Below are 461373 nucleotides of genomic sequence, written 5' to 3'. Positions count from 1 at the left end.
GGCGAGCCCGGCGATCTCCGAGATGTCCGCTCCGGCGCAGAAGGTGCCGCCCGCTCCGGTGAGCACGAGCACCCGCACGGCCGGATCCTGCGCCAGCGGCGCCAGGATCCCGGGCAGCGCCCGCCACATGCTCGCGCTCATCGCGTTGCGCTTGTCCGGGCGGTCGATCCGCAGGGTGGCGACGTGGTCGTCGGCGGACAGGACGAAACCATCGGAGATCTGCACGGGATAGATTCTCCCGGGCCCCTTCTGCGATCATGATCCGGCCCCGGAGCCCTTCCCGCCCGGGGCGGACAGGCCCCGTGATCCGTATGGCGAAAGGTCAGGAGCTCCCGTGCCTCCATCCCCCGTCCGGCGCCGGACGCGCCTGCGGCCGCTCGGGCGGCTGAGCCCGGCCGAACGACTCCTGTGGGACGCCTACCCGACGGGTGCGTGGGTGGACCTGCGGGCCGGAGACCCCACGGTCGACGACCCCGCGGACGGGGCGGCATGGGGCCCGGAGCGCACGGTCCGGGCGGAGGTCCTGGCCGCGCTGCTGCTCGGCGCGCAGGAGGCGGAACCGGGTGCGACCCCGAGCGTGCGGCTGGCGGGAGCGAACATCGCGGGATCGCTGGATCTGTCCGACGCCACCGTCGGGGTCAAGCTCCACCTCCTCAACTGCCGCATCCCCGACATCGTCGACTTCACCGACGCGACCACCCGCGGCCTGCGGTTCCGCGGCTGCACGATGGGCCGGGTCCGCGCGGCGCGCAGCACCGTCGACGGGCTGCTGGACTTCGACGGCTCCACCGTCGGCGGCGGCATGCGGCTGGACAACACGCACGTCACCGGCCAGCTCCGGCTCGCCAAGACGCGCCTGGGTGCGCGCGGCGAGCAGGACGGCGCCGCGGAGAAGCCCTTCCGGGACATCATGCAGCCGTTCACCGAGGAGGACACCCTGCGCCGGGGCTACGACCAGCGTCACTGGGCGCTGTGGGCGGGCGGGCTGACCGTGGACGGCGGCGCGTTCCTGCGGGGCCTGCGCGCCGAGGCCGGACTCCGGCTGGTGGGGGCGAAGTTCCACGGCGGCCTCTACCTTCAGGAGTCCTCGATCACGGCCACCGGGTCGCACGCCGTCTACGCCGACTTCCTGGAGGCTTCGGCGGCCGAGTTCAGCGCCGGGTTCACCGCCCTGGGCACGGTACGGCTGCGCGGAGCGCGGGTCAACGGCGTCCTCTCGTTCGACCAGGCGGTGCTGAAGGCGCCCGGCCGGTCCCTGCACCTGAGCCACATGCAGGTGGACGAGCTGATCCTCCGGCCGTCGGAGATCGAGGGCGAGGTCAACCTCGCCTACTCTCGGATCGGCGTCCTGACCGACCGGTTGCCGGGCTATCCGGACCGGATCCACCTCAACGGCCTCACCTACGAGGCACTGCGCGGTCCGCAGAGCGTCGCGCAGCGCCTGTCGTGGGTCTCCCGGGACCCGGGCGGCTACAGGCCGCAGCCGTACGAGCAGCTGGCGGCCTGGTACCGGCGGATCGGCCACGAGCCGGACGCCCGCCGGGTACTGCTGGCCAAGCAGCGAGAGCACCGCGGCACGCTCAGCCCCGCCGGCCGGTTCTGGGGCCGCCTGCTCGACGGCGCCGTCGGGTACGGCTACCGCCCCTGGATGGCCGGGCTCTGGGCGGCGGTGCTGCTGGCCGTGGGCACGGCGGTCTTCTCCGCCGCACCCCCTCTGAAGATCGATCCAGACCATGTGCGGACTTTCAGCGCCTTCGTCTACACGCTGGACCTGCTGGTCCCGGTGAGCGTCTTCGAGCAGCGCGGCGCCTGGGAGCCTGTCGGCTGGACCCGGTGGCTGGCCTGGGCGCTGGTCGCCTCCGGCTGGATCCTGGCCACCGCGCTGATCGCCGGGGCCGCCCGGGTGCTCCGGCCCTCGAACACGCCCTGAGGACCTTCAGGGGGAGGAGGTCTCGACCCGGAACCTGGGCAGCGCCTCCGGGTACTTCTCCCGGACGAAGGTGACCAGGTGCTCGCGCATGTCGCACTTGAGGTCCCAGGCGCTGGCGGAGTCGGCGGCGCTCATCAGCGCGCGCAGCTCCACCAGGCCGTTGGGGAGGACGTCGGTGACCTGGAGCACCCAGTCCTTCTGGTCCCAGAGAGGGTGCTCCCGCAGCGCGTGGTAGAGCTCGGTGCGGAGCTCGTCCACCGGGACGGACCAGTCCACCCGGAAGAGCACGTGGCCGATGACCCGGCTGCCGTGCCGGGTCCAGTTCTCGAACGGGTTGGTGGTGAAGTAGGAGACGGGCAGGACCAGCCGCCGCTCGTCCCACAGGCGCACGACGACGTAGGTCAGGGTGAGCTCCTCGATCCGCCCCCACTCGTCCTCCACCACGACCACGTCGTCCAGCCGGATGGCGTCGCTGAAGGCGAGCTGCAGCCCGGCGAGCAGGTTGCCGAGAGTGGACTGGGCGGCGATGCCCGCGACCACGCCGGCGATGCCGGCGGAGGCGAGGAGCCCGGCGCCGAGCGCGCGGACCTGCGGGAAGGTGAAGAGCATCGCGCCCAGCGCCACCACGATGACCACCGCCGAGGCGACCCGGCGGACCAGCGCGATCTGGGTGCGGATGCGCCGGGCCCGCAGGTTGCGCTCGCCCTCGATCCGGAGCAGCCGCTCCAGCACGACGTCGGTCACGGCGTAGGCCGCCTGGATGACCAGCCACGTGACGGAGCCGATCATGATCAGGCTGATGGCCCGCTGGATCGTCTGGTTGGCCTCGCCCGCGGCCATGCCCGGCTCGTAGACCGTGTAGGCGGCCACCACGGCGGCCGTGGCGAACGCCGGCCAGGTGCAGCGCCTCACCAGCGGGCCGGCGAGGACCCACTTCTCCCCGAGCAAGCGTGAGCGCAGCACCCGCCTCACCACCTCCACAGCCGCGACGGCAGCCAGTACGGCGGCCAGCATGATGATCCAGTCCGACACGGACGGCGTCCCCTCCTCGTCGTCGTCTTTACCGGCGAGAGGTTTCCCTTAGAGGGAACGGATAATCAGAAGTCCTCGTCGAATGTGACATTCCCCTCAACCGCTACTTGATACGCAGAAACCCTCCGTTCGAAGAAGTTCGCCAGCTCCTGCACGTCCTGGAGCTCCATGAACGCGAAGGGGTTGGCGGTGCCGTACCGGAGCGGCATGCCGAGGCGGGCCAGGCGCTGGTCGGCCACGTACTCCAGGTACTGCCGCATCTGCCCGGCACTCATCCCGGACAGGCCCTCGCCGCACAGGTCGACGGCGAAGGCCAGCTCGGCCTCGACCGCCTCCTCCAGCATCCGCGTCACCTGCGCGCCCAGCTCGTCGTCGAACAGCTCGGGCTCCTCGGCCCGTACGGTGTCCACCACGCTGAAGGCGAACTCCATGTGCATGGACTCATCGCGGAACACCCAGTTCGTCCCCGTGGCCAGGCCGCCGAGCAGGCCGCGGGAGCGGAACCAGTAGACGTAGGCGAAGGCGCCGTAGAAGAACAGGCCCTCGATGCAGGCGGCGAAGCAGATCAGGTTGAGCAGGAAGGCCCGGCGGTCGTCCTTCGACTCCAGCCGCCGCAGCCCGCCGAGGGAGTCGATCCAGCGGAAGCAGAACTCGGCCTTGTCCCGGATGGACGGGATGTGCTCGACCGCGGCGAACGCCTTGACCCGCTCGTCGTGGTCGGGCAGATAGGTGTCCAGCAGGGTCAGGTAGAACTGCACGTGCACGGCCTCCTCGAACAGCTGCCTGCTGAGGTAGAGCCGCGCCTCGGGCGCGTTGACGTGCTGGTAGAGGTTGAGGACCAGGTTGTTGGCCACGATCGAGTCGCCGGTCGCGAAGAACGCGACGAGCCGGTTGATCAGGTGGCGCTCCTGGTCGGTCATCTTCGCCAGGTCGGCGAGATCGGTGTGGAGGTCCACCTCCTCCACCGTCCAGGTGTTGCGGATGGCGGCCCGGTACCGCTCGTAGAAGTCCGGGTAGCGCATGGGCCGCAGGGTCAGGTCCATGCCGGGGTCGAGCAACATCAGGGGAAGGCCTCTCGGAAGGTTCTTACTGGCAGGCGTCGCAGTACTCGGGGTTCTCCAGCGAGCAGGCGACGGCTTCGGGGTCGGCGGCGGGCGCGGCGGCCTGCTGGGCCACGGTGGTCTGGGCGATCCTCGTCGCGGGGCGTGAGCGCAGGTAGTAGGTGGTCTTCAGGCCGGACTTCCAGGCGTAGGCGTACATCGAGGAGAGCTTGCCGATGGTCGGCGTGGCCATGAAGAGGTTCAGCGACTGCGACTGGTCGATGTACGGCGTGCGCGCGGCGGCCAGGTCGATCAGCGCCTTCTGCGGCAGCTCCCAGGCGGTCCGGTAGAGGACCTTCAGGTCCGCCGGGATCTCGGCGATGTCCTGGACCGAGCCGTCCGCCCGCTTGATCTCGTCGCGGATCTGCGGGGTCCACAGGCCGCGGGCCTGCAGGTCGCGGACGAGATAACGGTTGACCTGGAGGAACTCGCCCGAGAGGGTCTCGCGCTTGAAGACGTTGGAGACCTGGGGCTCGATGCACTCGTAGCAGCCGGCGATGGAGGCGATCGTGGCGGTCGGCGCGATCGCGATCATCAGCGAGTTGCGCAGCCCGGTCTCGGCGATCTTCGCCCTGAGCGCGTCCCACTCGGCGGAGCGGGCGGCGCCGTAGTGGTCGGGGTGGAGCACGCCGGCGGCGGCCCGCGTGTCGTCGTAGGAGGGGTGGCGGCCCCGTTCGACGGCCAGGTCGGCGGAGGTGCCGTAGGCGGCGAGCGCGATCTCCTCGGCGATCCGGGTGGACAGCTCCAGCGCCTCGGGCGAGTCGAACGGCAGGCGGAGGGCGAAGAAGACGTCGGCCAGGCCCATCACGCCCAGCCCGATCGGCCGCCACCGCCGGTTGGCGGCCTCGGCCTCGGGAGTCGGGTAGAAGCCCAGGTCGATGGTGCGGTCCAGGAAACGCACCGCGGTGCGGACGGTACGGCGCAGCCGCGTCCAGTCCATCCCGTCCCCGGCCAGGTGGGCGGCCAGGTTGACCGAACCGAGGTTGCACACGGCCGTCTCGGCGTCGCTGGTGACCTCCAGGATCTCGGTGCAGAGGTTGGACAGGTGGATGACGTTCTCGGGGCGCGCGGTCTGGTTGGAGGTCCGGTTGGCCGCGTCCTTGAAGGTCATCCAGCCGTTGCCGGTCTGGGCGAGGGTCCGCATCATCCGGCCGTAGAGGGTGCGGGCCGGGATCCGCCGGACGGCCTTGCCCTCGGCCTCGGCGGCCCGGTATGCCTCGTCGAAGGCGGCGCCGTACAGGTCGGTGAGGTGGGGGACCTGCTTGGGATCGAACAGCGACCAGGCCGCGTCGGTCTCGACCCGGCGCATGAACTCGTCGGGGATCCAGTTGGCCAGGTTGAGGTTGTGGGTGCGGCGGGCGTCCTCGCCGGTGTTGTCGCGCAGCTCCAGGAACTCCTCGATGTCGGCGTGCCAGGTCTCCAGGTAGACGCAGGCCGCGCCCTTGCGGCGGCCGCCCTGGTTGACCGCGGCGACGCTGGAGTCCAGGGTGCGCAGCCACGGCACGATGCCGTTGGAGTGGCCGTTGGTGCCCCGGATCAGCGAGCCCCGGGAGCGCACGCGGGTCCAGGAGACGCCGATCCCCCCGGCGTACTTCGACAGCCTGGCGACCTGCCCGTACCGCTCGTAGATCGCCTCCAGCTCGTCGCGAGGCGAGTCGAGCAGGAAGCACGACGACAGCTGCGGGCGGCGGGCGCCGGAGTTGAACAGGGTGGGCGAGCTGGGCAGGTAGGACAGGCTCGACATGAGGCCGTACAACTCGGCGGCCTCCCCGACCGTCTCCGACAGGCCGCAGGCCACCCGCAGGAAGAAGTGCTGCGGGCGCTCCAGGACCTTGCGCGTCTCGGGGTGGCGCAGCAGATAGCGGTCGTAGACGGTGCGCAGGCCGAAGTACTCGAACGGGGTCTCCTCCGTGACCAGCGCGTCCAGCTCCGCGGCGTGCGCGGCGACGAAGGCGGCCAGCGCGTCGGCGACCAGCCCGGCGGCGTGGGTGGCGGCCACCGACTGCGAGAAGGTCCGCACACCGTGCTCGGCTGCCTCGTCGGCGATCAGCTCGGCCAGCAGCCGCGCGGCGGTCCGGGAGTTCTCCGGGTCGGTGATCACCCGGGCCGCGGCCTCCTCGATGGCCAGCCTGCGCTCGGCCGGGCTCCGCCCGGCCTCTTCCGCGGCGCCCGTCCCGGCGGGAGCCTCTGTGCCTGCCCCGGCGGGAGCCTCTGCGGCGGTCCCGGTTGCCGTCTCGGCCAAGGTCTGTGTCACGTGTGCTACCCCTCGCGTTCCCCGTGCGGTACGGCTCTCGCAGGGTGGGCACACGGCTGAGCACGGCCCGCGGGCACGCCGGGACCGTCTCGCCCGCGGGCCCTCCCTCGAGGCCCTGGACTCCTTGACGTGGCCGCGCTCGACAGGGCTCGCGCCGGGGCTCGTGGCCCGGCCGCGCGGTCCCGCTCACGCTCCACGCGTCACCGGCAGGTCTTCGGACTCACGGGCACCGTGCAGATTCCTACTGGCCGTCGCTTCCCAGGTCTCCCCAGTGCTTCGTCAATGACGGCGGTCGTTCCCGTTCACCGCTGCGGGGCAGCCCCGGAATCTCACCGGGTTCCCTCTTTCCTCGCCCCTCGCGGGGCGAACCAGCAACGAGGAAGGATCCTACATCTAGTGGCGCCCGCCGCAACTGGTCCCACAGTTTGTGTCGGATGTGTTCAGCAGTCCGAACTCGTTGAGCGCCTCCCGGGTCCGCCGGGTCTCGGTGTCCAGCCACCGCCGGAAGTCGTCCCCGCTCAGGTGGAGGCGGTCCCAGCCCTCTCGCTCGCACCGGGCCCGCCAGCGGGGGGAGGCGCCGAGGCGGTCGCAGAACGCGACGGCGGCTTCGCGGTCGCCGTCGTCCATCCGCCGGGGGCCGAGCACGCCGTACCAGTCGCTGTACTCCAGCCGGACCTCCAGCTCCATCAGGGTCGGCGCGTCGATCCCGTCGATCCGCTCCGCGGAGGAGACCGCCAGCGGTCTCATCCGGCCGGCGGCCACCTCGGCGGCGAAGGAGCGGGCCGGGCCCAGGAGCGCGACGGCCCGTCCGGAGTGGAGGGCCTCGGCGGCCTCGGCCAGGCCGGAGTACCCGGCGTAGTCGAGCAGGCGGGTGTCGACTCCGAGGCACTTGCCGATCAGGCCGTAGAGGACGTGGTCGGAGCCGCCCGCCGTACGACCGCCGACCACGAGTCCGGCCGGGTCGCGCCTGACAGCGGCGGCGAAGTCCTCGAAGGAGCGCAGGCGCGAGCCGGCGGGGACGACCAGCGCGGCCCAGTCCCCGACCAGCCGGGCCAGCGGGGTCGCCGATCTGGCCACCGAAGGGCCGCCCGACAGCTCGGCCGCGGTGAGCGCCGACATCCCGGTCAGCAGCAGCCTGCCCTCCCTGGCGAAGGAGAGCCGGCGTGCTCCGGGCGCCTCCCCCGGGCGGTCGCCGGCCTCGGCCGCCGCGACCGGCCCGCCGCCGGGGCCGGCCCCGGCTCTGGAGGCCGGTCCGCCGGCCGACACCTCGGCCGCCGCGGCCAGCCCGTCGCCTGCCGCGACCTCGGTCAGGGCCTGGGCGAGGCGGGCCCAGCGCTGCCCGCGCGCCGTCGGCACGGCGACGGAGAGCCTGCCCGTCAGCGGCGCCTCCGCGCCGCCCCCGCACCCGGCCAGGCCGCAGCCGGCCACGGCCACCATCCCGGCGGTGAGCGTGAAGAACCTCCTGCGGTGCATCGGCGCCCCTTTCCCAGGGTCTCCCGGTACCTGCAGGTTACAAGTCCATCACGCTCCGCTATCGCCCGGGGTCGGGTGGCCCGGCTACTCCACCGTCACGCTCTTGGCCAGGTTGCGCGGCTTGTCCACGTCCCGCTCCAGGGCCACGGCCGCGTGGTAGGCGAAGAGCTGGAGCGGGATGCCCAGCAGGATGGGGTCCAGCTCGACCTCGTTCTTGGGCACCACGATGCATTCGTTCGCCAGCTTGGGGTCGGCCGTCCGGTGCCCGATCATGATCACCTTTCCGCCGCGCGCCTGGATCTCGCCCAGCGTGGTGAGGTTCTTGTCCAGCAGCTCGTCGTCGGGGACGATCGCCACCGTCGGCATCTCGGGGCCGATCAGCGCCAGCGGGCCGTGCTTGAGCTCGCTGGCCGGATAGGCCTCGGCGTGGACGTAGGAGACCTCCTTGAGCTTCTGCGCGCCCTCGCGGGCCACCGGGTAGCCACGGACCCGGCCGACGAACATCATGCTCGGCGAGGCGGCGTACTTGGCGGCGAGCTCCTTGATCTGCGGCTCCAGGGCGAGGATCTCCTTGATCTGGTCGGGCAGGCGGCGCAGGCCCTCGCAGATGCGGCGGCCGTCGGCCGGCGACAGGTCGCGCACCCGCCCCATGTGCAGGGCGAGCAGGGCGAAGGCCACGGCGGTCGAGGTGAACGCCTTGGTGCTGGCGACCGAGACCTCGGGGCCGGCGTGGAGGTAGACGCCGCCGTCGCACTCGCGGGCGATGGCGCTGCCGACGGTGTTGACGATGCCGAGCACCCGGCCGCCCTTGCGCTTGAGCTCCTGGACGGCGGCGAGGGTGTCGTAGGTCTCCCCCGACTGGCTGATCGCCACGTACAGGGTGTCGGGCTCCACGACCGGGTTGCGGTAGCGGAACTCGCTGGCCGGCTCGGCGCCGGCCGGGATGCGGGCCAGCTCCTCGATGAGCTGGGCGCCGATCTGGCCGGAGTAGTAGGCCGAACCGCAACCGATGATCTTCACGCGGCGGAAGGACCTGACCTCCCGGGCGTCCATGTTGAGGCCGCCCAGGTGGGCGACGTTGAAGCGCTCGTCGAGGCGTCCGCGCAGGGTGCGGGCGACGGTGTCGGGCTGCTCGGAGATCTCCTTGAGGAGGTAGTGCTCGTAGCCGCCGGTGTCGTAGTGGCCGGTGTCCCAGTCGACGGTCAGCGGCTCCTTGGCGGTCTCCCGGGCGTCGCTGGCGAAGGTGTGGAAGCCGTCGGCCTTCAGCACCGCCAGCTCGCCGTCCTCCAGGTGCACCACCTGGCGGGTGTAGCGGACCAGTGCGGCCACGTCCGACGCGGCGAACATCTCCTTCTCGCCGATGCCCAGCACGATCGGGCTGCCGTTGCGGGCCACGACCACCTCACCGGGACGCTCGGCGTCGATGACCGCGATGCCGTAGGTGCCGACGACCCGCTTGAGCGCGGTGCGCACGGCCTCCTCCAGCGAGTCGGCCTCCTTGGTGGTCCGGGCGATCAGGTGGGCCAGCACCTCGGTGTCGGTCTCGGAGAGGAAGACCGCGCCGTCGGCCTCCAGCTTGGCGCGCAGTTCGTCGGCGTTCTCGATGATGCCGTTGTGCACGACCGCGATGCGCTCGTCGTTCGACAGGTGGGGGTGGGCGTTCTCGTCGCTGGGCACGCCGTGGGTGGCCCAGCGGGTGTGACCGATCCCGGTGGCGCCCTTGAACCGCGCCGGCACGGCCGCCGCCAGGTCTGCGACCCGGCCCTTGACCTTGCGCACCTTCAGGCCCTTGTTGGAGACCACCACGCCGGCCGAGTCATAACCCCGGTACTCCAGGCGCTGCAGTCCCTCCAGCAGGATCGGCGCCGCGTCCTTCGGTCCTACGTAGGCCACGATTCCACACATCCGGCCGTCTCCTCTCGTAGACGTCATGCACTGACTTATTGCGATTTATTCGGTTATCCGTAGACGATCCTGCGCAACTGGCGCACGGAGAGCTCCGGCGCCGCGACCCGCCGCCCGGGCAGCTCGGCGGCGATGCGGGAGAAGATCTCATCGTTGACCAGCCCCTTCCCCTTGAGCTCGGCATGACGCCGCCGGACGAACTCCTCGACCGGCTCGGAGAAGTAGGCCAGCACGTCCGCCACCACCCGCGCCGCCTCCCCGGGACCGAGCGCGCTCGTCCGGGTCAGGTGGGCGACCAACTCCTCATGCGGATGCCATGCCATGGACACAGAGCAGGACGATATGCAGTGCGGAGGCGATTCACCAAGTTTCCTGCCCGATTTCGGGCAGAGATTGACCGGTTCCCTCTTGAGCGCATCGCTTTACTGACTCTAGGTAGCGAATAATTACCGTGGGTAGTGATGGAAGCGGGAGGAACTCCATATGCGACATCTGTCAGGTATTGCAGCCCTTGCCGCTCTCGTTGCGCTCGTCCCCACCGCCCCGGGGACGGCCGCCCTCCGGCCGGAGCCGTCCGGCAGCAGGCAGGCGGCCTTCGCCCAGGCCGCCCGCGCGTACGGCGTGCCGGAGAGCGTGCTGCTCGCGGTCTCCTACCTGGAGTCCCGCTGGGACCGCAACGACGGCCTGCCCAGCGTCTCCGGGGGGTACGGCCCCATGCACCTGGTCGACGCGGGCCTGGCCGTACCCGGCGACGGTGACCACTATGACGGTCGCAGCGGCGGTGACAGCGATCACCCCGGCGACCGCCCCAATGATCATCACAGCGACCGTCCCGGTGACCACCACGGCGGCGGGGAGGACCCGCGCGGCGACGAGACGCGGCCGATGGTCCGGCCCGCCCGGGCTCCCGAGCCGGCCGCCGATCCCCCGTCTGACACCCTGCGCCTGGCCTCCCGGCTGACCGGGATCCCTCCCGCCCGGCTCCGCGACGACCCGGCCGCCAACATCCGCGGCGGCGCCGCGCTGCTGGCCGAGTACCGGCGGCGGGAGGGCGGGACGCCGGGCGGCGACCCGGCCCGCTGGTACGGCGCGGTGGCCCGCTACGCGGCCTCCGACGACGCCGGAGCGGCGGCCGCCTTCGCCGACGAGGTCTACGCGACGATCCGCGCCGGAGCGGCGCGGACCACCGACGACGGCGAGCGGGTGGTCCTGCCCCCGGACCCGTCGGCGGTGCCCCCGGCGCCCGCCACCGGGCGGCTGGGCCTCCACCGCGCCGCCGCGCCCGGCCCCGACTGCCCTCCCACGATCTCCTGCCGGTGGCTCCCGGCCCCCTACCAGCGGCTCGGCAGGAAGGGCCGCTACGGCAACCACGACCGCTACGACGGGCGCAGGGAGATCGACTACATCGTCATCCACGACGGCGAGAGCAGCTACCGATCCATGGTCAACGCGGTGCGCAACCCCCGCTACCTGAGCTGGCACTTCACGCTGCGCTCCGGCGACGGCCTCGTCGCCCAGCACCTGCGCGGCCAGGACATCGGCTGGCACGCGGGGAACTGGGACGTCAACTCCCGCTCCATCGGCCTGGAGCACGAGGGCTACGTGGCCAGGGGCGGCTCCTGGTACACCGAGGCGATGTACCGGGCCTCCGCCAAACTGGTCCGCCACCTCGCGCGCAAGTACGGCGTGCCGCTGGATCGGGCGCACATCGTCGGCCACGACAACGTGCCCGGCACCACCCGCGCCGCGGTGCGCGGCATGCACACCGATCCGGGGCCCTACTGGGACTGGGCCCGCTACTTCGCGCTGCTCGGCAGCCCGCCGGCCCGCGCGGCCCGTCCCCACGGGGACTCGGTGATCATCCTGCCGGGGTACGACGCCAACCGGCCGCGGTTCACCGGCTGCGGCGGTTCCGGCGACTGCCCGCCGCAGGGCGCCTCCACGGTCTGGCTGCACACCAGGCCCTCCGGGGAGGCTCCGCTGGTCAAGGACGTCGGCAGGCATCCGAAAGGCGGCTCCACCTACAACGTCCACGACCACGCCGCGCGCGCCTCGGCCGGCCAGCGCTACGCCCGCGCCGGACGCGAGAACGACTGGACCGCGATCTGGTATCTCGGGCAGAAGGCCTGGTTCCACGACCCGAAGGGCGCGCGCACCTCCGTGCGCGCCTCCGGGCCGCTGGTGACGCCCCGGCCCGGGCTGCCCTCGGTGAAGCTGTACGGCAGGGCCTATCCCGAGCCGTCGGCCTATCCGGAGGGGGTCGAGCCGCAGAAGCTCGTCCCGCTGCAGTACTCGCTGCCGGCGGGCCAGCGCTACAGCGCCGGTCTGACCCGGCGCGGCTCCTACCTGCGCGCCGTCACCTTCGACACCTCCAGGCATCGGGTGATCAGCGGCGACACGGTCTACCACCAGATCCAGTTCGGGCACCGGTTCATGTTCGTCAAGGCCTCCGACGTCGTCCTCCTGCGGAGCTGACGCCTCGGCCCCCGGCCGTCAGAAGGTCACCAGAGGATCTCCCACGAAATCGGCGATGAAGTTGACGAAGAAGAAGCCGAAGAACAGGAAGTTGAGCACGAGGATCACGTAGTGCCACCAGCGCGGCCGGGCCGGGCGGGGCAGGCGGCTGTTGAGGTACATCAGCAGGAAGGGGTAGATCAGCGCGCCCAGGTTGGACATGTTCGCCGACCACTGGACCAGGCTGACCGGCAGCGCCAGGTGCACGACGACGCCGATGACCGCCAGAAGGACGATCATGAACGGGTAGTAGAACCGGCGCGGGTCGCCCTCGATCAGCGCGCGGAGCCGGGGGCTGGTGGCATGGGCGGCGTCGGTGGTCACCCTCACCATCGCCTCGAAGATGCCGAGCTGGGTGGAGAACAGGATCAGCACGCCCAGCACCAGGACGATGAAGAACATCGCCTGGCCGTACTCCGCCCGCAGCACGCCCGCGACGAAGGTCGGGACGTTCGCCTGGGTGGGCTTCCGGCCGGACAGCTCGACCGCGCGGGCCATCAGGATCGTGGGCAGCAGCATGCCCAGGAGGGCGCCGACGAAGAAGACTCCCCACATGTCGATCATCAGCAGCCGGTACCAGCGTTTCCACAACGCCGCGTTGCGCGCGTCGTCGGGGAAGGTGACACCGCTGGCCAGCAGTTCCCGGCGCTCACCGCGCAGGCCGGAGATGAACCCGGCCCGGTGGCCCATGCCGTATCCCTTGTCCCGGTAGTGCCCCATGACATACCAGTTGAGCCCGGAGGCCAGGGCGGTGAAGCCGGCCAGCGCGCCGATCTGCGTCGCCGTGATCCCTGCCGGCGGGGCGGCGGGGGTGACGAACCCGCGGATCGCCTCCCACCACCGGCCGAACGGGACCACGAACAGGTCGATGAGGAGCAGGCCGGTCAGGATCGAGCCGACCATGACCCAGTTCGCCAGCTCCAGCGCCCGGCTGATCCGCCGGGCGGCGGCGGTGATGAGGAGGACGACCACGAGCAGCGCGATCGCCCACAGCCGGGGCTCCTCCGCGCCCGCGGGCGGCGCCGCGCCGTGGATCAGCGCGTACACGCCCTGGCCCGCGGCGCTCGCCCAGCCTCCCGCGATGAAGGCGAAGATCACGATGAAGACGGAGAGCGGCACCCAGAGCAGGTAGCCGGGCGGCACCCGCCCCCAGCCCACGACCGGCACCTCCCCGGTCGCGACCACGTAACGCGAGCACTCGACGTTGTAGAAGGTCTGCAGCACGGCCGAGACGAGGATCACCCAGCCGACCCCGACGAACCCGTACTGCCCGACCGCCTGCGGGCCGAGCAGCCACTCGCCGCTGCCGATGGAGATGCCCAGCGCGATGAGGCTGGGCCCGACGGCGAACGTGAACAGCTCCTTCGGGCCGATCCTGGCGACCCCGAAGACCTCCTCGGGCTCGGGGAGATCGGCGACGGCGAGCGCCGGACGGCTGACTCCGAGCTGGTGTTCGGTCACGAGGCGCCTCCCGGATTCCGGCCGTCCCCCGCGTTCACCCCGAGCGTGCGCCTCCCTCCGGCACGGATCAAGGCCCAATCGCGGAGCGGTGCAGGACCCGGCTGCCGGGCCTCCCGGAGGCTCGGCAGCCGCACATGCGCGCACGCACCTCCGAAAAGGCGCTAGAGTTTTCCCGTGCCCCGGGCGAAAGCATCGGGAATCACGCGGAAGTGGCTCAGTGGTAGAGCATCACCTTGCCAAGGTGAGGGTCGCGGGTTCGAATCCCGTCTTCCGCTCCGGCAGGTCCTCCGGGACCTGGCTGGTGGAGTGGCCGAGAGGCGAGGCAACGGCCTGCAAAGCCGTGTACACGGGTTCAAATCCCGTCTCCACCTCAGCGCACGGACGCTGGGTCCTCCGGGATCCGGTAAAGTAGTGCAGGTACCGCACGGGGACGACTCGCAGCGGACACGCGGAAGTGGCTCAGTGGTAGAGCATCACCTTGCCAAGGTGAGGGTCGCGGGTTCGAATCCCGTCTTCCGCTCTGATTTCACCCGAGGACGATTAGCTCAGCGGGAGAGCGCTTCCCTGACACGGAAGAGGTCACAGGTTCAATCCCTGTATCGTCCACCACGCTCCATGGCAGACCAGGTGTCACCTGGTCGAAAAGGAGACGCAGCCCCAGCTCACGGCCCTGGCCGAGAGTCTGGGGCTTTTGGTGTTCCTGATCGTTCCGGGTTGCCGCCGGCGCCGGTGCCGACGTTGTGCTGACCTCGATCGGCCAGACGTTCCGCAAAGAGCTTGACGCCCTTCGGCGCGCGGCGGAACATCCGAACATGGCCGAGAAACACGAAGCAACTTCCCCTCCAGGCAAGCACATGCGGCTACGGTTCGTCGGAAGCACCTCCAACCAAGGCGGATGTCCCACGATCTACGAGACGGATCGCGGGACCTTGGTCATCCAAGGCATCCAGGTGATCGACCCTGCGACGCTTGCGGACGCCCGAGACATCCTGGACGGGGAGGCGTTCGTGGAGGTTCCCAAGGAGTTGTTCAAGTTCCTAGGGTGATCAGCATGCGTCTAGTGTCCGGTGACGACTTCGTGAGGCTGTTCTCCTTGTTCGACGTGTCCGCGTTCCGCCTGGAGACACGAGAGCGCTACCACCTGGCCAAGGGCGAGGAGGAGCCCTTACGGCGGTTCCTCGCTGGGGAACCCGACGACATGGCGTGGATGAGTGAATGGTTCGATCTCATGCGCCAGCATGCCTCACACGGACGGACGTTCCGACGCGTTCGCGTCGTGTCCCGCCCGTTCTCTGACTACGTCCGTTTCAGCATGGCGGTAGCCCGCCACAGCATCCCCACTGGAGACCAGATCCACTACCTTGACCGCGTCGAAGCCGAACGGCTGAATCTGCCTCATTCGGACTGGTGGCTGTTCGACGATGAACGTCTGGCCCTGCTTCATCTGGACGATGACGACGTCCTTCTGGGTGCGGAGATCATCACGGACCCGGCCACAGTCGAACAGCATCGCAAGTGGCGTGATCTCGCATGGGAGCACGCGATTCCCCTTGAGGAGTTCGTGACCTCCGGTGCGTGACATTGCCCGTGCCCGTCAGCAGATGGGAGCAAGACTCAAGGAACTACGGCTCGATGCGAAGCTGACCGGGCGGCAACTGGCCGCCCGGTACGGCTGGCAGGCGTCCAAGGTCAGCAAGCTGGAGAACGGCCGCCAGACGCCCTCGGAGGACGACATCCGCGCCTGGTGTGATGCCGTGGACCGGCCAGACGAGGCACCGAACCTGATTGCCACCCTGCGGGCTATGGAGACCCTCTATGCCGAGTGGCGGCGGCAGCTTCGGCTAGGAACCAAGACCCGCCAGCAGAGCTGGGCGGAGATGGAAGCCGAGACCACCAGTTTCCGAGTCTTCGAGTCGGTCCTTATCCCTGGCCTGCTCCAAACCAGTGAGTACGCCCGCCTGCGGTTGTCCCAGGTGATCGCCTTCCACGGAATCCCCGATGACCTCGAAGAGGGGGTTGCGATACGGATGCGCCGTCAGGAAGTGCTCTACAACCCGAGCAAGACCTTCCACTTCGTGATCCTGGAGAGTGCTCTCCGTCTGGGCATGGCTTCCCCAGATGTGATGCTCGGGCAGCTTGATCGGCTGATCGCCATTGCCATGATGCCCCGTGTCCGACTGGGCGTTGTCCCCATGGGTGCGCCGCTGCCGTTCGCCCCTCAGCACGGCTTCTGGATCTTTGGTGACCGTGCCGTTCACGTTGAGACTGTCGCAGCCGAACTGACGTTGACGCTGCCTGAAGAGATCGAGCAGTACGCGCGGTTGTTCAACTGGTTCGCCAAGATCGCTCATTACGGCCCACATGCCCGTCAGATCATCACGCAGGCGATGGAAGCACTGTCGGAGTAGTGCTCAGGATTCCCGGCCTGCCTTCACAGGTGGACGAGTTGAAGCAATTGCGAGCAACTTCCTTGAAGCTGTTCTAGCTGGTTCCTACGGTCGGAGCATGACCCCCGAACGGACAGCAACAGAGCTCAGCGCAGAGGAGCACCGCCTTCCTGAGGTAAGTGACCTTGTCGCCGAGATGCACAACAAGGCGTTGGCTGTCGTGCAACGGCTGCTGAAGCCGCACGGCGTTCGTACCGTGCGCGCTCATACGATCGGCATGCGGCTGCACGGGGACGGCATGCCGTGGCCGAAGGCGTGCCTGATCCACTACGCGCCCGAGTTGACCGCCTACAGCGATGCCGGTCGGACCGTCGCCACGGTGACCGTAGGCCAGCGCGCCGGCCACTATCTCGTGTCCCTCCCCACGGCGGACGTGAGCTGCCGGAACGTGAGCACCGATGAGCCCGGCACGGTGGTGGACATGATCTGCGCCGCCCTGAAGGCGGCGGCATGACTCAGCGGCAGATACCGGAGTTCGATCACGTCGAACGAGGAGGCGTCTGGGAAGCCCGGTTCGTCGGCACCCCGTCGGACGCTCCCCCTGATGTGTCGGCAGCGACCTTCCGAGAGCTTGAGCTGCGCTGCATCTCCAAGCGGATCGCCCGTTCGCTTCGAGCGAGCTTCGCCCGCCAAGCCGGGAGGGGCTGAGATGGCGCTCAAGGACTGGGCCATCATCGACAGCGGACGTGTGGCTACACGAGCGGTCAACGGCACGACGGTCACGGTCATGTGCGGGACGTTTCCCAGCCTGGAAGCGGCTGTAAAGGACTGGGAGAGCCGTGAAGCGGCGCGGCTGGCACACGATCTGCAAGAGCTGGGCCGCCTGGTGGACGGGGCGCTGGACCGGCTGAAGCACAGCCGGGTAGGCGTGTCCCACCATGAGCCCATCTGCACAGGGGATCTTCGCTGACGATTGGCCATGCCCTGTACATCTCAGCCCTACGGTGAGACATATGGGGCATACAGAACAAGAGTCGCCCGATGGGCCGGAAAGGTCCGTCGGCGACGAGCGGATGTTCGACGCGCTGGACCACGGCGCACCACCCCTTCCTGCGGTTATCCCGCCCGGCTCGGCCGCGATTGCCGCAGCGGGTCAGTGGGGCCGCTACGGATCGGTGGTCGTGCTGTTCCGCGAGGGGGACGGCGAACTCTACGACGACACCTACCTAATGGCGCGTTCGACGGACGGGCGTTGGCAGAGCCCGGGGGTCTGCGGAGGGGGCGGCATGCCGGAATGGGTGCTGAACCGGCCGGCCGAGCCGCTGCCCACATGGCGCGGCAACGATCTGGTGGACTTGTCGGCCCAGCTCGCCCAACCCGGCAAGAATGCGGAGGTACTGACCGAACTGACGGTGATGGCCACGAAAAGAGTCGCCACGGTGCAGGTCAGCTATGCCGGAGACGTCATCGACCTCCCCGTCCCAACCTGCGGTCTGGTCACCGTGCCGCATGCGGTCCACCACGCGAACGATGTGGCCGAGTTCCGGGGATTCGGCGGCTCCGGCGACCTCATCGCCGTTACGCACTATCAACCGCTGGCGGGCTGGGACCACGAGTACTTCGGATGGCCCGATGCCTCACTGTGGGCCGAGTGACGCATCCCTACCGGAGTTGTCGCCCGCCCAGGAGACCAGCGCCCCGGGTCGGGGCGGGAGTGCCTACCCGGGAGGATAGGGCGCGGTGTATCCCGGCGGGTTGTACCCCTGCAGAGGAGGCGGCCCCTGCGGACCGTGGGGCCCTTGAGGGACATGGTGTCCTTGAGGGATGTGGTGCTGCGGGGGAAGCGGAGGCTGGAGCGGAGGACGGCCGGTCCGGCGTTCGGCGGCCCCGCAGGCAGCCCCGCCGATCATCAGCCCGATCCCCGTCAGGGCGAGGACAGGCGCCTGCTGCGCCTCCTTCGGGCTGTCCTCGAAGGAGAGCCCCACGCCGAAGAACAGCGCTATACAGCCGAAGGTGAGAAAAAGGACACGGCCTACCATGCGGGAGAGTTTAGCGCCACGCCTCGGGCACGACCGGTGTTCAGGGCACGCCCATGCCGATGCGCCCGGCACCGGCCCGCACCACCGCCTGTTCCTGGCCGCCGTACCGTCCGCCCATTCCCCGAGAGGCGTCCGGACCCGCCGCCGACCCGGGCACCCGCGCACCGGCAGGCCGTCCCCGCCTGCTGGAATGAGGGCATGAGCGGTCCGGAGGTCGCGGTCCTGGTGGGCCTGCAGGGATCGGGCAAGACCACCTTCTACCGGCAGGTCCTGGCGGCGACCCACGTCCACGTGAGCAAGGACAACTTCCGGAACGCCCGGCGGCGGCAGCTCCACCAGCTGCGCCTGATCGACGAGGCGCTGGAGGGGGGTCTCGACGTCGCGGTGGACAACACCAATCCCTCGCCCGAGGAGTGGCTGCCGCTCATCGAGGCCGCCAGGCGGCACCGGGCGCGGGCGGACTGCTACTGGTTCCCGCCCGACGTGACCGGCTCGCTGGAGCGCAACGCCGCGCGGGAAGGCAGGGCCCGGGTGCCCGAGGTCGGCGTCTTCGCCACACTCAAGCGCCTGCGCCGCCCGCTCCTCGCCGACGGCTTCGATGCGCTCTTCTCGGTCCGCTTCGACGGCCGCGGCGGTTTCGAAGTGCGGCGGGAGGCCGAGCGCCCCTCGGCGGGGGTACGGCGGGCGGCGGAGGACACGTTCTCGGGGTCCCCGCGGTGAGCGCGGTCACCCCGACCGGTCGCGGCCGACCGGCGTGATCGCCTTACGCTCGACCGGGGAGGACATCACGATCGAGGTCGTGGTCCGGCCGAGTGCCGACACCTCCTCGAGCAGCTCCTCCAGATGCCCGGTGTCATGGACGGCGACCTTGAGGATCCAGCAGTCCTCGCCGACCACGTGGTGCGCCTCCAGGATCTCCGGACGGGCGATCATCGCCTGCGTCCTGGGATGGCGGAAGGTGAAGCCCCCGTGCGGGGAGACCCGGACGAACGCGAGGACGCCGTAGCCCAGCCGCACCGGCGACACGAGCGCGGCGTACCCGGTTATCGTCCCGTCGCCCTCCAGGCGGCGGATGCGCTCCGCCACGGCCGCCGGGCTCAGCCGTACCCGCCGTCCGAGCTCACTCAGCGTGATACGGCCCTCCGCCTGGACGAGTTCGAGCAGCCGCAGATCTATGGCGTCCAGCGCGACCGGTGAATCAGCGGCGAGGAGCCGCCGATGGCGTGGATCTTTCGGCTGAACGGCCGTATCTCCCATGGTTCCCCCTTCAGATCGCGGCCATGAACCGTAACACTTGTCCCCCGTGCGGTGCAGGCCGTACGGAAAGGTGCGAAAGGTATCTATGAAGCACGTATGCGTTATCGGGGGCAGCCGCTACTTCGGCAAGCGGCTGATCCTGCTGCTCCGCGACGCCGGAATCGACGTCACGGTCGTCAACCGGGGCTCGTCCCCGCCGCCGCCGGGCGTGACCCACCTCGTCGCCGACCGCGACCGGGAGGAGTCGCTGGAGAAGGCTCTCGGAACGCGGACCTTCGACGCCGTCGTCGACCAGGTCTGCTACACGCCGCGGCAGGCCGCCGTCGCCAAGCGCGTCTTCCGCGACCGCGCCGGGCGTTATGTCATGACCTCCACCATCGAGGTGTACGACCCCGCCGGATCCGGGGCGATCCGGCCCGCCGCGCCGGGCGTCCCGGTCACCGAGGACGCCGTCGACCCGGCGGTCTGGCCGGTCCGGATGGAGCTGCCGTGGGAGGACCCGGTCTTTCGCGACCTCCACTACGGCGAGGGGAAGCGCCAGGCGGAAGCGGTCTTCACCCGGGACCCCGTGTTCCCGTATGTCTCGGTCCGGTGCTCCCACGTCATGGGCGGGGGCGCCGACGACTTCACCGGACGGCTGGACCACTACGTCCAGCGGATCCGCGGGGGGCGGGAGATCGTCGTCCACCGCGACCCGCGCCCCTCGACGTTCATCCACCATCGGGAGATCGCGGACTTCCTGTTCTGGGCTGCGGGCGCCGGCTTCACCGGTCCGGTCAACGCCTGCTCCGGCGGCGAGCTCGACGTGTTCGGCCTCTGCGACCACATCGCGGCGCACGGTACGGCGCAGCCGGTCTACCGGGTGGCGGGCCCGCAGGACGCCGAGGTGTCGCCGTTCTCGTTCGACCGCTACTACGGCATGAGCAACGCGCTGGCCGGCCGGCTGGGCTTCCGGTTCTCGGAGACCGCGGACTGGCTGCCCGGGGCCGTCGCCGAGGCGGTCGCCGCGCGTGGGGCGGTGAGCCCGCGATGACCCAGACCGCCGCGGGAGCCTCCGGAGAGGTCCCCGCCCCGTCCTCCCGCCGCATCCGCACCCCGTCCTCCCGCCGCATCCGCACCCTGCCCTCCCGCCGCATCGGCGATGTCCCGGTCGGCGCGATCGGTCTGGGGGCCATGCCGCTGTCCATCGAGGGCCGTCCGGACGAGGCCCGGGCCATCGCCACGATCCACGCGGCGCTCGACGCCGGCGTGACGCTCATCGACACGGCCGACTCCTACCACTGGCACGCCGGCGAGACCGGTCACAACGAGACGCTCGTCGCCCGGGCCCTCGCCCGTTACGCCGGTGACCTCTCACCGGTCCTGGTCGCCACCAAGGGCGGGCGCGGGCGGCCGGGAGACGGCTCGTGGACGGTCGACGGCTCCCCCGCCCACCTCAGGCGGGCCTGCGAGGAGTCACTCAAACGGCTCGGGACCGACGCGATCGGCCTGTACCAGTTGCACAAGCCGGACCCGGCCGTCCCCTACGCCGACTCCCTCGGCGCGATCCGCGAGCTGCTCGACGAGGGCAAGATCCGCATGGCGGGCGTCTCGAACGCGAACGCCGGGCAGATCCGCCAGGCCCGCGAGATCCTCGGCGACCGGCTGGTCTCCGTGCAGAACCGGTTCTCCCCCTCCGTCCGAGCCGGTGAGCCCGAGCTGCGTCTCTGCGAGGAGCTGGGGATCGCTTTCCTGCCCTGGAGCCCGCTCGGCGGCATCTCCGCCAGCTCGCTCGACGGTCCCTCCTCGGCGGTCGAGCCCTATCCCGGCCTCGCGGCGTTCCACGAGGTCGCCCGGGCCCGCGGCGTGAGCCCGCAGCGGGTCTGCCTGGCCTGGATGCTCGCCCTTTCCCCGGTGATTGTTCCCATCCCCGGAGCCAGCCGGCCGGAGACGATCCGCGACTCCGCAGCCGCCGGTGAGCTGGTGCTCGACGCCGCCGAACTCGCCCTGCTCGGCCCCGCCTGACCGCTCAGGGAACCGGGAGGGGACGGCCAGTCTCGCCCAGTGGGCGTCACCAGCCTCCATTGCGATGCACCATGGAAGAACGCATCATCCGAAATCAGGGTGATGGGTGAGTTTTCGGCGTCGGCGAAGGGGGCGAGCCTGTGCTGCGTGTGGTGGTCGATCCGGAGGTGCCCGCCGAGGCGGCCAACCTCCTGCGCCGGAACGGACCGCTGCTCTCCCGGTTCCGGCGCGGCTGGACCCCCGAACCCGGGGACGGGTTCAGGAACGCGGCTCTGGTCATCCTCGGGGGAACCGCGCTTCCGGTGCTCGCGGGCGTGTCGCTGGTGGGCGCGGTGGCGGCACCGCTGATCCTGCTGATGATGGTGGAGGCGTTCGTCCTGCTCGTCCTGTACCTCGTCAGGAAACCCTCCCCCACCGGTTCTCTGGAGCGTGTCCTCTACCGCCAGGCGAACGAATGGCAGGGCCGCTTCCTGGTGCTGGAGGACTTCGACCTTCCGGCGAGAGGACTGCTCGGCCGGGTCCAGCAGGCGATCGACCGGATCCTGAGGTCCCGGGTGAACAACCTGGGACTGCTGGACAGCGTGCGGAACTCGGTGATGCTCCCGGCCGAGGAGTGGGAGATCGCCCGGTTGCTGGCCAAGCTGTCGGCGCTGCGGGCCAGGCACCGCGACCTCGCCGGGGGCGGGAGGACCCCCGAGGTGATCGCGGCGATGGAGCCGCTGGAGCAGGCGCTCGCCGACAGCGAGGCCGCCGTCGTCGCCCGGGTCGAGGCCCTGGAACGCTACGCGCACCACGTCACGGAGGCCGACCACGCGCTGCTGTCCCAGCAGCAGATCGAGGTGATCCGCGCCCACCTGCCGGAGTACGAGCAGCTCGTCGCGGAGAGCGGCGCCGGCACCCTGCTCGCTCCGGAGATCGGGCGTCTGGCCCAGGACGCCGACCTGCTGCATCGGGCGCTGCACGAGAGCGTGCGCTCCGCGCACGAGGCGTTCCGCTATCTCGGCCGGTAGCCGAAAATATAAGCTTTCCTGACCACGGTCTGACGGGAGGAGGACCCGGCCGGTGCAGTATGTGGTGGTCGATCCGGAGGTTCCCGCGGAAGTCGCCGACCTGTTCCGCCAGAACGGGCCGTTGTTGTCCCGCATCCGCTCCGGATGGACCCCCAAGCCCCCGGCCGGCTCGTCCAAGCTCGCGATCCGGACCGTGCAGGTCGGCGGCGCGGTCGCCGCGCTCTGCCTGCTGAGCGTCGTCCTCCTCGCGGGAGGCGGGCACATCCTCATGTTCGTCACTGCGTTGCTCGCCTTCGTGGCCTTCACCGGCCACCTCGCCGCCAAGGAGCCCCTGGAGGCGGAGAGCGCCGAATACGACGTCTACCGCCAGGCCCGCTGGTACGAGGGGCGTTACCTTCTGCCCGAGGACTTCGACCATCCCGCCGAACTGCTGCGCGAGCGGACCCGGCAGGCGGTCGGCTACATCCTGAACTCCGAGATCAACGGCAGCGGGATGCTCGACGACGTGCGGAACTCGGTGATGCTCCCGGCCCAGGAATGGGAGATCTCGCGGCTGCTGGCCAAGCTGTCGGCGCTGCGGAGCGAGCACCGCCGCCTGATCCGCGACGGGAACGCTCCCGAGGTGGTCGCGGCGATGGAGCCGCTGGAGCGGGCGCTCTCCGCCAGCGAGGCCGCCGTCGTGACGCGGATCGAGGCCCTGGAACGCTACGCGCGGCACGTCACGGAGGCCGAGCGGGCGCTGCGCGCCCACCAGCAGGTCGAGCTGCTCCGGTCCCGGCTGCCCAGATACGAGGAGTTGCTCGCCGAGACGGGCGCCGACGCCTCGGCCGTACCGGAGATCGACCACCTGTCCCGGGACGCCGGCAGGCTGGAGCAGGCGCTGCGCGACAGCGTGCGCTCCGCGCACGAGGCGTTCCGCTATCTGGACGGCCCCGCCGGGGACTGACGCCCCGGCGCGCGGCTCCTCCGGGGGTACGGCACCGCGGCCCCGGTCCCCGCGAGCGCCGGTCTCTCTTGCCAGGATCCCGCAAAGAGACGAGGATGGCTCACATTCCTTGGAGGTGGGCATGCGGATCCGCCCGGACGTCACCCTCGGCATGGTCGTGCTGGCCGACGTGCTGCGGGTCTTCCTGCCGTCGCTGATCACGCTGTTCGGCCGGGCCGGCAGCACGCCCGCCGAGCTGATGGGCCTGTACGCCGTGTCCTGGTTCGCGGCGGCGTTCCTCGCGGTGCCGCTGGCGCGCCTGGTTCCCGCCTCTCGGATCGCCCTGGGCGCCGGAGTCCTGCTGCTCGCCGCCCGCCTCGCGCTGCAGCTGACCGGCGGCGGGAACGCGCAGTTGTACGTGGCCAGCGCGGGCCTGCTGGCGGGGCTGGTCTGGCTGGTCGCCACCGCCATGTCCGCCCGGGACTCCCGGCCGGCGCTGGCGGGGGTGGCCGCGGGGCTCGCCGCCTCCACCGTGCTCCACGCGGCGCTGGACGGCATCGACCTGATGTGGCGGCGGGGACCGGTCCCGTGGGCGCTCCTGGCGGCCGAGCTGGTCCTGTTCGCGGCCTTCCTGCTCCGGCCCGAGCGGACGCCGCCCCGTTCTCCGGAGGAGGCCGGGAGCGCGGCACGGGCCGCCGGGGACGGCGGCGCGTCACCGGCGCAGGCCACACCGGAGGAGAACCCGGCCGCGCCGCGCGCCTGGCTGCTCGTCGGCCCGGTGCTGCTGCTGTGGGGCCTGTACACCGGCAACACCGCATACGCCCAGGCCACGGCGGACGCCCCCGCGTGGACGGCGGCGATCGTGGCGGGATTCGCGGTGCTCTCGCTGCGACCCGCCGTGGCACCGTGGAGATGGCACCCGCTGGTGCCGGGCGCCGTCCTGGTCGCCTCCGCCGCCGCCTTCGCCTCCCTGCACCTGACGATCGGCGGGATCCACGGGGTGTCCCCGCAGGCGATGGTCGCCGCGCAGGCGCTCGGCCAGCTCGCCCTGGTCGCCTGTCTCGCCTACGCGGCCACGGCTCCCGGGCCCGGTGCATCCGGTCCGGTCCGGCGCGGCCTGGCCGTCTCGGGAGGCATGCTGCTGTTCGTCGTGCTCGTCTTCGGCTACTACGCCGCCTACGACCTCTACCTGCCCAACGACTGGGTGCCGATCGCCGCCGCGCTGCTGGTCGCGGCACTGGCCCTGGCCGGGACCGCCCGCCGCCTGGAGCCGGGCACCGCGCGGATCGGCGGGCGGGCTCCCGGCTGGCGGACCCCCGTCGCGGCGCTCGCCGCCGCCGGGCTGGTGGCGGCCGTCCCGCTCTGGCGGGGGCCGGTCCCCTCCTGGGAGCCGGCCGGCGAGGGCCTGCGGGTCGCGGCCTACAACATCCGCATGGGGTACGGCGAGCCGGGCCGCCTCTCGCTGGAGCAGCAGGCCGACACGCTGCGGCGGATGCGCCCGCACGTGGTCGTGCTCAGCGAGGCCGACCGGGGCTGGCTGCTCAACGGCGGCCACGACGGCGTGCGGCTGATCGCCGAGCGGCTCGGAATGCGGTTCGTCTGGGCCCCGGCCGCCGACGAGGTCTGGGGCGACGCGATCCTGACGAATCTTCCGGTCACCTCGGTCCGCAACCACGTGCTCGTCCAGGGCGGCCCCACCGGCGCGCAGGCCCTGGAGGTCGGGCTGAGGTGGGGGGACCGGGAGATCACCCTGATCGGCACCCACCTGCAGCCGCCACCCGGCTGGCGCGAGCTCGACCAGGTCGAGCAGCTCGCCGGGATCGTGCGGGAGGCCGCGAAGGAGCACCCGGTGATCGTCGCGGGCGATCTCAACATCGAGCCGCCGGACCCGGCCTGGCGGGTGCTGCTAGAGGCCGGGCTGACCGACCCGATCGCCCCGGTCCGGCCGTTCAACACCATCCCCTCCCCCGGCGGCTCGGTCGAGCAGATCGACCACGTGCTGGTCACGCCGGGCTTCACCGGCCGGGACCAGGCCAACGTCAACGTCCACCACTCCGACCACCGCCCCATCGCAGTGACTCTCGTCCCCATTAAGTAGTGTTTGTCCTATGACGGAGCACCCGGTGCCGACCGCTGACGGAACCCGCTCACTCCCGGAGGTCCGGCGATGAGAATCCTGCTCGCCGGCTTCGAGCCGTTCGACGGCGCGGTGGTCAACCCGTCCTGGGAGGCGGTCCAGCTGGTCGAGCAGACGTACGCCGTGCAACTGGGCGTGCGCGCCGTGCAACTGCCGTGCCTGTTCGGCAAGGCGACGGAGTTCCTGCGCGAGGCGATCGTGGAGCACGAGCCCGAGGTGGTCGTCTGCGTCGGGCAGGCGGGCGGACGCCACGCCGTCACGGTCGAGCGCGTCGCGATCAACCTCGACGACGCCCGTATCCCGGACAACGCGGGCGAGCAGCCGATCGACCAGCCGATCATCCCCGGAGGCCCCGCCGCCTACTTCTCCACGCTGCCGGTCAAGGCGTGCGTGGCGGCCGCCAGGAAGGCCGGGATCCCCGCCAGCGTCTCGCAGAGCGCCGGGACGTTCGTCTGCAACCACGTCTTCTACGGGCTCATGCACCTGATCGCCACCGAGTTCCCGCAGCTGCGCGGGGGCTTCGTGCACGTGCCGTACGCCCCGGAGCAGGTCCTCGACCACGCCGAGCCCTCCATGCCGGTCCCGCTGATCGCCGAGGCGCTGACCGCGATCGTGACGGCGGCCGTCCTGCTCCACGACGACCTGCGCCTGGTCGGCGGCGCCATCCACTGAGGGCGCCGCCGGCCAGGCGGCAGAGCGTCGCCGGGGCGACCGCCGCGCGGCTCCCGCCCGGCTACAGCGGCACGCCGTACAGCACGCGCCTTCCCGGGAACTCGCTCACGCTCCACACCTGGTCGCGCACGCGGGTGAGATCCTCCGGGCCGACCGGGTACGGCCGCCGGGTGAGCCTCTCCCCGGCCACGATCAGGGCGCCGTTGCCCGACGCGCCCGCCGACTGGCTGAGGTACCAGGTGCTTCCCCGCGAGAGCGCCCCCTGGATCTTGGCTCCCGGCAGGGCGTAGGCGTCCAGGGCGTCGGCGACTCCGTCACCGCCGGCCGGCAGGGTCCCGTCGGCCGCCAGCGGCCACCGTGCCACCCTCCCGGTCCGGCCGGGCTCGTCGACGTACTCGCCGGAGATCAGCAGGTGGGGCGTGGAGTCGCGGTCGACGGCGGCGAAGGAGAAGCGGGCCTCACCGGTGACCGAGGTCCAGGAGCCGGTCTGCGGCATCACGTAGCGGTAGCCGAAGGCGTTGTACACCCCGCCCTTCCTGCCGATCGCCTCGCCGTCCTCGCCGTTCACCTCGTAGATGTGCCGGGTGTCGAAGACCCGGAAGCCCCGGTGGGTGTCGGCGACGTAGAGCAGGTCGCCGTACCAGGCCACGCCCCCGGCGTGGATGTTGATCGGGGCGATGTCGCCGTCGGGCCTGACACCGACGAGCAGGACGTGCCGGTAGCGCAGGGTCACCCCGTTCAGGAACGACAGGCGGATCCCCCGCTCGGGGGCGTCCGCGGGCTTGAAGTACCAGCTCACCACGTACACGTTCCCGGCGACGCCCGCGTCGGCCGAGCCGGTCAGCCCCTGCGGGTACCAGTCGGTGACGTCGTTGTCACCGGCGTCGAAGCAGTACCAGTCGGCCGGGCGCGGCTTCATCGAGCCGAACGCCCCCGTCCCCCTGGCGCCCTTCCTGGCCGTGACCCGGTTGGCCTTGGCCAGCACGGTGCTCAGCGGCACCCGGTCGAGCTCCCGCTCCAGCACCGCGATCCCGGGCGGCGGACCGCCGTCTCGCCTGAGCCGGAACGGCTCCGCGGATACGGCCTTCATCACGCTCATGTCACTCCTTCCCCGTGACCACCATTTTGGCGGATCATGGTGCGGAGTTCAGCATTATCCGGGGAACGGCCCGTCTCGGAGGAATGCCCCGTCAGGGGCGCATCGCCCGCCAGGACGGGTAGTGGTGGACCGCGATCCCGGCGAAAGCCGGATACGCCCGCGCCGCCACGTCGACTTCGGCCAGAGCCGCGGTCATGCGCGCGCCGCCCTCCTCGTGGAAGGTGCAGTAGGGGCAGTCCGCCAGCGGTGCGGTCTCCGCGGCCAGCCGCACCGGCCTGCCCGCTCTGGTGGCCCGGGCGAGCATGTCGGCGCCGACGGCCATCAGCGAGTTGGGGCCGCTGGCGGTGTCGCGGTAGCTCATCACGGTGACCGCGTCCACCCGTGCCAGCACCGCGTCGGCCAGCGTGGTGCGCGGGCCGGCGGGAACCGTGTGGTACCAGAACGGCACGTCGGCCTCCAGCGGGCGCGCGTCGTCGGCCTGCAGCAGTTGCAGCATCCGCAGCAGGCCCGTGACCGTCCCCGCCTGATCGGTCCGCCAGCGCGGCAGGACGTACGGCTCCACGTCGACGTGACTGCCGGCGAACAGCCCGGTGCCGAGGACGGCCCGCTGCCAGGTCCGCGCCGCCGCGTGGTCGGCGGCCCACTCCGGGTCTCCGCCCAGTGCGGTCAGGCGGATCCTGGCCGTGTCCGCGCCGCGCTTCAGCTCCCGCAGCCGCGCCAGCCGGGAGGCGCTGGAGGGCAGCCTCGCATCGGCGTGGACGAAGATCTCCCGCACGCCCCGGGCCCGCGCCCAGGCCAGCACGTCGACCGGCCGTACCGCGTCGGGCCGCCACAACCACATCGCCCGTGTCCCCGCCGCCGCGGGTTTCAGCCGGACCGAAGGTTTCGGCTGAGCCGAGGCCGGAACGGCGAGGCCCGGACCGGCCAGCAGCACGACGGCGAGAAGGCCCCCCACGGCCCGCATCGCGATCGACACGCCCCCCACCGCCTCCACGCCTCTTCCGGACTTCCCGCCGTCGGCCGGACCGCGGCAGAAGACCCATCGGATCCGGGAGCCGCGAGCTGAGCGTTTCGGCGCCCCGCGGCCATCCCGGCGAACGGCGAAAGAGGTCAGCGGGGCCAGGCGTGCACGGGCTGCCCGCTCAGCCCCAGCTCGCGGTAACGGGTCACCATCGCGGTCGCGTCCCCGCCCAGCGCGGCGAGCGCCTCCCGCTGCCAGACCGACCCGGTACGGCGCCGCGTGACCCGCTCCCTGATGATCTCCAGCATCCGTCCGGAGTCGTCCGGGTCCACCCCGACCCGGTCGAGCCCGGCCCTGGCCACCGGGAGCAGATCCAGCGCCAGCCGGGAGGCGGGGACCTCCTCCGGCAGGCCGGGCCACGACAGCGCGGCGTCCAGGCCGCTGATCGCCGCCCGGTAGAAGTTGCGGTAGGCCGAGGCGAACGGGAACTCCTCGACCGGCTCGACGGCCAGGGCGGAGGTGAGACCGAGCAGGAACGCGGTGTTGGCCACCATGTCGACGGGGGTCGGCCCGGCGGGCAGGGCCCGCATCTCCACCCGCAGGTGTCCGCCGTCCGCCGGATCGTAGACCGGCCGGGTCCACTGCCACACCGTGCCCTGGTGGAGCCGGAGCTCGGCCAGGGAGGGCACCGCCTCCTGCCCGGCTGCCGGCGTCGGGTGGGTGGTCATCGGCAGCACCGGCTCGTAGTCGCGAACGCATATCGCGAACAGCTCCTCCGGGCTCTCCACCCAGCCGGACCCGAAGGCCACCCGCCGGTCCCTGCGCCCGAGCCGCTCCAGGTCCCGGTCGTCGGCCGCCTCCTCGAACAGCGCGATCCTGGTCTCCTCCCACAGCCTCCTGCCCATGAACCCCGGGGAGTTGCCGCTGACGGCGAGGACCGGCCCCACGGCGAGCTGGGCGGCGTTGTAGACGCGGGCGAAGTCGGCCGGAGCCGTACGGAGATGCACCTGCCAGGAGGTGTTGGCGCTCTCCAGGATCACGCCCTCGACCTCCAGCTCCAGTACCTCGGCCCCGTGGATGCGGACGCGGTACGGCTCGACGCGCAGCCGGCGCATGCCCCGGCTCAACGCCCGGTAGCGGCTCTCGTCACTCATCGTCTCGTGGGTGAAGTCGAGCTCGCTGAGCGTGGGCAGGATGCCGATCGCCACCACCCTCCCGCCCTCGGCCTCGGCCGCGGCGCCCACCAGCGTGAGCACCTCGTTCAGCTCGCGCTCCAGGGCGGTGAACGGCCTGCCCGCCAGCGGCAGGGGGGTCAGGTTGGCCTCCAGGTTGAAGCGGCCCAGCTCCAGGGTCAGCCGGTCGTCGTCGGCGGCGTCGCGCACCTCGTGGTTGCGCGGCAGGGGACGGCCGTCGGGCGTGGTGAGGAACAGCTCCAGCTCGGCCCCGATCGTGGCGGGCCCCGTCCCGAACCCCGGCCGGCCGAGCAGCTCGTGGAGCTCCGCGAGCTGTCCGGCCAGCAGCTCCCCGAAGCGGGCGAACTCCGCCTCGGAGTAACGATCCTTGTCGACTCGCTGCCCCATCACACCGTCCAGTTTCATCGGCTCTTGTCCCTCCCCTCTCTCCCCTGTGCCGCTTTCTAATCTGTGCGAGACATAAATCACCGCAGGCGGGGCCGCGGTCTCCGGGCAGGGCACGGAGACCGCGGCGCGGGGGAGGCGCATCACCAGGGGACGACGCCTTCGTCTTGGAGGTGGACGCCCGTCGGGCCGTCGGCGTCCAGCAGCGCCAGCCGTACGACGACCGCCGCGCCCTGCTCGGCGGTGCGGTGGCCGGTGTGGCCGTTGAGGTCGGTCGCGCAGTAGCCGGGATCGGCGGCGTTGACCTTGATGGGGGTGCCGGCCAGCTCCTTGGCGTAGGACACGGTGATCATGTTCAGCGCCGCCTTGGAGGAGTTGTAGGCCAGGTAGTTGTGGGCCCGGAATTCGTCCTCCGGGTCGGTCGCGCGCGCCAGGGAGGCCAGTCCGCTGGAGACGTTGACGATCCGGGCCGCCGCCGCCCGGCGCAACAGGGGCAGCATCGCGTTGGTGACGGCGACCACGCCGAAGACGTTGGTCTCGTAGGTGGTGCGCAACGCGTCCACGGGGGTCGCGCTGGGGGCCGGTCCCTCCTGGGCGGCGATGACCCCGGCGTTGTTGACGAGGACGTCGAGCACGCCGTACTCCTCCTCGACCTGTTTGGCGGCGGAGGCGACGGACTCGGCGGAGGTCACGTCGAGCTGCAGGAGGCGGGCTCCCAGCTCCTCGGCGGCCCGCTGCCCGCGCACGGCGTCCCTGGCCCCGATCAGGACGGTCACACCCCTTTCGGTGAGAATCCTGGCGGTCTGATATCCGATGCCCTTGTTGGCACCCGTGATGAGAGCGATCATGCGTCTCACCGTGCCGGGGACCCGGCGGGGGCGGGAGAGACCGCCGGAGGCTGGGATCGGCGGTACCACCCACGGACGTCTCCGGCACGTCATGCTGGGGGCATGAACCGCAGCGAGCTCGCCGAATTCCTCCGCAACCGCCGCGCCCGCCTGACCCCGCGCGAGGCCGGCCTGCCCGAGGGCGGACGCAGGCGCACCCCCGGTCTGCGCCGCCAGGAGGTGGCCCAGCTCGCCGGCATGTCGATCGACTACTACATCCGGCTGGAGCAGGCGCGGGGGCCGCACCCGTCCCGGCAGGTACTCGGCTCGCTGGCCCGCGCACTGATGCTCAGCGCCGACGAGCGCGCACATCTGTTCCACCTCGCCGGTGAGGCTCCGGCACCGGGCAGCAGGCCTCCGAGGGACGTGCCGCCGGGCGTGCTGAACCTGCTGGAGGCCCTGGAGGACACACCCGCCTACGTTCTCGACGCCAAGTACGACGTCCTGGCATGGAACCCGCTGGCGGGATTGTTCCTGGGCGGTCTGGACGACATGTCCCCGGATGACCGGAACATAATCCGCTGGGTCTTCCGCTCCTCCGACCTGCGCATGCCGCTGTGCGATCCGGAGCGGGGCCGTTTCGCCCGCGCCGCGGTCGCCGACCTGCGGGCCGCCGCCGGGCGCTACCCCGGCGACCCCGGCATCCGCGGCCTGGTGGCGGAGATGCTGGGCTGCAGTCCGGAGTTCGCGCAGATGTGGGCGACACACGACGTGGAGATCCAGCGCGACCAGCGCAAGCGCATGCACCACCCGCTGATCGGCCTCGTCGAGGTCACCTGCCAGGTTCTGCACGTCCCGGACCGGGACCAGCGGGTCGTCTTCTACACCACCGTCACCGGCTCTCCGGCGCACGACGCCCTCCGGATGCTCCGGATGCTCCAGGACGCGCCGCGCTGAACCGCCGGCGGGCCCCGAGGGGGCGTGCCGCCCGGCCGCCGGGCGGCCCCGGACCGTCAGGAAGCCCGGTCACCGCCGTTCCGGGCGTCCTGCGCGTCCTCCACCTGGACGCGCAGGGTGTTCAGGACGACGGCCAGCATGTCGTAGTGGGCGACGAGCATGACGAACTCGATGCGGCCGGGCTCGTCATAGCGGGCGCACAGGGCCTGCCAGACCGCATCGGACAGGTCGCCGCCGGTGTGGAGCTCGTCGGCGGCGTCGAGCACCAGCCGGTCGGCGGGCCCCCAGGCGTGGCCGCCGCCACCGGTCGCGTCCCCGCCGGCGGCCGTGCCGCCGTCGCGGATCGCCTCGATCTCCACGTCGGTCAGCCCCGCCTCGCGCGCCAGCCGTACGTGCTGCGCCCACTCGTAGGCGCTGCCCCGGTGGTGGGCTGTGCGCAGGATCGCCAGTTCCCGGTCGCGTGCGGGCAGGGTGCCGTACAGCAGGGCGGCGCCGAAGCCGATCCACGCCTGGAACAGCGCGGGGTGACGGGCGAGGGTGGTGAAGACGCGGTAGGGGCCGGTGCCCTCGACCACCCGGGTCAGGAACGGGTCCCATTCCTCGGGCGGCAGCGGTTCGACGCGGGGATTCACGGATCAGAGATTACTTACTACGATCACCGTTGTGAACGATCGCTTGGTAGGTAGACGTGTGCTCGTCGTGGGAGCCGGTACCCGCCCGTCGGCCGACCCCGACGCGCCGGTCGGCAACGGGCGGGCGATCGCGATCGAGACCGCGCGGCAGGGCGCCACGGTGGTCTGCGCCGACGTGGACGAGAAGTCGGCGGCCGAGACCGCCGACCGGATCATCCGCGAGGGCGGCCGGGCCGAGGTGCTCGCGGTGGACCTCGCCGACGGCGACGCCTGCGAGGCGCTGGTCGCCCGCGCGGGGACGGCCGGCGGCCCGGTGGACGGGATCGTGCTGAACGCCGCGATCGGCGCCGGGCTCGCCCTCGCCGGGACCAGCGCCGACGACTGGGACCGGGTCTTCTCCGTCAACCTGCGCGGCCATTTCCTGGTCTGCCGGGGCGCGCTGCCGCTGCTCGGCCCCGGCTCGTCCATCGTCTTCATCGGATCGGTGGCCGGGCTGCGGCCCGGGAGCCTGATCCCGGCCTACGACGCCTCCAAGGCGGGCCTGGCCGGCCTGGCCAGGCACGTCGCGCTGGAGGGCGCGGGCCTGGGGATCAGGGCCAACCTGGTCGCGCCGGGTCTGATCGACACCCCGCTCGGCCGGGACGCGGCCAAGCTCTGGGAGCACCGGGACCGGGTGATGGTCCCGATGGGCCGCCAGGGCACCGCCTGGGAGGTGGCGAACGTCGTGGCGTTCCTGCTCTCGGAGGAGGCGAGCTACGTCACCGGCCAGGTCCTCGCCGTGGACGGCGGCCTCACGCTCCTCTGAGCCGGGCTAGAGGGTGACGGCCCCGTCCGCCGCCAGGCTGCGGACCTCCAGGCCCGCGCCCCACCTCTCGATCGCCTCCTCGTCGGCGAACGCCAGCGCGCGCAGCATGTTGCCGCCGTCGGCGGCCTTGACGTTGCGCCGCAGCCGCCGCCGCAGCGGCTCGGGCAGCTTGGTGGTGCCCGCCTCGACGGTGTCGCCGTAGAAGGGGGCGAAGGCCACCCCGGCGAAACCGGTACGGCGCAGCAGCGCGGGCATGGTCTCGGCCGAGTAGAACATCAGGTGGTTCTTGGTGAACCCGTTCCACTTGCTGCCGTATGCCTTGAGCTGCAGGGACGCGGCGTTGACCGTGAGGATCAGCAACACCCCTCCCGGCCCGAGCAGGCTGCGGAACATCTTGAAGTCCTGGATCGGCCGGGGCAGGTGGGCCAGGACCGACCAGAGGGTGATCACGTCGAAGCCGCCCCCGGCGATCTCCGGCACGTCCAGGGGGACTCCATGGTAGGCCCGCGCCCGGGTGAGCCGCCGGTTGGCCTCGGCCACCGAGTCGGGTGACAGGTCGATGCCGACCGCGTCGAACCCGCGCTCCTCGGCCAGTTCCAGGAAGAGCCCCGCTCCGCAGCCGAAGTCCAGCAGCCGCCGGTCCCGGTCGCCGTCGCGGCCCTGGTCGAAGACCGGGCTGAAGGCGTCCATGGTCAGCCGGTAACGGCGCTGGCGGCCGGCCGCGTAATCACCGGTGAGGAAGCCGCTGTAGTTCTTGGAGTACAGGTCGCCGAGGCGTTCGGGCCTGATGTTCGGGTTGCGGTAGAGGAAGCCGCACGCCGGGCAGCGCACCACCTGGTAGGTCCACTTCCCCTTGCCGTCGGCGGGACGGAACAGCGGCTGCTGCCGGGTGTCACCGCACATGTGGCAGGTGACGAACTCCTCGATCTCCCCCAGGCCCGTCCGCTCCTGGTAGTCCTGCAACGCGATCACCGGCGCCCGGCGCAGCCGCATCCTCCACTGGACCTCCCGGGCGAGGCGCTCGCCCGGGCGGACGTAGACCCGCTGCCCCCAGGGGATGTTGTCGTAGCGAGTGCCGTATACGAAGCGGGAGATCACTCTTCTGGCAGAGACCACGGAATGTCCATTCAACGGCTTTATCCCAACGTGTCATGACTTCTTCGGTCACTCAACCGCTACCCCCCATTCCGTCTGGGCAGTGCCAGGACGGGGCATACCGTTCTCCAGGTGATGATCAGGGCGAGGTATGCCCCTCCGCCCTCGGTGATAACGTCCCAGGCCATGCGCCCAGAAGACCTCGCCCTGCTGCACGTCCCCGGCACCGTCGCCCTCCGCGGCGACCTTCTTCTGACCGACGTGACCCACCCCGACCTGGAGGCGGACGCCTACCGGGGAAGCCTGTGGCGGATCCCGCACGAGGGCCCGCCCGCACGCTTCACCTACGGCGACCACGACACCGCGCCCCGGATCTCCCCCGACGGCGCCTGGGTGGCCTTCCTGCGCGCGAGCGGGGGCGGCAAGCCGCAACTGCACGTGATGCCGACCGGGGGCGGCGAGGCCCGCCCCATCACCGACCTGCCACTCGGCGCGGGCGTCCCGGTCTGGGCGCCCGACTCGCGGCGGATCGCCTTCGTCGCGCGCGTCCCCGAGCCCGGCCGCTACGGCACCGCGGAGGGAGTGGGCGCCGCGGCCGAGGCGCCGCGCCGGATCACCGGCTTCCGCTACCGGGGGGACGGCGCCGGCTTCGTCCTGGACCGGCCCCAGGTGCTGTACGTCGTCAACGCCCTGGCCGACATCCCCCAGCCGGTGCCGCTGACCGACGGCCGCTGCGACGTCGAGGCCCCCTGCTGGTACGACGAGCACGTGCTCGTCTCCGCCCCGCGCGACCTCGACCCTGACAACCTGCACACCGACCTGTACGCGGTCCCGGCCCTCGGCGGCGAACCGGTCCTCGCGGTCCGCAGCGCCGGCTCGGCCGTCCTGCCCGTCACACTGAGCGATGACGTGTTCTATCTCGGCGCGGAGTTCTCCGGCGTGCACGCGGTGGCCCGCAACACCGGGCTGTACCGCGCCACCCCGTGGATCGGCGGCGAGCCCGTGGAGGGGACGCGGCTGACCGAGGAGGAGTCGGTCGACTGCGAGCAGCTGCCCCCCGTCCCGGTCGAAGACGGGGTGCTGGTCGCGGTGCGGGTGCGCGGCGCGGTCGAGCTGCGCCTGGTGCCGCACGACTCCGCCGGGACGTCGCTGGAGAAGCTGCCGGTCGTGCTGGGTGAGCGGGCGAGCGTCAGGGCGTTCGCCTCATACGGCGGCCGCACCGTCGCGGTGGTCTCCAGCCCCGAGCACCCGGGCCAGGTCGTCGCCGCGGCCTCCGCCCCCGGCCGGCTCCCAGATTCCGTCGGCTCCGGCGCTTCCGTGCTCGCCGACTTCTGCGGGCCGCTGGCCGGGACCCGCCCGCTCCGGGAGCTCACTGCCGTCTCCCGCGACGGCCACCCCGTGCACGGCTGGCTGGCCGTACCCGAGGGCGAGGGGCCGCACCCGGTCCTGCTCAACGTTCACGGCGGCCCGTTCCACCAGCACGGCTGGGGTTTCCTGGACGAGACCCAGGTCTACACCGCCGCCGGATACGCCGTGGTCCTGCCCAACCCGCGGGGCTCGGCCGGGTACGGCCAGGCCCACGGGCAGGCCGTGATCGGCGCGCTCGGCACCGTGGACGCCGAGGACGTGCTCGCGCTGCTGGACGCGGCGCTGGCCGAGCCCGCGTGCGACCCGGAGCGGGTGGGCGTGATGGGCGGCTCCTACGGCGGGTTCATGACCAGCTGGCTCGCCGCCCACCACGGGGCCCGGTTCCAGGCCGCCTGGAGCGAGCGCGCGGTCAACGCCTGGGACTCCTTCGTCGGCTCCTCCGACATCGGCTGGTTCTTCGCCGAGGCCTACTGCGGCCCCGACCCGGAGGCCCAGCGCGCGATGAGCCCGCTCTACCACGCCGACCGGATCACGCTGCCGTTCGCCGTGGTCCACTCGGAGGAGGACTGGCGCTGCCCGGTCGAGCAGGCTCAGCGGATGTTCGTCGCCCTGCGCCGGAACGGCGTCCCGGCCGAGTTCCTGCTCTTCCCGGGCGAGGGCCACGAGCTCACGCGGAGCGGCCGGCCCCGTCATCGCCTCCAGCGCTTCCAGGCCGTCCTGGAGTGGTGGTCCCGCCACCTCTCTCCCTGATCCCCTGGCACTCTCCCTGATCCCCTGACACCCTCCGGCCGCCCGTCGCGCGGCCGGGCGGTGACACGGGGCGGGCACGCTCACGCCAGGCAGGTCAGCGGCCTGCCCCCATTGAACTCGATCATCTCCAGGACGGCGGTCGTCACGTCGATCGGCTCGCCCGGGGGCAGGCCGTCGAGCTCGGCGTAGGCCCGGTGCAGGTTGCCGACGATGCGCTCGGAGTCGAGCAGCTCGCCGTACTCTCCCAGGTCGGTCTCGCGCGCCGTCTCCAGCGGTGAGAGACCGGCCGCCCGGCCGCGCTCGGCGGTGTCCAGCACGAACCGCAGGTATCGCCGCACGCGGTCGACGGCGCCCGGTCCGCAGACCCCGCCGTGCCCCGGCACGATCGTCCGGGCGCCCAGCGCCTCGAGGTCGTCGAGCACCTTCAGCGAGCCCCGGACCGATCCCATCAGGACGAACGGCGTGCCGCCGTTGAAGATCAGGTCTCCGGAGAACAGCAGCCGCCGCTCCGGGATCCACACGATCGAGTCGTTGGTCGTGTGCGCTGCGACGCCCACGTGCCGGACCTCGCAGCGCAGGTCGTCGGAGTAGAGGGTGATCCCGTCGGTGTAGGTGAGGAACGGCGGGCGGGCCTCCAGGTTCCCCCAGTCCACCTCGGTCCAGGCCATGGTCCGGTAGTCCGGGATGCCCTCGGCGAGGATCAGCTCGCGGGTCCGCTCGTGCCCGACGACGGTCGCCTCGGGGAAGGCGAAGTTGCCGAAGGTGTGGTCACCGTGGTGGTGGGTGTTGACCAGCGTGGTGACCGGCCGGCCGGTGACCGACCTGATCGCCTCCCGGTAGGCCAGAGTGCGCCGCTCGGTGGAGCAGGAGTCGATGCCGATCACCCCGCGCCGCCCGGCGAGGAAGCCGGTGTTGTTGATCCACCAGCTCCCGTCCGGCTGGATGTAGGCGTAGACGCCGTCGGAGACCTCCTCGACGCGTGCCGGAGGCAAGGTGTGGTCGTGCCGGGATGAGCTCATGGAGGGAATTGTGCAGGTGCGGACCGGTCCACGTCACGGGGCGCGGCGCATTCCGCTCAGCCCTGCCCGCCCCAGACGAACACGGCGAGCCCGGCCAGCAGCAGGCTGATCCCGCAGAACACCGCCCGCCCCGTGTTCCACCGCGTCCACCGCGCCGAGTAGCCCGACCAGAGCCGCGCGGCCTCGGCCGGGTCGGCCGGGACGTCCGCGGCGTCGAGCGCGTTGTTCATCGGCACGTTGACGGCGGCGGTCGGCGCGAACGCACCCAGGACGTACGCCGCCGCGGCCGCGAAGAACAGCACGGCCGCCCGCTCCTGCCCGAGGGCGAGCAGGAGCGCGCCCGCCGCCGGGGCCGCGAGCACCGTGCCGACGAACATCGGCAGGAACACGGGGTTCAGGATCTTCCGGTTGACGCTCTGCATCGCGGGGATCGCCTGCCGGGCGTCGATCCCGTCCAGGCCCGGCATCACCGCCACGGAGAAGCCGTAGAACAGGCCCGTCATGGCCCCGGTCAGCACGATGGTCAGTCCCGCCGCGAGGGCGGCCAGGGTGAATAGCACGGTCGACTCCGTCTTGTTCCGATGGCCGTTCCACTTTCTGCCAGTAGAGCCCCCTGCGGCGAGACGGGCCATGGCCGAAAGGCTCGTTTCCATGTCTTCGCGTCCACGCCGCAGTCGCGGATGGAGCGATCTCCACTTCGAAGATCTCCACGGCAGGGTAAGGCAGCCCGGGAGGAGGGGCGGACGGCCTCCTCCTGCTCGGCTCGGCGGTGGAGGCGAAGCTCCACCGCCGAGCCGTCTACTTCCATGTGCCCGGTACGGCGGTCACCCCATCCCCCTGCGCCGCGAGATCCGCGACGACCGCCGCGTGGTCGGAGGGCCACACCCCGCCGACGGGACCGTGGCCCGCGCGCCGTACCGAGCGGACATGGCCGAGACCGCCGGGCCCGGGCGGGCCGACGTGGACGTAGTCGATCCGCCCGGCCGGCTCGAAGGTCCGCGCGGCGTAGGGGTTGGCCGCGTCCCAGGTGGCCGACGGCGCGGCCGGATCGGCGTACTCCCAGGCATCCAGGAGGACCTGGCCCGCCACGGCGGGAGCCGTCCGGTACCCGCCGAGCCGCCGCATCTCGTCGGAGTCCGGCAGCGCGTTGTAGTCCCCGGTGACCACCGGCGGGAAGGGCGTCCCGCCGCGGTTGTCGGCCACGAACCCGGCCAGGGCCGTGACCTGCGCGCAGCGCACCGCCGACTCGTGGGGTGCGGAGTTCAGGTGCGTGGTGAAGAACGGCACCGGATGCCCCGGCGCGTCCACCAGCGCGTGCAGGGTCACCCTGCCGTCGTCCCGCCCTCCCGCCGCGGGCAGCCGGACCACGTCGCGGCCGGCGAAGGGCCACCGGCTGAGCACCGCGACGCCGACGTCGGCCGTCTCGCCCTCCGCGCGCCTGTGCCACCTTCCGGGCATGTCGAAGGCGGCCCAGGTCCACTGCATGCCGAGCTCCTCCCCCAGCCACGACGCGAGGTTCTCCTCCCCGTCGTCCCACACCTCCTGCAGGCCGACGATGTCGGGTTCCAGGTCCCGCAGGACGGCCAGGATCGCCTCGCGCCGCCGCTCCCACGGCCCGAAGCGCCACCACACGTTCCAGGTCACCACCCGCATCCGCCGTCCCTGTTCTCTCGGTCCACGCGTTCTCCACCGCACCCGACCAGTGTTCTCCCCCGGCGCGGCACCCTCGCCGCGGCCCCCACCGGTGGACGGCCCGGATCCGGCAGTTGACCTCATCCTTGGTTGAGGTTGCATCGTTGACCGCGAGATCAACGATGAGGAGGCTGATCCCGATGAAGGCTGCCGCGTTCGCGTCGTTCGGCGGGCCGGAAGTGCTGCAGGTCATGGAGGTCGCGACCCCGCAGGCGGGGCCCGGCCAGGTGCGGGTACGGGTCAGGGCCGCCGGCGTGCAGCCGTACGACGCCGCCGTGCGCGCAGGCTGGACCCCTCCCGGCGTCACCGGAGACCTGCCCAGGATTCCCGGCAACGAGTTCGCCGGGGTGGTGGACCAGGTGGGCGAGGGGGTGACCGGCCTGGCGCCGGGCTCCGAGGTGCTGGGCTTCTCCCAGCTCGGCTGCTACGCCGAGTACGTCGTGGTGGGCGCCGACCAGGTCACGGCCAAGCCGGCCGGCCTGCCGTGGGAGGTGGCGGGCGGGCTGACCGCGGGCGTGCAGACGGCCGAGCTGGCGCTGGACACGGTCGGGGCGGGCGAGGGGGACACCGTGCTGATCCACGCCGCCGCGGGTTCGGTCGGCACAGCGGCCGTGCAGATCGCCCGGATGCGGGGCGCCACGGTCATCGGAACCGCACGCCCGGACAACCACGCCTACCTCCGGGACCTCGGCGCCGTCCCGGTCGCGTACGGCGAGGGCCTGGCCGACCGGGTCCGCGTTCTCGCGCCCGGCGGGGTGGACGCCGCGATCGACGGGGCGGGCGGCGAGGCGCTGCAGGCCTCCCTGGAACTGGTCAAGGACCGCGACCGCATCGTCACCCTGGTGGAGCACGGCCGGGCCCCGGAGCTGGGGGTCAGGACGACCCGGGGCGAGCGCACCGCCGAACGGCTCGGCCGCTTCGCCGAGCTGTACGCCCGGGGAAGGCTCACCTTCCACCTGCGCGGGACGTATCCGCTGGAGCGGGCGGCCGACGCCCACCGGGAGATCGAGGCCAGGCACGGCAGAGGCAAGATCGTCATCACGATCGACTGAGCGGAGGGGGGCCGACGAGGCCGAGAGCCGCCGGCCTCGTCCGCGAGGGGAACCGCCGGGCCTAGGAGGCCGCCGGCCGCTCGCCCGCCGTGCCCCGTACGGCCCAGGCCCTGGCGGTGAGCGAGACCGCCCCGTCCGGACCGTACGGCAGGCGGGAGCGGAGCAGGTCGCGGAGGGCATGGCGGTGCTCTTCGGTCAGGGACGCGACGTACGCGGGAGCCGCGCCCTGACCGCCGAGGAACGGCTCCCAGTAGTCGTCGAACCCCGCGAACACGGTCGCCACCTCGACTGTCCGCACCTCCACGTCGTCCAGACCGGCCTCCTCCCACAGACCGCCGAGGGGCTCAGGCCGGCACAACGGGAAGCGGCGGCCCTCGTCCAGCTCGGCGGCGGCGGGGTCGAGATCCGTGGCGGCCTCCCAGAAACGCCGCATCATGACCATGCCCTCGGCGTAGTCCCAGACATAGGCGGCGGCCACGCCGCCCGGTGCGGCGACCCGGGCGAACTCGGCCGCGGCACGGCGCGGGTCGGGGACGAAGTTGAGTGCCAGCCCGCTCACCACGGCGTCGAAGCGGCGGTCGGCCACCGGCAGCGACTGCGCGTCGCCGGCGCGGAAGGACGCCCGCGTGTCGGTGATCCGCGCGCGGGCGTGGGACAGGAACCCCTCCGAGGGGTCCACTCCCGTGACCTGAGCGGGGTCCGCCACGGCCAGGACGGTCTCCGTCAGCGCTCCGGTGCCGCAGCCCACGTCCAGCCACCGCCCGCCCGTCGGCACCTCCAGCCACCGCAGGAACGTTTCCGCGACGTGGCGGCTCCACCGGCCGACGTACGCCTCGTACGCATCACCGACGACCCATACTTCCTGTTTGTTCTTCACGCGACGACGATACGGCCGTTGCCGCCCGCAGCCCCGGGGATTGCGGCGATCCGGTCGCCCCCGGACCGTGGCGGCCCGCCCGCACGAGGCGGCCCCGTGGACGGCCGCCGACGCTCATTCCCGGGTTCCCGCCTCCGCGACGGTTTCGTCGAAGAGCACCGGGCACCGGGGCCTGCGGCGTTTGGACTCGTACATGGCCGCGTCGGCCTGCGCGATGAGAGTGTCGCCGGTGGAGCCCTCCCTGGAGCACGCCACTCCGACGGCTGCGCTGAGTCGCGCCGTACCGGCCGACAACGCGATCTCCCCCTCCAGCGCCTTGCCGACCCGTTCGGCGATGCTCACCACCTCGGCGGCCCGTTCGAGCTTCGGGCAGATCAGCAGGAACTCGTCCCCGCCGATCCTTCCGACGATGTCATCGCTCCGGATCGCGTTTTTGATGCGGCGGGCGGCCTGCACGAGCAGTTCGTCACCTGCCGCGTGCCCGAGGGAGTCGTTGACGGATTTGAACTCGTTGAGATCAATGAAGATCACTCCGGTGAGGCGACGGTCCTCCGCCGACAGCTCCCGGTCGAGGACGGCCAGGCTGAAGGCACGGTTGTAGCAGCCGGTGAGGTGGTCGAACGTCGCCTTGATCCGCAGTTCCTCCCGCGAACGCGCGCTCTCGGTGACGTCTCTCACGCAGGCGAGCGCTCCGGGGGCGCCTTCCTCATCCGACAGGCTGATCAGGGTCATCGCGCAACGACGCAGTTCCCCGCCCGCCCCGGGGAGCTGGACGGTGACCTCGAGTTCGCGATCCGGGCCTCCGCACAGGACGTCCTGAAGCGCCGCGTCCAGCATGTCCCGGTCGTAGTCGACGACGTTCGCGAGCTGCTCCTGAGCGGTTGCGGCGCCACCGGTTCCGAACATCGATGCGAGCAGGGAGTTCGCGTAGACGACGGAACCGTCCTGCCCGAGCTGCAGCAGGCCGATGGGCAACGAGTCGGCGAGCCTGCGGAACAGGTGCTCGCGCTGGCCCAGTGCCTCGTAGGCGGCCATCTCCTCGGAGATGTCGCTGATGTGGCTGACGATGACGGCCGCCTCGAGCTCGGCCGCCTCCTGGTAGATGTTCTCTATCTCGACCCACAACCAGCTGCCGTCCGCGCACCGGTGACGCAGCCGTGACCGCGAACCCTGCTTGGTGCTCAGCATGTCGAGCCAACCGGCGATGGAACGATGCACGTCCTCCTCGTGGAAGAACTGCGTCGACCGGGCACCGATCATCTGTTCCCGGGTCCAGCCGAGCATCCGGGTCGTCCGATCGTCGATGTCCGTGATGACCCCGTCGAACTTCTTGGTCATGCGAGCGGAGCGGGGCCGGAAGGACGCCAGCGGCTGCTCGTTCGAATCGGCGGAGGCGGCCGCGTCGTCACCGAGCTCCACGAGTATGCAGACGAACACACCGTAGCGGTGCCGCATGTCGATGGCGGTCAGTTTGCATCGGCAGGCCGGATCGTCACGCATCCGGGCACTGAGTGACGCCATCCCCGTGCTGCAGGCGCGCTCCCACGTCGTGAGGGCCGCCACCACGTCCGCCGGGTGCAGCAGCTCAAGAAGGTTGGCGTTGTCCTCCGGGACGGGAACCAGCCGGTCGTCACCGAGCCCCAGCGCCGGGGGCACCGGTATCCGGCGGCCGTCAGCCGTCAGCGCCGCCACGCGTGCGTGCGGGTGCTCCAGGAGTCCGGCGAAGGCCTTGTCCCGGGCATCGAGGGACTGAACATGCTCGGTCACGAAGGTCTCATCGGCGCCGGACGGGACTTCTTGAGACCGCACGGAGAAACGGTGTCCGGCCGGATGGACTCGGACCCCGCCGGTCCCGGTCTCCCGACATGACCTGCCCGCCGCCGTTGTCAGCCGGGCGGCCGGGCGGCGGGCCCGTCGGGGGCGAGGCGTCGCCGGCCTCCCGCGGTTCGGCCGCCTCGACGACCGCTCGTCACGGTCGTCGAGGCGGCCGAGCAGCAGTCGCTCGTGAGCCTCACCGCGGTGTCACATCGATCACGCAGGACCGAGCAGGTCCCACCGGTTGCCGGCGATGTCGAGGAACACGGCCACACGCCCGTACGGCTCGGCGCGTGGCGAGGTGACGAACTCGACGCCGGCGACCGTCATGCGTTCGTAGGCGGCGGCGAAGTCGTCCACGCGGAGGAAGAACCCGACGCGCCCGGCGACCTGCTGCCCGACTACGGCGGCTTGATGCCGGCCGTCGGCGCGGGCGAGCAGGATGCCGGTCTGAGCGCCGGGCGGCCGGACGACGACCCACCTTTTCGGGCGGCCGTCGTTGGTCAGCGACGGAGAGTCCTCGACCAGGTCAAAGCCCAGGCTTCCGGTGAAGAACTCGATTGCCCGGTCGTAGTCGTCCACAACGATGGTGATCAGGTCGAGTCGCACCGTCACGAGCATAGGGGCATCGGCCGGTCACCGCCGGGAGGCCCTCACTCATCCGCCACCTTGAGAACGAGCTTTCCGGTGTTGTCTCCCTTGAACAGCCGCAGCAGGGTGTCGGGGAACGCCTGCACGCCGCCGTCCACCACGTCCTCCAGCGACCGCAGCTTCCCGGCCGACAGCCACTCGGCCAGCTCGGCGGTGGCCTCGGGGTACCGGTCGGCGTAGTCGAAGACCACCATCCCCGTCATGGAAGCGCGGTTCACCAGCAGCGACATGTAGTTGGCCGGGCCCTTGACCTGGTCGGTCGCGTTGTACTGCGAAATCGCGCCGCAGATGACGATACGGGCGCCGCGCGCCAGACGGGCCAGCACGGCGTCGAGGACGTCACCGCCGACGTTGTCGAAGTAGACGTCCACGCCCTCGGGTGCCGCCTCACGCAGAGCCTTGCGCACGTCCTGGGACTTGTAGTCGATGCAGGCGTCGAAGCCGAACTCCTCCACCACCAGACGGCACTTGCGCTCGCCGCCGGCGATGCCGACGACCCGGCATCCCTTGATCTTTGCGATCTGCCCCACCACACTGCCGACCGCCCCGGCCGCACCGGAGACCACGACGGTCTGCCCGGGCTCGGGCCGCCCGATGTCGAGCAGCCCGAAGTAGGCGGTCATACCCGTCATGCCCAGCGTGCCCAGGTACACCGGCAGCGGCGCCAGCGCCTGATCGACCCTGGTCAGGCCGCTACCGTCCGACAGGCAGTACTCCTGCACGTTGAGCATGCCCGACACGTAGTCGCCCACGGCGAACTGCGGGTTGCGGGAGGCGATCACGCGGCCCACGCCGCCCGCCCGCATGACCTCCCCGATCTCCACGGGACGGATGTAGGACTTGCCCTCGTTCATCCAGCCGCGCATGGCCGGGTCCAGCGAGAGGTAGATCACCTTGATCAGCAGTTCGCCCTCGCCCGGCTCGGCGACCGGCTCCCCGACGTACTCCCAGTCGGTGGGCCTCGGCAGCCCGACCGGTCGTGCGGCAAGCCGGTACTGGTGATTGGTGCGGCTCATCTGGACGGCTCCTCAGCTGTCGGCGGTACCCCGTGCGGGGCGGTCCCGTGCGTGCGGCGTATCGCGGGGCCGCCGTGCCGCGGCGGGCCCGGTTGGCCTCGTTTCCGGAAGACCGACTGGTCGGTATGGACATCGTGAGGTTAGCCCCAGGGTGTGGCGCCGGGCAAGGACGGTCCCCTCGCCCGGCGGACGCGGCCTCAGCACGGCCGCCCACGACGGGACGGCCGCCGTTCGAGCGCTTCGGTCCGCATTCACGAGGACGTCCGTTGGCGTCCGTAGACGTCCGGCCCTCGCCGTGAATTCCGCAGCGAAAGAAAAAAAGGGGGGTCGTTGCCCTTCCGGTAAGCCGACGACTCTCCGTGAAGCCGAAGACGTGCGGAGACGTCCGGACGGCGTCGAGGGGAGGCAGCCGGCTTGCCGCCCGTTCAAGGCTCGCTGCGTGAGCGCTTACGTCGCCGGTCGTACCAGCGCACGAACAGCCAAGGAAGCGTTGCCTGCACGAGACCCGCCGCAGTGAGCACGGCCAACCCCGCCTCTGCCCATATGCCGAACAGCCAGGTGTCATAGCCGGAGTCGGCACCAGGCAGCGGAGACGGCTCCGCTGCGTGGGCAGAGACACCGCCGGACACGATGGGCGGAAGTCCTCGGTCTTCCCACCGGGCTCCAGGAGATCGGGGTTGAAGACCCTCTCTTTGCTCTTGATCACGGCGTGGAGCGCCTTCCGGCCGGCGGCATCCGCCTCCGCCGATGATGATCTGCCCGGTTAGGCTGAGGCCGGTCACCAAGATCGGGAGGTTCGCGATGGAATACGTACGGCTGGGCTCGACGGGGATGAAGGTCTCCCGGGTCTGCCTGGGCATGATGAGCTACGGCGACCCCGGCCGGTGGGGCGAGTGGGTGCTGGACGAGGCCGCCGCCGAGCCGATCGTGCGCCGGGCCGTCGAGGCCGGGGTGACGTTCTTCGACACCGCCGACGTGTACTCCCAGGGCGCCAGCGAGGAGGTCACCGGCCGTCTGCTGTCGCGCCTGTTCGCCCGCCGTGACGACTACGTGCTGGCCACCAAGGTCTTCTTCCCCGTGGGCAGGGGCGTCAACGACCGCGGCCTGTCGCGCAAGCACGTCCACGCCGCCATCGACGACTCGCTGCGCCGCCTGGGCACCGACTACGTCGACCTCTACCAGATCCACCGCTGGGACGACGAGACGCCCATCGAGGAGACCATGCAGGCCCTGCACGCGGTCGTGCAGGCGGGCAAGGCCCGCTACATCGGCGCCTCCAGCATGGCCGCCTGGCAGTTCGCCAAGGCCCAGCACACCGCCGAGACCAACGGCTGGACAAAGTTCGTATCCATGCAGAATCACTACAATCTCCTCTATCGCGAGGAGGAGCGGGAGATGAACCCGCTCTGCGCCGACCAGGGTGTGGGCCTCATCCCGTGGAGCCCGCTGGCCAGGGGTCTGCTCGCCCGCGCGGGGTCGGAGCAGGCCACCGTCCGCGCCGGGAGCGACGCGCGCATCGAGGCGCTCTACACCGACGCCGACAACGACCGGCAGATCCTCGACCGGGTCGCCCAGGTGGCCCGCGAGCGCGAGGTGCCCGCGGCCCAGGTGGCGCTGGCGTGGCTGCTCCACCAGGCGGGCGTGACCGCCCCGATCATCGGCGCGACCAAGGACCGGCACGTGGACGACGCCGTCGCCGCGGTGGGCCTGGCCCTGACGGGCGGGGAAGTGGCCTTCCTCGCCGAGCCGTACCGTCCGAGGCCCGTCAGTCACTGACGGCACGGGCGCCGGGCCCCGCCCACGGCACAGGGGCGGGGCGCGACGCGGACAGGGAAGACGAAGGCGTGACAGGGAAGACGAAGGCGCGGCGGAAAGGCGGAGGCGTGACGCAGGCCGAGGAGACGGACAGACCGGCCCGCTCGTTGTGGCGCGACCGAGACTTCGGCATCTTCTGGGCCGCGCAGACGCTCTCCGTGGCCGGGGACTCGTTCGCGTACATCGCCGTCCCGCTGCTGGTGCTGCACGCGACCGGGTCCGTCGCGCAGATGGGCCTGTTGACCGGCGTGGCCGGCGCAGCGTCGATCTGCGCGGGGATCTTCGCCGGGGTCCTGGTCGACCGTCTCGACCGGCGGACCCTGCTGATCTGCTGCGACCTCGCCCGGATGGTCCTGTACGGGCTCGTCCCGCTGGTCTGGGCGTTCGGCCCGCAGGTCTGGCTGCTGTACGTGGTGCTGCCGCTCGGCGAGGCCGTCGGGATGGTCTTCCAGGTCACCTATGTCACCGCGGTGCGCACTCTGGCCGGTGAGGACCGCGTCACCGAGGCCAACGGCCGGCTCTACGCGACGGCCGCGGCGGCCGGTGTCCTCGGCCCGTCGCTGGCGGGCGTGGTCTCGGGGCAGTTCGGCCCGACCGCCGCGCTCGGCGTCAACGCCGCGAGCTTCGGTCTGTCGGCGATCGGCGTCTTCCTCATCCGGCTCGGCGGGAGCTCTCAGAACCCGGCCGGTACGGCCCCGCCCCTGCGGCAGCGGCCCTCGCAGGAACTGCTCGCGGGGGCCCGGTTCCTCTGGCGGCACCCGGTGCTGCGCACCCTGACCGTCCTGCTGTCCTTCTTCATCTTCCTGACGCTCGGCCTGACCGACGTCGTCATCTACCACCTCAAACACGGTCTCGGCCAGTCCGACGCCGCCGTCGGCGCCGTCCTCGGGGCCGCCGCCGTCGGCACGGTCGTCGGCGCCCTTCTCACCCCGCCTCTCCGCCGCAGGCTGGGCTTCGGCGCCTCCTGGATCGGCGCCATGGTGATCTGCGGGCTGGCCGTGGCCGGGCTCGGGGCCTCTGGAGACGTCTGGGGCGTCGCCGTTCTGGTGGCCGTCTATCTCGGCTGCGTCAGCGTGGCCGGGATCTGCTCGATGTCGCTGCGCCAGCAGGTGACCCCCGATCACCTGCTGGGCCGCGTCACCTCGGCGTTCTGGACCATCCACTTCTCCCTGGGGCCGGTGGGGGCGGCGCTGCTCGCCTGGGGCGCGGAGAAGTACGGCGTCGCCACGGTCTATCTGGTCTCGGGGACCGGCTGCCTGTCGATCGCGCTGATCGCCCTGTGCACCCCCGTCCGGCAGGCGCGTCCGGAACACTCGGGGAAGGCGGCCTGACACCCTCCGAGGCCATCGCGTACGCCCGCGCCGCCGCCGAGAAGGAACGGCTCGGCGTCGACCTGCGCCGGGGCGACGTGCGAGCCCTCCCCGCCGGCGTGCGGGCCGATGTGGCGATGTGCATGGGCAACGCCTTCGGTTATCTGGAACACGCCGGCACGCAGGAGTTCCTCGCCGGCCTGGCGGGACTCGTCGTGCCGGGAGGCTCCCCGGCCCTGGACTGCGGGTTCGTGGCCGAGTCGCTGCTGCCGGGCCTGGCCCTGGAGGAGCCGCCGATGACGCCCGGCGGAGTCGAGGCCGTCTCGGTCGACGAGTACGACGCGGCGAACGGCCGCTGGCTCACCTCCTTCACCTTCCGCCGGGGCGCGCAGGAGCATCGGGGGACCTCCGCGCAGCACGCCTACACCGCCGCGGAGGTCGTCCGGCTGGGCAGTCCCCGGCTGCTGCTGGTCGCGCGGCGGCCGTAGACCGCCGGCCGGTGTCCGGCGCCGACGCCGATCGCCTCGGCGGAACCCGCGGCCCCCGCCCCGTCGGGACCGGCGGTGTGCGGTCCCGCTCACCGGGACACCGCGGCCACCGGGTCGTCCCAGGAGATCCGGTAGTCGTGCATCCAGCCCAGGGCGTTCTTCCCGGCCAGCCGCCGCATGATCACCGGCAGCACGAGATCGCGGACGTAGGCGCCGGCGGCTCCCGGGGCCTTGCCGCTGCCGTTGCGCTTGCCCTGGGCCACGATCCGCTCCACCCGGTCACGCCGGAGCCGCTCGTAGGCGGCGAAGGCGCCGGGGAGGCCGGGGACGTCGCGCAAGCACTTGGCCAGCACCACCGCGTCCTCGATGGCCATGGACGCGCCCTGCCCGGAGGAGGGCGAGGTCGCGTGCGCGGCGTCGCCCACGATCACCATGCGCTCGTTGGACCACGTCGGCACGGTCGGGAAGTCGTAGGTGTTCCAGCCGGGCGGTATGTGGCCGGTGGCGCGGATGATGTCGAGCATCGGCCCGGTGTCGTCCTTGAAGAGCCGCGTCAGCCTGGCACGCCACTGCTCAGGAGTGATCGCCGCGAGCTCCTCCCTGGTCGGTTCCCTGGGACTGGGCGGGTTGGCGAACCACCACACCTCTCCGTCCGGGTGGATCAGGTATCCGAAGAAGCAGCGCCTGCCGAAGATGAAGTAGGACGTGCCCGGCTCGCCCGGCACGGTGACACCGCGAGCGAAGCCGCCGGTGTTCAGCAGGCCGACGTGCCGGGCGCGCGGCGCGGCGGGGTCGATGATCGTTCGCGTGCGCGAGCGCAGGCCGTCGGCGCCGACCAGCAGATCGCCCTCGGCCGTGCTCCCGTCGGCGAAGACGGCGCGCACGCCGTCCGGCGTGGTCGAGGCGTCGTCGAGACGCCTGCCGTAGTGGATGCGCACGCCGCGCCGTACGGCCTCGTCGCGCAGCACCCGGTAGAGGTCGGAGCGCTTGAGCGTGCGGCCGGGCTGCCGGAAGGAGGCCAGCAGCTTGCCGCGCCCGTTGCTCATCTCCATGTGGGGCGTGTCCATGCCCAGGTCGCAGACGAGGTCGCGCAGGCCGAGGAGGCGCAGGGCCTCGAGCCCGTTGCCCGCGAGTGTGAGGAAGGCGCCCACTCCTTCGGAACCGCGGTCGTAGGCCTCGTGGATCTCTGCCTCGACGCCTGCCCGCTGAAGGGCCATGGCCGTGACCGGACCCGCGATTCCCCCGCCGATGATCAGAGCTTTCTTAGTCATGTAATGACTATACATATTATGACTATAGGAGGGCCAGCCCTACGATGGATCCCATGTCGACGAGGCGGTCCCCCCTGGCCATGGCGGTGCTCTCCCTGGTCAGCGAGGCGCCCATGCACGCCTACCGGATGCAGCAGCTGATCAAGGAGCGGCACAAGGACGACGTGGTCAACGTCGCGCAGCGCAACAGCGTCTACCAGACGATCGACCGGCTGCTCCGCGACGGGCTCATCGCGGTCCGCGAGACCTCGCGCGAGGAGAACCGCCCGGAGCGGACCGTCTACGAGCCCACCGGCGCGGGCCGCGAGACGCTGAAGCAGTGGATGCGGACGATGCTGTCCACCCCGGCACGGGAGTTCCCCGAGTTCCCCGCCGCCCTCGCCTTCCTGCCCGCGCTGGAACCTGACGAGGTCCGCGAGGCGCTCCAGGAGCGCCTGGACCGCCTCCGGTCACGGCTGTCCGCCCTCGACGGCGAGCTCGCCGAGGGCAGGACGTTCCTGCCCCGCCTCTTCCTGGTGGAGACCGAGTACCAGCGGGCCGTGCTGGAGACGGAGCTCGACTACGTCCGGGAGCTCGTCGACGACCTGCGGGCGGGCCGGCTCACCTGGGACTTCCGCCTCTGAGGCATCCGGCACCGGACCGGACCGTGTCTGGCTGGGGCACGGGGTCAGGCCGTACAGTCGGCTGGTGGACCCTCGTGACCGGGCGATAGAGCTGTTCCATCGGGTGGCGGCCTCAGTGCCCGCCTACGGCGCGTTCCTCGCCGAGCACGGCGTGGATCCCGGACAAGTCAAGACATATCAGGACTTCGTACGGCTTCCGCTGACCACCAAGGGCACCTACATCCACCGCTTCCCCCTCCCCGGCCTGTGCCGGGACGGCGTGATCGGCGACATGATCGCGGTGTCGTCCGGCTCCACCGGGGCGCCGTCGTTCTGGGCCCGGTCCGCGGCGGACGAGCAGGTGATCGCCGAACGGTTCGAAGAGGTCTTCCGGGACGCCTTCGCCGCCCGCGAGCGCCGTACCCTGGCCGTCGTCTGCTTCGCGCTCGGCACCTGGGTCGGCGGGCTGTTCACCGTCGCCTGCTGCCGCCACCTGGCAGAGCGCGGCTACCCCGTCACCGTGGTCGCCCCGGGCAGCGACAAGAGGGAGATCCTGCGGGTGGTCCCGGAGCTCGCCCCGCACTTCGACCAGGTGGTCCTGCTCGGCTACCCGCCGTTCCTCAAGGACGTGGTCGACGCCGGAGTCGCCGCAGGCGTCCCCTGGGCCGACTACTCGGTCAAACTGGTGACCGCCGGGGAGGTGTTCAGCGAGGAGTGGCGCTCCCTGGTCGCCGAGCGCGCCGGGATGACCGACCCGGCCCGGGACACCGCCTCCCTGTACGGCACCGCCGACGCGGGCGTGCTCGGCAACGAGACCCCGCTTTCCATCGAGATCCGCCGTTTCCTCGCCGCCCGCCCTGATCTCGCCAGGGAGCTGTTCGGATCCTCCCGCCTGCCGACCCTCATCCAGTACGACCCGGACGTCCGCTTCTTCGAGGAGCAGGACGGCACCCTGCTGTTCACCGGCGACAACGGCATCCCGCTGATCCGCTATCACATCGCCGACGAGGGCGGGCTGACGCCGTACGACCGCATGCTCGGCTTCCTGCGCGAGCACGGCTTCCAGCCGGCCGGCACCGGCCCGGAGCGGCCGTTCGCCCATGTCTTCGGCCGCAGCCACTTCACCGTGTCCTACTACGGCGCCAACGTCTACCCGGAGAACATCGCCGTCGGCCTGGAGCAGCCGGAGGTGAGCGGGTTCGTCACGGGCAAGTTCGTGCTGGAGGTCGTCGAGGACGAGCACCGCGACCGCCGCCTGGCCGTCACCGTCGAACTGGCCCCCGGTGTGACACCGTCCGACAAGATCGCCCAAGTCGCCGGGGAGTCGATCCTGGCCCAGCTGCTCCGCCTCAACAGCGAGTTCGCCGCCTACGTCCCCCCACACCGCCAACCCCCGGACATCCGCCTCCGCCCCGCAGGCGACCCCCACTACTTCCCACCCGGTGCCAAACACCGCTACACCCGGGGGTGACAGAACCCCTTCCCTCTTGGCGGCTACCGGTCCACGGACACGAACACCGTGGTCGAAGGCGATAGCATCGATTCCGAGCGCGCGGAAGGAGAACGTGATGGCCTATCGTCCGATGACGCTTTCCGACCTCGCCGCGCGCCTGACGGCGAACACCGGCGACAAGATCCGCTGGAAGCTCGTGTGGGAGTTCCTGGAGGAGTACCGCTGGGAGTCACCGGAGTCTCAGCCGTCGTTGCTGCAGGCCGAACCGGAACCCGTCGGCGATGAGCGATGGGACGCGCTACTGGCCGCCCTCGCCGAGCACCTCGCCGCCAAGCACGACCTCGCGCCCCCGCCCTGGACGGCCTCACGAGTGCTCCGGCGCCCCTGGTTCCCGGCAGAGCTGGCCAGCCAGCAGACTGACGCACTTGTCTGGGCACCGGCCGCCTTCCGCAAGCACGGTGTCTACCTGTCGAGCAAGGACCTCGAGGCGGCGTGAGCGACGACGGGCTGCTCGCCGGGCCGAACTCGAGCACGCGTTCACGGCGCTGGGAGAGCGCCTGGTCCGTCGCGGTGTCGTCGCCGATCTCTTCGTCGTGGGCGGGGCCGCGATGGCACTCGCTTACGACGCCGTCAGGGTCACTCGCGATGTCGATGCGCTCTTCGTGCCGCACGGAGTGGTGCTCGAAGAGGCTCGCCAGGTGGCTGAACGAGCAGGCCAGTGTCTACATCTCCGGCAAGGACGACCCGGGGAAACGGCGGGTCTTCGATCACCCGGGGCTGCGTGTGATGGCGGCTTCGCCTGAGCACATCTTCGCGATGAAGGCCATGGCCGCGCGGACCCGCGATGTGGACGACCTCCGCCATCTGGCGGGCCTGGCCGGAGTCACGACGCCGGATGAGGCGTTTCTCCTGTGCGAGCAGTTCTTCCCCGGCGAGGAGATCTCTCCTCGTGCGCGAGCGGTGCTGGTCGACCTGTTCGGCTGACATCCGGGCCCGAGAAGCCATCCGCACCAGACATCCCATGAGCCCCGTGCATGGGCACCGTACGGTATCGCTGCATTAACTCATGTTCTACCCGGAGAACGTCTCTGTCGGCCTGGAGCAGCCGGAGGTCAGCGCCTTCGTCAGGCGAAGGGGTGTGACCCGACGCCCGTCGGCTCACCTCTGATGATCGGAAGGCCACCCGGCCCAGACGCCTATCAGGGGACGTCACCAAGCCGATGCTGCCGCGCCTACGGCTATCGAAGTGGCCCGCGCCCTGGCCGCCGAGTGACCTATCCGGTGTCGTCGGAGGTGACCTGGGCGGCCAGGCCAGTTCCGGCCAGGCAGGTGACGGGTCAGGCCTCGACCCGCTGCACGGTGATCTCGTACTGGTCCACAGCACCCTCCCACCGGGCCACCAGTGCGCCGCCCTCTTCTCTGGACTTGCGCATGTCGTGGAGACAAAAGGCGAGGTCGTGGGAGCGGGGATCGCAGAACGCGCCCAGGTGCGCTCGGATCCCAGCGTGTTCCACGGCCGCGATGGCTGCCTCCGTCTCCGCATCGGTCCTTTCACACGGCACAAGGCTGTCGAAGCCTTCGCCCATGCCGGTGGCGACCCGGAGGGCGTCGACAAGTGTGCCGTCCGACGCAATTCTGGCGCTCGTCACGCACCAGGTCTTCGCAGGCAGGTCCGGCGAGGTGAAGTCGACCCCGTGGCGTGCCATCAGGCGCGCCAGTTCGACGCCCCTGACCTGAGGCCAGCGGTCAGAACCTGCCAGTTTGACAGCCACTAGGTCTTCCTTGAAGGCGACCGGGAACTCCGCCGCGGCGTCGATCTCGAACAGCGACCGACTCGCGTCGAACCGGAGCTTCGGGTAACCCACCTCGTCGAGCAGCAGCAGGTTCTCGTTGGCTATCGTCTCCCGGCCGGCGAGAGCGGTCGGCTCCAGCCACGCTGGATCCCCGTTGAACTTGGTTTCGTAGAGCCAGTTGCCGCTGTAGTAGGTCGCGTATTCCGCCCCGGAGTCGAAGTCCGAGAGCGGGTGGCCCAACAGGACGCCGAAGGCCTGTTTCAGCGACGACTCCCAGTCGTCGCCAGTGGTGGGGGTGGGGAGGCTGGACATCACGTTCACGACTTTCATGAGTTGGGACCGTGATGATAACGGCAAACGCCACAAAGAACAGGCCAACCGGCGCAACGGCTACCGGTCCCGGGACTGGGACACCCGCGCCGGCACCGTGGCTGTTGCTTTTTGAACGCAATCGTCTCGAGCAGCGGATTCACCAGGCCGGGGATCGTTGGATGAGCGGATGGCGAGGGGTTTCCGACGGGTTGATCGAGATCAGCAGTTCCTGCTGCCGGTGGATATGCGCGAATGGCTGCCCGACGATCATGTGGTGTGGGTGCTGCTCGAGGTGGTCGAACACCTGGACGTCGCAGCGTTGGAAGCGCGCTATGCCCAGAGCGGGCCCGGCCGCCGCGCCTACGATCCTCGGATGCTGCTGTCGCTGTTGATCTATGCGTATTCGGCGGGTGTGCGGTCGTCACGACAGATCGAGCGGCTCTGCCGGACAGATGTCGCGATGCGGGTGATCTGCGGACTGCAGGTGCCCGATCACACGGTGATCGCACGGTTCCGCCAGCGGCACCAGCACTTCGTGCAGGAGCTGTTCACCCAGGTGCTGCTGATCTGCGCGAAGGCCGGGCTGGGGCGGCTGGGCGCCATCGCCGTGGACGGCACGAAGATCACCGCGAACGCGGCGCTGCTGGTTCATCAAGCACGATGCCTGGGCCAGTGCCCGAAGCTGGACCGATGTTGTCTCACCTCGGCCACGTGCGAGTCCGGCAACCGCCCTCGCGGCTGCGACGACACCGACTGCCCCTGCTTGGCCGACTGGATCGGGACCCTGCTGTTCGATGCCGGCTACTGGACCCAGGACAACCTCACCGTCCCCGGCCCCGACCGGCTCATCGCGCCCGGCAAGAACGCGGCTCGGCCCCAGCCCGGCCAGGACCACGACCGGCCGCCCCAAAACGCCGATCCGGCCACCCTCATGATCCATCGCTTGGCCACTGAAGAAGGCGCCGCCCTCTATAGACGGCGCGGTGCCACCGTCGAACCCGTCAACGCTCATCTCAAGGACCGCACCGCCCTGCGGCGCTTCGCCCGGCGGGGCCTGGCCGCCTGCCAAGCCGAACTCATCTTTGCCGAGCTGGTCCTCAACATCGGCGAGTTCTGCCGCCTGGCTCCGGCCCGACGTTCAGCTGCTCTCACCGTCTGAACCGCGGCGGCTTGCAAGCCCTCCTGCCTTCCTGCGCCCTTACGCAACCACAACCAGCAGGCCCCCCATATTCGCTCCGCTCGGCCGAGCACCTCTGAATCAAGCCGCCTGCAATAGCGCAACAGCCACACCGTCGAGCTGGCCATCCCCACGCTGCGCTCGGGCAGCTACTTCCCCGACCGGCTGCTGCAGCGCCGCCGCCGTGCCGAACAAGCCCTCATCAGCGTGGTGGCCACCAGCTACCTGCTGGGCGTCTCCACCCGCCGGGTCGACAAGCTGATCGAGCAACTCGGCGTCACCGGGATCTCGAAAAGCCAGGTGAGCGAGATGGCCAAGGTGCTGGACGGGCAGGTGCAGGCGTTCCGGACCCGCCCGCTGGACGGCGGCCCGTACGCGTTCCCATGGCTGGACGCGTTGACGCAGAAGGTCCGCGAGGAGGCCGGACCGTGAACGTGCACGTGCTGGTCGCCACCGCGGTCAACGCCGACGGCCGCCGGGAGATCCTCGGGCTGGAGGTGACCTCCGTCGAGGACGGTGCGGGCTGGCTGGGTTTCCTGCGCGGCCTGGTGGCCCGCGGCCTGCCGGGGGTGCAGCTGGTCGTCTCCGATGCCCACACCGGGCTGGTGCAGGCGGTCGGCGCGACGCTGGCGGGCGCCGTCTGGCAGCGCTGCCGAACGCACTACCTGCGGAATTCGCTCACCACCGGGAAGCAGGTGTTGCCCCATAAGCCAGCGTAAAGGTGCCCTCGGGGAAGGAAACGTTGTCGAGGATCACCTCGATGAAGCTCACGTTGATGAGGGTCGCCCCGGAGGAGAAGACGTTGGTGAGCGGACATCGGTGAGGGGCGAAGACCTGGATTCCTCCGGGAGCGGCCCGGTGCAGTTGGCTCACCGGCGCGCGATACGGCGCTCCATCTCTTCAGTGTGCTCCTAGCCCCGGATGCGTTCGAGCCCGTCAAGGAGCAGGTCGAGGGTGAACTCGAACTCGACCTGGCTGTCGCACCAGCCCAGCGCCGGGTCGGCGACGTCGTGGGTCTCGGCCGCCGCCATTGCCATCAGGTGGGGCAGTGCCTCGGCCATCGCGGCGAACTCCGCCTCGGCGACCTCGACGTCCATGCTCCCGCCCGCCGAGGCAGGGCTGAAGATCTCGGAAGCGAACCCGAGCGCCAGGCTGCCGAACGCGTGCAGCGCCCGGTGTGCAAGCCGGTAGGAGAACCCGCCGCTGATGAGCGTGGCCACGATCCCGTCGTAGTGGGCGTACACGCCGGCCGGGATGGTCGTGCGTGTGCCAAGGAGCCCGGGCGCCCACGGATGCCGGAGCATGACCTCACGCGCCGCAAGGAACCTCTGCCGCAGTCGGGTACGCCAGTCCTGGCCGACCCCGGCGGTCTCGATGCGGCTGACCGCGGTGTTGAGCTCACCGACGACGGTGTCGGCGAGGCCGTCGAGCAGGCCTTCCTTTCCGGGCAGGTAGTAGTACAGCGACATGGCCTCGACGCCGAGGTCGGCGGCGAGGCGGCGCATCGTCAGCGCCTTGATTCCCTCTGCATCCGCCAGGGCGACCGCCGCCGCCAGCACCCGCTCGCGACTGAGTGGCTCCCGAAAGGTCTTCTCATCCATCTGTCTCCCGACCCTTGCCAGCACCTTACGCCGTATGGTTACCTTACAGCATAAGACAGATTATCGGCGCAGCCCGTCGGCCCCCGAACGACGTCGTCGGCCACTGACGCACCAGAGAAAGGGGGGGCCACGATGCACCCACTGATCCGCAGCGCCCGCACGACCGGGCTGCTCTACCTCGGCCTCGCCATCAGCGGCTTGCTCGGCTTCCTGCTCATCCGGTCGCGACTGTTCGTCGCCGACGACCCCACCGCGACGCTTGCCCGCCTGGTCGAGCACGAGTCGCTGGCGCGCACAGGCATCGCCGTCGAGCTGCTCGTCGTCCTGACCCAAGCGCTCACCGCCATGTGGTTCTACCGCCTGTTCCGCACTGCGGGCCCCTTCGCCGCCGGCAGCATCGCCGCCTTCGGCCTCGTCAACGCGGTCGCGATCCTCGCCAGCGCGGCGCTTCTCGCCAGCGCGGTCACGGTCGCGACCGATCCCATCGGCGACGCGGCAGCCACCGTCCAGCTCCTGTACGTCCTCAGCGGCGACCTGTGGGGCGTAGGCGCGCTGTTCTTCGGCCTGTGGCTCATCCCGATGGGCTGGTGCGTGCTGCGCTCGCGGTGGATGCCCCGGCCGCTGGGCTGGCTCCTCGTCGCGGGCGGCGTCGGCTACCTGCTGAGCGTGTTCGTCAGGTACCTCGCTCCCCAGGCTGCGGTCGTCGCCGACGCCCTGGTACTTCCCTCGACCGCAGGCGAGTTCTGGATGATCGGCTACCTGCTCGTGCGCGGCGTCAGCCCTCACGCGATCGACGAACTGCCACGCGATACGGCAGCCTCCCCGCTCCCCGCGCGACCCCGCGCCTGAACACCCCGCCCTACCCCGCCCGGGACGCCGAATGACCATGGCCGACGCCTCCGGCGGGGGCACCCCGGCTCCGGGGTGATTCGGGTGGCGGCCTAGCCCTTCGAGTCCGGCTTCCAGTCCTGGACGAGGAGCCCGAGCAGCACCTCGTCCAGGAACTCGCCCATCACCCAGGCCGAGGAGCGCAGCACGCCCTCGCGGACGAAACCGTTGCGCTCGGCGGAGCGCAGCATCGCGGCGTTGTCCGACAGCGTCTCGATCTGCAGCCGCTGCAGGCCGCGCACGACGAAACCGTAGTGACACAGCACCCCGACCACGTCGGTGCCGTAGCCCTTGCCGCGAGCCGACGGCAGCAGCCCCAGCCCGATGTGCGCGGACCGGTTGTGGTTGTCGATGCCCCACAGCGTCGCGGCGCCGACCAGCGTGCCGCCCGCCAGCTCCACCACCGAGAACGGAACGTGCCCTTCCTCCTTGTCGTCCACCACGAACTGCGAGTCCTTCGAGCCGGGTGTGACCGGCCGCCACGGCCGGCCTGCGGCCCGCGAGGAGTTGACCACGTCGTCGTGGAGCTCGGCCTGCAGGATCGGAATGTCATCCTCGTGCCGGGCCCTGAGCCCGACCTTGTCACCTCTTAGCACGCAAGCTTCCTATCCGACCAAGCTGGCTGGCGACAAACCGATTAAACTCCCAGCTGCCGACGGCGCCTCCGACGTTCATTGCGTCAGGACCGTTAACCAGACGACGCCTCTGGGCGGTTTTGTTAGGGTGCCCAGATGCCTTCCCAACGCGCCCTGCTGCCGCGGTCGACACCCGCCGCCTCGGGGATGTCATCCCTCGCAGTCACCGCGCTGCTGGACCGGCTCGAAGCGCAATCCGTCGAGTGTCACTCCATCATGGTCGTGCGCCACGGTCATGTCGTCGCCGAAGGCTGGTGGGCGCCGTACTCGGCCGAACGCCCGCACCTTCTCTACTCGCTGACCAAGTCGTTCACCTCGGTCGCCGTGGGGCTCGCGATCGCCGACGGGCTGCTCTCGCTGGACGACCGGGTGGTGGACGTGCTGCCCGACCACGTCCCGGCCGACATCTCGGAACAGGGACGCCGCCTCACCGTTCACCACCTGCTGTCCATGACGACCGGACACCACACGGACAGCCTCACCGAGGCCTGGCGGCTGGAACCGGGCGACCTGGTGAAGGGCTTCCTGCGCGTACCGTTTCCCGAGGCCGAGGGAACACGGCACGCCTACGACAATTCGACCACCTTCATCCTGGCCCGGATGGTGGAACGGGTCACCGGCCGCGGCCTGCCGGAGCTGCTCGACGAGCGCCTCTTCACCCCGATGGGCGTCGACCACGCCGAATGGGACCGGGTGGCGAGCGGCGCCGCCTTCGGATTCCACGGACTGCACCTCACGACCGAGGCCGTCGCCGCCTTCGGCGAACTGCTGCTGCGCGGCGGCCTGTGGGGCGAGCAGCGGCTCGTCTCGCGCGAATGGGTGGAGCTCGCGACCAGACGGCACATCGAGACCCTGCCATTGGAGGACGGATCGGGGAACGCCGACTACCTTTGCGGTTACGGTTACCAGTTCTGGATGTCGCGTCACGGTTACCACGGTGACGGCTCCTTCGGCCAACTGTGCGTGGTCGTCCCGTCGCACGATCTCGTGGTCGCTGTGACCGGCGCCCATACGCGGGCGCAGGCGGTGCACGACGCGATATGGGAGTGCCTGCTGCCCGGCATGGACCACGCGGGAAGCACCCGGGACGACGAGATCCTCGCCGAGCGGCTACGGCGGCTGTCATTCGCGCCGGTGCCGGGTTCGGCCGCCCCGGAGCGTTCCGTCAAGGCGAGACTCGACGCCTCCGCCGGGGATTCGGCTCTGCCCGACGGAACCACGGTGATCGTCGATCCCGTGGACGGTGGATGGCTCCTGCGATTCGGGTCGTTCCTCAGCGTCGAGGCCGGCCACGGCGAATGGCGGGAAAGTTCGCCGCTCGGCCGCCCTGTCGTCGCGGCCGGCGCCTGGCAGGGTGACACGTTCGTCGCCGAGCTTTACGTCATCACCACCCCGCACCGGGTCCGGCTGGTGGTCGACGCCGGCGCGGGCACGGCGGCCGCGACGTGGAGCACCGTGCCCCTGACCAGTCCCAGTCTGGCGTTGCAGCTGCGGTCACCGCTGATGACCCGGCCCGACGTCGCGTAGGCGTCATGGCCGACCGTCTCCGGGCGGCATCGGGGACCACGGGCAGGTGCTTCGGCGGCGCGGACGGCTTCGGCCGCCCATTCGGCTGAATTCGCCATCATCGCTGGGATCGTCGAGATCCGGACAGCAGCGGTGGCGGGTTCGACTCCGTCACCTGCTCCACGTACGCAAGCCCGGTTCAGGCGCCGTCGGAAAGGTATGAGCCGCGCTGAACAGAGAGGAGCACCGACCCCGATCACCCGGTTCACCCGGCTAGCACTTCGCGATCTGCCTGGTTGAGGCCACACGCAGACGGCCACCACGTGATCATTCGGAGTTTGTGAAGACATCTGAAGATCGCGTGATGGCCGCAGGCGACAGCGTAGACCCCCACGGCTGGCTGGTCACCTTCAACGACCTGATGAGCCGCATCGCCCACCACTTCGGCCGCATCGAGCCACGCCGTACCGCGACCGCCTACGTACGCGGCCTGCCTGCCGACCTGGAGCGCAAGAACTGCTGGAGTCTGGCCGAACACGCCGGACTGCCCGGCCCGCAGGCCATGCAGCGCCTGCTGCACACCGCACGCTGGGACGCCGATCCCGGCCGCTGCCGCACCGCCGCGATCCCCGACCACGCCGTCTTCGCCACCAAGTCCGTCCTGGCCATCCAGATGATCGGCGCGGCCCTGGCCGCCGGAGTCGAGGCCCGCTGGGTCAGTGGTGACGAGGTCTACGGCCAGGCCCCGGATCTGCGCGCCTTCCTGGAAGAGCGCCGGCTGGGATACGTCCTGGCGATCGCCGGCAACCGGCGCGTGATGCTGGAGGGCATCGAGCGCACCGCGGCCCAGGCCGCCACGCTGGCGGCCGACGGGCACCGGCACCGCTACAGCGCCGGGCCCGGCGCCAAGGGCCCGCGGTTTTACCTGTGGGCCTGGGCCCGCATCGACACCGGCGAGGCCGACCGCACCGGCGGATACCGGTGGCTGCTGATCCGCCGCCACCCGGCCACCGGGGAGCCGGCCTTCTACCGCTGCTACGCACCGGCGGCGATGCCGCTGCTGACGCTGGTGCGCGTGGCGGGCGTCCGCTGGGCGGTCGAGGAGTGCTTCCAGGCGGCCAAGGGCCAGGTCGGGCTGGACCACTACCAGGTCCGCACCTGGACCGGCTGGCACCGGCACATCACGCTGGCCATGCTCGCGCTGGTGTTCTTGGCCGTGCTGGCCGCACACCGGCCGGGCGACGATCCGCAGCGCGTCCCGTTGACGCTGCCGGAGATCCGCCGTCTGCTGGCCGTACTCGCCCCGGCCCGGCCACGCGGGATCGAGGAGGTTCTGCGCTGGTCACGGTGGCGTCGCCGTCATCAGGCCATCGCCCGCCGGTGCCACTACCAGCGCAGATCCCAGCCATGATCTCAAAGTGTCACTGGAGTACTAGATCGTAACGTTGGTCGTCGGTTACGGGCTCGACACCGATGCCCTGGCCGTATGCGAGTTCACGCTCGTGACCCAGGAGCTGCTGGACATGCCGCGGACAGGGGCCGGGTTCCGGTAGGCGCTGTGGCGTCGTTATCGTCCCCTCGAAGGGGCGATGAGGTCCTCCATCAAGGACAGGCGGACGACGGGACCAGGGCCGGCAGACCTCGACGCTCTCGCCTCCGGTGCAGACCTCCCTCATGCCGTGGGTGTCTGCCCCCCGGCAGAGGCCCAGGCCGGCCTTTAAGGCCCTGGCCGTCCCGTCAAGCCCGGCGAGCTCCACGCGGACAAGGCCCACGACCTCGACGGCCTGCGCCGGTGGCTGCGCGGCAGGCGCATCGCCGTCCGTACCGCCCGCAAGGGCATTGACTCCGGCCGCGGTTGGGCCGGCATCGCCGGGTGATCGAACGGACCATTCCTGGCTGACCGGCTGTCGACGCCTCACCATCCGCTACGAACGCTGCTCCGGCAGCTATCTGGCCTTTCTCGGCCTCGCTGCTGGCCTGTGCCGCTACAAGCGGCTCATCCGGCTCACCGCGTAGCACACGGTCTAAAACCCTGAGTAGGGCGCCTGACCGTTACCCGTCGACGGTCGACGGAGGTAACCCGATTCGACGAACCCCCGGATCATTCCTCAAAGGCGAGTTCTGGCTCGGCACAGGACTCCAAGCCGTCTGCAAGTCGCCTCCAAGGAGGCTGCGGAAGCCTTGGTCGAGATCGATCAAGTAAACGGATCGAATAAGAGGAGGAAACCGTGCTCGCGCGTTCCAAATCCAGCGCCGTTCTGTCGATGCTAGGCCTTGTCGGGGCGCTGGCCCTTACCAGCGCCGCCCCTGCCGGCGCCGCCTCCACCACCGTCCTCGAAACCGAACTCGGCATCACCGTCTATGCTCACGACATAGACGAGGAGGGGACTTGGAGCAACGGCGACGAAGTCTTCATCAAGGTCGTGCGTAATGGAGTAAGTCAGCGCTTCGCCCCGACCGACGGTACGGTCGACGTCAACGAAGACGAAGAGGGAAAGATAGTCGAATTCCCATCGCATTACCCTCTCAAGTTCCCGCTGGGCGAGCAGGTTACGATCCAGGTGTGGGAAGACGACACTTCTGGAGACGACCTCCTCGCCGAGGCCAAGGACGTCGTCGTCCAGTGCAACCGTCCGTTCAGCGGCGTAACCGAAATCTCAAAGCGGAAATACTATAACTACTCGTTCGACGCGAAGTTCTACGCCTTCGGCTGCTGATTTTCGCAGTGTGATGTTCTGCGGACGGTGAGAGAGCCGGGCCGGCGCGGTGTCCCCATCCCTGTCCGTGCGGTACGCATGAGGCGGCGGGCTGCCTGCCGGACGACGGGCCGGCGATCCCGACCGCCTCCCGCCCGGCGCCGAACACCGCCGCACCCGCGTGTGATCACTCGGGCGACCTGGTCGTCCCGGACGGCGACAGGTGCACGCGATTCGTCGCCGAGCCCACCCGGGCCGGAAGGCCGAGCTTGGCCAGCGTTCCCTTCAGCGAGGACGGCGCGCGATACCAGCCGGGGTGGGCGACCTGGCGCTGCTTCGGCGTGTGAACGACCGGCCTCGGCTTGGCGTAGGGGTAGACGTACTGGACGATCCACGTGTCCGGGTTGCCCGGCACGTGCCAGGCCAGCCGGTAGCGGGGACCCAGCTTGCCTCTCGGACGCTTGGCGCCGAACACGTCGGGGAGCTCCTTGAGCATCGCCTCGTTGACCGCGGTCTCGACGCGCAGGGCGTGCAGCCTCCGGTCGGCGGCGGCCGTACTCGGCTTGATCTCGACGGGCCGGACGCCGGGGCCCGTCAGCACTGCGTAGTCGACGCCTTTCGCCAGCGCGGGCGGGGTGATCAGGAACGATGCGATGATCAGCAGGGCAACGGTCAGTCGTCTCATACCTTCTCCTACCGGGAAACCGGCGCCGAGGTTCCGGTGATCAGATGACGCAGCCGCGTCCAGACGATCCACGCGCCCAGGCGCAGGGCCCGGCCCCGCCGTCCCGGGGCGACCAGGAGCGCGCCCCGCAGCAGCAGCCGGACCCCGCCGACGACCCGCGTCCGCCCGTCCTCCTGGAGCACGGCGAGCGGCCGGCGGCAGGGCCGCTCGCCGTACAGGACGGGGAACTCCGTGGTGAGCCGCGGGTCGCGGCAGGAGCGGACGATCACCGGAACGGCCAGCAGCCCGTCGAGCCTGGCCGCGATCGCGGAGCACCCGCCGCACGAGCCGTCGTGGACCACCACGAACGCGGTCACCACGGCAGCACCCCGAAGGCCAGCGAGGCCACCGTGGCCGCGGCGGTTCCCGCCGCCAGCAGGCGGGCGTTGATCTGCCACAGATCGCTCCATTCGCCGTCGGCGCCGTGCAGGACGCTCGCGGCCGCCATGGCCCAGCGGGCCACCGCGAAGCCGAGCCCGGCGGCCAGCGCGCCGAGCGGCGGCACCGCCAGCAGCAGCGCGGCCAGCACAATGTGCGGCTGCGCGGACGGGGAGTAGGTGCGCATGCCGGTTCCCATCTCGAAGCCGAACTGGATCCCGCCGGCGACTCGCCCGCGATGGAGCACGTGCTCCGGGACGAGCCGGGCGTTCTCCGGAACGGGCACGGAGATGAGCCCCCACTCCCGCAGGAGCACCACCACGGCCAGCAGGCCGAGCGGCGCCAGCCGTACCGGTGCGGGCAGGATCGGCTGGACGAGGCCGCCCAAGATCGCGGCCACTCCGGCGACGGTCCACGCCCCGAGCAGCAATCCCACGCCGAAATAGGCGAGGGCACCAGAACCGCGCCAGACCGACGCGTTCAGCAGGAATGCCGAGTTGTGGCTTCAAGTGCTGCCGGAGTTGGCGTAGCCGGCGTTCAGCCCCGCCCAGAACAGGAGCAGTGCGGCGGGAGCCTGCATCGCGATGGGCAGGACCGCGCCGAGCACGATCGGGACGGCCAGGACCAGCGGATGCAGGAGGGATCGCCGCAGGCGATCTGTCACAGCGTGCACATCGCGATGGTGAGCCCGCGGTAGTGGGTGCCGTCCCGCCACGTCACCGTGGTGTAGGCGTCGGAGCAGGCGTACTGCCTGCCGCCGGAGCGCCACTTCCACGCGTTCTTGCCGGAGCACGTCGTGGTGCGTGCGACGTTGGTGTACTTCTCCTGGTCGGACGCGCCGGGCCGGTGGGTCCGGCTGCCCTCGAAGTGACGGTCACTGCCGTTGCACGGGTAGGAACCCATGCGCCACCCGCCGAAGCACACCGCCCGGCCGTCGCCCCACCAGTTGTTGCGGCCTTCGCCGTAGCCGCCGCTGTAGGAGTTCTCGCAGCTGCTCTCGCTCCAGATCGAGGTCGGTCCCGCCGCCCGCGCCGCGCGGCGGGACAGCGCCCAGTCCAACGGGACCAGCGCCGCCGCCATCGCGGACACCGCGAGGCCCTTCATCACGGTACGGCGCTGCACGGGCAGGTCGGCGATCAGCGTACGGACCCTGCTGGGTGCCGCCCCCTCGGGGGCGACCTCCATCGAGGGGATGGAATCAAAGCGCATTGGTGCTCCTCTGCTTCGAGGCGGCCGAGGTGAAAGAGAGAAGTTCTCGGAGCAGCCCGGGGATGTCGGTGTCCCCGTAGACGAACCGCCGGTCGACGACGTCACCCGAGGGGGCGATCACGTACAGGCAGGGCGAGTAGCCTTCGTAGAGGTTCGACCACAGGTCCGGATCGGCCATGACGGCGTCACCGGTGAAAGACGCCGAGGACGGGGCCTCGGCCAGCAGGCCGATCAGCCGCACTCCGGGCAGCGCGGTGGAGCTGACGGCCTCCCAGGTCTGGTGGCAGATCCCGCAGGCGGCGTCCATGAGGACGACGAGCGAGAACGCCTGTCCCGCCTGGGGGAGCAGGGAGGCCGGCGAGACCCGCGAGACGTCCGCCAACCGGTCGCTGGAAGAGCTCAGGGCGGTCTGCTCCAGGGTCCGCACCCTGCTGTAGACCGCGGCGACGGCGAGCAGCGCGAAGACGCCGACGAGCAGGGCGAGGAGCGCGACCGCCAGGGTGGGGCTCACGCGGCCCACATGACGTTGATGCCGCCGAGCACGGCGTCGACCGTGGCGTCGTTGCCCCGCGCCGTGATGCCGGCCTGGTCCGGGTCCCTGGAGAAGACCAGGGTGAAGACCGTGGTGGGGTTGGCGAAGGTGTAGCGCCACTCGTAGGGCGTCCCGGCCAGCGCGGCCTTCTGGTCGGGATCCAGGTCCAGTTCCTCCCGCCACACCTCGGCGTTCCCCTGGACCGCGCCCCGCCAGGCGGGCAGTGACTCGCGGGACACCCGCGCGTCGGACGCCATCAGCAGGAGACCGTCGTTCGCGCCGATCAGCATGGTGCCGTGCTGCTGCACCCCGTCCCTGATTCGAGGGGTGATCTTCGCTCCCTCCGGCGAGTCGGTGAAGTCCACCGCGGCGATCAGCCGGTTGAGGAACAGGCGGCGCGGCGCGGGACCCCCGAACCAGGTGGTCGCCTCGTGGTACGGCCCCGCCCAGACCAGACAGCTGTCGGATCGGTCGGCGGCCTCGTAGAGCACCAGGTCGAAGCCGTGGCGGCGGAAGGTCTCCTCCCGCCCGCCAGGGAAGATCTTGCTGGGGATCGCACGCCGGTGACCGGCCGGGGCGAGCTGGAAATCACGGACCAGGCCCGGCCCGGCGAACCGGGTGTGCCCGTGCCATTCGATGGCACCGGCCTCCACCGGCAGATCGACCGTCACCCGCGTCCCGTCTGGGGCCGATCGCACGAATGTGGAAAGTGTTGCGACCATGCGCTTCCTCCCGTCGGACGCCGCGAAGGGCGCCAAAACGATGATCTAGGAACCGGAGCGTACGGGGACAAATCCTCATAGATCAACAAGGCGTCCGTTTGTGGTCACACCCTGCCGGACCACCCGTGCGGCGCATAAGATCTGTGGATCTTCCGCGACCGCCGCCGCCGCGGGCCGTACCGCCGGCACCGCGCCCCACCCGTCCGCGACACCGGCACGATGCGCCTTCCGGGCCCCCTCATGCCCTACGCCCCCTTGCGGGCCGTACGGGATCGTCTCCGGGGGGTTCACGCGGGGAGGCCCTCGGGTCCCGCGGGACGGCTCCAGAGGCCGGATGATGTCCACCGAACCCGGCCAAGACCGCCATCAGGCTTGTTCGCCACCTCAATGCAATGAAACGCTCGCATCATGGCGACATTCGCTGGCGGCAAGATCGAGGCCTTCGTCGGCCCCTCCGAGCTGGGCGCGGCCGACGACCTCGAACGTGTGATCATCGACTTCATCGGCGGTGCCCGGCGCTCTCTGGACATCGCCGTGCAGGAGCTCGACTCCGAACCCATCGCCCAGGCCGTCCTGGACGCCCGCTTCCGCGGGGTGAGCGTCCGCATGGTGCTGGAGCAGGACTACCTGATCTCCGCCAAGCCGCCCGCGGTCGCCGTACGGGCGGGCGAGGACGAGGCCGCGGCCCGGCGCCGCGTCCAGTGGGGCGAGGAGGCCGGCGACCGGAGCCTGGAGCCGAACCGGAGGATCCTGGCCGCGTTGCTGCGCTGCAACGTCGACGTGAAGGCGGACTACAACCCGGCGATCTTCCACCAGAAGTTCGTCATCCGCGACTACCGCGAACGCGCCCTGCCGACCTCGGCGATCCTGTCGGGGTCGGCGAACTTCACCGGCACCGACTGCCACCGCAACCTCAACCACATCGTGATATTTCATGATTCGCGGATCTGCCGGGAGTACACCACCGAGTTCGACCAGATGCGCGCCGGGCAGTTCGGCCGGGGCGCCCACGGCAAGGTGCCCGAGGCCTGCAACCTCAACGGGATACCGGTGAAGGTGCTGTTCGCGCCCGACCACGCGCCCGAGCTGGAGATCATGAAGCAGATGCTCAAGGCCACCGCGCGCGTCGACTTCGCCATCTTCACCTTCTCCGGCTCCTCCGGCATCGACGACGCCATGATCGCTCTGGCCGCGGCCGAACGCACCGTCACCGGCGTGATGGACCCCGGCCAGGGCGCCCAGACCTGGGCGGCCACCCACGACCTGGACCGTGCCCACATCGAGCTGTACTTCCCCAAACGCGTCCCCGCCTTCGGCAAGCTCCACCACAAGCTCATGGTCATCGACGAGGCCGTCGTCGTCGCCGGGTCCTTCAACTACACCGCACCCGCCAACAACTACAACGACGAGAACATCTTCGTCCTCGGCAGTCCCTACCCCGACCTCCCCGAACGCGAAGGAGGCCCCGTCGACCCGGCCGCCTGCGCCGAGCTCGCCCGTTTCTTCCGCACCGAGATCCGGCGCATGGAGGCGGCGGGTGAGCGCTTCATCGGCAAGGGGTGAGCCGGCGGCCCGCGAGGGGGACCGGCCGCCGCCCGGCCGTCCCCGGGCGGCGGAACACGGCCCGGTTCAGCTGACGGCCGGCCGGGTGCGCGCCCGTTTCAGCTCGGAGAAGCCCTCGGTGCCCGCGGTCAGGAGCACGCCGTCCCACAGCCGGCCGGCCGCCTCCCCGCGCGGGACCGGACTCACCACCGGCCCGAAGAACGCGATCGTGCGACCGTCCGGGCCGGGAACGTGGATCGTCGGGGTGCCGAGGTCCTCGCCGACCGGATCGAGGCCCGCGTGGTGGCTGAGCCGCAGCGCCTCGTCGTGCTCGGTGCTCCCGGCGGCGTCGGCGAGCTCCACCGGGAGTCCGGCCTCGGCCAGCGCGGCGGCGTACAGCTCGCGGCCGAGGGGCTCCCTGTCCAGGTGGATCCGGGTGCCGAGCGCGGTGTAGAGGTCGCGCAGCGCCTCGTTGCCGCATTTCCGCTCGGCCGCGACGGCGACCCGCACCGGTCCCCAGGCGTCCTTCAGCCACTCCCGGTACCACTCCTCCAGGTCGGCGCGCCCGTCGTTCAGCATCGCCAGGCTCATGACGTGGAAGCGCACCCGCACGTCGCGCACCCGCTCGACCTCCAGCAGCCAGCGCGACGCGATCCAGGCCCACGGGCACTTCGGGTCGAACCACATGTCCGCGATCACCACGGTGCTTCCTCCCTGTTCCTGCGACGCTCCTGCGACGTTCCTGCGACCCCGGGGGCCGCAACGTCGCGGGGATCACGCTAGAAGGAGGGTCGGCCCCTCAGTAGAGCCAATATCGAGTGAAATGATTGGGCCAAGAGGCTTCGGTTCAGAACGCGGCGGCGACCTCGCGGGCACGGGCCAGAGCCCGCTTGCGCTCCAGGTCGGCGTCGCCGGTCAGCGTCGGGTGGTAGCGGATGTCGGCGAGGTCGGTGACCCCGGCCCAGCGCAGCCAGCCGTCGAAGAAGGGCGCCTGGAAGTCCTCGCCGAACCCCGGGGGCAGGCCGGGGGCCCAGACCGAGCTGGTGTAGACGACGGCGGCCTTCTTGCCCGTCAGCAGCGGGATGTAGCCGGTCTCCAGGTCGACGCCGAAGACCATGCCGGGCTGGCTCACCACGTCGATGAACTGCTTGAGGACGTAGGGCACGCCCGAGTTCCACATCGGGACGGTGAACAGGTAGCGGTCGTATGCGTTGAAGCGCTCGAACGTCCTGACCGCCGCGGCCCAGGCGTCCCCCTCGGGCAGGCCCCCGCCGAAGACGGCCATCTTGGCGGCCGTCGCCTCCGGGCCGAAGGCGGGCAGCGTGCCGTCCCACAGGTCGAAGTGGCCGATCTCGGCCCCGGGATTGGCGCGGCGGTAGACGTCGAGGAACTCTGCGGCGATGGCCAGCGACACCGACTCGGGGCCGCGCGGCGAGGCCGAGATGTGAAGCAGTCTCATGGGTCGTCCTCCCGAACAACAAATCGGACCGTGGTCCGTTTCCTGTGCGGAAATATACGGACCTCAGTCCGCTTGGTCAAGGGCGGCCCGGGAAACGTCGGTGCGATCTTCTAGGCTGGGCCCATGGCGAGAGCGAATGACGATGTGGCCGCAGCCCTCGACGAATACGCCGAGCTGTTCGCGATGACGGGCGGCGACGCCTTCCGGGTGCGCAGCTACCAGAAGGCCGCCAAGGCGATCTCGGGCTTCCCCGACGACATCGCGACCGTGCCGGTGCGCAGCGTGCCCGGGGTCGGCGAGGCGATCGCCAAGAAGGTCGAGGAATACCTCCTGCGGGGAAGCTTCCGCCAGCTCGACGAACTGCGCGGGAAGGTCCCCGAAGGGGTGCGGAGGCTGACCCGGGTTCCCTCCCTCGGCCCGAAGAAGGCCGTCCTCCTCTTCCAGGAGCTGGGCATCGACTCCCCCGAGGCCCTGGCGGAGGCGATCGGGCAGGGGCGGCTCAAGGGCGTCAAGGGCTTCGGCGCCAAGACCGAGGAGAACCTCCTGCGGGGCATCGAGCAGATGGAGCGGGCCAGCACCAGGGTGCACACCGGCGTGGCGATGGACCTGGCCGAGCGCGTCATCGCCTCCCTGGAGGACGGGGCCGAACGCATCGCCTACGCCGGCTCGCTGCGCCGGATGAAGGACACGATCGGTGACATCGACATCCTCGCCGTCGCCCCCGAGAGCCTGATGGACGACTTCAAGGCCCAGCCGTATGTCGCGGAGGTCGTCGCCTCGGGGGAGAAGAAGACCTCGATCCGCACCCACCAGGGCATCCAGGTGGACCTGCGGCTGGTCCCGGCCGAGTCGTGGGGCGCCGGGCTGCAGTACTTCACCGGCTCCCAGGCGCACAACGTCCACCTGCGCGAGATCGTCGTCAAGAAGGGCTGGAAGCTCTCCGAGTACGGCCTCTTCGACGGCGAGCGGGTGGTCGCGGCCTCCTCGGAGGAGGAGGTCTACCGGGCGCTCGGCATGGAATGGATCCCGCCGACGCTGCGCGAGGACGGCGGGGAGATCCCCGCCGCGCTGAAGGGCGAGCTGCCCGAGCTGGTCACCCTGGAGGACCTGAAGGGCGACCTGCACACCCACACCGACCTGACCGACGGCATCGCCTCGCTGGAGGAGATGGTCGCCGCCGCCCACGCGCTCGGCCACTCCTACTACGCGGTGACCGACCACGCCCCCGACCTGGCCATGCACCGGATGACGCTGGAGAAGATGCTGGAGCAGCGCGAGCAGATCCGCCGGCTTCAGGGTAAGTATCCCGGCATGCGGATTCTGCACGGCGCCGAGCTCAACATCGGCCCCGACGGCTCGGTCGACTGGCCGGCCGAGATCCTGGCCGGCTTCGACGTCTGCGTCGCCAGCGTGCACTCGCACTTCACCCAGTCGCGCGAGGAGATGACCCGCCGGTTCGTCACGGCGTGCGAGAACCCGCACGTGCACGTGATCGGCCACCCGACGACCCGCCTGATCGGCCGGCGCTCCCCGGTGGACGCCGACTGGGACGAGGTCTTCCGCGCCGCGGCCCGCACCGGCACCGCGATGGAGATCGACTCCTTCCCCGACCGCTCCGACCTCCCGGCCGACCTGGTACGGCTGGCGCGCCACCACGGCGTGAAGTTCTCCATCGACAGCGACGCCCACGCCGTGCCCCACCTGGGCAACCGGCGCTTCGGCATCGGCATCGCCCAGCGCGCCTGGCTGACCCCGGAGGATGTGATCAACGCCTGGCCGCTGGAGCGGCTGCGCGGTTTCCTGAACGGCTGAGGCCGCGCCGCCACCCGCTCCCTCCGGTTTACATGCATTCCTAGTAGGAAATAGGTGTTACTGGAAGGAGTGGTGCAGCATGCCGTACGGGACCCTGATCTGCCGGACCGCGACCGGGATCGTCAAACCGCTGCCGCCGGAGCTGTTCACCGTGCACGGCGGCTGCGCCGAGATGCGCTGGGAGGCGATGCGCGGGGCCGGCTACCACGTGCCCGCCGACCGGTTCTTCGTGCGCAACCACACCTCGACCCCGATCATCGACGCGGCCGCCTGGCGGCTGGAGCTGCACGGCTCCGGGCTGGGCAACCCCCGCAGCTTCGGCTACGAGGACCTGCTCGCACTCCCGGCGGTCACCCGCGACGTGATGATCGAGTGCGCGGGCAACGGCCGGAGCCTCTTCGCCGACCAGCAGCACCAGCGGGTCTCCGGCACCCCGTGGCGGCTCGGCGCGGTCGGGGTGGCCCGCTGGCGCGGGGTGCCGCTGTCCACGGTCCTGGACCTGGCCGGGATCCTGCCCTCCGCCGTCGACGTGATGCCCCGGGGCCTCGACCCCCGCTACGTGTCCGACGGGGTCGACCACGGCCGGGTGCGGCGGCCCGTCCCGGTCGCCAAGGCCCTCGACGACGTGATCCTCGCCTACGAGATGAACGGCCGGCCGCTCCCTCCCGACCACGGCTATCCGGTCCGACTGGTCGTGCCCTCGTGGATCGGCCTGGCCTCGATCAAGTGGGTGGGCGACATCGAGGTCTCCGCCTCACCGCTGGCCTCCCCGTGGACCACGGCGTTCTACCGGATGTTCGGGGAGGACCATCCGCCGGAGGGCGGGCCGGTGCTGACCACCGGGGGCATCCGCAGCGCCTTCGAGCTGCCGTGGGGAGCCAGGCTGGCCGCCGGGCGCCCGCACGTGCTGCACGGGCGCTCCTGGTCGGCCGGCGGCCGCATCACCCGGGTCGAGGTGAGCGTCGACGCCGGCGCCACCTGGCACCGGGCCGAGCTGCGCGGCTCGCACGTCTGTCCGGCCTGGACCCGCTGGCACCTCTCCTGGAATCCCCGCACGACCGGCCCGCACGTCCTGATGGCCCGGGCGGCCGACGAGACCGGGACGGTCCAGCCGACGCGGACCCCGTACAACGAGCTGGGTTATCTCTTCGACGCGGTCGTGCGCCATCCCGTTACGGTCATACATTTCTAGCGAGAGCGTCTGCCGTACAGGAATATCACCTTCGCGGAGCCCGGAGAATGTTTTCGCTGTACGGCCTGCATGTCCTCTGATCAGGCAGGACGAATTACCACAATTGATGTCTACATCTCCATATTTCATCTGAAATACTCCTCCGGTCGCACCCGGGAAACGTGGAGGAAACGAACCGGGGCGATGATGCCAGGATTCGCTCCCGTATTCTTTCCCACCGGAGGCTCACCACGATGCGCCAGCTGACCTCGCTCGACGCGCAGTTCCTGCACGCCGAATCGGCGACGACCGCGGCTCACGTCGCCGGCGTCGCGGTTCTGGACCCGGCCTGCGCGCCCACGGGCGCGGTCACGCGGGACGCCCTGATCGGGCTGCTGCGCGAGCGGTTGCACCTGGCCCCGGCCCTGACCCTGCGCCTGGCCGACGTGCCCTTCGGCCTCGACCACCCCTACTGGACCGAGGACCCGTCCTTCGACGTCGCCGACCACGTGTACGAGACGACCCTGCCGATGCCCGGCGACGAGGCCCAGCTCGCCGAGGCGGTCGCCCGGATCCACGGGCGGCGGCTGGACCGGAGCCGCCCCCTGTGGGAGATGCACCTGATCCAGGGGCTGACCGGCGGCCGGGCCGCCCTCTACGCCAAGGTCCACCACTGCGCCGTCGACGGGATCTCGGGCGCCGAGACCTTGGCCGCGCTGCTCGACCTCACCCCCGAGCCCCGTACGGTCGAGCCGCCCGCCGGGCACCTACCGACCGTCGCCCCCGGGCTCGCCCGGATGCTCGCCGGAGCCGCCGTCCGATCCCTCACCCACCCGTTGCGCGTGCTGCGCTCCCTCGGCCGGAGCGTGGGCGACCTCGACGCGATCCCGGTCGCCGCCGGGCTGCCGGGGGCCCGCCTGGTGGCCGCCGCGACCCGGACGCTCACCGGGAGCCCGCGGAGCCTGCCGGCGCTGCCCTCGCTGTCGGCCCCGCGCACCCCCTTCAACGGCCCGATCAGCGCGCAGCGGCTCTTCTCCTACGGCTCGCTCCCGCTGGCCGACGTCAGGCGGGTGGCCAAGGCCTCGGGGAGCAGCGTCAACGACGTGGTCATGGCGCTGTGCGCCGCGGCGCTGCGCTCCTGGCTGCGCGAGCACGACGCCCTGCCGGACCGGCCGCTGATCGCCGCGGTCCCGGTCGCGGTCCGTACGGCGAGTGCCCGGGAAGTGGTCGGCAACCAGATATCCGCCATGATCACCCCGATTCCGACCCACGTCGCCTGCCCCCTGGAACGGCTGCGGGCCGCGGGCGAGGCGATGCGCACCGCCAAGCGGCGCTTCGCCCGCTCCCCCGCGACCTGGCCGAACGAGCTCTCCTCGATGATGCCGGCGGCCGTGACGGCGATGACGACCTCCGCGCTCTTCCGGCTGGCCTCGATCGCGCCGCCCCCGGTCAACCTGATCATCTCCAACGTGCCGGGGCCGCAGTTCCCGCTGTACCTGTGCGGGGCCCGGGTGCTCTCCTACTACCCCATGTCGGTGCTGACCGACGTGAGCGGCGGGGTCAACATCACCTGTTTCTCCTACAACGGTTCGCTCGACTTCGGCATCGTCTCCTGCCCGGAGCGGGTGGAGGACGCCTGGCGGCTGATGGGACACCTGCAGGAGGCGATGGACGAGCTGGTGGAGCTGGCCGGCCCGCGCCCCGCGCCGCGCGGCGCGGGCGCTCAGGCGGCCCCCACCGACCCCAGCAGCATCGGCAGCGCCCGGCGCAGCTCCCTGTTCCAGTAGGTCATGTTGTGGCGTCCGTCGTAGAAGTGGGTCTCGACCGGGATGCCGAGCTCCTTCAGCCGGCCGGCGAAGGCGGTCGCCGCCTTGTGGGCGAGCTCCTCGGTGATGTCGCCGAAGAGCTCGCCCCGCCGCTTGCGCCCGTCGCCCGCCGCCACGTAGAGGCGGACGTCGCGGAGCTTGGCGGCCTGGTCGTAGGGGTTGTGCTCGCGCCAGACCTCCCGGTCGCCGTGCGGGTCGCCCCAGATGCGCTTCCAGTCGGTGCCGAAGCAGCCCGCGGTCGTGCCGAGCATGACGGCGATGTCCACTCCGGGCAGCAGGGTGTGCACGGCGCCGCTGAAGGAGGCCGCCGCCTTGAACTTCCCGGTCGCGGCGTAGAGCATCGCCCCCTGGCCGCCCATGGAGTATCCGGCGATCGCCCGCTCCCCGCTCGCCGCGTAGCGGGCCTCCAGCAGCGGCAGCAGCTCCTTCAGGTGGTAGGTCGCCCAGCGGGGCGGACCGCCGTCGCCGCCGTTGTACCAGTCGGAGTAGCTGCCGCACTTGCCGCCGTCGGGCATCACCACGATCACCGGTGCGTCCTCGGTCAGCTCCTCCACGTCCGACCTCGACCAGGCCCGGTAGTCGTCGAGACCGCCGTGGAGCAGCCAGAGCGCGGGCCATGTCCTGCCCGAGTCCGCCGACCAGCCCTTGGGCAGCAGCAGCCGCACCGTGGTGCGGTCGCCGAGGGCGGCCGAGCGCAGGGTCAGCTCCAGCCGGCGCTCGCCGAACCGCCGTTCCCCGACCACCTCGACGCCGTCGGGGAGCTCGGGCGTCCGGGTCTCGCGGGGCTGCTCGGAGGCGGGGGGCCGGTCGGGATCGGCGACCGGGTGGCGCTGGTTGGTGATCAGTGCGATGGTGGCGGCCACCACCAGGACGAACAGCCCTGCCGCGACCACGGCACCGACGAGGAATCCGCGTAGCCGTGAACCGGGCGCCATGCGAGCCTCCGACCGTCTTATTGACGCGGCACATAATAACGCCCCGCCGATCTCGGTGGATGCCCCGAAAGTGAGCGACTATCCCCCAATAGAGTGATGTCCATGAGCCTTTCTGAGCTGAACCTCTTCCCGCTCTGCCTGGGCGGCAATGTCTTCGGCTGGACCGCCGACCGCGAGGCTTCCTTCGCGGTCCTGGACGCCTACGCGGAGGCCGGGGGCAACTTCGTCGACACCGCCGACTCCTACTCCCACTGGATCCCCGGACACGTGGGCGGGGAGTCGGAGACCGTCGTCGGCGAGTGGATGGCCTCCCGCCGCAACCGCGACCAGATCATGGTGGCGACCAAGGTGGGCATGCTACCGGACCGCGCGGGGCTCTCCGCGGCGAACATCCGCGCGGCCGTGGAGGACTCGCTCCGGCGGCTGGGAACCGACCACATCGACCTGTACTGGGCGCACATCGACGACGCCGAGGTCCCGCTGGAGGAGACCCTCGGCGCGTTCGACGCACTCGTCCGCGAGGGCAAGATCCGAAACATCGGCGCCTCCAACTACGAGGCCGCCCGGCTGGCCGAGGCGCTGGAGATCTCCGAGCGCGAGGGCCTGGCCCGCTACGGGGTGGTGCAGCAGCAGTACAACCTGGTGGAGCGCGGCTACGAGGGGGCCCTGCGGGACGTGGTGGCCGGCGCCGGACTGACCAGCACGCCGTACTACGGACTGGCCCGCGGGTTCCTGACCGGCAAGTACCGGCCCGGCGTGGACGTGGACAGCCCGCGCGCGGGCAAGGCGTCGGCGTACCTCGCGACCGAGCGCGGGCCCCGGATCCTGGACGCCCTGGACAAGGTCGCCGCCGCCCACGGCGCCGTCCCGGCCACGATCGCGCTGGCCTGGCTCGCAGCCCAGCCCACCGTGGCCGCGCCGATCGCCAGCGCCCGCAACGTCGAGCAGCTCCGGCCGCTGCTGGCGGTCGCCGAGGTGGAGCTGACCGAGGACGAGCTCGCGCTGCTGGAGGAGGCCTCCCGCTGACCGGGGCCGCACGACCGGCTCCGTGAGCGCGGGCCCGGTGCGTGTCCGGTCGGGCAGGCGCGCACCGGGACTCCGGCGAACCTCAGGAGAGAGCCTGGTGGCGGAGCGGGGCGCGGAGGTCCCCGGGCCGCCGGAGCGTCGGTTCAGGGCGGACCAGGCGGATCAGGGTCAGGCGGATCAGGGTCAGGCGGGTCAGGCGGGTCAGGCGGCAGGCGCACGGTGAAGACGGTGCCGCCTCCTTCGCGGGGATGGGCGGTGACGGTGCCGCCGTGCGCGGTGACGATCGAGCGGGTGATGGCCAGTCCCAGGCCGGTTCCCTTGATCCCGGCCTCCTTGGCGGTGGAGGCGCGGAAGAACCGGCAGAACAGCTGATCGTACTGCTCTGCGGGGATGCCGATGCCGGTGTCGGCCACGGTGAACGTCACCTCGCCGGAGTCGTCGCGGGCGGCGGTGACGGCGACCGCCCCGCCCTCCGGCGTGTACTTGATCGCGTTGGACAGCAGGTTGTCCAGCACCTGGCGCAACCGCAGCGGGTCGGCACGCACCGGCAGCCGGTCGGGCACGTCGGCGGTGACGGTGATCTCCTTGGCTCTGGCGGCGGGGCGGTGGTCGTCGACGGCCTGGCGCAGCAGCCGGTTCAGGTGGACCGGCCGCAGATCGATGGCGACGTAACCGGCGTCCAGGCGCGCCAGATCGAGCAGGTCGTCGACCAGGCGCTGCAGGTGGGCGCTCTTACGGTCGATCGCGGAGGCGAACGTCTGCTGGGTGTCGGTCAGATCCGGATCGTCCAGGAGCATCTCGGTGTAACCGCAGATGGAGCTGATGGGGTTGCGCAACTCGTGGGTGACCAGGGCCATCAGCTCGTCCTTCATCCGGTCCAGCTCTCGCAGCCGGCGCACCTGGCGCCGTTCCTGGGCGAGCAGATGCTCACGCTCGTCGGCCAGGCGGTGGCGTTCGCTCACGTCGGTGGAGACGCCGTCGACCAGCAGCCGCCCGCCCTCCTCGCGCGACATGCCCCGCGTCCAGATCCAGCGGGTGACCCCGTCCACGCCGATGAGGCGGTATTCGACCTCGGCCCGCTCCCCGCCGAGGACCGCGGAGCGGAAGTCGGAGACGCGCCGGAGGTCGTCGGGGTGGATCCGGCGCATGACGAAGTCGCCCACGTCGACGCCCTCGGGCAATGGCCCGCCGAGCAGCCTGGCGATGTTCGAGTTGACCTGCAGCACGCGGGACGAGCCGTCGGGGTCGGCCTCTATGCTCCACACGTCGTCGTTGAGCTGGGCGACGATCCGCTCCAACCGGCGACGGTTGGACTCCAGGGCCGAGGAGAGCTCCTCGGCCCGGCGACGCTCCATGTGGCGGCCCACGTGCGCGCAGACACCGTCCAGCAGGGCGACCAGCTCATCGTCCTCCTGCTGGAGGACGTCGGTGAAGAAGACCAGCACGCCCAGAACCTCGCCGCCGCTGCGCACCGGCAGGGCGACGGCCGTGCGCAGCCCGGCCCGCCGCGCCTGCCTGATGCGGAAGAAGTCGCTCCGGTCACTCGACGGATCACAGATCCACAGCTCACGGCCATCGGCCCACACCGTCCCCGGCAGGCCCTGACCGCGGCCGAGCGTGGTCGGCGGACCCTCGACACAGATCTGCGGCTCCCTGTCCGGCGCACTCCAGGAGCCGACGAGGGTGATGGTCTCCTGTCCGGGGTCGACCTGCCAGTATTCGCCGCAGCACCAGCCCAGGGCGCCGGTGACCGCGGAGATCACCCCCTCGGCGGCCTCCTCTGCGCTTCCGGCCTCGGCCAGCGCCTCGACCACGGATTGCTGGGCGGTGCGCAGCACCTCGTTGCGGTGCTGGCGGGTGATGTCCTGCGTCGTCGCCACCGCCCCCAGGCGATGCCCGTCGGAGGTGTCGATCGGCCGGGCGTTGACCAGGAGGCGGAAGAAGCCGGCCTCAGGCAGGTGGACGACCACGTGCTCGCCGGTGACGTGCTCGCCTGCGAGCGCGCGCATTATCGGCATCTGGTCGAGTGCCAGCGGGGTCCGCCCGTCGGGGGCGAACAGCCGGTACTCCTTGAGGACGTCCTTCACGTGCAGGCTGGAAACGTGGAAAGGGCCGTGGCGCAGTTCCCTGTTGAACGTCATCTGGCCCTCGTCGTCGCAGGCCGCGATCCCCACGTCCAGGCTGTCGATCAGTGCTGCGAGGAACGTCTTCTCCCGTTCCAGCCGGTGCTGCATCTCCCGTTCCGCCTCCTGGCGGCGGCCGATGTCGCGCAGCACCGCATGGCACGCCGCCCCCTCGGGTCCGGAGGAGACCTGGACGAGCAGCTCGGCGGGGAACTCCCGCCCGGACCGATCGGCGGCGAGCAGCTCCAGCCGCCGTGCGGTCTGTTCCTCTCCGGCCTCCCTCAGGACGCGGCGCAGGTCCCGTTCCCAGTCCCGCCTCGACTGCCGAGGACCGGCCAGCTCGGCGACCGACCGCCCCACCGCCTCCTCCGCCGACCAGCCGAGCAGCCTCTCGGCGGCGGCGTTCCACCCCGTCACCGCGCCGGCTCCGTCGAGGGAGAAGAACGCCTCCGGGACGCGGTCGCGCATCGCCTGGTCGTCGGCCCGGGTCAGCCGCAGCGCGATCTCCGCTTCCACCATGGAGGCCAGATCCTCCAGCGTGCTCAGTTGCTCCCGGTCCCACGGCCGGGGCCCGGCGTCGATCACGCACAGCACGCCCAGCACCTGGCCCGTGCCGGTGCGCACCGGCACGCCGGCGTAGGCCGTCGGCTTCCTCCCGGAGGCGGCGTCGGCCTCGCCCCAGCGGCCGTCGGCGCGCGCGTCCTCCACCACCAGCGGCGCCGCGGTGTCCACGACGTGGCGGCACATCGACCGCGCCAGGGGGCTTCCTCCGGTCCGCTCCCGGCCGCCGGGCCCGGACTGGCTGACCACCACCTGCCGGCCCCGGTCGACCAGCGACACCCGGGCGACCGGGACGCCCAGCAGCCGCCTCGCCAGTGCGGTCACCCGATCCAGCAGCGGCACCTCGTCGGCGTCCAGCAACCCGATGGCGCGCGCCACCCGCCCGGCGTCCCGCACGTGATCAGTCGTCACCACGCCTCTCATCTCCCCCGAGACGAGCTGTACCCGGTTCGACCAGGCCTAACAGCCGCATTGCACACCCTGGCGCGCCGGGCACGGGGCCGGACGACGGACGACCGCGCGCCCGGCCCCATGCCGGACGCGCGGTCGCCTGCCGCTGCCGGAGTCCGCCGATCACGGCTCCGGACCGGCCTCCTGCCCGGTGGAACGGGCTTCAGCGCCCCTCAGTGCTCGGCGGCCTTCTCCGCCCCGACGCCGGTGAGGGCGCGGACCTCGATCTCGGCGTACTTGGACGCGTTGTACTCCTTGCTGAGCCTGGTGCCGATCCACCCGGCCAGGAAGCCGATCGGGATGGAGACCAGACCAGGGTTGCTCAGCGGGAACCAGGCGAAGTCCGCGTCGGGGAACAGCGAGGTGGCGCTGCCCGACACGACCGGCGAGAAGACCACCAGGAGAAGTGCGGAGACCAGGCCGCCGTAGATGGCCGAGACCGCACCCGAGGTGTTGAAGTCCTTCCAGAACAGGCTGTAGAGGATCGCCGGCAGATTGCCCGAGGCCGCCACCGCGAAGGCCAGCGCGACCAGGAAGGCCACGTTCTGCCCCTGGGCCAGGATGCCGAGTCCGATGGCCACCGCGCCGATGACGAAGGCGGAGATCCGGGCGACCACGACCTCCTCCTTGTCGGTGACGTTGCCGCGCTTGAACACGTGGGCGTACAGGTCGTGGGCGAAGGACGAGCTGGAGGCCAGCGTCAGGCCGGCGACCACCGCCAGGATGGTGGCGAACGCGACCGCCGCGATGACGGCCAGCAGGATCGTGCCGCCCACCTCGCCGAAGATCAGCCGTCCGATCTCCTGGGCGAGCATCGGCGCCGCGATGTTGCCCGCCTTGTCCTGCGCCACGATCGTCCCGGTGCCGACCACCGCCGCCGCGCCGAAGCCCAGCACGAGGGTGAGCAGGTAGAAGCTGCCGATGATGCCGATGCCCCACAGAACCGACTTGCGGGCGTCCTTGGCGGTGGGCACGGTGTAGAAGCGGATCAGGATGTGCGGCAGGCCCGCGGTGCCGAGCACCAGGGCCAGGCCCAGGCTGATCAGGTCGAGCTTGCCCGCCAGGCCCTGCGCCTCGGTACCGTACTTCAGCCCCGGCTTCAGGAACGCCTCGCCCTTGCCGCTCTGCGCGGCCGCGTCGCCCAGCAGGCCGGAGAGGTTGAAGCCGTACTTGCCCAGGACCAGCAGCGTGACCAGGGTCGCACCGCCCATGAGCAGCACGGCCTTGACGATCTGCACCCAGGTGGTGCCCTTCATGCCGCCGACGACCACGTAGACGATCATCAGGATGCCGACGCCGACGATCGTCAGCGCCTTGCCGGTCGGCGAGGTGACGCCCAGCAGCAGACCGACCAGCGCGCCGGCCCCGACCATCTGGGCCAGCAGGTAGAAGATCGACACGGTGATGGTGGAGACGCCCGCCGCGGTGCGGACCGGGCGCGGGCTCATCCGGAAGGCCAGCACGTCGGCCATCGTGAACTTGCCGGAGTTGCGCATCAGCTCCGCGACCAGCAGCAGCGCCACGAGCCAGGCGACGAGGAAGCCGATCGAGTAGAGGAAGCCGTCGTAGCCGGACAGGGCGATGATGCCGGCGATGCCGAGGAAGCTCGCCGCCGACATGTAGTCGCCGCCGATCGCCAGGCCGTTCTGCGCACCGCTGAAGGACCGGCCGCCGGCGTAGTAGTCGGCGGCCGTCTTGGTCTGGCGGCTGGCCCAGAAGGTGATGCCCAGCGTCGCGGCGACGAAGAGCAGGAACAGGATGGTCGACAGGGTCTGGGAGCTCATTCGGTCCGCCCCTCGATCTCGTGGCGGATCTCGTCGGCGATCGGGTCGATCTTCTTCTCCATGTGCCGGGAGTAGGCCCAGGCGATGCCGAACGTGGAGACGAACTGCAGGAAGCCGAAGATCAGGGCGACGTTGATGTTGCCCAGCACCTTGATGCCCATGAAGTCACGTGCCCAGCCGGACAACACCACATAGAGCAGGTACCACACGAGGAAGGCCGCGGTCATCGGGAACGTCCAGGCGCGGAAGCGGCGCTTCAGCTCCTGGAACCGTTCACTGGCCTGCACCTGTTCGTAGACAGATGAATCATGTTGTCTGGCGGTCACGAGACCTCCCGCGAATGTGATCTGGATCACGAACAAGGTAGGAGGGGACGCTACCCTCCGAGGAGGCCCCCAGGCGGACTCTTCGCCCAGCCGCCGCCAGGCAGCGTTCAGTTGGGTACGGCTTGCGATGAAAGGTCCTTCCGGCGCGACGAGCGGTCGGCCGCATCCGCTCACACGCGACGGGCGGTCGCCGTGCCAGGGGGCGAGCGGAGCGCCGGAAGAGCGGCCGGAGCCTTCGAATTCCGCCGTCGGACGCCCTGGCGAGAGCCCGGCATGCCGGATCGGATCCCTCAGGTGTGGCGGGGCCGCCAGTCTCCGCGGTTCACGTTCAGCGTCTCGGGGGTGTGCAGGCGCACCATCGTGCGGGCGACGCCCGGCGGGATGCGACCGGGGGTGAGCAGCGAGACGACCACCATGACCGTGAAGGAGACCGGCACCGTCCAGGCCGCGGGCTGGGCCAGCAGGGCGCCGGTCAGGCCGGTGTGCGGGCCTCCGGCGATCGTCGCCAGGACCGCGCCGCAGGCCAGCCCTCCGCCGGTGAGCAGCCCGGCCATCGCCCCGGCGGAGGTCAGCCGCCGCCACCAGATGCCCAGCACCAGCAGCGGGCAGAACGACGAGGCCGCCACCGCGAAGGCCAGGCCGACCACGTCGGCCACCGGCAGCGAGCGGGCCGAGACGGCCAGGCCCAGAGGCACGATCACCGCCAGCACCGCCGCCGTCCGGAACGAGCGCACCCCGCCCTTGAGGATGTCCTGCCCGATCACGCCCGCCACCGAGACGGTCAGCCCCGAGGAGGTGGACAGGAACGCGGCGAACGCCCCGGCCGTCACCAGCGCGGTCAGCAGGTCCCCCGCCATCCCTCCGACCAGCCGGCCGGGCAGGGTGAGCACCACCGTGTCGCTCCTGTCCAGCCCCGGGGTGTAGATCCGGCCCAGCGCACCGTACACGGCGGGCAGCAGGTAGAACGCGCCGAGCAGCGAGAGCACCACCAGGGTGGTACGGCGGGCGGCCCGGCCGTCCGGGTTGGTGTAGAAGCGGACCAGCACGTGCGGCAGGCCCATCGTGCCCAGGAACGTCGCCAGGATCAGCGAGTAGGTCGAGTAGACGCCGTACTCCCGGTCGCCGGCCAGGGGCAGCGCCCAGGTGGCCGCGTCGTGCGCGCTCAGCCCCGGCGACCCGTCCGCCCGCCAGGCCATCAGCAGGAACACCGCCGGCACGGCGAGCGCGGTGAGCTTGAGCCAGTACTGGAAGGCCTGCACGAACGTGATCGACCGCATGCCCCCGGACATCACGTTGACCGCGACCACCGCGGCCACCAGCAGCCCTCCGACCCAGACCGGCGCGCCGGTGACGGTCCGCAGGACCAGACCGGCGCTCTGGAACTGCGGCATCAGGTACAGCCAGCCGATCAGCACGACCAGCACGCTGGCCATCCGCCGCACGGCCATCGACTCCAGCCGCGCCTCGGCGAAGTCCGGCAGCGTGTAGGCGCCGGAGCGGCGCAGCGGCGCGGACACCAGGACGAGCAGCACCAGGTAGCCGCCGGTCCAGCCGACCGGCAGCCACAGCATGTCCGCGCCGTAGGCGAGGATCAGCCCCGCGATGCCGAGGAAGCTCGCCGCCGACAGGTACTCCCCGCCGATGGCGGAGGCGTTCCACAGCGGGGAGACGGTCCGGGAGGCGACGTAGAAGTCCGAGGTGGTCCGCGAGAGCCGGATGCCGAACGCCCCGATCAGCACCGCGGCCAGCACCACCAGCACGACCGCCGTCACCCCGTAGGCCGTGCTCATCCGGCCCGCCCCGCCCGCCGGCCCGCGGCCCGCGGCCCCCGTGGCGCGCTCACCGGTCGCGCTCCACCAGATCGGCGAAGTGGCGCTCGTTGCGTTCGGCCTGCCGTACGTAGAGCCAGGCGCCGAGCACGAAGGCCGGGTAGATCAGCCCGGCCAGCACCGCCCACGGGAGCGGGATCCCCAGCAGCCGGGTCTCGCGCAGTTCCGGCACGAGCAGGAACAGCAGGGGGAGCCCGCCGACCACGCAGCCGAGCACCGTGCAGACGAACAGGGCCAGCCGGAACTGGGTGCGGATCAGCGAGCGCATGTAGACCTCGCCCAGGCGGGTCTGCTCGTCGATCTCCCTGCTGACCGGGTAACGCGGGTGGCGGGCGGCCGTGGTGCGCGGGCTGGTCACCACCTCCCGGCGGGGCCGTTCCCCGTCCCTGCGCGTGCGCTCGCCCTCCCTGCGGGCCCGGTCGCGTTCCCTGCTCATTCCGCGCGTCCCTTGCGCGCCCGGCGGACCAGCAGGTCGCGCAGCTCCCGGGTGTGGCGGCGGCTGACCGGGATCTCGGCCTCGCCGATGCGGACCACGCAGCGTCCCGAGTCGATGTGCAGCTCGTCGATGTGCTTGACCGCGACCAGGTGGCTGCGGTGGACCCGGACGAACCCCGCCGAGGCCCAGCGCTCCTCCAGCGTCGCCAGCGAGATGCGGACCAGGTGGCTGCCTCCGGCGGTGTGCAGACGGGCGTAGTCGCCCTGCGCCTCGACGTAGCGGACCTCGGTGCTGGCCACGAACCGGGTCACGCCGCCGAGCTCGACCGGGATGGTCCCGGGGTCGGTACGGCTTCCGCCGTCGCCGTCCGGCAGCTCCGCCGAGACGCACACCCGCCGGATGGCCTCGGCCAGCCGTTCGGGCCGGACCGGCTTGAGCAGGTAGTCCTCGGCCTTGAGTTCGAAGGCGTCCACCGCGTGCTCCTCGTAGGCCGTCACGAAGACCACCTTCGGCGGGTTGGCGAACTGCGACAGCAGCCTACCGAGTACCACCCCGTCCAGACCGCGCATCCGGATGTCGAGGAAGACCGCGTCGACCGGCCGCCCGTCGGCGATCGCCCGGTCCAGGGCGCGCAGCGCGGCGGCCCCGTCCCTGGCCAGCGAGACCTCTCCGATACGGGGGTCGGCCCGCAGCAGGTAGGCCAGGTCCTCCAGGGCGGGAAGCTCGTCGTCCACCGCCAGGACACGCAGGCCGGTCACGCTCACTCCTCCGGGTTGTTCACTACGGAATCCCTAGAGGGTGATGAATCAGACATCAGGTGTCAACAGTATCCGGGCTGTTCAGCACGGTCAGCAGCTCCCGGTGGCGGTGCACCGTCAGCATGAGCGGGACCACGAGCACCAGCATGAGGCCTCCGCCGGACACCGCGAGGGCCCGCAGCCCGAACCTCTCGGCTATCAGGCCGCCCACCAGCGCGCCGATGGGCATCAAGGCCCAGAGCACCGTGCGGATCGCCCCGAGCACCCGGCCGAACAGGTGTGACGGGATCAGGGCCTGGCGGACCGACATGATCACGACGTTGGACACCACGGTCCCGAGGGCACCGACCGTGCAGGCGACCGCGAGCACCGGCGCGGAGGGGAACGCCCCGATGAGCACGAAGCAGATCGCGGGAACCCCCGTCCCCGCGGCCATGACCACCATTCTCGGCAGCCTGCGGGCCAGGGGCGCCGCGACCAGACCGCCGGTCACGCCGCCGGCCGCGGCGGCGAGCAGGAACCAGCCGAACGTGGCGGGCGGCAGGCCGAGCAGGTCCACCACGAACAGCACCAGCACCGCCATGACGGCGTTGAACGCCCCTGCCGCCAGCCCGACGATCAGGGTGATCCCGCGCAGCAGCTTGTGGTTCCAGAGCCAGCGGATGCCCTCGGCCATCTCCGCGCGCAGGTTCGCGGGCCGTTCGGTGTCCCGCTCGGCGCTGTAGTTTCCCGGCAGGAGGAGCAGGAGCACCGCGGCCAGCAGGAATCCCAGGGAGTTCGCCAGGAACGGCAGGGCGGCGGCGAGCACGAACAGCGCGCTGCCCAGCGGGGCGCCGAGGAAGCTGTCGGCGACGACGACCGCCGTCTGGGTCCGGCCGTTGGCCTTCTCCAACTGGTCGCGCCTGACCACCAGGGGCGTCATGGCGTTGACGGCGTTGTCGTAGAGCGTCTCGACCGCGCCCAGGGCGAAGGCCGCCGCATAGAGCATCCACAGGGCCGCCTGTCCGGTCACCACCGCCACCGCCAGCAGGCCGACCACCGCGGTCCTGACCAACTGGGCGACGATCATCGCCCGCCGCCGGTCCACCCGGTCCACCAGCGTCCCGCTGACGATCGCGAACAGCACCCAGGGCAGGAAGGTGAGCGATGACAGGGCCGCGACGAGCACGGGCTCGCGGGTGAGGCTCACCGCCAGCAGCGGCAGGGCGACCTTGCCGATGCCGTCCGCCAGGTTGGAGGCGGTGCTGGAGGAGAACAACAACCAGAACCGCCGTCCGAGCCCCTTCGCGACCGGGGGCAGAGGGTCCGGGTCGGTGGCGGGGTCCGGGGCGTCCGTGCGGCTGGTGCTCATGAACCCTCCGAGGCGGGGGCGGTTTCGGATGCGTGCGAGCAGATAGGCGATCTTGACATAACTTGTGCGATATCTCCACTACTACGTGACATCTCGGACGCAGGGAAGGAGAATTTCCGCGAAGGAGGAGGCCAGAGCGTGGATCCGGCACCCCACGGGACGCAGATGAAACGGACAGCACGGGCGGCGCAGACGGCACGCGGGCGGGTCGGCGCCTCTCAGCGGGCGGAGACGCCGGGGTGATACTTGGGCAGGCGGACGCTGACCTTCGTCCCGGCACCCCTGCCGGTCTCCACCACCAGACCGTACTCGTCGCCGTAGACCTGGCGCAGGCGCTCGTCCACGTTGGCCAGGCCCACTCCCCCGGTCCCTGAGCGCTCGTCGGCGTCGCCGGACAGGATGCGGCGGAGCCGGTCGGGCTCCATGCCGACCCCGTCGTCCTCGACGCTGATCCGGCACTCCGCCCCCGCGTCCTCGGCGACGATCGAGATCCGGCCGACACCGGGCTTGCTCTCCAGGCCGTGCCGTACCGCGTTCTCGACCAGCGGCTGCAGGCACAGGAACGGCACCGCCACCGGGAGCACCTCAGGCGCGATGCGCAGGGTGACCTGGAGCTGGTCGCCGAACCGGGCGCGCTCCAGGGTCAGGTAGCGGTCGATGGAGCGCAGCTCCTCGGCGAGCGTGGTGAACTCCCCGTGCCGCCGGAAGGAGTAGCGGGTGAAGTCGGCGAAGTCCAGCAGCAGCTCGCGGGAGCGGTCGGGGTCGGAGCGGACGAAGCTGGCGATCGTGGTCAGTGAGTTGTAGATGAAGTGCGGGGAGATCTGCGCCCGCAACGCCCGGACCTCGGCCTCCATCAGCCGCGTCCGGGAGCGGTCCAGCTCGGCCAGTTCCAGCTGGGAGTCGACCCAGCTGGCCACCTCGTGGGTGGCCCGGACCAGCCCGGCCGAGGCGTGCCCGCCGTAGGCGGCCAGCGAACCGACCACCCGGCCGTCGGTGGTCAGCGGCACCACGACCGCGAACCGGATGGGGCACTCCGGCAGCTCGCACGAGACGACCTCCGGGCCGAGGACCTGGGTGCGGCCGTCGGCCAGGGTCCTGGCCGCGTTGGCGAACGCCTCGTGGGCGTGGTGGTCGCCCTCGCCGTCGTAGACCAGCAGCCGCTGCTCGTCGGTGATGGCCAGCGCCGGGGAGCCGAGCAGCTCGCGCAGGTGCCGGGAGGCCTTCTGGCTGCCCGACTCGGTCAGCCCGGCCCGCAGCGGCGGCGCGGCGAGCGAGGCGGTGTGCAGGGTCTCGAACGTGGCCCGCTCGGCCGGGCTGCTGCCCAGCTCCTGCCGCCCGCGCAGCACCCGCCACAGCACCAGGGCCGGGATGCCTGCCAGTGCGACGACCAGCAACACGGCGACGACGGGTTCCACGTCCCGGACCCTACCGGCCGCGCCCGGCCCGGGCACGCTGCCCCACGGGTCCGGGGGCGCGGACGCCCCCGGACCGGCGGGCGTCAGACGCCCGCGGGGACCTTCTCGGCGTCGTGACCCAGGTGGGCGCGTAGCTGCTCGCCCTCGATGTCGACGTTGGGCAGGACGCGGGAGAGCCATCGGGGCAGCCACCACGCGACGTCGTCCAGCAGGGACATCACCGCGGGCACGATCGTCATCCGCACGACGAAGGCGTCGATGGCGACGCCGACGGCGAGGGCGAAGCCCATCGACTTGATGATCGGGTCGTTCATGAGCACGAAGCCGCCGAAGACCGAGATCATGATGAGCGCGGCGGCGGTGACGACGCGGGCCCCGTGCCCCATGCCGTTGACGGTGGCCTGCTGGGCGGTGTCGCCGTGGACGAAGTCCTCACGCATCCGGGAGACGAGGAAGACCTGGTAGTCCATGGCGAGCCCGAACAGGATGCCGATGAGCAGGATCGGCAGGAAGCTGACCAGCGGGCCGGGTGTGTCGACGCCGAGGAGCTCCGCGGCCCATCCCCACTGGAAGACCGCGACGGTGATGCCGAAGGTGGCGCCGACGGTGAGGAGGAAGCCGAGGGCGGCCTTGACCGGGACGAGCACCGAGCGGAAGACCAGCATCAGCAGCAGGACCGACAGCCCGACGACGAGCAGCAGGTAGACCGGGAGGGCGCCGGCGAGCTTGGCGGAGACGTCGATGCCGATCGCGGTGGCTCCGGTCAGGGCGAAGTCCGCCTCGCCGATCTCCCCGGCCTTGGCGCGGATGTCGTGCACCAGGGTCTCGGTGGCGGCGTCGGTGGGGCCGGTGGCCGGGATCACGGCCAGCAGCGCCGTGGTGCCGTCCGCGTTGAGCTGCGGCGGGGCGACCGCGAGCACGCCCTTGGTGCTCCGGATCAGCGTGGCGGCCTGCTCGGCGGCCGAGGCGGTGGTGCCGGCGGAGCCGCTGGAGACCACGGCGGCCAGCCGGCCGTTGAATCCGGGCCCGAATCCCTCGCTGATGAGGTCGTACGCCTCGCGCGGCGAGCTTCCGGCCGGCGCGGTCCCCGCGTCGGGCAGCGCCAGGCGCATGTCGGGCATCGGTACGGCCAGCCCGGCCAGACCCAGGACTCCGGCGAGGAGGAAGACCACCCGCCAGCGGGTGACGACGCCCGCCCAGCGGAACCCGAAGCCCGCGGGCGGGGCGGTCTCGTTCGCCACCGCGCCGGCCCGGAGCCTGCGGGGCAGGATCCGGCGGCCGGCGAAGCCGAGTAGTGCGGGCTGCAGGGTGATCGCCACCAGCACGGCGACGGCCACGGTGCCCGAGGCGGCCAGGCCCATCACGGTCAGGAACGGGATGCCGACCACCGCCAGGCCGGCCAGCGCGATGACCACCGTGGCGCCGGCGAAGACGACGGCCGAGCCGGCGGTGCCGACGGCGCGCGCGGCGGCCTCCTCGGGCTCCAGCCCGTCGAGGAGGTTCTGCCGGTGCCGGGAGGTGATGAACAGCGAGTAGTCGATGCCGACGGCCAGTCCGAGCATGAGGGCGAGGACCGGGGCGGTGCTGGTCAGCTCGACGGTGCCGCTGAGGGCGAAGAGCCCTGCCATGCCGGCGCCGAGGCCGATGAGGGCGTTGAGCATGGTCATCCCGGCGGCCACCAGCGAGCCGAAGGTGACGATGAGGACGACCGCCGCGACGGCGACACCGAGCGCCTCGGTCGAGCCGATCTCCGGCTCGGCCGACGTCACCTCGCCGCCGCGTTCCACCCGCAGACCGGTGCTCTCCGCGGAGGCGCCCACCTTCTCGTAGGCGTCGCGCTGGGCGTCGGTCACCTTGTCACCGCGCGCGGCGAACTGCACCTGGATCAGGGCGTAACGGCCGTCCGGGGAGACCGCGCCGACCCGGAACGGGTCGACGGCGGCCACCACACCGGGCAGGCTCCCGGCCTCCTTCACCAGTGCCTGGAGGGTCGCGAGATCCTGCGGGGACGCCAGCTTCCGCCCTTCGGGGGCGGCGACGACGATGGTGCCGGTCGCCCCGGCGGCCTGGGGGAACTGCCTGGCCAGGGCGTCGAGCGCGCGCTGCGACTCGGTCCCGGGCATCGTGAAGTTGCTGGCCGTCGGGCCCATGAAGGCGGCGGCGGCCCCGCCGAGGGCGGCCAGCAGGGCGAGCCACAGGACGAGGACCGTCCGCCGGTGGCGGAAAGAGGCCCGGCCGAGCCGGTACAGCAGGGTGGCCATGAAAAATCCTTGTCGGAAAAGTCGAGAAAGTGGGAAATATCAGGTGAACAACGGGGACGTCAGGGAGAGGCGACGGGAAGGGCCGTCAGGCGACGGGGAGGTTCAAGGCTCGAGCCGCGCTCCGGATCAGGACCGAGCGCAGCTCGTCGTCGCCGAGCCCGGCCGGTTCCAGGCAGACGACGGGGATGCCGCCGAGCACCATCAGCGCCGAGGCCCGGGCCGCCGGCTCGGGCGAGCGGCCGGTGAGGGCGTCGAGAAGCCGGTCGGTCATCTCCTGAACCGTCGCCAGAGCCGGGCGCTGGAGCAGGTCCGGGATGTCGCCGTACAGGACGGTGACCTCACGCCGGAAGCGCATCACGAGATCGACGAACCCCTCGACGGCGGCGAGCTGCGCGGCCCCCTCGTCGAGGCCGGCCAGCCGGGCGTCGAGCGCCGCGAACGCCGCGACGGCGGGCGCCACCAGCTCGGCCAGGATCGCGTCCTTGCCGTCGAAGTGGTACAGCAGCGCGGCCTTGGAGCAGCCGACCTCACCGGCGATGTCCTGCAACGACGTGCCCTTGAATCCGGTGGCGGCGAACAGCCTGGCCGCGGCGTCCAGGATCTCCTGCCGCGTGCCCGGGCGGGCGTTGCGTGACACGGAAACCACCTCCCCCTCAAGCATGCCTGTCCGATCGGTCAGGATCTGACCGATCGGACAGTTCTGAGGCGTGGTTTACGTCACAACCGCCCGGCTCACCAGCCGACCCGCGCCTTCCCCGAGATGAGGGATCGGGCGATGACCATCCGCTGGACGTCGTTGGTGCCCTCGCCGATGGCCATCAGCGGCGCGTCGCGGTACAGGCGTTCGACGACGAACTCCTGGGAGTAGCCGTAGCCGCCGTGGATGCGCATGGCCTCCATCGTGGTGCGCAGCGCGACCTCGGAGGCGAAGTACTTGGCCATCGCGGCCTCGGCGTTCACCGCGCCCGCCGCCGAGCGGGTGGCCGCCCAGTAGGTGAGCAGCCGGGCGGCCTGGATGTCGGTGGCCATGTCGGCCAGCTTGAGCTGGATCGCCTGGAAGTCGGCGATGGGCCGGCCGAAGGCGTGACGCTCGCGGGAGTAGTTCAGCGCGGCGTCGTAGGCGCACTGGGAGACGCCGACGGCGCGGGCGGCGATGTTGATCCGGCCGAGCTCCAGGGCCGACAGGGCCTGCTGCATGCCCCGGCCCTCGACCCCGCCGAGCAGGTTCGCCACCGGCACCCGCACGTCCACCAGCGCGATCTCGCAGGTCTCTGTGCCCTTGTAGCCGAGCTTGGGCAGGTCGCGGCTGACGGTGTAGCCGGGAGTCCCGGCCTCGACGAGGAGCAGGGACATGCCGCGGTGGGCGGGTTCGGCGACCGAGGTCTTGACCAGCACGGGCATCGGGTCGGCGTGGCGGGCGTTGGTGATCCACGTCTTGGTGCCGTTGACCACGTAGTGGTCGCCGTCGCGCACCGCCCGGGTCTGGATGCCCTGCAGGTCCGTGCCCGCGCCCGGCTCGGTCAGCGCGATGCCGGTACGGCGGGCGCCGGTGGCCAGGTCCGGCAGGTACGCCTTCCTCTGCTCCTCGGTCCCGTGCTCGGCGATCATCCACGCGGCCAGCGAGTGCGAGCCGAGCACCCCGGCCACACCCATCCATCCGCGTGCGATCTCCTCGAAGACCAGCGCGAAGGAGACCCGGTCCAGGGCGAGCCCGCCGTACTCCTCCGGGACCGTCATCCCGAACAGCCCCAGGTGCTTGAACCGCTCGACGATCTCGGTGGGGTAGCGGCCGGTCCGCTCCCACTCCGGGGCGACCGGCACGATCTCGGAGTCGACGAACTCGCGCAGGGTGCGGCGGAACATCCGCTGCTCGTCGTTCAGCTCGAAGTCCACCGGCGGTTCCTTTCAGCCACGGGGGGGACGTCCGGCACGATCCTCACCATCTTCGTGATCACGCGCCGGGTGCCGGCGTCAGCGGCTGCTGGGACCGAGGAGCCGGGCGTCCCGGCTGGTCGCCGCGTTCCTTCAGGTAGGCCGCCGTCGGAACCATGACCGTGCGGCGGAAGACGCAGACCACGGTGCCGTCCTGCTTGTATCCCCTGGTCTCCACATGGACGATGCCGCGATCCTCCTTCGACGCCGATCGCCGCTTGTCCAGCACGGTCGTCTCGCCGTAGATCGTGTCACCGTGGAACGTGGGGGCGACGTGCTTGAGCGACTCGACCTCGAGATTGGCGATCGCCTTCCCGGAGACGTCCGGAACGGACATGCCGATCAGCAGAGAGTAGACGTAGTTGCCGACGACGAGGTTCCGGCCGTGGTCCGTGGTCACCGAGTAGTTGTCATCCATGTGAACGGGATGGTGGTTCATGGTCAGGAGACAGAACAGATGGTTGTCGTACTCTGTCACCGTCTTCCCGGGCCAGTGCCTGTAGACAGCGCCGACCTCGAACTCTTCATAGGTGCGCCCGAACTGCATGCCTTCCCCTCAGCCATGGGTCCACGCGTTGCCCGGCGCTTCGACCGCGCCGGACCGGAACATTGTTCCGTCGGGAGGGACGCTACCCTGTGCCGTCGGCGCGGTCTACAACGAAGCGGCATGCGACGGGCCGCGGGCGGGTCGGACAAGGCGTTGCGCCCCCTCCCGCGATCACTTCACGCTGACGTCCAGGAAGATCGGCTTCTTCTCGGCGAACAGCGGGGTTCCGTCCTCGCTGGTCATCTTCCAGAAGATCTTGCATCTGGCCGGGCCGGCGGCGGCGCGGACGCGCACCGCTATGTCGATCGCCTTGCCCGGAGCGGTCGGCTCGATCGCGATCCGCTCGGGGGCACGGCACGGCGTGCTGTTGATCCGGGTGAGATACCGTCCCTCCCAGGGAACGGTTCCGGTGTTGCGGATCCGCCACACCTTGGTGAAGGACGCCCTTCTGCGGACCGTGCTCCCATCCGGATAGGTGACGTCCCCCTCGAAGGCGGAGTCGTCACGCGGCTGCGCCGTCCACGTCGACGATTCGTGCGGCACGGCCTGCTCCCCCGCGCTCTCGCCGTCGAAGGGCGAGAACGCGGTGACCAGCGCGCCGGTGCCACCCGCGAGGACGGCGGACAACACGCTCAGGATGACCGGCTTGCCGATGCGGAACGACGGTGCGGCCGGACCGGGTCCGCTCTCCACCGGCTCGCTCTCCACCGGCTCACTCTCCACCGTGGAGGAGGCCGGCAGACTCTCGGTCCTGGCCTGCTCCCAGTACGCCCGCCACTCCCGCTCGGTCTCCTGCTCCTCCTGCCCCAGCCGGCCGACCGCGAGGACCCGGACGAACTCCCACGTCGTCTCCCAGCTCGGGAGTGTCTGCCCCCGGGCGGCGGCCGCCAGCGACGACTTCGAAGCCGCCGCCCCCAGGCGGGAGGACATCTCCGCAAAAGACGGGTCGCCCGCTCTCTCCTTGAGCTCCCAGAGCCGGTGCGCGAGCAGCGCCACCGGGCCGGACTCCGGATCGGGCCGGGCGGGCCTCCGTCCTCGCCGCGGCCCCGGCTTCTCCGGGAGCGAATCTGGTGACCTGTGCACGTCCGGTGACTCCGGCATCCCCTACCCGTTCTGGTCGGCACCGCCATATGTCCGCAACCTGCGGATTCGGCGCGACCCTTTTCGGCGACACGCTTTCGAACAGAGGAGATTACCGGAAATCGCCGGAATGCTTCTCGTCTCGACGCCGCCGGAGGGCATCGCGTGGCCAGGCCCAGGACGCTTGTGACCGCAGACATCGCAGAGCCGGTGAGCGGCCGGAGTGCCTGTCCGCGACATCGCCGCCGCGAGGGTTCGGCGTGGGCCGCTCGCGGGCGCCCCGGCAGAGGGGTGCGGCGTACGCTGCGCCGCACCCCTCGACGCCGACCGCGCTAGACGCGGCCCCCGTCGGTGATGGACACGATCGAGGCGGTCTGGAACCTCTTGTGCCCCTTCCCGTCGCCCCCGACGACCGCCGTGTACGACTTGGTGGTCCAGCCCAGGCTGTACTTGATGTTCAGCTTGCGCTTGTCGTCGCAGCGGTTGTGCCAGTACACCGTCACGGAGGTGTTGCCGTCCCCCCACGACCAGGCGAAGCAACCGGCGACGCCGCGGTGGACCTCCGCCGACGCCGGAGCCGCGGCGCCGACGCCGAGACCGGCGGCAGCGAGGGAGGCGGCCGCGACGACGGCGACGCGGGTGCGCAGGCTCATCTTGCGAGACGACACAGACATGAAGGTCTCCTTATCCGGTGAATGTGGTCATTTGAATGCGGTCACCGCACCGAGACGGCGCATCCGGCCGTCCGGCCCGGCATGCGGCTGTGCCCGCGACGGAGCGGCGCCTCCGGCGACCGCAGACACGGTCCCAGCCGGCTCGATGACCGGCATGGGAGTGCGCGATCGCGGTCAGGCACCGCGGCGCCGGGAGCTCCACCAGCTTGCACGCCGTTCTCGGTCCGACCAAGCGATCTTTGTCCAGAGCTGCACCTTTGGACTTTGGACAAATGAGAAGCCGCCTCCGGGCATGGCTGAGAACGGCACGGCCGGGAGGCGGGCTCAAGCACCGGGCCGCGGCGCCGGCTGAGCGTCAGGAGACGGCTGAGCGTCAGGAGAGGAGAACTTCGTCGAGGGGTCGTTCGAGGGCCTCGATACTGGGCCGGCCCGGCGCTGGTGCGGGGGGCCGATCTGCGTGCCCGCCCGCAGGTCCTCGATCATCCGCACGATCAGACCGGACAGAGGGGGCGAGGAGGACGGCGGCGGTCCCGGCCGCCGCCGACGTGCGTGCGCGGCTCTGCGGCTCTCCCGATCCGGTTGGACCGCAGTTCCGCGATCGGGAGCAGCTGATCACGGGTGAACTCGCCGACGCCGGTCGCGGTGCCGAAGTCTTCGGTGACCGCGATGGCGGCTCCGGGCCGCAGGAGGGCAACCGGCCGCCCCGCCGGGGGGACGGGGACGCGGCCGGTTCCCGGGTGGGAGAGTGCCTACCTGATCGTCCTCCTGCGGCGCAGCATGCGGATCACGAGCATCGCGACCGCGCCCGCCACGGCCATCGTCGCGACGGGCCGGCGGCTCGCCTCGGCCGAGACCCTGCCCGTGGCGTGCCTGACCTTGGCCGGAGTCGCGTCCCGGACCTTGTCCAGGGCCTCGGGCCCGGCTTCCTTGACCCGGTCCACGAGACCGGTGGCGGTGGAGGCGGTGGCGTTGCCCATGCGTTTGAGGTCGTTTCCCATGTGGGTGGCGGTGTCGTGGACGCGGCTCTTGAGGTCGTCGCCGACGTGCGCGGCGGCCTCGTGGACGCGGCCCCTCACGTCGGTCTTGTGGGCCAGCGCCTCCACCGTGTCCCCCAGCTCGCGGCGGGTCTGCTCGATGTCCCGCCGGACGGACTCCTCGACCGTCATCCCGGCGGGCACCGTCCGGTCGTCCCCTGCCGGCCGGGGCGTCTCGTCCCGCTGCGACGGCGGGAGGCCGAGATCCTCTGCCGGGGTCCCGCCGTCCCCGGGCCGGGCGCTCCCGGCCTCGCCGGCGGATGACGCACCGGTGGACGACATGCCCGGTTCGTTGGGCTGGATGTTCAGGGAGCCGCGTTCGTCCGAGGGCACGGGCGTGCCGATCTCCTGCCTGCGGGCACCGGCCGTGCCGGCGTCCGTGAGATCGCGGCCTGTCCGGCCCGGGTCGGTCTCACTCATCGGTGTGCTCTCCCTTTCACGGCGTCGATGTCGGTCTTGACGCTCCGGATGGTTCGTTCGGGAGCCGGTGAGCCGATCTCGGCGACCTGGCGCTTGCCGAGCAGGCCCAGGAGCCCGGCCGCCGCCAGCAGCACCGCCCCCACGATCGCCGCGGCGGCCCACCCGGGCAGCACCTCGGCGAGCAGCAGAATCGCCGCGGCCACCATGGCCCCGGCTCCGAGCAGGGCCACGGCCCCGGCCCCGCCGAACAGCCCCGCGCCTCGTCCGGCGTGTCTCCCCTTCTCCGAGAGCTCTATCTTGGCCAGGCGGAGCTCGTCCCTGACCAGACGGGAGACCCCTTCGGACACCTGCCGGACCAGTTCGGCGGTGGACAGGGACTCCTTTGTCGTGCTCGTCATGACATGCCTCCTCCCTATAGAAGTAGGCGTCTACCCGCTGTGGCCACGGCAAACCTTCACGCGGTCCGGCGCGGGCGGGGCGGCGGGCCGGGGGCGGAGCGGCCCGGCGTCTGCGGAGGGGGTCCGGGAACGGCGGGCCGCGTGGCCGGGACCGGGTCTCCCCTCCGGCCCCGGCCACGGATCTGGGACGCGAGCACGGCCCCGGAGACCGCCCCCGCCTGCGGGCCTCCGGCGCTCCGGCATCGTGCGACGGGCCGCGAAGCCGGGGCGGCCGGCGCTCCGCCGGCCGCCCGGTAGGATTCCACGCTAGATCGCCGGGCCGGGGCCATGCATCGCTCAAGAGTCTGATCCGGCCGTGACCGGCGCGGTATGCGCCGCCGTGCCGTACGACTTCTGCGGTATGCCCGCTCAACCGGCCGCCCGATGAGGCGGGCGCCCCGACCTGGCTAGCATGCGCGGATGCTGGCAAGGATGACGGCGCGGGCCGACCAGGCGGGCGTGCTCGACCCCCGGTTCGTGGACGCGGTGTTCGCCGTCGTGCTCACGGCGATCACCCTGGTGTGGGCGGCGGCCGACCACGGCGGCTCGTGGCGGCGGCCGGACGCGGTGGCCGTCGCGCTGACCTGCGCGGCCAACCTGCCCGTCGCCGTGCGGAGGACGGCCCCGCTGACGGTGCTCCTCGGCTGCGCGGCCGCTTCCATCTGCCACCACGCGCTGGGCTACCAGCCCGACGTGAACAATTTCTCCTCCATGTTCGCCCTCTACAGCGTCGCCGTCCATCACCCGTTCCGGATCATGCTGGCCGGGGCGGCCGGGGCGACGGCGGTGTGGTGGTGGGCCGCGGTCGTGGCGGAGGACGGCCTGGCGCTGCTGAACGTCACGCAGGGACTGGCGATCGTCGGAGCCACGTGCGCGTTCGGCATCGGCAGGCGCAGGCTCGCCGACCGGAACCTGGCCCTGGCGGAGCTCACCGAGCGGCTCCGGCGCGAGCAGGAGGACCGTGCCCGGCGGGCGGTGACCGAGGAGCGGGTGCGCCTGGCCGGGGAACTGCACGACATCGTCGCCCACCACATGTCGGTGATCTCCGTGCAGGCCGGCCTGGCCCGCTACGTGTTCGCCAGCGATCCCGGCACGGCCCGGGCCGCGCTGGCCACGGTCGCCGACACCAGCCACGAGGCGCTGGAGGAGATGCGGCGGCTGCTGGCGGTGCTCCGGCTGAACGGGGAGGACCGCGATGACGGCGTCTACGACCCCACCCCCGGCCTCGGCCAGCTCGGCCAGCTCGTCGAGCGCGTGCGCGCCGCCGGGGTGCCGGTCGACGTGGAGGTGACCGGGAGCGCCAGGCCGCTCAACCCCGGGGTCGAGCTGTGCGCGTACCGGGTGGTCCAGGAAGGGCTGACCAACGTGATCAAGCACGCGCTCCCGGCCCGCGCCAAGGTCCGGGTGCACTACGGCGGCGAGCACCTGCGCGTCACGGTCACCGACGACGGCTCCTCCTCTCCGGAGCCCTCCTCCGGGGGCGGGCACGGGTTGATCGGGATGCGCGAACGCGTCAGGCTCTACCGCGGGACGGTGGTCGCCGGGCCTCTGCCGGGGGGCGGGTTCCAGGTCTCGGCCACGCTGCCGCTGCCGGCGGTCGGCGGCGAGTTCGGTGAGCGAGGGAAGAAATGATCAAGGTACTGGTCGTGGACGACCAGATCCTGGTGCGGGCCGGGTTCGCCGCGCTGATCCGGGCGACCCCGGACCTGGAGGTGGCGGGCGAGGCCTCCGGCGGCGAGGAGGCGGTCAGGATGGCCTCCGCCGTACGGCCCGACGTGATCCTGATGGACGTGCGGATGCCGGGACTGAACGGCATCGCCGCGACCGAGCGCATCCTCTCCGCCGGCCACCCGCCTCCCAAGGTCCTGATCCTGACCACCTTCGACCTGGACGAGTACGTCTACGACGCGCTCCGTGCCGGAGCCAGCGGTTTCCTGCTCAAGGACACCCCGCCGGAACGGCTGATCGCCGCGGTCCGCACGATCGCCGCGGGCGACATGCTGTTCGCCCCGACCGTGACCCGCCGCCTCGTGGAGGCCTACACCAGCGGCCGCGACTCCGCCCTCGCCCCCGATCCCGGCCTCGCCGCGCTGACCTCCCGGGAGCTGGAGGTCCTGCGCATGGTCGGCCGCGCGCTGTCCAACGGGGAGATCGCCGGCGAGCTGCAGGTGAGCGAGGCGACCGTCAAGACCCATCTCAACCGGGCGATGGCCAAACTCGGCCTGTCCAGCCGCGCCCAGGCCGTCGCGCTGGCCTACGAGACCGGCCTGGTGAGCCCGCGCCCCCGCTCGTGACTCCGATCGGCCCGGAGCGATCGGCCCGGAGCGATCGGCCCGGAGCGCGGATGGCGGACTCAGCGGCTGGAGCGGAAGATGACCACCAGCACGCGCAGGCCCAGGACCGCGCTGACCACCAGGAGGTTGTAGCCGAGCAACTGGAAGAGGCCGACCTCGGGGGTGACGGGCGGGCCGCCGGCGGTGCCGAGCAGCAGCACGGCCATGATCCCGGTGGTGGCCGCCAGAACGGTGAGCAGCACCTGGTGGAGCAGGCCGGTGACGTGCCGCCGGTCGCGCTCGTCGGCGAACAGGCGTACGTTGACGCCGAACCGGCCGTGCTCGGCGGCGCTGGCGATGCGTTCCACCCTGCGGGGCAACCGGCGCAGCATGGGAAGCAGGCCGAGGGCCTCCTGGACGGCCGCCTCCCGGACCCGCTCCGGGGTCGCCTGCTCCGCGATGTGCCGGACGGAGAAGGCCCGCGCCTCGGCGACGACGTCGAAGCCGGGCGAGAGCCGGGCGAGGGTGCCCTCGACCGTCGCCAGCGCCCGGAACACCGCGGCCACCTCGGGCGGGACGGACAGGCCGTGCGCGGCGATGATCCGGAACAGGCGGCCGAACATCTGCACGTCCGGAGCGACGCCGGCGACCAGGTGCCGGGCCATGAACCGGCCGAGCTCGCGTTCCAGCTCACGCTCGTCGATCTCGTCGGGACGCGCCACGACCTCCAGCAGGGCGTCGCCCACCCCGAGCGGGTCGCCCCGGTCCAGGGCGACCAGCAGGCGCTGCAGAGCTCCGCGCAGCGAGGCGTCGAGCCGTCCCACCGAGCCGAAGTCCAGCAGTGCCAGCCGGCCGTCGGCGAGCAGCATGATGTTGCCCGGGTGCGGGTCGGCGTGGAAGACCCCGTGCAGCATGATCTGGCGGAGCAGCGTCTCGAACAGGGTCCTGGCGAGCTCCTCCCGGTCCGTCCCCTCCGGTACGACACCGCCGAACGGCACGCCGTCCAGCCGCTCCATCACCAGGACCCGCCGCCCGGACAGCTCCGGGTACGGGGCGGGGACGCGGACCGGCTCACCGGCGGAGGCGGCGGCCACCGCGGCCATGTTGGCGGTCTCGACCCGGAAGTCGAGCTCCTCGCGCAGCGCCTCGGCGAACCCCCGCGCCAGCTCGGTCACACCGAACGCGCGGCCCCAGCGGGTGCGCCGCTCCAGCGTCCGGGCGAGGCGGGCCACGATGTCGAGGTCCTGGTCCACCACGGTGGCGATGCCGGGCCGCTGGACCTTGACCACGACTTCCCCGCCGGCCACCAGCCGGGCACGGTAGACCTGCGCGATCGAGGCCGCCGCCAGGGGCTCGCGCTCGAACTCGGCGAACGTCCCGGCCACCGGCCCGCCCAGCTCGGCGGCGAGCACCGGTTCGACCTCCGCCCACGGGGCCGTGGCCACCTTGTCCTGGAGCAGCCGCAGTTCCTCGACGAACTCCGGGGCCAGCAGGTCGCTGCGGGTGGACAGGATCTGGCCCAGCTTGACGAAGGTGACACCGCCGTCGTCGAGGGCCTGGCGCAATGACCTGGCCAGGCGGGCCCGGCTGGACGGCGCGCCGAGGTCGGGGTCGCGGCCGCGCAGGTAGGGGCCGAGGCCGTGCCGTACCAGGATGCGGGTGATCGCCAGATACCGCCGGGTCCGCACGGCGCGGCGCCGCAGCCTCCTGGCGGACTCCAGGGGGCCGGGGAACGAGCCCGGCGGCACCAGCGCCTCGGCGACCACCAGGAACACCATCCCGGCGAGCAGCGCGCAGAACATCGCCAGGAAGAGGAACCAGAGCGGGGTGATCCCGGGCTCGTCCGGGTCCATGCCGCTGGCGAACGTCTGCATGAGCGGCCCGCCGACGGCGAGGGTGAGCGCCCCGGCCAGCACCGTGCGGACCAGCCCGAACCGCAGGTCCAGCAGACGCCGCACGATCACCGCGAACCCGGCCAGCACCACCGCCACCGTGATCACGAGAACCACCGTCACCGCGAAGTCCATCCGCTCCCCCGTTCCCGGCCGCAGCCGACGGCCGACAGACTAGATCATCCGCAGGAGGTCCCGCAGGGTGGCGGACGTCCGGGAATGCCGGGGAGAATGGGAACCTTGTTCCGTTGAGGACCCCGTGAGAGAGGCGGCGCGCTCGGATGGCACAGATCGTCGGTGGCGGACGCCCGGTCAACGACGCCGAACGACGGGTCATCGCGCACCTGCGGGACAACGCGCCCGACGACTGGCTGCTGCTGCACAACATCGAGGTGCCGAGGGACGACGACGTCTTCGAGGTCGACCTGATCGTGCTGACCGGTCACGCGCTCTGCGTCATCGACGTCAAGGGCACGCGTGGCCGGATCGAGGTCTCCGGGACGCGGTGGTTCCCCGCGCGGCGGAGCGCGTTCAGCTCTCCGGTGAGCAAGCTGCGGGGCAACGGGCGGGCGCTCAAGGGCCTGCTGGCGCGCGAGCACCGCGAGCTGGAGCGGATCTACGTCGACAGCGTCGTCGTGCTGACCGGGAACGACGCCCGGCTGGTCGACCCGGCCGGGCGCGACTCCCGGCACGTCACCGACCTGCCCGGCCTGATCGGCACGCTGAGCGACCCCTCGCGGGTCCGGCGTGGCTACACCACCGACATGGGGCCCTACCGCACCGCGATCATCGAGGCGCTCAACGGCAGCGTGCGGCGCTCCACCGCCCCGCCCAGGTTCGGCAACTGGGAGGTGGAGGAGGAGCTCGGCGGCGACAACCGGGTCACCGAGTACCGGGCGGTCAACGCGACGGTGCCGGGCAGCGAGACGGTCCTGCTCCGGGTCTACCGGGCCGACCCGCTGGCCGAGGAGAAGCCGAGGACGGCCGAGCGGCGGCTGATCGCCAACGCCTACCAGTCCCTGACCAGGATCCCGCCGCACCCGTGCGTCGTCCGCTCCCGCGACTTCTTCGCGATCGACGACGAGAGCCGGTTCGTGCTGGTCCTCGACGACGTGCACGGCCGGGCGCTGCACCTGCACCTCGGGGCCTCGGGAGATCACGCGCTCTCCCCCGGGGCGCGGCTCGGCGTCGTGGCCGACATGCTGGGCGGGCTGGCCCACGTCCACGCCAACAACGTCATCCACCGGGCGCTCAGCCCCGCCAGCGTGCTGGTGGCCGAGAACGGCCGCGCGATGCTGACCGGTTTCGACTACGCCAAACCCGGCCCCCGCCAGCACACGGTGGCCAACGAGCTGCCCAACATTCTGGACACCCACTACGTGGCCCCCGAGTGCCAGGCCGGGCCCGAGCTGATGACGGCGTCCTCCGACGTCTACGCGGCCGGGGTGATCGCCTTCCAGTTGCTGACCGGCGCCCTGCCGCCCGCGGGCCCGGACGCGGAGACCCCGGTCACCGTCCCCGGCGGCGGGCCGGAGGTGACGGACCTGCTGCGCCGCATGCGCGACCACACGCCGGCCAAGCGCCCGGCCGCGGCCGAGGCCCTCGCGGCCCTGCTGCGGGCCCGGGACGGGCTGCCCCCCGCTCCGCAGGAGCCGGTACGGCGGGAGCCGCCCGCCCGCCTGAGCCGGCTCCAGCGGACCTTCCGTCGCATCTCCGGCAAGGGGCCGTGACGGAGACGCCCGGCGGGGCGCCGGCCGGCGAGGGGGATCAGTAGCGCGACCGGTTGCCCCGGAAACGGGCCAGCAGACCGCGCAGCTTCTGCCGGTTGCGCGGGTCGCGTGCCATCGCCTTGGCCTTCTCGACGTTCCTGCGCCCCTGCGGGGTGCCCAGGTAGTTCCGGACGCGGGCTATCAGGGATGCCATGTCTCCTCCATCGGTCGATGGAGGACGGCTACCCGCGAGGACGCCTTCCATGCGGAGGCGCGCAGGCACGGCCGGGTCAGGAGTCGACGAAGCCCTCGGGGACCATCACGCGCAGGCCGTTGGGAACGGTCCTGAGCGTGATGGGGGTGCGCAGGCGGACCTCTCCGTCGACGTCGGCCGCCATCGGGGGATCGGTCTCCAGGTACATCTCGGTGCCGAGGACGAAGGGGCCGCCCGCGAGGCTGCGCCAGCGGCCGGTGCTGGCGCGGACCAGGGTCTCCAGCAGCAGCCGCAGGCGCTTGCCCGAGCCGAGCTGGTAGGCGACCAGGAGCCCGTTGTCGATGCTGATGTCGCGCGCGACCTGCCAGCCGCCGTGGAAGCGGCCGTTGGCGATGTTGAGCTGGTGGGTGAGCAGCTCGTGGCGCTGGCCGTTGACCGTGATGAACGCGCGGAACGGCCGGTGGCCGGGGAGGATCGTCAGGGCGGTGAGCGGGTAGGCGGCCCGGCCGAGGAAGCGCTTGAGCCAGGGCTTGACCGTGCCGGCCACCTCGACCGAGACCCCGAAGCTGGTCAGGTTGGCGAACTCCCGGTCACCGGCGATGCCCAGGTCGATGTCGGCGACCTTCCCGGTGCGGAAGATCCGGATCGCGCCGGCCAGGTCCAGCGGCAGGCCCAGGCTGCGGGCGAAGTTGTTGGTCGTGCCCAGCGGGAGCACGCCGAGGGCGACGTCGCGGTGGGCGACGTGCTTGACGGCGGCGCTGAGCGTGCCGTCGCCCCCGCCGACGACGAGCAGGTCGGGCTTGGCGTCCAGGGCCGCGTCGAGGGTGGCGCGCAGGCGTTTGGGATCGTCCACGGGGAAGACGCCGAGCAGGTCGAAGCCCTCGGCGCGGAGCGTGCTGAGCACCCGGGGGTAGCGGTGGCGCCCGCGCCGGGACCGCGTGTTGACCACCACGCAGGCCCTGCGCCCGGCCCGGATGGCCTCGGTGTGCTCGGCCTTGCTGCGAAGCTCGCTCACTCTTCCCCTTTTCACGGAGATGTTCCCGGTAAATGGTAGAGCCCCGCCGTCGGTCGACGGCGGGGCCCCATGCCCGTTCGGGACTGCTTCCGGAGTTACTTCTTGGGCGGGGTCACCTGGACGATGACGCCCAGGTTGGCCGGGAGCGGGGCGATCAGCTTGATCTGCACGCCCAGCTCCTTGCCCTCGTCACCGGGGTTGCCGGTGCCGAGGACGTGGCCGCCGCCGATGTCGGTGCCGTACTTGGCGGTGGCGGGGCTGCCGTCGGGGTTGACGACCCGCGTGCTGTACGGCTGCTCGCCCTTGGACGGGACGACCACCGAGGCGTCGCGGTGGCGGTAGGCCAGCCTGCCGTCGGGGAGCAGTTCCAGGCCCGGGTACCAGGTCTTGGCGTCGGTGAAGGTCCGCACCCCCGGGAAGGCCGGGAACTTGGTGCAGTACTCGGTGAACGGCTCGCCCTCGATGCACTCGGTGAACGGGTACGTCTTGCCGAAGGTGAAGGCCGCGTTGGAGGACTGCGGGCGCGACGGGAGGTTCTTCAGCGCCGACGGGTCCTTCGCGGCGGCCTCGCCGCTGCGGCGCAGCGGCTCGTAGTGCGAGTCGACGACGAGGATCTCGCCCTTGGGGCCGACCGACGGCAGCTCGAAGGTGTGCGCGTCGCCGTCGTTGGCCGGGTAGGCCGCGTCGCGGTACCAGACCAGCAGGCCGGGGGCGTTGTACTTGAGCCTCTCCACCTTCCAGGCGTTGTCGCGTGACCAGGTGGTGTCGTAGGCGTACTGCAGGCCCTTGTCGAAGCCGTCGAAGTTGCGCCACTCGGCCAGGTAGTACTGGGCGGTCTTCAGGCTGCCGCTGTGCATCGTCCAGCCCGCACCGGTGGTGTCGGTGAAGGTGCCCTTGGCGGCGGCCCAGCCGTTCTCACCGCCCTCGACGTCGTCGCTCCACACCGTGGCGCCGCCGGCGGTGACGGAGAAGTCGTCGGAGAACCAGCCGGCCTCCTCGCTCCCGGCGTCGGTGGCGTAGCGCAGCCGCAGCTGGATCGTCTGCCCGGCGAACGGGGCGAGGTCGACGTAGTCGTGGCGCCAGCCGTCGGTCGCGCCGGTGAGGCCGTACTTCTTGCCGCCGTAGTCGGCCATCCGGTGGTTCGGGTCGGCGTAGCCGTCGTCGGTGGAGACCAGCGCGCCGGAGGAGTCGTAGACCTTCTGCTCGGCCCAGGTGGCGCCGCCGTCGGTGGAGACCTCGACGAAGCCGTAGTCCCAGTCAGCCTCGATGGCGTACTGGTTCCACATCCAGAACCGCTGGTCGGTGCCGGCGGGGACCTGGATGGTGCGGCTCAGCTTGACGTCGGCCCAGCTCTGGTCGTTGCCGGACCACCACAGCTTGGCGCCGCTGTGCGGCACGGCCATCACGACGTTCTTGTCGGGCAGGTTGACGCGGACGCCGTCGGCGGTGTGCTTGGGCGTGCGCGACGACTGGCCGACCGTCAGGGTCTTCCTGCGGTCACCGGGGTCGACGATCGCCGGGTCGGCCCAGCCGAGCACCCACTTGGCGTACAGGCCCATGTGGGTCGGCATCGACTGGATGAGCGGGCCCGCGTGGGAGCCGGAGGACATCAGGTCCCAGAAGTCCACGCTGGTGTCGCCGCCGCCGGTGGCGTCGTAGAAGTCCGGCAGGCCCAGGTCGTGGCCGTACTCGTGGGCGAAGATGCCGACCCCGGAGTCCTCCGGCTGCACGATGTAGTTGGAGATCTTCTTGTCGGTGCCGGGGACCGTGTATCCGCCCGCCACGGCGCTGGAGTGCGCCCAGATGGCGTAGGTGCCCTCGGCTCCGCCGCCGCCGGACTTGTCGGCGCCGGCGTGCACGAGCACGAGGTGGTCGATCACGCCGTCCGGCTCCAGGAGGTTGCCGTCGCCGTCGGCGTCGGAGGTGTCCTCGACGTCGTAGTCGGCCCAGGGGAAGCTCGGGTTCTGCTGGGCCAGCGTGTTGACCGCGTCGATGGGGAGCTGGCCGGGGCCGAGCGGGTTGTCCGGGTGGCCGGACATGTCCTGCGGGCGGGTGCCGCAGCGGCCGGCGCCGTACCAGGCCTCCGAGTGCGGGACCTTGATCCAGCCGATCGCCTCACCGGTGACGGTGTAGGCGCCCTTGGACATCTCCTCGTACATCTTCTTCATGGTGTGGCCGGAGATGTCGATGCCCTTGCGCCCGTCCCGGGGGTCGGTGAGGTCCTTGCGGACGCGCTCGGTGATCCCCCTGTCCGAGTAGAGCATCTTGTTGTAGTGCTCCGGGCTGAAGTCCGGAACCCACATCGTGTTGTTGTCCTTGCCCGGGCCGGAGCCGGCGGGGTCGGGGATCTTATTGTGCAGCGGGCCGTTGAGCTTGGTGCCCGGCGGCTCGGTCACACAGTCGTTGACATCGCCGCTGGTCGACTTCGGCCGGCTGAACCCGGAGAAGTCGTCGTTGGCGTTTTCGTTGAACTCGACCAGAAGCGTGAGCAGTTTCGCCTGCTGGGTCTGGCCGGCCTTCTTGAAGATGAAGTCGAAGGGGTTCTTGCCCGTCCTGATCGCCCGGGTCTCCCGCGAGGCGAGCATCTTGGCGGCGACCGGGTTGCCCTCGGCGAACTTGCGGTCGACCTCCAGTGCCTGGGCCAGTCCCGAGCGGGCGCGCTTGGCGGCCCCGGGCTGGAAGAGCTCACTGGTGGCGGTGGTGTCCCCCTGCGCGTACGGAGGCGCGTAGTTGATGTAGTAGTCGCTCGCCGTGGGGACGTACCGTGCGACCGAATCGTCGGCCTGGGCCGACGCGCCGCTCACGGACAGTCCCGCGGCGGCCAGCCCGAGCACGGGCACGATCGCGAGCAGGCGCCTGCGGGCGCCTCTGCCTCTCCTGGACAACGGATACCCTCCCTGCCCGGGTTCGCCGGGCGTGGACATTCCCGACACGCCCCTATATGCGTGTCGAGCGGGACGTTAGAGGAGAAGGTAAAGCAGAAGTAAAGCGTCCGACTTATGTTGTCAAAGTGTGATCAATCGTTTATGTCCGAAAATTGTGACAAAGAAGCGTTTCCACAGGTGGGGGCGGCAGGCCGTACAGTCCCCATGTGACCGCTACCGCCGAACTCATCGCCGCGCTCGCGCCCGGGAGGGTGCTGACCGACCCTGACGTGACCGACTCCTACGCCCGCGACCGCACGTTCCTGGAGCCGGGCAGGCCGCTGGCCGTCGTGCTCGCGGAGAGCAGGGACGACGTGGTCGCCGTCATGCGCTGGGCGAGTGAGCACCGGGTGCCGGTGGTGCCGCGGGGGGCCGGGACGGGGCTGGCCGGCGGGGCGACCGCCGTCGAGGGCTGCGTCGTGCTGGCGCTGCACAAGATGACCGCGATCAGGGAGCTCTCGCCCGCCGACGAGATCGCCGTGGTGGAGCCCGGCGTCATCACAGCCGATCTGGACCGGGCGGCTCGCGAGTTCGGGCTGATGTACGCCCCCGACCCCTCCTCCTACGAGATCTCCACGATCGGCGGGAATCTCGCCACCAACGCGGGCGGGCTGCGCTGCGTGAAGTACGGCGTGACCCGCGACTCGGCGCTGGGGCTGGAGGTCGTGCTGGCCGACGGACGGATCCTGAACACCGGCAGGCGGACCGTCAAGGGCGTGACCGGCTACGACCTGACCGGGCTGTTCGTCGGCTCGGAGGGCACGCTCGGAGTGATCACCTCGGCCACCGTACGGCTGCGCCGCGCCCCGCTGACCTACCCGGCGACGATCGCGGCGGAGTTCGGCTCGCTGCGGGAGGCCGCGGCGGCCGTGGCGGCCATCATCGCCGGCGGCTGCCAGCCCTCGCTGCTGGAGATGCTCGACCGGGCCACCCTGCAGGCCATCGACGAGTGGAAGAACATCGGGCTGGAGCCGTCGGTCCAGGCGATGCTGATCGCCCAGTCCGACGCGGTGGACGGGCAGACGGCGGCGGAGCGGATGAGCGTGCTGTGCGCCGAGAACGGCGCCTCGTTCGTCGCGGTCTCAGCCGATCGGCAGGAGGCCGAGGAACTGATCGGCATGCGGCGGATGGCCTACCAGGCCAAGGAGCGGCTCGGCGCCTGCCTGGTGGAGGACGTGTGCGTGCCGCGCTCGGCGCTGCCGGACATGATCTCCGCCATCGAGGAGATCGCGGCCCGGCACGAGGTGCGGATCTGCACCGTGGCCCACGCCGGGGACGGCAACCTGCATCCGGTCTTCGTCTTCGAGCACGGCCTGCCCGAGCCTCCTCCAGAGGTCTGGGCCGCGGCCGACGAGGTCTTCCGCGAGACGCTGCGCCGGGGCGGCACGCTCACCGGCGAGCACGGGGTCGGGCTGCTGAAGCGGCGCTGGCTGGCCCTGGAGACCGGGCCGGTCGCCGAGGAGATCCATCACGGGATCAAGCAGGTGTTCGATCCGCTCGGCATTCTCAACCCCGGCAAGGCCATCTGACCCGCCAGCCGACCCGCCAGCCGACCCGCCATCCGATCCGGGAGCCGGACCGTTCCGAACCCGTGATCGGCAGCTCGTCCGCATCAGAACGCACACTGGTAGCGTTCTGCCCCACATAACCGAATTTTGTGGGTTTTGCCGGGGGGTTATCGTGGTACAGCCGCTCACGGCGGAGGATCCTCGGGGGTTGGGTCCGTTCGAGCTGACCGGGCGGCTCGGGGAGGGCGGCCAAGGGGTCGTCTACCTGGGACGCGGTCCTGCGGGTGAGCAGGTCGCCGTCAAACTCCTCCATCACGGGCTGGCGGCGGACGCCGAGGCCCGCGCCCGCTTCCTGCGGGAGGTCTCGGTCGCCCAGCGGGTGGCCCGGTTCTGCACCGCCTCGGTCCTGCACGCCGACCTCGCGGGCAGCCGGCCGTACATCGTCAGCGAGTACGTGCCGGGGCCGTCCCTGCGCCAGCTCGTCGACAGGGAGGGACCGCGGCGCGGAGCCGCGCTGGACCGGCTGGCCGTCAGCACGGCCACCGCCCTGGCGGCGATCCACCGCGCCGGGATCCTGCACCGGGACTTCAAGCCCGCCAACGTGCTGATGGGGCCCGAGGGCCCGGTGGTGATCGACTTCGGCATCGCCAGGGCGCTGGACTCCCCCGGCACGACCGCGACCGGGACGGCCATGGGGACGCCGTCCTACCTCGCGCCCGAGCAGCTCAGCGGCGGTGCGGTGACGCCCGCGGCCGACGTGTTCGCCTGGGGCGTCACGATGGTCTTCGCCGCGACCGGCACGCCGGCGTTCGGCCAGGACTCCATCGCCGTGGTGATGAACCGGATCCTGACCGTGGAGCCGGACCTGACCGGGATGGAAGGGCAGCTGCGCGGTCTGGTCGCGGCCTGTCTGGACAAGGACCCGGCGGCGCGGCCGACCGCCGAGCAGCTCGTCGCGCATCTCATGAGCGGCACGGTCCCCGCGGCTCCCGCAGCCGCCGTCCCCCCTGCGGCTGCCGGCACGCCCCCGCAGCCGAATCCGGCCGGACCCGGGGCGGTGCCCCGGGATCCGCGCGTCCGGACCACGTCCCCGTCCGGACCGGCCCGGCCGGGACCCCGCCCGGGGCCGCACCCGGAACCGGAGCACAGGCCCCGGCGGCCGAAGGGCCTGCTGCTGGCCGGGGTGGCGGGCGCGGTCGTGCTCGGCGTGGCCACCGGGACCGTGGTCGTCGTCCAGAACGGCCAGAAGGCCTCGTCGGTGCGGACCGCCCAGCAGGCGGCCCCGTCTCTGAGCGGGCAGGAGCAGACCGCGAAGGCCGATCCCGAGCCGACCCCCGACGGCCCCGCTCCGGCTCCCGAGGAGGAGCCCTCCACGTCGGAACCGCAGGAGCGCGTGCCGGGAGAGGGCGAGATCCTCACACCGGAGGAGGAGAACTCTTCGCCGGCCACCGAGGCCCCGAGCCCCCTGGAGACCGAGCCGGCGGCGAAGCAGAGCCGCCGCCCGACGAAGCAGGCGACCTCGGAGCCGGAACCGGAAGGCGGGATGCTGGGGCCGGACGACGGGGCGCCGGTGGACATCGGGCAGTCGCCCTCCGCCACCACGCCCACCACCAAGCCGACGGTCAAGCCCACTCCCAAGCCGACACCGAAGCCCACGGTCAAACCGACCACGAAGCCCACGGTCAAACCCACCCCCAAGCCCACGGTCAAACCGACCACGAGCCCGCCGAAACCCAACCCGTACACCGCGGCCGGGGTGTGCGGCCCGGGTTTCAAACAGATCAACTCCCACGCCCTCGGCACCGGTGCGACCGTCTACCTGCTCTACGACGGCACGAGCAAGAAGAACTGCGTCGTCACCCTGTCCAGGTACGTCATCCCCGGAAAGATCAAGATGAACGCGACGCTCCAGGTGCAAGGCGGCGCGTCGGCGGCCAACCCGGGCAGCTTCACCGCCTACGCGGGCCCGGTACGGCTCGCCGCCGACAAGAAGTGCGTCATCTGGGGAGGCGCCTACGGCACGGCGACGTGGAAGAGCGGCTGGAGCCACTGCGGGTGATCCTCGCGGGTGACCTGGGGCGCCGGCGGGAAAGATCCTGTGTCACGCTCTGGACTGGGCGGCGGGTCCGATGGGACCTCCGGCCCCGGCGGAAGGAGACGGCTCTTGAGCCGGTTGGACACCTCCTCGGGCCCGTACCGGGCCCGGCGTGAGGCGATGCTCGCGAAACTGGCCGAGTTGGAGGCCGAGCAGGACAAGGCGGTGGCCGGCGGCGGCGCCAAGTACGCCGAGCGCCACCGCCGGCGCGGCAAGCTGCTCGCCCGTGAGCGGATCGAGCTGCTCCTCGACCCCGACTCGGCGTTCCTGGAGCTCTCGCCGCTGGCCGGGTGGGGCAGCGACTTCCCCGTCGGCGCGAGCGTGGTCACCGGGATCGGGGTGGTCGAGGGCGTCGAGTGCATGATCGTCGCCAACGACCCGACCGTCCGGGGCGGCGCGTCCAACCCGTGGACCCTGCGCAAGACGCTCCGCGCCGCCGACATCGCGCTGGAGAACCGGCTGCCCCTGGTCAACCTGGTCGAGTCCGGCGGGGCCGACCTGCCGACGCAGAAGGAGATCTTCATCCCGGGCGGCCGGATCTTCCGCGACCTGACCCGGCTGAGCGCCGCCGGCATCCCGACGATCGCCCTGGTGTTCGGCAACTCCACGGCCGGGGGCGCCTACGTTCCCGGAATGAGCGACCACGTCGTCATGGTGCGCGAGCGCGCGAAGGTCTTCCTGGGCGGTCCGCCGCTGGTGAAGATGGCCACCGGAGAGGAGGCCGACGACGAGTCGCTGGGCGGCGCCGAGATGCACGCCCGCGTCTCCGGCCTGGCCGACCATCTGGCCGCCGACGAGCACGACGCGCTGCGGATCGGGCGGCGGATCGTGCGCGGGCTCAACTGGGTCAAGCTCGGCCGCGCGGCGGGAGCCGTGCGCGAGCCGCTGTACGACCCCGACGAGCTGCTGGGCATCGTGCCGGAGGACCTGCGGATCCCCTTCGACCCCCGCGAAGTGATCGCGCGGATCACGGACGGCAGCGAGTTCGACGAGTTCAAGCCCCTGTACGGCGCCAGCCTGGTGACGGGGTGGGCGCGGCTGCACGGCTACCCGATCGGGATCCTGGCCAACGCGCGCGGCGTGCTGTTCAGCGAGGAGGCGCAGAAGGCCGCGCAGTTCATCCAGCTCGCCAACCAGGCGCGCACGCCGCTGGTCTTCCTGCAGAACACGACCGGCTACATGGTCGGCCGGGAGTACGAGCAGGGCGGCATCATCAAGCACGGCGCCATGATGATCAACGCGGTCTCCAACTCGACGGTCCCGCACCTCACGGTCGTCATGGGGGCCTCCTACGGCGCGGGCAACTACGGGATGTGCGGCCGGGCCTACGACCCGCGGTTCCTGTTCACCTGGCCGAGCGCGAAGTCGGCCGTCATGGGGCCCGCGCAGCTGGCCGGGGTGCTGTCCATCGTGGGCCGGGCCGCGGCCGAGGCACGGGGGCAGGTCTACGACGAGGAGGCGGACGCGGCGATGCGCACGATGGTGGAGACGCAGATCGAGGCCGAATCACTGCCGTTCTTCCTGTCCGGGCGGCTCTACGACGACGGCGTCATCGACCCCCGCGACACCCGCACCGTCCTGGGCCTGTGCCTGTCCGCCGTCAACAGCGCCGCCGTCCCGGAGCCCGCGGGCTTCGGCGTCTTCCGGATGTGACCGTGCCCCCGACTGTGCCCCCGACAGTGCCCCCCGCCATGCCATCGACCGTGCCTCCGGCCATCCCGCCGGCACCCCCGCCCGTCCAGGATCACCGGCACCCGCCGGCGCCCGCAGCCCGCCCACCGCGTGAGGGGCACCCGTCATGATCAAACGTCTGCTCGTCGCGAACCGGGGCGAGATCGCCCGCCGCGTCTTCCACACCTGCCGCGACCTCGGCATCGAGACCGTCGCGGTCTTCTCCGACGCCGACGACGGCGCACCGCACGCCCGCGAGGCCGACCACGCCGTACGGCTCCCGGGCGCACGGCCCGCCGACACCTACCTGTCGATCGAGAAGATCGTCGAGGCCGCCCTGCGGGCCGGCGCCGACGCCGTCCATCCCGGCTACGGCTTCCTGTCGGAGAACGCGGCCGCCGCGAGCGCCGTCCTGGAGGCCGGGCTGACCTGGGTGGGCCCGAGCCCCGCTTCCATCGCCGCCATGGGCTCCAAGGTCGGGGCCAAGGCCCTGATGGCCGAGGCCGGGGTGCCCGTCCTCCCCAGCCTCGCCGTACCCGTCTCCGGGGCCGCCGCGGGCGCGGCCGGGGAGTGGCCCTACCCGCTGCTGGTCAAGGCGTCGGCGGGCGGCGGGGGCCGGGGCATGCGGATCGTCCGCGAACCCGGCGACCTCGCCCGTGAGATCGAGGCGGCGCGGAGGGAGGCGGAATCGGCGTTCGGGGACGGGACGGTCTTCGTCGAGCCGCTGCTGGAGCGCACCCGGCACATCGAGGTGCAGATCCTGGCCGACGCGCACGGGACGGTCTGGGCGCTGGGCGAGCGCGAGTGCTCGATCCAGCGGCGCCACCAGAAGGTGGTCGAGGAGACGCCCTCCCCCGCGGTCTCCCCGGAGCTGCGCGCCCGGCTGTACCAGGCGGCGGTGCGAGCGGCCCGCGCCATCGGCTACGCCGGCGCGGGAACCGTCGAGTTCCTCGTCAAGGACGAGACGGTCGCGTTCCTGGAGATGAACACCCGGCTCCAGGTCGAGCACCCGGTCACCGAGTGCGTCTACGGAATCGACCTGGTCGAGCTCCAGCTCCGGATCGCCGAGGGCGCCGCCCTGCCGCCCACGCCCCCGGAGCCGTACGGCCACGCCATCGAGGCCCGCCTCTACGCCGAGGATCCCGCTCAGGACTGGCTCCCGCAGAGCGGCGTCCTGCACCGCTTCGACGTCCCCGGAGCCGGGACCCGGTTCTCCCCGGTCCGGCACGGGCTGCGGCTGGACTCCGGCGTCGAGGACGGCTCGGAGATCGGCGTCCACTACGACCCGATGCTCGCCAAGGTGATCGCCCACGGTTCGAGCCGCGCCGACGCCGCCCGCAGACTCGCCGGAGCACTCGCCGGAGCAAAGATCCACGGCCCCGTGACCAACCGGGACCTGCTGGTGGCGGTCCTGCGCCACGACGCGTTCCTGGCGGGCGACACCCACACCGCCTTCCTGGACCAGCACGGCCTCGCCGCCGGGATCCCCGATCCCGCCGGGCCGCACGCCGTACCCCTGGCCGCCCTCGCCGCGGCGCTCGCCCAGGCCGCCGCGAACCGGGCCGCGGCCACCGTGCAGGCCGCGGTGCCGAGCGGGTGGCGCAACGTGCCGTCCCAGCCGCAGCGGGTCTCCTTCCTCCCGGGCGCGGGACACGCCTCGGACGGGACGGGCGCGGACCGGGCCGTGCACACGGTCTCCTACCGGCTGACCCGCGACGGTCTGCGCGTCGACGGCCTGCCCGGCACCCGCCTGGTCAGCGCGGAGCCCACCGCGGTGGTCCTGGAGACCGACGGCGTGCGGCACCGGTTCGAGGTCGCCCGCCACGACGGCGTGGCGTACGTGGACTCCCCCCTCGGTCCGGTACGGTTCACGCCCCTGCCACGTCTGCCCGAGCCGGTCGAGCGGCTGGCACCGGGCTCCCTGCTGGCCCCCATGCCCGGTACCGTGCTGCGCGTCGAGGTGAAGTCCGGCGAGCCGGTCGCCGCGGGCCAGGTGGTCGTGGTGCTGGAGGCCATGAAGATGGAACATCGGATCACGGCGCCCGCCGGGGGCACGGTGGTGGAGCTGAACGCGGCGCCGGGCCGCCAGGTCGAGGCGGGAGCCGTACTGGCCGTGATCGAGGAGCAGGCATGAGCACCGTGCGCGAGCCGGGGAGCGGAGGATCCAGGTGAAAAGGGACGGGGGCTGGCCGGTGGAGCGGCTGGTGCACAAGGAGGTGTCGGGCGGGGTCGCCACGATCACGCTGGACTCCCCGCGCAACCGCAACGCGCTCTCGGTGCGCCTTCTCGGGGATCTGGAGGACCGGCTCGACTGGGCACTGGCCGAGGAGGGCGTGCGGGTCATCGTGCTGACCGGGACCGGGCCGGTGTTCTGCGCCGGGGCGGACCTGAAGGAGCAGCGGGTCGGGCCCGGCGACGCCCACGAGGCGCCGGTGACGGCATCGTTCCCGGAGATCATGAACATGATCTGGAACAGCCCCAAGCCGGTCATCTGCCGCTTGAACGGCACCGCGCGGGCCGGCGGGCTCGGCCTGGTCGCGGCGTGCGACTTCGCCATCGCGCCGGACACCGCGTCGTTCGCCTTCACCGAGGTGCGCCTGGGCGTGGTGCCCGCGATGATCTCGGTGACCGTGCTGCGCCGTCTCGACCCGCGGGCCGCGGCCGAGTACCTGATGACCGGGGAGACCTTCGACGCCGCCCGCGCCCAGGAGATCGGCCTGCTCACCCGGGCCGTCCCCGCCGGGGAGCTGGACGCGACGGTCGCCCACTACGCGGACATGCTCCTGCGCGGCGGCCCCGAGGCACTGGCGATCACCAAGCAGCTGGTACGGCAGGTGCCCGCGCTCCCGGTGGAGGAGGGCATGCGCCGGATGGCCGAACTGTCGGCCCAGCGGTTCACCTCCGCCGAGGGCCAGGAGGGCATCGCCGCCTTCATGGAGAAGCGTCCCGCCTCCTGGATCCCGCGTTCCGGGGAGACCGCCGGCCTCGCGTGAGCCTCCTCCGCTGAGTCCTCGCCCCGGGAAGGGGTCCGGGCGACACGCCGCTCGCGGCGTGTCGCCCGTCAGGTGCAACCGCGCCACCGGTGACGCGCGAAAGTAGCGGTATGGGGACTGTCGTGGTGACGGGGGCAACCGGCTACATCGGCGGGCGGCTGGTTCCGCAGCTGCTGGAAGCCGGGCACGAGGTCGGCTGCGTGGCCCGGCATCCGGGGCGGCTGCGGGACCTGCCCTGGGCCGGACGGGTGCGGATCCTGGCCGGGGACGTGAACGACCCCGACGCGATGCGGCGCGCGCTGGGCGGCGCCGACGTGGCCTACTACCTGGTCCACTCGATGGCCGCCGGGCCCGCCTTCGCCGAGCGCGACCGGAGGGCGGCCGAGACCTTCGCCGGAGCCGCCGCGGAGGCGGGCGTGGGCAGGATCGTCTACCTGGGCGGGCTGACGCACGCCTCCGGCGAGCTGTCGGCGCACATGCGCTCCCGTGCGGAGGTGGGCGAGATCTTCCTGAGGTCGCCGGTGCCCGCCGTGGTGCTGCGGGCCGCGGTGGTCATCGGGTCCGGATCGGCCTCGTTCGAGATGCTGCGCTATCTCACCGAGCGCCTGCCGGTGATGACGACGCCCCGCTGGGTGCGCACCCCCACCCAGCCCATCGCCATCCGCGACATGCTGCGCTATCTGGCAGCCTGGGCGCAGATCCCGGGAGACGTCAACCGGGCCTTCGACGTCGGCGGGCCGGACGTCCTGACCTACGAGGACATGATGCACGGATACGCCGCGATCGCGCGGCTTCCTCCACGGTTGATCGTTCCGGTGCCGCTCCTCTCGCCGAGCCTGTCCAGCCACTGGGTCGGCCTGGTCACGCCCGTGCCGGCGAGCATCGCCCGGCCCCTGGTGGAGTCGCTGCGCCATGAGGCCGTGTGCGCCGAGCACGACATCGCCCGGTTCGTCCCCGACCCGCCGGACGGGCTGATCGGCTTCGGGGAGTCCGTACGGCTGGCGCTGCGCCGGATCAAGGACGCCGACGTCGCCACCCACTGGTCCTCCGCCTCCACCCCCGGCGCGCCGAGCGATCCCCTGCCCACCGACCCCGACTGGGCGGGCGGCAGTCTCTACTCCGACGAGCGCGAGCTGGCCGTGGCCGCGCCCCCGCAGGAGGTCTGGCGGGTGATCGAGGCCGTCGGCGGGGCCAACGGCTGGTACTCCCTGCCCGTCGCCTGGCGCGCGCGCGGCCTGATCGACCGGCTGCTGGGCGGGGTGGGCCTGCGCAGAGGACGCCGCGATCCCCACCGCCTGCGGGTGGGGGACCCGCTGGACTTCTGGCGGGTGGAGGAGATCGAACCCGGCCGGCTGCTGCGGCTGCGCGCCGAGATGCGGCTGCCGGGACTGGCCTGGCTGGAGCTGTCGGTCTCCCCGCCCTCCGGCTCCGCCCGGACGGTCTCCCCGCCCTCCGGCCCCGCCCGGGCCGTCTACCGGCAGCGCGCGCTGTTCCATCCGCACGGGCTGCTGGGACACGCCTACTGGTGGGGCATCTCCCCCTTCCACAGCCTCGTCTTCGGCCGGATGCCGCGCAACATCGCCCGCGCGGCGGAGTCGGCGCACCGGCGGCGGCCTTGATCGCGAATGGGATACGCGCTTGGATGGCTGCCGGGAACACTCGTCCAGGGCCGGTGCGGCCGAAGGAGGCTCGATGCTCCGCGTCGCCAACTGCTCCGGGTTCTACGGCGACCGGCTCTCGGCCGCGCGGGAGATGGTCGAGGGCGGCCCGATCGACGTGCTCACCGGCGACTGGCTGGCCGAGCTCACGATGCTGATCCTGGCCGGGAACCGGTCGAAGGGCCGGCCCGGCTATGCGCCGACGTTCCTGAGGCAACTGGAGGAGGTCCTCGGGACCTGCGCGGACCGGGGCATAAAGATCGTCTCCAACGCGGGCGGACTGGACCCCTCCGGGTGCGCCGAGGCCGTGGCCGAGCTGGCCGGCCGGCTCGGGCTGCCGGTGCGGGTCGCCTCCGTGACCGGGGACGACCTGACCGGCGAGCCCGGCGTCCTCGGCGACGCGGTGAACCCCGACACCGGCGAGAAGCTGCCCGCCGCTCCTCTGACCGCCAACGCCTACCTCGGCGGGCGGCCGATCGCGGCCGCCCTGTCGGCGGGGGCGGACGTGGTGGTGACCGGACGGGTCACCGACGCGGCGCTGGTCACCGGCCCGGGCATCTGGCGGTACGGCTGGCGCCCGGACGACCACGACGCGCTGGCCGGGTCGGTCGTCGCCGGGCACGTGATCGAGTGCGGCTGCCAGGCGACGGGCGGCAACTACGCCTTCTTCGGCGAGGTGCCCGAGCCGGAGCGCTGCGGTTTCCCGCTGGTGGAGCTGGAGGCCGACGGGTCCAGCGTGGTCACCAAGCATCCCGGGACCGGCGGGCTGGTCTCGGTCGGCACGGTCACCGCCCAGCTCCTGTACGAGATCGGCTCGCCGCGCTACCTCGGCCCCGACGCCGTGGCCCGGTTCGACAGCATCCGGCTGGAGCAGCAGGGCCCGGACCGCGTCCGGATCTCCGGTGTGCGCGGCGAGGCCCCGCCGGACACGCTCAAGGTCGCGATCAACTACCTCGGCGGCTACCGCAACACCATGACCCTCGTCCTGACCGGCCTGGACCTCGAGGCCAAGGCCCGCCTCGCCCAGGACGCCATCTGGGCACGCGTGCCGAAGGACTCCTTCGAGCAGGTCCACACCGAGCTCACCCCGCTCGCGGGCACCGCCCTGCTGCGGATAACCGTGATGGACCCCGACCGGGCCAAGGCGGGGCGCGCGTTCTCCTCGGCCGTGGTGGAGACCGGTCTGGCGAGCTACCCGGGCTTCTACGGCCTCACCCCGCCCGGGGACGCCTCGCCGTACGGGGTCTACTGGCCCGCCTTCGTCCCGGCCGCCGCCGTCCGCCCCCGGGTCGTGCTCGACGGCCGGGAGGTCCCCCTCGACCCGCCCGCTCCGGACCACCCGGCCGTCCCCCGTCGCCCGGTCCCGTCCGCGGGCCCGGAACCGGACCGGGGGGAGGAGCACCGGGGCGGGGCGGCGCCCGCCGTACGGGTCCCACTGGGGACGATCGTGGGTGCCCGCTCCGGCGACAAAGGCGGCAACGCCAATCTCGGCGTCTGGGTCCGTACGGCCGAGCAGTTCGCGTGGCTGGCGGGTCACCTGACCGTCGAGCGCTTGCGGGAGCTGCTGCCCGCGACGGACGGGCTGCGGATCGAGCGTTTCGAGCTGCCGAACCTGCTCGCCCTGAACTTCGTCGTCCACGGCCTGCTGGGCCGGGGCGTCGCCGCCAGCCCCCGGCTCGACGCCCAGGCCAAAGCCCTGGGAGAGGAACTGCGCGCCGCGGAGGCGGCCATCCCCCGGTCACTGCTGTGACCCTTTCCCCGCGGCCTTCCCCCTGCGGCTCTCCCCCCGGCGCCCTCACCGGTTCCGCCGGGGCGCCCGCCATCTCCGTTGACCCGGGTGCCGCGCTCCCGTAAATTCGAAACCACCAGAATATTATTCGGCCATGTCCGACCGGGAGACCGTCCCGCCGCTCCCGACGTCGGGACGCACAAAATTGAGCGATTCAGGCAACCAGAACCTTTCCATCCTCTAGGATTGCGCGCAATTGCAACATGAGGTTGGCTCGGGGAAGGACACAGCCATGCGTTTGCGGTTTCTCGGCTCCACCTCGGAAGCGGGCGCCTGCCCCTCCCTCTACGAGACCGACCGCGGCACCATCGTCGTCCAGGGACTCCACCTCACCGACGCCGCCGCCCTCGCCGACCTCCGCCACGTCCTGGACGGGGAGAGCGCCGTCGAAGTCCCCCGCGAGCTCCTCGTCGACATCGCCCGCCGGGTGCTCGGGTAAATATTGATCACGATTGGGGTCGCCCCTATGGTCTGATCAGCGCGTCCGGGTCTACCCTCGTGCGGCACCGTACAGGAGGTCGCATGAGTGGGTTCCAGCAGGCCCGGATCGAGTTGGGCGCGCAGCTCCGGCACCTGCGCGAGACGGCCGGCCTGTCGGGCAAGGACCTCGCCGAGCGGCTGCGGTGGCAGGCCTCGAAGATCTCCCGCATCGAGAACGCCCGCCAGACCGCCACGGAGGACGACGTCACCGTATGGGCGCAGGCCGTGGGCGCCTCGCCCGAGGTGACCGGGGAACTGGTCGATCAGGCCAACGGCCTGCTGGAGCGCCAGGACTCCTGGCGGCAGCGGCACCGCAGCGGCCTGGCCGCCCTCCAGGAGGACATCCGTGACATGGAGGCGCGGACCACGACGTTCCGGGTGTTCGAGCCGGGCGTGGTCATCGGCCTTCTGCAGACCACCGAGTACGCGCGGAGCATCTTCACCCGGATCAAACGTCTCTACAACGCCCCCGACGAGATCGACGCGGCCATCAAGGTCCGCATGCAGCGGCAGGAGATCCTCTACGACCAGCGCAAGAGGTTCCGCTTCATCCTGCCCGAGGCGGTGCTGCGCTACCGGCTGGCCCCGCTGGATGTGATGCGCGGCCAGCTCGACAGGCTGCTCGCGGTGACCGCGCTCCCGAACGTGGAGTTCGGCGTGGTGCCCTTCGAGGCGCCCCTGCCGTCCGCCCTGCTCAACGGCTTCTGGATCTACGACCGGGACCACGTCGCGGTGCCCACCCGGACCAGGGACCTGATCCTGCGCGACCCGGAGGACATCGCCTTCTACGAGCGGGCCTTCGACGAGTTCTGCGAGATCGCGGCCTTCCGCCAGGACGCCAGGGCGGTGATCGTCCGGGTGCTGAACGACCTGGCAGAACAATCCTCGGATCAACTATCGCAATTGCTTGATTAGTATCCCAAGATCGTGCAATCCTCGTGTGAGACGGAGGTGACGCACGATGCTGGACACGCTGTCTTGCCTTGAGAAATTCGCCGCGGCGGTACGGTCCCACGCCGATCTGTCCCTGCAGAACGTCTCACTCGGCGACCCCGCCTACGTGTGCGTCCGCAACCGCTTCAGCAACACCCTGGCCGAGACCGTGACCTGCTCCCCCGACGGGGGTTTCATCACGTCCTGGGGATACCGGCTCGGTGACGCGGGCAACATCGAGGACGCGGCCGCCCGGCTGGCCTTCCTGCTGGCGGCCCTGCCCGCCTGAGGACCCTTCCCGCCCCGGCCCCTCTCGTCGCGGGCCGGGCGGTCGCGCGGGCCGGTTCCCGGCCCGCCGCGCCTCAGGGGACGTCCTCCGAGGGAAAGGCGGAACGCTCCAGGCCGACCTCCCGGGCCGCGGCGACGCGGGCGTGCTCCAGGAGCCGGGCACGCGACAGGTTCCCCGCCTCCAGGGTGTAACGGATGGCCAGGCCGTCGAGCATGCCGTCCAGGCGCTCGGCCGCGCCCTGCGGGTCGTCGCAGTCGAACTCGCCCGCGACCACGCCCTGCGTGATCACATCCCTGAGGATCTCGATCCAGGCGCCCTCGAACTCCAGCAGGAGGGTCCGGACGTGCTCCTCGCGCACCCCGACCGTCCAGGCGTCGAGCCAGAGGATCCAGCCCTGGTCGTCCCTCGACGCGGGGATGACCAGGCGCAGCACCCGGTCCAACCGCTCCACCGCGCTCTCCGGGCCCGCGACGATCTCCTTCAGCCGCTGGATCTCCGACTCGCTCGTGCTGCGGAGCATCTCGGTGATGAGATCGTCCTTGGTGGCGAAGTGATAGTGGATCAGCCCGCCGCTCACGTTGGTCGCCTTGGCGATGTCGGAGACGCGGGTGCTGGCCAGCCCTCGCTCCACCACGACCTTCCTGGCCGCCTCCAGCAGCTCTGCCCGGCGCTGGTCGGCCTGGTCGGCGCGGCTGCCGCGCGCCCCTCCTCCGCTGTGCACGGCGCAAGACTACAGCAGCGCGCCCCTCCGCCCCCGCGCGTGTGATCACCGGTGCGACCGGTGGCACGGAGGCGGAAGGGCACGGATCGCAGCCGGGGCCCTCCCCGGCCCGGAGCCCGGCCGAGGGCGGGAACCGGGCTCTGCGACGTCAGCCGCAGCGGTAGAGCGACGACGGGCCCGCGCCCTGCTCGCCGTACTCCGCCGGGTCGACCACCGCGCAGTTGGCCTGGACCCACTCGCTCACCTCGGAGCCGCCGTCGCCGGCACCGCCCCGGCCGCCGCCGGGCATCACGTATCTGAGCTCCCCCGCAGAGACGAGCGCCTCGAGCCGCTCCGCGGTCATCGCGGGATCACCGCCGGTGAAGCCGCCCATCGCGATGACGGGCAGGCCGGTCGAGAGGATGACCGACGAGGCGCTCTGCGCGCCACCCACCGCCACCAGCCAGGTCGCGCCGCCCCGGTTCGCCTTCAGATACCCGGTCAACTGCTCGCTCACCGCCCCGCCGGGACCGCCGCCCCGCATCGGGCCCCGGGCGTCGTCCGCGACCGTCCCCTCCGGCGCCCGGCCTGCAGCGCCCTCGGGCGCCTCCGGCCGCATCCCGCCGGAGAGGCCTCCGCCCATGCCGCCCGGACCGCGCATGCCGCCGCTTCCCGCGGGACCCGCGGTCGGGTTGGTGCCGTTGACGGCCGAGCCCAGCGGGGTCAGGGCGTAGGCGACGGGACCCGCGAGTCCGGCCGCCAGCCCGGCGGCCAGGGCGACGGCGGCGATCCGGAGCCCGGCCCGCCGTCCGATCCGCGACAGGACCAGCCCGGCCGCCGCCGCCGCGCTCACCGCGGCCACCGTCCAGGCCAGCCAGGGCACGAACTCGGGGGTGCGGCGCAGCACGGCGAACGCCCACGCTCCGGTGATCACGATCCCCGCCGGCAGCGCCCACCCCCAGGCCCGTGACCGCCGGTGGGCCCGCCACATCAGCGTCCCGCCGAGACCGGTGAGCGCGGCGACGGCCGGGGCCATGGCGGTGGAGTAGTACGGATGGAAGGTCCCGCTGGAGAAGCTGAACACCGCGTAGTGCACGGCCAGCCAGCCACCCCACAGGCACAGGGCCACGCGGGCGCCGGGCAGATCGCGGCGGGCCCCCGTCACCGCCCCGCCGGAGCGGCGGGGCGCCCCGGCGGGCCGGATGGCCAGGACCAGCCCGCAGACCAGGGCCAGTGCGGCGAAGGGCAGCAGCCAGGAGATCTGCCCGGCCATGACGTCGTTGAAGAGGCGTCCCGCCCCGGGCTCGCCGCCGAACCCGCCTCCGCCGCGCCCGCCGCCTCCGCCGAAGATCCGGCCGAGGCCGTTGTAGCCGACGACCAGGTCCCGGACGGAGTTGTCGGTGCTGCCGCCGATGTAGGGGCGGTCGGCGGCGGGCCACAGGTCGACGACCAGCATCCACCACCCGCTGGAGGCCACCAGGGCCGCGCCCGCCGCCAGCAGCCGGCCGATCCGCCGCAGCACCGTGCCCGGTGCCGTGGACAGGTAGACCAGGGCGAAAGCGGGGACCACCAGGTAGGCCTGGAGCATCTTGGTGGTGAAGGCCAATCCGACGAAGATCGCCGAGACCACCAGCGTGCGGGTCCGGCCGTCGCGCACGGCCTCCAGGCAGAACCACCCGGCCAGCACCAGCAGCAGCACCAGGACGGTGTCGGGGTTGTTGTCCCGGTTGATCGCGACCGTGATCGGAGTCAGCGTCATCACCAGCGCGGCGACCAGCCCGGCGGCGTGGCCCGCCGTTCCCGGCAGCGAGCGCCGTACCGCCGAGTGGACCACGGCGACGGCCGCGACGCCCGCGGCGGCCTGGGGCAGGAGCATGCTCCACGTCCCGAACCCGAAGACCCTCGCCGAGAGCCCCATCACCCACAGCGCCAGCGGCGGCTTGTCCACGGTGATGAACGACCCGGCGTCCAGGGCGCCGAAGAAGAACGCCTTCCAGCTCTGGGTGCCGGACAGGACGGCGGCCGAGTAGTAGCCGTTGGCGTGGCCGTTGCTCCCCAGCCCCCAGGTGTGGAGCGCGGCCGCCAGGGCCAGGACCGCCCAGAAGGCGGGGCGCGCCCAGCGGGGAGCGCTCCCGGTTCCCGGGGCGGGCCGTGCGTCCCGGTGCGCGCCGGCGGGCGCGGCACCGGTGGGGGCGATGGGGCCGGAGGTCCCGGGACCGGCGGCCGCGGGGGTGGGCGGCGTCATCGCGCGGCCTCCCCGGCCCGGCGCGGGGTGAAGACCCATCCGCGCAGCAGCAGGAAGCGGACCAGGGTGGCCAGGGCGTTGGCGGCGATGACCGCCGCGACCTCGGCGGCGGCGGGCGCGCCCGGCAGCAGGAGCTTCAGCAGGGCGAGACCGCCGGTGCTGAGCAGCAGGCCGACGAGGAAGGCCAGGCCGCCCTGGAGCTGGTGGCGCAGCGCCCCGGCGCGGCCGGTCACGCCGAAGGTGAAGCGGCGGTTGGCGGCGGTGTTGGCGATCGCGGTGATCAGCAGGGCGAGGGCGTTGGCCGCCACGGCGGGCGCCACCGCCCGCAGGGCGACGAACAGGCCGAGGTGCGCCAGGGTGCTGACCGCCCCGATGACCGCGAACCTGGGCAGTTGACGGACCATCCCCGCCGGCAGCCGGGCGTCACGCACCCGCGGCGGGACCGGGATCCCGACCGGGGCCGACAGGGTTCTGCGCGCCACGCGGGTCATGCCTCTCAAGTCGTCCTTGATGGTCTTGACGATGTCCACCCGGCTGTCGGGGTCGTCCACCCAGTCCACCGGGACCTCGTGGATGCGCAGCCCGTGACGCTCGGCGAGCAGCAGCAGTTCCGTGTCGAAGAACCACTCCTCGTCCTCGACCCCCGGCAGCAGCGCCTGGGCGATCTCGGCTCGGGCCGCCTTGAACCCGCACTGGGCGTCGGAGAAGCCCGCGCCCATCGCCCCGCGCAGCAGCAGGTTGTAGCTCCGGGAGATCAGTTCCCGCTTCGGTCCGCGCACCACGTTCGCGCTCCTGGACAGGCGGGTGCCGATGGCCAGGTCGCTGTGGCCGGACAGCAGCGGGGCCACCAGCGGCAGGAAGGCGTCCAGGTCGGTGGAGAGATCCACGTCCATGTAGCCGACCACGTCGGCGTCGCTGCCCGACCAGACCCGGCGCAGCGCCCGGCCCCTGCCCTTGGCGTCCAGATGGACGGCGCGCACGTGCGGCAGCTCCCGGCTCAGGTCCACCGCGATCGGCCAGGTCCCGTCGGCGCTGGCGTTGTCGGCGATCGTGATGCGGAAGCCGTACGGGAAGGTGGCGGTGAGGTAGGCGTGCAACCGGCGGACGCTCTCGGCGAGCACCCGCTGCTCGTTGTGCACGGGAACGACGATCTCGACCAGCCGGGTGCGTACCGGCGCCGTCGACTGGCTCATGCGGCCCCCAGTGAACCGTGGTTCTGCTCTGTCATGGCCTCAGATTCGGCGGGCGGCCTTTGGCGTCCCTGAGGCGACCGTTAACGAGGCGTGAGAAAAGGGAAGATCCCCAGCATGATCACGTGATCTTGCAAATGGCTTGCGGATCCGGGCACGCGGCTCCGGCCGCGCCGGGGCCGCGCGACCGGAGCCGTACCGGAAGGATCCGCCGCTCCCCTCCGGGGGTGACGGGCCGCGACCGCGCCGGCCGGCGGGAAGGCGCCGTCACTCCCCCGCGGGGAGACCCCCTCCGAGCGCTGAGCCGGGAAGGCGCAGCCGGGCGAGGGCGCCGCCGCCGGCGGCGTTCTCCAGCGCCACCTCTCCTCCCGCGTCCCGTACGGCCTGCGCCACGATGGCCAGGCCCAGCCCGGAACCGGGCATGCTCCGCGCCGCCGGCGACCGCCAGAACCTGTCGAACACGTAGGGCAGCTCGTCCTCCGCGATGCCGGGGCCGTGGTCGCGGACGGTCAGCTCGCCATCGCGGAGCCGCACGACCACCGGGCCGCCCGCCGCGCCGTCCACCCCGTCGCCCGCCACCCCGTCGCCCGCCGCGCCGCCGGGCGCCGGACCCCCGGCCGCGCCGCCGGAGAACTTCACCGCGTTGTCCAGCAGGTTGACCACGGCGCGCTCCAGCGCCGCCTGGCTGCCGCGGACGTACCAAGGGCCGAGCTCGACCTCGACCGGGACGCCCGGGGCGCGGAGCCGGGCCCGGGCCACGGCCGACCCGACCACCTCGTGGAAGGCCACCTCGACGTGCGGCTCGTGCTCCTCGTCGGCGCGGGAGAGCTGCAGCAGGTCCCCGATCAGCGTGGACATCTCCTCGAACTGGGCCTTGAGGCTGTTCAGCAGCCGGCGTCTGGCGGGCGGGGCCAGCGGGCGGCCGGTGTTCTCGCTGCGCAGCAGCAGCTCGACGTTCGTCCGCAGGCTGGTGAGCGGGGTGCGCAGCTCGTGCCCGGCGTCGGCGATCAACCGCCGCTGCCGCTCGCGGGACCCGGCCAGCGCGGCGGTCATCGCGTTGAAGGAGGCACCGAGCCGGGCGATCTCGTCGTCGCCCCGGACCGGGATCCGGGTGTCGAGGTCCTCGGTCCTGGCGATGTGCTCGGCCACCCCGGTCAGGCGTTCCACCGGCCGCAGCGCCGTGCGGGCGATGAGGGTGCCCGCGGTCGCGGCGCCCACCACGCCGAGCGCGGCGACCCCCGCGAGGACCCAGGCGAGCGCGGCGAGCGTGGACTGGAACTCGGCCAGCGGCCGGGACTCCATGACCGCCAGGCCCGAGCCGACGCTCCTGGTCAGCACCCGCACGTCGGCCCCGTCCGCGGTCGTCCCGTCCCGGCGCGCCTGCGCGCCCCTCGGCATCGCCGCCAGCGCCCGGTCCTCCGGGGTGACCCGCACCTCGACGGTGCCGACCACGCACGTGCCGCCCTCGGCGTCGATCAGCTGCAGCGGCGGCAGGCGGAAGGGCGGCTGACGGCGCGGCTCGTCACCGGAGCAGTACTGCGCGACCCACTCCAGGCCCTGGCCCCCCTTCGGGTCGCGCAGCGAGCGGTCGACCTGCTCCAGCATCGCGGTGCGCACGATGAACCAGCAGGCCCCCGCGCACACCGCGATCGCCACCGCGACGGCCGCCGCGACCAGCAGGGTGAGCCGCGAGCGCAGGGAGCGGCGGGCGCCCCGGGCAGAGCCTCCCTCCCCCGGCCGGCGGCCGGTCAGGCGCGGCCCCGCGCGCAGCCGGCCGGCCGTCACGCGGAGCCCCGCAGCACGTAGCCGACGCCCCGGACGGTGTGGATCAGCCGGGGAAGCCCCTCGATCTCGGTTTTGCGGCGCAGGTACATGACGTAGACGTCGAGGGAGTTGGAGCTCGGCTCGAAGTCGAATCCCCACACCTCGCTGAGGATCTGCTCGCGGGTGAGCACCTGGCGGGGATGGGCCATGAACAGCTCCAGCAGCAGGTACTCGGTCCGGGTCAGCTCCAGCGGGACGCCGGCCCGGGTGACCTCGCGGGCGGCGACGTCCATCCGCAGGTCGTCGAAGACCAGCACGCCGGCGTCCTCGGCGGCCGGAGCCGTCAGCGCACCGCGCCGCAGCAGCGCCCGGACCCGGGCCAGCAGCTCGTCCAGCTCGAACGGCTTGACCAGGTAGTCGTCGGCCCCCGCGTCCAGCCCCGAGACCCGGTCGCCCACGGCGTCGCGGGCGGTGAGCATGAGCACCGGGACATGGTTGCCCGCCGCGCGGAGCCTGCGGCAGGCGGTCAGCCCGTCCATCCGCGGCATCATCACATCCAGCAGCACCAGCTCGTACGGCTCCCGCTCCAGGACCTCCAGCGCCGCCCGCCCGTCGGCGGCCAGGCCGACCCGGTAGCCCTCGAACTCCAGGCTGCTCTGCAGCGCCTCCCTGAGCGCGGGCTCGTCGTCCACGACCAGCACCCGCGCCGCCTCACCGTCGCCCATGGCCCCACGGTAGGCACCCTTCATGAGAACCCCATGAGGGAGCACCGGCGTTTCCCCGAGAGAGACCCTTCCCCGTCCTCGCCGGCACCGGACGCGCCGCCGCACCCCCGCCGACCGCGCGACGCCGTCCTCAGGAGCCCTCCAGCACCGCCATGGCCGCGTTGTGACCGGGGATGCCGCTGACCCCGCCGCCGCGCCGGGCGCCCGCCCCGCACAGCAGGATCCGCTCGTGGCCGGTCTCCACCCCCCAGCTCCCGGCCTCGCCGAACGGCCACGACAGGTCGCGGTGGAAGATGTGCCCGCCGGGCAGACCCGCCTCGTTCTCCAGGTCGACCGGGGTCCTGGCCTCCAGGCAGACGCTTCCGTCCGGGGCGCGCAGCAGGCAGTCCTCGATCGGCTCGGCGAGGACGGCGTTCATCGAGGCCAGGGTCGCGCGCAGCGCCTCCTCCCGTGAGGCGACCGGGTCGTCGCGGAACAGCCGTGCGGGCATGTGCAGGCCGAACAGCGTCATCGTCTGGGCCCCGGCGGCGCGCAGCCCGGGGCCGAGGATCGACGGGTCGGTCAGCGAGTGGCAGTAGACCTCCGCCGGGGGCAGGCTCGGGATCCTCCCGCGCGCGGCCTCGGCGTAGGCGCGGGCGAGCTGGTCGCGGCTCTCGTTGATGTGGAAGGTCCCGCTGAACGCCGCCGCCGGGTCCACCGACCCGTCCCGCAGCCGCGGCAGCCGCGACAGCACCATGTTGACCTTGAGCTGGGCGCCTTCGGGTGCGGGTTCCCCGCTCTCCGGGCTCCCCAGCAGCCGGGCCAGTACGGCGGGCGGCACGTTGGCCAGCACCCGCTCCCCGGTGACCGTGTGCTCCCCCGCGGCGTCCCGGAAGACGACTTCCCCCGAGGGGTCGACCGCCAGCACCTCGGCCCCGGTGAGGATCTCGGCCCCTGCGGCGCGGGCGATCTCCGCCAGGCCCCCGGAGACCGCCCCCATCCCGCCGACCGGGACGTTCCAGTCGCCGGTGCCGTCGCCGATCACGTGGTACAGGAAGCACCGGTTGGCCAGCAGGCTCTCGTCGCACGGATCGGCGAAGGTGCCGATGAGCGCGTCGGTGAGCACCACCCCGCGCACGGTGTCGTCGGCGAACCGCTCGTCCACGACCTCGCCGATGGGCCGCTCGAACAGCTCCCGCCAGGCCTCCGGGCCCACCAGGTCCCGCATCGCCGTACGGCCGGGGAGGGGTTCGACCAGCGTCGGCGCGACCTTCGCGGCCACCTCGGCGGTCATCGCGTAGAAGCGCCGCCACGCGCCGAGGTCGGCGCCGCCTCCGGTCACCCGCTCGAACGAGGCGGCGGTGCGGTCGTCGTCGCCGTTGTCCACCAGCAGGCCGCTCTCCCCCACCGGGGTGTAGGAGGCGTACCTGCGGCGACGCAGTTCCAGCGGGAGGCCGAGGTCTTCGACGACCTTGGCGGGCAGCAGGCTCACGAGATAGGAGTAGCGCGAGAGCCGGGCGTCCACGCCGGGGAAGGCTCGGGCCGAGACGGCCAGCCCGCCGACGTGGTCCAGACGTTCCAGGACGAGGACCCGGCGGCCCGCGCGGGCGAGGTAGGCGGCGGCGACCAGGCCGTTGTGGCCGCCTCCGGCGATCACGGCGTCATAGCGGGAGCGGAGCATCAGACCATCCAGGGAGCAGGCGTGACAGGACCGGGGACCCCGCGGATCTCAGAGCCCGGTCTGCCAGTGCGGCTCGGGACGGAGCACGGCCGGCATCTCGATCGGCGCCATGTCCGGCACCCTATATGGAATGCGACAAAACGACCATAGTCACCTCGGTGACGCGGCGAGGCTGATGGCCAGGAGCGTGGCGGCGGGCCCGGTGGGGGTGCGCCCCCGTCTCCAGATCGCGCGCAGGCGCCGCTCCAGGTCGATGTCCCGGGTGGCCACCTCGGCCAGCCGCCCGGTGGCCAGCTCGGCCTCGACGGCGTAGCCGCTGAGCACCGCGGGGGCGGCGCCCTCCCCCGTGGCGCCCTTGACCGCCGCGTTCGAGCCCAGCTCCAGCCGGGGGGCCGCGGCGGCATGGCCGGCAAGCGCCCGGTCCAGCGTCTCGCGCGTGCCGGAGCCGCGCTCGCGGACCACCAGCGGGGTCGCGGCCAGCTCGGCGGCGAGCAGCGGGGTCCGGCGGCGCGCCCACGGATGACCCGGTGCGACCACGACCACCAGCCGGTCGGTGGCCACCACCCGGGAGGTCAGCCCCTGCGGCACCGACGGCCCCTCCACGAACCCCAGCTCGACCCCGCCGACCTCCCCGGCGACCAGCCGGGCCACCTCCGCCGAGTTCTGCACGTCCAGCCCCACCTGGACCTGCGGCTCCCGGTTCTGGAGTTCCCCCAGCCAGCGCGGCAGCAGGTACTCGGCCACGGTCATGCTCGCCGCGATGTGCAGGTGCGCCGCCCGCGCGTGCCGTACGGCCTCCGCCCCGCGCATCAGCTCCGCGGCCGCGTCCAGCACCTGCGCCGCCCAGGCCGCGACCATGGTCCCCTGCGAGGTGAGCGTGGACCCCCTGGGAGTGCGCTCCAGCAACGGCAGGCCGAGACGGCGCTCCAGGATCGCGATCCGCTTGCTCGCCGACGGCTGGGCGATGCCCGCCGCCCGGGCCGCCTGCCCGAGACTGCCCAGCCGATCGACGTCGACCAGCAGCCGCAGGGATTCGAGATCGGGCAGTTGGCTCATAGCCCTAGGCTATGACCTAACAGGGAGATAACGGCTACCGGTCGGGGACGCCCGCGCGAACACTCGGCACATGACCGCCTTCCCGCCCCACGGCCGCCCACCCCGCGGCATGGAGGGGCTTCCCGCCCCGGCCGGGACCGCTCGCCGATCCGAGCGCCTCCGTCCGGTCCCCGCATCCCCCGGCCGCAGATCCGGCTCCTTCCGCGGCCGAGGGGCCGGTCGTCCGGCCAAGCGCCTTTACGTTGTAGATTCATTTCATCGGCTCCGCGCGCTCGTCCCCGGCCTGTGCCTGGTGGCGCCGGCCGTCGCCGTCTCCTTCCTGGCCGGCCGGCTCCTCACCGGAGTGAGCCCCGCCGTGGTCGCGGTGGCCCTCGGGATCGTCCTGGGCAACCTCGGCGGCGTGCACGCGTCCTTCCGCCCCGGACTGCGGCTGGCGAGCCGCCCGCTGCTCCGCCTGGCGATCGTGCTCCTCGGCCTGCAGATCGCGCTCCCGGAGATCCTGGCGCTCGGCTGGCGGACGCTGGCACTGGTGGCCGCGGCGACGGGGGTCACCTTCGTGGCGACGCGGCGGGCCGGGCGGCTGCTCGGAGTGGACCCGCGCAGGTCGCTGCTCATCGCGACCGGCGTCTCCGTCTGCGGGGCGGCGGCGATCGCAGCGATGCACGAGGTGGCCGGGAGCGACGACGACGACGTGGCGAGCGCGGTCGGCGTGGTCGTCCTGTACGGCAGCGCCGCGATCGTCGTGGTGCCGGCTCTCGGCGGCCTGCTCGGCCTGACACCCCACCAGCTCGGGCTGTGGGCCGGGGCCTCGGTGCACGAGGTGGCGCAGGTCGCGGCCATCGGCGCGGCGGCCGGGACCGGGGTGCTGGCGACCGCGGTGGTCGTCAAGCTGACCCGGGTGGTCCTGCTGGCACCGCTCGTGGCGCTGGTGTCGGCGGGCCTGCGCCGCGCCCCGGCCGATCGGGCCCGCCGGGCGGGCGACGCGGACGCCGCTCCCCCGGCGCGGCAGGGCGCACGGGCCGGGCGGAGGCCGCCGCCGGTGCCGCTGTTCGTGGCGGGGTTCGTGGCCATGCTGGCCGTGCGCGCCACCGGCCTGGTCCCCGGGTCGGTCACCGCCGCGGTCCCGGAGGTGACCGGGGTGCTGCTGGCCGCGGCGCTGTTCGGGCTGGGCACGGGGATCGAGCTGAGGAAACTCGTGCGCGGCGGGCGGGCGCTCGCCCTCGGCGGGGTGGCCACGGCGATCATCGTCATGATCTCACTATTCGGAGCCCTCGCCATCGGCTGATCTCCCGATGGACGCCTCCCGAGCAGGCCCCATAACGTGCTTCTTCGTTGGAGCGGAAATTCCCGTTTACACCGTTCTAATCAGGCAAGCATACGGTCCTGAACCGAGGAGACAGAACCAGCTCATGCGTACCACCCAGCAGCCGATCGCCCCCGCGCTCCGCCTGTCTCAGGAGGTGGCCGGGGCACTGGCACAGGGCTCACCTGTCGTGGCACTCGAATCCACGATCATCTCCCACGGGCTGCCCCAGCCCCGCAACCTGGAGGTGGCGACCGAACTGGAGGAGACCGTCCGCGAATGCGGGGCGGTCCCCGCCACGATCGCGGTGCTGGACGGGGTGGCGTGCATCGGGCTGGACGCCGGCGAGCTCAAGCGGGTCGCCACCGAACCGGGCCTGCGCAAGCTGGGTTTCCGCGACCTGCCCGCCGCCGCCGCGCTGAGGGCCAGCGGGGCGACCACGGTCTCGGCGACCTCCTTCCTGGCCGCCCGGGCCGGCATCCGGGTCTTCGCCACCGGCGGCCTCGGCGGCGTGCACCGCGGGTGGACCGACTGCCAGGACGAGTCGGCCGACATCGACATGCTCAGCCGCACCCGCATCACCGTCGTCTGCGCGGGCGTGAAGTCGATCCTGGACGTGCCGGCCACCCTGCAACGGCTGGAGACCCGGGGCGTCACCGTCGCCGGGTTCCGCACCGACGAGTTCCCCGGTTTCTACCTGCACACCTCCGGCGAGCGCATGGACTGGAGGATCGAGACGGCCGACGAGGCCGCCGCCATCATGCGGGCCCAGGACGCGCTCGGCGGCCCGGAGACTGCGCTGGTCGTGGCCAACCCGGTGCCGCTGGCCGAGCAGCTCGACCCGGCCCTGCACGACCGGGTCCTGGCCGAGGCGCTGGCCGCCGCGGAGCGGGAGAAGATCACCGGCCAGGCCATCACCCCGTTCCTCCTGGACTACCTGGTGCGCGGCACCGGCGGCGCCTCGCTGGAGGCGAATCTGGCCGCAGTACGTGGAAACACCCGCATTGCCGCACAGATCGCGGCATCATGGAGTAAGGAAAGCTGAGGTATCCGTGACCGAAATGGGCCTGCTGGTCATCGGCGACGTGGTCACCGACGTCGTCGCGCTTCACGGAGAACCGAACCTCGCAGGCCTGGCTGCCGGGACGGACACCGCCGCCGACATCGTGCTGCGCCCGGGCGGCTCGGGGGCCAACACCGCCTCCTGGGCCGCCCGGCTGGGCGCCGACGCGCGGATCCTGACCCGGGTCGGCTCCGACACCAGCGAGTGGCACGGCGCGGAGCTGCGGCGCAGCGGGGTCCGGCCGCACCTTCGGATCGACCACGAGCGGCCGACCGCCGTGGTGATCGCCATGGTGGACGTGACCGGGGAACGCTCCATGCTCACCAACCGCGGCGCGGGCGGCCACCTCGGCACCGACGACTGGGACGAGGAGCTGCTCGACGGCGTGGCCCACCTGCACCTGTCGGGATACACCCTGTTCGCCGAGCCGGGACTGCGGCTGTCCCGGCTGGCCCTGGCCGAGGCCGCCCGGCGCGGCGTCACCGCCAGCGTGGACCCCGCCTCGACCGGCTTCCTGCGGGCGTTCGGACCCGAGCGGTTCGTCCGCGAGACCCTGACCGCCAGGCTGGTCATCCCCAACCTGGACGAGGCGCTGCTGCTCACCGGCGAGGCCTCCGCCGAGCGGGCGGCGGAGAAGCTCAGCCTCCTGTACGGCACGGCGGCGGTGAAGCTGGGCAGCATGGGCGCCCTGATGGCCAGGGAGGGACGGCTCGTCGCCTCGGTCCCCGGGCTGCCCGTCGAGGTGGTCGACTCCACCGGGGCCGGCGACGCGTTCGCCGCCGGTCTGATCACCGCCCTGCTGACCGGGGCCGGCGACGAGGCCGCCCTGGACGCGGGACGCCGGGCGGGGGCCGAGGCCGTTACAGTCATCGGCGGCCGTCCGCGTATCCTTCAATCTGATTTAGGTGCCAACCAGCTTTACCCGCTTAACACCAATTGATAGCTTGCGGCCGTAGACTGCACCATTAGCCACATGCGTCACTTTGGGGAGGTTGCGGTCCGCCGATGGATGCCGAGTCATCGATCTGCCTGAGTGATCTGGTCCCGGCCCTGCGCTGGAGCCGTCAGCAGCAGGTCGCCGAAGCCCTGGCCGACCCCCGCCTGCCTGCAGGCTGGTGGTCCTCCGTCACCCTGCCCAAGGCCCTGCGCACCGCGGGCCTGGACTGGGTCTGTGACCGGCTGGCCCGGCTCTCGGTCGCCCGCTGGGACCATCTGCCGCTGAGCGACGTCCTGCCCGCGCTGCACGTGCACACGGTGGACCCCACGCTGCCCGGCTGGTCCGAGCCCGCGCGTTCGGCCATCACCGGACTGGGCGGCTGGTCCCGGCTGCGCCGCCTGACGCCCGGGGACCTCACCGGCCCCTCGGTGCCCGCCTCCCCCGAGGTGCTGGTCACCGCGATGTTCCGCGAGGTGCTCGGCGGGATACCGGGGATCTCCGACCAGCCCGCCCAGGCGGTTCAAGCGGCCCAGACCGCGGTGCCCGCCGCCCGCACCGTGCCCGGCGTGCCCGCCCCGGCCGTGCCCGGCACGCCTGCGGCCCCCGCTGTGCCCGCCGCCCCGGCCGCGCCCGCCGCCCCGCCGCAGGCGCAGCCGGTCCCGTCCGCCGCGCCCGCCCAGCCCGACCTCAGCAGCTACCCGCTGGTGCGCCTGGTGGACACCATGTTCCGGGACTGGGCGCCGCTGGAGCGCGCGGTCGCCGTGGAGCGCCTGTTCGCCGTCGACCCGATAAGCCTGCGTGCGCTCGCGCACAAGCTCAACGCCGACCTCGGCGCCCTCTCGGCGGCCCAGCGCGCCGCCGAGGAGCGCATCCTGCTCTGGCTGCGCTCCTCGGAGTCCGCCCCGCTCACCGGTCACATGTTCGGGCTCACCGAGTGGCTGGGCGCCGCCGCCACCCAGGAGCAGCTCGTCGGCGCCGACCCCGCGCACCCCGTGGAGGTCCCCACGCTGCGCACCCCCCTCTGGCGCGTGCTGGTCACCCTCATGCCCGACCGGCGGCTCCAGGACGGCTGGCTCGTCGTCGGCGACCTCGGCGGCCTGCGCGACCGCACCCGGCAGTTGCTGGCCTCCAAACCGGCCGACGCCGACGTCGTCGTGCTCATGGAGCACCAGCTCGGCATCCGCGCCCACTCCGCCCAGGCCTGGCTGGACGCGCTCGCCGCGACCGCGACGCGGGAGGAGCCCGGCACGGCGTCCGCCTCCGAGGCGACCAGGCAGCTGCCCCGCCGTACCCCCGGCGTCAACGGCCACCACCGCGGCGGCCAGCCGATCCCGCAGGTCAACACCGCGTCGATCGATCCCCGTGCGGCCCTGGCCGCCCTGTCGGCGCTGTCGGGCAACAGCAGGCCGCACCTGATCACCAGCCAGCGCGCCGCTCCGCCTCCCCCGCAGACCAGCCCGTCCACCGATCCGAGCCGCTGGCAGCGGATCGAGGTGACCAGCGAGCACCTGCGGGGTGGCCCGGTGGCCGTGCCCGAGGGGTACGCGACCCAGCTCGGCATGCGCCCCGGCACCCTGCTCTCCGTGACCGGGCCCGGCGACAACGCGGTGGTCCTCGTCTGGCGGGACCACCCGGTCTTCGACTCGCTCCAGCCCGTGCTCATGCGCCTGAACGCCCGCCCGGGCGACCAGGTCTACGTGACGGTGGACGGCTACCGCCTGGACGCCCAGCTCCCCAGCTGAGAGCGGCCCGCCGTACGGGACCCCGCGGGGTGTGCGGCGGGCGGGACGGCCGGCGGGGCTATCGTGAGGCCGTGAACGGTTCAGCCGCCTTCGGGGACATCGATCCGGAGACCCTGCCGCTGCGGGCCTCGTCGTTCGGCGCCCAGGCGGCCGCCTACGCCAGGGAGCGGCCCGGCTATCCCGGCGCCGCCGTGCGCTGGGCGCTCGGACCCGTCCGCGGCCGCGCGCCGCTGCGGGTCCTCGACCTGGGGGCCGGGACGGGGAAGCTGACCGGGTCGCTGCTGCGGCACGGCGCCGAGGTGGTGGCGGTGGAACCCGACCCGGCCATGCTCGACCGGCTCCGGTCCGGGCTGCCGGAGGTCAGGGCGCTGCCGGGAACGGCCGAAGAGATCCCCCTGCCGGACGGCTGCGCCGACGCCGTCCTCGTCGGGCAGGCGCTGCACTGGTTCGACCTCGACCGGGCGGTGCCGGAGATCATCCGCGTCCTCGCGCCGGGCGGCGTGCTGGCGGGGCTCTGGAACCTCGACGACGACCGGGTCCCGTGGGTGGAGGGCCTGAAGAAGGTCTCCGGGAGCACCGTGTCGTTCCGGCGCTGGCGTCCCGCCTCGGAGCCGCTGGAGGGGCGGGGTTTCCGGGTGGTCGAGCGGGCGGAGTTCGCCCACGCTCAGCGCAGGACCGCGGAGTCGATGACCGCGACGGTCGCCACCCATTCCCACGTGCTGACGCTTCCCGAGGCGGAGCGGGCGGACCTGCTGGCCCGGGTCTCCGGTTACCTGCGTTCCACTCCCGAGACCGCGCACGGCGAGTTCGAGCTTCCGATCGTCACCGTGGCGGTCCGCGCCCTGCTCGGCTGAGCGACCCGGCGCGGCTCGCGGGCAGCCGATCCGGTACGGCTCGCGCCGGTGAAGCACCGGGCGCGAGCCGTACCGGATCACGGGGTCCCGCCGGTCAGGCGGCCGAGCAGCTCACCGCGGACGGTGCCGCGTTGCCCCCGGACCAGGTGCCGGTGAAGCCGAACGAGGTCGAGGCCCCCGAGGAGAGGGCGCCGTTGTGGTCGGCGTTCTGCACCGAGACGGCGGCCCCGCTCTGGGTGTGCCGGCCGTTCCAGAGCTGGCTGATCCTCTGCCCGTCGGGGAAGGACCAGCTCACCGTCCAGCCGGACAGGGCCGCGCCGCCGGTGCTCTTGACCGTCACCTCGGCCTGGAAGCCGCCCTGCCAGGAGTTGGCGATCCTGTAGGAGGCCGTGCAGGCCCTGCCTCCCGTGGGCGTGACGGTAGGAGTCACCGTGGGAGTCACCGTGGGGGTCGGGGTGACGGTGGGCGTCACGGTCGGAGTCGGCGTGGAGGTCGGCTGGGGCGCCGCCATGGCCAGGTCGTAGGCCCGCTGCGGGACGAACTGGCCGGCTCCGGCGATGCAGCCGTCGGCCTCGCCCGGCAGCTTGATCCAGAGGAAGGCGTCGATCATGGAGTCGCCGGTCTCGGTCGTGCTCGGGGTGCCGATCGCCCGGCCCGCCGGGTCGCACCACTCGCCGCCCAGCGGGCCGTTGCCGTTGCGGCTGGTGTCGACGACCGCGCGGAGCCGGGAGATCCCGGTGGCGGAGATGACGTTCTTGGCATACGCCACCTCGGTGGAGGTCCACCGGTAGTTGGAGACGTTGAGCGAGATGCCGTCCGCGCTGCCGTCGATGCCCGCGGCCCTCAGACGGCCGGCGGCCTCGCCGGCGCCCAGCCAGCCGGAGTGCCCGATGTCGAAGTACACCTTCGCCTGGGCGGAGCCCGCCTTCAGCTTCTTGCCGGCGTAGGCCATGGAGGCGTTGACCTCCTGCTGCTGGGAGGAGCTCATGCAATTGGTCATGATCGGGAGCACGTCCGGTTCGAGGATGATCGAGGCCGGGCGCCCCTGCAGGCCCGCGGCGAGCTCGTCGATCCACTGCCGGTAGGCCGTGTGGCTGGGCGCGCCGCCGGTGCTGGCGCCGCTGCAGTCACGGTTGGGGATGTTGTAGACGACCAGGATGGGGGTCTTGCCCGCGCTCGCCGCCGCGCCGACGAACGCCGACACCTGGGCGCGGACCGCGGAGGTGTTGGTCGTGGTGAACCAGCGCGCCTGGGGCACGGCGGCGATCCGGTCGCGGATGACCGGCGCCCGGGAGTCGCCGGGGTTGGCCGCGACCCACTTGGCCGCGCCGGTCTCCGGGTCGACGTAGAACGGGGAGTCGGCCGCCGAGGCGGTGGCGGCCAGGGACACGGCCGCGCAGGACAGGGCGGCCAACGCCGTGCAGACCGTGGCCAGAATGGACTTTCTCCGCATGGGACGGCTCCTTGAGGGTGAGGTGGGAGCGCTCCCAAAGTAGCCGCCCGCCCATCCGGCACCTAGCCGCGACCGTCCTCCCGCCGGTACCGAACTCGCTGATCTGCGAGGACACCCCTCACCACCGCTGAAAGTTTCACAGACGGAGATCGGCCGGAGGCCGTGCAGCACACCCGCCCGTGAGCCGGGTCCGCCGGGGTCTCAGGACGCACCCGGCTCGCGGATCTCCGCCGGGGAGAGCCGGGACTGGAGAGCGGCCAGGGCGGCGGCGGGGGCGTCGGCGAAGAATCGGACCGAGGTGACCTCCTCCCGGCGGCCGAGGGGGCGGACGACGGTGACGGGCTCCGACAGCTCGACGACGACGTCGGTCCGGGAGGAGACCGCCACGCCGAGCCTGCCGTCCTTCACGGTCACCGTGCCGGACTCGTTGTAGTTGCGCGCCGTCCGCACCGAGGAGATCAGCTCGCGGGGGATCCGCAGGTCGAGGTAGACGCCGTAGCGGACGCGCAGTTCCGTCGCGGAGACGACGTGGGGCCGGGTGACGCACGCCGCGCCGAGCGCCAGCCCGTACACGATCCCGTAGACGTCGAGCACCAGAACCGCCAGCCGCAGGCCGTCGGGCACCTCCAGCGCCCGCAGCAGCACCTCCGCGCCCACCGTCTCCACGGTCATCGCGAACAGCATCAGCAGCAGCATCATGGACTGCCCGCCCGAGTACGGCAGGGCGGTGGCGCCGGGCGGCACACCGTGGCGGCGGCGCACCACCCAGTGGAGGAGGGCGAGCATGCCCTTCAGTTCGAACTCCATGATTCTGAGCACCTGTGAAGGCACCAGACGGCGGACGGTCGCCCGAAGCGCCGACCGCCGGCCCGCGCCGCCGCGGCGCTCGGCCCGGAAGAGCCGGCAGGCGACCGCCGTCTCCAGGAGGAACACCGCCGCCACAGCCGCCTCGGCCGCCACGATCACCGGGACGGGTACGGCCACCCCCGACAGCAGCAGGACCGCGAGGAGCAGTTCGGCGGGGAGCAGGGCGAACATCGCGGCACGCGCGAGCCTGAGCATCACACTCTCTCCTTCAGGAGGATCACCGTCAGCCGGAACACTTCGGCCTGGGCGGGGGGCAACTCGGTGGACAGCGCATCGAACCACGCCCCACCGTCGGCGTCCCGCGGGTCCGGCTGAGGCGCGGCGGCACCGTCCCGGTCCGCGGGGCCCGGCGGGAGCGCGGAGGCCGGCAGGTGGGTGATCATCTCCGCCGCCAGCTCCCGGGGGATGTGGGCGGCCAGGTCGGCGGCGAGCGCGGGGATGCGGGGATCACCGGGGTCGGCGTCGGCCAGTTCGTCGAGCCGGGCGTAGAGGGCGTGGCTCCGCGCCAGGGCGGCGGGCTCGGTGAGCGGACGCATCATCTCCAGCATCCGGTCGCGCCCGGCCGGGCCGGCCGCGGTGTCCATCAGTGCCAGCAGCTCGCGGTCGGCCGCGGCGAACGCCGATCCCCCGGCGGACAGCTCCCGCAGCACCGCCGCCATGTCGGGAGAGACCGCCGAGTCGGGATGCAGGTCCGCCTCCGCCAGCAGCGCGGCCAGCCGGGCCCGCCTCAGGCCGATCATCTCCTGCTGCCGGGCCAGGTCGGCGTCCAGCTCCGCCAGCACCTCGCGCAGTTCCCTGCCCCGGTCGTCGGCGAGCACATCGCGGATCTCGTCCAGGGACAGGCCCAGCTCGGCCAGCCTCCGCACCCGCGCCAGGGCGACCGCGTCGCGCAGCCGGTACTCGCGGTAGCCGTTGGCCAGCCGTACCGGCTCGGGCAGGAGGCCCAGGTGGTGGTAGTGCCGCACGGTCCGGGTGGAGACCCCGACCAGCGCGGCGAGCTCGCCGATCCGCATGCCCTCATTAGAAACGTTGACGCTACGTCGAGGTCAAACCCCGGGCTGGCATTTCAGCCACAGCGGGCCGTGAAGAACGATCGGCGCCGGAGTGAAGGGCGCCGGCCGGCCCTCACGCTCCGACCGCCCGGTGAGCGAGCCACTGCTGCCGCGTGATCGCGTACTCGACTTCACCGAGATCGCTGCCGGGGAGTGGTTCGTCCCACTCCAGATGGAATGTGCGGATGTGCTGCATGCCGATCGCGGCCATCGTCGCGCGGGAGGCGGTGTTGACCGCCATCGTCTCGGCGAAGATGCGGGTCAGCCCGAGGTCTTCGAACCCGTGCCGGATGAGCTCACGGGCCCCCTCACTGGCCAGGCCCCGGCGCCAGTGGCGGCGCAGGAGCCGGTATCCGAGTTCGGCCTGTCCTTCGGCCGGGCCCTGGTCGGCGCGTTCCGGTGGCTCCAGGATCCACCAGCCCACGAACCGGCCGGAGACGAACCCGGCCCAGAAACCGAGCCCGGGAACGCGGTTCGCGACCGCGAGCCGCCCGCGGTGGAAGATCTCCACCTCCTCGCGGGTACGGGCGCGGCCGTCACCGAGGTAGCGCATGACCTCGGGATCGCCGTCGAGCTCGATCTCGTGCTCCAGGTGTTCGTCGGACAGGGGAACGAGCTGGATGCGGCTGGTTCGCAGGATCGCCTGGGACATGGAGCGCATCCTTGCGCATGATCCGCTTGCGATCACCCGTATTTCCCGGGGCCGCCGTTCCGGCCTCCCCGCTGCCGCCCGTATGCCCGGGTCAGAGGTCGCCCAGGCCGAGCTGGCGGGCGATGAGCATGCGCTGGACCTCGCTCGTGCCCTCGCCGATCTCCAGGATCTTGGCGTCGCGGTAGAAGCGGCCGACCGGGTACTCGTTCATGAAGCCGTACCCGCCGAAGATCTGGGTGGCGTCGCGGGCGTTGTCCATCGCGGCGTTGGAGGAGACCAGCTTGGCGATGGCGGCCTCCTTCTTGAACGGCTCGCCGGCCAGCATCTTCTCAGCCGCGTGGTAGTAGGCCAGGCGGGCGGTGTGGGTGCGGACCTCCATGTCGGCGATCTTGAACTGGATGGCCTGGTAGTGGCCGATCGGGTGGCCGAACGCCTGCCGGTCGCGGACGTAGCGCAGGCACTCGTCCACGCAGCCCTGGGCCAGGCCGACGGAGAGCGCCGCGATCGCGATGCGGCCCTCGTCGAGGGTCTGCAGGAACTGCGCGTAGCCCCGGCCGCGCTCGCCGAGCAGGTTCTCCCCGGGCACCCGGCAGTCGGTGAAGGACAGCTCGCGGGTGTCGGAGCAGTTCCAGCCGACCTTGGAGTACTTCTTGGCGACGGTGAAGCCGGGCGTGCCCGCCGGGACCAGGATCGTGGAGATCTCGGGGCGGCCGTCGGCACGGCGCCCGGTGATCGCGGCCACGCCGACGACGCCGGTGATGTCGGTGCCGGAGTTGGTGATGAACGCCTTCGAGCCGTTGATCACCCATTCGCCGCCGTCGAGCACGGCCGTGGTCCGCATGCCGCCCGGCACGTCGGAGCCGCCGCCCGGCTCGGTCAGGCCGAACGCGCCGAGCATCGCGCCGGTCGTCAGCTTCGGCAGCCACTGCGCGCGCTGCTCGGCCGTGCCGAACCGGTAGATCGGCATGGCGCCCAGCGAGACCGCGGCCTCCACGGTGATCGAGACGCTGGAGTCGACCCGGGCCAGCTCCTCCAGGGCCAGGCAGAGGGCGAAGTAGTCGCCGCCCATGCCGCCGTACTCCTCCGGGATGGGCAGGCCGAACAAGCCCATCTGGCCCATCTGGCGGACGATGTCGTAGGGGAACTCCTCGCGCTCGTACAGGTCGCCGATCACCGGGGCCACCACGTCGCGGGCGAACGCCTCGACGGTCTTGCGGAGGTCTTCGTACTCTTCGGTCAGCTTCATGGCGTCTTACTTCCTGGGAGAGAGGGCCTGGACGACCCGGGAGGGACTGGGACGGCCGAGCCGGGCGGCCAGCCAGGTGCTGGTCTCCACCAGCGCTTGCAGGTTCAGGCCGGTCTCCACGCCGAGGCCGTGCAGCATCCAGACCAGGTCCTCGGTGGCGAGGTTGCCGGTGGCGCTCTCGGCGTAGGGGCAGCCGCCGATGCCGCCGGTGGAGGCGTCCACCACGGTCACGCCCGCGCGCAGGGCCGCCAGCGTGTTGGCCAGGGCCTGGCCGTAGGTGTCGTGGAAGTGCACCGCCAGCCGGCCGGGCCCGCCGAACGCCTCGATCAGGGCACCCACGTGCCCGGGGGTGCCGACGCCGATGGTGTCGCCGAGCGACAACTCGTAGCAGCCCAGGTCGAGCAGCCTGCGCCCGACCTCCACCACCTGGGCCACCGGGGTCGGGCCCTCCCACGGGTCGCCGAAGCACATCGACACGTACGCCCGCACCCTCAGCCCGTGCTCCAGCGCCCGGCCGACGACCGGCTCGAACATCTCGAACTGCGACTCCAGCGTGCGGTTGAGGTTCTTGGCGGCGAAGGTCTCGGTGGCGCTGGCGAAGACCGCGATCTCGGTGACGCCGTGCTCCAGCGCCCGGTCGAGGCCGCGCTCGTTGGGCACCAGCACCGGGTAGCGGACCCCGGGGACCCGCTCCATCGTCGTCAGCAGCTCGGCGGCGTCGGCGAGCTGCGGCACCCACTTCGGGTGCACGAAGCTCGTCGCCTCGATCACCGTGTGCCCGGCTGCGGCGAGCCGGGCCACGAACTCGGCCTTGACCTCGACGGGCACCACAGCGGACTCGTTCTGCAGCCCGTCACGCGGTCCGACCTCGTAGACCGTGACCCGATCCGGCAGGCCCCCCATCCGGTACGGCTCCCGCATCACACCTTCCCTCCGGCTCGGTTCCCGCCGCGCGCCCGGGCGGTCACGCCTCCTCCGGCCGGACGACGGCGAGGACGGCGTCCATGTCGACCGCCTGGCCCGCGCGGACCGGCAGCTCGGCGACCACTCCCCCGATGGGCGCGGTCACCGTGTGCTCCATCTTCATCGCCTCGACGATGACCAGCGGCTGGCCTTCCCCGACCCGCTCCCCGGCGGCCGCCTTCACCACGAGCACGGTGCCGGGCATCGGGCTGCGGACCACGCCGTCCCCCGCCCCGGCCGCGCCCGCCCGGTCCCCGGGGTCGCCGAGGTGGTGGCGGGTGAGCGCCCAGGCGCTGCCGTCCCGGCCGAGCCAGACCGCGTCACCGTCGCGGGCGGCCGCGTAGCGCCGCCGTACCCCGTCGAGGGTCACCAGCAGTGCCGGCCCGTCGCGTTCCAGCCGTGCCCGCAGGATCCCGCCCGCCGATGCCGTACGGTCGCCGCCCTCGCTCCCGGGCAGCCGGACTTCGGCGCCCGAGGCGGGCAGGCCGCGCACGCCGACCTCGGTCACCCCGTCGCGGCCCTCCAGCCGCCAGGTGGTCCAGGCGGCCGGGGCGCCGGGACGCCAGCCGTCGGGCACGTCCCACGGGTCGGCCTGGGCGGCGGGCGCCCGCTCGTGCTGGAGGAGCAGGGCCGCGGCGGCCAGGACGTCGTCGGGGGTCCCCGGGGCGGGGACCAGCTCGTCGATGCGGCGCTCGACCAGCCCGGTGTCGAGGTCACCCGCGACCACCTCCGGGTGGGTGAGCAGCGCCCGCAGGAAGGCGATGTTCGTCGTCACGCCCAGGACGGTCGTCCCCGCGAGGGCGCCGTCGAGGGTGCGCAGCGCGCTCGCCCGGTCGGGCCCCCAGGCGATGACCTTCGACAGCATCGGGTCGTAGTCGCTGCCGACCGTCCCGCCGACCGCAAGGCTGGAGTCGACCCGGACCGCGCCGGACGGCGGGGCCCCGGACTCCCCGGGGCCGGGAGCGCCGGAGGCGCCGGGCGTGCCGGGCTCGTGGAGGGCGAGGACGCGCCCCCCGGTCGGCAGGAAGCCGCGGGAGGGGTCCTCGGCGTAGACGCGGGCCTCGACGGCGTGGCCGCGCAGCCGTACCTCGTCCTGGGTGAGCGGGAGCGGCTCGCCCGCCGCCACCCTGAGCTGGAGCTCGACCAGGTCCAGGCCGGTGACCATCTCGGTGACCGGGTGCTCGACCTGCAGGCGGGTGTTCATCTCCATGAAGTAGTAGTCGGCCGTGGAGCCCTGCACGATGAACTCCACCGTCCCGGCGCCGACGTAGCCGACGGACCGGGCGGCCTCCACCGCCGCCGCGCCCATCCGGGCACGGGTCCGCGCGTCGAGCAGCGGCGAGGGCGCCTCCTCGACGATCTTCTGGTGGCGGCGCTGCAGGCTGCACTCGCGCTCGCCCAGGTGGATGACGTTGCCGTGCGCGTCGGCCAGCACCTGGATCTCGATGTGCCGGGGGTTCTCCACGAACCGCTCGACCAGCAGGGTCGCATCGCCGAACGCGGCGGCGGCCGTACGGCGGGCGGACTCCAGCGCCTCCGGCAGCTCGGCGGCGGAGCGGACCAGCACCATGCCCTTGCCGCCGCCGCCCGCCGACGGTTTGATCAGGGCGGGGAAGCCGATGTCCGCGGTGAGCAGGTCGTCGTCCGGCTCGGCCGCGCCGGGGACCACCGGCACCCCGGCCGCCGAGACGGTCGCCTTGGCGCGGATCTTGTCGCCCATGGCCTCGACGGCCTCCGCGGGCGGCCCGACGAAGACGAGCCCCGCCTCGGCGCAGCGCCGGGCGAAGGCGGTGTTCTCCGCCAGGAAGCCGTAGCCGGGGTGGACGGCCTGGGCGCCGGTGGCCGCGGCGGCCCCGACGACGGCCTCGACGTCGAGGTAGCCGCCGGCGAGCCGGACCGCGACGTCGGCCTCGCGGACGTGCCGGGCCCCGGCGTCGGCGTCGCTGTACACGGCGACGGAGCGGATGCCGAGCCGCCGGAGCGTGCGGACGATCCGCAGGGCGATCTCGCCGCGGTTGGCGATGAGGACGGTGTGGAACATCACGGGCGCGGCCGACGGGCCGGCCGGTGAGCTGGCGGATGAGCTGGTCATGATCGCGATCACATCCGGAAGACGCCGTAGCCGACGGGGTCGAGGGGGGCGTTGGCCGAGGCGGACAGGGCCAGGCCGAGGACGGTGCGGGTGTCGAGGGGGTCGATGACGCCGTCGTCCCACAGGCGGGCGGTGGAGTAGTAGGGGTTGCCCTGTTCCTCGTACTGCCTGCGGATGGCGTCGGGGTCGGCGTCGCCGACGGTCGACAGCACGTTGGCGGCCTGCTCGCCGCCCATCACCGAGATGCGGGCGTTGGGCCACATCCACAGGAAGCGGGGCGAGTAGGCGCGTCCGGCCATCGCGTAGTTGCCCGCGCCGAACGATCCGCCGATGACGACCGTGAACTTGGGCACCCGGGCGCAGGCCACGGCGGTGACCATCTTGGCGCCGTGCTTGGCGATGCCACCGGCCTCGTACGCCCTGCCGACCATGAAGCCGCTGATGTTCTGCAGGAAGACCAGGGGGATGTTGCGGCGGTCGCACAGCTCGATGAAGTGCGCGCCCTTGAGCGCGGACTCGGCGAACAGGATGCCGTTGTTGGCGATGATCCCGACCGGGTGGCCGTGGATCCTGGCGAAGCCGGTGACGAGGGTGGAGCCGTACTCCGCCTTGAACTCGCCGAACCGGCTGCCGTCGGCGATGCGGGCGATGACCTCGCGGACGTCGTACGGCGTGCGGGTGTCGGCGGGGACGATGCCGTACAGGTCGCGGGGGTCGTGCGCGGGCTCCTCGGAGGGGAGGCGTTCCCACGGCGCGGCCGGCCGCGGGGCGAGGGTCGAGACGATGTCACGGACGATGCGCAGCGCGTGGGCGTCGTCCTCGGCCAGGTGGTCGGTGACGCCGCTGACCCGGGCGTGCAGGTCGCCGCCGCCCAGCTCCTCCGCGGTGACCTCCTCGCCGGTGGCGGCCTTCACCAGCGGCGGACCGCCCAGGAAGATCGTGCCCTGGTTGCGGACGATGACCGCCTCGTCGCTCATCGCCGGGACGTAGGCGCCGCCCGCCGTGCAGGACCCGAGGACGGCGGCGATCTGCGGGATGCCCCGCGCCGACATGGTGGCCTGGTTGTAGAAGATCCGGCCGAAGTGGTCGCGGTCCGGGAAGACCTCGTCCTGCCTGGGCAGGAACGCGCCGCCGGAGTCGACGAGGTAGACGCACGGCAGGTTGTTGTGGAGGGCGACCTCCTGGGCCCGCAGGTGCTTCTTGACCGTGACCGGGTAGTAGGTGCCGCCCTTGACGGTGGCGTCGTTGGCGACGACCACGCACTCGCGCCCGGAGATCCGGCCGACGCCGGTGATGATCCCGGCCGCCGGGGCCTCGTCGCCGTACATGCCGGTCGCGGCCAGCTGGGAGAGCTCCAGGAACCGCGAGCCGGGATCGAGCAGGGTGTCGACGCGGTCGCGGGGCAGCAGCTTGCCGCGCGCGACGTGCCGGGCCCGCGACTTCTCCGGGCCGCCCGGCGCGGCGGCCGCGACGCGTTCGCGCAGGTCGGCGGCGAGCCGCTCGTTGGTCCCGGCGTTGGCCTTGAAGCCCTCGCCGCCCGGGTCGCAGGTGCTTCGCAGCACCGGCCAGCCACCCATGTGAGCCCCCTCCACCCGGCTCCGTTGCCGGGGTTAACGGTCACTAACCCTGCCGTGGATGTTAGTCATCATTAACTCAACCGTCTACCATGCGAGAGGTGACGACTGCCCAGACCCCTACCCGCAATCGCGGGTCACGGCGCACGGAGATCCTCCAGGCCGCCGCCCGGCTGTTCGCGGCGCGCGGTTTCCACGGCGTCTCCATCGAGGAGATCGGCGCGGCGGTCGGCACCTCGGGCCCCGCCCTGTACCGGCACTTCAGCGGCAAGGAGGCGCTGCTGGCCGAGATGCTGCTGGACATCAGCGAGCGCCTGCACTCCTCCGCGGCGGGCCGGGTCACCGCGGCCCGCGACGCCGAGCAGGCGCTGGACGCCCTGCTGGCCGGCCAGATCGAGTTCGCGCTCGGCCACCCCGCGCTCATCACGGTGCACGACCGCGAGCTGGGCAACGTCCCGGAACCCGCCCGCCGCCAGATCCGCCGCCTCCAGCGCCTGTACGTCGAGGAGTGGGTCACGGTGCTGAGCGAGCTCTACCCCGGCTGTCCGCCGCCCCGCCTGCGCGCCGCCACCCACGCGGTCTTCGGGCTGCTCAACTCCACTCCGCACAGCGCGGGCGAGCTCCCCCCCGAGACGATGGCCCCACTGCTGCGCGCGATGGCCCGCGCGGCGCTGGCAGCGGCGGGGAATTAACGACTGTTAACACCGGGGTGCGCGCCGGGCGTGGGCGCGCTGTCGCGTCCTCGCCGCCGGAGCGCTCGGCGGCCGCGCGAGGGCATCCCACCCGACAGACACCTCATTCCCAATAAAGATATATCTTTACTATATCCCGATATTCGGTATATTTCGCTCTGCGGGCAACGGGAGGACGCGGACCGGCCCGCGGGGAAGAATCGTCGGAGGAACAGTCGCGCGCACCGGCCCACGGTGCCGGGCGGCGCGCGAAGGACGGTGACGATGGCTGAACCGGCGGTGGCGGTCAGGGGCCTCGTGAAGACGTACGGGAAGGTCGAGGCCGTCAAGGGCGTCGACTTCGAGGTGGCCCCCGGTGAGGTGTTCGGCTTCCTCGGCCCGAACGGCGCGGGCAAGACCACCACGATCAGCATGCTCTGCACGCTCGCCGACCCCACGGGCGGCTCGGCCACGGTGGCCGGGCACGACGTGGTGCGCGAGCGCGACCAGGTCCGGCGCAACATCGGGCTGGTCTTCCAGGACCCGACGCTGGACGGCTACCTGACCGCCGAGCAGAACCTCAGGTTCCACGCCGAGCTGTACGGCGTGCCCAAGGCCCTGGTGGGCGACCGGATCCGGCAGGTGATGGAGATGGTCGCCCTGTGGGACCGCAGGAGCGACAAGGTCCAGACGTTCTCCGGGGGCATGAAGCGGCGGCTGGAGATCGCCCGGGGGCTGCTGCACTCCCCCAGGGTGCTGTTCCTGGACGAGCCCACCGTCGGCCTGGACCCGCAGACCCGCTCCGCCATCTGGGGCTACATCAACCGGCTCCGGCACGCCGAGGACATCACGATCTTCATGACCACCCATTACATGGACGAGGCCGAGTTCTGCGACCGGATCGCGATCATCGACCACGGGGAGATCGTCGTGATCGACTCCCCCGAGGCGCTCAAGGCGAGCGTCGGCGAGGACCGCGTCCAGATCCAGACCGCCGACGACGACGCCGCGATCGCCGCGCTGCGCGACCGTTTCGGCCTCCAGGCGGCGGTCCGCGAGGGCCAGGTGACGTTCGCGGTCGCCTCGGGAGAGCAGTTCGTGCCCCGTCTCTTCGCCGAGCTGGGCGTGCCGATCCGCTCGGTGAGCGTCTCGCGGCCCTCCCTCGACGACGTGTTCATGTCCTACACCGGCTCGACCATCCGTGACGCCGAGGCCGAGGGCTCGGCCAACGCGTGGATGCGGGCGATGGCCCGCCGCTGAGCCGTCCGCCGGATCCGGCGCGCGGCGGGGCGCCGGCGGGCCGGGCGGGAGCGGTGGAACGACCGACGGATACCGAGGAGGCAGACGATGGCCACCGACGTGGCGAGCGTGCGGGTTCCGCTGCGCACGGCCGGGCACGACCTGCGCGCGATCAAGGTCGTGCTCCACCGCGAGATGCTGCGGTTCGTCAACGACCGCACCCGTATGTTCTCGATGCTGGTCCAGCCGGTGCTCTGGCTGTTCGTGATGGGCACCGGGTTCGGCTCCCTGGCCCAGGGGGCGATCCCGGGAATCGACTACCGCACGTTCATGTACCCCGGGATGATCGCGATGACGGTCATCATGACCGCGATGTTCTCGGCCGGCTCCATCGTGTGGGACCGGGAGTTCGGCTTCCTGCGCGAGATGCTGGTCGCCCCGGTCAGCCGGGGGGCGATCGTGGTGGGCAAGTGCCTGGGCGGGGCGCTCGTCGCGATCGGCCAGGGCGTCGTCATCCTGGCCCTGGCCGGGCTGGTCGGCGTGCCGTACGATCCGCTGCTGATCCTGACGCTGCTGGCGGAGATGTTCCTGGCGGCGTTCGCCATCACCGCGTTCGGCGTCACGCTCGCGGCGCGGATGAAGAACATGCAGACGTTCTTCGGCCTGATGCAGATGGCCGTCATGCCGATGATGTTCCTGTCCGGCGCGATGTTCCCGCTGGCCGGCCTGCCGTCCTGGCTGCACGTGCTGACCACGGTGAACCCGCTCACCTACGCGGTCGACCCGATGCGCCAGGCGGTCTTCGCCCGCCTGGACGTGCCTCCCCAGGTGGACGCCACGCTCAACCCCGGCGTGAGCTGGTTCGGCTGGCGGGTGCCGGTCCCGCTGGAGCTCGGCCTGGTCGCCCTCATCGGCGCCGTCCTGCTCGGGGTGGCGGTCGCCCAGTTCCGCAGGAGCGACTGACCCGCGGACGGGGACGGCCCGGGTGCTCGAGCACCCGGGCCGTCGTTCTGTCCGGACCTCCCCTGAGGGGACCCGGGATCCTCAGCGGGTCCGTCAGCGCTTGACGCGGACGTAGTCGCTCCGGCTGGAGTCGCCGTAGAAGTCCTCGTCACCCTTGAAGACGAACTTCCAGTAGCCCGACTGGTAGGCCTTGGCCCCGGTGGAGAGCTTGCCGCTCTCGGCGGACCACGCGCTCTTCACGTAGTACCACTTGTGCGAGCCCTTGGGCTTGAAGTACAGCCCGACCTTGGCGCTGTGGCCGTCCCAGCCCCAGTCGTCACGGACCTGGAGCTTGCCGGTGAACTTCAGGTACCGGCCGTGGCGGACCGGCTCCGGAGAGGCGTTGAACTTGACGACCCTGCTGTCGGCGCGCTCGGGCTCGGGCTCCGGCTCGCGGACGGTCACGTGGTCGGCGTGGCTGCTGTCGCCCTTGACGTCCTTGACACCGGGGAACTCCGCCCGCCAGTGGCCGGAGGTCACCGCCTCGACGTCGGTGCCGAAGCGCCCGCGCCAGCCGGTCCGGTCGGTGGCCACGTGCTCCCAGCGCGACGAGCCGTCGGCCCGGAACAGGATGACCACCTTCTGACCGCGGTAGCCGTCCCAGCCCTTGTCGGTCTCGATCTGCAGGGCGCCGCGGACGTGGATCGTCTCGCCCTTGTCCACCACGCCGGGCCGGGCGTCGAAGTCGACGATCCGGCTGTAGACGACCTTCGGGGGCGTGACGATGTCGATGCGGTCGGAGGAGCTCACCGAGCCCTTGGCGGCGGTGGTCTCCAGGAACTCCGCCCGCCACCAGCCGGTCGCCTCGGCCTTGACCCCGGCCTTGAACCAGCCGTCGCCGCCCGTCTTGACCTTGAAGACGTGACGGTAGGCGTCGGTCCCCTTCTCCTGGAAGGAGATCGTCACCTCCTGTCCTCCGTACGCCTTCCAGCTGCCGCCTTCTTCCTGCAGCAGCTGCCCGGCGACCTCGATCGTCTTGCCCTTCACGACGTCCTCGGGCGAGGCGTTGAAGTCAACGATCTTGGTGGAGACCGCGGCCTTGACCTGCGACGCGGAGACAGGGGCCGCCGCGGGGATCCCGGGGGCGGCCAGCGCGACGGACGGCAGAGCGAGGGCTCCCGCTCCCACCGCCACCGCGATGATCAATGATCCTGTGCGTTTCGGCATCTGTGCTGCCTATCCTCCCTAGCTGGTTGGACGCAGCATGAGGGTGCCGCGTCATCGTTCCGTAAAGTAGACGTCTAGGGAGAGTCAATCGATACCAAATCTGACAAATTGTTATTAATAACTGTCGAATAGGACCGATCCACGGGATCCGTCGAAGTAATGCGGTGAAGGACGGCGACGCGGCCGCCTTCCGGAGACATAATCGAGCTTGTGGTGCGCGACGTCGTTGAGACCAACTTCGCTGAGACGGTGGCGACCCTGGCCCCCGGGGCCCCGCGTGATCCGGCCCTGCCGGTGCGCGAGGGCACGGGCCTGACGGGGGCCCGCTGCAGGGAGTTGTTCGACCTGCAGCTCGGCAGTCGCCTGCTGGACGTCACCGCGCGCTGGCTGCGCGAGCAGGGTGAGGGTTTCTACACCATCGGCTCGGCGGGGCACGAGGGCAACGCCGCCGTCGCCTCGGCCCTGCGCACGACCGACCCGGCCCTGCTGCACTACCGTTCCGGGGCCTTCTACCTGACCAGGTCGGCGATGGCCGGGCGGCTGCCCGAGGAGGGCATGCGCGACGTGCTCCTCGGCCTGGTGGCCGCCGCCGAGGAGCCGATCGCGGGCGGGCGGCACAAGGTCTTCGGCCATCCGGACCTGGCGGTGATCCCGCAGACCTCCACGATCGCCAGCCACCTGCCGCGCGCGGTGGGCGTGGCCTTCGCCATCGAACGCGCCCGCCAGCTCGGCGTGCCGGGCGCGTGGCCGGACGACGCGATCGCGGTGTGCAGCTTCGGCGACGCCTCGGCCAACCACGCCAGCGCCCTGTCGGGCCTCAACACCGCCGCCTACGGCGCCTACCAGGGGCTGGGCATGCCGATCCTGTTCGTGTGCGAGGACAACGGGCTGGGCATCAGCGTGCGGACCCCGGGCGGCTGGGTGGAGGCCGCGCACCACCCCCTTCTGGAGTACTTCGAGGCCGACGGCTGCGACCTGGCCGACGTGCACGACGTGGCAAGGGTCGCCGCCGAGCACGTGCGCACCCACCGCTCCCCGGCCTTCCTGCACGTCAGCACCGTCCGCCTGATGGGCCATGCCGGCTCCGACGTGGAGCTCTCCTACCGGACCAGGCGGGAGATCAACGCCGACCTGGAGCGCGACCCGCTGGTGGCGACCGCCCGGCTGCTCGTCGAGGCCGGTCTCACCACCCCGGACGAGCTGCTCGCCCGCTACGAGACGACGCGGGAGCACCTGATCAAGATGGCCATGGAGAGCTCCAGGCGCCCGCGCCTGACCTCCGCCGTCGACATCGTGCAGCCGCTGGCCCCGCGCAGGCCCGAGGCCGTCGCCCCGGCCAGCGCCGTGGCCGCCGACTCGCGGGAGAAGGCCTTCGGCGGCAGGCTGCCCGAGCAGGAGGGCCCGCTGACCCTCTCCCAGGCCATCAACCGGACCCTCGCCGACATGCTGGCCACCCACCCCGACGTGATGGTCTTCGGCGAGGACGTGGCCCGCAAGGGCGGCGTCTACGGCGTCACCCGCGGCCTGCAGAAGCGCTTCGGCGCCGGGCGGGTGTTCGACACGCTCCTGGACGAGCAGGCCGTGCTCGGCCTGGCCCTCGGTTCCGGCGTGTCCGGCCTGCTGCCGGTCCCCGAGATCCAGTACCTCGCCTACCTGCACAACGCGCTGGACCAGATCCGCGGCGAGGCCGCCACCCTGTCGTTCTTCTCCCGCGGCGCCTTCCGCAACCCGATGGTGGTGCGCGTCGCCTCCTACGCCTATCAGAAGGGCTTCGGAGGCCACTTCCACAACGACAGCTCCGTCGCCGCGCTGCGCGACATCCCCGGCCTGATCATCGCCTCCCCCGCCCGGCCCGATGACGCCGCCTCCATGCTGCGCACCTGCCTGGCCGCCGCCCGCGTCGACGGCAGCGTCTGCGTCTTCCTGGAGCCGATCGCCCTCTACAACACCCGCGACATGTTCGACGACGGCGACAACGGCTGGCTGGCGCCGTACATCCCGCCGGCCCGGTGGGCGGAGACGCACGTCCCGGTCGGCCGCGCCCGCAGCTACGGCGACGGCCGCGACCTGACCATCGTGACCTTCGGCAACGGCGTGCGGATGAGCCTGCGCGCCGCCGTCAAGCTCACCGTCGAGGGCTACAGCTGCCGGGTCCTCGACCTGCGCTGGCTCTCCCCGCTGCCGGTGGAGGACCTGCTGCGCGCGGCGGAGCTGACCGGAAAGGTGCTGATCGCCGACGAGACGCGCCGCACCGGCGGCGTCTCCGAGGGGATCGTCGCCGAGCTGCTGGACGCCGGGTTCACCGGCAAGATCGCCCGGGTGACCTCCTCCGACAGCTTCGTGCCCCTGGGCGAGGCGGCCAAGCACGTGCTGCTCTCCGAGGACGAGATCGAGGAGGCCGCCCGCAAGCTCCTCGGCTGAGCCCGCCGGAGCGCCCGCCGGCGCTCCGTTCCCGCTCGCCGGGTGAGCTCCGGTGGATCCCCGGCGGATGGTGAGCGCCTCCCCGCTGTCGCCATCGGACGTGATGTCATGGGACGCTTTGCTCCGCTGTTCCGAAATGCCGGCAAGGAGAGGTGATCGTTGACCGAGGTCTGGGTGACCCTGACCACGGCCCAGCCCGGGCCGCCCGCATGGGTCGTGCTGCTCTCCGCCCTGTCCGCGCTGTCCGTGGTGGCGTGGTCCACCTCCTGGCAGCTCTCCCGCGGGCTGATCACGATCGCGCACGAGGGCGGCCACGCCCTGATGGCGCTGCTCACCCGGCGCAAACTCCAGGGCATCCGGCTGCACTCCGACACCTCCGGCGTCACCCTGACCCGGGGCAGGCCCACCGGCCCGGGCATGATCCTGACCGCCGCCGCCGGATACGTCGCCCCGTCCCTGCTGGGACTGGGCGGGGCGTGGCTGACCGCCTCCGGCTACGTCGCCGTGCTCATCGCGGTCGTGATCGTGCTGCTGGTCTGCATGCTCCTGCTGATCCGCAACCTGTTCGGGGTGGTGAGCCTGCTGGCCACCGGCGGGGCGCTCGCCGCGCTCACCTGGTACGCCCCGCCGGACGTGGACGCGGTCATCGCCTACCTGGCGGTGTGGTTCCTGCTGTTCGGCGGCGTCCGGCCGATCCTGGAGCTGCGGCGCAAGCGCAGATACGGCCACGTGCCCGACTCCGACGCCGACCAGCTCGGCCGGCTGACCTTCCTGCCCGCCGGAGTGTGGGTGATGCTGTTCCTGCTCGTCGCGGCCGCCTCCCTGGCGGCCGGCGCCTACCTGCTGGTCCCGCTGCCGTCCGGCCTGCGATGAGGCGTCCCGCAGCACCGTTACGACCGACATGTTTCCGATAATTCGGACATATCTTATCAATGCCGCAATAGAGCGATATTCTATTCATTGACACTCGATAACTGCACTGCTTACATGGCAACGTAAAAGCCGTCTTTTCGGTGGGAGGCGGTCGATGGGTCGCCGCATTCGCCCCTCCAGGGTGATCGCGTCGCTGACTTTCCTGGCTCCGCTGGCAGCCACGGTCCACCTCCTGCTGCGAATCCGGCGAATCCGCGCCGAGCAGGCGACAGAGCAGGACAAGGCGGTCGCACAGGCGCGCGAGGAGTTCACCCGGGATCTCCACGACCTGGTGGGGCACTGGCTCTGGATGGCGTCCGTCAAAAGCGAGCTGGCCTACCGGCGGGCCGCCGGCGACACGCGGCTGTGCGAGGACCTCGCCGAAGCCGTCCAGGCGGTGCGGCACGCCGCGCACGCCGTCCGGACCGCCTCCAGGCCACACCGGGACCTCTCCCTTCACGACGAGGCGCTCCGGGTGGAGGCCCTGCTGTGGAGCCTGGGCCTCGACTGCATGGTGAACGTGGACGCCGCCGGCCTGCCACCGCACCTGGGCGCCGCGCTGGGTGCCGTCGTCCGCGAGGGCGTCACCAACATGCTGCGGCACAGCGAAGCCGGAAAGTGCGTGATCGAGGCCGTCCGGCACGAGGGCCGGTTACGGCTGACCGTCGCCAACGACGGCGTCTGCGGCCCCGTGCGCCCGCCCGCCGGCGGCCCCGCGCATGCCCGCGGCGGACTGGAGAACCTCCGGCGGCGCATGGCCGCCGTCGGAGGCACGTCCTGGGCGGAAACCGGCGAGGACGGCTGGTTCCGCCTGGTCGCCGAGGTCCCCGTCGACCGATCAGAATAAGCCTCACTTTCACCTGGAATCGCAGGTTGGAGGCACATTCACATTCAATGCTGTGAATTTTGCACACCCAGTCGGTTGAACTTGTAACTAGGAATTTCTCCGCCTGTTCGCAATCCTCTGTTCTGGACGAGAACAAGGGGATTGCCGTGAACATCCAGTATGAGCTTTACCGCCTCGCGGACCCGCTCTTTTACGACACTCCCGGCGCCGGCAGGGGTGACCACCCCGATTTCCCGTTGGCCACCCGGGAGGTGCCGGACGGCTGGGCGCATCAGTCGACCGAGACATGGATGTACTACGTCCCCCCAGGCGGGCTGGCCGCTCTCCAGGGATGGAAGATCCACGTCTCGGCGTGCGTCGAGGACGCCGAGCACACCATGGAGAGAGTGTGGGACTACTGCGTACCGCGGAACATCCCGTTCAAGTTCCTGCGCAGCCGGCCGGTCATGACCATGGTCAACTCCAAGACCGCCTCCCGGGGATCCAGCGGCAAGCTGCTGACGGTCTACCCGGTCGACGACAGCCAGCTGGAACTCACGCTGAAGGAGCTCGACGTCCTGCTCCGCGGGGTCAGGGGGCCCTACATCCTCAGCGACCTCCGCTACGGCGAGGGCCCGCTCTTCGTCCGCTACGGCGGTTTCGTGCCGCGCCACTGCCTCGACGCGAACGGCGAACGGGTGCTGGCCGTCGAGGACGGTGAGGGGAACCTGGTCCCCGACGTCCGGAGCCCGTCCTTCAGCGTGCCGCCCTGGGTGACCCTGCCGGCCTTCCTCGAACCCCATCTGGCCGCCCGCAACGCGGTCACCACCGACGGCCTGCCGTACACGATCGACAGCGTCATCCAGTTCTCCAACGGCGGGGGCGTGTACCTGGGACACGACGTGCGCACCGGCCGGAAGGTGGTGCTCAAGGAGGCTCGGCCGTACGCCGGTCTCGACGCCGCCGGCAGGGACGCGGTGACGCGGCTGGCGCACGAGCGCGACATCCTGCGGCGGCTGTCCGGGCTGGACGTGGCCCCGGCGCCGGTCGACTACTTCACGTTGGGCGACCACCACTTCCTCGTCCAGGAATTCGTCGACGGCACTCCCCTCCAGGAACTGATCGTGCGCAGATATCCCCTGGTTCACACCACCTGCGACCCTCAGGACCTGGCCGAGTACACCGAGTGGGCCCTCGGCACACTCGCACGGGTCCGCCAGGCGGTCGAGTCGCTGCACGGGCGCGGGGTGGTCTTCGGCGACCTGCATCCCAGCAACGTCCTCGTCACCGACGAGGGCCGTCCGGTCCTGATCGACTACGAGGTGGCGACCCTGGCCGACAGGCGCGAGCGCACCGCCCTGGCCCACCCGGCGTTCGCCTCGCCGCGCGACCGCCGGGGCACCGAGATCGACGACTACGCCCTGGCCTGCCTGTGCCTGGGGCTGTTCGCCCCCCAGCTGACGGCCGTGCTGCCGCTCGCCAGGTCCAAGACGCCGCACCTGGGCCGGCTCGTCATGGAGGCGTTCCCGGTCCCGCCGGCGGTGATCGACGAGGCGGTCACCACCATCATGGGCGCCCAGCCGGTGGCGGCGGCGCCGCTTCCCCGGGTGGACCGCGACGGCTGGCCGCGGGTCCGGGAAGCGATGGTCCGGGCCATCCGGGCGAGCGCCACCCCCGACCGGGACGACCGGCTCTTCCCCGGCGACCCGGCGCAGTTCCAGCCGGGCGGGGGTCTCAACCTCGCCCACGGGGCCGCAGGAGTGCTCTACGCGCTGGAGGAGGCCGGAGCCGGTCGCTTCCCCGAGTACGAGCAGTGGCTGCGCCCGCGGGCGGCCGCCCCCCGGCCGGGGACGCACCTGGGCTTCTACGACGGGCTGCACGGCGTCGCGTACGTTCTCGACCTGCTCGGTCACCGCCAGGACGCCCTGGACGTCGTCGACAGATGCCTGCGCGAGAAGTCCGACGCGCTGGACCTCGGCCTGTTCGGCGGCCTGTCCGGCATCGGGCTGAACCTGCTGCACCTGGCCGCGAGGACCGGTGAGCGCTCCCTGTCGGAGGCGGGCCTGCGGATCGCCGACGTCTGCGCCGACCGCCTCGGAGGTCCCGGCGACGTGCCGGAGATCAGCGGCGGGGCCGACCCCCGCGCCGGCCTGATGTACGGCTCCTCGGGGCCCGCCCTGCTGTTCCTGCACGCCTACGAGCGGACCGGTGACACGGCGCTGCTCGACCGGGCGGCCATCGCGCTCCGCCAGGATCTGCGGCGGTGCACGACGACCTCCGACGGCTCGCTCCATGTCGACCAGGGCTGGCGCACGCTGCCCTACCTCGACGAGGGGTCCTCGGGAATCGGCCTGGTCCTGGCCCGTTACCTCACCCACCGCGACGACGAGACCTTCCGCGCCGCCCTCGACGGCTGCCGGCGCGTCACCCGGGCGCGCTTCTTCGTGCAGTCCGGCCTGTTCGCCGGGCGGAGCGGCATAATCGCGGCGCAGGCCGGGGGCATGGGACCGGATCCGGACGATCCCTCCGCCGATCTGGCCGGGCTGGTACGGGGACTGGACTGGCATGCACTGCCCTACGGCGACGGGCTGGCCTTCCCCGGTGACCAGTTGCTCCGGCTGTCCATGGACTTCGCGACCGGCACAGCCGGGGTCCTCTTCGCGATGAGCACCGCGCTGCACGACCGCCCGGTCTCCCTGCCCTTCCTCCGGCCTTCTGTCCAGCCGCCCGGCGGCGCGGACGCCACGCCCTCGGCGTCACCCGCGCACGCAACCACCGGGCGGCCCCACCGCCCCGGCGAGCCGCTGAAGGAGGTGACAGCAGATGATCTCCTCCGACCTCCGGTCGGGGAAACCCCCGCCGGCGACGGCCGCAACGGCACGCTCACCGCCCCGGACCGCCATGGCGGACTCGCGAACGCCCCGATGGCCGCCCGCGAGTGACCCACCGCCGATCCCCGGCCCGAACTAATTCGGACACCCATTCGGACAACCACGAAAAGGAATGATCCCCATGGCTCTTCTCGACCTCCAGGCCCTGGAATCCGCCACCAAGGGCGGCCCCGACAGCACCGTCAGCCTCCTGCTCTGCAGCCACCACGACAGCACCCTGAGCGCCGTCTGCTAGCAGCGGCATGACGTGCCCGGGACGGCCGGCGATGGAAGCCGTCCCGGGCACGTCCGATGTCCGACATATCACGACGGACCAGGAGGGGAACCGGTGCAGGCAGCGGATCGGCTCGTTGTCCAGGCCGTTCGGCGGGGCGGCCCCTGGCCGGGCGTCCTGGCGGTCGCCTCCGTCACCGGCGCGTTCGCGGAGCTGACGCTCCCGTTCGTCCTGGGCCGGGCCGTCGACGGCCTGGTCGCGGCCGAACCCGCAGGCGGGACGTGGCTGGGCGCCTGCGCCGCGATCGTGACCACGGCCGTGCTGTGCGACGCCCTCGGCGTCTGGGCGGCCGGTTCAGGCAACGCACGGGCCGCGCAGTGGCTGCGCCGGCGGATCGTCCACCACGTACTCGGCGCCGGACCCGTTCTGAACCGCCGATTCTCGGAGGGAGAGCTGGCCACCAGGACGGGCGTGAACGTCGAGGAGGCCGGCCGCGCACCGGAGACCGTCATCACCGGCGCGGCGCTGATCGTCCCCACCGCGGGCAGCCTGGTGGCGCTCACCCTCATCGACCCCTGGCTGACGGCGACCCTGGCCGCCGGGCTCACCGGCATCCTGCTGGTGCTGCGGGCCTTCCTCAGGGTGAGCACCTCCTTGGCCGCCGGTTACCAGGAGGCCCAGGGCGACATCGCCGCCCGCCTGACCGACGCGCTGGCCGGGGCCCGCACGATCGCCGCCGCCGGCACGCTCGCCCGGGAGAAGGCGCGGGTGCTGACCGCGCTCCCCCGGCTGCGCGCCCACGCCATGGACCTGTGGCGGGCCAACGCCCGCGCCGGCATGCAGGGGGCTTTCGTGGTCCCGCTGCTGGAGGTGGCCGTGCTCGGCGTGGGCGGCCTCCGCCTGGCCGCCGGCGGCCTGTCCGCCGGAGAGCTGTACTCCGCCGCCCGCTACACCATGCTCGGCGCCGGGATCGGCGCGGCACTGGGGTACATGAGCCGGCTGGCCAGGGCACGCGCCTCGGCGGGGCGGATCGTCGAGCTGATCTCCGGCAGCCCCCGGCGGTACGGTGACCGGCGGCTTCCGCCCGGTCCCGGCACCCTGGAGCTGGAGGGCGTCAGCGTGGAGGGGCTGAGTGACGTCAGTCTGGTCGTCCCGGGCGGATGCGCGGTGGCGGTGGTCGGACGCTCCGGCGCGGGGAAGTCGCTCCTCGCCGCCCTCGCCGGCCGCCTGACGGATCCCGCCCGCGGCACCGTCTCCCTCGACGGCGTTCCGCTGCCCGACCTGTCCCGTGAGGCGCTGCGCGGAGCCGTCGGCTACGCCTTCGAACGACCCGTCCTGGTGGGCGACACCGTGGCCGACGCCATCGGCCTCGGCCTGCGCGACCCCGACCCGCAAGCCCTGCGCACGGCCGCCCGGGCGGCGTGCGCCGACGCGTTCGTACGCCGGCTCCCGCTGGGATACGACACGCGCCCGGAGGACGCGCCGATGTCCGGCGGGGAGCGACAGCGGCTCGGCCTGGCCCGGGCCTTCGCGCAGGGGCGGCGCCTGCTCGTCCTGGACGACGCCACCTCCAGCCTTGACACCGCCACAGAACACCAGGTGGCCACGGCGCTCTCCGGCGAGATGGGGCACCGCACCCGGCTGATCGTGACCCACCGGGTCGCGACCGCGGCGGCGGCCGACTGGGTGATCTGGCTGGAGGAGGGCCGGATGCGCGCCTGCGACCGGCACCGCATCCTGTGGGGCGACCCCCGCTATCGGGCGGTCTTCCAGGCCCGGCCGGCCGTACCCGGCGAGACCGGGCCGAGCCACCGAAATGGGATGAGCCGGGTGGACACCCCGTGAACCGGCCGGTCCGCAGGGCGCTCCGCCGCGACCCGCGTCTGCTGGCCGGACTGGGCCTGTGGTCGGTCGTGGAGACCGCGCCCGCGCTCGTCGTCGGTCTCGCCGTCGCGCGGGCGATCGACGACGGCTTCGCCGCCGGGCGGCCCGGAACGGGATTCGCCTGGCTGGCCCTCCTCGGCGGTGCCTGGCTGGTGGCCGCGGCCGCGACCCGGCAGGTCATACTGACCATCGCCGCCATCGTGGAGCCGTTCCGCGAGGACCTGCTCGGCCACGTCGTCGGGAGCGCGCTGGACCGGTCGGCCCGGCTGGGCCGGGGCGTGGACGGCTCGGCCGTGGCGCGCTCGAACCTCCAGGCGGAGATGGCCCGTGACGCCCTCGCCTCGGTCATCACGGTCGTCCGGTCCTTCGCCTTCACCGCGGTGAGCGTGGTGCTCGGCATGGCGACGCTGATGCCGCAGGTGCTCGTGCTCGTGCTGCCACCCTTCGTCACCGGTCTCGGCCTGTTCCTGCTCTCGCTGCCGGCGCTGGCCGGGCGGCAGCGGGAGTTCCTCCTGGCCGACGAGCGGACCACCGAGTCGGTCGCCGCCGCGGTCGGCGCGTTGCGCGACATCACGGCCTGCGGGGCGGAGGACCGGATGGCCGCCGCGCTCGGGCACCGGGTGGCGGAGCAGGCGGAGACGGGGCTCTCGCTCGCCCGGGTGACCGCCGTCCGGAGCCTGTCGCTCGCGGTGGGCGGCCGGCTGCCGGTCCTGCTGGTGCTGGCCGGCACCCCCTGGCTGCTGACCGAGGGAGCGGGCGCCGGGACGATCCTGGGCGCCCTGGCCTACGTGACGCAGTCGCTGGCACCGGCCCTGGGCAACCTCGTGCAGGGCCTGGGCGTCAGCGGGGTCCGCCTACGGGTCTCGCTGGAGCGGATCGCGGGCCCCCGCGGGCCGGACGACGGGAACCGGCCGGTGGCGGACCTCCTCCCGGGACGGGACGGGCGGGTCGAGCTGCGCGGAGTGACGTTCGCCTACGGACCGCACGCCGAACCGGTGATCGACGGCCTCGCCCTGTCCATCCCCGACGGCGACCACATCGCCGTGGTCGGGCCCAGCGGGATCGGCAAGTCCACCCTCGCCGCGCTCCTGGCCGGTCTCCTGACACCCGGCGCCGGCCGGATCACCGTCGGCGGCGTGCCCGCCCACCGGCTCGACCGGGCCGAACGGGTCCTCATCCCACAGGAGTCCTACGTCTTCCGGGGATCGCTCATGGAGAACCTGACCTACCTCGCGCGGGCGTCCGACGCCGACGTGGACGCCGCCGTCGCCGCGGTCGGCCTGTCCGGCCTGGTGGACCGGGTGGGCGGCTACTCCGCCGAGATCCGCTCCGGCATGCTCTCGCCGAGCGAACGCCAGCTGGTCGCGCTGTGCCGGGCCTACCTGGCCCCCGCCCGCCTGCTGGTCCTCGACGAGGCGACCTGCCATCTCGACCCGGTGGCGGAAGCACGCGCCGAGGAGGCGTTCGCCCGCCGCGGCGCAACGCTTCTCGTCATCGCCCACCGGCTGACCTCGGCCCTGCGCGCCCGGCGCGTCCTGGTCATGGACGGCACGCGCGTGATGCTGGGGCGGCACGAGGAGATGCTCGCCCGCTCACCGCTCTACGCCGACCTGGCCGGCCACTGGGACCCCGCAGGCGCCCGGGTGCGAGCCGTGCGGACGGAGCCGCACCCGCCCCGGGTTCAGGTGCGCGAGCGGTAGCGGACCAGCCCGATCTCGGTCACGTCCTCCGGCCACAGCCAGCCGTCCTCCCTGGCGATCCTGATGGCCTCCACCCGCGTCCTCGCCCCCACCTTGGCGAGGATCCGCGACAGGTAGTTGCGGACCGTGCCGCCCGACAGGAAGAGCCGGTCGGCGATCTCGTCGACCGGCGCTCCCTCCGCGGCCACTTTGAGGACCTCCAGCTCCCGGGATGTGAGCGGGTTCTTCCTGGCGTTGAGGGCGGCGACGGCCAGTTCGGGGTCGACCACCCGCTCGCCGGCCATGACGCGGCGCACGCACTCGGCCAGTTGCCCGGCGGGGGTGTCTTTGACGAAGAAGCCTCGTGCCCCGGCGTCCAGGGCCCTGCGCAACGCCGCGGGCGTCGCCAGACCCGTCAGGATCACCGTGTTGCAGGAGGGGAGCCTGCGGCGCAGCTCGGCCGCCGCAGTGATGCCGTCGGTACCGGGCAGGCCGATGTCGATGAGCGCGACGTCGGGCCGGTGGCGCAGGCATGCGCCCACGACCTCGTCACCGTGCCCGACCTCGTCGACAACGGTGATGTCCTGCTCGGTGGAGAGCAGAGCGGCCATCGCGCCCCGAATGAGATGCATGTCCTCGGCGATCAGAGCGCTGATCACAGAATGTTCCCCTTCACCCTGATGTGACAGGCCTCGCGCACCGCTGTTGCTTACCCACAGGTATCAAACGGTTACCCTTTACCCTGATTTGGTCAGACGTAACAGGAGTGGCGGGAGACGGACACGCCCATCGCCTCCGGCCGGTGAGGACTTCGGCGGCGGGACTGTCGGGCGCAGGCCGTACGGTATACCGCGTGCCAGAGACGAACCACGAGATCACGCTGGACTCCGCCCTCGGCGAGGAGGCCGTGCTCTCGACCTACCGCCGGATGTTCGCCGCGCTCGCGCGCGACAGCGGCGCGGTCGTGGACGACCCCGTGCTGGTCGACATCGCCGAGACGCTGTTCGCGGCGTTCGCCGAGGCCGGGGAGGAGTGGCTGACCCACGAGCAGATGCGGCACGCCTGCCGGGCCTACCCGCTGGAGATGTTCGACAACCGCCTGCGGGTGCTGAAGGGGCTCGGCGCGATCCGCGAGGTGTTCCCCAAGCCCAACCAGCTCCGCTACCGGGCCTCGTTCACGAGTGTGGTGGGGCTGATGTTCATCCGGCGGATGATGGACGACGGCGGTCAGTCGGAGATGCACCGGCTGCTCGCGCTGGAGGACCTCAACGTCGCCGACCCGCGCACGACCATGGAGGAGGCGCGCGCCAGCGCGCACAACCTGGCGCGGGCGTTCCGGCTCTGGGCGCTGGAGCTGGTCACGCTGACCAGCGGCACCATCGAGGAGCTGCGCGAGCAGGCCCCCAAGCTCTGGGGCACCGAGGAGATCGCGCTGCGGGCGCAGAGCCTGCACGGCACGATCCTGACCCGCTGGCCCGACCTCGACCGCACCTGCACCGAGCTGCGCGCCGCGATCTACGCCTACAGCGACGCCTCCCGCCGCGCCGCCGGGCGGCTGGCCGACTCCGCGGGCACGACCCGGAACCTGACGCTGCTGCCCGCCGAGACCTGGCGGACCTTCGCCCAGACCGCCAGCAAGGAGCGTCTGGCCGCCGTGCTCGACGGTTTCGTGTTCGACGCCCCGGCCCCGTGGCACGACCCCGCGGCGATCGTCCGGGCCGTCGACGAGAGCCCCCGCCCCGCCCCGGCCCAGCCCACTCCCCCGCGTTCGCCCCTGCCCGATCCCGGCCCCGCCGACTCCCACGAGGCGGCCCCCGGCGGCCTCGACCGGCTGGCCTCCGTCGCGGAGGCGGCGCTCGCCGGACGCTCCGCGGCCCGGCTGGAGGAGCTGCTCACCGCCGACGGCGAGTGGGTCTCCGCCCGCCGCCTCCTGGCCGACCTCGTCTCGATCGACCTGCGTCCCGAGTCCCCCTACCGGCTGCGCTGGACCGGCGGGCTGACCGCGGCTCCCGGCGCCGAACCCGCGTGGCTCTCCCACGGCGTCCTGGAGAGGACCGGCCGTGACGCCTGAGCCCGGCCCACCGCAGCCCGGGGCCCGCACCACCACCCCCGAGTCCGGGGCCCGCACCACCACCCCCGAGTCCGGGGCCCGCACCACCACCCCCGAGTCCGGGGCCATGGGCGTGACGGCCGCCGCGTCGGCGCACGCCCGGGCGCGGGCGACCGGGCCGCTCCCCCTGGGCGCGGACGAGCCCGCCCCGCCGGGGATGGTGCGGCTGGCGCGCGGCGACGGGACCGGCTTCGCACTGCCCGCCTGGCCCGACGGGGCGACCCCCTCGCTCCTGGAGGAGTACCACACGGCCCCGGTGCATGTGGAACGGTCCGGGGAGACCCGGCGGGTGCTGGCCGCCGCGTTGAAGTGCTGCTGGAGCGACCTGACCGCCGACCCCTGGCCGGGGACGCCCGCGCCGGTGGACGACGTGCTGGCGGCCTACCGGGCGCTGATCGGCCGCGGCGACGATCTCATGCGCAGCTGGGCCGTCGGCGCGCTGCGCCGCCTGCACGACTCGGCCTGGCTGGTGGTGGGTGACGGCCTGGTACGGCTCGGCCCCCGGTGCGCGTCCTGGCCCGCCGGGTCCCATACGCAGCTACGCGAGCTGATGCGCCGGCTGCCCGGACCCGGGGAGGAGCCGGCCGGGCTGGACGTGCTGCCCACCGCCGGGCAGGCCGAGACCGCCGGGTCCTCGGGGGCCTCCGCGAGCGTCACCGTGCCCGAGGGAGTCGACGAAGATCTGCTCGGCCCGTTCGACGAGCGCCACCGGGCGGAGATCGTCGCCGCGTTCATGGCGGTGGAGCACGCGGCCGAGCCGGTCCACGAGGCCAGGTTCGCCGCGCTGCGAGACCCGGTGCTGCGACGGGTGCTGGCGGAGCTGCTCCGGCGCCGGGGACGGGTCCTCGTCCAGGGACGCGAGACGTGGACCTCCGGTTACGCCGACGATGCGGCGGCCGGGGCGGGCACCGTCCCGGACGAGGCCGGGCGCGCCGTGCTGACCCTGGTGCTGATCCACTCGGTGGCGATCCCCCGCGCCGAGGGCCGGCTGCCCGCCGACGGCTGGCTGTCGCCGTTCCCGGCACAGGTGGAGGAGCTGCGGCGGCACACCCGGCTGCCGATCGGTGAGCTGGAGACCGCGCTGCGGAGCCTGCGGCACGCCGGGCTGGTGAGCCAGGTGAAGGCCGGGGAGGAGGCGGGGGGCTACGTGCCCGGCCCGCAGTTCCACCGGCTGACCGGCGCGGCCCGGCGGCGCCTGCAGGAGGAGCTGATCCTCGCCGCGGGACCGCACACCCCGCTGGCGGCGGCCGTACGGGCGGGCCGCCGGTGAGCACGACGGGCGGAGGGACCGCCCCGAACACGACCGCCCCGAGGGAAGGAACGACGAGCTTGACCGAGCAGCCGAGTCTGGTGCCGGTGGACGTCCAGGCGAACGCGCCGGGCGAGAACGTGGTCGGCGACCGCGTGCTGATCGCCGTGCAGGCCGTCAACATCTCCCGGCTCTCCACCCACCTGGTGCCGACCGTACCGGGCACGCTGATCGTGGTGGCCGGGGCCGGGCCGAAGGATTCCAACGGCGCGGGCAAGTCGTCGTTCATCGCGATGATCACAGCGCTGCTCGGCGACGAGCAGTGGCGCTTCGCCTCCGGCGCCAAGGCCGTCTCCGAGCTGCTGTTCAACGCCGAGCTCGCGGCCGGGGCGGGCGGGCGGACCTGGGCCAGCGCCACCCACGGTTACATCGTGGGCGTCTTCGCCGGGGCCGACACGATGGACGACGCGGTGACCGTGTGGCTGAGGGTCAACCAGGAGGCCCCGCACCTGGAGATCCGGTGGACCCGGGGGGTGCGGGCGGCCTCGGCCCCCTCCGAAGCGGAGCGGGTGGCGCGGGCGGACGAGGTCTGGGCGACCCTGCCGCGCTCGGCGGGCCGGCGTGACGTGGTGGCGCGCGACCTGACCAGGTTCCTGTACGGCGACCGCGTGCGGTGCGTGTCGTTCCTGTCCACCTCGGTGCGGAGCAAGGTCGCCACCAACCTGCTCTCCCAGCCGCTCAACGAGATCTCCCCCGAGCGGGTCTTCGAGGCGATCGCCGCGCTGACCGGCCTGGACTCCGAGCTCGACCAGGAGCGGGAGGCCCGGCGCGACGAGCACGCCAAGCGGGTCCGGGCCACCCGGGCCATGGAGCTGCTCAAGGAGTTCGAGGACGAGTCGCGGGCGCTGCTGGAGGCCTTCGACCGGCGCGACCGGGCCAGGGTGCACCTGGCCGACGCGCTGCGCTGCTGGCGGGGGCGGCTGGCGCGCAGGCTCGCCGAGGCGGCCCGGCGGGACGAGGCCCTCGCCGCCGAGCTGGAGCGGTTCCGCCGGGCGGGCGAGCATGCAGCGGAGTCGATCGAGGCGGTCCGGGCGGAGATCGCCGCGCTGAAGGACGACACGCTGGACCGGGGCCTGGCCGAGGCCCGTGAGGAGCTGACCGCCCTGCAGGCGCGGGCGGCCAAGCTCGAGGCCGACCGGGCCGTGGCCACGAGCTCGGCCGACGAGCTGCGCGGGTTGGTCCCCGGGCTGGAGGAGCGGCGCAGACTTGCCGACGGCCGTGACGTGGAGACCGCCGAGGGCGAGCTGGCCCGGAGCAGGGCCGGCCTGAACGAGGCGCTGAAGGCCCTGGGCGTGGCCGACCGCGAAGTCGACGGCGCCCGGGCCGCGCTGGACGACGCCGAGGGCGGGCCGGCCGCCGCCCAGCTCAAGGCGCTCGCCGAGGCGGGTGTCGGCGCGACCGGCCTGCTCGACGCGATCGACGTGGCCGAGCAGGCCCGTGACGGCGCGGCGGCGCCGGACGGCGCGGCCGGGAACGGCGACCGCACGGAGGCCCTGGCCTCCGTCACGGGGTCCGGGGGATGGCCGCGTGAGCACGCGGTCGTCGTGGACGCCGGTGACCTGGCGGCGGCGGCACGGGCGCTGGCCGCGCTGCCCGGATCGGTGCTGGTCAGTGCGTCGGGCGTCACCGTGGTGGGGTCGTTCGAGGCGGTGGCAACCGGCAGGGAGGCCCGCATCAAGGCCGCCGAGCTGCGGCTGCACCGGGCGCGCGACGCGCAGGAGGAGGCGGCGGAGGCCGTACGGGCGGCCGAGGAGCGGGTAGCCGAGGCCGGACGACGCCTGGAGGGCGCGAAGGCGGCCGTGCAGCTGGCCGACGTCGAGCGGCGGCTGGCCGAACGGCGGGCCCGGCTCACCGAGCTGACCGAGGCGCTGGCCGATCTCACGCCGAAGGTCGGCGAGGCGGAGCGGCGGGCCGGTGCCCTGGACTTCCGCGCGAGGACCAGGAACATGGAGATCGAGCGGCTGGAGGGCCGCCGGGCCCGTCTCGATGCCGAGCGGGACCAGGCCGGCCGGCAGGCGGCCGGGGTCGCCGCGGAGCGAGAGGCGCTTGGACTGGAGGCGCTGGCCCAGGAGTGGGGCGGCACGGCCGACGGGGCGCACGAGTGGCTGCGCGCGCTGCCCGAGCCCGAACGCCCGCTGACCGCCGAGGAGTGGTGGCGGACGGCCGAGCGCCGTCTGGACGAGGCGCTGCGCGACACCTTTCCCGGCGAGGACGAGGAGATGCCCGACGAGCTGCGCTTCCTGCTCCGCGAGCGGGCCACGCCCGGCGCCGGCCGGACCGCGCGGGAGCAGGCCTCCTTCCCCGGCGTCTGCGCGGCGCTCTCGTCCTACCTGCGCGCCCAGGAGGAGTACGAACGACACCAGCGCCGGCAGATCGAGGCCCAGCTCGCCACCCGGCAGCGGGACCTGGCCGCCGCCGCCAAGGGCGCCGAGGAGGCGGCCCAGTCCACCGCCGTGCACCGCGCGGCGCTGACCGCGGCGATCAAGGCGCGGCTGACCCGGGTGGCCGAGGAGTTCGACAAGCTCGACACCTCCTACGGCGGGTACGGCGCGACACTGGAGTTCCCGGTCCCGCCGGCCCCCGCCGACCCGGAGCAGCGCTGGGCGTGGCGGGTCACCCCGAAGTGGCGCCGGGGCGAGGGCCAGGGCTTCGTGCCCTACAACCGGCGGGCCAACACGGCGCTGATGGACGAGAAGGCCGTGAAGCTGGTCTGCGCGGCGGCGATCGCCTCCTCCGGCGGCGGGCACCTCTGCCTGGTCCTGGACGAGCTGGGCCGCAACCTCGGCAAGGAGCACCGGCGCGAGGCCGTGGCGCTGTTCCGCCGGATCGGCGAGACATACGGGATCACGGTGATCGGCGCGCTCCAGGACGACATGGAGCCCTACGCGGTGGACGCCTGCGGCCAGTACATCAAGCTGCGCCGTTCCTCCGACGCCATGCCGTACAACGAACCACCTGTGGTCATCGGTCATGACCGCCACGCCGGGCGGGTGCGCGCCCTCGCCGCCGCGGTCAGCGGATAATCTCGTGACGGAGTCCGTTCCGAGGAGTCTTCCGGGGTCCGGCGCGTGCTCGCGGAGCCCGTCGTGACGCGCCGCTCCGCCGCACGCGACGGTCTGGGTTCGGCAGGACACGACGTGGAGGGGCCGGTGCCGGGATCGTCGCTGGACCAGGCGCCCGTTCAGCGCGACGCCTACCGCGCCATGGCGCTGGCGCTTCGCGTGGGCGAACTGCTGCTCGGCAGCGGCGAGGCCACCGAGACCGTCTCCGGCAGCATGCGCACGATCACCAACGCCTACGCCGTGCCGCACTGCGAGGCCGACGTCAACCTGTCGGCCATCACCCTGTCGCACGTGCCCGCCGACGGCCGGGCCCCGGTCACCGCCGAGCGTCGGGTACGTCGCCGCCTGCCCGACTACGACCGGCTGATCGCCGTCCACGACCTGGTCCGGGAGGCCTCCGACGGGTCGATCCCGCTCGGCGAGGCCGAGGCGCGGCTGAGGAGGATCACCCGGCGGGTGCCGGTCTACCCGAACTGGCTGCTGGTCACCGCGCTCGCGCTGATCGCGGCCTCGGCGAGCCTGCTGGTCGGCGGCGGGGCCAGGGTGGCGCTGGCGGCGTTCTCCGCCACCGTGCTGGGCGACCGGGTGAGCGCCTGGCTGGCCCGGCGCGGCGTGGCGGAGTTCTTCCAGCTCGCGGTCGCCGCGCTGCTCGGCTCGCTGGTCGCGGTGCTGATGATCGCGATCGACGCGCCGGTGCGGGCCTCCGCGGTGGTGGTCGGCGCGGTGATCGCGCTGCTGCCGGGGCGGCTGATGGTGGCCTGCGTGCAGGACGGAATCGCCGGTGAGTACGTGACGGCGACCGGCCGGCTGTTCGAGGTCTTCTTCACCCTCACCGCCGTGATCTCCGGAATCGGCATCACGCTGTACGCGGCGGTGCGGTTCGGCGTGCCGCTGAGCGTGGAGAACGTGCCCGTCGCTCCGCTCTCCCTGCGGGCCGACCAGCTCGTCGGGGCGGTCGGGGTGACGCTGACGTTCGCCGTCGCTCTGCTCGTGCCGCCCCGGTACCTGCTGCAGGCGTCGATCGGCGGCGGTCTGATCTGGGTCGTCTTCGTGCAGCTCATCACCGTGTGGCAGGTTCCGGTGGTGCTGGCCACGGCCGTCTCGGCGACGGTGATCGGCCTGCTCGGTACCGCCTACGCGCAACGCGCCCTGGTGCCCTCGCTCGTCCTCACCGTCCCGGCCATCTGCCCGCTGCTGCCGGGCACGGCCCTGTACCGGGGCATGCTGGAGATCAGCCTCGGCCACCCGGAGGCCGGTCTGGTCAGCCTGCTTCAGGCGCTCTCGACCGCGCTCGCGCTGGGCGCCGGCGTCATCCTGGGAGCGGAGATCCTGCGGGCGGTCACCGGCTCGGAGCTGACCAAGCGGGTCCTGCGCCCGGCGGCCCGCCGTACTCGCGGCTATTGACCGGCTCCGGCCGGCGGCCGACGGCCGGGGCGGCTCGCATGACGCGGTCGCGGCCGGCCTCCTTTGCGGCGTACAGCGCGGTGTCGGCCCGGCGGAGCAGCTCCAGCGGGGTCTCCCGGCCGTCCCACAGGGCCAGGCCCGCCGAGAAGGTCTGCCGTTGCGGCGTCACCACACGCAAAGCGGCCAGCAGGTGCTCGGCATCGTCCAGGCCGCGACCCGGCATCAGCAGCACGAACTCCTCACCGCCGTAGCGGGCCAGCATGTCGTCGCTGGCGAGCACCAGGCTCCAGGCGGTGGCCGCGCCCGCCAGCAGCTCGTCCCCGCCCTGGTGGCCGTGGGTGTCGTTGAATAGCTTGAAGCGGTCCAAGTCGATCATCGCCAGTGTCAGCGGGGTGCCGTCGAGCGTGGCGCGCTCGTATTCGCGGGCGAGCTGGGCGTCCATCGTGCGGCGGTTGGGCAGACCGGTCAGGGTGTCGGTGCGGGCGATCTCATCCAGCCTGCGGGCCTGATGCTGCATGCGCCGCAGCATGATGGCCATCCTGGCCACGACCAGGACGAACAGCACGACCGAGGTGATCGAGACCGCCCAGGCACTCAGCTCCAGGCCGAAGGCGAGCTGCACGATCAAGGTCCCGGGGGCCAGCAGGACCACCGCCGTCAACGTGAGCAGCCGCCGGTTGGTCAGCGACGGAACCGTCTCCGGGGTGGCGCGCAGCAAGTCGGCCGCCGAGGGATGCAACGCCGCCGCCCCCCAGACCAGATACGACATCAGGAACGGCAGGACACCGAGGGAGACGCTGAACCCCTGAGGGTCCTCCAGCATGACGAAGACCACATCTCCGGTGAGAACGCAGACCAGAGCCAGGGCGATCATCCGGAAGGCGGGCGTCCGGGCGCCCGCGCCGGTCAGCAACCGCACGAGCGCGGCCAGCAGCAGCACGTCGCCGAGCGGGTAGCCCAGCGCGATCACCTGCATGAGGACGGAGTCGTAGTGGCCGATCTTCGGACTGATCAGCAGCACCCAGTAGGGCAGGCTCAGCCCGACGATGAGGATGGCGGCGTCCAGCCGGGCCTCCCGGTCCCCGGCGGACCGGTGGTGCCGGGCGAGCAGGAGCAGGGCGCCGGTGACGAGCGGGTACTGCAGCAGGTAGAACCCGTCGGCCACGGAGGGGAAGGGGTTCACCTCGGCGATGTGCTCGTAGTAGACCCACAGGCTGTCGCCGACGACCACGGCGAGCTGGCCGACTCCCATCAGCACCCACGGCAGGGCGGTGGCGTTCCGGAGGCGAGCAGCCGACCACAGGATCGCCACCGCGCAGGAAAACGCAATCAAGGCATACAGCACATCACGCGGCATTCCATACGGCAGCAGCATGAAGACCACCAGAACGGCCACGCCGCCCAAGAGGTAAACACACCACGCTCGAGAAGTGCCCATACCACTCCATCGGCAGGCCGGCCATACCCTTTAGACTCCAGGGCGTCGTAATTCTATTGCAGAACGTTACCGGTCGGTGGCCCGGCCATTGCATTCTCCTCGGCCGGGGCGGCTCGCATGACGCGGTCGCGGCCGGCCTCCTTTGCGGCGTACAGCGCGGTGTCGGCCCGGCGGAGCAGCTCCAGCGGGGTCTCCCGGCCGTCCCACAGGGCCAGGCCCGCCGAGAAGGTCTGCCGTTGCGGCGTCACCACACGCAAAGCGGCCAGCAGGTGCTCGGCATCGTCCAGGCCGCGACCCGGCATCAGCAGCACGAACTCCTCACCGCCGTAGCGGGCCAGCATGTCGTCGCTGGCGAGCACCAGGCTCCAGGCGGTGGCCGCGCCCGCCAGCAGCTCGTCCCCGCCCTGGTGGCCGTGGGTGTCGTTGAATAGCTTGAAGCGGTCCAAGTCGATCATCGCCAGTGTCAGCGGGGTGCCGTCGAGCGTGGCGCGCTCGTATTCGCGGGCGAGCTGGGCGTCCATCGTGCGGCGGTTGGGCAGACCGGTCAGGGTGTCGGTGCGGGCAATCTCATCCAGCCTGCGGGCCTGATGCTGCATGCGCCGCAGCATGATGGCCATCCTGGCCACGACCAGGACGAACAGCACGACCGAGGTGATCGAGACCGCCCAGGCACTCAGCTCCAGGCCGAAGGCGAGCTGCACGATCAAGGTCCCGGGGGCCAGCAGGACCACCGCCGTCAACGTGAGCAGCCGCCGGTTGGTCAGGGAGGGGGCGGTGGCGCTGGTAGGGCGCAGCAGGTCGGCCGCCGAGGGATGCAACGCCGCCGCCCCCCAGGTCAGATAGGACATCAGGAACGGCAGGAGCGAGAGCGGAACACCGTAGACGATCGCGTCCCCGGCCAGGACGAAGGTGACGTCGCCGGCCATGACCAGGATCAGGGCGGCGGTGATCATACGTCCGGAGGAGGTCTGCGCGCGCGAGGTGGCCATCAGTCGCACGAGCCCCGCCAGCAGCAGCACGTCGGCCAGCGGATAGCTCAGCATGACGACCTCTTCCAGGGCGGAGTCGTAACCGCCGATGCTCGGGCTGATCACGAGCACCCAGTACGGCAGGGCGAGGCCGACGACGAGGATGGCGCCGTCCAGCAGGGCCTCCCGGTCCTCTGGGGAGCGGTGGTGCCGGGCGAGCAGGAGCAGGGCGCCGGTGACGAGCGGGTACTGCAGCAGGTAGAACCCGTCGGCCGCGGAGGGGAAGGGATCGGTCTTGGCGATGTGCTCGTAGTAGGTCCACAGCGCGTCGCCCACCGCCGCGGCGAACTGGCCGACCGCCATCAGCATCCAGAGCACGCGGACCCCGCCGCCGGAGCGGCCGGCCGCCACGAACGCGGCCACAGCGCTGGACATCCCGATGAGGACGTACATCAGATCACGTGCCAGGCCGTACGGCATCGACGCGTACACCGCCACGACGATCAAACCGCCGAGGAGGTAGACGCGCCACGCCCGAGACCTGTCCATGCCGTTCCATCGGCGGCGGAAGAAAAAGCCTTAGCGTAATCGAAATATCACAGAATGCGAAAGTGTCGGATCCCCTTCGAAGCCCGCGGCGCGCCCGCACCGCACCCTGCCGCGCGGGCGCGCCGCGGGTCTGGCCGCCGTCACTGGCGGATGGTCGAGCCGTGCCGTTCCTTGCGGACGTGGAGCTGGGCGGGAATCCGGACGCGCAGCTCCCCGACGTGGCTGACGATGCCGACGGCCCGGCCGCCGTCGCGCAGGCCGTCCAGGATGTCCAGAACGCCGTCCAGGGTGTCCTCGTCCAGGGTGCCGAAGCCCTCGTCGACGAAGAGCGTGCCGAGCTCCACTCCCCCGGCCTCGGCGGTGACCACGTCGGCCAGGCCGAGGGCGAGAGCCAGCGAGGTGATGAAGCTCTCTCCTCCCGACAGCGTGGCGGGGTCACGGGCCACCCCCGTCCAGGCGTCCAGGATCCGCAACCCGAGCCCGCCTCCGGACCTGCTGCGGTCGCCCGCCGCACGCCCGAGGTCGTGGTCGAGGAGGTACCGGCCGCCCGACATGTGGTCCAGCCGCTCGTTGGCGGAGGCGACGACCTGGCGGAGACGCTCGCCGAGAACGTAGGACGACAGGCGCATCCTCCATCGGTTGTCGCTGGAGTTTCCGCTGGTCAGTGCGGCGAGGCGGTCCGCGAGGCGGTGCCGTTCCGCGGCGGGCAGCCAGCGGTCCAGGCAGCCGGCCAGCTCGGTGCGGAGCGCGGCCAGACGGTCGCGGCGGTCCTCGGCCCGCTGCCTGACGGAGAGGAAGGCGGCGTACGCGGACTCGGCGGCGTCACGGGCCGCCTCCAGCCCGGCCAGGTCGGGCTCGGGCTGCGCCGCGGCGGCGATCAGCTCCGGGTCGGCCAGCCAGGCGTCGACGGCCGCGCGCTCCTGATCGAGCGCGCGGAGCCGTTCGGCCTTCTCCGCCTGCTCGGCGGCCGGGCGGACCGCCGCACGGGCGTCGTCGAGCCCGAGGAATCCCGCCTCGGCCACCGCCGCCGCAGCCCGCACCCCGGCCGCCTCCAGCTCGGCCTCGGCGGCCCGCTCCTGCCGGGTGGCCTCGACGGCCTCCCCGAGCAGATCGGCCTCCTCCGACAGCCGCTCCAGCCGGGCGGCCAGCGTCGGATCCTCCCCCCGGGCCTCGTCGAGGCGCGCCGTCAGCCGCCCGGCGTCGGCGGCGAGCCGCTCGGCGTCGGCGCGGCGCGCGGACAGCGCCACCGCGAGCTCGCGTGACCGCTCCCTGAGCTCTGCGAGCTCGGCCGTCAGACGCTCCGTCTCGGCCTCGAACGCGGGTACGGCGTCCGCAGACTCCCGCAACCCGGTCAGGACCCGCTCCGCCTCCACGAGATCCTCGGCGGCCCGGACCGCGGTCAGCACGGCAGGCGCGGCGCACCCCTCACCGTCCGCGGCCTCCTCGGAATCCTCCCGCCGGACACCGCGGACGACGGCCCGGTCGATGCCGTGCCTGGTGGCCGCCTCTTCGTACCGGGCCGCGGCCTCCTCCACCCGGACGACGGCGGCCAGGGCGGAGGCGAGGCCGGCGGACTCCGCGGCGAGGCGTTCGCGACGCGCCCGGACGGTGGGGTCGGCGCCGCGGGCCCCGTCGAGGCGGGCTCCCAGCCGGGCCTGCTCGGCCTGCGCGGCGGTGCGGCGGGCGCGGCCCTCGGCCAGCCGCCGGGCGATCTCCCCGGCCCGCTCTCTGGTCTCCTCCAGGACGGCGGTGGCCCGGTCCACCTCGACGGCGAGCTCCGGCTCCGTCCCTGCGACCGCGGTGAGGGCGGCCAGCTCCCGCCCGGCTCCGGCGAGAGCCTCCTCCGTCTCCCGGACGGTCAGGTCACCGGCGAGGGCGAGAACCTCCTCGAACTGGGAGGCCAGGGCGACGGCCCTGTTCTCGGCGTCCTGGCGCAGCTCCAGGGCTGCTTCGTAGGCGCGCTGGGCCGCGCGCTCGTCGTCGGCGGTGGGCGCCTCGTCGGCCGGGGCCGCCGGGGCGGGGTGGTCGGGCGAACCGCAGACCGCGCAGGGCTCGCCGGGGACGAGTTCGGCGGCGAGCTCGGCCGCCATCCCGTCGATCCGGGCCTGCCGGAGATCCTGGAGCCGGTCGCGCAGCTCCTGGGCGCGGTCGACGGCCTCGGCCTGGGCCGCGCGGGCCGCGTCGAGGCCGGCGCGCAGCGTGTCGCGGCGCCGGGCGGCCTCCAGCGCGGCGGCGGCGGAGGCCGCCGCCGCCTCGGCCGCCGGGATCCTGGCGGCCTCGGCCCTGACGGCGGAGAGCCTGACCGAGACCTCGGCGAGCGCGGCGGGCAGTTCCCGCAGGGTCCCGGCGAGCTCGGTCTCCTGCACCGCCAGGTCGCGGAGGCCGGCGTCGAGCGCGGTGAGCTCCGCCTCCAGCTCCGCGAGCCGCGCCTCGTCCCCGCGCAGCCCCTCCAGGCCGGCGAGGGCGTCGCGGCGCTCGCGCTCGGCGGAGGCCAGCAGTTCCTTGAGACCGGGCGTCTCCGCGGTGAGGCTCCCGTCCGGGGCGAGGAGCCCGCCGGACGGACCGTTCTGCGGGGGGAGTACGGAGAGGAGGGCCGCCAGCTCCTGGCGGACGGCGTCCAGGCCGGCGGCGAGGCGATCGCGCTCTTCGGTCGCCCGGAGCCGGGCCACCGCCGTCTCCCTGACCGACTCGGCGGCGGGGAGCCGGGCGGCGTTCAGGCGGGCGGCGGTGAGGCGGGCCTCCGCGTCGTCGCGGAGCCCGGGCAGGACCTCCAGTCGGGCGTCCGCGCCGGCCTGCTCACCGGTCAGCCGCTCGATCTCCCGGTCCGCCTCCGCGCGGTCCCGGAGGATCTCCCCCAGCCGGACCTCCTCCGCCCTCAGCTCGCCCAGCCTGGTGATCTCGTCCCGCCGGTCCCGTTCCAGCGCGGTGAGACGCTCGGGGCCGACGGTCTCCCCGGTCAGGGGCAGGGCCCTGGTGAGCGCGTCGGCGGCCAGGTCGCGGGCCTTGGCCGCGGCCTCGGCCCGCTGCCGGACCTCCTGGACGAGGGGCAGCACCCGGTCGGCCCTGGCCGCCTCCGCGAGGACGGCCTCCAGATCGGCCCGTTCCTCGGCGCTCTCCTCCAGTACCCGGCCCCGGGCCAGGGCCTCGGCGTGACGGCGCTGCCGGTCGGCCAGCGCGACGCCCTCCTCCAGCCGCCTTCGGGCCTGCGGTACGGCCGCCTCGCCCTCGACCCCGCTCCGGGCCACCGCGGCGGCCGTCTCACCGGCCAGCTTCACGAGGGCGTCCGCCCACCCCAGCGGGTCCTCCTCCGCCGAGACCGCGGGGGAGGACGCGGCGAGGGCGGCGAGGAGGTCGGGACCGGCGGCCTCCTCGACGCGGTTGACGACGGAGTCGACCTCCTTGCGGAGGGCCTGCTGGTCGCGGAAGGCCTGGGTGCGGCGGTCGGCGAGCCAGGACTCGGCGGCGGCGTAGATCTTTACGGAGAAGAGGCGTTCCAGGACCTTCCGGCGTTCCTCGCCGTCGGCGCGCAGGAACCGGGAGAAGTCCCCCTGGGGCAACATGGCGACCTGGCAGAACTGGGCGGCGTTCATGCCGAGCAGCCCGCTCACCAGATCCCCGGCCTCGTCGGCGCGGGTGGTCAGGCCGGTCCACGGGCCGGAGCCGCGCCGTTCCTCCACGACGACCTTGGCCTTCTCCTCGGTCGTGCCGGTGCCGCGCTGCTTGGGCCGCTGCCAGGCGGGCGAGCGGGTGATCCGGAAGCGGCGGCCCCGGATGGTGACCTCCAGGACCACGCGCGGCCCCCGGCCCGGCGGGGCGTGGTCGCAGCGCAGACTCCTGGCGCTGTCGCGCTGACCGGGCACCCGGCCGTAGAGGGCGTAGCAGAGCGCGTCCAGCACGGTGGTCTTGCCCGCCCCGGTGGGACCGTGCACCAAAAACAGCCCGGCTTCGGAGAGGGCGTCGAAGTCGACCTCCTCCTCCCCGGGGAAGGAGCCGAAGGCCGTGATCTGCAACCGGTGCGGGCGCATCTACGCCATCGCCTCCTTCGTGCGGCACTCCTCGATGGCCTTCTGGAGCAGGCCGGTCTCGTCGGCGTCGGCGGCCTCGCCGCGCACCTCCCGGACGAAGTCGAGCGCGACCTCGATCTCGGGGCGGCCCGCCACCCGGGGACGGGCCGCGGTCTCCTGGCCCCCGCCCTCGGGTTCGAAGGAGAGGGCGAGCGTGTGCGCGAAGCGTGTCCTGAGCCGCTCCATCGCCCCCTTGGGCCGGACCGGGTCGGTCAGCGTCACCTGGAGCCAGCGGTCCTCGTGGTCGGCGTAGGCGCCGGAGGTGAGCAGGTCGTCGAGGCGGCCGGTGAGGCGCCCGAGCCGCCGGGGCACCGGGGCCTCGGCGAACTCGGCGCCGGCGAACCCGTCCGGCCCGATCTCCACCAGCCAGGAGCCCTTCACCTGATCGGTCTCGGAGAAGGAGTAGGCGATCGGGGAACCGGAGTAGCGCACCGTCTCGGTCATCCGCTGGCGGCCGTGCAGGTGGCCCAGGGCGACGTAGTCGGCGCCGTCGAAGGCCGCGGCCGGGACGTGCGCGACGCCTCCGACGCTGATGTCGCGCTCGCTGTCGCTGCCCTGCCCCCCGGTCACGAAGGCGTGGGCCAGGACCACCGAGCGGGCGCCTCGCCGGGCCGTGTCGGCCCTGACCAGCGACATGGCGTGCCCGATCGCGGCGGTGTGGGTGCGCTCGGGCAGCTCCCAGGGGCCGCGGACCAGCTCCGGCTCCAGGTAGGGGATGCCGTAGAACGCCACCTCCCCGGTCTCGTCGCCGACCGTCACGGGCTCGCCGACCCGGGCGGGGTCGGTGCGCAGATGCACACCCGCGGCGTCGATCAGGTCGGCGCCGAACCCGAGGCGGCGCGCGGAGTCGTGGTTCCCGCTGATCATGATGGTGCGCACGCCCTCGGCGACCAGCCGCCGCAGCGCCTGGTTGCACAGCTCCACCGCGTCGACCGAGGGCAGCGCCCGGTCGTAGACGTCGCCGGAGACGACGACCACGTCGACGCGCTCGGCCCTGACCGTCTCGACCAGATGGTCGACGAAGGCCCCCTGGGCGGACAGGAGGCTCTCGCGATGGAAGGATCGGCCCAGATGCCAGTCCGATGTGTGCAGCACCCGCATCCGCCTGAAGCTAACAGTCATCAGCGACAAGTGCTGCCACTCTCACCACTCCGCTCTCGCCCGCGTCATATCGGAATGCCGGAAAACGCCTGCCCCGAGTAGGCTTGAAGATCTAAAGAGGGTTGGCGAAAACGATTCGGACGGATGACCGGCACCGGGCAGAACGGCGATCGGGGAGCGGATCGGCATGTGGACGGGCCGTGGCGGGTTGAGCGTGGCCGCCGGTTTGATCATGGTGGCTCTCGCGACGCTCGGCTACACCCTGCCCCCGCCGTTCGACCCGTCGCCGCTCAGGGCGGACCCTGTCTTCCGGACCCTGCCCCCTCAGCCCCCGGCCGAGGCCGGGCCCGTCGCCGCGACCGGGCGGATCAGCACGCGCGACATCACCGTCCGGGTCAGGGGCACCACCCTGGGGGCGACGGTCCGCGCCCCGCTCGCCCCCGGCAGGCATCCCGCGCTGGTCTTCGTGCAGGGGGCGGGTCCCGGTGTGCGCGACGAGTTCACCACCCAGGCCGAGTGGCTGGCCAGGGCCGGCATCGTCACGCTCGTCTACGACAAGCGGACCGTGGGCTACGACTTCCGCCGGCGCGACTTCGGCCTGCTGGCCGACGACGCGCTGCGGGTCCTGGCCGAGTTGCGCAGACGTCCCGACGTCGATCCGGCACGCACCGGGCTCTGGGGGGTCAGCGAGGGGAGCTGGGTGGTCCCGATCGCCGCGGCCAGGAGCGAGGACGTCTCCTTCGCCGTGCTGGTCTCCGCGCCGAACGTCTCCCCCATGCGGCAGGTCACCTGGGCGCTGGGCGAGCAGCTGGACCGGCTGCGCGCCCCGGCCGGGGTACGCGAGCTGCTCATCCGGGCGATGGGCGCCGTCGACATGGACTTCCTGCGCCACGACGCCGAGCCCGCGCTGCGCGGGACGCGTCAGCCGGTCCTGGCCCTGTACGGCACGCGCGACCCGTCGATCCCGTTCGTGGAGAGCAGCCAGGCGCTCACCCGGGCGCTCGCCGCGGGCGGCAACCGCTCCTACACGATCCGCTACCTCGACGGGGCCGACCACGGCATGCGCCTGCACGGCGGGCCGTTCGCCCCCGGATACCTCGAGACGCTGGCCAACTGGGTCGCCGGCCTGCCGGGCACGGCCACGCCCTCGGTGCCGATCGCGGGCGCCACCCCGGTCCAGCGCTTCGAGGCCAGCGAGGTCCCCGCCGCCCCGTGGTACGCCGGGGGCGCGGTTCTCGGGCTCACGCTCTGCCTGGCCGCGGTCGGCTACGTGGCCGGCCCGGTGGCCGCGATGGTGGTACGGCTGCGCGGCCGGCACCTGCCCGGTGAGGCCAACGCCCGCCTCTGGCCGCCCGTCCGGCTGCGGTTCCGCCGGATGGCCTGGACCGGGCTGGGGCTGCTGGTCTCGGTGCTCGCCTTCATCATGCTGCTGGTGCTGTTCTCGGTGAACCAGGCGGGAGCCTGGCCGGCGGTGCTCGCCGGCTGGCTGGTGATCAGGGTTCTGGCCGTGCTGATGCTCGTTCAGGAGGTCACGGCCACCGCCGCGGTCGTCTCCGCGTTCCGGGAGGGCTGGCAGCCCAGCCGCCCGCAGTACGTCGCGATCGCCGGGGTGCTCGGCAGCACCGGTCTGCTGCTCGTCGCCGCGGCCTACTACGGCCTGTTCGCCTTCCCCTGGTGACGGACCCGCGCGGGCCCGGGCCGGGGTCCGTCTCGGGCCGCTCCCGGAAGCGGGCTCACAGGTAGCAGTTCAGCCAGCGGTCCATCTCGGCGAAGACCTGCTTGCGCGCGGGCTCGGGTGAGAGCACCAGGTCGTGCATGCCGCCGGGCACCCGGACGCACGTGACGTGCCCGCCGATCCTGGTCGACCAGCGGGCGATCTGCTCGGGGTTGAGCACGGTGTCGGCGCTCTGCGCCTCGGGGGCGAAGTCGCGCAGTTGCAGGCCCTTCTCCGCGCAGAGCACCAGCACGGGCACGTCGACCCGCAGACCGCCGTGCAGGCGCCGCTGGGCGCGTCGGACGGCGGCCAGCCAGGCCGCGTGCACCGGGAAGCCGCCGACCGGCTTCCACTCCAGGTCGAAGTCCCACTCGCCGTAGTGCTCACGGTGCAGGCTGGTGCCGTACGCGGTGGACAGGCCCAGGGGCAGGACGGCGCGCGGGGGCAGCCGGGAGAGCGGGCCGTGCAGGAGGTCGGCGGCGAGCCGCAGTCCGGCGGAGACGTTGAGGTCGAAGAAGGGGCTGTTGAGCACCAGGTTCTGCACGAGGCCCCGGCCCCGGACCCGGTCGGCCCAGAGGGCGGCGATGAGGCCGCCGGTGGAGTGGGCGTTGAGGATGACCGTGTCGTGGCCGTGCTCCTCCCGGATGACCCGGATCGCCTCGTCGATCTCCGGGAAGTACTCGGTCACGCTGCGCACGAACCCGCGGGTCTGGTGCGGCAGCAGCGACCGGCCGTACTTGCGCAGGTCGAGGCCGTAGAAGTCGGTCCCCTGGGCGGCGAAGTGATCGGCCAGGTGGGTCTGGAAGAAATAGTCGGTGAATCCGTGCACGTAGAGTACGGCCCTGCCGGTCGCCGGCGCGGAGGCGCGGCGCCGTACGAGGGAGGCGACGACCTTCCCCTCGTAGTCGTCGGCCATGGGCAGGACCGTGAGCTCGTAGTCGGGACCGAGAACGTCGGACATAGGCCTCAGGGTAGTTCGTAGGGGTTGACCGGCCACATCGGGACCGCCTCGGGGAGGTCCTGGCTGACTTTCATGGGGAAGTTGGCCGGGCGCTTCTCCAGGAACGAGGTGACGCCTTCGGCGGCGTCGGGGGCGGCGCCGAGCGCGTGCATCAGCATGGAGTCGGCGCGGTGGGCCTCCCACGGGGAGGCGGCCGACAGGCCGGACCACATGAGCCGGCGGATCGCGGCGACCGAGACGGCGGAGGTGTTGTCGGCGATCTCTCGGGCCAGCGCGCGGGCGGCCGGGAGCAGGTCCTCGGGGGCGAGGACCCTGGAGACCAGGCGGCCGTCGAGGGCCTCGGAGGCCGGGAAGACCCGGCCGGTCGCAGCCCACTCCATCGCCTGGGAGATGCCGACGATCCGGGGCAGGAACCAGCTGGAGGCGGCCTCGGTGACGATGCCGCGCCGGGAGAAGACGAAGCCGAACTTGGCGGTGTCGGAGGCGAGCCTGATGTCCATCGGGAGCGTCATGGTGACCCCCACGCCGACGGCCGGGCCGTTGATCGCGCCGATGACCGGCTTGAGAGAGCGGGCGATGCGGAGTACGACCGTGCCCCCGCCGTCGCGGGGGGAGCCGTCGACGGTCTCCCGTCCGCCGAACATCTCCTCGGACCTGCGGTGGTTGAAGGTGTCGCCGCCGCCGCCGAGATCGGCCCCGGCGCAGAAGGCGCGCCCCTGTCCGGTGACGATCACCACTCGGACGTCGTCGTCGGCGTCGGCGAGGTCGAACGCCTCGATCAGCTCGGCACGCATCACATAGGTGAAGGCGTTGAGGCGCTCGGGCCGGTTGAGCGTGATGGTGGCGACGCCGTCGGCCACGCCGTATTCGATCTCCGCGAAAGACATGAACCGAATCTTATTCCAGTCCGATGAACCGGGACCACCCAGGATGGTTTTCTGAGCTGTTCACTCACATGTCGCTTCCCTGTCCGAACGATCGACATACCATCACCCTCTGTAGCGCACGAGTGGGTATGAAGGCTCGCAAGCGTGGGGAAACGGGGAAAAGGTGCGTAACACGTCAAAGCCACCGGGAGTCGGTGCGGTCATCGGATGGACGGCCCTGTCGGCCGTCGCGCCCGGAGCCGCCCACCTGCGGGCGGGCTGGCGTCGTACCGGGCTGGCGCTGCTCTCGGTCCACACCGTGATCCTGCTCGTCCTGCTCTGGGTGGGCCTCACCTCCGACCTGGCCGAGCTCGCCGGGCGGCTGGTGGCCTCCTGGCTGACCGCCGTCACCATCGGCTCCCTCACGCTCGGCGCCGCCTGGTTCTCGCTGATCGTGCACTCCTTCACGGTGCTGAACCCCCGCACGCTGCCCCCCGCCGGGCAGGCCGCCACCGGGACCTTCGCGGGCATGCTCGCGGTGGCCGTGCTGCTGCCGTTCGGACTGGTCGGGCAGTACGCCGCGGTCTCCCAGACCACCCTGGAGGACGTCTTCACCGCCCCGGCCACGCCGCTTCCCGCCGAACGCGAGCAGGACCCGTGGGCGGGGCGGAGCCGGGTGAACATCCTGCTGCTCGGCGGCGACGCCGACGAACACCGGCCCGGGGTGCGCACCGACAGCATCAACGTGGCCAGCATCGACGTCAGGACCGGCAACACCGTCCTGCTCAGCCTGCCCCGCAACCTGGAGAACGTACGGTTCCCGCCGGGCACCCCGATGGCCAGGCGCTTCCCCGACGGCTTCCGGCTTCCGTTGGGCCCGGGCGGCGGCCGCGACGACCTGCTGTTCGGGGTCTGGGAGTACGTCGACGCCCACCCGGAGATCTTCGGCGGCAGGCACGGACAGGGCGCCCGGGTCCTGGTCGACACCGTCGGATACACCCTCGGACTGAAGATCGACTGGTATGCCCTGGTGAACATGTGGGGCTTCGCCCGCCTCATCGACGCCATCGGCGGCGTGACGGTGACCGTGCCACAGGACGTGATCTTCGGAAAGTACAATGAGGGTCTGGTCAAGGCGGGCACCCGCAAGCTGGGCGGCGCCGACGCCATGTGGTTCGCCCGCTCGCGCACCAACAGCGACGACTACACCCGGATGGGCCGCCAGCGCTGCGTCCTGGGCGCCCTGCTCCAGCAGACCGATCCGGCGACCGTGCTCTCCCGGTTCAACCGGGTCGCGCTGGCGACCAAGGAGCTCGTCAGCACCGACATCCCGCGCCCGATGCTGGAGCACCTGGTCCCGCTGGCGCTGAAGGTGAAGAGCGCCAGGGTGACCAGCGTGCAGTTCGTACCCCCCTTGATCAACACCGGCTACCCCGACTGGGCGAAGATCCGCAGCGTCACCGCCAGGGCCATCCGCGCCTCGGTCATCGCCCCCTCGCAGGTGGCCTCCACTCCGGCGGCCGCCCCGTCCGCGGCCGTGACCGCCCAGGCCGCGGTGAAGGGCAGGTCCAACCCCGCCGCGCCCAAGGAGATCACCGAGGGCTGCGGCTGACCCGGCCCATCCGCCCCGGTCACGCCCGGTAGGAGTCCTTGGCGAGCCGGCGGACCCGCTCCTCGTCGATGCCGTGGCCGAGACCGGGCTGGGTGAGCGGGACCGCCACGACGCCGCCGGTGGCGCCGACCGGCGGGTCGACGATCTGGGCGCTGCGCGGCGGTTCGGCCACGTCGCACGGGAGGGTGCAGCCGGGCAGGCTGGCGGCGGCGACGGTGGCCGCCCTGGCCAGGCCGGTGCCCTGGCCCCCGGCACAGGCGATCTCCCAGCCCGCCGCCACGGCGCTGTCGTGCGCCCGCCGAACCTCGCGCAGGGAGCCCAGCACGGCCGGGCGGAGCAGCAGCGCGCGACCCGCGCCCGCGGCGATCGCCTCGTCCAGCTCCGCCACCGACGCCACCTCGAGCAGGACCGGCGCGGCGACGCGTTCTTGCAGGTCGGCGTGGTCGGCGAGACCGCCGGGGCCGGTGAAGGGACGTTCGATGGCGGAGGGGGCGTAGGCGTCCAGCGCTTCCAGGGCGTCGATGTCGGTGTAGGCGCCGCGGGCGTCCAGGCCGATGCCGAGCGCCGGGTAGGCCATGCGGACGGCGCGCAGCGGCTCGACGTCCCAGCCGGGGTGCACGTCCATGGTGACGTGCGCGTATCCGGCGCAGACATGCCGGTTCACCCGTGCGACCAGGCTGTCCAGGTTGCGCTCGGCGCCGATGCGCACGGTGGCCATCAGCGAGGTGCGGCTGCCGCCGAGGGCGTGGGCGAGCGGGACGCCCCGCATCCGGGCCCACAGATCCCAGCAGGCCATGTCGGCGGCCGGGCCGCCGGGGACGACGCCCAGTTCGTCGGGGTGCTCCCAGTCGACGCCGACCAGCGCCTGGGCGAGCCGCTCCTGCAGGATCGACCACGCCTTGGGGTCGGGGTCGACGACCTCACCCCAGCCGGTCATGCCCCCGTAGTCGGTAAGCCTGACGAGGATGCTCTCCGGCCGCCTGCCGTACGGCAGGACCAGCCGGAACACCTCGAGCCCGCACACACGCGGCATGAACTCCCCTTGATCTCCGTCACCCCCGGCAGGCGTCCCGCGCCGGCATTCATGCGGAGGGCGGGACCCACCTTTGAACACGCTGAGGGGTGCAGTGCTTCCCCCATGGTGCCACGGCCGGAGGGGAGCGCAGGTCAGCCCTTCACCCGTCCCGCCACCAGCGCGCCCGTGACCGCCACCAGCGCGGTCAGCGCGAAGCAGGCCAGGTAGACCGGGCCGGAGGCGCCCAGCCCCGCGACGATCGCGCCCACGGCGGCGACCGTCATCACCGTGAAGACCCCCTCCCCCACTCCCATCGAGGCGCTGTTCTCCCCCTCCCTGCCGGGCGCGGACAGCTCCAGGACGAGCACCGACAGCGTCGGGTACACGATTCCGATGCCGAACCCGGCGACGGCCTCGCCGGCGAAGGCCAGCGCCACGGGGACGGCGGTGAACACGGTCAGGGCCATCAGCAGCAGGCCCGCGGCGATCATCAGCGGGCCGGTGCGCAGGATCAGGGTCCGGTCGTAGGCCTTCCGCCCGACGATCCACGAGGCCAGCGACCACGCCAGCGCGCCACCGGTGAGAACCGCCCCGGCCTGGGTGAGCGAGAGCCCGCGCTCCTCGTGGAGCATCAGGGGCAGGTACACCTCGCCGCCGAAGACCGTGCCGGCCACGATCCCGCGCAGCGCGATCACCGAGGGCAGGCCGCGCCCGGCGCGCAGGGTGCCGGGCGGCAGCAGCCGGGGCAGGGACAGGGCCAGCAGGGCCAGGCCCGCCGCCAGCAGGGCGATCCCGGCACCGCGGACGGCACCGCCGTACTGCGCCCCGTACTGCGTGAGCGCCGCGCCGGTGGCGGTCAGCATCGCCCAGCCGAGCCTCCTGGCGATCGGGGCGCGGTCCTCCGCACGGCCGCCGGCGGGAGCGGAGGCGAGTTCGCCCGCGGCGGAGGCGAGCCCGCCGGCCGCGGAGGCGAGCCCGCGCCAGAACAGCAGGGCGGCCGGCGCCATCAGCAGCGGCACGCCCAGGAAGACCCAGCGCCAGCCGAGGTACTCCACCACGAGACCGGCGATCAGCGGGCCGACCATGGACGGGACCACCCAGGCCGCCGCAAGGGCCGCGAACACCTTGGGATGCAGGTTCGCCGGATAGACGCGCGAGACCAGCACGTACAGCGCGACCTGGAACATCCCTCCACCGAAGCCCTGCACGAACCTGCCCAGGACGAACACGTCCATGGTGGACGCGGTCCCGCTGACCGCGAGTCCCGCGGTGAAGGCGGCCACACCCGCCCAGAGGGGGGCGACCGGCCCCCGCAGGTCGCCCCACCGCCCGCCCAGCACGGTCGCGATCATCCCGGCGGCCATCGCCCCGCTGAAGGCGAGCGCGTACAGGCCCAGCCCGTCGAGCGCCCGTCCCACCTCCGGCATCGCGGTCGCGACCGCCAGCGCCTCGAAGGCCACCAGCACGATCAGAGCGACCATGCCGACCGTCAGCGCGCGGTGGCGCCGGACGAATATCCCCGCGGGGACTTCCACAACCGTCGTCGTCATGACCGGACCGTACGCCCGCCGCCCCGGCGGGCGCATCGGTCCGGTGATCAGCCCTTGGACGTAGGACCCGCCTCGGCCGCATAGGACGCCAGGCCGCGCAACATGAGGTCGAGGCCGAACTCGAACCGTTCCCGGTCGTCCGCGGCCACCAGGTCGTCCACGTGCGCGACGAGGGTGGGGAAGCGGTCGGCGGGCAGAGCGCGATAGAAGGCCCCGATCTGCCCGAATGTCTCTTCCAGGAAGCTCTCCACGTCCTTGCCGCTGGTCCGCTGCCGGTTCATGTAGAGCGAGCTCTCGAAGGCGTCGGCGCAGACGTACAGGCCGAGCCGGTCGACCATCAGGGAGGCGGTCTTCGGCGGCACCCCGCCCGCGATCATGATGGCGAGCTGGCCCTCGGCGATGCGCAGCGCGTTGGGCGTGGTGGGGATGTTGGCGAGGCCCACTCTGGCGATGTCGGCGTGCGCGCCGAACACCCGGGTCGCGTCCAGGACCAGCTCCCTGAGCTGCTCCAGCCAGCGCCCGGGCTCGGGCTCGGGCACCTGGATCTCACCCAGGACCTGATCGTAGACCAGGTCGAGCAGCTCCTCCTTGTTCGCCACGTGGGCGTAGAGGGAGGCGGGACCGGTGCCGAGCTCCTGGGCGACCCGGCGCATGCTCAGCGCGTCCAGCCCCTCGGCGTCGAGGATCCGCAGGCCGGTGGAGACGATGAGATCCCTGCTCAGGACGGTTCTCGGAGCACTGGGTCTGCGGGCCTTGCGCCACGGCGGAGAGGGGATCTCGGTCATGCGGGGATGGTATACCGCCCGAAATTCTGCCCGCGAACGCCGTACCGGGGACGAACGCCGTACTTGACACGAACAGCGTTCGCCAATACAACGGTGTTCGTAGATGACGAACGCCGTTCGCCAGGAACCGCTTCTCGTCCGGGCACCGGGATCTCCCGGAACGCTCCGGCGCAGGCCTGGCAGCTCTGACACCCGGAACGGAGTCCCCCATGACCCACACCGTCGGCACCGGCTCCCCTGCCGTCACCGCCGAGCCGTACCGGTGGCGCTGGCTCGCACTTTTCGTGATCCTCGCCGCCGAGGTGATGGACCTGGTCGACGCGGTGATCACCAACATCGCGGCGCCGTCGATCCACATCGACCTGGGCGGGTCGACCAGCATGATCCAGTGGCTCGGCGCCGGCTACACCATGGCGATGGCCGTCGGCCTGATCACCGGCGGCAGGCTCGGCGACCTCTACGGCCGCAAGCGGATGTTCGTCATCGGCGCACTGGGCTTCACCGCGGCCTCGCTCCTGTGCGGCCTGGCCGTCTCCTCCGAGATGCTCATCGCCTCGCGCGTGCTCCAGGGACTGTTCGGAGCCGTGATGATCCCGCAGGGGCTCGGAATGATCAAGGAGATGTTCCCTCCGAAGGAGATGGCCGCCGCGTTCGGCGTCTTCGGCCCCGTCATGGCCCTGTCCATGGTGGCCGGACCGGTGCTGGCCGGCTGGCTGGTCGACGCCGACCTGTTCGGCACCGGCTGGCGCATGATCTTCCTGATCAACCTGCCGGTCGGCCTGTTCGCGCTCGTCGGGGCGGCCCGGTTCCTTCCCGAGTCGAGACCCGGCCACGCCGCCCGGCTCGACCTGACCGGCATGGGACTCGTCTCGGCCGCCTCCTTCCTGCTGATCTACCCGCTGGTGCAGGGGCGCGACCTCGACTGGCCCGCCTGGACCTTCGCCTCGATGGCCGCCTCCGCCGCCGTCTTCGCGCTCTTCGCCCGCCACCAGGCGGGCAAGCGGCGGGCGGGCGGCGACCCGTTGGTGGTCACCGGCCTTTTCCGCAAGCGTGCCTTCAGCGGCGGCCTCGTCACCGGACTGGTCTTCTTCACCGCGCTGGTCGGCTTCTCGATGGTGATCAGCCTGTACTTCCAGATCGGCCTGGGCTACGACCCGCTGCAGGCGGGCCTGGCGAGCCTGCCCAACGCCCTGGGCTCACTGATCGGCTTCGCCGGCGTCAACGCCGCCGGACTGGCGCAGAAGGTCGGCCGCAGGCTGATCCACCTCGGCGCGGTCGTGATGGCGGCCGGTCTGGCCGGGATCGCCGTCACGCTGGACCTGGCCGGCGTGGGTGTCACCCCGTGGCAGCTCGCCCCGGCGATGTTCGTCACCGGAGCCGGCATGAGCATGGTCATGGCGCCGTTCTTCGACATCGTGCTGGCCGGGGTCGAGCCGCACGAGTCCGGTTCGGCCTCCGGCACCCTCACCGCCGTCCAGCAACTCGGCGGCGCGCTCGGCTCCGCCGCGATCGGCACGCTCTTCTTCGGCCTGCTGGAGCGGGGACGCGCCTTCCCTGACGTGATGCAGACGACGGTCTGGGTCACGGCCGGCCTGGTCGCCGTCGCTTTCGCCGCCGCCTTCCTGCTCCCGCTCCGCGCCCGCCCGGAGGAGGGCGCGGGCCACTGAACGGGCCACTGAACGGGCGCCGAAGGGCACTGAACGGGCCGCCGAACGGCAGGCCACGGCGGAACCCGGGGTTTCGCCGCACGGCCGCGGGAACCCCACGGTTCCTCTTGCCAGGGGATTGCTGAGCGCAATAGGTATTGCGCTCAGCAATCCCCTCGAAAACAGTCCGCCCGAGGAGGCGTCCGCCCTTCTTCCTCACCGTCCGCCGGTCCCGTTCCGGCGTGGGCGGGCCTCCGTGCCGCCCGCGCTGGGTCGGGTTCAGCCGGCCGAGCGCTCCAGATGCCGCTCGGCCCACTGGCCGATGTCGCGGCGCTCGATCGCGGCGGCCATCAGGCCGGGGAAGGCGTCGGGCGTGCAGGCGAAGGCGGGCACCCCCATCGCGGCGAGCGCGGCGGCGTTCTCCCGGTCGTAGAAGGGCGCGCCCTCGTCCGACAGCGCCAGCAGCACGATCACCTGCACTCCGGCCGCGGTCATCTGAGCCACCCGGCGGAGCATCTCCTGCCGGACTCCGCCCTCGTACAGATCGCTGATCAGGATGAAGATGGAGTCGCTGGGGCGGGTGATCAGACCTTGGCTGTAGGCGATGGCCCGGTTGATGTCGGTGCCGCCGCCGAGCTGGGTGCCGAACAACAGCTCCACCGGGTCGTGGAGCTGGTCGGTGAGGTCGACGACCGAGGTGTCGAAGACCACCAGCGACGTCTTCAGCGAACGCATCGAGGCGAGCACCGCGCCGAAGACGCTGGAGTAGACGACGGAGGCGGCCATCGAGCCGCTCTGGTCGATGCAGAGCACCACCTCGCGCTGGACCGCCCGCTGGCGCCTGCCGTACCCGACCAGCCGCGAGGGGATCACGGTGTTCTTCTCGGGCAGGTAGTTCTTGAGGTTGGCCCGGATCGTCCGGTCCCAGTCGATGTCGGCGACCCGCTTGGGGCGGTGGGTGCGCGCCGAGCGGTCCAGCGCGCCGGTCACCGCGGCCTTGGTCTTCTGGACCAGCCGCCGCTCCAGTTCGGCGACGACCTTGCCGACCAGCGCGCGCGCCGACTCCCGGGCCTTGTCCGGCATGACCCGGTTGAGCGACAGGAGCGTGCCGACCATGTGCACGTCGGGCTCGACCGCCTCCAGCATCTCCGGCTCCAGCAGCAGCCGGGTCAGGTTCAGCCGCTCGACCGCGTCCTTCTGCATCACCTGGACCACGGTCGAGGGGAAGTAGGACCTGATGTCGCCCAGCCAGCGTGCGACCCGCGGCGCGGAGGCGCCGAGTCCCGCACTCCGCTGGCCCGACGGCCTGCCACCGTCCCCGCCGCCGCTGTTGTAGAGCGCGGCCAGCGCGCCGTCCATCTGGGCGTCGGTCCCGCCCAGCGCGCACCCGGTGCCGTCGGCGTCCCCGCCGAGCACCAGCCGCCAGCGACGCAGCCGTTCCCCGTCCGCCGCACCGCCCGTCACGGCGCCCGTCACGGCCTCTGTCACGACGCCCTCCCAAGGATCTCCAGCACGGTCCGTACGGCCGCCGCCGCGCGCTGATCGTCGATGTCGTCGGCCACGGCCGCGGCGGCGGCCTCACCGGTGCCGAGTGCGCGGGCCCGTTCTCCGATCGCGCGGCGCTCCGGGGCGGCGAAGGCGCCGAAGGTCCGCCGGAGCAGGGGCAGCACGTCCACGAACGCCTCCGGGGCCAGCCCGGTCAGCCATGCGTCGATCAGCCCGAGCAGCCGCGCGTCGTGCACCAGCAGCAGCCCGCCTCCGGAGACGAACCCCTCGACCCAGGCCGCGGCCCTGGCCGGTGGATGCCCGGCCGACATCGCCCGCGCCATCCGCCGCTCGGCGCGGCCGGTGTCGAGATCCCCGGAGTCCAGCAGGATCCTGACGATCCGCCCCTCGATCAGCCCGTGCAGGTCCGACCGGCCCGACACCGCGCGCAGCGCGGCCAGCCAGCGCCCCTTCGGCGACTCCTCACCGGGGGCGTCGCCGGAGTCGAGCAGGCCGACGGCGGCGTGCACCGCGTCCACGTGCCCGAGCAGATCGCGGGCGGCGTCGTCGTCCAGGCCGGTGACCGCCCCGCCCAGGCCGACGCAGACCCGGGTGAGCAGGGCGTCGACGATGGCGGTCAGTCCGGTGGCGGGCGTGCCGCGCACGTCGCCGTAGCGCTGGGCCCGGACCATCGCGGGCAGCGCCGCCATCAGGTGCGTGACGTCGCTGTCCAGCGCCGCCCGCGCCGACAGCGCCTCCAGCACGTACGGCAGCGCGTCCGGCAGGTCGGCCAGCAGGCAGTGCTCCACCAGCCCCGTGAGGTCGGCGAGCGAGACCCCGCCGGGGCCTCCCGCCCCGGCCGCGCCGGGAGTCGCGGGTCCGCCGGGAGGGCGGGATCCCGAGGCCGGTGCCCCGGACCGGCCCTGGCCGGCCGTGCCGCCCTGCGTGAGGTCGCGGACGCGGGCGGCGGCCGCCGCCGGGACGGTGGTCCCCCAGGCGCTCGCCTCGATCAGGTCGATGTCGAACTCGGGGCGCCAGGCGAGCGTCCACGACTCGCGGAAGGTGCCCTTTCCCCGGCTCTGCTGCGGCACCCCCCAGCCGACACCGAGCAGGCGCAGGCGGTGCAGCAGGTGACTGCGTCCCAGGTCCAGGGGCTTGCGCAGGTCGAGGTCGAGTTCGCGGTCCAGGGCCTCCGGCTTGAGCTTGAGCCGCCGCTGCTCCTCGCGCAGGTGACGCTGGAGCGGGACCATCGGGGTGGTGTCGGGCACCTGCCCGAGCCGCTCCCCCACGACCATGTGCCGCTGGACCAGCTCCACCGGCAGGTCGTCGCCCTCGCACAGGACCGCCCTGACCGCCTCGGTGACCTCCGCGAGCCCGGCCAGCGGCCGTCCCCGCAGCACCGCCAGCGACTCCGCCAGCCGTACCGCCTCGATGACGTGCGCGGAGGAGACCGGCAGGTCCTCGGCCCGCAGCATCCCCGCGGCCGCGGTCAGCCAGCGCTGCACCGGCCGGTCGGGGGAGGCGAACAGATGGTGGTACCAGCCGGGGGAGGTCACGCCCGCGCCGTAGCCGCTCCAGGCGGCCAGCCGCCCGTAGGTCCACGGCACCCAGGTCAGCTCCACCTTGGCCTTGGGCAGGCCCTTGAGCAGTGCGTCGTCCGACTTGGCCGGCGGCAGCCCCGCGCCCCAGGCCCGCGCGGACGGCGATCCGCCGGAGCCGGCCGGCCCGGTCAGGGCGGGGACGTGCCAGGCGCCGCAGACCACGGCGACCCGCTCGAAGCCGTCCTTGACCGCCCTGCGGATCGTGCGGCGCATGAACGCCTCGCGCCGCGCCTCGTGCTCGTCCGGGACGTACCCCTCGCGGACCGCGGCCATCGCCTCGGCGATCACCTGGAACGGGGTGTCGCCGCGGTGCTCGACCGCGTCCTCCCACCACCGTTCCGGATCGTCGTATCCGGCGGCGCGGGCGAGCTCCCCGATCGGGTCGATCCGTACGGCCCGCGCCCCGTCGCCCGCCGGTCCGTCCGGCGCCTGCGGCCGGGTGGCGAGACCGTGCGCGGCGGGCAGGTCGCAGAAGCGGACCGGCACGCTCTCCTCGGCGGCGTAGCGGATCGCCTGCCACTCGGGTGAGAAGACGGCGAACGGCCAGAACGCGGCCTTGGACGGCTCGCCGGGCACGTGCGCCAGCAGCGCCACCGGTGGCTGGAGATCCGGGTCCTTCGCCAGGGCGACGAGCTCGTCGGCCTCGGGCGGGCCCTCGATGAGCACGACGTCCGGCTTGAGGCGTTCCAGCTCCGCGCGCAGGGCCCGCGCCGAGCCGGGCCCGTGGTGCCGGACGCCGAGAACGGACACGCTCATCGCCTGCCTCCTTTCGTGGTGCGGCCGGGGGGTTCGGTGAAGCGGCCGGGGACCGCCCGCCGCCCGGCGCGCCGGGGGCGGATCGCGGTCACGGCCGGGGCGTGCTCCGGCTCAGCCCGCGTCACGGCAGGCCCGGTAGAAGTCGCGCCAGTCCTCGCGTTCGCGCACGACGGTCTCGAGGTACTCCCGCCAGACGACGCGGTCGGAGACCGGGTCCTGGACCACGGCGCCGATGATCCCGGCGGCCACGTCGGAGGGGCGCAGCACGCCGTCGCCGAAGTGCGCGGCCAGCGCGACGCCGTTGGTGATCACGGAGATGGCCTCGGCGGTGCTCAGCGTGCCGCTGGGTGACTTGACCTTGGTGCGGCCGTCCTCGGTGACGCCGGTCCGCAGCTCGCGGAAGACCGTGACGACGCGGCGGATCTCCTCCATCCCGGCCGGGACCTCCGGAAGCTCCAGCGAGCGGCCGAGCTGCTCCACCCGGCGGGAGACGATGTCCACCTCCTCCTCCGGGGTGCCCGGCACCGGGAGCACGACGGTGTTGAAGCGGCGGCGCAGCGCGCTGGACAGGTCGTTGACGCCCCGGTCGCGGTCGTTGGCGGTGGCGATGAGGTTGAACCCGCGCGCCGCCTGGACCTCCTCGTTCAGCTCGGGGATCGGCAGCGTCTTCTCCGACAGGACGGTGATCAGGGCGTCCTGCACGTCGGAGGGCATGCGGGTCAGCTCCTCGACCCGGGCGAGACGGCCCTCGGCCATCGCGCGCATCACCGGGCTCGGGGTGAGCGCCTCCCGGGACGGTCCCTCGGCCAGCAGCCGGGCGTAGTTCCAGCCGTAGCGGACGGCCTCCTCCGCGGTGCCCGCCGTGCCCTGCACGAGCAGGGTGGAGTCGCCGCTGATCGCGGCGGCCAGGTGCTCCGAGAGCCAGGTCTTGGCCGTGCCGGGCACGCCGAGCAGCAGCAGCGCCCGGTCGGTGGCCAGCGTCGCCACGGCGACCTCGACGATGCGGCGGGGGCCGATGTACTTGGGGGTGATCCGGTCGCCGTCGCCCAGGATGTAGGTGGTCACCGCCCACGGCGAGAGCTTCCAGCCCGGCGGCCTGGTCCGGTCGTCGTCCTTGGCGAGGAGCTCCAGTTCCTCGGCGTACTGGTCCTCGGCGTGGGCGCGAAGCACCGTCGTCATTGCAGCTCCTTCAGCATGTCGTCACGGAAACGCAGGAGGGCGGCGACCTCCTGGATGGGCGGTTCGAGGGAAAAGCGTTCCGCCAGGCCGTACAGGGCGGGGTCGACGCGTTCGCCGGCCAGCTTGCCCAGCTCGCCGATGTTCCACGGCTGGGTCCGGGAGAAGTCGAGGATCCTCTGGAGGACGGCCCGGGCGAGCTCCGGGCCCCACGGGGCCGCGGCGCCTCCGAGGACCATGATGAGCTGGCCGTCCAGGGCGTGGCCGCGGACGAAGGCGGCGGCCGCGCTCTCCTGCTCGTCGCGGGGCAGTACGGCCAGCAGGTCGGCCAGCGGGTCGGAGGCGAACAGCTCACGCGCCCACTCGGGGTCGCCCTGGAGCACGGCCGCCCTGACCCATCCGGCCAGGACCTCCCGCCCCCAGTCTGTGATCTTCATCCGGACGAGCTCGCGGGGCGGCCGGCCGAGCAGCTCGCTCCAGACGCCGAGCGGGGTGCGGGCCACGATCTGCTGGAGCCACCAGCTCTTCTCACCGGTGCCCTGGGGCGGCTTGGCCCGCACGCCGTCGCGCTCCATGGCGGCGTCGCAGGCGCTGGGCGGGTTGACGAGGATCTTGCCGCCCAGCACTGTGAAGCGGTCCGCGACCCGTTCGGCCATCCGCCGTCCGAGGCGGGAGTCCGGCAACCGGGTGAGCAGGTCGGCGGCCTCGTGCCGGACCTCGCGACGGCGGTCGTCGAGCGCGGCCTCCAGGAACGGCTCGTCGTCGAGGGAGAGCCCCTCGGCGAACAGCTCCAGGAAGGCCGCCCGGTCCTCGGGGCTCTCCTTCTCCCATGTCGTCGCGAGCAGTTCGCGGGCGGCCGCGGGGTCGGCGGCCCGCAGCGCGGCCAGGTGGGCGCGGCGGTCTCCCGAGGTGCCCAGTTCCCACACCTCCGGGCGGGGCCCGGCCGCGGTGGCCTCCTGGCTGAGGAAGCTCCACGTCGGGTTGAGCCCGGCCAGCCAGCGGCCCCGGCGTCCCGCGAGGACGCCGAGGTGCGGGCGGATCGAGCGGTCGCGGGCGGCGTGGTCGAGCAGCTCGGGCAGCAGGTGCGGGGAGAGCCGGTAACCGCGGCCCGCGGCGGTCTGGAGCCACTCGGCGAGCAGCCTCGGCCGCTCGCCGCCGAGGATCCGGGCCAGCCTGTCGCCCGCGGCGCGCGGGAGCGCGGGCTGCTCCTCGGGCGGGGCGACATCCAGCGGTCTTCCGGCGCGGAGCCGCTGTCCGGCGCGGGCGCGGACGGTCTGCACGGCGGCCCGTTCGAGCAGTTCGGCCGCGGGATCGCCGGGGCCGGCCGGCAGCGGCCTGCGGTCGGTGCCGACGAGCGCGGTGGAGACGAGGTCCTCCCACGCGGTCATGGTGTCCGCCATGGGGCCTGTCCCGGTGTTCTGCGGGGTTCCGCTCACAGCACTACCACCCGGCCTTCCTCGTCCCAGGTCGACAGGGGCCGCAGGCCCCAGGGGGTCCATTCGGCGGCGACGGTCAGCGGGTGCCCGCCGGAGGCGGCGACCAGCCGCCAGGGGGTTCCCGCCGACGGGTGCAGCGGAAGCCCGCCGGACGGGCCGCCCAGCAGCCATGAGCCGTTCCTCATCGGGGTCACCGCGTCGAGGACCACCGGCCAGGAGTCCGTCCAGGGATCGCCCGCCAGGGCCGCGGCCACCTCCTCCAGCACCGCCTCCGGCGGGGAGCCGGGCGGCGGGGCGGCGGGGGCGGCGGCGTGGCGGGTCGCGACCAGGGCGCGCAGCGGGGCCGTGCCGGGGTAGAACGCCAGCTCGGCGTCCAGAGCCGTGCCGGTGACGAGCGAGGCGTCGAGGGCCTGGCCGGTGGGGGCGAAGGAGAGCACGAGCGCGGCCCGGCCGGTCGCCCTGCCGCGCAGCCAGACCCGCCGCGAGATCAGCCGGTCCTGCTCCTCGTCCCGCCGCCCCAGCACGTCCCACACGTCACGGACGGTCTCTCCGGAGAGCACCTCCTCCTTGGTGACGGGGAACCCGACCCGTCCCCGCACGGTCGGCGTCAGCGCCTCGCGGCGGTGGGCGGTGAGCAGGAGGTGCAGGAGGGAGTACTCGGACAGCAGGCGGGCGGGCCAGTCGTCGTCGGACAGGACGGCGCCGAGGCGGGAGACGGTCCCGGCGACGCCGGGAGCCTGGGCGTCGACCAGGCGTTTGACCAGGCCGTCCCAGTGGTCGTGGCGGCGCGAGCCGGCGATGCCCTGCCGCATCTGGTCAGCCAGCCAGCGCTCCAGCTCCGCCAGCCCCGCCGCGACCCGCTGCTCGCGCTGCTCGGCCCGCCGGGGGTCGGGCGCCGCGCCGGGCTCCGCCGTGCGGGGCGCCGCGGCGGGTTTGGCGGCGCGGGCGCGGCGCTGGTCGAGCCACTCGGCCACCCAGTCGGCGGGCTCGTCCGCTCCCGGGACGCCGTCGGCCGACCACAGCAGCAGCAGGCCGAGGGCGTGCTTGCAGGGGAACTTCCGGCTCGGGCAACTGCACCGGTAGGCGGGTTCGGACAGGTCCACGCATGCCCGGTAGGGCTTGGAGCCGCTGCCCTTGCACTCTCCCCACACCGCCTCGGCGGCGACGCCGGCATTCGACCACTTGCCGGGAGACGACACTCCTTGGGCCGCTTTCTGGGACGAGGCGTCGGGCGCGAGCGCGAGGACCTGATCCCGGTTCCACCGTTCGATCACGCGCCGAACGCTAACCAACCCCGCCGACAAATTCGGGCCATACCCACATATTCCTTGTTTCCGCTGGTAGGAGGCCCTCCTTCCAGCCGGACCGCCGGAAGGCCCGCCGGCCGGCCCCCGCCGGCCGATCAGCCCTTACCATCGGTGCGGTGACCACCCCTTCGCGCCCGCCGCTCGCCGAGATCCTGGACCTGCAGCCCCACCCCGAGGGAGGTTGGTTCCGGGAGACCTGGAGGACCTCCCACGTGCTCACCCCTGACGGGTACGGCGGGGCACGGGCGACGGCGACCGGGATCTACTTCCTGCTCGGCCCCGGCGAGGAGTCGCGTCCGCACGTGGTCCGCTCCGACGAGGTGTGGCTCTGGCACCGGGGCGGCCCGCTGACGCTGTTCCTCGGCGGCCGTGAGGGCCAGCCGTCCAGCACGCTCACCCTCGGCCCGCTGGTGGAGGAGGGCCAGGTCCCGCAGGCCCTCGTCCCGGCCGGAACCTGGCAGGCGGCCCGCCCCGCCGGATCCGAGGCCGTGCTGGTGAGCTGCGTCGTCTCCCCCGGCTTCGACTTCGCCGACTTCCGCATGGTCTGACGGGGCGGGCCCGCGCCGTCGGCGTGACCGCGGATGTCCGCGGCGCCTCCGGGCGACGATGTGACGGTTCCCGGCTGGGCGGAGAGAATGCGGTTACACGCCCTACCTAGGAGGTCAACGGTGACCCTCGAGATCCTGTCCGTCGTCGGCGGCAAGGACGCGCCCGGCGGCACGGCCTACGACTCGATCAATCCCTCCCGCGTGGACGAGGTCGTCGCCCGGGTGCGGCTCGCCGACGCGGACACCTTCTCCGCCGCCTGCCGTACGGCCTCCGCCGCGCAGCGCGAGTGGGCGCGGGTCCCCGCGCCGGTGCGCGGGCGGGTGATCGCCTCGATCGGGCGGCTGGTGGAGGCCAACACCGAGGCCCTGGCCCGCCTGGTCACCCGGGAGATCGGCAAGCCGTACGCCGAGGCCCTGGGCGAGGTGCGGGAGATCGTCGACACGTGCGACTTCTTCCTCGGCGAGGGGCGGCGGCTGTACGGGCAGACCGTCCCCTCGGAGATGCCGGACAAGAACCTGTTCACCTTCCGGGTGCCGGTCGGCGTGGCCGCGGTGATCACCGCGGGGAACTTCCCGGTCGCGGTGCCGTCGTGGTACCTCGTCCCGGCGCTGCTGTGCGGCAACGCGGTGGTGTGGAAGCCCGCCGAGTACGCCGCGGCCTCCGCGCACGCGCTCTACCGGCTGTTCGCCGCCGCCGGGCTGCCCGACGGGGTGCTCAACCTGGTGCTCGCCGACGGTCCCGCCACCTCCGCCGGACTGGAGGCCGCGCTGGGCGAGGGCACGGTGCACAAGGTCGGGTTCACCGGTTCCAGCGGGGTGGGCCGGAAGATCGGCGAGCTGTGCGGGCGGCACCTGCAGTCGCCCTGCCTGGAGCTCGGCGGCAAGAACCCGATGGTGGTCATGCCCGACGCCGACCTGGATCTGGCGGTCGAGGGCGCGCTGTTCGCCGGGTTCGGCACGGCGGGCCAGCGCTGCACCTCGCTGGGGACCGCGATCGTGCACGAGAGCGTCCATGACGAGTTCGTCGCCCGCTACACGCGCGCCGTGGCCGGGGCGGCGATCGGCGACCCGTCCGGCGAGGTGCTCTGCGGGCCGCTGCTGGACCGCAAGTTCGCCGAGCGCTACGAGGAGTACCTCGGCTGGATCGAGCCGCACCACACCGTCGTCTCCGGCCCGACCGGCCGGATCACGGCGGACAACCCCCGGGGCGGGTTCGACGGTGCGGGCGGCCTCTACTACCACCCGGTGGTCGTCGACGGCGTGCGCGGCGGCGACCGGCTGTTCATGGAGGAGACCTTCGGCCCGATCGTGGGCGTGAGCGCGTTCGGCACCCTGGAGGAGGCGATCGAGCTGGCCAACCTGCCCGGCTACGGCCTGTCCTCCTCGATCTACACCACCGACCCCAGGGCCGCCTTCCGCTTCCGCGAGGGCATCGGCGCGGGCATGGTCAGCGTCAACAACTCCACCTCGGGCGCCGAGGCGCACCTGCCGTTCGGCGGCAACGGCAAGTCGGGCAACGGCAGCCGCCAGTCGGGGGTGTGGGTGCTCGACCAGTTCACCCGGTGGCAGGCGATGAACTGGGACTACTCCGGCCGCCTGCAGAAGGCGCAGATGGACGTGGCCGAGATCGTCCCCGACCTGGGCTACCGAATCTGATCTTTGCCGTTTGGCGGGGTTCCCCCCACCATGATCGCGGCACTTCTCCATACGGGGGCGACCCCGTCCGCGAGGGGGCGCGTGCTGCGGCGCGACCCCTCGCGGATCCGGCGGGCCGTCCGTCCCCTCCGGACGCACCGGACCCGCGCCGGGCGTTCCGGTTCCGCCGTACCGCGGTCAGTAGAGCGCGATGGGCGGGTGCGGCGGGGCGGGCGAGTACAGCCGTTCCACGGGCGGGCGGCCGGGTTCCACTGCGGACACGGCCGCGAGCGTGCCGCTTCGGGCGTACTCCCCCCGGGGGAAGGCGCTCACCTGGTCCACGCCGCAGCCGGGGCAGTTCGATCCCGCCCAGGGCGGCTGGACCGGCACGCCCTCCCTCAACCAGACCACGACGTCATGGCCGTGCTCGTCGGTCAGATGGCGGACGGTGTAGTCCTCCTGCCATATGTGTCTGCAGCTCAGACACTCCAGCGGCCACGTCTCGCGGACGCTGAACTCCTCGTGCACGAGAACCACCTCCTCGGTGACACCGGCGACCATTCGAGTCTGTGCGCCCTCGATGATGACAACAAGCAAGGATGTGCATGGATTCCGTAATTCTCACATATTAAGACACATTCTCTCATTTAATGAGACTGCTGTTACGGTTCCCCCATCCGACCGAAGGAGTGGTCTCCGATGACGGCAAAGGACGCCGTGTACACCCATGGTCATCACGAGTCCGTGTTGCGCTCCCACCGGTGGCGTACCGCGGAGAACTCGGCGGCCCACCTCCTGCCGCACCTGGCGCCGGGGATGTCGCTGCTGGACGTGGGGTGCGGCCCCGGCACCATCACCGCCGACCTGGCGGCGCTGGTCTCGCCGGGGACGGTCACCGCGGCCGAGGTCACCGAGGAGGCGCTCGGGCTGGCCCGCGCGGAGGCGGCGCGGCGCGGACGGGACGACATCGTGTTCGCCGTGGCCGACGTGCACGCGCTGGACTTCCCCGACGACTCCTTCGACGTCGTCCACGCCCACCAGGTGCTGCAGCACGTGGGCGACCCGGTCCGGGCCCTGCGCGAGATGCGGCGGGTCTGCAGGCCGGGCGGGATCGTCGCGGTGCGCGACAGTGACTACGCCGCCTTCACCTGGTTCCCCGAGCCGCCGGAGCTGGACGAGTGGATGGCCCTGTACCAGAAGGTCGCCCGGGCCAACGGCGGGGAGCCGGACGCGGGCCGGCGGCTGCTCTCCTGGGCTCGCGCGGCCGGCTTCTCCGACGTCACCGCGACCTCCTCCACCTGGTGCTTCGCCACCCCCGAGGACCGGCGGTGGTGGGGCGGCATGTGGGCCGAGCGCATCCTGGAGTCCGACATGGCCGGCCAGGCACTCGCCTCGGGCGCGGCCACCGAGGCGGACCTGCGCCGCATCTCCGCGAGCTGGCGGGCCTGGGCCGCCGAACCTGACGGCTGGCTCTCCCTGCTCCACGGCGAGCTGATCTGCCGGGTCTGAGGACTCCCGCGGTGCGCGGGTCCGCCCGCCGGTCCCGTCCCGCACGCCCCGCCGGCGACGGTACGGCCGCCGCGGACGGGGCGGCGGCCGTACCCGCCGGATCAGGGCTGTTGAGTGATCTTGACGTCGTCGACCCCGGCCTCGACCAGCGACGCGCCGGAGGCGTCGGCGGCCTCGACCAGGATCCGGACGCTCTGGCCCGCGAACGCGGAGATGTTCGCCGTGGCCGTGGCCCAGGAGCCGTTGCGGTTGGCGGCCGCGCCGAGCTGCTGGAACACCTGGGTCGTGGTCGAGCCGACGACCTTCACGCGCAGGAAGTCGGCGCTGGAGGAGTTGGACCCGTGCGCCAGGTACCACGACAGCGACAGGGTCAGCGTCCCGCCCGACGGCAGGGTGATCGCCGGCGACCGGACGCTGGTGAGACCGCCGTCGATGTCGTAGGCGCCCGCGGAGGAGCCGGCCAGGCGGCCGGTGACCAGGTCGTTGGCCCCGCTGACGGTGGTGCCGAGCTGCTTGGCGCCGCTGGAGGAGGTGGCCTCCGGGTCACCGCGCTCCCACTGGCCGAGGGTGGCGGTGTCGGTGCCGGACGGGTTGGCGGTCCATCCGGTCGCCGTCTCGAAGGTGTCGGAGTAGACCGTCACCGGCGGTGTGCCGGTCCCGCAGTACTGCGGCTCCTTGCCGATGATGCGGTAGACGCAGTCGGAGTATTCCAGGAAGCGCAGGACCGCCTCCCGGTTGCGGGCGGTCTGCGGGCCGATCTGCTCGTCCGGCGGGTAGAAGCCCGGCGAGCCCGTCGGGTACATCTCGAAGGTGTAGCTGAAGATCTTGTGGGCGCCCCACATCCAGTCGTCGATGCTGCCGTCGGTGATGTAGAGGTCGCTGGCCTGCTGCGGGGTGTAGCCGTTGGTGGAGGCCATGTTCTGGCCCAGGGTCGCGTGGGCGTCGCGGTCGTCCTGGGTGAGGCCGGGGGCGGTGTCGTTGTAGGTGTAGCCGTAGGGCCACAGGATCAGCTCGCCGTAGGTGTGCCAGTCGATGTGCGCCTTGAGCTGCTGCACGCCGCCGACGACCCGGCTGCGCACCCAGTTGGCGACCGCCCTGACCTCCGGGGCCGACTCGGCCGACGGGCCGCGGTAGGTGTCGCTGGAGGCCGAGCCGGAGGAGCCGCCGCAGCAGCCCCAGTTGTAGGCCCAGTTGCGGTTCATGTCGGTGCCCACCGCGGACGAGCCCGCGTTGGGCTGCCGGTTCTTCCGCCAGGAGCGGTAGGAGCCGGTCGCGATGTCGAACTCGCCGCCGTCGGGGTTGAGGTCCGGCATGATCCAGATCTCCCGGCCGTTCACCAGGTTGGTGATGCGGCTGTCGCCGCCGTAGCCGTCGGTGAGCATGTTCATGATGTAGAGCGCCATCTCGACGGTCAGATGCTCCCTGGCGTGCTGGTGGTGGGTGAACAGCACCTCGGGCTCGTTCTCGTCGGTCGCGACGTTGTCACTGATCTTGATGGCCATCAGGTCGCGGCCCTCGTAGGAGGTGCCGTAGCTGATCTTCCGGGCGATCGTGGGGTGGTCGGCGACGATCCGGTTCACCGCCGCGGTCATCTCGGCGTAGTTGTGGTAGGCGGAGTCGGCGGGAGGGAAGTCCAGGGCGCCGGCGTCCGGGGATAACGATCTCGTGATCTTCGTGACGGTGAAGCCCAGCTTCTTGATGGCCTCGACCTCGGCCTCCGTGGCGGTGACCACGACCGAGGCGTGGTCCACCTCGTCGATCGCGGCGCCCGTGGCCGCGATCGCGCTGCGCTGCTGAGGGCCTCGGGGGCCCTCGACGGTGTACTGGCTGTTGGGCGGGGGCTCGGCCGAGGATCCCACCCCGGTCATGCCTGTACATAACAGCACCAGGACGGCGATTCCGACGATCAGACGGTGTCTCACCGGTGTCCTCCTCAGGCGCGCGCTTGGGGGGTTGTCACACGCCTGCACCGAGAGTCAATCATGTGAGTCGATCAGGAAAGACCCAAATTCCGATCCAGAGGTCTCGCACCGGGTTCCGGTGGACGTTCCCTCCCCGCATCCCGCCGCCCCGCGGGGGACCGGCATCCCGGTCCCCCGCGGGGCGGTGCGCCCTGCGCCCGCTCAGCGCGCCGGGCGCTCACCGCTGACGCCGCCGTCGGGGCCGCCACCCGCGCCGCCGTACCCGAGCAGGCGCATGGCGATCTCCGGGTCCATCGCGGCGGCCAGGAGCTGGGCCCGCTCCACCGCACGGTCCCGCTGCGCCTCCGCTCTGGCCCGGGCGGCCTGCACTCCCCGGATCACCGCGAAGGCGATGCCCGCCCCCACGACGACGGCCACCACTGCCACGAACACCACCAGGAGCGTGCCCTGTCCCGGCGCACCGGCCGGACCGGCCGCCGCGGCGCCCCTCCCGCCGGCGAGCGCGAGCGCGCCGAGCAGCGTGAAGGCGGCCAGCGCGGCCAGGCTGGCGGCGACCGTCGCGACCGCGCGCAGTCCTCCCCTGCGCTTCGGCGCGGCGGAGGCGGGCTCCGCCGCGATCCCGGGACCCGCCGGCCGGGCCGTCGAGCCCTCCTTCGCCCCGGGGGGAGACGCCGGCCGGACCGCCGGGCCGTCCTTCACCCACGGCGCGAAGCCGGGCACGATCCCGGGGACCGGCTCGATCACGGCGGGTGCCCCGGCGGCCGGGGCGCCGTGCCCGTTGCCCGTCACCACCGCGCCCTGGATGACCGCGGCGGGCTCGAGGCGGGGTACGGCCGCCGGCACGGGCAGCTCGCGCGCCACGCGACTGTGCTCGCGGTGCGCCCTGGCCGCCTCCAGGTGATACTCCTCGATCTCGGCGTAGAACTCGTCGGAGGCGTAGACCGAGCCGTCGACCAGAGGCCCCTGCCGCCGCTCCAGGACCGCGATCACGTCGTCGCCGTTCAGGGTCTTGTGGCTCTCCAGCGCGTGGGCCAGGCAGAGCACCTCCCGCCGGTGCTCCAGCAGGAGCTCCTCCGTCGCCTCCAGCAGGCGCACCAGGTTGTACTCGATGCGCTCGCCGAGCACGTCGGGGGCGAGCGTCTGCCCTCCGCCCGGCGGCCGGGTGAAGCCGATGCCCCCGGGACCGCCGGGCTTGGGCATCGACTTCCCGCCTCCCATGATCTCCAGCTCCTGGAGCGCGGGCAACGAGGTGACCCCGCGTCCCATGCCCCAGTGCGCCTCCATCAGCGCCGTCAGGTAGGTGGCCGAGTAGAGGTCTCCGGAGACGCCCGAGGAGTTGTCCTCGGCGAAGAACATCCGCTCCCCGGCCAGCGAGGCGAGGGAGACCATGATGTCGGCCTCGTGCTCGGACTTCCACCGGGTGAACTGGTCCTCGGGCTTGATGCTGGCGACCATGCCGAGATAGTCGGCGCCCTTCTCGATGGTGGCGATGTCGATCTCCAGGTGGAAGCGGGTGCGGTAGGCGGCCACCGCGTGGCATGCCTCGTGCACGGCCACCGCGTGCCGCTCCCGCTCGATGTACTCCACGTCCTCGGGCGGGCCGAGTTGCTTGAGCCGCTTGGCGCGGGTCACGTCGGACCAGGTGATGACCTCGCGGCCGTCGCGGATCGCGGTGATCAGCGACTCGTTCACCAGGTCCTTGATCGTGGCGCCGGTGGCGTAGGGGGTGATCGTGGCCAGCTTGTCGAGCTGCTCGTCGGTCAGCTCGTGGTTCACCTTGTCGAAGTAGCCCCGGTAGGTGCGGACCCGGCCCGCCTTGGACGGGTAGCCCACCTTGTAGATGCGGTCGATGCGGCCGGGCCGCAGCAGCGCCTCGTCCAGAGAGTTGGGCATGTTGGTGGCCATCATGACCAGGATCCGGTACTTGGGCGGTGGCTTGGGCCGCATGCCGAACAGCCTGCGGACGTGGCGGTTGACGATGCCGCGCGGCTTCTTCAGCCCGGACAGCTCCGTCAGCAGCGCCTGCAGCGTGCCCGGGTCGCCGCCGCCGCCCATGTTGCCGCCCATGAAGAAGCGGTTGCGCGTGGCGTCCGGCTGCCCGCCCGCCGCTCCGCGGGTGAGCAGCGACCGGGAGTCCTCCGACAGGTAGCCGAAGCCGTGACAGCCGCCGGCGTGGGGGGAGAACCCGGGCCCGCCCCTGGGCCCCTGCTGGGCCAGCGAGCCGCGCCGGCCGAGGGAGTCGGCCTCGTCGAAGAAGACGATCACACCGCCGTACCGCAGTGCGAGCTTGCGCAGCTTCCGGAAGAGCGACTTGACCTTCAGGATGCCGATGCCCATGAACATGTTGACGAACGCACCGGGATCCACGAAGACGTACGGCTTGCCGGTCTCGCCCGCCACCGCCTCGGCCATCAGGGTCTTGCCGGTGCCGGGCGGCCCCCACAGCAGCAGCCCGCTGGGGACGTAACCGCCGCGCTCCTCGATGGCGTCCGGCCTCTCCAGGAAGACGATGTTCTCCTTGACCCGTTCGACCACGTGGTCCTGGCCCCAGACGTCGGTGAAGCGGGTCTTGATGTCGTCGGGGAAGTAGGTCTCCACCCCGCCGCGGGACAGCAGCCAGAACAGGCCGATGAACTGGAAGGCGATGAAGAAGAACGCGAAGGCCAGCTGCGCGACGTACGGCAGCGCCTGCCAGAGCAGGGCCGGGGCCTGGAACAGCGCGAGGGCGGGCGAGGTCTTCAGGACCTGGCCGAGGATCAGTGCCAGCACGGCGATCCAGAACAGCCACTTGATCGCGCGGGCGAGGCGGAAGCGGTTCCAGTCGGAGAAGCGGCGGTGGGTCCAGCGCTCGAAGCCGCCGAACACGCCGCGCGTCCAGAACCCGTGGTATCCGGCGGAGCGCTCGCTGACGAGGAAGTGGACCTGCCGCAGGACCTCGGCCCCCAGCAGCCAGAAGATCCAGGGCGCCTCGTTCGCGGTGACGATCATCCCGTCCCGGAAGGACATGATGCCCTCGTTGGAGGCGACGTTGTTCCAGACGAGGATGAAGTAGATGATCGTGAGGATGAGGACGAACTTGATCCGGTCCCAGAACGGCATGCGCTTACGGGTCAGCTCACGCGGATCGTTCGGACCGGTGCCGGGCGGGCGGAGACCTTCGACGTGAGGGGGTGTCGGGGGTGACTTCATATGCGGGCCTCTCCTCACCCGATGGGACGCTTGACCTTCAGGGACTGGGCGATCGTGTCGAACTCCTGCACGCGTTTGCGGTAGCAGGCCGCCGAGCAGCGGATCAGCATCATGGAGAGCCGCTCGCCGTCCGCGTCCAGGTAGGAGGTGAGGTCGAAGGTCTGGGTTCCGGCGCCTTCGACGGCGTAGTTGAACCGCACGCGCACCCCGCGCACCCCGTCACCGGGGTGGAAGACCTCGTCGGTGAGCAGTTCGAAGCCGGTCAGCGGGTAACCGGGGACCTGCTCGACCTGCTGGCGCGACGCCTGCGTGACGGGGAGGATCGCGTCCCGCATGACGTTCAGGGAGATCATGTCCCGCTGCTCGGGCATCAGTGTGATGACCCGGACGAAGACGAACGGCTCGTCCGCCGTGCCGATGCCGTAGAGGTGGCTGACGGAGGGCTCGGCGTGGGCGTCGTAGCCGACGGACCAGACGAGTTTCTTGCGTACCTGGGCCGTGGCCGACTCGGGGTCCCGTTCGAAGTACCTGTCCAGGGCCTGCTGGTCCACCGGACGCCAGGCGGCCGGGACTTTGAAGTAGGTCTGCCCGCTGTCGTGGCGGACATAGGTGAATTCGGGGTTCGCGCATCCGGTCAGTCCGGCGGCCATAGCGGTGATGAGCGTCACCGCCGTCAGGGTGGGGGCGGTCCCTGGTCGTCTCACGAGGGCTATACCTCCGCTTTATGAGCCAACAGGTGACTTATGCCCCTTTTCCCAGATCTCTCCCCTCGCCGACCGGGGAAATCTTGACCGAATCTTGGCTTTTACTTGTCTGCACTCGTTACAGATCATCAGGATAAATCTGTCAACCCGTTCAACCTTCATCGTTTTCCGGGCCGCACCCGGCGCGGGAGAACGGAGGGAGACCCTGGCGACGTATGTGCGACCCGGCATGTGCGATCTTCAATGGCGAGGAAAGCACGGGGAGGCCCGTCGTCCGGCGATCCCGTGGTGACATATCTCCGTACACGCTGTGATTCCTGGCCGAAGGCGTCACGCCGCCCGCCGGAACCGGTAAAAATGGGGGATCGCGACGCCCTTCGCCGCGCTGTCCTCGACCAGCTGGCTGACGGACTCGGAGCTGACCCATGAACGACCACGCCAATGACACCGCTCCCGGCCATCGGGCCCGGGGACTGGAGACCATGAGACGCGTCGGCGGAACCAGCGCCGGTGACGGCGCGGGCGACTTCTTCGCCATGACCGTCGAGCACCTGTTCGCCGAGGTCTGGTCCCGCGACGGGCTGAGCATGCGCGACCGCAGGCTGCTCCTGCTCGGCCTGCTCGTCGGCCAGGGCCTCGACGACGAGGCCGGGGTGCAGCTCGACGCCGTGCTGCGGACCGGGGAGCTCACACCCGACGAGCTCCGCGAGGTCGTCATCTTCCTGACCCACTACGCCGGCTGGCCGCGCGGGGCCAGGCTCAACGTCCAGGTCGAGAAGCTGATCTCCCGGTTCATGAAGGACTGAAAGACCCGAACCGGGAGATCGGGAGAGGGCCGCTCAGGGAGCGGCCTCCAGACGGTAGACGGGTCCGCTCAGGCTGAGCGCGTAGAGCTCGCCGTCGTGGTCCTCGCCGAAGGACGACAGCTGCTCGACCCTGCCCAGATCCTCGCCCTCTCCGGGCCGGTCGGCCGGGGCCGACCTGACCCACCCCGCGCAGAAGTCACCGTAGAGGAACCGGCCGGCCAGGGACGGGATCTTCGTGCCCCGGTAGACGTATCCGGCGATGACCGAGCAGGTGCCGTCCTGGCCCAGGGGGTACTCGATGACCGGGTCGACCGTCTCGCCCGCCGCGCCGTTCCCCCGGAACGGGTGGCGGCCCTCCCTGAGGTTCCAGCCGTAGTTCCGGCCGCCCTGGCCCTTCGGCTGGTGGTCGACCTCCTCCCACGCGTTCTGGCCGACGTCGCCGATCCACAGGTCGCCGGTCCGCCGGTCGAAGGTGAACCGCCAGGGGTTGCGCAGGCCGTACGCCCAGATCTCGGGTTTCGCGCCCTGCCTGCCGACGAACGGGTTGTCCCGGGGCACCTTGTACGGCGTGCCGCGCGGGTCGATCCTGAGGATCTTCCCGAGCCAGGTGCCCAGGTTCTGCCCGTTGCCCTGCGGATCCCCTCCGCTGCCGCCGTCGCCCAGCGCGATGTAGAGATGGCCGTCCGGCCCGAAGGCGAGCTGCCCCCCGTTGTGGTTGGCGTACGGCTGCCGCTGGGTGAGCACGTCCCTGCGGCCGGTCGCCTTCGAACCGTCGAAGGCCCACTCCGTGATGTGGGTGGTCCCGTCGCCGTCGGTCCAGTTCAGGTAGAGGAAGTCCTCCTCCGGGTGGAACGCCACGCCGAGGAGCCCCTGCTCGTTGCCCCGGCTCACCTCGGCCGACAGGTCCACGACGGGTTCCTCGGCGACCTTCCCCCCGGAGATCGCCCGCAGCCGCCCGCGCTGCTCGGCGACGTAGAGCGTCGGGTCGCCGGGGCGAAACGCCATCGCCACGGGCATGTCGAGCCGGGCGATCTCGGCGAACCCCGGCCGGGCCGCCGGCTCCGCGCTCCCGGTGGCGGTGGCGCCTCCGGGGGGCGCGGTGGCCGGAGCGGTCGTGGCGGGCCCGGTGGAGGCGGCGGGATCACCCCCCGAGCACGCCGCCAGCGCCACGCAGAGCAGCGCCGCCCCCGCTCCGGTCCGGTAAGAGATGCGCACGGTCCTCACCCTCCATCGATCGCTCCTGCCCTTGATGATCCCCTCTACCCGGGTACCGCCGCGAAGGTTCCGGCATCCTAGACTGCGGTCATGCCTTCCGCACTGATCACAGGCGCGACCGCCGGCATCGGTGCCGCGTTCGCCCGCCGCCTGGCCGCCGACGGTTTCTCCCTCGTCCTGGTCGCCCGCGACGAGAAGCGGCTGGCCTCCTCCGCCGAGGACCTGCGCCTGCGCTACGGGGTGCCGGTCGAGACGCTCCCCGCCGACCTGACCTCCGACGACGGCCTGACCGCGGTCGAGCGGAGGCTGCGCGAGGGGGTCGACCTGCTGGTCAACAACGCGGGCTTCGGCCACCCGGGGGCCTTCCTCGACGTGCCGGTCGCCGACGAGCTGCGCATGCTGAAGCTGCACTGCGAGGCGGTGCTGCGGCTGAGCCTGGCCGCGCTGCCGGGGATGAAGGAGCGCGACCGGGGCGCGGTGGTCAACGTGGCCTCGGTGGCGGCGTTCTTCACGCGGGGCACCTACAGCGCCTCCAAGGCGTGGGTGGTCAACTTCAGCGAGTCCACGGCCGCCGAACTGGCCGGGAGCCGGGTGCGGGTCATGGCGCTGTGCCCCGGGTTCGTCCGCACCGAGTTCCACGACCGCGCCTCGATGGACGTCTCCGGGATCCCCGGCTTCCTGTGGCTGTCGGCCGACAAGGTGGTCGACGAGGCCATGCGCGACCTGGCCCTCGGCAGGTGGGTGAGCATCCCGGACCTGCGATACAAGGCCATCGTCGCGGCCGGCAGGCTGATCCCGCGCGGCGTGGCCGGCCGGATCTCCCGCCGCCTCGGCCGCCGCTGACACCGGGCCGCGCACGGCGGCGCCGGGATCGTCCGGACGGCGCACGCCGATGGATGCGGAAGGGCCCGCGCCACGGGAGGGGGTCGTGGCGCGGGCCCTTCCGGTCTGTGGGGATGGCTCAGACGCGGACGTTGGCGGCGTGGCCGATCGACAGTCCGGAGACCGGGTCGAAGAAGTGCAGGTTGTGGGTGTCCACGACCAGCTCGATGTTCTGGCCGGGGCGGACGTGGCTGCGGGAGTTCACCCGGGCGGTCCACAGCGACTTGTCGCCGACCAGCGGGAGGGTGGCGTCCTCGTCGTCACCGGCGTCGGCCGCGGCGACGGTGTCCTGGTGCTGGACCGGCGGGGCGTCGATCAGGAACAGGACGTTGATCTCGGAGCCCAGTTCCTCGGTGACCTCGGCGCGGACCGGGAGGCGGACCCAGCCGCCGGCGTGGCCGTTGGCCGCGACCGAGTCCTCGAAGTCGGAGGGGCGGATGCCCAGGATGACCTTCTTGCCGAAGTACTGGTCGAGGCCGGGCTTGTCGGCGAAGGTCGAGTCCGGAACCGGCAGCCGGTAGCCGGCGAAGGCCACCGCGGCGCCCCCGTCGCCCCGGGTCAGCTCCGCGTTGACGAAGTTCATCGACGGGGAGCCCATGAAGCCCGCGACGAAGAGGTTGACCGGGCTGTCGAAGAGGTTCTGCGGGGTGTCGACCTGCTGGAGCAGACCGTCGCGCAGGACGCAGACGCGGTCGCCGAGGGTCATGGCCTCGACCTGGTCGTGGGTGACGTAGACGGTGGTCACGCCGAGGCGCTCGTGCATCGTGTTGAGCGAGGCGCGCATGGAGACACGGAGCTTGGCGTCCAGGTTGGACAGCGGCTCGTCCATGAGGAAGGCCTGCGGCTCTCGCACGATGGCGCGGCCCATCGCGACACGCTGGCGCTGACCGCCGGAGAGGGCGGCCGGCTTGCGCTTGAGGTACTGCTCGAGGCCGAGCATCTTGGCGGCCTCGCCGACGCGCTTGGAGATCTCCGCCTTCGGCATCTTGCGGAGCTTCAGACCGAAGGCGAGGTTCTCCTCGACGGTCATGTGCGGGTAGAGCGCGTAGTTCTGGAAGACCATGGCGATGTCGCGGTCCTTGGGCGGAAGGTGGTTGACCACCTTCTCGCCGATGAGGATCTCACCGCCGCTGATGTCCTCAAGCCCGGCGATCATCCGCAGGGCGGTGGACTTTCCGCAGCCGGACGGACCGACCAGCACCATGAACTCGCCGTCCTTGATCTCAAGGTTGAGGCCGTTCACGGCTTTCACGCCACCCGCGTAGATCTTGTCGACGTTGCTGAGAACGATGGATGCCATGGAGGGTCCTTAGCGCTTCGGGCCAACCCCGCGTTCGCCCGATGGTGGATACGTTTTCATGAATCTCACCTGAATCGGACATCCCTGTCAAGAGTTCGACCAGTTTTCTCCTGTGACCTGGGCTCTCGTTACCTCTCCGTGCTGGAGCCAGAACGGAAAGCATGATGGAATCGTTTCCATGAACGTGCGTCGGGCAACTATCAAGGACGTCGCCGAAGCGGCGGGGGTCGGGGTGGCCACGGTCTCCAGGGTGCTGTCCGGGGGCTCGGCCAGCCCGGAGACCAGGGAGCGGGTGCTGACCGTCGCGGCCCAGCTCGACTACCGGCCCAGCGCCCTCGGGCGCAACCTGCGCCAGCGGCGCTCGGGCGGGATCGGGCTGCTGGTTCCCGACATCACCGACAGCTTCTACGGCCGTCTGGCCGACGGGGTCCTCGCCTGCGCGCGGGCGGCGGGCGAGCCGGTGATCCTGGGCACCACCGGCGACGACGCCGAGCGCGAGGCCGAGCAGATCGGCGTGCTGCTGGAGCAGGGCGTGGAGCGGGTGGTCGCGGTCCCCGCGGGGAGCGCGGAGATCTGGGAGCCGACCCTGCGGGCGGGGCTCACCACGGTGTTCGCCCATCGGTGCGCCGCCGGCCGCGACGACGTGCCCGCCGTGCTCGCCGACGACCGGGCGGGGGTGCGGACGGCAATCGACTATCTGACGGGACTGGGCCACCGCCGCATCGCCTATCTCGGCGGGCCCGGCCAGGAGCAGCGTGTGTCGGTCTTCCGGCAGTCGCTGGGCGCCCTCGTGGACGAGGAGCTCATCGTCTCGGCGCGGGGCAGCCGCGACTCCGCGTACGCCGCGGCGGCCGGGCTCTTCCAGCACCGGCCCGATCTGACCGCCGTGCTGGCCGGGGGCAACCTCCTGGGCGAGGCCGCCGTGCTCGCCGCCAGGGAACTGGACCTGCGCGTGCCCAAGGACCTGTCGCTGATCATGTTCGACGACGTGCCCTGGGCCGAGCTGTGCGCCCCTCCGCTGACAGTGATCGCCCAGCCCGCGCAGGACATCGGCTACCGCGCGGCCGAGCTGGTGCTACGCGGAGGCGGCCGGCGCCCGCGCGGCGTGCTGCTGCCCACCGAACTGATCGTCCGGGGCAGCTGCGGCCCGCGGCGCGCGGCCTGACCCGGTCACGTGCGGTTCGGCGCGGCCCCGCGTCCCGGGGGCCGCCGGAGCGGCTCCTCGATCAGAGCGACTTCTCGATCGCCTCGACGAGAGCGGGGTCCCCGGGCTCGACGTTCGGGCGGAACCGGCCCACGACCTCACCGTCCCGGGAGACCAGGAACTTCTCGAAGTTCCACTGCACGTCGCCGGCCTTGCCCTCGGCGTCGGCGGCCCGGGTCAGCTCGGCGTACAGCGGGTGGCGCTCCTCGCCGTTGACGTCGGTCTTGGCCAGCAACGGGAAGTCCACGCCGTAGTTGACCGCGCAGAACTCCTGGATCTCCTCGGCGCTGCCCGGCTCCTGACCCAGGAACTGGTTGCACGGCACGCCGACGACGGTGAACCCCCGGTCGGCGTAGGACCGCTGGAGGCGGACCAGGCCCTCGTACTGCGGGGTGAGGCCGCAACGGGAGGCCACGTTCACGATCAGAAGGGTTTTGTCGCCCGTCAGGTCCGCCAGCGTGGTGGGGGCTCCGGCGAGGGTGTCCACGGAGATATCACGAATGCTCATGAACAGAGCTTATTGGACCCTTTACCACCCGTGGCGGTTCGGGCGGCGCGCCGCGGCGGACGGCGACCGGCTCCCTGCCAGACGGCCCGCGCCGGTTCAAACCCCATGGAGGGTCGATCTTTTCACCGGCTCGCCGCATCCGCCGCCCCGCCACCGTCAGCCCGGCCTCCTCGAACCGCCCGCAAGCCGCGAAGATCGGGTAAACAGCTTGCCTTCCCGTGTCGCAACCGCCGTCCGAAACTCCCCCGGCGTACTAGAAACCGCCTAGAGACACCGCCGCGGCGTCTGCCGGAAACATGCCGGCACGACCACGCGGGCGTCCCTCGTGCGAGCCACGGACGCGGGACCGCCAAGCGGGCGCAGGGCCGCCGTGCCCTCACCCCGCCTCCCGCACGCGGCCCGACGGAAGGAAGATCATGAACGGCAACCGCGCGCTGCGCACCACGGTCGTGACCGCACTCACCGCCTGCACCGTGGCCACGTCCACGGCGGCCTGCCAGGCCGAGGCGATCTCCATGCCGGTAGGGGAAGAACCGGCCGAGACGGTCCACCGGGGCGAGCGGTCCGCGCAGGCGGCCCACCCGGGCGAATGGTCCGCGCAGGCGGCCCACCGGAGCGGGCAGTCCACCGGGACGGTTCACCGGGGCGTGTGGTCGACCGAGGCCGAGCCTCAGGACAGACCCCGCGCCCGGACCGCAAAGGGCAGGAACAAGGCGATCGCTTTCCGCCTCGTCTCCCGCCGGGCGTGGTCCGACGACCAGTTCCGCTGCCTGGACCGGCTCTGGACCAGGGAGAGCAACTGGAACCACCGGGCGCACAACCGTTACACGGGCGCCTACGGCATCCCGCAGGCGCTGCCGGGCTCGAAGATGAGCGGCAGCGGCGGGGACTGGCGGTCGAATCCGGCCACGCAGATCAACTGGGGTCTGCGGTACATCAAGGGCCGCTACGGGTCACCGTGCGGCGCATGGGGTCATTTCCAGGCGAGGAACTGGTATTGACCAGGCGGGAGCGCCCAGGGGAAGGGAGCGCTCCCGGAGGACGCCCGGGGCATCGGGAGTGCCCCGGGCGTCACCTTTTCCGCCGTTGCCGGTGGACGGCGATGGCCTGGACGAGCAGTTCCATGCCGAACTCGAACTCGGACTCGTGGTCACAGTGGCCGAGTTCGGCGGCGAGGGCGTTGGTCTGCGGGAACAGCACCGGATCCACGTTGGCGATGTCCACCTCGGCATGGTGGACCGGCGCGAAGGTCGGGGTGACGCCGACCTCCCGCAGCAGCGATCCCACGATGTAGGCGATGAACATGCGCAGGATGCGCACCGCCTCCTCCCCGTCGAACCCCGCGCTGCGCAGCGTGGCGAGCGCCCGCTCGACCGGGAGCAGCCCGGCGGTCGACTGCAGCTGACGGCTGACCACCACCATCGTGCACCGGGGATAGTGGTGGGCGATCTGCCGGAACGCCCGCGCCTGCATGCGTACCCGGTCGGTCCAGTCGGCGTCCGGGTCGTCGGCGAACTCGATCCCCGACAGCACCGTCTCGGCCACCGCGTCGAGCAGCGCCGCCTTGTTGGGCACGTGGTTGTAGAGCGACATGACGCCCACGCCCAGGTCGGCCGCGATCCTGCGCATGGAGATCGCGTCGGCCCCCTCGCGTTCGATCAGGTCGATGGCCGCGGTGACGATACGCGGACGGGACAGCGGCTCTGCGGACATGACTCCATTCTCCCCCAGCCCATTGACGGACGTACACCGTACGTGTCACCCTCCAAAGCGTACGTACGGTGTACGTCTCTGGAGGCCGCATTGTCGACGCACGATCTGTACACGATCCCGGCCGAGCTCTCCACCTGGGATGTGGAGGCGGCGGGTGCCGCCCGCTTCACGTGGGAGTACGACGACGGCAGGGACCGCATGCTCGCCCTCTACCAGAAGGGCAAGGACAAGCAGTGGGACTCCGTCAAGCGCATCGACTGGGACCTTGAGGTCGATCCGTACAACGTGCTCGGCATCCCCGACAACACCATCGCCATCTACGGCACCCCGCTGTGGGAGCGGATGGACGAGAAGCAGCGCCAGGACGTGCGCCTGCACGGCGCGGCCTGGCAGTTCTCCCAGTTCCTGCACGGCGAGCAGGGTGCGATGATCTGCTCGGCCCGGATCGTCGAGTCGGTCCCGGACCTCGACTCCAAGTTCTACGCCGCCACCCAGACGATGGACGAGGCCCGTCACGCCGAGACCTACGCCCGCTTCCTGCAGGAGAAGGTCGGCCTGGCCTACCCGATCAACGAGCATCTCAAGGCCCTGCTGGACAGCACCCTGAGCGACTCCCGCTGGGACATGCCGTACCTGGGCATGCAGGTGCTCATCGAGGGCCTGGCCCTGGCCGCCTTCGGCGTGATGCGCGACATCACCACCAAGCCGCTGCCCAAGCAGATCCTCGCCTACGTGATGCAGGACGAGGCCCGCCACGTCGCCTTCGGCCGGATGGCGTTGCGCGACTACTACAGCCAGCTCGGCGAGGCCGAACTGCGCGAGCGCGAGGACTTCGTCATCGAGGGCTGCTACCTGATGCGCGACCGCCTGCGCGGCCGGGAGACCTGGGAGACCATCGGCCTGAACAAGTCCGAGGTCGCCGAAGCCATGGAGGCCGTCGACAACTCCGAGTACCTCAAGCTCTTCCGCTCCCTGCTGTTCAGCCGCATCGTCCCCTGCGTCAAGGACATCGGCCTGTGGAGCCCCCGCCTGCAGCAGGCCTACGCCGACATGGGCGTGCTCGACATGGCCGGCCAGAGCCTGGACGCGCTCATGAGGCAGGACGAGGAGATCGCCGAGAAGGTCGACGCCGAGCGCTTCGCCGCCGAGGAGGCCGAGCGCCACGCCGAGGTCGCCGAGACCATCGCCCTCGGCGCCGACTCCTGACCCTCCGCCCGCCGCTCCGAAGTCGTCAGCCTCCGGCTGAAGCCCGCACTCCGGGTTCCTGACGGCTCTTCATCGCTCGCGTGGTCGGCGAACGGGCGGCGGAGACGGCCGGACGGCACGGCCGGAGAGCCTGCCCGGCCAAGGGCGACCGCGGTCAGCGGCCTGCGGTGCCGTCACCCTGTACGACGTCCGCGAGGGGCGTCGAGGAGCATCATGGATTCTCCGAAATCAGCCACGATCTTCAGCTGGCCGCCGAGAGCCGCCACGTAGGCGGCCAGAGTGGCCACCTCGCTGATCACACCACTCTCGATCTGTGAGATTCGCGCCTGTGAGACCCCCATCGCCCTTGCGACGTCTTCCTGACGCAAACCGAGTTGTTTCCGCGCCTCGGCCAACCGGTAAGCCCGCTGTTGGGCGATCAACTCATCCCGGAACACGGCGATCTGGGGCTCGTCCTCCGGCTGGATGAGTTCGGCCCGCAGTGCCTCCCACGTCACACTCTCGTCGCTCATCAGTCCTTCCTTTCCATGTGCCGGGCGAAACGCTCTTCCGCAATCTTGATCGCTGTGCCGTACCAGCCGTCCCAGTCCTCCGATTTGTCCCCGGCGACCAGGAAGACCGCTTGACGCCACGGGTCGAAGAAAAAGATCAGTCGCACCTCGCTTCGCCCACGCGATCCGGGCCTGAGCTCCTTGAGATTACTGATGGCGGATCCTCGGAGCGTGTCCACCAACGGCCGCCCCAGACTCGGCCCTTCATCGGCGACCCGGTCCAGCGCCGCGGCGATCGGCCCGAGCGTCTGCCGATCGGTTCTCCGGAGCTCATGAAGCCAGTCGCGAACCTCTGAAACGATGACTATCTGCCAGCTCACCCCAGCATAATAGATTTCTTATGACACCCCAAGCGGAGAGCCGAGAACTTTTGGTAACCCATTCCACACGTTGAGTGGTAGCCGCCCTTCATTCGCTCCCCGTGTACGCAGACAACCGGGCGAGCGGCCTCAGAGGAGGGCACGCAGGCCCTCCAGCAGGGTCTCCCTGAACGTCAGCGCCCGGTTCGTGGCCCGGGGCCGGCGGTCCGATCCGCCGCCCCAGCCCGTCACCCGTGACCGGAGCCGCTCCGGGCGGTGTTTAGCGGCGGACTCACCGGATAGGCGCTTCCGTCGAAGGAGTACGGCCGGCTATGAAGGGGACGACCATGGGGACGAACGACAAGATCGCGAACAAGGCCGAGGAGCTCAAGGGCACGGCCAAGGAGAACCTGGGGGATCTCACCAACGACGAGGAACTCCGGGCGGAGGGCCGGGCCGACCGGATGGAGGGCGGCGTCAAGCAGGCGGGCGAGAAGGTCAAGGACGCCGGAAAGAAGATCAAGGACGCCTTCACGGACTGATGCCGGGGACGCGAGCCCTCCGGAAGTGCTTGCCGAGGGGGCGGATCGGGCATAGCGTCCGATCATGGCTGTCGTACACCAGCCGCGCGTAGCCTGGGAAGGCGCACGGGCCTTCGTCTCCGCGGCGAGTTCCGAGGTCTACTGGTGGCTGACCGACATGATCGGTCGGCACTTCGGCGTCACGCACCAGTTGCAACTGGCCGAGACGCGCCTGCGGCTCCAGCGCGAGGACGCGGAGTTCGCCGAGATCGGGGCCTGGCGGGTGCGGCTGGAGGATCTGCTGCGCGAGCGCCCGGAGCTGGCTCCGGTCCTGCTCCATCTGGCCGGGGACATCTCCGGGCGACTGCCCCGCTAGGGCTTGTTCCGGCGGACTCGCCGTAGCGGCGACGAAGGCCCGGCCGGCGTAGGAGGGTATGCGACCCTGAAAGATATGCCGGACTGGACATATCACCCTTTACGCCCTTTCGCGGCAGCCATCCTGGGCCGGCGGAGGTCGCAGCGGATGGCGTTGCGCGCTCTGGCCACGCTGACCCGCTCGCCGGGAGGGGCCAGGGTCGTTACCGGACTGTTCGGCCACCCCCGGCCACCGGCGGAGATCGCCGCCCGGCTCGGCGCGGTCGTTCCCGTCGAGTTCGCCCGTGACGCCATCCGGGCGCTGCCGGTCCAGGGAGCGGGCGTCATCGAGGTCGGACCGGTCGCCTTGGCCGATGTGCCGCTGGTGCGGCGGGCCGTCGCCGGTCGCCGCTGCCGGGTGATCGCCCGGGCCGCCACACCCGAGGCGGCGGCGCGGCTCGCCCCGTACGTCGACCGGGTGACCACCGGAGACGAACCGGACCTGCTCCACCTCGCCGACCCGGCCGTCGCGCGCGCCGCAGCCGCGCTGGCCGACCCGGCCACGACGGTGCTGGCCACGCCCGGAGTGCTGGTGACCGCCGGACCGGGGTGGTTCCAGCGGGTCATCGAGGCGGTGACCCCGACCGCGCCGCCGGAGAGTCTGCGAGACGTTCCCCCGGACCCGCGGCGCTGGCCGGGATGGTGGTGGGGCCTGCTCGTCGGGCTCGGCATGACAGGCGCCGGCCTGGGCGCAGCGCTGATCACGATCGGGCCGCTGCTGCTGTGGTACGACGAAAACTACCTCGGCATGGACCGGGAACGCCTCTCCGCCGTCAACCGTCACCTGGTGCCCTTCCTGCAGCATGACCGGATCACGATGGCCGGCACCATGGTGGCGATCGGCGCGCTGTACGCCGGACTTGCGTGGGGCGGCATCCGGCAGGGGTGGGGGTGGGCCCGCAGGGCGTATCTCGTCTCCGGCGCGGTCGGTTTCTCCACCCTGTTCTACTTCCTGGGCACCGGCTTCGTGGAGCCCCTGCACACCGCGGTCACGGTGGCGCTGCTTCCGATGTTCCTGCTGGCCGTATGGCGGCGCCCGGTGCGGCCTCGATGGAAGGTGCTGCCGGAAGGGTCCGAGCGGCTGCGGCGACGGGCCCTCGTCGGCCAGCTCCTGATGATCACAACCGGTGCCGGCCTGTTCGCGGGAGGAGCCGTCGTGTCCGTCGTGGGCCTCACCGAGGTCTTCGTCCCCACCGACCTGACGTTCCTGCACACCGACGCCGACCGGCTCGACGCGGCCAACCCCCGGCTGGTGGCGTTCGTCGCCCATGACCGCGCCGGCTTCGGAGGCGCCCTCATGGCCGCCGCCCTGGCGGTCGTCTTCATCGGCCTGTGGGGCTGGCGCCGTGGCGCGTCATGGGTGTGGTGGTCGCTGGCCTCGGCCGCGGCCGCGGGCTTCCTGCCCGCCGTCGCCGTACACATGATCATCGGCTACACGAGTTTCGAGCATCTGGCTCCGGTGTATCTGGGAATCGGCCTCAGTGCGCTCGCCCTCGTCCTTTCCCGGCCGTACCTGTGCGCCGGGCGCGCGGGCGACGCCGTGCCCGCTAACGGAGCACGACGAAGACCAGGGAGCCGGTGACGGCGGCGAGGCTGCCGAGCCAGGCGAGAACGGCGTCGGCGCGCTCGTCGAGGGGGCGGCCCCCGTGCAGGGCGTCCTGGACGCGGTGGTAGCGCACGCCGGTGCGGGCCAGCAGGAGCGCGCCGCACAGGGCGGCCGCGGCGAAGGGGACGGCGACGAGCGGGTGGGCGCCGGCGCGCAGGGCCATCCCGCCTGCGCCCAGGCCGCTGGCGGCCAGCATGGTGGCGGTGCGGACCCAGGCCAGGCGGGTGCGCTCGCTCTGCAGCCCCTCGTCCCAGAGCTCGGTCATCGCCCTCCTGCCGGGCCCGTCGCCGGACGGCCCGCCGTGGTCCGCCGGTACGGCGGCGCTCATCGGGCCGTCAGGATGAGGACGAGCGCGAGCAGGGCCACCGCCGCCACGCCGTACCCGAACAGCGGGGCGAGGGTGGGCGGCGGGAGCGGGGAGTCGCTGCGCAGGGCGTGCTGGACGCGGCGCCAGCGGGGGTAGGCCATCGCGGCGGCCAGCGCGGACAGGGAGACCAGGACGACCGCGAGCAGGGTCCGCATCCAGGGCACGAAGACGTCCGGGGAGACGGCCGCCATCGCGACACCGCCCGCACTCAGCGCGAGCGAGGTGCTGAGCCAGGTCAGGAAGGTGCGCTCGTTCGCGAGCGTGAACCGGGGATCCGGCTCCTTTCCGGAGGTGTCCATGGAACCGACGCTATTTCAACGACATTTCCCCTAGAGAACCCGGGATTCGACGAAAACCTCAGACACGGCGAAAAGCATCGGCCGGAGAGCCCGGTCCCGGACGGCGCCCGGGACCGGAGAGAGCCCTCAGGCGCAGGCGCCGGTGAGCTCCTGGACCCACCTCGCGCTGTCGGCGGCGACCTTCTGCGCCGCGTCGACGGCGTCGTTGGCGTTCTGCACGTTGAGGCTCCCCAGGCTGGAGGACACGCCGTCGGCGGCCTCCTTCAGGGAGGTGTTGGCGGCCTTGTCGGCGAGGGTGCCGAGCTGGGTGGCCCCGTCGTTCAGCGCCTTCTCCATCGCGGCGGGGTCGTTGACCAGACCGGCCACCTTCGCCGCGGTCTCGGTGACGATGCCGGCGGCCTGGATGCACTGCTGTGCCTTGTCGACGCCCTCGCTCACCTGCTGGATCTCCGCACAGCCGGTGGTCAGCAGCGCGGCGGCCAGGGCGGAGGCGGCCAGGGCAAGGGTCCGTCGCGGAAGAGGTCGCATATTTCGACTCTACCCAACGGCCCGGTGCGGCAGGCGGTGTCCGGAAGACCGGTCCACCGCCCGCCGTACCGGGCCGCTGAGGGCGCAGGAGGGCGCAACCCGATCAGAGCTTGTCGAAGCAGGGTCCGTCCATGGTGTACGCCTGCGCGGTCGGGCCGGTGGAGAAGTCCTTGACGATCGTGACGCCGGTGGGCGCCGCGGCGTCGGGCTTGTTGATCAGGGTCTGCCGGAAGGTCGCGGTGTTCGGGTCCCCGGCGAAGTTGCCCGCCTCGGGGGGGAGCATGCCCTCGTAGTCGACCGTGGTCAGCGACTTGACCGCGGCGACCAGGCCCTTGCGGCTGACGTCCCCGCTGGCGACCATCTTCTCCAGCGCGGCCTTGAGCGGGTAGGACCAGGCCCAGCCCGAGGTGTAGCCGTCGCTCGGGGTGACGTTGCCCAGCGCCTCGCGCATGGCCTTGTGGCCGGGGGTGTCGGCGCCCCACGGCCTGCCGGGCGAGGACTGCTCGTAGAGCGCGAGGATCGCGGGCGCGGCCGGGCTCTTGAGCAGTGCCGGGTTCCAGGTCGGGCCGGTGCCGATGAAGCGGCCCTTGAACCCGGCGGCGGCGGACTGACCGATGACGGCGGCGGCGTCGGCCGGACCGGTGGTCAGGATGACCAGGTCGGGCTTGTTCTTGGTGATCTCGGTGATGGCCCTGCCCTGCTCGGTCGCGCCGGAGGGGGTCTCGACCGCGGTGAACTCCAGGCCGTTGCGCTCGGCCGCCGCCTTCGCCCCCGCGGCCGCGTCGGCGCCGTAGTCGCCGGCGTAGTGCACGGCCATGACGGTCTTCGGCTTGTAGGTCTCGACCGCGTAGTCGACGGCGTTCATGGACTCGACGCAGTAGTTCGCGCCGGTCTCCACGATGACGTCCTCGAACTCCCAGGCCGAGGTCCACGACGCGGGCGCGGCGACGACGTTGTTGGCCTTCAGGTCGGCGAGGATGGCCGCGGTGGTCGGCGAGCCGAGGGTCTGGGCCAGGCCGAGCACGTTGTTCTTGATCTCCTGGTAGACCTGGTTGTGCGTCTCGGGGTTGTACTTGTTGTCGCGGACGTAGGCCTGCACGTCCACCTCGTACTTGCCCCCGATGCCGCCGGCCTTGTTGACCCGGTTCCAGAACGCCTTCTGCGCCTGGGTGATCGGTACGGCCAGCGCGGCGAACGGCCCGGAGGTCAGGTCGGAGATCGTGCCGAGGTAGATGCACCCCTTGTTCCTGTCCACCGCGATCGGGCACGGCTCGCTGGTGACGCCCGTGGTCACGGCGCCCTTCTTATCCTCGTCGTCCCCCCGGATGACGCCGCACGCGGACAGAAGGGCCACCAGGGACACGGCGATCACCAGATGGCGCTTCGACATGGACTCAGCTCCTTTTCGGTAGGGGAGGCGCATGAAGGAGAAAAATCAATACGAGAAAGGCCAGCTCTTCCAGTAGGCGCGGACGCGGATCCAGATCCCGAAGAGACCCCGGGGTTCGAAGACGAGGAACAGCACGATCAGCAGGCCGTACAGGGCGACCTGGATCTGGAAGACGTTGGGCGTCTGGGTCGTGTCGGCGCTGACGAACGGCAGCAGGGCGGGCAGTTCCTGGGTGAGGCGGGGCAGGAGGGTGATGAACAGCGCCCCGGCGATGGAGCCGGAGACCGTGGCCACCCCGCCGATCAGGACCATCGCGATGAACTGCACCGACATCAGCAGGTTGAACGAGCCGGGATCGAAGAACCCGGTGATCGTGTACATCAGCGCGCCCGCGCATCCCGCGTAGAACGAGGAGATCGCGAAGGCGAGCGTCTTGTAGCGGGTCAGCGGCACGCCGATCACCTCGGCGGCGATGTCGCGGTCGCGGACGGCGGAGAAGGCCCGGCCGATCCGGGAGCGGGCGAGGTTGCGCGCCGCCACCGCGAAGACCACCAGCAGCACGAGCATCAGCATGTACAGCGACTGCGCCCGGGTGCCGAGCGCGCTGTCGGCGTCGAACCGGAAGCCGAACAGCTCGGGGGTGGCGGCCGGGCGGCCCACGCCGGGACCGCCGGTCAGGTGGTCCCACTCCTTGAAGACGTGCTCGCCGAGGAAGACCAGCCCGAGCGTGACGATCGCCAGGTAGAGGCCGCGGAGCCGGGCGGCGAGCGGGGCGACGAGCACCCCGGCCAGCGCCGCGACCGCTCCGGCGGCGGGCAGCCAGACGAGCATGCTGGTGATCCCGAACCCCAGGGTGCGCCCGCCCGGGTCCCCGGAGACCGCCGCGGCGGTGTAGGCGCCGATGGCGACGAAGAAGGCGTGGCCCAGCGAGACCTGGCCGGCGTAGCCGGTGACGATGTTGAGCCCGATCGCGCCGATCGCCGCGATGTACCCGGCCGCCAGCAGGACCAGCAGGTCGTCGGGGAGGCCGCTGAGCAGGATCGCGGCGCCCAGCAGCAGCGCGAGCCAGACCTTCTTGGCGCGGGTGTCGAGCAGCGCCATGTCCTGGGAGTAGGCGGTGTAGAGCAGCGGGCGCCCCTTCGGCCTGCGCGCCCGGACCGCTCCGGGGCCCCCGCCCGGGTGCGCGTCCGGTCCCGCGGCCGGGGCCCGGCCCCGCCCGGCGGTCTCCACCCGTCCGGGCGCCCCGGCCTGCTCGGGCGGTTCGACCCTCTCGGTCCGTTCGGTCATACCCGCTCCACCTCCGGAGTGCCGAACAGCCCGTACGGTCTGACCAGCAGGACCAGGAGCATGACCGCGTACGGCGTGACGACCGCGAAGTTCTGCCCCAGCCAGGGCGCCAGATCCCCCTGGTAGGACTGGACCAGCGACTCCACGACCCCGATCACCAGTCCCCCGGCCACCGCGCCGCCGAGTGAGTCGAGCCCGCCGACGATGATCGCCGGCAGCGCCTTGAGCGCGATGATCCAGGTGAGCTGGTCCACGCCCTGGCCGGTGCCGACGAAGGTCCCGGCGATGGCGGCCAGGCCCCCGGCCAGGCCCCACGAGAGCGCGAAGACCATGCCGACCGAGACGCCCTGGGCCAGCGCGGTCTCCTGGTCGAAGGCGGCCGCCCGCATCGCCAGGCCGTACCGGGTGTAGCGGAAGAAGGCGAACAGCAGGGCGACGAGCACGGCCGTCGACAGCAGCATCGCGATCCATCGCTGCTGTACGGCCAGGCCGCCGATCTCCACCAGGCGCAGTCCCCACGGGTCGCCGACCTGGCGCACGTCCAGCCCGATGAAGCCGTTGACCACCACCCGGACGACGACGTCGATCCCGAGCGTGATGATCGCAACGACGAATACGGGACGGCCGACCATCGGCCGGATCGCGATCCGCTCGACGCCCAGGGCCAGCGCGGCGACCAGCAGCGCCGCCAGCGGCACGGCGGCGTAGAAGCCGGTCACCTCCGCCAGGTGGCTGACCGCGACCGCACCAGCGATCATGAAGGCGGGCTGGGCGAAGCTGATCACCCGCGTCGCCTTGTAGACGATCACGAACCCGAGGGCCAGCAGGGCGTAGACCGAGCCGTTGCCCAGCCCGCGGACCAGTGATTCGAGCACACCCTTCATCTGCTTCGGTACATCCCTTCGACGAGGTCGGCGAAGAGTCGTTCGATCGCGCTCCGCTTGACCTTCTGGGTGGCGGTGAGCTCGCCGTCCTCGTGATCGAGTTCCTTGGGAAGCAGGGCGAACCGCTTGATCTGCTCGACCCGGGCGAAGCGCTCGTTGACCTCGTCGACGATCCCCTGCACGAGCTCGCGCACCTCAGGCTTCTCCGACAGGTCGCGGTAGGTCGTGTACGGCAGGCCGCGCCTGCGCGCCCACTCCCCCACGGTGTCGAGCTCGATGCCGATCAGCGCGGCCAGGTACTTGCGGCGGTCGCCGACGACGACGGCCTCCTTGAGGTACGGCGAGGCCTTGAGCGCGTTCTCCATCTCGCTCGGCGCGATGTTCTTGCCGCCGGCCGTGATGATGATGTCCTTCATCCGGTCGGTGATCCTGACGTGGGTGCCGTCCACCCACTCCCCGACGTCGCCGGTGTGCAGCCAGCCGTCGGGGTCGAGCACGTCGGCGGTGGCGCGGGGGTCGCGCCAGTATCCCGCGAAGGTGCCCGGGTGCCGGGTGAGGATCTCCCCGGTCAGCTCGTCGATCCGCAGCTCCACGCCTTCGTGGGGCTCGCCGACGGTGCCGAGCTTGATCCGGCCCGGGCGGTTGCCGGTGGCGACGGCGGTGTTCTCGCTCATGCCGTACACCTCGTGCATGGCCACGCCGATTCCCATGTAGAACTTGAGCACCGCGGGGGCGATCGGCGCGGCGCCGGAGGCGGCGTAGCGGACCCGGCGCATGCCGAGCCGCTCGCGCAGCGCGCGGTAGCAGAAGACCCAGCCGATCCCGTAGAGCGCCCTCGTGCGCGGGGTGTGCGTGCCGCCGGTGCGCACCAGCGTGTCGCCGATCCGGTCGGCCACTCCCAGCCAGAACCGGGTGACCGCGCGCTTGAGCGGCGAGGCCGACTCCAGCCGGATCTCCACCCCGGCGAGCACCTTCTCCCAGATGCGCGGGACCCCGAACAGGATCGTCGGCTGCACCTCGCGCAGGTTGGCCTGGACGGTCTCGATGGACTCGGCGAAGTTCACCTGCACCCCGGCGGCGGCGTTGAACCAGACCGTGAAGGCTCGCTCGGCCACGTGGCACAGCGGCAGGTACGACAGGGCGAGATCCCTCTCCGACGGCGGGGGCGAGGTGAAACCGCCGCCCTCGACGAGCAGCTTGATCGCGTACTCGACGTTGCCGACGGTGAGCATCACGCCCTTGGGCGGGCCGGTGGTGCCGGAGGTGTAGATCAGCGTGATCACGTCGTCGGTCCGGGTGGCGGCCATCCGCCGCTCGACCGCGCCGGGGTTCTCCTCCCGGTGGGCGGCCCCGATCTCCAGCAGTTCACTCCAGGCCGTCAGCCGGGGGTCGTCGTAGCGCCCGCGGACGCCCCGCGGCTCGACGTAGACGATCCGCTCCAGCTCGGGGCAGCGGTCCAGGACCGCGAGCGCCTTGTCGACCTGTTCCTGGTCCTCGGCGATGAGGATCTTCGCCCCGGAGTGGGAGAGCAGGTAGGCGGCCTCGGCGGCCGGGTTGGTGGGGTACAGGCCGACCGTGATGCCGCGGACCGCCACGATCGCGAGGTCGGTGTAGAGCCACTCGCGCCTGTTCTCCGAGTGCACGGCCACCCGGTCGCCGGGCTCGACGCCGAGCGCGAGCAGGGCGTGCGCCACGAGCTGGACGTTCTCCCAGTAGTCCGCCCAGGTGACCTCCTGCCAGATGCCGAAGTCCTTCTCCCGCATGGCGATGCGGCCGGGCGTGGCGCGGGCCCGGTCGCGGACCCGGGTGACGATGGTCGTGGTGCGCGTGTGTTCCTGTTCCCGCGGTTCCCGCGTGAGCGTCATGACGCCCCTCCCAGGTAGGCCTCGATGACCTTGGGGTCGCGCTGGACCTCGGCCGGGGTGCCGAGCGCGACCGGGCGGCCGAAGTCGAGCACGAGCACCCGGTCGGCCAGGTCCATGACCAGGCCCATGTCGTGGTCGACGAGCACGACGGGCACACCGAGCTCGTCTCGGATGTCGAGCACGAAGCGGGCCATGTCCTCGGTCTCCTCCAGGTTCATCCCGGCGACCGGCTCGTCCAGCAGCAGCAGGCGGGGCTCCATGGCCAGCGCGCGGCCGAGCTCGACGCGTTTCTGCACGCCGTACGGGAGCAGCCGGACGGGGTGGCGGCGCCAGGCCGCCAGGTCGAGGAAGTCGATGATGTCCTCGACGCGGGCACGGGCGGCGAGTTCCTCCCGGCGCGCCCGGCCGAGCCAGAGCAGGGCGGACAGCGGGCCGTAGCCGAAGTGGTGGTGGCGGCCGAGCATGAGGTTGTCGAGCACGGTCAGGTTGTGGAACAGCTCGACGTTCTGGAAGGTGCGGGCCAGGCCCATGGCGGCGATCCGGTGCGGAGGCCGGCCGAGGATGTCCTCTCCGAGGAAGGTCACCGCGCCGCGCTGAGGCCGGTAGACCCCGGACAGGACGTTGAAGACGGAGGTCTTCCCCGCGCCGTTCGGGCCGATCACGGCGAACAGCTCGGCCGGGGCCACCTCGAAGGAGACCCCGTCGATCGCCTTCACCCCGGCGAACGAGAGCCCGACGTCCTCGACCTTCAGCACCGGCGGCGCGGCCTCGGGAGGGGCCGCCCGGATGTCAGCGGCCATGGGGCGCCACCTCGCCCTCGCCGGTCACCGCGACCGCCCCGCCGCTCACGACAGCCACCTCTTCCTGCGTCGGTAGTGCTTGACCTCGCGGAAGGACTTGACCGTCCCCTCGGCGCCGAGGCCGAGGTAGAACTCCTTGATGTCCTCGTCGGCCAGCAGCTCGGCCGCCGGGCGGTCCATGACGATCTTCCCGGTCTCCATGACGTAGCCGTGGTCGGCGACCGACAGGGCCATCGTGGCGTTCTGCTCGACGAGCAGGACCGTGGTCCCCTGCTTGTTGATCTCGACGACGAGGTCGCGGATCTGGCGCACCAGCGAGGGGGCCAGCCCGAGGCTGGGCTCGTCCAGCAGCAGGTAGCGGGGGCCGGCCATGAGCGCCCTGCCGACCGCCAGCATCTGCTGCTCGCCGCCGGACAGGTAGCCGGAGACGTTCCTGCGCCTCTCCTTCAGCAACGGGAACAGCCCGTAGACGCGGTCGAGGTTGTCGGCGACGGCCCGGGCTGCGGTGTGCGCGCCGACCTTCAGGTTCTCCTCGACGGTCAGCTCGCCGAAGATGCGCCGTCCCTCCATGACCTGGCTGACCCCGCGCCGCACGATCTGCGCGGGGCGCAGGCCGTGCACGGGCTCGCCGTCGATGAGGACCGATCCCTTGGTGATCTCACCGTCGTGCACGTCCAGCAGGCCCGACAGGGCCCGCAGCAGAGTGGTCTTGCCCGCTCCGTTCGCGCCCAGCAGGGCCACGATCGATCCCGCCGGAACCCGCAGGCTGACCCCGCGCAGCACCAGCATCACGTCGTCGTAGACGACCTCGAGATTGCGGACTTCCAGCATCGGGCTCCCTGAGGTTCGCGGCCTAGGTCACCCCCCGATGAAGGACAGAGTGAGTCACGGTGACCCCCTGATCAATAGGTGGGGCGAGAGGTGTCCAAATTGGAACATGGCTCTAGTCGTACGATCACCGGTGAGAGCGACGGCCTAAGGGAGAACATGTCCACCTGCGAACACCTCACCTCGTCCCAGGATCCGCCCGCGCGCACGCCCGCGGGGTGCGAGGAGTGCCTGGCTGCCGGGAGCCGCTGGGTCCACCTGCGCAGATGCCTGTCCTGCGGGCATGTCGGCTGCTGCGACTCCTCGCCGAACAAGCACGCCACCGCCCACTTCAAGGAGATCGGCCACCCGGTCGTCTCCTCCTTCGAGCCGGGCGAGACGTGGCGCTGGTGCTACGTCGATCAGATCCTCGGCTGACGCCGGCGCCTTCGGGGCCGGCCTCGGATGAGGCGCCTCTCAGCCCTGCGGAGGAGGGGTCCCGGCCTTTCGGCGGATGGAGGATCCCCGCGGGAGCGGGGAGTCTGGGATTCAGGCCGTGGCCGGGGTTCCCCTCCCGGGCACGGGTCGGAGCCCCCGGGGGATCAGGAGGCGTTCATGGAACACTCGGTCATGAGACGCAGGGCACGATGGGCGGGTACGGCGGCCGCCGCACTCGCCACCGTCGTCCTCGTCGCGTCGTGCGGCGCGCAGGGCCACCCGGCCACCGCCCATGATCCGGGCACGACGGCCGGCGCGAGCCCGAAGGCCGGCGCGACGGAGGCGCACGGCGGCCACGGAAGCGCCGCAGAGCCCCCGCCCGCGGCGCCGCTGCGGGCCTCGGAGCGGTTCGCCACCCTCACGCTGCCCGAGCCGTACACGCCGAAGGCCCCCTCGGGAGGCACCGACGAGTACCGCTGCTTCCTGCTCGACCCCGGGCTGGGCAAGCGGGCGTTCCTCACCGGCAGCCAGTTCCTCCCGCAGAACACCGATCTCGTCCACCACGCGATCATCTTCCGCGTCGATCCGGACAAGGCCGAGGCCGCCCGCAAGCTCGACGCCGGCACGCCGGGCGAGGGCTGGACCTGCTTCGGCGACGCCGGCATCGACGACGGCGCCTGGGTCGGCCACTGGGCGCCCGGCGCCGACGAGACCCTTCTCGACGAGAAGCTCGGCTACCCCATGCCGCCCGGCAGCAAGCTGATCATGCAGGTGCACTACAACCTGCTCGCCACCGGGGGCAAGCCGGGAGGCAGCGACCGGTCGGCGATCCGGCTCCGGCTCACCGACGGCAAGGCAGACCTCAAGCCGCTGGAGACCGTGACGCTCGCGGCCCCCGTCGAGCTTCCCTGTGCGCCGGGAGAGTCCGGTCCGCTGTGCGAGCGCGAGGCCGCGGTCCGAGACGTCGCCCAGCGCTTCGGGGAGCAGGCGGAGGCCGCCGTGACCGGTCTCGGCCAGTTCTGCCGCGCGGGCGGGCCCCCTGCCGCCGGGCCCACCCAGCACTGCGACCAGAAGGCCGAGGCGTCCGGCACCGTCCACGCCACCGCCGGGCACATGCACCTGCTCGGGCGCTCCATCAAGGTGGAGCTCAACCCCGGTACGCCGGGGGCGAAGACCCTGCTCGACATTCCCGACTACAACTTCGACGAGCAGGCCATCCGCCCGCTGGCCGAACCCGCCGCCGTCAAGGCCGGCGACACCCTCCGGGTGACCTGCACCCACGACGCAGGCCTGCGCGCGATGCTGCCCGCGCTGCGCGACCTGCCGCCGCGTTACGTGGTCTGGGGCGAGGGCACCAGCGACGAGATGTGCCTGGGCCTGCTCGTCTGGTCCGCCCGCTCCTGACTCCCTGCACCGTCCGGGCGGCCGATCGCCGTCCGGGCGACGCGGTGCGGCTGCGACGCTCCGCGGCAGGGAACAGCTGTCAGCGCAGGTGGGGCGGTATGTCGATGCCGTCGGGCAGCAGCGGGTCGGGTTCCAGCTCGTCCCGGACCATCCGGAGCGGGCGGACGCCGGCCCAGACGCCGAGCCGGGCGTCGGGGCCGTCGCCGTCGCCGGGCGGACCGGTGCGGATCTTCACCGACGCCTCCCGGGTGCTGAGTGCCAGCAGAGCGGTCGCCGCCAGCTCTTTGCGGCTGGGCTGCCGGGCGTAGTCCCACTGGCCGGGGGTGACGTGCTCGGTCAGGCAGCGCAGCCCGGCGAGCTTCTCCTCGGGATCGGTGACCGGCCGCGGCACCCCGTAGATCATGGCGCAGCGGTAGTTCACGCCGTGTTCGAACACCGATCGGGCCAGGACCAGCCCGTCCAGGTGCGTCACGGTGAGGCAGACGGTGGTCTCCGGAGAGGCCACCAGGCTACGGCTGGCCACCGAACCGTGGAAGTACACCACTTCGCGGTCCGGGCTCAGGCCGTAGACGGTGGGCACCACCATCGGGCAGCCGTCGACGACGACCCCGAGATGGCAGACGAACCCGTCGGCGAGGATGGCGTGCAGATCATCGCCGTCGAGGCTGCCCTGCTCGCGAAGGCGCCGGTGCCGGGTGCGTTCCGTCTCGATGATCTCCATGGCGGTAAGGTACCGATTCCGGCCCCAAATCGCCAAATCTCAACGAAATCCGTTGCCATGAAAGCCGATCGCCACGCACATCCCCTGACCGGCTAGTCGCGGGCCAGCGTCGCCTCTTCGGAGTCGAGCTCGTGCATGACCCGGCGGAGGACCTCGTCGTCGATGCGGCGCTCGTCGCGCAGCCGTACGAACACCTCACGCTCGGCCGCGAGCATCTCCCTGCGCAGCCGCCGGTAGACGGTGCCGGGAGTCTCCTCGCCCTCGGGGCCGCTGCCGCCGCCCAGGCGCTCCCATGCGGTGAGCGCACGGCGTTCGGCCCGGAGCCTGAGCTGCTCCACGACCTCCTGGTGGACCTCGGCCACACCGTCGGCCGTCAGCTCCTCCAGGCGGGCGAGCGCGGCCGTGGCGGCGGCCTGCTGGGCGGCCGCCTCGGCCAGGTCGTCGGCGAAGGTCTCCTGCTCGGTGGAGACCTTCAGCCGCCGGATCAGCCACGGGAACGACATGCCCTGCACCAGCAGCGTGCCGATCACCACCGTGAAAGTGAGGAACAGCAGCATCTCCCGGCCGGGGAAGTCCGGCAGGGCGAAGGCCGCGGCCAGGGACACCACGCCGCGCATGCCCGCCCAGCCGACGATCACGACGTTCTGCCAGGGCGGCGGCTCGGGCTCCCTGCGGCGGATCCCCGGCAGCAGCAGGCGGGGAAGCCAGGTGGCGGGAACCACCCAGACCACCCGGGCGGCCACCGCGACGGCGAAGACCGCCAGCGCGGCGCCGACGGGCTTCCACGGGTCCGCCCAGTCGAGCGCGCTGACGATCGGCCACATCTGCAGGCCGATCAGAGCGAAGACCACCGACTCCAGGAACAGGTCCACGACCCGCCAGAGCGCGCCGGACAGCAGCCGGGTGCCGAATCCGCTCCTGGGCAACCGGTGGCCGACCACCAGGCCGACGATCACTACGGAGACCACGCCGGAGGCGTGCACGGCCTCGGCCGCGAGGTAGACCCCGAACGGGATGAGCAGCATCACGGTGTTCTCGACCAGCGCGTCCCTGAGCACCGACATGATCCGGGTCAGCAGCCACGCGAGCGCCAGGCCGATCACCGCGCCGCCCGCGGCGGCGTAGACGAACTGCCCGACCGCGCCCGGCCAGGTGACCCCGTGCCCCACCGCGGCGGCCACCGCCACCCGGTAGGCGGTGAGCGCGGTGGCGTCGTTGAACAGGCTCTCGCCCACCAGGATGGTGATCACCCTGCGGGGCAGCCCCAGTCTGCGGGCCACCGCGACCGCGGCGACCGCGTCGGGCGGCGCCACGATGGCGCCGAGCGCGAAGGCCGCGGCGGGGTGCAGCTCCGGCAGGAGCAGGTGGACCACCAGGCCGATCACCAGCGTGCTGAACAGCACCAGCCCGACCGACAGGAGCGCGACCGGCCTGCGGACCGACTTGAGCCTCAGGTACGAGCTGTCGATCGCGGCCGAGTAGAGCAGCGGCGGAAGGAAGACCAGCAGGACGATCTCGGGATCCAGCTCGTAGGCCGGCACCAGCGGCGAAAGGGCCAGCCCGGCCAGGACCAGCAGCAGCGGCGCGGACCATCCCCTGCGCCTGGCCACGGCCGCCACCGCGATCGCGACAACGGACACCGCGAGCACCTGCGCCATCGCCGCCTGGCTCATCCCACCCCCGCCCCGTCAGGAGTGGTCAGCTTACGCGGCCCGCACGTCCGGCCGGCCGCCAGGCCCGGCGCACCGCCCGACCAGGGCGTCCTGCGTGCTCCGGGCCGCGCTCACCAGTCTCGGCGGTCGCCCCGGCCCTCGTAGCGCTGCTCGTCGTAGTGCTGTTCGTCGTAGCGCTGCTCGGGGCTGAGCCGCTCGCCGGTGGAGTGCGGCGGATCCTGGACGTAGGGGCGCGGCATCCGCTGCTCGGCCTGGTGGCCGTGGAGGTTCAGCGGGTCGGAGGGGTCCATGCCGGGGTCGTAGCCGGGCGGCGCGCCGTACAGGTCCCGCAGGTCCGCCGGATGACCCCCCTGCGGGGCGCCGGAGGCCTGCCGGGGCTCACCGAAGGCGTAGGGATCGGGCTGGGCCGGGGCGGGATAGCCGTAGGGGTCGGCCGCCGGGGCTCCGTGACCGGACTGCCGGCTCTGCGCCGCGAAGCCGAACGGGTCGGTGGAGTGGCCCTGGGAGGGGTAGGCGTCGGGGTCCGGCAGGCGCGCGGCGGACGGGAACTGGTCGACGTGGGGCGTGAACGGGTCGACCGGGCGCTGCGGGGCGGAGAAGGCGTCTACCGGGCGATCGGGGGCGGAGAAGGCGTCTACCGGGCGATCGGGGGCGGAGAAGGCGTCGGCGGGCTGCCTGGCGAAGGGGTCCGCCGGCTGCTGCGCGGCGTAGGGGCCGGGCTGCGCGGCATGGGGGTCCTGCGGCGGGCCGTACGAATCCGGCGTGCCGTACGGGGCGGGTTGCGCGGCGTAGGGATCCGGCGTGCCGTACGGATCGGGTTGCCGGTGGCCCTGGGGCGCGGCGTAGGGGTCACCGGCCGGCTGGTACGGCTGCTCGGCCGGGCCGCCGGGCTCGGCGAGGTTGGGCAGGCCGTACGGAAGGGAGTCACCGACGATCATGTTCTCCCGCGGCACCGCGTCGGCCGGGCCGTACCCGGGCGCGCGGTCCTGGAACCGGTCGGGCGGGGGCGTGGCACCCCGCGCGACGAGCACGTCGTTGGGGCCGAGCGCGACGGCCTGGCGCGGCTCCTCCGGTTGCGGCACGGCCTGACCGGACAGCGGATCGGTGTACTGCGGCTGGGCGTAGTCCTCCGGGCGGGGGCGGGCGTACTGCCCGGTGCCGGGGAGCTCGGCGTGACCGCCGGAGGCGTGTTCGTCCGCCTCGTCGGGGTACTGGCCGCCGGCCTCGATGAAACCCTCGTCCAGGGTGTCGACCAGGCGGCCCACGTCGTCCATGGGCATGCGGAAACTCGCGGTGCACATCTCGCCGCGCCACAGGCTCAGCACCAGCGTGCCTTCGTGCCACGTGACCCGGAGCACCCGCTCCTGACCACGCTCGTCAAAGAACACTTCGCCGAACGACGGCAACGGGACAACTTCCGACATGGAAGACATAGTCCTCTAACCAGCCTTTATTCGTCCACTCGACCTCGGGAAACCCTACCGAATCGGCCCTAACGTCCCCATCTTCCGCCCCAGGAACACCACGGGGAGGTCCGTTGTCGGCCTCTTACGGCGGTGTGGCTGGGTGGTCTCGCCAGTGTGCCACGGAAGACGGGTGCGAGGCTCCGGAACGCCGCGACGCGTCCGCTCGGTAACCCTCCGGAGAGCATGCCCCGGCCCGGCCACGTCAAGCGGCCGGGATCCCGGATTCGTGCGCGGACGGCGCCTCGTTGTCGGGGCGAGCGGGTACGGTTGGCTGTCGTGCCGACCGACTCGCTCACCTCCGACGAAGCCCCCGCCGCGACCTCCGGCGACACCGACTCCCCGGCGGACGCCTCCGCAGAGGTCGTCTCCGCAGAGGTCGTCTCCGCAGAGGTCGTCTCCGCAGAAGACGCCTCCGGCGGGGAGCCCGCGCGCGCCGCGGCGTCCACGGCCGACCTGCCCCCGGTGGACGAGCTGCTCGGCGCGGCCGTCAAGGCCGTCGGCGGCGTGGAGCGCCCCGGCCAGGTCGCGATGGCCAGGGCCGTCCAGCAGGCGATCGACGCGGGCGACCACCTGGCCGTCCAGGCCGGCACCGGCACCGGCAAGTCCCTGGCCTACCTGGTCCCCTCGATCCGGCACGCGATGACCTCCGAGGGCGCCGTGGTCGTCTCCACCGCGACGATCGCCCTCCAGCGCCAGCTCGTCGACCGCGACCTGCCCCGGCTGGCCAAGGCCCTCGCGCCGAGCCTGCCCGGCGAGCCCACCTTCGCGATCCTCAAGGGCCGCCGCAACTACCTGTGCCGCTACAAGGCCGCCGCGGGCTGGCCCGACGACGAGCCGGACCAGCTGTTCGACCCGCGCGAGGTGAGCCTCACCGGCCGGATGGTCCAGCGCATCCAGGAGTGGGCGGAGGAGACCGAGACCGGCGACCGCGACGAGCTGGTCCCCGGGGTCAGCGAGCAGGCCTGGCGGCAGTTCTCGGTGAGCTCGAGGGAGTGCCTGGGCGCGCAGCGCTGCCCGAGCGGCATGGAGTGCTTCGCCGAGCTCGCCCGCGCCCGGGCCGGGGAGTCCGACATCGTGGTGACCAACCACGCGCTGCTGGCGATCGACGCGATGGAGGACCTGCCGCTCCTGCCCGAGCACGAGGTCGTCATCGTGGACGAGGCCCACGAGCTGGTCGACCGGGTCACCTCCGTGGTGACCGGCGAGCTGTCGGAGACCATGGTCACGGTGGCCGTGAGCCGGGTCGGCCGGCTGATCGAGCAGCCGACCGCCGACCGGCTCATGGAGGCGGGCGACGACCTGAAGGCGCTGCTGGCCGCCGCCCCGCCGGGACGGCTCGACGAGCTGCCCCAGGTGCTCGGCCTGACCCTCGCACTGGTCCGCGACTCGGCGTGGGCCTGCATCACCGCCCTGGGCCCCCGCAACTCCTCCGACAAGGACGACCCGGAGAAGGCGGGGCTGCGCAAGGCCGCCTTCACCGCGCTGGACGAGGTCCACGACACCGCCCAGCGGATGCTGGACGCCTTCGGCCACGCCGAGGAGGTCGACCGGGCCGAGGTGGTCTGGCTGGACGGCGCCACCGATCGCCGCCCGCCGACCCTGCGGGTCGCCCCGCTGACCGTCGCCGGGATGCTCCGCGACAAGCTGTTCGGCGACCGCACGGTGGTGCTGACCTCCGCCACGCTCGCGCTGGGCGGCACCTTCGACGGCCTGGCCCGCCAGTGGGGCATCGGCCCGGCCGACGGCGACCGCTCCGGCTGGTCGGGGCTGGACGTCGGCTCCCCCTTCGACCACCCGCGCAGCGGCATCCTCTACGTCGCCAAGCATCTGCCCCAGCCGGGCCGCGACGGCCTGCCCGAGGCCTACCTCGATGAGATCACCGAGCTGATCGAGGCCGCCGGAGGCCGGACGCTGGGCCTGTTCTCCTCGATGCGCGCGGCCAAGGCGGCCACCGAGGCCCTGCGCGAACGTCTCAGCGTGCCGCTGCTCTGCCAGGGCGACGACTCCACGATGCTGCTGGTCAAGCAGTTCGCCGAGGACGAGCCGACCTGCCTGTTCGGCACCCTCTCGCTCTGGCAGGGCGTGGACGTGCCCGGCCCGTCGCTGCGGCTGGTCATCATCGACCGCATCCCCTTCCCCCGCCCCGACGACCCGCTGAGCTCCGCCCGCCAGCGTCACATCGCCGCCAAGGGCGGCAACGGCTTCATGTCGGTCGCCGCCACCCACGCCGCCCTGCTGCTCGCCCAGGGCGCCGGGCGCCTGCTCCGCAGCCAGCACGACAAGGGCGTGGTCGCCGTCCTCGACCCCCGCCTGGCCACCGCCCGCTACGCGGGCTTCCTGCGGGCCTCCCTGCCGCCGTTCTGGTCCACCAACGACCCGGACACGGTCCGGCAGGCGCTCAAGCGCCTGTCGGCCTCCTGAACGCGCGGCGGGCCTGAAGCCCTCCCCGTCAGGCGAAGGGTTTCAGGTCCGGGCGCTTGGGGTCGAGGTCGTCGCCGGAGGAGCGGCCGCGCAGCCGGCGCACGACCCACGGGCCCAGGTGGGTGCGGACCCACTGGACGTCCTCACGGCGCTTGGCCCGGGGGTCGACCTGCTCGCGGGGCGGCCAGGCCACCCGCCAGTCGTCCTCGCACGGGATGCCGAGGACGTCGCACACCTTGGCGGCCACCATCCGGTGACCCTCCTCGTTCATGTGCAGGCGGTCGTCGCTCCAGGCCCGCCAGTCGCGCAGGCCCTGCATCGACCACTGGTCGACCAGGCGGCAGCCGTACAGGTCGGCGATCGACCGGACGTGCATATAGAAGATCGCGAAGGTGCCCCGGGCGCGGCGCATGATCGGGGTGTCGCGCGGGTCCACCCCGGTGAACAGCAGCACCTCCGCCCCCGCGGCCCGCAGCTCCCGTACGGCTCCCGCCAGCTTCTTGGCCATCCGGTCGGGGTCGCTGCCCGGCCGGAGCAGGTCGTTGCCGCCGGCGCAGAGGCTGACCAGATCGGGGCGCATCCCCACGGCGAGCGGGACCTGCTCGGCGACGACCTGGTCGATGAGCTTGCCGCGCACCGCCAGGTTGGCATAGCGGAACTCCGGATCGAGCTCCGCCAGCCGCTCGGCGACCCGGTCGGCCCAGCCGCGGAAGCGTTCCGGCGCCCCGCCCCGGCCGTCCACGGCGGGGTCGTTCAGGCCCTCGGTGAAGCTGTCGCCGAGGGCGACGAACGAGGTGTAGTGCGTCACGGGTCCCCCGGTCCCACGACCGCGGCATCCGGCCGCGATCAGCTGTTCGGGCGCGCCGGTCTCCCGGGCGCCGCCGGTCAGTCGGAGGCCTCCGCCGGTCAGCCGGCGTCGGCGACGGCCCGCAGCGCGAGCACGTAGGAGTTGAGGCCGAAACCGGCGATGGTCCCGGTGGCCACCGCGGCCACCACCGAGGTGTGCCGGAACTCCTCGCGCGCGGCCGGGTTGGAGATGTGCACCTCCACCAGGGGCGCGGTGCGCTGGGCGATGGCGTCGCGCAGCGCGTAGGAGTAGTGGGTGAACGCCGCCGGGTTCAGCACCACCGGGATCCTCCCGTCGGCGGCCTCGTGCAGCCAGCCGACCAGCTCGGCCTCGTCGTCGGTCTGCCTGACCTCCACCGAAAGGCCCAGCTCCCGGCCGGTATTCCGGCACAGTTCGGCCAGGTCGGCGAAGGTCTCCGCGCCGTAGACGTCCGGCTCGCGGGTGCCCAGCCGCGACAGGTTCGGGCCGTTGAGAACGTAGACCGGTCTCATCTGATCACTCACCGCTCCTCACTCGCCGCGCGGACTGCTCGTCCCTCGCCGCCCACTCCGCTCGCGGCGTCATCGGGCGACCTCGTGGTAGGCGGCCTCCAGCAGTTCCTCGGCCGGGTTCTCCAGCGGGGAGACCTCGGCGAGGCCGTCCAGGACGACGAAGCGCAGGGTGGCACCGCGGCTCTTCTTGTCCAGCCGCATGTGGTCGCGGAGCGCGGGCCAGGCCTCCCGGCGGTAGGCGGTGGGCAGGCCGACCGAGGTCAGGATCGAGCGCGTGCGCTCCACGACGTCGGCGCCGATCCTGCCGTCCAGCCGGGACAGCTCGGCGGCGTAGACCATGCCGATGGCGACGGCCTCGCCGTGGCGCATCCGGTAGTCCTCGACCCGCTCGATGGCGTGGGCCAGGGTGTGTCCGTAGTTGAGGATCTCCCGCAGGCCGCCCTCACGCAGGTCCGCGCCGACCACGCGGGCCTTGATCCGGATCTTCCGCTCGATCAGCTCGCGGGTGTGCCGCCCCTCGGGGAGCCGGGCGCCCTCGGGATCGGCCTCGATGAGGTCCAGGATCACCGGGTCGGCGATGAACCCGCCCTTGATGATCTCCGCGAGCCCGCCGACGTAGTCGTCACGGGGGACAGAGACCAGCGTGGCCAGGTCGCACAGGACCCCGGCGGGCGGGTGGAAGGAGCCGACGAGGTTCTTGCCCTCGGGGGTGTTGATGCCGGTCTTGCCGCCCACCGCGGCGTCGACCATGCCGAGCAGGGTGGTCGGGACCTGCACGACCCTGACCCCGCGCAGCCAGGTGGCGGCCACGAACCCGGCCAGGTCGGTGGTGGCCCCGCCGCCGACGCCGACCACGGCGTCGGAGCGGGTGATCCCGTAGCGGCCGAAGGCCGACCAGAGCTCGGCGGCCACCTCGACGGTCTTGGCCCGCTCGGCGTCGGGCACCGGCAGCGCGACGACCTCGTATCCCGCCGCCTCGATCGCGCCGCAGACCGGCCGGGCGATCTCCGGCAGGCTCGCCGGATGCACGACCGCGACGGTGCGGACCTTCGGCCCGAGCAGCCCGGGCAGCTCGCCGAGTATCCCGGTGCCGACCACCACGTCGTACGGCGCCTCGCCCGGGACAGGGATCCTGGAGACCGTCATCGCCGCGCCTCCGCAGAACCGGCCTGCACGAACACTCCGCACCCGCTCATCCGCCGAGCCCCTTCACGATCTCGTCCACGACCTCGCCGGGCGTCCGCTCGTCGGTCGCGACCGTGACGGCGGCCAGCTCCTCGTAGATCGGGCGACGGGCGTCCATCAGCTTCTTGAGCTGGCTGCGCGGGTTGAACACCAGGAGCGGGCGCGCCGACCCCAGCCCCACCCGGGAGACCGCCTGGGACAGGCCGACCTCCAGGTAGACCACCGGGTGGCCGGCCAGCAGCTTCCGGGTCGCCTCGGCCAGGACGGCGCCGCCGCCCAGCGAGAGCACGCCGTCGTGTTCGGCCAGCGCCAGCCGTACGGCCTCCGCCTCCAGCTCTCGGAAGCGCTCCTCGCCGTCCTCGACGAAGATGTCGCTCACCGGCTTGCCGGCCACGGTCTCCACGTCGGCGTCGGTGTCGCGGAAGCCGACCCCGAGCCGCTCGGCCAGCAGCCTGCCGACGGTCGACTTGCCCGATCCCGGGGCACCGATCAACACCGCGCGCGGACTCATTTGATCACCATGGAGGAGAGGTATCCGGACAGGTTGCGGGCGACCTCCTCGACGGAGTCGCCGCCGAACTTCTCGAGCGCGGCGTCGGCCAGGACCAGCGCGACCATCGCCTCGGCGACGATCGCGGCGGCCGGGACCGCGCAGACGTCGGAGCGCTCGTGGTGGGCCTTGGCCGCCTCGCCGGTCAGCACGTCGATGGTGGCCAGCGCCCGCGGCACGGTGGAGATCGGCTTCATCGCGGCGCTGACGCGCAGCGGCTCGCCGTTGGTCATGCCGCCCTCGACGCCGCCGGCCCGGTTGGTGATGCGGCGCACGCCGTCCGGGGTGTTCTCGATCTCGTCGTGGGCGCGGGAGCCGGGACGGCGGGCGGTCTCGAAGCCGTCGCCGACCGCGACGCCCTTGATCGCCTGGATGCCCATCAGCGCGGCGGCCAGGCGGGCGTCGAGGCGGCGGTCCCAGTGGGTGTAACTGCCCAGGCCCGGCGGGAGGCCGTAGGCGAGCACCTCGACGACGCCGCCGAGGGTGTCGCCGTCCTTGTGCGCCTTGTCGATCTCGGCGACCATCGCGGCGCTGCCGGCCGGGTCGGCGCAGCGCACCGGGTCGGCGTCGACGGCGTCCATGTCGCCGGGACCGGGCACGACGCCCTCGGTGGTCTGCGCCGACCCGATGGAGACGACGTGGCTGACGATCTCGACGCCGAGGGCCTGCCTGAGGAAGTTCTTGGCGACCTGGCCGAGGGCGACGCGGGCGGCGGTCTCGCGGGCGCTGGCCCGGTCGAGCACCGGGCGGGCGTCGTCGAAGCCGTACTTCTGCATGCCGGCGAGGTCGGCGTGGCCCGGCCGGGGGCGCGAACGCGGCGCGTTGCGGGCCTGGCCCTCCAGCACCGCCGGGTCCACCGGGTCGGCCGCCATGACGGTCTCCCACTTGGGCCACTCGGTGTTGCCCACGCGGATGGCCACGGGGCTGCCGAGCGTGCGGCCGTGCCGCAGGCCGCCCACGACGGTGACGAGGTCCTGCTCGAACTTCATCCGGGCACCGCGGCCGTAGCCGAGGCGGCGCCGCGCCAGGGCGCGGTCGATGTCGGCCGTCGTCACCTCCACCCCTGCGGGCAGTCCTTCCAGGATCGCGACGAGCTCGGGGCCGTGGGACTCTCCGGCGGTCAACCAGCGCAACATGGGGACAAGTCTTCCACGTGCCGCCCACTGGAATGGCCGCAGCTCACCTGATGAGACACCGCTCTTCGGCCCGGCGGGTCCCCGTCCCCCGGACGGGGGGGAGACCCGGGAGCTGCCGCACGGGCGCCGGGACGGAGCGACCGCTCCGACACGTTCTCCCGCTGCGCCGGGATCCTGGGGGTACCGGTCTAGGATACGGGCGACCACGTCGAGATCGTCATCGTGCGATGGTGGAGCCCAAACCCGTGACCAGCAGCTCAGCGCCGCAAGGATTCAGCGACCTCTGGTCGAAGGACCGCGAACGACGCAACGCCGCCTACGAAGAGATGATGCAGGCGACCGGCGATCCGGTTCCCTGGGCCTACGAGGTGTGGGACGAGGTGGTCGGCAACCTCGCGCACGAAGACAACCACAACCGGGCGATCGCGGCGCAGATCCTGTGCAACCTGGCGATCGGCGACCCGGAGAAGCGCATCCTGAGAGACCTCGCCTCCCTGGTCGACGTGACCAGGGACGAGCGGTTCGTGACGGCGCGGCACTGCCTGCAGTCACTGTGGAAGATCGGGCTCGCCGGTCCCACCCAGCGGACGGCCCTGGTCGATGCGCTCGTCACGCGATTCGGTGAGTGCGTGTCGGAGAAGAACGTCACGCTGATCCGCAACGACATCATCGTCGGGCTGCGGAGACTCCACGAGGCCACGGGCGATGAGACGGTCGCGCAACGGGCGGCGGCGCTCATCGAGGCCGAGGACGACGTCAAGTACCGGCACAAGTACGCCACATCCTGGCGTCGATGACTTCGGGTGCCGGAAAGGCCGCCCCTGCAGGATCGCCAGGGCCCCGGATGAGCCGACGGCAGACGGACGGCCTGCGGCCCCGCACGGCCCCGCCCCGCCCTCCGCCGGAGATCCCGCGGCCTGCCGTACGAATGATCGCGGCAGCCGCCCTGCGATAGCGTTCAACCGTGGCGATCACGGTGGGCACGGTCGAGCGGATCTGGCGGTATCCGATCAAGTCGACGGGCGGCGAGTCGCTGGAGAGGGTGGTGGCGCCGGGACCGGTGCGCCTCGGCGACCCCGTCACCCTGATCTGAGAGCCGTCCCGTCCTGAGGGCGATCTGAGAGCCGTCCCGTCCTGAGGGCGGAAGCGTCCCCGCAGCGCGCTTCATGTCTCTCCGGGGGCTTAGGGTCGGCCGTATGCGTTTTGGGGTGCTGGGGCCGCTGACGGTGTGGACCGACGAGGGCGAGGTCGTCCCGATCCCCGGCTTGAAGGTGCGCGCGTTGCTCGCCGACCTGCTGGCCCATGAGGGCCGGGTGGTCTCCGCCGACCGGCTGGTGGACGACCTGTGGGGTGACGACGTGCCCGGCAACGCCACGGCCGCGCTCCAGGTGCGGGTCTCCCAGCTGCGCCGCGCGCTGGAGGACGCCGAGCCCGGCGGCAAGAACCTCGTCGTCTCCCGGGCGCCCGGCTACCGGCTCCAGGTGGATCCCGACGCGGTCGACGCCATGCGCTTCGGCAGGCTGCTGGGCGAGTCCCGGCTGGAGGAGGCGCTGGAGCTGTGGCGGGGCGCGGCGTTCGCGGACTTCTCGGACTTCGCGTTCGCCCGCCCGGTGGCGGTCCGGCTGGAGGAGGCCCGGCTGGGGGCGGTGGAGGAGCTCGCCGAGATACGGCTGGCGGCGGGCGAGCCCGTCGAGGTGTCCGAGCTCGTCGACGCGCACCCGCTGCGCGAACGGCTGCGCGCCGTGCACATGAAGGCCCTGTACCGCGCGGGACGCCAGAGCGAGGCGCTGGCCAGCTACGGCCGGCTGCGCGAGCAGCTCGCCGAGGAGCTCGGGCTGGACCCCTCTCCCGAGCTGGCCGCCCTGCACGAGCAGATCCTGCGCCAGGATCCCGCGCTCAGCGGGCCGGAGCGGCGTCCCTCCGGCAACCTTCCCGCCGCCGTCGGCGAGCTCATCGGGCGTGACGAGGCGGCGGCCGAGGTCCGCGCGCTGCTGGAGGCGGGCAGGCTCGTCACGCTCACCGGTCCCGGCGGCGTGGGCAAGACCAGCCTCGCGCTGGAGACGGCGCGGAAGCTGGCCGGCGCGTTCGCCGACGGCGCGTGGCTGGTGGAGCTGGCCGCCTACGGCAGGCGGACGCCGTCGCTGGCCGAGGCCGTGCTCGCCGTGCTGGACATCCGGGACGGCGGTGACGCCCCGGACGCACTCGACCGGCTGGCCGGTGCGCTGGCCGCCAGGGACATGCTGCTGGTCCTCGACAACTGCGAGCACGTGGTGGACCAGGCGGCCAAGCTGGCCGAGATGCTGCTGCGCGCCGCGCCCGGCCTGCGGATCCTGGCCACCAGCAGGGAGCCGCTGGCCGTGGCCGGTGAGGCGCTGTGGAGCGTGCCCGCGCTGGAGGTGCCCGACGGGGGCGGGCTCGACGAGGTGGCGGGATCCGACGCGGTACGGCTGTTCGTGGCCCGGGCCGCCGCCTCCGCCCGGGGGTTCGCGCTCGACGCGGGCAACGCCGAGGCCGTCGCGCAGCTGTGCCGCAGGCTGGACGGCCTGCCGCTGGCGCTGGAGCTGGCGGCGACCCGGGTGCGCGCGTTCGGCGTGGACGAGCTGGTGGCCCGGCTGGACGACCGGTTCCGGATGCTGGCCGGGTGGCAGCGGGGCGCGCCCGAGCGGCAGCAGACGCTCATGGCGACGATCGACTGGAGCTGGACCCTGCTCACCTCCGAGGAGCGGACCGTGCTGCGGCGGCTGGCCGTGCACGCCGACGGCTGCACGCTGGAGGCGGCGGAGGCGGTGTGCGCCGAGCCGGGGCTGGACGTGCTCGACCTGCTGGCCAGGCTGGTGGACAGGTCGCTGGTGACGGTCGTGGAGGGGCCTTCGGGGATGCGGTACCGCCTGCTGGAGTCGGTGGCGGCCTACTGCCTGCGGCGGCTGGACGACGCCGGGGAGACGTCCCGGATACGGCAGGCACATGTCCGGTATTTCATGACGCTGGCCGTACAGGCCCAGCCCCACCTGCGAGGAGGCGAGCAGGCGCGCTGGATGCGGCGGCTGGACGCCGAGGCCGCGAACCTGCGCGCCGCGCTCGACGCCGCCCCCGCCGGCGGCGCGTTGCGGCTGGCGAACGCGCTGGCCTGGTACTGGTTCCTGCGCGGCAGGCTGGGCGAGGGCAGAGCGGCACTGGCCAAGGCGCTGGCCAAGGCGCCGGACGAGGCCCCGGACGAGGCGCTGCACGGGGTGCCGGACGAGGTCTCGTCCGGGCAGGCCGGTGACGTCGAGCGGGCCGACGGCGCCGAGCGGGCCAGGGCGCGGGCGTGGGAGGCCGGGTTCGCGCTGCTGCTCGGCGAGGACGCGGACTGGGCGGAGGCGTTGCGGCGCATCGAGGATCCGGGCGACCGCGCCAGGGCGCAGTGGTTCGTCTCGCTCGGGCTGGCCGACCAGCGGGCGGCGCGGGACCTGGTGGACGAGGCGCTGGCCGTGTTCCGGGAGATCGGCGACCGGTGGGGTGCCGCGGCGGCGCTGAGCAGGCGCGCGCGTGACGCGTTCACCCGGCGCGACCACGCGGTGCTGGAGCGCGACGGCGGCGAGAGCGTCCGGATCTTCGGCGAGCTGGGCGACCGCTGGGGGCGGTTGCAGGCCGACGAGTGGCTCGGCGGGCTGGCCCAGATGCGGCGCGACTACGACGGTGCGGCCAGACTGTTCGGCAAGGGCCTGGGCACCGCCGAGGAGCTGGGGTTGTGGCCGGATGCCGTGCGGCGGCTCTCCTGGCTCGGCTGGATCGCCATGGACGGGGCCGACTACGACCGGGCGCTGGATCTCTGCGCGCGGGCGATGCGACTGGCCGCCGGGCAGGACTACCGCGAGGGACAGGTCTTCGCCGAGATGGGATACGCCTTCGCCGCCCGCCGCGCCGGTCGGCTGGAGCTGGCGGACAAGCATCTGAACAACCTGCTCGAAGGCGTCCCCCGCGGCGGCGAGCCGGTGCTGTTCCTGCCCGACGTGCTGGTCGAGCTGGGTTTCGCCAGTGAGCTGCGCGGCGATCCCGACACCGCCCGCACGCTCTTCCTCGAAGTGCTCGCCGCGGCCGAGGAGATCGGCGACCCCGGAACGATGACGCTCGCCGTCGAGGGGCTGGCGTCCGTCTCCTCCGGTGAGAAGGCCGCCGAGCTGCTGGGGCTGGCGGCCTCGGCCAGGATGGCGCACGGGACTCCGCCCAGCGAGTCCGAGCGGGCGGAGCTCGACCGGATCACCCGGCGGGTCCGGTCCGGACTGGGTGAGGACGCCTTCGCCGCCGCCTACGCGCGCGGTCGGGAGCTGACCCTCACCGACGCGTGCCCGTAGGCCTGTGGCAAAGCCGGTCGGAGCCATTCGTTGATCGCGGCGATGAGGATCGCGGCTTCGCAACGCACGGCGAGCTTGTCGGCCGGGTGCGATCCGGGCGGGTGCGGGGACGCCCGCAGCCGTCAGTCCGGCTCACCCGCCATGGCGGACTTCGATGCAGACCCTAGCGGCGCACGGTCTTGCCGTTCCGCCGGGCGGGCTCCGGCGGCGCGCGGCCGACCGTGCCGGGCAGGCTGATGCGCACCCGGGTGCCGCGGCCGGGCCGGCTGTCGATGTGCACCTGCCCGCTGTGCAGCTGGACGATCTTGTTGGTGATGGACAGCCCCACGCCGGTGCCGCCGATCGCCCGCTCCTCCGCCTCGCCGCCGCGGTAGAAGTCCTCCAGCACGTGCTCCAGATCCGCCGGGGCGATGCCGATCCCGGTGTCGCGCACCTCGATCGTCGGGACCGGTTCGCCCTCGACGACGGCGATGACGCTCCCGCCGGGCGGGGTGAACTTGATGGCGTTGTCCAGCACCTGGGTCAACGCGTGCTCCAGCCGGGCGGCGTCGACCCACACCATCACCGAGGCGGGGGCGTGCACGGCCACGACCAGGTGACCTTCGCGGGCCGCGGGCGTGACCTTCTCCACCGCGCGCCGGGCCAGCTCGGCCAGGTTCACCTCGCCCGGGTGGTGGGCGGCGGTGCGGGCGTTGAGGCTGGCCATCAGCAGCAGGTCGTCGATCAGCGCCAGGATGCGCTGGCTGTTGCGTTCGATCACCCGCAGGAACTTCTGCTCGGTCACCTCGTCCAGCTCGCCGTCCTGGATCAGCTGCAGGTAACTGGAGATCGAGGTCAGCGGGGTGCGCAGCTCGTGGTTGACGGTGCGCAGGAACTGGCTCTTCAGCTCCTCCGCCTCCTGCAGCCGGGTGACGATCTCGTCGGCGCGCTGGGTGTAGTAGCGGGCCTCCATCAGGCCGGCGACGGCGGCGGCCAGCGTGGTCAGCGCCTGGTGCTGGTGCTCGGTCAGGCGGCGCGGCATGTGGTCCATCACGCACACCGCGCCCAGGGCGTGGTCGTGGCTGGTGACGATCGGCGCGCCGCAGTAGAAGCGCACGTACGGCTCACCGGTCACCCACGGGTTCTCGAGGAAGCGCTCGTCGGCCAGCGCGTCGGGTATCTCCAGCACCTCGCGGCTGCAGATGACGTACGAGCACGCCGTCGCCTCCCGGCCGCCGTGGGTCGCGGTGATGCCGACGCGGCCCTTGTAGGTCTGGCCTTCGCTCTCGATGAGGGTGACCAGCGCGAGCGGTGTCTGACAGGCGGTCGCAGCCAGCTGGGCGATGGCGGTGAAATCAGGTTCGGGCACGGCGGTCAGGGACTGCAGGGTGGCCAGCTCCGCCACGCGCTCGGCCTCGTCGGCAGGTATCGGGATGGAAGCCATCGGGCCCTCCACACACGCTCATGATTGCTATGGAACGGTCGTGGTGGGTGACGCCCCGCTACAGCCGTGCTGGCCGAACTCCGGGCCAGGGGACTCCTACCCACCCGCCGACTCGACATAACCGCTGTATCGGCAGGTAGAAGCATTTTGACCGACCTCCAGCGCCGATCGCCCCGCCTCATCTCACCGGAGGCCACCCGCTGCGGCGACCGCGCCTGCGTTACCGGGCCGCGACCCTCGCCGCTGCGGTCAAGAGTGGCTCCGACCGGCTCCGGTACGGGCCCGGTCCCGCGCCGGGTCCGGCCGGCTGCCCGCCAGGTGCTCGGCCATCCGGTCGAAGAACTCGCTCCAGCCCGCCCTGGCCTGTTCGGCGTGCCCCTGGTCGGTGTTGACGCCGTGCTGGTGGAAGCGCATGACCGTCGCGCCGCCCTGCTCGGTCAGCGTGACCGTGACGGTCGAGGCGGGGCCGTCACCGGGGTTGTCGGGGTCGCCCGTGGTGAACACCAGCCGCTCGGATGCGGTCACCTCGCGGTAGACGCCGTTCAGCGTCATCTCGAAGCCCTCCTCGCCGACCATCGTGGCCTGCCAGATCCCGCCGGGCCTGGCGTCGAGGACGATCCGGTCGGCGGGGGTGGTGAAGATGCGCGGGCCGAACCAGCACGAGAAGCGCCTGGGTTCGGTCCAGGCCTCGTAGACCAGCTCACGGGGGGCGTCGAAGGTGCGGATGATCTCGTACTCGGCGGTCATCATCGCTCTGCCTCACAGGATTCGTGATCGGTTCCGACGAGACCCACGATGCCGGGTCGCCCTTACGGTCGGCTTCTCGTCTCCTTAAGGCTCCGATTCGGCCTGTATCCCGGCCCCGGGGACGGCGTGGACGGCCGGCCGGACGTCCCGGGGCGGTTATGTCAAGCGGCGAGGCCGGCCCGGCGGCTCCCGTCAGGAGCCGCTCAGGATGACGGCGAAAGTCCCGATGATCATGAACGGGCCGAAAGGGATCTCGGTCCCCCTCTGCGCCCGGCCCAGCGCGAGCAGGGCGGCGCCGTACAGGCCGCCGAACAGGTGGGTGAGGAACAGTCCGGCGAGGACCTCGCTCCAGCCGAGCCAGCCCAGGGCGCTGCCCAGGGCCAGGGCGAGCTTGGCGTCGCCCAGGCCGATCCCGGCCGGGTGGATCAGGAACAGCAGCAGGTAGAAGGCGCTCATCGCCAGGCCGCCGAGCACGGTCCGCAGCGCGTCGTCGGGGCGTTGCACGGCGGCGGCGGTCACCGCCAGGATCGTGAGGGTCCCCGCGTAGGCCGGCAGGGTCAGCCGGTCGGGGAGCCTGCGGACGGCCGTGTCGACGAACGCGAGCGGGACCGCCAGTACGGCCAGCCAGCCGAAGGCCAGCAGCTCCCCTGCGCAAGCGCCCAGAGCTCCCCCGTTCCGCCCTGCGGCTCCCCCCGCCCCCCCGGCGGACACCGTCACCGCCGCCAGGCCCGCCAGGAGGAGCACGGTGATCGATTCGACGGAGAGCGGCGGCGGCCCGATCGCGGCGGCGCAGGCCGGGCAGCGGCCCGTGAACGGCAGGACGGTCATGCCCCGCCCGCCCACGGGAGCCGCGCCTCCCCCACCCCGGGGAGCGGTCGTTCTCCGTCCGCTCCCCCGGATCGCGCACCGGCCGTCCCCCGGGACGAGGAGGGCGGCGCACGCCGGGCAGTGGGTGCGCGGCGGCCCGCCGTACCCGGCCGAGTGGCGGAAGACCGCGGCGCGCTGCAGGCCGCCCACGGCCAGGCCGAGCACGGCCAGCGGGACGATCCACCAGGGGGAGATCACCGATCGACCATAGTCCGGCCGGACTTCCCGCGCCCGCCGGGCGTTGAAGGTATGCCGGGTGCCTATGCCGCACCGGGGCGGCGTTCGCCCTCTCGGCGTTCCTGATGGGGATGCTGCTGGTGGGCGGGGCGAACATGGGCATGGGCGTGCTGCTCGGGCTGGCCGCGTTCGCCGCCCAGATGCTCGCGGCGCTGGTGCTCACCCACGGTCTGCCGGTGATCGACCGGGTCCACCTGGGTCCGGCCCAGCAGAACGGGGTCACCGCGGTGATCCTCGCCCTGGTCTTCGAGCGCGATTTCGGCGGGTTCGTCGCGGTGATCGCTCCGGCGATCCTGACGATCAACCTCGTCCACGTCGTAGCCAACCGAACCGCCGACGCCTGGGGGCCTCAGCGGTCTGTGCCATCCGCGCCACGGTGACTCCGGGGACGTCGGCGGCCAGCCGGTCGAGGGTCCCCGATCCCACGGCGGCGAAGGCCGCCAGCACGTCGCCCTCGATCACGAACGGCACCGGCCCGGCCACGTCGACCACCACGGCCGCGGCGCCCTCGTGCGCGGCGGCCTGGCAGACCTGCGGGACGGTGGACTGGATGGGCCGGGCGTCGGGGCGCCAGCGTTTGAGCGTCTCGGCCCCGGTGAAGGCGAGCACCGCCTCACGGCCGTCCTTGCCGACGAGCTTCGGCAGGGCCATCTCGCTCTCCTTCTCCTGCCTGAGCCCGTGCTCCCCGACCTCGGAGCTGGTCAGCAGGGCCACCACCGGGACCAGCAGGCGGGCGCCGCTCAGCGCGGCGACCACCTCTCCGGCGCCGGCCGTACCGGCGGAATAGCCGGCGAGCGCGGACGTCACGGAGACGTCGGCGCCGCCGTCGTCTCCGGGGACCAGGGGCTGCGGAATGCTCGGCACGAACCGCGAGCCTACCGGGGAGAAGCGTCCGGGCCGGCACGCGGTACCGCTCTGGTGGGGGCGGGCCGTACCGCGTGCCGGAGTACCGGGCAGGCCGGGGTCAGCCGAGGTCGGCGATGGCGGCCACCGGGCCGCCGCCGCTCGGCCCCTGGTGGACGGCGGCGACACTCACGAAGACCGCCGGGTCGCCGGTGACCGAGGCCGCCACGCCGCCGACGGTGGCCTTGATCTGGCGGTGCCAGTGCACGTCGGAGTCGTCGAGCATGATGTTGCGACGGCCGCGGACGCTGCCGGAGGGGTCGGCCTCGCACTTCATGAAGACGTTGACCAGGCGGCCCTTGAGGTCGGAGGGGTGCGGGCGCTCGGGCAGCTCGATGCCGCTGGAGCGGATCGCCTCCCAGATGCCGTCGGCGTCCAGCGCGTCCTTCATGACCGAGTGGCCGATGCGGTAGCGCCCGCCGATGCCGCGGACGTTGCCGACGACCACGATCTGGGCGCGGTCGAGCTCGACCCCGCTGGAGCACGACGCGACCGAGGAGTACAGCGACAGGTCACGGTGGATCTGCTCGGCCGTGGGCATCTCGATCTCGCCGAGGGCGACGGCGATGCCGAGCGCGGTGGTGGAGTTGGAGATGTCCATTGAGGGGCCGGTGTCCTCGGTCACCACGTCCTTGCCGCGCGACTTGGCGTCGTTGATGGTGGCCAGGGTCAGCAGCGGCGTCTTGGTCTGCACGTAGTGGACGTCGGCGGGGTCGTCGATCCCGGCGAGTTTCATGGCCTCGCGCACTCCGGCGGCGACCTTCTCCACCATGGCCGGGCGGCCGATGTCCTCGGGCAGGATGACCTCGCTCATCGCGATGCCGACGCTGACGCGCGGCTCGTCGCCGGGCTCGGCGCCCGGGTCGACGGCGGTGGTGGCGAAGATCGTGGCGTGCGGGCTGAGCACGCCGTCGGTGCCGCCGGACCACACCAGCGGGACGCTCTCCGGCGACGGGTGGCCCTTGGCGGCGAGCACCTCCCGGAAGGCGCGGTCGGCCAGGATGCGGGTGTAGTCGTTCACCCCGCCGTTGCCCTCGGTCTTGCCGATCACCGCGAGCACCCGGTGCGCCTCGATCACCCCGTCGTCGATGAGCTTCTCCAGCCCGGAGGCGTCGGTCACGCTCTCGATGGCCACCTTGCGCACTTCGATCGGTTCCGGCATCACAGCCACCTTCCAGTCGGGTCGTCTTACTTCCGCACCACGGTTCCGGCCTGCCCGGTGACCGCCGCTGCGATGTTCTCGAGTGAGGTGATGACCGCCTGGTCGCCGCCGTGCTCGACGAAGCGCAGGGCGGCCTCCACCTTCGGGCCCATACTGCCCTCGGCGAAGTGGCCCGCCGCGTGCAGCTCGCGGAGCTCGGAGGCGGTGATCGGGCCGATCGGGCGGGCGTGCGCCGTACCGAACCCCACGACGGCCTGCGGCACATCGGTGGCGATCACCAGCGTGGCGGCCCGCACGGTCCTGGCCAGCAGGGTCGCGGCCAGGTCCTTGTCGATGACGGCCTCGACCCCGGTCAGCTTCCCCTCCGCGTCGCGGATCACGGGCACTCCCCCGCCGCCGGCCGCCACGACGACGAACCCGGCGGCCATCAGCGCGGCCACCGCAGGCGCGTCGAGGATTTGCAGCGGCTCCGGGGAGGCGACCACCCGGCGCCAGCCCCGCTCGAACCGCCGCCAGGTCTGGCCCAGTCCCTCGAACCGGCGGGCCTCGGCCTCGGTGAAGTAGCGGCCGATCGGTTTGACCGGATTGTCGAAGGCCGGGTCGGCGGGGTCGACGAGCGTGCGGGTCACCACGACGGCGGCGCGGCCCTCCAGCGCGTTGAGCACGAGCGTGCCGATCGTCGCCTGGGTCTGCGCCCCGCACCAGTCGAGCGGCACCGGAGGCACCACGTCCGCGGCGAGCTGGTTCTTCAGGATCAGGTTTCCCACCTGCGGACCGTTGCCGTGGGTGAGGACCACCTGATGGCCCGCGGCGATCAGCGCGGCGGCATGCCGCATCGCCCCCTCGACGGCGCGGCGCTGGTCATCCGGCGTCGCGCTCCCGTCCGAGGCCGTCATGGCGTTGCCGCCCAGCGCGATCACCACACGTTCACCCACAGGGGCGACGGTAACGGCCCGCCGCCTCACCCTCATGGGCACTTCTCGCCCAATGAACAGGTGTTCTTCGGCAGAACTCACCGACCGGTCGCCGTCGGGCATCGGTGTCCCGCGGCGGGAGCGCGGCCCGCCCGCGAAAGCGGGCCTCCCCGGCCCGGCGGCACGGCCGAAGTTGTACGGCGGTGCCAAGTTCGCCGGGCAAGCGGTGCGGCGGGGCCATAGAACCCGGCAGCGGACACGGGACAAGCTGCCCTTCCGGGTTCCTTCGGAGGAGAGATCGTGGGGCAGCTCCGTCTCGGCCAGATCGCCGTGATCATCCTGTGCGCCGTGGTCGGGCTCGCGGTCCTCGTCTTCGCCGCCGACACGCTGGTGAGCCGGGAGGCGGCGCCCGGGCCGGACGAGCCGCCCAGGGCCGACCGGGTCGCCGAGGCCAGGCGGATGGCCTCCGAGGGATTGGACGAGGCCAACGACTTCGGCTGCCGTCCCCGTGAGAGCACGCCGTACCCGGTGATCCTGGTGCACGGGGCCAGGAGCACCGGGGCGGTGACGTGGCCGGTGGCGGCGCCGTACCTGAGCAAGCAGGGATACTGCGTCTTCGCCTTCGACTACGGGTGGAGCCGGTCCGTCAGGGAGTCGGCGCAGGCCCTGGGGATCTTCGTGGAGGGCGTGCTCCAGGCGACCGGGGCCGGGAAGGTGGCGATCGTCGGGCACAGCCTCGGCGGGATCGTGCCCCGGGCCTACATGCGTTTCGAGGACGGGGCGGGCAAGGTCGCCGAGCTGGTCACGCTGGGGGCCCCGCACCACAGGCTCACCGGGGAGCTGAGCGAGAGCTGCGGCCGGGAGACGGTCTGCGACGAGCTGCGCTCGGACTCCGACCTGATGAAGGCGCTCAACACCCCGTCGATGGTCGAGCCCGGCGTGAGCTACACCGCCCTCGGTCTGAAGGCCGAGCAGCAGGCCGCCTCCACCTTCATCGAGGGGCCGCCCGAGCAGGTGGGCAACCGGCTGCTCCAGGACGACTGCCCGCTCAAGGGGCTCATCGAGGGCGCCGTCGGGCACAACCTGGAGACGCTGGACCCGGTGATGCTCTCCTACGTCAACAAGGCGCTGGAGGCACCCGGGCCGCTGCCCGAGGACTACCGGCCCGACTGCTTCGCGCTCATCATCTGAACGACCTCGGCGACCACCCGCTCCCGCATGGGCTGCAGGTAGAAGTGGTCACCGGGGAAGGTCGTCAGGGAGAAGCCCGAGGCCGTGCACGCCTCCCAGGACTTGGCCTGGGCCGCCGTGACGACCGGGTCCGCCTCGCCGACGAGCGCGGAGATCGGGGTGCGCAGCGGAGGGCCGGGGCGGGAACGGTGGTTCTCGATCAGCCGGAAGTCGCCGCGGACGTAGGGCAGGACGACCTCCCGCATCGCCCGGTGGGCGAGGATCTCCGACTCGGTGCCTCCCAGCCGGGCGAGCTCGCTCACCAGGCGGTCGTCGTCGTACTCCGAGAGCCTGCGCCTCTCCCAGCGCTCGTGCGGCGCCGAGCACCCCGAGACGAACAGCCGGGCCGGGCCGGGCCCGCCCGTCTCCAGAAGGCGCGTGACCTCGTAGGCGAGCAGCGCGCCCATGCTGTGGCCGAACAGCGCGAAGCGCCGGTCCATCAGGGGGGCGAGCTCCCCGGCGATCTCGGCGGCCAGCGCGTCCAGGCTCTCCGGGAACGGCTCGGTGAACCGGTCGGCCCGGCCGGGGAGCTGCACGGCGTACAGCTCGACGGAGTCCGGCAGCAGCGCGGGCCACTCGCGGTAGGCGGTGGCCGAGCCACCGGCGTGCGCGAAGCAGACCAGCCGGGTGGTCGCCCCCGGCCGGGGACGGGGGCAGCGGAGCAGGGTCATCGGGGCGCGCTCTCCGTGCCGGGGAACGCGCGGGCTCCGGTCCGGAAACCGCCGGCGCTCATTCGCCCATCGCCCTGATCAGGCTGTTGGGCCGCATGTCGGTCCAGTTCGTCTCGATGTGCTCCAGGCAGGCCTGCCTGGTGTCCTCGCCGAAGGCGACGGTCCAGCCCGCCGGGATCTCGGCCCAGGCGGGCCACAGGGAGTACTGGCCCTCGTCGTTGATCAGCGCGAGGTAGGAGCCGTCGGGGTCCTCGAAGGGGTTGGTCATCGTAGTTCCTTCCTGAGCAGCGCGGCGATCTCCGCGGCCGGTCCGGGGTTCAGCATGCTCGCGTGGTCGCAGGCGACCGTGTGGTCGGTGATCGTTCCAGTGACGTACGGTTTCCAGTCGGCGGCCGTGGGGCTGTCCGCCTCTCGGCCGTGGGCGGCGGTGACGAAGAGTACGTCCCCGTCGAAACACCGCGGCTCGTACTCCTGAGAGATCTTCACACCGTTTCGGTAGTTACGGTAGACCGCGAGCAGCGTCTGTTCGTCGAGAGTGGCGTACCGGCCGCCCTGGTCGCGTACGAACGCGACGACGTCGTCGATCTCCCTCGAGCCCCGGTAGCCGATCGCGGCGAGCAGTTCGGGCAGCACGTCCCGCTCGTCCGGCGCGGCCTCCCTGCCGGGATAGGCGTCGAGCATCGCCAGCAGCGCGACCTCATCGCCGCTCTCGCGCAGCTCGACGGCGATGGCGTGGGCGATCAGCCCGCCCATCGACCAGCCCGCCAGCCGGTAGGGTCCCCGCGGCCGGACGCGGCGCAGGTGCGCGAGGTAGTCCAGGGCCATGGCCTCGATCGAGGGGGCCGTGTAGTCCGGCTCGGACAGCGCCCGTGCCTGGAGGGCGTAGACCGGCTGGTCCGGGCCGAGGTGGCGGAGCAGGCCGGAGTACGGCCAGCCGAGGCCGGCGCCGGGGTGCACGCAGAACAGCGGCGCCGCGCCTCCCGTCCGGCGCAGCGGGAGCAGGACCTCGCGTCCCGTGGAGGCGTCCGTGCGGCCGGGGTCGTCCGGGTCGTCCGGGGAGCCGATGCGGGCCAGGGCCTCGGCCGTCTGGCAGGCGAACACCTCGCGGGGGCTGATCTCCAGTCCTTCTCGCCGGGCGCGGGAGACGAGCCGGATGACCGTGATGCTGTCGCCGCCCAGGTCGAAGAAGCCGTCGTCGGCACCGACCCGCTCCAGGCCGAGGACCTCGGCGAACAGGCGGCAGAACCGCTCCTCCCCGGAGGTGCGGGGGGCGCGGCCGGACACCGGGGCGTCCGGCTTCGGGAGGGCGGCGTGGTCGACCTTGCCGTTCGGGGTGAGCGGCAGCGCGTCCAGGACCACGACCGTCTGCGGGACCATGTACTCGGGCAGCGTCTCCGCCGCGAACGCCCGCAGGTCCTCCGGCACGACGGCACCGCCGCGGGCCCCGGCCCCCGTGGCCGTCCCGGCGGGTGGGCCGTGGTCGGCGCCCGCCGTACCCTCCTGGGCGCCCACCACGTAGGCGACCAGCCGGTTGTCCCGGGCCAGCACCGACACCTGCGCCACCGAGGGGTGCCGGGCCAGCGTCGCCTCGATCTCGCCCGGCTCGATCCGGAATCCGCGGATCTTGATCTGGAGGTCGGCCCGGCCCAAGTACTCCAGTTCGCCGTCCGCCGTCCACCGGACCAGGTCCCCGGTCCGGTACATCCGCTCGCCGTCGCCGTACGGGCAGGCCACGAACCGCTCGGCGGTCAGATCCGCCCGTCCCCGGTATCCCCGGGCGAGGCCCGCGCCCGACAGGTACAGCTCGCCGGCCGCGCCCGGCGGAACCGGCCGCAGGAGGCGGTCGAGCACGTGGGCCCGCATGCCGTCCATGGCCCGGCCGATGGGCGGTGCGCTCCCGCCGGCCTCGGAGACGGCGTGGTAGGTGGCGTAGGTGGTGGTCTCGGTGGGCCCGTAGACGTGGCCGAGGGCGGTTCCCTCGCAGGTGCCGAGGACCCGGCGCATGGCCTCGGGAGAGGCGGCCTCGCCGCCGGTGAGGACCTCCGTGAGGGGCGCGAACGCGCCCGGGTCCTCCTCCGCGACCAGGTTGAACAGGGCGGTCGTGATGAACAGCGCGGTCAGGCGGTGCTCGCGTGCGAGCCGGGCGAGCGCGGCCGGGCCGAGCTCGCCCGGCGGGGCGACGACGACCGTGCCACCGGTCAGCAGCGGCACCCAGATCTCATAGGTGGAGGCGTCGAAGGCGTGCGGCGAGTGCATCAGCACCCGCCGGTGCCCTTCGCCCCAGCGCCGGTCGGCGGCGAGGGCGAGGACGTCGCGGTGGCGTACGGCGACGCCCTTGGGCGTGCCGGTCGAGCCCGAGGTGTAGATCACGTAGGCGAGCTGGTCCGGGTGGACCCGGACGTGCGGGTCGTACTCCGGCACGAAACGCACCTCACCGCCCGCGTCAGCGCCGGGGGCCGCAGTCGAGTCCACGCGGACCACCGCGGCGCCGTGGGCGAAGCCCGGCTCGCGGTCGGTGACCAGGACGGGCGCGCCCGTGTCGGCCATCACCCAGCTCATCCGCTCCGGCGGGTAGCCGTGGTGGACGGGCACGTACGCGCCTCCGGCCTTGGCGATCGCCAGGGTCGCCACGACCACCTCGGCCGACCGCTCCAGCAGCACCGCGACCGGGGTCTCCGGCCCCACGCCGAGTTCGGTCAGCCGGTGGGCGAGCCGGTTGGCCCGCCCGTTGAGCGCGGCGTAGGTGAGGGAGAACCCGTCACCGGTGACCGCCTCGGCGTCCGGTGTCCTCTCCGCCTGCTCGGCGAAGGCGCTCACGATCGTCGCCTCCCGCGCGTCGGCCGCCCGGTCTCCGGCGTCCGGTACGGCCTCCGCCCCGACCAGGGCGCGCTCGTCTCCGGAGAGCAGGTCGAGCCGGGCCAGCGGCAGGTCCGGGTCGGCGGCGACGGCCTTGAGAAGCCGGGTCAGCCGGTTGAGCAGGCGCAACGCGTCGGCGCGGGGAAAGATGTCCGGGCGGTGGTCCAGGCGCAGGGAGAGCCGCCCGCCCGGGACGACCGCCAGAGCGAGGGGGTAGTGGGTGGCGTCGCTCCCCCCGGCCCCGGTGAGCCGGAGCCCGTCGCCCGCCTCGGCCTCCGCGGTGTCCGGCGGGTAGTTCTCCAGGACCGTCATGGTGTCGAACAACGCGCCGGAGCCGTGCCGCCGCTGGATCTCCGCCAGGCCGAGGTGGTGGTGGGGCAGCAGCTCGGCCTGTTCGGCCTGCAGACGCGTCAGCAGGCCGGACAGCGTCTCGTCGGGGCGCAGCCGTACCCGGACCGGGAGGGTGTTGATGAACAGCCCGACCATGCGCTCCACTCCGGGCAGCTCGGCCGGGCGGCCGGAGACGGTGCCGCCGAAGACGACGTCGTCGCGGCCGGTGATCAGGGCGAGCAGGATCGCCCACGCCCCCTGGATCACGGTGTTGAGGGTGAGGGAGCGGGAGCGCAGGACGGCGGTGAGCCGGCCGGTGAAGTCCTCGCTGAGGTGGGCCCGGACCCTGCCGGGCTCGGCGGGGGCCCTGCCCTCGAGACCGGGGGCGATCAGGGTGGGCCCGTCGAGACCGCTCAGGGCCCGCTCCCAGGCCGCTCCGGCGGCGGCGCGGTCCTGCCGGACGAGCCAGGCCAGGTAGTTCTTGTACGGCGGGGCGGGCGGGGGCTCGAATCCGGTGTAGAGGGCGAGGAACTCGGCGGCCAGGAGGGGGGTGGACCAGCCGTCCAGCAGGATGTGGTGGTTGGTGATGATCAGCCGGTGCCGCTGCGGCGCGAGCCGCACCAGCGCGAACCGGATCAGCGGCGGCCGGGCCAGGTCGAACCGGCGGGCCCGCTCCCGCGCGGCCACCTGGTCGGGATCCTCGCCCGAGACCTCCAGCCAGGGCGGATCGACCCGGCGGTGGACGAGCTGCACGGGATCACCGTTCGCCCGCTGCCGGAAGGAGGTACGCAGGTTGGGGTGGCGCCCGAGCAACCGGGCGGCGGCCCGCCTGAGCCTCGCCGCGTCGAGCGGGCCTTCCAGTTCGAGGACGAGCTGGGCGGTGTAGACGTCGGGCGCGGCCTCGTCGAACACCGCGTGGAAGTACAGGCCCTGCTGGAGCGGTGAGAGCGGCAGGATGTCCTCGAGCTGGGACGCCGCGGGCGTGGCTTTGGCGGGGGGCGCGCCTCCGGCGGCCGTCGGGCCGCCGGGAACGGTGAGGGTCATGGAGCCGGTGACGGTCTCGGGACCGCTGAAGGTGACGGGGCCGGTCGGGTTCATCGGGCGCTCCACTCCGCGTCGAGTTCCGCCGCGAACGCGTCGATCTCTTCCTGGCTGATGGGGACCAGCAGGTCCGAGGGGGTCAGGCCGCCGCCGGTGTGCAGGGACAGCCCGGACAGGGCCGCGAACCACGCCTCGGCCAGTTCCCTGACCCGCTCCTCGCTGTACAGCCGGCCCGCCCATGACCAGGTCGCCCGCAGACGCGGCCCCTCGGGCGTGTCCCGGGTGAGGGCGTTGACCTCCAACGCGTGCGGCAGCGCGAGGTCCGGGGCGTGCCCGCCGCCCACTGCCTCGGCCTCGTCCGCCGGGGACCAGTCCGCCCCCGGGGCGGCGCCGACCCGGCCGAGGTAGTTGAAGGCCAGCTCCGGAGGGGGGTAGGCGGCCAGCTCGGCCGAGGCCACGGGGTCGAGGTGGCGCAGCAGGCCGTACCCGATGCCGTTGTCCGGGATCGCCCGGAGCTGCTCCTTGACCCGCTTGATCGCCCGGGCCGCGGTGGGGCCGGACAGGTCGCTCCAGTCCGCCGGACCGGGATCGAGCCGGACGGGGTACACGGTCGTGAACCAGCCGACGGTCCTGGACAGGTCCACGCCGGGGAAGATCTCCTCCCTGCCGTGCCCTTCGAGGTCGATCAGGACCGACTCCCGCCCGGTGCACCTGGCCGCGGCGAGGGCGAGCCCGGCCAGCAGCACGTCGTTGACCCGGCCGTGGAAGGCGGCGGGAACGGTGGTGAGCAGCGGTTCCGTGATCTCGGGGGGCAGTTCGAGGGTGAGGTTGCGCTGGGTGCCGAAGGTGTCCCGCGCGGGGTCCAGACAGGTCGCGCCCCCCGCCCCCACCCCGGCACCAGCACCAGCACCAGCACCAGCCACGGCCCCTTCCGGAGCCGGCTCTGCATCGCCCGCGTCCTTCACCGGCCCCGGTGGAAGAGCGGGAACGCTCCCCGCACGGCCTGGTTCGCGATCCTCCCCTGCGGGTCCCGGATTGTGGTCGTCTCCTGCCAGGATCCGGGTCCACAGACCGATCTCGCCTCTTCTGACCTGCGCTTCGGCGTGGAGTCTGCGGGCCCAGGTCCGGAACGAGGTCGGCACCGGAGCGAGCTGCGGGGTCTCCCCCCGGCCCGCCGCCTCCCACGCCGCGAACAGGTCCGGCAACACGATCCGCCACGACACCCCGTCCACCGACAGATGATGGACGGTCACCACCAGCCGCCCGGACACCTCCGGCCCGGCATCCAGCCACGCCACCTGCACCATCCGCCCGCGCCCCGGATCCAGCCCCGCCCGCGACCGCCCCGCCTCCCGACTCATCAGAGCGGCCCACACCGCCTCGGCCACCGGTACGGCTCCCGCCTCCGCCGTCCTCTCCTGCCCGATCGCAGCTCCAGCTCCAGCTCCAGCTCCAGCTCCAGCTCCAGCTCCAGCTCCAGCTCCAGCTCCAGCTCCAGCTCCAGCCAGAGCATCGGCGACCTCGACCCTGCGCACACACTCAACCGCCCGCACCACCCCGACCGGCAGCACCTCCAACCCCCCGGGCCCCTCCCCCACCAGGGGATTGCGCTCAGCAATACCTATTGCCGAGCGCAATCCCCCACCACAGACCAGGCGCAGCGCGTCATGCCGGTCGAGTACGGCCTGCACCGCCACCGTCAACCGCTCCAGCCCCAGCTCCGGCGGCACCCGCAGCACCACCGTCTGACTGAAATCATCGGTGGGGCCGGGCAGTCCCCCCAGCCAGTGCATGATGGGAGTCGCCTGGACCGGGCCGGTGCCTGCGCCCTCCGGCTCGGCCTCGACCCCGGTCTCCTCCACCGCCACCAGCGCCAGCGCCCGCACGCTCTGCTGCTGGAACACATCCTTCGGGGAGAACACCAGCCCCACCTGCCGAGCCCGCGCCACCAACTGGATCGCCAGAATGCTGTCCCCGCCCAAATCGAAGAACCCGTCGTCCACCCCGACCGACGCCAGCCCCAGCACCTCGGCGAACACCCCGCACAAGGCCGCCTCCCGCGCACCGGACGGCGTACCTGCAGAGGTGGCGATCTCCGGCGCCGGCAACGCGGACCGGTCCAGCTTGCCGTTGCCCGTCAACGGCAACGCCTCCAGCACCACCACCGCCGACGGCACCATGTACTCCGGCAACCTCTCCCGCGCGAACGCCCGCACCTCCTCCGACGCCAACGCCGCGATCTCCCGGAACTCCCCCGCCGCCGCCATACGGCCCGCAGCCGGGGCCTCCACCACGTACGCCACCAGCCTCCGATCGCCCGGCCGGTCCTCCCGCGCGATAACCGCCACATCCGCCACCCCCGGATGGCCTGCGATCACCGCCTCCACCTCACCCGGCTCGATCCGGAACCCCCGCACCTTCACCTGCTGATCGACCCGCCCCAGATACACCAACCGGCCGTCCCGGCCCCACCGCGCCCGATCCCCCGACCGATACATCCGCGCCCCCGGCGGACCGAACGGACAGGCCACAAACCGCTCCGCCGTCAGCCCCGACCGCCCCGCATACCCCCGCGCCAACCCGGGACCGGCCACATACAGCTCTCCGGCCACCCCGGCCGGCACCGGACGCAACCACTCATCCAGCACGAACACCCGAAGATCAGAGATCCCCACCCCGATCAGCCCGGCGGGGCCGTCCGGCTCCAACCGCGCGTACGTCACATGCACCGTCGTCTCGGTGATCCCATACATGTTCACCAGCACCGGCGCGGTCTCCGGGTAACGGTCGTACCAGTCCGCCAGCCGTCCCGGCTCCAGCGCCTCACCACCGAAGATCACATATCTCAGCGGCAGGCCGGCGTCCGCCCGCTCCCGCTCGGCCTGCATCAGCTGGTAGAAGGCCGACGGGGTCTGGTTCAGCACCGTCACCCCCTGCTCGGCCAGCAGATCGGCGAACTCCCCCGGCGACCGGCTCACCTCGAACGGCACCACCACCAGCCGACCCCCGGACAGCAACGCCCCCCACAACTCCCACACCGAGAAATCGAACGCGTAGGAGTGGAACAACGTCCACACATCCGTCTCGTCGAAACCGAAGCAAGGCTGGGTGGAATCCAGCAACCGCGTCACGTTGCCATGCGGCACCACCACCCCCTTGGGCCGCCCCGTCGACCCCGACGTGAAAATCACATACGCCGGATGCTCCGGCCGCACCCGCCGAACCGGACCGGCGACCGGGGAGAGGACGGCCTCACCCGGGGCAGAGCCGGCCGAAGCCCCGCCGCCCGTGCCGGCGAACGCGACACCCTCCGGCAGTCCGGCACCCGGCCCGCCGCCGGCCCTCGCCTCCACCGGCACGAGCGACGCCGTGCCGTCGGCGTCCAGCACCACCACCGGCAGACCCGCAGACACCGCCCCCACCAACTCCGGCACCGTCACCACCACCATCGGCGCCGCGTCCTCCACGATGAACCCCACCCGCTCGGCCGGATACGCCGGATCGATCGGCACATACGCACCCCCGGCCTTGAGGACCCCCACCACCGCCACCACCAGCTCCACCGACCGCGGCACCAGCAACGCCACACACCGCTCCGGCCCCACCCCCAACCCCGCCAGCACCCCCGCCAACCGGTCGGCACGCGCATCCAACCCGCCATAGGTCAACTCCACCGGCCCGCACACCACCGCCACCGCCCCCGGCGACCGCGCCACCTGCGCCTCGAAGCGGTCCACGATCGTGCCGGGAACGGACTCCGCTCCGGCTCCCGCCCACTCTCCGAGGAGGGTCCCTCTTTCGGCCTCGTCGAGGATCTCGATCTCGCCGACCCTCAGGCCCGGATCGGCCGCGACCGCCCGCAGCAGCCGGACGAACCGGGCCGCGATCTCCTCGGCCGTCACGCGGTCGAACAGGTCGAGGCTGAACTCCAGGCCACCGGTGAGTCCACCGGCCGGCTGTTCGGCGAGGGTGAGCTGGAGGTCGAACTTCGCAGTCGCCGGCGTGAAGGGCTCGATCGTCACGGACAGACCGTCGAGGTGCAGCGCGGCGGCAGGGTTGTTCTGGAAGGTCAGGGCGACCTGGAAGAGCGGGTGGCGGGCCATCGACCGCACCGGGTTGACGATCTCCACCAGCCGCTCGAACGGCAGGTCCTGATGCGCGTACGCCGCCAGATCGGTCTCCCGCACCCGGCCCACCAGCTCGCGGAAGCTCGGATTCCCGCCCGTGTCGGCCCGCAGCACCAGCGTGTTGACGAACATCCCCACCAGATCGTCCAGCGCCTCGTCCGTCCGGCCCGCGATCGGGCTGCCGATCGGGATGTCGGTGCCCGCGCCCAGCCGGGTCAGCAACGCCGCCAGCCCGGCCCGCACCACCATGAACAGGCTCGCGTTCGCCTCCCGTGCCAGTTTCACCAGCCTGGCGTGCAGTTCCCCGTCGATCTCCAGGTGGACCGTGTCACCCCGGTAGGAGGCGGCGGCCGGGCGGGGCCGGTCGGCCGGCAGCTCCAGCTGCTCGGGCAACCCCGCCAGCGCCGACCGCCAGAACGCCACCTGACGACCCGCCACACTCTCCGGATCCGACTCCTCCCCCAGCAACTCCCGCTGCCACAACGCGTAGTCGGCGTACTGCACCGGCAACGGCGCGAACGACGGCGCGGCGCCTTCGGCGCGGGCGGCGTACGCCGTGATCACATCCCTGGCCAGCGGGGCCATCGACCAGCCGTCCCCGGCGATGTGGTGCAGGACCAGCAGCAGGATCCGGGTCGAGGGGTCGATCTCGAAGAGGAAGATACGCAGGGGCGGCTCCACGGCGAGGTCGAAACCCCGGCCGACCACCGCGGCCAACGCGGCTTCGAGTCCGTCCGCACCCACCGGGACGATCTCGATCAGAGGGTTCGCCGGGTCGAGGATGTGCTGGTACGGAACCCCGTCCACCTCCGGGAACACCGTCCGCAGACTCTCATGACGCCCCACCACATCCCCCAGCGCCAACCCCAGCGCCGCCACATCCACCCCACCCGACAACCGCAACGCCACCGGCAGGTTGTACACCGCCGACCCCGGCTCCAACCGATTCAAAAACCACAACCGCCGCTGCGCGAACGACAACGGCACCCGCCCCGACCGCACCCCCGCACCCAACGCCGGACGCCGCACCCCACCCCCGGAGCCAACCGCCTCCGCCACCCGCACCGCCAGCCCCGCCACACCCGGCGCCTCGAACACCGCCCGCACCGGCAACTCCACACCCAGACCCGACCGCACCCGACTCACCAACCGCGTCGCCAGCAGCGAATCCCCACCCAGATCGAAGAACGAATCCCCCACCCCCACCTCATCGAGCCCCAGAACATCCGCGTAGAGACCGCACAAGATCTCCTCCACCGGCGTCCGCGGCCCCCGCCCCGCCCCTGCCTCCACCTCCGGCGCCGGCAACGCCCTCCGATCCAGCTTCCCGTTCCGCGTCACCGGCAGCGCCGCCAGCATCACCACCGCCGACGGCACCATGTACTCCGGCAACACCTCCCGCACCAGAGCCCGGATCTCCTTCGCGTCCGGCGCCACCACCTCCCCGTCCCCGCCCGCCGGCACGAGCGCGGGCACCACATACGCCACCAGCCGTCTGTCGCCCGGCCGGTCCTCCCGCGCCACCACCGCCACCGCCGACACCCCCGGATGACGGCCGATCACCGCCTCGACCTCACCCGGCTCGATCCGGAACCCCCGCACCTTCACCTGCTGATCAGTCCGGCCCAGATACTCCACAACCCCATCAGCCCGCCACCGCACCAGGTCCCCGGTCCGATACATCCGCGCCCCCACCGGACCGAACGGACACGCCACGAACCGCTCCGCGGTCAACCCCGCCCGCCCCAGATACCCCCGCGCCAACTGCGGACCGGCCAGATACAACTCCCCCGCCACCCCCACCGGCACCGGCCGCAACCACCCGTCCAGCACATACACCCGGACGTCCCGCAGGGGTGAGCCGATCGGCGGGATCTCGCCGGGGACGAGCGGGCCGCTCATGGTGACGGCGATCGTGGCCTCGGTCGGGCCGTAGGCATTGATCATCAGGCGACCCGGGGCCCATCGGTCCACCAGGTCGGGGCCGCATGCGTCGCCGCCGACCACCAGAGCCCGGAAACCCGTCAGCGGCGCGTCGGGCACGCCTGCCAGGGCGGCCGGAGGGATCAGGGCATGGGTGATGCGCTCGTTCTCCAGCACCTCGGCGAGCGCCGTCCCGCCGTACACCCCGGCAGGCGGGATGACGAGGGCGGCTCCGGCGGCGAAGGCCATGAGCATCTCCATGACCGAGGCGTCGAAGCTCGGCGAGGCGAACTGGAGCACCCTGCTGCCCCGGTCGACCCCGAGCCGGTCGCGCTGGGACTCTGCGAACGCGGCGATGCCCTCGTGGGTCACGACCACGCCCTTCGGCTTGCCGGTGGATCCCGAGGTGTAGATCACGTAAGCCGGATGCCGCGGATCGATCCCGGCTCCGGCTCCCGCTCCGGTCCCTCTCCCGGCCCCGGTCTCGGAGCCGGTCTCGGAGCCGGTCTCGGAGCCGGTGAGGCTCTCCTCCCCGGATGCCGCCGCCCCGGCCAGGAACGCCTCGTCGATCACCAGGGACGGGGTCGCGTCGTCGAGCATGTACGCGATCCGCCCGGCCGGGTAGCCCGGGTCGATCGGCAGGTAGGCGCCGCCCGCCTTGCCCACGGCCAGCGCCGCGACGACGAGGTCCGCCGAGCGCGGCAGCACCAGCGCGACCAGGTGCTCCGGCCCCACGCCGCGTTCGGCCAGCAGGCGAGCCAGCCGGTCGGCGCGGGCGTTCAACTCACCGTAAGTGAGCACCGTCTCGCCGTCGGCCAGCGCGGTGGCCCCGGGGTTCCGCTCGACCGCGGCCTCGAAGAGGCCGGGCAGGGTACGGCCGGGCAGCGGGGAGCCGGTGTCGTTCCATTCCTCGACGATCCGGCGTCGTTCGGCCTCGTCGAGGATGTCGAGGTGGCCGACAGGGAGATCGGGGTCGGCGACCAGGGCGGCGAGCAGCGACCGCAGGCGGCCGAGCAGCCGCTGCGCCTCCTCCCCGGTGAACAGGTCGGGCCGGTGGTCCAGGCGGAGGGTCAGCCGGTCGCCGGGGATGGCCGCGAGGGCGAGGGGGTAGTGGTGGGCGTCGGCCGAGCCGAAGCCCGTCAGCCGGAGGTCGCCGAGGACCGTGCCCGCCGCGGACGGGTCGAACGGATAGTTCTCCAGGACGGTGACGGTGTCGAACAGGACACCGCGGTGGATCTCGGTCAGTCCGAGGTGATGGTGCGGCAGCAGCTCGGCCTGCTCGTCCTGAAGCCGTTCGAGCAGCTCACCGATGGGTTCTTCGGGGCGGAGCCGTACCCGGACCGGGACCGTGTTGATGAACAGGCCGACCATGCGCTCCACGTCCGGCAGGTCCGCCGGCCGTCCCGACACGATCGCGCCGAACACCACATCGTCGCGGCCGGTCAGCCGGGAGATCAGGATCGCCCACAATGCCTGCAGGAGGGTGTTGACCGTGACCCCGCGGCGGCGGGCCAGCCTGGTGAGCGCGCGGGTCGGCCCGGCCTCCAGCTCCGCGGTCACCCGGGCGGGCGGGACGGGGTCGGCGGGGGCGTGCGGGGCGACGAGGGTGGGCTCTTCGAGACCGCTCAGGGCCCGCTCCCACGCCTCGCGCGCCGCCGTGCGGTCCTGCCGGCCGAGCCAGGCCAGGTAGTTCTTGTACGGCGGGGCGGGCGGTGCCTCCACGCCCAGGTAGAGGGCGAACAGCTCGGTGACCAGGAGGGGGGTGGACCAGCCGTCCAGCAGGATGTGGTGGTTGGTGATGATCAGCCGGTGCCGCTGCGGCGCGAGCCGCACCAGCGCGAACCGGATCAGCGGCGGCCGGGCCAGGTCGAACCGGCGGGCCCGCTCCCGCGCGGCCACCTGGTCGGGATCCTCGCCCGAGACCTCCAGCCAGGGCGGATCGACCCGCTCGGGGACGACCTGGACCGGACGGCTGAGGTCCTCGTGCCAGAAGGCGGCACGCAGGTTGGGGTGACGTTCGAGCAGCCGGGCGACGGCGTCCCTGAGCATCTCCGTGTCGAGGGGGCCCTCGAGGTCGAGGGTGACCTGGGCGGTGTAGACGTCGTGCTCGTCGTGCATGGCGTGGAAGAACAGACCCTGCTGCAGCGGCGAGAGCGGAAGGATGTCCTGGACCTGCGTCATCGTCTCTCCCACGCGGCCTGGATGCGGTCGATCTCCTCCTGGTCCAGGTCGACCAGGAGGTCACTCGGCGTGTATCCGCCGGAGCCGTGCTCGGCGAGCCCGCTAAGGGCCTCGAACCAGGTCTCGGCCAACTCCGCCGCCTCGGTCTCGTCGAGCACCCCGTCCGGCCAGGACCAGGCGGCCTCCAGGTGGGGACCGTCCGCCCTGTCGTGGGTGGTCACATTGATCTCCAGAACGTGGGAGACCGGCATCTCCGGGTCGTGCCCGCCGAGTTCCGCGGGGACGATGTTCCAGTCGCCCGCGGCGACCTTCACCCGGCCGAGGTAGTTGAAGACGATCTGTGGCCGCGGCAGATCCGCCAGCTCGGCCGAGGTCACGGGGTCGAGGTGGCGCAGCAGGCCGTACCCGATGCCGTTGTCCGGGATCGCCCGGATCTGCTCCTTGACCCGCTTGATCGCCCGGGCGGCGGCGCGCTCGCCGGACCAGCCCTCGGTGCCCGCGTCGAGCCGGACCGGATACATGGTCGTGAACCAGCCGACGGTCCTGGACAGATCCACGCCGGGGAACAGGTCGTCCTGGCGGCCGTGTCCCTCCAGGTCCAGCAGGACCGAGGTGCCCCGGCCGCCGCGCTTCCTGCGCCAGTGGGCCACGGCGAGGGCGAGCCCGGCGAGCAGCACGTCGTTGACCCGCCCGTGGAAGGCGGCGGGAAGTGTGGTGAGAAGCGGCTCGGTCCTGCTGGGCGGCAGGGTTCGCCGGAGCGTGCGGACCGTCGCCATGACGTCCTTGCGGGGGTCGAGGGGCCGCCGGCCGATACGCGGGTCGGGGCCGTCGAGGATCTCGACCCAGGAGTCGAGCTCCCCTGCCCGCTCCCCCGCTTCGGCGTGGAGTCCGCGGGCCCAGGTCCGGAACGAGGTCGGCACCGGAGCGAGCTGCGGGGTCTCCCCCCGGCCCGCCGCCTCCCACGCCGCGAACAGGTCCGGCAACACGATCCGCCACGACACCCCGTCCACCGACAGATGATGGACGGTCACCACCAGCCGCCCGGACACCTCCGGCCCGGCATCCAGCCACGCCACCTGCACCATCCGCCCGCGCCCCGGATCCAGCCCCGCCCGCGACCGCCCCGCCTCCCGACTCATCAGAGCGGCCCACACCTCCTCGGCCACCGGTACGGCTCCCGCCTCCGCCTTCCTCTCCTGCCCGATCGCAGCTCCAGCTCCAGCTCCAGCTCCAGCTCCAGCTCCAGCTCCAGCTCCAGCTCCAGCTCCAGCTCCAGCTCCAGCCAGATCATCGGCGACCTCGACCCTGCGCACACACTCAACCGCCCGCACCACCCCGACCGGCAGCACCTCCAACCCCCCGGACCCCTCCCCCACCAGGGGATTGCGCTCAGCAATACCTATTGCCGAGCGCAATCCCCCACCACAGACCAGGCGCAGCGCGTCATGCCGGTCGAGTACGGCCTGCACCGCCACCGTCAACCGCTCCAGCCCCAGCTCCGGCGGCACCCGCAGCACCACCGTCTGGCTGAACCCGTTGACGGGCCCTTCCCTCTCCGCGAGCCAGGCCATGATCGGCGTGGGAGGCACCGGACCGGTCCCGGCGCCCTCCGGCTCGGCCTCGGCGTACTCCTCCTCAGCTGCGACCAGCGCCAGCGCCCGCACGCTCTGCTGCTGGAACACATCCTTCGGGGAGAACACCAGCCCCACCTGCCGAGCCCGCGCCACCAACTGGATCGCCAGAATGCTGTCCCCGCCCAAATCGAAGAACCCGTCGTCCACCCCGACCGACGCCAGCCCCAGCACCTCGGCGAACACCCGCTCCAGCAGCGCCTCCCGGTCGTTCGACGGCCCCCGCCCCGAGACGCTGATCTCCGGCGCCGGCAACGCGGACCGGTCCAGCTTGCCGTTGCCCGTCAACGGCAACGCCTCCAGCACCACCACCGCCGACGGCACCATGTACTCCGGCAACCTCTCCCGCGCGAACGCCCGCACCTCCTCCGACGCCAACGCCGCGATCTCCCGGAACTCCCCCGCCGCCGCCATACGGCCCGCAGCCGGGGCCTCCACCACGTACGCCACCAGCCTCCGATCGCCCGGCCGGTCCTCCCGCGCGATAACCGCCACATCCGCCACCCCCGGATGGCCTGCGATCACCGCCTCCACCTCACCCGGCTCGATCCGGAACCCCCGCACCTTCACCTGCTGATCGACCCGCCCCAGATACACCAACCGGCCGTCCCGGCCCCACCGCGCCCGATCCCCCGACCGATACATCCGCGCCCCCGGCGGACCGAACGGACAGGCCACAAACCGCTCCGCCGTCAGCCCCGACCGCCCCGCATACCCCCGCGCCAACCCGGGACCGGCCACATACAGCTCTCCGGCCACCCCGGCCGGCACCGGACGCAACCACTCATCCAGCACGAACACCCGAAGATCAGAGATCCCCACCCCGATCAGCCCGGCGGGGCCGTCCGGCTCCAACCGCGCGTACGTCACATGCACCGTCGTCTCGGTGATCCCATACATGTTCACCAGCACCGGCGCGGTCTCCGGGTAACGGTCGTACCAGTCCGCCAGCCGTCCCGGCTCCAGCGCCTCACCACCGAAGATCACATATCTCAGCGGCAGGCCGGCGTCCGCCCGCTCCCGCTCGGCCTGCATCAGCTGGTAGAAGGCCGACGGGGTCTGGTTCAGCACCGTCACCCCCTGCTCGGCCAGCAGATCGGCGAACTCCCCCGGCGACCGGCTCACCTCGAACGGCACCACCACCAGCCGACCCCCGGACAGCAACGCCCCCCACAACTCCCACACCGAGAAATCGAACGCGTAGGAGTGGAACAACGTCCACACATCCGTCTCGTCGAAACCGAAGCAAGGCTGGGTGGAATCCAGCAACCGCGTCACGTTGCCATGCGGCACCACCACCCCCTTGGGCCGCCCCGTCGACCCCGACGTGAAAATCACATACGCCGGATGCTCCGGCCGCACCCGCCGAACCGGACCGGCGACCGGGGAGAGGACGGCCTCACCCGGGGCAGAGCCGGCCGAAGCCCCGCCGCCCGTGCCGGCGAACGCGACACCCTCCGGCAGTCCGGCACCCGGCCCGCCGCCGGCCCTCGCCTCCACCGGCACGAGCGACGCCGTGCCGTCGGCGTCCAGCACCACCACCGGCAGACCCGCAGACACCGCCCCCACCAACTCCGGCACCGTCACCACCACCATCGGCGCCGCGTCCTCCACGATGAACCCCACCCGCTCGGCCGGATACGCCGGATCGATCGGCACATACGCACCCCCGGCCTTGAGGACCCCCACCACCGCCACCACCAGCTCCACCGACCGCGGCACCAGCAACGCCACACACCGCTCCGGCCCCACCCCCAACCCCGCCAGCACCCCCGCCAACCGGTCGGCACGCGCATCCAACCCGCCATAGGTCAACTCCACCGGCCCGCACACCACCGCCACCGCCCCCGGCGACCGCGCCACCTGCGCCTCGAACTCCTCGACGATCGTGGAAGGGGCGCCGGGCGCCGTTCCGGTCCCGGCCCAGTCGTGGAGGATCGTGTCGCGCTCGGTCTCCTCCAGGATCTCGATCTCGCCGATCCGCAGCCCGGGATCGGCCGCGACCGCCCGCAGCAGCCGCACGAACCGAACCGCGAGCCCCTCCGCCGTCTCCCGGTCGAACAAGTCGGCGGCGTATTCAAGGACCCCTTCGAGCCCGCCGTCCGTCTCGGTCAGGGAGACCAGCAAGTCGAACTTGGCGACTCCCGGGTCCAGCGGCTCCGTCTCGATCGCGAGGCCGTCGAGCTCCAGCGCGGCGGCAGGGTTGTTCTGGAAGGTCAGGGCGACCTGGAAGAGCGGGTGGCGGGCCATCGACCGCACCGGGTTGACGATCTCCACCAGCCGCTCGAACGGCAGGTCCTGATGCGCGTACGCCGCCAGATCGGTCTCCCGCACCCGGCCCACCAGCTCGCGGAAGCTCGGATTCCCGCCCGTGTCGGCCCGCAGCACCAGCGTGTTGACGAACATCCCCACCAGATCGTCCAGCGCCTCGTCCGTCCGGCCCGCGATCGGGCTGCCGATCGGGATGTCGGTGCCCGCGCCCAGCCGGGTCAGCAACGCCGCCAGCCCGGCCCGCACCACCATGAACAGGCTCGCGTTCGCCTCCCGCGCCAGCGCCGCCAGTCCCTCGCGCACCCCGGCGTCGAGGACCACCGGGACCGATCCGCCCCGGTAGGAGGCGACGGCCGGGCGGGGCCGGTCGGCCGGCAGCTCCAGCTGCTCGGGCAACCCCGCCAGCGCCGACCGCCAGAACGCCACCTGACGACCCGCCACACTCTCCGGATCCGACTCCTCCCCCAGCAACTCCCGCTGCCACAACGCGTAGTCGGCGTACTGCACCGGCAACGGCGCGAACGACGGGACACGGTTCCGGGACCGTGCCAGGTAGGCGGTGATCAGGTCCCTGGCCAGCGGAGCCATCGACCAGCCGTCCCCGGCGACGTGGTGCAGGACCAGGGCCAGCACGTGCCGGTCGGGGGAGAGGGTGAACAGCCTCGCCCGGAGCGGCGGCTCGGCCGTCAGGTCGAACCCCCGGCTCGCGAAGGCGGTCAGGGCCGCAGTGAGCCCGGGCTCCTCGACGTGCACGGTGTCCAGGCGGAGCCCGGCCGTCTCCAGCGCCGTGCCGGTGTCGAGGATGTGCTGGTACGGAACCCCGTCCACCTCCGGGAACACCGTCCGCAGACTCTCATGACGCCCCACCACATCCCCCAGCGCCAACCCCAGCGCCGCCACATCCACCCCACCCGACAACCGCAACGCCACCGGCAGGTTGTACACCGCCGACCCCGGCTCCAACCGATTCAAAAACCACAACCGCCGCTGCGCGAACGACAACGGCACCCGCCCCGACCGCACCCCCGCACCCAACGCCGGACGCCGCACCCCACCCCCGGAGCCAACCGCCTCCGCCACCCGCACCGCCAGCCCCGCCACACCCGGCGCCTCGAACACCGCCCGCACCGGCAACTCCACACCCAGACCCGACCGCACCCGACTCACCAACCGCGTCGCCAGCAGCGAATCCCCACCCAGATCGAAGAACGAATCCCCCACCCCCACCTCATCGAGCCCCAGAACATCCGCGTAGAGACCGCACAAGATCTCCTCCACCGGCGTCCGCGGCCCCCGCCCCGACGTGGAGAAGCCGGGAGCCGGGAGTGCGGCCCTGTTCAGCTTCCCGTTGGCCGAGAGCGGCAGCTCGTCGAGCAGCACCACCGCCGACGGCACCATGTACTCCGGCAACGCCTCCCGCACCAGTGCCCGGACCTCTTCCGCAGACGGCACCACCGCCCCCGGAGTTGACACCGCTCCTCTCTCCGAGGACGGCGCCCCCTCTCCCATCGCGACCACACCCTCGTCCGGCAGCACCGGCACGGCGAGCATCCCTGCGGACTCCCCCGGTGCCGCCATACGACCGGCCTCCGCGGCCCCCACCACGTACGCCACCAGCCGTCTGTCGCCCGGCCGGTCCTCCCGCGCCACCACCGCCACCGCCGACACCCCCGGATGACGGCCGATCACCGCCTCGACCTCACCCGGCTCGATCCGGAACCCCCGCACCTTCACCTGCTGATCAGTCCGGCCCAGATACTCCACAACCCCATCAGCCCGCCACCGCACCAGGTCCCCGGTCCGATACATCCGCGCCCCCACCGGACCGAACGGACACGCCACGAACCGCTCCGCGGTCAACCCCGCCCGCCCCAGATACCCCCGCGCCAACTGCGGACCGGCCAGATACAACTCCCCCGCCACCCCCACCGGCACCGGCCGCAACCACCCGTCCAGCACATACACCCGGGTGTTCCAGACCGGACGGCCGATCGGGACGGACACCGCGCCGGGCTCGGGGCGGTGCTCCCAGAAGGTGACGTCCACCGCGGCCTCGGTCGGGCCGTAGAGGTTGTGCACCGGCACGCCCAGCAGGGCGGCCGCCTGCCCGGCGAGATCCGGCGGGAGCACCTCGCCGCTGCACAGGACCCGCCGCAGCGGCCCCGGTTGCGGGTTCCCCGCGAGGAAGGCAGCCAGCATGGACGGGACGAAGTGCACGGTGGTGACGGCCTCGTCCCGGATGAGCCCAGCGAGGTAGGCCGGGTCGCGGTGGCCGTCGGGCCGGGCGACGACCAGCGCGGCACCGACCTGGAGCGGCCAGAAGAACTCCCAGACCGAGACGTCGAACCCGGCCGGTGTCTTCTGCAGGACCCGGTCGTCGGCGCGCAGGCCGTACTCAGCCTGCGTCCAGAGCAGACGGTTGACGATCGCGCGGTGGGAGACGACGACTCCCTTGGGGCGGCCGGTCGAGCCGGAGGTGTAGATCACGTAGGCGGGGTTGTCCGGTGCGGGCCGCAGGTCCAGGTTCTCCGGTGAGCGGCCGGAGGGGTCCGCGGTGGCCAGCCAGAGGTGGTCGATCACCAGGGCGGGCCGGGCGTCGCCGAGCATCTCCTCGATGCGCGCGGACGGGAGGCCGGGGTCGATCGGCAGGTAGGCGCCGCCCGCCTTGACCACGGCGTACATGGCGATGATCAGGTCCGGCGAGCGGGGCAACATCAGCCCGACGATCCGCTCGGGTCCGACACCGTGCTCGGCCAGCAGGCGGGCCAGCCGGTTGGCGCGGGCGTTCAGCTCGGCGTAGCTCAGCTCGGCGCCCTCGGACACCAGTGCCTTCGCCTCCGGCGTGCGGGCGGCCTGCGCCTCGAACAGCTCCACCAGCGTCACGGCGGGTACGGCCGCCGCCGTCTCGTTCCACCCGCGAAGAACGAGGTCGCGCTCGGCGGCGGGAAGCATGTCGAGCCCGCCGACGACCCTGCGCGAGCGGGCCGGCTCGCCCGGGCGGATCGCGTCCCCGTGGACGGTCGCGTCCCTCGTCGCGGGTGCACCGCCCGGTTCCGCCCCGGCCTCTGCGGCGAGTGCGGCGAGCACGTGCCGGAGCCGGTCCAGCAGGCGTACGGCCTCCGCCTCGGTGAACACGTCCGGCCGGTACTGCAGGCGGAAGCCGAGCCGTTCTCCGGGGATCACCAGCAGCGTGACCGGATAGTGGGTGGCGTCGGCCACGTCGGCCGCGGTCAGCGTCAGGTCGCCGATCGCGGTGCGCGGGTCGAGGGGGTAGTTCTCCATCACCAGCAGCGTGTCGAAAAGGGCGCCCCGGTGGATCTCGGTCAGTCCGAGGTGGTGGTGGGGCAGCAGCTCGGCCTGCTCGTCGCGGAGCCTGCGCAGCAGGTCGCCGACCGGCTCGCCCGGCTGGAGCCGTACCCGGACCGGGAGGGTGTTGATGAACAGCCCCACCATGCGCTCCACTCCGGGCAGCTCGGCCGGGCGGCCGGAGACGGTGCCGCCGAAGACGACGTCGTCGCGGCCGGTGAGCTGGGCGAGCAGCAGGCCGAAGGCGGCCTGGAGGACCGTGTTCAGGGTGGTGGAGCAGTCGCGGGCCAGCGTGGTGAGCGCGCGGGTCGGCCCGGCCTCCAGCTCCGCGGTCACCCGGGCGGGCGGGACGGGGTCGGCGGGGGCGTGCGGGGCGACGAGGGTGGGCTCTTCGAGACCGCTCAGGGCCCGCTCCCACGCCTCGCGCGCCGCCGTGCGGTCCTGCCGGCCGAGCCAGGCCAGGTAGTTCTTGTACGGCGGGGCGGGCGGTGCCTCCACGCCCAGGTAGAGGGCGAACAGCTCGGTGACCAGGAGGGGGGTGGACCAGCCGTCCAGCAGGATGTGGTGGTTGGTGATGATCAGCCGGTGCCGCTGCGGCGCGAGCCGCACCAGCGCGAACCGGATCAGCGGCGGCCGGGCCAGGTCGAACCGGCGGGCCCGCTCCCGCGCGGCCACCTGGTCGGGATCCTCGCCCGAGACCTCCAGCCAGGGCGGATCGACCCGGCGGTGGACGAGCTGCACGGGATCACCGTGGGGTTCGTGGAGCTCGAAGGAGACGCGCAGGACGGGATGCCTGCGGACCAGCCGCTCGGCGGCTTCCCGCAGGCGTGCCGCGTCCAGCGGACCGGACAGGTCGAGCGTGAGCTGGGCGGTGTAGACGTCCACGTCGAGCAGGGAGTGGAAGAACAGGCCGCGCTGGAGGGGGGCCGGCGGCCAGACGTCCTGAAGGTCCAGGTCGCCGAGCCCGTCGAGGTCGTCCTGGGTCAGCGGGGCGAGCACGTCGGAGGGTGTGAGGCCGCTTCCGGCGTGCCGGGAGATGCCGGTGAGCGCCTCGGCCCACGCGGTGGCCAGGGCGGCGATCTCGTCCTCGGTGTAGGCGGTCCCGGACCAGGTCCAGGTGGCGCGAAGGGTGTCGCCGAGGGCGACGGCGTCGATCTGGATGCCGTGCCTGAGCGGGGCTCCGGCGTCCTGCCCGCCGGACAGGCCGTCGCCGGCCGGTTCCCAGTCCCCGCCCGAGGTGGTGATCCGGCCGAGGTAGTTGAAGCCGATCTCCGGCTGCGGGAGCGCGGCGAGCACCGGGGCGGTGCCGGGGTTGAGGTAGCGCAGCAGACCGTAGCTCAGCGGTCCGGGAAGGGCGCGCAGCTGCTCCTTGACCCGCTTGACGGCCCGTCCCGCCGAGGGCCCGCCGCCGCACAGGTCCGCCCAGTCGAGCTCGCCCGCGTCGATCCTGGCCGGGTGCATGTCGGTGAACCAGCCGACGGTCCTGGACAGGTCCGCACCGAGGAGGAACTCCTCCTCGCGGCCGTGCCCCTCGATGTCCACGAGCACGTCGCGGCGCCCGCTCCACCGCGCGACCGCCGCCGCGAGCCCGGCGAGCAGCACCTCGTCGGGCCTCCCCCGGAACGCGGCGGGCACCCTGGCCAGCAGCGGTCCGGCGACCTCGGCCGCCAGCTCCACGACCAGCTCCCGCCGCTCCCCCCACGTCCCCCACCGTCCGGGTACGGCGTCTTCGCTCACGCCCGGGACGCCGCTCCCGCCGTCTGCGGAGGGGTGGGTGGAGACGTGTCCGGCGGGCTCCGCGTCGACCGGCGGGGCGGGGGCGCGGACGGGCTGCGGGCCGGCGAGGAGGGTGGTCCAGGTGCCGAGATCCGCTGTCCCGGCCTGCGCCTCGGCGTGGAGGTGGCGGGCCCAGGCGCGGAAGGAGGTGGCCACCGGGGCGAGGGCGGCGGGGCGGCCCTCCTTCGCGGCGGACCAGGCGGCGAACAGGTCGGGCAGGAGGATGCGCCAGGAGACGCCGTCGACGACCAGGTGGTGGAAGACCAGCAGGAGGCGGCCCGAGCGTTCCGGGCCCGCGTCCAGCCAGACGACCCGGGCCGTCGAACCGGCCACCGGATCGAGCTCCGCCCGGGCCAGGGCGGCGTGTTCCTCGACCGCGCCGGACAGTTCCGCCTCGGACGGTCCCGGCTCCGCCGGGCCGCCCGCGACCGCGACGCGCCGCACGCAGTCCGCCGCCCGGACCGCTCCAGGAGGCATGACCTCCAGTCTCGTGCTCCACCCGGTGGCCGTGTCCGCCGCCCCGTCCGGAACCTCCTGCGGGGTATCCGCCGCCCCGCGGGAGACCCCGGACGGGGCGCGGTCCGCCACTCTCAGCCGGAGCGCGTCGTGGTGGTCCAGTACGGCCTGCAGCGCGTCCGTCAGGTGGCCGAGGCCGAGTTCCGGCGGGACCCGGAGCGTCACGCTCTGGCAGAACCCGGCGACCGGCCCGCCCGGCTCCGCCAGCCACGCGATGATCGGAGTCGCCGGGATCGCTCCCACGCCGTCGTCGCCCGCCGCCGCGGGCCCGGTGACCTCCTGAGCGGCGAGTGCGAGCGCCTCGGGGCTCTGGTGCTGGAACACCTGTTTCGGGGTGATCGCGAGGCCGGCTTCGCGGGCCCTGGCGACGAGCTGGATCGCGGCGATGCTGTCGCCGCCCAGGTCGAAGAAGCCGTCGTCGGCGCCGGCCCGGTCGAGTCCGAGCACCTCGGCGAAGAGCGCGCACAGCAGCCGTTCCCGCTCCCCGGAGGGTTCCCTGCCCCCGCTGTCCCGGTCCGGTGCGGGAAGGGCGTACCGGTCGAGCTTGCCGTTGGCGTTCAGCGGGAGCGCGTCGAGGACGACGACGGCGCCCGGCACCATGTACTCCGGCAGCGACCGCCGGGCGAAGGCCCTCAGTGCGTCCGGCGAGGCCGTGCCCACCACGTAGGCCGCCAGCCGCCGGTCTCCCGGCCGGTCGCTGCGGGCCAGCACCACCGCCTGCTCTACTCCGGGGCAGGCGGCGAGCACCGCCTCGATCTCGCCCGGCTCGATCCGGAACCCTCGGATCTTGACCTGCTGGTCGGCCCGGTCGAGGTACGCCAGCTGGCCGTCGGCGCGCCAGCGGACCAGGTCGCCGGTGCGGTACATGCGCCCACCGGGTGTGAACGGGTCGGCGACGAACCGCTCGGCGGTCAGCCCGGGCCGGTTCAGGTACCCCCGGGCCACGCTCGGGCCGGCGACGTAGAGCTCGCCGGTCCCGCCGGGCGGGACCGGGCGCAGCCCGGAGTCCAGGACGTACAGCCGGGTGTCGTAGACGGGACGGCCGATCGGGAGGTCGGCGGGCGAGGTCAGGGGATCGCTGGTGGTGACCACGACGGTGGTTTCGGTCGGCCCGTACACGTTGATCATCCGGCGGCCGCCGGCCCAGCTCCGGACCAGCTCGGGGCGGCAGGCCTCGCCGCCGACCAGCAGCGTGCGCAGTTCCGGCAGCGGCGTCCGCGGGACCGTCGCCAGCGCCGCGGGCGTGACGAACGCGTGCGTGATCCCCGCCTCGGCGAGGAACCGGCCGAGCGGCTCGCCGCCGTACACGCCGGTGGGGGCGAGCACGAGCGCCGCGCCGGAGGAGAAGGCCATCAGCCACTCCAGCACGGCCCCGTCGAACCCGATCGAGGCGAACTGCAGGACTCGCGCGTCCGAGGTCACCGCGTACCTGTCGATCTCGGTCCGAGCGTAGGCGGGCAGGCCCGCGTGGGTGACCACCACGCCCTTGGGCCGGCCGGTGGAGCCGGAGGTGTAGACGACGTAGGCGGGGTGGCCGGGCCGGATCGGGACGCCTGGGTCGGTGGCGGGCCCGCCACCGGCCCAGGCGTCCAGGTCGACGATCTCCGGTCCGGAGGCGCCACCGGTCCCGGTCCACCGGATCTCCTCCAGCGCCGCGGCGGTCCCGCCGCCGGCGACCACGATCGGCGGAGCCGCGTCGGCGAGCATCATCGCCAGCCGCTCGGCGGGGTGCTCGGGGTCGAGCGGCAGGTACGCGGCCCCGGACTTCAGGATGGCCAGGAACGCCACGACCATGTCGGACGAGCGCGGGACCGACAGGCCGACGTAGCGGTCCGGGCCCGCGCCCAGGGTGATCAGGTGGTGCGCGAGCCGGTTGGCACGGGCGTTCAGCTCCGCGTAGGTGATCTCGTTCTCCCCGGCGACCAGCGCGACGGCTCCGGGCTCGCGCCGCACCTGCTCTTCGAACAGGTCCACGGCGGTGCCGGGCGGCACGTCGCGCGGGGCGGAGCCCCACTCGGCCAGGAGCGTGCGCTCGGCCTCGTCGAGCAGCTCGATCGTGCCGAGGCGGCGGTCCGGTCCCGCCGTGGCGACCTGGGCGAGGAAGCGCAGGAACCGGTCGTGGTGGTCGGCCAGCTCGGCCTCGCCGTACAGCTCGGGATGGCCGTCGAAGTCGATGCGCACGCCGCGGCCGTCGGAGCCGTCGTAGAGGTTGATCGACAGGTCCTCGACCGGGCCGGTGGCCAGCGCGTGCGCGGTGGCGGCGTGTCCGGCGAACTTCAGGTCGTAGTCGAACCGCATGATGTTGACCACCGGCCCGAACAGGCGCCCGCGCACCTCGCGCCGCAGGTCCTCGTAGCGGTAGCGCTGGTGCACCAGCAGCCGCCCGACCTCCCGGGTGACCTGCCCGACCAGCTCGCCGAGGGTGGTCTCCGGCCGTACGGTGAGGCGGAGCGGGAGAACATTGGAGAGCATCCCCGGGGTACGGCGGGCGGCCGGCGTGGTCCGGGCGGTGACCGCCAGCCCGAGGACCACCTCCTGCGCCCCGCCGAGCCGGGCGACGAAGGCGGCGACGGCCGCGATCATCAGCCCGGAGACGGCGGTCCCCCGGGCGAGCGCCGCCTCGGTCAGCGCGGTGGCGTCGTCCTCCCCCATCCGGGCGCTCCACCGGTGGAACCGGGAGGTGGCCGGCGCGTCTCCGGCACCGGCTCGGGCGAGCGTGCTGTGCGCGACGTCGGGCAGGTCCCGGAGCCGGTCCAGCCAGTAACGGCGGTCGGCCTCGTGACGGGCGGAGGCGCGGTAGGCGGCTTCCTCTTCCAGCAGGGTCGCCAGCGAGCCCAGGTTCCCCGGTTCCGGGTCACGGCCCTCGGCCAGCGCGGTGTACACCTCGGCCAGCCGCTGGGCGATCATCGGCCCGCTGTAGCCGTCCATGATCACGTGGTGGCAGCGCAGGTACCAGAAGTACCGGTCGTCGGCCACCCGCAGCAGCGCGGTGGCGACCAGCTCGCCGGGAGAGAAGGGCGCCTCCAGATCGGCCCGCATCCACTCCAGGGCGGCCCGCTCGTCTCCCGGGTCCAGGAACGGGCACTCCAGCTCCCGTCGCTCGACGACCTGCCACTCCCCCGCGGGCCGCCCGTCGTCGGCGATCCGGCCGTCCTCGGCGATCCGCAGGTGGACGGCGTCGACCTCGCGGGCCGCCAGCCGAACCGCCGCGGCGAAGACCTCCGGGTCCACCGGGCCCGATATCTCGATGTACTGGGCGATGTGGATCGGATCTCCGGGGGCCAGCCGCTGGGCCCGCCAAATTCCACTCTGCGCCGCAGACAATGGCAGGAAGGAATCCGGAATGTGCACCGTCGCCACGCTTTCCACCCGGGCCGAGAAATGCCTGATGGGTGCGTATCAGCACCTCAAGAGGGCAGAAGCGCATTGTGTGCGAGGACCTGCCCATCATTTGTTACCGGGAAGTAAATCACACGTGTGATCTACCTCGCAATAATTAGAATTGTCATTTGGTGCTAAACTCTCCCTCCCTCTTTTCGCGTTTTCCCAAGATGGCCGGGCCGGATCTGAGCGTCACGCGCGGGCGGACCAGCCGCCGGGGCCTGAGCATGACCTGGGGCCGCACCCGCGAGCTCCGGAACCGCGCGAGCGGGCGGCCCCCGCGCCACCAGCGGAAGCCTCTGGCCAGCCGGCCCGGCCACCAGATGGCGTCACCGGCGTCCAGGGTGAGCGCGGTGACCAGCACCGAGCGGACGATCAGCGTGTCGAGGAGCACGCCCACGGCCACCGCGAAGGCGATCTGCACGGTCTGGGAGAGCGGCAGCACCACGAGCACCGCGAAGGTGCCCGCCAGCACGACGCCGGCCGAGGTGATCACCCCGCCGGTCGCCTCCAGGCCGAGGATCGCGGCGCGCGCCGTACTGTGCCGGTGCGCCTCCTCGCGCACCCGGTGCATCAGGAAGATGTTGTAGTCGACGCCGAGCGCCACCAGGAAGACGAAGACCAGCAGCACGAACCCCTGGTCCACCCCCGCGAAGCCGAACAGGTGGGTGAAGGCCAGCGAGCTGATCCCCAGCGTGGCCAGGAACGACACCACCACGGTCGCCAGCAGCAGCAGCGGCGCGACCAGGGCGCGCAGCAGCAGGGCGAGCACCGCGAAGACCACGAGCAGCACCAGCGGGATGATCACCTCGCGGTCCCGCTGCGCGCCCCGCTCCAGATCGGCGATGAGCGCCACGGTCCCGCCCACGTTCACGTCCGGGGCGGCCACCGCGCGCAGCCGGTCGCGCAGGGCCAGCACCTCCTGGCGCTCGGACTCCCTGCCGTCGCCCGTGCGCACGGTCACGTTGAGCAGGATGTCGCCGTTGCCCGCGGCGCCCAGCGAGATCGCGGTGACCTCGGGGCGCTGGGCGGTGTCCACGATCACGTCCTTGACGTACTGCTCGGTGGTCACCACCTGGACCGGGTCGGCCGCCGCCGCCGGGAAGTGCCGGGCGGCCACCTCCTGCCCGACGACGGAGTCCGGCCTGCTCAGGAAGACGTCCGCGTTGTCCAGCCCGCCCTCCCGGTAGGCGGCCAGCCCGGTCGCGCACACCGCCAGCAGGGCGAAGGTGGCGATCCACACCAGCCGGGGGTTGCGCGCGATCCGCCCGCCCAGTCCCCGCCACACGCCGCCACCGCCGCCATCGGCGGGGCCCTCTCCGGCGTGCGGGTCGTAGCGCGGGACGGCCGGCCAGAACACCCACCGCCCGAAGGCCACCATGGTCGCGGGCAGCAGCGTCATCATCGCGAGCATCACGCTCGTCACCCCGACCGCCGAGACCGGCCCCAGCCCCTTGGTGGAGTTGAGCTCGGCCACCACCAGGCAGAGCAGCCCGGCCACCACGGTCGCCGCGCTGGCGACCACCGCCGGTCCGGCCCGGCGCAGCGCGACCGCCATGGCCTCGTGCCGGTCCTCGTGGCGGCGCAGCTCCTCCCGGTAGCGGGCGACGATCAGCAGCGCGTAGTCGGTGCCCGCCCCGATCACCAGGACCATCAGCAGCGAGACCGCCACACTGCTGACCGTGATCACCCCTGCGGCGGCCAGGCCGTAGTTCACCCCTGCGGCGACGGTCAGCCCGACCAGCACGACGCCGAGCGGGAACAGCCAGAGCACGGCGCTGCGGTAGGTGATCAGCAGCACGACGACGGCCACGCCCATCGCGGCCAGCAGCAGGTCGGTGTCGACGGTGGCGAAGACGGCGAGCGCGTCGGCCTGGAAGCCGACCATGCCGGTGATGTGCGCGGCCAGCCCGGCCGGGCGCCCGGCGTCGAGGACCTTCCGCACCCGGTCGATGATCCGGGCGGTCTCCCGCCCGCCGTGGTCCTTGACGATGACCACGACCTGTACGGCCTCGCCGTCCTTGGACCGCTGCGCCACGAGCAGTTTGATCGTCTTGGTCAGCTTGGGGATCCGGAGCTTCTCCTCGACGGCCCGGAGCCGGCCGGGCAGGTTCCCCTCGGCGTCGCGGTACGGCTCCAGCTCCCGGTCGAGGTCCTCGCGGTCGAAGCTCCTGCCGCCGGTCGGCGTGGGCAGCTCGGCGACCACGCCCTGGATCCCGGCGAACTCCTTCATGTCCCGGGCGATCTCCTCCTCGTCGTCCCGGGTGACGCCGCCGCGCCGCTCGTAGACGATCGTCGCCGGGGAGAGGTTCTCCCCCTGCATCCCGAGGATGCGCTTGACCGCCTGGGCGGAGTCGGCGCTGCCGGGCAGGTAGGCGGCGATGTCGTCCTTCTGCACCGACTCCAGCCGGCCGGCGAAGGACCCGGCGACGGCGACGACGCCCAGCCAGAAGGCCAGCACCAGCCACTTCGTGCGCCGCCCGCACAGCAGATCGGAGATCCGGCGGGACATCAGGCCGCGCTCAGCCTGCCCCGCAGGTGCTCGGCCATGGCCTCGACGGTCGGGTGCTCCCAGGCCAGGGTGGGCTCGATCTCCAGGCCGTACTCCGCCTCGATGTCACCGCAGAGGCTGAGCGAGTAGACCGAGTCCATGCCGTACTGGGCGACCGGGACCAGCGGGTCGATCTCCTCGGGCGCGCGCATGACGTAGGAGGCCACCTGCGCCCGCAGCCAGTCGCGGATGGTGTCCAGGTCGATGACGATCCCGGCGTCGGCGGACATGTTCAGTCTCCCTCTTCTGCGACCGCCGTCACTGCGGCGGTGAGTCCCGCGGCGGCCTCTGCCGCGGCCGTGGTCTCTGTGGCGATGCCCGCAGCGATCTCTGCAGCGATCTCTGCGGCGACCTCTGCGGTGACCTCTGCGTGGACGGCCGGGAGCAGCCCGGTCAGCAGCAGTTCGCGGGTGCGGGACCGCTGGATCTTGCCGCTGGTGGTCTTGCCCACCCCGCCCCGCTGGACCAGCACCACGCTCATGGACGGCACGCCGAACACGCGGGCCAGCTCGGCCTGCACCCGGCGGGCGAGCTCCGGGGCGGAAACGCCGCCGAGGCGCTGCTCCCTGACCTCCTGCACCACCACCACGTGCTCTCCGGACTCCCGCGCCGCGGTCCCCTCCGCCACCCGCGCCGGCTGCACGCCGAAGGCGGCGGCGGCGCCCAGCGCCGGGTGCACCTCGCGGGCGGCCTCCTCCAGGTCCTGCGGGTAGAGGTTGCGGCCGTTGACGATGACGACGTCCTTGATCCGGCCGGTGACGTAGAGCTCGCCGTCCAGGACGAAGCCGAGGTCCCCGGTGCGCAGGAAGGGCCCGCCGCCGCCCGCCGTACGGCCCGCGAAGGCGTCGCGGGTGGCCTCCTCCCGCTGCCAGTAGCCCCGGGCGACGCTCCCGCCGCGCACCCAGATCTCGCCGACCCGGCCGTCGCCGAGCGGCACGCGGGTATCGGGGTCGACGATCTCCACGACCATGGTGACCGGCCGGCCGCAGCCGACCAGCTCGACGCCGCTGCCGCCGCCGGACGGGACCGCCTCGTGCCGTTCCAGCGCCGCGGCGTCGAACCGGCGGATCCGCGGCCCCTGCCCCAGCGGGGTGGCGGTGATCACCAGGGTCGCCTCGGCCATCCCGTACGCCGGAGCCCACGCCCTCTCGCTGAAACCGACGGGCCCGAAGCGGCGGACCATGGTGCGCAGCGTGCTGGGGCGCACCGGCTCGGCCCCGTTGAGCGCGAACCTCAGGCTGGACAGGTCGAGCCCGGCGGTCTGGGCGTCGGTGACCCGGGCGGCGCACCACTCGTAGGCGAAGTTGGGCGCGACGGTGTAGCCCGCCCGGTAGCGGCTGATCATCTCCAGCCAGAGCGCCGGGCGCATGACGAAGGAGATCGGGGAGGCGAAGTACAGGTCGCCCCCGGCGTAGATGGGTTGGAGCAGCATGCCGATGAGGCCCATGTCGTGGTAGTGCGGCAGCCAGCCGACCCCGACGCCCTCCTCGGGGGAGCCGATCGCCCGCCAGATCTCGTTCTCGTTGTGCAGCAGGTTGGCGTGGGTGAGCATGACGCCGCGGGGCTCGCTGGTGGAGCCGGAGGTGTACTGCATGTAGGCCAGGGTGTCCGGCCCGATCTCCGGTTCGGTCCACGCTCCGGGGTCCGGCAGGTCCAGCGTGTCGGTGGCGACGCACTCGACCGTGCCGTCCAGGCCGACCTCGCGCAGCCAGCCGGCGAGCATGTCGCGGTTGGCCGCGTCGGTGAGCACCAGCCGTACGTCGGCGTCCTTGATGATCCCCTCGGCACGTTCCAGCGCCCGGGGGTCGGTCTGCGGGAGCGGCGAGGGCACCGCGATCGTGCGGGAGTACAGGCAGCCGAGGAAGGCGGTCAGGAACTCCAGCCCGGCGGGGTGGAGCAGCAGCGCCGTCTGGTCCTCCATCCGCCGCCCGGCCAGCCACGCTGCCGTGGACCTGGCCCGGCCGTCGACCTCGGCGAAGGTCAGGCGGCTCTCTGCGAGTTCCCCCCTGCGGTCCTCCACGAAGGTGTAGGACCGCTCGTGCCCGTACCGCTCGGCCTGCGCGCGCACCCGTTGCACAAAGGACATTGGTCATCTCCCGCGACGGCAAGACAACCCAACATAGGAGGAGGGATCAGCCGGTCACAGCCCTGCACCGCACAAGCAAGCAGCCGGTTTTACGCCGAAATTTAGTATCTTTCCCCTCCCGCCCCAGCCAGCGGGGATCACCCTTCCAGGCAGACCTCGAAGATCCTGGTCAACCGCGCCACCACGGCCTCGTAGGCGGGCCCGTCCAGCGCCTCGGGGCCGTAGAGCTGGCGCAGCGTCCCGGCCCCCGTGATGAGCGCGGTGGCGATCGAGGCCCGCATCCGGGCGTCCTCACCGGACAGCCGGGCGGCGAGCGGCTCCATGATCGCCGAGTTGACCCGGTCCTTGATGATGCCGTGGATCTCCGGGCTGGCCGACGAGCGGCTGAGCGCCGCCATCACAGGGCTGCTCCGGTCCGAACGGAGGCGGTCGGCGACGTACTCCGCCAGCCGCCGGGGCAGTCCCTCCCCCGGTCCCTCCAGAACTCCGGGAAAGCGTCCCTGCATGGCGATCACCTCGGCGAACAGCTCCCGCTTGCTGCCGAAGTAGCGGTTGATCAGCGCGATGTTCGCGTCCGCCTCGGCGGCGATCAAGCGCATCGTCACGTGGTCGTAGCCCAGATCGGCGAACAGCCGCCGTGCGGCGTCGAGAATGCGCTGCCGCGTGCCCTCCCGGTCGCGGCGCCGTACCTCTTCCATCCGCCCGATCCTTCCAGGTTTGACGAAGTAAACGAGCGTCTACTAACTTATATGCATCGTACATGTATTGGGGGATGGTCCATGCTGACCGGACAACAGGCCGAGGCTGCGGCCGAGGCGGCACCTCGCTTCACGCACAAGCAGGTGCTGGAGATTCTCGTCGGGCTGATGCTCGCCATGCTCACGTCGATGATCTCGACGTCCGTGGTGGGCACCGCGCTGCCGACGATCGTGGGATCCCTCGGCGGCCAGGACCAGCTCGCCTGGGTGGCCAGCGCCACCCTGCTCACCATGACCGCCTCCACCCCGCTCTGGGGCAAGCTCTCCGACCTCTACGGCCGCAAGCTGATGTTCCAGACATCTCTGGTGGTCTTCGTGCTCTCCTCGGTCGCGGCCGGGTTCGCCCAGGACATGGGCCAGCTCATCGCCGCCCGGGCCGTGCAGGGCATCGGCGCCGGCGGCCTCGCCGCGCTCCCGCAGATCATCCTCGGCGACGTCGTCGAGCCCCGCGAGCGCGGCCGCTACGGCGGTTACATCGGCGCGGTCTTCGGCGTCTCCACCGTGGCCGGACCACTGCTCGGCGGCTTCATCGTCGACAACCTGTCCTGGCGCTGGACGTTCTGGATCTGCGTACCGCTGGCCGTCGTCGCCTTCGTCGTCATCCAGAAGGTCCTGAAGCTGCCGTTCGTCCGCCGCGAGACCAAGGTCGACTGGTGGGGGGCCACCTTCATCACCGGCGGCACCACCGCCCTCATGCTCTTGCTCTCCCTCGGCGGCAAGGAGTTCGGCTGGAACTCCGCCTGGACCTACGGCCTGGGCGCGCTCAGCCTGGCCATGTTCGGCCTGGCCGTCCTGGCCGAACGCCGGGCCGGCGACCCGATCCTGCCGCCCCGCCTGTTCGGCAACCGCACCTTCGTGCTCTCCAGCCTCGCCTCGCTGCTCGTGGGCGTCGCGATGTTCGGCGCGATGATGTTCCTCCCCCAGTACCTGCAGATCGTCAAGGGCATGAGCCCCACCGGCTCCGGCCTGATGACCCTCCCCCTGGTCTTCGGCCTGCTCCTCTCCTCCGTCGTGGCCGGCAGGTTCGTCAGCAGGACCGGCCGCTGGAAGGCCTTCCCGATCGCGGGCATGCTGCTCGTCGCGCTCGGCCTGTCCCTGCTGTCCGGGCTGCACGTCGACAGCTCGCTGCTCGTGGTCGGCGTGGACGTCGCGGTGCTCGGCATCGGGCTCGGCGCCGCCATGCAGATCCTCGTCCTGGCCGCGCAGAACGCCGTGATCCGCTCCGACCTGGCCGTCACCACCTCGGGCGTGACGTTCTTCCGCTCCCTGGGCGGCGCGGTCGGCGTGGCCGCATTCGGCGCCATCCTGAGCAACCGGCTCAGCTCCGAGCTGGTCTCCCTGGCCAGTGCCGCGCACCTGCCGCCGACCGGCGGCGCGACGGCCGGCCTCGGCTCCCCCGACGCCATCCGGCACCTGCCCGCCCCGGTGCTGGAGGTGGTCCTGGAGGCCTTCACCCGGGCCATCCAGACCGTCTTCCTGGTCGGCGTCCCGATCGCGGTCCTCGGTGCGGTCGCCGCCCTTTTCCTGAAGGAGATCCCGCTGCGCTCCGCCGCCCCGGCCGCCCCGGCCGACTGAACGCCCCGGCCGCCGGTGCCCGGGCCCTCTCCGCCGGCCCGGGCGCTTCCCGTGTACGGCCGGGCCGGGCCCCCGGACGGAAACACGGAAACAGAGTACGGATAAGCCTCAAACCGACGGCCCGGCATCCGATGGAGGGAACACCAGAAGGAGTTTCCCGTGCACACCATCCGTACCCGCCTCGTGATCAGCGTCCTGGCCCTCGTGACGGCTGCCATCACGACCCTGTTCACCATCGTCACCATCGAGTCGAGCCGGCTGTCGCAACAGCAGGCCGGCGACTACACCGAGGAGCTGGCGCACCGGGAGGCCGGTGACATCAGGTCCATCATCGACAGCGCCTCGCACACCGCGCACACCCTGGCCCGGACGATGGCCTCGCTGAAGTCGGCGGGGGCCACGGACCGGGAGACGGTGAGCAACCTGGTGCGCGACACCCTCGCCGCGCACCCGGAGTTCGTCGGCATGTCCACCGGCTGGGAACCCGACGCGTTCGACGGCCGTGACACCGCCTTCCGCGGGAGCGCCCAGAGTGACGAGACCGGCCGTTTCCTCCCCTACTGGTACCGGGACGGCGAGCAGCTGAAGGCCGCGCCGCTGACCGACTACGAGACCCCCGGAGCCGGCGACTGGTACCTGGTCCCCCGGCAGACCGGCAAGGACCTGGTGGTGGACCCGTACGTCTACCCGGTCAACGGCGAGGACGTCCTGATGACCACCGCCACCGCCCCGATCATGGTGGAGGGCAGGTTCCACGGCGTGGTCACCGTCGACCTCGCGCTCAGCGACCTGAGCGCCGCGCTGGCGAAGAAGAAGCCCTACGGCACCGGCTACGTGGCCCTCGCCACCTCCGGTGGCACGGTGGTCGCCCACCCCGACGAGAAGCTGCTGGGCAAACCGTTCCCCCAGGCCGTGGCCTCGGACATCGCGACGGCGCTGAGCCGCACGGACGCGGTCCGCTCCACCAGGGACGACGCGTTCCTCGGTGAACCGGCCACCACGGTGGTCACCCCCGTCAGCCTGTCCACCGGAGACGCCTGGGCCGTGGTCGTCAGCGTGCCCGAGGAAACGATCAACGCGGCCTCGGACGGCATGCGGCGCACGGTGCTGCTCGCCTCGGTGATCGCCTGCGTGGCCGCCGCCGTGGTCGTCTGGCTGCTCGGCACCGGCCTGACCCGTCCCATCGTGCGGCTCCGCGACAGGCTGGCGGAGATCGCCGACGGCGACAGCGACCTCACCCAGCGCGTGGACGAGACCCGCCGCGACGAGATCGGAGCCCTGGGAGCCGCGTTCAACCGCTTCACCGCGAAGATCGCCGACATGGTGCAGCAGATCAACGACAAAGCCGAAGGCGTGGCGGCGTCCGCCCAGTCCCTGACCATGATCAGCGACGGGCTCCGGGACGGCGCCGAGCGCGCCGCCCAGCGCACGGGAACGGTCTCGGGCGCCGCCGAGAAGGTGTCCGGCAACATCGAGACGGTCGCCGCCGGCGCCGAGGAGATGGACGCCTCCATCCGGGAGATCTCCGTCAGCACCTCCGAGGCGGCGCAGGTCGGCATCCGGGCCGCGCAGATCGCGCAGTCCACCACGCAGACCGTCGCCAAGCTCGGTGAGTCCTCCTCCGAGATCGGCGAGGTGGTCAGGGCGATCAACAGCATCGCCGAGCAGACCAACCTGCTGGCGCTCAACGCCACCATCGAGGCCGCCCGCGCCGGCGACGCCGGCAAGGGCTTCGCCGTGGTCGCCGGGGAGGTCAAGGACCTGGCCCAGGAGACCGCCAAGGCCACCGAGGACATCACCGGCCGGGTCAGCGCCATCCAGGCCGACACCGAGGCGGCGGTCCGGGCGATCGACGAGATCGTCCAGGTGGTGGACCGGATCAACGGCCTGCAGACCACCATCGCCGGAGCCGTGGAGGAGCAGACCGCCACCACCAGGGAGATGAGCCGCAACGTCTCGGAGGCCGCCGCGGGTTCGGCCGACATCGCCCGCGCCATGGGGGACGTCTCGGAGGCGGTGCACGCCACGACCACGGGCAGCGGTTCGACCGGGCTGGCGGCCCAGGAGCTCTCCGCGCTGGCGGGCGAGCTCAAGTCGCTGGTGGGCCGGTTCCGGTTCTGACGGTCCCGCCCGGCCGCTTCCGCCGTACCCCGGGACCGCCGTCAGTGATCGGTGCGCGAACCGTCAGCGGCCCCGGCGAGGCTCCTCCCACGGAGACCACATCCACGTGAGGAGTCCGGCATGGCAGAGCAGACCAGCACGGTGGACCCGGCCAAGGGCGGCCCGTCCCGGATCCCGTCCGGGACGGGCCGGACCGGGCGGATGGAGGCGGTGAGGCCCGGCGTCCCCCGCGTGCGCTGGTGGCGGCGGCCCTGGGTGGCGCCCCTGGCGGTGGTGGCCTTCGCCTTCCTCGCCTTCTCGCTGCCGCCGTACCTCTCCCTCGACCCGAGCCTGTCCCGGGTGCCCCCGCCCGAGGGTTTCGCGGCGTACCACCCGCTCCTGGTGGCGCACATCCTGTTCGGCGCGGTGGCGATGATCACCTGCTGCCTGCAGATCTGGCCGTGGTTCCGGCAGCGCCACCCGGCCGTGCACCGGCTGGCCGGGCGGGTGTACGTCCTCGGCGGGGTCCTCCCGGCAGGCGCCCTGGGCCTGGTGATCGGGGCGTTCAGTCCCTTCGGCCCGATGGCGCGGGTCAGCAACGTCATACTCGCCGCCCTCTGGCTGGCCTTCACCGTCGCCGGGTTCCGTACGGCCCGGCAGCGCCGCTTCACCGACCACCGCAGGTGGATGATCCGCAGCTTCGCGCTGACCATGTCGATCATCACGAACCGGATCTGGGGCGCGATCGCGGCGATCATTCTGGTCCCGCAGCTGGACACCGCCTTCGGCGGCAGCGAGACCGCGCTGGTACAGGCCATCGCCGGCCTGGCCACCTGGCTCGGCTGGACCACCTCCCTGCTGCTGGCCGAGTGGTGGCTGGAGCGCGGCGACGCCGCCAGGCGCCGCCGCCGTACCGCCGTCGGCACCCGCCCCCGCCTGTCCGCGTGAGTCCCGCCCGGCCCGGACGGGGAACCCGACGGGGAAAGGTCAGACCGCGGCCAGGGCGGCCTCGGACTCCAGGACCGCGGCGACGGCGTTGACCACCGCTGCGATCTTGATTCCTTCCTGAATCTGCTCGCGGGGCATGCCCGCCTGGCGCAGCACCTGCTCGTGCGACTCCAGGCAGCGGCCGCAGCCGTTGATCGCGCTCACCGCGAGGCACCACAGCTCGAAGTCGACCTTGTCGACACCCGGGGCGCCGATGATCGCCATGCGGAGCTTGGCGGGCATCGTGGCGTACGCCTCGTCACCGATGAGGTGCATCGACCGGTAGTAGACGTTGTTCATCGCCATGATGGCCGCGGCCCCCTTGGCGGCTCTGAACGCCTCGGCCGAGAGGGTGTCGGCGGCCTCGGCCGCGACCTCGGCGATCACCCGGGCGGACTTCGTCGCCGCCGCGCAGGCGAGCAGCGTGCCCCAGAGCTGCTGCTCGGTCAGCGAGGAGGTGGTGACGAGCGAGCCCAGGTTGAGCTTGACGTCCTTGGCGAAGTCGGGGAGAGAGCCCTTCAGGGCGTCGATCGACATCAGGCGCCGGCCAGCAGCTTCTGCGCGTCGAGACCGGCCTCGCCCTTGTTCCAGTTGCACGGGCAGAGCTCGTCCGACTGGAGCGCGTCGAGGACCCGGAGGACCTCCTTGACGTTCCGTCCGACGGAACCGGCGGTCACCATGACGAACTGGATCTCGTTGTTCGGGTCGACGATGAAGGTGGCCCGCTGGGCGACGCCGTCCCGGCCGAGGATGCCGAGGTCGGTGCAGAGCTCGCGCTTGATGTCCGAGAGCATCGGGAAGGGCAGGTCGCGCAGGTCGGGGTGGTCCTTGCGCCAGGCGTGGTGCACGTACTCGGAGTCGGTGGAGACGCCGAGGACCTGGGCGTCGCGATCGGAGAACTCCTCGTTGAGCCGGCCGAACTCCGCGATCTCCGTGGGGCAGACGAACGTGAAGTCCTTCGGCCAGAAGAACACCACGCGCCACTTGCCCTCGTAGGTCTTGTGGTCGATCGTCTCGAACGCCTTCTCCGGGTCGAGGGAGACACAGGCCGTGAGTTCGTACTCGGGGAAGCGGTCACCGATGGTGAGCAAGTCCGGAGCTCCTTTGCAGAGACGTCGTTGTCGATGTTCACCTTGCCGCATCTAACATTGATCCGAGAAATCGAGCGATCGGACCAATCTGAGAGGTGTTTCCTATCAGTGAATCCCTGCCCACCCTCGCCCAGCTGCGGGCTTTCCTCGCAGTCGCCGATCACCTGCACTTCAGGGAGGCGGCCTCCTCGCTCCGGATGAGCCAACCCTCTTTGTCGAGTGCGGTCTCGGCCCTCGAAGAGACTTTGCACACGCGGTTACTGGAGCGGACCACCAGGAAGGTGCTGCTGACCCCGGCGGGCGAGCAGGTGGCGGTGCACGCCACGCGGGTGCTCGGCGCGGTGGAGGAGCTGATGGACGAGGTGGCTCGGAGCCGGGAGCCGTTCAGCGGCCCGGCGCACCTCGGGGTGATCCCTACCGTCGCGCCGTACCTGCTCCCGGCGCTGCTGCCGATGCTCTCGCGGCGGTTCCCCCGGCTGAGGCCGACCGTGCACGAGGCGAAGACCGAGGTCATCCTGGAGGAGGTGCGCGAGGGGCGGCTGGACCTGGTGCTGCTGGCGCTGCCGACCGAGGTGGCGGGGCTGGTGGAGGAGCCGCTGTACGAGGAGGACTTCCTGCTCGCCGTACCGGGCGGCCATCCGCTGGCCGCCGAGGACGGGCCGCTGGAGCGGAGCGTGCTCAAAGGGCTGGACATCGTGCTGCTGAACCAGGGGCACTGCCTGCGGGAGCAGGCCGTCGACGTCTGCCGGGAGGTGGGCGCGCGCACCACCGCCGCCACCTACGCCACCAGCCTGCCGACCCTGGTCCAGCTGGTCGCGGGCGGTCTCGGCGTGACCCTGCTGCCGGAGTCCGCGGCGGGCGTGGAGACGGGCAAACGGGTACGGCTGGCGCTGCGCCGCTTCGCCGATCCGGCGCCGGGCCGGACCATCGGCCTGGCCTACCGGGCGAGCTCCGCCAGGGCCGCCGAGTACGCCCAGCTGGCCAGGGCCGTCCGGGGGGCGGTCAAGGCGAGACGCCTCCCGGTCCGGATCATCTCCTGATCGCCCACCGGCCGGTGAGCTCCGAGCCGTTCAGGCCGGAATCCGGAATACGACCGCCGTCGGCGTCTCACCGATTGTGAAAAGCGTCGTTATCATCGATGATCCATCGTAGGGTGGGCGAACAAAGGCTCGGGGACCGCCTGCGCAGGAGCGGCTGAAAGATGACGGACGGCGGAGACACCGCGATAGAGGATCCCTCCCCACCACGCAGCACCAGCCCCAAGGAACGGGCCCTGCAGCTCACGACAGGCGTTCTGAATGCCTTTGTCCAGATCCTTCTCGTGCTACTGGCCCTATCGGTCTCCATGACATGGAAGATCGTCCTGATCTGCGGGATCGTGGGGCTGACTGCGCTGACCGTCGTTCCCGAGATCCCGCTGGGCGCCCTCAACTGGCTCCGCCGCACCGTTCCGAGAAAACTGACGGCCCTTTTCGATTCGTTCTTCCGATGGGTGCAGAAGAGGGTCTGGTGGTTTCTCTCGTCGGGGATTCTGCTCACCGTCGGAGTTCTCTGCTTTCTCCTCGTCAGGGATCCTCCGTGGAGTCCCTGCAGGATTCCCGTCGAGGTCACGTTCGCCGTGTCGGATGAGACGGCTCCCGCCGTCCGGCGGGCGGCCGACGCCTTCATGGAGGACAAGGTCAACTGGTGGGGTTGCCGGGGGGTGAACGTGAACGTCAGCGCACTGCCCGCCGACGGGATACGGAACCGGCTCCACAACTGGGCGTTTCCCGTCGAGCCGTCCGGGGGCCGGACGCCGAAGACGCCTCCGGGCGCCCGGCCCGACGGGTGGATCGCCGACTTCCCCGAGGAGGTCGACTACGTGCGCGGGCGGCGCGACCCGAAGCTGACGCTCGGTGAGCCGGTGACCGTCGCCACCTCGCCCTTGGTCATCGCCGCCCCTCCCGGCCTCGCCGACGACCTCGCCGGAGACGACCTGAGACCCGGCGCCCACGACTGGGCCTACCTGCTGCGCCCGAGGTCGAGCACCCGCCGGGTGATCCGCACCTATCCGCTGGCCTCCAACGTCGGACTGGTCGCCACGGCCGCCGGTCCGGCGGAGGGCCTGTCGGAGGAGGTCCGGCCGGACGACAACGTCCACGAGGTGATGTGCCGGTATCCCGCCGGCACCACGGCTCCTCCGGTGGTCATGACGGAGCAGCAGTTCCACGAGGTCAATCTGGCCCTGTCCGGCACGGCCTCGGCATCGCGCGCTCCGGACGGCTGCTTCGCGGGGCTCGCCACCGTGCCGATGGCGGGAAAGACTCCCGCGGGCGGGCCCTCCCCGCTGACCGCCGTCTACCCGAAGGGCGGACACGCCCTGCACTACATCTGCGTCCCGACTCTGTGGTCGGATCTGGAACGGCCCGGGTCGGTGAGGCGGGCGGTCGAGGATTTCTGCGGCGCCCTGCGGGAGACGCTCCCCCGCTACGGCTTCCGGGACCACCGGGGCCGTCTGGACACCGGCAGCCTGCCGCCCGGGAACGGGTGGCTGAAGCGCGAGGCGCCGGTGGCGCTGGACTGGAAGGCTCCAGTGATCAGCACGCTCTACCGGTCCAGGACCCGGCTCGCCGAGCACGTCCTCCTTCTGATCGACAACTCCGGCTCGATGGGGAACAGGACCTCGGGCGGCGGAAGCCGGCTGATGGCGGCGGGCAGGCTCGCCCAGTTCGTCGTCACCGGCAGGCGAGGCGAGCAGACCACGGGCGTGCGGACCTTCTTCCCCGAGGACGGCCACGACAGCGGTCCGGCGGCCGTCACCGATGAGGGGAAGTCCCTCGTCGAAAGACTCGACGCCGTCATGGACGTCCGCCCCTCCCGCCCCGACCCCGAGATGCGCTCCCTCATCATCGACGCGCTCGACCGGATGGCCTCGATCGGCGGCGATCAGGACCGTCGGGTCGTTCTCGTCCTCACCGACGGAGGTGATCCCGCGGGCCTGACGGCGGAAGATCTGCGGAAGCGCGGCGACGTCCGCCTGGTGATGCTCTCCTTCACCGGGAAGGGCTGCGCGAAGAGACCACTGCCGGAGTTGCGGGACAAGGGCCTGATGTCCTGCTACGACGCGAGCAGCGATCCCGAACGGGCGCTGGACGAGGTGTTCGACGAGTTGAGGAGGCGCCGGTGAGGCGCCCGTTCCGCGCCGTGGCCGCCGCCGTGGCCGCCGTAGCGGTCCTCTGCCTGCCGGCGTGCAGCGCCGCGGAGCCGGCCGTCGGGCGGCCCCAGGACGGCTGCGTGCTGCGCATCGCCAGCGGGGCCGACGTCTCGGGAGGCGTGCGCGAGCGGGTCCTCGACGCCGTCTGGAACTCCGACCGGAAGCGCCCCCGGGCGTGCTTCGTGGTGATCTCCGAGGTGGCGGACGAGCAGCGCAGCGAGATGATCTCGGCGGCCCAGGCGGAGACCGGGCACTACGACGTGTTCAACCTCGACATCCAGTCGATCCCGGAGTTCGCCGCGGGGGGCCATCTCCTGCCGATCGACACCACCGCGCACAGCGTGACCAACGACTTCCTCGCCCAGATCTGGTCCGCGGGCACCTGGGAGCGCACGCAGTACGCCGTCCCCTTCAACACGGACGTGGGGCTGCTCTACTACCGCTCCGACATCGTCACCGCTCCTCCCGCCGGCTGGCCGGAGATGCTCGCCCTGGCGCAGGAGCACAGGTCCAGGCTCGCCTCACCGGCCCTCCCCTTCGCCGGGCAGTTCGCCTCCTACGAAGGGCTGACGGTCAACGTCCTCGAGGCGATCTGGGCCAACGGCGGGGAGGTGGTCGACTCCGCCGGCCGGGTGGTGATCGACACCGAAAGGGGCAGGAAGGCCGTCCGGCGGCTCGTCGACACGGTGCGGGCGGGCGTGATCTCGGGCGACGCTCGCAACGGCTTCGAGGCGCAGTCCCTGACCGCCTTCCGGAAGAAGCAGGCGCTCTTCCTGCGGCACTGGCCCTCCGCATACCAGGTGCTCTCCGGGGAGCGACCGGAGGGAGGGGTCGACTTCGCCGCGACCCCGCTCCCCTGGGCCAGTGTCCTGGGCGGGCAGTACCTCGCCGTGTCCGGCAACACCGGCCGGCCGAGCGAGGCCCAGCGACTGGTGGCTGCGCTGACCGGCCCCGAAGCAGCCGGGATGCTCTACCACTGCGGAGGGTTCGCCCCGGCGAGGGTCTCCGCGCTCTACGCGCGGGCCCGCTGCGGTGACTCCGTGCCTGCGGCGGCCGGGTCGGAGCCCCGGTCCGAGGTCGCGCCGCCGGAAACGCTCCTGCGCGCCCTGACCGGCGCCCGGGTCCGTCCGCCCTCGCCGTACTACAGCCGGTTCAGCCAGGTTCTCCGCTCGGAGGTCCACGGGCTGCTCACCTGCTGGTCGCTCAGGCCGAGCGGCTGCGAGAGCGCCGAGGGCTTCACCGCGGACCTCGCACCCCGCCTGGAGGCTGCACTGGCCGGGCGCTGAGGAGTGTCACCACGATCGGCTTGCTCGCCGTCACCCTTCGCGGCCGTTCTCTTTCGCCTGCGGGGTGGTCGCCGGGGGCTCCAGCCGCTTGTCCACGTCGTCGGCCTTGAGCGTCTTGATCGTCGCCCTCCCGACCCTGGGGACGAGGTGCTTCTCGGCGAGGGCGGGCCGGACGCCTTCCGGCGGATGCGCCTGCCGTCATGCAGGCCAGGAAGCTTCAGGCGAGCTTCCGCAGCCTGGCCACGGCCTCGTCGATGACCTGGTCCTGCTTGCAGAAGGCGAAGCGCACGAAGTGCCGTCCGCGCTCGGGGCGGGCGTAGAAGACCTGGGTGGGGATGGCGACCACGCCCGCCAGGGCGGGGAGCTCGCGGGTGAGGGCCAGCCCGTCGGTGAAGCCGAGGGGCCGGATGTCAGTCTGCACGAAGTAGGTCCCCGCAGGGCGGTAGACGTCGAACCCGGCGGCGGTCAGACCCGACACGAGGCGGTCGCGCTTGGACTCCAGGTCGGCGCGGAGGGCGGAGACCCAGCCGAGCTCGTGGCGCAGGCCGTACGCCACGGCGAGCTGCCAGGGCGCCGAGGCGGTGAAGGTGAGGAACTGCTTGACGGTCTGCACGGCGCGGACGAGCGGCGCCGGGGCGCAGATCCAGCCCGTCTTCCAGCCGGTGACGGAGAAGGTCTTGCCCGCCGAGGAGATCATCACGGTGCGCTCGCGCATGCCGGGCAGGGTGGCCAGGGGGATGTGCGGGGCGCCGTCGAATGTGAGGTGCTCGTAGACCTCGTCGGTGACGGCGGTCAGGCCGTGCTCGGCGCACAGCAGCGCGATCTCCTCCAGCTCCGCGCGGGTGAACACGGTCCCGGTGGGGTTGTGCGGGGAGTTGACCAGGATGAGCCGGGTCCGGGGGGTCACGGCGGCGCGCAGCTCGGCGGGATCGAAGGTGAAGCGGCCCCCGGCGGGACGGAGCGTGACCGGGCGGAGCACGGCTCCGGCCAGGGCGACGGAGGCGGCGTAGGAGTCGTAGTAGGGCTCGAAGGCGATCACCTCGTCGCCGGGCTCGCAGAGCGCCAGGATCGAGGCGGCGACGGCCTCGGTGGCGCCGACGGTGACGAGGACCTCGCCGTCGGGATCGTAGGGCAGGCCGTAGTGCTCCTTGCGGTGTCCGGAGACGGCCTGGCGCAGCTCCGGCACGCCGGGACCGGGCGGGTACTGGTTGGCTCCGCCGCGCACGGCCTCGATCGCCCGTTCCAGCATGGCGGGCGGGCCGTCGGTGTCGGGGAAGCCCTGTCCGAGGTTGATCGAGCCGGTCCGCAGGGCGAGCGCCGACATCTCGGCGAAGATCGTCGTGCCGAACGCGCGCATCCGCGCCACCAGAGGATCGTTCACGCGGCTCAGCGTAACCCGCCCCGGCCGCGGGGACCCGGTCCCGGGCGCGGGAGTTCGCGGGCGCCGGGTGGTCAGCTCCCGGCGCCGATGACGTCGCGGTACCAGTGGTAGGCCGCCTTGGGCGTGCGGACCTGGGTGGCGTAGTCGACGTGCACGAGGCCGAACCGGGCGGCGTAGCCCCTGGCCCACTCGAAGTTGTCGATCAGCGACCAGCAGAAGTAGCCGCGCACGTCCACCCCGTCGGCGACGGCGTCGGCGGTGGCGGCCAGGTGCTGATCCAGGTAGGAGATGCGCCCGGTGTCGTCGAGCTCGTCGCCGCCGCCGTACCCGTTCTCGGTGATGAAGACCGGTGGGAGGCCGGGGTGGCGGGCGGCGAGCCCGGTGAGGGTGTCGTACAGGCCGCGCGGCTCGACGCGCCAGCCGAGCCCGCTGACCGGCGGCCCGGCCGGGGGGACGGTGCGCACGCCGATGTCGTAGGCGGTGCGCAGCGCCGGGTCGGGCTGGTCGTACGGCGCGGCGGCCGCGTGGATCGGGTAGTAGTAGTTCACCCCGAGGAAGTCCAGCGGCGCCGAGATGAGTCCGAGGTCTCCGGGCCGCCGGAAGGAGAAGTCGCTGATCTCGCCGTAGACCTCGGCCATGTCGCCGGGGTAGGCGGCGGCGAGCAGGGGCTCGGTGAACTGCCGGTTGACCATCAGGTCCATGCGGCGGGCGGCGGCGGTGTCCTCGGGGGACGGGCTCGCCGGCACGGCCGGTGACATGTTGAGCGTGACCCCGATCCGCTCGCCCTTCCGGGCGCGCTCCCGCAGGCGTGCCGTGGCGAGCCCGTGCCCGACGAGCAGGTGATGGGCGGCCGCCAGGGCGCCGTGCCCCTCGCGGGCCCCCGGGGCGTGGCGGCCCTCGGCGTAGCCCGTGATCGAGGAGCAGTACGGCTCGTTCAGCGTGATCCAGTACGGCACGCCGTCCAGGGCCTCGTGGACGGTGGCCGCGTAGTCGGCGAAGCGCTCGGCGGTGTCGCGGACCCGCCAGCCGCCGCGGTCCTCCAGCGCCTGGGGCAGGTCCCAGTGGTAGAGGGTGGCGAACGGCGTGATGCCGCGCTCCCGCAGCCCGTCGACCAGGCGGCGGTAGAAGTCGAGGCCGCGCCGGTTGACCCGGCCGTCCCCGCCGGGGACCACGCGCGGCCACGCCACCGAGAACCGGTAGGCGCCGGCGCCGAGACCGGCGATGAGGTCCAGGTCCTCGGGCCAGCGGTGGTAGTGGTCGCAGGCGTGCTCGCCCGACTCCCCCGCCGCCACCGCTCCCGGGACCCGGCAGAAGGCGTCCCAGATCGAGGGCGCGCGGCCGTCGGCGCCGACGGCCCCCTCGATCTGGTAGGCCGAGGTGGCGACACCCCAGACGAACTCCTGCGGGAGCGCTCCCATGAAGGCGGGACGGCCGTCGGTCGCTGTCATCTTCGATCACTCCAGATATGGTGGCCGCGCCGTTCCCCGGCGCCCCTGGCCGTCACCCGCCCGTTCGATCGCGGCCGACGCTACCGGCGTGTCGTCCGGTACGGCAACGCGGGGTCCCGCATGCCGAGACGCCCGGCCCCGATGCGGCCGGACGGGGCTGCGCACGGCCCGCCGCATGGCGGCCGGGAGAGCGCCGGGCCTCCGGCGACGCTAACGTGAACTCGTGATCGCGCTCGGGACCGGCTCCGCCACGGGGCCAGGAGAAGGAGACGGCCCGGCCGTCCGCGGGCCGCGCGGGACGGTCCGATGACGCGCAGGCTGCACGAACTCGACGCCCTCCGCGGGTTCGCGGTCTGCGGAATCATGATCGTCAACACCTGGCAGCACACCCGCGGCCACCTGGAGGAGCCGGGACACAACGCGGTCGACTGGACGATGGAGAACCTGTTCCAGGGCCGGTTCTACCCGATCTTCTCGTTCCTGTTCGGCCTGAGCTTCGTGCTGTTCCTGCGCTCCGCGGCCGGGCGGACGGACCGCCCCCGCCTGGCGCTGCTGCGCAGGCTGGCGGTGCTGGCCTGCTTCGGCGCGGTCCACTGGAGCGTCAACCCGGGCGAGGTGCTCCTGCCGTACGCGGTCTTCGGCGCGCTGGTGCTGCTGCCGGCCTCGTTCCTGCCGCGCGCCGCGGTGCTGCTGCTCGGGGCCGCCACGACGGTCGGGGCGGCCTATCTGAACGGCGGATTCGTCGTCGGCGGGGTGTTCGTGGTGGTCCTCATCCCGGGGCTGTTCCTGCTGGGGACGGCCCTGATGGAGTACCGCCCGGGCCCGCGCCTGCTCCTGCCCGCCTTCCTCGCCGGCACGGTGCTGGCGGCGGGACTCGTCTTCCTGTGGACCGCCTCCCGCACCGACCCGGACCTGTACTATCCGGGCCTGTTCATCGCCGCCCCGCTGGCGTGCGCGACCGCCTACTGCACCGGGCTGCTGCTGCTCCTGCGCACCCGGCTGCGCGCCCCGCTGGAGGCCGTGCTCAACCCCCTGGGCCGGATGGCCCTGACGAACTACCTGGCCAGCACGCCGATCATCTTCCTTTCCCTGCCGCTGCTCACCGCCGACCCCACCCGGGTGGCGGGGATCGTGCTGGCGCTGGCCACCCTGGCCGTCCAGGTGCTCTTCAGCCGATGGTGGCTGTCCAGGTTCCGGTACGGCCCGCTGGAGTGGGCGTGGCGGTGCCTCACATGGATGGAACGAGTCCCGAACCGCCGGATAGGGTCACAGATGTGACCCGCATAGCCCTCTGCCAGATTCCGGTCTCCGGGGATCCCGTCGTCAACCTCCGCCAGGTCCGCGAGTCCCTCGCCCGGGCCGCGGACGACGGCGCGGAACTCGCGATCTTCCCCGAGGCCGCGCTCACCCGGTACGGCAAGCGCATCCTGGAGCTGGCCGAGCCGCTGGACGGGCCGTTCGTCACCGGGCTGGCCGAGGCCGCCCGGACCCACGGCCTGTCCGTGATCGCCGGAGTGTTCGAACCGGTCTCCGCCCGGGACGGCGGCCGGGTCTCCAACACCGCGGTCGCCGTCGGCCCCGACGGCGAGGTCAGGGCGGCCTACCGGAAGATCCATCTGTTCGACTCCTTCGGGGCGCGGGAGTCGGCGCTGGTCGCGCCGGGGGACGAGCCGGTCGTGGTCGAGCTGGCCGGGCTCCGTGTCGGCCTGGTCACCTGCTACGACATCCGCTTCCCCGAGCTGACCCGGGCGCTGGCGGATCTCGGCGCCGACCTGTTCGCGGTGATCGCCGCCTGGGGGTCGGGGCCGATGAAGGAGGAGCACTGGGCGACCCTGGTGCGCGCCAGGGCGATCGAGAACACCACGTGGACGGCGGCCGTGGGCCAGGCTCCGAACCCGGAGGCCGCCGACGGCTTCGGGATCGGACGCAGCATGCTGGTCGACCCGATGGGCGTGGTCCGCGCCGACCTCGGCCCGGCGCCCGCCGTGCAGACCTGCGTCCTGGACCCCCAGATCACGATTGTCACCCGTAATGCCCTGCCGTGCCTCGAACACCGACGGCTCGGAGTCAACAGATCGTAAAATACGACCTGTGAGTGAACCACCTGGACGTAGAACGCAGATGCAGAAGGTCATCCCGCCCCGGTTGCTCGTGCCCTACCTGGCCGGCCAGCGGACCGTGATCTCGGGCTACGTCTACCGGGTGCAGGACTGCGCCAGGCTGACCACCCCGGCGCAGCTGTTCATGGGCCTCGACCTGGGGTTCGATGGTTCCGAGCTGACCGTCACCGTTCCCGAGCTGTACCTCCTGCGCTGGTTCGCCCGCGACGTCGACACCTACGTCGTCCCGTACGGCCCGCACATGGGCGGCGACTGGAACGATTCGCCGCCGTTCGCCGGCAACGGCTTCACCACCTCCCGCGAGCACGTGGTGCCGCAGTTCCACACCATGCCGATGCCGATCCCCCCGGGGGCAGAGATCATCCACGTGACCACCGACGCGCAGGAACGACTCTTCGGTCTCTACGACGGCCTCTCCTGGCGGCCCGCCGCATGAGCGAGGAGATGGAGCCGGTGGCGTCGGGGTTCGTCGCCCACCACGGCGAGCGCACCTACGCGGCCGCCCTGGGCCCGGGCCCGGCCGACGTCGTGCTGTTCAGCGAGGAGCCCCGGGAGGGGTTCGAACCCGTCTCCGGTTACTGGCGGGCCGTGGTCCGCCGGGCGGACCTCGACTGGCTGGTGCTGGTCCGCACGGTCGGCGCGTTCGGCGGCGAGCCCTGCCTGGTCCTGGACGTCTCCGAGGAGGGCGGCGAGGAGGTCCTGCACATCGCCTACACCGGGCACAGCGGGATGAAGGCCGAGGCGCTGGGCTACTGGATGGTCGACCACGGCGCCTACGAGGTGGTCGTCCCCCGCGAGGAGGTCTTCTCCCTGCGGGTCGAGCGGATCCCGGTCCCGCTCTCCCCGTCACGATCGGAACCGTGACCTCTGTCAACCCGCGGGCCTCCCAGGTGTCTCGCTGATGTGACAGACGTTCCGACCGCGGCGCCTCCCTCGTTCGCCGAGCACTACCACTCGATGGCGCGCCTGGCCGGGCTCCTCGGCGCCGACGACCCGGAGGACATCCCGGGTCGAGCTGCGGACCGACGACGGCACCGGACCGGGGCCGGGCGGCGATCACCGCTGCCGCGGCTCCTGGGAGTTCACGCGTCACAACGGGCGCAGGTGCTCGATCGCGATGTGGTGCTGCCCGGTCAGCCGCTGGGCGATCAGCGAGCGGTGGCAGGCCTCGGGGTCGCGCTCGACGCAGAGCAGCGCTGCGGTCCCACTGCCCGGCAGCTCCGACACGATCGGCGTGAGGTCGGCGCGGTCGAGGATCTCGGTGGTGTAGCGGCGGGTGTACTCGGCGGCGAGTTCGCGGCGCGAACGCTTGCCGACCCCTTGGCGGTCGTCTTCGGCGTACTGGAGCCGGCGCAACTCGGTGGTCGGGGCGAGCTCGGGATGGTGCTCGTAGGCGATCCCGGCATGGGCGAGGGCCGCCTGCAGCCGGCGTGAGTTCGCCCAGGCGTACTCGGGTCCGCGGACACCGCGGCGCTGGCGTACGTCGAGCAGCAGACGAACGTTCGCCTGCCGCAGCCGTCGCAGGAAGGACTCGCCACTGAAGCCGTAGACGCCGATCGTCACCATCCCGAGCACCGGAAATCACCCACCCGTCTCCTCCTCGTGCCGGTCCGACCGGCAGCCCCGCCGGAGGCGGCGAGGCCGCATCACGCGACGGCCGTCCCCTCAAGCTCGACCATCAGGTCGGGGATCGCCAGCCGTGCCACCCCGAGCATCGTGGTGGACGGTGCCACCTCGGCGGCGCCCAACCGCGACGCCAGCACGCCGTAGTGCTCGAAGAGCCGGTCGACGTCGGTGGTGTAGACGTTGAGCCGGACGAGGTTCGCGAGGGACATGCCGGCCTCGCCGAGCACGGCCTCCAGGTTGTCGAGGCTCAGTGCCAGCTGCGCCGCCATGTCACCGGCGTGCTGGGGCTTGCCGTCGCCGCTCATCGCTGTCTGCCCGGCGCAGTACAGGGTCCGGGTGTGCCCGGAGACGATCTCACCCTGGTTGTACCCCATCTCCACCGACCACGCCCACGGGTTGACCGCCGTCCGCTCCATTGCCACATCAGCTCCATTCGATTCGTCGACATCACGTACGTCCATCGGCTCGGAAGCCACCGTCTTTTTCGTGATGTCGACAAGCCTCCCGGAAAATCACGACATCCTGTGTCGTGTATCCCGGTAAAGTTTTCCGTGTGCGCGCCGACCGGTTGGTCTCGCTGGTGCTGCTGCTGCGGCAGCACGGCCGGCTGTCCGCCGCCGCGCTGGCCCGCGAGCTGGAGGTGTCCACCCGCACCGTCCTGCGCGACATCGAGGCGCTGTCCGCGGCCGGCGTCCCGGTCTACGCCGAACGCGGCCGGCACGGCGGTTTCGCGTTGTTGCCCGGCTTCCGGACCGAGCTCACCGGACTGAACCACGACGAGGCCCTCGCCCTGCTGGTCGCCGGATCACGGCGCGGCGCGCAGGCGTTCGGCCTCGGCTCGGCGCTCGCGTCGGCGATGCTCAAGGTGGTCGACGCGCTGCCCGAAAGCTATCGGGACACCGCGGCCGGCGCGGCCGAGCGACTGCTCATCGACCCGGAGACCGACCTCCTCTCGCGTCGGCTGGCCGCTGAGGAGGTGCCTGACGCCATAGTGGCCGAGGTCCTGCGCGCGGTGTTCGCCGGACGCAGGCTGCGCATCCGCTACGCGGCTGTGGACCAGGCCCCGAAGTGGCGCACGGTGGACCCGATCGGCCTGGTCACCGTACGCGACCGGGGTTACTTGCTGGCCACGAGGTCCGGCGCGGACCGCACCTACCGGCTGTCCCGGATCATGGCCGCCGAGAAGCTCGCCGAACCCGCGCAGCGACCGGACCGGGTCGATCTGGACCGGGCCTGGCAGGAACGCAGCACCCGGTTCCGGACCGGCGGCGACCAGGTCACCGTGCTGGTGCGGGTGGACCCGGCGCGGCGGGAGGACCTGGTGGGCACCGCGCTGGCCGTCCTCGCCGAAGAAGCCGACTCAGACGGCTGGCTGCGGCTGGAGGTGACCTTCCAGGATCCGAGACACGCCGAGTGGGCGCTGTGGCAGCTCACCACGAACGCGGAAGCCCTGACCCCGCAGTGGCTGCGCGACTCCCTGCGCGACCGCGCCGCCGCGATCGCCGCCCGCTACGGAGTGTCATCGTGAGGGTTGCCGCCTTCTGCGGGCCGCCGCCGACGCGATTCGGACCGCTCCACACCGGCAGGCGCCAGACGCGGCTGACGTCGTAACGCTGGTCTCCCTGCCGGTCGTAGCGCACGGCGGCCCCGGTGACGGCCCGCTCCACGGCCGGCACGCCGATCGCGGAGAGCGCCGCCGGGCCGGGGAGCCGGTCAGCGGCCGAGGGTGCGGTAGCGGGAGAGCCGGGCGGCGAGGCGGTCCGCGGGGGCCTGCCCCAGCAGCCCGGTGATCTCGTACTCCAGCGCGGCGGCCACCCGGCGGCAGAACGCCTCCGGCTCGTAGGCGGCGTCGGGGAACTCCGGGACGATCCGGTCCACGATGCCGTCCCGCTTCAGGTCGGTGGACTTCACGCCCTGGGCGGAGGCGATCTCCGGGGCGAAGTCCACGCTGCGGTAGAGGATCGCCGAGGCCCCCTCGGGGGGCAGCGGCGAGAGCCAGCCGTGCTGGGCGGCCAGCACCCGGTCGGCCGGGAGCAGTGCGAGGGCCGCGCCGCCCGCGCCCTCGCCGAGCAGCAGGCAGACGGTGGGGGCGTCGAGCATCACCAGGTCGGCCAGGCACCGGGCGATCTCGGCGGCCAGACCGCCCTCCTCGGCCGCCTTGGAGAGCGCCGCCCCGGCGGTGTCGATCACGGTGACCAGCGGCAGGCCCAGCTCGGAGGCCAGGCGCATGCCCCGGCGCGCCACCCGGAGCCCGGCCGGGCCGAGCGGGGCCTCGGCCCGCTGGCGGCGGCGGTCCTGGCCGAGCACGACCGCGGGGGCCGCGCCGAAGCGGGCCAGGGCGAGCAGCAGGCTGGGGTCGTTCTCGCCCTCGCCGGTGCCGTTGAGCGGGGTGACGTCGGCCGCGCCGAGCTTGAGCAGCGCCCGTACCCCGGGCCGGTCGTCGCGGCGGGAGCGGGTGATCGCCTCCCACGCCTGGACCGCCTGCACGTCCCCGTCCGGCTCGGGGCCGCGCTGCAGGCCCTCGCGCGGCGCGCACAGCACGGCCAGCGCCCTGATCGCGATCGCGCGGGCGTCCTCGGCGGAGACGACGGCGTCGACCAGGCCGTGGGCGAAGAGGTTCTCGGCGACCTGCACGCCCTCGGGGAACGGGTAGCCGTGCAGCGACTCGAACACCCGCGGCCCGAGGAACCCGATCAGCGCGCCCGGCTCGGCCGCGGTGACGTGGCCGAGCGAGCCCCAGGACGCGAGGACCCCGCCGGTGGTGGGGTGACGCAGGTAGACGACGTACGGCAGGCCGGCGGCGCGGTGCGCGGCGACCGCGGCGGTGATCTTCACCATCTGGGTGAAGGCCAGCGCGCCCTCCTGCATGCGGGTGCCTCCGGAGGCGGGGGCGGCCAGCAGCGGGAGCCGCTCGGCGGTGGCGCGCTCGACGGCGGCGGTGAGCCGCTCGGCGGCGGCCACCCCGATCGACCCGGCGAGGAAGGAGAACTCACAGGCGACGACGGCCACCCTGCGCCCGTCGAGCAGACCCTCACCGGAGATCACCGACTCGTCGTATCCGGTCTTGGCCCGGGCGGCGGCCAGTTCCTCGGCGTAGTCGGATCCGGGCTCGGCGGGGTCGGAGGGGGGCGCGTCCCACGACCGCCAGGTCCCGGGGTCGAGGACGGCGCCGATCAGGGCTCGCGCGTCCGGCCGGTTCATCGCGGCGCTCCGGGTCCCGGGAGCGTACGGCGGCACGGGCGGGCCGGGGCCGTACGGCGGGGCGGGCGGGCCGGGAGGGCCGGGCGGCGGACGCTCATCGTTCGCGCTCCGCGAGCCAGGCGAGCACCTCGTCGTTGTGCTGGCCGAGGGCGGGCGGGGCGGTGTGCGCGCGGGGGCCCTCGCCGTCGAAGCGGAGCGGCGGGCCGGGCAGCTCGATCGGGCCGAGCACGGGGTGGTCGACCTCGACCAGCAGTCCCTGGGAGCGGGTCTGCTCCCAGGCGTAGACCTCGTCGATGGAACGGATCGCCCCGGCGGGCACGCCGAGTCCGCCGAGCGCGGCCAGCCAGTGCTCACGGCCGTGCTTGGCGAGTGCCCGCTCCATGTCGGCGATCAGCTCATCCCGGTGCGCGAATCTTTCCCTGTTCGTCGCATATTTCGCCATGTCAGGATCGATGTCGAGGAGGGCGGCCACTTTCCTCCACTGCCCCTCGTTGGCCACCGCGATCTGGATCATGCCGTCGGCGCAGCGGAACGCGCCGTAGGGGGCGATCGAGGCATGGTGGTTGCCCCCCGCTCCCGGAACCCGGCCGCCGACCGTCCAGGCGGTGCCGTGGTAGGAGTGCACACCGGTCACCGCGGCCAGCAGCGAGGTCCGCACCACTTTCCCCCGGCCTGTCCGCTCGCGCTCGTAGAGGGCCGCGACCACGCCGTACGCGCCGTGGATGCCCGCCAGCAGGTCGGCGATCGAGGCTCCCACCCGGTACGGCTCGGCGGGCGAGGGACCGGTGAGGCTCATCAGGCCCGCCTCGCCCTGAGCGATCTGGTCGTACCCGGGCCGGCCGCCCTCCGGCCCGTCGTGACCGAAGCCGGTGATCGAGAGCACGATCAGGCGGGGGTTGAGCTCGTGCAGCCGTTCCGCGGTGAAGCCGAGCCGGTCCAGGACCCCGGTCCTGAAGTTCTCGATCAGCACGTCGCTCTGCCGTACCAGGCGCTCGACCAGCGCTTTGCCCTCGCCGGACTTGAGGTCCACGGTGATCGAGAGCTTGTTGCGGTTGGCGGCGAGGAAGTAGGTGGAGATGTCGTGGTCCGGGCCGACGAAGGGCGGTCCCCAGCCGCGCGACTCGTCGCCGCCCTCCGGATGCTCCACCTTGATCACCCGTGCGCCCAGGTCACCGAGCATCTGGGCGGCGTGCGGCCCGGCCAGCGCGCGGGACAGGTCGAGGACGACGATGTCGCCAAGGGCTCCCTGCAAGATCAACCTCCGGGTGAGAGTCGCCGATCCTAGCCGAGACGGGCCGGGAAGGGCACGGGGGGACGCACAGCAAGCGTGCCAGGTCCCCCGCCCGGAACGATACCCAGAGGTAACCTCGGTTTCCCATGGAGGACCGGCGGCCGGGCTTCCGGATCCCCGCTCCGGGGACAGGCGTTTCGACGATCACCGGGAATCGGGCCGTGGAGCCGGGAGGGGCCTTCGGCGTCTTCTTCGGCGGTGGGGTCCTCCGGCGGCCACCTCTCCTCCTCGGCTCCTCCTCGGCGGTGTGATCCGCCCGGACCTGCGGGAGACTTCCTCCCCCACAGGTCCGGGCGCATCGGGTGCCATCCTGGGAAGGTGAAGACCCCGATCTCCTTCCGCGGCCTGGCGTCGGCGGTCCGCGCGCTGCCGCCGTCGTGCGGGCCGGTGCGGGTCGTCGCGGTGGACGGGCCGGGCGGATCGGGGAAGACGACCTTCGCCGGACGGCTCGGCCGCGCTCTGGACTGCCAGGTGGTCCACAGCGACGACTTCCCGGTGCCGTGGGACGGGCCGCTGGAGGCGTGGTTCAGGCAGGTGGAGGACCAGGTGCTCGGCCCGCTCTCGGCCGGGGAGCCGGGCGGCTACCGGCGCTACGACTGGGCGCGCGGTGCGTTCGCCGAGCGGGTGGAGGTCCCGGTGGCTCCGGTCCTGCTGCTGGAGGGGGTGAGCACGGCCCGGCTCGGGGCCCCGATCGCCTACGCGGTGTGGGTCGAGGCGCCCCGGGAGCTCCGGCTGGCCCGCGCCCTGGCCAGGGACGGCGCGGCACTGGAGCCCCAGTGGCACGCCTGGATGCGCGCCGAGGACGAGTGGTTCGCCGCCGACGGCACCCGGGCCCGCGCCGACCTCCTGGTGCACGGCGCGACGGTCCCGGGCGAGTTCGTCCGGCTCTGACGGCGCGGCCTCCCGGGGCCGGGCCCCCTCGCCCACCGGCCGGGGCGGGCTCCGGCGGTCATGGGCCGGACCGGGGTCAGTCCGCCCGGGCGGCCGTGCAGGGGGCGTCGCCGCAGACGTTCACGACCACGCCGTGCCGGAGGAAGTAGGCCTTCTGGGTACGGGCGTCGGGATCGTGGCGCGGGTCCTCGTGGGAGTCCCGGCCGTACTCGGGGCCGAGCGGCGGGATGTTGGCCGTGGGCGGCGCGGGGGTGCCGCTGTCCCAGACGATGATCGCCGAACCGGGGTACGACCAGCGCGGCAGTGCCCGGATCCCCCAGTACGGCGCCACGTCGGGATTGCGCCCCTCCGCGACGGCGGGCCGGTGGATGCGGGCACCGACGGTGCGGGCCTCGACCTCGGCGGTCACGGTGGAGACCTGGTGGTCGCCGAAGGCGACGTGCAGGAGCACGCGGTGCCGGGGCGAGCCGGGCAGCGGGTCTGCGGTCAGGTGCTGGGCGTATCCGTTCGCCTCGGCCCGGTCCCAGAGCATCTGCAGCAGCGCGAAGCAGATCTGCTGGGTCAGCTTGTCCGGGTAGCTCCGGTCCAGGAGCTGCTGGAACGGCTGGAAGTCGACGCTGCGGTTGAGCAGCGTGCTGTAGTTCATGCCCGGCACGCCGAGCACGGCGTTGCGGACGTCGGGCGAGACGGCGACGAGCGCGCCGCCCGCGATGCCGCCCTGGCTGTTGCCGTCATAGGCCAGGGCGGCCTTCCGGTCGAGCAGGGACCTGCCCTTGGCGTCCCGGAAGGCCTCGTGGCTCGCCAGCCCGTCCTTGGCGGTCATGGCCCGGCCGAGCAGGACGAAGTTGAGCAGGCTCTGCTGGAGCCGGTCGGTGACCGTGCCGAACCGGGAGAAGTCACTGAAGACGCCCGCGACGTGCTGCACGTCCTCGTCGGACATGCCGATCCACTTGGTGGCGCAGAAGACGAAGTTGTGCTCCCCGGCCATCGCCCGGACGTTGCGGGCCCGGACCTCGGTGGCCCTGCCGAGCAGGCCGTGGCCGTACAGGGAGGGGTGGGCGGGCCGGGCGAAGGCCGAGCGCGGGATCACGCAGTGGTACTGGGCCCTGAGGGTGTCGCCGAGCGGGCGGGGCAGCCCGTCGGCGCTCCGGTTGAGGTTCGAACCGGGCGGGCCGCCCGGCTTGTCGAGGTAGTTGGGAACCTCGATCTCGCCGGCCACCTCACGTGCGACGTGCCGGTCCTGCTCGGGGGCGAGGTCGGTGACGGAGGTGACCGTGAACTCCGGCGAACGCCCGCGCAGGGCGCGCAGTGTCTGGTCGCGCATGGCCAGCACGGGCCCGGCGATGCCCTTCTCGCTGGCGACGGTGAACTCCCAGGCGAGCTGGAGGCCGTCCGCCACCACCCCCGCGCGGGCGAGGTCGCCGAGGGTGCGGCGGAGCGCGTGCTGGCGGGCGGCGAGCGGGTCGCCCGGCGGGAGCCTGTCGCCCAGGAGCCGGGCGAAGACCGAGGAGGTGGGGAGGTCCTCACCCGTGGCGTTCTTCAGGTTCCGCAGGGCGACGGCGTAGCGGTGCCCCTCCCGGAAGTTCTTCGCCGGTCTGACGATCAGCGCCTGCCGGGCCGGGTCGGCGGCGTTCGCGTCGAGCTCCGCCCAGTACGGCCAGCGCTCCCCGGTGCGGGTGTCGACGATCACGATGGGGGCGTCGCGCCGCAGCGACCAGCCGATGTCGGTGACGGGCGCGGCCCCGCTCGCGGCGAGGTCGAGGCCGGGCAGGTGGACCAGGAGCATCGAACCCGGCGAGAACCCGTCGGCGGCGTTCCACTGCGCCGGGTCGACCGGCCTGCCCGCGGCGTTCTCCGGCATGGCCTCGGGGGCGAGGGAGACCCGGCGTCCGGTGGGGGTGCGCGCGGCCTCGGTGAACCAGTCGTTGGGGAAGGGCAGCAGGCACTCGTCCCCGGCGATCGGGTCGCAGCCCGGCACGGCCGGTGCGGCGGGGGTCGCGGCGGGCTCGGGATCGGTCCACGCGCCGGGGGCGGGACCGGCCCCGGCGGGCGCGGCCGCCACCGATGTCACGGCCAGCGCGAGACTTGCCACGATCATGCGCAGACGCATGCGACTCCTCCTCGGACCTCACCCCCGACGAAGATTCCCACAGCAGATCCCAGAATCCGGTGTCTCGTCAATGAATCATGCGAAAACGTGTCCTGAACCGGCGCGTCCTCCAGATGGCCGACGCCTCGTCTCAGGGAGAGCGGGCGACGGCATCCGCTTCCGGACGGCGGCCTCATCGCCGCGACGGCCGGAGTGAACGGCCGGACACCGGTGAGCCGCAACGCCAAGGACTTCGACGGCACGGGATCTTTGTGGTCAACCCGTTCGAGCTGCACGGCCGGCGCCCGCGATCACACCGTGTCCACCTCCGCGTACGGCAGGCCGCCCGACAGGGACGGGAACCCCGGGCCCCGGTCGAAGAAGGGGGCGTCCTGCGGGAGGAGGGCGCGGAGTCCGGCGCGGCGGGCCTCGGTCGCCCCGGCGTCCACCCTCGGGTCGTCGCGCGGGCCGTACAGGACGACCCCGTAGTCGTCGCGGGCGCCTTCCACCGAGACCTTGCCGTCCCGGACGTCGGCGGCGACCGCCTCCGGGGCGCGCTCCAGCGGGCAGCCCCAGCCGCCGCCCCCGGTCGTGCGGATCCGGATGACCTCGCCCGCGCGGACCGGTGAGTCGTCGACCAGTCCCTCCATCCGGCGGCCCTCGATCTCGACGGTGAACGGCCGCCCGGCCCCGCCGCCGTTCACGCCCCAGCACGACAGGATGGAGCGGTCGGCGATGGACATGAACGAGGCGTCGCGGAGCATCCGCAGGTGCTTGTCGTAGCCGAGGCCGCCCCGGTAAAGGCCGGGCCCGCCGGAGTCGACGGCGAGGCCGAGGCGCTCGACGCGGAACGGCCAGCGGGACTCGGCGAACTCCACGGGGATGTTGCGCGAGTCGGGCACGACGTGGATCGTGTCCTCCCCGTCGGCGTACCAGCGCCCGCCGGAGCCGCCGCCCAGGACCTCCCGCATCAGGTACGGCGTGCCGGAGGCGTCGTCGCCGTAGACCCCGGTGTAGCGGATCGTCTCCTGGTCGGCGGGCATCCGGCCGCCGGTGGCCTTGGCCAGCACCCCGGCCAGCACGCCCAGCAACCGCAGGATCACGAACGTGCGGGCGTTGGTGGGCGCGGGGAAGACCGGGGTGAGCAGGGTGCCCTTCTCCGGGAAGCGCATCTCGATCAGCGGGACGACGCCCTCGTTGACGTCGAGCTCGGCCATGCGCTCGGGGGTGTCGGCGAGGTTGCGCAGGATCGGGGCGAGCCACTTCTTCAGGAAGACCCCGTCCGCGTAGTCGCCCGCGTGGTTGATCGGCCCCTTGGCCTGCGGGGACGTGCCGGTGAAGTCGACGACCAGGGGGACGCCGGCGGAGTGGTCGACGGTGAGGGTGATGCGCTGGACGTGCAGGCGGGGCGCGTCGACCCCGTCGTGCTCGGCGTAGTCCTCCCAGACGTACGTGCCCTCGGGGATCTTGGCCAGCAGCTCGCGGCGGAACGTCTCGGTGGTCTTGGAGATGATCGCGTCGAAGCACGCCTCCACGGCCTCGCGCCCGTAGCGGGCGAACAGCTCGCCGAGCCGCTGGGCGCCCATCAGGCAGGCCGAGCACTCGGCGTCCAGGTCCCCCGCGAGCGAGTCGGGCATCCGGGAGTTCCGCGTCATGATCGTCAGGGCGGCGCGGTTGGGCACGCCCCGGTCCCAGAGCTTGATCGGCGGGACCATCAGCCCTTCCTCGAACACGCTGCGCGCGTGCGAGGGCATCGACCCCGGGACCGCCCCTCCGATGTCGTCGTGGTGCCCGAAGGCCTGCACGAACGCGACCACCGCCCCGTCGTGGAAGACCGGGACGGTGACGCACAGATCGGGCAGGTGGCCGATGCCGCCTTCGGACAGGTAGACGTCGTTGTGGAAGAAGACGTCGCCGGGGTTCATCTCCTCGACCGGGAAGTCCCGCACGATCGGCTGGACCAGCGCCGAGTAGGACCGGCCGGTCAGCTTGCGCAGCCGTACGTCGTGGATGCCCGCACGGAAGTCGTGGGCGTCACGGATCATCGGGGATCGGGCCGTGCGCGCGATCGCGGTCTCGACCTCCCTCTCCACCGAGGCGAGGGTGCCCTCGACGATCTCCACCAGCACCGGGTCGGCGGCCCGCTCAGCACCCACGACCCGCTCACCCTCCTCACTCGCTCCGCGGCCCGCTCGTCCCTCGCGACCCACTCCACTCACTCCGTCGGGCTCACCCGTGCTTATGACTCCCTCACCCTCCTCACTCGCTCCGCGGCCCGCTCGTCCCTCGCGACCCACTCCACTCACTCCGTCGGGCTCACCCGTGCTTATGACTCCCTCACCCTCCTCACTCGCTCCGCGGCCCGCTCGTCCCTCGCGACCCACTCCACTCACTCCGTCGGGCTCACTCGCGCTCACGCCGTACCTCCAGGTTGCCGAACTCGTCCATGGTCGCCGTGAAGCCGGGGTGCACCGGGAGCGTGGAGCCGTACTCCTCGATGACCGCGGGCCCGGCGACCATCGCGCCGGCGCCCAGCTCGGCGCGGCGGTAGAGGGGGGCCGGGCCCCAGACGTCGTAGAAGACCTCGCGGGTTCCCGCCGGCCTCGGCTCCGCGGTGCCGTACGGCCTGCGCCCGATCGCCGGGCGGGTGATCGGTCCGATGCCGGAGACGCGGAGGTTGACCCACTCGACTCCGTGCCGGGGGTCGTCGCGGTAGCCGTAGCCGTAGAGCTTCTCGTGCTCGCTGTGGAAGCGCTCCAGCACCTCGGCGCGCCAGGCCCCGTCCAGCGGCCCGGCCGGAGCGGGGACCCGGACCTCGTAGGCCTGGCCGTAGTAGCGCAGGTCGGCGCTGCGCGCGAAGACGTGGTCGGTGAAGCCCTCGCGGTCGAGGGCCTCGGCAGCCTGGCCCTCCAGCTCGCCGAAGATCTCGCCGGCGGTGTCGAGGGACAGGTCGCGGGTGACGAAGGTGCGCACGTAGTCGTTCTTGACGTCCACGGTGAGCAGGCCGAACGCCGAGACGTTGCCCGGGTCGGGCGGGACGAGCACCGCAGGCAGTCCGAGGATGTCGATCAGGCGGCAGACCAGCAACGGGCCGGAGCCGCCGAAGGCGACCATCGGGAAGTCCCGCACGTCCAGGCCGCGCTTGACGGTGATCTGACGGATGGCGTTCGACTGGTTGAACGCGCTGATCTCCAGGATGCCGGTCGCGGTCCGCTCCGGGCTCAGCCCCAGCTTGGCCGCCAGCGCCTCGACGCCCTGCCGGGCGGCCCCGGCGTCGAGCGGGATCTCCCCGCCGAGCAGGTGGGGCGGGACCCGGCCGAGGAAGACGTGCGCGTCGGTGACGGTGACCTCGGTGCCGCCCCGGCCGTAGCAGATCGGGCCCGGATCGGCCCCGGCGGACCGGGGACCGACCTTGAGCGTGCCCTCGGGCGAGATCCAGGCGACGGACCCCCCGCCCGCGCCGACGGTCACGATGTCGATCATCGGTATCTTGCACGGGTACCGGCCGACGCTGCCCTCGGTGGTGAGCGAGGGCTCCCCGTCGACCACGACCGCGACGTCGGTGGAGGTGCCGCCGCCGTCCAGTGTGATCACCGAGGGGTGGCCGGCGGTGGAGGCGATCAGCGCCGCGCCGAGCGCCCCCGCGGCCGGGCCGGAGAGCACGGTGGTGATCGGCTGGTGCACGACCTCGGCCGCCGAGAGCACCCCGCCGTTGCTCTTCATCACCGAGAACGGCATGCCGAGCCGGTCGGAGAGGTTGGCGATGTAGCGGCGCATGGTCGGCTTGACCGCCGCGTCGACGAGGGTGGTGACCGACCGCTCGTACTCGCGGTACTCGCGCAGCACGTCGCTGGAGATCGAGACGACCGCCTCGGGGTGCTCGCGGGCCAGGACCTCGCGCATGCGCAGTTCGTGCTCCGGGTTGGCGTAGGAGTGCAGGAAGCACACGCCGATCGCGGTGATCCCCCGCTCCCGGAACCACCGGGCGGCCTCGACGGCCTGCGCCTCGTCGAACGGCCGGACCTCCGCCCCGGTGTGGTCCAGCCTCCCGCCGACGGTCCTGACCCGGTGCACCGGGACGATGCGGGGCGGCTTCACCCAGAAGTAGGAGTTGCCGTAACCGTCCGGCACGCTCTGCCGGGCGATCTCCAGGACGAACTCGAAGCCCTCGGTGGTGACGAAGCCGAGGTCGGCGATACGGTCCTCCAGGAGCTGGTTGGTGGCGACCGTGGTGCCGTGCACCACCGCCGACACCCTGGAGCCCGGCGCCGTCTCCGACACCCTGGAGCCCGGCGCCGCCTGCGGCGCGGCTTCCAGGCCGTGCTCGCCGAGGACCTTCCGCACGCCCGTCATGAACCCGTCGGCGGGGTTGGCGGGCGTGGACGGGGTCTTGGTGGTGGTGATCTCACCGGTCTGTTCGTCCACCGCGACCACGTCGGTGAACGTGCCCCCGGTGTCGACGCCGATACGGACGCTGCGCATGCCCCCGTGTCTACCCAGTCGCACCGCGTCGGCAAATCGGCGGACCCTGCCGAAACCGGCCCGAATCCTTGGCAACCTCGTCGGCCCGTCCATCCCCGCCGCGCCGGGCCACCCCCTGGTGCGGCCGCGGAGGCGGGAGGAGTTGAATGGCGGGGTGGCCCGGCGTGGCGGCCCGGCGGGAACTTCGGATCCCGCCGCTTCGTCACTGCTGGTGCGACTCCCCAACCGAACACGACTCCCCGACCGACGCTTGAGAGGCGGCCTCCGTGCGCAGCGCGTTCTTCGGAAACCTGGACCAGGGCCAGGTTCCCGGCCACTTCGTCCTGCAGAACAACAAGATGTTGCGGGTGCAGCTCAACGGCGAGGTGCTGGCCCGGCAGGGCTCGATGGTCGCCTTCCAGGGACAGATGGACTTCGACTACGAGGGTTCCGGCGGGGTCGGCAAGTTCCTCAAGAAGATGATGACCGGTGAGGGCGCGCCGTTGATGCGCGTGCGGGGCCAGGGCATGCTCTTCCTCGCCGACAAGGCCCAGGACGTGCATCTGTTCTATCTGGAGAACGAGGCGCTCACCGTCAACGGGAGCAGCCTGCTGGCCTTCGATCCCCAGCTCACCTGGGACATCCAGCGGGTGCAGGGTGCCGGGGTCGCCGCCGGCGGCCTGTTCAACACCACGCTCACCGGCACCGGCTGGGTGGCGGTCACCGCGCACGGCACGCCGGTGCTGCTGGACGCCTCCCAGGCCCCGACCTTCGCCGACGGCCAGTCCGCGGTGTGCTGGAGCGCCGGGTTGCGCGTGGGCGTCAACCGCACGTTCAAGGCGGGCGCGCTCATCGGACGCGGGAGCGGCGAGGCCGTGCAGCTCGCCTTCCAGGGGCAGGGCTTCGTGCTGGTCCAGGCCAGCGAGGGCCCGGTCATCCCGCAGTCCACCGGCTGACCGTCGCGGGCGGGACCCGCCCCGGGCGCCGGTGCGGGGCGGTGTGGGCCGCCAGCGCCGGCGGACCCCGGAACCCTCCCCTAGCGGCGGCGGATCCCCATGGTGGCGTTGATCACGGCGTCCGCGTCGTGCGCGTGCACCTTGGCGGCGAGCCGGATCGCCATCTCGTTGGCCCGGCGCAGCTCGGCCTCGACCCGGGCCTTGCCCGACTGGCCGACCTGGACGCCGAAGTAGGCTCCGATGATCGCCCCGGAGACCCCGACGAGACCGGCGAACGAGGCGTTCCCGTCGCCGTTGTGCAACGCGATCACCACGAACCCGACCAGGATGACGACCAGGCCGGTGAGGACCACGTAGAACCCGTACCGCCAGCGGGCCGCCTCCGACTCGGCCGCGACCCGCTCGTCCTCGGTCATCATCGCGGCGAGCGCAGGGGGCATCTCCGCGCTCTCCGCCGCCGGGGCGGCCACGACACCGGGCCTGGAGGAAGGCTCGGGGGCAGGTCCGGAGACGGGCAGGGGGGAAGCGGGCAGGGTGGGGGTCTTGGCTGTCGTCACGGGTTCTCCCAGGTTCGGTCGGCCAAAAAGAATCTCCCACGCTTTACCGAAACAAGCCAAGTCAGACCTTGACCAGCGCGGGACCTGACATACCTACCAAGACCGGGCCTGCCCAAACACACATGCCGGACCCACTAAGCTGGCGCCCCGTGACCGAATTGTCTGCGCTCTCCGCCGTCCCCACCGGAACCCGGGACGGGGTGCTGCGTTTCTACTTCGGCCCCATGGACTGCGGCAAGTCCACCCTGGCCCTGCAGCTCAACTACAACCACGGCCGTCAGGGCAGGCGCGGTCTGGTGCTGACCAAGCACGACCGCTCGGGCGGAGCCCGGATCACCAGCCGGATCGGCCTGGGCAGCGAGGCCGTCGAGGTCGAGGACGACCTCGACCTGGTGGCGCTGGTCCTGGCGCACAAGCCCATCGACTACGTGATCTGCGACGAGGCCTGCTTCTACACGGTCCCCCAGATCGAGCAGCTCGCCGACCTGGCCGACGACCACGGCATCGACGTCTACGCCTTCGGCCTGGCCTCCGACTTCCGTTCCCGGATGTTCCCCGCCGCGCAGCGCCTGTTCGAACTGGCCGACGAGATCAGTCGCCTGCAGGTCGAGGTCCTGTGCTGGTGCGGCCGGCCCGGCCGGCTGAACGCCCGCGTAGTGCACGGCGAGCTCGCCCGCACCGGCGAGCAGGTCGTCATCGGCGACACCGGCGCCGATCCGATCCGCTACCAGGTCCTCTGCCGCCGCCACTACCGCTCCGGCGACCTCGGCGACGCCTGACGCCTGGCCGCCCAGATCCCCGGAGCGGCGACCACCGCGGCCTCGGTGGCGGCCGTCACGAACGCCCCGGATTCCGGCCGGGGATCAGCCTCTCAGTCTCCGGAACGTGCGAGCCGAGAGCGGGAGGAAGACGGCGACGAGCAGCACCGGCCACCCGATCGCCATGAGCGTCGCGTGCTGGCCGGTCCAGGAGCCTGCCCCGAACCCGGGGTTGCCGAAGAGCTCGCGCGTGGCCGCGGCCGTCGCCGAGAGCGGGTTCCACGCGGCGATCGCGCCGAGCCAGGCGGGCATGGTGGCCGGGTCGACGAAGACGCCGGACAGGAATCCCACGGGCCAGACGAGGATCTGGACCGAGGCCACCACCTCCGGCCCGCCCGCGGCGAGACCGATGAAGACGCCCACCCACAGGAAGGCGAAGCGCAGCAGGAGCAGCAGCCCGACGGCTGCGAGCGCGGCGCCCGGCCCGCCGTGCCAGCCCCACCCCAGCAGCAGGCCGGCACCGATCATGACGGCCAGGCCGACGACCGAGTTGAGCATGTCGGCGGCGCAGCGGCCCAGCACGACGGCCGAGGAGCTCATCGGCAGCGAGCGGAACCTGTCGGTCACTCCCTTGGCCGCGTCCGTGGTCACCGCCATCATGGTGGTCTCCAGGCCGAAGAGCATGGTCATGGCGAACATGCCGGGCATCAGGAACTCGAAGTAGCCGCCCCCGCCGGGCACGCCGATCGCGCCGCCGAACAGGCCGCCGAACATCAGCACGATCATGACGGGGAAGAGCCACCCGACGATGACCGTGCCGGGCCGCAGCGCCCAGTGGCTCAGGTCGCGCAGGGTGATCGTCCAGGCGTCCGCCAGGGCCCAGCCGAGCCGGGACAGCGGCGAACCTGAGGAAACGGGGTGGATGGGGATGCTCATTCGGACTCCTGTGTCGCGTTCTCGGATCCGGCGGTCACGTTCGCGCCGGCCGCAGTCGGGCTTCCGGGTACGGCCGCCGCGCTCATGTGAGCGCCTCCTCCGGGTTCCCGTTCCGGTGCTCGCGCGTCTCCCCCGCCCCGTCGCCCGTCAGGTGGAGGAAGACCTCGTCGAGGGTGGGACGGCGGAGCGTGATGTCCTCCGGCTCGATCCCCGCCTCGTTCAGCGCGGTCGCGACCTTCACCAGCGCCCTGGTGCGCTCGGTGACGGGGACGCCGATCCGGTGGGCGGGGCCGTCGAGGCGCAGCTCTCCGGAGGCGATCCGGGCGGCGATGGGCCGGGCGGCCTCGGCGTCCGCCGGGCCGGCGAGCACGATCTCGATCCAGTCCCCGCCGAGGGCGGACTTGAGCTCGTCCGGAGTGCCCTCGGCGACGACCTTGCCCGCCCTGAGCATGCAGACGCGATCCGCCAGCCGGTCGGCCTCCTCCAGGTACTGCGTGGTCAGCAGCACCGTGGTGCCGGCACCCACCAGCTCTCGCACGGCCGTCCAGACCTCCTGGCGGGCGGCCGGATCGAGCCCGGTGGTCGGCTCGTCGACGAACAGCACCGGCGGCGAGACGATGAGGCTGGCCGCGAGGTCGAGCCTGCGGCGCATGCCGCCCGAGTAGCCGCCCGCCGGCCTCCCCGCGGCCTCGGTGAGCGAGAACCGCTCAAGCAGCTCGTCCGCCCGCCTCCTGGCCACCGGGACGGGCAGGTGGTTCAGCCTGCCGAACATCACCAGGTTCTGCCGCCCGGTCAGGATCTCGTCGACCGCGGCGTACTGGCCCACCAGCCCGATGCGCTCGCGGACCCGCCGCCCCTGCGTCCGCACGTCGAACCCCGCGACACTCGCCCTGCCCTCGTCCATCTCCAGCAACGTGGCCAGGATCCGGACCGCCGTCGTCTTCCCCGCGCCGTTCGGGCCCAGCAGCCCGCAGACGGAACCCGCCGGGACCCTCAGGTCGAACCCGTTCAGCCCGGCGTCGCCCGCGGCTCCCGGGTAGTTCTTCCGCACCCCGTGCGCGGTGATCGCGTTCTCCGCCTCTTGCATGGTCGCCCTTCCCTCCGGTCGCCGGTCCGGCTGCGGCGCACGCCCTACCGTACCTTGTACCGTACATCGTACGGGACAAGGTACGATAACGGCAACGACGAGGGTGGGGGTCTGCTCCGATGGACGGGAAGAAAAGCTCCGGCACTGATCCGGCTCGCAGCCTGGCGCTGCTGTGGGGTTCGCACACCAAGCCGGGCCGGTCCGGCCTGACGGTGCGCGCCATCGTGGATGCCGCCATCGGGATCGCCGACGCCGAAGGGCTCGACGCCCTGTCCATGCGCCACGTCGCCGAGCGGCTGGGAGTGGGCACCATGTCCCTCTACACGCACGTGCCGGGCAAGAGCGAGCTGACCGACCTGATGGTCGACAGGGCCTACGGGGAGCTCTACGACGACGTCGGCGCGCCGTCCGCGCAGCCCGGCGGGTGGCGGGGAGCGATGGAGTTCGTCGCCGTGCGCAACTGGGAGCTGTACCGACGGCACCCCTGGATGCTGCAGATCATCACCGCCCGGCCGGTGCTCGGCCCGAACGTCTCGCTCAAGTACGAGGCCGAGCTGCGCCCGCTGGACGGCATCGGCCTCACCGACGTCGAGATGGACTCCGTCCTCACCCTGATCCTGACCCACGTCGAGGGCACCGCCAGGGTCCAGGCGAGCCTGGACCAGGTCCAGCAGGACACCGGGATGAGCGAGACGGAGTGGTGGCTGGCGAGCGCGCCCGTCCTCGACAAGGTCATGGATCCCTCCCACTTCCCGGTGGCCTCCCGGGTCGGCCAGGCCGCGGGCCAGGCGCACCAGGGAGCCTCCGACCCGGTGCACGCGCTCACCTTCGGGCTGGCCCGGATCCTCGACGGGGTCGCGGCCCTGATCGCGCAGAGGTAGGCCCTCGGCGTCCGGGCCGGATCAGGGGGCGGCGGCGATCTCCTCCAGGCGGGCGGCGAGCTGGGCGGGGTCCCCGTCGACCAGCGCGCAGACCCCGCGCCACCAGGCGAACCACTCGCCGCTGCGCCACATCCAGTCGACCCGCTCGATCGCGGCGACGACGTCGCCCTTGACCCGCCACTCCGGGCCCGCCTGCTCGGCCGTGGCGCCGTGGCGCAGCGTCCAGGCGTGCAGGACGTCGGCGGCCGCGGCGTCCACCGGGGCGGCGTACGGGTCAGGGTCCTCGCCCTCGAGGCGGTGCGGGCCCAGGCCCGCCGCGACGCCCCAGCTCCACTGGGCCTCGGCCGGGCGTGAGTAGCGCAGCGAGTTGAAGTCCAGGTTCGAGCCGAGGTCGTCGTCGGAGCGGCGGATCACCACGGCGTCGAGCCGCCCGCCCGCGTCGAAGGAGACCACGATCCGCCGGCCGGGAACGGCGTCGTCCGGGAGCTCGACCCGGTCCTCTGCCTGCCAGGAGTTCAGGTCGGTGACCGCGGCGGGCGGGCCCCAGGCCCGGTCCGCGGCGTCGTCGGCGATCCAGGCGGCCAGCATCTCCAGCACGGTCAGGTCGGTCCACGGGTCGACCGCGGTGGCGGTGCGGAGCACCTCGTCGGGAGCGGGCTGCTTGCCGCCCCGGCTCCGCTCCCACCACTCCTCCCCCAGCTCGCGGGTGCCGACCAGCAGCCCGGCCAGCGAGGCGAGCTCGGCGGACCGGCGGGTCAGCGGGGCTCCGCGGGCGAGCTCGGCGCAGCGCGCGACGCGGCCGGCGCCCAGCACCGCCGTCGCCTCACGCAGCAGGGCGCCGGCGGACGGCCGCTCCTCACCGAGAAGGTCGTAGATCAGTCGTCTGGCCTCGGTCCGGGCATCCTCCGCACGTGCCTCGCGCATACCGTCACGTTACGCCGGAAGATCCCCCATCGCGAGGGTTCGGGAAAATCATCCCTTCTGACCGGCGCCGCGACCGGCCTCCGGCCAGGCTGCGGCGGTCAGCCCTTCCGGCCGGCGCGGCCGAGCAGCCAGCCGATCACGGCGCTGCCGAGCGCGACGCCCGCGCCCATGCCGAAGGCGGTCACCACCGTCCACGCGGGGACGCCCTGGCGCGGAGCCGGAGCGGGCCGCTCGAAGACCTGCGCCTCTCCGGACCGGACGGGCTCGGGCCTGCCGGCCGGGAGCGTCTCCGGCCGGGCGGGGAGCGCCGGGGCGGCGGCCGTACCGGGCACCGGGTCGTGCTCTCCGGAGGCCAGGTGGCTCTCGACGGCGGAGAAGAACTCCCCGGCGGTCCGCTTCGCCACCGTGCCGAGCATGCGCTGGCCCACCCCGCCGATCATGCCTCCGACCACGGCCTCGGCGTCGTAGTCGACCCGGGTGCCGCCGTCGACCTCGCTGAGCCGTACCTCCACCGTGGCCTCCACGGTGCCGGGGGCGCCCTGGCCCCGGGCCCGCAGCACGAAACGGTGCGGGGCGTCGGGCTCGGACAAGGAGACCTCGCCCTGGTAGAGGCCCTTGATCGAGGCCACCCCCGCGGTGACCGTCATCCGGTAGGTGTCGGGCCCCGTCTCCTCAAGCCGCTCGCACCCCGGGATGGTGCGCACCAGCACAGCCGGGTCCTGGAGGGCCGACCACACCCTGTCCCTGTCGGCGCCGAGCACGGCGCTGCCTACGACTTTCACACCCAGCACCCTAGGCAATCCCCGCCGGCGCGGTTAAGAGCAACATCTGCCCTCCGGCGCATCCCGGGATTGTCAGCCCTGGCGGCGCCGGGAACGGGCCCGGCGTGCCCCGCCCCGTGCCGGGAGGCCGCGCCGGTCGGCCTGGCAGAGCGAGCCGCCGACCGTGCCCCGGTTGCGGACCGCGGGAGATGAGGAGGGGCGAAATCAAGCATTTGCTCGATCGGATCGCCCGGCGGAGCGCGCGGACCCCTCCCGCGACCGGCGCGGCGGGGTGTGGACGTCGAAGTGGATGCTCTCCTGGGCCAGGATCGAGTGCGGCTCCGACTCCGGCGCGGTCAGCCCGAGCTCCTCGAAGACGTGGAACCGGGCGGACGAGGCGGCCAGGTGGCGGGGGCGCATCGGCGGGTGCCAGATGCTGTAGGTGCCGACGCGGCCGTCCCGGCGGCGGTACCAGCCGAGGGTGGGGTGGGTGAGCATGGCCATCCAGTGGCTCTCCCCGGTGAACCCGTCCAGGGTCTCGGGGGGTGCGGCGAGCTCGGCGGCCTCGCAGCGAGCGCCGTCGCCGTCCAGCCGCCAGCGCGCCGGGGCGGCGTCCCAGTCGGCGGTGATGCCGATCCGGGCGCGGCTCCAGGGCATGCCCCACAGCAGCCGGGGCACCGCGACCACCGGATGGTCCAGGCTCGTGCCGAAGAACCAGACGCCGGGCTCGCCGTCCGCCGTGACGTAGGCGCGATAGTTGATCTGGCCGCAGCTGATCGCCGCCGGCGGGCAGAAGCGGAAGTGGAAATCCCGGTCGCGGAAGGCGACCGCGGATACCATGGCGGATGTCTCCCCGTCGGCGAAGGCGAACTCCATCGGGGCGAACCCGGCGGGCAGCATCCGGGCGAGGGCACCGGCGGGCACCCGGTAGCTGACGATGGCGAAGTCGTCGAGCTCGGTCTCGGCGTGGTGCCAGCGCAGGCGCGGCCGGGGAGTTCCGCTGAAGGTCATGGCGGAGAGGATAGGCGCGCCGGAGGGCTGCGCGGGAAGGCGTGGACCTCACTTCGAGCCCCTGACAGGATGGTCGGTTATGCCAGGGGATAAATCACGAAAAATCAGGTTAATGACCGTGCTGGCGCTTCTGGCCGCGGCCGGTTGCGGGGCCACCGGGAAGCACGGTCCCGGCGCCGCCGCCGAGGCGTCCCCCCAGGTCGGCGGTACGGCCCCCGCCGGCCCGTCCGCCTCGCCGGCGAAGCCCCCGGGACCGCCGGGCGTGACGCCCGGACCGGGCGAGGTGAGACGCATCCCCCGGCCCGCCGACGGGCTGCCGCCGGTGATCAGCTCCATCCCGACCAGGAGGAAAGTGGTCTTCCTCACCATCGACGACGGCTGGGAGCAGGATCCGGGCTTCGTCAGGCAGGTCCGCCAGGAGCGGATCCCCATCGCCGCGTTCGTCACCCGCGACGCCGTCGAGGCGCAGGGTGCGGCCGACCCGACCGCCCAGGGCGGCAGGTATCTCGGCGCCGGCAAGTGGGACTACGTCCGGAGCATGCGCGAGGCGGGCGCGACGGTCGAGAACCACACGCTGACCCACCCCGACCTGCCCGCACTCGGCTACGAAGGGCAGCGGGCGGAGATCTGCGGGGCCACCAGGCTGATCCGCAGGCAGACCGGGACCGCGCCGACGCTGCTGCGCCCGCCGTTCGGCAACCACAACACGCTGACCCGGCGGGCGGCCGGAGCCTGCGGGATGCAGGCCCTGCTGCTGTGGACGGCGACCGTCCAGCCGGGCGGGAAGATCGCCTACCAGGTCCCGGACAAGAAGCTCCGCCCCGGCGACGTGCTGCTCCTGCACTTCCGCCCGAACCTGTCGCGGGACTTCCGCATCCTCGTCGACAAGATCAGGCGCCGCGGCTTCGAGCTGGGCAACCTCGACGCCTACCTCAGAGCCGCCGGCGTCACCCGCTGATCCGGGCCCCGACGCGGAGCGGCCCGCTCCCTGGCGGGGAACGGGCCGTCCGGGATGTGCGGTCACTCGCTCTCGGCGGTGTAGAGGTAGTCCCAGTCGCCGCAGCGGGTCGGGTGGGAGCTGTGCAGTCCGATCTGGCAGACCTTCACCCGGACGGCGTCGGTGTCGTGGCTGGAGAAGGAGAACTTCTTGTGGCCGCCGGCACCGCAGTACTTGTAGGACCTGCTGTCGGCCCAGTAGTTGTGGTGGTCGCCGAACCCGTGGGCCTGGATCTTCAGGTAGGCGCACTTGCCGCCCTGGCTGTAGGTGCGGTGGTCGAGGTCGTACAGCCTGCCGTTGAGGTGCACCTCGTTGGACTCCTGGTGGCGGTCCCAGTCGACGCCGATCCAGCCCCTGGCCTTGGCCTTGTAGTTGGATGAGTAGACCTGGCCCCAGCGGTCCTCGTAGTCGTAGTCGGACGCGGCGGACGTCGTCGCGGGCGTGGCGGCCTGCGCAGTCGCCGGTACGGCGAGCGCGAACGCGGTGGCGGTGGCGGCGGTGGCCAGCAGGCCGACGGTCAGTCGCTTCATGGTGATCTCTCCCTCAGCCCCTCGGACCGGCTCCTTGCCGGTTCCCCCCCGGGCTTGTGAGTCATTGATAGCCGGGCCCGCTTTCATCTCTCCTTATCCGCGCTTTATCTGCGCTTGCACGCTCCGTCGCAACTCTTGCAAGCGAGCCCGATCATGTCCGTCGCCCGGCGTACCCAGAAATCACCCGGGCGGCGGACGCCCCATCTCCACCGTATGCCGCACGATTGGGCCATGCGCCTTGCGGGGGCCTGGCGGACCCGCAAAGCGCTCCGGTGAACAGGGCCGCCAGCCCACACCATCGGAGACGCCGGGGAAGAGCCCCGGCGGCACAGGAAGGGACCGGTGCCGCGAGCCAGAGGGGACGATCTGGCCCGCGAGGGAAGTGCGGTCCCGAACCGGGCCGTGTGACGAAGATCGCAGCAGCTCGCGGCACCATTCCTTCCTTTTACTCTACAAGCCGTAGTACTACTAGATGTAGCACTACGGCTTGTAGAGCTTGATTCGTTGGGGGTTGGGCATGGAAGCGCTGGACCTTGCACGGTGGCAGTTCGGGGTCACCACCGTGTACCACTTTCTCTTCGTACCCCTGACGATCGGGCTCGGCGTCTTCGTGGCCGGCCTGCAGACCGCCTGGCACCGCACGGGATCCGAGCACTACCTGCGGCTGACGAAGTTCTTCGGGAAGCTCTTCCTGATCAACTTCGCGATGGGCGTGGTCACCGGCATCGTGCAGGAGTTCCAGTTCGGGATGAACTGGAGTGAGTACTCGGTCTTCGTCGGCGACGTCTTCGGCGCCCCGCTGGCGCTGGAGGCGCTGCTCGCGTTCTTCCTGGAGTCGACCTTCCTCGGCCTGTGGATCTTCGGCTGGGACAAGCTGCCCAAGCGCGTGCACCTGGCCACGATCTGGGCCGCGGTCATCGGCTCCAACCTGTCGGCCTACTTCATCCTGGCCGCCAACGCCTGGATGAAGCACCCGGTCGGCTACGAGGTGACGGGCGGCCCAGGAGGCGGCAGAGCCCGGATGACGGACCTGTGGGCCGTGCTCACCAACTCCACCGCGCTCGCCCAGGTCCCCCACGTGGTGGCGGCGGCCTTCATCGTCGCGGGCGGGTTCGTGCTGGCGGTCTGCGGCTACAACATCCGCAAGGAGCGCAGGGCCGACCCCGACCGGACCGTCCCGCTGCGGCGCGGAGCAGCGGACATGTGGCGCACGCCGATGCGGGCCGCCCTGGTCATGACGGCGATCGCGGGGGCGGTCGTCGCGGGCAGCGGTGACCTGTCAGGCAAGCTCCTGCACGAGCAGCAGCCCATGAAGCTGGCCGCCGCCGAGGGACTCGATCGCGACACCGCGGGCGCGGCCTTCTCCCCGGTTCCGGGGATCGAGGTGCCGATGCTGCTCAGCCTCCTGGCCACCAACGATCCGGACGCGGTCGTGCGGGGCACCGAGGACCTGCAGGCCGAGTTCGCCGAGAGGTTCGGCCCCGGGGACTACCGGCCCAACGTGCCGGTGGTCTACGCGTCCTTCCGCGTCATGATCACCTTCGGGCTGGCCACGGTGGCCCTGTCGGTCCTCGGCCTCTGGCTGACCCGGCGCCGCCGCCCGGTCCCCGGCTGGTTCGCCCGCGCCTGCCTGCTGGCGCTCCCGCTGCCGACCATCGCGATGATCGCGGGCTGGCTGCTCAGCGAGATCGGCCGCCAGCCCTGGACCGTCCAGGGCGAGCTGCTCACCGCGGCGAGCGTCTCGCCCGGCGTCAGCCTGACCGAGGTGGCCGTCTCCCTCGCGGTCTTCACCCTCCTGTACGGCCTGCTCGCCGTGGCCGAGGCCGTACTGCTGGTCCGCCACGTCAAGGCGGGGCCGGAGCCCGCCGCCCCCTCCGAGCCCGCCCCGCCCGTGAGCGGCGACGGGACCACGGCCGCCGTGCTCCAGCCGACCCTGATGTACTGAGGAGGGCTTGATGGAACTCACCACCTTCTGGTTCGCGGTCATCGCATTTCTCTGGACGGGTTTCTTCGTCCTGGAGGGCTTCGACTTCGGCGTCGGCATGCTGCTCCCGGTGCTGTCTCGCGACGAGGCCGACCGCAAGCAGGTCCTCGGCACGATCGGCCCGGTCTGGGACGGCAACGAGGTATGGCTGATCAGCGCGGTGGGGGCGATGTTCGCCGCCTTCCCCGCCTGGTACGCCGGCTTCCTCAGCGAGTTCTACCTGCCGATCGTGCTGGTCCTGGTCGGGCTGATCGTGCGCGGCGTCGGGCTGGAGTGGCGGGGCAAGGTCCACCACGCCTCCGACCGGACCTGGTGCGACCTGGGGATCACGGCCGGCAGCGCGCTCCCGGCCTTCCTCTGGGGAGCGGTCTTCGCCGACCTGCTGCACGACAGCGCACTCGCCGCGCTGATCGGCGGGGTCTTCTCGCTCACGCTCTGCCTGCTGCACGGCGCGGTCTTCGTCGCCCTCAAGACCTCCGGGCCGGTGCGCGCCCGCGCCCGCCGTACCGCCATGGCCGTCTCCGCGGCGGCGCTGCCCGCCGGGGTGGTGGCGCTGTCCGGCATCCCGGCGACCGGTACGGCCGTCGCCGAGTGGGGCGCCTCGCCCTGGCTGTGGGGGTGCGCGCTGGCCGCGATGGCCGCCCTGGCCGCCGGAACGGCCCTGACCTGGCGAGGCCGGGACGGCTGGGCGTTCACCGCCACCGCCTCGTCGGTCGCCCTGACCGGCGCCGCCGTGTTCAGCGCCCTGTGGCCCGCCCCGCTTCCCGGTCTGACCGTCGCCGAGGCCGCCTCGGGCCCGTACACGCTCGGCGTGCTCACCTGGATCGGCCTGATCGCCCTGCCCTTCGTGGTGGGTTACCAGACCTGGTCCTACTGGGTCTTCCGCAGGCGCCTCGTCGCCGAACCCTCCTGATGTTCCAGGACACTACGATGCCGGAATGATCTCCCTGTTCCGGCATCGGAACTTCCTGCTGTTCCTCGGCGCACAGACGACATACTCGGTGGGTGCCGGCCTCGGGTGGATCGCGCTGCCGCTGCTGGCGGTGACCGCCACGGAGGCGGGTCCGTCGGATCTCGCGGCACTGCTCCTCCCGGAGGCCATGGCCACCCTGCTCTTCCTGCTCCCCGCCGGAGTGTGGATCGACCGGCTCTCCCACCGATCCGTCCTGGTGAACACCGCCCTCGCCCAGGCCGTCCTGACCGTCACCGTCCCGATCGCCTGGTGGGCGGAGGCGCTCTCGCCGCTCCACCTCCAGCTGGCGGGCATCGGCTCCGGGATCGCCTCGGCCTTCGGCACCGTCGCCTGGGCGAGCTACCTGCCCCGCATCGTGGACGCCGACCGGCTGCTGCCCGCCAACGCCGCCCTGTCCACCGCTGCCGAGGTGCAGGGCCTGGCCCTGCACCACGCGCTGGACAAGCCGCTGGATGCGCTCTTCCGGTCCATGTCCGCGTCCGCCGGTCCCCTGCTCAAGGTTCTCGCCATGCTCGCCTCGGCGCTGCTGGTCAGGCGGATCGACGTTCCCGAGGAGGCGCCCGACCGGGCTGCCCGCCGCCCGCTGCTGCGGGAGCTGGGTGCGGGGGTCGGCTTCCTGCTGAGCCGGCGCGATCTGCGCGGGCTGGTCATCGCCGGCGCCCTCGGATACTTCTGCCTTCTCGTCCTCAGCACCGTCTACGGCATGCTGGCCGTGGCGTGGCGCTTCCTCGGCGAGAAGCAGGACCCCGCCGCTCACGCCTGGCTCATCGGAGGCGAACCCCTGGGCGCGCTGGCCGGTGCGCTCGTCGCCTGGCCGCTCGCGCGCCGGCTCGGCGGCGTCCGGACGGCCTGGCTTCCCCTGGTGGTCACCCAGCCGTTCCTGCTGCTGATCCCGTTCGTCCCGGACGACTGGCCGGCTCTCCTCCACCTGGCCCCGACGTTCGTCCAGGGTGCCGGTTTCACCATCGCAGTGATCGCGCAGACCAGCTACCTCCAGCGGGAGATCCCGGACGGCCTGCGCGGCCGCGTGCTCGCCGTCCAGGTCTTCCTCTCCACCCTGGCCACGATCCCCGCCCCCTTCGCCGGAGCCGTGCTCAGCGAGACCTTCACCGAGGAACCCGTCATCATGGCCTGCGGGGTGAGCCTGACCCTGGCCGGAGTCATCGCGTGGCGGGCGCTGTCGTCGCCGGTGAGCGATACGCCTCGCGCCGAGGCCGAGGGCGTGGATCACTAGCGCGGGACATCGCGCGTCGCACGGGACCAGCGCGGTCCGGCACCGGCGCCTCGTCGCCGCCTGAACGATGAGAAAAAAGTTGCGGGGGAACGTGAGCTTCGTCACGATGCCCCGATGACCTCTCCCAGCCTGTTCCGGCACCGGAACTTCATGCTCCTGTTCGGAGCCGACACGATCAGCCAGGCCGGCACCCAGATCAGCCTGATCGCCCTGCCGTTCGTGGCCCTGACCGCGCTGGGCGCCGGCGAGTTCGAGATGGGGCTGCTGGTGGCGGCGGAGACCGCGGCGTTCCTGCTGGTCGGACTGCCCGCCGGGGTGTGGGTGGACCGGATGGCCCGGCGCCGGATCCTGGTCACCGCGGACCTGGTCCGCGGGGCGCTGCTGGCCTCGGTCCCGGTCGCGTGGTGGCTGGACGTGCTGACCATGCTCCAGCTGTACGGCGTGGCACTCGGCACCGGCCTGGCCACGGTCTTCTTCGACATCGCCTACCAGAGCTACCTGCCGAGCCTGGTCACCCGTGACCGGCTGGTGGACGGCAACGCCAAGCTGGAGATCGTCCGTTCGACGGCGGGCGTGGCCGGGCCCGGCATGGGCGGCGGGCTGGTCCAGCTGCTCACCGCGCCGGTCGCGGTGCTCGCCGACGCGGTCAGCTTCCTCGGCTCGGCGCTGCTGCTGTGGCGGATCGACGCCACCGAGCAGGTCCCGGACCGTACAGAGCGCCGGGGGCTGCTGAAGGAGATCGGCGAGGGTCTGCGCTTCGTGGCCACGCACCGGATCCTGCGGATGATCGCCGCGGCCACCGCGACCGCCAACTTCGCCAACGGCATCTTCGCCGCCGTCGAGATGATCTTCCTGGCCCGGGTGCTCGGCCTCGCCCCCGGCCTGATCGGCCTGATGTTCTCGGCGGCCGCCGTGGGCGGCCTGACCGGAGCGGTGATCGTGGGCCGGATGAGCCGCCGGATCGGCTCGGCCCGGCTCATCTGGCTCTCCATCCTGGTCACCCAGCCGTTCATGTTCCTGGTGCCGCTCACCGAACCCGGCTGGAAGCTCGCACTGTTCGTGATCGGGACGTTCGTGAACTCCGTCGGCGTGGTGCTCTACAACGTCAGCCAGGTCAGCTTCCGCCAGGGCGTCACGCCGGAGCACATGCTGGGCCGGATGAACGCCACCATGCGCTTCGTGGTGTGGGGCACCCTCCCGCTCGGCGGCCTCGCCGGGGGTGTGCTGGGCGAGGTCCTCGACGCCCGCGCCACGCTCTGGGTCAGCGCCGGCCTGACCACGCTGTCCGTGGTGCCGCTGCTGCTCTCCCCGCTGCGCGGGATGCGTGACCTTCCCACCCCGGACGAGGCCGCCCCCTGACCGCCGAACGCCTCCGGGGAGGCACCCGGCGATCACCTTATGTCACCAATTGACTGCCATTGGTTATCATGGAGGGTTCTGAAAACTCGCAACGGGGGGTCGTATGTCGGAGCAGAGATCCGTGCTGGGGGAGAATCCGGGACATGCCGCGCGCCAGATGGCGCTCGTGTTCGCCCTGGGTACGATCCTGTCCACGGTAGGACTGCTGACGGCGCCGGACGACCAGCGCGGCCCGCTCGTCGTGATCGCCGCGGTCGCCCTGGCCGTGGCCGCGGCGGCGTGGTGGCTCCCCTGGGCCCGGTTCGACCGGCTGGCGCCGCTGGCCCTGTGCCTGCCCGTGCTGGCGCTGCTCTCCTACTGCACGTGGGCGCTCGTGGGGGGTTCGATCGGCACCGCGCCGTTCCTGACGATGCTGTTCGTCTGGGTGGGCCTGCACTTCACGGTCACGACCGTGCTGGCGCTGGGACCGGTCGCGGCTCTGGCCTACGTGACCCCCCTGGTCCTCGACGAACGCGGGGCGGTGGTGATCAGCGGCGCGGCGCTGTTCGTCCCGGCGGTGATGGGCGTGGGCGCGCTGATCTCCCAGCAGATCGGCTACCAGCGCCGGGACCGCGACACGATCCGGCGGATGGAGCGCTGGCGGGCGGCGCTGACCGCCACGCTCGCCCACGACGTGCGCTCCCCGCTGACCGCGGTGCAGTTCGCCCTGGAGACGCTCGACGAGGAGGACGACCTGCCGAAGGCGCAGCGGCACGAGATCGTCACCATGGCGCTGCGGCAGGCCGGCCGGATCCGGCGGCTGGCCACCAACCTGCTGGACGCCGAGCGCGTCGACAGCCGCGGGCTCCAGCTCGACATGCGACCGGTCCGGCTGAGCACCGCGGCCGAGGAGGCCGCCGGCTACCTGGCCGCCCCGGTGGAGGTGGCGGTGGACCCCGGCCTGACCGTCCTGGCCGACCCGGAGCGGCTGGAGCAGATCCTGGTCAACCTCGCCGCCAACGCCATCCGTCACGGCTCCCCGCCGATCGTCGTCAGCGCCGGGCGCGAGGCTCCCGGCATGGTCGCCGTCCACATCCGCGATCACGGCCCGGGCGTGCCCGAGGAGAAGCGGGACCAGCTGTTCGCCCGCTTCAGCAGCGCCGACACCAGCCCCGACTCGGTCGGACTGGGGCTGTGGATCACCCGGGAGCTGGCCCTCGCGCACGGCGGGGACGCCCGCTACACCCCCGCCGACCCCGGCGCCTGCTTCACCGTGGTCCTGCCCGCCGGTGACCCGGCGCCGGAGTAGGCTCCGGAGCCGGCGAGTCCTCAGGAGGCTGCGCGGCGCAGGCCGAACAGATCGGACGGGGAGATGGGCATGCGGTCGATCGGGATGCCCTCGGCGTCCTCGATCGCCGAGGCGATCACCGCCGAGACCGGGATGACCCCCGCCTCCCCCGCGCCCTTGATGCCGAGCGGGTTGAGCGGGGACGGGGTCTGCAGGTGTGCGGTCTCCACTCTCGGGACCTCCGTCGCGTACGGCATCAGGAAGTCCATGAACGAGGCGTTGAGCAACTGGCCGTGGCTGTCGTAGACCATCCGCTCGTACAGCGCGCCGCCGACGCCCTGCGCGACGCCGCCGTGGATCTGCCCCTCGACGATCATCGGGTTGATGAGGTTGCCGCAGTCGTGGACGACGGCGTAGCGCAGGATGCGGATCTCGGCGGTGAGCGGGTCGGTCTCCACGATCGCCGCGTGCATGCCCGAGGCGAAGGTGGAGCGGATCGGCGAGTAGTAGTCGCGTCCCTCCAGGCCCGGCTCCTGGCCCTCCTCCACCGGAGGCCGGTCGAAGGAGGAACCGCCCGCGAACTGCGTCGCCCGGACCGCCTCCTCGTCGAAGGCGTACCGCAGCGGATTGGACAGCACGGCCACGGTGGCCAGCGGGACGGAGGCGTGCGGGGAGCCCGCCACGTGCACCACGCCGTCGGTGATCTCCAGGTCGCGCGGGTCGGCCTCCAGCGCGTCGGCGGCGATCCGCAGGGCCTTCTCGCGGACCTTCCGGCAGGCCAGGGCGATCGCGTTGCCGCTCATCACCGCGGCGCGGGAGGCGAAGGTGCCGACCGCGTAGCCGAACCTGCGGGTGTCGCCGGTGACGACCGAGACCCGCTCCAGCGGCACGCCCAGCTCGGCCGCGGCGATCTGCGCGAACGAGGTCTCGTGCCCCTGGCCCTGCGAGGTGAGCCCGGTGGAGACGTGCACCCGGCCGTCGGAGGTGATCTGGACGTGGCCGCCCTCGTACGGCCCGACGCCGGTGCCTTCGACGTAGCAGCCGATGCCGATGCCGATCCGGCGGCCCTCCCGCGCGGCCTCGGCCTTGGCCTCGGGGAAGGCGTCCCAGCCGATCAGCTCCTTGAGCATGCGCAGCGACTCGGGGTAGTCCCCGCTGTCGTAGATCAGCGGGCGGCCGTCCTGGAAGATCAGGCCCTGGTCGTAGGGGAACTCGTCGGGCTGGATGAAGTTCGCCGCGCGCACCGCCGTACGGTCCAGCCCGAGATGGGCGGCGATGCGGTCCATGGTCCGCTCCATGCAGAAGACCGCCTGCGGGCGGCCCGCCCCCCGGTACGGCGTGACCTGCACCGTGTTGGTGTAGATCGAGGAGAACTCGACCCGGTAGGACCCGATCCGGTACGGCCCCGGCAACTGGGTGGAGGTGATGATCGGCACGATGATCCCGTACGGCGTGTAGGCGCCGTGGTCGTGCAGGATGGTCACCTCCAGGCCGAGCACCCGGCCGCCGCCGTCGAAGCCGACCCGGACGAACTGCACCTGGGCCCGCTCGTGGGCCGAGGAGACGAAGTGCTCGCGCCGGTCCTCGGTCCACTTGACCTCCCGGCCCAGCAGCATCGCCGCCCAGGGGACGAGGACCTCCTCGGGCCACGGGTGCATGATCTTCACGCCGAACCCGCCGCCCACGTCCGGCGCGACGACCTCGACCTTGGGCAGCGGCAGGCCGAGCTTGGCGGCGACGGCCATCCGGACGCTGGTGGAGGTCTGGGTGCTGGAGTACACGCGCAGGGAGGAGTCGTCGGCGTCCCACCGGGCGTGCACGCCGCGCCCCTCCAGCGGCATGGACGCGCTGCGCTCGACGTCCAGCCGGAAGGCCAGCGTGTGGGGGGCGCTCTCGATGACCTCGCGGGCGCCGCGCCCGTCCGCCGAGGCCACCTCCTGAACCAGGTGCGCGCCGACGTTGCCCGGCACGTCGTCGTGGACGAGCTGCGCGGACTGCGCCGCCTCCTCCACGCCGACGACCGGCTTGAGGAGCTCGTAGTCCACCCGGATCAGCGCGCAGGCGTCCTCGGCGAGATAGCGGTCGCGGGCGACGACCATGACGACCGGCTCGCCGACGTGCCGGACGCGCTCGCGGGCCAGCGGGTAGGCGGTGCGGCCGTGGGTCAGCGCCGGGTGCGGGATGAGCAGCGGCAGCGGCTCGGCGAGCCGGTCCGGCAGGTCCTCCCAGGTGTAGATCGCCACCAGCCCGTCCACGTCGAGCGCGGCCGAGACGTCGATGTCCCGGATCAGCGCGTGCGCGTGCGGGGAGCGGACGAAGGCCGCGGCCAGCGCGTCCGGCCCGAGGTCGTCCAGGTAGCGGCCCCGGCCGGTGAGCAGCCGCGGGTCCTCCCTGCGCTGGACGGGCTCCCCGAACAGCTTGGTCGTCACCGCCCGGCCTCCTCGAACGCGTCCGTCGAGGTCCCGGGGCGGCAGCGTTCGCCCATGGTGGTCACGACTCCTCCGCCATGATCTCGGCCGCGCGGTGCACGGCCTTGACGATGTTCTGGTAACCGGTGCACCGGCACAGGTTCCCGGAGATGCCCTCCAGCACCTCCTCCTCGGTCGGCGCCGGGTTCTCCCGCAGCAGCGCGGTGACCGTGCACAGGAAGCCCGGGGTGCAGAACCCGCACTGCAGGCCGTGGCACTCGGCGAAGGCCCGCTGCACCGGTGACATCCGCTCGCCGTCGGCGAGCCCCTCCACCGTGGTGATCTCGCGGCCGTCCACGGTGACCGCGAACGTCAGGCAGGAACGGACCGGCTCGCCGTCCAGCAGCACCGTGCAGCACCCGCACACCCCGTGCTCGCACCCGACGTGGGTGCCGGTCAGCCCCAGGTCGTGCCGGAGGCAGTCCGACAGCAGCCGCCGCCCCGGCACCTCGGCCCGCCGGAGCGTGCCGTTGACGACCAGCGTGATCTCGTGGGCCTGCTCAGGCATTCAGGGCCTCCCTGGCCGCGTCGCGGAGCGCCCGCTCGGCGAGGACGCCGATCAGGTGCCGCCGGTAGGCGGCGGTCGCGTGGATGTCGTCCTCCGGCTCGGCCCGGTCCTGTACGGCCCGCGCCGCGGCGGCCCAGTCGGCGGAGGCGGGCGGCCGGTGCCCGCACACGCCGGTGACGTCGGCGAGCACCGGGACCGGGCCCGCGCTCACGCACGCCACCCGCGCGGCGGTGATCCGCAGGTCCTCGTCCAGGCCGACCAGGGCCGCGATCCCGGCCAGGGCGTAGTCGCCGTGCCGCCTGGCCACCTCGCGGAAGGCCGTTCCCGAGCGCGGGGGCAGCGCCGGGAAGAAGGCGGAGACGGCCAGCTCGCCGGGACCGGCCGCCGACTCCAGCGGGCCGGTGAAGAACTCCCCCGCCGGGACGTCCCGGGTGCCGCCGCGCCGCGCCAGCCGTACCGAACCGCCGAGCAGCGCCAGCACCGCGGGCAGCTCGGCGGCCGGGTCGGCGTGGACCAGGCTGCCGACGACGGTGCCGCGGTTGCGGATCACCGGGTGGGCCACCAGCCGCAGCGCCTGGCGGAGCAGGGGCTGGGCGGCGGCCACCGGCTCGGAGCGCTCCACCCGGGCGTGGCGGGCCAGCGCCCCGACCCGGACCCCGCCCGGCTCCACCTCGACGGCGGCCAGCCCGGCCAGCCGGTTGATGTCGACCAGGTGCGCCGGGGCGGCCAGCCGCATGTTCAGCAGCGGGATGAGGCTCTGGCCGCCCGCGAGCACCTTGCCGTCCTCCCCGGTCCCGGCGAGGACGTCGAGGGCCTCGCCCAGAGAGCCGGGAGCGTGGTAGGTGAAGGGGGGTGGCTTCAACCGGTCACCTCTCGTTTGGGATGGCTCTCTCGTCCGGGCCCGCTCTCGCGGCGCGAGACGGCCCGGAGCAGGTGGTAGCCGCCGAGCACCACGATGGTGCCGAGCGCGATCCCGGAGAGCGTGAAGTCCTTGGTGATCGTCATGTCGATCGGGCCGATGGCCATGATGATGCCCGCGCCGACGGGCACCATGTTCACCGGGTCGGCGAAGTCGACCCGGTTCTCGATCCAGATCTTGGCGCCCAGCAGGCCGATCATCCCGTAGAGGATGACGGTGACGCCGCCCAGCACGCCGTTCGGCGTGGCCGCGACCAGCGCGCCGAACTTCGGGCACAGGCCGAACAGGATCGCGATGACGCCCGCGATGTAGTAGGCGAGGGTGGAGTAGACCCGGGTCGCCGCCATGACGCCGATGTTCTCCGCGTAGGTGGTGGTCGGCGAGCCGCCCACGGCGCTGGCGATCACGGTGCCGACGCCGTCGCCCACCAGCGCCCTGCCCACGTAGGGGTCGGAGTCGGTGCCGGTCATCTCGCCGACGGCCTTGACGTGCCCGATGTTCTCCGCGATGAGCGCGATGACCGCGGGCAGCACGAGCAGGATCGCCGAGGCCTTGAAGTCGGTGGGCAGGTGGAAGTCCGGCAGGCCGATCCAGTCGGCCTCGGCCACCTTGTCGAAGCTGACCCGCGGGTGGGTGTCGACCCGGCCGGTGGAGCCGTTGAACGCGGTGATGTCGCCGAAGATCCGGTCCGCCGCCCAGGAGAGGACGAAGCCCACCACCAGGCCGATCAGGATGCCGATCCGGCCGATGAACCCCTTGAACAGCACGATCACCATGAAGGTGACGAGCATCGTGATGAGGGCGATCCACTGGTCGGCCGGCCAGTAGAACCGGGCCACCACGTAGGCCAGGCCGAAGCCGATCAGCATGACCACCGCGCCGGTGACCACCGGGGGGAAGATCCGGTGGATGACCTGCACGCCCATCCGGTGGATGGCGTAGCCGACCAGGGCGAGCACCGCCCCCGCCACCAGGATCGCGCTGGTGACCGTCGCGTCGTCGCCGCCGCCCGCGCGGATGGCCGCGACCGCCCCGACGAACGAGGCCGAGGTGCCGAGATAGCTGGGGATCTTCCCGTTCACGATGAGCAGGAAGATGATCGTCGTGACTCCCGACATCATGATCGCGACGTTGGGGTCGAGTCCCATGACGACGGGGAAGACGAAGGTCGCGCCGAACATCGCGATGACGTGCTGCGCCCCGAACCCGACCATGCGCGGCCAGGACAGGCGTTCTGAGGGCTTGACGACCTCCCCCGGCGCGAGGGTGCGACCGTCTCCGTGTTTCGTCCAACCTGCAACCATCAAGCCCACCTTTCCCGGGCCGTCGGTCGGTGGCCGCCCCGCAGGCTCCCTCCGGCGGATCACTTTCTGCCTTGCGGGCACATTAGGACCGCGAACCCGGCCTCACACCGTCATGATCTGCCAAAACTGGCCTGCCGACCAGAGAATCCCTTGCGCACCGCCGGCGATGACGCCCGGTGAGGGATGAGCGTCTTCTTCCCCGTTCACCACCCGTGACACGCCGGGGCCCGGCGGGGATCAGCTCCAGTGGGACGGCCTGCGGTAAGAGCTTCCGTCCCCGCCGCGGACGACGTCCGGCAGCTGGCACCGGCGGATGACCGCCTCGCCGAGGGGGAACCAGGCGTCGGAGACCCCCCTCAGGCGGTCGGAGCTCTTGCCCGGCGGGAACACGGTGACGATCCGCGTCTTCGTGCCGCGGTGCGCGTCGATCTCCCGGATGGTGTGGACGGCGGCGCACAGGTCGGAGTCGGCCGAGATCAGCAGGACGACGTCGACCCGGTCGAGCGCGACGTCGGCGACCATGGCCGTGGCGATCGCGACGTCGGTCTGCTTCTCCTCGTAGGTCCGCCAGCAGGCCCCGCAGTCGCGGCACCGCATCCGCTTCTCCTGGAACCTGCCCAGCACCACCTTCAGGGCGCCGCCGCACTCCAGGGCCGCGAGGTATCTCCGCTGCCGGGTCACCGCGCCGGGGTCGCGCCGCACCGGCGCGGTGAAGTAGCGCACCGCCTCGAGGACCTGGTCCTCCCGGAGGAGGCGGGCGGCCAGCCCGGCGAGATCGAGCCAGAGGTAGCGGCGCCCGCCCAGCCGCCGCAGGGAGTAGTAGAGGTTGTAGCCGTCGACGTAGACGCCAGCCCGAGCCGGCCCGCCAGTCGGTTTGTCGCGCATGGCCACCGTCTCCTAGCATGGAGTCAATCACGCCGGGGGCTACTCCCCCTGGCTCTACGGCCCCTCCGGGGGCCGTTTCTTTTTCGACCACCAGTTCGAATAAGAATAGCGAACGAAGGGCGATCAATCCACTACCGCCCGTAATCAACCTCCGGCTCGAACGACGCGGGCGGGTCTAGCCCCCCGGGGCGACGACGCGGATCTCGAAGCCGTCGCCGGTGACGACCTGACCGGCGCGGATCTTGCAGGTCTTGCGGAGCTCGACCCGACCGTCGACCATGACGTTCCCGTCGGCGATGAAGTGCTTGGCCTGGCCGCCGGTGTCGGTGACGGCGCAGTACTTCAGCAGGTCGCACAGGGGGATGTAGTCGGTTTCCAGCTCAAAGGTCTCGTTCACGCCCCACAGCTTAGGACGCCCGGTCAGCCGGCCGCCCGCGGACGCCGGGCCCGCCTCCGGGGCCCGGCCGCCCGGGATCGGCCGCCGGGACGCGGTCGCCGGGCTCAGATGCCGCGCATGCGCAGGACGTGCAGCGCCAGGGTCAGATTGAGCCGCAGGTGGGCGTCCTCGGTGAAGTTGCCGAGCAGGCGCTCCAGCTTGCCGATGCGGTAACGCAGGGTGTTGTAGTGGAAGTGCAGCCGCCGGGCCGTCTCGGCGACGTTGAGGTTGGTCTCCAGCAGCACCTGGAGGGTGCGGCGCAGGTCGGCGTTGTCGGCGTCGTCGTCGGAGGCGAGCGGGCCGAGGGTCTCGCGGACGAAAGCGTGCAGCTCGCCGGTGTCGCTGACCAGGGAGAGCAGGCGGTAGACGCCGAGCTGGTCGAAGTGGGCGACCGCGCCGGGTCCGTGCAGCTGGCGGCCGACCCTGGCCGCCTTCAGCGCCTGGCCGTACGCCTCGGGGATGGCCTCGGCCCCGGTGGCCGTACGGCTTGCGCCGGTGGAGAAGGTCGCGGGCAGGCACTCGGCGAAGGCCGCGGCGGCGTCCCTGGCCAGCCGGGCGGTGTCGGAATCGGCGTCCACGACGGCGACCACCTCGTGGGAGAAGCCCGCCACCGCGCCGCGCGGGTCGTGGCGGCGCAGTGCCGCGCTCCAGCAGGTCACCAGGCGGTCCTGGGCGGTCCGCTCGTCGCCGTCCGGGTCGAGCTCGGCCACCAGGACGGTGACCGGGCGCTCCAGGTTCCAGCCGAAGGCCCTGGCCCGGGAGGCGATCCGCTCGGAGCCGCCCGCCCTGCCGGTGAGCACGTCCCGCAGGAAGTCGGCCCGGTACTTGCTCTCGACCGCGTTGACCGCCTCCTGCCGGGTGACCACGAGCGCCGCGACCGTGGCGGCACGTTCCAGGATGCCGACGTCCCGCTCGTCGATCGCCCCGGCGGGGCCGTAGGCGACGATCCGGCCGTGGTGGTGGCCGCCCGCGACGACGGGGACGACGGTGCGGCGGTCGTCGGGGGCACCGCCCAGCGCGGCCACGTACTCGGCGGGCCCGGCCGAGGCCAGCGTCTGGCCGGCGTCGTCGAGGACGGCCACGGCCACGTCGAGCAGCCCGGCCACCTCGGCGGTCACCTCGTGCAGCCCTCCCCCGGCCAGCACGATCGCCACCAGGGCCCGGTGCGCCTCCTCCGCCCGGGCCAGCACCGCGGCCTGCCGGTTGAGGATGTCGGTGAGGACCTGGTTGAGGATGTCGTCGAAGCCGACGTCGTCGGGGAGCTGGATCAGCGGGAACCCGAGCCTGTCGGCCTGCTCCACCATCTCGTCCGGCAGCTCGTCCAGGTAGCGGCCGAGCTTGATGGCGAGCGCGGCCAGACCCCGCTCGTCGAGATCGGTCACGAGCCGGTCGAGCGACTGCGGCGTGTTGCGCAGCGGGTAGCCCGTGGTGAGCAGCAGCTCGTGCGGTTTGACCCAGGCGAGGATGTCGGGGACCTCCATCACGTTGAGCCGCTGCACGATGCGGTCCAGCCCCCGCTCCCCCGCGATCAGCCGGGCTCCGGCCAGCGTCGAGGCACCGAGGACCTCACCGACGGAGACGCCGTGAGTGATCGTCCCGGTGCTGGCCAGACGTACAGGGGGTTCCATGAGGCGATTGTGACCGATGCACCTGTCTGTCAGGAAGAGCCAACCTTTGGACGTACTGTTGGCAGCTTTCTCCGTACGGTGGTGATCGAGTGCCGTTCTACCGTCGGGCCATGGATGGTGAGGTCCGATGACGGTTGGCACGCGCCCGAGAGCGCCGCGGACGCATCCGCGAACGCAGACGACCGGCGCGGCCAGTGCGGCCCTGCGCCCGATGCTCGAGTCGCCCCGCCGTCCCGCGCGGGTGCTGGCGGCCTTCCCCGCCGGGGTCTACCTGGAGGTCCGCGCGGAGCTCGAACCGCACGTGATCGCGGTGGTCACCGGGGAGGCCACCCGGCTGCCCAACGCGGTGGTCCTCGGCGACCGCCTGCCGCGGGTCGCCGTGGGAGACGAGGCCTCGGTCGGGGACGGCGCGATCGAGTTCGGCCCGCTCAGCCTGCGGGCCCACCGCTGGTGGGACCCGGCCCCGCCGCTCGGCCCGGTGGACCCGGCGCAACTGGCGCGCTCGCTGCCCGCCCTGACCGGGCTGTGCGACCGGTCTCCCCGGCGTCCCGGGCTGGAGGGCAACGGCGCCGCCGCGCTGCTGGCCGAGGGGTGCGCCGAGGCCTCACTGCTGAACAGCATCATGGCCGCCGAACAGCTCGTCGGCCTGGGTCCCGGGCTCACCCCGAGCGGCGACGACGTGCTCGCCGGGTTGCTGGTGGCGCTGCGCCACCTGGGCGCGGCGGCCGGAGCGGGCCGCGCGGTCTGGCTGGCCGACTGGCTGGCCGCCGCGGTGACCTTCGACGCCCGGAGCAGGACCACCCCCATCTCGGCGACGCTGCTGCACTGTGCGGCGCGGGGCGAGGCCAGCGGAGAGGTCCTGGCCGTCCTGCGCGCCCTGGCCGGGCGGCAGTCGCTGGAGCCCGTGCTGCACCGGCTGCTCCAGCTCGGCCACACCTCCGGCGCCGACCTGGCGTGGGGGCTGCGCATCGGCCTCGCCGCCGTCCTCGACCTCGGAGGCTGGGAGAAGTGAGCGACGATCTGGTCCAGGTGCGCACCGGGGTGTACCACGACTCGGTGAGCCTGATGCGGGTCAGCCAGGCGCTCTCCGGGCTGCCCGGGGTGGAGGTCGCCGTGGTGGCCATGGCCACCGAGCTCAACCTCGGCATCGCCGCCGAGCTGGGCTTCGCCCTCCCCGGCGCCGGCCCGGCGGACCTCCTGGTCGCGCTGCGCGCCGGCGACGGGACCGCCGTCGCCCGGGCCGCCGCCGAGCTCGACCGTCTCCTGGCGGACCTCTCCCTCCGGACGGCGGGCCCGGCCGCCGCCGAGCACCCGCCGCGCACCGTCCGTTCCGCCCTCAGGGCCGTCGCCGGGGCGGGAGCCGGGAGCGCCGCCGGCGAGGAACGGTCGGCGCTGGTCCTGATCTCGGTTCCCGGCCCGCACGCGTTCGCCGAGGCGCTGGACGCGATCGAGGCGGGCCACTCCGTCATGATCTTCAGTGACAACGTGCCCGTCGAGCAGGAGGTCCTGCTCAAGCGCCGGGCCGGGGAGCTCGGAGTGCTGGTCATGGGCCCCGACTGCGGCACCGCCGTGATCGGCGGGGCGGGTCTCGGATTCGCCAACGTCCTCCGGCCGGGACCGGTCGGGGTGGTGGCGGCCTCGGGGACCGGCGCGCAGCAGGTGACCTGCCTGCTGGACCTGGCGGGCGTGGGGGTCAGCCACGTGCTGGGCGTCGGCGGGCGCGACCTCTCCGCCGAGGTGGGCGGGATCTCCACACTCCGTGCCCTGGACGCGCTCGACGCCGATCCCGCGACCGAGCTGATCGTCCTGATCTCCAAGCCCGCCGCGCCGGAGACCGCGCAGGCCGTCCGGGAGGCGGTGGAGAAGCTCGCCACTCCCGTGGTGACCTCCTTCCTCGGTTCCGGGGACGACATGACCGCCGCGGCGGAGACCGTCCTGCGGGCGCTGGGGAAGGCGGTCCCCGAATGGCCGTCGTGGCCCGCCGCCGGTGGCCCGCCGCGCCGGGCGGCCGGCCGGCCGGGACGGCTGCGCGGGATCTACTCGGGCGGCACGCTCTGCACCGAGGCCCGGCTGACCGCCGGGGCCGGGGAGTTCACCGACTACGGCGACGACGCCTACACCCGGGGCCGCGCCCACCCGATGATCGACCCGTCGCTCCGGCTGGAGGCCCTGTCGGCGGCGGCCCCCGGTGACGTCGTCCTGCTCGACGTGGTGCTCGGCCACGGCGCCGACCCCGACCCCGCCGCACGGCTCGCGCCCGCGATCGCCGCCGCCGTCTCGCGGGGCGTGCCCGTGGTCGCCGCCCTCGTCGGCTCCGAGGGCGACCCCCAGGGACTCGGCGCCCAGGCCGAGGCGCTGCGCGCGGCCGGGGCGGACGTGTTCGCCTCCAACGCGCAGGCCGCCCGGCACGCGGCCGTCCTGGCGGGTGCCCGTTGACCCGCGGCCCCGGGCAGGACCCGCCGGGAACGCCCCGGGCCCGTCCTCTCCCTCTCAGGAGCCTTCGATGACGTTGTCCATGCTCTCCGGCGAGCCCCGCGTGATCACGGCCGGGGCGGACGTGCTCGGCCAGGCGCTGGACGCGCAGGCCGTACCGCGCGTGGCGGTGGACTGGCGCCCGCCGATGCCCGGCACCGAGGACGACCTGGCCCGGGTGCTGGCCGATCCCCGCAGGACCGCCGCCAACGCCCGGGCCGCGGGCAGGCTGGTCTCCGCCCGCCCGCAGCTCGTCGCGGTACGGCCCGCGCACGAGGTGCTGGACCTGCCTCCGGGCACGTTCCTGCACGCCGGGCCGCCGATCGAGTGGGAACGCGCCTCGGGACCGATGCGCGGCGCGCTGATCGGCGCGATGCTGCTGGAGGGCCTGGCCTCCGACGCGCGGGAGGCGGAGGACCGGTTGGCCGCCGGGCGGGCCCGGCTGGAGCCCTGCCACCACCACCGGACGGTGGGACCGATGGCGGGCGTGGTCAGCCCGTCGATGTGGATGTTCGAGGTGCGCGACGCCGAGCACGGGGGCACCGCCTACTGCTCGCTCAACGAGGGGCTCGGCAAGGTGCTGCGCTACGGCGCCTACGGGCCCGAGGTGATCGGCCGGCTGCGCTGGATGGACGAGGTGCTCGGCCCCGCCCTGCGGGCCGCCCTGGAGCTGACCGGCCCACTGGATCTGCGGGCGCTGATCGCGCAGGCCCTGCAGATGGGCGACGAACTGCACAACCGCAACCGCGCCGCGACCTCGCTCCTGGTGCGCGAGCTGGCACCGGGACTGGTGGAGGCCGCCCCCGCCCGCGCGGCCGAGGTGCTGCGCTTCGCGGCCGGCAACGACCACTTCTTCCTCAACGCGGGCATGGCCGCGTGCAAGGTGAGCGCGGACGCGGCCAGGGACGTGCCGGGCTCCACCATGGTCGTCGCGATGGCGCGCAACGGCACCGACTTCGGGATCCAGGTCTCCGGTCTCGGCGGGCGCTGGTTCACCGGCCCGGCGGGGGTGCCGGACGGGCTCTACCTCGGCGCGTACGGCCCGGCGGACGCCAACCCCGACATCGGCGACTCGACGATCACCGAGACGGCGGGGCTGGGCGGCTTCGCGATGGCGGCGGCCCCGGCGATCGTCAGGTTCGTCGGGGGCGACGTCTCCGAGGCCACCGCGGCCACCCGGTCGATGTACGAGATCACCCTCGCCGAGCATCCGGCCTACCAGATCCCCGGTCTCGGCTTCCGGGGCACGCCGGTCGGCGTGGACGTGACGCTGGTGGCCAGGACCGGCGTGCTGCCCACGGTGAACACCGGCATCGCGGGCCGGGTCGCGGGCACCGGGCAGGTGGGCGCGGGCCTGGTCACCCCGCCTGCCTCGGCGTTCACCGAGGCGCTGGCCGCGCTGGCACGGGCCGTACCGGTCGGGTAAGTGATCGTTTCCGATAAAGCGCGGCCGGCCCGGGAGGGCGTCCGCGGCGCTCAGCGTCCGCCCATGTCAGAGGCGGCCCGGCGGCCGTCGTCACACAAAGAACATCAGCCTCTGACAAATATCCTGCAACGCTTTCTCCATGCCCCAGCTTCCATTACCGAATGTGAGCCATATATCGTGTTCAACCTCACAAATAGGGCTGGACATGGGGGCGGGGTATGTCGGCGGACCGCTTGATCGGCAAGGTACCCCCTGGACCGGAAGGTGCGAACATCACGGGGACCGCACCGGAGGGACAGGGAAGACTGGTGGGCAGGCGCTACCGCCTGATGTCGCCGGTCGGCCGGGGCGGCATGGGCATGGTCTGGCACGCGCACGACGTGCTGCTCGACCGGGACGTCGCGGTCAAGGAGCTGATCCTTCCCTACGGCCTGGACCACGCCGGCAAGCAGGTGGCGCACCGGCGCATGATGCGCGAGGCGCGCTCGGCGGCCCGGATCAGCCATCCGGGGATCGTGACCGTCCACGACGTCGTCGAGGAGGACGGACGTCCCTGGATCGTGATGGAGCTCGTCCGCGCCTGGTCTCTGGAGCAGGCCGTACGGCAGAGCGGGCCGCTGCCGGTGGCCCAGGCCGCCGAGATCGGCATCAGGGTCCTGGACGCGCTGCGCCACGCGCACGCCGCCGGGATCCTGCACCGCGACATCAAGCCGGGCAACGTGCTGCTCACCGCCGACCGGGTGGTACTCACCGACTTCGGCATCGCCGCCATCGAGGGTGACGTCACGATCACCCAGACCGGCCTGCTGATGGGCTCTCCGGCCTACATCCCGCCGGAGCGGCTCTCCGGCCAGCCGATCACTCAGGCCGCCGACCTGTGGTCCTTCGGCGCCACCCTGTACGCGGCGGTCGAGGGCCGCCCGCCGTACGAGGGACCCGACGCGATGGCCGTCCTCGGCGCGATCCTCACCCAGGAGCCCGCCCGGCCGCTGCGCGCCGGGGCGCTGGCGGGCATCATCGAAGGGCTGCTCCGCAAGAACCCCGCGGACCGGATCTCCGCGGCCCAGGTCTCCGACATGCTGGAGCAGGTGCTGCGCAGCCACGGCTCCAACACCCCGAACCGGGGGCCCAACTCCCAGGTGCCCACGGTGATGCCGGTCCCCGGCAACTCCATGCCGATGCACCTCATGCCGCCGCTGGACCCGCCGTCCGGCCCGATGCCCTCCCGGATCATCGAGACCCCCTCGGGCCCGGTGCGCGTGCCGTACGACCCGCAGAGCAGCGTCTCCGGCGGCCACCCCGTGGGCTACGACGCGCTGTCCAGCCCGTCGGGAGCGCACCGCACCGACCTGCTGTCCACCTCCGGGCAGGTGGCCGACGTCCCGCACATCCCCTCCGGCGGGCACCGGCGCGGCTACGACGCGCTGCGCAGCACCTCCGCCGAGCTGGGCCGGGCCGCCGGTCCCGGCGCCTCGGGGGACCCGTTCGGGACGAACGGCGCGGATCCGTTCGGCACCGCCGGCGCCGACCCGTTCGACCCGATGCGCAGCTTCGACCCGCTGCGCAGCGCCTCCGGCGAGATCTCCCCGAACGCGACCGCCCGGCCCGCCGCGGCCCCCGGCACCCCGGCACCGATCCTCCCCCCCACTGCCTCCGCCCGCGAGGCTCTGGACACCGGGCCCCGGCGGGCCGGGAGGTTCCGGGATACCGCGACCTCCGAGAGCCGCAGGAGCGCGCGCCGCAGGAGCTCCTCCGGCGAGGACTGGATGCGCGACGGGCGCCCGACCCCGCGCCTGCTCCTGGTGACCGGGATCGGGGCGGTGGGCGTGGTCGTCGCCGCGCTGCTGATCCTGCTGCCCGGCGACTCGTCCGCCCCCGAGACCGGCACGTCGGCACCGGCGATCTCCGCACCCGCCGACCCCGTGCCGTCCTCGCGCAGGGACGGCGTGATCCCCAAGGGGTTCAGGAAGCTGAGCGGAGGCGGCATCTCGGGCGCGGTGCCCGACAACTGGACGGTGAAGGCGAGCGACGACGGCACCGTCACCTTCTCCGGGCCGAAGAGCGGCGGCCGGAGCATCGTCGTCACCGAGGTGCCGGTCGCCGACCCGGTGGCCGCGCTCGGCAAGGTCGACAAGGCGGGCCTGGAGGAGTACACCGAGGTCGGCGTGGCCCCGGTCTCCTACGGCGGATGGAAGGCCGCGGACTGGGAGTACACCTACGTCGACGGCGTCGTGCCGATGCACGGGCTGACCCGTTACGTGGCGGTGAACGGCGAGAGCGCCTACCAGATCGCGGTCCGGGTGAAGGACATCGACTGGGAGAAGAGCGCCGGGCTGATCGAGGCGTTCTTCGGCACCTTCGACCCCACGCCCTGACGGCGCGGCCCGAGGGGGGGTTATACCGGTACCCCGCATGGGTTGTGATCACGGGTGATGGCAGACTTCACGCATGACCGCGACCCAGGCGAACACTGATTTGTCCCCCATGAGTGCTCCAGCCGTGACCGCCGTGCAGCGGCGGACCCTGGGTGTTCTGACCGCCGCGCAGATCACCAGCGGGATGGGGGTCGCCGTGGGGTTCACGCTCAGCTCGGTGGTGGTCACCAAGCTCTCCGGCTCGGAGGCGATCGGCGGACTGGCCGGCACCGCGACCGTGCTCGGCGCCGCGCTGTTCGCGCTGCCCACGGCCAAGGCCGCCGGCAGGGGAGGGCGGCGGACCGGGCTGACCCTGGCCTACACCTGCGCGATTCTCGGCTGCCTGATCACGGTGCTCGCCATCACCGCCGGGTCCTGGCCGCTGCTGCTGGCCGGGCTGGTGCTGTTCGGCAGCGGCAGCGCGGGCAACCTGGCCTCGCGCTACTCGGCCACGGACCTCTCCCCGCCCGGCCACTCCGCCCGCCACCTGTCGTGGGTGGTGTGGGCGGCCACGATCGGCTCGGTCGCCGGGCCCAACCTCGCCGGTCCCGCCGACGGCCTCGGCCGGCGGTTCGGCCTGGCCGACTACACCGGCCCGTTCGTCCTGGCCCTGCTGGCCTTCGCCCTCGCCCTGGGCATCATCATGATCGGCATGCGTCCCGACCCACTGGTCCTGGCCCGCTCGATCACCGGTTCCGGGCCCGGCAGGGTCCCCCGGAGCGGCGCCGCCCCCGGGACCGGTGCCGCTCCGGACGACGGCGCCGCGGTGGACGACGGCGCCGCGGCGGTCCCGGCGGCCGACCTCAAGGGCACGGAGCCGGCCGTCGCCCCGGAGGACGGGAGCCCGCTGGGCCCTGTGAAGACCGGAACTGCGAAGGCCGAGGGCGCGCTGCGCGCCGCGTGGCGCTCGCTGCGCGAGTCCCCCGCCGCGCTGCGCGCGCTCGCCGCGATCGCGGTCAGCCACACCGCCATGGTGTCGATCATGTCGATGACCCCGATCCACCTCGACCACCACGGCGCGGGCGTCACGGTCATCGGCCTGGTGATCAGCCTCCACGTCGTCGGCATGTACGTGCTCTCCCCGGTGGTCGGCTGGCTGGCCGACCGGATCGGCCGGGTCCAGGTGCTGGTGCTCGGCATGGCGCTGCTGCTCGCCGCCGCCGTCCTGGCCGGTACGGCGGGCGAGCACGGCGTGCCGCAGGTGACCGCCGGGCTGGTGCTGCTCGGACTCGGCTGGTCCTGCGGCCTGGTCTCCGGATCGGCGATGCTCACCGAGTCGGTGCCGCTGGAGCGGCGCCCCGCCGTGCAGGGGCTGTCGGACCTGGTGATGAACGCCTGCGGCGCGACCGGCACGGTGGCGGCCGGGGTGATCGTGGAGACTCTGTCCTACGGCACCCTCGGCACGGCCGTGGCCGTCATGGTGACGGCCGCCGGCGTCTGGCTGGTCCTGCGCCGCTGACCGCCGCCCGGCCCCGCCCCGCCGGCCCGGCACGGCATCACTTGGCGTCGGCGTAGCAGCGCACCACGGCGGTCTCCATCGGGAAGCGGACCGGGGTCGGGCCGAACAGCAGCCGGCTCGCCTCCTCGGCGGCCCGGCCGACCGCTGCGACCACCTCGTCCGCCTGCTCGGCCGGGCAGTGCACCATCACCTCGTCGTGCTGGAAGAACACCAGCCGGGCAGGGTCGGGCAGCAGCCCGCGCAGCACCGCCATCAGGGCGAGCGCCCACTCGGCGGCGGTCGCCTGCACCACGAAGTTGCGGGTGAAGCGCCCCCGGTCGCGGGCCGCCCGGCCGCCCTCGGGACCGGAGACCAGCTCCCTCCAGCGGGCCGAGGGCGGCGGGCAGGTGCGGCCCAGCCAGGAGCGGACCAGCTTGCCCTCCTCCCCCGCCCGGGCCGCGTCCTCCACGAACCGGTAGGCGGCGGGAAAGCGCTGGCGCATCACGGCCAGCAGCTTGGGGGCGTCCCCGCTGGTCCCGCCGTACATCGCCGAGAGCATGGCGATCTTCGCATGGTCGCGCTCGCCGCCGAACGCCTGGGCGAGCGCCCGGTAGAGGTCGGCCTGCCCCGCCGCCCGGGCCAGCCCGCCGTCCCCGGCCATCGCCGCCAGCACCCGGGGTTCGAGCTGGGCGGCGTCGGCGACCACCAGCGTCCAGCCCTCGTCGGCCACGACGGCCCTGCGCATGGCCCTGTGGATCTGCAGCGCGCCGCCCCCGCTGGTCGCCCACCTGCCGGTCACCACGCCGGCCACGACGAACTCCGGGCGGAAGCGGTCGTCGCGGACCCACTGATCGGCCCAGGCCCAGCCGTGGAAGCTGTGGAACCTGGCCAGCTCCTTGTAGGCCAGCAGCGGCGCGACACCGGGATGGTCGAGCCGCCGCAGCTCGTGGGCCCTGGTCGAGGAGAGGGTCAGGCCGGCGGACTTGAAGGCCTTGATGATCTGTTGCGAGGAGTCGGGGTTGAACGCCGTGCCGAAGGCGGCCGCGACCTGGTCGGCCAGCGCCTGAAGCTTGGCCGGGCGCATGCCGTGCACCGGGCGCGGGCCGAGCATCTCGGCCAGCAGCGCGTCGTGCTCGGCCCTCCGCCAGGGCATGCCGTCGTGGCCCATCTCCGCGGCGATCAGCGCCCCGGCCGACTCGGCCGCGACCAGCAGCCGGAACCGGTGCGGGTCGGGCAGCGCCCCGATCCGCCGGAGCTGGTCGGCGTGGACCTCCCCGGCCTGCTCCGCGCCCAGCGGGTCGGGCTCCTCCTCGAACAGCGTGGCCTGCCGCGCCTCGGGCGCGTGGTGGTCCTGCGGGACCGGCAGGCCGTGCAGCCGGGCGTAGGCCGCCCGGGCCGAACGGGGCTCGCCGTAACGGCCTTCGTACGCCAGGAGCAGGCCCTCGGTCAGTGCGAGGTCGTGGCAGCGCGAGAGCCGTACCCCTCGGGCGAGCAGGGCGGGATAGACCTCCCCCGTGTCGGCCCAGACCCAGCGCGGCGGCCCCGCGCCGTTCGCACCGCTGCTCACGCCGCCGTTCGCGCCCCCGTCGGCCTCATCGCGCTCCGGACCCGCCCCGCCGCCGGCCTCCAGCTCCCGCACGGCCGCCGCCAGGTCCGTGACGGCCACGGCCCCGCGCCCGCCGGGCCGCAGCAGGCCGCCTCCGTCGGCCCCCGGCACGACCACCACGTTCATGGCCCCAGCGTGCCACGGGCCACCGACGGTTTCGATCAGGCGAGCGGGATGCAGACCTCGTCTTCGAGCGGGGGTTCGATCTCCTGGGGCAGGCAGCCCGTCGCGGCGAAGCAGCGGATCCGCAGGGTCTCCGGCGTCACCGCCACGTGCAGGAAGCTCTTGAAGAACGGCGGCTCGTCCCAGTCGGACAACTCCGACAGGTAGCGGTGGAAGACCTTGTCCACCGGCAGCCGGAGCGGCAGCGGCCAGGCGCCGAGCAACCGCGCCGCCCACCGCATCCGCCGGGTGATCCGCACCCCGGCGATCGGCCGCGGCGGGGTGTTGCCGACGCGCCTGGACATCAGGCACAGGGCCTCGTCCGGCGTGAGGTAGAGCCAGCGCATGCGCAGCCGCCGGCTGTAGAGCTTGCTGTAGAACGACAACGAGTCGCCGCGGAGCGGGTAGCACTTGTAGTCGTCCTCGGCCACGCCGCCGACGGTGATCCTGGGGATGGTGTGGGTGGCGTGGGTGAACGCCCCGGACCCTCCCGCCACGATGTACTGGATCGTCCGGTCGCCGACCCTGACCGGGAAGCGCTGGTAGTTGTGCACGTCGCCGCCGATGGCCGCGACGTAGTTGTGCCGGGGGTCGCGCACGACGTCGTCGATCGTGCCGCCGCCCTCCAGCTTCGACGGCTTGTACTCGTTGCGGGTGTAGATGGGCTTGCCGGTGATCAGCACCTTCGGCCGGGGGTCGCGCGAGACCTCCCTGAGCCAGTTGGCCTGCTCGCGGTCGAGGTCGCCGCGGATGCCGGTGTCCACACCCACGATGAGCAGGCCCGGGGTCTCCATCGCCCAGTACGGCCCCGGCTGGACGGCCCGCTGCCCGGGCAGCGACCGGCGCTCGCGCGCCCTGGACAGCCGCGCCTCGTCGATCTCCTCGGGCTTGCGCCAGAGCAGCCCGCGCAGTCCCGACGGCGAGAGCTTGAACCCCTCCTCGCGGGCCTTCAGCGCCTCGGCGTCGCAGAAGACGCGCATGAAGCCGCCGAGCCCGTCGTACCAGTCGTGGTTGCCGGGGATCGCGTAGATCGGCGCCCGGTAGTCCTGGTACGGGCGGAAGAACTTGTCGTCGTACTCGTTGCCGGAGCCGGTGGGGTAGATGACGTCGCTGGCGATGACCGCGAAGTCGGTGTCATCTCCGATCTTGAGCATGCCGGGGACCACGGCGTACTGCGAGGCGTCGCCCTCCCCCGTGTCGCCCAGGACCAGGAAGGAGAACTCCTCCCCGACGTCCATCGGGATCCGGAAGGAGGGGTCGATGCCCCGGTCCCGCTGCGACCCGACCCAGCGTGCCCGGACCTGCCCCGACGGGTCGCCGAACAGCCCGGCGAGGATCTCGTTGCGGGAGCGCCAGAGCGTGCGCAGGTTGAGCCAGGAGAACGACTCCCGGTGCGGCCGCAGGTCCTTGAACGTGCCGATCTCGACGCAGTCCCAGCCCGCCCCCTCCTCGGAGACCCGGGAGGAGACCTCACGCCCGCGCTCCGCTGCCTGCCCGACATCCACCATGGTCAGTATTCTGGCCGCGATTCCGCGATCATGCGGCTGTTCCGGGGGGTGTCGCTCATGGAAGTCGGCCGATCCGGAAGTCGTCGAAGTACACGCGGGTGTCCTGGTCGGCTCCGGTCCACTTGCTGGCGGAGAGCCCGAACTTGGGTTTCCCCTTGGCGCCGGCGGCCTCCTCGTCCACGACCTCGGCCACCGGCGCGTCGCCCGCCCACAGGGCCACCCTCACCTGATCGCCGCCCCGCTCGCACTCGGCCCGCAGCACCGCCCCGTTCTTCTTGAAATCCGGCACCACGGTGTCGGCCGTCAGGTCCAGGGAGGTCGTCTCGGTGACCTTGCGGATGCGCGCGCGCCCGTCGGGACGGGCCTCGGCGATGTAGTAGGAGAAGTGCTTGTCGTCGAGCCTGTACTCGCAGAAGACCCCGCCCCACGCGCTGTGCGGGGTCCCGGCCGCGATATCGATCTTGGCGCTGACCAGGGCGTGCTCGGGAGACTCGGCGTTGACCGGCGCGGCACCGAGCCGCGAGTACTCCGTGGAGTCGGTGGAGATCGTATAGCGGCCGTCCCCGGTGTACCCCTGCCGCGTGTCCACCCGGGTGCCGTCGCTGTACCAGCCGGACGTGTCGTTGCCGAAGTCGTCCTGGTAGAGCACGTCGGTGATCTCGGGCGGTCCCTCCGACAGCGCCCGGACGCCGAGCACCCCGGCCGCCGCCAGCAGCAGCGCCCCGCCCACCGCGCCGCCCACCAGGTACGGCCGCCGCGGGAGGCGGGAGCGCCCGGCGGGCTCCTCTCCCGCGGCCACGCGGGCGGTCGGCGCGACCAGGCCGGAGAGGTCGAGCCGGACCGTGCCCGCCACCCTGACGGTGTCCGCCGCCTCCTTCTGCCCGACCAGCCCCGACAGCAGGTCCATGGCCGACGGCCGGGCCAGCGGGTCCTTGTCCAGGGCCGCCTCGACCAGGCCGCGCAGGTCCGGGTCGAGACCGTCCAGGTTCGGGGTGTCGTGGACCACGCGGTAGAGCGCCTCCGGCACGGTCCTGGAGGCGAACGGCGAGGCGCCGGTCGCGGCGGCGGCCACCACGCAGCCCCACGCGAAGACGTCGGCGGGCGGGCCCGACCTGCTCTCGGAGACCAGTTCCGGCGCCATGTACTCCGGGGTGCCGAGGATCTTGCCGGTGACGGTCTGCCCCCGGCCCGCGTCCAGGGCGCGGGCGATGCCGAAGTCGATCACCCGCGGGCCGAGCGGGGAGAGCAGCACGTTGGCGGGTTTGAGGTCGCGGTGGACCACCCCCGCGCCGTGGATGGCGGTGAGCGCCGCCGCCACCCCGACCGCCAGGGCCTCCAGGTTGGACCCGGTCAGCGGCCCCTGCTCGCGCAGCAGCCGGGCCAGATCGGGACCGGCGACGTACTCGGTGACCACCCAGAGCGGCTCGCCCTCCAGTCTGGCGTCGAGCACCGGAGCGGTGCAGAAGCGGCTGACCCTGCGCGCCGCGGCCACTTCGCTCCGGAAGCGCGCCACGAACTCGGGGTCGGCGGCCAGGTGGCGGTTGATCACCTTGATCGCCACGGGGCCCGAGGGACCTTCGCCGAGATAGACCGTGCCCATGCCGCCCCGGCCGAGACGCCCGGCGACGCGGTAGGGGCCGAGCTCGACCGGGTCGGCGGATTCCAGGGCGAGGACCGGGGGAAGTCCGTATGCCATCACAGCGGACGATCCTAGGTTGGAACGATCATCTGATGGAACGAGAAATCTGATTACACGGCAAATCACGGCAATTTCCGGGCACGGCGTGCATCCCGGTCAGAACCTGCTGAGGCGGAAGTCGTGGAAGTCCACCCGGGTCGGGGTCCCGCCCTCCGGCTCCCGCCCCGCCATCACGCCCACCGCGGTCACCGGGAACGGCGCGCCGCCGTCCACGGCGTCGGCCACGCGCCTGCCGTCCACCCAGAGCGTCAGCAGCGTCCTGCGCGGCTCCGTCAGGCAGACCGCCTCCAGGTCGACGGCCCGGCCCGGCTCGTCCAGCCGCCGTCGCGGCGCCTGCCCGGCCACCGCCAGGCGGGAGACCTGGACCCCGCCGGCCACCTTGGCGATCACGGCCCTCCCGTCGCCTTCCACGAACAGGTCGTAGCCGTTCCTGCCGCCCGGGCCCGAGCGGCAGGAAAGCCCGGCCCGGCCGCCGCTCCCCGCCTCGTGGACACGCATCCGGACGTTCAGGAGGGCGGTCACCGGCGGGGCGGCGGTGAGCGGCGCGAGCGCGAGCCGGTCGGGGGCCGCGGCGCCGGCGGTCAGCCGGAGGCCGCGGCCTGCGGCGCCGGGGGGACCGGCAGCGCCGGAGGAGGAGACGGCGCCGGAGGGCGCGGGAGGAGCGGGGAGTCCGGAAGGCTCGGATGTACCGCCCGGCGTGCCGGTCCAGCCCTTCGTCCCCGCGGCGAAGTCGTCGGCGAACACCGTCTCCACCGGATCGGGAGGCCCGTCGTCGGCCCAGAGGAACGCCCCTGCGGCGGCCAGCGCCAGCGCCAGCGCCGCTCCCCCGCGGGCGGCCCACGGGGGCGGCCGCCGTCCGGCGCGACGGCCCGCCGCCTGCGCCCTCGCCAGGTGAACGGCGCCGCGTCCGCCCATCGGTGCTCCCCTCCCGGCCTGCCGGAGAGGCGATCATCCCAGCCCCGCGCGACCGCCGTACAGCTCTGGAATATAGTTCTGTCCGTGTACGCGCACTGGGAGACCGTCCCCACACGGTGGAAGGACAACGACGTCTACGGCCACATGAACAACGCCGTCCATTACTCGTTGATGGACACGGTGATCAACACGTGGCTGATCAGGACCGCGGGCCTGGACATCCACGGGGGTGACGCCATCGGCCTGTGCGTGGAGTCGCACTGCGTCTACAAGGCCTCGGTCTCCTTCCCCGAGGCCGTCCGGGTCGGGCTCCGGATCGGGAGGCTGGGCCGCTCCAGCGTCCGCTACGAGCTCGGCCTGTTCCGCGAGGACGGCGCGACCGTCGTGGCGGAGGGCCACTTCGTCCACGTCTTCGTGGACCGGGAGACCCGCAGGCCCGCCGAGATCCCGGCGCCGCTGCGCGCCGCCATGGAGAAATTGGTGATCGACGAATGAGCACGTCCACCCGTACGGCCGTCCTGGTGGAGGCGGGCCGCCCGGCCCCCTACGCGGACTCGCGCCCCCTGCAGGTCATGCCGCTGACACTCGACCCGCCCGGCCCCGGAGAGCTGCTGATCCGGGTGCGGGCGGCGGGGCTGTGCCACTCGGACCTCTCGGTGATCAACGGCTCCCGCCCCCGGCCGCTGCCGATGGCCCTCGGCCACGAGGCCGCCGGCGAGGTCGTGGCGACGGGCGAGGGCACCGAGTTCGCCCCCGGCGACCACGTGGTGCTGGCCTTCGTCCCGGCCTGCGGGCACTGCCCTCGCTGCGCCGGGGGCCGTCCCGCGCTGTGCGAGCCGGGTGCGGCGGCCAACGGGAGCGGCACCCTGCTCGGCGGCGGGCTGCGCTTCGCCGACGCCGAGGGCGGCCGCCCCTGGCACCATCTCGGCGTGTCGGCCTTCTCGGAGTACACGGTCGTCTCGGCGCGCTCGGCGGTCAAGGTCGATCCGGAGCTGCCCGCGGAGATCGCCGCCCTGTTCGGCTGCGCCGTGCTGACCGGCGCGGGCGCCGCCTTCTACAGCGCGCAGGTCGCGCCCGGCGACAGCGTCGCGGTGTTCGGGCTGGGCGGGGTCGGGCTGGCCGCGCTGCTGGCGGCGAAGGCCGCCGGGGCGGCGACCCTGGTCGCGGTGGACGTGGTGGAGTCCAAGCTGGAGCTGGCGCGCAAGCTCGGCGCGACGCACACCGTCGCGGGCGGCCCGGACGCCGTCGAGGCGGTCCGGGAGATCACCCGCGGCGGGGCCGAGAAGGTCGTCGACACCACCGGGGTGGTCCCGGTCCTGGAGCAGGCCTACCGGGCCACGGCCCGGGGCGGCACCACGGTGACCGTCGGCCTGCCGGACCCCTCCCGCGAGCTGGTCCTGCCCGCCCTCAGCCTGGTCGCCGAGGAGCGCACGCTCCGGGGCAGCTACCTGGGCTCGTGCGTGCCCCGCCGGGACGTGCCGCGCTTCATCGACATGTACCGGGCCGGGGTCCTGCCGGTGGACGCGCTGCTGTCGCACCGGCTGACCCTGGACGAGGTCAACGAGGGCTTCGACCGCCTGCACACCGGCGAGGCCGTCCGCCAGGTGATCGTCTTCTGAGGGTCGTCCGATCCGGCCGGCGCGCCCGGGTGACCGCCTCCCGGCGGGCGCCGGGCCTCAGGGGACCAGCACGCCGGGATTGAGGACGCCTTCGGGGTCGAGGCGCTCCTTGATCCCTCGCAGGACCTCCGCTCCCAGCTCGCCGATCTCGGCGGCGTAGGCGTCGCGGTGGTCGCGGCCGACGCCGTGGTGGTGGGAGATCGTGCCGCCCGCCGCGACGATCGCCTCGTTGACCGAGCGCTTGGCCGCCTCCCACTGCCCGACCGGGTCCCCGCTCTGGGCCGTGACGACGGTGAAGTACAGCGAGGCGCCGGTGCCGTACACGTGGGAGATGTGGCACATCACCAGCGGCGAGCCGAGCGAGCCGTGCAGCGAGAGCCGCACGGCGTCGTACAGGCGCGGCAGGCCGGACCAGAACCCGGCCGTCTCCAGGGTCTCCACCGTGGCGCCGGCGGCGAGCAGGGAGTCGCGCAGGTAGGGGGCCGAGTAGCGGCCGTGCGCCCAGGACTCGCCGGGGCCGGCGCCCAGGCAGGTCCCGCCGAGCCCGGCCAGGACCGCGGCGGCCCGCTCGCGGCGCCCGGCCGCCTCGGCGGCCTCGCCCTCGTAACCCGCGATCACCAGGCAGCCGGCGTCGGTCGCCGGGCCGCCGAGTTCCCCGGGCTTGGCCAGGCCGATCATCGTCTCGGTCTCGTCCGACAGACGCAGCACGGTCGGCAGCGGGCCGTCCTGCGCCAGGCGGCGCAACGCGGCCGTGCCCTCGGCGAAGGAGGCGAAGCGCCAGCCCTCGTAGATCCGCGCGGCGGGGATCCGGTTCACCCGGAGCCGGAGCGAGGTGATCACCCCGAAGGCGCCCTCCGAGCCGAGGATCACCTGGCGCAGGTCGGGTCCGGCCGCGGACTTGGGCGCGCGGCCGAGGTCGAGGGTCCCGCGCGGGGTGGCCACGGTCATCCCGACGACCATGTCGTCGAAGCGGCCGTACCCGGCCGAGGCCTGGCCGCTGGAGCGCGCCGCGGCGAAACCGCCCAGCGTGGCGTATTCGAACGACTGGGGGAAGTGCCCCAGAGTGAGCCCGTGGGCGGCCAGCAGTTCCTCGGCCTGCGGCCCTCGCAGGCCCGGTTCCACCTCCACGACCATCGACTCGGTGTCCACCGAGACGAGCCGGTTCAGCCGGGCCAGGTCCAGCGCGACGACCCCGGTGAACCCTTCGCGTACCGGGGTCAGCCCGCCGACGACCGAGGTGCCCCCGCCGAAGGGGACCACCGCGACCCGGTTCGCGGCGCAGATCCGCAGCAGCTCCAGCACCTCGTCGTGCGAGCCGGGCAGCACCACGGCGTCGGGGGCGTCGGAGCCGTCCCCGGCGCGCATGCGCATCAGGTCGGGGGTGGACTTGCCCCGGGTGTGGCGGACGCGTGCTTCCTCGCCGGAGCGCACGTTCCCGGCGCCGACGGCGGACTCCAGCTCGGCGAAGACGGCCGCGGGGAGCGCCGCGGCGGGCAGCCGCACCTCGCCCAGGCTCACCGCGGGCGCGTCGGGCGCGCGCACGCCCAGGATCTCCTGGAGCAGCTTGCGGACCGGTTCCGGCAGGTCGGCGGCTCTGGCGGGGTCGCCCCAGCCGGACCAGAGCATGGGTTCCGCGGCGGTCGCCGGAGTCGCCGGGGTGTTGGGGGTCGTCAGGTTCTCCGGGGTTACCGCTTCCGCACGATGAGTTTCCACCCCTACACTGTGACATATGACGTCCATTCGTCACAATACGGTCAGCAATGGCGGCGAGGACCCCGACGAACCCCGGAACGCTGCGCACAGGGGCCACGGGGAGCGCGAGAGCCGCGGGGGGCACGGCGACGCCGTCCTCGACGCGGCGCGCGAGGTGGTGCTCGCCGTCGGGGTGCGGCGCACCACTCTCACCGACGTGGCGCGCCGGGCCGGGGTCTCCCGGATGACCGTCTACCGCCACTGGCCCGACGTGCGGAGTCTGGTCGCCGACCTGATGACCCGCGAGTGGGTGCTCGTCGCGGGCGGCTTCGCCACAGAGGACCCGGTCACCGCCGCCGTCGGGGTGGTGCGGGCACTGCGCGGCCACCCGCTCTGGCGCAAGATCGTCGAAGTGGACCCCGAGCTGCTCCTGCCGTACCTGCTGGACCGCCGGGGCTCCAGCCACGACGCCATGCTCGCCCTGATCGAACTGGGGATCGCACGGGGCCAGGACCAGGGCACCGTACGGCCGGGCGAGCCCGAGGCGATGGCCAGGGCCGTGCTGCTGACCGCCCAGTCCTTCCTGCTCTCCGGGCCGACCATGCTCGGCCCCGTCACCGAGGGCGAGCTGGACGCCGAACTCGCCACCCTTCTGGAGAGGTACCTGTCGCCATGAGATCCTCCCTCAACGCCGCCCGCCGCTCCCGCGAGCTCGCCGAGCTGGCCGGCGGCCTGGCCGTCGACGTGCTGGTGGTCGGGCTGGGCGCCACCGGGGCGGGGGCGGCGCTCGACGCGGCCTCCCGCGGCCTGTCGGTGGCCGCGATCGACGCCTGCGACCTGGCGTTCGGCACCTCGCGGTGGAGCTCCAAGATGATCCACGGCGGCCTGCGCTACCTCGCCAGGGGGCAGCTCGGGGTGGCCCACGAGAGCGCGGTCGAACGCGGCGTGCTGCTCCGCCGCACCGCCCCGCACCTGGTCCGGGCCCAGCCGTACCTCCTTCCGCTGACCCCGGAGGTCTCCACAGCCCAGGCGGCGCTGGTGATGACCGGCTACCGGCTGGGCGACGGACTGCGCGCCACCGCCCGCACGCCGCGCCGACTGCTTCCGGGCCCCTCCCGGATCTCCGCCTCCCGGGCGCTGGAGCTGGCCGCGCCGCTGAACCCGCGCGGGCTGCGCGGGGCCCTGCTCTCCTGGGACGGGCGGCTGGTCGACGACGCCCGGCTGGTGGTCGCGCTGGCCAGGACGGCCGCCGCGCAGGGGGCCAGGGTCCTGACCCGGTGCCGCGCGCTGGAGCTGGCCGGGGACGGGGCACTGGTCCGCGACGAGCTGACCGGGGAGACCTTCACGATCCGGGCGAAAGCCGTGATCAACGCCGCGGGGGTCTGGGCCGCGGGCCTCGACCCGGACCTCCGGCTGCGTCCCTCGCGCGGCACCCACCTGGTGCTCCGGCCGGAGACCCTGCCCGGTCTGAAGGCGGGCCTGCACGTCCCGATCCCCGGCGAGGGCAACCGCTTCGCGCTGGTGCTGCCCCAGGCCGACGGGCGGATCTACGTCGGGCTGACCGACGAGCCGGTGGAGGGGCCGGTCCCCGACGTCCCCGAGGCTCCGGAGGAGGACGTGGCGTTCCTGCTCGGCGTGCTCAACTCGGTGCTGGGCACGGCCGTCCGGCGCGAGGAGGTGGCCGGCACCTTCGCCGGGCTCCGGCCGCTGCTGGCCGCCGAGGGGCGTACCGCCGACCTGTCGCGCAGGCACGCCCTGCTCACCTCCCCCGGCGGGGTGGTCACGGTCGTCGGCGGCAAGCTGACCACCTACCGGCGGATGGCCGAGGACGCGGTGGACCACGCCGTCCGGCTGCGCGGCCTGGACGCGGGCGGGAGCCGTACGGCGCGGCTGCCCCTGGTCGGCGTCCTCCATCCGGGGGTCGACGCTCCCGCGCGGCTGGTGGAGCGGTACGGAGGCGAGGCGGAAGGCGTGCACGCGCTGGCGCTCTCCGATCCGGCGCTGGCCGAGACGCTGCCGACCGGGGTCACCGTGGCCGAGCTGGTGTGGGCGGTCCGGCACGAGGGAGCCCTGGACGCCGCCGACCTGCTGGACCGCAGGACCCGGATCGGCCTCGTCCCCCGGGACCGGGAGGCGGCCCTGCCCGCGGCGGAGGCTGCGCTGACCTACCGGGATTAGACCCGGCACGCGCGGGATGCCTTCATCCATCCCGCCCCCCCTACGACATGCCCTCGAATCCCTTAGGTTAGTCTTACCTAAGTCTGGATAGGGAGGGTGTGTGAGCACGGTGAACGTTTCCGGCAGGGCGGCCAAGGGATGCACGCACCCCTCGGGCTGCCACACCGGCGATGTGCCCGTGTACGCCAGTGCCACGGTCGGCGCCCGGTTCTGGCTGCTCATCGAGCACTCCGGACCGTGGGCCTCCCACCTGGAGGACTGCGTCCTCCCCGAGGACGTTCACACCCTTATCAAACGGGCGACGCGCCTCGGCATCCGCCCCCAGCTGATCCGCAGGACCGACCGGAGAAGCCCCGCGCGGGACGGCGTCCACGTCATGGTCGCCGACTCCACGGCGGCCGAGCCCTGGATCGCCGAGGCCTGGCTCGCCGACCCGGACGATCTTGACTTGGACGCTCTGGTGGCCGGAGTGCTCCCCGAGTCCTGCATACTTGTGAGTGAGCCGGTTTTTCTGGTCTGTACGCACGCCAAGCGCAACGCGTGCTGCGCCCGCATTGGACTTCCCCTTGCTCGTTCCCTGGCAGAGGTTTTGCCGGACAGAGTATGGGAAACATCACATGTTGGCGGCGATCGCTACGCCGCCAATCTGGTGTGCTTGCCACACGGCCTTTACTACGGCAGCATGTCTCAGGCTGCTGCGATCGCAGCAGCCAACGCGTACCGGTCCGGCGAGGTCATCCTCGACCGTTTCCGGGGACGCGCAGGCATCCCTGAGCCATTGCAAGCCGCCGAGCATTTCGTCCGTGCCCACACGGGTGAGCTCTCGGTCGGCGGAGTGGCCGTGGAGTCCTCCAGGTCGGACGGGTCCGCCACCGAAGTCATCGTGCTCGGTGACGGCGCCCGTTTTCGGGTAGTGGTTGAACCCATGACGTTCACGACGCCATGTGGTACGGCTTGCGCCGACACGATCACCACCTATCGGCTGGTCTCGCTGGACAGGCTTTTGCCTGTGCGGTATGCCACGCCCGTGTTGACCTGACAGAGGGAACATCGCGGCCGGTCCACGCGTTGGCTCCAAGGATGTCAAAAACGTCCAATGCGGTAGTAACCCGAAATACTTCTCACTAGAAGGTGGTTTTCTCATGTCTCAGGTACGTCGGCAGACCGCCCGGCCTCGGCCCAGCTGGGGCTGGCAGGATGACGCCGCGTGCCGGGGCGAGGACCTTGTGCTCTTCTTCGGTCCCGATGGCGAGCGTCAGCCCGAGCGTGATATCCGCGAGCGTAAGGCCAAGGCCATCTGCGGCCAGTGCCCCGTCCGCGCCGAGTGCCTTGACTACGCGCTGTCCCGTCCGGAGAAGTACGGCACCTGGGGCGGCCTGAACGAGGACGAGCGCGCCTCCGAGCGCCGCCGTCGCATGCGCCGCGCCGCCAGCGCCGGCATCAGCGCCGTCGCCTGAACAAACCTCCACCCGGCTTTCCCCCGCACGTGTGATCTCGCTGACGTTCCTGCGAGATCACACGCTGTCCCGCGCACGGGCCCAGGTGTCGAGCAGGTCGAGAACATCGGCGTCGCCGAGCTGGTCGAACCTCCGGTACCACTGTCCCACAGCGTAGAAGTCCGGAGGCGTGGCGAGCGTCACCACCTCGTCGGCCTCCGTCCGCATGGCCCGCGCCGTCTCCGGCGCCGCCACCGGGACGGCGAGCACCAGCCGCCCGGGACGCCCCGCCCCGACCGCGCGCAGCGCCGCCCGGGCGGTGACGCCCGTGGCCAGCCCGTCGTCGACCACGACCACGTTCCTGCCGCCCGGCGCGGGCAGCCGCCGTTCCCTCCGGTAGACCTCGACGCGCCGGGCCAGTTCGGCGCGCTCCGCCTCGACCACGTGGGCGAGGTCCTCCTCGGTCAGCCCCAGGCGTGCCAGCACGCCCTCGTCGAAGACGGGCTCACCGCCCTCGGCCACCGCCCCCACCCCGAACTCCGGGTTGGCCGGATGGCCGATCTTCCTGCTGACCAGCACGTCGAGCACGCCGCCCAGCCGCACCGCGACGGGAACGGCCACCTCCACTCCCCCGCGCGGCAGCGCGAGCACGATCGGGTCCTCCAGCCCCAGGGCCGAGAGTCTCTCGCCCAGGAGGACGCCCGCCTCCGCCCGGCCGGCGAAGGGCAGGCGCACTCCCGGGTCACCGCTCATGAGCCCGGCCCCTTCCGGACCGGGGATACTGTCACATAACTCACATAGCGGTCATACCCACATCTCAGGGACGGTTACGGCCGGGCTTCCGCATCTCCTTGTGGATGACCTTCCACTTGTTCTGCAGCTCCTTGCGGAGCCTCGCGTCGGTCCTGGACGCCATCCAGGTGGCCTCCCGCTGGAGCTTGTTCCAGCTCGCCAGCCGCCGCTCGGGGAGCGTGCCGTCCTCGATCGCGGCGATGACGGCGCAACCGGGCTCGCTGTCGTGCCCGCAGTCGGCGAACCTGCACCGCGCCGCCAGCTCCTCGATGTCGGAGAAGACCAGGTCCACGCCCTCGCCCATGTCGTACAGGCCGATCCGCCGGATGCCGGGGGTGTCGATGACGAGCCCGCCCCCGCCGAGCGGGATGAGCTCACGGTGCACGGTGGTGTGCCGTCCCCGGCCGTCCCCGGCGCGGACCTGCTGGGTCTCCATCACCGCCTCCCCCGCCAGCGCGTTGACCAGGGTGGATTTGCCCGCGCCCGAGGCGCCCAGCACCACGGCGGTGCGGGTCCCGCCCAGGTAGCCGCGGACGATGTCCACGCCCTGTCCGGTGAGGGAGCAGACCGCATGGACGTCCACGCCTGGTGCGGCCGCGGCGACCTCGCCCATCAGGTAGTCGAGGCTGTCACCGACGAGGTCGGCTTTGGTGACGAGCACCACCGGCTGCCCGCCGCTCTCCCAGGCCAGCGCGAGCAGCCGCTCGATCCGGCCCAGGTCGGCGGTGTCGGTGGCGTGCAGAGCGGGCTCGGCGACGAAGACGACGTCGACGTTGGCGGCCAGGACCTGCCCCTGGGAGTCGCCGGACAGCCCGCCCTGCGAGGTGCGGCCCACCCCTCCCCTGACGAAGGCGGTACGGCGCGGCAGGAGCGCGTCGAGCTCGAAACGCCCCTCGGGCAACCGCCGGAGCGCGGCCCAGTCGCCCACGCAGGGCAGGGCCACCGGGTCGGCCGCGGCGGCCCGCCGTACCCGCGCGCTGTAGTGGACCGTCAGATGGCCGTCGGCACAGAGCGCCTCGGCGGCGCCGCGGTCGACGCGGGCCACTCGGGCGGGAATCGTACCGGCGGGGAGCTCGGCGGCGAGAGAGTCGTTCCAGCCGAGCGAAGAAAGATCGTAAGAACCAGAGAGAACTGGCGAGGACAACGTGGGTACACCCTTTTCGAAAGCCGGGTGCCCGCGCTGGAAGCGGCTAGAGGGACACCCGGGGGTTGATGGACGGCAGGCTCACCAGAAAAACCCGCATAGTCCTCACCTCCCGGTGTCATGGCCGCTGCTCTCGACGCAGCGACGAAGCCGGGTCCACTATAGCGCGGACCCGGCTTCCGATCGCAAGGGGTTAACCGCGGCCGTCCCTCACAGGCCCGGAGCCGGGAACTGCGAGGTCAGCTCGAGCACCTCGGCGTGCACGCGGCCGATGACGTGCTCGGCCTCGTCCTCGCCCTTGGCCAGGGCCGTGACGACCTGGTCGATCCAGGCGCCGATCTGCCGCATCTCGGCCACGCCCATGCCCCGGCTGGTGACACCGGCGGTGCCGATCCGGATGCCCGAGGGGTCGAACGGCTTGCGCGTGTCGAACGGCACGGTGTTGTAGTTGGTCTCCAGGCCGGCCCGGTCCAGCGCCTGGGCGGCCGGCTTGCCGCCGATGCCCTTGGGGGTCAGGTCGAACAGGATGAGGTGGTTGTCGGTGCCGCCGGAGACGAGGTCGAAGCCGCGGCCCTTGAGTTCCTCGGCCAGCGCCTGCGCGTTCAGGACGACCTGGCGGGCGTAGGCCTTGAACTCGTCGGTGGAGGCCTCCTTGAGCGCCACCGCGATGGCCGCGGTGGTGTGGTTGTGCGGGCCGCCCTGCAGGCCGGGGAAGACGGCCTTGTTCAGCGCGGTGGCGTGCTCGTCGGAGGTGGCCATGAGCATGGCGCCGCGGGGGCCGCGCAGCGTCTTGTGGGTGGTGGTGGAGATGACGTCGGCGTGGCCGACCGGCGAGGGGTGGGCGCCACCGGCGACCAGGCCGGCGATGTGGGCGATGTCGGCGGCGAGGACGGCGCCGACCTCGCGGGCGATCTCCGCGAAGGCCGGGAAGTCGATCGTGCGCGGGATGGCGGTGCCGCCGCAGAAGATCAGCTTGGGGCGCTCGCGCAGCGCGATCTCACGGACCTCGTCCATGTCGACGCGGCCGGTGTCCTTGCGCACGCCGTACCGGACCGGGTTGAACCACTTGCCGGTGGCCGAGACCGACCAGCCGTGGGTGAGGTGGCCGCCGAAGGGCAGGCCCATGCCCATCACGGTGTCGCCGGGGTTGAGGAAGGCCATGTAGACGGCGAGGTTGGCGGGCGAGCCCGAGTAGGGCTGGACGTTGGCGTGGTTCACGCCGAACAGCGACTTGGCGCGGTCGATGGCGAGGGTCTCGATCTGGTCGATGACCTGCTGGCCCTCGTAGTAGCGCTTGCCGGCGTAACCCTCGGAGTACTTGTTCGTGAGAACGGTCCCCGTGGCCTCGAGCACGGCCTTGGAGACGTAGTTCTCCGAGGCGATCAGCTTGACGGTGTCGGCCTGGCGGCGTTCCTCCGCCTTGACGAGTTCGGCGATCTGCGGATCGACACTGGAAAGAGAACTCATTGCGCCTTCACTCCTTGTCATCGTTGACAACGCGCGAAGACCCAGGCGCGCGGCCTCCGCCATTCCGCTCCCCGGTGGTTGCCCACCCAATGCGCCAGTCGCGGCTTAGACGATAGCGGACTCGCCCGTCCGGCCGACGCGGCCGGTGCCGTCCGCCGGCCAGAGCCGGTCCACCTCGGCGTTGAGCGTGGCGCCGATGAGCACGGCCAGGGCGGTGATGTAGAGCCAGAGCAGCACCGCGACGGGGGCGGCCAGCGAGCCGTAGATGGAGACCGGGGAGAACCACGCGGCGAGGACCTCGCGCAGCACCGCGGCGCAGGCGATCCAGATGATGAGCGCGAGCACGGCCCCGGGCGTCTCCCGCCACCAGCGCGTGCGCACCGGGACGCTCACGTGGTAGAGCAGGGTGAGGAAGAAGACCGAGCCGACGACGACGACCGGCCAGTAGAGGATGTCCACCAGCATGGTGTAGTCGGGCGGCAGCGCGCCCTGCAGCGCCGCCGGGCCCAGCACCAGGACCGGCATGACGAACAGGCCGCTCAGCAGGCCCGCGAGATAGAGCCCGAAGGACATCAGGCGGGTGCGGATGATGCCGCGCTCCTCGCCGAGCCCGTAGGCCAGGGCGATCAGGTCCACGTAGACGAACAGCGCCCGCGAACCCGACCAGAGGGCGAGCAGGAAGCCCAGCGAGATCAGCGAGACCTGGTTCTCCGGTTTCAGCACGTCGCTGATGAGCGGGGTGACGACGGTGTCCACGGCGTTGTCGGTGAACAGCAGGTGCGCCTGCGCCTCGATCCAGGTCCTGACGTCCTGCACGGTCTCCGGGCCGAAGACGCCGGTGAGCTGGCCGACCACGCCGATCAGGCCGAGCACGAACGGCGGCAGCGACAGCAGCGCGAAGAAGGCCGCCTCCCCCGCCAGGCCGGTGACCCGGTAGTTGACGCCGGCGTTGGTCGTGGCGACGAGCAGCGTCCAGGTGTCGGTGCCGCGCACCCACGACAGCCCGGCCCGGAGCCTGGCGCTGTGCCGGCGCAGCCGGGAGTGGCCCCGGCGCCGCGCGCGCTTGCCGGGCCCGGGCCGCTGCGGCGAGGCCTCAGTGGACGTCATGGCACCCAACGGTATTCCTTGCGGTCCGCTATAACGAGTCCGATCACGGGCGACCCGACCCCGTGTCACTGCCCGGGCCACCTGCGGAGAAACCCCCTCACCCGGCGGGACGCGCCGCGGGCCCGCGCGCCGGCGGCCCGTCCCGGCCCCGTGCGCGACCGGGGGACGGGGGCACAATGGAGACATGATCTGTCGGGAGTGCAAGGACCGCCGCCACGAGAAGTGCCGGGGCGGGTCGTGGTGCGACTGCCAGCACCAGATCGCCGCGGAGGAGCCCCGCGAGTCCCCGCTGGTCTGGCCCCGCCAGGGCTGAACCGCATCCGGAGCGGCGTCGGAGGAGGTCGCGCGGGTCGCCCGGCGTCCAGAGTGTGGACTTTATATTGGACATCTCGGGCCGCCAAGGTATCGTCATGGACATGCCAGCGGACCCCATGCTCGTCGTGCGACGCCACGTCGACCTTCTGCGTGTCCGCAGCGCCATCTGTTGTGACGTCCGTTGACCGTCGCCCCTCGCTGATTTCTGCCAGCTCGGGCGCGTGACAGGCGTTCTTCTCCGAGTGACCTTCTCTGAGCGATCGACCCCCGTACTCAACGACGAGGCGGGAGGTGCCTGTGCGTGTGCCCGGAAATCACCCACGATCCGATAAGGACGCGCACATGACGACCCCGGCCCGTCCGGCCAACCGCCACCACAAGCGCCCGCGAGGCGAAGGTCAGTGGGCTCTCGGCTACCGCGAGCCGCTGAACAAGAACGAAGAGCTCAAGAAGAACGACGACGGGCTCAACGTCCGCCAGCGGATCATCGACATCTACTCCAAGGGCGGGTTCGACTCCATCGATCCGGCCGACCTGCGGGGCCGGATGCGCTGGTACGGGCTCTACACCCAGCGCAAGCCCGGGATCGACGGCGGCAAGACCGCGGTCCTGGAGCCGGAGGAGCTCGACGACCGCTACTTCATGCTCCGCGTCCGGATCGACGGCGGCCGGCTCAACCTGGAGCAGCTGCGCGTCATCGCCGACATCTCCAACGAGTACGGCCGCGGCACCGCCGACGTCACCGACCGGCAGAACATCCAGCTCCACTGGATCGAGATCGAGTCCGTCCCGGACATCTGGCGGCGGCTGGAGGCGGTGGGCCTGTCCACCACCGAGGCCTGCGGCGACACCCCGCGCGTCATCATCGGCTGCCCGCTGGCCGGCATCGACGCCGAGGAGGTCCTCGACGCCACCGCGCAGATCAGCCGGATCCACGAGGACTACATCGGCAACCCCGAGTACTCCAACCTTCCGCGCAAGTTCAAGTCGGCGCTGTCGGGCTGCCCGGCGCACTGCACCGTGCACGAGATCAACGACGTGGCCTTCGTCGGCGTCGTCAACGAGCACGGCGAGCGCGGCTACGACCTGTGGGTCGGCGGCGGCCTGTCGACCAACCCGATGCTGGCCAAGCGGCTCGGCGTCTTCGTCACCCCCGAGCAGGCCTCCGAGGTCTACGGCGGCGTGATCGGCATCTTCCGCGACTACGGCTACCGCCGCCTGCGCCACCGGGCGCGGATCAAGTTCCTGGTCAACGACTGGGGCGCCGAGAAGTTCCGCGCGATCCTGGAGAAGGAGTACCTCGGCTACACCCTGCCGGACGGCCCCGCGCCCGAGCTCCCGCGCGGCGGCCGCCGTGACCACGTGGGCGTCTTCCCGCAGAAGGACGGCAACTTCTACGTCGGCTTCGCGCCGCGGGTCGGCCGCCTCGACGGGGACAAGCTGCACCTGATCGCCGACATCGCCGAGCGGCACGGTTCCGGGCGGGTCCACACCACGGTCGAGCAGAAGATGGTCGTCCTCGACGTCGCGCCGGACCGGGTGGACAGCCTCGTGGCCGAGCTGGAGGCCAACGACCTGCAGGTCAACCCCTCCACCTTCCGCCGCCAGACCATGGCCTGCACCGGCATCGAGTTCTGCAAGCTGGCGATCGTCGACACCAAGAACACCGCGTCCAACCTGATCGACGAGCTGGAGACCCGCCTGCCGGACTTCGCCGAGCCGCTGACCATCAACGTCAACGGCTGCCCGAACTCCTGCGCGCGCATCCAGACCGCCGACATCGGCCTCAAGGGCCAGCTCGTCGTGAACGAGGCGGGTGAGCAGGTGGAGGGCTTCCAGATCCACCTGGGCGGCTCCCTGGGCGTCAACGCCGGCTTCGGCCGCAAGGTCCGCGGCCTGAAGGCCACCTCCGAGGAGCTCCCCGACTACGTCGAGCGGGTGCTGCGCAACTTCGGCAAGCAGAAGAACGAGGGTGAGACCTTCGCCGAGTGGGTCCAGCGCGCCGACGAGGCGGACCTCAAGTGAGCAGCCGGGCCGTCCCCTTCCACTGCCCCTACTGCGGCGAAGAGGACCTGGAGCCCTACGAGGGCGACGGCGGCTGGTACTGCCGCTCGTGCGCCCGCGCCTTCAAGTTGAAGTTTCTCGGGATCGGGGTGCGGACCTCGTGATCGGCAGCGGTCCGCGAGGCACGACCACCCGCGCAGCGAATGAGGAGTGGTGACATATGACACTGGTGGACATCGAGATCGGATTACGCCAGCAGCGCGGCACGCTCGACCTGCAGGAGATCGCCGAGTCGGCCGCGCTGTTCCTGGAGGAGGCCTCCGCCGTCGACATCATCCGCTGGGCGGCGGCGACCTTCGGCGACCGGCTCTGCCTGACCGCCTCGATGAGCGACGCACTGATGATCGACCTGGTCAGCAGGGTCAAGCCGGGCGTGGACGTGCTCTTCATCGACACCGGCTACCACTTCGCCGAGACGATCGGCACCCGTGACGCGGTCCAGCAGGTCTATGACGTCAACGTGATCGACGTGAAGCCGTCGAGGACGGTGGCCGAGCAGGAGCGCGACCTGGGTCCGCGGCTGTTCGGGCGCAACCCCGACCTGTGCTGCTACCTGCGCAAGGTGGAGCCGCTCAACCGCGCGCTGGAGCCGTACCGCGCCTGGGTCTCCGGCATCCGCCGCGACGAGGCCGCCACCCGGGCCGGGATCAAGGTCGTGGAGTGGGACGCCAAGCGGCAGATGGTCAAGATCAACCCCATCGCCCGGTGGACCCAGGAAGACGTCGACAACTACATGGCCGACAACGGCGTGCTGATCAACCCGCTGCACTACGACGACTACCCCTCGATCGGCTGCGCCCCCTGCACCCGCCAGGTCGCCCCGGGAGAGGACCCGCGCAGCGGCCGCTGGGCCGGGATGGGCAAGACCGAATGCGGCATCCACACGTGAGCCGTCCCGTCTCGGCCGCGCCACCGGCGGTCCCGCTGGTGGCGGTGGCGCACGGCTCGCGCGACCCGCGCGCGGCCGCGACGGTGGAATCCCTGATGGAGGCGGTACGGCTGGCGCGGCCGGAGGTCCCGGTGCGCGCCGCCTACCTCGACCACGCCGCGCCGACGCTGGCCGGGGCGCTGTCCGAGCTGACCGAGGCGGTGGTGCTGCCGCTGCTGCTCACCGAGGCCTACCACAGCCGGGTGGACATCCCCGGCGCGCTGGCCGAGGCCTCGGCCCGGCGGCCCCGCCTCCGCGTGCGCCGGGGCACGACGCTCGGACCGCACCCGCTGCTGATCGACGCCCTGGAGCGGCGCCTGGCCGAGGCCGGCGTGGCCGCCGGAGACCCGGGGACCGCCGTGGTGCTGCTCTCGGCGGGCTCCAGCGACCACCGGGCCAACGCGACCGTCGCCGGGATCGCCCGGCGGTGGGCCGGGCGCGGCTGGTGGTCGGTGAGCGCCGCCTACGCCTCGGCCGCCGCGCCCACCCCCGAGGACGAGGTCCGGCGACTGCTCGCCGCCGGGGCCCCGCGCGTGGTGGTCGCCCCCTACCTGCTGGCCCCCGGCTACTTCGCCGACAAGACCCGCGCCGCCGCGCTGGCCGCGGGCGCCGAGGTCGTCGCGGACGTCCTCGGCGCGGCTCCGGAGGTCTCCGCCGTGCTGCTCGAACGGTACGAGCAGGCCCTGCGGACGGGCGAGCGCTCCGCCAGCGCCTGACCGGTCAGCGCGTCACGGCTCGCGCGGGGGGTGGAGCCGGTGCCCGGAGCCGTGCGGCGGCAGCGGCCGGTACGGCTCACCGCCCAGTTCCCCGCGCAGCTCGCGCCACTGCTCCCGCCAGGCGGACCACGTCTTCTTGACCGGCTCGGCCCGGGAGTCCCCGATGACCTTGACGTCGCCCATGAGGGCGAACGCCTTGACCCGGATGCGCGGCGCGTTCGCCCCCGGAGGGGCCTCGATCACCTGGACCTTCTTGTCCCCCATGATCGCGATGCCCTCGAGGTCGACGTCCACCCCGTCCGGCACGATGATCTTCACGTCGCCCATGATCGCGGTGGCGGCGATGTCGACCACCGCACCGGTGCGCACCTCGGCCTCGCGCAGGTCGAGGAGGACGTCGCCCATCACGGCCACCGCGCCGAGCTCCTGGTCGATCCGCCACTTGCCGCGCCGTTTGGAGTCGCCCATGACGGCGACGAACCAGCGCCGCTTCCGGCCGCCCGGAGGGGGGACCGGCACGGGCGAGGGCGCCGGGCCCCGGCCGGCCTGCGGCAGGTCGGAGGTGACGACGGCGAGCTCGGCCTGCGTGACGGCGGTGTAGGCCGCCTCGGTGCGCTCGGTCAGCTCGCCGAGGGTGAGCCGGCCCTCGACGGAGGCGACTCTCAGCTGCTCGACGACGGCCTCGCGTTCGGCGTCTGATGCTCGGATTCCACCCGGATCATTCACATTCACAACATATCGCGAGTTCTGCCGGAGGTGGATCCTCCGGAAGAAGGAACCTTCCCGTACACCGAACGGCGCGAGACGGCACGAGACGGCACGAGACGGCGCGGTCCGGCGCGGTCCGGCGTGAGGATCCCGGGTCCCGGCGTGTGGCCGGCGGCCGTCGCGGCCACCGGCCGCCTATGATCCGGAGACATGTACGAAGAGCTTCTGGACGCGGTTATCGGCAATGACGTCGAGCGGGCCGAGGACCTGCTCCGGAGGGGCACACCCGCCGACCCGGCGGGCGAGGGTGACAGCACCGCGCTCTACCGGGCGGCGACGGGCGGGCGGACGGAGATCGTGCGGGCGCTGCTGGCCGCCGGAGCCGACCCCGACCGGCTCAGCGGCGGTGCGGACGAAGGGCTGCCGCTGTGCGCGGCCGCGGCCTGGGGACGCACCGGGGCGGTCGAGGCCCTGCTGGCCGCCGGAGCCGACCCGGCCGGGCGGGAGAGCCACGGGTGGACCGCGGTGCTCTGGGCCGCCGCCAACGGGCACGCCACCACGCTCGAGACCCTCCTCTCCGCCGGGGCGCCCGCCGAGGACGCCACCGACGGCGGGACGACCGCCCTCACCCTGGCCGTCCGCAGGGGGGCTCTGGGGGCGGTGCGCGCGCTGCTGGCCGCGGGAGCCGACCCGGCGCGGCCGGACGGTGAGGGCGACACTCCGCTGGCGATCGCCTACGACTGGCTCGGCACGCAGCTGGAGAGCGCGCTGCTGGACCAGATCGCCGACCAGGTGAAGGAGGACTCGCACGTCGTGGTGGGGCGCACCCGCGCCGAGGACGGCACCGACCTGGTGACCGTGACGGTGCTGGACGCCGACGGCGATCCCGGCTTCGAAGTGCAGTGCCAGCGCGGTCACGCGGCGATCGCCACCCTCCTGGAGGAGGCCACCGGCGAGCTGCCTTCCTTCGACGAGCTGGCCGAGCGGGCGCTGCCGTACCGGGATCTCGACGAGGAGGCCGAGACCTGGTGGACCGTGGCGGGCTCGCTGCAGCAGCGCGGCGACCGGGAGACCTTCGAGGCCGCGATCCGCGCGTGCGCCGCCGAGGACCCGCGCCGGCGCGAGTTCGCCGTGGACGTGCTCTCCCAGTTCGGCTTCACCGAGGGGGGCAAGCCCTTCCTGGAGGAGTCCCTGCCCGTCCTGCGGCGGATGGCGGCCACCGAGGGCGACGAGCGGGTGCTGCGCTCGGTGCTCGGGGCTCTCGGCCACCACGCCGACCCCCGCGCCCTGCCCGAGGTGCTGGAGATCATCACCTCCGACGACTGGACCCGCACCGAGTCCGACCCCGCGGCGCTGGCCGCGGTCCTGCCACCGGGCCACGCCGACGGGCTCGCGCTGCTGATCTCGATGACCGAGGACCCCGACGACGACGTCCGCGACTGGGCGACCCTGAGCCTGGCGGGCCTGGAACAGGACACCCCGCAGATCCGCGAGGCACTGGCCGCGCGCCTCGACGACGAGGATCTGACCACGGTGGCCGAGGCGGCACGGGGCCTGGCCGCGCGGGGTGACGCGCGGGCGCGTGCCGGGATCGAGCGGGTCCTCGCCGAGAGCGACGACGAGTACGCCAGGGACATCGTCGAGGGTCTCCGGCCGCTTCCGGGGTGATCGCGCGGGCGGTCTGCGAACCGTCCCGGCGCGGGGTGCGTGCCCGCCGGTCGGACGGCGTATGTTCACCATGAACACCTATCGATCGAAGGGACATCGCCATGGCGACGACACGTACCGCGACGACCAACTGGAAGGGCGCTCTGCTCGACGGGTCGGGCTCGGTCTCGCTGGACTCCTCCGGAGTGGGCACGTTCGACGTGTCCTGGCCCTCGCGGGCCGAGGAGCCCAACGGCAAGACCTCGCCCGAGGAGCTCATCGCAGCCGCGCACTCCTCCTGCTTCTCGATGTTCCTGTCCAGCGTGCTGGCCAAGGCGGGCACCCCGCCTCAGTCGCTGGAGACGAAGGCCGACGTGACCTTCCAGCCGGGCGAGGGCATCACCGGGATCGTCATCTCGGTGCGCGCCCAGGTCCCCGGCATCACCGCCGAGCAGTTCCAGGCCTCGGCCGAGACGGCCAAGAGCGGCTGCCCGGTGAGTCAGGCGCTGGCGGCCACCCCGATCAGCCTCAACGCCGAGCTGCTGAGCTGATCGCCGCCGGCTGCCCCTGCCGGCGGCGCCCGCCGCCGGCAGGGGCAGCCGGGAGTCACGTTTCCCGCGCCCGGTAGGGGTGACAAAAAAGGTCAACACCCTGCGATAGAGCCCGGACCGGAGGAGAATAGGGTCACATGCGCGAAGTCTGGCCGGGAGAGCCGTATCCGCTGGGTGGCACCTGGGATGGCGTGGGCACCAGTTTCTCGGTGTTCTCCGAGGTGGCGGAGCGGGTCGAGCTGTGCCTGTTCGACGACGCCGGCCGCGAGGAGCGGGTCGAGCTGCCCGAGGTCGACGGGTTCGTCTGGCACGGATACCTGCCCGGGATCGTGCCCGGGCAGCGGTACGGCTACCGCGTCCACGGCCCCTACGAGCCCTCCCAGGGGCACCGCTGCAACCCCGCCAAGCTCCTCCTCGACCCCTACGCCAAGGCGGTCGAGGGCGACCTGGTCTGGGACGAGTCGCTGTTCTCCTACCGGTTCACCGACCCGAGCAGCCGCAACGACGACGACAGCGCCCCCTTCATGCCGAAGAACGTGGTGATCAATCCGTTCTTCGACTGGGGGACCGACCGGCCGCCCCGCACGCCGTACCACCAGACCGTGATCTACGAGGCGCACGTGCGCGGGCTCACCATGCGCCACCCCGCGGTGCCGGAGGAGCAGCGCGGCACCTACGCGGGGCTGGGCCACCCCGCGGTCATCGAGCACCTGCTGGACCTGGGCGTGACGGCGGTGGAGCTGATGCCCGTCCACCAGTTCGTGCCCGAGCACGCGATGGTGGCCCGGGGGCTGACGAACTACTGGGGCTACAACACCATCGCCTACCTCGCCCCGCACAACGCCTATTCCAGCAGCGGGCAGGGCGGCGAGCAGGTGCTGGAGTTCAAGGCGATGGTCCGGGCGCTGCACGAGGCGGGGATCGAGGTCATCCTCGACGTGGTCTACAACCACACCGCCGAGGGCGACCACATGGGGCCCACCCTGGCTTTCCGGGGCATCGACAACACCGCCTACTACCGGCTGCACGACGGCGACCGGCGCTACTACCTCGACTACACCGGCTGCGGCAACTCCCTCAACGTCCGCTCCCCGCACGCCCTGCAGCTCATCATGGACTCGCTGCGCTACTGGGTGCTGGACATGCACGTGGACGGCTTCCGCTTCGACCTGGCCTCCGCGCTCGCCCGCGAGCTGCACGACGTCGACCGGCTGAGCGCCTTCTTCGACCTGATCCAGCAGGACCCGGTGATCTCCCAGGTGAAGCTGATCGCCGAGCCGTGGGACGTGGGCCCGGGCGGTTACCAGGTGGGCAACTTCCCTCCGCTGTGGACGGAGTGGAACGGCAAATACCGCGACACGGTCCGCGACTTCTGGCGGGGCAGCGGCTCGGCGCTGCCGGAGTTCGCCTCCCGGCTGACCGGCTCGGCGGACCTGTACGCCACCTCCGGCCGCCGGCCGGTGGCCTCGATCAACTTCGTCACCTGCCACGACGGCTTCCCCCTCAACGACCTGGTCTCCTACGACCGCAAGCACAACGAGGCCAACGGGGAGAACAACCGCGACGGCACCGACGACAACCGGTCGTGGAACTGCGGGGCCGAGGGCCCGGTGGAGGACCCCGCGATCGTACGGCTCCGCCGCCGCCAGCGCCGCAACTTCCTGACCACGCTGTTCCTGTCCCAGGGCGTGCCGATGCTGCCGGCCGGCGACGAGTTCGGCCGGACGCAGGGCGGCAACAACAACGCCTACTGCCAGGACAACGAGGTCTCCTGGATCGACTGGTCGCTGGCGAAGACCGAGCGGGACCTGCTGGAGTTCGTCAGGACCCTGTCGCAGCTGCGCCGCGAGCACCCCGTCTTCCAACGGCGCAGGTTCTTCCACGGGCGCAAGGCCGACGACGGCACGCGCGACATCGTCTGGCTCACCCCCTCCGGCGGGGAGATGTCGGCCTCCGACTGGCACACCGGCTACGCCAAGTCGCTGGCGGTCTTCCTCAACGGCGACGCCATCACCGAACCGGGCCCGCGCGGCGAGCGGATCACCGACGACTCGTTCCTGCTGTTGATCAACGGCCACCACGAGGACATGACCTTCGTCCTGCCCGAGGCCCGGTACGGCACGGAGTGGCGCACGGTGCTGGACACCGCCGACGACCTCTCCAGGGACGAGCCGTTCCCCGACGAGTTCTGGCCGCCGGAGGCCGTGATCGCGGTGACCTCGCGCTCCATGCAGGTCCTCTGCTGCCCGAGGGACTAGACACCGGCGCGGAGCGGTCCTGCGCCCGTCCGGCGGAGGACCGCCTCAGCTCCCCGCCGCGACGACGGCGGTGAGCAGGACCAGGACGAACGTCGTCACCCCCGCCAGCCCGTGCAGCAGCACGGCGACCAGCGGGAAGCGCTGCCCGGCCCCGCGCGCGTGCCGCCCCCCGCCCAGCCAGCGGGTGAACATGACGAAACCCAGCACCGCGGAGGCCGTCAGCACGCCGAACGAGACCCAGGCGAAGGCCTGCCGGGCGGTGAGGACGTAGGCGATCCAGCAGCCGAGCGCCGAGACCGCCAGCAGCGGGTGGGCGAAGACCAGCCCGGCCGGGAACCGGGTGACCTTCGTCGACTGCTGTTGCAGGCCGCCGCCGGACAACCACAGGTACAGCAGGTAGATCCCGGCCATCGCGGTGATCAACCAGGTCACGATCGCGACCAGCCCCACGCATCCCTCCCTGATCTCCTGTGATGAATCATGTAACGGGAGCCGGTCGAAGTCACCCATGGCACCGGATCCGTTATGGGGTGGATGCTGTGACAGGGTTGGAGGATGCGCCTCATCCATCCGGTCCCCGCCGGCGAGACCTCCGGCGACCCCGACCTCGCCCGGATCTACGCCTACCCCGCCGGCCCGTGCGTGCGGATCAACATGGTGGCCAGTGCCGACGGCGGAATCTGGCTGGACGGGCTCTCGGGCGGGCTCTCCGGCCGGGGTGACAAGCGGATCTTCGGGACGCTGCGCGGACTCGCCGACGTGGTCCTGGCCGGGGCCTCGACCGTCCGCGACGAGGGGTACCGCCCGGCCCGGCCGCGGGAGTCGTGGCGGGAGCTGCGCGAGGGCCGTCCGCCCGCCCCGCCGGTGGCGGTGCTCACCCGCCGGCTCGACCTGGACCTGGACGCCCCGCTGTTCACCGAGGCGGAGCCGTACGCGCGCACGATCATCGTCACGTGCGAGGCCGCGCCCGCGGACCGGCGCGCCGAGGCCGCCGGGCGCGCCGAGGTGATCGTGGCCGGGGACGACCGGGTGGATCTCGCGGCGGCGGTCAAGGAGCTGGGTGAGCGGGGTCTCGAGCGGGTGCTGTGCGAGGGCGGGGCGAAGGTCAACGGGCAGCTCGCGGCGGCGGGGCTGGTCGACGAGCTCTGCCTGACGGTCAGCCCGATGCTGGTCGGCGGGTCCGCGGCGCGGATTCTCGACGGCGGCGACGCACTCACGGGCCTCCGGCTGGCCCACGTCCTGGAGGAGGACGGCTTCCTGTTCACCCGGTACGTCCGGGAGTCCCGTTAGGTCCGTCGTCCGGCCATCCGGATGACCGTCGATCGGTGGACATGGGCCGATTAAAACGATATATCTCGAACATGACGACCTCTTCCCCCGGCGACGAGTTGCGCGCCACGGTCGCGGCCCGCCGCGACCTCGGTCCTGAATTCGAGGACTCCCTGATCGAGGGCTTCCTGGAGAAGGTGGATCTGGAGATCGACCGGCGGGTCGACGAACGGATCGAGACCCGGGCCCGCAGGATGGCTCCGGCGGTCCGCCCGTCGGTGGCCGCGGGGCAGCGGCTCGCGCTGGCGATCGTCTCCATGGTGCTGGGCGTGGGGGCCACGATAAGCCTCCCCTTCGCCGGATCGGACTTCACCTACCTGATCCTGATCGCGTGGGCGGGGATCGTCGGGGTGAACTTCGCCTTCGCCAAGGGCGGCCAGCACCGGTAGGCCGGCGGACGGGCACCGCCTTCCCCTCTCGCATCAAGCAAGCGTACGCTTGGTCAGGTTTCCTGTACGGCTGACGCGGGAGGAGAAGAGTGAACGAGTACCGCAACCTCATCGGCGGGCGGTTGATGCCCGCCGCCGACGGCCGCACGCTGGACTCGGTCAACCCGGCCACCGGCGAGGTGTGGGCCCGGATCCCGGCGAGCGGGAAGGCCGACGCCGAGGCGGCCGTGGCGGCGGCGCGCGCCGCGTTCCCGCAGTGGTCGGCCATGCCCGCGCTCGGCCGGGCCCACTTCCTGCGCCAAGTGGCGGGGGTCTTCACCCGGCACGCCGAGGAGCTGGCCAGGATCGAGACCACCGACAACGGGCGCATCCTGCGCGACACCCTGAAGAAGGACCTGCCCGGCATGGCCCACCTGTGGCAGATCGCCGCAGGGCAGGTGCTGGACGCGGTCAGGGGCGAGACGGTGATCCTCGGCCCCGGCAGCACGGGCCTGACCCTGCGGGAGCCGTACGGCGTGGCGCTGTGCATCATCCCGTGGAACTCCCCCGTCTCCACCTTCTCCGCCAAGGCGGCCTACGCGCTCGCGGCGGGCAACACCGTCATCGTCAAGCCCGCCGAGCAGGCCTGCGCATCCGTGCTGCGGCTGGGCGAACTCCTGGCCGAGGTGCTCCCGCCGGGCGTGCTCAACATCGTCAGCGGCCTGGGGGAGGACGTGGGCGACCCGCTGGTCCGGCACCGCGGGGTCAACAAGGTCAGCCTCACCGGCTCGACCCAGACCGGCCAGGCCATCACCCGGGCCAGCGCCGACGCGCTCAAGCCGCTCACCTTCGAGCTGGGCGGCAAGTCGCCCAACATCGTCTTCGCCGACGCCGACCTCGACGCGGCGGCCCAGGGCGTGACGGTCAACTCGGTCTACACCGGCAACGCCGGCCAGGTCTGCGTGGCCGGGTCCCGGATCCTGATCCACCGCCCGGTCTGGGACGAGATGATCGGGCGGATCACCGCCATCGCCGGGAACATCACGCTGGCCGACCCGCTCGACCTGGCCACCACGATGGGCCCGATCGTCTCCGCCGGGCAGTACGAGCGGGTCACCTCCTACCTGGAGATCGCCGAGAAGGAAGGCGCCGAGCTGGTGTTCGGCGGCCGGGCGGGGGCCGAGGTGGTGCCGTCCATGCCCGGCGGCTACTGGGTGGCCCCCACCCTGTTCACCACCTCCGACAACTCCCTGCGGATCTGCCAGGAGGAGATCTTCGGTCCGGTCGCGGTGGCGATCCCGTTCGACACCGACGACGAGGCGCTGGCGATCGCCAACGACTCCTCCTACGGTCTGGCGGCGGGCGTGTGGACCCGCGATCTGGGCCGGGCCCACCGGTTCGTCCGCGACCTGCAGAGTGGGACGGTCTGGGTGAACACCTTCCGGCAGATGCCGCCGGGGCTGCCCTTCGGCGGCGTCAAGGACTCCGGCTACGGGCACGACGCGGTGCTGGAGTACACCCGGGAGAAGGCGGCGATCATCCAGGTCTGAGACCCGGAGCCGGGGCGCGCGGGCCGCCCCGCCACGGGTGCGCGGGCGGGGCTTACAACGAACCGAATAATGTTCTAGAGTCTGTCCATGGGCATCGGGATCACTGAGGAGCACCGGGCGCTGGCCGCCTCCGTCCACGGCTTCGCCGAGCGGAACATCACGGTCCGCGGCATGGATCACGAGCCGTTCCGTGCCGCACTGGCCGCGCAGGGACTGTTCGGACTGCACCTGCCCGAGGAGTACGGCGGGCAGGGTGGCGGCCTGCTGGAGCTGGCCGTGGCCCTGGAGGCGCTCGGCGAGCGCTGCGCGCCCGGCTCCTTCCTCCCCACGGTCCTGGCCTCCGCGATCATCTCCCGCTCCGGGTCCGCGCACGGCCTGCTCCCGGCCCTGGCGCGCGGCGAGCTGACCGCCGCCGTCGTCCTGCCCGGGGGCTCCCGCGCCGCCCGTCCCACCCCGCCGGACGAGCGTGCCGGGGTCTCGGTGACCGCGCTGGGCTCCCCCGGCGCGGACCTCTTCGTCCTGCCGCTCTCCGACGGCCGGTGGGTCGCCCTGGACCGCGCGGACTGCGCCGCCGCGCCGCTGGAGGGGATCGACCTCACCCGGCCGCTGGCGACGGTCTCGGCGCGCGCCGTGCCGGACGAGCGGGTGCTGGACGGGGTCACCATGGGCTCGGTGAACGGCCTGGCCGCCGTCCTGCTCGGCGCCGAGGCGTGCGGCGTGGCCGCCTGGGCGGTGACCGCAGCCGCGGACCACGCCAAGGTCCGCCGGCAGTTCGGCCGCCCGATCGGTCAGTTCCAGGGCGTCAAGCACCGGTGCGCTGCCATGCTGGTCGCGCTCGAACAGGCCCGCGCCGCCGTGTGGGACGCCGCCCGCGCCCTCGACGGACGGGGCCCCGCCGGGGGCCCTGCGCAGGCCACACTCCCCGCCGGGGACCCTCCGGGGAACCCCCCGGCCGTCACGACCCCCGCGAAGCGGCTGGACGACGGCGTCCTCCTGGCGGTGACGGTGGCCGGGGTGCTGGCCCCGGACGCCGCCGTCCGGTGCGCGGCGGACGCCATCCAGATCCTGGGCGGGATCGGCTACACCTACGAGCACGAAGCCCACCTGTACTACCGCCGCGCCCTGGCGCTGCGGGCGCTGGGCGGCGACCCCGGCGAGCACGCCGAGCGCGCGGCCCGGCTGGCCGCCGCCGGAGTCCGCCGGGACATGGAGCCGGACCTGCCGCAGGAGGCCGGGGCGTTCCGGCAGGAGGTCCGGGCCGCCGTCGCCTCGCTGGCCGCCGACGAGCCGCTCACCCGGCTGTCCCGCCTGGCGTCCGGGGGCTGGATCATGCCGTACCTGCCCGAGCCGTGGGGCCGCGCCGCGTCCCCGCTGGAGCAGGTCGTCATCCACCAGGAGTTCCGCGCCGGGGGCGTCGGCCGGCCCAACCTGGGCATCGCCGCCTGGGCCGTGCCGTCGATCGTCCGGTACGGCACGCGGGAGCAGCAGGAGCGCTTCCTGCCGAAGACCTTCACCACCGAGCTCACCTGGTGCCAGCTGTTCAGCGAGCCCGGCGCCGGGTCCGACCTGGCGTCCCTGTCCACCAAGGCCGTCCGGGTCGAGGGCGGCTGGTCGCTGAGCGGACAGAAGATCTGGACCTCCCTGGCCCAGTACGCGCACTGGGGCATCTGCCTGGCCAGGACCGACCCCGACGCCCCCAAGCACGAGGGCATCACGTACTTCCTGGTCGACATGTCCTCCCCCGGCGTCACCGTCCGCCCGCTGAAGGAGATCAACGGGGAGGAGATCTTCAACGAGGTCTTCCTCGACGACGTCTTCGTCCCCGACGACCTGGTCGTCGGGGAGGTCAACCGGGGGTGGAGGGTCGCCCGCGACACCCTCTCCCACGAGCGCGTCGCCCTCGGCGACTCCTGGGGCCCGGGCTCCCGGCACACCGACATGGTCACGCTGATCGGCGAGCTCGGCGGCCCGCAGGCCCTGCGCCCCGCGGCCGTGGAGCAGGCCGGTCGCATGTGGGCCGAGGGGCAGGCCATCTCGGCCCTGGGCCTGCGGGTCACGCTCTCCCAGCTGTCGGGCGGCGACCCGGGGACCGCCTCCAGCGTCCGCAAGCTCCTCGGCATGCGCCACTCCCAGGGGATCTCGGAGTTCTGCTGGTCGCTCGCGCCCGCCTCGCCGTACTGGAACCGGATGATCCTCACCACCCGTGCCTTCACCATCGGCGGCGGCACCACCGAGGTCCAGCTCAACATCATCGCCGAACGCGCCCTGGGCCTGCCCCGCGACCCCTGAGCCGTGCCCGGGGCGGCCGGGGCGGCCTCAGAAGGGGGTGAGCGTGATCCCGGCCGAGCGCGGGGAGCCGTCGTGGACCAGGGACTCGAAGTGCCCGACGTCGTCGAAGGCGAAGCCGTAGGCCTTGCCGTCGGCGGAGTGCGCGTGCAGCTTCCTGGAGTAGTGGTCGGTGACGGTCCCGGTGTAGAACCGCGCGGGGTCCCTGGTCGGCTGGGTGTGGAGACGGCCGAGCGTGGAGCGGTGCAGCGCGGCGCAGAGCGTGCGGGCGATCGGGCCGACCACGGGGTCGTTGGGCGCGTGGAGCCGGCCGTCGCAGCCGAAGACGTCCTTGGTGGAGGGCCGGGGGAAGGAGGCCACCCTGGCGCCCGAGGCGTCGGTGAAGTGCATCACGCCGGAGGCGTCGGTCCGGCCGAGGAACTTCCTGCCGGGCTCGTTCTCGAACGGCACGACGGTCAGCGTCCTGCTCCGGTAGGTCGTCCAGGTCTGCCGGATGTAGCCGTCCAGGTAGGTGGGGCTGAACAGGCCGGTGTCGATGCCCTTGTGCGGCGAGAGCACCCGCAGCCGCGTCCCGTCGGCGCGGCGGTAGATCAGTTTGGCCCAGTCCCCCGGCTGGTTCCTCACGGCGTCGAAGATGCGCTCGCGGCCGTTCGCCACCAGGTCCCCGGTCCGCTTGCGCGTGCCGTCGCCGCCGGTCACCTCGACCGCCTGGGGGACGCTGAACATGTCCACCATCGAGGTGTTGAGCCACAGGCCGCTGCCGTTGTAGGTGAACTCGGTCCAGTCGAACAGGATGTCGCGGTTGGGGTCGCCCGGCGCCCACGGCGCAGGCTGCACGAACCCGTCCGGGGTGAGGAGGAACGTGAGCTTCGCGCCGAAGGAGACGTAGACCCGGCCGGACATGCCGAGCGGGAGCCGGAGCGTCTTGGCCGCTCCCCCGGCCGGTCCCGGGATGGCCGCGTCCGGCGCGGGGCTGGGCGGGATCGAGCCGGCCGGCCACGGGGTGAACGCGCCGCCCGCGTTCGCGTATCCGAGCCTGCCGGTGGCGAGGTCCGTGCCGAGCACGTAGACGTAGACCTGCTCCCCCCGCCCCGAGCGGTTGGTGACGGTCAGCGGCAGCAGGCTCGGCGGCGCGGTCCTGCCCGCCGCCGGAGCCGCGGGAGCGGCCGCTTCTCCCGACGCCGCCGGAGCCGCCGCCAGGAGGGCGGGCAGGCTCAGGACCGCTGCGGCGAGGCCGCGGAGGGTCTTCCGTCCGATACTCATAAGCGACTCCTCGATCGACTACTGACCAGTCGCAGCATAGAGAGCGCTCTCCATAGGAAAATGGGCTTAAGTAAGATTTAAACCACTTATAAGAGAGCGCTCTCCAACATGGGCCCTGACCGGTGGCCGACGCGGCCCGCCTCCCGGTCACCTGATGCGCGCGTCGCGCGCCGGGACGGCCTCTGTCCGCCTACGGCGCGATCGGCTTGGTCTCGTAGGTTCGGAGGACCAGGGACGTGGCGACGGGGCCGAGGCGGGCGATGCCGTCGACGATGGCCTCGAGGCGGCCGGCGCTCGGGACGTAGACGTCGATCAGGAAGCAGTCCTCGCCGGTGAGCCGGTAGACGTTGACGACCTCGGGCAAGCGCGCGAACAGGTCGAGGGACGCGGCGATGCGGGCGTGGCTCGTGCGCAGCCGGATCACGGCGTGGATGCCCAGGCCGAGCCTGGCGGGGTCGACGACGGCCCGGTATCCGGTGATGACCCCGGACTGCTCCAGGCGTTTGATGCGCGCCGACACGGCCGGCTGGGAAAGGTTGACCCGCCGGCCGATCTCGGTGACGCCCAGGCGTCCCTCGGTCTGCAGGATGGCCAGGATCGCCCGGTCGACCGGATCCAATGAAATCGACGTCTCGTCCGCTTTCGGCCTTCCAATCATCGGGGGGAAGCGACTCTACGCGATCGTCCGCCCATACTGACGCTCCGAACCCCGTATCGGGGCCCCGGACGACGATGGGACGAGAAGCCGTGCACTATGTGATCATTCCTGGGATCAACGGCTCGGACGAGGATCACTGGCAGACCGCGTGGCAGACCGAGTGGGGGCCGTCCGCTTCCCGGATCGCGCCGTCCTCGTGGGACGAGCCGGACCTGGACGACTGGTGCCAGGCGATCGACCGGGCGGTCGACCGGGTCGCCGACGCGGTGCTGGTCGCCCACAGCCTCGGCTGCCTGGCGGCGGCCTCCTGGGCGACCCGGCGCCGTCCGGGCATCCGCGGACTGTTCCTCGTCGCCCCGCCGGACGGCACCGGACCGAACTTCCCCGCCGCCTCCGCCCCCGCCTTCACGGCCGTGAAGGCGACCCCGCTCGACGTACCGGGCCTGGTCGTCTCCAGCGACGACGACCCGTACTGCACCCCGGCCGCCGCAGAGCGCCTGGCCACGGGCTGGAGGTTCGACCGCGTCGGCGCCGGCTGCGCAGGCCACGTCAACTCGGCCAGCCGACTCGGAACCTGGAGCTTCGGACGTGCCCTGCTCACGGCGTTCACGGCCGGCGCCGCCCGGCGCTGACACCGGGAGACCGCCGCCCGTGTCACGACGCACGCGGACCCGCGCTCGCCGGAACCGGCCTCGCCGGCCCCTGCCGGGATCAGCGGGGCGGGTGGTAGGCGCGCACCAGGTGGGCGTAGACGATCGTGTTGCCCCGGTAGCTGTGGGCCGTACGGTCGAAGGCGCCGCCGCAGGTGACCAGGCGCAGTCCGGGATACTTCACGTCGCCGTAGACGCGCGCCGAGGGGAAGTCCTTCTTGGCGACGTGCTCGCGCCTGTCCACCACGAAGACGGCGACCGAACCGTCGGAGCGCATGATCTGGACCTGGTCGCCCCTCCTCACCTTGTCGAGCCGGGCGAAGACCGCGGGGCCGGTGCGGGTGTCGAAATGGCCGGTGATGACGGCGGGACCGCGCTGGCCGGGGGTGGGACCGTAGCGGTACCAGCCGGCGATGTTGGCCGGGTCCAGCGGCGGGTTCTCGATGGCCCCCGTGGCGTCGAGACCGAGCTGCATCAGCGGGGCCGCCACCCCGATCCTGGGGATGTAGACGGCCGTGGGGACGGATTCGCCCATCGGCCGGGCGAACGTGCGGATCAGCACGTCGGCGGGCTCGGTCAGGGAGGGCGGGCGGCGCGGGATGTTGGTGGGCACCGCGGACTGCCCGGCGGCCACCGGCGCGGAGCCCCCGCCGGAGATCATTCCGCTGATGCCGGACCAGATCAGCAGGAGTCCGGCCGCGGTGGCCGCGACCGCGCCGCCGAGGGCGAGCCGCCGGGTCCGGTGAGGCGTCAGGGGCACCGGTTACGCTTCGCCCGCCCGGCGCCGTACGGCGAAGCCGGCCAGGCCCGCACCGAGCAGCAGGGCCGCGCCGCCCACGGCGAAGGGCCAGGTGGCGGCATCCGCGACGAGGCCGCCGGCACCGGTCTGCGGGGCGCCGGCGGGGATCTTCTGCTTCTTCTCACCGGCCGGCACCCAGGGGCCGGCCGGCAGGGAGGCCGGGCCGCTGGAGAACGTCTCGCCCGGGGCGGCGGACCAGCCGCCGGAGGACCCGTCCGGCAGGGGGATGCTCGCGAAGCTCTCATCGGAGGACGGCTCCCGGGGCCAGGAGTCGTCACCGGAGTCCGGGCCGGAGCCGTCGCCGGAGTCCGGGCCACTGGAGAACGATTCTCCCGGCGAGGACGCGCCGTCGTGCACCCCGCCGTCGTGCACCCCGCCGCCGTCGGCCCACGGATCGTCGCCCGGCACGAGTCCCCCCGACTCGGACTCGCACGGCGACAGGGTCTTCTCGCAGGTGGCCGAGACGGCGTGCCCCCGCGCCGGAGAACTCTGGGCGGTGGCCGTGCCGACCCCGGCCGCCATGCCGACCCCGCCGACCGCGAAGGCCGTCACCGCACCCGCCGCCGCCAGACGCCGCACTCCCGCGATAGCCACAGCTCTACTCCCGGTGCCGTCGAATCCCGCATGCCCCGATGTACGGCAGAGCTTCGCCAATTATTGGACCAGGAGTCAAGTAATGTAATCGAAGTGAAACCGGTCACTTACTCGGCGCTCCGGCGAGTGGATGACGTCACGGGCGCGGTGGGCGCGGAGCGGACGCGAGGGGTCATCGGGAGGGGGCGGGTCCGTCCCGGAGTCACCGCGGCGGCGGGACCGGGCTCTCGACGGGACGGACCGCTCGACCACCCGTCCCGCTCTCCGGTTCCGGGCGCTGGCGCGCCACCCGGCCGGCGGCATTCGACCGTCCCTCGATCTCCTGGACGGCGGACGGATGGTCTCATCCCTTCATCTGGAAGGTGAAAACCTCCCACGCCAACAAAGACGCTATATCGGGCGCGAAAGGATGCTTCGCCCTCAAGATTTTCTTCCGTCCGGGACGGTCGCGTAGAGTCGGGCCATGGACAAGGTGGTCAAGAGCGACGCCGAGTGGCGCGTCCAGCTCACTCCCGAGGAGTTCCGCGTGCTCCGCCAGGCGGGCACGGAGCGTCCCTTCACCGGAGAGTACGTCGACACCAAGACCGTGGGCGTCTACGCCTGCCGCGCCTGCGGAGCCGAGCTGTTCCGCTCGGAGACCAAGTTCGACAGCCACTGCGGCTGGCCCAGCTTCTACGAGCCGTCCGCGTCGGAGGCGATCACCCTGATCGAGGACCGCTCCATGGGGATGGTCCGCGTCGAGGTCCGCTGCGCCCGCTGCGACTCCCACCTCGGCCACGTGTTCCACGGTGAGGGCTACGCCACGCCCACCGACGACCGCTACTGCATCAACTCCGTCTCGCTGAGGCTGGAAGCCACCGCCTAGGACGGAATTTCCCTGCTCGGCGATGGGACGAGTGCGTGTCGCGCGCGGACGAATTCGGTTACGTTCGGCATGCGGTCATATCCGCACTGTGATCTTCGTTGCAAGGAGCCCCCGTGCACCTCCGGCACCGATGGGAGATCGTCGAGACCATCGGCAGGGTGATCACCCAGCGCTGCGCGGTCTGCGGCAAGACCCGCATCCGGGTGAGGTGAGCCCCGCGGCGCCCCTCAATCCCCCGGCTCGGGGTGGGTGACCCGGCAGGTGGAGTCGTCGGGGCCGAGCACGTTGGCGAGGATGGGGTTGCCGTTCTCACCGAACTCCGCCTGAACGAAGATCACGGGATCGTCCACGCCGAGCTCCTCGACGAGGTAGTCGCGGCCCGTCTCACACAGTTCCAGCGCCTGCCTGGAGTTGTCCGCCGACTCCGGCATATCCGTATATATCCGGAGATAGCCGCCGACCATGCGGATGTCCTTCACCCGGTTGGCCGCCTTGCTCTGCCGGAAGTAGGCCACGGCCTCGGGGTCGGTGTGCTTGGACGGCCCCTCGGCCCGGGCTTCCCGCTCCGGCTGCTTTTCGGCCTTCTCCCGCTCGCCTCCGGACCCGCCCGTCTCGGACCCGCCCGTCTCGGCGGTCGCCACCGGAGCCCCCCCGCCCCGGGTCACGGACGGCAGGGGCGGCACCGCCCGCGCCGTCTCCGTCCGCGGGGCCGCGCCGATCACCGTCGCGCCGGTCACCGGATCGGCTCCGAACAACGCCCCGCCGACGGCGAGGCCCGCGACCGTCACCGCCGCCACCCCGGCGGACACCTCCAGCGCCCATGACCTGGTCTTCTTCTTGCGCCGGGCGCCCCCGCGCCGCCTGGAACGCGCCAATCCTTCGCCCCTCGTCATCGCCGGCCTCACAAGACAGGAGATTTTTCCCGAGTATGGCAAAGATTCGGTACGGCTCCAGGCGTTTCGCGAGACTTCCCGCGGCCTCCCCCGGAGCGGCCCCTACGGCAGGGCGGCGATCAGCTCCCTGACGGGCTTGCGGATGCCGGTGTAGAAGGGGATCTCCTCCCGGGTGTGCCGCCGGGCCTCGGCCCCGCGCAGGGTGCGCATGAGGTCGACGATGCGGTGCAGCTCGTCGGCCTCGAAGGCGAGCATCCACTCGTAGTCGTTCAGAGCGAAGCAGGCGACGGTGTTGGCCCGGACGTCGGGGTAGTCGCGGGCCATCATGCCGTGCTCGGCGAGCATCCGGCGGCGGTCGGCGTCGTCCAGGAGGTACCACTCCAGGGAGCGGACGAACGGGTAGACGCACACGTAGCCGCGGGGCTCCTCCTCGGCGAGGAAGGCCGGGATGTGCGACTTGTTGAACTCCGCCGGGCGGTGCAGGGCCATCACCGACCAGACCGGCTCGGTCAGCCGTCCGAGGTCGGTGCGGCGGAAGCGGGAGTAGGTCTCCTGCAGGTCCTCGGGGGTCGGCGCGTGCCACCAGAACATGACGTCGGCGTCGGCCCGGAACCCGGCCACGTCGTAGACACCGCGGGTGACGACGTCCTTCTCGGCCATCTGGGCCAGCAGGTCCTCGACCTCGTCGGCCAGCCCCTCCCGGTTGCCCGGGCAGCTGTCGCGCAGCCTGAAAACCGACCACATCGTGTAGCGGATCACCTGGTTCAGGTCACGCGCCTTGGGCCGCTGGTTCGCGTCCGTCGTCCTCACCCCTCGAAAACGTCTCGTTTCTCCGCTGCCATTGTCTCGCGGGATCCAGGTGGTCCAGAATCCGGGCCGCCGCCGTACGGGCGGTGGAGATGCAGGCCGGAATGCCGACGCCGTCGTAGGCGGCACCGCACACCGCCAGGCCGGGCTGGGCCGCGATCGCGGCCCGGACGCGGGCGACCCGGTCCAGGTGGCCCACGTTGTACTGCGGCAGGGATCCGCCCCAGCGGGTCACCCGGGAGTCGCGGGGCAGCCCGCGCACGCCCGCGACCGCGGCCATCTCGGCCATCGCCAGGGCGACCAGCTCGGCGTCGTCGCGCTGGAGCAGCGCCTCCTCGCCGAGGCGGCCGATCGAGCAGCGCAGCACGATCAGGTCGGGGTCGGCCTCGGCCAGGTGCGGCCACTTGACCGAGCTGAACGTGGCGGCCTTGACCGGACGCCCCTCGACGGGCGGGACCAGGTAGCCGCTGCCGGCCGGGAGCTGGGGGAAGGCGGCGCGCGGGTAGGCGAGGGTGACGATGGCCATGCTGGCGTACTCGATGCGGGCCAGCTCCGCCGCGGCCCTGGGCACCTCGCCGGCGAGCAGGCGTCCCGCCGCGGGGGCGGGAACCGCGATGACCACCGCGTCGGCCTCGATGATCTCCGGGGCGGGCACCGGTCCGGCGACCAGCCGCCAGCCGCTCTCGGTGCGGCGCATCTCCCGGACCGTCACCCCGGTCCTGATCTCCGCACCCGAGGCGGCGGCGACCGCCTCGGGCAGGCTGCCCATGCCGCGCCGCAGCGTGGCGAAGACCGGCCCGGCGTCCTTGGGCGTCTCCGCGGCGATCTTCCGGGCGGCGGCGAGCAGCGAGCGCTCGGAACGCGCGACGGCGGCGATCCTCGGCATCGTCGCGTCGAGGGAGAGCGCCTCGGCCCGGCCGGCGTAGACGCCGCCGAGGATCGGCTCGATCAGCCGGTCGACCACCTCACCGCCCATGCGGGCACGGATGTAGGCGGCCACGGAGACGTCGGTGGTGACGAGCATGGGCGGGAGGATCTGGTCCAGCGGCACACGGGCCAGGCCGCCGGGGCTGAGGACTCCCGAGGAGGCCAGCGCGGCCAGGTCGGACGGGACGCCCATGACCTGCCCCTTCGGCATGGGCCGCAGCGAACCCCTGGTCAGGAGGGAGGCCTGGGCGGCACCGGGATGCCGCAGCTCGTCACCGAGCCCGATCATCCTGGCCAGGTCCTTGCCTTCCGGCCGCCGCACGAGCATCGCCTCGGCACCGGCGTCGACCGGGAGCCCCGCGACCTCGCTCACGTGGAGCTTGCCGCCGATCCGCCTGGCGCCGTCGAGGACGGTCACCCGGACGTTCTCACCGCCCTGCCGGAGGTACCAGGCGGCGGTCAGGCCCGCGATCCCGCCACCGACGACCACGACATGGCTCCGGTTCCCTTCCATGACTCCTGACCGTACCGCCCCTCCACGCCGCTCGTGTCAAGGGTCTGCGCCGCGGTCCCCCTGCATGGGGCCGCCGTGATCCCCCGGCATGGAGAACGTGACGGCATCGTGACTGCCCGCATCAAACCGCGCCGTCGGAGACGTCGTCTTGATGGGTATGAACAGATTCCGGTACGGCCCGCGCCTGGCGGTCCCTCTCATGTGCATGGTGGTGCTCGCGTCCGCGTGCGGGGGCTCGGAGCGCTCGGCGGATTCGGAGGCGGCCGCTCCGGCCGCCCCCGCCGCTACGTCCCAGGGGGACGCGGCGCCCCGGGCGGCCGACGGCGCGGAGAGCGGCGCCGGGGATGCCCCCGGCTCGGCGAAGGCCGGGCAGGCGGAGCGGGTGCAGGCGGTCCCGACCGACCGGGCCATCGTCTACACCGCGCAGATGACCGTCCGCGTGAAGGACGTCGTCGCCGCGTCCGACAAGGCCAAGCAGATCGTCACCGCGGCCGGGGGCTATCTCGCCCAGGAGAGGTCGGACGCCTTCGACGGGGGTGAGGCGTCCTCCACGATGGTCTTCAAGATCCCGCCCGCGGGCTACTCCGGCATCCTCGGCCGGCTCGGCAAGGAGCTGGGCAAGCGGGAGTCGGTCCAGCAGAACACCGAGGACGTCACCGAGGAGGTCGCCGACGTCGAGAGCCGCCTGAAGTCGTCGCGGTCCGCGCTGGAGTCGCTGCGCGCGCTGCTGAAGCGGGCGGACACGATCGGCCAGGTGCTCGAGGTCGAGCGGGAGATCGGCAACCGCGAGGCGGAGCTGGAGTCGCTCCAGGCCCGGCAGAAGAAACTGGCCTCGCTGACCAGCATGGCGACGCTGACGCTGAACATCGCCGGCCCGGTGGCCGAGGTGCCCCAGCCGCCGGAGGAGGAGCCGGGGGGCTTCCTCAGCGGCCTGAAGGCGGGCTGGGAGGCCTTCGTCACGGCGCTGCGGATCGGCCTGACGGTCCTCGGGGCGCTGCTTCCCTGGCTGCTCGTGATCGCGCCCGTCTGGCTGGGGATTCACTTCCTGCTCCGCCGCGGCAGGAGGAGCCGCCCGGCGCCGCCCGGACCGCCGCCGGGCGGGCCGTCGTCCTTCGGCCCGACGCCCCCGCCGTCCGAGGGCACGGCGGCCGCGGAACCGGACGAGGAGGACGCCGGCAGACCCGTGCAGGGTGCCGGGGCGGGTCCGCGCGCCACACCGTAGACCGGTGGCCGGTGCGCCCCTGGCCCGCTTGACGCGGGCCGGGGTCAGCCCGCGGAGGCCTGGTGGACGAAGTCGGTGAGACGGGCGAGCTGGTCGGGGTCGGTCCCGGGCAGCACGCCGTGGCCGAGGTTGAAGACGTGGCCCTCCGCCGTGGCGCCCCGGGCGAGGATGTCGGCCGCGCGGCGCTCGACGACCTCCCACGGGGCGAGCAGGATCGCCGGGTCGAGGTTGCCCTGGAGCGCCTTGCCGGGGCCGACCCTCCGGGCGGCCTCGTCGAGCGGGACCCGCCAGTCGACGCCGACCACGTCGGCTCCGGCCTCGCCCAGCAGGCCGAGCAGCTCGCCGGTGCCGACGCCGAAGTGGATGCGCGGCACGCCCGTCTCCGCCATTCCGGCGAAGATCCGGCTGGTGTAGGGCAGGACGAACTCGCGGTAGTCCTCCGGCGCGACCGCGCCGACCCAGGAGTCGAACAGCTGGACGGCGGAGGCTCCCGCGGCGACCTGGACGCGCAGGAAGCCGAGGGTGATCTCGGTCAGCCGGTCCATCAGGGCGTGCCAGAGGTGCGGCTCGCCGTACATCATCGCCTTGGTGTGGTCGTGGTTCTTGGAGGGGCCGCCCTCGATGAGATAGGAGGCGAGGGTGAACGGCGCGCCCGCGAAGCCGATGAGCGGGGTCGGCCCCAGCTCACCGGTGAGGGCGCGGATCGCCTCGGTGACGTAGGCGACGTCGTCGGGCTCGATCGGGCGCAGCGTGCCGACCGCGGCGGCGTCCCTGATCGGGGCGGCCACCACCGGGCCGACGCCGGGCTTGATGTCGAGGTCGACCCCGATCGCCTTGAGCGGCACCACGATGTCGCTGAAGAAGATGGCCGCGTCCACGCCGTAGCGGCGGACCGGCTGCATCGTGATCTCCACGATCAGGTCGGGGGTGGCGCAGGCGGTGAGCATCGGCACCCCGCCGCGCACGGCCCGGTATTCCGGCAGCGAGCGGCCCGCCTGGCGCATGAACCACACCGGCGTGCGGGAGGCGGGCCGGCGGCGGCAGGCGCGCAGGAACGGGGAGTCGGCAAGCTCGGGATTCACCCCCCCAGGGTGCCATGCCACGGGGCCGGTCCGCGCATCACGTCCCCTCACCGGGTTCACCAGGACGAAATCGCCAGCTATGTCATGACACAGCACGTGAGAAGCCATAGGCAGCGTCAAGCCGCTCCGACGTTTGATTGTCACTGGTTTGAGCGATTCGTCCGGCAGGGCCGGCGTCACAGGACCGGCAGGAGAGGCGTTGGGACACAAAGCGATCATGTTTCCGGGTACAGTTCCTCCCATAGGCGAACCCGATCCGGCCCCCGGCCGGGCCAAATGTTCGCCAAATCACCGCGCGGCACCGATTCCGGCACCACTTTCAGGACACGCCGAGCACGTTGCGCGGAATTGTCGGCGCGACGTGCCAACGTCGGACCACGACCCGACGAAAGGCCCGTGCGATGACCACGATGTGGAGTTCGCCCGAACACCGCGGTGAGCGCTGCGCTTCCTGCGCCGGTGAGCGGGTTTTCGAGCAGCCCCCCTGCCTCGACGGCCACGAGCCGGGAGAGTGCCCCGAGTGGGCATGCGCCGAGTGCGGCCACGCGCTGATCCTCGGGGTTCCGGGTGGCGAGGTTCCGGGTGGCGAGGGCGCACCGGCCCCCGGCCGGTCGATGGCGTCGGTTTGATCGGCCTCCATGGCTCCTTCACACACCCCAGTGGTCCCCATGCACTCGATTTCGACCTACCCTTCCGATATGACCCTCGGTGACGCGCCGCCCGCTCCCGCCGCCTTCCGGCGCGCGGTGGCCAGCCTGCGCCCGGCGGAGGTCAGGCCGGAGATCGAGCTGGAGGACATCCCCGCGCCCCAGCGCCTGGCGCCCTACTCGGCCGCCATCGGCGCATCGGTCTACCGCGACGACGACGAACTCGCGGTCGGCCGCCTCATCGTGCTCTTCGACCCGGACGGTCAGCGCGGCTGGGACGGCCCGTTCCGCCTGGTCGCCTATGTCCGGGCGGACATGGAGCCGGAGATAACCGAGGATCCCCTGCTCGGCCCCGTCGCGTGGAGCTGGCTCACCGAGTCGCTCGACGCGCACGACGCCGGCTACGCCGCCGCGGGGGGCACCGTCACCAGAGCGGTCTCCGAGGGCTTCGGCAACAAGGCCGACGACCCGGTCACCACCGAGCTGGAGCTGCGCGCCTCCTGGTCGCCCCTGGAAGAGGACCTGTCCGGGCACGTCTCCGCCTGGTGCGACCTGATGTGCCTCGCGGCGGGCATCCCACCCCTCCCCCCCGACGTGGCGACCCTGCCGCCGCGCCGCCGCGAAGATCCGGAGCCCTTCAGAACGTGACCGACGAGACGACCATCGTTCCACTGCTGGAACCGCGAGAGGGCATCCCACCCGTCATCGAGGACCGGACCGGCCTCGCGGGCGTCGTGCGCGCCTTCGCCGCGGGCACCGGCCCGGTCGCCGTGGACGCGGAAAGGGCCTCCGGCTACCGCTACAGCGGCCGGGCCTACCTGGTGCAGCTACGCCGTGAGGGCGCGGGCAGCGCGCTGATCGACCCGGTCCGCTGCCCCGACCTGTCGGAGCTGGACGCGGCGCTGGAGGGCACCGAGGTGGTGCTGCACGCCGCCTCCCAGGACCTGCCTTGCCTGGCCGAGCTGGGCTTCCACCCGCGCGAGCTGTTCGACACCGAGCTCGCCGGGCGGCTGCTCGGCTACGAGCGGGTGGGACTCGGCATGATGGTGGAGAACGTCCTCGGGTTCCGGCTGGAGAAGGGGCACTCGGCCGCCGACTGGTCCACCCGCCCGCTGCCGGAAGACTGGCTGCGCTACGCGGCGCTCGACGTCGAGGTCCTGGTCGAGCTGCGGGACGTCCTGCACGAGGAGCTGAAGGCCTCCGGGAAGCTGGAGTGGGCGCGGGAGGAGTTCGCCTGGGTGCTGGCCCACAAGGCGCCGGTCGCGCGGTCGGACCCGTGGCGGCGCACCTCCGGCATCCACAAGGTCCGCTCGACGCGCGGACTGGCCGTCGTGCGGGAGCTGTGGACCCTCCGTGACGAGCTCGCCCGCGAAGCGGACCTGGCGCCGGGCAGGATGCTGCCCGACGCGGCGATCGTCACCGCCGCCATGGAGCTGCCCCGCACCACCAAGGCCCTCACCGACATCGCCCCGTTCACCGGGCGCAGCGCCCGCCGCCACCTGCGCGAGTGGCTGGCCGCGATCAACACCGCCCGTACGCTCCCGGAGTCCCAGCTGCCCCAGCCCAGCACCCCGGGCGACGGGCCGCCGCCCGCCAACCGCTGGATGGACCGCGATCCGGTGGCCGCCCGGCGGCTCGCCGCGGCCAGGACCGTGGTGGCCGCCCTCGCCGACGAGCACCACATGCCGACGGAGAACCTGCTCCAGCCGGATGCCGTGCGCCGCCTGACCTGGGAACCGCCCGAGGTCGTCGACGACGAGACCGTCGCCGCCCGCCTGCGCGAACTGGGTGCCCGCGAGTGGCAGATCCGGCTGACCGCCCACCCGGTGGCCAAGGCGCTGGGCCGGCTGGAGACGAAGGGCGACGTATAACCGGTCGCCCTCCGCCGGACCTCTTGAGTAAGATCAGATGCATGTGGTCTTTCTATGGATACGCGAACAGGCTGAGGTCTCTCTGACACGGTGAGCCGAGCTCCCGTGTCCTGACCGCGCCCGCCGCCACGGCGCGCGCCGTCGTCGCGTCATCCCGCCCACCGCCCTCCGCATCTCCCCGGGTCCGGCCCGGCTCCCGAAGCCCGCCGGACCCGTGGGCCCACGGATTCACGGGGCCACCGCGCCTTTTCGCCTGCGCGTGCGCCGTCCCCGTCTCCCGGCGGACGGGCCTCTCCCACCGGACAGACCGCATTCCCGGAGGCCATCGTGGCTCACCGCCCATCAGGAACCACTTTCCAGCTCACGCTCAGAGACGTGTCCAAGGCCTACGACGGCCGCACCGTACTCGACCGCGTGTCGTTCACCGTCCGCCCCGGCGAGAAAGCCGGTGTGATCGGGGAGAACGGCGCGGGCAAATCCACCCTGCTCCGCCTCCTCGCGAGTGAGGAGGCCCCCGACGGAGGGGACCTCGTCGTCACCGCCCCCGGCGGCGTGGGGCATCTGGGCCAGACCCTCGACCTGCCGCCGCACAGCTCGGTGCAGGACGTCGTCGACCGCGCGCTGCGCGACCTGCGCGACATGGAGCGCCGGATGAGGGAGGCGGAGGCGTCCCTCGCGGACGCCTCCGCCGACGAGCTCGCCGCCTACGGCGATCTGCTCACCTCCTACGAGGCACGCGGAGGCTACGAGGCGGACGCACGGGTCGACGCGGCCCTGCACGCCCTCGGCCTGGCGCACGTCGGGCGCGACCGGACGCTGGGCAGCCTGTCGGGCGGTGAGCAGTCCCGGCTCGCACTGGCGTGCGTGCTGGCCGCGGCGCCGGAGCTGCTCCTGCTCGACGAGCCCACCAACCACCTCGACGAGCGGTCGGTGACCTGGCTGGAGGAGAGGCTGCGGGCTTACCAGGGCACCGTCGTCACCGTCACCCACGACCGCTCCTTCCTGGAGCGGACCGCCACCGCGATCCTTGAGGTCGACCTCCGTACGGTGACCCGCTACGGCGACGGCTGGGACGGCTATCTGACCGCCAAGGCGGCCGCCAGGCGGCGCTGGGAGCAGGAGTACCGGGACTGGGCGGCCGAGCTGGACAGGCAGACGGAGCTGGCGGAGACGGGGGCGCGGCGGCTGGCCGCCGCCGTCCGCTCCGACGACCGGCCCAGGACGGCCGGCCACCGCCGTTCCCACGAGGCGGGCCTGTCCGGCCAGGTCCGCAACGCCCGCGAACGGCTGCACCGCTTGGTGGAGAACCCGGTGCCCCGCCCGCCGGACCCGCTCCGGTTCACCGCCAGGATCAGCGGGGGCGGCCCCTCCGCCTCCGGTGCCGAAGGCGGTCCCGTCGCCGCGATGAACGGCGTCCGGGTCGGCGACCGGCTGCGCGTCGAGAGCCTGAGTCTCGCCCCCGGCGAACGGATGCTGGTGACCGGGCCGAACGGTGCGGGCAAGACGACCCTGCTCCGGGTCCTGGCCGGCGAGCTGGTCCCGGAACGGGGGACGGTCCGTCGGCCCCGGCGGATCGGCTACCTCCGTCAGGAACTGCCCGTCTCCTCCTCCCGGCGCACCCTGCTCGGAGCCTTCGCCGAGGGACTGCCCGGCCCGCCCGAGGAGCACGCCGCCCGGCTGCTCGCGCTGGGACTGTTCGCCGGGGAGGACCTGGCCCGGCCCGTGGCGGCGCTCTCGGTCGGCCAGCGTCGGCGGCTGGAGCTGGCCCGGCTGGTGACCTTCCCGGCCGACCTGCTGATCCTGGACGAACCGACCAACCATCTTTCCCTCGCGCTGACGGAGGAGCTGGAGGAGGCGCTGGCGGAGTATCCCGGATCGCTGGTGGTGGTCTCGCACGACCGCAGGTTCCGCAGCGCCTTCACCGGGACCCGCGTCGCCCTGCGCGACGGCCGTCTCGTGACCGCCGCGTAGCCGGCCCCGGCCCGCACGGCGGCCGACGGCTCAGGAGGGCGGGCCGACGGGGCGGCCTCGGGCGGCTCTCCGACGATCGCGACGCCGTACCGGGAAGCGGGGGCGGCGTGCCGTACCCGGTCAGGGAGCCTCGCGCAGGGCCCCGGCGATCTCCTCGGGAGTGAGGCGGCGCGAGCTGACGTAGTAGAGGACGGCTCCCGGCGGGAGCTCGGTCTGCCAGCCCGGGTTGACCAGCAGCTCTCCACCGGCCCGTACGGCGAGCACGATGGCGCCGTGCCTGCGGCCGAGCGCGATCTGGCAGCGCTCCACCGGCACCGGTCCCGGCGAGTCAGGCAACCGCACGGAATAGGTGTTGGCGCCGCCGTGGGTCATCAGGTCGGTGTAGATGTCGGTGATCCCCGGGTCCTTCAGCTCCTCTGTGATCATGTGAGGGCTGTGCCATTGGACGCAGCTCACGGCCTCGTTGACGTAGCGCAGCGACTGGGCCCGGCCGAGGTCGCGCAGGGCGATGACCAGGTGGGCGCCTTCGGCGACGTGGTCGGCGGTGACGGCTACCGCCAGCGCCTCGTTGTCGTCGCGGGCGTCGACGAGCAGGCTGTGCGCCCGCTGCACGCCGGCCCGGCGCAGCACCTCCTCCGCGGTCAGGTCGCCGCGTACGAAGGTGACGTCGCGGTCGGGCATGGGGTTGGCCGGCACGTCGTCCCAGGCGCACAGGACGATCTCGCACGGCTCGTCGGCGACCAGCTCGTCCACGATGCGCTCGCTCCGCCCCGGCGTGTAGCCGAGCAGCACGATGTGGCCCGAGGCCTCCACGGTGACGGCACCCTGCATGCGTCGTCCCTTCGCTCGCTCCAGCACCGCCGCCAGCTTGGCGAACAGCGTCGTCAGCGCCGCGATGCCGCCGACGATGACGTACGCGCCGACGACGTGGCCGACGGCGGATTCGGGGTACAGGTCGCCGTAGCCGACGGTCGCGGCGGTGACCGTGAAGTACCACCAGTAGTTGGCCGGTTGGACGATCGCGCTGCCGACGGGCTCGGCGAGGGCCATCAGCGGCCAGCTCGTCGCGAAGACGACGACGAGCACGGCGACGGGTGTCCACCACGTCCCCAGCAGCCCGATCCGGGCCAGCAGGCGGACAATGAAGATCGGCACGCTTCTCCCCGCGGTACGGCGCCGCCCGTCTTCGATGGGCCGGCCGGCACGGAAACCACAATGAGGACTATCAGTATCAGACGTGACCGGCCTCCCGGGGCCCGCCACGCACGCCCTTCCGACCCCTTGCGGCCACCCGGGCGGCAAGCGCTTGCCGGAAGTGCCGCGCCTGCCGTACCGTAGCACGGAAAGCGCTTTCCAAAGGAGGCTTCCGATATGTCCCCCCGAAGCATCGGCGTCGTGATGAACGGTGTCACCGGCCGCATGGGCTACCGCCAGCACCTGGTCAGGTCGGTCCTGGCCATCAACGAGCAGGGCGGCGTGCCGCTGTCCGGCGGCGAGCGGGTCCTGCTCAGGCCGGTGCTGGTGGGCCGCAGCCCCGAGAAGCTGGAGAGACTCGCCGCCGACCACGGCATCGCCGAGTGGACCACCGACCTCGACGCGGCTCTCGCCTCCGACGACAACCTGATCTACTTCGACGCCCAGGTCACCCAGGCCCGGGTGAAGGCCGTGCTGAAGGCGATCGAGGCGGGCAAGCACGTCTACGCCGAGAAGCCGACCGCGGAGACCGTCGCCGACGCGCTGATGCTCGCCGAGGCCGCCGCCGCACGGGGCGTCAAGAACGGCGTCGTGCAGGACAAGCTGTTCCTGCCTGGCCTGCTCAAGCTCAAGCGCCTGATCGACGGCGGCTTCTTCGGCCGGATCCTGTCGGTGCGCGGCGAGTTCGGCTACTGGGTCTTCGAGGGCGACTGGCAGGAGGCCCAGCGCCCGTCGTGGAACTACCGCACCGAGGACGGCGGCGGCATCGTGCTCGACATGTTCCCCCACTGGGCCTACGTGCTGGAGAACCTGTTCGGCCGGGTCACGTCGGTCTACGCCCAGGCCGTCACCCACGTCCCCGAGCGGGTCGACGAGCGCGGCGAGACCTACCAGGCCACCGCCGACGACGCCGCCTACGGCGTGTTCGAGCTGGAGGGCGGGATCATCGCGCAGATCAACTCCTCCTGGAGCGTCCGGGTCAACCGCGACGAGCTGGTGGAGTTCCAGGTGGACGGGACGCACGGCAGCGCCGTCGCCGGTCTGCGCAACTGCCGCATCCAGCACCGCGCCGCGACCCCCAAGCCGGTCTGGAACCCCGACCTGCCGGTCACCGCGCGCTTCCGCGACGGCTGGCAGGAGGTGCCCGACAACGCCGAATTCGACAACGGCTTCAAGATCCAGTGGGAGATGTTCGTCCGGCACGTGCTCCAGGACGCCCCGTTCCCGCACGACTTCGCCTCGGGCGCGCGCGGCGTCCGCCTGGCGGAGCTGGGCCTGCGCTCCTCGGCCGAGGGCCGCCGTCTGGAGGTGGAGGCCTGATGCGGATCGTGCTGCCCGGCGGGGAGCACACCCTGCGCGAGCCCGTGACCTGGCAGCGGCCGGACAGGGCCCCGGAGAGCCGGATCGCCTACGCCGCCGCCCACGTGGTCGCCGACCCGCTCGGCGAGAACACCCCCGGCTCCCCCGCCTCCGTCGACTGGGACGCGACGCTGCGCTTCCGCCGCCACCTGTGGTCGTACGGCCTGCGCGTCGCCGACGCCATGGACACCGCCCAGCGCAACATGGGCCTGGACTGGGCCGCCACCGGCGAGCTGATCCGGCGCAGCGCGGCCGAGGCGGCGGACTTCGGCGACCCGGCCGCCCTGGTGGCCTGCGGCGCCGGCACCGACCACGCCCCGGACGCCGCCACCCTCGACGAGGTCGTGGCCGCCTACGCCGAGCAGATCGAGACCGTCCGGGAGGCGGGCGCCGGGGTCATCGTCATGGCCAGCAGGCAGCTCGCCCGGATCGCGCGGAGCCCGGAGGACTACCACGCGGTCTACGGCAAGCTGCTCTCCCAGACCGACCGGCCGGTGATCCTGCACTGGCTGGGCGAGATGTTCGACCCGCAGCTCGCGGGTTACTGGGGCTCGCGGGACGTGGCCGAGGCCACCGGCTCGTTCCTGGAGCTGATCCGCGAGCACGCGCCGGCGGTGGACGGGGTCAAGGTCTCGCTGCTGGACGCCGAGCACGAGATCGGGCTGAGGGCGGCGCTGCCGGAGGGGGTCAGGCTCTATACCGGCGACGACTTCAACTACCCGTCGCTGATCGCCTCGGGCAGCGACGCATTGCTGGGCATCTTCGACGCGATCGCCCCCGCCGCGGCGGCGGCGCTGGCCGCGCTCGACGCCGGCGACACCGCCCGCTACGACGAGATCATGGCTCCGACGGTGCCCCTCTCCCGGAAGATCTTCGAAGCGCCGACCTACCACTACAAGACCGGCATCGTCTTCCTGGCCTGGCTCAACGGCCACCAGGACGCCTTCGCCATGGTCAACGGCGCCCAGGCGGCCCGGTCGGTGGTCCACCTGGCCGAGGTGTTCCGGCTGGCCGACGCGGCCGGGCTGCTGGCCGACCCCGAGCTGGCCGTCCGCCGGATGCGGTCGCTGCTGGCGGTGAACGGGCTGTGACCGCACGACCTCCGGGCGCGCCGGTCGCGAGCCGGTTCTCGCTGAACCAGTGGACGACGAAGCGGTGGTCGGTGGCCGAGGCCGTCGACGGGTGCGTGCGGCACGGCGTCGAGGCCGTCGGGCTGTGGCGGCAGGACGTCGCCGCGCAGGGCCTGGACCAGACCGTGAAGCTGGTGCGGGACGCCGGGCTGCGCGTGTCGTCGCTCTGCCGGGGCGGCTTCCTCACCTCCGGAAGCGCCGAGTCGCTCGACGACAACCGCCGGGCGATCGACGAGGCCGCCGCGCTGGAGGCCGCGTGCCTGGTCATGGTGGTCGGCGGGCTGCCCGGCGTGGTGCCGGGGGAGCCTCCGGACACCGCCGGCGACGGGATCTCCCGGGATCTCGCGGGGGCCAGGGAGCGGGTCGCCGAGGCCCTGGCCGTACTCGCGCCCTATGCCGGGGAGCGCGGCGTGCGGCTGGCCCTGGAGCCGCTCCACCCGATGTACTGCGCCGACCGGGCCGTGCTGTCCACCCTCGCGCAGGCGCTCGACCTGGCGGAGCCGCACCCCGCCGAGCAGGTCGGGGTGGTCGTCGACACCTTCCACGTGTGGTGGGATCCGCAGGTCTTCGAGCAGATCGCGCGGGCCGGCGAGCGGATCGCCTCCTACCAGGTGTGCGACTTCCTCCACCCGCTCCCGGCCGACGTGCTGCTCGGCCGGGGCGTGATGGGCGACGGTGTGATCGACTTCGCCCCGCTGAACCGGGCCGTGGCCGCGGCGGGCTACACCGGGGACATCGAGGTGGAGATCTTCAACGCCGAGGTGTGGGCCGCCGACCCCGACGAGGTCCTGGCCCGGGTGAAGGCGAGGTTCGGCGAGCTCGTAGCGCGGTGATGCGCCGGGGCGGGCCGCCGTGAAGACGCCGGACGGCGGGGTCTCCGTGCGGCGGGGTCTCCGTGCGGCGGACCCGCCGTCCGCGCTCACCGGATGGTGATGCTCCGGCTCGGGCAGTGCGACTGCGCCCTGCGCACGGCGTCGCGCAGTTCGGCGGGCGGGTTCGGGTCGAGCAGGAGCACGAGCCCGTCCTCCTCGCTCTGCGTGAAGACCGCGGGCGCGGCCAGAGCGCACTGCCCGGCGCCGCAGCAACTCTCGCGGTTCACGGCGATCTCCACGGGAGCCCCCGCGGACGTCTCCTCGGGAACGTCCACGGCGCTCACCATGTCACCGGGAGACTGTGCACGCCGTGGATGGCGGAGTTCTCCCGGACGGGGACCTCCTCCAGCGGCACGGCCGCCCGCAGGCCGGGAAAGCGCCGCAGCAGCGCCTGGAAGGCCACCTCCAGCTCCAGGCGCGCGAGGTTCTGCCCGAGGCACTGGTGCGGGCCGAAGCCCAGCGCGACGTGCGCGGTCTTGGGCCGGGTGACGTCGAGCCGGTCGGGATCCTCGCAGAGCGCGGGATCGCGGTTGGCCGCCCCCAGGGAGGCCAGGCCGAACTCCCCCGCCCTGATCCGCTGACCGCCCAGCGTGAGATCCTCCTTCGCCCCGCGGAACATCACCACGTCGACGATCGACAGATAGCGCAGCAGCTCGTCGGCGGCCCCCGGCGCTCCCTCCCTGACCAGGGCCAGCTGGTCGGGATGCTGCAGCAGCAACAGCGTGCCCAGACCGATCATGTTCGCGGTCGTCTCGTGCCCGGCGACCAGCAGCAGCATCGAGATCTGGACCAGCTCGCCGTCGGTGAGCACTCCCTCGCGGACGAGTTCCCCGATGAGCGCGTCGTCCGGCTCGGCCCGCTTGGCGGCGATCAGCTTCGCCAGGTGGCCGATGAGCCGGGCCATCGCGGCTTCGATCTCCTCGGCCGGGGAGTCCAGGCGGACGAACGCGCGGGCCGCCTCCTGGAACTCGGCCCGGTCCTCGTACGGCATGCCGAGCAGCTCGCAGATGACCAGGGACGGCACCGGCAGCGCGAACTCGGCGACCAGGTCCACCGGGCGGGGCAGGCGCTCCATCGCGTCCAGCCGCTCGGCGACGATCTGCTCGATCCGGGGGCGGAGCCGGTTCGTCCGCTGGACGGTGAAGCGGGCGGTGAGCATGCGCCGGTAGCGGGCGTGTTCCGAGCCGTCCATTTCGATGAACATCCCGGGCTCCGGCTGCTTCAGGTGCAGCGGCTGATCCTCGCTGAGACCGCCCTCCACCGAAGAGCTCCACCGGGGGTCGGCGAGCATCCGGCGGACCAGGTCGTGTCCGGTGACCAGCCAGACCTCGCTGCCGTCGAGCGGCATCACGGCCCGGGCGACCGGCCGGGCGGCACGCAGCGCGGCCAGATCGGGTGACGGGTCGAACGGGCAGGTCCGCCGGATCGGAACCTCGGGAAGCCCGGAACCTTCCGCGTGCCCGGAGGAGCCGGCGGGTTCGGATCGTCCGGGACGCGCGGATGACTCGGGGCTCCCCGCGTGTACGGGACGCCCGGTGTGTGCTGGGTACTCGGCGTGTGCCGGGTGCCGGGGGAACTCAGAGCGTGAAGTCATGCCCTCCACGGTGCGCGAGGGCGCTCACCGCGGACCGACCCGGCGCTGACAACCAGCCGGTCACCGCGGTGAGCGCCGCGTCACCGGTCATCCCGGCGCCCTCGGCGTAGGCCGCGCGGTATCCGGGATCACCCAGCGCGGCCCGCACGCGGCGGCCCGTCTCCCTGACGCCGGGATCGCGGATCGCGACCCCGCGCAGCGCGCACGCCGCACCCAGCAGAAACGCCGACCTCTCCGCGTCACCGCAGGCCAGGGCCAGGCTCGCCAGTCCCTCGGCGGCCGACGCCGCGGACGGCAGGTCCCCGACGCCGGCGGCGAGGCGGAACGCCTCCCGGTGGTGCCGCAGCGAGGCGCCGAGGTCGCCGCGGCTCTCCGCGACCCGCCCGAGGCCGGTCAGGGCCCGCGCCCGGGCCTGCTCCACTCCGCCCCAGTACGGCTCGCACCCCGTCAGGGCCAGCGCGTACAGCTCACCGGCCTCCTTCACCCGGCCGCGCCGGTGGGCCACGCCCGCCAGGCCGAGCCGGGCCGTGACCCAGACCTCGGGGACGTCGAGCGCGCGGGCGATCCCGGCCGCCTCCGCGCAGTCGGCCGCGGCGTCCGCCACGGCCTCGGCGTCACCGGTGCGCAGGCGCTCGGCGGCCCGGCTGCACAGCAGGAAGACCCGGTCCTCGGGCGAGCCGAGCCGGTCGATCAGGTCCATGGCCCGCTCGATGGTCGCCACCGCCTGCCGGTGCTCGCCCCGCCAGCCCTGCGGCTCGGAGATCGACAGCAGCGCCTGGGCCATGCCCCACCGATCCCCCTGCGCGGTGAACCCCTCCAGCGACCGGGCGAACTCCTCCTCGGCCTCCGCCACCCGGCCGGAGTTCAGCCGGACGAAGCCGAGCACCAGCCGGGCCAGCGCGCGGGTCCACGCGTCGGGGCCGGTGGCGGCCCGCAGGACGTCCTCCCCCGCGACCCCGTACTGCCCCTGGACGATGGTGACGAGAGAGCCGATCACGAGCAGGATCGGGTGGCGGGGCCGGGGCGGCAGGGCGCGGGCGAGGCGTTCCGCCTGCTCGATCAGGCTCCGGTCCGAGGTGTTCACCATCGCCACGGCGAGCACGCACAGGACGTACTCCTCCTCCATGCCGCGAGGCGGCGTCCGACCGACCAGGGCGAGAGTCCGCTCCGCGAGCGCGCGGCCCTCCATCCGCATGCCGCGCAGCAGCCAGGACCACCACAGCGCGGCGACCAACCGCAGTGCCCGCTCTCTCCGCCCGGCCTCGGCGGTCCGGTGGAACGCGGCGCGCATTTCGTCGTCCTCGGCCGCCAGCCGCCGCAGCCACACCAGCTGGTCCGGGCCGCGCAGCTCCGGAGCGGCCCGTTCGGCGAACGCGGTGAAGTAACCGGCATGGGCCTCGTGCAGCCGCTCCTCCTCCCCGGACTCGGTCAGTCGCTCGGCGCAGAAGGCCCGGATGGTCTCCAGCATCCGGTAGCGGCCCCCCGCCACATCGATCAGCGATTTGTCGACCAGCGCGGCCAGCAGGTCGAGGGCGTCACGGCCGCCCAGGGGGTCATCGCCGTCACGGCCGCGCACCGCACCTCCGGCGTCCCGGCCACGGGCCCCGTCCCCGCAGACGTACTCGGCCGCCTCCAGCGTGGCACCGCGGGCGAAGACCGCGAACCGCCGTGCGAACACCCGCTCCGGCTCCTCCAGCAGATCCCAGCTCCAGGCCACGACCGCGCGGAGCGTGCGGTGCCGCGGCAACGCCGTACGGCTGCCGCCGGTGAACAGCCGGAACCGGTCGTCCAGCCGGTCGGCGACCTCGCCGGGGTCCATCGAGCGGAGCCGGGCCGCGGCCAGCTCGATCGCCAGGGGCAGCCCGTCCAGCGCCCGGCAGATCCGCAGCAGGACCTCGTCCCCGGCGTCGAGGCCGGGCCGCACGGCGAGCGCCCGGTCCCGCAGCAGCCGCAGGGCGGGCTCCTCCGGAAGCGGGTGCACGGCGAACAGCAGCTCCCCGGTGATCCCGAGCGGCTCCCGGCCGGTCGCCAGCACCCGCACCCCGGGGCAGGCCGCGAGCAGCCGGTCGGTCACCCGGGCGACCTCCTCCACGACGTGCTCGCAGTTGTCCAGGACCAGCACCAGATCGCGACCGGCGAGCGCGGCGACCAGCCGCTCCTCGGGCTCGGGCGTGCGGGTCACGCGAAGCGCCGTCTCCCGGACGCCGAGCTCGCCCAGGAGCAGCCGCGGCAGGTCGCGGCCGTCGCTCAGGTGGGCCAGCTCGGTGAAGCAGACCTCGCCGTCGAGCCCGGCGGCCGCCTCGGCCGCGAGCCTGGTCTTGCCCACCCCGCCGGGACCGGTGAGGGTCACCAGCCGCCGCTCCCGCAGCAGCTCGCGAATGCGTGGAACGTCCTCCTGCCGCCCGACGAAGCTGGTGAGCTGGGCCCGGACACCGCGCCTGACCGGCTCGGCGCCGCGCAGGATCTCCAGGTGTGCCGCGGCCAGGTCCGGCGAGGGGTCGGCGCCCAGCTCCTCGGCGAGCAGGCGCCGGGTGCGCTCGAAGACGGCCAGCGCCTCGGCCTGCCGCCCCTCCGCGCGCAGGGCCCGCATCAGCAGCCCGCACAGGCGTTCCCTCAGCGGGTGTTCGTCCAGCAGCGCCCGCATCTCGGCGACCGAACCGCCGCCCGCCTCGAACCGGTCCTCCAGCGCGCCGAGCCGGAGTTCCTCCAGGCGCCCTGCCAGCCGCTCGGGCGCCGGTCCGCGCCACAGCCCCAGCGCCTCCTGCAGGAGGGCGAGCGCCCTGCGGTGCTCGCCCTCCGCCAGCGCGCGCCGCCCCTCTCCGGCCAGTCGCTCGAACCGGTGCGCATCGACGTCCTCGGGCCGGGCGGCGATCCGGTAACCGGAGGGAAGCAGTTCGACGGCGACGCCGAGCCTGCGCAGCCGGGAGATCTGGGAGTGCAGGGAGCGCGGGGCGCCGGGCGGGGGATGCCCGCCGTACAGGGCGTCGATCAGGCGATCGGCGGAGATCGTCGCGCCGGGATCCTCCAGCAGGGCCACCAGGAGCGCGCGCAGTCCCGGTCCGGGGACTTCGGCGCAAGCGCCGTCGCCTCTCGCCAAGCGGACGGGGCCCAGCAGCTCGAAACGCATGCTTCGATTCTCACCCCCGGCTCCGGGACCGGCGGCTCGAAACATAATTGTCCGCCACTTGTGCCGGAGCAACCGGAAAGTAGCCGTACCGTTGAGAGTATGACGATCGCAGAAAGTGAGACGGGCCCCGCCGTACGGCGCCCGCCGGAACATGTCACCGCTGTTTACGATGCGATCACGGCATGGGAGGCGGCCAACCCGGAGTCTGCCCCGTCGGGAGAGGGACAGGCCATCCTGTGGGCGCTCGGCAAGTGCGATCAGGCGCCGATCAGCGGCCGTCCGGCATCCGGCGACCTGCCGACCCTCGGCGACGCCTGCGCGGAGATCGACACCGCCGAACGGGTCCCGCGCGAGGGCAGGATCATCCCGGCCGACGGAGTCGTGAGCGCGCTGCGCTGGCTGATCGGAGCCAAGGACGGGGTGCCGGTTCCCGGCCGGCGTCCCGCCGAGGGCTGGGGTCACCTGGTCGGCGGCCGCGGGGTCGTCCTGCGCAGTGAGGCCGACATCAAGCAGATCGCCGAAACGGCGCGGGCGGGGCTGGCGGACGCGCCGGACGAGTGGGACAGGGCCTGGTGCTCCGGGACCGCCGCCGTGTGCGAATGGATGCTGGGCACGCGCTCGAAGTCACCCGTCCGGGACACCCCGCGTCCCATGAACGGGCCGACCGGGGTCAACCTCGGGATGGAGGAGCGCGCCGCCGAGGACGTCTCCCGGCAGCTCGGCCGGGGGCGGCGGCATTCTCCCGGTTACGGCGACGGTGTCATCCGCACGATCCAGTGGCTGCGCGGGCAGATCACCGTCCCGCCCGTCACCGAGCAGGGACGGCCGACACCCGGTTCCCGCTGACCGCCCCACCTGACGCCTCCGGGCCACCGTCCGGCCGGTCCGGCCACGGTGGCGCGGCCGGTCCGCTCCCGCGACCGGGTCGCGGCATCAGGCCGGTGCCGCCTTCCGGGTGCTCTCCCGGAGGACGACCTCGCCGGAGATCCGCTCGACCCTCGCCTCCCCGGCCGGGTCGAGGGCCAGTTCCAGGGCGCGTGCGCCCATGGCCGTCAGCGGAAGCCGTACGGTCGACAGGGCCGGGACCAGGTCCCGCAGCGTGGCGATGTCGTCGAACCCGGCGACCGAGACGTCCTGCGGCACCAGGATCCCCCGATCCCTGAACGCCGCCAGCGCGCCCACCGCCATCACGTCGTTGACCGCGAACACGCAGCTGGGGCCCTCGTCCCAGCCGGCGATCCGGTCCGCGAACTCGGTCGCCGCCGCGTAGCCGCCGTCACGGTCGAAGGCGCCGTGCACGAGCAGCGGCGCGGGCAGGCCCAGCTCGGCGAGCGCCCCGGCGAACCCGGCCACCCGGTCCTGTGCCGTGACCAGGCCGGCGGGTCCGGCCAGCACGGCGAAGCGCCGGTGGCCGAGCCCGGCGAGCGCCCGGGCGAGATCGGCGGCGCCCTCGGCGTTGCCGGGCACCACGGTGTCGGTGCCGAGCAGGTCCTGGCCGACGCAGGCGACCCCGCCGCCGCTCTCCCGGTAGCCGTCGAGCTCCTCGCGCAGGCGCCGCGTCAGGTGCGCGTCGGCGATCCGGGACCCGGCGAGCAGGACGGCGCGCACGCGCTGCGCGTTCAGGGTCGCGACGTAGGCGATCTCCCGTTCGGGGTCCCGGTGCGTGGTGCCGACCATGACCATCAGCCCCCGGCCCTCGGCCACCCGCATCGCCCCGTCGGCGAGTGCGGCGAAGTAGGGGTCGACCAGGTCGTGGACGACGAGCCCGATCACGTTGCCGGCACCGCGTGCCAGCGCCTGCGCCGCCACGTTCGGCCGGTAGCCGAGCTGCGCGGCGGCCAGCTCGACCTTGGCCCGCAGCGACGCGCCCACCTGGCGCGTGCTGCCGTTGAGAACCCGTGACGCCGTGGCGAGCGAGACCCCGGCGTGCCTGGCGACGTCCTCGAGCGTGATCACGGGCAACCTCCAGGAAAACGATTTCCAATTCTGCCAGACACGTTCGCCTCCCGCACCCGCCGGAGATCCGGAGCCTCTTCCGGCGTTCCGCCCGGGACGGACCGGGCCCTTCTCACCGCCTCCGGCCCGGCGGTCGCGCTCCCGCTCCGCGTCGAGGGCGACCCGCCCGCACCGAGTGTTGTTACTGACGAGTAGCATGGGTGCGGAAGCTACCCAGCAACGAGGAGCGAACCCCGTGCCTTCGTCTCGTGACGTCGTATTCGTCGACGGAGTGCGCACGCCCTTCGGCAAGTCGGGCCCCAAGGGCCTGTACGCCGAGACGCGCGCCGACGACCTGGTGATCCGCGTCATCCGTGAGCTGATTCGGCGTAATCCGAACCTGCCGCCGGAGCGCGTCGACGAGGTGGCCATCGCGGCCACGACCCAGATCGGCGATCAGGGGCTGACCATCGGCCGCTCCGCCGCCGTCCTGGCCGGACTGCCCAAGAGCGTCCCCGGTTACGCGATCGACCGCATGTGCGCCGGCGCCATGACCGCGGTGACCTCCGTCGCGGGCGGCATCGCCTTCGGCGCCTACGACGTCGCCATCGCCGGCGGCGTCGAGCACATGGGCCGCCACCCCATGGGCGAGGGCGTCGACCCCAACCCGCGGTTCGTGGCCGAGCAGATCGTGGACGGCTCCGCCCTGGTCATGGGCATGACCGCGGAGAACCTGCACGACCGCTACCCGACCATCACCAAGGAGCGCGCGGACGCCTTCGCCCTCGCCTCCCAGGAGAAGGTCGCCAAGGCCTACGCCGACGGCAAGATCCAGCCCGACCTGGTCCCGGTGGCCGTGCGCTCCGCCGAGAAGGGCTGGGGCCTGGCCACGGCCGACGAGGCTCCCCGCCCCGGCACCACACTGGACGGCCTGGGCACGCTGAAGACCCCGTTCCGCCCGCACGGCCGGGTCACCGCGGGCAACGCCTCCGGCATCAACGACGGCGCGACCGGCTGCATCGTGGCCGCCGCCGACGTCGCCGAGGAGCTGGGCCTCACGCCGAAGATGCGTCTGGTCTCCTACGCCTTCGCGGGCGTGGACCCGGAGGTCATGGGCGTCGGCCCGATCCCGTCCACCGAGCGGGCACTGCGCCTGGCCGGGCTCTCCATCGACGACATCGGCCTGTTCGAGGTCAACGAGGCCTTCGCGGTCCAGGTGCTGGCGTTCCTGGAGCACTTCGGCATCGCCGACGACGACGCCCGGGTCAACCCCTACGGCGGTGCGATCGCCTTCGGCCACCCGCTGGCCTCCTCGGGTGTGCGGCTGATGACCCAGCTCGCCCACCAGTTCGGCGAGCGTCCCGAGGTCCGCTACGGCATCACCACGATGTGCGTCGGCATGGGCATGGGCGGAACGGTCATCTGGGAGAACCTCGCCTGGGAAGGTGCGAAGTGATCAACGAGCTTTTCAAGGACGAGGTCGTCACCAAGGCGGTCGTCCGCGACGTCGAGCTGCCGTACGGCGCGGGCACCATGGCCCTGATCACGCTGGACAACGGCTTCGACCACACCAAGCCGTCCACCTTCGGCCCGGCCGGCCTGACCTCGCTGAACGAGGCCATCGACGCCGTCGCGGCCCGGACCGACCTGGCCGCCGTCGGCGTCGTCGGCAAGCCGTTCATCTTCGCGGTCGGCGCCGACCTCAAGGGCGCCGCGCTGGTCTCCGAGCGCGAGCAGGCGCTGCAGATCGGCAAGCTGGGCCACGACGTGTTCCGCCGCCTCGGCGAGCTGGGCGTGCCGTCGTTCGCGTTCGTCAACGGCGCGGCGATGGGCGGCGGCCTGGAGGTCGCCCTGCACTGCACCTACCGGACCATCTCCTCCGGCGTGCCCGCGGTGGCCCTGCCCGAGTGCTTCCTCGGCCTGGTCCCCGGCTGGGGCGGCACCCAGCTGCTGCCCCGCCTGATCGGCCCGGCGAACGCGCTCAAGCTGATCATCGAGAACCCGCTCGCGCAGAACCGCATGATCAAGGGCCGGGACGCCTTCAAGCTCGGCGTCGCCGACGCGATGTTCGAGCCCGCCGACTTCCTGGAGGAGTCGCTGCGCTGGGCCGCCCAGGTGCTCCGCGGCGAGGTGGCGGTCTCCCGGACCGACCACACCGCCGAGGACTGGTCCAAGACGATCGCCGACGCCCGCTTCCTGCTCGACATGAAGCTGCACGGCGCCAACCCGGCCCCGTACCGGGCGCTGGAGCTGGTCGAACTGGCCCGCACCGCCTCCCGCGACGAGGGCTTCGACGCCGAGGACCAGGCCCTGGCCGACCTCCTCATGGGCGACGAGCTGCGCGCCGGCCTCTACTCCTTCGATCTGGTCCAGCGCCGGGCCAAGCGGCCCGCCGGGGCGCCGGACAAGTCGCTGGCCCGCAAGGTCACCAAGGTGGGCGTCGTCGGCGCGGGCCTGATGGCCTCGCAGATGGCGCTGCTGTTCGCCCGGCGCCTGGAGGTCCCGGTCGTCCTGACCGACCTGGACCAGACCCGCCTGGACAAGGGCGTCGCCTACGTCCACGCCGAGGTCGACAAGCTGCTCGGCAAGGGCCGCATCTCCGGCGACCAGGCCAACCGGCTCAAGGCCCTGGTCACCGGCTCGCTGACCAAGGACGCCTTCTCCGACGCCGACTTCGTCATCGAGGCCGTCTTCGAGGACATGAAGGTCAAGCAGAAGGTGTTCGCCGAGGTCGAGGCCGTGGTCTCGGAGACCTGCGTGCTGGCGACCAACACCTCCTCGCTGTCTCTCACCGAGATGGGCTCGCAGCTTGCGCACCCCGAGCGCCTGGTGGGCTTCCACTTCTTCAACCCGGTCGCGGTCATGCCGCTGCTGGAGATCATCCGTGGCCACGCCACGGACGACGCCACGCTGGCCACCGCGTTCGCGGTCGGCAAGTCGCTGAAGAAGTCCAGCGTGCTGGTCAAGGACGCCCCGGCGTTCGTCGTCAACCGGCTGCTGACCCGCTTCATGGGCGAGGTCATCACCGCCGTGGACGAGGGCACTCCCCTGGACGTCGCCGAGCACGCGCTCGACGACCTGGGCCTGCCGATGACGCCGTTCGCGCTGCTGCAGCTGGTCGGCCCGGCCGTCGGCCTGCACGTCTCCGAGACGCTGCACGCCGCCTTCCCCGACCGCTTCGGCGTCTCGGAGAACATGGCCAAGCTGGTCGCGGCGGGCAAGCCCGGCGTCTACGGCGCCGACTTCTCCCTCGACCCCGAGGCGGTGGCGATCTTCTCCGGCGGGACCTCCCCGTCCACGGCCGAGCAGGTGCGCGAGCGCACGCTGCGGGCGCTGGAGCAGGAGATCCGCATCATGTTGGAAGAAGGCGTGGTCGCGGCGGCGCAGGACATCGACCTGTGCATGATCCTCGGCGCGGGCTGGCCGTTCCACCTGGGCGGCATCACCCCGTACCTGGACCGCGCCGGCATCGCCGAACCGCGTTTCCTGGAGCCGGGCGTGGCCTCCGTTCCCGCCTGACCGCGTCACGCGTTCGCCCCCGTCCCCGGGTCGCTCCCGGGGACGGGGGCGAACGCGTTCCCGGGAGGCGCGGGTGCCTCCCCACGTCGTCGTTCCACGGTGTGGCGTGCCGGGGTCCCTCGGGACCCCGGCACGGGGGTCATCGCGGCTTGAGGGGCCACTCGGCCATGCGGCTGTGCCGGTGGCCGTACCCGAGGTAGATCACGATGCCGAGGAGCATCCACGCCAGGAAGCGCAGCCAGGTCTCCACCGGCAGGTTCAGCATCAGGTAGAGGCAGGCCAGCACCGACAGGATCGGCACCACCGGCACCAGCGGGGTGCGGAAGGCGCGCGGCAGGTCGGGGCGGGTATGCCGGAGGATCACCACGGCGATCGAGACGACCACGAACGCGAAGAGCGTGCCGATGTTCACCAGCTCGGCGATCGTGGAGAGCGGGACCAGTCCGGCCAGGATCGCCACCACCACGCCCAGCAGGATGGTGATCCGGTACGGCGTGCCGTACTGCGCGTGCACCCGGGCGAAGCTGCGGGGCAGCAGGTTGTCCCGGCACATCGCGAACATCACCCGCGACTGGCCGAGCATGAGGATCATCACGACCGTGGTCAGACCGGCCAGCGCGCCGACGCTGATCAGCGAGGCGGCCCACGTCTGGCCCACCGCCTTGAACGCGTCGGCGAGCGGGGCCGCCTCGCTGAGCTGCTGGTACGGCTGCATCCCGACGACGACCAGGGAGACCGCGACGTACAGGATCGTGCAGACGACGAGCGAGGCGATGATGCCGATCGGCAGGTCCCGCTGTGGCTCCCTGGTCTCCTCCGCGGCGGTGGCGACCACGTCGAATCCGATGTATGCGAAGAACACGATCGCGGCGGCGCTGAAGATCCCCACGACGCCGAAGGCCACCGGGGTGATCCCGAACATCACCTGGATCAGGGGGGCGGACAGGCCCTCCACGGCCGGCGTCGAGGTGGCGGGCGGGATGAAGGGGGTGAAGTTCTCCGCCTTGAGGAAGAACAGTCCCGCCACGATCACCAGCAGGATCACCGCGACCTTGATCGCGACCACGACCAGGTTGAGCCACGACGAGAGCTTGATCCCCATGACCAGCACCGCGGTGAGGACCAGCACGATGATCGCGGCGGGCAGGTTGAAGACCGGGGCCTCCCCCGCCAGCCAGGCGGGCAGGTGCACGCCGAGGGAGTCCAGCAACGAGGTCAGGTATCCCGACCAGCCGACCGCGACGACCGCGGCGCCGAGCATCATCTCCAGGATCAGGTCCCAGCCGATGATCCAGGCGGGGAACTCGCCCAGCGTGGCGAAGGAGAAGGTGTACGCCGATCCGGCCACCGGAACGGTGGAGGCGAACTCGGCGTAGCAGAGCGCCGCCAGCCCGCAGACGACCGCGGCGACGACGAACGACAGGGCGACCGCCGGTCCGGCCATCTCCCTGGCGACCCGGCCGGTGAGCACGAAGATCCCGGTGCCCACGATGACGCCGATGCCGAACACGGTCAGGTCGAGGGCGGTGAGTTCCTTCTTCAACCGGTGCTCGGGAGCCTCGGTGTCGAGGATCGACTGCTCGACCGACTTCACACGGAACATTCCCATCGGAGCCTCCCCGGTACGGCGGATGCCAGGGTGCTTCCCACTGATCGGCGGGTCATGCGAGCCGGTGCGCGAGCCGTACGACCCGCACACCGGAGGCGGCCGAACCGCCGGAACCAGGGATCTCTAGGGGAGAATCCGGATCTGCCGGCGAGCCCTGCGGTGAAAGATAGAGATATGTTCCTGGACATGCTGGGCCAATTGGACCCATACCTGGTGGGCGCGGTGCTGATGGCCGTGCTGGCGCTGGACAACACGCTGCTGACCGGGCTGGTGGTCCCCGCGGACGCCTCGATCATCCTGGCCGGGACCGCGCTCGGCGGGCCCGGCGAGATCGCGCTGGTCACGGCCGCCGGAGCGTTCGGCTGCTACCTGGGGGCCAGCGGCGGCTGGCTGCTCGGCCGCCGGTACGGCATGCGCGTGCGCCACAGCAGGGCCGGACGGTGGATGGGCGAGCACCGCTGGGCCCGTGCCGAGCGGATCGCCAACGGCTCCGGCGGCGGGCCCGCCTTGGCCGCCGCCTACTTCCTGCCGGTGGTGAACGCGCTGACCCCCATCCTCGCCGGGGCCCTCGGCATGCCGTACCGGTACTTCATCCGCTGGGCGCTGGCGGGCGGCACGGTCTGGGTGGCGACCTATCTGACGCTGGGCTCCCTGGCCGGCGAGTTCATGCGGGAGAACGAGCACCTGACGGTGCCCCTGGCCGCCTGCGCCGCCCTGCTGGCCGCGGGTCTCGCCGTCATCAGCCGGCGGACCCGCGCGGCGAGGACGGCCGGGGCGGCCGAGACCGCCCCGGCGGAGACGGGGGTCAGCGGGCCGGGTGGTTCTCCATGACCGGAGAGCGCTTCGCGACCGCCTCGGTGATCCCGCGGGCGATGTCCTGGGCGGTCAGGCCGATCTCGCTGAGGATCTTCGCCCGCTTCGCGTGGTCCAGGAAGCGCTGCGGGACGCCGTAGGTGCGGACCGGGACGTCCACGTCGGCGTCGCGCAGCATCCGGGCCACCGCGTCGCCGACACCGCCGACCCGGCCGTTGTCCTCGACCACCACGACCAGCTTGTGCACGCGGGCGGCGTCCACCAGCGCCTCGTCCAGCGGCTTGACCCAGCGCGGGTCCACCACGGTGGCGGAGATGCCCTGGGCGTCCAGCAGCGCGGCGGCCTCCAGGCAGAGCTCGGCCATCGGGCCGACCGCGACGAGCAGCACGTCCGGCTCGCCCGAACGCAGCACGTCCATCCCGCCGAGGTTGCCGACGGCCTCGATCTCGGGGCCGACCGGGCCCTTGGGGAAGCGCACGACGGTGGGGCCGTCGTTGACCGCCACGGCCTCGGCGAGCAGCTCGCGCAGCCGCGGCTCGTCACGCGGGACGGCGATCGACAGGCCCGGGACGACCTGCAGGATCGACAGGTCCCACATGCCGTTGTGGCTGGCGCCGTCGTCCCCGGTGACGCCCGCCCGGTCGAGGACGACCGTGACCGGCAGCCTGTGCAGGGCGACGTCCATGAGGAGCTGGTCGAAGGCCCGGTTGAGGAAGGTCGCGTAGACCGCCACGACCGGGTGCAGCCCGCCGAGGGCCAGACCGGCGGCGCTGGTCAGCGCGTGCTGCTCGGCGATGCCGACGTCGTAGAGGCGGTCGGGGTACGCCTCGGAGAACGGGATCAGTCCGGTCGGTCCGAGCATCGCGGCGGTGATGGCGACGATGTCCTGCCGTTCGGCGCCGAGCCGTACGATCTCCTGGCTGAACACGTTCGTCCAGCCGTGCGGCTTGGGCTTCTCCTCGCCGGTCAGCGGGTCGAAGACGCCGGGTGAGTGGAAGCAGTCCTCGCCGTGGTTCTCGGCGGGCGAGTAGCCGAACCCCTTCTTGGTGAGCACGTGCACGATGACCGGGCGGCGGAAGTCCCGCGCCTTGCGCAGCGCGGCCTCCACCGCCTGCTCGTCGTGGCCGTCGACCAGCCCGATGTACTTCAGGCCGAGGTCTTCGAACATGACCTGCGGGGCCAGGACGTCCTTGATGCCCTTCTTGACGCCGTGCAACGCGTCGTAGACCGGGGCGCCGACCACGGGCACCTTCGTCAGGTTGTCCTTGACGAAGTCGAGCACGTCCTCGTAACGCTGGTTGGTGCGCAGCGAGGCCAGGTGGTTGGCCAGCCCGCCGATCGTCGGCGAGTAGGAGCGGCCGTTGTCGTTGACCACGATGATCAGCGGCAGGTCCTTGTGCCCGGCGATGTTGTTCAGCGCCTCCCAGGCCATGCCGCCGGTCAGGGCGCCGTCGCCGATCACCGCGACGACCGTGCGGTCGGTCTCGCCGCGGATCTTGTAGGCCTTGGCCAGGCCGTCGGCGTACGACAGCGCGGTGGAGGCGTGGGAGTTCTCGATGATGTCGTGCTCGGACTCGGCCCGGCTCGGGTAGCCCGACAGGCCGCCCTCCTGGCGGAGCGTGCCGAACAGCCCCGCTCGGCCGGTGAGCATCTTGTGGACGTAGGCCTGGTGGCCGGTGTCCCACAGGATGCGGTCGCGCGGCGAGTCGAAGACGCGGTGCAGGGCGATGGTCAGCTCGACCACGCCCAGGTTGGGACCGAGGTGCCCGCCGGTGCGGGCGGTGGCGTCGACGAGCAGGTCCCTGATCTCCGCGGCGAGCAGTGGCAGCTCGTCCGCTCCCAGCAGCTTGAGGTCTCGGGGTCCCTTGACCGACTCCAGCAGACTGCCAGGCCGTCCGGTCCGCTCGCTCACGGAATCATCCCCTCTGTCCATTCACCGTCAGAGCGAGTCTAGTTCGCTGTCGGCGCGATCCTTCCAAGGAGTGAGAAGGTGCACGATTTGTTCACACTTGCCATAACCTTTTGCTCATCATGAACGCCCTTCCCTCCGGTCTCCTGCCGTCACTCGCCTTCACCTCCGTGGCCTTCTGCCTGGTGACGGCGGGGGGCTCCACGGTGGCGGCCGGATGGTCCCCCGTGGCGGGAGGGGGCGAGTCGGGGGTGGTGGCCGTGTCGGCCGTCAAGACGGCGCCGGCGCGGACCGTGGTGCAGGGCAGGGCCGCGGCGACGGCCAACCCCCTCTACCGCACGGGCCGGATGCCCGCCGTGCGATGCTCGGCCGGGACGATCCGCCCCGGGAGCGCGGCCTCGTACCGGAGCTTCATGACCCGGGTCAACGGCTGCCTCGGACGGGCGTGGGCGGCCCAGTTCAAGAAGGCGGGACTGCCCTTCACCCCGCCGAGGCTGCGCTTCGTGAGCTCCCGGGTGAGCAGCCCCTGCGGCGGCTGGCCCGCCGGCGCGGGCGGCTACTACTGCTCCGGCAACCGCACCATGTACATCGGCGTGACCCGCAAGGTGCTCAAGAACCCCTACGGGCCGAACCACGCGCAGTTCATGGCCCATGAGTACGCCCACCACGTCCAGCAGCTCGCCGGGATCATGCCGTACTACGGCCAGGCCGCCTGGAGCGCCAGGAGCTCGGCCCGGCTCGCGCTCTCCCGGCGCCTCGAACTCCAGGCCGACTGCCTGGCCTCGGCCTTCCTGCGGGGGGCCGCCGACGATCTGGAGGTCACGCGGGAGCACTGGAACGCCATGATCGAGTGGACCGCCGCGAACGGCCACAAGACCTGGCCGACCAACGACCACGGCAAGGGCCGCAGTCAGGCGTTCTGGATGCAGCGCGGGTTCCGCTCCGGCTCCCCGGCCTCCTGCAACACCTGGACCGCCTCCGTCCGCAGCGTCGGCTGACCTCCGGGCCCGGAGGCCGCGTCCCGGCGGCGCCACCCGGCTCCCAGCCCTTCCCCCGAGAACGCGATCACCACCGAATGTCGGCTTTACCAGGCTTTTACCCTGCAATATGGTTCATGCCCATGCGCATCCCCTTTATCGCACTGCTGTCCGGAGTGCTGGCGAGCCTGCTGTTCGCGGGCACGGCCGCCGCGGGCGCCACCGGCCAGTCCGGGCCGGTGCCCTCCGGAAACAAGGCGTTGACCCATAACCCGATCTACAAGACCGGGAAGCTCGACCTGAAGACGTGCGAGGAGCAGCGCGTCATCCCCGACGACCTGGACTCCGCCCGCGTCTATCTCGAGTTCGTGCTGGAGTGCCTCAACGACGCCTGGGAGCCGCAGTTCGCCAAGGCGAAGCTGCCCTTCTCCAAGCCCAAGTTCGAGACCACCCACCGCATCGGGTTCCCCACCGGCTGCGGCGGCTTCCCCAAGGGCGCCCAGGCGCTCTACTGCCCGCTCAACAACAAGATCACCTTCCTGCTCAGCCCGGGCATCCTGCGTGAGGCCACCGAGCTGTTCCTGTTCCAGGTGATGGCCCATGAATACGGCCACCACGTGCAGGAGCTCTCCGGGATCCTGCCCACCTTCCACCGCAAGCACGCCAAGACCAAGAGCGTGAAGGCCATCCTCCCCGACCTGCGGAAGGTCGAGCTGCAGGCCGAGTGCCTGAGCGGCGTCTTCATCGGCAACGTGTGGCACTCCCTGAACCGCCGGCAGTCGGACTTCACCTACGTCCTGCGCGCCGCCTACGACACCGCCAGCCACGGCAAGGCGTCCAGCATCGGCTACTGGCTGAGGCGCGGCTTCGACCAGGAGAGCGTCGGCGCCTGCAACGTCTGGACCGCTCCCAAGTCCAAGGTCTCCTGACCTCCCGATCCCACGGTCCCGGCTCACGCCCGGACCTCCCGGAGCCCGCCCGCCGTCGCCCCACAGCCGCACGGCGGGCGGGCTCCGCCGCATATCCGCCCTACCGTGTCCGCCCTACCGTGTCCGCCCTGTCCTCTTCGCCACCCGCGCCGTCCGCAGTACGGCTCGCGCCCGTCAGGAGCCCGCGCGGGCGAGGACCTCCAGCGGGTCGGCGAGGACCTGGGCGAAGGCCAGCTCGGCGGCGCCGACGAGGGTGGCGTCGTCGCCGAGGGCCGAGGTGCGCAGGCGCAGGTGCTCACGGACCGGGGGGAGCGCGTCGGTCGCGAGACGGCTGCGGACCTGGGCCGCGGAACCGAGATAGACCTCGCGGAGCATGCCGCCGAAGACGACCATCTCGGGGTTGAAGATGTTGGCCAGGTTGGCGACGCCCAGACCGAGCCAGTCGCCGACCCGGCTCAGCGCCGCCTGGGCGACGATGTCGCCGCGGTCGGCGGCGTCGACCACGGCGCGGACGGCGTCCCTGCCGACCAGCGCGCCGGAACCGTCGAACCGTCCGGCGGCCTCCAGCAGGGCCCGCTCCCCCACCTCGGCCTCCAGGCAGCCGAGCGAGCCGCAGCCGCAGGAGCGGCCCTTGGGGTTGACGACCATGTGCCCGACCTCGCCGCCGAACCCCTGGTGTCCGCCGAGCAGGGTGCCGTTGACGATCACGCCGCCGCCGACGCCCACGTCCCCGTGGAGGTAGACGAGGTCGCGGCAGCCGACGCCGACGCCGCGCGTGTGCTCGGCCAGCGCCGCGAGGTTGGCGTCGTTGCCGACCGCCACCGGCAGGCCGAGACCGAGGCGACGGGCCATCTCCTCGCCGAACGGCACGTCGACCGAGCCCATGTTCGGCCCGAAGCGCACCACGCCGTCGCCCCGGTCCACTCCCCCGGAGAAGGCCGCGGCGACCCCGACGCAGACCGTGTCCGGCCGGGTCTTGCGGTGCATCTGCCGGGCGAAGGCCGCCAGCGGCCCGACCACCTCCTCCAGCGAGAAGGGCCCGCGCCGCCGCACCGCCTCGCGCCGGTCGATGATCGTGCCGCCCAGCCCGACGCGGGCGGCGACCAGCCGGTCGACGCCCACGTCCAGGGCGAACACGTAGACCCGCGCCGACTCCGGGCGGACCACCAGCGAAGGGCGCCCGGCCCTGCCGGTCTCGCGGGGAAGCTCCTCCCGGACGAGTCCGGCTGCGGTGAGGTCGGCGGTGAGCGCCATGATGGTGCTGCGGTTGAGCCCCATCCTGCTGGTGAGCTCCGCGCGCGAGGTCGGCCCGCCCAGGTGGACGTGGCGGAGCAGGGCGCCGAGGTTGTGGCGCCTGATCTCCTCTTGGGAGGGACCGGCTCGCATCGCGTGGTGTTCCTTCGGTGGGTCGGGGTCGCTGATCACCTTAGACCAGTGGCGGCGGCCCGCTTGCGGGACAGCGCGTCCACGCCCGCGGCCAGGAGCAGGACGGTCCCGGTCACGATGTACTTCACACCGGAGCTGTAGCCCATCAGGCCCATGCCGTTCTCGATGACCGCGACCACCGCGCCGCCCAGGATCGCGTCCAGCACCCGGCCCTTGCCGCCGAAGAGGCTGGTCCCGCCGATCACGGCCGCGCCCACGGCGTAGAGCAGGACGTTGCTGCCGCCGGTGTTGGGGTCGACCGAGCTGGCCCGGGAGGCGGCGATGACGCCGCCGACCGCGGCCAGGGTGGAGCAGATCATGAAGGCGCTGATCTTCATCCGGTCCACGTTGATGCCGGCCCGGCGCGCGGCCTCGGCGTTGCCGCCGACCGCGTACAGGTGCCGGCCGAACCCGGTGCGGCGCAGCACGAACGTCAGGACCAGCAGGAGCACGACGATGATCGGGACGACGACCGGCACGCCCTTGAGCGAGACCACCGCGGCGTTGCGGCTGCGCTCCAGGTTGAGGAAGTAGACGGCGAGCCCGCCCAGGACGGCCAGCGCCCCCACCCGGACCGCGATCAGCGAGATCGGGTCGGTGGCCAGGCCGCGCCCGGCCCGCTTGCGCGCGCGCAGCAGTTGCAGGGCGGCGTAGCCGGCCACCCCTGCGGCCAGCAGACCCCAGCCCAGCGCCGGCGGCAGGTACTTGTTGGCGATCGCCAGGATCGTCTCGTCCCGGATGGAGATGTTCGTGCCGCCCTTGACCAGCAGCAGCACCAGGCCCTGGAAGCCGAGGAAGGCCGCGAGCGTCACCACGAACGACGGGATGCCGAGCTTGGCCACCAGCGTGCCGATGACCGTGCCGATCACGACGCCGGTGAGGATGGCCGCGCCCACCGCCGCGTACCAGGGCAGTCCCTGCTCGGTGAGCATGATCGCGAGCACCGCCGCGCAGACGCCGCTGGCGAAGCCCGCCGACAGGTCGATCTCGCCGAGCAGCAGCACGAAGACCAGGCCCATGGCGATGACGGTGACCGCCGCACCCTGGGTGAACAGGTTGGCGAAGTTGCCCGCGGTGAGGAAGGAGGGCCGCAGGACGGAGAAGACGGTGCAGAGCACGACCAGGCCGAACACCGCGGGCAGCGCGCCCATGTCGCCGCCCCGGACCCGCTCGGCGTAGCCGCGGACGTTGCCGGCGATCGACGGGGACTCGGGCTTACGCTCGAGGGTGCTGAGAGTGGGGGTCATGCCGGAACTCCGTTGGTCAGGCCGAGGTCCCCGCTCCGGCCGGAGGTGATCAGTTCGACGACCTGCGCGTGGGTGACCTCGGAGGTCTTCACCTGAGCCGCCATCCGTCCCAGGTAGAGGGCGGCGATCCGGTCGGACACGGCGAACACGTCGTTCATGTTGTGGGAGATGAGCACCACGGCCAGTCCCTGGTCGGCGAGCCGGCGGACCAGTTCCAGCACCTGGGCGGTCTGGGCGACGCCGAGCGCCGCGGTGGGCTCGTCGAGGATGACGACCTTGCTGTTCCAGAGCACGGCCTTGGCGATGGCGACCGTCTGGCGCTGGCCGCCGGAGAGGCTGGAGACGTGCTGGCGGATGGACTTGACGGTCCGGACCGAGAGGCTCTCCAGGGTCTTGGCCGCCATCTCCTCCATGGTGTCCTCGTCGAGGACGAGGCCGCGCTTGTGCTCACGCCCGAGGAACATGTTCTGGACGATGTCGAGGTTGTCGCACAGCGCCAGGTCCTGGTAGACGATCTCGATGCCCAGGGCGGCTGCTTCGCGGGGGCTGTGGACCTGGACGGGCTTGCCGTCGAAGAGGTAGTCGCCGGAGTCGATGGGGTGGATGCCGCCGACGCACTTGACGAGGGTGGACTTGCCGGCGCCGTTGTCGCCGACCAGCGCGGTCACCTCTCCGGGGTAGACGGAGAAGGAGACGTCGTGCAGGACCTGTACGGGACCGAAGCTCTTGTCGATCCCGCGGAGTTCCAGTACGGGGGTCATAAGGTGCTCCTCGGGGGCGGGAGGGTACGGCCGGCGGAGGGGGAGGCCGGCCGTACCCTCACGGCGCGTTACTGGATTCCGGCCTCGGTGCACTTGGCGGCGAAGTCGCCGGTGCACAGCTCTTCCTTGGTCACGAACCCGTCGGCGACGACGTCCTTGACGTTGTCGAAGAAGATCGCCTGCGGGTCGAGCAGGACGGCGGGCACGTCGGCGCCGCTCTCGGTGTCCTTGACCGTGCCGGTCGCCGCGGGCTTCTCACCCTTGGCCAGCCCGATGGCGAGCGCGGCCGCCGCGTCGGCCTCCTTCTTGATCGCCTTGTAGACCGTCATGCACTGGTCGCCGGCGAGGATGTTCTGCAGGCCCTGCACGGTGGCGTCCTGGCCGGTGACCGGGACCTTGCCGTTGAGGTTGTTCTTCTTCAGCACCGTGATGGCGGCGTTGCCGAGACCGTCGTTGGCGGCCAGCACGCCGGCGATCTTCGGCTGCTCGGTGAGCATCTGCTCGAAGATCGTGCCCGCCTGGGCGTTGTCCCAGTCCGGAACCGACTGGTCCGGGCCCTTGACGTACTCGCCCGAGTCGTACTTGGCCTTGAGCACGGCGTCGTAGCCGTTCTTGAACAGCGTGGCGTTGTTGTCGGTCGGCGAGCCGTTGAGCTCGGCCACGATCGGCTTGTCGGCCTTCTTTTCGGTGAGGCACTTCACCAGGCCCTCGCCCTGCAGGGTGCCGACCTTGGTGTTGTCGAAGCTCACGTAGTAGGAGGCGCCGCCGTTCAGGGTGAGGCGGTCGTAGTCGATGGTGGCCACGCCCTGGGCCTTGGCCTTGTCGAGCACGGCCTTGCCGGTGCCGCTGTCCAGGTTGACGATCATCAGGACGGTCGCCCCGTTGGTGATCATCTGGTCGGCGATGGTCTGGAACTGGTTCTTGTCACCCTGGGCGTTCTGGATGTCGTAGGCCACGCCCGCGGTCTTGAACGCCTCCTCCAGGTACTTGCGGTCCGCGGTCTCCCAGCGGGCGGAGGACTTGCTGTCCGGCAGGATGACACCGACCTTCCCGGCGGCGGGCTGGCTCGCCGCGCCGGAGGGAGCGGCGCTGGTCTGGGCATTGGTGTCGCCGCCCTCGCCCCCGCAGGCGGTGAGACCGAGGGTCATCGCCGCAGCGGCGGCGGTCAGGCTGAGGATCCCCTTGCGCATGGTGCACGGGTCCTTTCTTCGAGAACTTCGAGAAGTGGGGGGTCTGGAAGTGCGGCATGCCGAATTCACCGGTACGGCCCGCCGGGTCGCGGCTCGCCGTTCCGCTGAATGTTGTTTGCGGCAACGTATTCCGCGCTGGCCAGGAACGCCAGACCCTCTTCGGGTAAAGTTTGTTGTGGGCGGTAACAATCCAGAAACGCGGCCTTAACCGACGGTGCTGCGGGTGATCAGCACGAGGGCGGAAAGCGCGGCCACCACGAGGATCCCGGCCCTGACGCGCCCGCCGTCGAGATAGCGGCGCAGCGGCCCCGAGACCAGGAACCCCGCGATCAGGCAGGGGATCAGCGTCGCCCCGAACGTCACCGCCCGCGCCGGCAGCCGGTCCAGGAAGGCGAGGACGGCCAGCGACTGCGCGGCGCTGAGAAAGAAGAACATCGCGAGAGTGGCCCTGATCTGCGGACCCTTGGCGTCCTGGTAGACCAGGGCCATCGGCGGCCCGCCGATCCCGGTCGCGGTGCCGGTGATCCCCGAGACGAATCCCGCTCCGACCAGGGTCGCCGGATTGCGCGGTACGGCCGCCGCCCGCGCGGTGAGCGCCACCGCCGCCAGCACCATCACGCCCACCAGGACGCCCAGCGCCCGCGTGGAGACGTACAGGACCACCATGCCGCCGAGGAAGGTGCCCGGCAGCCTGCCCAGCAGCGCGGCGCCGAGCCCTCTCCAGTCGACCCTGCGCCACTCGGCCAGGAGGGTGAACAGCGGCAGGATGACGTTCACGACCTGGATGGCGCCCGGCATGACCGAGGGAACCAGCATGGTGATCACGGGCGCCGCGACCAGCCCCAGCCCGAATCCGACCGCCCCCTGGACGACCGCGCCCGCGAAGACCGACACACCGGCCAGGACAAGTACGAAGACCTCGTCGCTCATGGAGGAGACCGTAGTCACGGCGCCGCGGCGGGCCGGGTGCCGGGCCCCGGACGCGCGATCCGGGGTGGGCGGGGCGGGGCCAGGGACGTCCGGCCGCCGGGACGAGGCCGTCCGCCCGGCCGGTTCCGGATCGTCCCTTGAACGACGGAGCCGCCCGGCGGGATCGTCTCCCGCCGGGCGGCTCCGTACCGGGGTCTCCCCCGGTGCGGGAGGCGGCCCCTCGAGGACCGCCTCCCCTTCTTCCGGCTTCCGGCTCAGCCCTTGGCGAGCAGGGAGCGCAGGACGTACTGCATGATGCCGCCGTGGCGGTAGTAGTCGGCCTCGCCCGGCGTGTCGATGCGCACGACCGCCTGGAACTCCTTCTCGCCGGCCTTCACGGTCACGGTCCGCGGGATGCCGCCCTTGTTGAGCTCCTCGACACCGGTGATGTCGAAGGTCTCCTCGCCGGTCAGGCCCAGCGAGGCGGCGCTCTCGCCCTCGGGGAACTGCAGCGGGAGCACGCCCATGCCGATCAGGTTGGAGCGGTGGATGCGCTCGTAGGACTCCGCGATGACGGCGCGGACGCCGAGCAGCGCGGTGCCCTTGGCCGCCCAGTCACGCGAGGAGCCGGAGCCGTACTCCTTGCCGGCCAGGACGACGAGCGGGATGCCCGCGGCCTGGTAGTTGGCGGAGGCGTCGTAGATGAAGCTCTGCGGGGCGCCGTCCTGGGTGAAGTCGCGGGTGTAACCGCCCTCCACCCCGTCGAGCAGGAGGTTCTTCAGCCGGATGTTGGCGAAGGTGCCGCGGATCATCACCTCGTGGTTGCCGCGGCGGGAGCCGTAGGAGTTGAAGTCCTTGACCTCGACGCCGTTGGCGCGCAGGTACTCGGCGGCGGGGGTGCCCGGCTTGATGGAGCCGGCCGGGGAGATGTGGTCGGTGGTGACCGAGTCGCCGAGCTTGGCCAGCACGCGGGCGCCGGAGATGTCGGTGACGGGCTCCGGCTGGGCGGGCATGCCCTCGAAGTAGGGGGCCTTGCGGACGTAGGTCGAGGACGGGTCCCACTCGAAGGTGTTGCCGGTCGGGATCGGCAGCGACTGCCAGGTCTCGTCGCCCTTGAACACGTCGGCGTAGTCGCGCAGGAACATCTCCTGGTCGATCGAGGAGTTGACGACCTCGGAGACCTCCTCCGGCGAGGGCCAGATGTCCTTGAGGAAGACCGGCTTCCCGTCGGAGCCGGTGCCGAGCGGCTCGGTGTCCAGGTCGAGGTCCATGGTGCCGGCGAGGGCGTAGGCGACCACCAGCGGCGGCGAGGCCAGGTAGTTCATCTTGACGTCGGGGTTGATCCGGCCCTCGAAGTTGCGGTTGCCGGACAGCACCGCGGTGACCGCGAGGTCGTTCGCCTGGATGGCGGCCGAGATCTCCTCGTCCAGCGGGCCGGAGTTGCCGATGCAGGTGGTGCAGCCGTAGCCGACCAGGTTGAAGCCGATCTTGTCGAGGTAGGGCTGCAGGCCCGAGCGCTCGAAGTAGCCGGTGACGACCTGGGAGCCGGGGGCCAGCGAGGTCTTGACCCACGGCTTGCGGGTCAGGCCCTTCTCCACCGCGTTCCTGGCCAGCAGGGCGGCGCCCATCATGACGTACGGGTTGGAGGTGTTGGTGCAGCTGGTGATGGCCGCGATGGTCACCACGCCGTGGTCGATCTCGAAGCTCGTGCCGTCGGCCAGCGTGACCGGGACCGGCTTGTGCGGCCGGGCGCCGCCGGCGTTGGAGTTGGAGGCCGGGGCGTCGGAGGCCGGGAAGCTCTCCTCGCTGGCCTCGTCCACGCCGTCGCCGTCGATGTCGGCGACGTAGTTGCGCACGTCGTGGCGCCAGGTCTCCTTGGCCGACGAGAGCGCGATGCGGTCCTGCGGGCGCTTGGGACCGGCGATCGACGGGACCACGGTGGCCAGGTCCAGCTCGATGTACTCGGAGAAGACCGGCTCGGGAGCCGACGGGTCCAGCCAGAGGCCCTGCGCCTTGGCGTAGGCCTCGGTCAGCGCGACCTGCTCGTCGGAACGGCCGGTGAGCCTGAGGTAGGTGATCGTCTCGTCGTCGATCGGGAAGATCGCGCAGGTCGAGCCGAACTCGGGGCTCATGTTGCCGATGGTGGCGCGGTTGGCCAGCGGCACGCTGGAGACGCCCTCACCGTAGAACTCGACGAACTTGCCGACGACGCCGTGCTTGCGCAGCATCTCGGTGATGGTGAGCACCAGGTCGGTGGCGGTGGCCCCGGCCGGGAGCTTGCCGGTCAGCTTGAAGCCGACCACGCGCGGGATCAGCATGGAGATCGGCTGGCCGAGCATCGCGGCCTCGGCCTCGATGCCGCCGACGCCCCAGCCCAGCACGCCGATGCCGTTCTCCATCGTGGTGTGGGAGTCGGTGCCGACGCAGGTGTCGGGGTAGGCCTTGCCGTCGCGGATCATCACCACGCGGGCGAGGTGCTCGATGTTGACCTGGTGCACGATGCCGGTGCCCGGCGGGACGACCTTGAACTCGTCGAAGGCGGTCTGCCCCCAGCGCAGGAACTGGTAGCGCTCGCGGTTGCGCTCGTACTCCCGCTCGACGTTGCGCCGGAAGGAGTCCTGCCCGCCGAAGAAGTCGACGATGACCGAGTGGTCGATGACCATCTCGGCCGGGGCGAGCGGGTTGATCCTGGCCGGGTCGCCGCCGAGGTCGCGGACGGCCTCGCGCATGGTGGCCAGGTCCACGACGCAGGGCACGCCGGTGAAGTCCTGCATGATCACGCGGGCCGGGGTGAACTGGATCTCCACGCTCGGCGCGGCCGACGGGTCCCACTGGCCCAGTGCGCGGATGTGGTCGGCGGTGATGTTCGCGCCGTCCTCGGTGCGCAGCAGGTTCTCCAGCAGGATCTTCAGGCTGTACGGGAGGCGTCCCGACCCCTCGACGGCGTCCAGCCGGTAGATCTCGTAAGCCGCGTCACCGACGCGGAGCGTGTCACGGCTGCCGAAGCTGTTCGCGGACACGATTCGCCTCCCTCATCACCATGTCGTCTGGTGCGCCTCGTCCAGAGGCGCAACTGAATCCTGCCGCACCGCGAGAGTGCCCATGTCAGTTAGGTATGCCTAACCGGCAGCTCCCCGCAGGTTGCAGCGGTTGTCTCGATATCAAGATATCCCTGTAGATATCTCGACATCAAGTTACTGTCCAGTATGCTCAGACCGGCACGAGGCGCCAGTACAGCAATCCCAGAACGACGACGGAAAGTACCGGCGCGAGAAACTTCTGCTCGAAGGCGCGGCCCGTCTTGATGCCGATCTTCCACGGGAGCAGCCAGCGCTGTCTCATCGGCCACAGGACCGGGCAGCCCTTCTCCGTGCAGCAGTCCCCCACCACGTGCGCCAGGCACCCGATGGCGACGGCCAGCCCCAGCCAGGCGTAGCCCACGCCGTCGGAGCGGAACACCGCGAACAGCCCCGCCGTCATGGCGACGTTCACCATCGCCGAGGCGAACTTCTTGCCCGGGATCCCGATCCCGATCGCCCGCAGGGCCAGGCCGATCAGCAGCACGACCAGGATGTCCCGGCCGATCGGCTGGCTGGCGGCCAGATAGTGTGCGCCGAACCCGGCCGCGACCGCGAACAGCAGCGAGTGGGTGGCGTTGCGGTGCCCGCCGGCCAGCCAGTTGACCCCCTTGCTCAGCGCCCAGGTGACCGGGCCGAAGGTCTGCGCGATGGTCGCGCTGGGGTGGTCCAGGTCCGGCAGCATCGCGGCCCCGGCGCAGACCAGCGCCCCGGCGACGAACTCGGCCGGGCTCAGCGCGTTCACCATGACACCGGTCTCGACGAAGCGGGACGACTCGGTCAGCAGCGGCAGCGCGGCGAGCGCCGGCGCCACCCCGAGCCAGGCGATCGCCCCCGTCAGCGCGTGCGTGTGCCCCATCAACGCTCAAACACCACCATCACGATCACAGTGATCGACTGTACGGCAAAGCCGTTCCCCGCAGCAGACAGCACCATTGTGCATCCCCGGAGGGCCGGGGCGGCGGAACCGGATCGAGGGCGGGACCCGGGACTCCGGGCGGAAGACGCGGGCGTCGGGTCACGGGCGTCGGGTCACGGGCGTCGGGTCACGGGCGGGGAACCGGGACCGCCGCGGGACCGCTCAGGCGGTGCGGGGAGTTCCTCCAGCTGGGGCCTGAAACCGAAAAATCCTCCGCATCCAGGCGGATACGGAGGAGAAACGACAGACGGGACCGTTCCGCGCCGAAAGCACCCCCCAGCCCTTCCGGCACGGAACGAATCCCGTCTATGTCATTTGTAACGCCTAGGTCTCGGTGCTTGTTCCGAAAACCGGCGAGAATTCAGTGATCTATCTCACTTATTTTTTTCAGTCATCAGAATCTTACTCAGGGTGACAAGTTCCGGCGGACGCGACGGAAGGTCAAGGGCTTGTCATTAGAACAGTGTCGATATATCTTTGAAGGGTCGAGAACGATCGGAACCGATCGTCAATACAGGAGGACGACATGACTTCCGCACACACGATGGGCGGCCCGTGGCCGGGGACGGACCCGCACGAGATCCGCCGCGAGATGAAGCGCGCCGCCAGGGAGGCCTGGCGCGCCATGGCTGCGGGCTGGCACCAGGACGGCCGTCACGGCCACCACCCGGGGCCGCCGGGCCACCACGGGCACGCCCCGCACGAGGGCGGCCCGCACGACCGCCGGCACCGCGGCCCCCGGGGAGGCGGCCCCTTCGGCGGCGGCCCCTTCGGCGGCGGCTTCCCGTGGGACTGGGCACGCGGCCCCTGGGCCGGCCCGGGCCGGGGCGGCGGGCGCCCGCCGTTCGGCCGGGGACGCAAGGCGAAACGGGGCGACGTCCGCGCCGCGATCCTGGCCCTGCTCTCCGAGGAGCCGCGCAACGGCTACCAGATCATCCAGGAGATCGCCGAGCGCAGCCAGGGCGGCTGGAAACCGAGCCCCGGCGCGGTCTACCCGGCGCTCCAGCAGCTCACCGACGAGGGCCTGGTGCTGTCGCAGGAGAGCGACGGCCGAAAGACCTTCCGGCTCACCGAGGCGGGACAGGCCTACGTCACCGAACACCCCGACGAGGTGCGCGCTCCGTGGGAGGAGATGACTCCCGACGTCGACGAGGGCACCTGGGAACTGGTCGACCTGGCCCGCCAGTCCGGGTTCGCCATGCTCCAGATCCTGCAGACCGGCAGCGAGGCGCAGATCCGCCAGGCCAGGCAGCAACTGGTCGAGACGCGCCGCAAGCTCTACCAGATCCTCGCCGAGGGCGACCCCGGCGAGGAGTAGGCGGCCCCGGCCGGGCTCGTAACCGGCCGGGCCCCGACTCTTCCGTGACGACTCATGAGACGAGGAGCAGGAATGACCCCTCGGGACGACCTCCGCATCGGCGACGCGGAGCGCGACGCGGTGATGACCGCCCTGCGCGAGCACTACGCCCAGGGCCGGCTGACCCACGAGGAGCTCGACGAGCGCCTCGGCCTCACCCTGTCCGCCCGCACCGGGCGCGACCTGGCCCTGGCCCAGGAGAACCTCCCGGACCTGTACGGCCCGCCCGGGGAGCCGGCCCCGTGGAAGGGTCCCCGCACCGGACCGGCCGCCTGGCAGCGGCACGCGGCCCGGCACGGCGCCTGGCACCCGATGGCCCGCCGGGGCGGGCCCCCGGTGGCGCCCCTGCTGCTCGTGCTGCTGGTCGCCGGGGTGGCCGTCGCCGGGTTCGGGGTGCTGAAGCTCGTCTTCCTCGCCTGGCTGCTGGCGATCCTGTTCCGGGTGCTCCGCCACCGCAGCCATGCCCGGCGGGCCGGCCGTCCGGGCGCACCCTGACGCCCCTCCCCGCGGCGGCCGGGACGGGTCGGGACGACCCCGCCGTACCGGGTCACGGGGGCTTCAGAGCGGAGGGCGTCCCAGCGACTCCCGGAGCCGCCGCAGCTCCCCCGCGATCCGCTCCAGCGTCCAGTGGGCGTTCAGGCCGCTGGGGTTGGGCAGCACCCAGACCGCCACCTCGCCGATCCGCTCCTCCTGCGGCCCGACGGCCGCCTTCGGCCGCCCGAACGCGCTCCGGTAGGCGGTCACCCCGGCCACCGCCAGCACCCGGGGCCGGACCTCGGCGACCAGCCGCGCCAGCCGCAGCCCGCCCTGGCGGAACTCCTCGGCCGACAGCTCGGCGGCCTGCGCGGTGGCGCGGGGCACCACGTTGGTGATGCCCAGCCCGAAGGAGGGCAACAGGTCCTGCTCGGCCGGCGACAGCAGGCGGGGCGTGAAGCCGGAGCGGTGCAGGGCGGGCCAGAAGCGGTTGCCCGGCCGGGCGAAATGGTGCCCGGTGGCGGCGGAGTACAGACCCGGGTTGATCCCGCAGAACAGCACGTCCAGGGAGGGACCCAGGACGTCGTCGATGGTCAGGTCCTTGGCGGCCTCAAGCTCGGCTCTCGTCGGCGGCATGGACATCTCACTCCCCAGCCGGGCGGTTCTCACTCGTCCCGGACCCATCTTCCGGGCCGCGCCAGTACTCCTCCATCTCTATGTCCTCGGGGCCTGCGTGTTCCCGGCCGCCGAGCTCCCCGATCGTCCCTCCGGCGAATTGCGCCACCCCCCATGAGAAGCAGCACCGTGACCGCCCGGACCCCTTGACCCGCCCTCAGAGGCGGGGGTCCACCGGCTCGGACTCCAGGGCGAGGACGGCGAAGACCGCCTCGTGCACCCGCCAGAGCGGCTCGCCGTCGGCCAGCCGGGACAGCGCCTCCAGCCCGAGCGCGTGCTCGCGCAGCGCCAGGGAGCGCTTGCGGCCGAGGAAGCGGTTGCGCAGCACGTCCAGGCTCTCGGTGTAGTCGGGGCCGTAGATGATCCGCAGGTACTCCCGCCCGCGCACCTTGATCCCCGGCTGCACCCGGCCCGGGCGCGCCTCCACCGGCCCCGGCGTCTCCGGCCCGCCGCCCGGCCCGCTCCCCGGTACGCCCTCTCCGGTACGGCCCGGCGGCGCGGCGGGACCGGAGGGCACGGCGACCGGCTTGACGACCATACCCTCGCCGCCCTCGGCGGTCAGCGTCTCCCACCACGTGGTCGCCGCCTGCCTGGACTCCTCCGAGTCCAGGTCCACGTAGACGTGGCGGGTGGGTGCGATCAGCGGGTCGTCCAGCCGGGAGAGCATCTCCAGGTGCCAGGAGTGCGGCTCGGTCGCGGCGGTCGCCCGCCCCTCGCACGCCAGGATCTGGAACGGCGCCAGGCGCAGGCCGTCCAGGCCGGAGACCGGCCAGCAGTAACGCGCATAGGCGTCCCTGAACCGGGCAGCGTTGTCCATGCGGCGTCGGGTGCGGTCCAGCAGACCGCCCACATCCAGGCCGCGCCCGGCCGCCGCCTCCAGGACCGCGAGCGCCTCCGGCAGCGCGGTGCGGGCCGCGGCGCCCACCGAGGCGTACTGGTTGCGGATCAGCCCCTCCGCCTTGGCCGACCAGGGCAGCAGCTCGCAGTCGAGCACCAGCCAGTCCGAGCCCAGCTCGTCCATGAGCGGCGCGCACGCCCGCCGGAGCCGGTCGACCAGCCCGCCGACGACCGCCGCGTCGTCGAAGAACGGCCGCCCGGTGCGGGTGTAGACCGCGCCCGCGCTCCCGTCCTCGACGCCGAACCGCGCCGCCGCGGTCTCGGGGGTCCTGGCCAGTACGGCCACCGCCCGCGAGCCCATGTGCTTCTCCTCGCACACCACCCGGCCCACACCGGCCGCCGCGAACTCGGCGAACGCCTCGGCCGGGTGCTCCAGGTAGCCGTCCAGCCGGGAGGTCTCCGGCGGGGCCATGGTCGGCGGCAGGTAGACCAGCCAGCGCGGGTCCACCGCGAACCGGCTCATGATCTCCAGCGCGGCGGCGGCGTTCTCCTCCCTGACCTTGATCCGGCCGCCGCCGTGGCGCACCTCGATGTGCTTGGTGCCCCGCACGTCGTCGATGGACAGGGCCCCGGGGTCCCGGTGGCCGGGCGCGGTGAACGGCCTGGCAGGCTCGTACCAGACCTTCTCGGCGGGCACCGAGACGATCTCCCTGCTCGGGTAGCGCAGCGCGGTCAGCCGCCCGCCGAAGACCACGCCGGTGTCGAGGCAGATCGTGTTGTTGATCCACTCGGGCTCGGGGACCGGCGTGTGCCCGTAGACGACCATGGCCCGGCCGCGGTACTCGCGCGCCCAGGGGTAGCGGACCGGCAGGCCGTACTCGTCGGTCTCGCCGGTGGTGTCTCCGTACAGCGCGAAGGAGCGCACCCGGCCGGAGGCGCGGCCGTGGTAGGCCTCCTTGAGCCCGGCGTGCGCGACGACGAGCTTGCCGCCGTCGAGCTGGTAGTGGCTGATCAGCCCGTCCATGAACGCCAGCGCGGCGGCGCGGAACTCCTCCGGCTCGGCGGCGAGCTGGTCGAGCGACTCCTGCAGGCCGTGGGCGACGCGCACCTTGCGGCCGTTCAGGGAGCGGGCGAGCTTCTGCTCGTGGTTGCCCGACACGCACAGCGCGGTCCCGGCCGCGACCATGCCCATGACCAGCCGGAGCACGCCCGGCGTGTCAGGACCGCGGTCCACCAGGTCCCCGACGAAGATCGCGGTGCGGCCCTCCGGGTGGCTCGCGCCGGTGCCGCCGGGCTCGATCTCCCAGCCCAGCGTGCGCAGCAGCGTCTCCAGCTCGGCCCGGCAGCCGTGCACGTCACCGATGATGTCGAACGGCCCGGTCAGCTCGCGCCGGTCGGTCCACGCCTTCTCGGTGCGAACTGCGGCGGCCTCGATCTCCTCCACCCCGCGCAGCACGTGGACCCGGCGGAAGCCGTCCCGGGAGATCTTCCCCAGGGAGCGCCGCAGGTCCTTGCGCTGGCGCCGTACGACCTGCGGACCGAAGTCCCGGTCGGGCCTGACCTCGTTGCGCGCGATCGCGACCTCCTCGGGGACGTCGAGGACGATCGCGTCGGCCAGCACGTTCTCCGACTTGGCCAGGTCGATCAGCTGCTTGCGCGCCTCCCACTGGACGTTGGTGGCGTCCACGACGGTGAGCAGGCCCCGCCGCAGCCGGGTGCGCACGATGTAGTGGAGCACGTCGAAGGCGTCCGGCGTGGCCGCCTGGTCGTTCTCGTCGTCGGCGACCAGACCCCGGCAGAAGTCCGAGGAGATCACCTGGGTCGGCGCGAAGTGCCTGCGCGCGAAGGTCGACTTCCCGCTGCCGGACACCCCGACGAGCACGACCAGCGACATCGCCGGCACGGTGATCTCGGTGGCGGCCGGCGCGGCGGTCCCGGTCGCGGCGTCTCCCGCCTCCGGAGCGGCCTGGGCCACGTCGTTCCCTCCGTCCTCGGGCACGGCGGTCTCGGTCATCGGGTCCCTCCCAGGGTGAAGACGGCCATCTGCGTGGGCGGGCCCAGCTCGGGGTCGTCGTCCCCGACGGGGCGGAAGGCGACGGTGTAGCGGTACTCGTCGCAGACCTTCGCCGCCCAGGCCGCGAACTCGGCCCTGGTCCACTCGAACCGGTGGTCGGGGTGGCGCATGCCCGTCAGGAACTCGTAGCGGACGTTGTACTCGGCGTTGGGCGTGGTGACGACGACGTGCCCGGGGCGGGCGGCGCCGAAGACCACCCGCTCCAGCGCCGGGAGGCGGGGGAGGTCGACGTGCTCGACGACCTCCATGAGGACGGCGGCGTCGTATCCGGCGAACCGCTCGTCGGTGTAGGTCAGGGCTCCCTGGAACAGCTCCAGCCGCTCCCGCTGCCGGTCGGGCATGCGGTCGAGCCCGAGCTTCCTGGCGGCGACGGCCAGGGCGTGGGCCGACACGTCCGCGCCCGCGACCCTGGTGAAGGCCGGGTCGGCCAGCAGCGCCCCGACGAGCTGCCCGGTCCCGCAGCCCAGGTCGATGACCGTGTGCGTCCCCAGCTCCCGGAGCACGGCGGCCACCGCCTCCCGCCGCAGCGTGTTCAACGGCCGCTTCTCCGCGGCGTCCCGCGCGGCCGCGGCGAGCGGCTCCCCGGGCTCGGGCGGCACGGCACCGCCTCCAGCCGGATCGAGGGGGGTCGCCGGATCGGGCGCGAGAACGGTGAGGTCCTCTTCCCCCGGCGCCGCCGGCTCCTCCTCGACGGGCGGCTCCAGATCCTCCTCCACGTCGTCGCCGAGTTCGGCCAGGCGGGCGAAGGCCGTACGGGCCAGGGTCCAGCGGCGGCCGAGGTAACGGCGGGTGATCAGGCCCCTCTCGGGGTGGGCGGCCAGCCACGACTCGCCCGCGCGGATGAGCTTGTCCACCTCGTCCGGGGCGATCCAGTAGTGCTTGGCGTCGTCCAGGACGGGCAGCAGCACGTAGAGCTGGTTGAGCGCGTCGGCCAGCCGGACCTCGCCGCGCAGCGAGAGACGCACGTAACGGGAGTCGCCCCACTCGGGGAACCCCTCGTCCAGCGGTACGGCCCGCGCCTCGACCTCCCAGCCCAGCGGCTCGAAGAACCGGTGCGCCAGCTCGGGACCGCCCCGGCAGGGCAGCGCGGGGAGCGTGATCTCCAGGGGGATCGGCCCGGCCGCGAGCTCGGGACGGCTCGCGCAGCGGCCCGCGCGGGCCGTGCGGAAGACGTCCGCCAGCGCCCCGGCCAGCAGCGACGAGGCCGCGTACGGCCGGTCGTTGACGTACTGCCCCAGGGCGTAGTCGGGCGTGGACCTGCCGCGCGAGCGCACCAGGCGGACCGGGTCGACGTCGAGCATCAGCGCCGCCGTGCAGCGCTCCTCCCCCGCCTCCGGGTAGAAGACGCGGGCGGTGCCGTACGACTGGCCGAACTCCTGGACCCGGTCCGGATGCTTGTGCAGCAGGAAGCCGAGATCGGTTGCGGGCCGCAGGGTCGTGGAGATGGTGAGTAACACCCCGAAAGTATGCCTTAGGCAGACATATGCGACCAGCGATTATCGGACCCGCGTACGGCGGCCGGGGGTCGGGCCCCCGGCCGCTCCCGCACTACACGTGCGGCAGGACCTCGGCGGCGATGAGTTCCAGGTGCTCCAGGTCGCCCAGGTCCATCACCTGCAGGTAGATCCGCTCGGCGCCCAGCTCGGCGAATTGCCCGATCTTCTCCGCCACCTCGGCGGGGGTTCCCGCCAGCCCGCCGGCGCGCAGCGCGGCCGGGTCCTGCCCGATCGCCTCGGCCCGGCGCGCGATCTCCGCGTCGTCGGCGCCGACGCAGACGGTCTGCGCGGCGGAGAGCACGATCGAGGGCCGGCCCTGTTCCTCGCACGCCTCCCGGACCCGGCCGAAGGCCTGAGCCGTGTCCTCGATGGTGCGGAACGGCACGTTGTACTCGTCGGCGAAACGCGCGGCCAGCCGGGGGGTCCGCCGGGCGCCGAACCCGCCGATGATGATCGGCGGCTTGGGGCTCTGCGCGGGTTTGGGCAGCGCCGGCGAGTCGGCGAGCCGGTAGTGGGAGCCCTCGAAGGAGAAGGTCTTGCCTGTGGGCGTGGTCCAGAGCCCGGTGAGGATCTCCAGTTGCTCCTCGAAGCGGGCGAAGCGCTCGCTGACCGGTGGGAACGGAATCCCGTACGCGATGTGCTCGGCGTCGAACCAGCCCGCGCCCAGACCGAGCTCGGCCCGGCCGCCGCTCATCTGGTCGACCTGGGCCACGCTGATCGCCAGCGCACCGGGCAGCCGGAAGGTGGCGGGCGTGACCAGCGTCCCCAGCCTGATCGTGGAGGTCTCCCTCGCCAGACCCGCCAGGGTCACCCAGGCGTCGGTCGAGCCGGGCCCGGGGTCGCCCGGCCCGATGCGCATGTAGTGGTCGGAGCGGAAGAAGGCGTCGAACCCCAGCCGCTCCGCGGTCCGCGCGACCGCCAGCAGCTCGTCGTAGGTACCGCCCTGCTGCGGTTCGGTGAAGATCCTCAACTTCATGGCCCTATTATCCGGGCACTCCGGACGGCGTCCGCAGAAAGCTCGCGGTACGGCACGGCCGCTTGCTAACGTTCGAACCTCCGGTGCTTTCGGTAGCGGGCCGGACACCTAAAGCGATTAGCCGGCGTCGTGGGGAGGGTGGAGACACATGGCGACAGGCCGCCCCGCCGCCCGTCACGCCCGCGAGCCGGGCACCCCGCCGCGTCCCCTCATCGCGCTCGCCGCCGTCACGCTCGCCGCCACGACCGGGGCCGCCGTCTGGCTGCTGCCCGCCGAGACCGACGAGTGGGCCGGGCCCGCCCGGGCCGCACGCCTCGAGGCCGCGACCGCCTCCCCCATGGCCCGGCCCGCCGCCGAGCACGTCCCCGCACCCGACGGCGGCGTCACCGGCGGCCCGTCGGGCTTCATGACGTTCCTCGACGCGGTCCACACCCCGCTCTTCGACCTGCCTGAGAGCACCGCCCGGCACGGTGGCGCACGCTGGTTCGCCGTGGGCCACCTCACCGCCGGGCGGGACGACTGCGCCCTGCGGTGGGGCGGGCGGCGGGACCAGGCCGGCGACGCGGTCCCCGGCCGGCTGGACCGCCTGCGCGAGGCCGGCGGCGCCGCCGGCCTCGTCTTCGGCGGCCCGGCCGGCCGGGAGCTCGCCGACGCCTGCACCGTCCCCGACGCCCTGGCCGCCGCCTACCGGAAAGCCGCGAGCGATTTCGGCGCCGCCTACCTCGACTTCGAGGTCCAGGACTCGGGCGACCACGAGACCGTCCTGCGTCGCGCGGAGGCGATCACGGCCCTGCAGGAAGAGGCCCGGGAGAACGGCCGCCCCCTCACCGTGGGCTTCACCCTCCCGGCGACCGAGACGGGCCTGGCCCCGCGGGACCGGATGATGCTCCGGACCACCCGGGAGGCGGGCGTACGGATCTCCGTCGTCAACCTCCTCGTCCCGATCCGGCACTTGCCCGCCGGTCAGAGCCACCTGCGTCCCGTCGCCTCGGCCGTCCGCGCCGCCCAGCCCCAGATAGCCGAGGCGCTGGGCGAGCCCACGACGCCGGGCCGGGTCGCCCTGACCTCCGTCCTGACCGACCCGGAGAGCCTCTCCCCCGCCGACGCGCGGAAGATCGTCGCTTTCGCCGCCCGCAACCACCTGGCCTGGCTCTCCACCCGAGGCGCCACCCCGGCTCCCGAGGTCGTCCGGCTGCTGTCGGCGCCTCCCCTCTAGCGTCCCCCCGGACGCGCGGGCCCGGCGGACTACTGCTGGACCAGCAGGGCGACGCTCTCCACGTGGCTGGTCATCGGGAAGGCGTCGTAGGCCCGCAGCTCGGCCAGGCGATAGCCGCGCTCGCCGAGCCAGGCGAGGTCGCGGGCCAGGGTGGCGGGGTCGCAGGAGACGTAGACGATGCGGGAGGCCCGAAGGTCGGCGATGCGCGCGGCGACCTCGCGGCCGAGCCCCGTGCGGGGCGGGTCGACGACGACCAGGTCGGCGCGCTCGATCCCGTAGCGGTCCAGGGCGCTCTCCACGAACCCCCGGCCGAACCGGGCCTGCGGCAGGTCCCGGAGGTTGCGCTCGGCGTCACGGATCGCGACGGGCTCGGACTCGACGCCGAACACGGCTCCGTCGGGTCCGACCGCCTCGGCCAGGGATGCCGCGAACAGGCCGACGCCGCAGTAGAGGTCCAGGGCCCACTCCCCCGGCTTGGGGTCGGCGAACTCCATGACCGTGGCGAGCAGCGTGGCGGCGGCGCCGGGGTGGATCTGCCAGAAGCCGCTGCCGGTGACCTGGAAGTCACGGCCGCCGACGCGCTCGGTGACGTGGTGGCGGCCGTGAACCGTGCGGGTGCGTCCCCTGCCCTCGTTGACGAAGACGGCCACGTCGTCGTCGAGGTCGGGCACGGCCACCGTACGGCGGGGCTTGGGGGCCACCACGACGGCCTGGTCACCGGCCGAGGAGGCGATGACCTCGACCGTGGAGGCGCCGCGCCAGTTCATGACCTCGGCGCCGACGTTCTCCACCTCGGGGTGGGCGATCAGGCAGGCGTCCACCGGCTCGATGTCGTGGGAACGGTGGCGGCGCAGGCCCAGCACGCCGTCGCGGTCGGCCGCGAACTGCACGCGGGTGCGCCAGCCCAGGCCGTCGGGGGCTCCCGGAACCTCCTCGACCCTGCCCTTCCAGTCGATCCCGGCCAGGCGGCGCAGTTGCTCGGCCACCACGTCGGTCTTCAGCCGCCGCTGCGCCTCCAGGGAGGCGTGCTGCCAGTCGCATCCGCCGCAGCGACCGGGACCGGCGAAGGGGCAGGGGGCAGGGACCCGGTCGGGAGAGGCGTCGAGGATCTCCACGGCGTCGGCCCGCAGGAAACGCGTGGTCTCCTCGGTGACCTCGGCGAGGACGCGCTCGCCGGGGAGCGCGTGCCGTACGAACACCACCCGCCCCTCGTGGCGGGCCACGCACCAGCCGCCGTGCGCGACCGGTCCCACCGTCAGTTCAATCGCCGTCGTCCCCATGCGTCCCCGTGTCCCGTCGTGTCGTGCCTCCCTGCCTCCGCAGAGTCGTCTGTGAAAGGTTATGCCTTGCCGCCGCCGTCTCGCGCCGCCCCGTCACGGGCCGTGCCTTCACGGGCCGCGCCGGGCCGTGCGTCCTCGTGCCAGGAACGGCGGACCGAGCCGGGGGCGAAGGGCTCGGGACGGCCCTTGAGCCGGTCGGAGGAGTGCAGCTGCCACGGCACGCTGATGACCATCACGCCCGGCTGGAAGAGCAGCCTGCCCTTCAGCCGCAGCGCGCTCTGGTTGTGCAGGATGTGCTCCCACCAGCGGCCGACGACGTATTCGGGGATGTAGACGCTCACCACGTCGCGCGGCGATCGGCGGCGCAGCGACTTGACGTACTCCAGGATCGGCCGGGTGATCTCCCGGTAGGGAGAGTCGAGCGTCTTCAGCGGCACCGGGATGCCCCGCCGCTCCCACTCCTCCTGCAGCGCCCGCGCCTCGGCGCCCTCCACGCCCACGGTGACCGCCTCCAGGGTGGACGGCCGGGTGGCGCGAGCGTAGGCGAGGGCACGCAGCGTCGGCTTGTGGATCTTCGACACGAGGACGACGGCGTGGTTGCGCGCGGGCAGCGTCGCCTCGTCCACCTGGGAGTCCTCGTCCACGGAGAGCTCGCGGGCGATGTTCTCGTAGTGGCGGTGGATGCCCTTCATCATCAGGAACAGCAGCGGCATGGCCACGCAGACGATCCACGCGCCGTGGGTGAACTTGGTGAGCAGCACGACCACCAGCACCAGGCCGGTCATGACGCCGCCGAAGAAGTTGATGGCCCGGGAGCGCTGCATCCCCAGCCGGATCCTGGAGTCGGTCTCGGCCCGCATGGTCCGGCTCCAGTGCCGGACCATGCCGATCTGGCTGAGCGTGAACGAGACGAAGACGCCGACGATGTAGAGGTTGAGCAGGCGGCTGACGTCGGCCTGGAAGCCCCACAGCAGCAGGCAGGCCCCCGCCGCCAGGATGACGATGCCGTTGGAGAAGGCCAGCCGGTCGCCCCGGGTGTGCAGTTGCCGGGGAAGGAACCGGTCCTGGGCGAGGATCGAGCCGAGCACGGGGAAACCGTTGTAGGCGGTGTTGGCCGCCAGGAACAGGATCAGCGCGGTGACCGCGGCGACGGCGTAGAACAGGATCGACCCGCTGCCGAAGACGGCCTCCGCGACCTGGGCGATGATCGGCTGCTGGTGATAGTCGATCCCCGCGGGATGGCCGTTGATGAGCACGTCCCGGGCGGCGTAGGCGGGTTCGGCGAGTTTGACGCCGGAGGCCAGGCCCAGCGTGATGATGCCGCCGAACATCGTCACCGCGATCAGGCCCATCATCAGCAGCGTCTTGGCCGCGTTCTTGCTCTTGGGCTTGCGGAAGGCGGGCACGCCGTTGCTGATCGCCTCGACGCCGGTCAGCGCGGCGCAGCCGGAGGAGAACGCGCGCAGGACCAGGAAGACGGCCGCGAAGGAGGTCAGGTTCGTCTGCTCGGCGACGATCTCGTAGGCGGCGGTGGGCGCGCGCAGCTCGTCGCCCAGGACGGACAGCCGGAAGAACCCGTAGACGATCATGCCGAGGACCGCGGCCATGAAGGCGTAGGTGGGGATCGCGAAGGCCATGCCCGACTCGCGGACGCCGCGCAGGTTCACCAGCGTCAGGACGCCGACGATGGCGATCGCGACCAGGGGCTTGTGCTCGGCGACGAACGGGATCGTGGCGCCGACGTAGTCGACGCCGTTGGCCACCGAGACGGCGACGGTGAGCACGTAGTCGACCATGAGTGCGCTGGCCACGGTGAGACCGGCGTTGCGTCCCAGGTTGACGGTGGCCACCTCGTAGTCGCCGCCGCCGCTGGCGTAGGCGTGCACGTTCTGCCGGTAGGACGCGACGACCGTCAGCATGACGACGATGACGGCGGCGGCGACCCAGGGGCTGAAGTTGTAGAACGACAGACCCGCCAGCGAGAGGATGACGAGGATCTCCTGAGGAGCGTAGGCCACCGAGGAGAGCGCGTCGCTGGCGAAGACGGGCAGCGCGATCCGCTTGGGAAGGAACTGCTCGTGGAGCTGCGTGCTCCGCAGCGCACGCCCGATGAACAGGCGTTTGGTAACGTCCGTGGCTTTCGGCACGTCTGCCGATGCTAGTGGCCCGTCTCTCGTCCCGCTGACGCGACGCTCCAGAGGCGGGCCATACTGGCTGGGTACATGGAGGAAACGAGATCCGCCTCGACGCGACCGGCGGGGGAGCATGCATATCGTGATCATGGGGTGTGGCCGGGTGGGTTCGACCCTGGCGCACATCCTCGAGGATGGCGGCCACTCGGTCGCGATCATCGATCGGGACCCGCAGGCGTTCCGCCGCCTGCGGGCCGGGTTCCGTGGCCGCAGGGTGACCGGGATCGGCTTCGACCGCGACGTCCTGGAAGAGGCCGGCATCGAGTCCGCCGGCGCCTACGTGGCGGTCAGCAGCGGCGACAACTCCAACATCATCTCCGCCCGGGTCGCCCGCGAGACGTTCGGCGTCGACAACGTGGTGGCCCGCATCTACGACTCCCGGCGCGCCGAGGTCTACCAGCGCCTGGGCATCCCCACCGTGGCCACGGTCCGCTGGACCGCCGACCAGATCCTGCGGCGGGTGCTGCCCGAGGGCGCCGAGCCACTCTGGCGCGACCCGACCGGCTGCATCATCCTGGCCGAGGTCGTCTACCACCCCGGCTGGATCGGCACCAGGACCAGAGACCTGGAGGAGGCGGCCGGGACCCGGCTGGCCTTCGTCAACCGGATGGGCGAGACCCTGCTGCCCCGGCACGACTCCATGGTGCAGGAGGGCGACATCCTGCACGTCATGGCGGCGGAGAACGACATGGACCGCATCAGCAAGGTGCTGTCCGGAGCGCCGGAGGAGGAGCACTGATGCGCGTCACCATCGCGGGCGCGGGCGCGGTCGGCAGGTCCATCGCCGCCGAGCTCCTGGAGAACGGCCACGAGGTCCTGCTGATCGACGCCGACCCCAAGGCCATCAAGATCGATTCGGTGCCCCGGGCGGAGTGGCTGCTCGCCGACGCCTGCGAGATCTCCTCGCTGGACGAGGCGGGACTGGCCGACTGCCACGTGGTCGTCGCCGCCAGCGGCGACGACAAGGTCAACCTCGTGGTCTCGCTCCTGGCCAAGACCGAGTACGGCGTGCCGCGCGTGGTCGCCCGGATCAACCACCCCAAGAACGAGTGGCTGTTCAACGAGTCGTGGGGCGTGGACGTCGCCGTCTCCACCCCGCGCCTGCTGAGCGCGCTGGTCGAGGAGGCGGTGAGCGTCGGCGACCTGGTCCGCCTGATGACCTTCCGCCAGGGCCAGGCCAACCTGGTCGAGCTCACCCTTCCGGAGAACGCGCCGGTGGTCGGTCAGCGCGCCGGCTCGGTGCCGTGGCCGACCGACACCGCGCTGGTCGCGATCCTGCGCGAGGGCCGGGTGCTGGTCCCCACCGCCGACGACCCCCTGGAGGCGGGCGACGAGCTGATGTTCGTGGCCAGCCAGGAAGTCGAGGACGAGCTCGCCCAGCTCCTGTCCCCGCACTAGAAAGCGCCGGGGCCCGCCTGCGGCATATCGCGGGCGGGCCCCTGCGCGGGATCCGGGAGGCCTCCGGACCGATCCGGAGACCGGGGTCAGGAGGACGCGGGCCGGACCGGGGTGCGCCCGCGGGTGAGCACCCACACCATGGCGCCGAGGGCCGCGATCTGCAGCGGCCACCCCATGACGATCTTGAGGATGCCGAGCTGGGCCACCGCGCCGTTCCCGCCGATCAGGTAGACGGGCGCCTGCACGGCCACCCGGACCACGCAGGGGATCATCAGCAGCCAGGTGAGCCGGGAGCAGAGCCTCACCACGGCCGGGTCGTTGCGCCAGGCCGTGGGATCGCCGGTGACCGAGCCGATCAGGAAGCCGACCACCGGCCAGCGGGCGACGATCGAGACCAGCATGGCCACGGAGTAGGCCGCGTTGTAGAGGATGCCGGGCAGGTAGACGTCCTTGGCCTCACCGGTGCGGGAGGCGAAGAACCAGCCGATGCCGATGCCGATCAGGCTGTTGATCACATACTGCGGCGTCGAGCGCTGGACCAGCCGGGCCAGCAGCAGGACCACCGCCGTCGAGGCGCTGATCAGCAGCGAGCGGTGGAGTTCCTGCGTGGTGACCCACATCAGGGTGAAGACGGCCGTCGGAACGGCCGCCTCGATGACGCCCCGGATCCCGCCGAACGCCTTGGCGAGCTGGGCCCGGATCGCGGCCTCCACCGTGTCGTGCGCAACGGCCTGCTCGGTGGCGGTCGTCTTCTCGCTCATCGTCATCCAGTCACCGGTTTCCGGGCTCGTCTTCTCGCTCACGTCCCGTTGGCCGGGCGCAGCTCGTATCGGGGGTTGAACATCACCTTGCGGCCATCCTGCATGCTGACGAGGCCCTCGGCCAGCACCATCCGCCCCGGCTCGATGCCGACGATCCTCCGGCGGCCCAGCCAGATCAGGTCGATGACGTCCGAGCCGTCGTAGAGCTCCGCTTCGAGCGCCGGTGCACCGCCACGAGGTCGCAGGGTCACCGTCCGCAGTGTACCGGTGACGCAGAAGCGGCGACGCCCACCGCATGAGGCGATGGGCGTGGCGCCGTGCCGGTCGAGGTCCTGCTGCAGTTCGTCGGCCTCCAGCTCGGCCTGGCTCGTCGCCAGTCGCTGGAAGAATCCTCGCAACCCGCGCTTTCTATGCGGTTCCTGCGAACTCACGACCTCTCCTTCACGAACGTGTCGAATCAGCGTACGCGATCCGGCACGTCAGCGGAGCTCGGCGATCTCCGGCCCGCGCTCGAAGGGGTTGAGATCGGCCGCGCTGCGTCCGGCTGCCCGGCCGTCCACCGCCTGCCTGGCCTCGGGCGGCAGGCGAAGCTCGATCAGCTCGTGCGGGGCCATCGGCCCCTCTCCCCGGACCACCACGATGTCCCTGACGACGTTCTCCAGGGTCTCGGCGATCCCGGCGTCGAGCGCGGCCCGGCCGCTGATCGCCGCCCGCAGGAACCAGCGCGGCCCGTCGACTCCGAGGTAGCGGACCGGCTGCGTGAGCCCCTTGTCCGGGACCTGCGCGGCCAGCTCGGTGCCGAACGGCCCCTGGCGCTCCTCCGCGGTGCCGCCGGCGTTCTTCACCGCCGCGGCGAGCTCGCCGCGGACCTCGTCCCAGATGCCGGTCTTCTTGGGGGCGGCGAACGCCTGAACCTGCAGGGCGCTCTCCTTGAACAGGACGACCGCGCCCGCGATGCGCTCGCCGTCCAGGGTGAGCTGCACCTCGAACCCGGCATCGACCGGCAGGCGCAACCCGCCGAGGTCGACCCGTTCCCGCTCGGGATGCGGCTCGGCGGCGTCCCACGGACCGGATTCGCGCGCGGGAACCTCCTCCGCCCGCTTCACCTCCTCCGCGGGAGCCGGGGTCTCCTTGCCACGGCGACGTCCGAACATCTTCCTCACACTCCTTGACGATTCACTGGCGGCCCGCGGGCCCGCAGATCACTGGCGGATCAACGGCCCGTGGACCCGAACCCGCCGGCGCCGCGCGCCGATCCGGGCAGCCTGTCCACTTCGTGGAACGCGGCCCGCTCCACCTTCTGGATCACCAGCTGCGCGATGCGGTCGCCTCTGCGCAGCCGTACCGCGTCCTTGGTGTCGGTGTTTATCAGGGTCACCCGGATCTCCCCCCGGTAACCGGCGTCGACGGTGCCGGGGGCGTTCACGAGGGTCACGCCGTGCTTGGCGGCCAACCCGGAGCGCGGGTGGACGAAGGCGGCGTATCCGTCGGGCAGGGCGACGGCCACCCCGGTGCCCACGACCGCCCGCTCTCCGGGCGGCAACTCGACGTCCTCGGCGGCGTACAGGTCGGCTCCCGCGTCGCCCGGGTGCGCGTAGGACGGCAGGGGCAGCCCGGCGTCGAGCCGGTGGATCAGCACCTCGACACTGCGGGTCACGGGTTCACCTCGTAGTCATGATGCTCCTCGAGGATGGCCTGGGCGTCACCGTGCTTGGCGAAGTGCTCCATGCCCACCTCGATGAAGAGCGCGGCGGCCCGCACGGCGACCGGGCCGTCCGGAGCGCCGATGCGTCCCTCTGCCTCAAGATATGCCTTCCGGCCCGACATCCCGGTGCACCAGGCGCGCAGGTGAAGGGTGGTGCCCACCGGAACCGGCGCCAGGTAGTCGGTCTCCAGCCGCCCCGTGACGTAGGGGCGCTGGAACAGCCAGACGGACATGCCGATGACCTCGTCCATCGCCGCGGCCAGCACGCCGCCGTGCGCGAGGCCCGGCGCGCCCTGATGCGCCTCCCCCACGACGAACTCGGCGGCCACCGAGACTCCGTCAGGGGTGGTGGCGACCAGGTGCAGACCGGTCGGGTGCTGATCGCCGCAGCCGAAGCAGCGGCTGTAGTGCGAGCCGAGCGGGGTGCCGGGAGCGGGCGCGCCGGGAAGCGGCTCCGGGAGCGTCGCCCCGGCCGGGGGTGTGGTGATGGTGGAACGGGTCACGTGGGAGAACGTTACCCGCTGGGCTGGGACGATTCCTCACTCACCGGGGCCCGGGCCTCTGGGGCGGCGTGGCGGGATCCTGCGCCGCCGTACCGGGGTCTTCCGGATCCGGTGTGCCGGGAGGCCGGGACGCCGCCGTGCCGGAGCCCGGAGGCGGCGCCCCGGCCTCCGCCTCCGGCGCGAGGTCCGTCGGCGGTGCGGGGGTCACCGGCTGCGGGCCGACGTCCCCTTCCAGCAGCGGCCCCGTCCCCGGCGGGAGGGCGACCGGCGGGTCGCTCATGAGCTCGGGCAGCGCCCGGTAGATGACCGCCGCGATCGGGACCGCCACGGCGGCCCCCGCGATGCCCGCCACGATGCCGCCCCCGGCCAGCACCAGGATGATCGCCAGGGGGTGGAAGCTCAGCGCCCGGCCGACGATCAGCGGCTGCAGCACGTGGTTCTCCAGCTGCTGCTCGACCATCAGGATGCCCACGAAGATCAGCGCGTAGATCGGGCCCTGGGCGCCGAGGGTGACCAGCGTGGCGACGGCCCCGGCGAAGAAGATCCCGACGATCGGGATGAAGCTCGCCAGGAAGATCAGCACCGCGAGGGGCGCCCAGAGCGGCACTCCCATCCCTGCGAGCACGATGCCCATGATGACGCCGTGCACCGCCGCCACCGCGACGGTGCCCTGCACGTAGTGCGAGAGCGTCACCCAGGCGGCCCGCCCGGCCCGGTCGACCCGGGGCGTGGCCGAGCCGAACGCCTTGAGGAACCAGGACCAGATCCGGTCGCCGTCCTTGAGCAGGAAGAACGTCACGAACAGCAGCAGGACGATCGAGGCGAGCACCTCCAGCGCCACGGTGGCGCCGGTGAGCACGGTCTGCTGCTGGGTGACCTGCGCGGCGATGTCGTCGATCCACTGGTTGATCTGGGTGGGCTGCAGGTGCAGCGGGCCGGTCTGCAGCCAGGTCTGCACCTGCCTGGCGGTCTCCTGCACCTGGCTGACCAGGCGGGGGAACTCGTCGTTGGCCCGGACCCCGATGATCCACCCGGTGCCGCCCAGCACCGCGAGCGCGATCAGCATCGTGACCCAGGTCGCGTAGATCGGCCGCATGCCCGCCGCCCGGAGCCGGCGGGTGAGCGGGAACAGCAGCGCGGTGAGCAGGAACGCGATGGCCACCGGCAGCATCACGATCCGCAGGGCCGCCACGCCCTGCGCGACGTAGGACACCGCCCAGCCGATGATGATCAAGCACAGGCTCCATGCGGCCAGGCGGAGCAACGTGCGCGGCACCAACTGCGTGAGGGGTTTCCTGTCCGGGATCACGCGCTCCAGACTGTCACGCTCCGGCCGCGAACGCGCGTGGTTATCGCCCCAGGCGTACCGGGGGGAGGCCAGGCCCCCCGGGCCGGGAGAAGACCCGGCCGCGCGGGCCGGTCCTTCCCCGTGCGTCCGGATCAGCGCTCTCCCGGCGGCCGGGAGATCACCCGGTCATCGAGGTAGCAGTCACAGTTGCCGCACCCAGGCGTCATCCTCTGTCCTCCCTCACCTTCGACGTCTCGACCGTACGCCACACATCCGGTGCGGCGGCCTGACCGGAAAGGCCAGAGTGCCGTTCGCGGAGGGCCGCGCGGTGAGTGCGGCGGCGTTCGCGGGCCCGCCCGCCACGCGGTCCGGGACGGTCAGGGGGCCGGCCCCGTAGCGTCCCGGGCACCCGGCCGCCTGATCCGCGGCGCCCGGGCCCCGCGGATCAGGCGAGGACGACCTCCACGGTCAGGTCCCCATCGCCCGGTTCCAGGACGAACTCCTCGATGGCACCGGCACCGCAGAGGTCGTCCTGCGCCTGCCGTACGAGGCCGGCTCCGGCGCCGGTGACGGTCAGCCGGGAGACCTCGGCGCGCATCGAGAGCCTGGCGTCGGACTTGGCCCTGCGGATCCGGCCGAGGACCTCCGCCACGGCGGGCAGCAGCGCCGGGTCGCCGCCCCGGCCGTCCGGCGCGGGCCAGGCGGCGCGGTGGATCGAGCCCTCGCGCCACCAGGACCAGACCTCCTCGGTGACGAACGGCAGGAACGGGGCGAAGAGCCGGAGCATGACGTCCAGCGCCTCGCGCAGCGCGGTGTGGGCCGAGCGGGCGCCGGTGTCGCCGGAGCCGCCGTACGCCCTGGCCTTGACCAGCTCCAGGTAGTCGTCGCAGAACTCCCAGAAGAACCGCTCGGTCCGCTCCAGCGCGCGGGTGTAGTCGTAGGCCTCGAACGCCTCGGTGGCCTCCCGGACCACCTCCGCCAGCCGGGCCAGCATCGACAGGTCGAGCGGCTCGGTGACCTCCGCGGGCGGCTCCGGGCCGTCGAGGATGTCCCCGGGCACGGGCGCGCCGAAGCCGAGGACGAACTTCGAGGCGTTCAGGATCTTGATCGCCAGGCGACGGCCGATCTTGATCTGACCGGTGTCGAAGGCCGTGTCGGTGCCGGGGCGCCCGCTGGCCGCCCAGTAGCGGATCGCGTCGGAGCCGTGCTCCTCCAGCAGGCCCATCGGCGTGACGACGTTGCCCTTGGACTTGGACATCTTCTTGCGGTCGGGGTCGAGGATCCATCCGGAGATGGCCGCGTTGCGCCAGGGCAGCACGCCGTGCTCCAGGTGCGCCCTGGCCACGGTCGAGAACAGCCAGGTCCTGATGATCTCGTGGGCCTGCGGGCGCAGGTCCATCGGGAAGACGCGCCGGAACAGGTCCTCGTCCCGCTCCCACCCCCCGGCGATCTGCGGGGAGAGCGAGGAGGTGGCCCAGGTGTCCATGACGTCGGGGTCGCCGGCGAACCCGCCGGGCTTGCCGCGCTGGTCCTCGGTGTAGCCGGGCGGCACGTCGGTGGACGGGTCCATCGGCAGCGCCGACTCCTCCGGGACGATCGGCGCGGAGCGGTCGGGCTCCCCGTCGTCGTCCAGCGGATACCAGACCGGGATGGGAACGCCGAAGAACCGCTGGCGGGAGATCAGCCAGTCGCCCGCCAGGCCCTCCACCCAGTTGTCGTAGCGGACCTTCATGTGCGGCGGGTGCCACGACAGCTCCGCGCCCCGCTCCAGCAGCGCCGCGCGCAGCTCCCGGTCCCGGCCTCCGTTGCGGATGTACCACTGCCGGGTGGTGACGATCTCCAGGGGCTTGTCGCCCTTCTCGTAGAACTTCACCGCCCGCCTGACCTGCCGCGGCTCTCCGTCCATCTCCCCGGAGGCGCGCAGCAGCTCCACGATCCGCTCGCGGGCGCCGTGCGCGGTCTTGCCCGCCAGCTCGGCGTACGGCTCCGCGGGCACGCCGTCCGGGGGCTCGGGCAGCATCCGCCCGTCCCAGCCGATCACCGCCCGGGTGGGCAGGTCGAGCTCCCGCCACCAGACGACGTCGGTGACGTCGCCGAAGGTGCAGATCATCGCGATGCCCGAGCCCTTGTCGGGCTCGGCCAGGTGGTGGGCGAGGACCGGGACCTCGACGCCGAACAGCGGGGTGCGGACCATGGTGCCGAACAGCGGCCGGTAGCGCTCGTCGTCGGGATGGGCCACCAGGGCGACGCAGGCCGGGACCAGCTCGGGCCGGGTCGTCTCGATCCACACCCGCTCCCCGGACGGCCGCGTGAACGCGATCCGGTGGAACGCGCCGGGCCACTCCCGGTCCTCCAGCTCGGCCTGGGCGACGGCGGTGCGGAAGGTGACGTCCCAGAGCGTGGGCGCCTCGGCGACGTACGCCTCACCCCGGGCGAGGTTGCGCAGGAACGCCCGCTGGGAGGCCGCCCGCGCGCCGGCGTCGATGGTGGCGTAGGTCATGGTCCAGTCGACCGACAGCCCCAGCCGCCGCCAGAGCTCCTCGAACGCCTTCTCGTCCTCGGCGGTGAGCCGCTCGCACAGCTCGATGAAGTTCCGCCGGGAGATCGGGATCTGCTGCGGTTTGCCCCCACGGCCATGGGGACGCTGTGCGAGCGGGTCGAATTCCGGATCGTAGGGGACGGAGGGGTCGCAGCGCACGCCGAAGTGGTTCTGCACCCGGCGCTCGGTGGGCAGGCCGTTGTCGTCCCACCCCATGGGGTAGAAGACCTCGCGACCGCGCATCCGCTGGAATCGGGCGATCGTGTCGGTGTGCGTGTAGGAGAAGACGTGGCCGACGTGGAGGGAACCGGAGACCGTCGGCGGCGGGGTGTCGATCGAGTAGATCTCCTCCCGCGTGCGCGAGCGGTCGAAGCGGTAGACGCCCTCGGCCTCCCAGCGGCCTACCCATACAGCTTCCAGGCCGTCGAGAGTCGGTTTCTCGGGCATGGGCGCATGGCGCGGTCGCTGATTCGTCATGCCACCGTATGGTATGCCTTCACATGATCCACCGCCGAAGCAGACTAGTGTTCGTTACCTGAGGGGAATCGTCGAGGGAGGAACACCCGTGGCTTCCGAGAAGGAGAAGCAGGACATGGCCTGGCGGGCCATCGGCGGCGTGGTGGGCCTCGCCACGGCCTGGGCCGCCAAGAAGGTGCTGGGACTCGCCTGGGAGAAGGCGACCGGCAAGAAGCCCCCGGCCGACAGCGACTCGCTGGAGGTCGGTCTCGCCGAGGCGATCGGCTACGCCGTGGTGATGGGCGTGGGCATGCAGGTGGCGCAGATCGTGATGACCCGCACCGCCAGAAAGCGCTACGACGCGTGGAGGGCGATGAAGGAGACGGCCAGGGAGATCGCTTCCTGACCTCTTCCCGGCGTGCGGCCCGGCGGAGGCACGGCCCCGCCGGGCCGTGCCTCCGCTTCGGAGACGGGCCGCGCCCGGCGGGTCAGGACTCCAGGGACTCCAGGAAGCTCTTGGCCCAGTGGTCCACGTCGTAGGTGGCCACCCGGCGGCGCAGCGAGCGCATCCGCCGGGACAGGTCGTGCGGCGTGGCCCGCATCGCGGCCAGCATCGTCCGCTTGAGCCCGTCGATGTCGTAGGGGTTGACCATGAAGGCCTGCTTCAGCTCGTCGGCCGCCCCGGCGAACTCGCTGAGCACCAGCGCGCCGCGCAGGTCGTGGCGGCAGGAGATGTACTCCTTGGCCACCAGGTTCATCCCGTCCCGCAGCGGCGTCACCACCATCACGTCCGCCGCGAGGTAGAGCGCGGCCAGCTCGTCGCGGCCGTAGGACTGGTGCATGTACTGCACCGGCTGCGAGCCGAGCTCGCCCTGCTCGCCGTTGATCCGGCCGACCTGCAGCTCGATCGAGTCGCGCAGCCGCATGTACTCCTCGACCCGCTCCCGGCTGGGCGTGGCGATCTGCACGAAGGCCGCCTCCCCCGGCTTGATCGACCCCTCGGCGAGCAGTTCGCCGAAGGCCTTCAGCCGCTGGCCGATGCCCTTGGTGTAGTCGAGCCGGTCCACGCCGAGCAGCACCTGCTCCGGATCTCCCAGCTCCCGGCGGATCTCCTCCGCCCTGGCGATGATGTGCGGCTCGCGGACCAGGGAGTCGAGCTCGCTGAAGTCCACGGAGATGGGGAACGACTCGGCCCGCACCACCCGGTCGTCGACGTAGAGGTCGTGCTTCTGGTACTGCAGGCCGAGCGTCTTGCGGCAGAGCCGGATGAAGTTGGACGCGCCGCCGGGGCGCTGGAAGCCGACCAGGTCGGCGCCGAGCAGGCCCTCCAGGATCTCCCTCCGCCAGGGCAGCTGCTGGAACAGCTCGCCCGGGGGGAACGGGATGTGCAGGAAGAACCCGATGCGCAGGTCGGGGCGGAGCTTCCTGAGCATCGCGGGGACCAGTTGGAGCTGGTAGTCCTGCACCCACACGACCGCGCCGGGGGCGGCGGCCTCCGCGGCGGCGTGGGCGAAGCGCTCGTTGACCAGGCGGTAGGAGTCCCACAGGACACGGGAGTAGACGGGGGTGGCGACCACGTCGTGGTAGAGCGGCCAGAGGGTGGCGTTGGAGAAGCCCTCGTAGTAGAGCTCCACCTCCTGGGCGGAGAGCGGCACCGGGATCAGGTGCATGCCGTCGTGCTCGAAGGGGTCGAGCCGTTCGTCCGGGGCGCCGTGCCAGCCGATCCACGCACCCTCCCGGCGCTGCAGGACGGGAGCGATCGCGGTGACCAGTCCGCCGGGGCTGCGCCGCCACATGTCCTCCCCGACCCGGTCGACGGGCAGGCGGTTGGCGACGATCAGGAACGAGCTGGAGCCCGGCACGAAATCCTCCTGGGAGTCGACTTTCCTAGTCAACTACCCGAAAAAAGCCTTTTTATGATGCTCCAGGGGGAAGTGCCCGGTGTCTGCGGAGATCAACACGGACCGTCTCGGCGAGTTTCCTGGTGGCCGCGCGGTTCAGGGCGCCACCGGCCACCGCTCCGGTCAGGAAGGGGCCGAGCGTGGTGAGGTGCCGCCCGAGCGTGCGCATGAGCCTGTTGCGCAGGGCGGTCTTGGCGGCGGTGCCGAGGGCGATGGTGACCGAGGCGGGGGTCACGGGGTCCACCCCGCGCTGCTTGGACCAGGCCATGGCGAAGGCGACGGCGCGCTGGGCCCCGGTTCCGGGCACCTGCACGCCGTACACCTCGTGGAGCTCGGCGATGAGTTTGACCTCGATCGCGGCGACCACCAGGGTCTCGGCCACGAGCTGGGCGGGGGCGGACAGCAGCAGGGGCGGGGCGGCGAACTCGGCCGCCGCGAGGGCGCCTCCGATCGCGCCGACCGCCATGGTGGCCTTGGCCGCGGTGCGGGCGAGGTCGTCGGCCAGCGCCTCACCGATGAGCCCGTGATGGTGCGCGGAGAGCGTCTCCAGGTCGCGGATGGGGATGCGGGGCGCCACGGCCATGAAGACGTCGGCGAGCCAGCGGCCCCGGCCGGTGCCGGACGCCTTGGCCTTCTTCGACCCGGTGGCCAGCGCCTTCGTCAGGCGGCCGAGCAGCCGCCGCCGCTCGGCGCCGTCCATCTCGCCGGATTCGGCGAGCCGGCCGACAAGCTCGGCGACCTCCTGGTCCGTTTCCCGGACCAGGTCGCCGCCCGGCCTGCCGGCCGACTCCGCGGCCGTGGAGTCGTCCGGCGCCGCACCGGTCTGACTGTTCTCAGACGACATGTCGCGGAACCTCCTCAAGGCTGTCCTACGGCCCTACCCGTCCATGGGGGGACACACATCGGACAGGCCGTCGGAACGGTCGTCAGGCCGCACACTCCCTGCAGATCTGCTGGCCGTTCTTCTCGACGGCGAGCTGGCTGCGGTGGTGCACCAGGAAGCAGCGCGCACACGTGAACTCGTCAGCCTGGCGAGGAATCACCCGGAGCGAGAGCTCCTCGTTCGACAGGTCCGCACCCGGCAGTTCGAGCGACTCGGCGAGGTCGGTCTCGTCGATGTCGATGCTGCCCGAGGACTTGTCGGTACGGCGCGCCTGCAGTTCCTGAAGACTGTCCTCGCTGAGGTCGTCGTCAGTCTTGCGCGGACTGTCGTAGTCGGTAGCCATCGGTCTGCTCCATCCCCCTCATCTATCTGTCTGCGCTCGCTCGCGCGTTGTAACGTACGAGAGGCCCGTCTTGTGCCCGATCCGGCAGAGAGATTCCTGCTTCGGTACCCCGCCGGGACGGACGCTGAACCTCCCTACACGTGAGGGACCTGCCGCCAACAGGCGTGGTTAGCCAAATATGGCGAAACACACAGCATTGACGGCATGCACCACCGTGTTCGACGGCACATCCAACCACATGTACGGCGGGAACGAGACGCTCCCCGCCGGATCAACGCGGCTGAAGTCTCACGGTGACCACGAGACCGCCCCCGTCTCTGGGAACGGCGGTCACGTTGCCGCCGTGAGCGCGCACGACCGCGCGGACGATGGACAACCCGAGACCCGCCCCCTTGGCCGAATCGACCCGGTCGGCGTTGAGCCGCCGGAACGGCTCGAACAGGCTGTTCACCTCGTACGCGGGCACGTGCGGCCCGGTGTTGGCCACCTGAACAACCAAGGCACCCTCCACCATTCCCGTCCGAACCCATACACGTCCCGATTCGGGAAGGTTGTGCTTGATCCCGTTCTCGACGAGATTGGACACGCACCGCTCCAGGAGGACCGGGTCGCCCACGGTCCCGGCGCTCTGGAGCTCGGCGGCGACCGTGACGCCCGCCTCCTCCGCGCGCGGCAGAAGCTGCTCGACGGCGGTCTCGGCCACGTCCTTCACGTCCATCGGCTTGCGCACGCTCAGCTCGCGCTCGCTGCGGGCCAGCAGGAGCAGGCCCTCGATGAGCCGCTCGTTGCGGGCGTTGACCTCCAGGAGCGTACGGCCCAGCGCCTTGAGGTCCTCCGAGGCCTCGGGGTCGCCCAGGGCGATCTCCAGGACCGTCCGGTTGATCGTCAGCGGGGTGCGCAGCTCGTGCGAGGCGTTGGCCACGAACCTGCGCTGCGTGTCGAAGGCGATGTTGAGCCGGGTGAGCATGGCGTCGAAGGTGTCGGCCAGCTCCTTGAGCTCGTCGTCGGGGCCCTTGAGGTCGATGCGCTCGTGGGCGAGAGTCGAGTCCGAGAGTTTGCGGGCGGTGGCGGTCATCTGCTGGACCGGCTTGAGCGCGCGGTCGGCGACGACGTAGCCGATGATGACCGCGATGATGCCGACGCCCAGCAGCGCCAGGAAGGAACGCGTGAGCATGGAGCTGCGCGCCTTGTGGATGGCGACCTGCTGGTAGTAGTACCAGCCCTGCTGCAGTTCCTCCGCGGTCTCGGGGGAGACGTTGTCCAGGTTGAACGGGAACGACGGCCACGCGTCGTCGATGGCCCAGGCGACCATCACGTACATCAGGAACAGCAGCAGCGCGCCCGCCACGAAGAACAGGGCCGCGTAGGTGAGCGTCAGCCGCCAGCGGATGCTGACCCGGTCGGTGACCCTCTTCACCTGGTCGAGGAGGGACGGCCGCAGCGGGGCGGCGCCCACCGGGGGCGGCCCGTCCCACACCGGCGGGCCGCTCGGCGGCGGGTGCCGTACGGCGTTCTTCCCCGCGCCGCCGGGCACCCCGGCTTCCGGCGCGCCCTCTCCCGGTGCGCCCGCGCCCGGCACCGCCGCACCCGGCCCCGTGGTCTCCCGCCCGCTCTCCCCCGCCGCCGGGTGCGGCCCGCGCTCCCCGCGGCCGGAGTGCGGGCTGATCATCGGGTGGGTCGGCGCCGAGTGCCGGTCCTCGTCCGGGGGGACAAACGTCGGCCGCTCCTCCGGCCCGCCGCTCACGGAGTCCTCCTCGCGGGCTCCGGCCGCACGCCGTACTCGCGCTCCCGGCCGCTCACAGCTTGTATCCGACCCCGGGCACCGTCTCGATCACCTGCGGCTCGCCCAGCTTCTTCCGCAGGGTCATCATCGTCACCCGCACCACGTTGGTGAACGGGTCGATGTTCTCGTCCCAGGCCTTGTCCAGCAGGTCCTCCTGGCTGACGACCGCGCCCTCTGCGCGCATCAGCTCCTCCAGGACCGCGAACTCCTTCTTGGTGAGCGTGACCTCCTCGCCGTTCCTGGTCACCAGCCGCTTGCCCGGGTCCAGACGGACCCCCGAGCGCTCCAGCACCGGCGGGAGCGCCGGGGCCGAGCGGCGCCCGAGCGCCCTGACCCGGGCGACGAGCTCGATGAACACGAAGGGCTTGGCCAGGTAGTCGTCGGCCCCCAGCCCCAGGCCCTCCACCTTGTCGTCGACATCGCCGGAGGCGGTCAGCATCAGGATCCGGGACGCGCTGCGCTCGGCCACCAGGCGGCGGCAGACCTCGTCCCCGTGGACCTTGGGCAGGTCCCGGTCCAGGACGATCACGTCGTAGTCGATGTAGCTGGTCCGTTCCAGCGCGCCGGCGCCGTCGTAGGCGACGTCCACGGCCATGGCCTCACGCCGGAGCCCGGTCGCGATCGCATCCGCGAGCACCCGCTCATCCTCAACCACAAGCACCCGCACGGTCTCTGGCACCTCCCGTGAAATCCGCCGGACAGCCGCTGGAACGGCTCCTCATTGTCACCCCACCCCCCGTAAGCCGGCGGTAAGGCCCCGGGAGGTGGTGCTGCTGCCCACGATAGGCACACCGCTGTGGCATCCGACACACACAGGTTTCTCCCAGGTTTAGGAAAACCCTCCGCATGGGTACAGACCGACCCAGTCCCTTTTTCGACCGCACTTCACCCCCATGAGAAAGAAGGTGAGATGGGCGAGTTCACGACCACGATCGAACACCGCCTCGACCAGGCCTACAGGAACCTGCAGGAGGCCAGGTCCACTGGCGACGACTACCTCGCCGACACGCTCACCGCCGAGATCGAGGACCTCCGCCGTCTCGCCACCGACAACGGCGTCCCGCTCCAGCGCTGACGAACGCACCAGGGCCCCGCGTCCCCGTCCGGGGATGCGGGGCCCTGCCGCGTCTGCGCCCTGCCGGGCGCCCCGCCGTCAGGCGTCGCGTTCGGGATCCAGCGGTGCCAGCAGCTCCTGCAGCTCCTCGAACAGGCCCGGCGCCGCGCAGACCGTCAGCTCCGGATTGGCCGGCTTGCCGTTCAGCCCGCCGACCCTGGCGCCGGCCTCCGCCGCGATGAGGCCCCCGGCCGCGTAGTCCCAGTCCTGCGGACCGCGCTCGTAGTAGCCGTCCACGCGCCCGGCGGCGACCGCGCACAGGTCAGAGGCCGCCGAACCGCTCCGGCGGATGTCGCGCACCCGCGGCAGCACGTGCGCGAGCACCTCCGCCTGGACCGCCCGCCGCCCGGGCTCGTAGCCGAAGCCGGTCGCGACCAGTGCCCGCTCCAGCGGCACGCCGGTGTTGCAGCGCAGCCGCTCACCGGCCAGCCAGGCTCCCTCGCCCCTGGCCGCCGTGAAGACCTCGCCGCGGGGCACGACGTTGACCACGCCCGCGACGATCTCCCCTTCCACCTCGACCGCGATGCTGACCGCCCAGTCGGGCAGGCCGTACAGGAAGTTGACCGTGCCGTCGATCGGGTCGACGATCCAGCGGACCCGGCCGTCGCCGGTGGCACCGCCCTCCTCGCCGAGGACCGCGTCATCCGGCCGGGCCTCCTTGATCCTGGCCCGGATCAGCTCCTCCGACGCCCGGTCCAGCGCGGTCACCACGTCGGTGGGGCTGGACTTGGTGGCCAGCACCTCGGGCCGCTCGGGCCGCTTGGCCAGGAGCATCTCCCCGGCCTCGCGGGCGATCCGCTCGGCCAGTTCCAGATAACCCGTGGCAGTGCCCATCACGACGACTCCCCGTCTCTCACTCGTCTCACGGCCCCATCGTCTCCTGCGGGCCGCTCCGTCGCGCTCACGATTGCGCCCACGGTCGTTCACCGCTCCTCACCCGCTCCGCTCGCTCCGTCGCGCTCACGATTGCGCTCAGGACAGGGAGTCCGGCCGCTTCCACTCCTGGCCCAGGACGTGCTGCGCCAGGAAGGCGAGCACGGTCTCGTACCAGACGACGGCGTTGCCGGGCTTGAGCACCCAGTGGTTCTCGTCGGGGAAGTACAGGAACTTCGACTCCACGCCCGAGCGCTGCAGGTCCCACCACAGCCGCAGTCCCTCGCCGATGGGCACGCGGTAGTCCTTGTCCCCGTGGATCACCAGCATCGGCGTGGTGATCTTCTCCAGCGACAGGTGCGGGGAGAGCTTCTCGTACAGCTCCGTACCCAGCTCGCCGAACTCGCGCCGCCAGTACATGGCGGCGTCGGTGGTCCCGGCGAACTGGTCGAGGTGCCAGAGCGAGGCGTGGGTGACGATCGCCTTGAAGCGGTCGGTGTGCCCGGCGACCCAGTTGGCCATGTAGCCGCCGAAGGAACCGCCCATCGCGGCCGTGCGGCCGGCGTCGACCTCGGGCAGCTCGAGCGCGGCGTCGGTGACCGACATCAGGTCGGCGTGGGTGCGCGGTCCCCAGTTCGCCCAGCCGCGCCTGATCATCTCCGGGCCGTAGCCGGTGGACAGGCACGGGTCGGGCAGCAGTACGGCGTAGCCGTGCCGGGCCATGATCCACGGGTTCCACCGCCAGGACCAGTCGTTCCAGCTCGCCAGCGGGCCGCCGTGGATCCACAGCAGCAGGGGGGCCGGGTTCTCGGCGGAGGCGCCCTCGGGCAGCACCAGCCAGGCCCGGATCTCCACCCCGTCGTCGGCGGTTACGGCGACCTCGGTGAGGGTGCCGGGCAGCTCCAGCTCGGGGGTGGGAGAGGGGAGGTCCTCGGTGCCGCCCGCCGCAGTGATCCTGACCGGGCCCGCCGGCCGGTCCACGGCGCTGCGCAGCGCGTACAGGGTGCCGTCGGGGGCCGCGTTGAGCGAGGAGTAGGCGCCGTCGCCGGGGGTGAGCCGCACCGGCTCGGAGCCGTCGGCCGGAGCGCGGAAGACCGGGCGGCGGCCCCGGTGGTCGGCGATCACGTAGAGGGAGGCCGAGTCCGGGGCCCAGGCGACCTCCGTCGGCCAGAGCCCGCCGCCTGCGGCGTGCCCCTCTCCGGTGGCCAGGTCGACGATCCAGAGTGTGACCTCGGGGATCGTCCGGGTGTCGGCGTGGCTGGAGCGCACGCAGGCGACCAGGCGGCCGTCGGGCGAGATCGCCAGCGGCCCCTCGAAGTCGTGGCCGTCCTCGCTCGCCAGCACCCGGCGGGCCCCGCCGTTCGAGGTCTCGATGGCCACCAGCTCGGAGCGGACGTCCCCGCCCGGCAGCGGGACTGTCCAGGTGACGACGGCGGTGGACCCGTCCGGGGTGACCTCGTAGGAGGCGTTCGTCAGGGCCCCGCCCGGCTCCGGGGTGAGATCCATGACATCGGTCAGCCGGTCCTCGCCGGCCGTACCGGAGAACAACCGGGTCTCACCGGGTCCCAGGTCGTGGTCCCAGTGGCGCACCGGGTAGCCCTCGTGCAGGATCGCGCCGATCCCGGCGTCCTTGCGGGCCTTGCGCCGCTCCGCCTCGGTCGACTCGTCACCGGGGAGCACGTCCGAGGCGAAGACCACGGTCGGCCCGCCGGTCGCGAAGCCGGTGATCCCGCCGGGCCGGGAGGCGACCTGCCGGGCCTCGCCGCCGCCGGCGGGCAGCAACCACAGTGCGGAGACCTCCTCGTCGGGGTCCTTCACGGTCGGGTCGGGGCGGCGCGAGCCGAACAGCACGTCGCCCGCGGCGGTGAACTCGGCTCCCGCCTCACCCTTGAGGGATCTGGTCAGCCGGTACGGCCTGCGCCCGTCGAGGGGGATCTCCCACAGGGCCGTCCCGTAGGACTTGCCGTCCGGGTTGAGCGCCTGCACCACGCCCACCAGGCGGTTCCCGTCCGGCGAGAGCCGCAGGGAGGTCAGCCGGGGGACACCGACATAGTCTCGCATGTCAGAAAAAGGGGTCACGTTCCCGAACCTACCTCTCCCACCCGTCCCGTTCGCCTCTCCATGCGGGGAATCGCGTCCTCCCCCCGGGGACCGGGAGGTGACCGTGGCCGGGCATGCGGTTGGATGAACACATGGGGACTTACGACGCGCTCCTCGTGGTCTCGTTCGGAGGCCCGGAGAAGCCGGACGACGTGATGCCGTTTCTGGAGAACGTGGTGCGGGGCCGGGGCGTCCCGCGCGAGCGCCTGCTGGAGGTCGAGGCGCACTACCAGCGCTTCGGCGGGGTCAGCCCGATCAACCAGCAGTGCCGCGACCTGATCGCGGCCGTCGAGCCGACCGTCGGTCTGCCGGTCTACTGGGGCAACCGCAACTGGCAGCCCTACCTGGAGGACACGCTCCGGCAGATGGCCGCCGACGGGGTGCGCAGGGCGGCGGCGTTCGTCACCTCCGCCTACGCCTCCTACTCCGCCTGCCGGCAGTACATCGACGACATCGCCCTGGCCCGCGCGGCCGTGGAGGGTGCCCCGGAGATCGTCAAGCTCCGGCACTACTTCGACCACCCCGGCTTCGTCGCGGCCATGGTGGACCACACCCGTGAGGCCCTGGACCGGCTGCCCGCCGAACACCGGGAATCCGCGCGCCTGGTCTTCACCGCGCACAGCATCCCGCTCTCCATGGCCGAGACGGCCGGGCCGGACGGCGGCCTCTACGAGGCGCAGCTACGCGAGGCGGCCGGGCTCGTCGTGGCGGGGCTGGGCGGCGGCCGGGAGTGGGACCTGGTCTGGCAGAGCCGCAGCGGCGCCCCGCACATCCCGTGGCTGGAGCCCGACGTCTGCGACCACCTGGAGCAGATCGACGCCCCGGCGGCGGTGCTGGTACCGATCGGCTTCGTCTCCGACCACATGGAGGTCGTCTACGACCTCGACGTGGAGGCGGCGGAGCTGGCAGCCGAGATCGGCCTTCCGCTGACCAGGGCCGCCACGGCGGGCACGCACCCCCGGTTCGTCTCGATGATCGGCGAGCTGCTGGCCGAGCCCGAGCCCGCGGCGTGCGGCATGACCTGCTGTCCGGCGCCCCCGCGCCGCCGGGGGTCTCACGGGTAGGCGCGGGCGTAGGCCCCGGCGATCGACAGGACCTTCCTGACGTACGACCACGAGTGGTTGTAGAACCAGACGGCCTTCTCCAGCTTCCTGCCGCCCTGGCCCGCGCCGTTGGCGCACAGGTAGTTGGCGGCCGAGGGGACGGCGTCGTAGGGACTCCAGATGTCGGCGGCGCCGTCGCCGTCGCCGTCCACGCCGTAGGCCTTCCAGGTCGCCGGCATGAACTGCATCGGTCCCTGCGCGCCGGCCGACGACGGCCCGTTGTTGCGCCCGTGCGAGCTCTCCACCTGGCCGATCGCGGCCAGCACCGTCCAGGACAGGCCCGGGCAGACCGCGGCCGACTTCCGGTACAGCTCCAGGTAGCTGCCGGGCCGCCCGACCGTCACCCGGCCCGCCGCCCGCGGCCTGGCCGGGGTCCCGGTGCCCGTCGCGGCGGGGGCCTTCGCCGTATGGCCCGCACCCACCGTCACCACCTGTGATCCCGCGCCGAGCAGCTTGCGGACCCCGGCGTCGAGCGCGCCCGAGGCCTTCTCCGGGCCGTGCACCAGCAGCGCCACCCCGGGCCGCAGCCCGAGCCTGCGCCCGGTCTCCTGCCCGACCAGGCCGTCCACGCCGGGCAGGCCGATCGGGGCCGAGGCGGCCACACGCAGCCGGGGCCCGCCGTCCACCTGGTAGTACGCGCCCAGGACCAGGCCGAGGCGGCGCGCCGCCGTACTGTCGGCGACGAACTCCCCGCGCAACAGGGCGTTCCAGATCTCCGGCCGGCCGGCCACCGCCACCGGCGTCCAGGCGCGGAAGCGCGCGGGATCGACCGCGAGCAGGTTGAGGCCGACCCCGGACACCGTCACGGCGCCGCCGTCGAAGGAGTCGATCTTCTCGACGTGACGGAGCCCGGCGATGTCCGCCTTGGTCTGCCGGGGCAGGGTGGACTGGGAGATCACCATCAGCCGGGGCGGGGTGGGGGTGATCCCGGAACCGCCGGTCACCGGAGCCGCCGGGGCCGTCGGGGCCGCTGAAGGGCGTGCCGGCGGCGGGGCCTGCGGGGCGAGCTCCTCCAGGTCGGGGATCCCGGCCCGGGCCGCGGGGGCCGTCTCTGTGACCGGGGTGGGAACGACGACCAGCAGCACCGCGCCCGCCGCGGCGGTGAGAGCGATCACCGCGGCCAGCGCCGCGGCGAGAATCCGCAGCCGGGGAAGAGGCGACGTCACGCTCATGTTGGCCTCATGGGAGACCGATACGTTCCGTTATGCAGAAAACTGTTTGCACGGCGGCAGTTACGTGCGTAAAAGTCGGCTGGTTTCACACACATGGTGCATGGAAGGGGAGTATCGGTGGTCGGGCCGTATCGGGAGCTGTTCAGCAGGCCCGGCGTCAAGGGTTTCGTGATCTCGGGGTTGATCGGGCGGATGCCCATGGCGATGCTCGGCCTCGGCATCGTGCTTCTCATCGAGGAGCTCACCCGCTCGTTCGGCATGGCGGGCGCGGTCGCGGGCACCGTCAACGTCTCCTACGCCGTCGCCGCACCCCTGATGGGGCGCCTGGTGGACAGATTCGGTCAGGCCAGGGTAATCGTCCCTCTCGTCCTCACGCACGGCGCCGCGCTGGCCGCTCTGATGCTCTGCGTCGAGTTCGGTGCGCCGGCCTGGACCCTGTTCGCCTCCGGCGTCGTGATCGGCGCCGCCGCGGTCCCTCTCGGCTCGCTGGTGCGGGCCCGCTGGTCCCACCTGCTGGGCGGGTCGGACGAGCTGCACACGGCGTTCTCGTTCGAGTCGGTCGCCGACGAGATCGTCTTCGTCGCCGGCCCGGCGCTCGCCACCGCGCTGGCCACCATGGTCAGCCCCTATGCCGGGCTGACCGTGACCCTGCTGTGCGCGGTCGGGGGCACGCTCGTCTTCGCCATGCAGCGCGGCACCGAACCCCCGATCCGCACGAGCGAGAAGCACTCCGGCAGCCCGATCACCATTCCGGGCATCGCCCTGCTGTCCTGCGTCTTCCTGGCCATGGGCGCCGTCTTCGGGTCGGTGGACCTGATAACGGTGGCCTTCGCCGCGGAGCGGGGAGTCAAGCCCGCCGCGGGGCTGCTGCTGGCGGCGGTCGCCTGCGGCAGCCTGATCTCCGGCCTCTGGTACGGCGCGCGGCAGTGGAGGACCTCCCTGCGCAGCCGGTTCGTCCGCGCGCTGGCGGTGTTCGCGGTGGGGTTCACCCCGATCGCCCTGATCGGTGACGTCTGGATGATGGCGCTGGCGCTGTTCCTCGCCGGGCTGGCCATCTCGCCCACGATCATCACCGGTTACGCGCTGATCGAGCGGCTGGTCCCGCCCCACCTGCTCACCGAGGGCATGACCTGGCTCTCCACCGCGATCGGGTTCGGCGTGGCGCTCGGCGCCTGGGCGGGCGGGCGGCTCACCGACACGTTCGGCGCCTCGAACGCCTACGGCTTCGCCTTCGGTTCCGCCATGCTGGCCGTGGTCATCGGTGTCGGCGGCTCGGCATGGCTGCGCACCCCTGTTGCTCCGCAGAAATCGTGAGTATCGTTCACATTTATGCGCGAGTTCCGTAACTGGGCGGGCAACCAGTCCGCCACGCCCGCCGAGATCCGCACGCCCTCCTCGGCGCAGGAGGTGGCGCGCGCCGTACGGGACGCCTCCGCGTCCGGGCGGCGGGTGCGCATGGCCGGAACCGGGCACTCCTTCACCGGGGTCGCGCTCACCGACGGCCTGCTGCTGCGGCCGGAGGGGCTGACCGGGATCCTGGAGACCGGGGACGACTGGGTGCGGGCGGCGGCGGGCACGCCTCTGCGAGCGCTCAACGAGGAGCTCCACCGGATGGGCCTGGCCCTGGCGAACATGGGCGACATCACCGCCCAGACGCTGGCCGGAGCCATCCAGACCGGCACCCACGGCACCGGCAGGGACGTCGGCGGTCTGGCCGACCAGGTGCTGGAGCTGGAGCTGGTGCTCGCCGACGGCGAGATCGTCACGGTCCGCCGGGACGGCGGGAGCACAGCCGAGCGGGACCTGTTCGACGCCGCCCGGGTCGGGCTGGGCGCCCTCGGCGTGCTGACCGCGGTGACCTTCCGGGTGGAGCCCTCGTTCCTGCTGCGCAGCACCCGGCAGCCGATGGCGCTGAGCGAGATCCTCGGCTCGCTCGACACGATCACCGCGGAGAACGAGCACCTGGACTTCTTCTGGCTGCCGCACACCGACACCTGCCTGACCAAGCGGAACAACCGCAGCCCCGGACCCGCCGACCCGCCCAGCGCGTTCAAGCACTGGCTGGACAACACGTTCCTGGAGAACACCCTGTTCGGTGTCCTGTGCGGGATCGGCGCGCGCTTCCCCGGCGCGATCCCCCGGCTGAACGCGCTCTCCGCGGCCGCGCTGTCGGCCTCCACGCACACCGACACGTCATACAAGATCTTCACGAGCGTGCGGGAGGTGCGTTTCCTGGAGATGGAGTACGCCGTCCCGCGCGAGCGCCTCGCCCAGGCCCTGCGCGAGACCCGCGACCTCGTCGAGCGGCGGGACTGGAAGATCACCTTCCCGGTCGAGGTGCGGGTCACCCCGCCCAGCGACGCGTGGCTGTCGACCGCCTACGGCCGGGACACGGCCTACATCGCCTGCCACATCTATCGCCCCACCCCCAATCCGGCCTATTTCGAGGGCGTCGAGGAGATCATGACGCGGCTCGGCGGACGCCCGCACTGGGGCAAGCTGCACACCCGTGACGCCGATTATCTGGGCACGGTCTATCCTCGGTTCTCCGACTTCCTGGCGTTGCGCGACCGCCTGGACCCGGACCGCCTGTTCGCCAACGACTACCTGGACGCCGTCCTGGGCACCTGAGCCGATTCGCGGCAATCGGGTCTCCGCCCGCGTGTCCTGACGTTCTCCCGGCCCCTTTCGAGGGAACATTCACAGGATCCCGCGCCGCCCGACCCGAGGGAGCCCTCCGCAGATGACCTTCTCCCGCCCTTCAGGCCAGCCGAGTCCCGGCTCTTCGCCCAAGTTCACGGCGGGGTGGGAGGTTATTCGGAAGAATCCGTCCAGGACCTCGTACCTGCTACTCCACATCGGCGGCCGATAAGGGGATGAACGAGGCAAATGTGACCGGCGTCACATCGCCGCTGGCCCCCTCCAGGAAGGCGATGTTCGGACATGCCGGGTACGGTGCTGGCAGGCAACCGGCACACGCGAGAGACTCAAGGGTCCGGGGGAAGAATGAGCACGACGACGAAGGGACTCGCATGCAGGAGCTCCGACTCGTCGCGGTGAGCGAGGACGGGACCTATCTCGTGCTGGCGACAGCCGGCCGGGGTACCCGGTTCACGCTGCCCGTCGACGACCGGCTCCGTGCTGCCGTCCGCGGCAACTTCTCCCGTCTCGGCCAGTACGAGATCGAAGTGGAGAGCCCGTTGCGCCCCAAGGAGATCCAGGCCCGGATCCGTGCCGGCGAGACCGCGGACGAGATCGCCGCGACGGCCGGAATCCCCGTGGAGCGCGTGCGGTGGTTCGAAGGCCCGGTGCTCCAGGAGCGGGAGTACGTCGCCCAGCAGGCGCAGCGCTGCGCCGTACGGCTGCCCGGCGACTCCGCCCCCGGCCCCACCCTCGGCGATCTGGTCGCCGAGCGGCTGACCCGGCGCGGCGTACACGCCGACGAGATCGACTGGGACTCCGCCAAGCGTGACGACAACCTGTGGCGGATCAAGCTCGGCTTCGTGTGGAACGGTCACACGCGCCACGCCGAATGGCTCTTCGACCCGCGTCGCCGCCACATCACCCCGCACGACGACGAGGCCATGCGCCTGTCCGCGAGTGACTACGCCGACCCCGTCGAGGACACCACCGTCACGCCGTTCGTGCCGCGCGTGGCCAAGCTCGCCCCGGTGCCGCCGCTGATCCCCGAGCCGCTGAACCAGCCGCCGGTCTCCTTCCCCACGGTCCTGCGGCAGGAGCCCCCGGCCACGGCCGGGCCCGCCTACGCGCAGCCCGAGCCGGCCGTCCCGCAGCTCCAGCCCGAGCCGCCCGCCGCGTCCGCGCCGCCCGAGTCCCCGGCGCCGCCCTACGAGCGGCCTCCGATGCCGCCGCTCCCGGAGGGGTTCGAGGCCCCGGTGCTCCCGGCGGTGCCGCCGCTGCGCGCCCCCGGGCCGGACACCCGGCAGACGGCTCGGGCCCCCGAGCCGGCCGGGGACCCCGGGCCCCCCATGAGCGCCGAGCCCCCGGTGACCGCCTCTTCCCCCGTGGCCGCGGATTCCCCCGTGGCCACTGAGTCTTTCGCGGCCGCTGAACCCTCGACCGCTGAACCCTCGACCGCTGGGCCTCTGACCGCTGGACCCGCCGCCCCGGAACCGGACGCGGGCGCCGGCACGCCTTCGAAGGACGCGGTGACCGGGGAGGCCCCGGCCGCGCCGGTCACCGGTGAGCCCGCGGAGGCGGCTCCGGCGGCGGTGGAGGCTGACCGTGCGGACGCCGGGACCGGTCCCGAGTCCGCGCAGCGGCGACCCTCGATCCCGGCACCCCCGGCGCAGGCCGACGATCCTCCCACGCAGGCCGAATCCGCCTCGGAGCCCGCCCCGGAGCCGGCGGTGGAACCCACGGTGGAACCGGTGGCGGAACCCGCGGCGGAACCGGCACCGGACGCCTCGATCGCCGTGCCTCCGGCACGGGTCAGCGCGGACCGGCTGAACGGCCCGCCCCAGGCGGAACCGGCCAGTAAGACGGCGCCGGGAGGCTCGGGAACCGAGCGGGAGAACCAGGCGGACAAGCCCGCCGCCGAGCAGCCCGCGGCGGCCGAGCCCGCGGAGCCCCCCGTCCCCACGCCCCCGCCCGCCCCCGTGCCGAAACCGGCTCCGGCCCGTCCGGCGAAGAAGGCGCGGGGCCGCCGCGCGTCCGTGCCGACCTGGGACGAGATCATGTTCGGCGCCCGCCGCCCCGACTGACCGGATCCCGGGCGGTCCTCCCGTGGATGAGGACCGCTCACTCGTGGACGGCGGGGTCTTCCCCGGCGAGGAACGCAGCGAGCCAGTCGGGGGTGACCTCGGCGACGAAGGCGACGCCCTCCGCCTCACCGACGTCGAGGGCCGCGTAACCGCCGCTGCCCGCGCCGACCCCGGCGGTCACGGTCAGCAGACCGGCCCTCCGCTGGAACCAGGTCTGGCTGAGCGTCCAGCCGACGACGGCGCGCCGCTCCACCACGGCCTGGGACCGGCGCAGGGAGCCCGACCTGACCGACAGGCGGGAGCCGTCGTAGGCGTGCCCGAGCGAACGGTAACGGTCGAGGCCGAGCGGGATGCCGAGGCCGGCGAGGAGCAGAGCCGCCACCACCGGCCCCCACCAGGGCCCGGACCAGGCCACGGCGGCCGGTGCCGCGCATGCGGCCACCACCAGCCACGGGAAGACCGCCCGGAAGAGCCTGCGCCTGCGCGCCGTCGGCGGATGGGACCGCAGTCCGGTCGCGATCGGGCCGACCGCCTCTCCCACCACGTCCAGGGCGGTCGTGCGCGGCACCACCGGAAGGAGCTGGCCGCGCGTCTGCGAGTCGCCCAGCCCCGTCACGATCGCCCAGGCCCTGGCCATCCCCGTCCTGCGCTCGACCAGGCCCTCGACCAGCTCGAACCCGCGTATCCTGCGCCGCTCCAGCGACACGCTCCTGCGGGTGACCAGACCGCGCTCGGCGACGAGATAGCCCTCCCGCGCCCGCAGGGTGAAGTCCCAGTTGAACACGGCGTACATCACCACGCCGACGACCGGCATGGCGAGCAGCAACACCGCGAGAGCCGCCGCCAGCAGGAGCGGGCGCGCCCACAGCCACTCCCCCGCGCTCCACACGGCCTGCCGGGCGAGGCCCAGCTCGCCGCCCCACTGGAAGGCGGCTCCCACGGCACCGGCCACGAGCGCGAAGGGGGTGAGCAGGTAGGCCCCCGAGAGGGGTCCGTACACGAGCCACTTGCGCGGCACCACGAGGAACACCCGCTCGGGAGTGGCCTCGCCCACCTCGTGGCGGCCTTCGGCCGGGCCCGTCCCCCCGGCGACCGGAGCGCTCACGCCTCCCACGTCCTCCGCCCCCCGGTCTGCCGTACCCGGACCGGCCGATTCCCCGGCGGCGCCCGCCGTACCGGGTGCCGGGGCCGTCGCCGTGGGCTTCCCCACGGCCTCCCGCGTCGACTGGGCGCGCCGTGCGATCCGGGCGCGGGCGTGCCAGAGCAGTACGGCCTTGAGCCGCTCCGCCTCGGCCACGGTCACGCCGTCGAGCTCGCCCTCCTGCTTGTCGTCGCCGCCCGCGCCGGTGTCGATCCTGAGCACGGCGATGCCGAGCAGGCGGTGCAGGGGCGGGTGGCTGACGTCGACGCCCCGGATCCGCTCCAGCGGGATCGTCCGGACCGACCGGCTGACCAGGGCGCGGGTGAGCTCCAGCCGGTCGCCGATGACCTGGTAGGTGAAGGTGGCCCAGCGGACGGCGGAGTAGACGACCGATCCCGCGATGCCCAGGGCCGCCCACACGAACGAGCCGGGCGAGAAACCGCCGAGGAACAGGACTCCGGCCAGCGGCAGGAAGAGCGAGGGCAGCATCCGGATCGGATCGGTCAGCAGCACCTTGGGACTGAGCCGCAGCGAAGGGGTGGCGGGCGGGACGGCGGGGACGACGCCGGCGGGCGGCCCGGCGTCCGGGGAGGCCGGTGGCACGAGCGGAGCGGCCGGTGCGGACGAAGGGGCGACCGGGCCGGACGGAGGGGCCTGCGGCGGAGGGGCTGGCGGGCCGGACGCCTCGGGGCCGGACGGATCGCTCACGTCGCGTCGTCCCTCAGCTCCTCGGCCCGCCGGGCGAGCTCGTCGGCCAGTCCGGCCGCCACCCTGTAGTCGAGCCCCTTGATCGTGGACGACCCCGCGTGGGAGGCCGTGCGGATCTCCACCGTGGCGAGGCCGAGCATCCGCTCCATCCACCCCTGCGCCTTGTCCACGGTCTGGATCCGGCTGACCGGGACGAACACCCAGTCCCTGCTGATCCATCCGGAGCGCGCATAGACCACGTCCCCGGTGAGCTCCCAGCGGTGCGTCGCATAACGCCAGAGGGACTCGGTGACCGTCAGCACGGCGAAGAAGGCTCCCAGCACCCACGGCAGGAGCCCGATGTTGTCCGGCACCCAGCCGGGCAGCCAGGACCATCGGGCGCCGCCGATCCACCCGGCCATGAAGTATGAGCCGGCGGTCAGGACGACCGACCAGATCGCCCCCTCCAGCAGCCACAGCGTGATCGCCCTGCGGGAGACCGGATGGGCCGGGTCGCGCAGCGGGACGCCGCCGGACCGGGTGCCCGGCCGGCCGGGATCATGCGATGGAGCGCCGGACAGGACAGCCGGCCGGACGCTTCCGGCCGTTTCCCGGCCATCCGTTCCGTCCCCGTTCACATCGCTTTGGTGGCTCACATCCTCAGCCTAAACGGTCATGCTCAGGCGGGCGGACGGGCCGTGTCAGCCATATGTCAGCGGTCCCGCTCCGGGTCAGCGCCATATCGGGAAAGTGTCAGTGGGCTTCGCCATTCTGAAGGAGCGATCACTAACAAAGGGGAACCGAACCATGCAGCACGCCATCGAGGCAGAGGGCTTGGTGAAGCGCTACGGGGAGACGCGGGCGCTCGACGGAGTCGATCTCGCCGTACCGCAGGGACGCCTGCTCGGCGTTCTCGGGCCGAACGGCGCCGGCAAGACCACCGCCGTGCGGATCCTGGCGACCCTGCTCCGCCCCGACGGGGGCAGTGCCGCGGTCGGGGGGTTCGACGTGGCGAAGGACGCCCACCGGGTGCGCTCCCTCATCGGCCTCACCGGGCAGTACGCGGCGGTGGACGAGATGCTCACCGGGGTGGAGAACCTCATGATGATCGGCCGGCTGCTCGGCATGTCGCGGCCCGACTCCAGACGGCGGGCGGCCGAGCTGCTGGAACGATTCGACCTGTCCGACGCCGGCGGGCGCGCGGCCAAGACCTACTCGGGCGGCATGCGCCGCCGCCTGGACCTCGCGGCGAGCCTGGTCGGACGGCCGCAGGTGCTGTTCCTCGACGAGCCCACCACCGGCCTCGACCCGCGCAGCCGTACGGAGCTGTGGAGCGTCGTGCGCGGCCTGATGGCCGACGGCGTGACGGTCCTGCTCACCACCCAGTACCTCGAGGAGGCCGACCAGCTCGCCGACGACATCGTGGTCTTCGACCACGGCAGGGTGATCGCCTCCGGCACCTCCGACGAGCTGAAGGCCACCACCGGCGCGCAGGTCCTGGAGGTCCGGCCGCTGGAGGCCGCCCACCTCGACCTGGTCGCCCAGGTCGTCGCCGACGTCATCGGCGAGGCCCCCGACCTGACCGGCGGCAGGGCCACCGTGTCCGTGCACGACCCGGCGGCCGTGCCGGCCGTCGTCCGCCGGCTCGACGACCTCGGCGTCGTCGCGAGCGAGCTGGCGCTGCGCAAGTCCAGCCTGGACGAGGTCTTCCTCGCCATCACCGGCCACCGGGCCGAGGACGAGCCCTCCGCGGAGAAGGAAGAGGCACTGGTATGACCACCATGACGACGGCGGTTCCGGCCACGGCCAGGCACGTCGGCCCGCTGACCACGCTGCGGCAGACCATGACGCTCGCCTGGCGCAGCCTGGTCCAGGTCAAGCACAACCCCTGGGAGCTGCTCGACCTGAGCATCCAGCCCATCATGTTCCTGCTGCTGTTCACCTACGTGTTCGGCGGCGCGATCTCCGGGTCGACCGGCGACTACCTGCAGTTCGCGCTGCCGGGCCTGCTCGTGCAGAACGCCCTGTTCTACACGCTGTCCACGGCGATCGGCCTGAACACCGACATCACCAAGGGCGTCTTCGACCGGCTGCGGAGCCTGCCCATCGCCAGGACCGCGCCGCTGTCGGGGCGGATCATCGCCGACACCGCCAAGCAGGTGTGGGCCTTCGCCCTGCTCGTCGGGTTCGGCATGATCCTGGGCTTCCGGGTCGAGACCAGCGTGGTCGGCCTGCTGGGCGCCCTGGCGCTGCTGGTGGTGGTGGCCCTGGCCATGTCGTGGATGTCGGTGCTGATCGGGCTGAAGGCCTCCAGCCCGGAGAAGGTGCAGATGATCGCCTTCTCCACGATGATGCCGCTGACGTTCACCAGCAGCGCGCTGGTGCCGTCGCAGACCTTCCCCGGCTGGCTGGAGGCCTGGTCCGACATCAACCCGGTCACCCACCTGGCCGATGCCATCCGCGGTCTGATGATCGGCGGCGACGTCGCGCAGTCTGCGATGATCTCTTTGCTCTGGGCGGCCGGGTTCGCCGTGGTCTTCGCCCCGCTGGCGATCCGCGCCTTCCGCGGCCGGGTGTAGCCTCCGGGCACGCCGCCGCAGGCGGCGCCGGAGAGATGGATCGAGATCGACGAGAGGCGGAGTGGTCGCGTGCTGGTGGTCCACGGCGGTTGGACGGACGGCGGGCTGGGGATCTGGGCGGAGGACACCTCCCGGGGCCCCGGCCCGGCTTCCCGCGCCGCCGCACGACCCCACCCGTTCGCGGCTCCGGCCTCCGTGCTGGCCGCGGCGCTCGGAGAGCTCGTCACGGGTACGGCCGCCGCCCCGCCGGCGGGGCCCGGCTGGCCGGCCGAGCTGACCGTCCTGCTCCCCGGCTCGGCGAGGGGCCCGCTGCCCTCGCCGGAATCCGGCCTCTCCAGCACGGTCCGCAGCCCCCGGATCGTTGCCTGGAGCGTCCCGGCGCTCCTGCTGCGTCCCGCCGGGGCCCTCTCGCTGCTGGCCTCCGTGAGCCGCTTCCAGCCGGGCGACCTCCAGCCGGGCGACGCGGTGCCCGCGGGGGAGTCCCCGGACGGCCCCGTCCCCGGCGCGGCGGAGACGCCGGCGTGGATGCCCGGTCTGTCCCTGCGTTACCTCGCGGTGGTGGCAGAGCACGCGCGCGGGCTGGTGCTCCGGGGCCGGATCCTGCCGCAGCTCGTCGTCGAGGACGGTGAGCCCGCCGCCCGCTGGCGGCCGGTGCTGATCGGGACCGATCCGGCCGCCTTCCGCGACCTCGCCGCCGCGATGCCGCCGGTGTGCCGCGCCGTGGCCGTGGAGCGGCCGTCCTCGGACGTGCTGCGCGAGGCGCTGGAGGCGCTCGTGGACGGTGCGGCGAGGCTCTCGCTGCCCGACCGCCTCATCGTCGGTGCCCGGCCGGGCCTGCGGACGGCGCTGCCCGACCGCTGGCTGCACGCCCTGACCTCCGAGGACGCCTCTCTCCCCGGAGCTCGTCCCGGGGAGGTGGCCTCGCTCGGCGAGGCCCTGGGCGCGTGGTTCACCGACGCCCACGAGCTGGACGGACCGGTCCGCGCCTGCTTCCGGCTGGTCGAGCCGCCGGACGGCGGCGGCCCCGACGGCCCCTGGACGGTCGAGTTCGGCCTCTCCCCCGCCGACGACCTCGCCCCACCCGGAGCCGCCCCGTCCCGCCCCGCCGGGCGGGACGGGGCGGAGGAGCCCGTCCGCTACCTGTCCGCCGACCGGATCCGCGCCGGGGAGCGGGCGCCGTGGCTTCCCGAGCGCCCGCTGGAGCTGCTCCGTGCCGAGCTCTGCCGCGCCGTGCGGCTCCACCCCGGCCTGCACAGCGCGCTGCGGGATCCGGAACCGTCCGGGCTGGCGGTCGAGACCGCCTGGGCGTTCTCGTTCCTGCGCCACGGCGCCCCGGTCCTGCGGGCCGCCGGGTACGGCGTGCACCTGCCCGCCTGGGCCGGTCGCCAGGGTCTGGGGCTCAGGCTGACGACCCGGGCAACCGGTGACGACCCGGGAGCCGGGCTGGACGGCCGGGTGAGCTTCCGGCTCGACGTGGCCGTGGGCGATCACGTGCTCGGCGAGGAGGAGCTGACCGAGCTGGCCGGCCGCAGGATCCCGCTGGTCCGGATCGGGGACCGGTGGGTCGAGCTGGACGACGTCCAGCTCAAGGCCGCGCTGGAGGTCGTCGAACGGCGCGGCGGCGGCGAGACGACCGTGCGCCAGGTGATCCGCGAAGTCGTGGAGGGCGGCGAGGAAGGGCTCCCGCTGGTCGGGGTGGACGCCGACGGCGTCCTCGGCGACCTGCTCTCCGGCGAGGCCGAGCGTCGCGTCACCCCGGTCTCCGTCCCGGAGACCTTCCGGGGCGTCCTGCGCCCCTACCAGGAGCGCGGCCTGTCATGGCTGAGCTTCCTGTCCGATCTCGGCCTCGGCGGCGTGCTCGCCGACGACATGGGCCTGGGCAAGACCGCGCAGACGCTGTCCCTGCTGCTCAGTGAGCGGGCGGCGGGCGTCCGGCCGCGGCCGACGCTGCTGGTGTGCCCGATGTCGTTGCTCGGCAACTGGCAGAAGGAGACCTCCCGGTTCGCCCCGTCACTGGAGGTCTACCTGCACCACGGCGCCGCCCGGCTGCGCGGGCAGGAGCTGGACGCGCGGGTGGGGCGGACGGATCTGGTCATCACCACCTACGGCACGGTCCTGCGGGATCTGGGGGCGCTGGCCGGGCTCGAATGGGGCCGGGTGGTCTGCGACGAGGCCCAGGCGATCAAGAACAGCGCGGCGCAGCAGTCGCGTGCGGTGCGGTCCATCCCCGCGCGGACCCGGCTGGCGCTGACGGGCACACCCGTGGAGAACCACCTCGCCGAACTCTGGTCGATCATGGAGTTCTGCAACCCCGGCCTGCTCGGCCCGCCCGCGCGCTTCCACAAGCGCTACCGCGAGCCGATCGAGACGCGCGGCGACGAGGACGCCGTCCGGGCGCTGAAGCAGGCGACCGGCCCGTTCGTGCTGCGGCGGCTCAAGACCGACCGCTCGATCATCTCCGACCTTCCCGAGAAGCTGGAGATGAAGGTCTGGTGCACGCTCACCCCCGAGCAGGCGCAGCTGTACCGGGCGGTGGTCGAGGACATGCTCGTCAAGATCGACGGCAGTGAGGGCATCGCGCGGCGCGGCAACGTCATGGCCACGATGACCCGGCTCAAACAGATCTGCAACCACCCCGTCCACCTGCTCAAGGACGGCTCGCCGCTGGCGGACCGGTCGGGGAAGCTGGCGCGGCTGGAGGAGATCGCCGCAGAGGTCGTCGCGGAGGGCGACAAGGCGCTGGTGTTCACCCAGTACACCGAATTCGGCTCCCTCCTGCAGCCCTACCTCGCTGCGCGCCTGGAGCGGCCGGTGCTGTGGCTGCACGGCGGACTGCCCAGACGCAGGCGCGAGGAGCTGGTGGAGCGCTTCCAGGGCGACGACGAGCCGATGGTGTTCCTGCTCTCGCTGAAGGCGGCCGGGACCGGCCTCAACCTGACCGCCGCCGGCCATGTGATCCATGTGGACCGGTGGTGGAACCCGGCGGTGGAGAACCAGGCGACCGACCGGGCGTTCCGGATCGGCCAGACCAAGAACGTGCAGGTGAGGAAGTTCATCTGCGTGGACACGCTGGAGGAGCGGATCGACGAGATGATCGAGCGCAAGAAGGCACTCGCCGAGAGCGTGATCGGCACCGGCGAAGACTGGATCGCCGAGCTGTCCACCGAGCGGCTCCGCGAGCTGTTCGCCCTCGGCCCCCGGGCGGTGAGCTGACATGCGGGCCCCCGGATCCGGGCCCGTGGACGACCTGCCCTTCGAGGAGCGGCTGGCCGACTTCTACTCCCCCGCAGGCTCCCTGAGCCGGCTGCGTCCCCGCACGGGCGACGCGAAGGCTCCGGCGGACCTCCTGCTGCGCGTGCTGGAGCCGCCGGCGGTCAAGGTCCGGCACATCCCCCTGGTCGACCTGCTGCGCAAGCCCTACCGGGAGCTGGGCGACGACGGGTAGCCCGCACCCCGTCCCCCGTCCCCCGTCCCCCGTCCCCGTCCCCGTCTCCCGTGCCCGCGCCCCGGTGGTGCGGTCCCGTGCCGCCGTGCCGTCCCGGCGGGGCTATCCCGCCAGGACGACGAGGTCCTCACGGGAGAGTCCGCGTCCGCCCTCGTAGCACCGGGCGAACTCCTCCCCGCCGAGCGCGTCCTTCGTGCGCTCGGTGATCCGCACATGGTCGAAGTCGACCACCGCGTCGATGCCCCGGATCATCGCGGCCCCGCCGAGCAGGGTGGCCGCCCTGGCGGGGTCGCCCTCGGCGAGCACCAGTCCGGCGCAGCCGATCAGCACCAGGCCGAGCACCGGCGCGTCGGTCGAGCCCGCCGCCTGCTCCAGCGCGGCGCCGAGCAGCCGCCCGGCGCGGGACAGGTCGCCCTCCTGCGCGGCCAGGAGACCGAGCGAGGCGTTCACCGCCGCCCTGATCTGGACCGGCATGCTGGGCTCGGAGTCCACCACCTGCAGCGCGTCGGCGTAGTACCGCCGCGCCTCGGTGAACTCCCCGGCCTCGCGGGCGAAGTCCCCCCGGGCGGCGAGGAAGCTCACCGCGGCGACCATGTCCCCGTTCCTGAGGGCGTTGCGCAGCGACTCGTCCAG

At 72.3% G+C, this 461373-nt stretch carries 376 protein-coding genes, 4 tRNA genes, 1 pseudogene and 2 riboswitches (2 of these 383 cut by a window edge); of the genes and pseudogenes, 170 read left to right on the top strand and 211 right to left on the bottom strand.

All coding sequences use genetic code 11. The features are described from left to right. Positions 1 to 225, bottom strand: the beginning of a protein-coding gene (locus tag HS041_RS25670; protein WP_307845468.1) for an enoyl-CoA hydratase/isomerase family protein. 531 nt of this gene lie to the left of the window's left edge; 225 of the gene's 756 nt are visible here — the first part of the coding sequence; the start codon lies at positions 223 to 225; its stop codon lies beyond the left edge, outside the window. Between the two features lie 109 nt (positions 226 to 334). Here HS041_RS25670 and HS041_RS25665 point away from each other — a divergent pair, with 109 nt between their 5' ends. Next, positions 335 to 1930, top strand: coding sequence for a pentapeptide repeat-containing protein (locus tag HS041_RS25665; protein WP_307845467.1), 1596 nt, complete (start codon positions 335 to 337; stop codon positions 1928 to 1930). Between the two features lie 6 nt (positions 1931 to 1936). Here the strand turns inward: HS041_RS25665 and HS041_RS25660 are convergent, their stop codons facing one another. The 6 genes from HS041_RS25660 to HS041_RS25635 all read right to left on the bottom strand — a co-directional run bounded on the left by HS041_RS25660 (position 1937) and on the right by HS041_RS25635 (position 10017). Beyond that, positions 1937 to 2962: a mechanosensitive ion channel family protein gene (locus HS041_RS25660; RefSeq protein ID WP_196443348.1), complete on the bottom strand. Its 1026-nt coding sequence runs from the start codon at positions 2960 to 2962 to the stop codon at positions 1937 to 1939. 65 nt (positions 2963 to 3027) lie between these two features. Then, complete coding sequence (locus HS041_RS25655) at positions 3028 to 4023, bottom strand: ribonucleotide-diphosphate reductase subunit beta (RefSeq protein ID WP_196443347.1); 996 nt, start codon at positions 4021 to 4023, stop codon at positions 3028 to 3030. Between the two features lie 25 nt (positions 4024 to 4048). Continuing rightward, positions 4049 to 6316 (bottom strand): ribonucleoside-diphosphate reductase subunit alpha, encoded by a 2268-nt coding sequence (locus tag HS041_RS25650; RefSeq protein WP_307845466.1) that lies wholly within the window; start codon positions 6314 to 6316, stop codon positions 4049 to 4051. Positions 6317 to 6504: 188 nt separating this feature from the next. After that, positions 6505 to 6704: riboswitch (cobalamin riboswitch) on the bottom strand. A 5-nt stretch (positions 6705 to 6709) separates the two neighbouring features. Continuing rightward, the gene (locus tag HS041_RS25645; RefSeq protein ID WP_196443346.1) at positions 6710 to 7789 is read right to left on the bottom strand and encodes a Bug family tripartite tricarboxylate transporter substrate binding protein; all 1080 of its coding nucleotides are present in this window, start codon (positions 7787 to 7789) and stop codon (positions 6710 to 6712) included. A gap of 84 nt (positions 7790 to 7873) precedes the next feature. Beyond that, positions 7874 to 9682 (bottom strand): glutamine--fructose-6-phosphate transaminase (isomerizing), encoded by a 1809-nt coding sequence (gene glmS, locus HS041_RS25640; RefSeq protein WP_307845465.1) that lies wholly within the window; start codon positions 9680 to 9682, stop codon positions 7874 to 7876. Between the two features lie 65 nt (positions 9683 to 9747). Further along, the gene (locus tag HS041_RS25635) at positions 9748 to 10017 is read right to left on the bottom strand and encodes a hypothetical protein (RefSeq protein ID WP_196443344.1); all 270 of its coding nucleotides are present in this window, start codon (positions 10015 to 10017) and stop codon (positions 9748 to 9750) included. A 160-nt stretch (positions 10018 to 10177) separates the two neighbouring features. Between HS041_RS25635 and HS041_RS25630 the strand changes: the two genes are divergently transcribed. After that, positions 10178 to 12169 (top strand): N-acetylmuramoyl-L-alanine amidase, encoded by a 1992-nt coding sequence (locus tag HS041_RS25630; RefSeq protein WP_196443343.1) that lies wholly within the window; start codon positions 10178 to 10180, stop codon positions 12167 to 12169. Positions 12170 to 12187: 18 nt separating this feature from the next. Here the strand turns inward: HS041_RS25630 and HS041_RS25625 are convergent, their stop codons facing one another. Then, positions 12188 to 13669 (bottom strand): Nramp family divalent metal transporter, encoded by a 1482-nt coding sequence (locus HS041_RS25625; RefSeq protein WP_196443342.1) that lies wholly within the window; start codon positions 13667 to 13669, stop codon positions 12188 to 12190. A 203-nt stretch (positions 13670 to 13872) separates the two neighbouring features. Here HS041_RS25625 and HS041_RS25620 point away from each other — a divergent pair. The 11 genes from HS041_RS25620 (at position 13873) to HS041_RS25570 (ending at position 18815) form a co-directional block, all read left to right on the top strand. Then, positions 13873 to 13944: transfer RNA gene (locus HS041_RS25620), tRNA-Gly, on the top strand. 25 nt (positions 13945 to 13969) lie between these two features. Beyond that, positions 13970 to 14040 (top strand) — tRNA-Cys (locus HS041_RS25615). Positions 14041 to 14117: 77 nt separating this feature from the next. Next, positions 14118 to 14189: transfer RNA gene (locus tag HS041_RS25610), tRNA-Gly, on the top strand. A gap of 14 nt (positions 14190 to 14203) precedes the next feature. Next, positions 14204 to 14278, top strand: a tRNA-Val gene (locus HS041_RS25605). Between the two features lie 131 nt (positions 14279 to 14409). Continuing rightward, positions 14410 to 14715 (top strand): hypothetical protein, encoded by a 306-nt coding sequence (locus HS041_RS40165; protein WP_307845464.1) that lies wholly within the window; start codon positions 14410 to 14412, stop codon positions 14713 to 14715. Positions 14716 to 14729: 14 nt separating this feature from the next. After that, positions 14730 to 15248 carry a DUF6879 family protein gene (locus HS041_RS25595; protein WP_196443341.1) on the top strand — a complete coding sequence of 173 codons (519 nt, stop codon included), beginning with the start codon at positions 14730 to 14732 and terminating at the stop codon, positions 15246 to 15248. Continuing rightward, positions 15241 to 16077, top strand: coding sequence for a helix-turn-helix domain-containing protein (locus HS041_RS25590; protein ID WP_196443340.1), 837 nt, complete (start codon positions 15241 to 15243; stop codon positions 16075 to 16077). Before HS041_RS25595 ends, HS041_RS25590 begins: the two co-directional genes overlap by 8 nt. A 97-nt stretch (positions 16078 to 16174) precedes the next feature. Further along, the gene (locus HS041_RS25585; RefSeq protein ID WP_196443339.1) at positions 16175 to 16570 is read left to right on the top strand and encodes a hypothetical protein; all 396 of its coding nucleotides are present in this window, start codon (positions 16175 to 16177) and stop codon (positions 16568 to 16570) included. A gap of 195 nt (positions 16571 to 16765) precedes the next feature. Beyond that, positions 16766 to 17026: a hypothetical protein gene (locus HS041_RS25580; RefSeq protein ID WP_196443338.1), complete on the top strand. Its 261-nt coding sequence runs from the start codon at positions 16766 to 16768 to the stop codon at positions 17024 to 17026. A gap of 43 nt (positions 17027 to 17069) precedes the next feature. After that, positions 17070 to 17711, top strand: coding sequence for a hypothetical protein (locus HS041_RS25575; protein ID WP_196443337.1), 642 nt, complete (start codon positions 17070 to 17072; stop codon positions 17709 to 17711). Between the two features lie 582 nt (positions 17712 to 18293). Continuing rightward, positions 18294 to 18815 (top strand): ATP-binding protein, encoded by a 522-nt coding sequence (locus tag HS041_RS25570; RefSeq protein WP_196443336.1) that lies wholly within the window; start codon positions 18294 to 18296, stop codon positions 18813 to 18815. Between the two features lie 6 nt (positions 18816 to 18821). Here HS041_RS25570 and HS041_RS25565 read toward each other — a convergent pair whose 3' ends face one another. After that, positions 18822 to 19352: an Lrp/AsnC family transcriptional regulator gene (locus tag HS041_RS25565; RefSeq protein WP_196443335.1), complete on the bottom strand. Its 531-nt coding sequence runs from the start codon at positions 19350 to 19352 to the stop codon at positions 18822 to 18824. A gap of 85 nt (positions 19353 to 19437) precedes the next feature. Here HS041_RS25565 and HS041_RS25560 point away from each other — a divergent pair, with 85 nt between their 5' ends. From HS041_RS25560 to pcp, 6 genes are all read left to right on the top strand, one after another. Beyond that, entirely contained in the window at positions 19438 to 20385 is a 948-nt protein-coding gene (locus HS041_RS25560; RefSeq protein WP_196443334.1) for a Rossmann-fold NAD(P)-binding domain-containing protein, read from the top strand. Then, entirely contained in the window at positions 20382 to 21356 is a 975-nt protein-coding gene (locus tag HS041_RS25555; protein ID WP_307845463.1) for an aldo/keto reductase, read from the top strand. Before HS041_RS25560 ends, HS041_RS25555 begins: the two co-directional genes overlap by 4 nt. A gap of 140 nt (positions 21357 to 21496) precedes the next feature. Next, a complete protein-coding gene (locus HS041_RS25550; RefSeq protein WP_307845462.1) occupies positions 21497 to 22366 on the top strand; it encodes a hypothetical protein in 870 nt (289 codons plus the stop codon). 52 nt (positions 22367 to 22418) lie between these two features. Then, positions 22419 to 23312: a hypothetical protein gene (locus HS041_RS25545; protein ID WP_307845461.1), complete on the top strand. Its 894-nt coding sequence runs from the start codon at positions 22419 to 22421 to the stop codon at positions 23310 to 23312. Between the two features lie 121 nt (positions 23313 to 23433). Beyond that, on the top strand, positions 23434 to 25389 hold the full coding sequence (locus HS041_RS39815) for an endonuclease/exonuclease/phosphatase family protein (RefSeq protein ID WP_196443333.1): 1956 nt from the start codon (positions 23434 to 23436) through the stop codon (positions 25387 to 25389). A 69-nt stretch (positions 25390 to 25458) separates the two neighbouring features. Further along, complete coding sequence (pcp, locus tag HS041_RS25535; RefSeq protein WP_196443332.1) at positions 25459 to 26100, top strand: pyroglutamyl-peptidase I; 642 nt, start codon at positions 25459 to 25461, stop codon at positions 26098 to 26100. 61 nt (positions 26101 to 26161) lie between these two features. On the opposite strand, the gene HS041_RS25530 is transcribed toward pcp, so the two are convergent. From HS041_RS25530 to HS041_RS25515, 4 genes are all read right to left on the bottom strand, one after another. Beyond that, positions 26162 to 27199, bottom strand: coding sequence for a hypothetical protein (locus tag HS041_RS25530; RefSeq protein ID WP_196443331.1), 1038 nt, complete (start codon positions 27197 to 27199; stop codon positions 26162 to 26164). A gap of 91 nt (positions 27200 to 27290) precedes the next feature. Further along, the gene (locus HS041_RS25525) at positions 27291 to 28175 is read right to left on the bottom strand and encodes a hypothetical protein (RefSeq protein WP_196443330.1); all 885 of its coding nucleotides are present in this window, start codon (positions 28173 to 28175) and stop codon (positions 27291 to 27293) included. Positions 28176 to 28309: 134 nt separating this feature from the next. Continuing rightward, the gene (locus HS041_RS25520) at positions 28310 to 29758 is read right to left on the bottom strand and encodes a glutamate-cysteine ligase family protein (protein ID WP_230879600.1); all 1449 of its coding nucleotides are present in this window, start codon (positions 29756 to 29758) and stop codon (positions 28310 to 28312) included. Between the two features lie 122 nt (positions 29759 to 29880). Continuing rightward, on the bottom strand, positions 29881 to 30585 hold the full coding sequence (locus tag HS041_RS25515; protein WP_196443329.1) for an SDR family oxidoreductase: 705 nt from the start codon (positions 30583 to 30585) through the stop codon (positions 29881 to 29883). A 102-nt stretch (positions 30586 to 30687) separates the two neighbouring features. Between HS041_RS25515 and HS041_RS25510 the strand changes: the two genes are divergently transcribed. Continuing rightward, the gene (locus HS041_RS25510) at positions 30688 to 31521 is read left to right on the top strand and encodes a helix-turn-helix transcriptional regulator (protein WP_196443328.1); all 834 of its coding nucleotides are present in this window, start codon (positions 30688 to 30690) and stop codon (positions 31519 to 31521) included. 56 nt (positions 31522 to 31577) lie between these two features. On the opposite strand, the gene HS041_RS25505 is transcribed toward HS041_RS25510, so the two are convergent. Continuing rightward, positions 31578 to 32153, bottom strand: a complete 576-nt coding sequence (locus HS041_RS25505; RefSeq protein WP_196443327.1) for a carboxymuconolactone decarboxylase family protein — start codon at positions 32151 to 32153, stop codon at positions 31578 to 31580. Between the two features lie 58 nt (positions 32154 to 32211). Between HS041_RS25505 and HS041_RS25500 the strand changes: the two genes are divergently transcribed. Beyond that, positions 32212 to 32958, top strand: coding sequence for an SDR family NAD(P)-dependent oxidoreductase (locus HS041_RS25500; RefSeq protein WP_307845460.1), 747 nt, complete (start codon positions 32212 to 32214; stop codon positions 32956 to 32958). A gap of 6 nt (positions 32959 to 32964) precedes the next feature. On the opposite strand, the gene HS041_RS38655 is transcribed toward HS041_RS25500, so the two are convergent. Beyond that, the gene (locus tag HS041_RS38655; protein ID WP_196443325.1) at positions 32965 to 34074 is read right to left on the bottom strand and encodes a class I SAM-dependent methyltransferase; all 1110 of its coding nucleotides are present in this window, start codon (positions 34072 to 34074) and stop codon (positions 32965 to 32967) included. Positions 34075 to 34239: 165 nt separating this feature from the next. Between HS041_RS38655 and HS041_RS25490 the strand changes: the two genes are divergently transcribed. Next, the gene (locus tag HS041_RS25490) at positions 34240 to 36171 is read left to right on the top strand and encodes a S9 family peptidase (protein WP_196443324.1); all 1932 of its coding nucleotides are present in this window, start codon (positions 34240 to 34242) and stop codon (positions 36169 to 36171) included. 80 nt (positions 36172 to 36251) lie between these two features. Here HS041_RS25490 and HS041_RS25485 read toward each other — a convergent pair whose 3' ends face one another. From HS041_RS25485 to HS041_RS25475, 3 genes are all read right to left on the bottom strand, one after another. After that, positions 36252 to 37190 (bottom strand): MBL fold metallo-hydrolase, encoded by a 939-nt coding sequence (locus HS041_RS25485; RefSeq protein WP_196443323.1) that lies wholly within the window; start codon positions 37188 to 37190, stop codon positions 36252 to 36254. Positions 37191 to 37246: 56 nt separating this feature from the next. Next, complete coding sequence (locus tag HS041_RS25480; RefSeq protein ID WP_307845459.1) at positions 37247 to 37750, bottom strand: anthrone oxygenase family protein; 504 nt, start codon at positions 37748 to 37750, stop codon at positions 37247 to 37249. A 238-nt stretch (positions 37751 to 37988) separates the two neighbouring features. Next, positions 37989 to 38843: an endonuclease/exonuclease/phosphatase family protein gene (locus tag HS041_RS25475; protein ID WP_196443321.1), complete on the bottom strand. Its 855-nt coding sequence runs from the start codon at positions 38841 to 38843 to the stop codon at positions 37989 to 37991. Between the two features lie 179 nt (positions 38844 to 39022). Between HS041_RS25475 and HS041_RS25470 the strand changes: the two genes are divergently transcribed. Continuing rightward, complete coding sequence (locus HS041_RS25470; protein WP_196443320.1) at positions 39023 to 39934, top strand: NADP-dependent oxidoreductase; 912 nt, start codon at positions 39023 to 39025, stop codon at positions 39932 to 39934. 61 nt (positions 39935 to 39995) lie between these two features. Here the strand turns inward: HS041_RS25470 and HS041_RS25465 are convergent, their stop codons facing one another. The 4 genes from HS041_RS25465 to HS041_RS25450 form a co-directional block, all read right to left on the bottom strand. Beyond that, positions 39996 to 40811 (bottom strand): class I SAM-dependent methyltransferase, encoded by an 816-nt coding sequence (locus HS041_RS25465; RefSeq protein WP_196443319.1) that lies wholly within the window; start codon positions 40809 to 40811, stop codon positions 39996 to 39998. Positions 40812 to 40925: 114 nt separating this feature from the next. Beyond that, a complete protein-coding gene (locus HS041_RS25460) occupies positions 40926 to 42578 on the bottom strand; it encodes a diguanylate cyclase domain-containing protein (protein ID WP_196443318.1) in 1653 nt (550 codons plus the stop codon). Between the two features lie 264 nt (positions 42579 to 42842). Then, the gene (locus HS041_RS25455; protein ID WP_307845458.1) at positions 42843 to 43235 is read right to left on the bottom strand and encodes a VOC family protein; all 393 of its coding nucleotides are present in this window, start codon (positions 43233 to 43235) and stop codon (positions 42843 to 42845) included. Between the two features lie 44 nt (positions 43236 to 43279). Then, complete coding sequence (locus tag HS041_RS25450; protein WP_196443316.1) at positions 43280 to 44293, bottom strand: NADP-dependent oxidoreductase; 1014 nt, start codon at positions 44291 to 44293, stop codon at positions 43280 to 43282. An 801-nt stretch (positions 44294 to 45094) separates the two neighbouring features. Here HS041_RS25450 and HS041_RS25445 point away from each other — a divergent pair. The 3 genes from HS041_RS25445 to HS041_RS25435 all read left to right on the top strand — a co-directional run bounded on the left by HS041_RS25445 (position 45095) and on the right by HS041_RS25435 (position 47906). Next, positions 45095 to 46069 (top strand): aldo/keto reductase, encoded by a 975-nt coding sequence (locus HS041_RS25445; protein WP_196443315.1) that lies wholly within the window; start codon positions 45095 to 45097, stop codon positions 46067 to 46069. Between the two features lie 107 nt (positions 46070 to 46176). Then, on the top strand, positions 46177 to 47439 hold the full coding sequence (locus HS041_RS25440) for an MFS transporter (RefSeq protein ID WP_196443314.1): 1263 nt from the start codon (positions 46177 to 46179) through the stop codon (positions 47437 to 47439). Continuing rightward, positions 47388 to 47906, top strand: coding sequence for a hypothetical protein (locus tag HS041_RS25435; RefSeq protein ID WP_196443313.1), 519 nt, complete (start codon positions 47388 to 47390; stop codon positions 47904 to 47906). The genes HS041_RS25440 and HS041_RS25435 overlap by 52 nt, the downstream gene beginning before the upstream one ends. An 89-nt stretch (positions 47907 to 47995) precedes the next feature. On the opposite strand, the gene HS041_RS25430 is transcribed toward HS041_RS25435, so the two are convergent. After that, positions 47996 to 49177 (bottom strand): FAD-dependent oxidoreductase, encoded by a 1182-nt coding sequence (locus tag HS041_RS25430; RefSeq protein ID WP_196443312.1) that lies wholly within the window; start codon positions 49175 to 49177, stop codon positions 47996 to 47998. Between the two features lie 53 nt (positions 49178 to 49230). Here HS041_RS25430 and HS041_RS25425 point away from each other — a divergent pair, with 53 nt between their 5' ends. The 4 genes from HS041_RS25425 to HS041_RS25410 all read left to right on the top strand — a co-directional run bounded on the left by HS041_RS25425 (position 49231) and on the right by HS041_RS25410 (position 52216). Then, a complete protein-coding gene (locus HS041_RS25425) occupies positions 49231 to 49800 on the top strand; it encodes a PadR family transcriptional regulator (protein WP_230879599.1) in 570 nt (189 codons plus the stop codon). 64 nt (positions 49801 to 49864) lie between these two features. Beyond that, a complete protein-coding gene (locus tag HS041_RS25420) occupies positions 49865 to 51250 on the top strand; it encodes a phenylacetate--CoA ligase family protein (protein ID WP_307845457.1) in 1386 nt (461 codons plus the stop codon). Between the two features lie 97 nt (positions 51251 to 51347). Further along, complete coding sequence (locus tag HS041_RS25415; protein WP_196443310.1) at positions 51348 to 51728, top strand: hypothetical protein; 381 nt, start codon at positions 51348 to 51350, stop codon at positions 51726 to 51728. Positions 51729 to 51877: 149 nt separating this feature from the next. Then, the gene (locus HS041_RS25410) at positions 51878 to 52216 is read left to right on the top strand and encodes a hypothetical protein (RefSeq protein WP_196443309.1); all 339 of its coding nucleotides are present in this window, start codon (positions 51878 to 51880) and stop codon (positions 52214 to 52216) included. 353 nt (positions 52217 to 52569) lie between these two features. Here the strand turns inward: HS041_RS25410 and HS041_RS25405 are convergent, their stop codons facing one another. Beyond that, positions 52570 to 53355, bottom strand: a complete 786-nt coding sequence (locus HS041_RS25405) for a hypothetical protein (protein WP_196443308.1) — start codon at positions 53353 to 53355, stop codon at positions 52570 to 52572. Positions 53356 to 53512: 157 nt separating this feature from the next. Here HS041_RS25405 and HS041_RS25400 point away from each other — a divergent pair, with 157 nt between their 5' ends. Both HS041_RS25400 and HS041_RS25395 read left to right on the top strand, forming a co-directional pair. Next, positions 53513 to 54496, top strand: coding sequence for a transposase (locus HS041_RS25400; RefSeq protein WP_196443307.1), 984 nt, complete (start codon positions 53513 to 53515; stop codon positions 54494 to 54496). Between the two features lie 129 nt (positions 54497 to 54625). Beyond that, positions 54626 to 55197: pseudogene (locus HS041_RS25395) on the top strand (IS256 family transposase); the annotation flags it as partial. Positions 55198 to 55425: 228 nt separating this feature from the next. On the opposite strand, the gene HS041_RS25390 reads toward HS041_RS25395, so the two are convergent. Further along, positions 55426 to 56115 carry a TetR/AcrR family transcriptional regulator C-terminal domain-containing protein gene (locus HS041_RS25390; protein ID WP_196443306.1) on the bottom strand — a complete coding sequence of 230 codons (690 nt, stop codon included), beginning with the start codon at positions 56113 to 56115 and terminating at the stop codon, positions 55426 to 55428. Positions 56116 to 56247: 132 nt separating this feature from the next. Here HS041_RS25390 and HS041_RS25385 point away from each other — a divergent pair, with 132 nt between their 5' ends. Further along, complete coding sequence (locus tag HS041_RS25385; protein ID WP_196443305.1) at positions 56248 to 56964, top strand: DUF4386 domain-containing protein; 717 nt, start codon at positions 56248 to 56250, stop codon at positions 56962 to 56964. Between the two features lie 92 nt (positions 56965 to 57056). On the opposite strand, the gene HS041_RS25380 is transcribed toward HS041_RS25385, so the two are convergent. Continuing rightward, on the bottom strand, positions 57057 to 57599 hold the full coding sequence (locus tag HS041_RS25380; protein ID WP_196443304.1) for a GNAT family N-acetyltransferase: 543 nt from the start codon (positions 57597 to 57599) through the stop codon (positions 57057 to 57059). Between the two features lie 135 nt (positions 57600 to 57734). Here HS041_RS25380 and HS041_RS25375 point away from each other — a divergent pair, with 135 nt between their 5' ends. From HS041_RS25375 to HS041_RS25365, 3 genes are all read left to right on the top strand, one after another. Then, a complete protein-coding gene (locus HS041_RS25375) occupies positions 57735 to 59165 on the top strand; it encodes a serine hydrolase domain-containing protein (RefSeq protein ID WP_196443303.1) in 1431 nt (476 codons plus the stop codon). A gap of 400 nt (positions 59166 to 59565) precedes the next feature. Further along, positions 59566 to 60555 carry an IS701 family transposase gene (locus HS041_RS25370; RefSeq protein ID WP_196443549.1) on the top strand — a complete coding sequence of 330 codons (990 nt, stop codon included), beginning with the start codon at positions 59566 to 59568 and terminating at the stop codon, positions 60553 to 60555. An 817-nt stretch (positions 60556 to 61372) separates the two neighbouring features. After that, entirely contained in the window at positions 61373 to 61861 is a 489-nt protein-coding gene (locus HS041_RS25365; RefSeq protein ID WP_196443302.1) for a hypothetical protein, read from the top strand. Between the two features lie 166 nt (positions 61862 to 62027). On the opposite strand, the gene HS041_RS25360 is transcribed toward HS041_RS25365, so the two are convergent. From HS041_RS25360 to HS041_RS25330, 7 genes are all read right to left on the bottom strand, one after another. Then, on the bottom strand, positions 62028 to 62525 hold the full coding sequence (locus HS041_RS25360; protein ID WP_196443301.1) for a hypothetical protein: 498 nt from the start codon (positions 62523 to 62525) through the stop codon (positions 62028 to 62030). Positions 62526 to 62533: 8 nt separating this feature from the next. Next, positions 62534 to 62884 carry a hypothetical protein gene (locus tag HS041_RS25355; protein WP_196443300.1) on the bottom strand — a complete coding sequence of 117 codons (351 nt, stop codon included), beginning with the start codon at positions 62882 to 62884 and terminating at the stop codon, positions 62534 to 62536. Further along, positions 62878 to 63378, bottom strand: a complete 501-nt coding sequence (locus tag HS041_RS25350) for a hypothetical protein (protein WP_196443299.1) — start codon at positions 63376 to 63378, stop codon at positions 62878 to 62880. The genes HS041_RS25355 and HS041_RS25350 overlap by 7 nt, the downstream gene beginning before the upstream one ends. A gap of 69 nt (positions 63379 to 63447) precedes the next feature. Next, positions 63448 to 63606 carry a hypothetical protein gene (locus HS041_RS25345; protein ID WP_196443298.1) on the bottom strand — a complete coding sequence of 53 codons (159 nt, stop codon included), beginning with the start codon at positions 63604 to 63606 and terminating at the stop codon, positions 63448 to 63450. Beyond that, the gene (locus tag HS041_RS25340) at positions 63603 to 64151 is read right to left on the bottom strand and encodes a hypothetical protein (protein ID WP_196443297.1); all 549 of its coding nucleotides are present in this window, start codon (positions 64149 to 64151) and stop codon (positions 63603 to 63605) included. The genes HS041_RS25345 and HS041_RS25340 overlap by 4 nt, the downstream gene beginning before the upstream one ends. Then, on the bottom strand, positions 64141 to 64662 hold the full coding sequence (locus tag HS041_RS25335; RefSeq protein WP_196443296.1) for a hypothetical protein: 522 nt from the start codon (positions 64660 to 64662) through the stop codon (positions 64141 to 64143). Before HS041_RS25335 ends, HS041_RS25340 begins: the two co-directional genes overlap by 11 nt. Further along, complete coding sequence (locus HS041_RS25330) at positions 64659 to 65381, bottom strand: hypothetical protein (RefSeq protein WP_196443295.1); 723 nt, start codon at positions 65379 to 65381, stop codon at positions 64659 to 64661. Before HS041_RS25330 ends, HS041_RS25335 begins: the two co-directional genes overlap by 4 nt. Before the next feature lie 432 nt (positions 65382 to 65813). Between HS041_RS25330 and HS041_RS25325 the strand changes: the two genes are divergently transcribed. Beyond that, positions 65814 to 66968 carry a phospholipase D-like domain-containing protein gene (locus tag HS041_RS25325; RefSeq protein ID WP_196443294.1) on the top strand — a complete coding sequence of 385 codons (1155 nt, stop codon included), beginning with the start codon at positions 65814 to 65816 and terminating at the stop codon, positions 66966 to 66968. Positions 66969 to 67034: 66 nt separating this feature from the next. On the opposite strand, the gene HS041_RS25320 is transcribed toward HS041_RS25325, so the two are convergent. Together HS041_RS25320 and HS041_RS25315 are read right to left on the bottom strand one after the other, a co-directional pair. Continuing rightward, positions 67035 to 67634 carry a mycothiol-dependent nitroreductase Rv2466c family protein gene (locus HS041_RS25320; RefSeq protein ID WP_196443548.1) on the bottom strand — a complete coding sequence of 200 codons (600 nt, stop codon included), beginning with the start codon at positions 67632 to 67634 and terminating at the stop codon, positions 67035 to 67037. A 160-nt stretch (positions 67635 to 67794) separates the two neighbouring features. Continuing rightward, a complete protein-coding gene (locus HS041_RS25315; protein ID WP_196443293.1) occupies positions 67795 to 68406 on the bottom strand; it encodes an FMN-dependent NADH-azoreductase in 612 nt (203 codons plus the stop codon). A gap of 123 nt (positions 68407 to 68529) precedes the next feature. Here HS041_RS25315 and polX point away from each other — a divergent pair, with 123 nt between their 5' ends. The 3 genes from polX to HS041_RS25300 all read left to right on the top strand — a co-directional run bounded on the left by polX (position 68530) and on the right by HS041_RS25300 (position 73176). Then, on the top strand, positions 68530 to 70218 hold the full coding sequence (gene polX, locus HS041_RS25310) for a DNA polymerase/3'-5' exonuclease PolX (RefSeq protein WP_196443292.1): 1689 nt from the start codon (positions 68530 to 68532) through the stop codon (positions 70216 to 70218). Positions 70219 to 70297: 79 nt separating this feature from the next. Further along, positions 70298 to 71410: a sulfite oxidase gene (locus HS041_RS25305; RefSeq protein WP_196443291.1), complete on the top strand. Its 1113-nt coding sequence runs from the start codon at positions 70298 to 70300 to the stop codon at positions 71408 to 71410. Between the two features lie 233 nt (positions 71411 to 71643). Next, positions 71644 to 73176, top strand: a complete 1533-nt coding sequence (locus HS041_RS25300) for a WS/DGAT/MGAT family O-acyltransferase (protein ID WP_196443290.1) — start codon at positions 71644 to 71646, stop codon at positions 73174 to 73176. Here HS041_RS25300 and HS041_RS25295 read toward each other — a convergent pair. Then, entirely contained in the window at positions 73113 to 74150 is a 1038-nt protein-coding gene (locus tag HS041_RS25295) for an alpha/beta hydrolase (protein WP_196443289.1), read from the bottom strand. The two genes, HS041_RS25300 and HS041_RS25295, sit on opposite strands and share 64 nt — an antisense overlap. A 102-nt stretch (positions 74151 to 74252) precedes the next feature. Here HS041_RS25295 and HS041_RS25290 point away from each other — a divergent pair, with 102 nt between their 5' ends. Further along, complete coding sequence (locus tag HS041_RS25290) at positions 74253 to 75176, top strand: aldo/keto reductase (RefSeq protein ID WP_196443288.1); 924 nt, start codon at positions 74253 to 74255, stop codon at positions 75174 to 75176. A gap of 143 nt (positions 75177 to 75319) precedes the next feature. Here HS041_RS25290 and HS041_RS25285 read toward each other — a convergent pair whose 3' ends face one another. The 16 genes from HS041_RS25285 to HS041_RS25210 all read right to left on the bottom strand — a co-directional run bounded on the left by HS041_RS25285 (position 75320) and on the right by HS041_RS25210 (position 94555). Then, the gene (locus HS041_RS25285; protein WP_196443287.1) at positions 75320 to 78274 is read right to left on the bottom strand and encodes an ATP-binding protein; all 2955 of its coding nucleotides are present in this window, start codon (positions 78272 to 78274) and stop codon (positions 75320 to 75322) included. Positions 78275 to 78483: 209 nt separating this feature from the next. Continuing rightward, a complete protein-coding gene (locus HS041_RS25280; RefSeq protein ID WP_196443286.1) occupies positions 78484 to 80094 on the bottom strand; it encodes a monocarboxylic acid transporter in 1611 nt (536 codons plus the stop codon). Beyond that, positions 80091 to 80420 carry a DUF485 domain-containing protein gene (locus HS041_RS25275; RefSeq protein WP_196443285.1) on the bottom strand — a complete coding sequence of 110 codons (330 nt, stop codon included), beginning with the start codon at positions 80418 to 80420 and terminating at the stop codon, positions 80091 to 80093. Before HS041_RS25275 ends, HS041_RS25280 begins: the two co-directional genes overlap by 4 nt. Positions 80421 to 80710: 290 nt before the next feature. Then, positions 80711 to 82210 (bottom strand): sodium/solute symporter, encoded by a 1500-nt coding sequence (locus HS041_RS25270; RefSeq protein WP_196443284.1) that lies wholly within the window; start codon positions 82208 to 82210, stop codon positions 80711 to 80713. A gap of 49 nt (positions 82211 to 82259) precedes the next feature. Continuing rightward, positions 82260 to 82685 carry a hypothetical protein gene (locus tag HS041_RS25265; RefSeq protein ID WP_196443283.1) on the bottom strand — a complete coding sequence of 142 codons (426 nt, stop codon included), beginning with the start codon at positions 82683 to 82685 and terminating at the stop codon, positions 82260 to 82262. Then, on the bottom strand, positions 82682 to 83443 hold the full coding sequence (locus tag HS041_RS25260; RefSeq protein ID WP_196443282.1) for a LytR/AlgR family response regulator transcription factor: 762 nt from the start codon (positions 83441 to 83443) through the stop codon (positions 82682 to 82684). The genes HS041_RS25265 and HS041_RS25260 overlap by 4 nt, the downstream gene beginning before the upstream one ends. 55 nt (positions 83444 to 83498) lie before the next feature. Beyond that, positions 83499 to 84794 carry an MFS transporter gene (locus HS041_RS25255; RefSeq protein WP_196443281.1) on the bottom strand — a complete coding sequence of 432 codons (1296 nt, stop codon included), beginning with the start codon at positions 84792 to 84794 and terminating at the stop codon, positions 83499 to 83501. Positions 84795 to 85012: 218 nt separating this feature from the next. Next, positions 85013 to 86209 carry a sensor histidine kinase gene (locus tag HS041_RS25250; protein WP_196443280.1) on the bottom strand — a complete coding sequence of 399 codons (1197 nt, stop codon included), beginning with the start codon at positions 86207 to 86209 and terminating at the stop codon, positions 85013 to 85015. Between the two features lie 83 nt (positions 86210 to 86292). Continuing rightward, entirely contained in the window at positions 86293 to 88470 is a 2178-nt protein-coding gene (locus tag HS041_RS25245) for an MMPL family transporter (protein ID WP_196443279.1), read from the bottom strand. An 85-nt stretch (positions 88471 to 88555) separates the two neighbouring features. Further along, positions 88556 to 89107, bottom strand: a complete 552-nt coding sequence (locus HS041_RS25240) for a TetR/AcrR family transcriptional regulator (RefSeq protein WP_196443278.1) — start codon at positions 89105 to 89107, stop codon at positions 88556 to 88558. Positions 89108 to 89202: 95 nt separating this feature from the next. Next, on the bottom strand, positions 89203 to 90363 hold the full coding sequence (locus HS041_RS25235) for an acyl-CoA dehydrogenase family protein (RefSeq protein WP_196443277.1): 1161 nt from the start codon (positions 90361 to 90363) through the stop codon (positions 89203 to 89205). Between the two features lie 58 nt (positions 90364 to 90421). Continuing rightward, the gene (locus HS041_RS25230) at positions 90422 to 90949 is read right to left on the bottom strand and encodes a MaoC family dehydratase (RefSeq protein ID WP_196443276.1); all 528 of its coding nucleotides are present in this window, start codon (positions 90947 to 90949) and stop codon (positions 90422 to 90424) included. Between the two features lie 171 nt (positions 90950 to 91120). Continuing rightward, entirely contained in the window at positions 91121 to 91945 is an 825-nt protein-coding gene (locus HS041_RS25225; RefSeq protein WP_196443275.1) for an NBR1-Ig-like domain-containing protein, read from the bottom strand. A gap of 416 nt (positions 91946 to 92361) precedes the next feature. After that, entirely contained in the window at positions 92362 to 92703 is a 342-nt protein-coding gene (locus HS041_RS25220) for a hypothetical protein (RefSeq protein ID WP_196443274.1), read from the bottom strand. A gap of 749 nt (positions 92704 to 93452) precedes the next feature. Further along, complete coding sequence (locus HS041_RS25215; protein WP_196443273.1) at positions 93453 to 94157, bottom strand: DUF3618 domain-containing protein; 705 nt, start codon at positions 94155 to 94157, stop codon at positions 93453 to 93455. Then, positions 94154 to 94555 carry a phage holin family protein gene (locus HS041_RS25210; RefSeq protein ID WP_196443272.1) on the bottom strand — a complete coding sequence of 134 codons (402 nt, stop codon included), beginning with the start codon at positions 94553 to 94555 and terminating at the stop codon, positions 94154 to 94156. Before HS041_RS25210 ends, HS041_RS25215 begins: the two co-directional genes overlap by 4 nt. 459 nt (positions 94556 to 95014) lie before the next feature. Here HS041_RS25210 and HS041_RS25205 point away from each other — a divergent pair, with 459 nt between their 5' ends. Next, positions 95015 to 96226 carry a sensor histidine kinase gene (locus tag HS041_RS25205; protein ID WP_196443271.1) on the top strand — a complete coding sequence of 404 codons (1212 nt, stop codon included), beginning with the start codon at positions 95015 to 95017 and terminating at the stop codon, positions 96224 to 96226. Next, complete coding sequence (locus tag HS041_RS25200) at positions 96223 to 96888, top strand: response regulator (RefSeq protein WP_196443270.1); 666 nt, start codon at positions 96223 to 96225, stop codon at positions 96886 to 96888. The genes HS041_RS25205 and HS041_RS25200 overlap by 4 nt, the downstream gene beginning before the upstream one ends. A gap of 59 nt (positions 96889 to 96947) precedes the next feature. On the opposite strand, the gene HS041_RS25195 is transcribed toward HS041_RS25200, so the two are convergent. Next, a complete protein-coding gene (locus HS041_RS25195) occupies positions 96948 to 98882 on the bottom strand; it encodes an ABC1 kinase family protein (RefSeq protein WP_307845456.1) in 1935 nt (644 codons plus the stop codon). A gap of 158 nt (positions 98883 to 99040) precedes the next feature. Between HS041_RS25195 and mads6 the strand changes: the two genes are divergently transcribed. Continuing rightward, entirely contained in the window at positions 99041 to 100489 is a 1449-nt protein-coding gene (gene mads6 / locus HS041_RS25190; RefSeq protein ID WP_196443268.1) for a methylation-associated defense system protein kinase MAD6, read from the top strand. Positions 100490 to 100526: 37 nt separating this feature from the next. On the opposite strand, the gene HS041_RS25185 is transcribed toward mads6, so the two are convergent. The 3 genes from HS041_RS25185 to HS041_RS25175 form a co-directional block, all read right to left on the bottom strand. Continuing rightward, positions 100527 to 100682, bottom strand: a complete 156-nt coding sequence (locus HS041_RS25185; RefSeq protein WP_196443267.1) for a hypothetical protein — start codon at positions 100680 to 100682, stop codon at positions 100527 to 100529. 76 nt (positions 100683 to 100758) lie between these two features. Then, positions 100759 to 101697 carry a diacylglycerol/lipid kinase family protein gene (locus HS041_RS40160; protein WP_196443266.1) on the bottom strand — a complete coding sequence of 313 codons (939 nt, stop codon included), beginning with the start codon at positions 101695 to 101697 and terminating at the stop codon, positions 100759 to 100761. Between the two features lie 95 nt (positions 101698 to 101792). Next, positions 101793 to 104582 carry an immune inhibitor A domain-containing protein gene (locus HS041_RS25175; RefSeq protein WP_230879595.1) on the bottom strand — a complete coding sequence of 930 codons (2790 nt, stop codon included), beginning with the start codon at positions 104580 to 104582 and terminating at the stop codon, positions 101793 to 101795. A gap of 206 nt (positions 104583 to 104788) precedes the next feature. Between HS041_RS25175 and HS041_RS25170 the strand changes: the two genes are divergently transcribed. The 10 genes from HS041_RS25170 to HS041_RS25125 all read left to right on the top strand — a co-directional run bounded on the left by HS041_RS25170 (position 104789) and on the right by HS041_RS25125 (position 118037). Then, positions 104789 to 106150, top strand: a complete 1362-nt coding sequence (locus HS041_RS25170; RefSeq protein ID WP_196443264.1) for an FAD-binding oxidoreductase — start codon at positions 104789 to 104791, stop codon at positions 106148 to 106150. 187 nt (positions 106151 to 106337) lie between these two features. Continuing rightward, positions 106338 to 108188 (top strand): serine/threonine protein kinase, encoded by a 1851-nt coding sequence (locus HS041_RS25165; protein WP_230879594.1) that lies wholly within the window; start codon positions 106338 to 106340, stop codon positions 108186 to 108188. 156 nt (positions 108189 to 108344) lie between these two features. Next, complete coding sequence (locus HS041_RS25160; RefSeq protein WP_230879742.1) at positions 108345 to 109877, top strand: acyl-CoA carboxylase subunit beta; 1533 nt, start codon at positions 108345 to 108347, stop codon at positions 109875 to 109877. 145 nt (positions 109878 to 110022) lie between these two features. Next, positions 110023 to 112029: an acetyl/propionyl/methylcrotonyl-CoA carboxylase subunit alpha gene (locus HS041_RS25155; protein WP_196443262.1), complete on the top strand. Its 2007-nt coding sequence runs from the start codon at positions 110023 to 110025 to the stop codon at positions 112027 to 112029. Positions 112030 to 112063: 34 nt separating this feature from the next. Further along, a complete protein-coding gene (locus HS041_RS25150) occupies positions 112064 to 112888 on the top strand; it encodes an enoyl-CoA hydratase-related protein (RefSeq protein WP_196443261.1) in 825 nt (274 codons plus the stop codon). Positions 112889 to 112998: 110 nt separating this feature from the next. Continuing rightward, positions 112999 to 114507, top strand: a complete 1509-nt coding sequence (locus HS041_RS25145; protein WP_196443260.1) for an SDR family oxidoreductase — start codon at positions 112999 to 113001, stop codon at positions 114505 to 114507. 73 nt (positions 114508 to 114580) lie between these two features. Continuing rightward, positions 114581 to 116296 carry an acyclic terpene utilization AtuA family protein gene (locus tag HS041_RS25140; protein WP_196443259.1) on the top strand — a complete coding sequence of 572 codons (1716 nt, stop codon included), beginning with the start codon at positions 114581 to 114583 and terminating at the stop codon, positions 116294 to 116296. Between the two features lie 271 nt (positions 116297 to 116567). Further along, positions 116568 to 116774: a hypothetical protein gene (locus tag HS041_RS25135; protein WP_196443258.1), complete on the top strand. Its 207-nt coding sequence runs from the start codon at positions 116568 to 116570 to the stop codon at positions 116772 to 116774. Between the two features lie 83 nt (positions 116775 to 116857). Beyond that, positions 116858 to 117730: a helix-turn-helix domain-containing protein gene (locus tag HS041_RS25130; protein ID WP_196443257.1), complete on the top strand. Its 873-nt coding sequence runs from the start codon at positions 116858 to 116860 to the stop codon at positions 117728 to 117730. A gap of 46 nt (positions 117731 to 117776) precedes the next feature. Next, entirely contained in the window at positions 117777 to 118037 is a 261-nt protein-coding gene (locus tag HS041_RS25125) for a hypothetical protein (RefSeq protein ID WP_196443256.1), read from the top strand. Positions 118038 to 118110: 73 nt separating this feature from the next. On the opposite strand, the gene HS041_RS25120 is transcribed toward HS041_RS25125, so the two are convergent. From HS041_RS25120 to HS041_RS25090, 7 genes are all read right to left on the bottom strand, one after another. Next, positions 118111 to 118758: a TetR/AcrR family transcriptional regulator gene (locus HS041_RS25120; RefSeq protein WP_196443255.1), complete on the bottom strand. Its 648-nt coding sequence runs from the start codon at positions 118756 to 118758 to the stop codon at positions 118111 to 118113. Between the two features lie 148 nt (positions 118759 to 118906). Beyond that, positions 118907 to 120982: a glycosyltransferase family 39 protein gene (locus HS041_RS25115; RefSeq protein ID WP_196443254.1), complete on the bottom strand. Its 2076-nt coding sequence runs from the start codon at positions 120980 to 120982 to the stop codon at positions 118907 to 118909. Beyond that, positions 120979 to 122175, bottom strand: a complete 1197-nt coding sequence (locus tag HS041_RS25110; protein ID WP_196443253.1) for a bifunctional glycosyltransferase family 2/GtrA family protein — start codon at positions 122173 to 122175, stop codon at positions 120979 to 120981. Before HS041_RS25110 ends, HS041_RS25115 begins: the two co-directional genes overlap by 4 nt. Before the next feature lie 264 nt (positions 122176 to 122439). Next, complete coding sequence (locus HS041_RS25105; RefSeq protein ID WP_307845455.1) at positions 122440 to 123957, bottom strand: sensor histidine kinase; 1518 nt, start codon at positions 123955 to 123957, stop codon at positions 122440 to 122442. After that, entirely contained in the window at positions 123954 to 124661 is a 708-nt protein-coding gene (locus HS041_RS25100; protein WP_196443252.1) for a response regulator transcription factor, read from the bottom strand. The genes HS041_RS25105 and HS041_RS25100 overlap by 4 nt, the downstream gene beginning before the upstream one ends. A 130-nt stretch (positions 124662 to 124791) precedes the next feature. Then, positions 124792 to 126321 carry a phytoene desaturase family protein gene (locus HS041_RS25095; RefSeq protein ID WP_196443251.1) on the bottom strand — a complete coding sequence of 510 codons (1530 nt, stop codon included), beginning with the start codon at positions 126319 to 126321 and terminating at the stop codon, positions 124792 to 124794. A 150-nt stretch (positions 126322 to 126471) separates the two neighbouring features. Next, a complete protein-coding gene (locus HS041_RS25090) occupies positions 126472 to 127377 on the bottom strand; it encodes a LysR family transcriptional regulator (RefSeq protein WP_196443250.1) in 906 nt (301 codons plus the stop codon). A 289-nt stretch (positions 127378 to 127666) separates the two neighbouring features. Between HS041_RS25090 and HS041_RS25085 the strand changes: the two genes are divergently transcribed. From HS041_RS25085 to HS041_RS25065, 5 genes are all read left to right on the top strand, one after another. Beyond that, positions 127667 to 128662, top strand: coding sequence for a YeiH family protein (locus HS041_RS25085; protein WP_374058876.1), 996 nt, complete (start codon positions 127667 to 127669; stop codon positions 128660 to 128662). Between the two features lie 124 nt (positions 128663 to 128786). Continuing rightward, on the top strand, positions 128787 to 129725 hold the full coding sequence (locus HS041_RS25080; RefSeq protein WP_196443248.1) for a pseudouridine-5'-phosphate glycosidase: 939 nt from the start codon (positions 128787 to 128789) through the stop codon (positions 129723 to 129725). A gap of 16 nt (positions 129726 to 129741) precedes the next feature. Next, positions 129742 to 130683: a carbohydrate kinase family protein gene (locus HS041_RS25075; protein ID WP_230879737.1), complete on the top strand. Its 942-nt coding sequence runs from the start codon at positions 129742 to 129744 to the stop codon at positions 130681 to 130683. A gap of 65 nt (positions 130684 to 130748) precedes the next feature. After that, a complete protein-coding gene (locus tag HS041_RS25070; protein WP_196443246.1) occupies positions 130749 to 132422 on the top strand; it encodes a hypothetical protein in 1674 nt (557 codons plus the stop codon). Positions 132423 to 132493: 71 nt separating this feature from the next. Beyond that, positions 132494 to 133276 carry a class I SAM-dependent methyltransferase gene (locus tag HS041_RS25065; protein WP_307845453.1) on the top strand — a complete coding sequence of 261 codons (783 nt, stop codon included), beginning with the start codon at positions 132494 to 132496 and terminating at the stop codon, positions 133274 to 133276. Between the two features lie 94 nt (positions 133277 to 133370). Here the strand turns inward: HS041_RS25065 and HS041_RS25060 are convergent, their stop codons facing one another. The 8 genes from HS041_RS25060 to HS041_RS25025 all read right to left on the bottom strand — a co-directional run bounded on the left by HS041_RS25060 (position 133371) and on the right by HS041_RS25025 (position 143178). Then, entirely contained in the window at positions 133371 to 134729 is a 1359-nt protein-coding gene (locus HS041_RS25060) for a glycoside hydrolase family 6 protein (RefSeq protein WP_196443244.1), read from the bottom strand. A gap of 201 nt (positions 134730 to 134930) precedes the next feature. Continuing rightward, the gene (locus tag HS041_RS25055) at positions 134931 to 135791 is read right to left on the bottom strand and encodes a hypothetical protein (RefSeq protein ID WP_196443243.1); all 861 of its coding nucleotides are present in this window, start codon (positions 135789 to 135791) and stop codon (positions 134931 to 134933) included. Then, a complete protein-coding gene (locus tag HS041_RS25050; RefSeq protein ID WP_196443242.1) occupies positions 135791 to 136609 on the bottom strand; it encodes a MerR family transcriptional regulator in 819 nt (272 codons plus the stop codon). Before HS041_RS25050 ends, HS041_RS25055 begins: the two co-directional genes overlap by 1 nt. Before the next feature lie 112 nt (positions 136610 to 136721). Beyond that, on the bottom strand, positions 136722 to 137300 hold the full coding sequence (locus tag HS041_RS25045) for a GNAT family N-acetyltransferase (protein WP_196443241.1): 579 nt from the start codon (positions 137298 to 137300) through the stop codon (positions 136722 to 136724). 91 nt (positions 137301 to 137391) lie between these two features. Beyond that, complete coding sequence (locus tag HS041_RS25040; RefSeq protein ID WP_196443240.1) at positions 137392 to 138546, bottom strand: acyl-CoA dehydrogenase family protein; 1155 nt, start codon at positions 138544 to 138546, stop codon at positions 137392 to 137394. Between the two features lie 6 nt (positions 138547 to 138552). Beyond that, entirely contained in the window at positions 138553 to 139467 is a 915-nt protein-coding gene (locus tag HS041_RS25035; protein ID WP_196443239.1) for a hydroxymethylglutaryl-CoA lyase, read from the bottom strand. Positions 139468 to 139510: 43 nt separating this feature from the next. Continuing rightward, a complete protein-coding gene (locus HS041_RS25030; protein ID WP_374058873.1) occupies positions 139511 to 141601 on the bottom strand; it encodes an acetyl/propionyl/methylcrotonyl-CoA carboxylase subunit alpha in 2091 nt (696 codons plus the stop codon). A gap of 8 nt (positions 141602 to 141609) precedes the next feature. Further along, entirely contained in the window at positions 141610 to 143178 is a 1569-nt protein-coding gene (locus tag HS041_RS25025; RefSeq protein WP_196443238.1) for a carboxyl transferase domain-containing protein, read from the bottom strand. Between the two features lie 89 nt (positions 143179 to 143267). Between HS041_RS25025 and HS041_RS25020 the strand changes: the two genes are divergently transcribed. The 3 genes from HS041_RS25020 (at position 143268) to HS041_RS25010 (ending at position 146048) form a co-directional block, all read left to right on the top strand. Beyond that, positions 143268 to 143867 carry an SACE_7040 family transcriptional regulator gene (locus HS041_RS25020; RefSeq protein WP_196443237.1) on the top strand — a complete coding sequence of 200 codons (600 nt, stop codon included), beginning with the start codon at positions 143268 to 143270 and terminating at the stop codon, positions 143865 to 143867. 264 nt (positions 143868 to 144131) lie between these two features. Continuing rightward, on the top strand, positions 144132 to 145106 hold the full coding sequence (locus HS041_RS25015) for an ATP-binding cassette domain-containing protein (RefSeq protein ID WP_196443236.1): 975 nt from the start codon (positions 144132 to 144134) through the stop codon (positions 145104 to 145106). A gap of 87 nt (positions 145107 to 145193) precedes the next feature. Further along, the gene (locus tag HS041_RS25010) at positions 145194 to 146048 is read left to right on the top strand and encodes an ABC transporter permease (protein ID WP_196443235.1); all 855 of its coding nucleotides are present in this window, start codon (positions 145194 to 145196) and stop codon (positions 146046 to 146048) included. Between the two features lie 93 nt (positions 146049 to 146141). Here the strand turns inward: HS041_RS25010 and HS041_RS25005 are convergent, their stop codons facing one another. After that, positions 146142 to 147254, bottom strand: a complete 1113-nt coding sequence (locus HS041_RS25005) for a hypothetical protein (RefSeq protein ID WP_196443234.1) — start codon at positions 147252 to 147254, stop codon at positions 146142 to 146144. Between the two features lie 213 nt (positions 147255 to 147467). Between HS041_RS25005 and HS041_RS25000 the strand changes: the two genes are divergently transcribed. The 7 genes from HS041_RS25000 to HS041_RS24970 all read left to right on the top strand — a co-directional run bounded on the left by HS041_RS25000 (position 147468) and on the right by HS041_RS24970 (position 158102). Beyond that, positions 147468 to 149675, top strand: a complete 2208-nt coding sequence (locus HS041_RS25000) for a thiamine pyrophosphate-dependent enzyme (protein WP_307845452.1) — start codon at positions 147468 to 147470, stop codon at positions 149673 to 149675. Positions 149676 to 149834: 159 nt separating this feature from the next. Beyond that, a complete protein-coding gene (locus tag HS041_RS24995) occupies positions 149835 to 150548 on the top strand; it encodes a M50 family metallopeptidase (RefSeq protein ID WP_196443232.1) in 714 nt (237 codons plus the stop codon). Between the two features lie 154 nt (positions 150549 to 150702). After that, positions 150703 to 151434 (top strand): sensor histidine kinase, encoded by a 732-nt coding sequence (locus HS041_RS24990; RefSeq protein WP_196443231.1) that lies wholly within the window; start codon positions 150703 to 150705, stop codon positions 151432 to 151434. A gap of 146 nt (positions 151435 to 151580) precedes the next feature. Continuing rightward, entirely contained in the window at positions 151581 to 154355 is a 2775-nt protein-coding gene (gene lanKC / locus HS041_RS24985; RefSeq protein WP_196443230.1) for a class III lanthionine synthetase LanKC, read from the top strand. Positions 154356 to 154425: 70 nt separating this feature from the next. Further along, positions 154426 to 154539, top strand: a complete 114-nt coding sequence (locus HS041_RS24980) for a SapB/AmfS family lanthipeptide (protein ID WP_196443229.1) — start codon at positions 154426 to 154428, stop codon at positions 154537 to 154539. A 93-nt stretch (positions 154540 to 154632) separates the two neighbouring features. Continuing rightward, positions 154633 to 156363, top strand: a complete 1731-nt coding sequence (locus tag HS041_RS24975; RefSeq protein ID WP_196443228.1) for an ABC transporter ATP-binding protein — start codon at positions 154633 to 154635, stop codon at positions 156361 to 156363. Continuing rightward, positions 156360 to 158102 (top strand): ATP-binding cassette domain-containing protein, encoded by a 1743-nt coding sequence (locus HS041_RS24970; protein ID WP_196443227.1) that lies wholly within the window; start codon positions 156360 to 156362, stop codon positions 158100 to 158102. The genes HS041_RS24975 and HS041_RS24970 overlap by 4 nt, the downstream gene beginning before the upstream one ends. Here HS041_RS24970 and HS041_RS24965 read toward each other — a convergent pair. Further along, complete coding sequence (locus tag HS041_RS24965) at positions 158084 to 158740, bottom strand: response regulator transcription factor (RefSeq protein ID WP_196443226.1); 657 nt, start codon at positions 158738 to 158740, stop codon at positions 158084 to 158086. The two genes, HS041_RS24970 and HS041_RS24965, sit on opposite strands and share 19 nt — an antisense overlap. 194 nt (positions 158741 to 158934) lie before the next feature. Between HS041_RS24965 and HS041_RS24960 the strand changes: the two genes are divergently transcribed. The 4 genes from HS041_RS24960 (at position 158935) to HS041_RS24945 (ending at position 165966) form a co-directional block, all read left to right on the top strand. Then, entirely contained in the window at positions 158935 to 160152 is a 1218-nt protein-coding gene (locus HS041_RS24960) for a hypothetical protein (protein WP_196443225.1), read from the top strand. After that, complete coding sequence (locus tag HS041_RS38640) at positions 160142 to 161461, top strand: hypothetical protein (RefSeq protein WP_307845451.1); 1320 nt, start codon at positions 160142 to 160144, stop codon at positions 161459 to 161461. The genes HS041_RS24960 and HS041_RS38640 overlap by 11 nt, the downstream gene beginning before the upstream one ends. A gap of 59 nt (positions 161462 to 161520) precedes the next feature. Beyond that, positions 161521 to 164523: a coiled-coil domain-containing protein gene (locus HS041_RS24950; protein ID WP_230879592.1), complete on the top strand. Its 3003-nt coding sequence runs from the start codon at positions 161521 to 161523 to the stop codon at positions 164521 to 164523. 63 nt (positions 164524 to 164586) lie between these two features. Then, positions 164587 to 165966, top strand: coding sequence for a threonine/serine exporter family protein (locus tag HS041_RS24945; RefSeq protein ID WP_307845450.1), 1380 nt, complete (start codon positions 164587 to 164589; stop codon positions 165964 to 165966). Here HS041_RS24945 and HS041_RS24940 read toward each other — a convergent pair. The 4 genes from HS041_RS24940 to HS041_RS24925 form a co-directional block, all read right to left on the bottom strand. After that, positions 165902 to 167299, bottom strand: a complete 1398-nt coding sequence (locus tag HS041_RS24940; RefSeq protein WP_196443224.1) for a GGDEF domain-containing protein — start codon at positions 167297 to 167299, stop codon at positions 165902 to 165904. The two genes, HS041_RS24945 and HS041_RS24940, sit on opposite strands and share 65 nt — an antisense overlap. Positions 167300 to 167457: 158 nt before the next feature. After that, on the bottom strand, positions 167458 to 168921 hold the full coding sequence (locus HS041_RS24935; protein WP_196443223.1) for a GGDEF domain-containing protein: 1464 nt from the start codon (positions 168919 to 168921) through the stop codon (positions 167458 to 167460). A gap of 140 nt (positions 168922 to 169061) precedes the next feature. Then, on the bottom strand, positions 169062 to 172946 hold the full coding sequence (locus HS041_RS24930) for an AAA family ATPase (RefSeq protein ID WP_196443222.1): 3885 nt from the start codon (positions 172944 to 172946) through the stop codon (positions 169062 to 169064). Continuing rightward, complete coding sequence (locus HS041_RS24925) at positions 172947 to 174086, bottom strand: exonuclease SbcCD subunit D (protein ID WP_196443221.1); 1140 nt, start codon at positions 174084 to 174086, stop codon at positions 172947 to 172949. A gap of 232 nt (positions 174087 to 174318) precedes the next feature. Between HS041_RS24925 and HS041_RS24920 the strand changes: the two genes are divergently transcribed. After that, positions 174319 to 175764: an alpha/beta hydrolase family protein gene (locus tag HS041_RS24920; RefSeq protein ID WP_230879591.1), complete on the top strand. Its 1446-nt coding sequence runs from the start codon at positions 174319 to 174321 to the stop codon at positions 175762 to 175764. Between the two features lie 55 nt (positions 175765 to 175819). Here the strand turns inward: HS041_RS24920 and HS041_RS24915 are convergent, their stop codons facing one another. Both HS041_RS24915 and HS041_RS24910 read right to left on the bottom strand, forming a co-directional pair. Beyond that, positions 175820 to 176761, bottom strand: a complete 942-nt coding sequence (locus HS041_RS24915) for an alpha/beta hydrolase (protein ID WP_196443219.1) — start codon at positions 176759 to 176761, stop codon at positions 175820 to 175822. 5 nt (positions 176762 to 176766) lie between these two features. Further along, the gene (locus HS041_RS24910) at positions 176767 to 177648 is read right to left on the bottom strand and encodes an enoyl-CoA hydratase-related protein (protein WP_196443218.1); all 882 of its coding nucleotides are present in this window, start codon (positions 177646 to 177648) and stop codon (positions 176767 to 176769) included. Positions 177649 to 177811: 163 nt separating this feature from the next. Here HS041_RS24910 and HS041_RS24905 point away from each other — a divergent pair, with 163 nt between their 5' ends. After that, positions 177812 to 179239 (top strand): LCP family protein, encoded by a 1428-nt coding sequence (locus tag HS041_RS24905; RefSeq protein ID WP_196443217.1) that lies wholly within the window; start codon positions 177812 to 177814, stop codon positions 179237 to 179239. Positions 179240 to 179258: 19 nt separating this feature from the next. On the opposite strand, the gene HS041_RS24900 is transcribed toward HS041_RS24905, so the two are convergent. From HS041_RS24900 to HS041_RS24890, 3 genes are all read right to left on the bottom strand, one after another. Then, positions 179259 to 180272 (bottom strand): enolase C-terminal domain-like protein, encoded by a 1014-nt coding sequence (locus tag HS041_RS24900; RefSeq protein WP_196443216.1) that lies wholly within the window; start codon positions 180270 to 180272, stop codon positions 179259 to 179261. A 134-nt stretch (positions 180273 to 180406) separates the two neighbouring features. Then, a complete protein-coding gene (locus HS041_RS24895; RefSeq protein ID WP_230879590.1) occupies positions 180407 to 181804 on the bottom strand; it encodes an MFS transporter in 1398 nt (465 codons plus the stop codon). A 47-nt stretch (positions 181805 to 181851) separates the two neighbouring features. Next, a complete protein-coding gene (locus HS041_RS24890) occupies positions 181852 to 182589 on the bottom strand; it encodes a TetR/AcrR family transcriptional regulator (RefSeq protein ID WP_196443214.1) in 738 nt (245 codons plus the stop codon). A 209-nt stretch (positions 182590 to 182798) separates the two neighbouring features. Here HS041_RS24890 and HS041_RS24885 point away from each other — a divergent pair, with 209 nt between their 5' ends. After that, positions 182799 to 184256, top strand: coding sequence for a DHA2 family efflux MFS transporter permease subunit (locus tag HS041_RS24885; protein ID WP_196443213.1), 1458 nt, complete (start codon positions 182799 to 182801; stop codon positions 184254 to 184256). A gap of 258 nt (positions 184257 to 184514) precedes the next feature. Here the strand turns inward: HS041_RS24885 and HS041_RS24880 are convergent, their stop codons facing one another. From HS041_RS24880 to HS041_RS24860, 5 genes are all read right to left on the bottom strand, one after another. Beyond that, entirely contained in the window at positions 184515 to 185723 is a 1209-nt protein-coding gene (locus HS041_RS24880) for a VWA domain-containing protein (RefSeq protein ID WP_307845449.1), read from the bottom strand. Beyond that, a complete protein-coding gene (locus tag HS041_RS24875; RefSeq protein ID WP_196443212.1) occupies positions 185720 to 188077 on the bottom strand; it encodes a DUF5682 family protein in 2358 nt (785 codons plus the stop codon). The genes HS041_RS24880 and HS041_RS24875 overlap by 4 nt, the downstream gene beginning before the upstream one ends. Positions 188078 to 188188: 111 nt before the next feature. Further along, positions 188189 to 189256 (bottom strand): ATP-binding protein, encoded by a 1068-nt coding sequence (locus HS041_RS24870; RefSeq protein WP_196443211.1) that lies wholly within the window; start codon positions 189254 to 189256, stop codon positions 188189 to 188191. Beyond that, the gene (locus HS041_RS24865; protein ID WP_230879589.1) at positions 189253 to 190653 is read right to left on the bottom strand and encodes a DUF5691 domain-containing protein; all 1401 of its coding nucleotides are present in this window, start codon (positions 190651 to 190653) and stop codon (positions 189253 to 189255) included. The genes HS041_RS24870 and HS041_RS24865 overlap by 4 nt, the downstream gene beginning before the upstream one ends. A 32-nt stretch (positions 190654 to 190685) precedes the next feature. After that, the gene (locus HS041_RS24860; RefSeq protein WP_196443210.1) at positions 190686 to 191963 is read right to left on the bottom strand and encodes an SWIM zinc finger family protein; all 1278 of its coding nucleotides are present in this window, start codon (positions 191961 to 191963) and stop codon (positions 190686 to 190688) included. Positions 191964 to 192112: 149 nt separating this feature from the next. Between HS041_RS24860 and HS041_RS24855 the strand changes: the two genes are divergently transcribed. Both HS041_RS24855 and HS041_RS24850 read left to right on the top strand, forming a co-directional pair. Beyond that, on the top strand, positions 192113 to 192544 hold the full coding sequence (locus tag HS041_RS24855; protein WP_196443209.1) for a cupin domain-containing protein: 432 nt from the start codon (positions 192113 to 192115) through the stop codon (positions 192542 to 192544). A gap of 120 nt (positions 192545 to 192664) precedes the next feature. Then, positions 192665 to 194200: an aldehyde dehydrogenase family protein gene (locus HS041_RS24850; RefSeq protein ID WP_196443208.1), complete on the top strand. Its 1536-nt coding sequence runs from the start codon at positions 192665 to 192667 to the stop codon at positions 194198 to 194200. 177 nt (positions 194201 to 194377) lie between these two features. On the opposite strand, the gene HS041_RS24845 is transcribed toward HS041_RS24850, so the two are convergent. Continuing rightward, positions 194378 to 194776 (bottom strand): hypothetical protein, encoded by a 399-nt coding sequence (locus HS041_RS24845; RefSeq protein ID WP_196443207.1) that lies wholly within the window; start codon positions 194774 to 194776, stop codon positions 194378 to 194380. 102 nt (positions 194777 to 194878) lie between these two features. Between HS041_RS24845 and HS041_RS24840 the strand changes: the two genes are divergently transcribed. Next, positions 194879 to 195688 (top strand): class I SAM-dependent methyltransferase, encoded by an 810-nt coding sequence (locus HS041_RS24840; protein WP_196443206.1) that lies wholly within the window; start codon positions 194879 to 194881, stop codon positions 195686 to 195688. Positions 195689 to 195789: 101 nt separating this feature from the next. On the opposite strand, the gene HS041_RS24835 is transcribed toward HS041_RS24840, so the two are convergent. The 3 genes from HS041_RS24835 to HS041_RS24825 form a co-directional block, all read right to left on the bottom strand. Further along, on the bottom strand, positions 195790 to 197556 hold the full coding sequence (locus tag HS041_RS24835; protein WP_230879586.1) for a M14 family metallopeptidase: 1767 nt from the start codon (positions 197554 to 197556) through the stop codon (positions 195790 to 195792). 255 nt (positions 197557 to 197811) lie between these two features. Continuing rightward, positions 197812 to 200799, bottom strand: coding sequence for an AAA family ATPase (locus HS041_RS24830; protein ID WP_196443204.1), 2988 nt, complete (start codon positions 200797 to 200799; stop codon positions 197812 to 197814). 14 nt (positions 200800 to 200813) lie between these two features. Further along, positions 200814 to 201503 carry a hypothetical protein gene (locus tag HS041_RS24825; protein ID WP_196443203.1) on the bottom strand — a complete coding sequence of 230 codons (690 nt, stop codon included), beginning with the start codon at positions 201501 to 201503 and terminating at the stop codon, positions 200814 to 200816. A gap of 425 nt (positions 201504 to 201928) precedes the next feature. On the opposite strand from HS041_RS24825, the gene HS041_RS24820 reads away from it, so the two are divergent. Further along, positions 201929 to 202309: a carboxymuconolactone decarboxylase family protein gene (locus HS041_RS24820; RefSeq protein ID WP_196443202.1), complete on the top strand. Its 381-nt coding sequence runs from the start codon at positions 201929 to 201931 to the stop codon at positions 202307 to 202309. A gap of 33 nt (positions 202310 to 202342) precedes the next feature. Here HS041_RS24820 and HS041_RS24815 read toward each other — a convergent pair whose 3' ends face one another. Continuing rightward, positions 202343 to 203524 (bottom strand): PQQ-dependent sugar dehydrogenase, encoded by a 1182-nt coding sequence (locus HS041_RS24815; RefSeq protein WP_196443201.1) that lies wholly within the window; start codon positions 203522 to 203524, stop codon positions 202343 to 202345. Between the two features lie 90 nt (positions 203525 to 203614). Between HS041_RS24815 and HS041_RS24810 the strand changes: the two genes are divergently transcribed. Beyond that, the gene (locus HS041_RS24810; RefSeq protein ID WP_196443200.1) at positions 203615 to 204367 is read left to right on the top strand and encodes an SDR family NAD(P)-dependent oxidoreductase; all 753 of its coding nucleotides are present in this window, start codon (positions 203615 to 203617) and stop codon (positions 204365 to 204367) included. Positions 204368 to 204485: 118 nt separating this feature from the next. Here HS041_RS24810 and HS041_RS24805 read toward each other — a convergent pair whose 3' ends face one another. Further along, entirely contained in the window at positions 204486 to 205706 is a 1221-nt protein-coding gene (locus HS041_RS24805) for an ABC transporter ATP-binding protein (protein ID WP_196443199.1), read from the bottom strand. 178 nt (positions 205707 to 205884) lie between these two features. Between HS041_RS24805 and HS041_RS24800 the strand changes: the two genes are divergently transcribed. Beyond that, entirely contained in the window at positions 205885 to 206871 is a 987-nt protein-coding gene (locus HS041_RS24800) for a LacI family DNA-binding transcriptional regulator (protein WP_196443198.1), read from the top strand. A 61-nt stretch (positions 206872 to 206932) separates the two neighbouring features. On the opposite strand, the gene HS041_RS24795 is transcribed toward HS041_RS24800, so the two are convergent. Beyond that, positions 206933 to 207418: a glutathione peroxidase gene (locus HS041_RS24795; RefSeq protein ID WP_196443197.1), complete on the bottom strand. Its 486-nt coding sequence runs from the start codon at positions 207416 to 207418 to the stop codon at positions 206933 to 206935. Positions 207419 to 207834: 416 nt separating this feature from the next. Between HS041_RS24795 and HS041_RS24790 the strand changes: the two genes are divergently transcribed. Then, on the top strand, positions 207835 to 208419 hold the full coding sequence (locus HS041_RS24790) for an aggregation-promoting factor C-terminal-like domain-containing protein (protein ID WP_196443196.1): 585 nt from the start codon (positions 207835 to 207837) through the stop codon (positions 208417 to 208419). 70 nt (positions 208420 to 208489) lie between these two features. On the opposite strand, the gene HS041_RS24785 is transcribed toward HS041_RS24790, so the two are convergent. Continuing rightward, positions 208490 to 209131, bottom strand: coding sequence for a TetR/AcrR family transcriptional regulator (locus tag HS041_RS24785; RefSeq protein ID WP_196443195.1), 642 nt, complete (start codon positions 209129 to 209131; stop codon positions 208490 to 208492). 90 nt (positions 209132 to 209221) lie between these two features. Between HS041_RS24785 and HS041_RS24780 the strand changes: the two genes are divergently transcribed. Beyond that, positions 209222 to 210337: a ferritin-like domain-containing protein gene (locus HS041_RS24780; RefSeq protein ID WP_196443194.1), complete on the top strand. Its 1116-nt coding sequence runs from the start codon at positions 209222 to 209224 to the stop codon at positions 210335 to 210337. 173 nt (positions 210338 to 210510) lie between these two features. Here the strand turns inward: HS041_RS24780 and HS041_RS24775 are convergent, their stop codons facing one another. Both HS041_RS24775 and HS041_RS24770 read right to left on the bottom strand, forming a co-directional pair. Next, positions 210511 to 210849, bottom strand: coding sequence for a helix-turn-helix domain-containing protein (locus tag HS041_RS24775; protein WP_196443193.1), 339 nt, complete (start codon positions 210847 to 210849; stop codon positions 210511 to 210513). Next, on the bottom strand, positions 210849 to 211208 hold the full coding sequence (locus tag HS041_RS24770; protein ID WP_196443192.1) for a type II toxin-antitoxin system RelE/ParE family toxin: 360 nt from the start codon (positions 211206 to 211208) through the stop codon (positions 210849 to 210851). The genes HS041_RS24775 and HS041_RS24770 overlap by 1 nt, the downstream gene beginning before the upstream one ends. A gap of 311 nt (positions 211209 to 211519) precedes the next feature. On the opposite strand from HS041_RS24770, the gene HS041_RS24765 reads away from it, so the two are divergent. From HS041_RS24765 to HS041_RS24755, 3 genes are all read left to right on the top strand, one after another. Beyond that, positions 211520 to 211729 carry a CsbD family protein gene (locus HS041_RS24765; protein WP_307845448.1) on the top strand — a complete coding sequence of 70 codons (210 nt, stop codon included), beginning with the start codon at positions 211520 to 211522 and terminating at the stop codon, positions 211727 to 211729. Between the two features lie 64 nt (positions 211730 to 211793). After that, positions 211794 to 212084, top strand: coding sequence for a hypothetical protein (locus HS041_RS24760; RefSeq protein WP_196443191.1), 291 nt, complete (start codon positions 211794 to 211796; stop codon positions 212082 to 212084). Between the two features lie 147 nt (positions 212085 to 212231). Next, positions 212232 to 213704, top strand: a complete 1473-nt coding sequence (locus HS041_RS24755) for a hypothetical protein (RefSeq protein WP_196443190.1) — start codon at positions 212232 to 212234, stop codon at positions 213702 to 213704. Here the strand turns inward: HS041_RS24755 and HS041_RS24750 are convergent. The 9 genes from HS041_RS24750 to HS041_RS24710 all read right to left on the bottom strand — a co-directional run bounded on the left by HS041_RS24750 (position 213670) and on the right by HS041_RS24710 (position 221979). Continuing rightward, on the bottom strand, positions 213670 to 213993 hold the full coding sequence (locus HS041_RS24750; protein ID WP_196443189.1) for a DUF202 domain-containing protein: 324 nt from the start codon (positions 213991 to 213993) through the stop codon (positions 213670 to 213672). The two genes, HS041_RS24755 and HS041_RS24750, sit on opposite strands and share 35 nt — an antisense overlap. Positions 213994 to 214052: 59 nt before the next feature. Beyond that, entirely contained in the window at positions 214053 to 214394 is a 342-nt protein-coding gene (locus HS041_RS24745; protein WP_196443188.1) for a YidH family protein, read from the bottom strand. 126 nt (positions 214395 to 214520) lie between these two features. Continuing rightward, positions 214521 to 214922: a DUF8711 family protein gene (locus tag HS041_RS24740; protein ID WP_196443187.1), complete on the bottom strand. Its 402-nt coding sequence runs from the start codon at positions 214920 to 214922 to the stop codon at positions 214521 to 214523. 103 nt (positions 214923 to 215025) lie between these two features. Continuing rightward, entirely contained in the window at positions 215026 to 216312 is a 1287-nt protein-coding gene (locus HS041_RS24735; protein WP_196443186.1) for an ABC transporter substrate-binding protein, read from the bottom strand. Between the two features lie 45 nt (positions 216313 to 216357). Further along, a complete protein-coding gene (locus HS041_RS24730) occupies positions 216358 to 217599 on the bottom strand; it encodes a branched-chain amino acid ABC transporter permease (protein WP_196443185.1) in 1242 nt (413 codons plus the stop codon). Continuing rightward, positions 217596 to 218483, bottom strand: coding sequence for a branched-chain amino acid ABC transporter permease (locus tag HS041_RS24725; protein WP_196443184.1), 888 nt, complete (start codon positions 218481 to 218483; stop codon positions 217596 to 217598). The genes HS041_RS24730 and HS041_RS24725 overlap by 4 nt, the downstream gene beginning before the upstream one ends. Further along, positions 218480 to 220348, bottom strand: coding sequence for an AMP-dependent synthetase/ligase (locus HS041_RS24720; RefSeq protein WP_196443183.1), 1869 nt, complete (start codon positions 220346 to 220348; stop codon positions 218480 to 218482). The genes HS041_RS24725 and HS041_RS24720 overlap by 4 nt, the downstream gene beginning before the upstream one ends. After that, positions 220345 to 221148 (bottom strand): ABC transporter ATP-binding protein, encoded by an 804-nt coding sequence (locus tag HS041_RS24715; protein ID WP_196443182.1) that lies wholly within the window; start codon positions 221146 to 221148, stop codon positions 220345 to 220347. The genes HS041_RS24720 and HS041_RS24715 overlap by 4 nt, the downstream gene beginning before the upstream one ends. 45 nt (positions 221149 to 221193) lie before the next feature. Then, positions 221194 to 221979: an ABC transporter ATP-binding protein gene (locus HS041_RS24710; protein WP_196443181.1), complete on the bottom strand. Its 786-nt coding sequence runs from the start codon at positions 221977 to 221979 to the stop codon at positions 221194 to 221196. A gap of 156 nt (positions 221980 to 222135) precedes the next feature. Here HS041_RS24710 and HS041_RS24705 point away from each other — a divergent pair, with 156 nt between their 5' ends. Beyond that, positions 222136 to 222393, top strand: coding sequence for a ubiquitin carboxyl-terminal hydrolase 14 (locus HS041_RS24705; RefSeq protein WP_196443180.1), 258 nt, complete (start codon positions 222136 to 222138; stop codon positions 222391 to 222393). A 177-nt stretch (positions 222394 to 222570) separates the two neighbouring features. Beyond that, positions 222571 to 223797 carry a monooxygenase gene (locus HS041_RS24700; RefSeq protein WP_230879585.1) on the top strand — a complete coding sequence of 409 codons (1227 nt, stop codon included), beginning with the start codon at positions 222571 to 222573 and terminating at the stop codon, positions 223795 to 223797. A gap of 79 nt (positions 223798 to 223876) precedes the next feature. Here HS041_RS24700 and HS041_RS24695 read toward each other — a convergent pair whose 3' ends face one another. The 3 genes from HS041_RS24695 to HS041_RS24685 form a co-directional block, all read right to left on the bottom strand. Further along, positions 223877 to 224518: a pyridoxamine 5'-phosphate oxidase family protein gene (locus HS041_RS24695; RefSeq protein WP_196443179.1), complete on the bottom strand. Its 642-nt coding sequence runs from the start codon at positions 224516 to 224518 to the stop codon at positions 223877 to 223879. Between the two features lie 92 nt (positions 224519 to 224610). Continuing rightward, complete coding sequence (locus HS041_RS24690; RefSeq protein ID WP_196443178.1) at positions 224611 to 226191, bottom strand: Na+/H+ antiporter; 1581 nt, start codon at positions 226189 to 226191, stop codon at positions 224611 to 224613. Between the two features lie 110 nt (positions 226192 to 226301). Next, positions 226302 to 227615 (bottom strand): hypothetical protein, encoded by a 1314-nt coding sequence (locus tag HS041_RS24685; protein WP_196443177.1) that lies wholly within the window; start codon positions 227613 to 227615, stop codon positions 226302 to 226304. A 504-nt stretch (positions 227616 to 228119) separates the two neighbouring features. Between HS041_RS24685 and HS041_RS24680 the strand changes: the two genes are divergently transcribed. Next, on the top strand, positions 228120 to 230078 hold the full coding sequence (locus HS041_RS24680; RefSeq protein ID WP_307845483.1) for an ATP-dependent DNA helicase: 1959 nt from the start codon (positions 228120 to 228122) through the stop codon (positions 230076 to 230078). Positions 230079 to 230106: 28 nt separating this feature from the next. Here HS041_RS24680 and HS041_RS24675 read toward each other — a convergent pair whose 3' ends face one another. From HS041_RS24675 to aroC, 5 genes are all read right to left on the bottom strand, one after another. Then, entirely contained in the window at positions 230107 to 230886 is a 780-nt protein-coding gene (locus HS041_RS24675) for an SGNH/GDSL hydrolase family protein (RefSeq protein ID WP_196443176.1), read from the bottom strand. A 98-nt stretch (positions 230887 to 230984) separates the two neighbouring features. Continuing rightward, complete coding sequence (gene aroQ, locus HS041_RS24670) at positions 230985 to 231416, bottom strand: type II 3-dehydroquinate dehydratase (RefSeq protein ID WP_196443536.1); 432 nt, start codon at positions 231414 to 231416, stop codon at positions 230985 to 230987. A 69-nt stretch (positions 231417 to 231485) separates the two neighbouring features. Then, complete coding sequence (gene aroB / locus HS041_RS24665; protein WP_196443175.1) at positions 231486 to 232562, bottom strand: 3-dehydroquinate synthase; 1077 nt, start codon at positions 232560 to 232562, stop codon at positions 231486 to 231488. A 46-nt stretch (positions 232563 to 232608) separates the two neighbouring features. Next, positions 232609 to 233112: a shikimate kinase gene (locus tag HS041_RS24660; protein ID WP_196443174.1), complete on the bottom strand. Its 504-nt coding sequence runs from the start codon at positions 233110 to 233112 to the stop codon at positions 232609 to 232611. Next, a complete protein-coding gene (aroC, locus tag HS041_RS24655) occupies positions 233109 to 234287 on the bottom strand; it encodes a chorismate synthase (RefSeq protein WP_196443173.1) in 1179 nt (392 codons plus the stop codon). The genes HS041_RS24660 and aroC overlap by 4 nt, the downstream gene beginning before the upstream one ends. A 245-nt stretch (positions 234288 to 234532) precedes the next feature. Between aroC and HS041_RS24650 the strand changes: the two genes are divergently transcribed. From HS041_RS24650 to HS041_RS24645, 3 genes are all read left to right on the top strand, one after another. Then, entirely contained in the window at positions 234533 to 235084 is a 552-nt protein-coding gene (locus HS041_RS24650; RefSeq protein ID WP_196443172.1) for a hypothetical protein, read from the top strand. Positions 235085 to 235251: 167 nt separating this feature from the next. Then, positions 235252 to 235380 carry an MOSC domain-containing protein gene (locus tag HS041_RS38635; protein ID WP_230879584.1) on the top strand — a complete coding sequence of 43 codons (129 nt, stop codon included), beginning with the start codon at positions 235252 to 235254 and terminating at the stop codon, positions 235378 to 235380. 103 nt (positions 235381 to 235483) lie between these two features. Continuing rightward, positions 235484 to 238621 carry an AfsR/SARP family transcriptional regulator gene (locus HS041_RS24645; protein WP_196443171.1) on the top strand — a complete coding sequence of 1046 codons (3138 nt, stop codon included), beginning with the start codon at positions 235484 to 235486 and terminating at the stop codon, positions 238619 to 238621. A gap of 163 nt (positions 238622 to 238784) precedes the next feature. On the opposite strand, the gene HS041_RS24640 is transcribed toward HS041_RS24645, so the two are convergent. The 3 genes from HS041_RS24640 to HS041_RS24630 form a co-directional block, all read right to left on the bottom strand. Further along, the gene (locus HS041_RS24640; protein ID WP_196443170.1) at positions 238785 to 240044 is read right to left on the bottom strand and encodes a GAF domain-containing sensor histidine kinase; all 1260 of its coding nucleotides are present in this window, start codon (positions 240042 to 240044) and stop codon (positions 238785 to 238787) included. A gap of 249 nt (positions 240045 to 240293) precedes the next feature. Next, the gene (locus HS041_RS24635; RefSeq protein ID WP_196443169.1) at positions 240294 to 240794 is read right to left on the bottom strand and encodes an SRPBCC family protein; all 501 of its coding nucleotides are present in this window, start codon (positions 240792 to 240794) and stop codon (positions 240294 to 240296) included. A 189-nt stretch (positions 240795 to 240983) separates the two neighbouring features. Next, the gene (locus HS041_RS24630; RefSeq protein ID WP_196443168.1) at positions 240984 to 241856 is read right to left on the bottom strand and encodes a prepilin peptidase; all 873 of its coding nucleotides are present in this window, start codon (positions 241854 to 241856) and stop codon (positions 240984 to 240986) included. A 104-nt stretch (positions 241857 to 241960) separates the two neighbouring features. On the opposite strand from HS041_RS24630, the gene HS041_RS24625 reads away from it, so the two are divergent. Further along, the gene (locus HS041_RS24625; protein ID WP_196443167.1) at positions 241961 to 242275 is read left to right on the top strand and encodes a hypothetical protein; all 315 of its coding nucleotides are present in this window, start codon (positions 241961 to 241963) and stop codon (positions 242273 to 242275) included. Here HS041_RS24625 and HS041_RS24620 read toward each other — a convergent pair. The 3 genes from HS041_RS24620 to HS041_RS24610 all read right to left on the bottom strand — a co-directional run bounded on the left by HS041_RS24620 (position 242196) and on the right by HS041_RS24610 (position 244895). Next, entirely contained in the window at positions 242196 to 242759 is a 564-nt protein-coding gene (locus tag HS041_RS24620; protein WP_196443166.1) for an SseB family protein, read from the bottom strand. The genes HS041_RS24625 and HS041_RS24620 overlap by 80 nt on opposite strands. Positions 242760 to 242859: 100 nt before the next feature. Continuing rightward, positions 242860 to 243960 (bottom strand): barbiturase, encoded by a 1101-nt coding sequence (gene bar, locus HS041_RS24615; RefSeq protein WP_196443165.1) that lies wholly within the window; start codon positions 243958 to 243960, stop codon positions 242860 to 242862. A 26-nt stretch (positions 243961 to 243986) separates the two neighbouring features. Continuing rightward, positions 243987 to 244895 carry a carbamate kinase gene (locus tag HS041_RS24610; RefSeq protein ID WP_307845447.1) on the bottom strand — a complete coding sequence of 303 codons (909 nt, stop codon included), beginning with the start codon at positions 244893 to 244895 and terminating at the stop codon, positions 243987 to 243989. Between the two features lie 279 nt (positions 244896 to 245174). On the opposite strand from HS041_RS24610, the gene HS041_RS24605 reads away from it, so the two are divergent. Beyond that, positions 245175 to 246065, top strand: coding sequence for an esterase/lipase family protein (locus tag HS041_RS24605; RefSeq protein ID WP_196443163.1), 891 nt, complete (start codon positions 245175 to 245177; stop codon positions 246063 to 246065). On the opposite strand, the gene HS041_RS24600 is transcribed toward HS041_RS24605, so the two are convergent. From HS041_RS24600 to HS041_RS24550, 9 genes are all read right to left on the bottom strand, one after another. Then, entirely contained in the window at positions 246032 to 246775 is a 744-nt protein-coding gene (locus HS041_RS24600; protein WP_196443162.1) for a thioesterase II family protein, read from the bottom strand. The genes HS041_RS24605 and HS041_RS24600 overlap by 34 nt on opposite strands. Before the next feature lie 58 nt (positions 246776 to 246833). Beyond that, positions 246834 to 247043: an MbtH family protein gene (locus tag HS041_RS24595; protein ID WP_196443161.1), complete on the bottom strand. Its 210-nt coding sequence runs from the start codon at positions 247041 to 247043 to the stop codon at positions 246834 to 246836. Continuing rightward, positions 247040 to 251059, bottom strand: a complete 4020-nt coding sequence (locus tag HS041_RS24590; RefSeq protein ID WP_230879583.1) for a non-ribosomal peptide synthetase — start codon at positions 251057 to 251059, stop codon at positions 247040 to 247042. The genes HS041_RS24595 and HS041_RS24590 overlap by 4 nt, the downstream gene beginning before the upstream one ends. Then, positions 251056 to 259233 carry a non-ribosomal peptide synthetase gene (locus HS041_RS24575; protein WP_230879582.1) on the bottom strand — a complete coding sequence of 2726 codons (8178 nt, stop codon included), beginning with the start codon at positions 259231 to 259233 and terminating at the stop codon, positions 251056 to 251058. Before HS041_RS24575 ends, HS041_RS24590 begins: the two co-directional genes overlap by 4 nt. Beyond that, the gene (locus HS041_RS39810; protein WP_196443160.1) at positions 259230 to 272057 is read right to left on the bottom strand and encodes a non-ribosomal peptide synthetase; all 12828 of its coding nucleotides are present in this window, start codon (positions 272055 to 272057) and stop codon (positions 259230 to 259232) included. Before HS041_RS39810 ends, HS041_RS24575 begins: the two co-directional genes overlap by 4 nt. A 181-nt stretch (positions 272058 to 272238) precedes the next feature. After that, positions 272239 to 274626, bottom strand: coding sequence for an MMPL family transporter (locus tag HS041_RS24565; RefSeq protein ID WP_196443159.1), 2388 nt, complete (start codon positions 274624 to 274626; stop codon positions 272239 to 272241). Next, positions 274626 to 274895: an acyl carrier protein gene (locus HS041_RS24560; RefSeq protein WP_196443158.1), complete on the bottom strand. Its 270-nt coding sequence runs from the start codon at positions 274893 to 274895 to the stop codon at positions 274626 to 274628. Before HS041_RS24560 ends, HS041_RS24565 begins: the two co-directional genes overlap by 1 nt. Before the next feature lie 2 nt (positions 274896 to 274897). Then, positions 274898 to 276751, bottom strand: a complete 1854-nt coding sequence (locus HS041_RS24555; protein WP_196443157.1) for a fatty acyl-AMP ligase — start codon at positions 276749 to 276751, stop codon at positions 274898 to 274900. A 137-nt stretch (positions 276752 to 276888) separates the two neighbouring features. Then, on the bottom strand, positions 276889 to 277449 hold the full coding sequence (locus HS041_RS24550; protein WP_196443156.1) for a TetR/AcrR family transcriptional regulator: 561 nt from the start codon (positions 277447 to 277449) through the stop codon (positions 276889 to 276891). Between the two features lie 81 nt (positions 277450 to 277530). Here HS041_RS24550 and HS041_RS24545 point away from each other — a divergent pair, with 81 nt between their 5' ends. From HS041_RS24545 to HS041_RS24535, 3 genes are all read left to right on the top strand, one after another. Then, the gene (locus HS041_RS24545) at positions 277531 to 279084 is read left to right on the top strand and encodes an MDR family MFS transporter (RefSeq protein WP_196443155.1); all 1554 of its coding nucleotides are present in this window, start codon (positions 277531 to 277533) and stop codon (positions 279082 to 279084) included. Positions 279085 to 279243: 159 nt separating this feature from the next. Beyond that, a complete protein-coding gene (locus tag HS041_RS24540; RefSeq protein WP_196443154.1) occupies positions 279244 to 281205 on the top strand; it encodes a methyl-accepting chemotaxis protein in 1962 nt (653 codons plus the stop codon). Positions 281206 to 281325: 120 nt separating this feature from the next. Beyond that, the gene (locus HS041_RS24535) at positions 281326 to 282132 is read left to right on the top strand and encodes a DUF2306 domain-containing protein (RefSeq protein WP_196443153.1); all 807 of its coding nucleotides are present in this window, start codon (positions 281326 to 281328) and stop codon (positions 282130 to 282132) included. A 39-nt stretch (positions 282133 to 282171) separates the two neighbouring features. Here HS041_RS24535 and ahpD read toward each other — a convergent pair whose 3' ends face one another. Both ahpD and HS041_RS24525 read right to left on the bottom strand, forming a co-directional pair. Then, the gene (ahpD, locus tag HS041_RS24530) at positions 282172 to 282708 is read right to left on the bottom strand and encodes an alkylhydroperoxidase, AhpD family (RefSeq protein WP_196443152.1); all 537 of its coding nucleotides are present in this window, start codon (positions 282706 to 282708) and stop codon (positions 282172 to 282174) included. Beyond that, positions 282708 to 283262 (bottom strand): peroxiredoxin, encoded by a 555-nt coding sequence (locus HS041_RS24525; protein WP_304609545.1) that lies wholly within the window; start codon positions 283260 to 283262, stop codon positions 282708 to 282710. The genes ahpD and HS041_RS24525 overlap by 1 nt, the downstream gene beginning before the upstream one ends. 95 nt (positions 283263 to 283357) lie before the next feature. On the opposite strand from HS041_RS24525, the gene HS041_RS24520 reads away from it, so the two are divergent. From HS041_RS24520 to HS041_RS24510, 3 genes are all read left to right on the top strand, one after another. Then, positions 283358 to 284302, top strand: coding sequence for a LysR substrate-binding domain-containing protein (locus HS041_RS24520; protein ID WP_196443150.1), 945 nt, complete (start codon positions 283358 to 283360; stop codon positions 284300 to 284302). A gap of 305 nt (positions 284303 to 284607) precedes the next feature. Further along, the gene (locus HS041_RS24515) at positions 284608 to 286428 is read left to right on the top strand and encodes a substrate-binding domain-containing protein (RefSeq protein ID WP_196443149.1); all 1821 of its coding nucleotides are present in this window, start codon (positions 284608 to 284610) and stop codon (positions 286426 to 286428) included. Beyond that, positions 286425 to 287741, top strand: coding sequence for an extracellular solute-binding protein (locus HS041_RS24510; protein WP_196443148.1), 1317 nt, complete (start codon positions 286425 to 286427; stop codon positions 287739 to 287741). The genes HS041_RS24515 and HS041_RS24510 overlap by 4 nt, the downstream gene beginning before the upstream one ends. A 217-nt stretch (positions 287742 to 287958) precedes the next feature. On the opposite strand, the gene HS041_RS24505 is transcribed toward HS041_RS24510, so the two are convergent. Next, positions 287959 to 289122 (bottom strand): pyridoxal phosphate-dependent aminotransferase, encoded by a 1164-nt coding sequence (locus tag HS041_RS24505; RefSeq protein WP_196443147.1) that lies wholly within the window; start codon positions 289120 to 289122, stop codon positions 287959 to 287961. Positions 289123 to 289193: 71 nt separating this feature from the next. Further along, positions 289194 to 290570 carry a GH1 family beta-glucosidase gene (locus HS041_RS24500; RefSeq protein WP_196443146.1) on the bottom strand — a complete coding sequence of 459 codons (1377 nt, stop codon included), beginning with the start codon at positions 290568 to 290570 and terminating at the stop codon, positions 289194 to 289196. Positions 290571 to 290876: 306 nt separating this feature from the next. On the opposite strand from HS041_RS24500, the gene HS041_RS24495 reads away from it, so the two are divergent. Genes HS041_RS24495 through HS041_RS24480 form a run of 4 tightly spaced genes read left to right on the top strand, consistent with a single transcriptional unit; the run spans position 290877 to position 293554 of the window. Beyond that, a complete protein-coding gene (locus tag HS041_RS24495; RefSeq protein ID WP_196443145.1) occupies positions 290877 to 291848 on the top strand; it encodes a DUF418 domain-containing protein in 972 nt (323 codons plus the stop codon). Then, positions 291845 to 292651: a carbon-nitrogen hydrolase family protein gene (locus tag HS041_RS24490; RefSeq protein ID WP_196443144.1), complete on the top strand. Its 807-nt coding sequence runs from the start codon at positions 291845 to 291847 to the stop codon at positions 292649 to 292651. The genes HS041_RS24495 and HS041_RS24490 overlap by 4 nt, the downstream gene beginning before the upstream one ends. 10 nt (positions 292652 to 292661) lie before the next feature. Further along, positions 292662 to 293126: a hypothetical protein gene (locus HS041_RS24485; protein ID WP_307845446.1), complete on the top strand. Its 465-nt coding sequence runs from the start codon at positions 292662 to 292664 to the stop codon at positions 293124 to 293126. After that, a complete protein-coding gene (locus HS041_RS24480) occupies positions 293123 to 293554 on the top strand; it encodes a hypothetical protein (protein ID WP_196443143.1) in 432 nt (143 codons plus the stop codon). Before HS041_RS24485 ends, HS041_RS24480 begins: the two co-directional genes overlap by 4 nt. Positions 293555 to 293779: 225 nt before the next feature. Here HS041_RS24480 and HS041_RS24475 read toward each other — a convergent pair whose 3' ends face one another. Together HS041_RS24475 and HS041_RS24470 are read right to left on the bottom strand one after the other, a co-directional pair. After that, a complete protein-coding gene (locus HS041_RS24475; protein ID WP_196443142.1) occupies positions 293780 to 294256 on the bottom strand; it encodes a DUF488 domain-containing protein in 477 nt (158 codons plus the stop codon). 80 nt (positions 294257 to 294336) lie between these two features. Next, a complete protein-coding gene (locus HS041_RS24470) occupies positions 294337 to 294732 on the bottom strand; it encodes a RidA family protein (protein ID WP_196443533.1) in 396 nt (131 codons plus the stop codon). 137 nt (positions 294733 to 294869) lie between these two features. On the opposite strand from HS041_RS24470, the gene HS041_RS24465 reads away from it, so the two are divergent. After that, positions 294870 to 295844 (top strand): helix-turn-helix transcriptional regulator, encoded by a 975-nt coding sequence (locus HS041_RS24465; RefSeq protein WP_196443141.1) that lies wholly within the window; start codon positions 294870 to 294872, stop codon positions 295842 to 295844. Positions 295845 to 296029: 185 nt separating this feature from the next. Here the strand turns inward: HS041_RS24465 and HS041_RS24460 are convergent, their stop codons facing one another. Together HS041_RS24460 and HS041_RS24455 are read right to left on the bottom strand one after the other, a co-directional pair. Next, complete coding sequence (locus tag HS041_RS24460; protein ID WP_196443140.1) at positions 296030 to 297517, bottom strand: carboxyl transferase domain-containing protein; 1488 nt, start codon at positions 297515 to 297517, stop codon at positions 296030 to 296032. 94 nt (positions 297518 to 297611) lie between these two features. Further along, positions 297612 to 298769 (bottom strand): CaiB/BaiF CoA transferase family protein, encoded by a 1158-nt coding sequence (locus tag HS041_RS24455; RefSeq protein ID WP_196443139.1) that lies wholly within the window; start codon positions 298767 to 298769, stop codon positions 297612 to 297614. A 357-nt stretch (positions 298770 to 299126) separates the two neighbouring features. On the opposite strand from HS041_RS24455, the gene HS041_RS24450 reads away from it, so the two are divergent. After that, positions 299127 to 299699, top strand: a complete 573-nt coding sequence (locus HS041_RS24450; RefSeq protein WP_196443138.1) for a uridine kinase family protein — start codon at positions 299127 to 299129, stop codon at positions 299697 to 299699. Positions 299700 to 299775: 76 nt separating this feature from the next. Here HS041_RS24450 and HS041_RS39465 read toward each other — a convergent pair whose 3' ends face one another. From HS041_RS39465 to HS041_RS24435, 3 genes are all read right to left on the bottom strand, one after another. Then, entirely contained in the window at positions 299776 to 301809 is a 2034-nt protein-coding gene (locus HS041_RS39465; protein ID WP_196443137.1) for a hypothetical protein, read from the bottom strand. 290 nt (positions 301810 to 302099) lie between these two features. Continuing rightward, a complete protein-coding gene (locus HS041_RS24440; RefSeq protein ID WP_196443136.1) occupies positions 302100 to 303944 on the bottom strand; it encodes a hydantoinase B/oxoprolinase family protein in 1845 nt (614 codons plus the stop codon). 247 nt (positions 303945 to 304191) lie between these two features. Next, a complete protein-coding gene (locus HS041_RS24435; RefSeq protein ID WP_196443135.1) occupies positions 304192 to 306270 on the bottom strand; it encodes a hydantoinase/oxoprolinase family protein in 2079 nt (692 codons plus the stop codon). Between the two features lie 266 nt (positions 306271 to 306536). Here HS041_RS24435 and HS041_RS24430 point away from each other — a divergent pair, with 266 nt between their 5' ends. Beyond that, positions 306537 to 307205: an AIM24 family protein gene (locus HS041_RS24430; RefSeq protein WP_196443134.1), complete on the top strand. Its 669-nt coding sequence runs from the start codon at positions 306537 to 306539 to the stop codon at positions 307203 to 307205. Between the two features lie 80 nt (positions 307206 to 307285). Here HS041_RS24430 and HS041_RS24425 read toward each other — a convergent pair whose 3' ends face one another. Next, entirely contained in the window at positions 307286 to 307762 is a 477-nt protein-coding gene (locus tag HS041_RS24425; RefSeq protein WP_307845445.1) for a hypothetical protein, read from the bottom strand. Between the two features lie 149 nt (positions 307763 to 307911). Between HS041_RS24425 and HS041_RS24420 the strand changes: the two genes are divergently transcribed. Continuing rightward, positions 307912 to 308541, top strand: a complete 630-nt coding sequence (locus HS041_RS24420; RefSeq protein ID WP_196443133.1) for a thymidine kinase — start codon at positions 307912 to 307914, stop codon at positions 308539 to 308541. 84 nt (positions 308542 to 308625) lie between these two features. On the opposite strand, the gene HS041_RS24415 is transcribed toward HS041_RS24420, so the two are convergent. Together HS041_RS24415 and HS041_RS24410 are read right to left on the bottom strand one after the other, a co-directional pair. After that, positions 308626 to 309456: an ABC transporter permease gene (locus HS041_RS24415; protein WP_196443132.1), complete on the bottom strand. Its 831-nt coding sequence runs from the start codon at positions 309454 to 309456 to the stop codon at positions 308626 to 308628. Positions 309457 to 309538: 82 nt separating this feature from the next. Beyond that, positions 309539 to 310543, bottom strand: a complete 1005-nt coding sequence (locus HS041_RS24410) for an ATP-binding cassette domain-containing protein (RefSeq protein ID WP_196443131.1) — start codon at positions 310541 to 310543, stop codon at positions 309539 to 309541. A gap of 119 nt (positions 310544 to 310662) precedes the next feature. Between HS041_RS24410 and HS041_RS24405 the strand changes: the two genes are divergently transcribed. Then, positions 310663 to 311424, top strand: a complete 762-nt coding sequence (locus HS041_RS24405; RefSeq protein WP_196443130.1) for a TetR/AcrR family transcriptional regulator — start codon at positions 310663 to 310665, stop codon at positions 311422 to 311424. Between the two features lie 21 nt (positions 311425 to 311445). Here the strand turns inward: HS041_RS24405 and HS041_RS24400 are convergent, their stop codons facing one another. The 3 genes from HS041_RS24400 to HS041_RS24390 all read right to left on the bottom strand — a co-directional run bounded on the left by HS041_RS24400 (position 311446) and on the right by HS041_RS24390 (position 314120). Next, the gene (locus HS041_RS24400) at positions 311446 to 312348 is read right to left on the bottom strand and encodes a hypothetical protein (RefSeq protein ID WP_196443129.1); all 903 of its coding nucleotides are present in this window, start codon (positions 312346 to 312348) and stop codon (positions 311446 to 311448) included. Between the two features lie 98 nt (positions 312349 to 312446). Continuing rightward, a complete protein-coding gene (locus HS041_RS24395; RefSeq protein WP_196443128.1) occupies positions 312447 to 313130 on the bottom strand; it encodes an SRPBCC family protein in 684 nt (227 codons plus the stop codon). Positions 313131 to 313334: 204 nt separating this feature from the next. Continuing rightward, a complete protein-coding gene (locus HS041_RS24390) occupies positions 313335 to 314120 on the bottom strand; it encodes a YqjF family protein (protein ID WP_196443127.1) in 786 nt (261 codons plus the stop codon). Positions 314121 to 314232: 112 nt separating this feature from the next. Here HS041_RS24390 and HS041_RS24385 point away from each other — a divergent pair, with 112 nt between their 5' ends. Next, a complete protein-coding gene (locus HS041_RS24385) occupies positions 314233 to 315078 on the top strand; it encodes a polysaccharide deacetylase family protein (RefSeq protein ID WP_196443126.1) in 846 nt (281 codons plus the stop codon). A gap of 62 nt (positions 315079 to 315140) precedes the next feature. Here the strand turns inward: HS041_RS24385 and HS041_RS24380 are convergent, their stop codons facing one another. Then, positions 315141 to 315647 (bottom strand): hypothetical protein, encoded by a 507-nt coding sequence (locus HS041_RS24380; RefSeq protein ID WP_196443125.1) that lies wholly within the window; start codon positions 315645 to 315647, stop codon positions 315141 to 315143. A gap of 517 nt (positions 315648 to 316164) precedes the next feature. On the opposite strand from HS041_RS24380, the gene HS041_RS24375 reads away from it, so the two are divergent. From HS041_RS24375 to HS041_RS24355, 5 genes are all read left to right on the top strand, one after another. Continuing rightward, a complete protein-coding gene (locus tag HS041_RS24375) occupies positions 316165 to 317592 on the top strand; it encodes a cytochrome ubiquinol oxidase subunit I (RefSeq protein ID WP_196443124.1) in 1428 nt (475 codons plus the stop codon). Positions 317593 to 317602: 10 nt separating this feature from the next. Further along, a complete protein-coding gene (gene cydB, locus HS041_RS24370; RefSeq protein WP_196443123.1) occupies positions 317603 to 318544 on the top strand; it encodes a cytochrome d ubiquinol oxidase subunit II in 942 nt (313 codons plus the stop codon). A gap of 25 nt (positions 318545 to 318569) precedes the next feature. Then, positions 318570 to 319838, top strand: a complete 1269-nt coding sequence (locus HS041_RS24365) for an MFS transporter (protein ID WP_196443122.1) — start codon at positions 318570 to 318572, stop codon at positions 319836 to 319838. Between the two features lie 114 nt (positions 319839 to 319952). Beyond that, complete coding sequence (locus HS041_RS24360; RefSeq protein WP_196443121.1) at positions 319953 to 321197, top strand: MFS transporter; 1245 nt, start codon at positions 319953 to 319955, stop codon at positions 321195 to 321197. A gap of 103 nt (positions 321198 to 321300) precedes the next feature. Next, a complete protein-coding gene (locus HS041_RS24355; RefSeq protein ID WP_196443120.1) occupies positions 321301 to 322485 on the top strand; it encodes a sensor histidine kinase in 1185 nt (394 codons plus the stop codon). A gap of 20 nt (positions 322486 to 322505) precedes the next feature. On the opposite strand, the gene cutA is transcribed toward HS041_RS24355, so the two are convergent. From cutA to HS041_RS24320, 7 genes are all read right to left on the bottom strand, one after another. Further along, positions 322506 to 324893 carry an aerobic carbon-monoxide dehydrogenase large subunit gene (cutA, locus tag HS041_RS24350; protein WP_196443119.1) on the bottom strand — a complete coding sequence of 796 codons (2388 nt, stop codon included), beginning with the start codon at positions 324891 to 324893 and terminating at the stop codon, positions 322506 to 322508. A 61-nt stretch (positions 324894 to 324954) separates the two neighbouring features. Then, positions 324955 to 325440 (bottom strand): (2Fe-2S)-binding protein, encoded by a 486-nt coding sequence (locus HS041_RS24345; RefSeq protein ID WP_196443118.1) that lies wholly within the window; start codon positions 325438 to 325440, stop codon positions 324955 to 324957. Then, positions 325433 to 326302, bottom strand: coding sequence for an FAD binding domain-containing protein (locus HS041_RS24340; protein ID WP_196443117.1), 870 nt, complete (start codon positions 326300 to 326302; stop codon positions 325433 to 325435). Before HS041_RS24340 ends, HS041_RS24345 begins: the two co-directional genes overlap by 8 nt. Then, complete coding sequence (locus HS041_RS24335; protein ID WP_196443116.1) at positions 326299 to 327663, bottom strand: uracil-xanthine permease family protein; 1365 nt, start codon at positions 327661 to 327663, stop codon at positions 326299 to 326301. The genes HS041_RS24340 and HS041_RS24335 overlap by 4 nt, the downstream gene beginning before the upstream one ends. Before the next feature lie 237 nt (positions 327664 to 327900). Beyond that, on the bottom strand, positions 327901 to 328548 hold the full coding sequence (locus tag HS041_RS24330) for an NYN domain-containing protein (protein WP_196443115.1): 648 nt from the start codon (positions 328546 to 328548) through the stop codon (positions 327901 to 327903). Between the two features lie 175 nt (positions 328549 to 328723). After that, positions 328724 to 328945: an RNA-binding S4 domain-containing protein gene (locus tag HS041_RS24325; RefSeq protein ID WP_196443114.1), complete on the bottom strand. Its 222-nt coding sequence runs from the start codon at positions 328943 to 328945 to the stop codon at positions 328724 to 328726. Positions 328946 to 329049: 104 nt separating this feature from the next. Next, positions 329050 to 330612: a PucR family transcriptional regulator gene (locus HS041_RS24320; protein ID WP_196443113.1), complete on the bottom strand. Its 1563-nt coding sequence runs from the start codon at positions 330610 to 330612 to the stop codon at positions 329050 to 329052. Positions 330613 to 330823: 211 nt separating this feature from the next. Here HS041_RS24320 and HS041_RS24315 point away from each other — a divergent pair, with 211 nt between their 5' ends. The 5 genes from HS041_RS24315 (at position 330824) to HS041_RS24295 (ending at position 338383) form a co-directional block, all read left to right on the top strand. Then, positions 330824 to 331624: an oxamate carbamoyltransferase subunit AllH family protein gene (locus HS041_RS24315; protein ID WP_230879578.1), complete on the top strand. Its 801-nt coding sequence runs from the start codon at positions 330824 to 330826 to the stop codon at positions 331622 to 331624. Then, positions 331621 to 333048, top strand: a complete 1428-nt coding sequence (locus tag HS041_RS24310) for an AllF/FdrA family protein (protein WP_196443111.1) — start codon at positions 331621 to 331623, stop codon at positions 333046 to 333048. Before HS041_RS24315 ends, HS041_RS24310 begins: the two co-directional genes overlap by 4 nt. Before the next feature lie 67 nt (positions 333049 to 333115). Continuing rightward, positions 333116 to 334510 (top strand): YlbE family protein, encoded by a 1395-nt coding sequence (locus HS041_RS24305; RefSeq protein ID WP_196443110.1) that lies wholly within the window; start codon positions 333116 to 333118, stop codon positions 334508 to 334510. Positions 334511 to 334818: 308 nt separating this feature from the next. Then, entirely contained in the window at positions 334819 to 336885 is a 2067-nt protein-coding gene (locus HS041_RS38610) for a serine/threonine-protein kinase (protein ID WP_307845444.1), read from the top strand. Positions 336886 to 336958: 73 nt separating this feature from the next. Then, positions 336959 to 338383 (top strand): MFS transporter, encoded by a 1425-nt coding sequence (locus HS041_RS24295; RefSeq protein WP_196443109.1) that lies wholly within the window; start codon positions 336959 to 336961, stop codon positions 338381 to 338383. 37 nt (positions 338384 to 338420) lie between these two features. Here HS041_RS24295 and HS041_RS24290 read toward each other — a convergent pair whose 3' ends face one another. From HS041_RS24290 to HS041_RS24275, 4 genes are all read right to left on the bottom strand, one after another. Further along, positions 338421 to 340094, bottom strand: coding sequence for a bifunctional 3'-5' exonuclease/DNA polymerase (locus tag HS041_RS24290; protein ID WP_196443108.1), 1674 nt, complete (start codon positions 340092 to 340094; stop codon positions 338421 to 338423). 35 nt (positions 340095 to 340129) lie between these two features. Further along, complete coding sequence (locus tag HS041_RS24285) at positions 340130 to 341638, bottom strand: metallophosphoesterase family protein (RefSeq protein WP_196443107.1); 1509 nt, start codon at positions 341636 to 341638, stop codon at positions 340130 to 340132. 55 nt (positions 341639 to 341693) lie between these two features. Next, entirely contained in the window at positions 341694 to 343334 is a 1641-nt protein-coding gene (locus tag HS041_RS24280) for a serine/threonine-protein kinase (RefSeq protein WP_196443106.1), read from the bottom strand. Positions 343335 to 343433: 99 nt separating this feature from the next. Continuing rightward, complete coding sequence (locus tag HS041_RS24275) at positions 343434 to 344252, bottom strand: hypothetical protein (protein ID WP_196443105.1); 819 nt, start codon at positions 344250 to 344252, stop codon at positions 343434 to 343436. 84 nt (positions 344253 to 344336) lie between these two features. On the opposite strand from HS041_RS24275, the gene HS041_RS24270 reads away from it, so the two are divergent. Both HS041_RS24270 and HS041_RS24265 read left to right on the top strand, forming a co-directional pair. Beyond that, positions 344337 to 344747 (top strand): acyl-CoA thioesterase, encoded by a 411-nt coding sequence (locus HS041_RS24270; protein WP_196443104.1) that lies wholly within the window; start codon positions 344337 to 344339, stop codon positions 344745 to 344747. Continuing rightward, on the top strand, positions 344744 to 345871 hold the full coding sequence (locus HS041_RS24265) for a zinc-dependent alcohol dehydrogenase family protein (protein WP_196443103.1): 1128 nt from the start codon (positions 344744 to 344746) through the stop codon (positions 345869 to 345871). Before HS041_RS24270 ends, HS041_RS24265 begins: the two co-directional genes overlap by 4 nt. 57 nt (positions 345872 to 345928) lie before the next feature. Here the strand turns inward: HS041_RS24265 and HS041_RS24260 are convergent, their stop codons facing one another. Continuing rightward, positions 345929 to 347497 carry an FAD-binding oxidoreductase gene (locus tag HS041_RS24260; RefSeq protein ID WP_196443531.1) on the bottom strand — a complete coding sequence of 523 codons (1569 nt, stop codon included), beginning with the start codon at positions 347495 to 347497 and terminating at the stop codon, positions 345929 to 345931. A gap of 103 nt (positions 347498 to 347600) precedes the next feature. On the opposite strand from HS041_RS24260, the gene HS041_RS24255 reads away from it, so the two are divergent. From HS041_RS24255 to HS041_RS24240, 4 genes are all read left to right on the top strand, one after another. Beyond that, entirely contained in the window at positions 347601 to 348239 is a 639-nt protein-coding gene (locus HS041_RS24255; RefSeq protein WP_196443102.1) for a TetR/AcrR family transcriptional regulator, read from the top strand. Further along, positions 348236 to 349741: a glycerol-3-phosphate dehydrogenase/oxidase gene (locus HS041_RS24250; RefSeq protein WP_196443101.1), complete on the top strand. Its 1506-nt coding sequence runs from the start codon at positions 348236 to 348238 to the stop codon at positions 349739 to 349741. Before HS041_RS24255 ends, HS041_RS24250 begins: the two co-directional genes overlap by 4 nt. A gap of 100 nt (positions 349742 to 349841) precedes the next feature. Then, the gene (locus tag HS041_RS24245; RefSeq protein WP_196443100.1) at positions 349842 to 350780 is read left to right on the top strand and encodes a sucrase ferredoxin; all 939 of its coding nucleotides are present in this window, start codon (positions 349842 to 349844) and stop codon (positions 350778 to 350780) included. A gap of 103 nt (positions 350781 to 350883) precedes the next feature. Continuing rightward, entirely contained in the window at positions 350884 to 351198 is a 315-nt protein-coding gene (locus HS041_RS24240; RefSeq protein WP_184943121.1) for a WhiB family transcriptional regulator, read from the top strand. A 57-nt stretch (positions 351199 to 351255) separates the two neighbouring features. Here HS041_RS24240 and HS041_RS24235 read toward each other — a convergent pair whose 3' ends face one another. From HS041_RS24235 to HS041_RS24220, 4 genes are all read right to left on the bottom strand, one after another. Next, the gene (locus HS041_RS24235; RefSeq protein ID WP_196443099.1) at positions 351256 to 351930 is read right to left on the bottom strand and encodes a phosphoribosyltransferase; all 675 of its coding nucleotides are present in this window, start codon (positions 351928 to 351930) and stop codon (positions 351256 to 351258) included. Positions 351931 to 351994: 64 nt separating this feature from the next. Further along, entirely contained in the window at positions 351995 to 353014 is a 1020-nt protein-coding gene (gene rsgA / locus HS041_RS24230) for a ribosome small subunit-dependent GTPase A (RefSeq protein WP_307845443.1), read from the bottom strand. Between the two features lie 309 nt (positions 353015 to 353323). Then, positions 353324 to 354601: a serine hydroxymethyltransferase gene (gene glyA / locus HS041_RS24225; protein WP_501224835.1), complete on the bottom strand. Its 1278-nt coding sequence runs from the start codon at positions 354599 to 354601 to the stop codon at positions 353324 to 353326. 11 nt (positions 354602 to 354612) lie between these two features. Further along, a riboswitch (ZMP/ZTP riboswitch) is annotated at positions 354613 to 354692 on the bottom strand. After that, the gene (locus HS041_RS24220) at positions 354686 to 355687 is read right to left on the bottom strand and encodes a YihY/virulence factor BrkB family protein (protein WP_230879577.1); all 1002 of its coding nucleotides are present in this window, start codon (positions 355685 to 355687) and stop codon (positions 354686 to 354688) included. It overlaps the preceding riboswitch by 7 nt. Before the next feature lie 184 nt (positions 355688 to 355871). Here HS041_RS24220 and HS041_RS39460 point away from each other — a divergent pair, with 184 nt between their 5' ends. The 6 genes from HS041_RS39460 (at position 355872) to HS041_RS24200 (ending at position 359710) form a co-directional block, all read left to right on the top strand. Beyond that, the gene (locus tag HS041_RS39460; RefSeq protein WP_255530053.1) at positions 355872 to 356000 is read left to right on the top strand and encodes a hypothetical protein; all 129 of its coding nucleotides are present in this window, start codon (positions 355872 to 355874) and stop codon (positions 355998 to 356000) included. 97 nt (positions 356001 to 356097) lie between these two features. Then, complete coding sequence (locus HS041_RS40480) at positions 356098 to 356187, top strand: putative leader peptide (RefSeq protein WP_373294325.1); 90 nt, start codon at positions 356098 to 356100, stop codon at positions 356185 to 356187. 157 nt (positions 356188 to 356344) lie between these two features. Continuing rightward, entirely contained in the window at positions 356345 to 358027 is a 1683-nt protein-coding gene (locus HS041_RS24215; protein ID WP_196443095.1) for a nitrite/sulfite reductase, read from the top strand. Then, a complete protein-coding gene (locus tag HS041_RS24210) occupies positions 358024 to 358170 on the top strand; it encodes an Insertion element protein (RefSeq protein ID WP_196443094.1) in 147 nt (48 codons plus the stop codon). Before HS041_RS24215 ends, HS041_RS24210 begins: the two co-directional genes overlap by 4 nt. A 56-nt stretch (positions 358171 to 358226) precedes the next feature. Next, the gene (locus HS041_RS24205) at positions 358227 to 358955 is read left to right on the top strand and encodes a phosphoadenylyl-sulfate reductase (RefSeq protein WP_196443093.1); all 729 of its coding nucleotides are present in this window, start codon (positions 358227 to 358229) and stop codon (positions 358953 to 358955) included. Next, a complete protein-coding gene (locus HS041_RS24200) occupies positions 358937 to 359710 on the top strand; it encodes a sirohydrochlorin chelatase (RefSeq protein ID WP_196443092.1) in 774 nt (257 codons plus the stop codon). Before HS041_RS24205 ends, HS041_RS24200 begins: the two co-directional genes overlap by 19 nt. A gap of 12 nt (positions 359711 to 359722) precedes the next feature. On the opposite strand, the gene HS041_RS40155 is transcribed toward HS041_RS24200, so the two are convergent. Next, a complete protein-coding gene (locus HS041_RS40155; RefSeq protein WP_196443091.1) occupies positions 359723 to 360436 on the bottom strand; it encodes a DUF1707 SHOCT-like domain-containing protein in 714 nt (237 codons plus the stop codon). Positions 360437 to 360628: 192 nt separating this feature from the next. Between HS041_RS40155 and HS041_RS24190 the strand changes: the two genes are divergently transcribed. The 3 genes from HS041_RS24190 (at position 360629) to glgX (ending at position 364874) form a co-directional block, all read left to right on the top strand. Further along, positions 360629 to 362086: an ankyrin repeat domain-containing protein gene (locus tag HS041_RS24190; RefSeq protein WP_196443090.1), complete on the top strand. Its 1458-nt coding sequence runs from the start codon at positions 360629 to 360631 to the stop codon at positions 362084 to 362086. Between the two features lie 101 nt (positions 362087 to 362187). Beyond that, positions 362188 to 362616: an OsmC family protein gene (locus HS041_RS24185; protein WP_196443089.1), complete on the top strand. Its 429-nt coding sequence runs from the start codon at positions 362188 to 362190 to the stop codon at positions 362614 to 362616. Between the two features lie 137 nt (positions 362617 to 362753). Continuing rightward, on the top strand, positions 362754 to 364874 hold the full coding sequence (gene glgX, locus HS041_RS24180; protein ID WP_196443088.1) for a glycogen debranching protein GlgX: 2121 nt from the start codon (positions 362754 to 362756) through the stop codon (positions 364872 to 364874). Positions 364875 to 364919: 45 nt separating this feature from the next. Here the strand turns inward: glgX and HS041_RS24175 are convergent, their stop codons facing one another. Beyond that, positions 364920 to 365384, bottom strand: coding sequence for a hypothetical protein (locus tag HS041_RS24175; protein ID WP_230879576.1), 465 nt, complete (start codon positions 365382 to 365384; stop codon positions 364920 to 364922). Positions 365385 to 365429: 45 nt separating this feature from the next. On the opposite strand from HS041_RS24175, the gene HS041_RS24170 reads away from it, so the two are divergent. The 4 genes from HS041_RS24170 to HS041_RS24155 all read left to right on the top strand — a co-directional run bounded on the left by HS041_RS24170 (position 365430) and on the right by HS041_RS24155 (position 370410). Beyond that, the gene (locus HS041_RS24170; protein ID WP_196443087.1) at positions 365430 to 366164 is read left to right on the top strand and encodes a pyrimidine reductase family protein; all 735 of its coding nucleotides are present in this window, start codon (positions 365430 to 365432) and stop codon (positions 366162 to 366164) included. Positions 366165 to 366235: 71 nt separating this feature from the next. Further along, positions 366236 to 366592 (top strand): hypothetical protein, encoded by a 357-nt coding sequence (locus tag HS041_RS24165; RefSeq protein ID WP_196443086.1) that lies wholly within the window; start codon positions 366236 to 366238, stop codon positions 366590 to 366592. Positions 366593 to 366681: 89 nt separating this feature from the next. Next, positions 366682 to 368121 (top strand): aldehyde dehydrogenase family protein, encoded by a 1440-nt coding sequence (locus tag HS041_RS24160; RefSeq protein ID WP_196443085.1) that lies wholly within the window; start codon positions 366682 to 366684, stop codon positions 368119 to 368121. Between the two features lie 87 nt (positions 368122 to 368208). Further along, positions 368209 to 370410, top strand: coding sequence for an acyl-CoA dehydrogenase family protein (locus HS041_RS24155; protein WP_196443084.1), 2202 nt, complete (start codon positions 368209 to 368211; stop codon positions 370408 to 370410). Positions 370411 to 370437: 27 nt separating this feature from the next. Here the strand turns inward: HS041_RS24155 and HS041_RS24150 are convergent, their stop codons facing one another. Both HS041_RS24150 and HS041_RS24145 read right to left on the bottom strand, forming a co-directional pair. Beyond that, on the bottom strand, positions 370438 to 371670 hold the full coding sequence (locus HS041_RS24150) for a beta-1,3-glucanase family protein (protein ID WP_196443083.1): 1233 nt from the start codon (positions 371668 to 371670) through the stop codon (positions 370438 to 370440). A gap of 190 nt (positions 371671 to 371860) precedes the next feature. Further along, positions 371861 to 372289 (bottom strand): Lrp/AsnC family transcriptional regulator, encoded by a 429-nt coding sequence (locus HS041_RS24145; protein WP_196443082.1) that lies wholly within the window; start codon positions 372287 to 372289, stop codon positions 371861 to 371863. Positions 372290 to 372426: 137 nt separating this feature from the next. Here HS041_RS24145 and HS041_RS24140 point away from each other — a divergent pair, with 137 nt between their 5' ends. After that, positions 372427 to 372960, top strand: a complete 534-nt coding sequence (locus HS041_RS24140) for an RBBP9/YdeN family alpha/beta hydrolase (protein ID WP_196443081.1) — start codon at positions 372427 to 372429, stop codon at positions 372958 to 372960. A gap of 79 nt (positions 372961 to 373039) precedes the next feature. Here HS041_RS24140 and HS041_RS24135 read toward each other — a convergent pair whose 3' ends face one another. Both HS041_RS24135 and HS041_RS24130 read right to left on the bottom strand, forming a co-directional pair. Then, positions 373040 to 373738 carry a class F sortase gene (locus tag HS041_RS24135; RefSeq protein WP_307845442.1) on the bottom strand — a complete coding sequence of 233 codons (699 nt, stop codon included), beginning with the start codon at positions 373736 to 373738 and terminating at the stop codon, positions 373040 to 373042. 3 nt (positions 373739 to 373741) lie between these two features. After that, a complete protein-coding gene (locus HS041_RS24130; protein WP_196443080.1) occupies positions 373742 to 374371 on the bottom strand; it encodes a hypothetical protein in 630 nt (209 codons plus the stop codon). A 463-nt stretch (positions 374372 to 374834) separates the two neighbouring features. On the opposite strand from HS041_RS24130, the gene msrB reads away from it, so the two are divergent. Next, complete coding sequence (gene msrB, locus HS041_RS24125) at positions 374835 to 375236, top strand: peptide-methionine (R)-S-oxide reductase MsrB (protein ID WP_196443079.1); 402 nt, start codon at positions 374835 to 374837, stop codon at positions 375234 to 375236. Between the two features lie 227 nt (positions 375237 to 375463). On the opposite strand, the gene HS041_RS24120 is transcribed toward msrB, so the two are convergent. The 3 genes from HS041_RS24120 to hemG all read right to left on the bottom strand — a co-directional run bounded on the left by HS041_RS24120 (position 375464) and on the right by hemG (position 378377). Then, the gene (locus HS041_RS24120; RefSeq protein WP_196443078.1) at positions 375464 to 376111 is read right to left on the bottom strand and encodes a hypothetical protein; all 648 of its coding nucleotides are present in this window, start codon (positions 376109 to 376111) and stop codon (positions 375464 to 375466) included. Positions 376112 to 376231: 120 nt separating this feature from the next. After that, positions 376232 to 376939 carry a hydrogen peroxide-dependent heme synthase gene (gene hemQ / locus HS041_RS24115; RefSeq protein ID WP_374058872.1) on the bottom strand — a complete coding sequence of 236 codons (708 nt, stop codon included), beginning with the start codon at positions 376937 to 376939 and terminating at the stop codon, positions 376232 to 376234. Next, positions 376899 to 378377, bottom strand: a complete 1479-nt coding sequence (gene hemG / locus HS041_RS24110; protein ID WP_196443077.1) for a protoporphyrinogen oxidase — start codon at positions 378375 to 378377, stop codon at positions 376899 to 376901. Before hemG ends, hemQ begins: the two co-directional genes overlap by 41 nt. A gap of 157 nt (positions 378378 to 378534) precedes the next feature. Between hemG and HS041_RS24105 the strand changes: the two genes are divergently transcribed. Next, positions 378535 to 379599, top strand: coding sequence for a DUF4349 domain-containing protein (locus HS041_RS24105; protein ID WP_196443076.1), 1065 nt, complete (start codon positions 378535 to 378537; stop codon positions 379597 to 379599). Between the two features lie 44 nt (positions 379600 to 379643). Here HS041_RS24105 and hemE read toward each other — a convergent pair whose 3' ends face one another. After that, a complete protein-coding gene (gene hemE, locus HS041_RS24100) occupies positions 379644 to 380681 on the bottom strand; it encodes a uroporphyrinogen decarboxylase (protein ID WP_196443075.1) in 1038 nt (345 codons plus the stop codon). Positions 380682 to 381379: 698 nt separating this feature from the next. On the opposite strand from hemE, the gene HS041_RS24095 reads away from it, so the two are divergent. The 3 genes from HS041_RS24095 to abc-f all read left to right on the top strand — a co-directional run bounded on the left by HS041_RS24095 (position 381380) and on the right by abc-f (position 385170). Next, entirely contained in the window at positions 381380 to 381976 is a 597-nt protein-coding gene (locus HS041_RS24095; RefSeq protein WP_196443074.1) for a DUF3000 domain-containing protein, read from the top strand. After that, positions 381973 to 383199, top strand: a complete 1227-nt coding sequence (locus HS041_RS24090) for a ribonuclease D (RefSeq protein ID WP_196443073.1) — start codon at positions 381973 to 381975, stop codon at positions 383197 to 383199. The genes HS041_RS24095 and HS041_RS24090 overlap by 4 nt, the downstream gene beginning before the upstream one ends. A 327-nt stretch (positions 383200 to 383526) precedes the next feature. Further along, the gene (gene abc-f / locus HS041_RS24085) at positions 383527 to 385170 is read left to right on the top strand and encodes a ribosomal protection-like ABC-F family protein (RefSeq protein ID WP_196443072.1); all 1644 of its coding nucleotides are present in this window, start codon (positions 383527 to 383529) and stop codon (positions 385168 to 385170) included. 120 nt (positions 385171 to 385290) lie between these two features. Here the strand turns inward: abc-f and HS041_RS24080 are convergent, their stop codons facing one another. Next, positions 385291 to 386325 carry an ion channel gene (locus tag HS041_RS24080; protein ID WP_196443071.1) on the bottom strand — a complete coding sequence of 345 codons (1035 nt, stop codon included), beginning with the start codon at positions 386323 to 386325 and terminating at the stop codon, positions 385291 to 385293. Positions 386326 to 386541: 216 nt separating this feature from the next. Here HS041_RS24080 and HS041_RS24075 point away from each other — a divergent pair, with 216 nt between their 5' ends. From HS041_RS24075 to HS041_RS24065, 3 genes are read left to right on the top strand one after another with little or no spacing between them, the layout of a single operon-like run. Further along, entirely contained in the window at positions 386542 to 387684 is a 1143-nt protein-coding gene (locus HS041_RS24075) for a Gfo/Idh/MocA family protein (RefSeq protein WP_196443070.1), read from the top strand. Continuing rightward, positions 387684 to 388814, top strand: coding sequence for a dihydrodipicolinate synthase family protein (locus HS041_RS24070; RefSeq protein WP_196443069.1), 1131 nt, complete (start codon positions 387684 to 387686; stop codon positions 388812 to 388814). The genes HS041_RS24075 and HS041_RS24070 overlap by 1 nt, the downstream gene beginning before the upstream one ends. Then, on the top strand, positions 388811 to 389686 hold the full coding sequence (locus HS041_RS24065) for a sugar phosphate isomerase/epimerase family protein (RefSeq protein WP_196443068.1): 876 nt from the start codon (positions 388811 to 388813) through the stop codon (positions 389684 to 389686). Before HS041_RS24070 ends, HS041_RS24065 begins: the two co-directional genes overlap by 4 nt. 86 nt (positions 389687 to 389772) lie before the next feature. Here the strand turns inward: HS041_RS24065 and HS041_RS24060 are convergent, their stop codons facing one another. From HS041_RS24060 to HS041_RS24050, 3 genes are read right to left on the bottom strand one after another with little or no spacing between them, the layout of a single operon-like run. Then, positions 389773 to 390000, bottom strand: a complete 228-nt coding sequence (locus tag HS041_RS24060; RefSeq protein ID WP_307845440.1) for a ferredoxin — start codon at positions 389998 to 390000, stop codon at positions 389773 to 389775. A gap of 5 nt (positions 390001 to 390005) precedes the next feature. Then, positions 390006 to 391319 (bottom strand): cytochrome P450, encoded by a 1314-nt coding sequence (locus tag HS041_RS24055; protein WP_196443067.1) that lies wholly within the window; start codon positions 391317 to 391319, stop codon positions 390006 to 390008. Beyond that, positions 391303 to 394446, bottom strand: a complete 3144-nt coding sequence (locus HS041_RS24050; RefSeq protein WP_196443066.1) for an AfsR/SARP family transcriptional regulator — start codon at positions 394444 to 394446, stop codon at positions 391303 to 391305. The genes HS041_RS24055 and HS041_RS24050 overlap by 17 nt, the downstream gene beginning before the upstream one ends. Positions 394447 to 394545: 99 nt before the next feature. Between HS041_RS24050 and HS041_RS24045 the strand changes: the two genes are divergently transcribed. After that, positions 394546 to 395292 carry a hypothetical protein gene (locus HS041_RS24045; protein WP_196443065.1) on the top strand — a complete coding sequence of 249 codons (747 nt, stop codon included), beginning with the start codon at positions 394546 to 394548 and terminating at the stop codon, positions 395290 to 395292. An 87-nt stretch (positions 395293 to 395379) separates the two neighbouring features. Here the strand turns inward: HS041_RS24045 and HS041_RS24040 are convergent, their stop codons facing one another. Further along, entirely contained in the window at positions 395380 to 396402 is a 1023-nt protein-coding gene (locus HS041_RS24040; protein WP_196443064.1) for a LacI family DNA-binding transcriptional regulator, read from the bottom strand. A 235-nt stretch (positions 396403 to 396637) separates the two neighbouring features. Here HS041_RS24040 and HS041_RS24035 point away from each other — a divergent pair, with 235 nt between their 5' ends. Next, entirely contained in the window at positions 396638 to 397837 is a 1200-nt protein-coding gene (locus HS041_RS24035) for a thiolase family protein (protein ID WP_196443063.1), read from the top strand. Further along, the gene (locus HS041_RS24030) at positions 397834 to 399900 is read left to right on the top strand and encodes a 3-hydroxyacyl-CoA dehydrogenase NAD-binding domain-containing protein (protein WP_307845439.1); all 2067 of its coding nucleotides are present in this window, start codon (positions 397834 to 397836) and stop codon (positions 399898 to 399900) included. The genes HS041_RS24035 and HS041_RS24030 overlap by 4 nt, the downstream gene beginning before the upstream one ends. Before the next feature lie 139 nt (positions 399901 to 400039). On the opposite strand, the gene HS041_RS24025 is transcribed toward HS041_RS24030, so the two are convergent. Then, positions 400040 to 401509 carry an amino acid permease gene (locus HS041_RS24025; RefSeq protein ID WP_196443062.1) on the bottom strand — a complete coding sequence of 490 codons (1470 nt, stop codon included), beginning with the start codon at positions 401507 to 401509 and terminating at the stop codon, positions 400040 to 400042. 186 nt (positions 401510 to 401695) lie between these two features. Here HS041_RS24025 and HS041_RS24020 point away from each other — a divergent pair, with 186 nt between their 5' ends. Beyond that, positions 401696 to 402340, top strand: coding sequence for a DedA family protein (locus tag HS041_RS24020; RefSeq protein ID WP_196443061.1), 645 nt, complete (start codon positions 401696 to 401698; stop codon positions 402338 to 402340). Here HS041_RS24020 and dxs read toward each other — a convergent pair. Next, the gene (gene dxs / locus HS041_RS24015; protein WP_196443060.1) at positions 402315 to 404255 is read right to left on the bottom strand and encodes a 1-deoxy-D-xylulose-5-phosphate synthase; all 1941 of its coding nucleotides are present in this window, start codon (positions 404253 to 404255) and stop codon (positions 402315 to 402317) included. The two genes, HS041_RS24020 and dxs, sit on opposite strands and share 26 nt — an antisense overlap. 98 nt (positions 404256 to 404353) lie before the next feature. Here dxs and HS041_RS24010 point away from each other — a divergent pair, with 98 nt between their 5' ends. Beyond that, complete coding sequence (locus tag HS041_RS24010) at positions 404354 to 405229, top strand: neutral zinc metallopeptidase (protein ID WP_196443059.1); 876 nt, start codon at positions 404354 to 404356, stop codon at positions 405227 to 405229. A gap of 122 nt (positions 405230 to 405351) precedes the next feature. Then, positions 405352 to 406137: a neutral zinc metallopeptidase gene (locus tag HS041_RS24005; protein WP_196443058.1), complete on the top strand. Its 786-nt coding sequence runs from the start codon at positions 405352 to 405354 to the stop codon at positions 406135 to 406137. A 174-nt stretch (positions 406138 to 406311) separates the two neighbouring features. Here the strand turns inward: HS041_RS24005 and HS041_RS24000 are convergent, their stop codons facing one another. The 7 genes from HS041_RS24000 to HS041_RS23970 form a co-directional block, all read right to left on the bottom strand. Beyond that, positions 406312 to 407523: an ROK family transcriptional regulator gene (locus HS041_RS24000; protein ID WP_196443057.1), complete on the bottom strand. Its 1212-nt coding sequence runs from the start codon at positions 407521 to 407523 to the stop codon at positions 406312 to 406314. Positions 407524 to 407558: 35 nt separating this feature from the next. Continuing rightward, entirely contained in the window at positions 407559 to 408809 is a 1251-nt protein-coding gene (locus HS041_RS23995) for a sugar ABC transporter permease (protein ID WP_196443056.1), read from the bottom strand. Then, on the bottom strand, positions 408806 to 409570 hold the full coding sequence (locus HS041_RS23990) for an ATP-binding cassette domain-containing protein (RefSeq protein WP_196443055.1): 765 nt from the start codon (positions 409568 to 409570) through the stop codon (positions 408806 to 408808). Before HS041_RS23990 ends, HS041_RS23995 begins: the two co-directional genes overlap by 4 nt. A gap of 68 nt (positions 409571 to 409638) precedes the next feature. Next, entirely contained in the window at positions 409639 to 410760 is a 1122-nt protein-coding gene (locus HS041_RS23985) for a sugar ABC transporter substrate-binding protein (RefSeq protein WP_196443054.1), read from the bottom strand. Positions 410761 to 410964: 204 nt separating this feature from the next. Then, positions 410965 to 411690 carry a sulfite exporter TauE/SafE family protein gene (locus HS041_RS23980; RefSeq protein ID WP_196443053.1) on the bottom strand — a complete coding sequence of 242 codons (726 nt, stop codon included), beginning with the start codon at positions 411688 to 411690 and terminating at the stop codon, positions 410965 to 410967. Positions 411691 to 411944: 254 nt separating this feature from the next. Beyond that, complete coding sequence (gene acnA, locus HS041_RS23975) at positions 411945 to 414689, bottom strand: aconitate hydratase AcnA (protein ID WP_196443052.1); 2745 nt, start codon at positions 414687 to 414689, stop codon at positions 411945 to 411947. A gap of 190 nt (positions 414690 to 414879) precedes the next feature. Beyond that, positions 414880 to 415605, bottom strand: coding sequence for a metal-dependent hydrolase (locus HS041_RS23970; RefSeq protein ID WP_230879573.1), 726 nt, complete (start codon positions 415603 to 415605; stop codon positions 414880 to 414882). A gap of 586 nt (positions 415606 to 416191) precedes the next feature. Between HS041_RS23970 and HS041_RS23965 the strand changes: the two genes are divergently transcribed. Both HS041_RS23965 and HS041_RS23960 read left to right on the top strand, forming a co-directional pair. Continuing rightward, positions 416192 to 416983, top strand: coding sequence for a PadR family transcriptional regulator (locus HS041_RS23965; protein WP_196443050.1), 792 nt, complete (start codon positions 416192 to 416194; stop codon positions 416981 to 416983). 72 nt (positions 416984 to 417055) lie between these two features. Then, complete coding sequence (locus HS041_RS23960) at positions 417056 to 417517, top strand: DUF1707 SHOCT-like domain-containing protein (protein WP_196443049.1); 462 nt, start codon at positions 417056 to 417058, stop codon at positions 417515 to 417517. A 63-nt stretch (positions 417518 to 417580) separates the two neighbouring features. Here the strand turns inward: HS041_RS23960 and mug are convergent, their stop codons facing one another. The 4 genes from mug to HS041_RS23940 all read right to left on the bottom strand — a co-directional run bounded on the left by mug (position 417581) and on the right by HS041_RS23940 (position 423554). Next, entirely contained in the window at positions 417581 to 418132 is a 552-nt protein-coding gene (mug, locus tag HS041_RS23955; protein WP_230879572.1) for a G/U mismatch-specific DNA glycosylase, read from the bottom strand. Between the two features lie 196 nt (positions 418133 to 418328). Then, positions 418329 to 421022, bottom strand: coding sequence for a polynucleotide kinase-phosphatase (locus HS041_RS23950; RefSeq protein ID WP_196443047.1), 2694 nt, complete (start codon positions 421020 to 421022; stop codon positions 418329 to 418331). After that, entirely contained in the window at positions 421019 to 422539 is a 1521-nt protein-coding gene (locus tag HS041_RS23945; protein WP_196443046.1) for a 3' terminal RNA ribose 2'-O-methyltransferase Hen1, read from the bottom strand. The genes HS041_RS23950 and HS041_RS23945 overlap by 4 nt, the downstream gene beginning before the upstream one ends. Positions 422540 to 422630: 91 nt before the next feature. Continuing rightward, positions 422631 to 423554 (bottom strand): LLM class F420-dependent oxidoreductase, encoded by a 924-nt coding sequence (locus HS041_RS23940; RefSeq protein ID WP_196443045.1) that lies wholly within the window; start codon positions 423552 to 423554, stop codon positions 422631 to 422633. Between the two features lie 148 nt (positions 423555 to 423702). Between HS041_RS23940 and HS041_RS23935 the strand changes: the two genes are divergently transcribed. Further along, positions 423703 to 424770, top strand: coding sequence for a glycoside hydrolase family 18 protein (locus tag HS041_RS23935; protein ID WP_196443044.1), 1068 nt, complete (start codon positions 423703 to 423705; stop codon positions 424768 to 424770). A gap of 29 nt (positions 424771 to 424799) precedes the next feature. On the opposite strand, the gene HS041_RS23930 is transcribed toward HS041_RS23935, so the two are convergent. Together HS041_RS23930 and HS041_RS23925 are read right to left on the bottom strand one after the other, a co-directional pair. Next, positions 424800 to 426050 (bottom strand): class I SAM-dependent RNA methyltransferase, encoded by a 1251-nt coding sequence (locus HS041_RS23930; protein ID WP_196443043.1) that lies wholly within the window; start codon positions 426048 to 426050, stop codon positions 424800 to 424802. A 59-nt stretch (positions 426051 to 426109) separates the two neighbouring features. Continuing rightward, complete coding sequence (locus tag HS041_RS23925; protein ID WP_196443042.1) at positions 426110 to 428197, bottom strand: APC family permease; 2088 nt, start codon at positions 428195 to 428197, stop codon at positions 426110 to 426112. Positions 428198 to 428315: 118 nt separating this feature from the next. Between HS041_RS23925 and HS041_RS23920 the strand changes: the two genes are divergently transcribed. Both HS041_RS23920 and HS041_RS23915 read left to right on the top strand, forming a co-directional pair. After that, positions 428316 to 428981: a potassium channel family protein gene (locus HS041_RS23920; RefSeq protein WP_196443041.1), complete on the top strand. Its 666-nt coding sequence runs from the start codon at positions 428316 to 428318 to the stop codon at positions 428979 to 428981. Beyond that, positions 428981 to 429640: a potassium channel family protein gene (locus tag HS041_RS23915; protein ID WP_196443040.1), complete on the top strand. Its 660-nt coding sequence runs from the start codon at positions 428981 to 428983 to the stop codon at positions 429638 to 429640. Before HS041_RS23920 ends, HS041_RS23915 begins: the two co-directional genes overlap by 1 nt. An 86-nt stretch (positions 429641 to 429726) precedes the next feature. Here the strand turns inward: HS041_RS23915 and HS041_RS23910 are convergent, their stop codons facing one another. From HS041_RS23910 to valS, 7 genes are all read right to left on the bottom strand, one after another. Further along, on the bottom strand, positions 429727 to 430401 hold the full coding sequence (locus HS041_RS23910) for a DUF3159 domain-containing protein (protein ID WP_196443039.1): 675 nt from the start codon (positions 430399 to 430401) through the stop codon (positions 429727 to 429729). Positions 430402 to 430439: 38 nt separating this feature from the next. Then, positions 430440 to 430832: an OB-fold nucleic acid binding domain-containing protein gene (locus HS041_RS23905; protein WP_196443038.1), complete on the bottom strand. Its 393-nt coding sequence runs from the start codon at positions 430830 to 430832 to the stop codon at positions 430440 to 430442. A 48-nt stretch (positions 430833 to 430880) separates the two neighbouring features. Further along, positions 430881 to 431555 (bottom strand): DUF3710 domain-containing protein, encoded by a 675-nt coding sequence (locus HS041_RS23900; RefSeq protein WP_196443037.1) that lies wholly within the window; start codon positions 431553 to 431555, stop codon positions 430881 to 430883. A gap of 59 nt (positions 431556 to 431614) precedes the next feature. After that, a complete protein-coding gene (gene dut, locus HS041_RS23895) occupies positions 431615 to 432058 on the bottom strand; it encodes a dUTP diphosphatase (RefSeq protein WP_196443036.1) in 444 nt (147 codons plus the stop codon). Next, the gene (locus tag HS041_RS23890) at positions 432055 to 432609 is read right to left on the bottom strand and encodes a PaaI family thioesterase (protein WP_196443035.1); all 555 of its coding nucleotides are present in this window, start codon (positions 432607 to 432609) and stop codon (positions 432055 to 432057) included. Before HS041_RS23890 ends, dut begins: the two co-directional genes overlap by 4 nt. 40 nt (positions 432610 to 432649) lie before the next feature. Continuing rightward, on the bottom strand, positions 432650 to 433918 hold the full coding sequence (locus HS041_RS23885; RefSeq protein ID WP_307845438.1) for an AI-2E family transporter: 1269 nt from the start codon (positions 433916 to 433918) through the stop codon (positions 432650 to 432652). Positions 433919 to 434342: 424 nt separating this feature from the next. Then, positions 434343 to 436913, bottom strand: coding sequence for a valine--tRNA ligase (valS, locus tag HS041_RS23880; RefSeq protein WP_196443034.1), 2571 nt, complete (start codon positions 436911 to 436913; stop codon positions 434343 to 434345). 88 nt (positions 436914 to 437001) lie between these two features. Here valS and HS041_RS23875 point away from each other — a divergent pair, with 88 nt between their 5' ends. Then, positions 437002 to 437298: a DUF4235 domain-containing protein gene (locus tag HS041_RS23875; RefSeq protein ID WP_196443033.1), complete on the top strand. Its 297-nt coding sequence runs from the start codon at positions 437002 to 437004 to the stop codon at positions 437296 to 437298. A gap of 82 nt (positions 437299 to 437380) precedes the next feature. Here HS041_RS23875 and HS041_RS23870 read toward each other — a convergent pair whose 3' ends face one another. From HS041_RS23870 to HS041_RS23850, 5 genes are all read right to left on the bottom strand, one after another. Further along, the gene (locus HS041_RS23870; RefSeq protein WP_196443032.1) at positions 437381 to 438754 is read right to left on the bottom strand and encodes an alpha,alpha-trehalose-phosphate synthase (UDP-forming); all 1374 of its coding nucleotides are present in this window, start codon (positions 438752 to 438754) and stop codon (positions 437381 to 437383) included. Between the two features lie 52 nt (positions 438755 to 438806). Continuing rightward, entirely contained in the window at positions 438807 to 439637 is an 831-nt protein-coding gene (locus tag HS041_RS23865) for a hypothetical protein (RefSeq protein WP_196443031.1), read from the bottom strand. 82 nt (positions 439638 to 439719) lie between these two features. Beyond that, the gene (locus HS041_RS23860; RefSeq protein WP_030914836.1) at positions 439720 to 440019 is read right to left on the bottom strand and encodes a DUF4193 domain-containing protein; all 300 of its coding nucleotides are present in this window, start codon (positions 440017 to 440019) and stop codon (positions 439720 to 439722) included. A gap of 271 nt (positions 440020 to 440290) precedes the next feature. Continuing rightward, positions 440291 to 441763, bottom strand: a complete 1473-nt coding sequence (locus HS041_RS23855) for a sensor histidine kinase (RefSeq protein WP_307845437.1) — start codon at positions 441761 to 441763, stop codon at positions 440291 to 440293. 52 nt (positions 441764 to 441815) lie between these two features. Further along, on the bottom strand, positions 441816 to 442469 hold the full coding sequence (locus HS041_RS23850) for a response regulator transcription factor (protein WP_196443030.1): 654 nt from the start codon (positions 442467 to 442469) through the stop codon (positions 441816 to 441818). Between the two features lie 243 nt (positions 442470 to 442712). On the opposite strand from HS041_RS23850, the gene HS041_RS23845 reads away from it, so the two are divergent. Continuing rightward, positions 442713 to 442877, top strand: coding sequence for a hypothetical protein (locus tag HS041_RS23845; protein WP_176728563.1), 165 nt, complete (start codon positions 442713 to 442715; stop codon positions 442875 to 442877). A 78-nt stretch (positions 442878 to 442955) separates the two neighbouring features. On the opposite strand, the gene HS041_RS23840 is transcribed toward HS041_RS23845, so the two are convergent. Together HS041_RS23840 and HS041_RS23835 are read right to left on the bottom strand one after the other, a co-directional pair. Further along, positions 442956 to 443750, bottom strand: a complete 795-nt coding sequence (locus HS041_RS23840; protein ID WP_196443029.1) for an inositol monophosphatase family protein — start codon at positions 443748 to 443750, stop codon at positions 442956 to 442958. A 138-nt stretch (positions 443751 to 443888) separates the two neighbouring features. Further along, positions 443889 to 445850 (bottom strand): S9 family peptidase, encoded by a 1962-nt coding sequence (locus tag HS041_RS23835; protein WP_196443028.1) that lies wholly within the window; start codon positions 445848 to 445850, stop codon positions 443889 to 443891. Between the two features lie 131 nt (positions 445851 to 445981). Here HS041_RS23835 and HS041_RS23830 point away from each other — a divergent pair, with 131 nt between their 5' ends. Then, positions 445982 to 446953, top strand: a complete 972-nt coding sequence (locus HS041_RS23830) for a ferrochelatase (RefSeq protein WP_196443027.1) — start codon at positions 445982 to 445984, stop codon at positions 446951 to 446953. On the opposite strand, the gene HS041_RS23825 is transcribed toward HS041_RS23830, so the two are convergent. Next, positions 446944 to 448164, bottom strand: a complete 1221-nt coding sequence (locus HS041_RS23825) for a lytic transglycosylase domain-containing protein (RefSeq protein WP_196443026.1) — start codon at positions 448162 to 448164, stop codon at positions 446944 to 446946. The two genes, HS041_RS23830 and HS041_RS23825, sit on opposite strands and share 10 nt — an antisense overlap. 117 nt (positions 448165 to 448281) lie before the next feature. On the opposite strand from HS041_RS23825, the gene HS041_RS23820 reads away from it, so the two are divergent. The 3 genes from HS041_RS23820 to sepH all read left to right on the top strand — a co-directional run bounded on the left by HS041_RS23820 (position 448282) and on the right by sepH (position 452888). After that, the gene (locus tag HS041_RS23820) at positions 448282 to 449478 is read left to right on the top strand and encodes an MFS transporter (RefSeq protein WP_196443025.1); all 1197 of its coding nucleotides are present in this window, start codon (positions 448282 to 448284) and stop codon (positions 449476 to 449478) included. 15 nt (positions 449479 to 449493) lie between these two features. Then, positions 449494 to 450795 carry a D-arabinono-1,4-lactone oxidase gene (locus tag HS041_RS23815; RefSeq protein ID WP_196443024.1) on the top strand — a complete coding sequence of 434 codons (1302 nt, stop codon included), beginning with the start codon at positions 449494 to 449496 and terminating at the stop codon, positions 450793 to 450795. 401 nt (positions 450796 to 451196) lie between these two features. After that, positions 451197 to 452888 carry a septation protein SepH gene (gene sepH / locus HS041_RS23810; RefSeq protein ID WP_196443023.1) on the top strand — a complete coding sequence of 564 codons (1692 nt, stop codon included), beginning with the start codon at positions 451197 to 451199 and terminating at the stop codon, positions 452886 to 452888. Between the two features lie 37 nt (positions 452889 to 452925). Here the strand turns inward: sepH and HS041_RS23805 are convergent, their stop codons facing one another. Then, positions 452926 to 454632, bottom strand: coding sequence for a PH domain-containing protein (locus HS041_RS23805; RefSeq protein ID WP_307845436.1), 1707 nt, complete (start codon positions 454630 to 454632; stop codon positions 452926 to 452928). 101 nt (positions 454633 to 454733) lie between these two features. Further along, positions 454734 to 455372 carry a PH domain-containing protein gene (locus HS041_RS23800; RefSeq protein WP_307845435.1) on the bottom strand — a complete coding sequence of 213 codons (639 nt, stop codon included), beginning with the start codon at positions 455370 to 455372 and terminating at the stop codon, positions 454734 to 454736. A 151-nt stretch (positions 455373 to 455523) separates the two neighbouring features. On the opposite strand from HS041_RS23800, the gene HS041_RS23795 reads away from it, so the two are divergent. From HS041_RS23795 to HS041_RS23780, 4 genes are all read left to right on the top strand, one after another. Beyond that, complete coding sequence (locus HS041_RS23795) at positions 455524 to 456492, top strand: ATP-binding cassette domain-containing protein (RefSeq protein WP_196443022.1); 969 nt, start codon at positions 455524 to 455526, stop codon at positions 456490 to 456492. Then, on the top strand, positions 456489 to 457295 hold the full coding sequence (locus tag HS041_RS23790; RefSeq protein ID WP_196443021.1) for an ABC transporter permease: 807 nt from the start codon (positions 456489 to 456491) through the stop codon (positions 457293 to 457295). The genes HS041_RS23795 and HS041_RS23790 overlap by 4 nt, the downstream gene beginning before the upstream one ends. A gap of 69 nt (positions 457296 to 457364) precedes the next feature. Beyond that, complete coding sequence (locus tag HS041_RS23785) at positions 457365 to 460508, top strand: DEAD/DEAH box helicase (protein WP_196443020.1); 3144 nt, start codon at positions 457365 to 457367, stop codon at positions 460506 to 460508. Between the two features lies 1 nt (position 460509). Beyond that, complete coding sequence (locus HS041_RS23780; RefSeq protein WP_196443019.1) at positions 460510 to 460740, top strand: hypothetical protein; 231 nt, start codon at positions 460510 to 460512, stop codon at positions 460738 to 460740. Between the two features lie 102 nt (positions 460741 to 460842). On the opposite strand, the gene HS041_RS23775 is transcribed toward HS041_RS23780, so the two are convergent. After that, positions 460843 to 461373 carry the 3' end of an AfsR/SARP family transcriptional regulator gene (locus HS041_RS23775; RefSeq protein WP_307845434.1) on the bottom strand. Its footprint extends 2832 nt past the window's final position, so 531 of the gene's 3363 nt are visible here — the last part of the coding sequence; the start codon falls outside the window, past its right edge; its stop codon occupies positions 460843 to 460845.

Source organism: Planomonospora sp. ID67723 (assembly GCF_015711605.1).
GTDB lineage: Bacteria > Actinomycetota > Actinomycetes > Streptosporangiales > Streptosporangiaceae > Planomonospora_A.
This window is presented reverse-complemented; position numbering and strand designations above follow the sequence as displayed.

Coding starts and splice junctions, on each gene's coding strand:
- HS041_RS25315 (WP_196443293.1), bottom strand. CDS start 68,406: ATGAGACTGCTTCACATCTCGGCCTCGCCGCGCGGCCCCGAGTCGGTG.
- HS041_RS24775 (WP_196443193.1), bottom strand. CDS start 210,849: ATGAGCGACGAGAGTGTGACGTGGGAGGCACTGCGGGCCGAACTCATC.
- mads6 (WP_196443268.1), top strand. CDS start 99,041: ATGGCACAGATCGTCGGTGGCGGACGCCCGGTCAACGACGCCGAACGA.
- HS041_RS24295 (WP_196443109.1), top strand. CDS start 336,959: ATGACCGCGACCCAGGCGAACACTGATTTGTCCCCCATGAGTGCTCCA.
- HS041_RS23900 (WP_196443037.1), bottom strand. CDS start 431,555: ATGTTCGGACGTCGCCGTGGCAAGGAGACCCCGGCTCCCGCGGAGGAG.
- HS041_RS25080 (WP_196443248.1), top strand. CDS start 128,787: ATGCGTACCACCCAGCAGCCGATCGCCCCCGCGCTCCGCCTGTCTCAG.
- HS041_RS24710 (WP_196443181.1), bottom strand. CDS start 221,979: ATGCTGGAAGTCCGCAATCTCGAGGTCGTCTACGACGACGTGATGCTG.
- polX (WP_196443292.1), top strand. CDS start 68,530: ATGGCGAGAGCGAATGACGATGTGGCCGCAGCCCTCGACGAATACGCC.
- HS041_RS24265 (WP_196443103.1), top strand. CDS start 344,744: ATGAGCACGTCCACCCGTACGGCCGTCCTGGTGGAGGCGGGCCGCCCG.
- HS041_RS24260 (WP_196443531.1), bottom strand. CDS start 347,497: ATGCTCTGGTCCGGCTGGGGCGACCCCGCCAGAGCCGCCGACCTGCCG.
- pcp (WP_196443332.1), top strand. CDS start 25,459: ATGAGAATCCTGCTCGCCGGCTTCGAGCCGTTCGACGGCGCGGTGGTC.
- HS041_RS25035 (WP_196443239.1), bottom strand. CDS start 139,467: ATGCGGGAGCCGTACCGGATGGGGGGCCTGCCGGATCGGGTCACGGTC.
- HS041_RS23940 (WP_196443045.1), bottom strand. CDS start 423,554: ATGAAGTTGAGGATCTTCACCGAACCGCAGCAGGGCGGTACCTACGAC.
- aroB (WP_196443175.1), bottom strand. CDS start 232,562: ATGACGGTCTCCAGGATCCCTGTCCCGGGCGAGGCGCCGTACGACGTG.
- HS041_RS24700 (WP_230879585.1), top strand. CDS start 222,571: ATGGAACACTCGGTCATGAGACGCAGGGCACGATGGGCGGGTACGGCG.
- HS041_RS25025 (WP_196443238.1), bottom strand. CDS start 143,178: ATGGGTGGCTGGCCGGTGCTGCGAAGCACCTGCGACCCGGGCGGCGAG.
- HS041_RS25125 (WP_196443256.1), top strand. CDS start 117,777: ATGCTGGACACGCTGTCTTGCCTTGAGAAATTCGCCGCGGCGGTACGG.
- HS041_RS23970 (WP_230879573.1), bottom strand. CDS start 415,605: ATGGGGCACACGCACGCGCTGACGGGGGCGATCGCCTGGCTCGGGGTG.
- HS041_RS25415 (WP_196443310.1), top strand. CDS start 51,348: ATGGCCTATCGTCCGATGACGCTTTCCGACCTCGCCGCGCGCCTGACG.
- HS041_RS25010 (WP_196443235.1), top strand. CDS start 145,194: ATGGCCACCGACGTGGCGAGCGTGCGGGTTCCGCTGCGCACGGCCGGG.
- HS041_RS25425 (WP_230879599.1), top strand. CDS start 49,231: ATGTCGACGAGGCGGTCCCCCCTGGCCATGGCGGTGCTCTCCCTGGTC.
- HS041_RS24865 (WP_230879589.1), bottom strand. CDS start 190,653: ATGGCGGACACCATGACCGCGTGGGAGGACCTCGTCTCCACCGCGCTC.
- HS041_RS24725 (WP_196443184.1), bottom strand. CDS start 218,483: ATGAAGGGTGTGCTCGAATCACTGGTCCGCGGGCTGGGCAACGGCTCG.
- HS041_RS24400 (WP_196443129.1), bottom strand. CDS start 312,348: ATGCGCGAGGCACGTGCGGAGGATGCCCGGACCGAGGCCAGACGACTG.
- HS041_RS24730 (WP_196443185.1), bottom strand. CDS start 217,599: ATGACCGAACGGACCGAGAGGGTCGAACCGCCCGAGCAGGCCGGGGCG.
- HS041_RS25015 (WP_196443236.1), top strand. CDS start 144,132: ATGGCTGAACCGGCGGTGGCGGTCAGGGGCCTCGTGAAGACGTACGGG.
- HS041_RS25100 (WP_196443252.1), bottom strand. CDS start 124,661: ATGGGCGACGGTGAGGCGGCGCGGGTGCTGGTCGTGGACGACGAGCCC.
- HS041_RS24830 (WP_196443204.1), bottom strand. CDS start 200,799: ATGAAGTCACCCCCGACACCCCCTCACGTCGAAGGTCTCCGCCCGCCC.
- HS041_RS25300 (WP_196443290.1), top strand. CDS start 71,644: ATGCGCCAGCTGACCTCGCTCGACGCGCAGTTCCTGCACGCCGAATCG.
- HS041_RS24320 (WP_196443113.1), bottom strand. CDS start 330,612: ATGGAACCCCCTGTACGTCTGGCCAGCACCGGGACGATCACTCACGGC.
- HS041_RS25270 (WP_196443284.1), bottom strand. CDS start 82,210: ATGAGCACGGCCTACGGGGTGACGGCGGTCGTGCTGGTGGTGCTGGCC.
- HS041_RS24190 (WP_196443090.1), top strand. CDS start 360,629: ATGTACGAAGAGCTTCTGGACGCGGTTATCGGCAATGACGTCGAGCGG.
- valS (WP_196443034.1), bottom strand. CDS start 436,913: ATGACGAATCAGCGACCGCGCCATGCGCCCATGCCCGAGAAACCGACT.
- HS041_RS23840 (WP_196443029.1), bottom strand. CDS start 443,750: ATGGGCACTGCCACGGGTTATCTGGAACTGGCCGAGCGGATCGCCCGC.
- HS041_RS24010 (WP_196443059.1), top strand. CDS start 404,354: ATGAACGCCCTTCCCTCCGGTCTCCTGCCGTCACTCGCCTTCACCTCC.
- HS041_RS24635 (WP_196443169.1), bottom strand. CDS start 240,794: ATGATGACCGCCGAGTACGAGATCATCCGCACCTTCGACGCCCCCCGT.
- HS041_RS25555 (WP_307845463.1), top strand. CDS start 20,382: ATGACCCAGACCGCCGCGGGAGCCTCCGGAGAGGTCCCCGCCCCGTCC.
- HS041_RS25475 (WP_196443321.1), bottom strand. CDS start 38,843: ATGCGGGTGGTGACCTGGAACGTGTGGTGGCGCTTCGGGCCGTGGGAG.
- HS041_RS24105 (WP_196443076.1), top strand. CDS start 378,535: ATGAACAGATTCCGGTACGGCCCGCGCCTGGCGGTCCCTCTCATGTGC.
- HS041_RS24795 (WP_196443197.1), bottom strand. CDS start 207,418: ATGAGCATTCGTGATATCTCCGTGGACACCCTCGCCGGAGCCCCCACC.
- HS041_RS24595 (WP_196443161.1), bottom strand. CDS start 247,043: ATGACCAACCCCTTCGAGGACCCCGACGGCTCCTACCTCGCGCTGATC.
- HS041_RS23845 (WP_176728563.1), top strand. CDS start 442,713: ATGGGCGAGTTCACGACCACGATCGAACACCGCCTCGACCAGGCCTAC.
- HS041_RS24495 (WP_196443145.1), top strand. CDS start 290,877: ATGACGCGCAGGCTGCACGAACTCGACGCCCTCCGCGGGTTCGCGGTC.
- HS041_RS24150 (WP_196443083.1), bottom strand. CDS start 371,670: ATGAGTATCGGACGGAAGACCCTCCGCGGCCTCGCCGCAGCGGTCCTG.
- HS041_RS24550 (WP_196443156.1), bottom strand. CDS start 277,449: ATGGAAGAGGTACGGCGCCGCGACCGGGAGGGCACGCGGCAGCGCATT.
- HS041_RS25560 (WP_196443334.1), top strand. CDS start 19,438: ATGAAGCACGTATGCGTTATCGGGGGCAGCCGCTACTTCGGCAAGCGG.
- aroQ (WP_196443536.1), bottom strand. CDS start 231,416: ATGAGACCGGTCTACGTTCTCAACGGCCCGAACCTGTCGCGGCTGGGC.
- HS041_RS24280 (WP_196443106.1), bottom strand. CDS start 343,334: ATGGCATACGGACTTCCCCCGGTCCTCGCCCTGGAATCCGCCGACCCG.
- HS041_RS25485 (WP_196443323.1), bottom strand. CDS start 37,190: ATGAGCTCATCCCGGCACGACCACACCTTGCCTCCGGCACGCGTCGAG.
- HS041_RS24460 (WP_196443140.1), bottom strand. CDS start 297,517: ATGAACCGGCCGGACGCGCGAGCCCTGATCGGCGCCGTCCTCGACCCC.
- HS041_RS24050 (WP_196443066.1), bottom strand. CDS start 394,446: ATGCGTTTCGAGCTGCTGGGCCCCGTCCGCTTGGCGAGAGGCGACGGC.
- HS041_RS25305 (WP_196443291.1), top strand. CDS start 70,298: ATGCCGTACGGGACCCTGATCTGCCGGACCGCGACCGGGATCGTCAAA.
- HS041_RS25060 (WP_196443244.1), bottom strand. CDS start 134,729: ATGCGGAGAAAGTCCATTCTGGCCACGGTCTGCACGGCGTTGGCCGCC.
- HS041_RS25405 (WP_196443308.1), bottom strand. CDS start 53,355: ATGAAAGTCGTGAACGTGATGTCCAGCCTCCCCACCCCCACCACTGGC.
- HS041_RS24345 (WP_196443118.1), bottom strand. CDS start 325,440: ATGCCTGAGCAGGCCCACGAGATCACGCTGGTCGTCAACGGCACGCTC.
- HS041_RS24360 (WP_196443121.1), top strand. CDS start 319,953: ATGACCTCTCCCAGCCTGTTCCGGCACCGGAACTTCATGCTCCTGTTC.
- HS041_RS24645 (WP_196443171.1), top strand. CDS start 235,484: ATGCGTTTTGGGGTGCTGGGGCCGCTGACGGTGTGGACCGACGAGGGC.
- HS041_RS24895 (WP_230879590.1), bottom strand. CDS start 181,804: ATGACGACGACGGTTGTGGAAGTCCCCGCGGGGATATTCGTCCGGCGC.
- HS041_RS24750 (WP_196443189.1), bottom strand. CDS start 213,993: ATGACCGAGCTCTGGGACGAGGGGCTGCAGAGCGAGCGCACCCGCCTG.
- HS041_RS23780 (WP_196443019.1), top strand. CDS start 460,510: ATGCGGGCCCCCGGATCCGGGCCCGTGGACGACCTGCCCTTCGAGGAG.
- HS041_RS23980 (WP_196443053.1), bottom strand. CDS start 411,690: ATGAGCGACGAGGTCTTCGTACTTGTCCTGGCCGGTGTGTCGGTCTTC.
- HS041_RS25410 (WP_196443309.1), top strand. CDS start 51,878: ATGTCGATGCGCTCTTCGTGCCGCACGGAGTGGTGCTCGAAGAGGCTC.
- HS041_RS25320 (WP_196443548.1), bottom strand. CDS start 67,634: ATGTGGTTCGACCCGAAGTGCCCGTGGGCCTGGATCGCGTCGCGCTGG.
- HS041_RS24045 (WP_196443065.1), top strand. CDS start 394,546: ATGACGATCGCAGAAAGTGAGACGGGCCCCGCCGTACGGCGCCCGCCG.
- HS041_RS24165 (WP_196443086.1), top strand. CDS start 366,236: ATGACGACCTCTTCCCCCGGCGACGAGTTGCGCGCCACGGTCGCGGCC.
- glgX (WP_196443088.1), top strand. CDS start 362,754: ATGCGCGAAGTCTGGCCGGGAGAGCCGTATCCGCTGGGTGGCACCTGG.
- HS041_RS23960 (WP_196443049.1), top strand. CDS start 417,056: ATGACCCCTCGGGACGACCTCCGCATCGGCGACGCGGAGCGCGACGCG.
- HS041_RS23825 (WP_196443026.1), bottom strand. CDS start 448,164: ATGAGCGTGACGTCGCCTCTTCCCCGGCTGCGGATTCTCGCCGCGGCG.
- HS041_RS24910 (WP_196443218.1), bottom strand. CDS start 177,648: ATGTCTTTCGCGGAGATCGAATACGGCGTGGCCGACGGCGTCGCCACC.
- HS041_RS25325 (WP_196443294.1), top strand. CDS start 65,814: ATGGCGACATTCGCTGGCGGCAAGATCGAGGCCTTCGTCGGCCCCTCC.
- HS041_RS25210 (WP_196443272.1), bottom strand. CDS start 94,555: ATGACGAGCACGACAAAGGAGTCCCTGTCCACCGCCGAACTGGTCCGG.
- HS041_RS24715 (WP_196443182.1), bottom strand. CDS start 221,148: ATGGCCGCTGACATCCGGGCGGCCCCTCCCGAGGCCGCGCCGCCGGTG.
- HS041_RS24335 (WP_196443116.1), bottom strand. CDS start 327,663: ATGGTTGCAGGTTGGACGAAACACGGAGACGGTCGCACCCTCGCGCCG.
- HS041_RS24385 (WP_196443126.1), top strand. CDS start 314,233: ATGACCGTGCTGGCGCTTCTGGCCGCGGCCGGTTGCGGGGCCACCGGG.
- HS041_RS25565 (WP_196443335.1), bottom strand. CDS start 19,352: ATGGGAGATACGGCCGTTCAGCCGAAAGATCCACGCCATCGGCGGCTC.
- HS041_RS25520 (WP_230879600.1), bottom strand. CDS start 29,758: ATGAAACTGGACGGTGTGATGGGGCAGCGAGTCGACAAGGATCGTTAC.
- HS041_RS24980 (WP_196443229.1), top strand. CDS start 154,426: ATGGCTCTTCTCGACCTCCAGGCCCTGGAATCCGCCACCAAGGGCGGC.
- mug (WP_230879572.1), bottom strand. CDS start 418,132: ATGCCGCCGACGAGAGCCGAGCTTGAGGCCGCCAAGGACCTGACCATC.
- HS041_RS23995 (WP_196443056.1), bottom strand. CDS start 408,809: ATGACCCCCACTCTCAGCACCCTCGAGCGTAAGCCCGAGTCCCCGTCG.
- HS041_RS24545 (WP_196443155.1), top strand. CDS start 277,531: ATGCTGACCGGACAACAGGCCGAGGCTGCGGCCGAGGCGGCACCTCGC.
- HS041_RS24055 (WP_196443067.1), bottom strand. CDS start 391,319: ATGACTTCACGCTCTGAGTTCCCCCGGCACCCGGCACACGCCGAGTAC.
- HS041_RS24820 (WP_196443202.1), top strand. CDS start 201,929: ATGAACGACCACGCCAATGACACCGCTCCCGGCCATCGGGCCCGGGGA.
- HS041_RS24915 (WP_196443219.1), bottom strand. CDS start 176,761: ATGTCCGACGTTCTCGGTCCCGACTACGAGCTCACGGTCCTGCCCATG.
- HS041_RS25390 (WP_196443306.1), bottom strand. CDS start 56,115: ATGGATGAGAAGACCTTTCGGGAGCCACTCAGTCGCGAGCGGGTGCTG.
- HS041_RS24800 (WP_196443198.1), top strand. CDS start 205,885: ATGAACGTGCGTCGGGCAACTATCAAGGACGTCGCCGAAGCGGCGGGG.
- HS041_RS24500 (WP_196443146.1), bottom strand. CDS start 290,570: ATGACAGCGACCGACGGCCGTCCCGCCTTCATGGGAGCGCTCCCGCAG.
- HS041_RS24875 (WP_196443212.1), bottom strand. CDS start 188,077: ATGAGCGTGTCCGTTCTCGGCGTCCGGCACCACGGGCCCGGCTCGGCG.
- HS041_RS24900 (WP_196443216.1), bottom strand. CDS start 180,272: ATGCCGCGTGTGTGCGGGCTCGAGGTGTTCCGGCTGGTCCTGCCGTAC.
- msrB (WP_196443079.1), top strand. CDS start 374,835: ATGGACAAGGTGGTCAAGAGCGACGCCGAGTGGCGCGTCCAGCTCACT.
- HS041_RS23795 (WP_196443022.1), top strand. CDS start 455,524: ATGCAGCACGCCATCGAGGCAGAGGGCTTGGTGAAGCGCTACGGGGAG.
- HS041_RS24175 (WP_230879576.1), bottom strand. CDS start 365,384: ATGGGTGACTTCGACCGGCTCCCGTTACATGATTCATCACAGGAGATC.
- HS041_RS23815 (WP_196443024.1), top strand. CDS start 449,494: ATGCGCGAGTTCCGTAACTGGGCGGGCAACCAGTCCGCCACGCCCGCC.
- HS041_RS23985 (WP_196443054.1), bottom strand. CDS start 410,760: ATGCGCAAGGGGATCCTCAGCCTGACCGCCGCCGCTGCGGCGATGACC.
- HS041_RS25655 (WP_196443347.1), bottom strand. CDS start 4,023: ATGTTGCTCGACCCCGGCATGGACCTGACCCTGCGGCCCATGCGCTAC.
- HS041_RS25050 (WP_196443242.1), bottom strand. CDS start 136,609: ATGCGGATCGGCGAGCTCGCCGCGCTGGTCGGGGTCTCCACCCGGACC.
- HS041_RS24075 (WP_196443070.1), top strand. CDS start 386,542: ATGTCCCCCCGAAGCATCGGCGTCGTGATGAACGGTGTCACCGGCCGC.
- HS041_RS24205 (WP_196443093.1), top strand. CDS start 358,227: ATGACACTGGTGGACATCGAGATCGGATTACGCCAGCAGCGCGGCACG.
- HS041_RS24785 (WP_196443195.1), bottom strand. CDS start 209,131: ATGTCCGCAGAGCCGCTGTCCCGTCCGCGTATCGTCACCGCGGCCATC.
- HS041_RS25115 (WP_196443254.1), bottom strand. CDS start 120,982: ATGACGCCGCCCACCCCCGCGGCCGCCGGTCCCGGGACCTCCGGCCCC.
- HS041_RS25450 (WP_196443316.1), bottom strand. CDS start 44,293: ATGAGCCGCACCAATCACCAGTACCGGCTTGCCGCACGACCGGTCGGG.
- HS041_RS24990 (WP_196443231.1), top strand. CDS start 150,703: ATGGGTCGCCGCATTCGCCCCTCCAGGGTGATCGCGTCGCTGACTTTC.
- HS041_RS24155 (WP_196443084.1), top strand. CDS start 368,209: ATGGGCATCGGGATCACTGAGGAGCACCGGGCGCTGGCCGCCTCCGTC.
- HS041_RS25200 (WP_196443270.1), top strand. CDS start 96,223: ATGATCAAGGTACTGGTCGTGGACGACCAGATCCTGGTGCGGGCCGGG.
- HS041_RS24315 (WP_230879578.1), top strand. CDS start 330,824: ATGCTCGAGTCGCCCCGCCGTCCCGCGCGGGTGCTGGCGGCCTTCCCC.
- HS041_RS25020 (WP_196443237.1), top strand. CDS start 143,268: ATGCGAGAGGTGACGACTGCCCAGACCCCTACCCGCAATCGCGGGTCA.
- HS041_RS24705 (WP_196443180.1), top strand. CDS start 222,136: ATGTCCACCTGCGAACACCTCACCTCGTCCCAGGATCCGCCCGCGCGC.
- HS041_RS25290 (WP_196443288.1), top strand. CDS start 74,253: ATGAGCCTTTCTGAGCTGAACCTCTTCCCGCTCTGCCTGGGCGGCAAT.
- HS041_RS24535 (WP_196443153.1), top strand. CDS start 281,326: ATGGCAGAGCAGACCAGCACGGTGGACCCGGCCAAGGGCGGCCCGTCC.
- HS041_RS25110 (WP_196443253.1), bottom strand. CDS start 122,175: ATGAGCCAGTCGACGGCGCCGGTACGCACCCGGCTGGTCGAGATCGTC.
- HS041_RS23910 (WP_196443039.1), bottom strand. CDS start 430,401: ATGAGCGAGAAGACGACCGCCACCGAGCAGGCCGTTGCGCACGACACG.
- HS041_RS25215 (WP_196443273.1), bottom strand. CDS start 94,157: ATGAGTGAGACCGACCCGGGCCGGACAGGCCGCGATCTCACGGACGCC.
- HS041_RS24285 (WP_196443107.1), bottom strand. CDS start 341,638: ATGGTGGATGTCGGGCAGGCAGCGGAGCGCGGGCGTGAGGTCTCCTCC.
- HS041_RS24515 (WP_196443149.1), top strand. CDS start 284,608: ATGACATGGAAGATCGTCCTGATCTGCGGGATCGTGGGGCTGACTGCG.
- HS041_RS24835 (WP_230879586.1), bottom strand. CDS start 197,556: ATGACCGGGGTGGGATCCTCGGCCGAGCCCCCGCCCAACAGCCAGTAC.
- HS041_RS23830 (WP_196443027.1), top strand. CDS start 445,982: ATGGGGACTTACGACGCGCTCCTCGTGGTCTCGTTCGGAGGCCCGGAG.
- HS041_RS24640 (WP_196443170.1), bottom strand. CDS start 240,044: ATGGCTTCCATCCCGATACCTGCCGACGAGGCCGAGCGCGTGGCGGAG.
- HS041_RS24170 (WP_196443087.1), top strand. CDS start 365,430: ATGCGCCTCATCCATCCGGTCCCCGCCGGCGAGACCTCCGGCGACCCC.
- HS041_RS25135 (WP_196443258.1), top strand. CDS start 116,568: ATGCGTTTGCGGTTTCTCGGCTCCACCTCGGAAGCGGGCGCCTGCCCC.
- HS041_RS24070 (WP_196443069.1), top strand. CDS start 387,684: ATGCGGATCGTGCTGCCCGGCGGGGAGCACACCCTGCGCGAGCCCGTG.
- HS041_RS23990 (WP_196443055.1), bottom strand. CDS start 409,570: ATGACCCCCGTACTGGAACTCCGCGGGATCGACAAGAGCTTCGGTCCC.
- HS041_RS25375 (WP_196443303.1), top strand. CDS start 57,735: ATGCCTTCCCAACGCGCCCTGCTGCCGCGGTCGACACCCGCCGCCTCG.
- HS041_RS25155 (WP_196443262.1), top strand. CDS start 110,023: ATGATCAAACGTCTGCTCGTCGCGAACCGGGGCGAGATCGCCCGCCGC.
- HS041_RS24930 (WP_196443222.1), bottom strand. CDS start 172,946: ATGCGCCCGCACCGGTTGCAGATCACGGCCTTCGGCTCCTTCCCCGGG.
- HS041_RS25385 (WP_196443305.1), top strand. CDS start 56,248: ATGCACCCACTGATCCGCAGCGCCCGCACGACCGGGCTGCTCTACCTC.
- HS041_RS25145 (WP_196443260.1), top strand. CDS start 112,999: ATGGGGACTGTCGTGGTGACGGGGGCAACCGGCTACATCGGCGGGCGG.
- HS041_RS24920 (WP_230879591.1), top strand. CDS start 174,319: ATGGTGGCTCTCGCGACGCTCGGCTACACCCTGCCCCCGCCGTTCGAC.
- HS041_RS24935 (WP_196443223.1), bottom strand. CDS start 168,921: ATGGACAGGTCTCGGGCGTGGCGCGTCTACCTCCTCGGCGGTTTGATC.
- HS041_RS23835 (WP_196443028.1), bottom strand. CDS start 445,850: ATGCGAGACTATGTCGGTGTCCCCCGGCTGACCTCCCTGCGGCTCTCG.
- HS041_RS25265 (WP_196443283.1), bottom strand. CDS start 82,685: ATGAGCAGGGAACGCGACCGGGCCCGCAGGGAGGGCGAGCGCACGCGC.
- HS041_RS23935 (WP_196443044.1), top strand. CDS start 423,703: ATGGCGACAGGCCGCCCCGCCGCCCGTCACGCCCGCGAGCCGGGCACC.
- HS041_RS24805 (WP_196443199.1), bottom strand. CDS start 205,706: ATGGCATCCATCGTTCTCAGCAACGTCGACAAGATCTACGCGGGTGGC.
- HS041_RS25005 (WP_196443234.1), bottom strand. CDS start 147,254: ATGCCGAAACGCACAGGATCATTGATCATCGCGGTGGCGGTGGGAGCG.
- HS041_RS25470 (WP_196443320.1), top strand. CDS start 39,023: ATGAAGGCTGCCGCGTTCGCGTCGTTCGGCGGGCCGGAAGTGCTGCAG.
- HS041_RS24470 (WP_196443533.1), bottom strand. CDS start 294,732: ATGGAGCGGACGGCGGTCAACCCGTGGGCGTGGTCGGTGGAGATGGGG.
- HS041_RS23965 (WP_196443050.1), top strand. CDS start 416,192: ATGACTTCCGCACACACGATGGGCGGCCCGTGGCCGGGGACGGACCCG.
- HS041_RS25630 (WP_196443343.1), top strand. CDS start 10,178: ATGCGACATCTGTCAGGTATTGCAGCCCTTGCCGCTCTCGTTGCGCTC.
- HS041_RS25445 (WP_196443315.1), top strand. CDS start 45,095: ATGGAATACGTACGGCTGGGCTCGACGGGGATGAAGGTCTCCCGGGTC.
- HS041_RS25645 (WP_196443346.1), bottom strand. CDS start 7,789: ATGCACCGCAGGAGGTTCTTCACGCTCACCGCCGGGATGGTGGCCGTG.
- HS041_RS25515 (WP_196443329.1), bottom strand. CDS start 30,585: ATGATCGCTCTCATCACGGGTGCCAACAAGGGCATCGGATATCAGACC.
- HS041_RS25430 (WP_196443312.1), bottom strand. CDS start 49,177: ATGACTAAGAAAGCTCTGATCATCGGCGGGGGAATCGCGGGTCCGGTC.
- HS041_RS24685 (WP_196443177.1), bottom strand. CDS start 227,615: ATGTCGGAAGTTGTCCCGTTGCCGTCGTTCGGCGAAGTGTTCTTTGAC.
- HS041_RS25070 (WP_196443246.1), top strand. CDS start 130,749: ATGGATGCCGAGTCATCGATCTGCCTGAGTGATCTGGTCCCGGCCCTG.
- HS041_RS24745 (WP_196443188.1), bottom strand. CDS start 214,394: ATGGACACCTCCGGAAAGGAGCCGGATCCCCGGTTCACGCTCGCGAAC.
- HS041_RS24590 (WP_230879583.1), bottom strand. CDS start 251,059: ATGAACCCGACCGGCCCCGTCACCTTCAGCGGTCCCGAGACCGTCACC.
- HS041_RS25580 (WP_196443338.1), top strand. CDS start 16,766: ATGGCGCTCAAGGACTGGGCCATCATCGACAGCGGACGTGTGGCTACA.
- HS041_RS24435 (WP_196443135.1), bottom strand. CDS start 306,270: ATGCGCAGCGTCCGTATCGGCGTCGACACCGGGGGCACGTTCACCGAC.
- HS041_RS24625 (WP_196443167.1), top strand. CDS start 241,961: ATGGGGATGCTGCTGGTGGGCGGGGCGAACATGGGCATGGGCGTGCTG.
- HS041_RS39465 (WP_196443137.1), bottom strand. CDS start 301,809: ATGCGTCTGCGCATGATCGTGGCAAGTCTCGCGCTGGCCGTGACATCG.
- HS041_RS24255 (WP_196443102.1), top strand. CDS start 347,601: ATGACGTCCATTCGTCACAATACGGTCAGCAATGGCGGCGAGGACCCC.
- HS041_RS25230 (WP_196443276.1), bottom strand. CDS start 90,949: ATGCAGTTCGGGCGCACCTATGAAGAGTTCGAGGTCGGCGCTGTCTAC.
- HS041_RS25280 (WP_196443286.1), bottom strand. CDS start 80,094: ATGAGCTCCCAGACCCTGTCGACCATCCTGTTCCTGCTCTTCGTCGCC.
- HS041_RS24870 (WP_196443211.1), bottom strand. CDS start 189,256: ATGACGACGGTGCTTCGCGCCCACGCCGAGGACCAGTACGCCGAGGAA.
- HS041_RS25160 (WP_230879742.1), top strand. CDS start 108,345: ATGCTCGCGAAACTGGCCGAGTTGGAGGCCGAGCAGGACAAGGCGGTG.
- HS041_RS24305 (WP_196443110.1), top strand. CDS start 333,116: ATGACGTTGTCCATGCTCTCCGGCGAGCCCCGCGTGATCACGGCCGGG.
- HS041_RS24560 (WP_196443158.1), bottom strand. CDS start 274,895: ATGTCCGCCGACGCCGGGATCGTCATCGACCTGGACACCATCCGCGAC.
- HS041_RS24480 (WP_196443143.1), top strand. CDS start 293,123: ATGAGCGAGGAGATGGAGCCGGTGGCGTCGGGGTTCGTCGCCCACCAC.
- HS041_RS25140 (WP_196443259.1), top strand. CDS start 114,581: ATGCTCCGCGTCGCCAACTGCTCCGGGTTCTACGGCGACCGGCTCTCG.
- HS041_RS24555 (WP_196443157.1), bottom strand. CDS start 276,751: ATGTCCTTTGTGCAACGGGTGCGCGCGCAGGCCGAGCGGTACGGGCAC.
- aroC (WP_196443173.1), bottom strand. CDS start 234,287: ATGTTGCGCTGGTTGACCGCCGGAGAGTCCCACGGCCCCGAGCTCGTC.
- HS041_RS25090 (WP_196443250.1), bottom strand. CDS start 127,377: ATGAGCCAACTGCCCGATCTCGAATCCCTGCGGCTGCTGGTCGACGTC.
- sepH (WP_196443023.1), top strand. CDS start 451,197: ATGCAGGAGCTCCGACTCGTCGCGGTGAGCGAGGACGGGACCTATCTC.
- HS041_RS23865 (WP_196443031.1), bottom strand. CDS start 439,637: ATGTCGTCTGAGAACAGTCAGACCGGTGCGGCGCCGGACGACTCCACG.
- HS041_RS24415 (WP_196443132.1), bottom strand. CDS start 309,456: ATGAGCATCCCCATCCACCCCGTTTCCTCAGGTTCGCCGCTGTCCCGG.
- HS041_RS39815 (WP_196443333.1), top strand. CDS start 23,434: ATGCGGATCCGCCCGGACGTCACCCTCGGCATGGTCGTGCTGGCCGAC.
- HS041_RS24600 (WP_196443162.1), bottom strand. CDS start 246,775: ATGACCCTGCTCCGCTGCCCCCGTCCCCGGCCGGGGGCGACCACCCGG.
- ahpD (WP_196443152.1), bottom strand. CDS start 282,708: ATGTCGATCGACGCCCTGAAGGGCTCTCTCCCCGACTTCGCCAAGGAC.
- HS041_RS24185 (WP_196443089.1), top strand. CDS start 362,188: ATGGCGACGACACGTACCGCGACGACCAACTGGAAGGGCGCTCTGCTC.
- HS041_RS23790 (WP_196443021.1), top strand. CDS start 456,489: ATGACCACCATGACGACGGCGGTTCCGGCCACGGCCAGGCACGTCGGC.
- HS041_RS25570 (WP_196443336.1), top strand. CDS start 18,294: ATGAGCGGTCCGGAGGTCGCGGTCCTGGTGGGCCTGCAGGGATCGGGC.
- dxs (WP_196443060.1), bottom strand. CDS start 404,255: ATGGACAGAGGGGATGATTCCGTGAGCGAGCGGACCGGACGGCCTGGC.
- HS041_RS25040 (WP_196443240.1), bottom strand. CDS start 138,546: ATGAAGCTGACCGAAGAGTACGAAGACCTCCGCAAGACCGTCGAGGCG.
- HS041_RS25075 (WP_230879737.1), top strand. CDS start 129,742: ATGGGCCTGCTGGTCATCGGCGACGTGGTCACCGACGTCGTCGCGCTT.
- HS041_RS24020 (WP_196443061.1), top strand. CDS start 401,696: ATGCTGGGCCAATTGGACCCATACCTGGTGGGCGCGGTGCTGATGGCC.
- bar (WP_196443165.1), bottom strand. CDS start 243,960: ATGCCGGAACCGATCGAAGTGCGCAAGGTGGCCATCGAGAGCGTGACC.
- HS041_RS24740 (WP_196443187.1), bottom strand. CDS start 214,922: ATGCGACCTCTTCCGCGACGGACCCTTGCCCTGGCCGCCTCCGCCCTG.
- HS041_RS24410 (WP_196443131.1), bottom strand. CDS start 310,543: ATGCAAGAGGCGGAGAACGCGATCACCGCGCACGGGGTGCGGAAGAAC.
- HS041_RS25220 (WP_196443274.1), bottom strand. CDS start 92,703: ATGTCTGTGTCGTCTCGCAAGATGAGCCTGCGCACCCGCGTCGCCGTC.
- HS041_RS25635 (WP_196443344.1), bottom strand. CDS start 10,017: ATGGCATGGCATCCGCATGAGGAGTTGGTCGCCCACCTGACCCGGACG.
- HS041_RS24760 (WP_196443191.1), top strand. CDS start 211,794: ATGGCTGTCGTACACCAGCCGCGCGTAGCCTGGGAAGGCGCACGGGCC.
- HS041_RS24290 (WP_196443108.1), bottom strand. CDS start 340,094: ATGAACGTGGTGGTCGTGCCGGGGGCCGACGGAGGCGGCCTGCTGCGG.
- HS041_RS24695 (WP_196443179.1), bottom strand. CDS start 224,518: ATGGAGATCATCGAGACGGAACGCACCCGGCACCGGCGCCTTCGCGAG.
- HS041_RS25510 (WP_196443328.1), top strand. CDS start 30,688: ATGAACCGCAGCGAGCTCGCCGAATTCCTCCGCAACCGCCGCGCCCGC.
- HS041_RS25245 (WP_196443279.1), bottom strand. CDS start 88,470: ATGGCCACCCTGCTGTACCGGCTCGGCCGGGCCTCTTTCCGCCACCGG.
- HS041_RS24755 (WP_196443190.1), top strand. CDS start 212,232: ATGGCGTTGCGCGCTCTGGCCACGCTGACCCGCTCGCCGGGAGGGGCC.
- HS041_RS24235 (WP_196443099.1), bottom strand. CDS start 351,930: ATGAGCGGTGACCCGGGAGTGCGCCTGCCCTTCGCCGGCCGGGCGGAG.
- HS041_RS24690 (WP_196443178.1), bottom strand. CDS start 226,191: ATGAGCCAGGCGGCGATGGCGCAGGTGCTCGCGGTGTCCGTTGTCGCG.
- HS041_RS24220 (WP_230879577.1), bottom strand. CDS start 355,687: ATGACGTCCACTGAGGCCTCGCCGCAGCGGCCCGGGCCCGGCAAGCGC.
- HS041_RS23915 (WP_196443040.1), top strand. CDS start 428,981: ATGCGCGTCACCATCGCGGGCGCGGGCGCGGTCGGCAGGTCCATCGCC.
- HS041_RS24005 (WP_196443058.1), top strand. CDS start 405,352: ATGCGCATCCCCTTTATCGCACTGCTGTCCGGAGTGCTGGCGAGCCTG.
- HS041_RS25255 (WP_196443281.1), bottom strand. CDS start 84,794: ATGAGCACCAGCCGCACGGACGCCCCGGACCCCGCCACCGACCCGGAC.
- HS041_RS24330 (WP_196443115.1), bottom strand. CDS start 328,548: ATGCGCGACAAACCGACTGGCGGGCCGGCTCGGGCTGGCGTCTACGTC.
- HS041_RS24025 (WP_196443062.1), bottom strand. CDS start 401,509: ATGGGAATGTTCCGTGTGAAGTCGGTCGAGCAGTCGATCCTCGACACC.
- HS041_RS25490 (WP_196443324.1), top strand. CDS start 34,240: ATGCGCCCAGAAGACCTCGCCCTGCTGCACGTCCCCGGCACCGTCGCC.
- HS041_RS25370 (WP_196443549.1), top strand. CDS start 59,566: ATGAGCCGCATCGCCCACCACTTCGGCCGCATCGAGCCACGCCGTACC.
- HS041_RS24890 (WP_196443214.1), bottom strand. CDS start 182,589: ATGACCGAGATCCCCTCTCCGCCGTGGCGCAAGGCCCGCAGACCCAGT.
- HS041_RS23950 (WP_196443047.1), bottom strand. CDS start 421,022: ATGACCGAGACCGCCGTGCCCGAGGACGGAGGGAACGACGTGGCCCAG.
- HS041_RS23920 (WP_196443041.1), top strand. CDS start 428,316: ATGCATATCGTGATCATGGGGTGTGGCCGGGTGGGTTCGACCCTGGCG.
- HS041_RS24475 (WP_196443142.1), bottom strand. CDS start 294,256: ATGGTGACGATCGGCGTCTACGGCTTCAGTGGCGAGTCCTTCCTGCGA.
- HS041_RS24215 (WP_196443095.1), top strand. CDS start 356,345: ATGACGACCCCGGCCCGTCCGGCCAACCGCCACCACAAGCGCCCGCGA.
- HS041_RS25045 (WP_196443241.1), bottom strand. CDS start 137,300: ATGTCCCAGGCGATCCTGCGAACCAGCCGCATCCAGCTCGTTCCCCTG.
- HS041_RS23930 (WP_196443043.1), bottom strand. CDS start 426,050: ATGGGGACGACGGCGATTGAACTGACGGTGGGACCGGTCGCGCACGGC.
- HS041_RS24000 (WP_196443057.1), bottom strand. CDS start 407,523: ATGCGAGCCGGTCCCTCCCAAGAGGAGATCAGGCGCCACAACCTCGGC.
- HS041_RS24765 (WP_307845448.1), top strand. CDS start 211,520: ATGAAGGGGACGACCATGGGGACGAACGACAAGATCGCGAACAAGGCC.
- HS041_RS25205 (WP_196443271.1), top strand. CDS start 95,015: ATGCTGGCAAGGATGACGGCGCGGGCCGACCAGGCGGGCGTGCTCGAC.
- HS041_RS25340 (WP_196443297.1), bottom strand. CDS start 64,151: ATGCGCTTTGATTCCATCCCCTCGATGGAGGTCGCCCCCGAGGGGGCG.
- HS041_RS24885 (WP_196443213.1), top strand. CDS start 182,799: ATGACCCACACCGTCGGCACCGGCTCCCCTGCCGTCACCGCCGAGCCG.
- HS041_RS24925 (WP_196443221.1), bottom strand. CDS start 174,086: ATGCGGGTGCTGCACACATCGGACTGGCATCTGGGCCGATCCTTCCAT.
- HS041_RS24355 (WP_196443120.1), top strand. CDS start 321,301: ATGTCGGAGCAGAGATCCGTGCTGGGGGAGAATCCGGGACATGCCGCG.
- HS041_RS24575 (WP_230879582.1), bottom strand. CDS start 259,233: ATGACGCAGGTCCAGGACATCCTTCCGCTCTCGCCGCTGCAGCAGGGT.
- HS041_RS24405 (WP_196443130.1), top strand. CDS start 310,663: ATGGACGGGAAGAAAAGCTCCGGCACTGATCCGGCTCGCAGCCTGGCG.
- HS041_RS24240 (WP_184943121.1), top strand. CDS start 350,884: ATGTCTCAGGTACGTCGGCAGACCGCCCGGCCTCGGCCCAGCTGGGGC.
- HS041_RS25055 (WP_196443243.1), bottom strand. CDS start 135,791: ATGCTCAGGCTCGCGCGTGCCGCGATGTTCGCCCTGCTCCCCGCCGAA.
- HS041_RS24200 (WP_196443092.1), top strand. CDS start 358,937: ATGCGGCATCCACACGTGAGCCGTCCCGTCTCGGCCGCGCCACCGGCG.
- HS041_RS24790 (WP_196443196.1), top strand. CDS start 207,835: ATGAACGGCAACCGCGCGCTGCGCACCACGGTCGTGACCGCACTCACC.
- HS041_RS24735 (WP_196443186.1), bottom strand. CDS start 216,312: ATGTCGAAGCGCCATCTGGTGATCGCCGTGTCCCTGGTGGCCCTTCTG.
- HS041_RS24390 (WP_196443127.1), bottom strand. CDS start 314,120: ATGACCTTCAGCGGAACTCCCCGGCCGCGCCTGCGCTGGCACCACGCC.
- HS041_RS24375 (WP_196443124.1), top strand. CDS start 316,165: ATGGAAGCGCTGGACCTTGCACGGTGGCAGTTCGGGGTCACCACCGTG.
- glyA (WP_501224835.1), bottom strand. CDS start 354,601: ATGACAAGGAGTGAAGGCGCAATGAGTTCTCTTTCCAGTGTCGATCCG.
- HS041_RS39460 (WP_255530053.1), top strand. CDS start 355,872: ATGATCTGTCGGGAGTGCAAGGACCGCCGCCACGAGAAGTGCCGGGGC.
- HS041_RS24095 (WP_196443074.1), top strand. CDS start 381,380: ATGACCCTCGGTGACGCGCCGCCCGCTCCCGCCGCCTTCCGGCGCGCG.
- HS041_RS25095 (WP_196443251.1), bottom strand. CDS start 126,321: ATGCTCCGCTCCCGCTATGACGCCGTGATCGCCGGAGGCGGCCACAAC.
- HS041_RS24365 (WP_196443122.1), top strand. CDS start 318,570: ATGATCTCCCTGTTCCGGCATCGGAACTTCCTGCTGTTCCTCGGCGCA.
- HS041_RS25130 (WP_196443257.1), top strand. CDS start 116,858: ATGAGTGGGTTCCAGCAGGCCCGGATCGAGTTGGGCGCGCAGCTCCGG.
- HS041_RS40480 (WP_373294325.1), top strand. CDS start 356,098: ATGGACATGCCAGCGGACCCCATGCTCGTCGTGCGACGCCACGTCGAC.
- HS041_RS25185 (WP_196443267.1), bottom strand. CDS start 100,682: ATGGCATCCCTGATAGCCCGCGTCCGGAACTACCTGGGCACCCCGCAG.
- HS041_RS24380 (WP_196443125.1), bottom strand. CDS start 315,647: ATGAAGCGACTGACCGTCGGCCTGCTGGCCACCGCCGCCACCGCCACC.
- HS041_RS23860 (WP_030914836.1), bottom strand. CDS start 440,019: ATGGCTACCGACTACGACAGTCCGCGCAAGACTGACGACGACCTCAGC.
- HS041_RS24275 (WP_196443105.1), bottom strand. CDS start 344,252: ATGGGCGGACGCGGCGCCGTTCACCTGGCGAGGGCGCAGGCGGCGGGC.
- HS041_RS24565 (WP_196443159.1), bottom strand. CDS start 274,626: ATGTCCCGCCGGATCTCCGATCTGCTGTGCGGGCGGCGCACGAAGTGG.
- HS041_RS24660 (WP_196443174.1), bottom strand. CDS start 233,112: ATGAGTCCGCGCGCGGTGTTGATCGGTGCCCCGGGATCGGGCAAGTCG.
- cydB (WP_196443123.1), top strand. CDS start 317,603: ATGGAACTCACCACCTTCTGGTTCGCGGTCATCGCATTTCTCTGGACG.
- HS041_RS24840 (WP_196443206.1), top strand. CDS start 194,879: ATGACGGCAAAGGACGCCGTGTACACCCATGGTCATCACGAGTCCGTG.
- HS041_RS25575 (WP_196443337.1), top strand. CDS start 17,070: ATGGGGCATACAGAACAAGAGTCGCCCGATGGGCCGGAAAGGTCCGTC.
- HS041_RS25585 (WP_196443339.1), top strand. CDS start 16,175: ATGACCCCCGAACGGACAGCAACAGAGCTCAGCGCAGAGGAGCACCGC.
- HS041_RS24250 (WP_196443101.1), top strand. CDS start 348,236: ATGAGATCCTCCCTCAACGCCGCCCGCCGCTCCCGCGAGCTCGCCGAG.
- HS041_RS24810 (WP_196443200.1), top strand. CDS start 203,615: ATGCCTTCCGCACTGATCACAGGCGCGACCGCCGGCATCGGTGCCGCG.
- HS041_RS25360 (WP_196443301.1), bottom strand. CDS start 62,525: ATGAGACGACTGACCGTTGCCCTGCTGATCATCGCATCGTTCCTGATC.
- HS041_RS25295 (WP_196443289.1), bottom strand. CDS start 74,150: ATGGCGCCCGGTTCACGGCTACGCGGATTCCTCGTCGGTGCCGTGGTC.
- HS041_RS25030 (WP_374058873.1), bottom strand. CDS start 141,601: ATGACCAGCTCATCCGCCAGCTCACCGGCCGGCCCGTCGGCCGCGCCC.
- HS041_RS24720 (WP_196443183.1), bottom strand. CDS start 220,348: ATGACGCTCACGCGGGAACCGCGGGAACAGGAACACACGCGCACCACG.
- hemG (WP_196443077.1), bottom strand. CDS start 378,377: ATGGAAGGGAACCGGAGCCATGTCGTGGTCGTCGGTGGCGGGATCGCG.
- HS041_RS25530 (WP_196443331.1), bottom strand. CDS start 27,199: ATGAGCGTGATGAAGGCCGTATCCGCGGAGCCGTTCCGGCTCAGGCGA.